Here is a 461,373-nt window from a genome sequence, read left to right as displayed (position 1 = left end):
CAAAAATGGTCTGAGCCAAAAGAAATACCGGAAGCCCGAAGGGACACTGTTTTATCAATATCCCTAGGCGGAATGGTTTCTTTAGCGATTATTATCTGTGCCGCATCCATTTCTAAAGGTACTATAGAAGGGGCAGCCGATTTGGCGATTGGATTGGAACCTTTGTACGGTAAATCAGCTACTTTTCTTATGGGTATTGGGCTCTTTGCAGCTGGTATTACTTCCGCCATAACGGCACCTTTAGCCGCAGCCTATGTTGTGCAAAGTTGCTTTGGTTGGGAAAAAAACCTAAAAGAAGTTAAATTTAGAATTGTCTGGATGTTGGTTTTAATAGCCGGGGTAGTATCTCTTTCTACAGGAATTAAGCCTATTGTGATTATTCAAATTGCCCAAATATCTAATGGGTTATTATTACCCATCATAGTTGTCTTATTAATAGGTATTGTAAACAAAAAATCGCTCATGGGAAATTATGTCAATTCATTTTGGCAAAATATTTTATGCGGGGTCATAGTACTTTTAATTTTAGTTTTGGCTACAAAAAGTATCTTTGAAGTAATAGGTTTAGTATAGAAAATGCATCTGATAGACATAAATTGTGATTTGGGAGAAGGAGTGTTAAACGAAAGAGAACTATTTCCCTATATCAGTTCTTGTAATATAGCCTGTGGCGGGCATTTCGGAAATAGTACCAGTATGAGGGATACGGCTTTGTTGGCTAAAGAGTACAAGGTAAGAATTGGAGCCCATCCATCTTATCCTGACCCCGAAAATTTTGGAAGAAAAAGTATGTCAATTAGTCCAAGGGATTTGCAAAACACGCTGACTGAACAAATTCAAAGCTTACTTAAAGTTTTAATGGAATTAGGTTTAGACCTACATCATATAAAAGCCCACGGGGCACTTTACAATGATATTGTTAAAGACCCGACGATTGCTGAAATTTATTTAAATACTTTAAAGGAATACAAAAAGGAACTAATCCTATTCCTGCCTGCAAATTCTTCTGTATTGAAGAAGGCTAGAAAAATAGGTTTTAACTGTTGGTCTGAAGGTTTTGGTGATAGACGGTATAATTCTAAATCATTACTGGTTTCTAGAAATTTTCCTAAGGCTACTATATCAAATCCAAAAATGGTGACCCGGCAGATTCTTGAGATGGTTGCACAAGGGAAAATAACAACCATAGAAGGACAGCAAATTAAAATTGCTGCGGAAACCATATGCATTCATGGGGATGGTCCTAACGCATTCCAAATATTAGTGTATCTTTCGACAGAATTGGCAAATCATAATATTTATATTAAAAAGTGAAGCAGAATTCTTTAATCATCAAGCCATTTGGCAAAAATGCAATTTTGATTCAATGGCCTTTAAAGGTTTCCGAAGATATTCTTTATGATATTCTAGCTTTTATTGAAAGCTTTAAAAATACTTTTCCCGAAGCAGAAAAATGGGAGTTGATTCCCGCATACAACTCGCTTACTTTAGTTACACTGTCTAAATCAATAAATTTTTTAAGCGCTAAAGCGGCTATTGAAAAGGTATACACTTCAAGGAATAAAGAGATTAAAATAAAACGGTATTTGTGGAAATTACCTGTTTGTTATGATTTAGAATTTGGTATTGATTTGGAAGAATCTGCAGAGGCGTTAGGATTGGATATAAAGGATCTAGTGGCTAAACATACAAATAGACCCTACACGGTTTATGGTATTGGATTTTTACCTGGCTTCATGTATCTAGGAGGGCTTCCGAAAGAATTAGAGATCAACAGACGTTCTTCACCAAGGGCAAAGGTTCTTAAGGGTTCTGTGGGATTGGCAGCTCAACAAACAGGAGTATACCCACAAGATTCCCCCGGCGGCTGGAATATTATTGGAAATTGTCCTATTCCCATTTTTAATCCGAATAAGGAGGAACCATGTTTTGTAAACGTGGGAGACAGAATAGAGTTTTATTCTATATCGAGGGCAGCCTATGATTTGCATAAAATAGAAGCAGAAGTCGGAATTTTTAAACCGGAAAAAGTAGCATTAAATGATTAAAGTAATTCGATCTGGTTTTTTTACAACCATACAGGATTCTGGTAGATTTGATCTTAGACATAAGGGCGTTCCCATAAGTGGTGCTATGGATTTGTATTCTGCAGCGATTGCAAACTCAATGTTAGACAATCACAAAAAGTACGCGGTAATGGAGATCACCATGACTGGTCCCAAACTGCAATTCTCGGTGGCTACCTATTTCTGTATATCAGGAGCAGAAATGTCTCCATCTCTGAATACAAAGCCAATAAATAACTATGAAGTCCTCAAAGCTAACAAGGGGGATATATTGAGTTTTGGTAAGCTAACCAGTGGCTTTAGAACATATTTAGCAGTAAAGGATGGATTTAATACAGAGATTAAACTAGGGAGTAGATCTTTTTTTAAACCAATTACTCCTCTCAATTGTGTTATAGATGGAATGGAAATTGATATTTCCGAATGTAAATCCTATACCCCTAAAATATTGGAAATGAAATCGGAGTCTTTACATCACTTCGATGAGATAAGTGCCTATCCTGGTCCTGAATATGATCTTTTGAATACGAACGCCATTAAAAGCTTATTTTCTAAAAAGTTTACGATAGCAAAAGAGAATAATAGAATGGCCTATCAGTTTGTAGAGCCTCTTATGGAACATAAGCATAAAATGCTCACCTCAGCTACTTTGCCAGGTACGGTGCAACTTACCCCTGCGGGCAAGCTTATTATTTTAATGAGTGACGGCCAAACTACGGGTGGGTATCCCAGGATTTTGCAATTGTCGAAAAGAGCAATTGCTATCTTAGCCCAAAAACGTTCAGGAGATACTATTGCATTTAAAAAGCACCCTTACAGTTTGTAGTAAACCTCTTTAAATGGCACTCTAAATCTAGGTCCGTAGACCCCTTTACTGTCCCTGATTCCACAACCAATTACCATATTAATTTCAGCTCCCCAAGGTAGGTTTAGTATTTTCTTTATTCTTTTTGTATCAGACCCTTCCATGGGACAGGTATCATATCCAATTGCTGCCATAGATATCATAAAGTTTTGGGCCGCAAGGGCAGCACTTTTATGGGCTACAATTCTTAAGTCGGACTGTCTAACCTGCCTATACATTGGCTTGAATAAGCCCATTGTACTAAATATCCCATATTTTACTAGCCCGAGAATGCCAAGGAATTCGGTGTACAAAGAAGGAATCAACTTTTTGTAATAGGAAAGGGCAATTTTTTTCTTTGAATTATCCGTTTCTTCTTTTTTAAATTGATGTTCCAGAAAACTGAGATTGGCTTTGGCACGTTTTCGCCAAAGATCTTTTCTAGTTACTACTACCACAAGTTGTTGGGCTGTTTTTGCCGCTGGTTGATTAAAACAGGCTTTACTAATACTGTCTTTCGTTGTTTTATCTAAAACATGGTAAAACTCCCATAATTGTAAATTACTGCTAGTCGGTGCCAAAACGGCATTTTTAAGACAATCAACAACCTTCTCGTAACTTATTTCCTCATCCGAATTATAAATCCTTACGGATCTTCTATATGCAATTGCTTCTGAAACTGTTTTTTCCATCGAAGATAATTTAGTTGACTACAAAGAAAGGATTACTACGGAATAGAAACAAATTTTAAATACAGCACAAATTTACCCTGTATATTACACAACATTTGGGAGACAACCAACTTATTGAATATGGTATAATAACGAATGTTAAAACATTGTAAATCAGTAATATAAAAGAATATATGATGACTTGAATTTGGACCATTAGCAGTCTAAAAGGAAAGTAACTTTTTTAAAGATTTATCTTTGAGTCATATAGGTATATAGAAGATCTTAATATTTTTAGAATAGTTTAAATGGAATTAAATAAATACAGCAAAAATGTTACTCAAGACCCTACCCAGCCTGCAGCTCAGGCGATGCTTTACGCCTTAGGTCTTACCGAGGAGGATTTGAAAAAGCCTTTTGTTGGAATTGCCAGTACTGGTTATGAAGGAAACCCTTGTAACATGCATCTGAATGACCTGGCTCAAGAAGTAAAGATTGGTGTACAGAATAACGATTTAGTTGGACTTGTATTTAATACCATAGGTGTAAGTGATGGAATATCTATGGGAACCTACGGCATGAGATATTCTTTGCCTTCTAGAGATATAATTGCCGATTCTATGGAAACTGTGGTACAGGCCATGAATTATGATGGAATGGTTACTGTAGTTGGTTGTGATAAGAATATGCCTGGCGCACTTATGGCCATGATAAGGCTAGACAGACCCTCCGTTTTAGTTTACGGAGGCACTATTGCATCTGGCTGTTTTAAAGATAAGAAGTTAGATATTGTTTCTGCTTTTGAAGCTTGGGGCGAGAAAGTGGCAGGTACCCTTGATAACTCTGATTATAAAAGTATAATACAAAATGCTTGTCCCGGGGCAGGTGCCTGTGGTGGCATGTATACTGCCAATACAATGGCATCGGCTATTGAGGCTCTTGGGATGGCCATGCCATATAATTCCTCTAACCCGGCAATAGGAAAAGAAAAACAAAAGGATGCAATTTCATCAGGAGAGGCGATATGGAATTTAATTAATAAGGATATTAAGCCAAGTGATATTATTACAAGAAAATCACTGGAGAACGCGGTCAGGCTAATTACCGTTATGGGTGGTTCAACCAATGCGGTTTTACATTTTCTAGCCATTGCCAAGGCAGCCGAAATAGACTTTGGATTAGACGATTTTCAGAAGATTAGTGATACCACCCCGTTTTTAGCAGATCTTAAGCCTAGTGGTAAATTTTTGATGGAAGATGTACATAGAGTGGGAGGTACTCCTGCAGTCTTAAAATTTATGTTAGAGAATAATATGCTTCATGGGGATTGTCTCACCGTTACCGGCAAAACCATAGCAGAAAATTTAGCTGAAGTACCAAGCTTATTAAAGGGCCAAAAAGTGGTACATCCCTTAGAGAATCCTATCAAAGAGACGGGACACCTGCGCATACTTTATGGCAATTTAGCCGAAGAAGGAGCGGTAGCTAAGATTACAGGAAAAGAAGGACTTTTGTTTAAAGGACCGGCTAAGGTTTTTGATGATGAGTTTAAAGCAAATGAAGGTATCGGTAAAGGTTTAGTAAAAAAAGGAGATGTGGTGGTAATTCGATATGAGGGACCAAAAGGCGGTCCGGGGATGCCGGAGATGTTAAAACCTACAGCGGCAATCATGGGAGCGGGACTTGGAAAAGACGTTGCCCTTATTACTGATGGAAGGTTTTCTGGAGGCACCCATGGATTTGTAGTAGGTCACATTTCACCTGAAGCACAGGACGGTGGTACAATTGCACTTCTCAAAGATGGAGACATGATTACCATTGATGCCGAAAAAAATGAAATTTCAGTAGATTTATCTGAAGTCGAAATAGAAAAAAGAAAAAAAGACTGGGTGCAACCAGCACTCAAAGTAAAGAAAGGGAGTCTTTATAAATACGCTAGAATGGTTTCTTCGGCCTCCTCTGGTTGTGTTACAGATGAATTTTAAAAAAAGCGTTTATAATAAGAGCGGTCCTATGCAAACAGTTAAAGAAAAAAAGACAGCAAAAGCAAATAAGAAATCCATCCGTATTAGCGGGGCGGAAGCAATAATACATTGCCTACTAGCCGAGGGGGTGGACTTAATTTATGGATATCCTGGAGGAGCAATTATGCCAGTATATGATGAATTATACAAATTTCAAGATCGGCTAGAACATATATTAACAAGACACGAACAAGGAGCCACCCATGCTGCACAAGGCTATGCTAGGGTGTCTGGAAGAGTAGGTGTTGCAATGGCCACTTCTGGTCCTGGTGCTACCAATTTGGTTACCGGATTGGCCGATGCCCAAATAGATTCTACTCCAATGGTCTGCATTACCGGGCAGGTTCCCAGACACTTATTAGGGTCCGATGCATTCCAGGAGACCGATATTATTGGGATATCTACCCCCGTAACCAAGTGGAATTATCAGATAACCAAGGCCTCTGAAATACCAGAAATCATGGCAAAGGCTTTCTATATAGCAAGATCTGGTAGACCTGGACCCGTTCTAATAGATATTACAAAGAATGCCCAATTCGAGGAGATAGACTTTGTCTATGAACGATGTAAAAAGGTTCGTAGTTATCAGCCTTGCCCTAAGACAAATCCAGAAGAAATAAAGAATGCAGCGGATTTAATAAATAATGCAAAAAAACCATTTATAGTATACGGGCAGGGGGTTATTTTGGGCCACGCCGAGACACAATTAAAAGAATTCGTTGAGAAATCTGGTATCCCTGCCGCATGGACTATTTTAGGACTGTCAGCAATGGACACCAATCACCCGCTAAATGTAGGTATGGTTGGGATGCATGGTAATTACGGACCTAATATGCTTACCAATGAATGCGATGTTCTTATCGCCATAGGAATGCGATTTGATGATCGGGTAACTGGTAGTCTTGATACTTATGCCAAACAAGCCAAAGTGATTCACTTAGAAATAGACCCAGCAGAGATTAATAAAAATGTTCACGCACATGTTCCCGTATTAGGGGATGCTCGTACTTCACTGGAATTGCTTCTTCCTTTAGTGAAGAAAAATAAACATCAATCTTGGGTAAACAAATTTAAGGAGTACCATGAGATAGAATATGAAACCGTAATAAAAGGCGACTTACATCCCACGAAAGAAGGTTTAACTATGGGGGAGGTAATCGAAGAAATAAATATTGCATCAGATGCCAAAGCGGTGATTGTCACTGATGTTGGGCAGCACCAGATGATTGCTTGTCGTTATGCAAAGTTTAAACAATCAAAGAGTAATATTACTTCTGGAGGTTTAGGAACCATGGGATTTGCTCTTCCAGCGGCAATTGGAGCTAAAATGGGAGCAGAAGAAAGAGAAGTAGTTGCCATAATCGGCGATGGGGGTTACCAAATGACTATTCAGGAATTGGCGACTATTTTCCAGAACAAAACTGCGGTTAAAATAGTAGTATTGAACAATGAACATCTAGGGATGGTTAGACAATGGCAAGAACTCTTTTTTGAAAGTAGGTATGCCTCAACGGTTATGACAAATCCAGATTTTGTAAAAATTGCTGAGGGATATCATATTGAGGCGATGAGAGTAAAAGAGAGAAAAGACTTAAAACAAGCCGTGGCGACTATGATGGCCTCCAAAGATGCCTTCTTTTTAGAGGTATGTGTAGAAAAAGAAGATAATGTCTTCCCAATGATTCCCTCTGGGGCGTCGGTTTCCGATATTCGATTAAAATAGAGAAGAAATGAAAAAAGAATGGTTTACTATCTCAGTATATGCTGAGAATAATGTTGGGTTATTAAATAGAATTTCCGGAATCTTCTTAAAGAGACACATTAATATTGAAAGTCTAAATGTATCCAAGTCGGAAATAGAACATGTTTCCAAGTTTACTATTGTTGTGAATACAACTGAAGACTGGACCAGAAAAATTGTGGCTCAGATAGAAAAACAAATTGAAGTAATCAAGGCATTTTATCATACGGATGATGAAACTATTTATCAGGAATCCGCTTTGTTTAAAATTGCTTCTCATCTTTTGTTTGACGAACCTCAGATTCAAAACATAATTTCCGAGAGCAAATCCAAAATTGTTACGGTATCTCGGGAATACTTCGTTTTAGCCAAAACTGGCAGAAGACATGAGATAGATGAAATGCATGATAAATTAGAACCTTTTGGTATTATGCAATTTGTACGATCTGGGAGAATAACAGTTACTAAATCAGAAATGCCTATAACCGCTATAATTAATGAAGCGTATCAATCTTAAAACAACTAACTAAAATATTTATTTAAAAATGACAAATTATTTTAATACCCTATCCCTAAGAGATCAACTTTTACAATTAGGTAAGTGCCGTTTTATGGAAGCAAGTGAATTTTCGGAAGGCGTTACAGCACTGAAGTCTAAAAAAGTGGTGATTGTTGGATGTGGGGCACAGGGGCTTAACCAAGGCTTAAACATGCGAGACTCTGGTCTTGATATTTCCTATACCCTGCGAGATGGTGCTATACAAAATAAAAGACAGTCCTATATTAATGCAACAGAAAATGGCTTTACGGTTGGAACCTACAAAGAAATGGTGCCACAGGCCGATTTGGTTATAAATTTAACGCCAGATAAGCAACATACTTCCGTAATAAATGCTGTTATGCCTTTGATGAAAGAGGGTGCTACCCTTTCGTATTCACATGGATTTAATATAGTTGAGGAAGGAATGCAGATTCGAAAGGATCTTACGGTAATCATGGTGGCACCTAAGTGTCCTGGCTCAGAGGTAAGGGAAGAATATAAAAGGGGTTTTGGAGTTCCCACCTTAATAGCTGTGCACCCAGACAATGATCCACAAGGGAAAGGACTTGAGCAGGCCAAAGCTTATGCCGTGGCCACAGGAGGAAATAGAGCAGGAGTGCTTGAATCTTCTTTTGTTGCGGAGGTTAAATCTGATCTAATGGGTGAACAAACCATTCTTTGTGGCTTATTACAAACAGGTTCGATACTATGTTTTGATAAAATGATTGAACAGGGTATTGAGCCCGGATATGCTTCTAAGTTAATTCAATACGGCTGGGAAACTGTCACAGAAGGTCTAAAATATGGCGGAATTACTAACATGATGGACAGACTTTCTAATCCTGCAAAAATTAAAGCCTTTGAAATGTCAGAAGAATTAAAAGACATTATGAGACCACTTTTTCATAAGCATATGGATGATATTATGAGTGGGCATTTTTCAAAAACAATGATGGAAGATTGGGCTAATGACGATAAAAATTTGTTGAGCTGGAGAGCGGAAACAGGTGAAACTGCTTTTGAGAAAACACCTGCAGGGAACGATACAATTTCGGAACAGGACTATTATGATAACGGCGTTCTAATGGTGGCATTTGTAAGAGCAGGGGTGGAGCTAGCCTTCGAGTCTATGACAGAGTCTGGTATAATAGGAGAATCGGCATACTATGAATCTCTACATGAGACACCCTTAATTGCCAATACCATTGCCAGAAAGAAGCTTTTTGAAATGAATAGAGTTATTTCAGATACTGCCGAATATGGCTGTTATCTTTTTGATCATGCGTGTAAACCTCTATTGACCGATTTTATGAAAGGAATCACGGTCGATGTTATTGGAAAGACTTATGGCGAAGGGGAGGATACCGGAGTAGATAATGCTAAACTGATTGCAGTTAATAAAGCTCTAAGAACACATCCGGTGGAAGTTATAGGAGATAGACTAAGAGAGTCTATGACTGCGATGAAACCAATAGTTTAATTGGAATGCCTCTAAATGGAGGTTTTTAAAAGACATATAATGGAAACTACCGCATATAGAATTCCTGATCATTTTAAGATAAGTGCACCGCTAATTCAGAAAGAGTACCTTATTAATGGTGAGCTTCTAGAATGGAATGGCCCAACCGCTGATGTAATATCTACCATTAGTAGTACACAAGAATATTCTCCAACACTGGTTGGTAAAGTCCCTGATATGGCAGAAAAAGAAGCTCTAATGGCTTTGGATGCTGCTGTTGATGCCTACGACAAGGGTCAGGGGGTTTGGCCAACTATGAAGGTTAGCGATCGTATAGAGTGTATGGAGAAGTTCGTTAGAATAATGGAAACCAGGAAAGATGAAGTGGTTAAATTATTGATGTGGGAGATTGGTAAATCCTTAAATGACTCTATTAAGGAATTCGATAGAACTATTGAATATATATACGATACTATTGAAGATTACAAAAACCTGGATCGTGATTCCGCTAAGTTTGAAAAAAATGGTGGGGTTTACGCCCATATTAGAAGGGGTCCTTTAGGAGTTGTACTATGTCTGGGGCCATATAATTATCCTTTAAATGAAACATTTTGCTTGTTGATTCCCGCTATTATTATGGGTAATACAGCTGTTTTTAAACCAGCTAAACAGGGTGTTTTATTGATAAGTCCGCTAATAGAAGCGTTTAAAGAGAGCTTTCCAAAAGGCGTTGTTAATATTGTTTTTGGCAGGGGTAGGGCCATAGCAGGTCCTATAATGAAGACCGGAAAAATAGATGTTTTAGCTCTTATTGGTAATAGTCTATCCGCCAATGCACTTCAAAATCAGCATCCTAAAAGTAACCGACTACGTTTGGTGCTAGGTCTTGAAGCAAAAAATCCAGCTATTGTACTTCCGGATGCAGATTTAGACTTGGCTATAGCTGAATGTATTACAGGCGCACTTTCATTTAACGGTCAACGCTGTACAGCGTTAAAAGTTATTTATGTTCATTCAGATGTGGTGGACGTTTTTAATTCCAAATTTGCTGCGGCAGTAGATGCTCTTAAATATGGTAATCCCTGGGATGAAGGAGTAAGCCTTACGCCATTGCCAGAGCCGGGTAAGCCAGCGTACATAAAAGAGCTTATTGATGACGCATTAGAAAAGGGGGCAGAAATATTGAATCCAAAAGGAGGAGAGAAGAGTGAGAACTATATTTGGCCAGCCGTTTTATATCCGGTTCAAAAAAACATGAGAATTTATGAAGAAGAGCAGTTTGGACCAGTAGTACCCGTACTTTCTTTCGATGATATTCAAGAGCCCTTAGATGATATGGCTGCATCTAATTACGGACAACAGGTTAGCCTTTTTGGCAGTGATGTATACACGCTTGCACCACTGATTGATACATTAGCTAATTTGGTGTGTAGAGTTAATTTAAACAGTTCTTGCCAGAGAGGTCCCGATGTTTATCCATTTACAGGACGTAAAGATTCGGCAGTGGCCACCTTAAGTGTGCACGATGCCTTAAGATCTTTTTCAATTAGAACCTTTGTAGCATCTAAGGATACCAATCTGAATAAGGAGATACTGGAAAAACTATTAGAAACAAAACTTTCAAATTTTATCAGCACAGATTATCTATTGTGATAATAAAAATTAATAAATGTAAAAAGCCAGAGAAGTTCCGTTTCGCTTCTCTGGCTTTTTTTTGGTAATAAATTATAGTTTATATCTTAGAAGCAAGCCAATCGCCAACTTCACTAGTCTTATAGGCTTTTCTACCCTCGGCTAAATCTTCTGTTACAATACCTTCTGCCAAAGAATCGTTTACCACTTTTCTAATTTCTTCTGCTTCTTTTGTTAAATTAAAATCTTCAAAAAGCATGGCTGCGGACAAGACTGTAGCCAGAGGATTTGCTATGTCTTTCCCGGCTGCCTGTGGATAGGAGCCATGTATTGGTTCGTACAAAGCAATTTTTTCACCCAAGGAGGCCGAGGGCATTAATCCCATAGAGCCAGAAATCACGGACGCCTCGTCCGTTAAGATGTCTCCAAATAAATTCTCCGTAATAAGTACGTCGTAGTCATTGGGCCACTGTACTAACCGCATAGCGACAGCATCCACAAACTCATAAGAAACCGTTACCTCTGGATAATCCTTTTCCATGGCCTGAACTGTTTCTCGCCATAAGCGGGAGGATTCCAGTACATTTGCCTTATCTACACAGCATAGTTTTTTTGAACGTTTTAAGGCCATCTCAAAGCCTTTTTTAGCCAAACGTTGTATTTCTGCTCTTGTATAGGTACAGGTGTCATAGGCTGTGTTACCATTGTCTTCTCTTCCTCTCTTTCCAAAGTATATGCCACCAGTTAGTTCTCTGAGAAATACTAAGTCGGTACCCTCTATGCGTTCTCTTTTTAAGGGGGACTTGTCAATTAAAGAAGGAAAGGTAAAGGTAGGTCTTACGTTTGCAAATAAACCTAGTTTTTGTCTCATGCGCAAGAGACCTTGTTCTGGTCTCACTTTGGCAGAGGGATCATTGTCAAATTTAGGATGTCCGATAGCCCCAAACAATACTGCATCCGAGGAGGCGCATATGTCGTGTGTTTCATCTGGATATGGATCGCCAACTGCATCAATGGCTGTAGCACCGGTTAATGCAGGTTTCCAATTAATCTGATGGTCATATTTTTTTGCAATAGCATCACAAACTTTTACTGCTTGTTCTATTACTTCAGGTCCTATCCCGTCTCCGGATAAAAGGGCAATGTCTAATTTCATTTAAGTTACGTATTTACTATTTATGGATAGTTTGTTTTATATAATATTGAGCATTTTTTCTGTCGCCTTAATGGCAGACACGGTTTGATCCGAATCTAAGCCTCTGGTAATAAACTCTCTGTCCTGATCTTGCCAGGTGATGATAGTTTCGCATAAGGCATCAGAATTACTGCCTGGAGGGATCCGAACGGCGTAGTCTGTTAAATTTGGCAATTCTATTTTTCTCTTTTTATAAACTTTTCGCAGAGCGTTCATAAAACCATCAAATTGTCCATCCCCCTGGGCATTTTCCTCAAATGATTCATCGTTTATCGTCACGGAGATTGTAGTGGATGGCTTAAGACCTTTTGAATGTGTAAGGACATAAGAATCTATTATTACTTGATTTTTATAAGCTTCACTATCTAGTACATCCGAAATAATAAAGGGTAAATCCTCTTTGGTTACCTTCTCCTTTTTATCTCCTAGCTCAATAATTCGTTGTGTAACTTTTTTCAACTCCTCATTATTAAGACTAAGTCCTAATTCTTGAAGATTTTTTTGAATATTCGCTTTTCCAGAGGTTTTTCCCAGGGCATACTTTCGTTTTCTGCCAAATCTTTCCGGAAGTAAATCATTAAAGTATAAGTTCTTTTTATTGTCTCCATCAGCATGTATGCCAGCAGTTTGTGTAAAAACATTATCCCCTACAATAGGTTTGTTTGCAGGGATACTAAAGCCGGTGAAGTTAGAAACTAATTTACTGACCTTGTACAAGGAAGATTCCCTTACATTTATTTCAATTTCTGGTAGGAAGTCGTTGATTACCGCAACTACACTTGCCAAGGGAGCATTACCAGCTCTTTCACCCATCCCATTAACCGTTAAATGAAGGCCATGACATCCTGCGTTTATAGCTTCCATGACATTTGCAACACTAAGGTCATAGTCGTTATGTCCATGAAAGTCAAAGTGGAGTTTAGGATACTTTTTTACGATTTTGTCTATAAAACTAAAAGTTTCTTTGTGTGTAAGAATACCTAAAGTGTCGGGCAATAAGACTCTCTCAATTGGCTGCGTGGCTAAAAAATCTAGATATTCGAAGACGTATGCACTAGAATTTCGCATACCATTACTCCAGTCTTCTAGATAAACGTTTGTCTTAATACCTTGTTCTTTTGCCTTCTGTAAAATTTCGGCAATATCGCTGAAATGCTCCTGCGGAGTTTTTTTAAGTTGGAAGGTGAGATGATTTAGAGAGCCTTTGGTTAATAAGTTTTGAACTACCGCTCCGGAATTCTTCATCCATTCTAAGGAAAGGCCGCCATCTACAAAAGTCAGCACTTCAATTTTTTCTAAGTGCCCTGCATCTTTGGCCCAGTCTGTAATTTGAACTACAGAATTGAATTCTCCATCCGAAACACGTGCCGAGGCAATTTCTATCCTATCTACCTTAAGATCTTCGATCAAAAGTCTTGCAAGGGTAAGTTTTTCAGACGCGGTAAAGGATACTCCGGAGGTCTGTTCCCCATCCCGAAGTGTGGTATCCATTATTTCAATCTTCTTTTTAGTCATGGCTTGTCAAAAAACGCTCCATTTAGTATGGAACTTTAAAGAGGAGTTTTAAGTGCATATTCCTCAATTTCGTCTTTCATATTCAACAGATAATCAATATCGTCAAAACCATTGAGAAGATTTTCTTTTTTGTAATCGTTGATCTCGAAATTAGTATTTGCGCCACTTGCCAAAATAGTAAAACGCTGATTTTTCAGGTCTACTTCAAATTCCGTATTGGGATCTGCTTCGATAGCTTCAAAAATTTCATTTAAAAATTCTGCACTAACCTGCACAGGTAGTACACCAATATTCAAGCAATTTCCTCTAAAAATATCAGCAAAAAAACTACTAACCACACAGCGAAAACCGTAATCATATATCGCCCATGCAGCATGCTCCCTTGACGAACCCGAACCAAAATTCTTACCGCCAACTAAAATTTTACCTCTGTAAATAGGGTTATTAAGAACAAATTGTTCTTTCGGGCTATTGTCTGGATTATATCGCCAATCTCTAAAGAGGTTATCTCCAAAGCCTTTTCTTTCCGTGGCTTTTAGAAAGCGGGCAGGGATTATTTGGTCTGTATCTACATTTTCAATTGGTAGAGGTACTGCTGTACTTTTTAGGACTTTAAATTTATCGTAAGCCATTTTTATTGTTTCTTTTAAATAAGGTTATACCGATTCTTCAACCATTAATTCTCTAGGATCTGTAACCTTCCCAGTAACGGCAGCGGCAGCTGCTACAAGCGGACTGGCCAATAAGGTCCTTGAGCCGGGACCCTGTCTTCCTTCAAAGTTTCTATTGGAAGTACTCACTGCATATTTTCCTGCTGGAATTTTATCATCATTCATAGCCAAACAAGCGCTACAACCAGGTTCTCTTAGTTCAAATCCGGCTTGATGAATAATATCTAAAAGGCCTTCTTCTCGAATTGCTTCTTCTACTTTATGGGATCCTGGTACCAACCAAGCTGTAACATGTTCTGCTTTTTTTCTCCCTTTAATGATGCTTGTAAAAGCTCTAAAATCTTCAATTCGACCATTGGTGCAACTTCCCAAGAATACAAAATCAATGCTTTTTCCAAGCATATTATCTCCTTCCTGGAAATTCATATAATCCAGAGATTTTTTGTAAGTGGCAACACCTCCCTCTAGAGAGCCCGAACTTGGTATTCCTCCAGAGATACCCATACCCATTCCAGGATTCGTTCCATAGGTAATCATGGGTTCTATATCATTTCCATTAAAGCGAATTTCTTTATCAAAGACGGCACCTACATCGGTACTCAGAGTATTCCAGTATTCCATCGCCTTATCCCATGCCTCACCTTTGGGTGTAAACTCTCTGTCTTTAATGTAGTTGTAGGTCTTCTCATCTGGTGCAATCATTCCGCCACGAGCGCCCATCTCAATACTCAAATTACAAACAGTCATTCTTCCTTCCATAGACATCTCTTTAAAAATGTCTCCAGCATATTCAACAAAGTATCCTGTGGCACCAGAAGTGCTGAGTTGTGAGATTATATATAAGGCCACATCTTTTGGTGTTACAGCCTTATTTAAGCTGCCATCTATCTGAATTTTCATTTTCTTTGGCTTGGGCTGCATTATGCATTGTGTGGCCAAAACCATTTCTACCTCTGATGTTCCAATGCCAAATGCAATTGCTCCGAAGGCACCGTGGGTAGAGGTATGGGAGTCGCCACAAACAATGGTAGCTCCTGGAACGGTGATACCATTCTCCGGACCAATTACGTGTACAATTCCATTTTTTTCATGTCCCAAGCCCCAATATGGTATATTGTTCTCTATCGCATTATGCTCTAAAGCTCTCAATTGATTTGCCGATAATGGATCCTGAACAGGTAAATGTTGGTTTATGGTTGGCGTATTGTGGTCTGCCGTGGCAAAAGTCCTGTTTGGATATAAGACTTTACTAGCCCGATTTTTTAAGCCTAAAAAGGCCACTGGACTTGTTACTTCGTGCACTAAATGCCGGTCAATAAAAAGTACATCGGGTCCCTTATCAATACTTCTGATAACATGTGAGTCCCAGACTTTATCAAATAGTGTTTTTTTCATAAATCAATTATTAAGAAAATAAGCTTAATGTTCGACTAACAAATGTATGAAGGTAGTTAAAATGATCATTTTCCTGAGGCCCAAAATTACGATGTCCAATTTCATATAATGTGTGTTAAAGCACTGAAAAACAATTGTATAGATAAATTATTAGGCCCTAAATGATTATGTTGACTTGTATGATTTAAACCTTCAATTTAGTAATGCTTTTTTATTTGTATTCTCTGGGATGTTTAATTGCTTTAACATTATAATAGCATCTTTAACAGAAGTATAACAACTGTCCACTTTTACTACCCTTATATTTAAACCACTAACACCTAATATTCAACATTAAAAAACAGTATGATGAACAACAATTATTTTAATGGAGGACTACTCCTAAGCGTATTTATGCTTTTGTTTAGTATTCCTTCCAATTCACAACTAAACATGCCTAGAGGCAGTCAACAGGCAAAAGTTCTGCAAACAATTGGAATTACGGATATTTCTATTTCTTATTCCAGGCCATCTGTAAGAGAACGCGAAATATGGGGAAATTTGGTTCCTTATGGTATGAATAATCTTGGATTTGGTACAGCCCAAGAATCTCCCTGGAGAGCAGGAGCTGATGAAAATACGGTAATAGAATTTACAGATGATGTCTCCATAGAAGGGGAACCTCTGGCAAAAGGAAATTATGGACTTCATATGGTGATTATGGAGGATAATACCGCTGAGATTATTTTTTCTAAGGATTATGAAGCTTGGGGAAGTTACTTCTATGATCCAGCACAGGATGCACTTCGCGTAAAGGTAAATACAAATGAGATTCCACATACAGAAGAACTTACTTATGTATTCTCTGAGATAAAACCAACTTCATCCAAAATATCCCTATTATGGGGCGAAAAAGAGATTCCATTCACCGTAGAGGTGAATGTGACGGCTATTGTAATGGACGACTTGAAGAAAAAACTACAAAACTCTCCTGGTTTTACAAGGCAATCGTGGGAGCGAGCTGCGAACTTCGCATTAAATAATGGAGGAGACTTGGAAACAGCAGAGGCTTGGATTGATGCAGCCATTGAGGGACAGTTTTTCAGTCAAAAGACCTTTAATAATCTTAGCATAAAATCCAGAATATTGGAAAAACAAGGAAATTTAGCTGAGGCAAATGCTACCATGGATGAAGCTCTGGGGATGGCGACGGTATTAGAAACGCATGCTTACGGCCGACAGTTGATTGCTCAAGGAAAAAAAGAAAAGGCATTAGAGATTTTTAAGATGAATGCAAAAAATCATAAAGGGCAATGGCCGGTAGACTATGGTCTTGCCAGAGGTTATTCGGCTAATAATGATTATTCAAAAGCCCTTAAACATCTTGCAATTGCTCAGGAAAGAGCTCCCGATCAAATAAATAAAGATGCCATTGTGAGAAATATGGCATTACTGCAAGAAGGAAAGGATATTAATTAAAACGACTCAGTAGAAAAGAAAAAGAGCCGGATATTCTTCTTCGGCTCTTAACTAATATAATTCCAAATATCTTTTTTTTGAAGAAATTGCTGAAAGGCTATTTTAATATTTTGATTCGAAGAATTTTCTAGTTTTGGATCTTCTTTTAATAATTGTTTTGCACAGAATCGGGCTCGTTGAAGCAAGGTATTGTCTTTAACAATATCGGCAATTCTCAAATTTAGAATACCACTTTGTTGCGTACCCATAAGATCTCCAGGCCCCCTTAGTTTTAGGTCTACTTCGGCGATCTCAAACCCATCGTTAGTACGTGTCATAGTCTCAAGTCTTGTCTTGGCTTCAGAAGACAATTTATGACCGGCCATTAATATGCAATAACTCTGTTCCGCACCTCTACCAACTCTTCCTCTTAGTTGGTGCAACTGGGTAAGGCCAAACCTCTCCGCACTCTCAATAATCATTACAGATGCGTTGGGCACGTTTACACCCACTTCAATGACCGTTGTGGCTACCATAATCTGTGTTTTTCCTTGTACAAACCTGTCCATCTCATAGTCCTTATCTGCGGCTTTCATCTTTCCATGTACAATAGATATTTGATAGTTTGGCAATGGAAAATCCCTTATCAGACTTTCATAACCATCCATAAGGTCTTTGTAATCTAAAGCTTCAGATTCTTTAATTAGGGGGTAAACAATATATACTTGTCTTCCTTTTCTGATTTCATCTCGAATGAATTGAAAGACCTTTAATCGATTTTTATCAGACCTAAGTACCGTTTTAACAGATTTTCTTCCCGGAGGTAGTTCATCAATTACGGAGATATCAAGATCTCCGTATAGACTCATTGCCAAGGTTCTGGGAATTGGGGTGGCTGTCATTACCAGAACATGAGGTGGAATAGCATTTTTATGCCAAAGTTTGGCTCTTTGTGCTACACCAAACCTGTGCTGCTCGTCAATTATTGCCAATCCAAGACTTTTGAACCTAACTTTCTCTTCCAAAACAGCATGTGTCCCTATAAGTAAGTTTAAAGTCCCATCTTCTAAAGCGCCATGTATTCGTTTTCGGTCTTTTTGCTTTGTTGATCCCGTCAGGATTTCAATATTTACCGGAAGTTGTCCAAGTAATTCTTTTATCCCACTAAAATGCTGGTTGGCAAGGATTTCTGTAGGCGCCATAAGACAAGCTTGGAAGTTGTTATCGATGGCAAGTAGAATGGCCATTAGCGCTACAACAGTTTTTCCAGAGCCTACGTCGCCCTGAAGAAGTCTATTCATTTGAGCATTACTTCCGAGATCCGATCTAATTTCCTTTACTACTTTTTTTTGTGCAGAAGTCAGGTCGAAGGGTAGATTGTTTGTGTAAAAATTATTAAAAAGAGTTCCAACTTTTGGAAATCCATGCCCTTTTATTTTACGTTTTCTCGCAAGTTTATTGGAAAGAAGTAATAATTGTAAGTAAAACAATTCCTCAAATTTTAATCGAAACTGTGCCCTGTTTAGATATTCTATGTTTTTGGGAAAATGAATGTGGAACATGGCTTTTGATTTGCTTAAAAGTTTTAGCTGTTCTAGAAGATTATCGGAAAGTGTTTCTCTAAAAGAGCCCGGCATTTCTGTAAAAAGCTGCTTCATCCATTTTCCAACTACTCTATTTGATATTCCTTTGGCAACTAATTTTTCAGTGGATGGATATATAGGTTGCAAGGCTACTTTTATCCCTTTTTGATGCTCGCTTAGTAGTTCCATTTCTGGATGAGGCATAGAAAAAACACCATTAAACCAGTTAACACGGCCAAAAATAACATAGGCGGTGTTAAGCTTTATATTCTCCTTGATCCAACGTTGTCCTCTAAACCAAACCAATTCCATTTGCCCGGTAGTATCCTCAAATCTGGCAACTAATCTACTTCCCCTTTTTTGCTCAATTGTTCTAAGATGTACTATTTTACCAACTAATTGTATTTCAGCATTTCCCTTTAGAAGCTCTTGAATGGTATAGTATTTCGTTTTATCTATATACCTGTGAGGGAAATGGTGAAGCAGGTCGCGATAACTCTGTATGTTAAGCTCGGATTGTAGTATACTGGCTCTATTAGGTCCTACGCCTTTTAAATAGCTTATTGGAGTTTGCAAATAGCTTCCGTTCATAAAACGAAAATAGTAGTTCGCGCATACAACTGCAATACAGTAAAATGCTAAATTTGAATTATTCAATTACGAATACCTTTTATGAGACCCCTTATATATCTTTTTATATCTTTTTTTAGCTGTGTTATATTTTGTCAGAAGCAATCAAATATTGATTTTGTTCAAGCGGATATTTCAATTACTATAGACACCCTCTCGTATAAAATAAATGGCTCTGTGAAATACCGTTTGCTAGTTAAACAGGATAGCGATTCTCTTTTCCTGAACGCGGTAGATATGAAGTATACTTCCCTTCTTTTGAATGGAAAAAAAATTCCTTTTAAAGAAGAACACAATAAGCTTATTATATGGAATAAGTTTAAGAAAAATAAAAAGTATTCCATCGCTATTGAATATGAAGTGATTCCCAAAAACGCAGTATATTTTATTGGTTGGGAAGGAACAAAGGCTAAAAATCAGATATGGACTCAAGGACAGGGTAAGGAAAATAGTCATTGGGTACCATCTATAGATGACATGTCAGACAAGGTTCTATTTAACTTAGAAGTCACCTTTAATTCTGATTATGAGGTTATTGCAAGTGGCAAGCTGTTAAAAACAAAGACAAAAAATGGACGTAAGAGATGGAAATTTAGTATGCTATCACCAATGAGTAGTTATTTGCTGGCCTTTGTTATTGGGAACTATAATAAAAGCGAACTAAGCAGTAAATCTGGCATTCCTATAATCCTTTATAGCTATCCTGAGGATAGTCTGAAGATAGAGCCAACTTATAGATATTCGGAAGAGATATTTAATTTTATGGTAAAGGAAATCGGTGTGCCTTTTCCATGGAAGGTATACAAGCAGGTTCCAGTGCGAGATTTTCTTTACGCAGGGATGGAAAACACTACAGCTACAATCTTTGCAGATACTTATGTAATCGATTCTATTTCTTTTTTAGATCGAAATTATGTCAATGTAAATGCGCATGAGTTGGCACATCAGTGGTTTGGTAATATGGTTACTGAAAAGGATGCTAGTCATCATTGGCTACATGAAGGTTTCGCAACCTACTACGCCTTATTAGCCGAAAAACATCTATTTGGGGAGGATTATTTTTATTGGAAACTTTATGATACTGCATTACAACTACATAATTTAAGTTTGGAGGCCAAGGGAGAGGCTCTTACAAATCCCTTAGCGAGTAGTATAACATTTTACGAGAAGGGGGCATGGGCACTTTTTATCTTATCAAATAAGCTGGGAGAGGAAGTTTTCAAGCTAGGAATGCAGACCTATCTGCACCGATATGGTTATCAGACAGTCACAGTGACCAACTTTTTAGAAATACTAGAGGAAGTTTCTAACACCTCATTAAGGGACTTTAAAGAAGAATGGTTAGTAGGTACGGTATTTCCTTATGACCAAGCTATAAAATTACTTAGGGACCAATCAGAGGATATTAATGATTATTTAGATTTAGAACGTTTGCTTATCACAGAAAGCGAAAAAAACCAAGAAGTAATTCAGCCATGGTGGAAAAGCGCATCTGAAACACAGAAGGAGAGGGTATTATTAAAATATCGAAAATCCATAGATATACCCTTCCTAATAAATGTTTTTGAAGAAAATAATCTCCTAGTCCGCAGGGCGCTGTCTGTTTCTAAAGATCGAGTTCCCCAGGAATTGAGGACTTATTTTGAATCCCTCCTGAATGATAAGAGTTATGTTACCCAAGAAAATGCACTTTATAGACTTTGGATTTCCTTTCCAGAATACCGCAAATCATATCTTGATAAGACCAAAGAGACCTATGGCCTGCCAAATTATAGTCTTAGGCTGCTTTGGCTTTCTTTGGCGCTCATAACCAAAGATTATGCTTCAGATGCGGATTTACAGAACTTTGCCAGTGAGTTGTTTGGGTATACTTCCCCTCAATATGCCTACGAAATCAGGCAAAATGCCTTTGGCATGATTATAAGTCTTTTTCCTTTACGGGATAATAATTTGATAGATCTAATGGAAGCTGCCGACCATCATTTTTGGCGATTTAGAAACTATGCTAGAAAACTTTTAAACGATCTGTTAGCGGACGAGAATGAAAAGGAACGTATCTTAGAAATATTAAAGGATACTAATAATTCTAATTTGCGCTATATTAAAACTAAAGTTAAAACTAAATGAGAGCCTTAGTTATTTCTGGGGGGGGAAGTAAAGGAGCATTTGCCGGAGGGGTAGCCCAATACCTAATGGAGGAATTAAAATACAAATATGACCTCTTTCTAGGGACTTCTACCGGAAGCTTGCTTATTTCACACTTAGCTCTGGGCGAAATTGAAAAAATAAAACAGGTTTATACTTCGGTAGATCAGCACAGTATTTTTAGCAACTGTCCCTTTATTATTCAGAAAAAACATGGAATGGATACCATTGGTATAAACCATTGGAATGTTTTAAAGAATTTTTATAATGGCAGTCTAACTTTTGGAGAAAGTCACAATCTTTTGACACTAATTAGAGAAACTTTAAGCCTTGAAGAGTTTCGAGTATTAAAAAACGATTTTAAGGATATAGTGGTTACCGTCTCCAATCTTTCATTAAACACGGTAGAATACAAGTCTATAAAGGACTTTGGATACGATGACTTTTGTGAATGGATCTGGATTTCTTGCAATTATACACCATTTATGACTCTTGTGCGAAAAGATGGTTGCGAGTATGCCGACGGTGGACTTGGAAGCATGGTACCCATTGAAGAAGCCATAAAAAGAGGTGCAACTGTAGTAGATGCTATTGTTTTACAGACAGAAATTACTCATCTGAATAGACTTCCTTCTAAAAACCCTTTTGCATTATTAACTTCCATGTTTGCTTTTATGCTCGACAGAATTGAAAGACAAAATATTAGAATTGGCAAATTTGTAGCAAACAACCACGATGCCATCATTAATTTTTATTACACTCCAGTAGTACTTACTACTAATTCTTTAATTTTTGATAAAGATAAGATGACGAAATGGTGGGATTCTGGCTTTGCTTTTGCGCAGTCTAAAAACCAACAACTAAGCGCAATAGATCCAGAACATGAAACTTAGATCTTTTTTATTTACCAGAGTTCCCCTATTTCCTTTTTAACATAGGCCAAGGCAGTTGCCGAAGGGGACTGTTTATCCATAGTAGCATTTAGAATGTCTTCTCTTAATTTGTCAGCGTTGTCCGATTCGCTCATTCCGGCCTTACGTATAGATTGTATTGTAGCATTCTTTGCAGCCTTAATTATATTCCAGCATTCATCAGTCATATATATTTGCTGCGAAAGATTGTGATCAAATTCTTTTTCAATGGTTCTGGTAAGTAATTGCTCATAGTCGTTTTTGTTAGTAGATTTGGGAGCCACTCTAACTACCAAACTGGGAATAGCAATTCTCTCTAAAAATAGTGCCATTCTCTCATAGGCCTGAAGTCTAATTGGGAGTGTATTTTTCTGTGAATCTTTATGCAAGAGAAACCTTCTCCTTCCTTCTTCGTTGCGGGTATGAAGTCTAAAAAAATAAAAAGCAACAGCGCCTGTAACTACTGCTGGTAAAAGAAAAGCAAAGAGTTGAAATATTCCGTCTCCAGTCATTTTTGAAGTAATTTAGTTTGGTTATGCACTTACAACGATGAATTGCAAAAAAAATTATTCTCCAACTACGGCTAGGCCCTATTCAAATACATTGTTGGCCTATTTCTTCATATTTTGCCTTAATTGGAGATAAAAAGAATTAAAATCCGGATGGATTTTAAACCTAATTGTATTTGAAGGGTTGGTAGTTCTGGTTAGAATCATTCTATCGGACGGAATAGCATGCGTTTCTCCAAAGGCGGTAATAAGAGAACCACTTTGTGCTAAAACACTGGCATAACTACTTGTTTCGGCTGTCTGATTTTCAATGCTCATTATCATCTGCGGATTAGACTTTAGGACAGATGCGATTTTAGCAATTGTCTCGTCTGCATTACCCTTTAGTTTTGTGGTATTTCCATTGCCATCAAAAAGAGAGCTGTATGGCATAATAACCGTAATAGCTCCTTTTTCTACACCGATGTTTGCCGATTCTCCCAAGGTTTGTTTAAAATTGGTCAGCACTATTAACGAAATAGAATCATTGCTGGTCAAAGATTCATTAATGAATTTTAATTCTTCCTCTTTTTTTCTAAGGGTTTCCATTACCCCACTTAAATTATCCAACTTCTGATTAGACTGCTCTGTAAAATTGTTTAGATTGGTCAAGAGAGTAGCATTATTCGCCTGAACTTCTGCTAGCTGAGATTCATAAGAAGCGGCTTGGGCCTCACTGACCTTTGCATTCTTTTTTGCTTCTACTAATTCGGTTTTGGTGGCTTCCAACTCGGACTGCAGATTATTTACTTCTGCCATTAAATCTTTCTTACTTTGGGCCGTTAGACCTAAGCCTGTAAGGGCCAGAATACAGGCTACAAATATTCGTTTATTCATGAGTTACATGGATTTTTAAATTAGTCTCAATTCTCTAAGTGGAAATACAGCCCACAAAAATAATCTATTTTAGGTAGCCGAGGTATTTTTTAACTTGTTCCAATCATTAATTGTTGTTTAAATAGTCCATAGTTAACTCCGTAAGAGCCTTAACTCCTAACAGAAGGCCACTGTCGTCTATTTTAAAATCAGGGGTATGGTGAGGAAAAGCCTCTGTATTCCCTGGAGTCATTCCTCCAAGAAAAAAGAAGAATCCGGGTACTTCTCTCTGAAAATAAGAAAAATCCTCTGCCCCGGTAATTGCATTCTGTGTTAGAACATTTTCCTTTCCCGCAATTCTTTCCAGGGTAGGAATCATTTCAGCAACCAATGCGGGATCATTATACGTAATATCAGTAGAGTTTTCAATTACAATGGTAGCTTCTCCATTATATGCTTTTGCAATATCCCTTACCATTTCTGTCATTCTTAAATTCACCTTTTTTTGCATATCGTAATCCAGAGTTCGGATGGTACCGATCATTTCGGCGCTTTCTGGAATGATATTGGAACGAACTCCGGCTTGAATTTTACCCACAGAGATAACAACAGCTTCCTTGGTAAGGGTGACTTCTCTGCTAACAATAGACTGCAATCCGTCAATTATTTTCGCGCTTATATATATAGGATCAACTCCTGACCACGGCTGTGAACCATGGGTTTGTTTTCCACTTACGTTTATCACAAAGCGTTGTGCTGCTGCCATAGCACCACCCGACTTATATCGGATAACCCCAACAGGCGTAGCTGAATTTATGTGCAAACCAAAAATAACATCAACATCCGGATTTTTTAAGACCCCCTCTTTTACCATTAACAAGGCTCCGCCTTCTTCTCCAGGTGGCGGACCTTCTTCTGCCGGTTGGAAAATAAACTTTACCGTACCCCTTATCTTATTTTTATTTTTGGACATGATCTCTGCTACACCCATCAAAATAGCTGTATGGGTGTCATGACCACAGGCGTGCATAACCCCTACTTTTTTTCCTAGAAATTCTGAGGTAACCTGCGATTTAAATTCTAGATCATTACGTTCCGTGACAGGCAGGGCGTCAATATCTGCTCTTAAGGCAACTACCTTTCCCGGTTTACTTCCCTTAATAATTCCTACAACTCCTGTATGAGCAACTCCCGTTTGAACCTCGATTCCCAAAGACTTCAGATGTGCACTAATTTTTTCTGCTGTCTGAAATTCTCTATTCGACAATTCTGGATTCTTGTGGATCTCTCTCCTCCAGGTTATGACTTTTTCTTCCATAGAATTATATATTTCTTCGGACAAGACTTGTTGAGAAAACAAGGTGGTTACTGAGAGCAGTAAAATGATAAATACATGCTTTTGCATAGGTAATATATTAGAATTTAATTAGACGATAGCCTTGGTTTTGAAGCAGAATAAGTGCCGTCATAGCGGAAAGCGCAAGCTGGGTGCCCTCTATGGTTTCCGTTATGGGTATTTCCCTAGAAAGGGATGATTGCCCACAAAAAATAACAGAAACATTTGCCTTTAGTAGACCTTCTATTAATTGCTGATTGGGATTGTCAACACTGTATTTTGTTTCATAAAACTTACTATCTAAAAGATCTTTAGAAGCCATATTATGCACCACCAAAGCAACTTTAAGGTTTTCTAAAGGAACCCCTGCCTGTGTATGCATATTTAGGAAACGAGCAGCGGTTTCTATACTTCGGTTTAATTCTTTAGGCGAATCCGGACTATTCATTATGTCGAAGACCACTTTATAAACTGTATTCTTTTGTGTAGTAAAATCTGGATTCTGTACCGACCATACTGTCCCATAATCTTTGAGGATAGGTCCGGATTTTTTTTCTTGAGCCTGTATTGTAAGACAAAAAAGCAAAAGAAATAAAAGTCCGATAAGATATGTCTTGTTAGTCACCATAAGCTATATTTTCTAAATATATTCAAAATGCAATGAAATCTAAACCTTTCCTATGAATTATTAAGTCACCATTTTTTCCTCAAAGGAAATATGGCTAAATTCACAGCATAAATTAAATGATGTTTTGAGCAATTTTATTGATGAATTAAATGAAGCCCAGAGGGGACCTGTTTTACAGAAGGAAGGGGCTTTAATGGTAATTGCGGGGGCGGGTTCTGGTAAGACCAGAGTACTAACCTATAGAATTGCCCATTTAATGAGTCAGGGGGTAGATCCGTTTAATATTCTTGCTCTGACATTTACGAATAAGGCGGCAAGGGAGATGAAGAAGAGGATAGCCACTATTGTTGGGGGTTCGGAAGCAAAGAATCTCTGGATGGGGACGTTTCATTCTGTTTTTGCCCGCCTATTAAGATTCGATGGTAATAAATTAGGCTATCCTAGTAATTTTACTATATACGACACCCAGGATTCTCAACGTCTGATCTCCTCAATTATTAAAGAAATGGGATTAGATAAGGATGTGTATAAATACAAGCAGGTTCAAAATAGAATCTCGTCCTATAAGAATAGTCTTATCACCGTCCGGGCGTATTTCCAGAACCCGGAGTTAATGGAAGCAGATGCCATGGCAAAGCGTCCTAGACTTGGGGAGATTTACCAAAACTATGTAGACCGTTGCTTTAAGGCAGGAGCTATGGATTTTGATGATTTACTACTTCGTACTAATGAGCTTTTGAATAGATTTCCGGAGGTGTTGATGAAATATCAAGAACGTTTTAAGTATATACTTGTAGATGAGTATCAGGATACAAATCACTCCCAATATTTAATAGTAAAGGCATTGGCCGATAGATATCAGAACATCTGTGTGGTTGGAGACGACGCGCAAAGTATTTACTCTTTTAGAGGGGCAAATATTTCAAATATTCTGAATTTTCAAAGAGACTATGATGATGTAAGTGTCTACAGATTGGAACAGAATTATCGATCAACTAAAAATATTGTGAATGCTGCGAATACCATTATTGCACATAATAAAAATCAACTTGAGAAAGTAGTCTGGACAGATAATGACGAAGGTTCCCCAATCAGAATACATAGGAGCCCAACTGATGCCGAAGAGGGCCGCTATGTAGCGGGTTCTATTTTTGAGCATAAGATGCAAGAGCAATTGCCAAACGGAGATTTTGCGGTATTATATAGAACCAATTCTCAGTCTAGGGCTATTGAAGATGGTTTGCGCAAAAGAGATATTCCCTATAGAATATATGGGGGCTTATCTTTTTATCAAAGAAAAGAGATTAAAGATGTATTGTCGTATTTGCGATTGATCATAAATTCAAATGACGAAGAAGCTTTAAAAAGAGTTATTAATTTTCCGACAAGAGGAATTGGACAAACCACTATAGACAGGTTAACCGTTGCAGCCAATCAGTACAACAAGTCTATTTTTGAGATCATGGAACACCTATCCCAAATGGATCTTAAAATTAATTCAGGGACAAAACGCAAGTTAGAAGACTTTGTAATTATGATCAAAAGTTTTCAGATTATGAATGAAAGCACAGATGCTTTTACTATTGCTGAACACGTTGCAAAAAAAACAGGCTTATTATTAGAATTTAAGAAGGACGGTACTCCGGAAGGAATTGCCCGAATGGAAAATATTGAAGAACTTCTAAACGGTATCAAAGACTTTGTGGAAGGACAGAAAGAATTGGCAGAGGCTAAAGGTGATTTAACAGAGTTTCTTGAAGACGTAGCCCTTGCTACAGACTTGGACAAAGATACTGGCGATGAAGACAGAGTAGCATTGATGACTATTCATTTGGCGAAAGGTTTGGAATTTCCTTATGTATATGTAGTGGGGATGGAAGAAGATTTGTTTCCTTCTGCTATGAGTATGAATACACGAAGTGAATTGGAAGAAGAAAGAAGACTTTTTTATGTAGCGCTGACAAGAGCAGAAAAGCAAGCTTATTTAACCTATACTCAGAACAGGTATAGATGGGGTAAGTTAATTGATGCAGAGCCTAGTAGGTTTTTAGAAGAAATAGATGAAAAATATGTGGAAAACCTCACCCCAGTAGATAGCTATAGATTTAAGCCTTTGGTTAGTTCAGATATTTTTGGGGAGGTGGATAAATCTAAGTTTCGACAGGTAAAACCAACTAATTCTACGCCACCAAATTCTATTTCTCCCAATGCCAGTCAGCTTCGGAAATTAAGAAAGTTAAAACCACAACTGGCAAATCCCACCGAAAACACTAAAGAGCAACTCAATTTAGCAGAGGGTACCTTGGTTAATCATACGAGGTTTGGCAGAGGCAAAGTGCTTAAAGTTGAGGGCGTGGGGAATGATAAAAAAGCAGAGATAAGATTTGAAAAAGGAGATATAAAAAAGCTTTTATTACGTTTTGCTCGTTTAGAAGTGATTAACTAAAAAAATGCTTTAAAAGATGAAAATAAGAAATAAGACAGTCTCTTGTTTTAAAGAGTGGAGTACATTTATTTTTTTTGGTATTTTGACTAGCTGCTCTAGTTCTAATTCTCAAGAAGTTTTTGAAGAAATACAAGAGGAAGTGGAAGAGGAGGTGCTTTTAGATGTTTATGCCGAGGATTATTGGGACAACGCAGAATTGGTATGGGCTGATGAATTTGACGGAACGGAAATACTTAATGAAAACTGGACTTTTGAAACTGGTTCTCACGGTTGGGGTAATAATGAATTGCAGGATTATGTTGTAAACGATAATATTGAAGTAAGTAATGGGACTTTAAAAATTATCGCTAAAAAGAAGGAAGGTTTTGCAGATGGAGCACGTTATACCTCAACACGTCTTAATTCCGTTAAACAATTTCGTTACGGCCGCATGGAATTCAAGGCTAAAATGCCTGAAGATAAAGGAAATGGAATTTGGCCTGCTTTATGGATGCTTGGGTATGATATACACACCGTAGGATGGCCGGCATGTGGAGAAATAGACATTATGGAATATGTTAGTTTTGAGCCCAATCAGACCCATTTTTCAATACACAGTACAGCCAATAATCACAAGAATGGAACACAAATAACCTCTGGTCCTGTACCCCTGGAATCTATTGAAGAAGAATTTCATATATATGGCCTTCTATGGACGGATAAGTATATTAAGTTTTACATCGATGATATTAATAATATTCAACTGAATTTTCAAAGACCGGCTAACTCCAATTATGATAATTGGCCATTTTCAAAACCATTTTATTTCTTAATGAATATCGCAGTAGGGGGCGATTGGGGAGGTATTTATGGTGTAGATGATACCATCTTTCCTGCAACAATGGAAGTAGACTATGTTAGAGTGTATCAGGTTAAATAAAGATATTTACAGGATCCATGAGTCAGTTTATAAAATTATATCCGGAAAACCCCAACCCTAAGGAAATAGCCAAGGTAGTAACGGTATTACAAAAAGGCGGACTAATAATATACCCTACCGATACCGTTTATGGTCTTGGGTGTGATATTACCAATACAAAGGCCATGGAAAGAATTGCCAGGATAAAGGGAATAAAATTGGAAAAAGCAAATTGGTCTTTTGTCTGTGCGGATTTAAGTAACCTATCGGACTATGCAAGGCAAATAGATACGCCTACTTTTAAGATACTAAAAAGGGCTTTGCCCGGGCCATATACGTTTATTTTGACGGGAAGTAATAAGCTGCCCAAAATCTTTAAGAAAAAGAAAACGGTGGGCATTCGTATCCCCGATAATACTATTACTCATGCAATCGTTGCCGGTTTAGGAAATCCAATTGTTTCTACTTCCATAAGAGACGAAGATGAATTATTAGAATATACAACAGATCCAGAATTAATTTACGAGAAATGGAAAAGCATAGTAGATCTGGTAATTGATGGGGGTTATGGTGGTAATTTGGCTTCTACGGTAATAGATCTTTCCGATGACTTACCAAAAATTTTGAGGGAAGGTAAGGGATCTCTTGATATTATATAAAAAAACCGCGGCATTTGCCGCGGTTTTTAATAAGACTAAGATGAATTTTTAGTCGTTTATAGCTGGATCTTTCATACCCTCTTCAATCATACTATAAAATTGATCAATTTTAGGTAATACTACGATTCTGGTCCTTCTATTTTTAGCTTTATCCGTTTGTGAGATTGGAACAAATTCCGCTCTTCCTGCAGCAGTCATACGCTTTGGATCAACATTATAATCGTTTTGTAGTATACGAACAACTGAAGTTGCACGCTTAACACTTAAATCCCAGTTATCTAAAAGAGCACCATTTTTTCTATAAGGCACATCATCTGTATGACCTTCAACCATAAATTCGAAGTCGGGCTTATTATTAACTACCTGAGCAACTTTACCTAAAACTTCTTTAGCTCTGGCTGTTACGTTGTAACTTCCACTTCTAAATAACAATTTGTCAGAAATGGATACAAATACCACGCCCTTTTCTACACTGATTTCAATGTCTTCATCATCTAAATTACCCAGTACACCTTTAAGACTTTGAACTAAAGCAAGATTTACAGAATCTCTTCTAGTAATAGCATTTTGCAATTTACGGATTGTGAGATCTTTTTCTTGTAAACTCTCAAGGGACTTTTCTAAATTCTCAGCACCTTTGGTAGTCAAAGTAGTGAGATTCCCCATATTGTTGATTAACTCCTGATTGTTTGCTTTTAAAAATGCATTCTGATCTTGTAAAGTTTGAAGCTTCGCAGAAGCTGTGGCGCTTTCTTCAAGACAATTGTTAAGTTTAACCGTAGCAGAATTCAGTAGATCTTGTGTTTCCTTTTGCTTACTTTCTAGATCTGCATATTTCTTCTGGGAGACACAAGAAGATAACAAAACGGCCATCCCTAAAAAACCAAAAATAACTTTTTTCATAATAGATGTTTATATAATTTAATTGTTTGTTTATTTAATACCCTAGTACATAGATTAAATGTAAAATTAGAACATTTGGTTTCCTAAGATTTATCAAAATTAGTTAATCTTTTACTAAAATGTTAAAATACTTTATTTGATTTACGAAATAAGACCATATAATGGACGTCGTAATGTAATAGGAAGTGACAAAACTCCGTTTTTCCCGCTTCTTCAGCATTTTTTTTATTTGCCTATAATAACTTAAATGCGCCCTGATTATAGCGAAACAGTGTTCAGGTTTAGCCATTAAAACAAATCTAATTGCCGCAATGCCATCAAGAATTAGGCGCAAGAAAATTATGATAAAAGCTTTTCTTCTTGGCAAGTTCTTGGTGATGGAAAATAAAGAATTTCTAAAATTTAAATACGTTTTTTTAGGATTCATGTTGCTCAGTGTAGATCCTCCAAGATGGTATACCTTGGAATTTCCAACATAGTATACACCATATCCTTTATTATGTGCCCTCCAACAGAGGTCAACCTCTTCCTGATGGGCAAAGTAGTCTTCATCGAACCCTTCTAAATCAAAAAACACCTCACTTTTAATAAACATACAAGCACCAGTTGCCCAAAAAATCTCTTGGGTATTATCATACTGTCCCTGGTCCTTTTCTACAGTCTGAAAAATTCTTCCCCGACAAAAAGGATAGCCCAATTTATCTAAGAATCCTCCTGCTGCACCAGCGTATTCAAAATGATCTTTTTTTAACAGGTCGAGTATTTTCGGCTGTATTATTGCTGCCTTTGGAAGCTCAATAAAGGCTTTTTTAATTGGCTCTAGCCATCCCGTTGAGACTTCAACATCTGAGTTTAGTAAACAAAAGATATCTGCCTTAATATGAGCGAGTGCGTCGTTGTAACCTTTAGCAAAACCGCCATTCTCGGCATTGCGTATAATCTTTACCGATGGATGATTTTTTTGGACAAAACTTATGGAGCCATCTGTAGAGGCATTATCTGCAACATATACTTCAGCTTCAGGGGAAAAGCCTATTACAGAAGGTAAATAGCGCTCTAAAAGCGCTTCACCATTCCAATTAAGTATTACAATTGCTATCTTCAAAACGCTTGCAAATTAACGGCTAAAATCAGGAATTTGCCTTAAAAAAGTATATTTTTCTTTTTCGTAGTCCATAAGACAATAAAAGTGCTCCATACCATTGGTAACCATTAAATACTCTGCCTTAATTTTTAGGTTATATCGTGCAATTTGGTCAAATGTAGCCTGGGTTATTTTTACACTTGGTGCCTTACATTCTACTAGGATTTTTATGCTTCCGTCAGAATTATAGACCAAAATATCGGCTCTTTTTTTAAGGTCATTTAGGAGAATCATCTTTTCTACTCCAATTAAAGAAACCGGATACTGCTTGTTTGCCGTGAGATAGCGAATCGTATTTTGTCTAACCCACTCTTCAGGCTGCAGGGATACAAACTTTTTGCGAATAATATCAAAAATCTGCCTTGAATTTTCGCTATTTTTGATTCGAAACTGATAGGTAGGAAAGTTAAGCGCCAGCATTTAGCAAAGTTGATAATTTTTTTTGGATGGACGAAGTAAAACAAATTGTTAGTGATATTCGGAATAAGATATTTAGACCGGTTTATTTTTTGATGGGCGAGGAGACCTATTATATCGATAAAATATCCGAATATATTGCAACTAATGTCCTTAGTGAAGAGGAAAAGGCTTTTAATCAAATGCTACTCTATGGAAAGGAAACTAGTATTGAGCAAATTGTCTCGAATGCCAAGCGCTATCCTATGATGTCAGAGAAACAGGTCTTAATTATAAAAGAGGCGCAGCATCTATCCAGGACTATAGAGCAATTATCAGACTATGTGGAGAATCCTCAAGAATCTACGGTATTGGTAATTTGCTTTAAATATAAAACCATAGATAGACGGAAAAAACTTTATAAAACTCTTAGTAAACATAATGGCCTAATATTTAATAGTAAGAAACTCTATGAAAATCAGGTTTCGGAATGGATTCGACTGACGTTGAAGGGTAGGGGATATGCCATCTCGCATAAGGCGGCTATACTGTTAGTAGAATACTTAGGAACAGACTTGAGCAAGATTAATAAAGAGTTAGAGAAGTTAGAGTTTATTCTGCCAAAAAATATTCAGATAAATCCCGATCATATTGAGCAACATATTGGTATCAGCAAAGACTACAACAATTTTGAATTAAAAAAAGCAATAGGGGAGAAGGATGTTTTAAAGGCAACTAAAATCATTAAATATTTTTCCGAGAACCCAAAGGACAATCCTTTTGTAATTACCCTAGCACTGTTGCAAAATTTTTTCTCACAACTACTACAATATCACGGTTTAACTGACCATAGTCCAAAAAATGTTGCCTCCACTTTACGAATAAACCCTTATTTTGTTAGTGAGTTTCAGGTGGCGGCCAGAAATTATCCAATGAAAAGTGTTAGTTCTATTATAGGGACTTTAAGAGAAATGGACCTTAAGGGCAAAGGAGTCGGAACTACTGCAATGTCTCATGCCGATTTATTAAAAGAATTGCTGGTCAGAATTATCTGAATCTTATTTGCGGTCTAAGCTAAATTTCCCTGGGCCAATCAGTGCAATAGCCAAAAAGCAAACCAAATACACCAGAGCCATTTCTTTTCTTTTAAAGCCATCCGTTTGATGTACAATAAAGGCGGCCACAGACATGGTAATAATGACTGGTATACTGGCCCATCGGGTTCTGTATCCTACAATGATTAAAATAGGACAAACTACTTCCGCAATAATGGCTAAAAATAGACTTGGTGCCTCCCCAATCCCAAGTGGATTGCCAAAGCTAAAATCGCCATTGAGCGTTTTTTGTAATTTCGGTATCCCGTGAGTAAGCATAAACATAGACGGAAAAACACGAAGGATTAATTTTCCAATATCGCTTTGCAATGTATTCTTCATATACTATAAGATTTGAATTTCAAATATACTTTTTTATTTTTCTCTTTTTGTTTGCATTATTGCATCTAAACTGTTTACTAACAAAGTAGCATCTGTTTTAGAGAAAGACAGAGGGGGTTTAATTTTTAAGACATTATTATGAGGACCATCGGTACTTGTAAGTATATGTTTTTCCTTTAGGCCTTCTTTTATGAACTTTGCTAATTCTGTGTTAGGACCCCCTTTATCTGTGATAAATTCTATCCCAAGAAAAAGACCCAAACCCCTTACCTCATAAATTTCAGGATATTTTTTGCTTAAGCACAAGAGAGCATTTATTAAAAAACTGCCCACCTCTTTTGCATGCTTTTGTAAACCTTCTTTTTCTATAATATTCAAAACAGAAAGCCCAATGGCACAGGAAACCGGATTTCCACCAAAAGAGCTAAAAAATTCGGGACCGCTTTCAAAAGTTTTTGAAATTTCACTTGTTGTAACCACAGCTCCAATCGGATGGCCGTTTCCCATAGGTTTGCCAAGAATTACGATGTCTGGGATTATATCGTGTTGTTGGAAGCCCCAAAAAGAGTCTCCTAACCTACCAAATCCAACCTGTACCTCATCACTTATACAAACCCCTCCACACGCCCTGATGAAAGTATAAATTTCTTCCAAATAGCCCGGAGGGAGAGGTACTTGCCCTCCACATCCCATTACGGGTTCAGCAATAAAGGCCGCTATTTCTTCTTTTGTTTCTTCTAGTTGCCTTATTGCTTGTTTGGCCAAATAAGAACCATTGATTTTAATTTTCTCTTCTGCAGACTCCTTTATTTTAGGCATAGGGACTGTTGCCACCTTCGTATTGCTTAAATCATTTTTGTTGTTTTTAAATTTATAATGGCTAATAGCAATTCCCATGGAGGTATTTCCATGATATCCATGTTCTATGCCTACGACACCTTCCTTTTTGGTATGCCATCTCGCGAGTCTAATAGCTAGGTCACTGGCGGCACTACCAGAATTTACAAAGAAGACCTTATTTAGCTCCTGAGGAAATTTGGCAAGAAGTCTTTCAGAATACGTCGTTAATTCTGGATATAAATATCGTGTATTCGTGTTTAATCGCCCCAAAGAAAAGTTCGCCGCGGCTATTAAATCCGGATGGGAATGACCAACGAGCATAATATTATTATAAGCATCAAGATAGGTGTCTCCTTGCCTGCTGTACATATATTGAAATGCCGATTGGTACATTTCAATTGGTTCAGAATAACTTAGAGACAAGCTTTCACTTAAGTGTTTTTTCCGTTTTAAACGCAAATCAGTTACCGAATCAATTGAAATTGGGGCTAGATAACAGGCTTTTGCAAATTCCTCTTCCGCCTTAAGAGGGTTTATCGTAAGCCACTTTTTAAGGAGTTTCCAAGCACCTTCCTCACTAATAGTGACGTAGGAAGAATTTGATCTTTCCCTTTTTGTATAAGCTGAGTTACAAACACTTGTACAAAGTCTGGCTGCTATGAGATAGTATAGAACTTTAATTTCAAGAGGCTCTAAAGCTATTTCATTATTATAGGCCTGTAACAAGGGCAGAGCTTTTTTTATCGGATTATCCGAGTTCATCATTATATAGGTAAGTGCCACGGCCAGCTCGTTTATAAGCCAAGTATAGCACATATCCCCAAAATCTATTATACCGCTAGTCTCATTTCCATGAACCAATACGTTATAGTCGTTAGCATCGTTGTGGATAATACTACACCTTAAATGGTAGTAATGAGGTCTTATATTTAGCTCATATTGAAGAAAAAAATAATTTACTAAACTTCTATCTTTCGGGTCTGAAATGTAATGGACAAAATCTTTATTTTTTGAAAAATGACGTAAATCCCAAACTGTCTCAATTCCCTTAATAATTTGGTTTTCTAGCTTCCTTAAGGTTAGATTTATCTGTCCAAGAAATGTTCCAAAACTGCCAAGAAGTTCTGAACTCTGATTTACTTCGGCCAAAAGCGACCCCTCCACATAGGAAAGTAATCTATAAATAAAGGCTCCTTCTATTACCAGCTCATCCCTAGTATGACTATAAATTACTTTTGGAAAATCATATGCCTTAAGACTTTCCAGTTTTTTAAGAACAGCATTTTCCGCTTCTAGGATGCTCACTAAATTCTGAGAAAAAGGATATATTTTTAGAACGTAATTCTTGTTTGGGGTAGATATTTTATAATTAAGACTAGAATAGCCCTCCATTTTGTCATGCTTAAAAGATGCGATGGAATAGTGTTTAAGTAAAATTAAAGTAATATCGTTCTCCACTAACTTATTTTGAACTCTAAACTACGCGTAATAAAAGAATACACAAAAGAATGTATAAAAGAATATCCATGAGCTTAGATGGAATATAGAATATAAATTATTGCCAATAATAAAGGTGTCTGTAGATAAGGCTCTTTGCTTCCTTTAATAGCAATATATTGAAGGATCTCTTTAGCGGAGACTTGGATATTCTGCCGGATTGTACTCGTGCATCATCTCGTAGACCTTCTCAAAAATATCTTCTGCATTTGGTTTAGAAAAATAGTCTCCATCCGAGGCATATGCTGGCCTATGTGCTTTAGCTGTCAAAGTTTTAGGCGGGCTATCGAGGTATTCATAAGCGCCCTGTCTTTCCACAATGTCTTGCATTAAGTAAGCAGCACAACCTCCTGGAACATCTTCATCAATTACCAGTAGTTTATTCGTCTTTTTTAGACTCTCTAAAACGGTACAATTTAAATCGAATGGTAAAAGGGATTGTGCGTCAACAACCTCTGCATTGATACCTACTTCTTGTAATTCTTTGCAAACACCAAGTACTATTCTAAGAGTTGAACCATAAGAGACCAAGGTAATATGAGTCCCGGGTTTTACCACTTCCGCTACGCCTATGGGTGTAGATATTTCACTTAAATTATTGGGTCTGGGTTCTTTTAATCTGTACCCATTTAGACTTTCTACTATTAATGCCGGCTCATCACTTTTCATTAAAGTGTTGTAAAAACCGGCAGCTTTCGTCATATTCCTAGGAACTAAGATATATATACCTCGTAAAAAGTGTATTATTCCGCCCATTTGCGAGCCGGAATGCCATATACCCTCTAATCGATGTCCTCTAGTTCTAATAATCAGCGGAGCTTTTTGTTTACCGACGGTTCTATATAATAGGGTTGCCAAATCATCACTTAAAGTTTGTAGACAATATGGTAAATAGTCTAAATATTGAATTTCTGCAATTGGTCTCAGTCCTCTTAGCGCAAGTCCGATTCCTTGACCAATGATGGTAGATTCTCTAATCCCAGTATCTGCTACCCTAAGACTTCCGTATTTTTTTTGTAGTCCCTCCAAGCCTTGGTTAACATCACCTATGGCGCCACTATCTTCCCCAAACACTAGGGCATTGGGATAGTTGCCAAATAACTGATCAAAATTATCTCGAAGGATTACACGACCATCCACCATTTCAGGACTCTCGTCGTAGGTCGGTAAAACAGCCTCTACATTAACTGCTCTATTCTCTAACTCACTATAAAGATGTGTGCTAAACTTATTTTGAGAATCTTCTAAAAACGCATTTATCCAATTTACAAGAGAAGTTTTTTCAGAAGTTTTTTCTCCGATTACATACCTAAGTGCTTTTCTTGATTTTGAGGCCAGATCTTTTTTCAAAGGTTCTTCTATAGCTATCAGATCATTTTTTAATTTGGTTATAAAGGCTCTATTGGGGCTTTTTTTAGCAAGATTATCTAGTAATTGAACTAAGTCTTTTTTAGCAGATTTATGTGGTTTAAGATATTCTAACCACGCTTCTTTTTTGGCCGTTCTTACCTCCTTTTTAATCCTTTGCTCCATTTCACTCAAAGCGGCCTCATCTGCAATTTTATTTTCTAAAATCCATTCTTTGAAACGTTTATTACAGTCATTTAGCGACTCCCATTTTAGTCTTTCTTCACTTTTATATCGTTCATGTGAACCTGATGTGGAGTGCCCCTGTGGTTGTGTTAGCTCAATTACATGGATTAAAATAGGGATATGTTCTTCTCTTGCCAATTCCGAGGCATTCTCATAGGCATGAATTAAGGCTGTGTAATCCCAACCTTTAACCTTAATAATTTCAAAACCTTTGCTGCTATTGTCTCTTTGAAAGCCTTTTAAAATCTCAGAGATATCTTCTTTTGTAGTTTGATATTTTGCCGGTACCGATATTCCAAACTCATCATCCCAAATACTAATCACCATGGGAACCTGTAATACACCTGCTGCATTAACTGTTTCAAAAAAATGACCCTCACTGGTACTTGCATTGCCGATGGTACCCCAAGCAACCTCATTACCGTCAATAGAAAAGCCACTACTATTTGTTTCTTTTACTTTTCTGTAAATCTTTGAAGCTTGTGCCAATCCAAGAAGTCTGGGCATTTGTCCTGCAGTAGGAGATATATCAGCACTACTATTTTTTTGCGCAGTTAGATCCCGCCAGGAACCATCTTCGTTTATGCTATAAGTCCCAAAATGCCCTCCCATTTGCCTACCTGCACTCATGGGCTCTTTTTTTATATCTGTGGTGGCGTAAAGACCGTGGAAAAATTCTTTTGGACTAAGAAGGTCTATAGCCATCATAAACGTCTGATCTCTATAATAACCACTTCTAAAATCACCATTTCTAAATGATCTGGCCATGGCCAACTGCGGCAGTTCTTTTCCATCCCCAAAGATCCCAAATTTTGCCTTTCCCGTCAGAACTTCTCGTCTTCCCAATAAACTGCATTCCCTACTTGTTACCGCAATTTCATAGTCTTTGAGTATTTGATCTCTGAAGTCCTCAAAAGAAATGTCATCACTTGTCTTAGGTTTTACGTCCATTCGGGTTCTGTTTGGCACAAAAATAGCAAAACACCTTGGTTTTTGCAATCAAAAAATCGGCTTTCTAGGTAACGAAAACACAATATTTTATCAAAATATGGCAGTAATTTTAAAAATATTCTAATAAATAACAAATTTATTAAGAATAGTGTAAAATTATTAGAACCATTTCCTTGTAAAAAGACCCAATAAGGTTTTAGGACTTAAAGTAACGATAAACCTGATTTTTTCACCATAATTGGGCTGTGCAATTTCCCATCCATTGTTTGAGTAGACAGGAAAATACAATTCAAAGTAATCGGTAAGAAGATTTAGCCTTATCCCAGAATCATATACAAAGCGAGAACTTTCTCCTTTATTTTTAATAAAACCAATATCTCCATAAGCCTCTATCCACTTCCAGATGTTTACACTTCCATTGGTGGTTATCATCCAGTCATTGGCAAATGGATTTTGAAGTTTTGATTTAAAACCTCCTTCTGCAATAATAATTTGTTGACTAAAAAGTCCGGAATCTTCAGACCTCCCTAAATAGTTGTAATCGAATAGATAATCTGTTGGTCTATCCAAGGCAAAACTAAAATAGTCCGAGTTAGTTTCGTTACGCAAAAACTTTCCGGCGAAAAACCTTAAGTTTAATTGGGTGTTATTGTCGAAAAGCTTTCTATACTCTAAATTAAAAGCCACCTTGGAAAAATCTGCTGAATGCTGGGCATCCGCAAACCATGAAAAGTAGTCTATAATTCCATTGTTTGAGTTAATAAAACGGGCATTAAGTACACTATAATCTGGGTCTGTTTCAATATCTAAGCTTGGGTCAATATCTCTAAAAACGTTAACATACCGTAAAAAGAGTGTTTTCCTTTTGTTGCTAATTAAATCTTTTGGTCTCCAGCCAAAGCTAACCGATGGTACTACTGTACTATATCTTGAATTTGTTTCAAAATGAAAAGAAGAACCCCCAATTGAGTAGTTGGTTACAAATAGTTTTTTGTTTTTGTGGTATTGCCTTAAGTTAAGTCTCCCACTACCCACCAAGGTTTTTTCTCGAAAGGCATAAGAGGGTGAAAAATCAAATACAAAGGGTCTTTCTAATAACGTCTTATTCGTAAAGCGCATACCAACACTAAGGCCGTCATAAATATTAAAACCTAAAACAGGCATATAAAAAATCTGGTTGTAGTATGGATCCTCTGCATCCTTTAAAAACTGAAATTTCAACTTTTTATTAGTAAGAAAAAAGCTTTTTAAAGACTTCCAGTTATCTCGCTGATTAAATTCGGGGATCGTCTGATCATAATTCAATACCAGCCGCCTCTCAAAACTCCTGGGAATAATAACGGTTCTCTCTTCCTTTATACCCTCGAACCAATATTTAGATACAACCTCATCTTTGTCCAGGCCAAAAAGGGATATGGGAACATTTACACCGGTCTTATTTTTTAGGGTAACATACAATGAGTCTTCTGTTTTTTCTATTTTCTTAATCTTATAGTCTATTCTGGCATCAGTTGCTACATAGGTGTCAAAGAACCAGCCTATGTTTTTAGGAACATTTTTTTCAACAGTCTTCTTAAAGTCGGCGGTAGTAACGGGCTGTAGTCTGTAATTTGAATAAAACTCTTTGATGCTCTCATCAATATGTTCTATTCCGCCATAATCTGCTAAATAGGCCAAGCCAAGTCCGGCCTTATAGGTATTAGCAATTTTTTGATTGAATTTAATTAGGGAGTCGTTTTGGGTTATTAAGGACTGATCTAAGTTCCTTCGGGCCATCAACATATATAGAAAGGAGTACTGTTCATTAAAATCCATTTGGGCTAAATGAAAGCCCTTAATAAGCCATCCTTTAGAGAGTTTTCCCAGAAGTTTTTGATTAGGATAATAAAGTTCAACAAAGCGAATCATAAGATAATTTACAATGGCATCCTCCACCCATTTTTCCTTTCTTGGATTGAGGAAAATGGTCTCACGCATATAGGCATTCAAAGCAGTTTTAAGGAATTTCATTTCGAATTGAAACTTCCTTTCATAGGGCCGAATAAAAGATGGTAACTGGTTTAAACCGTACAATGGATTCTTCATAAAATCTACATTGCTCACCAAAAGCTGCTCATAAGGGTAGTCTCCTAAATAATCATGTATAAATTTGGTGATTTTATTGATTGAAATACCCTGTGATAATTCGTCATATTTAACTGCCTGAATATCCGTTACAACAATTAATTCTTCCGTAACATGTTTATTAAACTTCTTATTTTTATTTAAGATGATATCACAGCTTTTTCTATTAATACCTTCTAGACTTGCTTCTAATTTTCCCGGCAACTTAGAAATACTAATCTCATGGAAATTTGTTCCTAGAAAGAGCGAATCGGGATATGTAAAAGTTATTCTTGTATTTGTATTACCCGTATATAAATCTTCAAGATTTTTGTTGGAATATAATTCCCAGGTATCCTCGTAAACCGCAGGAGTCATATACCAGTCTTTTAGATAGTAACCCCCATTATTATTATAACCGTAAGGCGTATATCTATTGGGAGGCAGCTTTACGGTATAGGTCATGAAGAACTGCGCAGTTTCTCCAGGAGCTAGTGCTTTGTTTAATACTACTCGAACCAGATCTTTCCCTTCGGTTCTTTGCCATGAAATGGCTCTGTATTCGTTATCGACAACGCTAAAGATTTGGGTTTTACCTCTGTCCCTATCTTTGGCTAGATGAAGACTTTTTTTAAACTCTTCACCAAAGCGCTCGGCTAGAGCGGTATTTTTGTCCGAATATGCATTAGCCCAATCATTAAAATATATCTCGGTGAGTGTATCTTTAGAGGTATTTAAGTAAGCAAATTCTTGTTGAATGTTTAAATCCTTTGTCTCTTCCTCTAGACTTACTTTAAGGGAATTAACATGCTGTGAAAAGACAGGACCTATATTCAAAAAAAGAAATAGGGGAATCCATGAAGTATATAGCCACCGTTTGTTTACCATGAAATACTCTAAAAATTAGGACTTAAAGTATGGCTTTTGTAAAAAGAGTCTATGATGCTAACTACTTCATCTTCCGTATCTACAACCGTAATTAGGTCCATGTCTTCCGGACTGATATTACCTTCATTGAGCATGGTAGTTTTAATCCAATCCAAAAGGCCAGTCCAAAAGGATGTGCCTACAAGAATTATTGGAAACCGTCCTATTTTATTAGTTTGAATTAGGGTAATCGCTTCAAATAGTTCATCAAGAGTTCCAAAACCACCAGGTAAAACAACAAAAGCTTGAGCGTATTTTACAAACATTACTTTTCGTACAAAAAAGTAGTCAAAATCCAAACTCTTATCATCGTCAATATAAGGATTATCGTGCTGTTCAAAAGGAAGATCAATATTTAAACCTACCGAAGTACCCCCGGCTAAATGTGCTCCTCTGTTTCCTGCTTCCATTATTCCCGGACCACCTCCAGTGATTATTCCATAACCAGCCTCTGACACCTTTTTTGCAATACTCACAGTTAATTCATAGTATGGCGCTTTTTCTTTTGTTCTTGCCGAACCAAAAATGGTAACACAGGGACCAATAGCACTCATTTTTTCAAAGCCATTGACAAATTCTCCCATGATCTTGAAAATGGCCCATGAATCATTAATCTTTATTTCATTCCATCCTTTGTGATACTTACCTTTTCTCATTACACGTATAATTTACATTTTTACCCTTTAACTATTCTGCACGCATTGCCAGTACTGGTTTTTTTGCCTCTAATTCCTTCTTAAGATAAATAGCAGTATGACTCTTTTTGTCTTTGGCCACTTCTTCTGGAGTGCCCTGAGCAACTATCATGCCACCTCCTCGGCCACCTTCATAACCAATATCAATAACGAAATCTGCCATCTTAACTACGTCCAAATTATGTTCAATTACTAATACGGTATTGCCTTTATCTACTAGTTTATTCAAAACTTCCATTAATACTCTAATATCTTCAAAATGTAACCCAGTAGTTGGTTCATCTAAAATATAAAAGGTATTTCCGGTATCTCTTTTAGAGAGTTCAGTAGCTAATTTAACCCTTTGCGCCTCTCCGCCAGATAGGGTAGTAGATTGCTGTCCTAAGGAGATATAACCCAAACCAACATCTTTAATGGTAGTTAGCTTTCGATTTATCTTGGGAATATGCTCAAAGAAATCCACCGCCTCATCAATAGTCATTTCCAAAATATCCGCAATAGACTTTCCCTTATACCTTATTTCTAGGGTCTCTCTGTTAAATCTTTTGCCATAACATGTCTCACATTCTACATATACATCCGGCAAAAAATTCATTTCGATAACTCTTAAGCCTCCTCCCTGGCAGGTTTCACACCTACCACCTTTTACATTAAAACTAAATCGGCCTGGTTTATAACCTCTTATCGCAGCTTCTGGGGTTTTAGCAAAAAGTGCACGAATTTCTCCAAAAACTCCAGTATAGGTTGCCGGATTAGATCTCGGAGTTCTTCCTATGGGAGATTGGTTTATATCGATCACTTTATCTATATGTTCCAGACCAGATATTTTTCTGTATGGCATTGGCTTTTTCACTCCATTGAAGTAGTGGGCATTCATTATCGGGTAAAGGGTCTCGTTAATTAGCGTGGATTTACCACTGCCCGAAACACCGGTTACCGCCAACATCTTACCTAACGGTAAAGTAACATCTATATTTTTCAGATTATTTCCCGTACATCCCACAAGTCTTATACTCTTTCCATTCCCCTTTCGTCTTTTAGAAGGTGTAGGAATGGCTTTTTCACCAGTAATATATTGAGCTGTGAGGGTATGTTGATCTATCAATTCTTGTGGAATGCCTTCTGAAATTATTTCACCTCCGTGTTTGCCGGCTTTGGGACCAATATCTATTACGTGGTCTGCATTTTCAATCATATCTCGATCGTGCTCTACAACAATAACAGAATTGCCAATGTCTCTCAAGGCCTGTAATGATTGTATAAGACGGTTGTTATCTCTTTGATGCAATCCAATACTGGGCTCATCCAAAATATACAGAACCCCAACTAATTGCGACCCAATTTGCGTGGCTAATCTTATTCTTTGTGCCTCTCCTCCAGAAAGAGATTTAGAACTTCGCGCTAAGGAAAGGTAGTCTAAACCAACATCCAATAGGAAGTTAAGTCTGGTAGATATCTCCTTATTTATTTCACTAGCTATTTTTAATTGATTCTCGGATAGTTTGGTGGCAAGATTTTGGAAGAAAACAGCTAATTCAGCAATGTCCATTTCGCTTAATTCGGCAATATTTTTATCTGCAATTTTAAAGTAAAGAGACTCTTTTTTAAGCCTGCTACCTTCACAACTTCTACACCTGCGTTTATCCATATAATCTCGAGCCCATCGTTTTAAACTTGTGGAACCAGATTCTTCATACTGATTTTTAATAAAGTTAGCTATCCCTTCATAGTCTATATGGTAGCTTCTTTTAACCCCCAAGGTTTTGGAGTCTACTTCGAATTTTTCGGAACCGCCATTCAGAATTAACTGAATTGCGTCGGAGGACAAATCCTTAATTGGCGTTGTAAGTTCAAAACCATACCTCTTGCCAATAGTATCTAACTGTTTAAACGCCCAGGTATTTTTATATTCCCCCAGAGGAGCAATGCCTCCTGCCTTTATAGAAAGTTTTTTATTAGGAAAAATTTTTGCTTCATTTATTTCATAGACATGTCCTAGTCCATTACAACTGGGACACATTCCTTTTGGAGAATTAAAGGAGAAGGTATTTGGCTCTGGGTTGGGGTAAGAGATACCAGAACTTGGACACATAAGGTCTCTACTAAAATACCTGGGAGTATTCTCTCCTTCTTCTAGAACCATGAGAACATTATTTCCATGATACATACCTGTATTAATGGATTCTGCCAGTCTTTTATCTTGATTTTCCGAGGAATCAATTTTCAGTCGGTCAATGACTATTTCTATATCGTGGGTCTTATATCGGTCTACTTTCATTCCCTTAGTGATATCCCTAATATCACCATCTACCCTGACCTTTACAAACCCTTGCTTTCCTATTTGTTCAATAAGTTCGCGATAGTGGCCCTTTCGAGATTTGATAACCGGCGCCAAAATATTAATCTTCTTATTGGCATAGGCCTCTCTAATTAGAAGTCTAATTTGCTCATCGCTATAGCTGACCATTTTTTCCTCAGTTACATAGCTATATGCTTCTCCGGCTCTGGCAAAAAGTAACCTTAGGAAATCATAAATTTCAGTTATGGTTCCGACTGTTGATCTCGGGGATTTGGAAGTTGTTTTTTGCTCTATGGCTATGACAGGCGATAAGCCATCTATTTTGTCTACATCGGGCCTTTCTAACCCTCCGAGAAACTGCCTGGCGTAGGCAGAAAAAGTCTCAATATATCTTCTTTGGCCTTCTGCATATATGGTATCAAAAGCTAAAGACGACTTTCCACTACCTGAAAGCCCTGTAATCACAACAAGTTTTTCTCGTGGAATAGTAACATCAATATTTTTAAGGTTGTGCACTCTGGCACCTTTTACTTCTATATTTTCTTCGTAGTTAATCATTAAAAAAGGACAAAGTTGCAAAGGTAGGGTTTTGCTAACTAATTTTGAAGCAGCATGTATCCCGAATAGCATAAATTATGTTTTTTAAACCGCCAAAAACAAATTGTCTATATAGAGGATGCCCAATTAAAAAAAAGTTGTCTTAATTAAATGATAATTAATAGAAAATAAAGCCTTTTAAAGTTTGATTAAAGAATTTAGAGGCATGCCGATTGTGTCTGAAACTTCTAGTAAGTACAATTAAACCGCTTCTCGGCCATGTTCATAGGTTAATTGACTAGGGTTTAAGGCATGCGTTTGATATTGCCCGGAAACCAGTGCATTAATGTCTTCATTTTTAAAAAATGAATCCCACTTAAGTTTTTGGGTATTGTCCGTCTGTAAATTGAAAGAAGAATAATTAGAAATGCCCAAGTCCTTTTTATGAAAAGAAACTAATTGAACTCCCTTTTGATGGTAGTATAAGCCATAGTTTCTTTCACTGTCATATAACAACCAATTTTTCTCTTTAAAAGTAGATCTGTAGAATTTAGTTAACAGGGGAAGAATGTTATATTCTGCTTGAAGAACACCGTAAAGGACCCCGTCTTTTGATGCTTGTAGCTTTAAAGAACTTTCTATTCTTCTTTTCTTTTTCTCTACTAATTCGGCCAGATGATAAATTTTGTATACTGAACCCTCTGGAAAATTTGTGCGGTCGTTCTTTTTTAAAACGATTTTTCTTATGTAGTTATAAAGGATAAGAGGCATATCAGCAGCTTCACTGAGAAAAGCAAAATAGATGGTCTTCATCGCTATAGGATTAATTTTATGAACCCCGTACCAGACTTTCTTGGCATATTCTATATTGGTAATTATAATTTGACTATCGCTAAACAACAGGTTTTGCTGAAATTCTTTACAAATAATACCACGAACATCTATTTGCTTATCAAAGGCGATATAAACAGCGGTAAGAAATCCGTTAAAAGTTCCGTCATAAACTAAGTAAATATCTTTTTCCATAGGTATTAAAATAAGGAGAGTTGTGATTTGTTTTCCGTGTGTGCAGTCTGTGACACATTCTTCTTGCTCCCTCTTCGTTTTACTACACCAAAGGGAGAGCGTTTGGTGCTTTTTAATAAGGAGCTATCTCTTAAACCTTCTAGTGCCCATCGTCCAATTTGTTCATGTATGATATGTTCTAACATCCTGGTTAATTTTGTATTATATCCAAAAATATGGAATATATCCTAAATATGGAAATATTCCATAATATATTTTGGAAATATGCCATATTGTGTATCTTTGGGATGTTTAGAACAGGAAGCGTGGTTTTCTGTAGTATAAATAACGCAACACTGAAAATAGTATTCTATCACTTAAATAAGAACTATATGGAAAATGAACTGACCATAAAAAGGTTTACAGAAGTAAGAAGGGACCTAGGCTATACCCAGGCAGACTTTGCTGCTATACTTGGTATTTCAAATACCACTGCAGACATTGAAAGAGGTAGAACAAAACTTTCCGGTAAAATAGTGGTAGAGTTGCTTAAGCAATTCAAAATAAATCCTCTCTGGCTATTCGGTGATAGTAATAATAAATACTTAAACTCCACAGGAAATAGTGTAATCCCTAAAGTGGTTACAGTAGATTCTTCCGATAACGACAATATGGTTCTTGTAAATGCCAAAGCGGCTGCAGGTTATCCACAAAATATTCAAGATACAAGTTGGTATAAACAATTGCCAGCCTTTGATATTCCCATACCAGAATTCCGTAACGCCTCTTATAGAGGTTTCCAGATTGAAGGGGATAGTATGTTGCCTAATTTGCATCCAGGCGAATGGGTATTGGCAAGAGCCGTTGAAAGCTTAGACGAATTAAGTTTAAATAAAATGTATGTAGTTGTTTTACACGACGCAGTCTTAGTTAAGAAAGTAGAAAGACATCCAAATAACGAGAAGTTAATCCTTATTTCCTTAAACGAGATTTATCCTCCTTACGAAATAAAAATAGAGGACATTCAGGAAATCTGGCAGGTGAGTAGCAAAATTACTTTTAGTGTAGATGCAACTACTGAAAAAGGACTTTTAAAACAACTACAAGAGTCTATGGAAGAATTAAAGAATCAATTAAAAACTTCTTAGTAACCAACAGCAGTATCGTCACCCCTTTTATCTGCGCCCCCTTCTAGACTTCCATTGACTAAGACTTTAATCGCATCAACTTTTCCCAAAATAGGCGTGGGGTCTGTATTGATTTTATAGCCGACACTTTTAAGACCATCTTTTAAATCTTCTGAAAACCCCTCTGTTTCAAAAATTATATAATCTGGCTTCCATTGATGATGCAATCGCGGTGCATTAACTGCCTCCTGCATGCTCAGGTCAAATTCATAAACGTTCATAATGGTTTGGGCCACCGCCGTGATTATGGTTGAACCCCCGGGGGAGCCTACCACCATATAGAGTTGGTCATCTTTTTCAACAATGGTGGGGGTCATAGAACTTAACATCCGCTTTCCCGGAGCAATACTATTGGCTTCTGCCCCAGTAAGGCCAAACATATTTGGCGCCCCAGGTTTTGCGCTAAAATCGTCCATTTCATTATTTAGGAAAAAACCTAATTCATCGCAGTAGATTTTAGAACCATAAGCTCCATTTAAAGTGGTGGTGACCGATACCGCATTTCCTTCTTTATCTACTATGCTGTAATGGGTTGTTTCTTGGCTTTCCATTATTTTAATTTGCCCATGCCCGATGTCCGATGAAGAAGTAGCTTTATCGAAACTAAAGTTATCCATTCGGTTTTCAACATACGACTTAGTTAGTAAAACGTCTAATGGAATATCTACAAAATCCGGATCTCCCAAAAAGTAATTTCTATCGGCATATGCCCGTCTGGCTGCCTCTGTAAAGAGTTGTACATATTTCTGCGAATTATGACCATAGTCCGACAGTTTATAGGGTTCCATCATTTTAAACATTTGATACAAAGTAACCCCTCCACTACTAGGTGGGCTCATGGATATCAGCTTTAGATCTTTGTAATTAAAAACTACCGGTTGGCGCCAGGCAGCATTATAGCTTAAAAGGTCTTTTTTTGTAATTATTCCACCTTTATCCTGAATAAAATCCACTAATTTATCTGCTACCGGTCCTTCGTAAAATCCACCAAGACCTTCTTTGGATATCTGTTTTAGAGTTTCTGCCAAGGCCTGATACCTCAATGTATCTCCTTCAATACATTGGTTGTAAAAATGTGTCTGCTCCCCAGTTTCTCTCAAAATTGCTTCTCTGTATTTTTCGAGTCTCAGCGCTTGTTTTTTAGTGACAACAACTCCTGTTTCAGCCAATTCGATAATCGGGGCAATTATCTCCTTAATAGGAAGACTTCCAAATGCCCTGTGCGTCTCAAAAACCCCTGCTATGGTACCAGGAACTCCTATTGATAACCCTCCATAAATACTTTTACCAGGGATGACATTCCCCAGACTGTCTAAGTACATATCTCGCTTAGCTGCAATAGGGGCTTTCTCTCTGTAATCCAGAGCACCTATACTCCCGTCATTTTTTCGGTATACCATAAATCCGCCTCCACCTAAATTCCCTGCAAAAGGATAAGCAACTGCCAGGGCTAATTCTGTGGCTACCATAGCATCGAAAGCATTACCTCCCTGTTTTAGGATTTCTAATCCAATTTTAGATGCTTCTTCTCGCGCAGAAACAACCATAGCATTTTTGCTTACGACTCCGGTTGGTTGTATTTTCTTTTGTCCGCAACTAATAAAAAGGACAAGTGAACCCAGGATAAATACTATTCGCATAATGAAATAAATTTTTGTTTGGAAAAAATAATTAATTCTTCAAAAAAGGAGGTGAATTCAGCCTCAAAATCGGAATAAAACTCTTGTAACTCATTTATAGATAAATTCATTTTACTTCTATTTTTGGTTCTCCTATTCATTCCATCTAACACTCTTGAAATTCCATCTAAGCTTGCATAACTAAGCAACCAATTATCATGAATTAAGTAAGGCATCATTTTTAAGGTGTTTTCGGGTAAAATTTCGGAATTACTTTCCAATACGCCATAAAAATTATCTGCAAAACGCGACAAGCTGGTTTTGGAATATATCTCCCAATTTTTGGCTAAAAAATGATCGTAAAAAATATCTACAATCACTCGGCTATAATGCCCGTATTTTTCATGAAGTCTTTTACTGCTTTTTCTAGGGGTAGGATGGGCATCCGTAAAGGTATCTATATCTCTATGTAATAAAATTCCTTTTTGCACTTTTGGTGGAAGATGATGGTATTTGTTTCCTTTAATACTATCCGCAATAAAGTTTCCGATACTAATTTCATCGTCGTCAAAAGACAAATAGATATGTGCTAAAAAATTCATGCGTAGCGAATATAACTTTCAAATGGGAATTTACCAATATCCTTTCTTGTAGAATCATTTGTACCTGTATATTTGTATCGAAAACAGCTAAAACATGACTTTAATAAAATCTATTTCTGGAATTCGTGGAACTATTGGGGGAGTAACGAATGATAATCTTACTCCATTAGATACGGTGAAATTTGCTGCGGCCTACGGCGTGTGGTTGCAAGAATATGCAAAAAAAGACAAGCTAAAAGTGGTGGTAGGAAGAGATGCCCGCCTATCTGGGGAAATGATTCAGAACTTAGTAATGTCTACCCTGATTGGCCTAGGAATAGAGGTTGTGAATTTAGGTTTGTCAACTACACCAACGGTGGAAATAGCGGTTCCACTGGAAGAGGCAGATGGCGGTATTATATTAACGGCCAGCCATAACCCTAAACAATGGAATGCTCTAAAACTTTTGAATGAGAAAGGGGAGTTTTTAAATGCCAAGGAGGGAGCACTTATTCTTAAAATAGCAGAAGAAGAGAGATTTAATTTTGCTGAAATTGATGATTTGGGAATAATTACCGAGAACGATGCTTACATAGATATTCATATAGATCATGTGTTAAGCCTTCCTCTTATTAATGCGGAAACTGTAAAGAAGGCTAATTTTAAAGTAGTAGTAGATGGTGTTAATTCTACCGGTGGTATAGCTATACCAAAACTACTGGAAGAATTTGGAGTGGAAGTAGTTAAACTTTACTGCGAACCTACCGGACATTTCCCCCATAATCCTGAACCGCTAAAAGAGCATCTGGGAGCTATCTGTGAGAAAGTGGTGAAAGAAAATGCAGATTTTGGTATTGTGGTAGACCCGGATGTAGACCGGTTAGCCTTTATTTGTAATGACGGTTCTATGTTTGGAGAAGAATACACCCTAGTGGCCTGTGCGGACTATGTATTGGGTAAAACACCCGGAAATACCGTTTCAAACTTGTCTTCCTCAAGGGCATTGAGAGATATAACCGAAAAACATGGAGGCACTTATAAAGCCGCTGCTGTTGGGGAAGTGAATGTTGTCATAGAGATGAAAAAGACCAAGGCGATAATAGGAGGAGAAGGTAATGGCGGAATTATATATCCGGAAAGTCATTATGGGAGAGATTCTTTGGTAGGTACAGCACTTTTTTTAATGCTCATGGCCGAAAGAGGCGGAAGTGTTTTAGAGCTGAGAAATAGTTACCCCAGCTATTTTATGAGTAAAAAGAAAATAGAACTTACTCCCGAGTTAGACGTAGATGCAATTTTAGAAAAAATGGCCATTAAGTATAGCCAAGAACAAGTATCTACGATAGACGGGGTTAAAGTAGACTTTAAAGCCAACTGGGTACATCTGAGAAAATCGAACACCGAACCTATAATCCGAGTATATACGGAGGCCGAAACTCAAAAAGAGGCCGATACGTTGGCGGATAAAATAATGGAGGAAATAAGAGAGGTAAGTGGAATTTAAGAATGTGGATAGATTCAGTTATTGGAATGTTTTAGGAGCCTTATCTCTATGTTTCCATCTTTTATGTGTCCATAAATAATACTGGGGATTCTCACGTATCTCTTCTTCTGAGAGACGTAAAAAGGTTTCCGTTATTTCATTTTCAGTTGTTAGGGATCCTTCTTTGGCAATAGGGATAAACGTAGTGCAATAATGGCCTCTGCTCAATTTGGTTACTTTGGCAAAGACCACGGAATGATCAAACTTCCTTGCCAATATTTCCGGACTGTTATATACAGGAACCTTTATCCCCATAAATTCAGTCCAGTATTGGGCCCTTTCTACCTGAGGGGACTGATCACTAACGATACCATAAATACCCTTTACGCCCGACTTAAAGTTTCGCATCATGGTAATTACGGTTTCTTTTTGTGATATTGGAGTTGTATTCCAAGTGGCTCTGATTTTTTTAATCAGTCGATCAAAATAAACATTACCGATCTTTTGATAAACAGCGTACCCCTTCGATTTTACAAATCTGTTTACAATTATACTCCACTCCCAGTTTCCGTAATGTGCAAAAAGTACTAAAACACTCCTTTCTTTCTCGTATTCCAATAAAAGATCAATATTTGGTAACAAGTACTGTTTTTTGAGACTTTCTTCCTTGATGCTCATGGTTCTTATGGTCTCTAAAAACATATCGCACATATGTTTATAAAATTCTTTCCGGATTTGCTTTTTCTCTTCATCGGTCTTATCAGGAAAAGCTAAGGTTAGATTATCGAAGACTACTTTTTTTCGATATCCAATTAGATAATAAACTGCAAGAAAAATAATATCCGAAAAAAGATAGAATAGCTTATGTGGTAAGATCGAGATAAGCCATAAAAATGGATAAGCAAAAATAAATACCAGTAATTGCATTCGTTAAGAAATTAGGCAAATATAACTATATTTAACGCTTTACTAAACCATCCTTTTATGAATATGCATTTGGCCACCATTGCCGTAATAGCTACGAATGTTTTAATTTCCCTAAGGGGTTTTAATGATGTCATTTTTTTTGATAGGTATAAATTTGCCATTGGGCCAATAAAGAGTGGGCAGAGAGAAAGAATGTTTACTTCTGGTTTTCTCCATGTAGATATTTCCCATCTTTTTATGAATATGTTTACCCTATTTTTCTTTGCCGATGTAGTTATTAATTGGTTTGGCTGGGAACGTTTTCTTATTATTTATATAGTTAGTCTTCTTGCGGGTAGCCTCTTGGCACTGTTTTTTCATAAAGACGAACCCTTTTACAGTGCTGTTGGGGCAAGTGGTGCGGTTACTGGTGTTCTTTATGCGGCAATATTACTACAGCCCGATATGCGCTTGGGCATTATGTTTATTCCCATTCCAATACCTGCTTATCTTTTGGGTCTGGCTTATATGCTTTATTCTATTTATGGTATGAAAAAGCGTTTGGGTAATATTGGTCATACTGCTCACTTTGGTGGAGCAATTGGGGGTTATGTTACTACCCTCCTTTTTAAACCCAGCCTGCTTACCTCTGACCCTTTTATGGTCTTTATTTTGGCCTTACCAATTGTACTTCTATTTATACTTGAAAAGCTTGGAAAGATTTAAAATCCTGCTTATTTGTAAGTAAAAACTCTACTATATTACAGAATATTGCGTAGGATATTTGTCCTATTTTGTGCATTTCGTCGAAAATATTGCCCATTTTAAATACCTTTTTTAAAGTTTTACCGTTATTGCTATGCCCAATATTATTAAATCCTACTTATGTCTAGAAAATTATTGTTTTCCTTAGCTATTGTTGCGACCATTATAAATGGTTGTTCCGATGAAACTACAGTCTTTCAAGACGATCTTCAGGAAGATGTTGTAGTAGAGAATAACGAAGCCAAATTAGAAGGGAGTATTTCTTACAACAAATCGGGAGTGTTAGATATTTTTGAAGAAGAGGCACTTTCTAATAAACTATACCGAACTTCCAAAGATAGACCGGCAGGTGACTTTCCCTTAACCTTGGTTGCGCAAGTAAATTCGCCTACCTACCAGGGACGAGATAACCTTACCGCTTCACACGTCTATGTAGAAGGCAATTACGCCTATGTTTCTTACAATACTGCGGGAGAAGATTATTTCGGAGCCTTAGATATAATAAATATCAGCAATCCTTTTAGTCCTAGGTTAACCTCACGTCTTTTTTATTTAAATGCAGACATTAATGCGATTTATTATGAAAATGGTTATGTATATGCAGTTGGTGGAGTAGATGCAGAAACTTCCGTAACAGCTACTTCCAATAGTTTTGTAGCCAAATTATCTGCTGTAAATGGCAGGTTTGACCTTGGTTCTGGTATTAAATATGGATTTCAACAAGGTTACAATGCTAATGATGTTTTTATAGAACAAGGGAAGGTTCATGTTACTAGTGGTAAAGAAGGTTCTTTAACCGTCTATAATCAAACGGATTTAAGTATTGAAAACGAACTTCCATTTGCCGACCTAAGGTCTCTGTCTTATAATAATGGAAATATTGCTGTCTTAGATGCTGGCAAAGGTGTTTCCGTCTTGGGTCCTAATTACGAAATTATGAAGGAAATTCCGATTGGAACCGACCTTGGTAACTCAACTAAAAGAATTATTGATTTTAGTGGGGATAGAATAATTGTATCAGAAGCTGCCAAAGGTGCTGGTGTTTACAGCTATTCTTCAGGAAGCTTGTTAGAATATATTCCAATTTTAATTAATCCTGATGGCGTAGACCAAGCGGATGTAGTTACTAATGCAGTGGCAGCTAATGACGGAATCTTATTAATGGCAAATGGTGGAGCCGGCCTTTGTTTGTCGGAAGAAGGTGATATTTCGGCTACTCCGGTAGGGGTAATCGAATTAGAAGGATCAATTAATTATGTGGCTTCAAAAGGAGACTATATTTTTGCTGCATCAGGTTTGGAAGGTTTACAGATTATTAAATTAAACCGTCCGTCTGCTAGCCTGGAGACGGCCTGTGAAAACACACCTAGGTATTCTGGAAGCGCCAATTTAAATATAAGTCAGGGACAACAAGCGGCTTATAGTGGTTCAAAAAGATTCAATAATTTTACTGTAAGCGGAGAGCTTCTTCTGTGTGGTTCTTGGACGGTGCGTCAAACAGTAACCATAAAAAATAATGCTTCTTTAGCCATATCTGGTACCATGGTAATTGCTCGTAATAACAGGAGAAGAAATCTTGTCGTAAACCAAGATGCTAAGCTAACTATTGAAGGAGACGTAACTATCTATGGAGATTTAGTGTTAGACAACGGATCTACACTAGAGTTTTTAGGCACAGATTCTAAAATAAATATTTTCGGTAGGGTGATTAGAAATGGTAATGTTACTATTACTGGTGAATTTGAAGATATAAGAAATAAGTTTTAGATATAAAAAAGCCCTTGCAGAAATGCAAGGGCTTTTTTTGTTTTTAATCTTTTATCCTAATCTAATAGTTCGGCTATTTTAGTTTCTAGCGCCTGACCCCTTAAGTCTTTTGCGATTATAGTCCCGTTTTCATCCAAAATAAAAGCAGCCGGTATAGCAGTGACATTATACATAGAGGCTATCTCGTCGAAATAATCTACATTAGATACGTGATTCCATACTAGACCGTCATCAGCTATTGCTTTTTTCCAATCTTCTGCACGTCTGTCTAGAGATACTCCAATTATATTTAATCCTTTCTCATGGTATTTATTGTACACCTTAACAATATTAGGATTTTCTGCCCTACATGGTTTGCACCAGGCAGCCCAGAAATCAAGGATGGTCACTTTGCCTAAAACATCATATAATGCCAATTGGCCTCCATCCGGGGTTGGCCCTGTAAAATTAGGGGCTTTCCCACCAATTCTAGTTGTCTCACTTTTGGTTAAACGCAGTTTAATATTCTTTCCAACAGCCGATTCTTTTATTAAAGGTGTAAAACCATCATAGATTTCTTGAACCTCTGTCTCAGAAATAACTTTGGAAGTATATACCTTGTCTAAAATTAAGGCCGAAATAAGAGCATTAGGATTTTCTCTAGCATATTTTAGCTCAAAATCCCTGGACTCTTGCTGAAGTTCAAAATATTCATCACGCAGGGCATTCATGGTTACACTATCCCTGCTATTAACGGCAATGGTCATCTCTTTCGTCATAGATCTTGCCTTTCTGCCCCAGATTCTTGTCTCTGTTAAAAAATCAGAAAACATCTCATTTTGAGGTGTTCCTTTTGTAAGAGCAAATCCTAAACTATCCTTTTGAGCACTTACCTTAATACTTCCATTCTCCAATATTACTGGAATATTTCCATTTACATTTGAAATAAACAAGTAAGCTAGCTCAGGACCTTCTGCGGAACCCTTAAATATAAAGCTTCCATTATCTACAAGGGCCGTATCAATGTCTATAAGTTGGTTGTTAGCATCCGTTTTGCGTAAGAAGACCTCTGTGCCGTTTGCAACATCACCTTTTAAAGTCCCTTTGAGGCTAAATCCATCGGTGGAAGAATTACAGCCTGCAAAGGCTGTTAAAATCAGAATAATAATACTAAGTCGCTTCATCATTTTTAAATAAGTTGCGCAAATGTACCATTATATAACAGAATAAAAAAAGCTGTTGCCCTAAGGTTATGTTAAGGCATTGTCTTATGCTATAACAGACAAATTAAAACTGATATCGAAGTCCCAAAGCAATGTCAAAGTCGAAATTATCGTCGAAATCACCATAACCAACCATTCCGATTTCAGGTCTGATATCGAAGGAGAGTAGCAGGGGTATATCAAAATTATATTCTACACCAATATCACCGGCCATAAATGCAAAAAAGCCTCCCTCTGGGGTAAAAAACCCGCCATTAATTGGTATGGGCTCAAAACTGGCACTTCCTAAACCAACCCCGGCACCAAAATACCAATTGAAATTTCCTGAAATTGGTCGGACCCATTGGTAAAGACCAGAAATTTTAAAGGCATCGTATTCCCGGCTATCCCGCCAACCTAGATTAAATTCTAAGCGTGTGCTTCTTGTTATTAGCCTTTGGTAGGAGATTTCAGCACCAAATCCATCACTGTCTCCTAGTCGTAGTCCTAAGGTGTTATCGGAGATTTCTTGTGCGTTTATGCCTGTAAAGACAAAAAGATGCAGAATTAAAACAATACGTATTGGTTTCATATGTTTTGTTTTTAGATTAGGCTTAACTTTGAATAATAAAATTAGCGTTTCATAAGAAACTTGTTTTTCAGCTTAAAAATTGCGTTCCATTGGATAAAAATATTTTTAAAGACCTCAAAGATCAATTTAAAGGTGGTTTGGAGTTCGACAACATCTCAAAAGCCTTATATGCAACTGACGCTTCTGTATATAGAAAAATGCCCATTGGGGTTGCGTTTCCAAAAGATGAAGAAGATATTCAAAAATTGGTGCGCTTTTCACATAAGAATAGCATTGGCTTAATTCCGCGAACTGCAGGTACATCACTGGCTGGTCAGTGTGTAGGTGATGGCTTAGTGGTAGATGTCTCCCGTTATATGACTGAAATATTATCGTTAGACAAGGAAAAGAAAACCATCAAGGTTCAACCGGGGGTTATTAGGGATGAGCTCAACACCTATTTAGAAAGTAGTGGTTTGTTTTTTGGACCGAATACCTCGACGTCTAATCGATGTATGATTGGGGGAATGGTAGGAAATAATTCTAGTGGAACCACCTCTATTCGTTATGGGGTTACCAGAGATAAGGTATTAGAATTAAAAACTATTTTATCGGACGGTTCCCAGGTAGTTTTTAAAGCGTTGACTCCTTCGGAGTATAAAGAGAAAATGAAACTAAAGTCTCTGGAGGGAGAAATTTACAGAAATTTATATGAGGAATTGAGTAAGCCCCAGGTACAGAATGCAATAAAAGAAGGTTTTCCTAAAAGGACTATACATAGAAGAAATACCGGATATGCTGTTGATGAGTTACTTCATAGCAGCCTTTTTGATGGAGAAGAAGATCATATCAATTTGTGTAAACTACTGAGTGGTAGTGAAGGAACTCTGGCTTTTACAACAGAGATTACTTTGCAGTTAGATCCGACTCCTCCGGTCTTTTCGGCAATGGTAGTTACCCATTATAAGACTCTTGAAGATTCTCTTAAGGATGTGGTGCCAGTAATGCAGCATAACTTGCATTTATGCGAGATGATGGATAAGGTTATTTTAGATTGCACTTTAAATAATAAGGAACAGTTGGCCAATCGTTTCTTTGTTGAAGGCGACCCGGCGGCTCTATTAATGTTAGAATTAAAGGCGAGTACGGAAGACAATCTAAAGCTGCAAATCCAAGAATTGCTCCAAACTGTTGAAGATTCTGGCTTAAGTTATGCCCAACCCATACTATACGGAGACGATATTAATAAAGCTATTGTTCTGCGAAAAGCTGGTTTAGGCCTTTTGGGAAATATGGTTGGCGACAGAAAAGCTGTGGCTTGTATTGAGGATACTGCCGTTGCACTTGAAGATTTGGAAGCCTTTATAATGGAGTTTACAGAGATTATGAGGCAGTTTGGACAAGATGCTGTTTACTACGCACATGCGGGTGCCGGAGAACTTCATTTAAGGCCAATACTGAATTTAAAGCGTTCCACCGATGTGGTTCTCTTTAGGGAAATAACTACAAAAGTTGCTCATTTAACAAAGAAATATGGAGGTTCTTTTAGCGGAGAACATGGGGATGGAATAGTTAGAGCAGAGTTTATACCTCTAATGCTCGGGGAAGAGAATTATTCGCTCTTAAAAAAAGTAAAGTCTTTTTTTGACCCTCTAAACACCTTTAATCCAGGAAAAATAATTGATGCGTTTCCCATGGATAAATCTTTAAGGTATGTGGTAGATAGGAAAGAACCAGCTATAGATACACTTTTAGATTTTTCTGATAGCGAGGGTATTCTAAAAGCAGCTGAGAAATGTAATGGGAGTGGAGATTGTAGAAAGACTCATTTATCTGCAGGCGCTATGTGCCCTAGTTACCATGCCACTAAAGAAGAAAAGCATACCACCAGAGGCCGTGCCAATGTTCTCAGAGAAGTTTTAACCAATTCAAGCGAGGATAATAGATTTAATTCTGAAGAATTGAAAGAAGCCTTTTCACTATGTCTTAGTTGCAAGGCTTGCGCCAGTGAATGTCCTAGTAATGTAGATGTCGCAGCCCTAAAATCAGAATTTTTATATCAGTTTCAGGAAACTAATGGGTATTCTTTTCGCAATAAGCTTTTTGCCTATTCTACGAAGAGTAATGCTATGGCAAGCAAGTTGGCGTCTGTTTCCAATTTACTTTATAAAACAGACTTGACCGCTTCAATAATCAAGAGAATAACAGGTATTGCCTCTCGTAGATCTATCCCTTTGGTTTCATCCTTCAACTTTGATGCTTACTTACGTAAATGTCAGCGAACTAAACCTAGCAGAGAAAAGGTGGTTTTACTTATAGATGAGTTTACTCGTTATATGGACACAACTGTAGGCAAAGATGCAATTGATTTACTTGTCTTTCTGGGATATGAGATAGAGCTGGTATATTTAGAAAGTGGTCGAACCTTTATTTCTAAGGGATTTTTAAAGCAAGCGAGGGACTTGGCCAAAAAAAACATAGAAAAAATACATGCCTTTGCTGAGCAGAATATCCCTGTGCTTGGCATTGAACCCTCAGCCATATTATCCTTTAGAGATGAGTACAAAAGATTTAAGCTAGAAGAGGAAAAGGTTTATAAGATTGCAGAGGTATGCTTTTTAATAGAAGAGTTTTTTGCAACTGAGATCCGCAATGGTTCTATTGGTGCAGACTTGTTTACCGATAAGACTGCCGAAGTAAAAATACACATTCATTGCCATCAAAAGGCTTTGTCCGATTCTAAAGTAACTTTCGATATTCTAAATCTACCGTCGAACTATAAAGTTAGTATAATAAATTCTGGATGTTGCGGTATGGCTGGTTCTTTCGGATACGAAAAGGAACATTATGAAACCAGCATGAAGGTTGGAAGCCAAAGGCTGTTTCCTGCTGTTAATAAAGCGGGCAGCGAAGTAATAATTGCGGCTAATGGCACGAGTTGTCGACATCAGATTTTAGATGGTACTCAACGAAAAGCATTACACCCTATAAGTATTTTAAGAGCAGCCTTAAAGACCTGAAATAGGCCTATTTATGGTTTTTTTGTTTTTTTTCGGTAGATTTTACCCATTTGGAAAATAGCTCGTTAACCTCCATTTTTTTTAAGTCTTCATCAGCGAAAAAAGGACTTAGTTTATCGTGCGAGTAGTTGTAAATTTTCCAACGGCGAAAAGTATATTCCAAGGCAGTTAAATTGGTTATCCAATCTCCCGAGTTTAAATAAGTGCATTTACCCTTTTTTGTTTCTAAGATTTCCTTCTTTGGACGATGCGTGTGCCCACAGATTACAAATGAATAACCCTTGTCAATGGCAAAAAGGGTAAGACCTCTTTCGAACTTATCAATTATATTGGAATTAAAGTTGCTAAACTCTTTATTTAAACCTTCTAAGCCTTTGCTAAACTTATCTTTAATGCGATTCACAAGTCGCTTTAACTGCATTCCCAAACTTCCTAAACCGAAAAGCCATTTGTTTAAGGTATTAAAAGGGTTTAATGTATCCCCGTGGACAAACCAGGCCTTTTTCCCATCAATATCGAGGACTACCTCTCTCTTGAAATTAAAACTGTTTAGGTTGAGGTGTTTATGTTTTGTACCTAAATCATCTTTCTCTCCACTGATATAGATTATCTCTGTTCCATTGGAGGCCATATCTATGAGTTTCTTAATAATTCCGATTTCTATAGCTGAGAAATTGCGTTTGGAACCAGAGGTATTATAGATAAAGTCGCCATTTAGGATTAGACGTTTAGGTCTTATACTGCTCAAATATGCTTTAAGTTCATTGGAATGGCATAGGTCATGACCTAGATTAACATCTGAAATTACAACAATGTCTAATGCTCTTTTTCTCAAGGGGCTGTTTTTCTATAGCCAACAAAATTAGACCTAATGGTATAATTATTCTTTAAATAATAGTGATATCTAGATATTTAAATTGTTAACTTTTATATCAAATTTTAAGTATATGTTACGCCAAGATTAAGTGGAGTTGCGTTTTGGATTCCCATTATATAAAATCTATCTTTGAAATCTTTATTGGAGAAAGCACTCGTTTTGAATTTATACTAATATATATTAGAATGGCAGGTAATATTTTTGGAGATGTTTTTAGGCTCACAACTTTTGGAGAATCTCATGGAGTTGCAATCGGCGGTGTTATAGATGGTTGTCCTGCTGGAATTGATTTAAAACTTGAAGACATACAAGGCGAATTAGACAGGCGTAGACCAGGACAGTCAGCCATTGTAACCCAACGTAAAGAGCCAGATACGGTTACATTTTATTCTGGAATATTTGAGGGTAAGACTACTGGTACGCCCATAGGTTTTGCCATTTACAATACCAATCAGAAGTCGAAAGACTATTCCCATATTAAAGATTCTTACAGACCTTCTCATGCAGACTATGTCTATGAAAAGAAATACGGGCTAAGAGATTATAGAGGTGGGGGTAGAAGTTCTGCAAGAGAAACAGCTAGTAGAGTTGTTGCTGGTGCAATTGCTAAACAGTTTTTAAAGAATATTTCCATTAACGCCTACGTATCACAGGTTGGGAGTTTAAGGATGGATATTCCTTACCAAGAATTGGATTTGTCGCTAACAGAGTCAAACCCCGTTAGGTGCCCAGACGCTCAGATGGCAAAAAAAATGGAGGCGTACATAAAAGAGGTAAAAAAGGAAGGCGACACTGTAGGAGGAATAATAAGTTGCGTTATTAAAGGGGTTCCTATTGGTTTAGGAGAACCAGTATTTGATAAGCTTCACGCACAATTAGGGAAAGCTATGCTGTCTATCAACGCTGTAAAGGGATTTGAATACGGTAGTGGTTTCCAGGGTGTCACCATGCGGGGTAGTGCACACAATGATCAATTTAAGGAAGACGGAACTACTTCAACTAATTTTAGCGGAGGCATTCAAGGCGGCATCAGCAATGGAATGGACATTTACTTCAATGTGGCTTTTAAGCCAGTCGCCACTATCATCCAAGCCTACGAAACACTCAGTAAAGACGGGGGTATGGTTAAGACTAAAGGAAAAGGCAGGCATGATCCCTGTGTAGTCCCCAGAGCAGTGCCTATTGTAGAAGCGATGGCGGCATTAGTTCTGGCAGATTTTATACTTATAAATCAGAAATCGAAAATATAGGACCGTTGCTAGCGGTTCTAATATCAAAATAGTATCTTTCTAGCGAAAATTTTAGTACATGAGGAAATTAGAATTGCACTGGCAAATCCTTATAGGAATGCTATGTGGCTTGCTTTTTGGTTTTGTAATGACGTATCCGGAGTGGGGCAGGGGTTTTGTTCAAGATTGGATAAATCCTTTTGGGACTATTTTTGTGAAACTCCTAAAACTAATAGCCATTCCGCTTATTTTGGCTTCCTTGGTAAAAGGAATATCTGATTTAAAAGATATATCGAGATTTCGCAATATTGGCCTCAGAACAATTGGTATATATATTGTAACTACTGTAATCGCTATTACTATCGGACTGGTATTGGTTAATACTTTACAGCCCGGAGAAGGTATTTCGGAAGATACTATTTCAAGATTGACAGAAACATATGCCTCGGATAGCGGAGTTACCTCTAAAATTGAGGAAGCCTCCAAACAGAAAGAAAGGGGACCTTTACAGTTTTTGGAAGATATGGTTCCCGACAACGCATTTAATGCTTTAGGAAACAATAGCTTAATGCTCCAGGTTATCTTTTTTACAATTTTCTTAGGAATCTCCATGTTGCTCATAGGAGAGAAGAGAGCAAAACCTTTGAAGGACTTTTTCGATGCGCTAAATGATGTAGTCTTAAAAATGGTAGATTTAATTATGCTAACTGCACCTTATGCAGTTTTTGCTCTTTTAGCAAATGTTGTTGTATCCTCTGGCGATCCGGATTTACTTGTAGCCCTCTTGAAATACGCAGGGGTAGTGGTTGTTGGGCTGTTTTTTATGATAGTATTCTATGCCTTGGTTGTCGCTGTTTATACAAAGAAAAATCCGTTTTGGTTTCTAAAGGAGATAAGTCCGGCACAACTCCTTGCTTTTTCAACAAGTTCCAGTGCGGCTACACTTCCCGTCACAATGGAAAGGGTAGAGGAGCATATAGGTGTAGACAAAGAGGTTTCCAGTTTTGTATTGCCTGTTGGGGCTACAATTAATATGGACGGGACTAGTCTTTATCAGGGCGTGGCAGCAGTTTTTATAGCACAGGCGCTAGACTTTGATCTTAGCTTAGCCGGACAATTGACGATTGTTTTAACCGCCCTGTTGGCCTCCATAGGCTCTGCCGCCGTTCCTGGTGCCGGAATGGTTATGTTGGTTATTGTTTTAGAGTCTATTGGTTTTCCTGCCGACAAACTGGCAATTGGCCTAGCCTTGATATTTGCTGTAGACAGACCCTTGGATATGTGCAGGACTATTATTAATGTTACTGGTGATGCTACGGTTTCCATGGTTGTCGCGAAGTCTGTTGGTAAATTAGGAGAGCCCCATGTGGAAGAATGGGACGATTTTTATGATGAGATTAAAAAACCAAAAAAATAGAAAAATGAATATTTGCTTTCTAATGTATCCTTGGGAAGAAATAGACCCAGAAAACGATACTAGTCTTACCCTAATCCATGAATGTGTTAAAAGAAATCATGGCGTGGCACTATGCACCCCGGCTAACCTTACCATAAGAAATAGTGTGACCAATGCTTTTTGTACGGTCGTCGGGAGAATGGCAAAAGTTCCAGGGAATCTAAAAAGTTTCTATAAACAGGCAAAAATTAGAGAGGAGATGCTACCTCTGGCGGGATTCGACGTAATCTTTATGAGAGCTAATCCACCCTTAGACCCCTTAATGCTAAACTTTTTAGATTCGGTCAAGGATGATGTATTTATAGTTAATTCACTGCAAGGCCTTAGAGAAGCCAATAATAAATTATATACGGCTGCTTTTGGGGATAGTCACAGCAACATAATTCCAGCTACACATGTTTCTAAAAATAAAAACTATTTAGTAAGACAAATTAAGGAGTCTAAAGCGGATAAAATGATTCTTAAACCACTGAATGGTTTTGGTGGCTCAGGGGTTATTTTGATTGAAAAATCCGCTATGTCTAATATTAAGTCTCTGTTAGATTTCTATGTGACCAATTCAGACGGTACTTCTAACTACGTGATTCTTCAGGAGTATATTGAAGGGGCAGACCAGGGAGATATCCGAATTTTAATTTTAAATGGGGAACCAATAGGTGCAATGAGAAGGATTCCCGGATCTGACGACCATAGATCTAACGTTTCTGCAGGAGGTTCTGTAGCAAAACATAGTCTTACGAAACAAGAAAAGGCGCTTTGCAAACAAATTGGCCCGAAGTTGGTTAAGGATGGTTTGTTTTTTGTTGGGATTGATGTAATTGGCGGTAAATTGGTGGAAGTTAATGTAATGTCGCCAGGCGGAATAACCTATATGAACAAGGTTTATAAAACCAAAATCCAATCTAAGGTAATCGACTTTATTGAAAGCAAGGTAATGGATAAATTAAAAGCCTTTGACAGAAGGTCGAGGTTACGCAATGAGGTTGAAAATGCTTAGACTTAGCGTAGCACAAATAATTTCTAATATTAGCGATAAAATACCCTTTGAAGCGGTTTCAGAAGACTATTCCTTTTATTTAAAAATTGAAAGCTATACTTCTTATGTTTGTGCAGCTGTACATGATGGGCATCAGTTTAGAAAATCGTTATGGGATAACTGTCTGCATAGTGAATACGACAGATGGTATGAAGAAGATCCCTGTACCAAAGAAATGGTAAAATCACACCCTATAGTTATCGCTGGTGCAGATTCTAGATTCGAATACGACCTTAACCGCCCGCCAGAAGCTGCTATTTATTCGGACGCTTGGGGTAAACAACTTTGGAAAACACCTCTTTCTGAACAAGAGCACAGCCGTAGTTTGTCTAAACACTATAGTTTCTATGAGGTTGTAGATGCATTGCTGTTTCAATTGGAAAAGTTACATTCAAGAGTTATAGTTTTTGATATGCATAGCTATAATTGGAAAAGATGGGATAGAGAAGTGCCTACCTGGAACCTGGGAACAACCAATTTAGACCAGAAACGATTTGGGAATATCATAGAGTCCTGGCAAAAAAAGTTAGGAGGAATTCAATTACCTCACCAGATAAAATCGGACTGTTTACTAAACGACACCTTTCAGGGTAATGGTTATTTTTTAAAGCACATAACTGCTGCATTTCAAAATACTTTGGTCCTCGCAACGGAAATTTCTAAGATTTACTGCGATGAATACACGGGTATTCTTTTCCCTGAAGTGGTAAGAAGGGTAGAATTAGAATTAAAAGAATTAATACCTTTGCAGGCTAAAGAATTTCAGGTTTCTGATTTATGATCACGGAAAAGTCGCTGACTAGTTTACAACAAGCATATCCTAACCTCTTGGAAATAGACGCTAACTTGGACCGTCTAATTCGCAGAATTGAGTTGTTGAGTTATGTAAATCCACTAAATATTGAAAAGGAGAAAAATCATTTTTTTGCCTCTAAATATAGCTATGAGCCTCATTTTAAATACCCAAAGCTAAAGTTCGATCCATATAAACTGCATCGCCTCTTCTATTCTCAGCGACTAGAACGAATTTCAGACCCAGCGTTAAGGAACTTGTATACCGAGATTATTTATTACTACGCCAATATGGTGCAGTGTATAAAAACTATAGGGAATGGAAAGGAGTTTTACTACAATTCCCTTCGGATATATGGTACACCAACAGAGAAGGATGTGCAAAATGCTAAGTTTATTCTTCATTTCGAAGATGAGCCAGCAACTGCAGAAATGGAAAAAGTATTTTCACCAGAAGATGCAAAAAGGTATTTTGAAGATTTTGCCAAGTCTTATGACTTTCCTTTTCACATTAAATATGCAACACATATCTCTGCCGATGCCATGGTTAGCAATGCTACAAAAACCCTCCTGATAAAGAGAAATGCAAAGTTTAGTCAGAACCAACTCCTTACGCTGGCAAATCACGAGATTGGCGTACATTTAGTAACCACATTTAATGGATTACTACAGCCTCTAAAAATATTTTCTAATGGTTTTCCGAAGAATGTGGAAACCCAGGAAGGTTTGGCTGTTTTTAGTGAATACATGAGTGGGGCTTTAACTTTAAAAAGACTCAAAGAATTGTCTTATAGAGTGTTAGCTTCCGATAGTTTAATTAAAGGTTACAGCTTCTGCGATACCTTTGATCTTATCCACAATCAATATAAACTAAACAAACATGAGGCCTTTGGAATTACACTGCGGGCTCATCGTGGCGGAGGTTTTACAAAAGATCGTTTGTATCTAAGTGGATTGAAGAAAATTTATAAAAGGTACCAAAAAGGAGAATCCCTAGATACTCTCTTAAGTGGCAAAGTATCACTAAATTATTTGGACGATATAGCTTATATGAAGCGTTTAGGTTTGGCGAATGAAATAAGCTTTAATAACCACGCTTACGCCAAAAAGACACTAGATAATGATAAGTTAGATTTTATTCTAAACAATCTAAAATAGTTAGTCCATAAACTTGGACTGCAGTTCTGGTGTCGGAATCATACAAGCCTCTTTTTTTCCAAACCACTGGTATCTGTTTCTTGCTATAATATCATATATGGCGTCCCTTAGGGATGCCGGCAACCATTCGAATATTGCTAAAATTTGGTAGAAGCCGCCAAAGGACTTTCCGATTTTTAGTGCCGCTGTTGACTTGGAATAATATGCGAGATTGGGCTCGTAAAGTATAATGGAGTCTATTTTAGTAAGATCTATATTACGCGACTTAATAAACTCTTCTCCGGCAATTCCTTGCAATGGAGCAAATAGAAATTTATTTTTTTTGTCTCTTTTAATTATGAATAGAACCGCATCATTGCATAGATTACACACTCCGTCGAAAAAAATTACCGCCTTATCTTCTGGAATTTTCATTTGGTAAAAATACTGCGAATTCTAATATATTGAATGGTTTTCGTTTCTTAAGAAGAATTACTTTTTCTTTTCTACCAATTCTAATTGATCAACCCCAATATTCGTGGTAAAGATGCCATAATTCACCACGGCTTTGTTTTTTTCTATTTTATCTATTACTCCAACGGCTTTTCCGTCTGGCATGCGCACTCGATCACCAATTTTTAGTACCGCTTTAGGTTTTTGTATCTCTTTTTGCCTGGTTCTTTTGTTTTCAATGGCTTTCTTCTTTTTTATAATTTTAACCTCCTTCTGTACTTCCTGTGCAGTTTGGGCTTTCTTTTGCCTAGCTTTCTTGGCTTCTGCAGCAGATTTTTTCTTCCGTTTGCTATTTTCTGTTTCTACGATTCGAAGTAATTCAGAAACCAATACTCGCTTTTTCTTATCCTGAAAGTATTTTTCAGAAGCTGTATTAACCTTATTACCAAGAAGAATCATACGCCGGTCATGTGCATAGAGTTCTTGGTAATTCTCTAGCTTGGATTTTATCTTGGCATTCAACTTTTCTAATCGCACTGCCTCTTCTCTGGCTTTTGACTCTTCTTCTTCCAGTCTATTCCCGGTTTGAGCCATTTTAGAGCGTTCTTTTTGCATTTTGGCAATAGTAGCATCAAAACGCAATTTACCTCTTGCAACTTTCTTTTTGGCTTTGTTTATGAGATTATATGGGATGCCATTTTTTTGTGCTACCTCAAATGTAAAAGAACTCCCTGGTTGGCCTAGTTCTAATGTGTAAATGGGTTCCAGGGTTTTGGAATTAAAAAGCATGTTAGCATTGGTTGCATGTGGTAATTCGTCTGCCAACGCCTTAAGGTTGGCGTAATGTGTGGTAATTACCCCATAGGCTCCGCGATCATAAAAAACTTCTAAAAAAGCTTCTGCCAATGCCCCTCCTAATTCTGGATCACTTCCTGTTCCAAATTCATCGATAAGGAACATAGTTTCCTCGTTACATTTTTTAAGAAAACTTCGCATATTCTTTAAGCGGTAACTATAAGTACTCAAATGGTTTTCAATAGATTGATTATCACCTATATCGGTAAGAATGTTCTGAAAAAGACAAACCGAACTTCTCTCATGAACGGGAATAAGTATACCGCTTTGCAGCATTAACTGTAATAGTCCAATAGTTTTTAGCGTAATACTTTTTCCTCCGGCATTGGGGCCAGAAATAACAATGATACGTCTGTTTTGATCTAACTCTATGGTCTGCGCATAAGTCTTAACATTACTTCGCTTATTGCTTAACCATAACAAAGGGTGATAGGCATTGCGTAAATATAACTTTCCATCTTGATTGATTTTCGGTAGAAGAGCGTTTATGTCTTTCGCATATTTTGCTTTAGCCGCTGTAATATCTATTTGAGCGAGATAATCTTGGTAGTTTATTAGCAAATCTCGATAGGGCCTAATTGAAAGGGTTAATTGATTTAGAATGCGCTGAATTTCCTCTTTCTCATCAAAAAGCAGATTGTTTAATTCTCTGCTAAAATTAAGCGTCGTTTCTGGTTCTATATAGCTGATACTACCTGTCTTTGAGACTCCCATAACCGAACCTTTAACCTTTTTTCGATACATGGATTTTACCGCCAATACCCTTCTGTTATCTACTACGCTTTCCTTTATGTCGTCAAGAAATTCTGATGCCTGGTATTTATACAGCGCCTGGTTAAAACTCTGACTGATTTTTGCTCGGACTATATTCATTTCTTTTCGAAGGACGTGTAGCTGCTCAGAGGCATCATCCCTTATTTCTCCAAACTTGTCTACCACCGCATTAATCTGTTCTAAAATATGGGCTTCATAAACTAAGGCGCTTGCGGTTTCACTTAGTAAAGGGTAGTATTCGTTAAATTTTAAAAAGAACTTTTTGTGTGTACTAACGGTAAGACAAACAGTTGAAATACGCCTAAAACTTTCCACTTCAAGAGTTGTGTTTTCTATATTGAGGTATTTTATTTCTTTTGTAATACTTTCAAAACCATGGTTGGGAATGCGATTGTCGTTTTCGAAAGACGCCAGATATTCCGAAGTAACCCCCAGACTAAAGTGAATTTTCTTTTCCAATAGAAAAGGCAACAAGGCCAAAGCTCTTTTTTTTCCAAGTTCTGTGTTACAACGACTGGAAATTTCTTGTAAAACCAATGGAAATTCTAAATCTTCTAGTGTCTTATGTTCAATCAACTGTTTCATAAAATTATACGGCTGTCAAAGGTATGGAATAGGCTGCACACTCAAAAAAAGGGTTTTGAAAATTCTAACAAATAGGGCAATTAAAGAAGTAAGCTTACAAGCGATTGTGAAAATTAAACTCAATTAAAGTAGTTTTGATCTCTATATGATAGTATTCTAGATGAGAGTAAATATTCAAAAAAGCTGGAAAAACCAGCTAAAAGGGGAGTTTGAAAAACCATATTTCCAAGAGTTAGCTAACTTTGTTAGAGAAGAGTATAAAAACAATACGTGCTATCCTGAAGAAAAAAATATTTTCGCCGCTTTTAATCATTGTCCATTCAACGCAGTTAAGGTAGTAATTTTAGGGCAAGACCCTTATCACGGTCCGATGCAGGCTAAAGGGATGAGCTTTTCCGTAGGTCCCGAGCTGGATCATCCCCCTTCCTTAAAGAATATTTTTAAAGAACTTGAAAAAGATGTAGGCAAGCCTTATCCGCAAAGTGGTGATTTAACTTCGTGGGCCAAACAAGGGGTGCTGCTATTAAATGCTACACTCACAGTGCGCGAAAAACAGCCAGGAAGTCATCAAAATAAAGGATGGGAGAAGTTTACAGATGAAGTAATAAAAACAGTTTCAAATAATAAGGAGGGCATTATTTTTCTTTTATGGGGAGGTTATGCAAAGAAAAAAGGTCGTTTAATAGATCGTAAAACACACTATATCTTAGAAAGTGGACATCCATCACCTTTAAGCGCGAATAGGGGCTATTGGTTCGGCAACAAGCACTTTAGTAAAACCAATAAATTGTTGCTAGAATTAGAGAGAAGCCCTATACGTTGGTAAAAAGTAATTCTGGTCTGAGCTTGTGCGAAATTAAATTTAGTTCTTCTAAAGTATCCTGAACCTCCATAAGGGTTGCTGTTTGCGTAAGATCCTGACTCCATTCCGTTATTTGTAACCAACTTCGAATATCTAAAAGATCTTGCTTATATCTATTTGCAAGAGTCATGTCAATTCCAGGGATAGATTTAAATTCTCTGGTAAAAGAATTAATACACTTTAAAACAGCCTTTATTTCATCAAGCTTATTAATCAAAGCATTTTCCGATGCAGCAATAACAAAACACGGCCAAGGAGTGGGGCAATTACCAAGAAACCTGAAAATTCCACTATCTACCAAGGGCTTGGTTGTAAACTGTTCCCATAAGAAATAATCAGATTCATTTGAAGTTATACTTTTAATGGCACCATCTAGTGTGTTTATAATGTTAAAGTTAATGTTGTTTATATCCCAAGCTTGTTTTTTGGCATTTACAAAAGACATTAAATGACTTCCACTTCCTATTCTACTAATTGCCGAAACCTTGCCATCAAGGTCTTTGAGTTTGTAATAGGGACTTTTTGCGCCCACATGTATACCCCAAAGCAATGGAGTGGCTATATAGTTTTGTATTATTTTAGATGGGTTTCCTTCCACGATACTACGAACAATTCCTTCGGTAAGAATAATAGCTAGATCTGCCTCGTTTTCTCCCAGCATTTTACTCATTTTTCCTGTACCTTCAGGGATATCTGTCCATTCAAGAACTATACCCTCCTCATGAAACAATCCCTTTTCTATGGCCAGGTGCCATGGTAGGTTAAAATGCTCTGGAACTCCAATTATTCGTAAAGTTTTCAATAGCTGCCGATTTTATCTAGGGTATACTCTATTAGATTCTCTATAGCTCTGGCTGGATTTTCAGAAAACTCTTCCGTGGTTCTATTGGCCAAAATAACATTTAAAGAAGCCGCACTATGCCCCAACAGTTTTGCTAGACCGAAAATAGCAGAAGTCTCCATTTCTAAGTTTGTAATTTGTTTGCCCTGATAGCTAAAGGATGATAGTTTCGAATTCAGATTGTCATCTTCCAATCTTAAACGTAATTTTCTTCCTTGCGGACCATAAAAACCAACATTTGTAGCTGTAAAGCCTAAGGTAGTAAGTTCGGAATTCAGTTTTTGTGTCAGGATGTTATCTGAATCTACCACATACGGAATAGACTTAAAAACAGACCATTTCATATGGTCAATAAAGGCCAGTTGCATTTCAGGATATTGGATGTGTTCGCTGTCGTAGTAGTGGATTACACTATCGAATCCCATGGCATACTCACTGAGTAAAAAAGAATCAATCGATATATTTGGTTGTATACTTCCTGATGTACCCAGGCGTATAATGTCTAGACTTGTCTTTTCCTCTTTTATTCTGCGCCTTTCAAAATCTATATTAACCAGAGCATCTAATTCGTTCATCACTATATCTATATTGTCTGCCCCAATACCTGTGGATAGAACGGATATTCTTTTTCCCCTAAAACTTCCTGTATGGGTAATAAATTCTCTTTTTCCTTTTTTAAATTCAATAGTCTCGAAATGTTCTGATATTAAAGGAACTCTATTTGGATCCCCAACAAGAATGACGGTCTGTGCAATGTCTTGAGGTAACAAATTAAGGTGGTATATACTATGATCAGCGTTGAGAATAAGTTCGGAAGCACCTAACTGCATACTACAGTTTTAAAATCCTGCTGGTTTCGGTATTGTAAAGGAAGTTGTATTTCAATGCACCGCCTAGATACACTTCGGAGTCTCGGATTTGGGAATAATAGTTACTTTCGCTTAAGACTATGGACTTCCCTCTTGAATTTACACGAACTGGGTTAAAAGAAGAGAAAAGAGGCTTTAAATTAGATATTACTCTCTCGTATTGGGTGTCTCCAAATCCATACAGTCCTTGGCTTCCAATAAGATTTCCGAGCAGCTCCTTTTTAGACTTGGGTTTTTCCTGTATGGCCATTTCTAAAATTCGGTTTTCCATCTCGTTCAGACCATTTTTAATAGTCGGAAATCGCTTCAGATGCGATTTGATTGCATCGGAGAGGTAGTCATACTGATAGCTGTCATAATCCATTAGATTTTCCAGTCGGATAGGGTTATCACTGCAATATAATTGCCAAACATAATCGGCATACTCAATATCATTTTGCGATAACTTTGTCTTTTTGTCGAACATTCTAAGAAGATATTCGTCGCTTAGGTCGTTAAGACCATAAAGTTTGTCTGTTTGATCTTCATTACCGCTGCAAACCAAATATATTTCAGCATAGCGTCGATGTTTTTTCAGCCAACTCAACACCGCTAGCATATTAACTTGACAAAACAAGTCGTATTCAAACCAAAGTATAATTTGGTCTTGTTGTTTATGATTACAAAGGGAACGGTATTCTTTTAGGGTCTTTTCAACAAACCAGGATTTGCTAACTTTATAATTCTTGTGAAGAAATTCGAAGCGAGTTTTCCAGAAAGATTCACTGCCAACATTTGTCTCAGTTTTTCCCTCACAAAGCATTTCCCTCCAGGTAATAATATCGCCCTTAAGTTGTAAAGATTTTAACTTTTGGGTAAAACTATCCCCGTTAGTAATATGCAGTTGGGAACTCATTTTGATTTGTTGTTTAGGTTATAACGATTAAAAGTAACATTTAATCGAAATAAACAAAAAAAAATTAACAGAAAATGCCTTTCAATTTTGATTTGGGATTAAATAAAGGAAAAGTTTGAACTATTCTCAATGTTTTTATCCTCCAACACGTTTTGTCTTAAAACCCATTTCTCTCAGGTATTGCATTATTTTGTCTCTGAAGTCTCCTTGTATTAAAATGCTACCATTTTTAATTCCTCCTCCTACACTAAATTTCTTTTTCAGATTCTTTGCCAGCTCTTTTAGCTCGCTTTCTTTTCCTTCAAAGCCTTCAATTATTGTAAGAGGTTTTCCTTTTCTCTTTTCGTACTTACAAATAATTGGATTTAATTGAAGACCTGTTGGATTTGATTCTGTAGATTTCTCAGCCTCCTGGCTTGGAACATGATCGGGAAAAAGATTCTTTAATTGGTCTTGTAAGTCCATGGCTATTTTTTTTAGGCCGGTTTTACGCTTCGATAAGCCCTAACTCAATCAGTCTTTCATTTAAATATTCTCCCGCTGTAATATCTGTAAACAATTTGGGATGACTACTGTCTATACAGTTTTCTAAACAGTTTAACTTCATGCTGCTTATTGGATGCATAAAAAAGGGTATGGAATATCTAGAACTGCCCCACAATTCTTTGGGAGGATTTACTACTCTGTGTATAGTGGACTTTAGTTTATTATTGGTTAATCTAGAGAGCATATCACCTACATTAATCATTAATTGATCTTCATTGGCGATGGCATCAAGCCACTCTCCTTTATGGTTTTTTACCTGCAAACCGCTGCCATGTGCCCCCATTAAAAGGGTAATTAAATTAATATCTCCATGTGCTGCAGCTCTTACTGCATCCTTGGGCTCCTCTTTAATAGGTGGGTAGTGAATAGGTCTTAGGATGGAATTTCCGTTTTTTATATAGGCATCAAAATAATGCTCCTCTAGGTCAAGATGCAGTGCCAAAGCACGCAAGACAAATTGGGCTGTCTTTTCAAGCATCTGAAAAGCTTCTTTGCCTACTTTATTAAAATCCGGCAGCTCCTTTACATTAACGTTTTCTGGATATTCCGCGGCCAAAATAGGATTGTCCCTGACATATTGACCAAAATGCCAAAACTCTTTTAAATCTCCTTCCTTCCTGCCCTTGGCGTGCTCCTTGCCAAAAGATGTATAGCCTCGTTGCCCGCCTATTCCTTCAATTTCATAGCTATCTTTAATCTTCTGTGGCAAATCAAAGAAGTCTTTAATCTCCTTGTATAGATCTGCTACTAATTCCTGCGATAAAAAATGACCGCCTAGGGCTACAAATCCAATTTCCTCAAAGGCATTTCCGATATTGGAAATAAACTTTTGCCTAGTATCTTCCTCCTCACTTAAGAAGTCTCTTAGGTCAACACTTGGTATATTGCTCATTTTAAATGTTTAAGATAAAACTCAAAGTTACTAAAATATTCATGGAAATAAGTAGCTCTATTGCTAACCTATATTGCATTCAAATTTGCTACTTTTATAGCCAAAGGCTAGGCTAAAAAAATACTTATGCGTTATTCGGCAGGAAACATATCAAAGGAGAAACAATTAGAGCTGTATAAGGCTATGTTGAAACCTCGAATGATAGAAGAAAAGATGTTGATTCTTTTGCGACAGGGTAAAATTTCCAAGTGGTTCAGTGGAATAGGGCAGGAAGCAATTTCTGTAGGGGTTACCATGGCTTTGGATAAGGATGAATACATCTTGCCAATGCATCGGAATTTGGGTGTTTTCACTGCTAGAGAAATACCCTTATATAGACTTTTTGCACAATGGCAGGGTAAGGAAAGTGGTTTTACCAAAGGCCGGGACCGTAGCTTCCATTTTGGAACCCAGGAATTTAATATTGTCGGGATGATCTCGCATTTAGGTCCCCAACTCGGTGTGGCAGATGGCATTGCATTGGCCGATGTATTGAAAAAACGAAAAAAAATTACTGCAGTATTCACAGGAGAAGGGGCAACTAGTGAAGGGGACTTTCATGAAGCATTAAATGTGGCAGCAGTTTGGGATTTGCCAGTGATGTTCTGCGTTGAAAATAATGGATACGGCCTCTCCACTCCAATAAATGAGCAATTTAGGTGTAAAGACATAGCGGATAAGGGCGTGGGTTACGGAATGGAATCGCATATAATTAACGGGAATAACATTTTGGAAGTGTACCAGAAAGTTACAGAATTGGCAGAGAGTATGCGAAAAAAACCCAGGCCCGTCTTGGTAGAGTTTAAGACGTTTAGGATGAGAGGACATGAGGAGGCCAGCGGCACAAAGTATGTTCCTAAAAACCTCCTTAAAGAATGGGCTGCCAAAGACCCTATTGAAAACTATGTGGCTTATTTGCACCAGGCATCGATTCTTTCCGAAAGTTTAGAAGTAGATTATAAAAAGGAAATAATCCACGAGATCGATAGTGAATTACAGATTGCCTTTGGAGAAAACCCAATGATTTTTAATGAAACTAAAGAATTAAATGATGTGTATAAAACACATGTTTATGAGGAGTTTATACCAAATAATGTAACAAAGAACATACGTTTGGTAGACGCTATTTCTGAGGCATTAAAACAATCTATGTCTACCCATGATAATCTTGTTATTATGGGGCAAGATATTGCAGATTATGGAGGTGTTTTTAAGATTACAGAAGGTTTTGTCTCTCTTTTCGGGGAATCTAGAATTAGAAATACACCAATTTGTGAATCTGCTATAGTTTCTGCTGCAATGGGACTTTCCATCAACGGAATGAAGGCAATAGTGGAAATGCAATTTGCAGATTTTGTAAGTAGCGGTTTTAATCCTATTGTAAACTACCTTGCCAAAGTCCACTATCGTTGGAATGAAAAAGCGGATGTTGTAATTAGAATGCCATGTGGCGCAGGGGTTGGGGCTGGGCCGTTTCATTCACAGACCAATGAAGCATGGTTTACAAAAATTCCGGGCCTAAAAGTTGTATATCCGGCTTTCCCGTATGATGCAAAAGGACTTCTAAATACTGCTATTAACGACCCAAACCCAGTTTTGTTTTTTGAGCATAAAGCCCTTTATAGAAGTATATATCAAGAGGTGCCAACGGCTTACTACACCTTGCCTTTTGGTAAAGCAGCCCTGCTAAAAGAAGGGAAGGACATAAGTATTATTACTTATGGAGCAGCGGTGCATTGGGCCTTAGATTATTTAGAACAAAACCCACAATTAAGTGCCGACTTGGTAGATTTAAGATCCCTATGCCCTTTGGATACAGACACAGTTTTTTCTACCGTAAAAAAGACAGGCAGGCTAATAATATTACAAGAGGATACTATGTTTGGGGGTATTGCAAGTGATATTTCTGCCTTAGTAATGGAAAACTGTTTTGAATACTTGGATGCACCTGTTAAAAGAGTAGCAAGTTTAGAGACTCCCGTGCCTTTTGCAAAGAGTTTGGAAAATGGGTTTTTACCCAAGGAAAGATTTAAAAAAGTAGTCGCAGAAATTATGGCATATTAGTAGTGAGATATTGGTGTATTAAAAGACATATTTCTTATCTTGATAGCTTAAACACATTCTAAAATTATATTGATTATGAAAAAAACCATTTACTTGGTTCTAGCTTGCATTATGGTGGCTTTGGGTGCTACTGATACGGCATATGCTCAGACCAAAATGAAGAAAAAAACTCTAAAAGGTACATGGACCTTATCGGAGATGCGTTTTGTAGGTGAAAAAGGTCTTTACAAAGCAAATTTATTCGGAATAGCCGATTCGCCATGTTTTAAAGGTGGTGAATGGATGTTTATCCCTAATAATGGAACTGGTAGATTTTCCATAAATGGAACAGAAAGATGTGAGGAAGGTACACACCGAATTCTTTGGTCTTTCTATGATAATGGAGACGGTACCGCCCAAATTGAATTTAAGTTGGTGGATGAAAAGAACAAACCAATTAGCGGTAACCTCGATGGATATAGTATGCTCGTGGAAAGCTTGTCCGCTGAACAAACTATACTGCGAGTTCAAACCGACTATGATGGACAGCCATTTGATATTGTCATGACTTTGGACAAAGTCTCTAAAGATGTAACTCTCTAAACCTAAAAAGATGAAAATTACAAGACGAATAACAAGTATATTTTTAATTGCGGCTATGATGATGGTAGTAAATACCAGTTGTAACGCCATTAAGAACTCTAATAAGACCCAAAGAGGTGCTGGCATAGGTGTTGCCGGCGGAGCTCTGGTTGGCGGCTTAATCGGTGGAAATATTGGCGGGGCCTTAATTGGTGCTGCTATTGGGGGTGTAGCTGGAGGCCTTATTGGAAATCAAATGGATAAACAAGCAAAAAAAATAGAGGAGGTGGTTCCTGGAGCAGATGTAAAAAGAGTAGGGGAAGGGATACAAATAATTTTTGATGACAAAAGTGGCGTTAACTTCGCTTTTAACAGTTCAGATTTAACGGCTGGTGCCAAGAGTAACCTGGATAAGGTAGCGGAGATATTTATTGAGTTTCCAGATACAGATTTGATGTTGGAAGGACATACGGATAGTACTGGAGATGATGGATATAATATGAGCTTGTCTAAGAAAAGAGCCGATGCCGTGGCAGCCTATCTTAAAGCGCAAGGAGTAGCTTCTAGAAGAATGTCTGTCAAAGGTTTCGGAGAAACTGCTCCGAGATTTGATAATTCCACAAAAGAAGGTCAGGCCAAAAACAGAAGGGTTGAAATTGGCGTTGCAGCCAATGAGCAAATGATAGAAGACGCAAAGGCACAGGCTAATTAAAAGTCTCTTTTAGCAATCAGTAAAACCCAACCAATACCGTTGGGTTTTTTAATTTAATTCTTGGACCGCAAATGGACCTATACGATGTTGCTATTATTGGTGGAGGCCTGGCAGGCCTATCCGCTAGTATCGATTTGGCAAGAAGAGGTCATAAGGTATTTCTTGCAGAAAAGGAGGCTTATCCCCACCATAAAGTTTGTGGGGAGTATATTTCAAATGAAATTCTGCCATATCTCCATAGTATAGGGATTAAGCTAGACCTTGCTGTGCCAATCAACAGGGTTCAAATTTCCGATTTAAAAGGTATGGTGGCAGAATCTAAGCTCCCGTTGGGAGGATTTGGATACAGCAGGTATGGACTAGACAATCTTATGTATAAGAGTGCTTTAAAGGCTAACACAGAGATATTTATTGGAGCAGCTAAAAACGTTTCTTTCCTTAAGACGCATTTTGAGATAAAACTATCAAATAAACGTATTGTAAAATCGCTGGTGGTCATTGGAGCGTATGGGAAGCGATCTAATTTAGACAAGGAATTAAAAAGAAAGTTTATCAATAAAAAGGCTCCATGGCTAGGGGTAAAATCACATTATAGCTTTCCTGATTATCCGGATGATTTGGTGGGAATACATAGCTTTGAAGGAGGTTATGGGGGATTGTCCAAAGTGGAAACTGGCAGCATAAACTTTTGTTATTTGGCCTCTTACAAAAGTTTTCAGAAATATAAGAGTATTCCAAAATACAATGCCAAAGTAGTGTCTAAAAACCCTATTTTAAAGAGTTTTTTAGAAAATGCGAAACCTGTAATGAACCAACCCTTGAGCATAGCGCAAATTTCTTTCGCTGATAAAATGGCCGTTGAGCAACATATGCTGATGTGTGGAGATACAGCCGGATTGATTCATCCCTTATGCGGGAACGGCATGGCTATGGCAATTCATTCGGCAAAAATTGCCTCAGATTTGATTGATACATTTTTAACTAACCCAGCCTATTCCAGGGTTCAATTAGAAAAAGACTATCAGCTAGAGTGGAATAGTACGTTTAGTACGCGCCTAAAGGCGGGGCAATTTTTACAATCGCTATTTGTTAAACCATATATTTCTAGCTTCGCTTTAAAAATTGTAAAAGCCTCTCCACTTTTATTAAACAGCATCATTAAACAAACACATGGCAAACCAATTCGTCTGTAATGAACCTATCCACAAGAAGTGCCATCCCGGAAATTATGGACACCCAAAAGGTAGATATAAAACTACTTGAAAATGTTTTTTTAGACATTAATAAAGCCAATGATCTTTTGGGGGGAGCGGTTATAACTATAAATGCAGTAAATAGCTTGGTTCAGGAGTATCCAAAAAAGGAATACACTATAATAGATATGGGCTGTGGCGACGGAACCATGTTGAGGAAATTGGCTCTCATCTCTAGAAAACACCAGGCCAAGTTTTCCTTTATAGGCATCGATTTGAACCAAATGGCAATAGATTTAGCCAGAGAGAAGTCTAAAGATTTCACAGAAATTCAGTTTGTGTGTCAGGATATTCTGATGCTTAAACCAGACCAGTTTACTTGCGACATCTTATTATGTACCCTTACCATGCATCATTTTGAGAATCAAGAAATTAAAACTTTTATGGCCCATTTTATTCAGTTATCCCAAATCGGGGTCATTGTCAATGATTTGCAAAGAAGTGCCTTGGCTTGCTATTTATTTAGGCTATTTAGTGGTATTTTTATAAAAACAAAAATTGCGAAACACGATGGCCTTGTCTCCATTAAAAGGGGGTTTAAGAAAAAGGACCTGATTAACTTATCTAAATCCTTTCCAAAATCGGAGCATATCATTTCATGGAAATGGGCTTTTCGATATGTTTGGATCGTAAAACAGGCCAATTAAAAAAAATTCATGAATAAAGTTCGTATAGAACATGTTGCAAAAGAACTACCTAAAACTTGTAGAGCTACCAAAGAGATAATACCTATGGTAGAACAGTGGCTGTCGGGACAGGATCAGAGATTTAGGCGTAAAGTTATCAAGATATTTGAAGGAGCAGGAGTAGATAAACGTTATGCTATAATGGATGCCGAAGAGGTTTTTACAGCAAGTAGTTTTGCGGAAAAGAATGAGATTTATGCCAGAGAAGTAAAGAAACTGGGTGCTTCAGTACTGTTTAAAGCCTTAAATGACTGTAAGTGGGAATCAGATTCTCTAGACTATATCATAACGGTTAGTTGTACGGGAATAATGATCCCGTCTCTAGACGCTTATTTAATAGATGCATTAGATCTGCGGACAGACATAGTGCGTCTTCCGGTAACTGAAATGGGTTGTGCTGCTGGGGTATCTGGATTAATATACGCATCAAACTTCTTAAAGGCTAATGCCAATAAACGTGCGGCAATTATAGCCGTAGAGAGCCCTAGTGCAACCTTTCAACTAAATGATTTTTCTATGGCCAATATGGTGAGTGCGGCTATTTTTGGTGATGGTGCAGCTTGTGTTCTCCTTAGTTCAGAGGAAGACGCCGAAGGGCCGTCGATTATTGCCGAAGAAATGTTTCATTTTAAGGATTCAACCCATTTAATGGGTTTCGATCTTGCCAATACTGGTCTAAAAATGATTTTAGACCCGGCTGTACCCCAGGTAATATCGAATTATTTTCCGGAAATTGTACATCCGTTTTTAGAAAAGAATGAAATTTCCATTAATGATGTAGAGCATCTTATATTTCACCCGGGGGGAAAAAAAATAGTGGAAACTGTCGAGGAACTATTTGGCGTACTAGGTAAGAACATAGACGATACCAAAGAGGTTTTAAGGCAATATGGAAATATGAGCAGCGTAACTGTTCTCTATGTGTTACAACGGTTTATGGCTCGGAAAATACCGAAAGGTTCTTATGGCTTGGTTCTGAGTTTTGGGCCAGGTTTTTCGGCACAAAGAGTTCTGTTGAGATGGTAATTTGTTAGTAATTGCATGATGGAAGAAAAGACTATGTGGGCGTTAATATTAGGTGGCAGCAAGGGTTTAGGTCTTGCTACGGCTCATAAGCTAGCGAGTCAGGGTTATAATCTAATCTTGGTTCATAGAGATAGAGCAATTGAAAAAAAAGCTTTAGAGACCGAAATTAAAAAGATGAAAGCACATCAGGTGGAAGTTTTTAACTACAATAAAGACGCCGTACAGGATGGGAATAGGAAAATGCTGCTTTCGGATATTCAAGGTAGTTTAGGCGCCTTTAAAATAGATGTTTTGGTGCATAGTATTGCGAAAGGAAGTGTAAAACCTATAACCACTTCAAATGGCCCAGAATTAAACAGTGAAGATATTTTATTGACACTAAATGCGATGGCTGTTAGTTTTTATAGCTGGACCAAAGCCCTGGTAGATGCTAAGCTTTTTTCTAAAAAGGCTAGGGTGATAGCATTTACCAGTGAAGGTTCCTCCAAGTTCATTCCGGGTTACACTGCCGTGGCATCCGCAAAAAAAAGTCTGGAATCTCTAATGAAAAATATGGCGGTAGTATATGCCCCCTATGGTTTACGAGTTAACTGTATTCAAGCAGGAGTCACTGATACTGCTTCTCTTCGAAAAATCCCGAAGAGCGAATTGCTATTGAAAGAAAGTGTAAAAAGAAATCCTTTTAAAAGACTTACCACTCCTGCGGATGTTGCCAATGTTGTGGCCATTCTTTGTTTAAACGAGGCTGATTGGATAAATGGTACCATAATCAAAGTAGATGGTGGCGAAAGTTTAATGTGAAATGGCGTATAAAGAAATATTAGAGCAGCTTCCCTATACTTCCCCGTTTTTATTTGTTGATAGAATAATACATTTAGATGAAGACAATGCAGTAGGGGAGTATACTTTTAAAAAAGAATTAGACTTTTACAGGGGGCATTTCAAGGATAATCCTGTTACACCCGGAGTTATACTTACAGAATGCTGTGCGCAAATAGGATTGGTATGCTTAGGTTTATATTTAATCGGCAAAACCAAAGAGTATAATTCGGAAGGAACCGGTCTGACGCTTAGTTCTAGTAATATGGAGTTTATATCACCGCTATACCCCGGTCAAAAGGTAAAAGTGATTTCTGAAAAAATTTATTTTCGATTTAATAAACTTAAGTGTAAAGTGAAAATGTTTTCTAGCAAAGAGGAGTTAATATGTAAGGGGGAAATAGCCGGATTTATAAAACCAATGATAGAATGAAGGCGAGGGTTGTTGTTACTGGTTTAGGGGTTTGTGCTCCGAATGGGATAAGCCTCTTAGGCTTTTGTGAAAGCCTGAAAAATGGAGTCAGCGGTATAGAGTTTAATCCGCAATTGGCGGAATTGAATTTTGGTTGCCAAGTATCTGGAACCCCAAAAATAGACACTAAAATTTTAAATAAATACTTTACTAAACTTGAGTTAAGAGGTTTAAAATCAAGTGGTTTAATGTATGGTGTAATTGCAGGTGTTGAAGCCTGGAAAGATGCGGATTTATATACTGACAGGACAGGGGAAGTAGATTGGGAAACAGGGGTGGTCTTTGGAACAGGTATTTTAGGGGTAGACAAGTTTAGAGAGGCAATACATCTTATTGACGATAAGCAAACAAGGCGACTGGGAAGTACCTCGGTAATACAAACCATGGCCAGCGGAATTAGTGCCTTTTTAGGCGGAAGATTCGGATTGGGAAATCAGGTAACTACTAATTCCTCTGCCTGTACCACCGGAACGGAGGGAGTTTTAATGGCTTTTGATAGAATTAGCCAGGGGAAGGCCAAAAGAATGCTAGTTGGTAGTTGTAGCGACAGCGGACCTTACGTTTGGGGTGGTTTTGACGCATTACGGGTTCTTGCAAGAAATTCTAATGCATTCCCAGAAAAAGCCAGCAGACCTTTTAGTGCGAGTGCTACCGGCTTCGTGCCTGGTAGTGGGGCAGGAGCGCTGGTTATAGAATCTCTAGAAAGTGCTCTTGAGAGAAAGGCCACTATTTATGCTGAAGTGCTTGGAGGAGCTGTTAACAGTGGGGGGCAAAGAAATGGAGGCAGTATGACAGCACCTAATAATAAAGGCGTACAAAGATGTATTACTACGGCACTTAAAGAGGCTGGTGTTAGTGCAACGGAGGTAGACGCGATAAATGGACACTTAACTGCCACTTCCAAAGATCCTGTAGAGATAATGAATTGGAGTGAAGCATTAGATCGAAAGGGAAGCGATTTTCCATACATAAATTCTTTTAAGGGAATTTTTGGTCATTGTCTAGCTGCCTCAGGGAGCGTTGAGTGTGTTGGTACCTTGTTGCAGTTTAAAGAAGGAAAGATTTTTGGAAATATAAATACAGAAGATATTCATCCGGAAATTAGCCAGATCATTGCTAAAAGCAGAATTCCGCATAAAACCATAGAATTAAAGCCAAAAATTATTGCCAAGGCAAGTTTTGGTTTTGGAGATGTAAATGCCTGTGTTATTTTTAAATCTTATCCCGACTAATTAGATATGGAAAAACAAGAATACCTAGAGGAGCTAAAAAAAATTGTGCAGCCGTATTTACCTGATGACGTTCTAATCGAGGCCATGACTGCCAATAGCCATTTTATAAACGAGTTAAATATAAATTCTGCGAATTTGGTAGATATTGTTTTAGATGTGGAAGACACATACGATATTGTTTTGGAAAACGATGATATCGAAAAAATGCTTACGGCTAACGACGTGATTGCTATAATTGAAAGCAAAAAGAAACTCTAGAAATATGAATAAGTCTATGCGTTGGATACGCGAACAGTGGCGCGTAGAAAAGAAGTTGCTTCTTACCTACTGTTTGGTATATTTTATTTGGGGCTGTCTTATGAACTGGTTTGGTGCGGAGGTTGAAATCGCTAAGTTCAGGTATTGGTGGCAGGTTATTAGTTGTTATATACTGTATATGGTCCCAATTTCCCTTGTACTCAGAAATCTTCCTTTCCACATGCAATACGCTTATGGGCTTATAGCGATGGGATTACTGGAGTTCGGCGGCTATTTTTTTGAAACGTCTTATGCCTATCCTGATAATATTTTGGATCAATTATTTGGAATAAGAAATTTCACCCTGGGGATGGCTTTATTTTTTGCTCTGTATTTTCCGGTAGGGAACTGGGGGGTAAACAAGATTTATAACTACTTCTCCGGAGTTCCAGATAAACTGGAATAGCCTATAGTTTAATTTCTATAAACACCTCCACCTTATTGTCTTCTCTCTCTTTTTTTATATGGATTCCAAAATCAGAGGTGTAAATCACTCCTGAGCCTTTGATCAAATTACCCACCTTCTTAAATTGCCAGTGCATGGGTTTGGAAACATCTTTTATGGTTAGCTTTCCCTCTACATTTAGAATATTCCCTTCGTTAGAAACACTGCTGCTGTTAAAACGTATTAAGGGGTACTTTTCCTCATCAAAGTACTTGCTGCTTTGCAAATGCCAATCACGAATAAAATTCCCTGTTTTTAATGTTTCAACAGCCACAGAACCAGAAAAAATTGAACTTTCCAAATCTTCTGAATTTATATCTCCTGAAAACTTAAATTCCTGTATTGTGCCTTCCACATGTTTTGATAAAAAGTCGAACCTCACTTCTGCTGTTACCTTTTGTATAAGCTGGTTATCCGAAGAGTTGTAGATTAATGCTAGAAAGGCAAGTGAATAGAGTAGTAGTCTCATTTAAAACGCAAGTTTTTTTAAAGATAGTAGAAATTTACAAAAATATGCTGCGATACAACGGGGTAAAGCTTTGTTATATCTAACTTAATTGTTTGTAAATCAAAAGAATCCTTATCTTGAAAAAAGAACACTTTGTATGGATTTTATTAAAAAATTTCGAGGACCCTATATCGTCCTCTTGGCTGTGACTTCTCTGCATTATGGCGCTAATGCCCAGCAAGAGACTTTTAGTTCTATAGAAGACAGATATGAGGTTCAGGAACGCACCATTCTGGGTAAATTTGACCGGGACCTGGTTTTAGAGGCTTCAACGAGGCGGGAAATGAAAGTTGAAAGAATTATTCGTCTTAAACGAAGGATCTTGATTTTAGATACTTTGAGTATTTCCGAAAGAAAGAAAAGAAGACTTCTAAAAGCAATTTCACACGGGTCTTATTCTTCTGAATGGGAAGCACTATTGGTAGATTTGGAATTTCAGGAATAAAAACATCCGGTGTTACAAATTTTTTAAACACCTCTGGGGATGTAACTTCAAGTATAACAAATAGTTAAGTTGTCATTAAAATTCAAACTTCCTGCTAGGTTAGGGATTAATTTCGTATCTTTTGTGGATGCTTTTATGATTTAATAACCTTTAAATCAAAGTCTATGACAGCGATTGAAAGATTGGACGAAACCCCCAAATATATTGAACGAAACGCTCTGATAAGACGCCTTGAAAGAAACAATAAGTGTTTATTAGGTCTGGAGAACAACCTCAATAGCTATATCTGTGAGCCAAAAACAAGACTTTTGTTTGAGCGGCTGACTGTCATTAAAACCAGCCTAATGGAGCTTAAAAAATCTCAAAGAGAATTGATAGGAGGTCTAAAAAATAAAACAATATATTTTGAAGAATCCAAATCGCTCATTTCTATGCAATTAGAGTCTTATAATAAATTGGAAATAGTCATCTTAGAATATATAGGGATGTCAAAAATGCATGGCAATTAGCAATTCCTATTGCGTAGTCTTCGGTTTTTCTGGAATAAGAAGAGAGCTCACAATGCCTGCTAACAAAGAACCTACAATCACAGAAAGAGAAATCCATTCTTTTATATGGATATAATGTGAAATAATCATTTTAATACCAACAAAGGCAAGTATTACTACTAAACTATAATGAATATAGCGGAATTTGCTAAGCATTCTGGATACAAGGAAATACATAGATCGAAGGCCCAGGATTGCCAGAATATTAGAGCTAAAGACGATGAAAGGGTCCGAGGTAATAGCTAGTATTGCAGGGATGCTGTCCAGGGCAAACATAACATCGGTAATCTCAATAATTATAAGGGCAACGAAGAGGGGAGTGGCAACCAATAATCCCATTTTCCGAATAAAGAAATCATGACTGTTGATGACCGAAGTAATAGGATACACTTTCTTAATTTGCTTAAATACAAAAGAATCTTTGGGATTATAATTAGATTCATCGGAACGTAGCATTTTAAAAGCTGTATACAATAGAAATACACCAAACACATAAATAATCCATTCGAACCTATTAATTAAAGTGACCCCAAAAAGAATCATTAATCCTCTAAAAACAATAGCCCCAAGTATTCCCCAAAACAGAACTCTGTGCTGGTAAATTGGAGGAATAGCAAATGCTGTGAATATTACCGCTATAACAAACACATTGTCGATACTTAAAGACAATTCAATTAAATAACCAGTTATATACTTTAATACGGCATCTCCCGGACTTAAGTCTGTTGGATTATCTATAAGTCCCTCTGCGAACAACCAATAAATCACCCCGCTAAAACTCATGGCGACTGTAAACCATATGGCGGTCCAGATACCGGCTTCTTTTGACTTTATAACATGGTCTTCCTTATTGAAAACACCAAGATCTAATGCCAAAAAAACAAAAACCAGAATAAGGAATAATCCCCAGATCAGCATAAAACGAGTTTAGTCTACGAATATAAGAATCGTTCTGAAAAGAAAATGATCTTTGAAGTTTTAATATGATGTAGATGGTTGCTCCATAATAGACAATAAAATCCTTATCTTGTTTCATAATTATAATATTTATGAAAATGATTCTATCGCCAAACAAGTACCTCTTAGTCATTTGTGTTGTGCTGTGTTGTATAAATTTTGCTTCTGGACAACTAATTCCTAAAACTCCAGAGGAGAAAAAAGCAGTAGAATTGGTGAAAGCCTATCAGGCTGAGCTGGGAATGACCGTTGAACAAGCCGCATCCATGTATAATTCAATTAACGATAATCTTGTTTTGTCTAAGGAAATTATGGCGAGCGCGGCCTCTGAAGAAGAAAAGAAGAAGTCCTTGGCAAAGCTTAGAGAACAAGAAACTGCTTTTATGGGATCTATCCTAGAACCTAAACAATTCAAGGAATACAAAAAACTACGTAAAACTCTTCAGTAACTATTTAATAATTAACTATTAACTATTTATTACTTTAATAAATAGTTAATATATTAATATAAACTTCGATTTCTTCTTAAGGATCTTTGGTTTCCCTTCGATAGTTTGTCTATTGTCCTAAACGAAAGCCTCTGCAAGTATGTAAAATTAGCATTTTATTAAGGATTCTAAATTTTGTGAATTACAATTTTAATGTATTTTCGAGAATCTAAAAATAACCATATGAAATTAAAAATGTATTCCCCCATTACCCTTTTATTATCCCTTACCTTTTTATTAAATATCTCTGCTCAGGAGAAACCAAAAGATCCTATGGCAGGTCTTGCTTTTAGGAGCATTGGCCCTGCTTTTACTTCAGGCCGAATTGCAGATATTGCAATACATCCCGAGAATGAGAACGTTTGGTATATCGCTGTGGGCTCCGGTGGCGTTTGGAAAACGGTTAACTCAGGTACAACTTGGAAACCGATTTTCGATAAAGAAACGACCTATTCTATCGGCTCCATAGTCTTAGACCCCAGTAATCCCAGTACTATTTGGGTAGGATCCGGGGAAAATGTAGGTGGTAGGCATGTAGGTTATGGCGATGGTATTTATGTTAGTCATGACGACGGTAAAACGTGGACAAATATGGGTCTTAATAAATCTGAACATTTGTCAACTATTATTGTGCATCCAGAAGATTCTAATACAATCTGGGTGGCTGCTCAAGGACCTTTATGGAGTAAAGGCGGAGAACGTGGCGTGTATAAAACAGTAGATGGTGGCTTAAACTGGACCAAGACTTTAGGAGATGAAGAGTGGACCGGAGCAACCGATTTGTTGATTGACCCCAAGAACCCTGATATACTCTATGCAGCGACCTGGCAACGTCATAGAACTGTTGCCGCCTATCTTGGTGGCGGACCAGGTTCTGGTTTACATAAAAGTATAGATGGTGGTGAGACTTGGTCAGAGTTAACTACTGGTATCCCAGATGAAAACCTAGGTAAAATAGGTTTAGCCATGAGCCCTTTTAACAATGAAACTATTTATGCAGCTATAGAAACGGAAAGACTTAAAGGTGGTTTGTTTATCTCAGAGAATGCAGGACAATCATGGACTAAACAATCCAATACCGTTTCTGGAGGTACAGGACCACATTACTATCAGGAATTATATGCTTCCCCGCACAAGGAGGGAAGATTGTTTTTGATGAATAACTACGTAAAAGTCTCAGAAGATCACGGGAAGACTTTTGAAAATATGAATGAAAAAGGTAAGCATGTGGATAGCCATGCCATGGCTTTTAAAGCTTCCGATCCTAACTACGTTCTATTTGGTACAGATGGCGGACTATATGAGAGTTTTGACCATACCAAAACATGGAAGTTTGTATCTAATTTGCCCATAACACAATATTATAAGGTTGCAGTAGATGATTCGGCTCCTTTTTACAACATCTACGGAGGTACACAAGACAATGGTTCTCATGGAGGACCTTCTAGGACTAGAAATGAGGCGGGTATCCTAAATTCTGATTGGTGGATTACTCTTGGAGCTGACGGGCACCAGTCCGCGATTGAACCTGGAAATCCAAATATCACTTATGGTGAGTACCAGCAGGGGCGTTTATGGAGAGTAGACCAGACTACAGGGGAGACCGTCTTAATTCAGCCACAGGCTGGCTTTGGAGAACCGTCGGAGAGATTTAACTGGGATGCGCCTATCTTGGTAAGTCCACACAAACCTACACGACTTTATTTTGCTTCACAACGTGTGTGGAAGTCGGAAAACAGAGGAGATGAATGGACTGCCGTATCTGCAGATCTAACAAGAAATGAAGAGCGCTTGGCTTTGCCAATCATGGGAGGACAACAGAGTTGGGACAATGCCTGGGATGTCTTAGCAATGTCTAATTATAACACCATTACTTCTTTGGCAGAATCCCCGAAGCAAGAGGGTTTACTATATGCGGGGACTGATGACGGTATTATTCAGGTGTCTGAAGATGGTGGGGCGAATTGGAGAAAAGTGGAATTGAGCTCTGTAAAAGGCCTGCCGGCCAGACCTTTTGTAAATGATGTTAGAGCAGATCTTTTCGATGCTAACGTAGTATATGCAGCCTTAGACAATCATAAATCGGGAGATTACAAGCCTTATCTTCTTAAAAGTATTGATAAGGGTCGTAGCTGGTCTTTAATGAATGGAAACCTTCCTAAGAATTTGCTTACCTGGAGGTTGGTACAAGATCATGTAAAGAGAGATTTGCTCTTTGCTGCAACGGAGAATGGAGTTTATTATACTTCTAATGGAGGGGCTAAATGGATGCCTTTAAATTCTGGTTTACCAACCATTCCAATTCGAGATATAACTATTCAGAGAAGAGAAAACGATTTGGTGGCTGCTTCTTTTGGTAGAGGATTTTACATTTTGGATGATATAGCCCCATTAAGAGACTTTGAAACAATAAAAGAGGAAGAGGCTCACCTGTTCCAAGTAAAGCCTGCCTATTGGTATGTTCCAAAATCTGCAAGATATGCGCAGGGCAGTAACCAGTACGCGGCTAAAAACCCTCCATATGGAGCAATATTTACGTACTACCTGAAAGATTCCATAGCCTCTTTATCTTCTGTTAGAAAGACTGGAGAGAAAGGAAAGACCAACATTCCTTTTCCAGGATGGGAGGCCTTAGAAGCCGAAAAGCTTCAGGAAGCACCTTCCTTCCTTTTAACGGTTAAAGATAGTAAGGGTGAGGTTGTAAAAGTGGTAAAAGGCACTAATAAGAAAGGTTATAACCGGGTAAACTGGGCTTTAGATATTGCTGATAGAAGTGGGGAAGATTTAAAGGTTTCTACTACACAAAATAGTTGGGATTCTAATTATACCAGAGCCACACCTGGAGAATATAGTGTTCAATTGTGGAAAATGGTTGATGGTAAACTAACGGCATTAAGTACGGAACAGTCGTTTAAGGTGGTACCGTTGGCAGAAGGGGCTTTAAAAGGAGCTTCTTATGAGGATATTATTGCCTTTAGAGAGAATTTTGAGTTGTTTCAGCAAGACTTAAAAGGCACCAAAGATGTCTTGAAAAAAAGTCAGTTACAGGTAAACGCCATGCAGAGGGCCTTTTTGAAGGCAAAGTCACCATCACCAGCATTGGCTGAAAAGCTTTACGAGGCCAAAACCCTCTTACAGGGTCTGGATTCTGATTTAAATGGCAACAAGGCCAAAGGAGAGATAGGAGAACGTGATGCTCCAAATCCCGACACCGGAAGATCTGTTGCGAGTAATGCTTTAAAAACAAGTACCTATGGACCAACAGCGAATCATAAAGCTGCCCTAGAGACCGCGAAAAGACAACTTTCTGGTGTAAAATCCAAGTTGTCCGGATTTGTAAACTCGGAACTTCCTGCTTTGGAGTCGCAAATGAAAGCAGCGGGTGCTCCTTGGGTAGAAGGACAAGGTTTGTTGAAGCCTTAGAAAATAATTATCATCTAAAAGTTATATTTAAAATGCGTATCGAGAGATACGCATTTTTTTATGCTCTTTCTTAAAAAATAGGGTAGATCTAAGACCTTAAGTTAGTTGCTTAAAAATGTTCTTTGCGCTCTGTTTCTTTGGAAGTAAAAATAGGACAAGATTAGTAAGGACATAAGGCCACATACCATAAAACCAATAAACATGGGAAGTACACTATTTTCTACATATCGGCCAATAAAGGTAGATATAGCAACGCCCATAAGGGTGGCAAGAAAACCGGTAATTGCTGCTCCTATACCCGCAATATGTCCTACAGGTTCCATGGCCAATGCTCTTAGGTTGCCAAAAATAAAGCCCACCGCAAAAAATTGTAAACCACAAAAAAGAAGGAGTATCCAGAAAGGTGGGTTTTCCCCACTAGAAAATAATACTACATAGGTTGAAGCTACGGCCGCATAGGCTATGGTAGAGATGGTAACCAGACGGAGCATGCCGAATTTTAAAACCAAAGTACCATTGAGCAAGGTAGCTGTACCAATGGTTATTGCCAAAGCAGCAAAAATATAGGGGAAGGATTCTTTAAGCGCATATTGCTCTTGAAATATTTGTTGAGAGGTACTTAGATAGACCAAGAACGATCCGGTAATAAAGCCCCATATTAGAGTAAAAAGCATGGTTTGCCTATAATTAATAAGCTCTTTAAAGCCTTCTACAAATACCCTTCCTTTAAAAGAGACTCTATTTCGCACCTCCAGAGTTTCTGCTTGTCTTTTCCAAAACCAGATACAGACTAAGATGCTAAAAAACAATTGTACGTGGAAAATAGCTTTCCATCCAGACAGGTCAAGAACCCATTTCCCCATGGCTGGGGCAACAATTGGGACCAAAATAAAGACCACAGTAACAAAAGACATTATTCTCGCCATATAGTTCCCATTAAACAGGTCTCTAATCATAGCAATACTAATAGTTCTGGGGGCCGATAAGGCAATTCCCTGTAGAATTCTGCCTGTAATCATGCCTTCGAGACTTTGGGAATAAACACAGATTAAACTGGCAATAATAAAAAGCCCAAAACCCATATAAACTACTGGTTTACGACCGATGCTGTCTGAAATGGGTCCAAATACCAAGGGCCCGGTTCCAAGTCCAAGAAAGAAAAGTGTTATTAACAGCTGGTTTTGTGCAGGATTGGTAACCCCCACAGAAAGTCCAATTATATCTAGCGCTGGTAGCAATGCATCTAAAGCCAAGGCAGCAATAGACATTAGCGCAGCCATAAGAGCTACAAATTCTACCTGGGATTTCTTTTCTACAGACATTCGCCAAAAGTACATCAATCCATTAAAACAGGCGGCACTAAGAAAGAGAAGATGTCATATTTAAATTATTATTAAGCGGAGCTTAGTCTTGGTCCCTTATTGGTTTAAGTTGTATTTTAGAGAGGAATTGAAAAAACTACTCCATGCGCCGTACTAATGGCATAAATACCCAAAATTTTAAAGCTTCTGCAGTGCTAGAAATACAATAGTTTTTAATTAAAGTGATACTTTAGATAAATAATGAAAAATAGTTATAAAAGAAATATTTGTGTTCGTGGACCAGAAGATTTTTTATCCTTAGAAGTGAAGGAGGCTCCTACTTATGCTGCCGGGAAAGCTGGGATAGCTGCTGCCATGAAGCACAGTTTTAAGGAAATGGGGGTAGTACGCGCCATGCGGACTTTAATGCAGATGAATCAGAAGGATGGTTTTGATTGTCCAAGCTGCGCCTGGCCAGATCCTGAAGAGCCTTCTAAACTTGGGGAGTATTGTGAAAATGGAGCTAAAGCTTTGGCGGATGAGGCTACACTGTCACATATAAATCATCGGTTTTTTGCTCAGAATTCTGTGGAAGAACTATCTCTTAAGACCGATTATCAAATAAATGCTTATGGAAGAATCACGGAACCTTTATTTCTAGATGAAGGGGAAATACATTATAAACCTATTAGTTGGGGCAGGGCCTACAAAATTATTGCGGAGGAACTGCGAAATCTTGAGCATCCGAATGAAGCTATTTTTTATACTTCCGGCCGTTCCAGCAATGAAGCGGCTTTCTTATACGGAATGTTCGCCAGAGCACTCGGAACCAATAATATGCCCGACTGCTCCAATTTGTGCCACGAATCTAGTGGGGTAGCGCTTTCAGAAACTTTGGGAATAGGGAAGGGGTCTGTTAAGTTGGAAGATTTGTATGGTGCAGAGGTAGTTATTGTTGCTGGCCAGAATCCAGGTACTAACCATCCGCGAATGTTGTCTGCCCTGGAAAAGTGTAAACAGAATGGGGGCGTAGTAATTAGCATAAATCCTTTACAAGAAGCCGGATTGGTACATTTTCGCAACCCGCAAACGGCAAAAGGTCTGTTAGGTTCAGGCACCGCTATTGCCGACTACCATCTGCCTGTTAGGATAAATCAAGACATTCCGCTAATGAAAGTCATCCTAAAAAAACTTGCGCAACTAGACGCTTTAGATGCTAGTGTTTTTGATCATGATTTCTTAGATACCTATGTAGACGGCAAGGAGAAGTTGCTGAACAACCTAGAGCAGTATGCTACAACCGATTTACTGGCGCTTTGTGGGGTAAAAGAGAGTATTATTAATCAGGTGGTTTCCATTTTGGCTAAAAAACAGAAGATTGTGGTTTGTTGGGCTATGGGTCTTACACAGCATAAAAATGGAGTAGAAACCATAAAAGAGTACGTAAATCTGTTACTGCTTAAAGGAGCTGTTGGAAGACCTTTTGCTGGTACCTGTCCGGTTAGAGGGCATAGCAATGTACAGGGAGATCGTTCTGTGGGTATAATGCATTATGTAAATAAGGAGTTTAACGATCGTATCCAAAAACATCTGGGTTTTCAGGCACCAGAAAAAGAGGGGGTAGACGTTGTGGGGTCTATAAAAGCAATGCACGATGGTAAGGCCTCCGTTTTTATGGCTTTGGGGGGGAACTTTTTAATGGCAGCATCCGATACCGATTATACGGCAGAAGCTTTACAAAAATGTAGCCTTACCATTCAGGTGAGTACCAAATTAAACAGAAGTCATTTGGTTACCGGAAAGAAGGCTCTTTTATTGCCAACTTATGGCCGATCTGAGAAGGAAAGAGGAGGGGGGCAGAATAACTTTGTAACCACCGAAAATAGTATGGGACGTGTTAGGTGGTCTAAAGGGGTTTTAAAAGCTCCATCCAATACTTTAGAAAGTGAAGTCGCCATCGTTACAGGAATTGCTCGAGCTTATTTTAAAGATGGGCATACAGTAGATTGGAAAAGTCTTGGGGAAGATTATAACAAAATAAGAGAGCTTATAGACAAGGTAGTAAAAGGATTTGAGAATACCAGCCAAAAGTCGAAAGGAGTCGGCTATTATTTGCCTAATAACGTAAGAGACTTAGATTTTAGCAGGCTGCCAGGAGGGAAGGCGCAGCTTTCTATTACTGGTCTGCCAGACCATAATTTGGCAGAAGATGAGTTTATGTTGATGACGATTCGCTCTCACGATCAGTTTAATACCACCATTTACGGTATGGATGATAGATACAGAGGGGTGTTTAATGAACGAAGAGTGCTCTTTATGCATCCGAAAGATGTGGATAAACTAGGATTAGAAAAAGGAGCTATAGTACATTTGAGTAGTCTTTATGATAACCAATTACGAAGGGCTAATAACTTTAAAATAGTTCCCTATCAGATTCCGGAAGGCGATGTTGCAGCCTATTTTCCTGAAACCAATGGACTGGTTCCGTATAACCACTATGCTGATAAGAGTAAAACACCTATAAGTAAGTCTGTTAGAATACGTGTTATAAAGTAATGCTATAGCTATTGAGGCAGGTTAAATCGGTAGCGTAAAACCGCTTTAAAAACAAAGCCATCCTGAAAATCTGTATTTAAAATAGTTCTGTTGTCTCCCAAATAAATAGAGGAAATAGAGAGGTCTACCTTGTCGTCTTCCTCATAAATACGGTAATTTCTAAAGAAGGTATAACCCGTTTTAAATCGGATGTTTAGGGAAGGGGTGAGCTCGTATTCAAAATAGAAATAGAGTTCATTTGTATTTCGGTTTACATAGGTATTGGTAAAACCAGGCTGGGAGATGGCAAACGAATTCCCAATACCATCAAAATTACCACCGATATTGGTTCTTTTGCCCAGTGTATAATTAAGATCTGCCAAGAGCGGGAGTAAGATGGTTAGGTCTAGACGGTTATTTGGACTTTTATAGTAAATCCCTAAAATAGGCACTATCAAAGGACCAAATTCCTCACTATTGTAAAAAAGACCATAAGAATAGGCCAGTTTTTTTGTCTTTGTTTTCTTAAACAGGGCCAGTGCTCCGAATTGAAAACCCCGTCGGAACCCACTAGAGAAATCTGTTGCCATTTTAGGAAAAAGCAGGTAAGTGGCGCTCCATTTTTTAGAATATACCTGATTCCAGCCAATTTTAGTACCTACGATGTATAGTTGGGAGAAATCCGGGATGGAAGGATCTAGACGCACATCTGTTCGATAGCCGTAACCACCTATCAGTAAGGTGTTAAGACTATCTATTACAATAGGAAAATCTATTTGCAGTCCAAATTCATGCACGGCTGTACTACCGGCATTTTCTTCGTTAAAACTGTTTCGTGGGGTAGTAGAAACATAGAATTTCCCGATGTCTATATAGTCCTGTGCGGAACAAAAAGCACCGAATACCAGGAGTATAAGGGCAACTTGTAATTTTTTCAAAAGGTCTAGTTATTTAGACTTCAAGATACCTATTATCTACTAATATATTGGAAAAGAGCCGCTTAAATAGCGGAACACACCTAATAAAATGGTAATATATCCGTTAAAGAGATAAAGGAAGCATAGATTTTTGTATTTTGAACAGGAACACATTTATGAAACATGAATAAGTTATTTAGAATAGCTCTCTTTATGGGTATTATGGTATGTGCTGCAGATGGCTTTGCCCAGTATACACCACAGAAAGAAGCAAAGCTTAAGGCAGAGGCAGAAAAAGAACCAATGGTTTTTCAATTCGAACCTAATTTGTCGGAGGCTGAAGCAGAACGTCGTACAGAGATTGTACAATTACGTATGTTAATAGATTCCTTGGATATTTCTGAAAGCAAAAGAAAAAAATTAATACGCGACTTATACCGGACCAACGGAGCCAAGAAAGTCTCCAAATATGTTTTGGTAGAAACGACCTTCGAACAGGAAGAATAGGGTAATAACTAAATAATCTTCTAAGACTTTATATTTTCTATTTTACATAATATAAATTATAGAACACTTTTGCTATTGGATTATCCAGTGGATGATTCAATAGTAAAACAATATTTGGTAATAAGTGAGATGTGTGCTACTACGAAGTTATATTTCTAGTATGTAAAGTATCCCTCGCATTTATAGCTTTTAAGGGAATTTCTAACAGGGTCATCAATCTTTTTAATTTACGTAGCTGCAATATTACTGCACAGAAAAAACTTTTTAGAAAATTCAAAATTCTTAGAAATCCCAGCGAGAAACATTTCGTCTGTATCTATAATTTGCCGTTATGTAAAATTACTTATGAGATTTCAATTTGTTTCTTATGGTATTCGTGAATGCTTCGCATTTGCGCTACCAAACGCTCAAATGCTAAATAAAATCAAATTGCTTTCCAGCCGCTTCAACCCGCCACCAAAAGCAATCACCCACTGGATAATCACTTTTGTCGCGTATGTAATTTTGGAATCAACTGACGGCTCATTAATTTTATAAGGCCAAGGTTAACATCGAGATTCTATTTTACATAATGTTAATGATTACATTTCTAGAGGAATAACTTTTTCAAACAAATCAGAAATTAAATACTGAAGCGAATCTGAGGTAACCTCTCTAAAATAACCTAATAAATCTTCAGTTGTAGCATATCTTTCTGTTGCTATTCTTAGTTTACCATTTGTTGTATTCCAGTCTTCGAGAAAACGTCTCAATGCTTTATTAACGTTCTCCTCCCCTATTGCTTTTTGAAACTCATACATATTTATCGCTCCTTTAGCATAATAGATATAATCTTGATTCTCAACCAAAGCTAAGGATGGCTCTATTGCATCTTCTCTATCTTTTCCTTTTTTATAATCCTCTTTTTGCGTTTCTAAAAATTGTAATACTTTTTCTTCGGAATAGTGTTGTTTTAACACCATAATCGCTGCATATTGCGACAAAGTTTCTAATATGGTTAGACGCCCTTTAACATTTGCTGCTTCTACTTGCATACCAAACCATTGGTGCGCAATTTCGTGAGAAGTGACGTAAAAAGCCATGTCAACATCTTTTTCATCATCAATATCTAAAACAAAACCGATGGCCTCTGAAAATGGAATAGTTCCTGGAAATGATTGTGCAAATTGTGCATAACGCGGAAACTCCATAATTCGTAAGTGCTCATATTGATAAGGACTAAAATTATTACTGTAATAACTTAAAGAGGCTTTCATGGATGCCATCATTCTGTCTATATTATAGGTATGTGTTTTATGATAGTAAATTTCAAGGTTAACTGGTTTGGTAACGGAATCTTGACTCTTTATCCATTCATCTTTCATTATTTTATATTCGGCCGAAACTATAGAATAAAAATTAATCATTTGTGTTTTCATTTTATAATGAAAATAGTTACGATTGTTTTCCGTCCATTTTCTCCATAAATTTCCTGGGGCAAGAGCTGTTTGTTCTTTTGACGTCCCAATAATCATTTCGAAGTTAATACCATCAGAATCACTTCCATTTCTTGCGTTTTTAAGCTCATTTAGATCATTTCTATTTGAAGCAATATTCCTTACTGGCAGGCAATATGCTTCACGTTCATCAGCATCATCTAGTTCATATTTTTTATTGTAGCCAATTGTTGGCAAATCTGTATTATTAAAAAAAGTCCCGTTGTAATTTATGTTGACATTAGAGTTTCCAGATTCAAATCCTTTTGTAGTAAAGCTTTGTTTAAAATCCATTTTTATAGTATCTCCAGGTTTTAAAGCTGTATTTAGAATGAAAATAGAATAATCAAACTTTTCATATTTGTTGTCGGTTGTAAATCCAACTTCAAAAGAGATTGTATCTAAAGCAACATTCTCTTCGAGAAGCTTTTGAATGTGAATGGATTTGATGTTTTCTGTAGTGGTGTTTTTCAATATGTAATACCCTTTTATCGTATAATCTCTTGTTTTAGGATAGAGTTCTACTTGTAAGTTGACATCTACTATTTTTGGCTGTGGTATATATTCCAATGGTTTGAGTTCTTTTTCATAAGCTGCTTTAAAATCTGTTGCTTTAGAATTAGTCCAGTAGGTATTTAAAACATTCGTATTGTAAAAGATAAAACTTCCGATAGTTATAAATAATAAACTGATCATAACCGTTAGTTTAAAAAGCGGCTTGCTTAATCTGTATTTGCTCGCTTTTATTCGCTTCCACATATTGGTTTCAGTACCTCTTACATTTACTAAAGAACCTGTAATTAGTAATAGCATCCCGAAAAGAAACCAGTACGATTTAATAAGGAGATATGGTTTTAAGAAATGTCCGTAACCATTCATATCTGAATAGACACCTAAAGCGCTTCCTCCAAAGAAATATAATTCGTGGTCGAATCCAAATAAGTCTAAAGCGATATTGGCGATAAAGAATACAAGCACCAACATAATGCCTAAAAACTTATGATTTACAATAGATTGAATAAAAAATGCGATGCAAGTGTATAAAGCTAAAAACGGGAATATATCTAGAAAGAAACCAGATAAATACACCTGAAAGTCATATTTATAATAGCCACTTAGTGTTTGAAATATGATACCTGAACCTATTAAAGCGAGTATTAATACTACATAAATTAAGTTCAACCCAATATACTTACTCAATAGTCTTATAAAGTTAGACATTGATGTTGTGTCATAAATTAAATCTAATTTTGCACCTCGTTCTTTCCATACTAATTCTCCTGAATAAAACACCAAAAGAATAATAAAGAAATACATAGAAGTTTCTTTAAGCTCTTCTACTATGTAATAAGTGGTAGGATAACTATCCACGCCATAGACAGTTCCGAGATTAACTGAATTAATAAGGATAATAATCATACCACAAATAACAATTCCCCAAAATGATGCTTGCTTGAAAATACTTGTAAAGTAAAACCACGTAAGTTGTTTTAATTGGTTACATTTTGATAGTAATCCATATTGTTTTTTAACATCAGGTATTATGACATCATTAACTTTATTATTGGTTTTAAGAGTTACTATTTGTGATTTTGTTTTTTTGGAACGTTTTTCTTTAACCACATTGAAATTGAATTTTTTATAGCCATAAATCAATGCGATGACACCAATAGAAAACCAAAACAGTTTGTTATATAGCAATGCACCAAAAAATGGAATATCTTGCGTACGCTTTGTTAAAGCTGGCCAGGAATTTGTAATAAAAGTGGTCGTTGTAAGTGAAAATGGATCTAGTATGGCTTGCCAAAACTCATTGGTAATGACTTTGGTTAGCATAAAAATGACAAAGACAATAATACCTTGTGTATAGACGACCACTAGGTTTCTACTTAATGCACCATTGACAAAAAACAGGGATGCACCAAAAAATAAGGTTGGTAAGGTCATCATTAAAAAGGTCTTTACATAAAGCATCGCATTAAATGCTAGTAGATCTTCCGGATTGTGCCATGGCATAAATTCGCCACACATCATACCAAATAAAATTCCAGTAAATGCAAAGAATAAAACTGTAAACGCTCCTAAAAAGCGACCTAATAAATAGTCTTTTTTGTGTATTGGCGTTGTAAATAATAAGGATTCTATGTTGTATTCAAAATCTCTTAAGACGGAAACTCCCATAATCATGGATGCCAAAATCATGAATAATCCTGTGATTGCTCCCATTGTTTTTGCAATAACTATAGGAGAGTTTTTTTTCATGACTCCCATATCTGACCCTTGAAAAATAAAGTCTACTCCAACAATGGAAAATAGAAATAGGAATAGAAAGAACACATAAGTGTCTGCACGTTTACTGCGATATTGTAATTCGAATTTAAAAATGGTGTACCACATAACTATATAGACTTATCGTTCGTAGTATTAAATATTTCAGAGAAGTACACATCTTCTAATTCCGCATTAATAGGCGAAAAGCCATCTCCAGGGTTCCCATCACTTAAGATGTGAATGGTTGGTTTTCCAAGAAATAACTTTTCATTAATGACTTTATAATTTTGCTTGTATACTCTTAATTCTGACTTTTGAATTGTTTTTTTATAGACTCTGCCTTTTAGGTTTTCTAATATTTGTAATGGGTTTCCCTTTAGGCAAACTTGCCCTTGATTAATAATTGCCATATTTGTGCAAAGTTCTTTAACATCGTCAACAATGTGTGTAGACAAGATGATAACAGTCTGCTCTCCTAATTCACTTAACACGTTATAAAACCGGTTACGCTCTACAGGATCTAATCCGGCAGCTGGTTCATCCACAATAAGTAGTTTCGGATTATTAAGTAAGGCTTGTGCAATACCAAAGCGCTGCTTCATTCCGCCTGAATAACCTTTAAGGTTTTGTTTTTTAACGTCGTACAGATTCGCCTTATGCAATAATGCATCTACCAAGTCTTTGCGATCACCTTTATCAGTAATTCCTTTAAGAACCGCAAAATGGTTGAGTAATACTTCGGCAGATATTTTGGGATATAAGCCAAACTGCTGTGGCAAGTATCCTAGAACTTGTCTCAACTCATTTTTTTGTTTTAGCACATCGATGTCACCAAGTACAATATTACCTGAGTCAGCTTCTTGTAATGTTGCAATGGTTCGCATTAAGGTCGATTTACCAGCACCATTTGGACCTAGTAAGCCAAATATGCCCGTTGGTATTTCTAACGAAATGTTTTGCAATGCTTTAACACTATTGGAATAGGTTTTAGATAGATTGTCAATGATGAGTTCCATTTTGTTCACTTTTTAATTAATAAAGCAAACATATTTGTGATTTTAGCCAATATAAAATGTTTGTTACACACGTATGGGTTTGCGTGACAAACAGATTATTCTATGATACAAAGGCTTCTTAAAACAACTTTGCGATGGTTTGCCACTAATAGGGTACTGTTTGTCAAATAATTTTTCTGAGGTGTTTTATTTAATTAATATTGATTATGAAATTGAATATGTCAAACAGAAAAAAGAAAAGTATAACGCGCTTATATAAAATAGCGCTTGTTATTATTGGCTTGTTCATCGTAATTTTTAATGACACTTTTGGGCAATTAGAAGGGTTCGTAGAATTTGTTGCATTGTACTTTATCCTTGTATTTATAACTATTGCACACTGGCTTTTTAAACAAATCAAATCGCTCATACGATTAAAGAACGAAAAAGCAAAAACAGAATTATTACATTTAAAAAGTCAGGTGAACCCTCATTTCTTTTTTAATATGCTTAATAATCTTTATGGCCTGGTAGATAAAGATTCAAAGAAAGCTCAAGAACTCATCTTAAAACTTTCTGATATGATGCGTTATAGTATCTATGAAGGTGATAAGGAGACCGTTTTATTGTCTGAAGAGATCAGGTATCTGCAAAATTATATTGAACTTCATAAAATGCGCTATCATAAGACCATTGATGTGCAATTACAAATTGAAACAAACGATAATGATTATGAAATAATGCCGCTTCTATTTATTATTCTTTTAGAAAATGCTTTTAAACATGGTGCAGAAAACTTAAGAGAAAATGCCTTTGTTCATATACATTTAACAGCACATAATAATGAAGTCAAATTTGAAATTGAAAATAATTTTGATGCCTCTGAGGATATTTCTGAAACTGGAATAGGCTTAAATAATTTAAGAAGACGATTAGAACTGGCCTATTCAAAAAAGCATTATTTTGAAGTCTCTAAAATGGATTCAATTTATAAAGCTAAATTGAGTATTTCACTATGATTAGGTATTTAATAGTCGATGACGAGCATATTGCACACGATATTATAAAAGGCTATTGTGATATGCTACCAAATTTAGAATTTAAGGCCAATTGTTATGATGCAATAGAGGCCATTGATTATTTGAGTAAACACGAGGTTGATCTTATTTTTTTAGATTTAAACATGCCAAAATTAAAAGGGTTTGAATTTTTAAAAACCTTATCATCTCCTCCAAAAGTTATTGTGACAACAGCATATAGGGAGTATGCCATTGAAAGCTACGAATTAAATGTTGTCGATTATTTATTAAAACCATTTAGTTTTGAACGTTTTCTGAGTGCTTTAAATAAAGTCACACCTTCTAATACAAGTCCAACAAAAAAGGAATCTATAGAAAGCTCAAGGCCTGAAGAAAAGTATATTTTCCTAAAGCAAAACAACAGTCATATCCAAGTTGATTTAGATTCAATTTTGTTAATTGAAGCTTCTGGAAATTACACTAAAGTTTTTACTACGAAAGATATCATAACTATTCGCGAAAAACTTTCTGATACTATACAATTAATTTCACAAAATGATTTTATTCAAGTGCACAAATCGTTTGCAGTTGCAAAAAAGCAAATAAGTCGCATAGAAGGAAATAGAATTCATATTTCAGATCATATTGTGCCAATAGGAAAACTTTACAAGGCAAATATCAATCAACTTTTTAAATAGACTTGAATTGATTATAACTATTTCATTGCCCAACAACCTCTTTGCTTGATACTTTAATTCACAACTAGACCACACAGCCAAATCAAAATTTTTAGCCAAACAATAGTACGAGGTGTAGATTCGTTATTCTAAAAAGGCAATAACGCTACTATATTAAATGAAACTGCTTTGAAGCTTAAAAAACGCTGGAAACGGATAGTATTACTAGTCACCTTGCTGCCTGCGCTATGCATAGGTATCCTTTTACTTTATGTGCAAAACCATCAATCTGAAATAATTAAAGGAGAAATTGCCCTTCTAAACCAAGAGCACAAAGGCCTTATTACCTTGGGCAATAGTAATTTGTCCGTATTTGGTAATTTTCCAAACCTATCCATAAAAATTTATGATGTTAAAGTTTTTGAGACCAAAGCGGACCATGCACCCCTGATAATGGACGTTAAGGATATTTATGTTGGCTTCAATATCTGGGATATTGTTCATGGTAACTACGTCATTAATTCCTTATTGATAGAAGAAGGCGTTTTTAATATTGTTATTCACGAGGATAACACCACTAATATCCAAAACTCTCTTGCAACCACTTCTGAAGATGGTACATCCACTAACAATATTCATTTAACTAAGATCCGATTAAAAAACTTGGATGTCCATACGCTTGATGAAGCTACCCATACCGATGTTGAAAAGTTCATTTATGAGGCTAAAGGAGGCTTTAGTATTAAGGACAGCATCATCGCCGGCCATATTGATACCGAATTAGAACTGAATGTTACCAAAGATGCCGATACTACGTTTATCCGAAAAAAACATTTCGAAATACACACAGACCTGGTATTCAACGAATCCACAGGGGTATTAGACATTGAACCTTCAGAAATTGCCATGGAGAACGGGGATTTTGAGCTTGAGGGAATTATAGATACAAAAAACGATGTATACCTTGATCTTGCAATAAAAGGGACCAAGCCCAATTTTGATATGCTCATTGCATTTGCTCCTGAAGATGTGATTCCCTATTTGGAGAAATACAAAAATGCGGGGGAGATTTATTTCAATGCCTCTATCCAAGGTCCGGCAAATAAGGGGAACAAGCCCGCTATCTATGCGGAATTTGGAGCCGATAGGGCCTTTTTAGAGAATACGACCAGTGCTAAAAAAATAAATAATATGGGCTTTAAGGGCCATTTTAGTAATGGAAAAAATAGAGATGCCAGCACCATGGAATTTTCATTGAGCAATATGAAAGCCTCTTTAGAAAAAGGAGAGTTTCGAGGCGCGCTCTTTGTGAAGAATTTTGAATCTCCTGAAGTTGATATGCAAATTGATGCCAATTTTAATCTGGATTTCATCGCAGACTTCTTTGAACTGGACGAGGTAAAGAAAGCGTCGGGGAATATCCAAGTAAAGATGAATTTTCATGATATAGTTGATATAGATAACCCAAAAATGGCACTGCAGAAACTAAACCAGGCCTACTATGCAGCCTTGAAAATAGAGAATTTACATCTTGAAGCAAAAAATCTTCCCGTTTCCCTTGACAGTCTAAATGTGAATCTTCTAATGTATGGAAAGGAGGCTACTCTTAAACAATTCGATTTGTTAATGGGTAATTCAGATGTTTCTATTAGTGGTTTTCTGTCAGACCTGCCTTCTATTGTACATCATACAAACACTACTGTAGAAACCCATTTGGATATCACCGCCAAGCATTTGGATATTGCAGAATTGACAAGCTTTTTTATGCAAGATACAACCCAAATAAGGTTTGAAGAAGAGGTTAATAATCTCAGCTTGGGGTTATCTTTTGTGGGCTCTGCCAAAGACTTTACCGAATCGGAATATTTGCCTAAGGGAGAATTTTTTATTGATAGTCTCTATGCAGATTTAAAGCACTATCCGCATCGTTTGCATGATTTTCATGCCGATGTTTTGATCGATGATATGGATATTAAAATAGTGGATTTCAAGGGATATATTGACGATAGTGATTTTCATTTGGATGGATTAGTGCATGATTATGCTTTTTGGATGAAGCCCGAACGTAACGGAGATATAGTACTAGATGTAAATCTTAACTCGAAAAAGTTACGACTGGAAGATGTTTTCTCTTATAGAGGGGAAAATTACGTTCCGGAAGAATACCGACATGAAATTTTTGACGATTTAGCCCTGCATTTTACTTCAAAGATGCACTATGCTGATTCTTCGTTACATTACGCTGATTTGGATCTTGACTTGCTAAACACAAAGATGGAGTTACATCCCCAACGTTTTCACGACTTTAAGGGCAACATCCGTTACGAAGACCACAGTATTAAAATCAATGATCTTCATGGCGAAATTGGATCTACCACTTTTAATATTAACTTAAGTTACTATATAGGGGAAGATAAGGCGTTAAAAATGCCTGATAATTACTTGGAGGTTAGGGCAGATTATATTGACTACGATGCCCTATTTAAATTTAACCTAAGCCCTCCATTAGCTATTGGAGCTGACGTATCTCTTACCAATGATGTTGCAGAACATGCCGAGGCCTTCAATATATATGAATTGCCTTTTACCAATATGCGTTTTAAAGCGGATATTAACCACTTTATCTACCATAGGATAGATCTTCGAAACATCAAGGCAGATTTAAGAACCACACCCGATCATTATATTTATATAGATACGCTTACTATGGATGCCGCTGCCGGAAACGTTCGCTTAAATGGCTATTTTAATGGGAGCGACCCAAAACACATTTATATGCATCCAGATTTGTTGATAACAGATGTTGATTTGGACAAATTACTTTTCAAATTTGAAAATTTTGGGCAAGACCACCTTGTTTCAGAAAACTTACAGGGAAAGCTTACCACTAGAATTGCGGGTAAAATTAGAGTGTATCCAGACATGGTGCCAGATTTGGACCAGTCTTCTATGGTAATGGACGTGAAAGTGTTAAACGGAAAACTAAAAAATTATGATCCTATAGTAGCGCTATCGGATTATATGGGTGATAAAAACCTGCGAAACATTCGGTTTGACACCTTACAAAATAGCTTGGCCATTGACAAAGGAAAAATTAGTATTCCGGTTATGACAATTGAATCAACCCTTGGTCATATAGAACTGTCAGGAACACACGACGACAAGCAAAATATTGACTATAACCTGCGTATACCATGGAAAACAGTGAGAAAAGCCACCTGGCAAAAACTGTTTGTGAGCAAGAAGGATTCCATTTTTGACCAAGATAAAGTAGATGAAATCGTAGAGGTAGATCCCAACAGAAAAACGAAGTTTCTAAATTTAAAAGTACAAGGAACTATAGATGACTATAAAATTTCATTGAATAAGAAAAAGAAAAGTAGTCATTGATTTTAAAAATTGTACACGCGAATTGCAATCGTAATTGCAGTCATATCTATTCATGATTCGCTATTTTCTAATAAGGAATTTAGGAGACTTCGCTTTTACTCCCCTACTATCCCTCCTTCGCTACAAGCTTCAGAGGACAAGCCAGTTGGAGTTCAAGTAAGTGGTACATTAACTGTCTTCTCTATTTTATCTATAGTTTAAGTTACAAAGGATAAGCACCCTATTATACAAATACTTATGGACTGCATATATACTATTCCAGGAATTTTCGGTTTTACTCAGGAAGCCGGTTTATTATGGTTGCAATTTGCCCCATATGGTTGGCAGAATGTTCCATCACATGATACCATATATAATGGTAGTTGAGTCCCTCTTCCATATTGGAGGCGAACCAAGCGTCATCTTTGGTTTTGAGTCCTTGCCTTGTTTTTTCTCGGACTTCATTCCATAAATCCAAATAATACGTAATCGGTTTACCTTTGAGTTTGTTTTTCACTTCTTCGTTGAGTTCTCCAGCGACACCAAATCGCAATAACTCCTCTTCTGTCCATTCCCGACCTTCTATAGTAGCTGTCTGGTAATACGATTCTGTAGATACCAAATGCATGATCAAGGATCCAATGCTATTGGCATCAGCGTCATATACGAAATCAGTTTGTGATTGGTTCAGGTCTTTTACTTGTTGGGTGATTCTTTTTTTTAAATCTTCTAACATATAGACCATTAGACCAATTTGTGTAGAATAGCCCTCAACTGGTTTTAGCTCCCCCTGTGCGTTCAACAACATTATCGGTAAAAGCATAAGCAAAAGGCTGGATTTTATTTTGAAGGATTTCATTGTATCGAATTGAAATTAATAGACTTTATTGTGCCTAAGGGATGGCTTGCCTATTTGCTAATTTAATACATTAAATTATTTCTTAACCTTCTGCCCTACTTTAACAAAGCTAAAGTTAGATAAATGAGAATTACTTATGATTTACAACCTTATTGTACAGGGCCTAGACCCAATATCAGATGGTATATCTGTACTCCTGCCAGATTGAAAAAAATATGGAAGGCTATCATGGTATAAAGATTCTTTCTTAATTGCATCGTTAGGCCAAAGAATAGAAAAGGAACTATAAGAGGCCAGGTCTGAGGAATTTGCCATAAGTGGTAGATACAGAAAAGTACAGAGCCCACCAACCAATTGTATTTTCCTAAAAAGGAAGTTTTCTTCATTAAGTAACCACGGAAGTAAATCTCCTCTCCTATAAAATTACCGACCATCATCATAATTAGAATAAATACCGGGGCGCCATAAAATGCTTCATAACTAGCGAAGATACTATAGGTTGGAATCTGAAATATAGTTATGGAATTTAGCCATGACTGAAAAGGGATATAAACCATAACCATGTAGGGTAATGAGAGCAAGACACTCAATGCGAATGCCACAGGAGCTGCGACTAAAATTTCTTTAAGAGAAAAACGGTCTAAACTTAAAAATTTAGGAATCTCCTTCCACTCTAATCCATCGTTTTTACGGAGCATTAGTACTGGAAAAGCAATATGCCACCCCAGGGTGAATATTACAAAGGTATAATACTGAAAATCGTAACCATTTAAACCAAAAAAAGCGGTAAGACCATTATAAACAAACTCGAGGTTTATTAAAATGTATGCTGCAATTCCCGGAAGTAGATAAGAGACCAAGTAACAAGATTTTTTAAAGGTCGATTTTACTTTACCGGCTTTTTCATAGTGATTGTATACTGCATTTTCTTTGTTAAACAGCCTTAGCAGTTTATTATAAGTAAGCTTTGACAGGCTTGTTTGTTTTTGTCTGGTTATTTTATGTTGAGAATTCATTTTGATTAAAATTTTTAGTTTGTCAGCAATAATTTTGTTAAAAGTCTCTAATAATCCTGTGCTAGTCGACCCATTTTGTAGGGTGGCACTCATTTATTTAAAATGCTATGCTATTATGACCTATTTTTAGTCGTGAATTCATAGTAAAAACAATGGAGTATTTGTTTGTAGGTAGCGGAAGTATCGCTTTTTTTCTTTTGGTTTTGGTGCTTGGAAAAAGAAATAAATCTAGAGCAGATTATGCACTTATAAGTATCATATTCTGTTTGATGCTCTATTTTTTGGGATTGTTTATTTTAAATTCCGATCAAGGGGATTTTACGGTTTTGGAAAAATTACTGTTGGAATTTAATGAGGTATCTATCTTTTTGTATGGGCCATTAATGTGGTATTATACTTTATTTCTAACCGAATTAAAGCCTAAGATGAAGAAACAAAACTATATACATTTCGCTCCTTTTATCCTAACGTTACTTTATCTTTGGATAAAAGTTTTAACGGGCACTGAAACGACAAGTTCTCTTCGAAATGCTCTTTTGATTTTAAAACTAGTGAGTATTCTCACCTATTTAATCTTGATTTTAAGACTTCTTAGAAGACATGATTTGAGAATCCGGAATTATTTCTCCAATCTCGACAACAAAAAACTTCATTGGCTGAAGTTCCTGACAGTAGGTATTTTGATAATTTTAATCATAGCTTCAACAAGTCTCCTAATTGATAGATTCACTTCTTTAAGCCTACCGCAATTTGGCGGACTACCGTCAAATATCGCCCTAGCCGTTTTTATTTTTATTTTAGGCTACTACGGCTTACGTCAGGATTTTATATTCAAGGATTTGGATAGTGCTACTTTCAAAAATGAAAAATACTCGAAATCTAGTCTTACCATAAACACTGCTAAGGAAGAATTTTTAAAGCTTCAGAATTATATGAAATTAGAAAAACCTTATATGGAACCTGAGTTGAACCTAGATAGTTTGGCGATGGTATTAGATCTACACCCAAATAAGCTCTCTCAAATAATTAACAGTAATACAGATTCTAATTTTTGGGATTATGTAAATTCTTATCGGATTGAAGAGGTTAAAACTCTCCTTGTTTCTGATCAACTGAAATATAAGACTTTGCTGGGTATAGCACTCTCTTCGGGATTTTCTTCTAAGTCAACTTTTAATCGTGTTTTTAAGAAGCATTGCGGAATCACACCAAGTGAGTATATAAAGGAAGGAAAACAATGACGGACTAGCCGCCGCAACATCTCTTATTACAACTCCCTAATTTTCATATTCCGGAACCAGGCCTCGAAATACCAATTCTGCAGTGCAATCTTTCCTTTAGTAACCTTACCGAAACCTAGGGCATCTTTAAAATTAGAATTGGCAATTTTGTTTCTCCATTCTCTGGAGGTTAAATCTTCTTCTGCGGTAAGTTTTCCATTTAGGTAAAACTTAATTACCCCCTCTTGTTGAATAATACGGGCCGTATTCCACTCCCCTACGGACTTGGCTTCTATTTTATTTAGTTGAGGGCTTATCCCCCAAAGACAGCCCGGCCGTTTTAAAGGGGTTTTAGTGTCCATATGTTCGGGTTCCAGAAGTTGGTATTCTGGACCAGTCTCATAGGTGGCCTTATACTTCGGGTTTTCCTGTACATTGATAAAAACACCTCCGTTGCCTCTTAGTGCCATTTGCCATTCAAATAACAGTTCGTAGTTTTCATATTCTTTATCGGTTACCAAATCCCCAAAGATTCTACTTTCATCCGTAGCATTGCAGTAAAGAGTACCTTCTTGTACCTCCCATGCCGAGAAGCGAGTAGAATCTGGCTTATTATAAAGATGCCAACCCTCCAAGGTTTTTCCATCAAAAAGTAAACTCCACCCCTGCTCTTTTTCAATATCCATCAATTTGTTGTGTACCTTGTTTTTGATGGCCAGTTCTTTCGAGCGCAAAATTTGAAATTTCGTCTCTTCGTTATTTTTGCAAGAGGTGCCAAAAACCATAGCCATCAATAAAATATAAAGGGAAAATCGAACCATTTTTTAAGTGTTAGGAATAAAATGAAAGAAAGCGCAATTAATTAGCTACAAATGGGATGTCTAAAATACCTCTTTCAGCAATTGCTTTAAGCTCTCCCATGATTTTTGATCTGCATCCGCGTTGTAAGCCAATGGCATTTCGAATTTTTCACCATGGGCATCTGCTTCCTTGGAAGTAAAGCTATGAACTACCCCGGGATAAGCGATATATTCGTAAGTAGCGCCTATGGAATCCATGGCAGTTTTAAAAGTAGTTACAGACTCTGCACTTACGAAAGGATCATCCGCACCATTACATACCAATACGCGAGCCTTTAGGTCTTGGTTTGGCATTACTGGTAAGGCAACCCCGCTATGAAAAGCCGCAACAGCGTCGAGATCTGCTCCGCTATTAGCCATTGTTAATACCACACTCCCACCAAAACAATACCCTATAGCCGCTATCTCTTCTTTATCCACAGATTCTTGTTCTTTCAATAAACCGATTGCTGCATTAAAACGTGCCGAAGCCTCCGGTAAATTAGACATAACACTCATGGCGAACTTTCCAGCATCGTCTGGGTGATTTGCTTGTTTTCCATCGCCGTACATATCAATAGCAAAAGCAGTGTATCCAAGTTCTGCCAGCATATCCGCTCGCTCACGAACATAGTCATTATGCCCCCACCATTCGTGCACAATAAGTATTCCCGGGCGTCTACCCTGTTTATTCTCGTCATAGGCAATATAGCCATTTAGATTGGTGGAGTCCGTGGCGTAGGTAACCTCTATACCCTTAACTTTAATCGATGCCTCCTCTGTACTAACATTTGATTCAGGTTTGGATTCCGCTTTTTGCTTGCAGGAGGCTATAAATACTAAGGTAAGTATCAAAAAAAATGTGAGAATTCTCATTTCAACGTTATTTAACTATTCCTAAAGATAGTAAATACAATACTTAGGCAATCGTATTTCTTTATTTATTCAGGTGTAGCTACTCAATAGTATCTTATTACATATGGTCCAAAGTATCTTCATTAGACCTGCGGTTATACACCAGGTGCTTTTATTTTTTGGTAAACGTTTTACCCAATTGTAAACTATTACTATTGATTCCGAGTATGCTATTTAATTGAATATTATGCTCATGTAGAGCTTTATAAATATTTTTTGAAATCATGTTCCTTTTTAACCCCTTTGTTCCCTTCGTAAAAATGCCGGCAAAATGCGCTCTGCAGTTAATTGCAAGGTCTTATTGTCGTTGTCGTGCCCTGTAACCACCACTAGCAAATCTAATTCCTCAATAAGAATGATGTATTGTCCTCCACCGCCCTGCGCAGATTGACAGAAATAGGTCTTACCATCGTATTTCAAATCGGCACTCCACCAAAAAAAGCCATAACCTTGCTTGCTAACCGCTTCCCCTCCGCCGAAAATATCATCATCACCTGTTAACAGAATCCTGCTGGTGGCTAGCTTAATATAGGCTTCGGAAATCAATTGCTCACCTTCCCACTTCCCTTTGTTCTGAACAAGTATTCCCCACTTAAGCATATTGCGCGAGGTCATACTCGTACGCCAACCTGCCTCTGGCAGGCCACTGGGAGCGGTTAACCATTTATAATTTACAATGCCAAGCGGGTCTAGTACTTCCCTTTTAATAAAATCTTTGGCCGAGCCTGGGACCACTGCCTCTAGAACCTGCATAACAAATTCCGGATCACTTTGGTATTTAAAGGTCTGCGAAGCATCTGTAATTGGATCACTGTAGGCCAGCATACTCTGAATTTGCCCCTGCCCTATCAGTTGTAAGGAATCTTTTTCCATTTTTTCACGGTCTTCATCTGAAATACGAATTCCTGAACGCATGGTCATCGCCTTGGCGAGTGTTATTTTTTCTGCCCCTGTTTTTAGCTTGGAACGATCTAAATTCTTAAGAAAATCGATTAGTGGTTTGTTTAGATCTTCCATGCTTAAATAGCCTAATTGAATGGCACGTCCAACCGCCAAACAGGTATATGCTTTGGTTGCTGAGGCTTGTGGATGGGGTAAGTTACTACGCCCTTTTTTATAGTAGGATTCAAAAACTAATTTGTTTTTGTGCGCTATAAGAAGTGCATCATAGTTCCCGTGTTCGCCAGCAGCAATTTCCTGGGTTAATTTAAGAATTGGGTCAGAATCCGCACTAAGCTCCGATAATTTCCCAACAGATATTCCATCTTTTCTGTCTTCTGGAGTGGTGTTAATAAAGGCTTTATTGAGTTGAGGAATATCCCAGAAAGATACCTCCTTTAAATTTCCCGAAACGGGATTCATCACGGAGGCTAACCATTCAACACTCCGAAGTGCCGTCCTGGGGAAAGCACTCTGATGATCCCCATCAACTACTTCTTTTAGAACAGCTAAACCAGGATCTCTCCTATCTTTTAATAAGCTAACAAACTCGTCTATAGGTGCTATCATCTCCTGTTCTAAGGAGCCATAGGTAATAAAAACATTGGCATGTAGGCTAGAATTTTTGTTGGCTGCCTCGTAGGGGCCAAGTTTCGAATTAAACTCCGATAGATAAGGCACTTCATTTTTAATAGATGGACTTCCGAGAATGTAATTATTAAAGGAATCGGGTTGTGTTAATAATATGTAAGCACCGAATTCACCTCCCATGGAATAGCCGAAATAGGTGCGACTGTTTGTGTCTGTTCGATATTGCCTGTCTATGTAATCGATGACGTCATTTCGAATAAAGTTTAAGTGTTTATTCGCTTGCCCCAACTGATATTTGCTTTGAATTTCAGGCTTATCAGATTCTCGGAAGCTGTAATCCCTAAACCGACTAACATGTTCTCCTACTTCTTTCTTCAGTTCTTCATTTATATCTTTTTGCCAGGAAATTCCAACTAAAATAACTTCTTCTAACATATATTCTGTAGAGGCAGATAATATTTCAATATGCCACATGGCATCGGTAAAGTACAGTACTGGGTAGTTTTTATCCTTATTTTCTGCATACCCCTCTGGAAGCTTTATATATAGTTCGTAATTTCTTTCTGTCTTCCTATCTTTTATAGGAACTACCCGAATATGTGGTAATTCAAAAGAGGATTCTTCGTCTTTTGGCACACTAACTTTCTGTGCATAGGCGGTGTATACAGGCATAATCAGTGTTAAGAGAAGTAATAATTTAATCGTTTTCATGTTTGTCTTTTTTTATTTAATAAAGGCATTAGAATATCGTTAGCCCTTTGTATATTAAACTCGATTGGCAACAAAAGGTCTGCTAAAATTAGAGCATATTTCGGGTCTAGTCTCTTAAACATGATAAAGTCCATAATTAAATGATAAAACCATTTCGTCATGGATATATCGTATTGGTAAAGAAAATATGTGGGTTTGTGTTTATTGATACTATCTTTATTAGATGGTTATAAAAGAGTATATGAATAAAAAGTCTTTACGGCATACTATTCTAATTAACATAGGAGCCTTTTTACTAGTAGCCACGCTTGAAATACTGGGCGGCTGGTTATTTAAGGATAATTTTGATGACGACTATAGTTTTATTTTATGGCAACTGGGTTTTGCAGCGTCTATAATGGGTGTTATTTGGGTAAACCATTTTATTCTAATCCCTGTTTTTTATGATAAGAAAAAGTATTTATCATATGGCATACTGCTTGTTGCAATTATATTTGGTTGTTCTTATTTAAAGGGATATTCCACAAGTAGTGGGAGTTGGATTGGCGTATATAAGATGTTCTTTTTTCTTATTTATACCACCGGAACCGGGATGGCAGCTTTCTTCTTAAGAAGAAATATGATATTCAGAAGAGAAAATGAGGAGAAAGAAAAATTACAAAAAGAAATGGAGTTAAATTATTTAAAAGAGCAGGTAAATCCTCACTTTTTATTTAACTCTTTAAATAGTATATATAGCCTCTCCAGAGAGCAATCGCCAGAAACACCTGCGATGGTGATGCAACTCTCCGAATTAATGCGGTATCAGTTGGAGAGTGCAAAAAAAGATCGAGTATTGGTGAAAGAAGAACTGGAGTTTATTGAGAACTATTTATTACTAGAAGAAAAACGTCTTAGTAACCGATGCAACATAGAATTCCTGATTGATGGAGCACTTTCAGACTATGCAATTGCCCCAATGTTACTTATTCCCTTTGTTGAAAATGCCATAAAACATGGTGCCCAAAGCACTAATGAAATAAGCAGTTTAGATGTTTCTGCCACCATGAAAAAAACAAGGTTACATTTTTCGGTACTAAATTCGAAGCCTACTAAATTAATTAGATCCGAACGAGAAGGATTGGGACTAGAAAATGTAAAAAGACGCTTAGAACTTTTATATCCAAAGTCTCACGATTTGTCTATAAAGGATAGTAAAAAGACATTTGAGGTAGTGTTAACTATAGATTTAAAGAGTCCAGATGCATGATTAAGGTAGGTATAATAGACGATGAAATACTGGCACGCAGGGTATTGGAAGAATACTGCGCTAAAATTGAGAATTTTAAGCTGGTACTTAGTACCGGAAATCCTCTGGAATTTATCAACTTCATTCAGCAAAATGAAATTGATCTAATTTTTCTTGACATTAAAATGCCAGAGCTAAGTGGTATGGAAATCCTCAGCGCACTGATAAACCCGCCCAAGGTTATTTTAACAACCGCCTATTCGGAGTATGCCCTAGAAAGTTATAATTACGGGGTGGTAGATTATTTATTAAAACCCATACGAATTGAACGTTTCCTAAAAGCTGTGAATAAGGCTTCCACTATTAAAATAGGTGCATCTACTGAGCACAAAGAAAGCCATGAGCTGCAGATTAAGCATGAAGGCATCCCTTTAAATATTTCCTTTATATCTATTCTGTATATACAGAGTTTTGGTAATTATTTAAAAATATTCACAGATTCAAGGATGTACTTGATTACCGAAACCCTTACCCATATCAGTACGGTACTGTCTGATAATTTCCAACGTACACACAAGTCCTACATTGCCAATTTACACAGAGTTTCAAAAATAACGGCGGCCTATTTGTGGATTGATGACAATAAAGTACCAGTGAGTACTACCTATAAAATTATTGTGCGTAATAAAATAGCGGCTTTAGAAAAATAGAAACTTAAAATTACAAAGCCTTTGGATTGGGATAATTATCGGATTGGTCTTCTACTGTTTCGTCCATACAAACGAAGTCTTTTTCTAGCGTAAGCATAAGTATTGTACCTGCTTTTACTCTTTGGCTATGGTAGAAGCCTACGGTGTCATTATGATGCCAATTTTTTAGTAGAATACTGGGAACATACAATAAAATCGCATTGTTTTCAAAAGAACCGAACAGTTCCTCCTTTTCGGTGGTTTCTTTAACGACGTAAAAAAAACTAGTCTCTTCAAATTGGCATCGTTCTTCTACAATCCCTTTATTACATAGCTTTTCTACTTCAGTTTTGGTTAGCCTAAAACGTATAGAATTGCCTCGTATTCTGATTTTCATTTCATAGTGTTTTTAAGCTGTCTCAGCTTCTTCAACCTCTTTCTTCTTATACCGCAATTTACCCATTTCAATACCAATGGAAGTCTTGGCCAACATCGTAAAAATAAAAGCACCAAGGGCCCAAATTCCCAAGGTTACCCAAATCTCTATCCAGGTGGGTGTATATTCTGCAATTTTACCATAAGGTCCGGGAATAAAACCGGGTACTATTAGGCCGAAACCTTTTTCTATCCAAATGGCTACGAAGAGCATAAAACAGCAAATATAAAGGACATTTAGGTTGTTACGGAGTTTGTGAAAGGTTAACATAATAGTTGCGAGCACATTTAGAGGAATCGCAGTCCATATCCAGGGCAATAAGGCCGTTTTCCCTTCTAAACCAAAGAAAAGATAATAGGCACTTTCACTATGGTGGGTGGGCGCGTAGAACTCTTTGAATAATTCCGAGACCAGCATTATAAGGTTAATTTGCGCTGCCACGGTTACAATCATAGCAATTTTTTTTATGGTTTTATCGGTAATTTTAAATTCAGAATACCTTCTAATGGCCGCCAAAACTAAAATTATCAGGGCAGGACCCGCTGCAAAGGCAGAAGCTAAGAATCTGGGACCTAATAATGCATTGTTCCAAAAAGGGCGTGCTTGTAAGCCTTCGTATAAAAAAGCAGTAACCAAGTGAATTCCTACTGCCCACAGTACCGATAAAATAGACCCGGGGACATAGATTTTGGGGTTGGCCTCTTTCCCTTGGTAATGGCAGAATAGAATGTAAAGCGGAATGGTAATGTTGATAAACAGATAGCCATTGAGAACAATTACATCCCAAGCCAACATAGAATTTGGAAAATTAAAAACCCCAATTCCTGGAATCATATGCCATAGTAGGTTGGGACCTCCCATATCAGCTACTACAAAAACCAAACACATCACCAAGGCAGCTACTGCAAGGCCTTCTCCTACCAAAACTGCCTGTTTAAAATCAATGTCGTGCAAGACATAGGTGGGCATTACTAACATCACGGCTGCGGCCGCAACCCCCACTAAAAAAGTGAAATTAGAGATATAAAGGCCCCAGCTTACGCGATCGGTCATACCAGTAACACTTAAACCTTCTTCTAGTTGAATAGAATAGGCGTACATGCCGAAAAGCATGATTACGGTTAGGAAAATCATCCAAATAAGATAGGTTTTAGAGCCATGGGTGATAAACCCAAAACTATCTTTTACCATGCTTATAAACGCTCTAAATGTCTCCATTGGTTTACTTTTAAATAGTGGATTGTTCTTTTTAATCCATAAAATACCAGAACTTTGGTTCTGTACCCAAGTCTTCTTTTAGGCGAAAGACTTGTTTGTTTTCCAATACCCATCTAATAGTACTATCCGGATCTAAAAGGTTACCAAAAATCCTGGCTCCTGTAGGGCACGCTTCTACACATGCCGGATCTTTTCCTGCTCTGGAACGTTGTACACAAAAGGTACATTTTTCCATAACACCCTTTTTTCGCATCCGGTTACCTAAATAATGTTGGTTTTTGTTAACTTCCTCCTCCGGAACCTCCGGTTTGCTCCAATTAAAACGGCGCCCGTCATAAGGACAGGCCGCCATGCAATACCTGCAGCCGATACACCAATCATAATCTATAACTACAAGACCGTCTTCCTCACGCCAGGTAGCTTCCACGGGACATACATTTACGCAGGGTGGATTATCGCAATGAAAACATTGGGTACCCATATAAAAATGTCCTTCAGCAGGTACTTCATGATAATAATTGTCATCCGCTTCATTAAATTTAAATCCTTGGCCATCTTTCATTTCGTGGATACGGATATACTGCATCTGGGAATTTCTATCCTGGTTATTTTCTTCTACGCAGGCACTGACACAGTTCATATACCCTTGGCATTTAGATATATTGAAAGCATAGCCAAAAAGTACATCTTTAGCGGCATCCGTTGAAGACATTTTAATGTTCTTCTTTTTTCGCAATTGATACGACCTAACCAGGCGATCTACTGTGGCCTTTTTTTCTTCAGGTGTCATCAGTTTGTAGTTGCCTTTAAACTGTTCTTCCCAGTCTATCTGTGCCTTCTCTTTGGTTTCTTCTCCGGTGACCACACTGCAGGAGGTTTGTACAGCACCTGCCCCTACCAACAAACTTGCGGTTAGTTTTCTAAAGGCAGTTCTCCTGTCCATTTTCACTTCAAATACCTGTTGAAAACCATCTTTTCGAGGTTCCGGTGGAGTCGTTTCGGTTAGTTCGTTTTCTACAGCGGTGTCGAATTCTTCTGCAGAAATGCGGTACTCTTCCTTGCTGGGACTAAGGCTGTGAGAATTGCATCCACCACTGCTCTTGCCGCAACCACAACTACCGCCAACGGTCTGTTTTTTACTTAGTCCGAGGTCTAATTGGAACCATTTTTTTTTCTCTTCCATTGGAATTTTATTTATCGCTATTTTCTTTCTTTTTCGATTTCGGTATTGAATTGCACCGGCCATTTAGATGCTATTTGAGGCTGATGGGGATTATGGCAACTAACGCAGGTCATTGCAGCCCTTGGTTTTGCCCATCCACCAATATTTTTACCATGTGCCCCTCCTTTCCAATCTTGAAACTGCGAATTATGGCACTGAGCACAGAGCAGATAACTCTGATTAAAATCTATGATACTCCCAGTTAGACTATTTAGATTGTCCATATTTTCTCCCATATGGCAACTGGTACAGTTCATGGCCTTTTCATCGGCATGCTGCATTTGCAGCTCCCAGTGCGCTCTTTTTTCTCCCTCTATCCTCTTCATTTTACCTAAGGGCTGGGTATGACATTCGGTACAGGCAAATGAAGTTATTTGGCTCTTTCGTTCAGGGATTAGAAAACGGTGGTCCCCTTCTTTAATTTCTATTGTCTTAACATCTCCAATATAGCTTTCTGAAGAGATTTCAGGATCCTGATAATTCTTGGTTTCAGCGTCTATTTTATCCTTTAGACTGTGGTATTCTCCTTCTTTGTGTTTACAGGAACCAACGCAAAAAACAACTATTACTATTATTATAAATCTGTGTATGTTCATTCGCTATACGTATTAATCCTAACAAATTCTTCCACATTTTTTCCTTCCTGTTGCGAGGGTAAATGACACTGACGACAATTAACTCGTTCGGGATGATTTATCCATAGTTCCTTAACCGCCGCAGGCCCTGCATGACAGGCCAGACAATTTTCTCGCATCAGTAAGGCGTGTGGTATGGTAGGCGGACTTCCGGGTAAGGCATTGTTACTACCTACGCCAGGTGCCGGTTTCTTATAAAAAGTACTCGCCGTAAAGCTACTTTGTGTTTGCTGTTCTACATGGCATTGCTTGCAATTAATCATTTCCGGATGGGGCGTAACCGGAGCATAGGCGTTGAATTTTTCCACAAATCCACCATTTTGATGGCATTGCAAACATACCTTTCCTCCTATTCCAAGCTTTTGGGCTACTGGATGTGGAATACTTGGTGGAGCACCAACATAGGCCCGGTTATCATAGTAACGCTCTAGTGTTCTTTGGTGATTTTCATCATTTGGGGTATTTAAATAGTCTAAAGCATATTTAGATCGTTCAAATACTTTTTTTTCAGAAGGAATTACCGGAAGTGGCCGGGTTTCTAAAACAGGAAGGTAAGCTTCTTCCAGACCCTGGTAATAGCTATAGGTCCAATTTGCCAAAAAAGCAATGAACAGAAGACCGAATAACAATAAGATTCCAAGGCGTTTTTTCATTTTATACTTTTTCAACTTTTACCGCACACTTTTTATAATCCGGTTCTTTGGATATAGGACAGAACGAATCAAGAGTAAGATCATTTATAAGCATGTTTTCATCAAAAAATGGCACAAAGACCTGCATTGGTGCCGGTACTCCTCTTTCATTGACGGAAGCAGGTAAGGTAATATCTCCCCTGCGGGTTGTTAGTTTTACCTTGTCTCCCGTTTTTATTTGCATCCGACTAGCATCTTCTGGATGTAATTCCACATAAGCATGTGGCATTGCCTGATGCAAGACAGGAATTCGCCGGGTCATAGACCCTGTATGCCAATGCTCTACTACCCTACCGGTACCTAACCAGAAGGGGTATTCCTTATCGGGTTCTTCCGCTGCAGGTTCATAAGGGCGTTGCCAAATAACAGCTTTCCCATCTTTTTTACCATAAAAATGAAAGTCTTTTCCGTTAGAACAGGCGGGGTCGTATTTGGCATTAAATCGCCATTTTGTTTCTTTTCCGTCTACATACGGCCAAATAGCTCCGGCCTGAGATTTCAGCACTTCCAAAGGTGCTAAATTGTGTTTTTTTCCCTCATGATGTTTTCGGTATTCCGTGTATATTTCTTCAATATGGGTCTCGTCTTTGTAATAGAACTGTTTCTCGTAGCCCATACGCTTTGCCACTTCAATTAGTTGCATAGTATCACTTATGGCCTCCCCAGGGGGGTCTAGCATCTTTTCAAAATACTGGGTTCTTCTTTCTGAGTTCCCATACATGCCTTCCCTTTCAACCCACATCGCAGAAGGTAGAATAACATCTGCAATATCCGTTGTAGGGGTAGGATAAATATCAGAGACTACAATAAAGCGGCCTTCTTTTTTCGCGGCATCTCTGTACCTTTTAAGTTTTGGCATAGTAACCATAGGGTTGGTTACTTGTATCCACATAAACCGAATATCTCCCCGATCTAATGCCCGGAACATCTCCACCGTATGGTAGGTTGGTTTAGGATCAATATTTTCCACCGGTACATTCCATATCTTGGCTGCAAACTCCCTGTTCTCTTTGTTATTGACTACTCCATGGGGTAGCTTATGTGTAAGTGTACCCACTTCCCTGACCGTACCACAAGCACTGGGTTGTCCTGTCAGGGAAAAAGGACTATTTCCAGGACTCGAAATTTTACCTGTAAGCAGGTGTATGTTGTATACCAGATTATTTATCCAGGTTCCACGAGAATGTTGGTTCATTCCCATACACCACAAAGACATCACCTTTTTGTTTGGATCTCCATAATGAGCAGCGAGATATTTTATGTCTTTTACAGAGACTCCGGATACTACAGAGACTCTTTCTGGGGTATAGTCTTCTAGAAATGTCTTATAATCTTCAAAACTGATTGCTTCGGGTTTATCTGTAAACTGGTAATTATCTTCTAAACCATAGCCCATTTTGGTAAGACCTTTGCTAAAATTACAATGTTCTTCTACAAAAGAATTGTTAACCCAACCATTTTTAATTAGCTCATAACAAATGGCATTTGCCACCGCCAGGTCGGTTTGTGGATTAAAGAGAATAGATTTGTCTGCAGCCATACTCGTACGCGTAGTCCTAGTAGCCAAGTCAACAATCTTAACACCTCTTTGCTGGCGTTGGTCTAACAGGCGGGAGAAAAGTACCGGGTGCATCTCTGCCATATTGTTACCCCATAAAACAAAGGTGTCGGCATAGTCAATATCTTCATAGCAGCCCATAGGTTCATCTAAGCCGAAGGAAGTTAAAAAACCAGTTACCGCAGTTGCCATGCAAAGACGAGCATTGGCTTCTACATTATTGGTACCAATACATCCCTTAAATAATTTGGATGCCACATATCCATCTGGGATAGTCCATTGTCCCGAGCCGTATATAGACACGGCGTCTTTACCATATTCTTTTATTGTTTCCCGCATTTTAGAAGCTACAAGGTCTAGGGCTTCTTTCATACTAGTTTTAATATAGGTATTTCCTTTTTTAACTAGTGGCTGTGTTAAGCGGTCAGAGCCGTAAAGTGCCATAATAGAATGGTATCCTTTAACACAGCAAAGACCCTTATTTACTGGGGATTTGGGATCTCCCTTAACAGCAATAGCCTTTCCGTTTTCGGTGCCAATTAAAACACCGCAGCCTACTCCACAAAAACGACAGGGGGCTTTTTTCCAATCCAGATTTGTATCTGCTGGTATTCCTTTCTCTTGTTCTTCTGCAAAGATGATTCCCGGAAACATAGTTGCCGCCGCGGTCATCGCAGAGAGCTTGGCCATTTTCTTTATAAAATCACGTCTATTCGTTTGTAAGGACGTATACATAGTTATATTTTTTTGCGTGTGTCAAAGCCAGATACCAATGCCATTAGTTTAATGTCACCTATTTTCTCTAATGCTTCTTTTAAGTTCGCTTCTTCTTCTTTGGATTCTGTTTCGGTAACTAAAACCAGGATATTTTCATTCTCGGCAACTACTACATCACATTGTTGCATCCTAGATAGCATTTCTATTACAGCATGTTTCTTACTCTCTTGTGGATGAACTAAATAGCTTTTTATTGGCATTCTTATATATTTATTTGGATTGGTATAGGGTTGGTTTAATGGTCAACATAACCCATCCCCAATAATTAGCATTTCCGTCAAAATTGTTTTTCAGTACTTCCATACCTTCTGCTGCGAACAATTGGGAATAACCTGCGTTTAGGATAATATCCTTTTTAAACTTATAGGTATAAACAAAATCTGCTTCCACACCCAATTGTTTCTTTTCGGTTCCGACCAGGTCCGCTGCCGATGAGAAATTATGAATTCGCGCATATAGGGAAGATTTCTCTCCCAGACCAATGTTTGCACCCAGATATAGATCAAATAGGCCAACATTGTTTGCGTGGTTACCCACATAAAAATAATCCATTAATCCATTAAACTTATGGTTAGTTCCGTAAAGGGGTGCAAACGCTTTGTTCTTTCCATCTGTAGGTGCCCCACCATCATTTCCGCTAAGGACTTCTCCTCCCAGGAGTACAGAAAATTTTGGGTTTAATTTATAACTCCCTTCTAGAGCTATTAAATAAGCACTAATGCGGTTGCTGTTTACGTCGTTTCCAAATTGATAATAAAGATTAGCCCACCATCCAAGTTTTTGATTGTTAGATTTTAAATGGGTGCCAAGAGTCTGGCTAAATCGGGTGGTATTATTATCTGCGTTGATGGTATCGGTATATTGCTGTCCGTTATTCAGAAATAAAAAACTTGCTGCTAGCTTGTCCCAGTTTCGATGGTACCATCCATATTGCAGCGTCTTATAGGTATTTTGCACGGTTAGCAGGTTACCCGTATTAGATTCCCCATCCTGGTTGTATGCCGCTCCCAGCTGCAAGGAATGGTTGTTTTTCTGGTATTTAAACAACGCCATATCATGGCTTCTTGCCTGCTGCGCCCAAGCTACACTCCCAAAAATTCTTTGGTCATCTAAATCCACAGCCTGCCTACCAAGTCTAAGGCTCATTTCGTTGGAAAAAAGTATTTCTCCCCAGGCCTGAAACAATCCCAGACCATTATTGTCTGCCTTGTTTAATTGCGGGACATCACCCCATACCCGTATATCCTGTACGCTAACATAAAAGTGTAAATATTCGTTTTGGTAAGTGGTATTTAATCTAGTACGTTGTGAAACAAATCCAGAAGGATCCGCATTATTGGGAAAGAGTGTACCAAATCCATGGCGATACTCAAATCTTGGTCTAATTTCGGCGTCTAATTTAAACTGAGCACTTATTTGGGTAGTAAAAAGCCAAATTAGGCAAAGCACAAAATAGGATTTCTTCATAGTGGACTAATTGGGAGGGGAAGACATGTTGAAGTTAAGCTATATTTATGTGTTAACAAAATCTTAAATAAGAAAGAATGAAATAGGGCTGTTTCTATGACAGGAAGGAGTTAACTACTAATTATCCTTAAAGAAATGGAAGGCTAAATAAGGCCCTTTATAGATTTAAGATAGAAAATATGCCTTTATCTAAAAGCAAGTTGGATCTATAGCCTACTATGACTATAGCCCTAATTCTCTTCTTTTGTATGAAGAAGGAGTGTCGTTTTCAAATTTTTTAAAAGCACTATTAAAAGAAGACAAGGAGCTAAAGCCCACATCAAAGGCAATGGTAGAAATAGTGTAGTTTTTGGAGGCCTTGTCTAAAAGCAATTTTTTTGCTTCTTGAATTCTATAATAATTTATGAAGTCGTTAAAATTACGATTGGCATATTGATTGATTGCTTCTGATGTTTGTTGTGTACTTTTCCCAACTAACTTACTTAATGAAGTCAGGGATATGTCTTCTGAGAGATAAAGTTTATTCTTAGTTACTAAGGAAGTTATGCTGTGGAAAAGATTTTCAGTATTATTCTTTTTAAATACTGTCCCATCGAGGTCCGTTATCTTAAATTGAAAGGCTTTAAAACTCAGATAATACACCACCACAGAATAGAGAATTGGTCCTATTACATACGGAACAGTATCCTCAATAATGTTAAGGACATAAGATACCCAAATAACAATAAACCCAACAATAACATACCGCAACCAGCGAATTACAATCTTTTGGGATTTGGTTCGCTGCTCTTTTTTAAAGCTAAATTCTATTTTTTTTAGATGCCTTCCCGCCAGGAAAATATAAAAGGCAAGGTGTAAGTAAATAAATATAAGCGCACTTGCAAATACAATTATGACTTCCCTGCTGTTCGTTTTAAACCAATGTTTGGAAACAAAAAGGCTTGCTATAAACATCAGGGCAAAAGGGAGAATTTCCAAATAGTATCTTTGGTGTATTTGGAAATTCACCTTGGTCATTCCCAATACGTACCAACGAAGTAAAGGGCCAGTTAATAAGAGAAAGGCAAGACCAATAAAAATAAAAATTGGTTCTAAATCACTACCAAAATTTAGCATAACCGACTTCCCTATTCTAAAAGCCATAAACACTAAGATTAGGCCTAACAGATAATTCGTTACTGTTTTTTTCTTTTTAAAAAAGAACAAATAGACCGCAAAGGCAATACCATGCAGAAGTCCGGCACTACTAACTATAACTAGAATTATGTCTGAAAAAGTCAAATAGGTACGCGTTTATTCAAATTTAACTAAATTTTCATTTGTTCAGCTTCGCAACTTTTAGCATAAGCAACCAAGCCAATCATATTAAAGAAGTTACCAACCTCTCCCTTCATCGCCGAGACAAGGCTGTGCTGGGCAATAAACACCCTATTAAGGGGCTTTTGTTCTTCAACCACAAGCTGCTTAAGTCTTTGCCTGGCCTCTTCTTTGCCATTATACTTATAGGTTAAAAGAATTTCTACCGCATTTTCTTCGTCTGTAGGTTCCCTGTGTTTTGGTGTATACCCTAATTGTTGAATCATGCTATTGGCGACATCCCAGGTAGACCACGGGTTTTGGCCAGTTACTATATTTTCATGCTTACTTACCTTGGCCAGATACATAGGGCCTTCTTGAAAGCTGGCACCCTGTGCCATCATCTTATCTTGTAATAAAAATGGAAATATAGACTTAGCATCTTTTATCAAGAGAAGTTCTTCTTTATTGGTAAACCCGCTTACCGTTTTATCCTTGAGGAGTAGCTGACCATTATCTAAAACAACATTGACTAAAGCAGCAGGTCCATGGCAAACAGCTCCTATTACTTTATTATTTTGATAGTAGTCTTTTACCAAAGACTGGATAGAAATATTATTCGGCAAATCGAACATCGCACCTTTTCCACCTACAAAAAATATGGCCTGGTACTCCTCTGCGACTACATCGTCTACCTTTAGCGTATGACTGGTTTTAAATTGCGCAAGAGAATCGTTTAAAAATGCAAAGTCATAGGGCCCCATATCGTCATCATCAATTACAACCGGTGGCTTCCCTCCTTCCGGGCTTGCAATATCTACTTCAAAACCATTAGCCTTAAATGTATAATAAGCTCTAGCCAATTCTGTTAACTCATAACCTGTACTCTTATTGGTTTTCCCCATAGTAGCGGCACTGGTAACCACCGCCAGTATTTTTCCCCTATGGGGTACTATTTTCTCTGATAAATAAGGGATATTGGCTGCAGTTGTATTTATTGTTGAAGTGTCTTTGGGCGGGATTAAACTTTTAAACCAAAAACCAAAGGACACCACTACAACAATTAGTGTTAGTATAAAAAGGCCAATCCATTTAAGTATGCGATATTTTTTAAACATGGTATTTCTATTTTTAAATTCAAGGCTAAATAATGGAAAACAGAAGTGAAATGCTGATTAAATGATAATTTCGTCAGCCTGAATTATATTTCAGGAACTTTCATAATGGTTAAATCATGGATGAGCACATATTGTAGACATTCTGTAGGGTACTAATGATATTTAAAATTTATTAATTCTTGCTAAAAGTATCGGTGCAGTTATTTTTTTAAGGAGGCATCACAATAGTTTAAGGCCATTCTGATGGTATAATAACAAAAGCCGGTATTCTCAAGGAATACCGGCTTTTTAGTTTTTTTACTTATGGTCTAACTTTTTAGCGACTTCATGTCTATTACGAAACGATACTTTACATCGCTCTTCAACATACGGCCATAGGCCTCATTAATATCCTGAATATTGATGACTTCTACATCCGACGTAATATTATGTTCCCCGCAAAAATCCAATAATTCCTGGGTTTCGGCAATACCACCAATTAAGGAACCGGCCACCGATTTACGCCCCATAATCATAGGTACAGTAACCAACATTGGATCTAAAGGACCCAGATATCCCACTACTACCAAGGTGCCATTTGTAGCTAAGGTGCCGACATAAGGGTTTAAATCGTGCTCATAAGGAACGGTATCCAATATAAGATCAAATTTGCCCATAGCACTTTGCATAGCGGTTTCGTCTGTAGAAATAATTACTTCATCTGCCCCCAAGGCTTTGGCATCTTCTATTTTATTGTTAGATCTGGAAAATAAGCTTACATGGGCTCCGAGGGCATGGGCTAATTTAATCGCCATATGTCCTAAGCCCCCTAGGCCTACAACAGCTACCTTACTATCCTTTCCCACCTTCCAATGTCGCAATGGGGACCAGGTAGTAATACCAGCACATAGTACTGGGGCTATTCCGGCATGGTCCAGGTTTTCAGGAACCCTCAGGACAAAATCTTCGTCTACCACAATACTCTCCGAATAACCTCCGTGTGTATTGGTTTTTAAATGCTTGTCAAAGCCACCATATGTACCCACCCATTCAGGACAATATTGCTCCAAGTCGGCCTTACAATTACTACAACTTCTACAGGAATCTACCAAGCATCCCACGGCAACTAGATCTCCTTTTTTATAATCTGTCACCTTTGCCCCTACCGATAATACTCTTCCCACTATTTCATGTCCGGGCACTACAGGATACTGCGTCATTCCCCAATCATTTTTCGCGAAATGTAAATCAGAATGACAAACCCCGCAAAATAGAATGTCTATTTCAATATCTTTAGGAGTAGGTTTTCGCCTAGGAATTTCCATTTGATTTAAATCCGCCTCAGCAGAAGTGGTACCGTATGCTTTAACTTGTATTGCTTCCATAGTGTCTTTTTATATAAGGTGATTATTTGTAATAAATGTATTGATTTTAAACCTAAGAACGAACTTTAATTGCTCCTATTTGTTAAAACCGATTAACATCCTTCCCTTGCTTGCTGTTTTAACACTTATTTACAAAGGTCATAGCATTTAAGCTATTACCTTAGAAACATGAATTGGAAAGTGTGCATTCTTCTTTCGTTATGGGCTCTACCTCATTTTTTAAAGGCACAAAATTCCGAGGCCAGTAAATATAAAGCCGGTTTTAAAACAGTCTCTTTAGTAGATGAGAGCAGGGTTTATAAACCTTTTGCAAGTGTAACCGACAGACTGCATTACCGACCACTAGACTTGGATATTTGGTACCCCGCCGATGAAACTCAGGATAACCCTATGCTTTTTCAGGATTTATTTCAACTCTTCGAGCAAAGAACTAAAATTTATCAGGAAGAAACTGATTATTCCGGAATTACGGAAGAACTGGCACAATTTTTCGTGGCAGAATTAGGAGTTGGCACTAATGGAGAAACATTATTGCAAATTCCGACCAATAGTTTTTTAGGTGCTAAACCCGTTAGGAAAGTATTTCCATTAATTGTTTATATGGCAGGGTTCAATGGGATGGGATTTGAAAATTATACCATTTTTGAAGAACTCGCCAAAAATGGATTTGTGGTGGTGTCTATTTCCTCTATTGGCAGGTATCCGGGAGACATGACCAACGAATTAGAGGATACCATGGAACAAGTTCTAGATGCGGAATTCGCAATTGACTATTTGGAAAAACAAATGGACTTGGAGATTAATACATCAAATATAGGTGTGTTAGGCTGCAGTTGGGGCGGGATGAGCGCTGCCATGATGGTAAACCGTAATCCTAAAATCAAAGCTATGGTATCTTTGGATGGATCAGAAACCCATTATTTTGGAGAAGGAGATAACGATACCAACCTATATGCGAATGATGCCACTGCAGAGGATAATGACCAGTTTATTCGAACCATACATAGTAGGGGATTATTAGATCCTGAAAGTCAGGTGATAAAGTACCTTTACATGGAAAGCGGGGATAAGCTTAGTGAATTTAGCCCAACAGAAGAATTCCACTATTTTAAACAATTAAGTTCTGAAAAGTATTATCTGCGTTTCAGGAATAGCGAACATGCCCATTTTACTTGTATTCCTGCTATTTTAAATGCATCTCCGGAAGCTGTTATAAATTACGGGCAAATACAACGAGCCACGGTACTTTTTTTTAAGGATGTTTTATTGGAGTATGCAGGATTTAAGGAGTATTGGGCCATCTTAGAACTAAAGGAGAATACCACCAATAGAACCTATAGGCTTTCTTTGGAAGAAAAAAATGTCAACCATTCAGGTGGAATCACTTTGAATGGGATGATAATGGATATGAAAACAAAAGAACCCCTACCCTACGTAAACATCGGAATCTTGAACGGAGACCTAGGAACCGTTACCAATGATACCGGTTTTTTTGAATTAGATTTGGCTGAAGGATACAATAAGGACACACTTAGAATATCTATGATAGGTTATAAGTCAATAGAGCTATTGGTAAGTGAATTAATAGCAAATCCATTGTCTTTGCAAGTACTACTTGAAGAAGAGATTAGCGAGTTAGGTGAAGTGGTTGTGACTGCCAAAGCCTTTAAAAGAAAAACCCTGGGTAACAAAACAACCGCTAAATTTCTTAGTGCTGGATTTAGTCATAACCAACTAGGAGCCGAAATGGGGATAAAAATTAACGTTCGAAAAGCACCTAACTTTGTGGACAGTTTTAATTTCTCTGTTTCCCAGAACCGACTTAGTACAAAAACTATATTCAGACTGAATTTCTATAAAGTGGAAAAGGGAAGACCGGCAAATAATATTCTACGGGATAATATTTTTGTGACAATAGACCCGAAACAGACCGGGTTGGTGCGTGTAGACTTAAGACCTTATGACATTGTCTTAAAGGAAGACGTCATTGTCACCTTAGAATGGGTGGATTCTGAAGGGGAGAATATAAAAGGAGAAGCGATATTTTTCTCACTTGGGCTATTGACCACAGGCACCCTTCACAAGCAATCTAGTCAGGGAAAGTTTAAAAGGCTTAATAATTTAGGGGTAGGCTTTAATATAGATGTGCGTTATTAATACCTCAGTAAAAAGACTCTTTTGCTGTTTTTAAACAAGACTTCACTATTTGTATTTTACTACTTAACCAGATTTCTAAGCGCCACCCATTGCCTTAACGTATCTCTCGAGTCGGCTGCCGGATATCCAAGTACCGTTTGTCCTGCCGCCACATCTGCAAGAACACCAGAACCAGCCGCTACTGTAGCCCCAGAATGGATGGTAGTGTGGTCTTTGATAGAAGCACTTCCACCAATAACGACACCGTCACCTAATGTCACGGAGCCTGCTAGACCGCTACTACCTGCCATAATACAAAAACGTCCTAAAACACAGTTGTGTCCAATCTGTACAAGATTATCAATCTTACATCCGTCTCCTAAGATCGTAGAGCTGAATTTGGCTCTATCTACACAAGAATTAGCGCCAATTTCTACATAATCTCCAATAACTACATTTCCAATATGTGGAATTTTCACCAATCCCCGCCCATCATCGCTAGGACGATATCCAAAGCCATCGGCACCGATACTTACATTATTGTGAAAAATACAATGCCTTCCAATTTTAGATCGTTCACGTATTACAGTTCCGGACCAGATAGTTGTAAAATCTCCAATTTCAGAAGTGTCTAGAATGGTAACATTAGGATATAGGGTTACGTTTTTGCCTAATACTACATCCTTGCCTATATAACTGCCAGCTCCTATTTTACACTTCTCCCCTATTTGTGCAGAAGGGTGTATTACGGCAGAAGGATCAATGTCTTGCTCAAATGACGGTTTCTCAGGGGCATAAAGTTCTAATAATTTTGCCATGGCCAAGTCTGCATTGGCTACTTCGATTATTGCCTTGTTTTTTTGGGGTTCTAAGGGGATACCTTTAGTAGAAAAAACTAAAGAGGCATTAGAAGATGGCCACTTTTTGGCAAACTTTCTATTTCCAATAAAAGTAGCCTGGCCCACTTCTGCTCGGTCTACGGTCTCTAAACCTATTATTTTTTCTTCAATATTTCCGATCAGATTTCCATCTACGGTAGCAGCCAATTCCATGGCGGAGAATGATTTCATTTTAAAGTTTTAAAGTGATTATTGGAAACTAAGGTTTGTATAGTATTAGCTAAAGGTCGAAAAATAAGCTTTCTAGATGTTTACCTCGGCATTTATTTTGTTAAATGATTTTAAATGGACAGTTTAAAACTGGTGATTGTTAATAACTTCTATTTTCTAAATCTAGATAATAGGAGGATTTTTTTCTTTGTGTTAATGAAGAATACACCGGTTAATAGAACTAGCGCAGCAACAATAGATTGTGAAGTAATTGGTTCATTAAGAAAGTAACTACCTAAAAACATTGCTACTAGCGGATTTACATAGGTGTTAGTTGCTACCTTTTCAGGGGAAACAGTCTTGAGTAAGAAATTGAAAGAGGTAAACGCCACTATACTTCCAAATACGACGAGTAATACCATGGCCCAATTTGTTTCTGTAGACCAGGACGTGGGCGAACTCCAAGATTCTCCAAAAAGCAGACTAAAGAGCCCCAGCAATATGCCACCGCTAAACATTTGATAGCCTGTATTTACAAAAAAGTTTTTAGGAAAATCTGCCCTCCCAACAAAGAGACTGCCATAGGCCCAAGCCAACATAGCCGAAAAAATCATAATAATACCCAGAAAGGCATTCTCCTGTTGTAAAATGCTCTTCTGATTTATTAATAAGTACATGCCAATAATACCCAGAAAAATGCCAATAAGAGAAGTACTCTGTATCTTCTTACCCTGCAATACCCACATCATTAATAATATAATAAGAGGTTGCGCAGAGATTTCCAAGGCGGCAAAATTACTATCTACATATTTAAGAGCCCAAACCACTACCCCATTACCAAAACTTAGAAATAAAAACCCGGCAAGAATAGTATTCCCCAATTGTCTTCTTGTAATTCGAAGGTTTTTACCAAGTAATGCAGCGATCCCAAATATAAGTAGCCCAGCAGTTGTAAATCTTACACCGGCTAGCATTAACGGAGGTAATTCTGCTACAGCAATTTTATTTAATAAATATGTAGATCCCCAAATAACATAAATGGAGAAAAATGCAAGAAGTATTAAGGGCAGATTATTTTTGGATTCCATAGTAATCTATCGACTAACAATATTAGGCTATTACCGTAGATGTGCCAAGAAATTGTAGCTATAAAAAAACGGGAATTAATCTATATCCCACCAATTAATATTTTTTTCTTCTTCTTCTAGAGGCAAGGGATAGGACTCCCCTATTTGTGGACTTATCCACTGAACGTTTAATTGCCTGGCTTTTAGGATAAACCTTTCAATAGGATCTGTCCAGGAATGCAATGCCAACTTAAATGCACCCCAGTGAATTGGCATTACTAGTCTTGCTTTCAGATCTACCCCAGCTTGGGCTGTTTCTTCTGGGAACATATGAATATCTGGCCACATAGTGTTATACTGTCCACATTCAATCATTGCAAAATCAAAAGGACCATATTTTTCTCCAATCTCTTTAAAATGATTTGCATAGCCGCTATCTCCGCTAAAAAAAATGGTCTCCTCAGAGGATTTAATTACCCATGAACTCCATAAAGTACTTTGCCTGTTACTAAACTTCCTTCCTGAAAAATGCTGTGCTGGGGTACAAATAAACTGAAGTTGCTGAAAACTAGTTTCTTCCCACCAATCCATTTCTATAATTCGAGATTCTTCTACTCCCCAGGCCTTTAAATGCGCTCCCACACCCAAGGGGGTATAAAATAAATTCACCTTACTTTTTAATTTTAGGATGGTTTTATAATCTAAGTGGTCGTAGTGATCGTGAGAGAGTAGTACCGCATCAATTTTTGGCAATTTTTCTATTTCAATAGGCATCTCCTTATTAAATCTATTGGCACCAAGCCAATCATGAGGGGCTGGTACCTTACCAAACATAGGGTCTATTAAGATCGTTATACCATTCATTTGTAAAAGAAAAGAAGAGTGTCCAAACCAAATAAACCTAGTCCCTGAATTAAAATTCGCAATGTTTAGTGAATCAATTTCTTTAACCTTCAAATTTTTTGTCGGACTCCCATTTGGCACTTTGGTAAAAAAGAATTTCTTCGCAAGAGCTAGGGTTTCCATAAGACTAAGGTTTTTAGGGACATTTTTGGTATTTATAAATACACCTTTGTTGTAATTTTCAGATTTCGAATAACGTTTTTGGTCTTCTGTAGATACCTCTCCTCCAAAGGAAGGGTAAAAGCTAACAAATAAAATATATCCTCCTATCAATGTGGCAATGATCAGTCCCAAGCTTATTAGCATAATTTTTATGTATTTTTTAATTCTTCGCAAATTGTTTATTGTATGGAAATATTATGACTACGCTGTTTATAAACTAAGTAAAGGATTCGCTTGCATCGCATCTCGGATAGTAAATAGAGGCAATCCCATTTTGTATTTTGAAGACAAACTCATGGTAGCTACAGATAAGGGAAGCTTAGATGCTACAAGGATACCGTGAGACTTCTTTATAAAACTGCTTCGTTCCTTATGGTAGTCCGTCATAAAAAATTTAGCATTTGGTTCTATAATCATGGCCAAAATTAAATATTTATTGGCAACTGCTAACAATGATAATAATATTATTGCGAAAGTGATTTTATTTCTCCAGTATACCTGATTGGAAATCGAAAAGAACTGGTAATTGTCATGGAGGATTTTAAGTTTGGAAACAATTGTGCATTTACTCGAAAATTTTCTGTTTTCTTGGTGAAACTAAATTGTAAGTCGTACCGTTTTTTTTTCTCATTCCATTCCATACTATAGTCATCGGGGATTCCACTATACTGTATCGAGGTGTCGTTTTGGCCATAACCGCTAGTCATTTGCCTTTCTCCAAAATAAGGTAAGTAAACCTGGATACTGTCGTTAAAAATCCTAAAGTGGTTAGAATTGCCAATCAGGCTAATCTGACCTGGATTACTGCCTGGAGGTACTAGTCCGGCAGCGGCAACCTTGCTCATGGCTGCCGTGTTTTGAGGGTAAGCAAAATCCGAAATAATTTCTAGGGTCGACCCTTCTACTAAGGCATGTAGTTCTTTAGATGAACTTTCTGAAGGGGTGGTATTAGAATGGCTACCACAACCAATAGTAAAGATAACACAAGTAAGAGTCGCTACACTTTTTTTTAGCATTTTTGTCTGTATTTAGAATTTTAGCTTAAGTCTCCTTAAATTACAAAGCTTTTGTTTAAAAGGATACAAATTTTTCTTAATTCTTAGTTATTGCAAATAGATCCAGGAACACGTCTGTATAAAATGTATAAGCCCGTTGGTTTTTTGAGTCAGCTTAGCTCAAATAATGCCAAGCAATTGAGAACAAAACGATTTGTAAGTGAATTGTTTAATTTTCCAGAAGGTACTATGCCTATTGGAAGATTGGATGAAAAATCCGAAGGCTTATTGCTATTTACCAATAATGGGGCTTTAAGTGACAAGATTAATAGAGGAGGAATAGAGAAAGAGTATTATGCCCAATTAGACGGTATAATTAATCAAAAGGCTATTGAATTATTGCAAAAAGGAGTAGAAATTGGTCATCAGGGAGCAAAATACATTACTAAAAGTTGCAAGGTGGGCAGACTACAAAAAGAGACAGCTATAAGTTCACCTGATGGGAGTTTAAGAATAGGTAGACATCGACCTAATAGTTGGATATCCATTATTATTACCGAAGGAAAATTTAGACAGGTACGTAAGATGACAGCGGCTGTGGGCTATCCTACCTTACGATTAATAAGAGTGCGCGTAGGGGGAATACATCTAGATTTACTCAATCCTTATGAGGTAGAAGAAATTTCCCCTGAAGGACTACCAATCCAGCCTATTTAGATTTGATTAGGCTAGTTTTCTTTTTTTCTTGATAGTTACGATTCATACTCCATCCATATCCTAATTGGAAATGTAAGGTCCGTTTTATGTATTTCATATCCAGTGTTCTCATGATATCTTTTGATTGATTGTTACTAATAAGACGAAATATGAAATGTTTTGTTACATTAATTCGGATTAACTATACTTAAACTTTAGGGAATGAAGAGAGGTCTTAGTAATTATGCTTTTGAATATATCTTGAGGGTAATACGCCAAAAGTGTCTTCAAAGCATTTAGAAAAATAACTGGAACTTTTAAATCCTGAGTATTTGGCTATATCTCGGACATTGCCTCCATTTTTATATAGCGATTTAAGAGCTCTTCTAAGTCTAAATTCCCTAAAGAGTGAATTAGGGGATTTACCAGTTAGTCTTTTTAATTTCTTATAAAAGCCAGATGCACTATACCCAACTATTTCAGGTATCGCATTCATCTTAAATTCTGACCGCTTCCATGAATCATCTAAATAGTTCATCACTCTTTTTAGAAAATACTCGTCCTTGGTGGAGAGAATCCGTATCTGGCTGGTGTCTATTTCTGCATTTTTATTTTCTTTTTTAAAATAAGACTGAACGGCTTTTGAAATCACGATGGTGTCTGGTATCCATTCACACATATAATAAGGTGTACTGCCTACGCTTGGCTTCCTTAGTACTAGATCATAGTCAGAATTAGTACAACTAATACCGATTTGTAATTTTCTAAAGCCCCCGTCGAACTTTGGGGTGATATATTTAAAATTCGATTGTATTTTTAGTGCACAGCCAATAGCGTTGTTAGCCGTGTTAAAAATAAGCAGATACGTATTGTTGTCTTTATAAACTATTTTCGCCTCGTATAAATGCAATGTCTTGGCGAGGCTATTGTGAAATTTTTGTGTAAAAATGCTGAACTGTTTAGATTCAAGACGATTCAAGTAGTTGCTAGTTTCCAGCATCATCAAGAAATGTTGCTTTGTATCGGATTGAATCATCTTTAATCGTATTGCTAAACGTTAGTTGTTTGTAAGAAGTTAGTTAAGAAGCCACTTTTTTTTAAACAGATCAGATCTCTCTCTGTCTTTCCTACAAGATAATGATTTTAAACGAGTTATCTCTCAAAAAAAATACCTAAATGGCTTTACGCGAGTGTAAATGCACTTAGGTATTTGATTTTTAAAAGTATTTAAGCAATAAGCGTCTTATATTTTCTTTACGCGAACGGCGTTCATGCCTTTTTTGCCCTTTTCTAATTCAAAAGATACGCGATCATTTTCCACGATCTCATCAATAAGACCACTGACATGGGTGAAATATTTTTCATTGTTCTCTGTATCTATAATAAATCCAAAACCTTTAGAAGAATCAAAAAAGGAAACTTTTCCTTTTCTAACGGGATCTACCTCTTCATAATCACCCTCTTCCTTTTTTGGAATTCCCAGTATAATATCTTCGGCCTCAATCTCTACTTTTAGGGATGGGTCCGGAGGGGTATCGGTTAAATTTCCATTATGGTCTACGTAGGCAAATTCAATTCCTCCTCCTTTTTCTTTGGCAGCTGCCTTTCTTGCTTCTTTCTTTTTTTGCTTTTCCTCCCTCTTTTTAAGGCGTTTCTTTTCTTTTTCTCCCTTACTATAGGTTTGTTGTGATCTTGCCATGCAGCTATTTATTTTTTAATTGCGCTTAAATGATGGTTTGCTTAGAATAACGCTCTTTAATCTATTGAATTGGAATAATTTCCCTAAGAAGGGCAGAGCAATTAAAACCAAAGGTCTTGAGTTATCTGTTTAAACTACTGCTAAGATAGCATATGAATTTTGAATATTAGAATTATTGCTATGAAACCTGTGGTATTGTTTATAAAAAGTGGCGAAGTTGGTTTAGATTCTCAGCCCTTATTAGAGGAATAATGCAGTGGATGTATACAAGAGATAAGGGAAATGTGTACATTTAAAAGAAGGAAATCATAAATAACAGAAAACTTGTTTATAATTATGCATAGGTCTATTAATGTCCTTATTAAGGGATTTATGATTGTGGGACTTTTAATTAGTACATCTGCCTGCAAGTCAATTACAGAAGAGAAAGAAACTAGTGCTATAGCAAATTCCGAGATCACTGTTGGTAAATTTGAACCCATTTTTAATGGAGAGAGTCTAGAAGACTGGGAAGGTGATATGAGTTATTGGAATATACATAATAATGTATTGATAGGTGAAGTAACCAATGATAATCCACTTAAAAACAATACTTTTCTAATTTATAAGAAACTTGAATTACAAGACTTTGAATTAAAGCTAGAGTTCATGATTGAGAAAGCGGGTAATAGCGGAGTAAACTATCGATCTGAAATAGTGGATAGTATTCCTTATGCACTGCGCGGGTATCAGGCGGATATTGATGGTAAAAATAAATATACCGGTCAGAATTATGAAGAACGGAAGCGTACTACATTAGCCTACAGGGGCGAACAGGTTATTATTGATTCCCAGACTAGTGAAGACGGAACCCCTATTTTAAGGGAAAATATTAAGAATAATGCCTGGCAAAACCGCACAGTCTCCTCTACGCTAGGAAATTCAGACAGTCTCAGATCAAGGATTAATATTGAGGACTGGAATACTTGTCGTATTGAGGTAAAAGGAAATAAATTTAAGCACTATATTAATGGAATATTAATGAGTGAAGTGGAAGATTTAGACAGTATTAACTATAGTGGAAAAGGATGGCTGGGACTTCAATTACATGTTGGTCCTCCAATGAAAGTTCATTTTAAAAACATATTTCTTAAACGCTTATAAATCCCATGCGCCCAATAGTTCAGATATCCTTAGATCTAACTGATATTGAAGAAGCAATTTCTACTGCAGAGATGGCACTTAGAGCCGGAGTAGACTGGTTAGAAGCGGGTACTCCACTCCTACTAGCAGAGGGTTTACATGCGGTAAAAAGACTACGGGAGAAATTTCCTGAAGTTCCTATTGTGGCCGATCTCAAAACTATGGATGGTGGATATTTGGAGACAGAAATGATGGCGAAAGCCGGAGCCACGCATGTTGTGGTAATGGCTAAAGCTCATGATGAAACCATTAAAATGGTAGTTAAGGCCTGTGAAGATTTTGGGATTAAAGTTATGGGCGATAATATGGCTTGTAGGGATATGGTTGTCGGAGCAAAACGATTAGAATCTCTTGGATGCCATTATATTGTGCATCATATTGGTTACGATGAAAGAAGGGGTATAGCCGCTATGGGCAAGCGTATGCCTAGTCCTTTGGATCAGTTAAAGGAAGTGGTGGATAGTGTCGGTATACCAGTTCAGGCCGTTGGCGGTCTAAGCATTGAACAGGCCATCAAATGCCCTGAATTGGGAGCGCCTATTGTAGTCCTTGGAGCCCCGCTTACCATTGATGCAGATTCTTTCAAGACGGCCTCAGGAGATTTAGAGACTTCTTTACGACTTATCTGTAACAAAATTCATGGTCTTGAAAATAATTAGAAATAGATTTATTTAAATTATACTTATGACGAATAGCGCTGTAGTTAACTATGCCCCTAAAAAAGGAAGCGTAGAAATTCGAGAGATAACACCGCCAAAAATTGGGCTTACAGATGTTTTATTGCAGGTTGAAAATGTTGGAGTATGCGGGAGTGATCTTCATCAATGGACAGCAGATCACAGTTGGCCTGTAAACTATCCGGTGGTCTTAGGACATGAATTTGGGGGACATATAGTAGCCCTTGGAAAAGATGTTAGAGATTGGAAAGAAGGCGATGCTGTGGTTAGCGAGACGGCCGCGGTGATAAATAGTAAGAGCCCACTAAGTTTGCAAGGTTTATATAATTTAGACCCAGACCGAAAAGGATTTGGTTATGGCGTAAATGGTGCTATGACTAAATTTGTTAAAGTCCCTGCTCGTTGTCTTCACAAAATACCAAAAGGATTAGGTTTTCAAGAAGCTTGTCTTACGGAGCCATGTTCGGTAGCGTATAATGCAGTTGTCGTAAATTCCAATATAAAGCCGGGAGACAGAGTTTTGATTTTGGGTCCCGGAACCATAGGTATTCTTTGTGCCGCCATTGCCATACTCACCGGAGCTGAAGTAGCTATGGTTGGCTTAGAAAAGGATGCCTCCAGACTTGCCATTGCCCAGTCTTATGGTTGTACTCCTATCATAAAGGATGCATCGTCATGGGCTAAGGAAGTAGATGGCCTAGGTGTGGATTGTGTAATAGATGCGGCCGGAGTAAGTGAAACTCTGCGATTGGCATTAAAATGGGTTCGCCCTAATGGCCATATTACAAAAGTTGGTTGGGGTCCCCAGCCTTTTAGTGCTAGCTTGGATCCTTTAGTTCAGAAAAATGTAACATTAAAAGGAAGTTTTAGCCATAATTGGCCTATTTGGGAAAAAGTATTGGCCTTACTGGCAACCAAACGATTAGATGTTCAGCCCATCATAGGAGGCGTTTGGAAATTAGAGGATTGGCATACAGCTTTTAATGCAATGCATTCGGGTGAAGTAGTAAAAAGTGTTTTAAAACCTTAATATATAGTATGCGTTTAGAAAATAAAGTAGTCCTGGTAACCGGGGGATATACAGGAATTGGTAAGGCCATAGTGCTAAAGTGCCTTGAAGAAGGTGCAAGGGTTTGTGCTAATGGATTAAGGGAAGAAAATGCTAAGGAACTGTTGCAAAATCACAGTAGTGAAAGTTTGTGTGTGCTCACCAGAGATATTACAAAGGTTAATTTTCCTGCAGAGCTCGTAACCATGACCGTTGAAAAATTTGGGAAACTAGATGTAGTAGTAAATAACGCCGCTTTAATTAAGTCTTCCAACATTGAGACCACTACTCTAGATTTTATGAGAAAGATGTTAGAAATAAACACCATAGCACCGTTTGCTTTGATACAAGCTGCGTTGCCTTATTTAAAGAACGAGGGAGGATGTATTTTGAACATAGGCTCTATTAATTCCTGGAGTGGAGAACCTAACTTATTACCCTATAGTATTTCAAAAGGGGCTTTAATGACTTTAACTAGGAATTTAGGCGACAGTCTTTTTAGAGATTTTGGCGTAAGAGTAAATCAAATTAATCCAGGATGGGTTTTAACGGAGAACGAGAAGCTTAACCAAAAACAGCAAGGCATGCCAGCGGACTGGTATACCCGACTTCCAGATATGTTTGCCCCTGCTAACAGAATTATAAAACCAGAAGAAATTGCAGCCGGAGCTCTCTATTTAATATCTGATGAATGTGGTCCAATTAGTGGACAGGTTCTGGAATTAGAGCAGTTCCCTATGATTGGCAGGAATATTCCTAAAAATTTAAAAGGCCTTTAATTAAACTAATAAAAAAGATATGCCAAAGTTAGCTGTATTTCCAAAGGCCTTTATGCATGCACTATGCAAAGATGGATCTATGCGAATTGCTGAATGGATTGCCCTGGCGGAACCTTTGCAGGTTAGTGGCTTGGAGTGGTATGCAGGTTTTCTTGAAATGCAAGATCGAAATAAATGGAACACTTTAAGGCGACTGGCGGAGCAGTCGGGTAAAACTATTCCTATGTTGTGTTGCTCTCCCGACTTTACCCATAGCGATGTAGCACACAGGAAGAAAGAAGTAGAAAAGCAAAAATATTGGATAGAGATGAGTGCAGAGATGGGGGCTTCTTATTGCAGAGTATTATCTGGTCAAAGAAGGCCAGACTTAGGGATAGAGGAAGGTATTTCTTATGCAAAAGACTGCATCGAAGAGTGTTTGCCAATGGCACAGCAATATGGTATCACCCTAATCATTGAAAACCATTATAAAGATGATTTTTGGGAATACCCCGAATTTGCCCAAAAGAAGGACATTTTTTATCAACTCGTTAACCAAATTAGGCACCCCAATTTTGGTGTTAATTACGATCCCAGTAATACTTTCCTAGCAGGAGAAGATCCAATTGATCTATTAAATTTAGTTGTAGACAGGGTAGTTACCATGCATGCTAGCGATCGTTTTTTGTTAAGCGGAAGTATAGAAGATTTGCGCAGGGAAGAAATAGGTGTGGAAGGATATGCAAAAAGACTGAGCCATGGTGAAATAGGTAAAGGTTTAAACGATTATGATACCATTTTTAAACTATTAAATGGGGCAGGGTTTAATGGCTGGATAAGTGTTGAAGATGGTGTTGACGGAATGGATCAATTAGAAAGAAGTGTTTTATTCTTAAGACAAAAAATAAAACTATACTGGCCTGAATTTAAGTGATATAAGTACTATTTTACATCTTTTAATGTCCTAAAAAGAATTGGCTATGGTAATTCCGAGAGAAGGATTGGAAAACAAATTGGGGAGACGAGTTGGGATTTCATTTAAATTAATAGTATCAGAGATTAAAGCAGACAGATCGATATTGTTTTTCTCAATAAATTGAAACATCTCATTATATGCATGGGCTTGCATTCCATGGCTACCCAGTATTTCTAATTCTTTCGCAATTACGGTGTTCATAGGAAGAGATGGTGAAGCATCTACGCCCGACATTAGTCCAATTTGAATATGTTTCCCTCTTTTTTTGAGACTATGAATAGAATCAAGACATGTCTGGGTACTGCCCAGGGCATCTAAGGAAATATCTACACCTCCGTCACTGTATTCAATTATTTCTCTAACTGGATTTGCCTTCTTAGCATTGATAACATAGTCTGCGCCTAAAGATTTGGCCAAAGCACATTTGTTGTCGTTAATGTCGATCGCGATAACCTTTGCCCCCATTGCTTTGGCAATCAATATGGCAGACAAACCTACACCGCCGCAGCCATATATGCCAATACTCTGATTTTCCATTAGATTACCTTGCTGCCTTACTCCTCTGTAAGCTGTTATAAATCTACAGCCAAGAGCGGCTGCTTCTTCGAAAAGCATGGCCTTAGGGAGACCTACTAAATTTAGATCGGCATTGGCAATAAAGACATATTCAGCAAAAGAACCCCAGGCAGTAAAACCAGGTTGAAACTGATCATCACACACTTGCTGGTTTCCCGTTTTACAGTAATTACATTTTCCACATCCGCCTACAAAAGGAACCGTTACCCTATCCCCTACCTTCCATTTAGTTACCCCCGAACCAATTGAAACTATTAGTCCGGCAAATTCATGTCCGGGTACATGGGGTAGTAAAATATCTGGATCATGGCCCACATAACCATGCCAATCACTAAGGCATAGTCCTGTAGCCTTTACCTGAATAACCACTCCATTTTTGGAAGCACAGGGATCTTTTACTTCTTTTACAGCCAAAGGACCATTAAATTCTTTATAGATAACTGCCTTCATTCCGCAAGCATAATAAGGATGTTAATATTATTTAAATATACTTAAAACACCTTCATTAAGAATAAAAAAGCAGGATAAGAATATCCTGCTTTCTGGGTTTAACACCACGTTCCTTATGGCATAGGAACCAAATCAAAAACTAAATTTTGAATCCCGCCATTTAATACGTCATAGCTTTTTTAGCGGCTATTGAATAGTATAACTAAACGGTTATAGCATTAATGGGGGAACCGCTATGTTTTCATATTCTGGGTAGTTTATTCTTCTTCCCAATGGGACAAATTTCATAATTATTATTCATTTTTAGGCTGTTTTGTTGTGTTTTTCGATATACTGCAAGGGCCTAGTCCAGACTCATATATTTTGTAAACAACACATTATTAACAGGTTATAAATATTTTTATCGATATACTACCTAATTGACCCTAAAAAAAAAGAGCGCCTAAATAGCGCTCTTTCATGGTTAAAAGTTGGTATTTGGTGTAATATTTACTTGGAATCTAAGACCTTAGTGCTATAATAAGCGCTAGATCTTACAATTTTTCCATCTTTATCAAAATCATGTAGGTATAAAACAGGAACATTGAATTTTTCACCATCCGATTTACGCTTCAATCTGGCGGTCCACCAGGATTGTACCACTCTTCCGTCTCTAAGGTCGTATTCCAAGTAATCTGGATAACCTTGAACATCAAAAGTAACCTCATAGGTTTCCCAAATTCCCTTATTTCTCTCCTTTATTTGATCCATTGTCATGCGCTCGTTCCCAGTTTCTAAGGTCATAAAATCTGCATCCTCTGCAAAATAACTGTAGGCAGTTTCAAAATCTTTATTTTCAAAGGCAGTCATAACCTTTCTTACTGTATTGATATTTTCGTGGTGATTATATATTGTCCCATTTTCTCTGTCGGCAAGACTTCTGCCAATTTCGCTATAAACTCTCTCGTCATAATAGCTAATCATTGTCTTGATTTTATTATCCTCATCCATTAGAATTAACCTGTGAAAAGGCATGTTTAATTTTACACCGGTTTTTTTGTGCATTCCTTTTAAAGTATTCCATGTTTGGACCCAGACCTGACCCCCCTTATACTCAATTGCGTCGGGATACGCCTGCATGGTTGGTTCTAGGGAAAGATACATAGTCTCCTCTTGCCAAAAAGCAACATCTTCTATCATTTCTTCTTTTGTGGTTCCCTTAGCATTAGTTCTTCCATCAGAACCGTTATATCCCTTGAAGTCTTCGGATAAATAACTGGCAACTTTATCGGCATCACCAGCAATAAAGGCAGCAAACATTTCATTTACCACCGTAATGGCGGGATGTTCATCAAAAACCTTTCCGTTGTTTTTTTTCTGAGAATAACCTATGGCTACTGTAAAAAGTAGCATAGTGAGCATAATTTTTTTCATGTTAGTGTTTTTATGTTAATGGTTTCAAAGAAACCATTTCTCTAAATTTTATTGATAAAATGTTGGACGAGTATAGCTAAATATTGTCCGAGTATGCCATATAGCTGTACAAAGGATTGTCAAGAAATGATGTTGTGTATTCTTTAATAATGTAATATGGGTATTGATTCGACTATATAATCAACTTTATGCTTATCTTTTGATCTCCGATTGGTAAACTATTATATGAGTTCAGAATTACAAGCTGGGAAAAAGTTTGGAACTTTTGCGGGTGTGTTCACTCCTACGATATTAACTATCCTAGGTGTTATTATGTACCTTCGAATGGGTTGGGTGGTAGGAAACGCTGGGCTTTTAGGTGCTTGGTTAATCATTATTATATCCTTTATGATTACCCTTACAACAGCCCTTTCTATGTCTGCTATTACTACAAATATCCGAATTGGGGCAGGTGGAGCATACGCTATTATATCCCAATCATTAGGATTAGAGGTCGGTGGTAGTTTGGGTATCCCCAGATTTGTTTCCCAGGGTTTGGCGGTTACCATGTATATTTTTGGTTTTCGCGAGGGTTGGCTATTTATATTTCCACATCATGATCCGTTTGTTATTGATATTCTAGTTTTTTTTGTACTCCTAACAATAGCTTATATAAGTGCTGATTTAGCCATAAAGACTCAGTTTCTAATTATGGTAATCATAATTTTATCGCTTGTCTCTATAGTGTTAGCAGCCTATCACGGTTCTATGGGCATACCAATAGAAGAGGCTGTGAAATGGGGAAATTTTAAAGGATCTCCAGAAAATGGCTTTACTGGATCCGGATTTTGGATAGTTTTTGCTGTTTTTTTTCCTGCCTCTACCGGAATCATGGCAGGTGCAAATATGTCGGGAGAGCTAAAAAACCCAAAACGAAGCATTCCCCTTGGTACCTTATGGGCCATAGGGATAAGCTTTGTGATTTATATGGTCTTGGCGTATTGGCTAGCCAGAACTGCGACCGAAAATGAGTTAATCTCTAATTATAATATCATCATCGATAAGGCCTATTTTGGCCCCTTAATTATTGCAGGAATTTTAGGAGCAACTTTTTCGTCGGCTTTGGCTTCGTTAGTTGGTTCATCCAGAATTTTATTCGCAATGGGGCAACATAGGGTACTGCCATATAGCGGATTTTTGGAAGGGCAAAGTGCTAATGGACAACCGAGGAATGCAATGATTGTTACTGGTATAATGATCTTTCTCACTATGTTACTTAGGGATTTAAACGCTGTTGCACCCTTGGTGACCCTATTTTTTCTGATTACCTATGCCATGATTAACATAGTAGTAATCATAGAACAAAATTTAGGGCTTATTAGTTATCGTCCGGTATTTAAGGTAAAGAGATGGATTCCTTGGCTGGGGCTGTGTTCCTCTGTATTAGCCATGTTTATAATTAATCCTACCATAAGCCTTTTAACCATCAGTATTGTATTCTTAGTCTATTGGTTTCTATCTAGACAACACATAGAAACACCTTTTGAAGATGTGAGATCTGGTTTATTTGTTTCATTTGCAGAATGGGCAGCAAAGCATACCTGGGGAATGAAATCTATGCAGCAGAGAGCCTGGAAGCCCAATTTAATGGTACCTATAAGGGATTTGGCCGGCGCAAAGGGTAATTTTCAGTTTTTAAAAAACATAGCAAAGCCAAAAGGTTCAATAAAATTATTGGGAATAGAACCACTTAAGAGCAATACATTATTGAGTGAACAATTGGCTTCTATGTCGGAAGCATTTAGGCTTAAAGGGGTGTTTTCTAGCTGGACAGTAATCAATACGGAGAATTTTTCTCTAGGTGTAAACTATAGTAATCAGGCTTTAAAGGGTGCGTTTTTTAGACCTAATATTGTGTTTCTTAATCTACAAGATCATGATGACTATGATACAGAGATTAGACCTGTTATAAAGGAGTGTATTCGTCTCGAGATAGGTGTTTTATTATATGCATCCCATCCAACTGCCCTTTTAGGTGAACGCAATATTATTAATGTTTGGGTTAGTGATAGGCGTAATAATTGGACTCTAGGCTGGGATTTTGGTAATTTAGACCTATCTACCTTAATAGCCTATAAACTAAAGAAGAATTGGAATGCCAAAATTCGTCTGATAATGGTTCTGCATGATGAAAAAGAAATGGATAAGGCCTTAGAATTTCTTAATTCCTTGGTTAGTTTGGCTAGACTACCAAATACACTCATAGAAGTAAAAATTGGACATTTTAAGAATGTCCTATCTGCTGCCCCATCTGCAGATTTGAATATTTTTGGAATGGACGATCGATTAGAATTTGAGTTTATCCAAGATATAAGAAACAGCGTAAAGGGCACATGTCTTTTTGTAAAGGATTCCGGACACGAAAGTATTTTGGCATAAACTATTTGTTTTCTACAAAAATATAGTGGAATTACTCCTTGCTATCTATTAATTGATATCCTTGGTTAATACCTTTTTCTATGGCAGGTACACCTCGAACCATCCAGCTAGGTTTGGGCGCATCTTTTAAGTAATGATCAAAAAATTGTGCAAGACGTATATTGAAATCCTTTCTATTTTGCAATTTTAAAGGCCAATGTGGCTCCTCATTATAATTTAAAAACCATGATGGTTTTCCTAAGCGTCTAAGACTAACAAAAAATTCAATGCCCTGATACCATGGTACATGACCATCCGCATCGTTGTGCATAATTAAGAGGGGCGTGTTAATTTTATCAATATTGAAAATAGGAGAATTTTCTATATATCGTATGGGGTATTCCCATGGGGTACCCCCTATTCTACTCTGAGTATGTTCGTATTGAAATTGTCTGCTTAAACCGCTCCACCATCTAATGCCTCCATAGGCGCTAATCATATTGGGAACTGGAGCACCAGCTTCCGCGGCTTTAAATATATCCGTTTTAGTAACTAAATGTGCAATTTGATAACCACCCCAGCTATGTCCTTGAACTCCAATTCTGTCTTTGTCTATATACCCTTTATCAATCAAGGATGTAATTCCAGGAATCACGCAATTATAAGCACTCTCTCCCGGATAGCCTATCCTATAGTGTACATCCGGATTAAATATTATATACCCTCTACTTGCATAAAAACTATAATTAATAGTAGACCTTCCCGGATTTGGGGCTCTGTGATAATGCAACCTATCTGAGCTCTTCTCATAAAAATTTACCAGCATAGGATATTTCTTCTTAGGATCAAAATTTTCTGGCTTCACTAGCAAGCCCTGTAGTTCTATCCCATCAAGGGAGGTCCAACTTACAAGTTCTATGCTACCCCAATTGTAATTATCTTGCTGTGGGTTTGCATCTGAAATACGAATGCTTTTTCTAAAACCTAAGTCGCTTAAATACAAATCCGGGAATTCTTGAAACGACTCTCTGGTATAGAGAAGATTATTATCTAAAGACGCTTTTATGGGTTTTCTAAACCGAAAATCACCCTTAGTAAGGACGTTAATACTTTTCTTTGTTAGATTATAACTGGCAAAACCTCCGCTTTTGTCAGAAATATTAAAAATGCTAAGCAACCAGTCTTCGGAAGACGTTAAATGGTCGTTTTCCTTATCTAAAGCCAAGTATCTGTATATTGTACTCTCCTCCCTCCCCCGGGTGAGTCTTTCTGATTCCCCATTAATTGGATTAAAGAGCCATAAATCATATCGATCATAAAGGATAATAGCCTTATCTTCTTCTAACCAACCTGCAAGGCCATAAGAATCGGGTGGACTGGGGGAATCATGTAATTCATCAATAAATGGTTTTTCCTTCGTGAGATAAATCGTCTTGTCTGTCGCTATGTTATATACAAACCATGAAAGCAGACTTTCATCAAAACCATAAACATAGCTTCCATACGGACTTATGTTTAAGTTCCCCGCTACCTCAGTTATAATTTTTTTCTCTTGTCCGTTATTTACATTAACCAAGGAATAATCCCTAAAGGTTTGCCCTGTCCATTGTCTTTGTAAACCATAGGGCGTATCTGTATACAGGAGAGCCTTTGAAGCATTTCCCTTATTCCCAAGCTCAATATAAGGGAAAGATTCTGAAGCTAGTGGCACAACCTTTTTCGTTTCATTTATATGATATACGGCTTTGAACGCCTGTATTGTATCTTTCTTTAAGTCGATTTCCTGAACGGTATATAGTCTTGGTTCATCGTAAGTCCACACCTCTACATTCACAATTTCTTCTTCGGTTAATAAGGTGTCTTGAAAAACCCTAGGCTTTACCAGTCCAAAATACAATTTTGATTCGTCCTTAGAAAAGGTGAGTTCCTCGTGTATAGATGGATGTAACTTAAGTGCAGTAGTATTCTTATCTGCAACTTGCACAGCACGCGTTTTACCATTTTCCCATAAATAAAGAGAAGTTGGTCTTTGTTGAACCTTAGTGGTGTCTGTATCTACTACAAAACCCAAGGCATTTCCGGATTCGCTAAAAGCTAGCTTACCATAGCTGGCCTTTTTTGCTGCATGAATCTCCAAAAGTTGGTCTTTAACAAAATCAAAGATATACAGACTATTATGAGAAGTTTTATCCGGTCCGGTCGATGTAAAGGCAAGAAATTTACCTTTCTTGGCAAAAGTATAATCGGTAACAAACTTAAATGTATCTTTTTTTCTAGTATTGGTATTTAGAACTACTAAGTGATTTCCGTTCGCTTTACTAACCTTTTTGCCAGCATTACTACTACTGTCTTTCTCTTTTTTGCTATTTGTTTCATCAATTTGATAGGCAATGCACCCCGACCATTTTTCTGGGATTTTATAATTTTTTAAACCCTGAAATTTTTGTAATTCCTTTGTTTCTAGGTTAAAAAGGCCAAGGCTATCTTTAGGCAGATCTTCTTTCTTAACTTTCTCTTTTCTAAGGGCCAGTATACTATCCTGCCATGCTTTTATTGTAAAGACTACATACTTAGAGTCATAGGTAAACATAGCCTTTGAGGCCCTTGGGTAGTCAAAAAGAGTATTTGCCTTACTATCCTGGATTTTTAAATAATTATCCTTTTCTCCTTTTTCTAAAGAATATAAAACATACTTGCCGTTTGAAGCAATGGATGCTCCCTTAATGCTGTTCCACAATTCAAAATCCGGATGGTCCAGAACTTTCTTTTGTGAAGTCAAGGGAAGGCTAAGTAAGAGAAGAAATAGGACTGCAATATTTTTCATAATAGGGCTGAATTTGGCAAATAAAAGTACGGAAAATTCTCTATTGGCCTATTGTTTTGGGGTACAAGGTTTTTTATTCCTAAAAGTATATAGGCCGTATTTTATAGTAGAGCCAAAAGGAATTTATATCTTTATTTGAAATTGAGGAAAGACCACTGTAAAGTATTAATTATAATTTTATGGAATGCAGTTAACAGAAAACAGACCCAGGACTCTTGAGGCATATTTCCGACCTTTTCGAGAGCAAATTATTGGTGAAAATCAAAGCTTTAATTCTCCTTATGGACAAAAGAAAATCCTCTATGCCGATTGGATCGCTAGCGGTCGTCTCTATAAACCTATTGAAGATAAGCTTTCCAGAGTTATTGGACCTTTTGTTGCTAACACACACACAGAAACTTCTGTTACCGGTTCGGCAATGACCTTGGCATATATAAATGCCCGTGATTTGATTAAAGAGCACGTAAATGCCAGTAAGGAAGATATCCTAATTAATGTAGGTACGGGAATGACAGGTGCCATTAACAAGTTTCAACGAATTTTAGGTCTGAAGTTATCGGAAAACCTAAAAGAACATACCCAAATCCCGGATAATAAACGACCTGTGGTATTCATAAGTCATATGGAGCACCATTCTAACCAGACCTCCTGGTTAGAAACTATTTCTAAGGTAGTGGTCATTCCATGTAACGAAAAGGGACTGATATGCTTAGACAGTTTTGAAAAACTGTTACAGCAATACAAAGAAGTTCCCTTAAAAATTGCTTCAATTACTGCCTGTTCTAATGTTACTGGCATTATCACGGATTACTATGGGGTCGCTGAGTTAATTCACCAGTACAATGGTCTGTGCTTCGTTGACTTTGCGTGCTCTGCGCCTTATGTAGATATAGATATGCACCCTAAGGAACCCAAGGCCTCTTTAGATGCCATTTTCTTTTCGCCGCATAAGTTTCTCGGCGGTCCAGGAGCCTCGGGAGTACTAATTTTCAATAAAAAACTGTACCGAAATTTAATTCCTGACAATCCTGGTGGCGGCACTGTTACCTATACAAATCCATGGGGTGACCATGACTATGTCGATGATATTGAAACACGCGAGGATGGAGGAACCCCAGGCTTTCTGCAAACTATTAAGACAGCCCTTGCGATACAGTTAAAAGATAAAATGAGCACGGTAAAGATTCAGGAACAAGAGCATCTACTTATGCATCGTTTGTTCGATAACTTATTAAATACACCTTCACTGCACATTCTAGCAGAGAATCATAAAGATCGTTTAGGCGTATTTTCTTTTTATATAGATAATGTCCATTATAATTTGGTAGTAAAATTATTAAATGATCGGTTTGGCATTCAAACTCGCGGAGGGTGTTCCTGTGCGGGTACCTACGGACATTATTTATTAAATGTGGATGTGGATACTTCTAAGGAAATTGAACAAAAGATTTTGGATGGATGTCTTTTGGAAAGACCTGGATGGGTGAGGCTTTCCGTGCATCCCACAATGACTTTAGAGGAGATAGATTTTATGGCTTCAGCCATAAAGGAAGTTATAGCGAATCATAAAATTTGGGGACAAGATTATTCGTACAATGCCTCAAAAAATGAATTTATTCATAAGACAGAAATGCCTGCCGAGACGCAAATAATTAAAGATTGGTTTGTTTTATAACAGAAGGCAGAAGATACCTTCCTCTGCCTTTTGCATAATTTTTCTTTTTCTAGGATCTGGTAAGATTGCTTAAACTAATTCCTCTTCCTTACTATTTTTAAGTTCGACGTATTTTTCAATCAACTCGGGTACTTTTTCAAAAGCAGCTGCCAATCCATGACTTTTACCTGCTTCTAAAAAGGAAATTTTATCCTTATGAGTTACTAAAAACCCAATAGGTTCTATTCCCACGCCAGCACCAGCACCAATTCCTTGTCCTTTTTTTTCTTTTGACTCCATACCTTCTCCGCCTCCGGATCCAAAGCCCATACCCACTTTGATCACAGGTACACATTTAAATTCACCCAGTTGAAATGGTTCACCAACTACGGTTTCTGTGTTAGCTTCTGTTTTAATGAATTCTGTAATCTTTCCTAAAAATTCTTCAAAATGTAATTCCATAATTCGATTTTTTATAATTAATAATTCCTTTTAAAAGATATATAGGCCTGCTATAGGCAGAAAAAACTAAATTAGTCCTACCCTTATAATTAATTCCTAACGGCACCCCAAATGTGCTTAAAAGTGGAATTATACTAAACAACTTAGCATTCTGTAGGTAGTCTCCTGTATCTATTTCCATATATATTCTTTTCACTCTAATTTCTTTAAGGAGGGCTTTTACTAATTGGATTTTGGAGGTTATTGATTTTCTATTTTTTGTTTTCCTGTTTATGGTTTTCCGTTTTTTGGTGCCTGTATTTTCTAATGGATAAAAGTTTCCATTAAATAAGAGTACTTTCCAATGGATGTAGAATAATCTCGAAGGGCTATAATGAAGATTTATAGATAAGTAATTTCCATACCTGACAAGGTATCTTTTGGTAATGGTATTTATTTCCAATTCTATCGGAATACTTATAAAATAGAGTAATACCAAAAGGAATACAGTGAGCAGTAACCAGAGCATTGTTTTACTTTTTAGCAAAATAAAAGTATTATACAAGGACAGGCAATGATATAGATCAGGAGGCTTTAATGGATGTAACTACCACCATTTATATCAATTGTAGTGCCTGTTGCATGGTCTAACTGCCCGGAACAAATAAGTTTTACAAGAGGTGCAATATCCTCGGGGGTGGTAAGTTCATTTAATGCTAGTTCCTTAAGTAATTCCTCTTCGCCATTGGTATTAATAAATGCTTCGGCCATAGCAGTTTTAGTAAAGCCAGGTGCAATTACAAAAGACTTTATGTTGTACTTGCCAAAGGATCTGGCTACCGACCTTGCAAGAGATGTCAGCCCACCTTTAGACGCGGCATAGGCCAAATAGGATGAAGTCTCACCCCTAAAGGCTGCCCTACTTCCAATATAAATAAGTCTACCCTGGCCGTTTTTTATGAAATGCTCCAGGGCAATTTTTGTAATAAGTCCGATTGAGTTTAGATTGATATCGATTGTTTTTTTCCATATGGAATACCAATTCCCAACGGCCTCTTCTATAGGGTGAGGAAGAAATACCCCAGCATTCAGAACTATAGTATCGAGACGCTTAAAATCCTCAATACAAGAATCCATGAGCGTAATAACATTAGAAGGATCTTCCAAGTCGGCCTGGAAAGAAGCACAATTCATATGCATGGAAGTTAATTGCTCCACCTCCTCATGACCGGTATTATAATGTAGAGCCACATTAAAATCCTCCCTTAATAACTCCTTAGCAATAGCCAAACCTATTCCTTTAGAGGCTCCTGTGACTAATATTTTCTGATCTATTGATGACATTTATAGCAAAGCATAAAGAGAATTAATGGTTTATTGGTTTTATCGTATGGAAAATACGAAATTTAATATTGTCCAGTGCCTCCACTTAATTAGTTATTTCCTCAGAAATAATGTACAATTCCCTTAAAATGGTCTTATTTTTGTGCCTAAACTTATATAAAAGTCTTGAACGTTTCACATTTTTTATATGATCATCTTAAAGAGTTAGGTACCCCGGAAGCATGGGCAAGACTACTTAATCTCCTCGGCCTTTCTCTAATTCTTATAATTCTGGTTTTTGTTATAGATTTTATAATCAGAAGAGTAATCAGAAGTATATCTGTCGGAGTTGCACATCGAACACATACGCATCTAGATGATATCGCAATTTCTAATAATGTGCCAAAATATTTAGCCCATATTTTGCCACTCTATATTGCTATTAAAGCATTACCTATTGTTTTTGTGGATTACGACTATTGGGGTGCTTTAGCATTTAAGCTTGGAAAGGTATTGGTGGTAATATTGTTTTTAAATATTCTAAAGAGTGTTCTAAAAAGTATTCGGGATTACCTACGGACGGTGCCACGTTACATGGATAAACCTATTGACAGCTATATTCAGGTGGTTATGATTGTGGGATGGTCTTTAGCTTTGGTAGCAATTTTTGCCATTGTTACCGAAACTACGATATGGACATTTTTTACAGCCTTAGGAGCTGCTTCGGCCGTAATACTCTTAATCTTTAAGGATTCTATCTTGGGATTTGTCGCAAGCATTCAGGTTAGCATGAACGACACGGTTCGGATTGGAGATTGGATTACTATGGATAAGTATGGGGCCGACGGAGATGTTATTGAAATTACTCTGGCTACAGTGAAGATTCAGAACTTTGACAAGACCATTACAACCGTTCCTACCTATGCTTTAATTTCGGACTCCTTTAAAAATTGGAGAGGAATGTCTGATTCTGGCGGTAGACGCATAAAAAGATCTCTTTTTATTAAGCAATCCGGGATTAAATACCTAGAGCAAGAGGAAATTGAAGCATTAAAAAAGATAGACTTGCTAACTTCCTATTTAGAGAATAGAGAAAAGAAGATAAATGATTATAATACGCAAAACGATGTAGATAAAACCCTTTTAATTAATGGAAGAAATCTAACTAATATTGGGGTATTTAGAAAATACATGCAACTGTATTTGGAAAATCACTCTGCCGTTAATAAGGATATGACGCTAATGACCAGGCAGCTCCAACCTACTACACAAGGAATTCCCATTGAGGTCTATGTTTTTAGTGCCGATAAACGCTGGGAGAATTACGAATATATTATGTCGGATATCTTTGATCATTTTCTCGCTTCGGTACCGTACTTTAATCTAGAATTATTTGAACTTCCTTCCCATTTAAATTAGCCATATCTATTTTTATCGGATAATCATGCGTTTTGCATGACACTTACAATTACTTCACATTTATTATTTATCTTGTTTTGAAAAAATACTATGAAAAATCTGGGAGTGGTTTTATGGATATTAATGATTGGAAGTTTAGGATATTCTCAAAAGTACAAAGTTGAAATAGTTACCGAAGATATTTCAAATAGAATAGCCTTTTATGCACTTAATAAGAATGAAAAAGACTTAGATGTATTACTCACCATTAGTGGGACTAATTTTCGTCAAAGCAGAGGCAGACCAAGGTTTATAAGAGTCCCCGCTACTTCAAAAGTACATATGAAAACGATAGTGCTTATGCGTGATAAAACCCCAACGTATACCTATAAACTTCAGATAAATGATAGTCTGTCTAGTAGATCCTTGATAAAAGAATATGAAGAAATAAAAATTGATCCTCCAAATAATATACTGGTATATATTACAGAAGGATGTCAGACGTGTGATTCCTTAATCAGCGCTCTAGACAGCAGTAAATACAATTATAAAAAAATGGAAGTAGAGGGCGGCACAAGTTTGTATGAGCAATTGCAAATGTCTTTTGGACCCGAAGTCCCCTTAGACAGCATCGTTACTCCAATTGTAAATATAGGGGGGAAATTATTTACTAGATTAGAAACCTATGATTTGGTAGTGAAAGAGGCATTAAAACCCTGAGGGCTTAAACGCAAATTAATCTACCTAAACCTCTGGCTTTCCTTTTAAGCGTTTCTCTAACTTGCGTTTTACTACCGTTAATCTCTTCATCATGTCCATGAGCTTATCGTCTTTGGTAGCCTTGTACATCTCATTAATTTCTAGAATTAACGATTTAGCTTCACGAGATGCCACAATTCTGTCGTTCGTCGTAAGTCTGGACCATTTACGCTGTTCAAACATTTCTGCTTTGTCAATAATATCCATTTATTACCTTTTTATTCCTTCAATTTGTTTTGTATAGTTCCGTAAAAATGCAGTATTTCAAAATATTATACAACTGCATTGCTACTTAACTAGTCGTAAATATATCAATTCCTTATATTTGTTTAAGATAATTAACGAATATTTAAACAATTTTCATCAAAATCGCTAAAACGAGGCCATTTAATTTCTCCTAAAAATGAGTTTTAAGAAAGGAATAGGCGTTCTGCCCCATAATTCTGTATACCACTTCGTCTGCTGCAATATTATTTCTTGGTTGATGCAGGGGAGCATTTGATAAGAAGTTATGCGCATGTCTTTCCAGGAAATCTGCCAAAAACGGCATCTCTTCTTCAGTCCAAAAACCATTTAACGAATCAATTATACCATCAAAGTCCGATCCAATAGCCAGGCAATCCCAGGCAAATAAGCCTTCTTTATCTAGAAGTTCAGCGACGTGTTGTACCTGAAACCATAACAATTCGGAACGATAGTGCATTATTTTGTTTCGATAAACAGATTTCTTTGTTCGCCTTATAGTATTTCTATTTGCTATGCGCCTCTCATCCAATTGAAGTCCAATTATACCCTGGCTTTTAGCAATTAGTACCACCTCATGGTTATACAAGTTAATTGGTACAGGGTTGAGCTTTGAAGTGGTCTGGGTATTTCCGGGAACGGGCTTGTCGAAAGAGATTAATCCGTTGCATGCAGCATGGCTGGCGATAATAGGAATTCCCCTGAATTTTTCTTTGCCAGAACTTAGCATACCATAGTATTCCTTGCGGGCCTTTACGCTCATATGCTTTATGTCAGGGAAGATTCTACCTGGCCCCTTGGAGTCGAGCAGTTTGTCCAAGACCTTTTTACCTAAGGGGGTAAAACCAACTCCCATGCCTTCGGTTTGTTCTGCAAATTTTAAGATTATTCCACTTAAACTTGGTGCATGACCGCATATATGATTCCAAAAATGGTGAGCAAGCGTAATAAAAAACGGACGATGCTTCCAATTCTTTATTTTATCCAAATTTCGAAGTACTTCTTCTTCGTCTGGGGTTTTACCTAAGCCAGTATTAAGTACATGAAGCCCTTCAATACTGAGAATAACAAAGATCGTTTGTACGTCTGGAGTGCTGTTATTTATCTCGAAATTTTCAATTTCCTGAAAATTTTTTACAAGTTTATATCGATAACGACCCCTTGCTAGTTTAACAATTTTTCCGTCTAATTGAAGATAAAAGTTGTATTGCCTTTTTACGTCTTCATAATAATCTGTAATAGATTGCAGGTAGTCTATCCTTTTTTTACCAATACCCAGGGCAAAATTCGCGGCTATATCTAATAAGACCTCTCCTTTTATTTTATTTCGAACAAACCATTTTTCTAAGGGATAAAGGGAAATACAAACAATTCCAATCTTTCCATTTGCCAGGCTGGTAAAATTGGCTTGCGAAAATTTTGTAAGGCCAGTAGACATATTTAAAAGTTTATCGAAATTGCTTGGAGGATTGTAATACCATAAGCTTTTATTATTATTTCTACGAATTGCTTGTTTTCCTAATGGGGAATGGTTAAAACTCTTTCCATAGGGTTTTAAAGACGGATGGCAATGGAGATCGATATATTGGTTGTATGTTGGCACGAGGCATTCCTTTTTATACAGAAAAATACTACAATTTTAATTAGAGACCTAAGAAACAGCTAAATAGGTAAAAGAGAGTAAAAGCACTTTTATCGTCTTAGCTGTTCTTTTTGTTAATCTACATTTACTAAAGACGCTTGTAGGTTATTTGGTACGGCTTTAAACGAAGAGAAGGCAGCATTAAAAGTAGCCTTTCCTTTGGTAAGTGACCGTAAATTAGTGGAATAACCATGTAATTCTGCCTGAGGCACCATGCATTTTAATATTTGATAATGGTCCTCACTGTCTATTCCCTGGATTACGGATCGTCTAGACTGTAGATCGGTCATAACATTTCCTACCATTTCTTCTGGAACCTTTACCGTTAATTCCTGTATAGGTTCTAGCAGCTTTGGCTTAGCGTTCATAAAGGCTTCTTTAAATGCATGTGCTCCTGCAATCTTAAAAGCAATATCGTTAGAATCAACAGAATGCATTTTACCATCATAAACCATAACTCGAATATCTCTAATATAGGATCCGGTAAGAGGTCCAGTTTCCATGACTTCCAGGATACCTTTTTTTATGGAGGGTAAATATCTAAGATCAATAACGCCACCCACAATGCAATTATAAAATACTAGTTTACCACCCCAAACTAGGTCTACCTCCTCTTTACCTCGAATATTAAAACCTTCTGGTTCGGGCATACCTGCCGACCAGGGTTCTATTTTAAGATTTACCTGCGCAAATTGTCCGGCTCCACCGGATTGTTTCTTATGTCTATAATTTGCATTTGAAGCCCTTTGTATAGTTTCTCTATAGGCTATTTTTGGTCGTTCAAATTTTGCCTCAATTCCGTAAATATTATTTAATACCCAATTTATCGTTGCAAGATGTAATTCTCCTTGGCAGCCTAGTATAAGCTGTTTAAGTTCCTTAAAAAACTCTACGACTACCGTGGGATCTTGTGAATGAATTTTTTTTAAGGCATCACTGAGCTTTTCTTCTTCATTTTTTCTAACCGCAGATACTGCCTTTCTTGTCCTAGGTGCAGGGTATTTTATGGGTTTAATAGTAGTGCGTTTATTTAGCTCGTGAAGGGTGTCATTGGTTTCGGTATTTTTTAGTTTTAATGTGGCACCAATATCTCCTACCTCTAATTTGGATACTAAATCTCTTTTCTTACCATCCATTATATAAAGATGATTCAGTACTTCGATTTCTCCTGTTCTTGAATTTTTAAGTTTGTCGTTTACCTTAATCGTTCCAGACTTCACTTTAAAGAATGAGATTTGTCCCAGATTGGGCTGGTATACCGTTTTAAATATAAAAAGCGCAGTTGGGGCCTCTTTTTTCCTAACCAATACTTCGCCTTCGACAGTTTGTTCGGGATTTAAATCTGCTGCTGCGGGAGCTACATTATCGATAAAGCCCATTAAACGGCCACTACCCATATCTTTTAAGGCAGATACGCAAAAAATGGGGAATAACTCATGGTTTAACATACCAGCTTTTATCCCCTGTCTCATTTCATCTTCATTGAGACTTCCTTTTTCAAAAAACAATTCTAACAACTCCTCATCATTTTCAGCCGCTTTTTCTACCAATTCGTTGTGAAGTTCATTTGCTCTTTCTTGTTGGTTTTCTGGGATAGGGATCTTTTCTGGTTTCCCTCCATTGCTTGAAAATTTATAACATTTCATCTTCAGCACATCTACGATACATTGAGCCCCGTCTACCGTTATAGGATATTGAACAAGGACACCGTTATTTCCTACCAAAGCATGTATACCTTTTAAGGCAGCTTCGTAATTAGCGTTAATATGATCAATTTGATTTATAACAAATAAAGTAGGCTTGGAATAATTATTTACATAGTTCCAAATAATCTCTGTTCCAATTTCTACACCATGCTGTGCATTTATCACGGTGGCAATGGTATCTGCCACTCGAATGGAAGAAATGATTTCGCCCACAAAATCATCTAAACCAGGGGTATCTATTATATTAATTTTATAGTTACGCCATTCTGTATGCAATGGAGTTGCAAAAACAGAGGTCCCTCTTTGGTGTTCTACTTCATGATAGTCGGACACTGTATTGTTTAACTCTACACTCCCCCTCCTATTAATTAAACCAGCTTCAAATAACATAGTTTCTGCCAAGGTGGTCTTACCACTGTTATGAGCGCCCACAAACACCACATTTTTTATATGCTTATCGTCATATACTTTCATAATAGTCTATTTAGAATTGTTAAAGCCCTAAGCTAGCTAGTAAAATTTAAGCGGTTTATGACTTATGTTAGGTTTGGGAAGATCTGCCTATACAAGATAAGTGATTATTCTCTTTTGCAGAAGCTTTTAGTATGCTTTTTTCTTAGTCTCGCAGATAATTACTCTTTTTATTTTTTATTATGGTTTAAAAATAAATTTTATAACACACAGTGAAACAGTTAATTACAGGAAGACTCTCTAAAAACTAATGTAGAAAAGTGTTAAAAGTTGCATAAAACGGTACTTGTTATTACATAGTACTGTAACAAAAAATAAGTTTTGTCGTCTATTAGTTGTAGGTCATTAAGATTTACCTTTTAAAAATTATCTTAAGCAATCATAAATAACAATAAAATGAGTCATCTAAAACAAGCATCACCAACAGAATCCAGAAGAAATTCCTTTTTTTCTAATTTCAGAAATAGCAAAAGAGTACGCTGGTCAGAATCTAGAAACTATACGCACTAAAAAGCTATTTGTAAACATCAATCTCAATCAATAACGAACAAGTCATGAATTATTTTGTAAAACAAACCCCAACAGAAGCCAAAAGGCACGCTTATTTTTCGAATTTTAAAAACAGTAAACGCGTGCGTTGGTCCGAAGCCAGACACTATACTATTTAGTGGTAAACTATTCATTAATTTTAAAAACTATCATCATGAAAACATCTATGCATCATTCCCCAACGGATTCAAGGCGGTTCTCTTATTTTTCGTCTTTAAAAGACAGTAAAAGAGTTCGATGGACCGAAAGTAGAAACTATGTTTCGTAGAACAGACCCCAAAAACAACAAAGGGGCCAACACCACGTAAAAAGGAAGTAAAATTTAAGTATTTACTTCCTTTTTTAGTTTTATAACTACAGTAGACTAAGTAGAGCTTCTGAGAAGTTTCTCTGTACTAAATGAAGTAATAAGTTTAATGAAACCCCTTCTGGGCGATAGTGGTCACCATACCACTATAGGTAATATTATTTCTGCCGCTACTTATAATTAAAACATTGGTTTGTCCTTCTTTGCCTATTGTAAGTTTAACATTGTGTGTCTCTGTACTGTTAGTGAATATTATCCTGACAATAATCTGTCTTTTTTTCTCTACATGGGACACTTCGTATTTATCTGGAATCCCTTTATACCTTATTCCAGATTCATTATTGTATCCCCCACCGGATCGTATTACTCCAAAATAGGGCATGTCAATGTCAACTTCAGCTTGATCTACCAATATTTTATTGGGATTGGTTGCCATAGAAATTCCACCAGCTCCCGTTGCCGTAGCCCTATTGGCCTCAAAAATGTAATTTTTAGAGTCGATTAATGCTTTCATATTGGCATACTGTTCGTCTCCTACCTTTTGTTTCTGAAGTTTCTTTTCTTGTTTCTCTAGTTTCTTTTCTTCCTTTGTCTGAGCCCTTGCGTTTTGTAGGGTCCAACATATTATTAAAAGAAGTATAAAATACTTTTTCATTACCTATTATTTATAGTTTATTTGGTTATGAGGAAGGAAGTTTACCTACTATTATCCAAATTTCTTTTTCTTTATTATTTTCCCAATAACCTAAATTTTCATAGCTCTCCATATCAACAAAGCCAGCTTCTGCCAATTCTTCCTCTACATAGCCCGCAGACAAACTGTGTGCGGCGGTTTGTTCTGCCCTTGTTTTGCCCACTATTTTACTCTTTAACTTTTCTAATATTAATAGTTTTCCATTAGGCTTTAATGACTTTTTAATATGCTGAAGAACTTCTTTATAGTCTTTTATCTCGTGGTAGGCATCAATTATTATTACAACATCCAAAGATCTTTCAGGCAAATTGGGATTGTCATAATCCCCTAATATAGTTTCTATATTTTTAACTCCCCTCTTACCGGCAATTTCTTCTAAAGTCTCTAGGCGATCATCACGCACATCTACCGCATAAATTTTGCCCTCCTCCCCAACTATTTGGGACAAATGGAAACTCATATATCCCTCATGACAACCAATATCTGCAACATAGCTACCCTCTTTGATGCTTCCATAATTATATATATCATCCAGATTCATCCAGCTATCACGATCTTCCCAGTCGTTTTCGGCATATTGGGAATGCCCCGTAGTGATTAAAAGAATTAGCACTACACTTATGTATATTTCTCGCATAGCCTCAAGATAAAATTTATACTTTTAATAAGCCTTAATTTTGTCATAAAGTATTGGTTAGTACTTCATGATTGGAATTCTAATGTTTGACGGATATTTTGTAGTATGGTGAATAGTATTTCTTGCTACTACTCCTTTACTCTCGCTATAGTTTATGCCCCCGGTATTTAGGTTTCTAGAAAAACGCGGAAAGTTACTACTGGAGATTTCTATTCTAATACGATGTCCCTTTTTAAAATAATTACTGGTGGCCATTGGACTCATTTCTATCTTGTAAACTTCGCCATTTTTCATAAACACTTCTTTGTCATAACCTTCTCTATAACGGGCTCTTTGTATGGTCTCATCCAGATTATACGCAGTTCCATCTGGATATACATCGATTAACTTAATAGTAAAGTCTGTATCTTTTGCATCAGAGGACACATATAGAGTGCTCTCAATAAAACCACTAACTTCTACTCCTTCTTTAAGGGGATTAGAGGTATATACTAAAATATCTTCTCTTGTCTCCATTCCTTGCTGATCATAGGCACCTCCTTTTACTGCATTCCCAGTGCAACAAACATTTCCTCCATAGGACATTACAGGATTCATCGGGTCGTATGTAAAACTGTCCGATTTATCCGTTATTGAGGAGGTAGAACCTACTAAGGTACCGTTTCCATAAAGACTATTTGCATGCCCCTTGCTAGAAAGAAAATAGGTAGTCATTTCTGCATTTTCAGGTGGCCAGGTCTCCGCCGCCTGCCATTTATTGCTACCCATGGTGTAGTATTGTATACGCGGTGTGTTTTCTTTAAAACTATTCGCTTCTCCTTTTAACCATAGATCGAACCAGGAATAGATTTGCTCATTATAGTTTAGCCTTGCATCACCAACATTTCTCTCCCCTACAATGGTATTCTCTGTGGCTCTCGTATAGGCACAGTGCAAAGTGGGTGCTATTACCAAATATTGATTGTCTCTAGCCTCAGCATTTTTACCATTGTTTCGTACATGGTTAAACAAAGCTATATTAGGGCTGATAGAAACATCATACCATGAGGCAAACCAAAAGCTGGGAACATTGAGTTCCATATTGTCGTGATAAAGACCTCCTTTATACCAATCTTCGTGATTAGGTGTTCTTCTAATCATTTTATCAAAAACTTCTTTCTTGCCATTAATATTAAGAAGTATGTCTTGAAGTGGTAAGTGACTAAGCGCCTCGGCCATGTCTATAGGGGGATTCTCAGGAGCTAAATCATAAAATCTAGAAATTCGGATTAAATCTTCCTGCGTAGCACCTTCCGGTATTCTAGGCTTAAATTTATCGTGCTCAACGCCATATAACCAAGCGATAAAAAGCATTTGCTCTGCCCCTCCTCTATACCAATTTCCTTGTTCTAAAAAACCTCCCACGCGTCCTACACCGGCACCAAATCCTTGTGGCACCATTGCAGCATGTGAGGGATGATCTAAAGCCCCAACTGCCATCTGCCATTCTGCAGTAGAAGAGCAACCCAAAGTGCCAATTTTACCATTAGACCAATCTTGATCCTTCATCCATGTAAATGCATCATATCCATCGGTTAAAGGCGTTCCTAAGATATCCCATTCCCCTTCCGAATAATATCTTCCTCGCTCATTCTGCACCACATATGCATACCCCTTCTGTACTACTTCAAGAGCCTTTCTCGCAGTGCGGGTTCTCTCCTCGCCATCTCCCCAACTATTAAAATTATAAGGAGTTCTTGAAAATATGATGGGCACTTTAGCATCGCCTTTTGGCCTATAAATATCGGTAGCCAGGCGTATGCCATCGCGCATCGGTACCATCACTTTCTGATCGATAATGGCAACTGCTTCCAATTGTTCAAAAATAGACTGTTGGCTATTAACCAGGTGTATAGAGAAAATTAGAAGTAAGAATGTTACTTGGAGACTCTTAATAGTAATTGATTTCATAGATAAAATAATTCGTTAGTGTTTTTAAAAGTAGGAAATATTGTAATCTTATTTCAAGGAATCCTTAACAGATCTGATATACTATTGCTTTATGGGAAACAATTATCGTTTTAAGGCAAAAAAACCAGCCTTGGTTCCTGCATTGGCGGTTGCAATTTTATACCAATACGAATCGGAGGCCATGGGTTTGCCGTTAAACGTTCCATCCCAGCCTTGACTGGGGAATAATTGTTTTATGAGTTGCCCATATCTGTTGAAAATATAAACCGCTGTGACTTCAATATTTGAGGTAGATTCCACCACCCAAAGATCATTAAAACCGTCATTATTTGGAGTAAAAAATGGTGGTACGGGAATATCATCCGCGGAGACAATAGAACCAAAGGTTGTAAATGTTTGCTGTAAACAATTATCGGCAATCTGATTTTGATCATAAGGTGAAATGGTAACGTAGATAGTCTTAGCTTCTTCTAGATTTTCATCAAAATCATAGAAGGTGTTGATACCCACGTCCAGGCTATCTACTAATTCTGTACCACCAGGAGAGGTTCCGACAGTTAGAATATAACCTAAGATATCATCCACAGCAGCCCACTCTAAATTAGTGTTTAAAGGAACGTTGTCCGTGCCGGGAATTGGATTGGTCAGTAGTGTACAGTCTGGGGCTTCAGGGCCATCCCCTGTAGTAAAGACTATTGGTTCACAATCTGGTGCTCTCCCTAAATCGTTATATGGTGTTAACGTAACATAATAAACGGTATTTGCTTCAAAATCTGGTGGTTTGAAGTTGGTACCCCCACCGACGTCAAAATCATCTAATATCTTGGTTCCTCCAATAGAGCTTTTTTCAATAGTCATTAAATAACCCGATGCATTAAATTCTCTAATCCAAGTGATATTCGCAGTTACTGGTACAAATTCTGCCCCATTCATCGGATCAATAATCTCCGTACAAGCGGGGGGACTATTTCCTCTTGTCCTGAAGCTTTGCTCTGAACATTGGGGAGACTCGCCCTGTGAATTATAAGGAGTAATAGTCACGTATATGGTTTGCGCCAAAGGAAGTCCATTCACTGGATTATAGGTCGTAACATTTCCCACATCTAGATTATCTAGGACATCATTTCCTCCCGTACTTGTTCCTATGGTAAGTCTGTATCCTGCAGCCTGCGGCTGTTCTGCCCAACGTATTTCCGAATCCGGTGGGACGCCATTGGCTCTAAATCCAGGATTTAATAAAGTAGCACATGCCGGAATGCTACTTGCAACTCCAGTAGTGAATTGTTCTTCTATACAATTCCGGGCGTCTCCCACATTATTGCTAGGTACAATCCTTACATAGTAAGTGGTATTCGGATCTAAGGTGGAAGTAGGTGTATAGATAGTAGAACCATTCAAAGAAATTCTATCTACTACATCCGAGGCTCCTGCCGAGGTACCGATGGATAAAAAATACTGGGTAATATTCGGGATAGCCACCCATTGAATATTGGTATTTACAGAAACATCTACCGCGTTGTTCTGAGGAGAAAATAGTGTAGTACAATCCGGAAGACTTTGTCCAAATACAGAGAGTTGGGAAACTAAAACTAGAAGCCCCCCCAATAAAAACCTACTAAGATTAAATCTTTTAAATTCCTTTTTCCAATAGCAATTAAGCATTATTAAATATAAGGCAAAATTCGAAAACAGCGCCTATACATGTTAAATTGGGAGGAAGCTATCGGCATAAGTTAACTTAGCATAGATTAAAGGTATCGTCCAATAATGGAAAAACACTAGTAATTACGGTATTTCGTCTGTCTCAATTTATTGGCCTTAGAATTCCCGTTAAATCTTTCTTTGACTGGGTCCCAATCTAGTTCTTCTCCCAGCTGATAAGCAATATTTGCAATATTACAAACACTGGCAGACCTATGCCCAATTTCTATATCACAAATAGGCTGTGTTCTGGTCTTTATAGCATCTATCCAATCTTGGTAGTGGTCTTGATTAACCTTGTAAAGTTTTTTGTCGGATTCTTTTAGTTCTATTTTCCTTAATTTCTTTGGAGTGGTTTCAAAATAATCACGACTAATATCCATATTGGCTTCACTCCCAATAAAACGCACGCCCCAGCCCCTGCCAAAATCTTGGTGAATCATTTCCGTACCATTGTCATAGTACATTTTTAGGCCTCTAACCGCATTCCGATCTTTAGGGGGAATATATTTCACCGGGCCTGTATGGTCTTTCCCTAAAGCCCATTGCGCTATATCAAACATATGGGCGCCCCAGTCGCATAGAATACCTCCTCCTATTTCCTTATAATATCGCCAATTTGGCCAGAAGTCTACATCATTATTAGCAGGAGCTATCCTATGGTTATAAGCCAAAAGAGGTGCTGGTCCACACCAATTATTCCAGTCTACTTCCGTCGGCAAAGCTTCGGCCTTTAAATCATATGGCCTTGAGGGATCACCAACATTTACCAGCACTTGCCTAATTTCTCCGAGATAACCGTTTTGTACTAATTCACATGCCTTTCTAAAATTTTTCCAAGATCTTTGCATGCTTCCAGTCTGCACTATGCTCCCCGTTTTCTTTGCGGTACTTACCATATCTGCTCCTTCCTTTAGGGTATGCGAAAGTGGTTTCTCGCAAAACACGTCTTTTCCCGCCTGCATCGCATCTATAGTCTGTTTTGCATGCCAGTGGTCAGGAGTGGCAATTACAACAGCATCTACTTTATTATTACGTAGCATTTCACCATAGTCTGTAAAAGTCTCTACTCCTTCGTAGTTACTTACATTTCTATGTTTGGCATATACCTGTTCTACATGAGACTTAAACCAAGCATTTTTCGTGGTCCACACATCACAACCAGCTATAATCTGTGCGTTAGTATTTTCTACAAATCGAGATGCGAGTCCCCTACTCTGCTTACCTAGTCCAATAAATCCGATTTGAATTTTATCATTTGGAGCAACAAATCCTTTGCCTAGGACATGTCTGGGAACAATGGTAAAAGCACCCAATGCGAGTGCTGAATTTTTTATAAAACTTCTTCTGGATTTAGTCTTATCATTTTTTGTTTTAGCTAGGTAACTATTTTTCATGGTCAGAACTTAAGGAGAATATATTCCTCTTAAATTACGAAAAAATAGACTATTCGGACAGTCTAAAATTATCAATGGCCTACTATTTATTAAACCAATAGGTGGCTTTTAGGGTGAGAGACCATATTCTTCCCTGAAGTGGCGACAATAATTCTGCATCATTGTATACTAGAAAAATATCTGAGGCTGGTTTGTAACGCCATTGCAGTCTGGAATTTAGATTGAAATTTCTAGTTTGTTCATTATACTGGAAAAGCGTGGCAAAAAATAGTTTATTCGTAAAAGTTATATCTAGCTGTGGCCCAAAGAGCCAAAAGTCTGTTGTGTTCCATGGAAACGGTAAATAGATATTAGAATAGTTTACCGTAGCATTAACACTTACATAGGGTTGAAATCTATAGCCTATTTGTGTTCCAAAACTAGTTAATGTACCATTCTGATAATACCCTCCATACCTTCCAGTTACGCTATATCGCAACATACTTTGAGGTTTTGAATTATATTCCAGTACGGCAGCAATCCAACGGTGTTTGCTTCCGGCCAAGAGAGAATCCTTGCCGGTACCCGTTGGATCAAAAGGATCTAATAATTCTACATATTCACTTACTCCTCCAATACTAAAATCGCTTCGATTTCTAAAATTAAAACGGTATTTATAAGAGATTATATGATCCGTTTCTTTGAAATCCTCATCGAAGTAGTAGTTTATATCCACCAGAGGTCCATGACTTACAGCCGGACCTTTAGATGGAAAAAACAAATAACCAGCAAATGTATTAAGATTAATATACGACTTACGAGGTACAAATCCTACCTCCGCTCTATAGTCTTCTGGGACATATTCTTCTTTAATTCCCCAATTCCATTTTCTCGATTTATACTCAATGTTTGCCGCCTGGGTAAAACCATTTCCTAAACTATCGGGACTAAAGGATTTAAGCGCAAATATTTTTCCATTCCAAACATTGTCTGCTGAAGCAAGGTTGTACTCTAGCCCAATATTTCTATTGTATTGTGGATATAAGCTTGTTAAGGAATCTGTTTTATTTGGATATTTAATCGATTGTTTATTTACAAAGAGCAATCCAATGGTGGAACGCTTAAAAACTTGTCTTTGTAAGCTAATGACTCCAAAATTTTGACTGGGTAGGCCTGAGGCCTCATCTTGGGAAGTTTGTATGTCCATGACACCTAGGCGCCATTTTTCATTAAGGTTACCACTAATTCTTATTCCCGCATTAATTGGAACCCCAAGGCCAATTCTCCTAGAAAAAAATGGTCGGATGGTAGCATAACCAAAGCTTGCAAATAAATCTGCATTTTCAAGAAAAAATTGTCTTCGTTCTGGAAAAAACAATTCAAATCTATCTAGATTAGTTACCTGTCTATCTACTTCTACCTGCGAGAAGTCTGGATTAATTGTTAAATCAAGGTTTAACGAAGAACTGAGACCTATCTTTACATCTCCTCCAAACTTAGATTCGTAAGAAGTACCCTTTTCCTGATCGTATACAGTACGACCTAACACATAGGGTATTAAGGAATAATTAAAACGTGGGGAAGGAGGAGGTTTATCCCAGACCAAGGTACCTGTATAGGCCAAGGATGCTGTTGGAAACTGTCTTGGGATAGGGGTCCAACTAGACTTTTCGCTGGTTGCCAGATGTAAGCGACTAAAATTTATTCCCCATTCTTTTTCCCCATCTTCATAACGTATAGATTTAAAGGGAAGGGCCATTTCAAAAACCCACTTTTTTGGTTCTTGTTTTACCGCAGAAATCCATTTGCTATCCCAGTTAAGATCCACACTGCCGCCGGCAAACATGGTGCCGTCCCATTGGGCTCCTGCAGCATTAGAGCCAAAGGTAAAACCAGTGGTTTGGTTGTTAAAAGGATCCAGAAAAAAAAGAAAATTATCGTTTTTACCAAAGGAAAAATCACGCCTTAAAGACTCCACAAAATACTCTCCTGAGATACTGTTGTAAAATGTAGCGACGAGATAGATATGGGTATCGTCGTAAGTCATTCTAATTTCACTTTGGTCATTTGCCTTGTCTTTATCCATTGGAAGGACCATAAAAAAGTCTTTTGCGACCTCTGTATCCTCCCAGGCCTTATCATCAGCAATACCATCTATAACTATCGGCAGGTGTGTTTTCTTCATATGGTATCGAAAGTTACTGTTCTTTTTTTGGGCGGACAGACAAAGACCTAGAAGGCAAGTACAAATACTTAAGATTAGCTTATTGGAATATATTTTCCTTAAATTCGAAAAGACATTGGACTTCAAAATACGGTTGTTTATCTCTGCAAGTAAAATAAACTTCTAAGGTAGTCTAAATTCGTAAACCCTTAGTAGAATCTAATATATATAGCATGGTTTAGCAATGTTTATTTTTTATCTTTCCATATCTAGTTCCTTTAGAACATCTTCTGCCGACTTGGTAATATTCTGATAACACTTATATCCCCATCGGCTAAAGAATAAGAGGAAAACGGACATAACTAGCATATAAATAAGAAGTAAACTATGGTTTTCTATAAACAAATCTTTCCCTTTCATGATTTTTGAAAAAACGGGCAGCACAGTAAACATAAGTAGAAAACTGAGATAAATTCCCAAGCGCTGAATAAGGAGTAGTTGCCCTTTATATTTTTTATATTTAATTATCATTTCTTTTAGGTTAGATCTACTTACGTCTAATCGTTTCAGCCTGCCAATAGAACCTAATGTTAGGATAGGTAAAACAATTAAAAAGACTACTGTAAAAAGTCCTGAGCTAAATAAATACCAGGTATTTAAGTCTTTAAAGTTTATAAGAATAAAAAAGGCCATTATAAAACATATTACAGAGCCAATGCTTTCGTAGAAAGTAAGTCTATCAAATTTTCTATGGTATTGATTTTTAGTCATTTTCATAATTAGATCGTTTGTGATAATTTTTTGTTCTTCTATTTGATGGCTCATTTCGGACCATATTTCTTGCATTTCTTCTAATTTCATAAGCCTTGTTTTTGCATATTAGTTTTAAGTTTTTGTTTTATTCTAGATAACTTGCTGCTTACGTTGGTAGGCGTTAAGCCGGTTATCTGTGAAATTTCATTGTATGTTTTGCCTTCTAATAAGAGGAGGACAATACCGCGTTCTAAAATGTTTAAGGCATAAATATGCTGATACATAGATCTTAGGCGAGTTTCGTATTCATAGTCATAGCTTTCTTCAATTAAAACATTTCTGTCTTGCGCCTGAAGGACAGATTTTTTTTTCTCTAAAGTCTTTAAATGTTTTATTGCTGTATTCAAGGCAACCCTATACATCCATGTTGAAATTTTTGATTTTGCCCGAAAAGTTTCAAAAGACTTCCATAGCTGGAAGACTATTTCCTGATATAGATCTTGTCTGTCTACCGCGGTGTTGGTATACAAAGTAGTTACCTTGTATATCAGGCCTTTATTTTCTTTGATAAGTTCTATAAAAGAATCTTCTGTTGACATAAGCTTATTTCTTCCATCTATACCATTAGTACTGAAAGTAGAGAATTTGTCACACAAATTTTTACAAAAGGTAAAAAACACCCTAGGGAGAGAGGCTGTATCAATGTAGGGGTTTAATAATCAAACGTTTAAAATTCGAACAGATTTTTATCTAAATCCTTCAATAAGGAAAATGTATTTTTAAAATAAACCTTTTGTAAGACTTCATCAGGAAGATCCAAACCATACATAGCCCAAAAAGCATGGTATTTTTTATAATAGGCAAAATATTCGTCCCCAGTTTCTAAAACTCGAAAATACAGAGGAAATTCTTCGGGTTTGTAACTGTCTTTGCCAAAAAGTATTCGATCCTGGTATTTAATAAAAAAGGTCCTGGCTGCCTTAGGTTGCCTACCCAATTCAGCAATAATTGCACCAATACCAACATACATATTTGGCATGTCGTCCATTAATTCTCCAAGTTTTTTAAGGTTATTGGCATACCATCCCATATGGGCGTTTATGAATTTTGTATTCGGATGCTTTTTAAACATATTATGCTGTTCTTGAATAATTTGCTCCCATGGTGCAGGATTTGTAGCAGATCTTTTTCGTCTTGGACGTGTCTTTAACTCTAACCACCTTTCATTATTGCTATCCATTGGGTCCCAAAAAGATTTGGGATCTGCCGAATGAATAAGAACAGGAATATTCAAATCCGCACATTTTTCCCAAATAGGATCTAGTCTTGGATCGTCTACAGCAATCCTTTTACCATTTAAATCATTATAACGAAGTCCTAAACTTTTATAAATTTTTAAACCTTTGGCTCCATTTTTAACATCAGTTTCTAGTTGTTTAGCCGCAAGTTCTCCCCAGTTTTTACCTCCTACCCCATCAAAATTGACGTTTGCAAAAACCACAATTCGATTAGGGTAATTTGCATTCACATTTTTAAGCATGGCCGACAAACCTTCTCCAGATCCACCGCTTAAATTAACCAAAACCGCCATATTCATTTTATCCATGGATTTTACCAAAACCTGTAAATCCTGGGTAGCCATGTTAAAATGATGACTGTGAATATCAATAAATGGGTACCTGGCCTTCGTAACAAGATGTTCTTCTACTACCAGAGTAGATTTTGGATTATACTCTTCAAAACTCATTTCTTGTGAAATAAGATTCTTACTTATTATAAGAAGGGCTACTAGTACGAGAGTTTTCTTTAGCAACATTTGGTTAGATTTTTGTAAAAGGTTATGGTAAAAAGGAGTTAGGAAATATATATACCCGGTCTTGATTTAAATTTTTTTTAATTGATGATACTTTTTCATGGTATCAAGGTCCACTAAATTAATATTATTCTTCAAAGCAAGAATATTTTCTCTATTAGTCTCTAAAATTTCTCGTGCCCCATAATCCCTATTTAGTGTTATAAGCTGTTTAAAAAAAGATTTAGGAAAAAGTGCAGGAACGCCATGCTTTAGCCCGTAATTGGTTGCTATTATTTTTTTAGGAAATTTATTTCCTTTATCTAAATAGGTGTTCAAGTTATTTTTATTAATAAAAGGCTGATCGGCCAGAAGGATTAAGACTGCCTTGGTGTCTGGTAAGCTTTGACTTATATATTCTACCCCCTTTGCAATAGAAGAACCCATTCCTTTTGTCCAATTTTCATTGACAACTAAATTTACTAAAGACGGTTTAATAGACTTTTCTATTTCTTCAGCCTTTGCTCCTAATACCAGCACTGTATTATCTGCATTCGAATTAATAGCGGTATTTACTACGTGGCCTAAAAGAGTTGTTCCTTCCCAAGGCAGCAACTGTTTCATGGTACCCATTCTACTGGAACTCCCTGCTGCCAAAATTAAGATGGTAGTCTCCATAGTTAAAGTGAATATATAGAACCATTCTTGTTTTTCAAGAAATCAGGCGTTCGTTTTCGAATAATTGCCAGAATTTCAGCCATTATAGTAAGTACTATTTCGTCTTCTGTTCCTGCTCCTATATCTATCCTAGCGGGGCCAGATATTCTTTCTATAAAATCTAAGGAAATATCAGCCTTGTGTTCCATTTATTTAGACAATTGTTTATCTCTTCCAGACTTAGGGTCTTATTCCCAATATAGGTCAGTCTTAGTTCACAAAGAGCCAATAGAAGTTATAAGTCCTTATAGCTATGTGTCATTAAAACCAGCGTAATATGAAAATTTCCTTCTAAGGTACTTATATTCTCTTCATCTAAAAAATGAATTGCATCCCTTCTCTGTAAGACAGGTTCTGCTCGCTTTTAAATTTCTTTTTAAGCATATCCTCCGCCTAGCACACCCACCGTAAGGTCATTATCTATTACTAACATTCTCAAAACTTGTCCTAGAAATGAAGATCCCTTTTAGTCCTCTAACGAGGACAATACAGCTATGTTTAAACCTTTTCGACCGATGGATAGGTATTGAGAATATGAAGCAATATGTGCGTTATCTAAGCAGGAAATCTGTATAAAACTAAAGGTACTAATTCTTTTAACTCATAAGGTTTCTCTCGTGGTGCCAACTTTATAAAGCCATCGGACCTAGCTAGACTAACCAAGTCACCAGAACTATTAGTATTGATTAATGAAACTTTTAGAATTCCATCTTCTAGGCTTGTTTTTACATTTAAAAATTGGGTAATACTACTAGAATTCGTAATAGTTTCTGTCAGCTCACCTTTTATTTTAATAATATCTAATCCAAGACTTTGTGAAAGCCAAGGCGTAAAATAAATATGGAAATTGGCAAAAGTGGAAACTGGATTGCCAGGAAAAGAAAAAACCAGAGATTTATTTGTTGTGCTTTGTCCAAACCAAAAGGGTTTACCGGGCCTTTGCGCAACTCCATGGAATAATTTTTTAACACCTAATTGCCCCAATATTTTGGGTATATAATCAAACTTCCCTTTAGAAACTCCACCACTTAAAAGTAAAATGTCCATTTCCTGGATGGTTATTTGAAGTCTTTGTCTAATAATGTCTTCATCGTCAGGGAGATGCAGCAAAAGAGGTTCTATACCGTAATTTTTAAGGGCGGCATATAAGGTATAGGAATTAGATTTTCTGACCTCATGGGTTTGTGGATGTTCATCTATAGCAATCAACTCGCTCCCAGTAGATATTACCGCAACGGAGGGAAGTTTCTTTACAGTAATCTCCGATTTTCCTACTGTAGCAAGCACTCCTATTTCTGCAGCTGTTATTTTCGTATTCTTCTTAAGGAGTAATGCCCCTTTTTTTACATCACTTCCTTTAAGATGAATATGCTGCCCCGGTTTAACGCTTTTGCTAATATTGGCAATACCTTTATGAATTTGAACTTCCTCATACATCACAACAACATCGGCCTCGTAAGGCACAACTCCACCGGTCATTATCTCTATACATTCTGATTCTTCCAAAAATGGATAAGTCTTTTCCCCTGCTGTTACTGTACCCTTAATTTCGAAGGCCTTTCTTCCTTGTTCAACAGCACGGAATATGAGTGCTATGCCATCTTTTGTGGACCTATTAAAAGGAGGGAAATCTCTATCGGCATATATGTTTTCCGCTAAAACTCTACCGAAAGCCTTTTTTATTGAAACGGTTTCTTCTTTAAAAGTATAACAGGTTTCTAACACCTTTTTATATGCCTCATCGAAGGATATTAATGCCATCTACCAAATGTATTAATGATTTAAACCAAATATAATCACAGCATCCAAAAAATCAGGAATAATTCTATATCATTCCACCAGTTATTAGGAGTATTTTTTTAATTGACCATGCTTCTAAAGCCGTTTTCTACAATTCTTCGGTTTCTTTTATCCGATTTACATAAATTAAAGACTTAACGCATCGACAAAGAGTGATTGTCGATGATCATATAAAAAATTAATACTTCAAGGCACTAGACTAACCGCCACTAACAGGAGGTATTAACGCAATCTCGTCAAAATTACAAATAGAATCTTCGTCTTTGGCATATTTTTTATTTACAGCAACGGCCAAAGAACTGAGATTATTTAGTTCAGGATAGGAGATTCCAAGGAAATCCTTTAAATCGGATACAGAAGCCAATTTGCTACTTTTAGCAACAGGAATGGACAAAGAGGCAGATCCCACAATATCTTGTGTGATACCAAATAGCAATACTTTCATATTATCCTATAATTTCTTTTTCGGGAGCTCTTAATAATTCCGGATAGTTGTTAAATGGCTGCTGATACAAACGTTTTCCTGTGGCTGCCTTAAATGCATTAGCAATAGCACCACCCGCCGGCGGTAGTGTTGGCTCCCCTAGCCCTGTAGGAGAATGTGTATTTTGTATTAAATGTGTTTCAACTACCGGCGCCTCTTTCATTCTTATTAAGCGATATCTGTCGAAATTGGTGGCCGTGGGAGATCCGTTCTCAAAAGTAAAATCTCCATACATTGAATGCCCTACCCCATCAATTACGCCTCCTTCAATTTGATTGAGCGCTCCTAGAGGGTTTACTACAATACCACAGTCTACTACGCAAGTAATTTTTTTAACTACGGGAATGTTGTTTTCCAAAACTACATCGGCTACTTCTGCTACGTGACTATTATGACAGTAATAATTAACAAAACCTTGGTAAACCCCATCCGGTTGTTTACCCCAGCCAGACTTTTCAACAGCAGTATTAATAACTATCTCCATTCGTTCTGGTGAATATTGAATCCGTTCATCTGAAGTTCCCTTTACCTTTTGCAACAAATCTAAGCGAAGTTTTATTTTGTCTACGTTCATTTCTTCTGCCAATTCATCAAAAAAGCTCTGCTCTGCAAAGGCAAGAAAGTTCGTATAAGGTGCTCTCCATGCACCAGTAGTAATATTGCTATCATACTTGGCAACGTCTACCTGATAATTTTCCACAGCACCTGCTGGAAAAAAATTTGGAATTAAACCGTACATATTGGAGTTAATAGATGCCTCTTTTAAGTGATAGCCAGTTAATTCTCCGTCTTTTATGGCCGCTTTAATTCTGTATTTTATGGATGGTCTGTAAATCCCATCGCTCATATCGTCTTCTCTTGAGAAAACTACTTTGACTGGTTTTTTGGCAAGATTAGAAATTAAAGCAGCTTCTACAGCAAAGTCTCCATATAGCCTACGACCAAATCCGCCACCCATTCTAGTCATTTCAAGATGTACATCGCCCTCTTCCCTTTCCAATAAACCTGCAATATGCTTTGCTGTACCTTCTGGAGTCTGAATAGGACCTACAAGATGTATTTTTGTATCCGTTACATCCGCATAAAAATTCATGGGTTCCAAACAATTATGAGGTAGAAATGGAGACTCATATGTTCTTTCTAAAACCTTGTCTGCTTGCGAAAAAGCTTTTTTAATATTTCCATCCGCGCGTAAAGTTTCAAACTTATTTCCATCCAAAAGACCTTGCAAAATTCTATGATGATCTGATGAACTTTCTAACCTACTATCCTCTGTCCAGCTTGCTTTCAAAGCCTTTTTACCTTTCATAGCAGTCCATGTGTCTTTTGCCAATACTGCAATTTTATCCTCGAAGCGAATAACTTCAATTACACCTTCTAAGGCCCTGGTATCGGTATCATCAAAACTCTCCAGTTTCTGCCCAAAAGCAGGGGGTCTTAACACAGAAGCGATTACCATATTTTCCGATTTATAGTCTAAGCCAAAAAGAGGTTTTCCGGTAATGATATTGTCTAAATCAACATTAGGGATCTCTGTTCCAATAATGGTGTAATCTTTAACCTTTTTTAAGGTGACATCTTCCGGAATATCCATAAGAGCAGCTTCTTTTACTACTTCACCATAGCCCAGTTTTTCTCCCTTTGAGTTAGTAATAATACCTGCATTTGTGTTACATTCGGAAGGATCAACCCCCCATTTTTCTGCTGCTGCATTTACCAACATTTGACGAGCGGTAGCCCCGGTTCTTCTTAAAGGATCCCAACCAAACCTTATTGACTGACTACCCCCGGCAACCTGACGAGTATAATTTTTAGTGTCTAAAATCCCTTGTTTGACGTAAACATCTTTCCAAGCTACATCTAATTCTTCTGCAATAATCATGGGCATTGCCGTTTTTACTCCCTGTCCAATTTCTGGATTTGGGGAATAAATGGTTACAGCCCCATTATCAGCTATCTGTATGAAGGCATTAAAATCGTTATATTTTAGGTTAGCTAAGTCAACAGGTGGTTGTGCATCCGGTTTACACGAATTAAACAAATTAAAACCTATAAGCATTCCTCCTCCCGCCAGGGAACTAGCTTTCATAAAAGACCTTCTGCTTAAGCCTTGTGATTTATTCTCTTTAGACATAATTATTATATTAGGGTCAGTTAGGATATTTTTGTGGCTGCAATTTCAACAGCTTTATAAATTCGAGTATATGATGCACATCGGCAAATATTGCCATGCATAGCATCTTTTATTTCTTCCTCTGTAGGATTACTATTATTAGCTAAAAATGCTGATGCCGTCATTATTTGACCGGCCTGGCAATACCCACATTGGGGTACGTCAACCTCTTTCCAAGCAACTTGTACAGGGTGTTCACCATCTTTTGAAAGACCTTCTATGGTGGTAATGTTTTTACCTTCTAGGGAAGCCATTGTCAAAGAACAACTTCTAACGGCTTGCCCATCTAAATGAACCGTACAGGCACCACATTGTGCGATACCACAGCCATATTTAGTTCCTACTAAATCAAGATGATCTCTCAGGACCCATAACAAGGGGGTATCTTCACTAACATTTACTGTTCTGGATTCTCCATTTACGCTTAATTGGTATGTTGGCATAATCTATTTTTTAATGTTTTGACTGATTCCTATGAAAGATATCAAAAATAAATAGCAACTATAAACTCTTTAACAATTTGTTAATGGTTAAAATTTATTCCGATCGGGTAATCTTATCCCTGAGCTCTTTCCAACTTACTAGTATTATGTTTTCATCCTCTAGTATTTTTGCACATTCTTTACTTGTAAAAAAATCAAAATCTGCCTGACGCCAAGCAGAACCGTATTCAGGATGATTTATAGTAATGGCTTTCATTTCGGCATTGTCGTAGGCGGCATGTATTAATAAACAATTTAAACCAGCAGGAAGATTTTTTAATATATTTCGATAGTAAACATCCATTCCCTGTTTAATAGCATTTGGATATGCTATATGAATATTATCTACCATCACAGTATTCTTATCTAATAACCCTTCCAAGCCTGGCATTGGCGTTTCCATGATTCTCCCATCTAAGAGGACAGGTATTTTATACTCCCTGCCTAGTTTTATATAAATTATACCTATTTCTGGAGTGCTCGCAGCAGAGCCCATATGGGTATCTAGATGAGTAATGTTTATTCCAGCGGCCAAGGCTTTTTCAATCTGACCTCTCAGTTCTATTTCTACTTCTTCAGGTTTTGCATAGGTTGCCAAACTGTCTACACTACTAAAAAAATATCCTTCTTCGTTAATAAGACTTTTAACCCGATCCTTAGAACTTACAGGCCCCCACTTGTAATTCTGCCATTCACTATTCAGGGTTAGGTGGAGGCCAAAATCCATATTTTTATTCTCTCTGGCATAGGCCGCAATTTCTGGAAACCATGGGCAGGGTACCATAATACTTGCAGAATTTACCGGACTATTTTCTAGGGCGTATATACTGGCCATGTTTTCTGAATTCGCCACTCCTAGATCATCAGCGTGTACAATTAATAATTTTGATTCCTTAGGAAAGCCAAGTCTCTCCGCGATATTGCTAATTTGAGAAAAACTCTGTTTCACTATAAAGAATGCCAGAACAATAAATACGCTGTTGTAATAAGGAGATAGTTTCATTGGACATAGATTTATACTACTAAGCTAGGGATTTTTCATTATACTTCTATTAACAATATTTAACACTGTTTTTAAGTCTATTGATAATTTTAATTCAAATTCCACGTTGTGGGGAAGAACAACTAAAATGATGATTATGAAACTGCTTTTTAAAAATTTCTCTATTTTAAGCTTATTACTGCTCGTTTTTTCTTGTGGAAATGCTGATGATGATATTAATTTTATTATTAGTCCTGATGGGGATCTAGGACAAGGATCAAATGTAGATGAGTGTTTAGATTTGGGAGATAATACTCTTGTTCTTTCTATACAAGATCAATTCACCACTTTACCTGGGAAGGTTTCTGTTTTTTTCAAAGTATCTGATGCAGATGGAAACCCGGTTCCTAACCTACGAGCAAGTCAGTTCAGTATATACGAACAAGGTCGTAATGATGAATGTTTTAATGCCATTTCGGCCTCAGAGTCATTTGCACGTATATCACCCAATTCCCAGATATTTAATAACAATACCCTCTTAGTATTAGATTTAAGTAATAGTGTGTTAAGCTCTAGCCTAGCGGAACTGCAGTCGGCTTCTATCGGGTTTATTAATAATGTGATGCCAGAAGAGGAAGATGCTTCCTTTCGTATGGCAATTTATTGGTTCGACGGGGAAGACATACTTCATTTGTTAAATCCGTTATCGTCCTCTAAAGAAACTTTAATTAGCGCTATTGAAAACATAAGTGCCGATATTAGTAATGATCCATCAACAGATTTATACGGGGCTGTTTTAAAATCTACCGATATCGCTACCAATTTGTTAAGTGAAAGTGTACAAAACAATATTATAAGTGCTGCGTCAATTGTAATTTTTACGGATGGGACAGACCAGGCATCTCGTTTTACAGAAGAAGAAGCAATTACTAAGGTCAGGGACGCAAACTCGAATATTAGCTTTTTTACCATAGGCCTAGGTTCTGAAATAGATACACAAATTTTGATGGAATTTGGTAAAACATTTAGTGTATTTGCAGATAATAAAGAAGAATTAGAAGCTAATTTTAATGCAATTTCCCTTCGAGTAAATGAACAGGCAAATAGTTTCTACCTCTTTGAATATTGCAGTCCAAAGCGAGATGGCAGTGGCGAAAACAACTTGGCAATACAAGTTGTACAAGGCAGTTTACAAGGGGCAGTTCAAACTTCATTTAGTGCGGAAGGTTTTGTAGGAGGCTGCGAATAAATAAAAAAACATTTAATCTAAACTAAGTGCCTTTGCGGGCACTTTTTTTATTTAGTAGGGTTTTGTAGATTCTAAGTGTTATATATATGAGCCTAATCTAGGCTCTATAACCAACCATCCTGAATAGTTAGTTTCTTAATTTAAAAAAATATTGCCATGGATGTCGTAAACGAAATAATTTTTAATGGTCCTTTGGGTGAACTATCTACTTCTATAAGAAGCCTGGTGTTAACCCTATTTTTTGTGATACTTGCCACTCTTCTTATTATGTTATTTATGCTTCTAATTGGAGGAAACCAATATAGTTTAGGCTACAGCTATCTCTTTAGTGTTTCCCACTGAGGAAATCATCGATAAATCATGGCATTTTTAAAATTTGAAGAAGCCTTGTCATTTAGATCAATTAGAAAACCGTTAATTACTGCCTTTTCTATTTTTCCATTTTTACGAAGTAAGAATGTTGGGTTAACCCCAGGTTTTAACTGAAAATCTGTCTGAATATATTTTTCAGCTATTAAATTTATCGGAATCGGAGAAAAAACATCTTCCTTTTTAAAATCACTTATTCGAATAGCAGTATAGCCTTGGCTTAAAATATCATAGGGATCCAAATTTTTTAGGTCTTCTATTGTGCCAATAGTTTTTGGATATACCTTACCGGGAACAATTGTATAGTCTTCGGCATTTAAGTTTTCAAATCCATAATAGGTGGAAAGGTCTCCTTGGTCAATAATTCTGCTACTATTCCAAAAACCGTTATGCTCTTTTAAGTCTACTTCGGGTCTCTGAATACCTATATCTAAAACGTAGTAATTGCCGTGTAATTGATAGCGAACGCCTTCTATTTTCAGATCAAATAATTTTCTATCGTTATGGGGAATTTCTTCATAGGCGGCAATTGGAATTGCTGTGTAGTTCTTATTCGCTATGGTATAAATTGCTGACATTATTGAAACGTAGTTTAATTTTCTTATTTCTTGTTTTTCTATGTCTTCTGGATATCCCCCTGATTCAATTAATATAGTGCTGGTACCCCATTTTTGTATATTGTCCCCAAAGGCTCTGGGCTCAAAATCATCGCTATACCTTCCCACCTGCCCAGGGGCATATTTTTGAATAATACTATTCATGAATACAATGATTTTCATGGCATTTCCTCTACTTTCATTGATTTCCTTTTCGTAATTATAAGGTGGAGCCAGGTAAGATATTGTTGCGGGCTTCTCGGTTCTCTCTGCATTGTAATACCTGCTTTGGTCATGCAGATTAAAACCAAAATCTGCATCTAGACTATCCCTTACTTTTTTTAGCGTTCGTCCTTCTGGAGATTGCAGTCGTACAGCATCTCTATTTATGTCTATTCCCAAAATATTTCGACGTTGAAAACGTTCGGCCCCATCAGGGTTCAACATTGGAAGAAAATGAAGCGTTAATTTATTGAGGATATCATTTTTTTCTGAAGTAAAATCTTCACTATCCAGAAAATTCAGGATATCAAAAATGGCCTGTGTGGCCGTTGGCTCATCACCATGCATCTGGGACCATAAAAAGACATCTGTATCTCCCTGCCCAATACTTATAAGAGAAAGTGTTCTCCCCTCTATAGATGTTCCAACGGTATTTACCTTAAACTTTGGATTGGCCCTATATTTTTCAATAAGTGGCTGAAGATCTTGATATTTTATTCTTCTTTCGCCCAAGATGGCTTCTTTATAATTATCATAAGTATCGTATAGAGAAGAAGTAATATCTTGTTCTTGTGCTCCTGTCCGTGATATAAATAGTATGGCAAGAATGCCTATAAAGTAAAGTTTTTGCATCATTTGTTTAATTCGTTGGTAAGGGCTTAAAATTAAGTTTTTTGGTGGCATTTCGCACTTTTAGCATAAATTCTTTTCCTGGATCATCTTTTTTTGTTCTATAGGAATCATCCTTTTCCAACCAAAGAGGATGTTTCTCAAATAATGTATATTCATAGTGTCCAATAAGATAATCAATCGCATATTTTTTTGATAAATATTTCACTAACCAAATATTGGATTTTAATTGGGCATCGGTAAGAGGTAAGTCGTCCGTGCCGCCTACATTTTCTATGCCAATAGCGCAATGGTTTAAACCAATAACATGCCTTGCCATGGTAGTTTCTGGTAGTAGCTGGTATATGGTGCCGTCTCTATCCACTAAAAACTGTGAAGACACATTTAAGCCACTAACAGAATTTATGTCTGGTCGCCAATCGGGTAATGTAGGAGGGTTAAATACATCAAAAGTTCTTTGCATACTGGGGATCACGGTCCAATGCAAGACAATCATTTTTGGGGTAATCTCAACATTGTCTTGTTGAATTCCATATCTATCTAACAGGTATTCTTTTGTTAAGTTCGTTCTTTGCGCATCAAAAATAATGGGCTTTTCAATAATCTTTTTGTTGCTGGAACAACTTGTTAAATAAAGAGTGAAAAGGAATAGAATGGTTAGTTTTTTCATACTATACGTTCTGCTACTTGTTTCGATTAGGGGATAATATTCTTTGATTTACTAAATTCATACTGTAGTATTACTTTTTGAGAACCCCATTCTTTTGCTTTCTGAATATTAGTTCCCATAAAAATATCAATCTTTTTCTTCCATTTTTTGTTCATTTTATCTTTTACAAGATATATACCTTGAAGGCCAGAAATTTTAACCCTAGAATTATGCTTTATACCCATATTTAATAGGTCTCGGGATACTGCAATACATTTCATTTCTGGTAAGAGTGAGTCTCCCCAAGCCCCAATTTCTGGGGTGTTAGAAGTCTGGCTTTTGACCGAATTATAGGCGGTCGCAGTTACTTCTATAGCTTTCCATTCTTCTTTATTGTTTTCCGAACCATTCTTACACGAGCTCATTAATAGAACAAAAGAAAGGAAAAATAAAAATCTAAAGGCCTTCATAATTTAGGTAAAGATAAATATCCATTAATGGTTCTAGAGGCACTATGCATATTTTACACAAGATTAAAAAACGCCTTGGTACCTATAAAGCTGTTTTTAGAACTCTATAAAATAGTTTAGTAGGCTTGGAAGTTACTACATCTGTTATTGTTTTACAAAATCAATATCAGGAAGGAAGAGGCACGTAGGTATTGTCTGCGGGCATCATAGGGAATGTTTTATCCTGCCATTCTCGCTTTGCAACTTCTATGCGTTCTTTGCTATGCGAAACAAAATTCCAAAAAATATGCCGTGCTTCCTCCAATGGCTCCCCTCCAAACAGTAATAGATGTGAATTGTTATTTATTTGAATAGTACAGATATCGCTGACTTTGGATACTAGAATGTGTCCTTTTTCTATTTGCTGTCCGCATGCCACTATACTACCGTCCACTACACAGATACCAATCTCGCCCTTTAATTCTCCCTGTGTATTTAGGCTATACTCTTCTGTTGTCTTTATTTCTATCATAAACAATGGGGAAAATACTGGCACAGGAGAAATTCTACCATAACCACTGCCTGCAATAAGTTTAAAATGTGTTGTACCATCTTTCCATTCTGGCAGTTGACTGGCTTTAATATGATGGAATTCAGGAATAATCTCTTCTTTTGATTTGGGGAGTGCTACCCAAATTTGATACCCGTGTGCAACAAAGATATTTCCATTTCTTAAATCTTCCGGTGTACGTTCCGAATGGCTCACCCCCTTCCCTGCTACCATCCAGTTTACAGAACCGGGAGTGATACGCTGTTCGGTGCCAATGCTATCCCTGTGCATTATATCACCTTCAAGCATATAAGTTAGAGTTGCCAGGCCAATATGGGGATGTTGATCTACATCCATATAATTTTTTGGACCTAAGGTAGTGGGTCCCATATGGTCTATAAAAATAAATGGACCAATCATCCTTTTTTTTCTGAAGGGAATTAATCTTCCTACCAAAAAATCACCAATATCTCTACTTCTTTCTTCAATAATCAGACCCAGGTTAGACATATATCTATTTTGATAACTAAGATACAGATTTTGATATTTTTTTAAAGAACCTATAAGATTCTTAAAGTTGATTATGGTCAGTCAAATAGTATTCGATTATTACGAAACCCAAAAATTAAACAAATTAGCAATAACTTAAAACGAACTGTACACCACAGATTTTTATTTACTCACAACATTAATTATGTAATACTGCCAAACTGAACTAAGTTTATACTATAAATATTTAACAAGTTAATTTTTTCATTTTCATATAGTGTTCTCGTAAAAGAGTCCTGATCTTTTTAAGACGGGGCTCTTTTTAGTTTATAACAAGTATTCCTAAGTTGAAATGTGGTTATTTGTTAACGACCTCTTCTCAATTTAGAATTTTTTAAGAAGTCATTACGATTGTAAATTTGGTTGATGTATAGAGATAATTCTAAAATTTCAGTATTAATACCTGATGCCCATAGCAAGTATATGCCCTTGGTCTTAAATTGTCTTTCCTTGTTCCAAAATGTAAGAATACATCTTTTGTCTACTGAAAAATTTAACGCACCAAGATTTTCCAAAAATATCAAAAGCTATTCCTATTGCGGGGATAAAACGTATAGCGAGAAATGGGTAGAACGTGTGCAAGAAGCAATTAAGAAGCATCAAATAGACATAATTCTGCCAGTGCAAATGGAAAGCTTTCCAGTTTTTACCAAGTTACAAGATGTATTGCCTAAGAAGGTAGCCCTTGTTCCTTTACCACAAATGGATTCATTTAAGACTGCTTCCAATAAATGGTTTTTGGCCAAACATTTAGAACAATACGGTATTCCCGGCCCACGTACCAGCCTTTTTAAATCCTCTCAAAAATCGTTGGATTTAGATTTCCCCTGCCTACTAAAGCCCATGAAAGATTCAGGAGGTGGTGAGGGTATTATAAAGTTTAGTAGTCTGGAAGAATTAAGAGGATATTTGATTGAGAAGAAGGAAGAGGATACAATTATGATTCAAGAATTTATGGAAGGAGATCCTATTGGGTGCAATGTGCTATGTATGGAAGGTAAAGTATTGGCTTATACCATACAAAAGGGTTATCTTTTTATAGATAAGCCTTATTCCCCCCAGGTAGGTTTATACTTTTTTAAGAAAGACAAAATATATAAGACAGTTTCTAGGCTTATGCATTCCTTAAATTGGAATGGAGTCGCCAATATCGACATGATATACAATGATAAAACAGGAGAATTTAAAATCTTAGAAATAAACCCTAGATTCTGGTTAAGCCTAGATGCCTCTGCTTTAGCCGGCGTAAATTTTCCATATCTCTATCTCCAATTGGGCTTAGGGAATTCTATAGCAAAGCAAGATTATAAGCTAGAAAAATATGTAAACCTTAAAGGACTATATCTTTTAGTGAAAAAGAATCCCAAAGTAGCCTTTAATTTCAAATTCTTATGGAATAATACATCCTTAAGATTTGCCCTTAAAGACCCTTTACCCATTGGTTATCATTTTCTGTGGCGAAGTCGTAATATTATTCTCAGCAAACTTAAGATGGAGAAAAAAAAGTCTTAAGGAATCCATTTGTTAGCACCAAAATTAGGCTTTCGCTTCTCCAGAAATGCGTTTCTTCCCTCCTTTGCCTCATCCGTCATATAAGCCAATCTTGTTGCTTCGCCGGCAAAAACTTGTTGCCCTGTCATCCCATCGTCTGTAAGATTCATTGCGAATTTCAACATTTTAATAGAGATTGGAGATTTGGCGAGTATTTCTTGTGCCCACTCAAAAGCCGTGTCTTCTAATTCTTCATGGGGAACCACTGCATTTACCATGCCCATCTCATAAGCGGCCTGAGCGGTATAACTTCTGCCCAGGAAAAAAATCTCTCTTGCCTTCTTTTGTCCCACCATTTTTGCTAAATAGGCCGAACCATAGCCCCCGTCAAAACTAGTAACATCTGCATCGGTCTGCTTAAACAAAGCGTATTCTTTGCTTGCTAGAGTAAGATCACAAACCACATGCAGACTATGTCCACCGCCCACTGCCCAGCCGGGAACAACAGCAATAACTACCTTAGGCATAAATCTAATAAGACGTTGCACCTCCAAAATATTAAGCCTGTGCATACCATCTTCACCAACATATCCTTTTTGTCCTCTGGCATTTTGATCTCCTCCACTACAAAAAGAGTATACCCCGTCTTTTGAAGATGGCCCTTCTCCCGTTAATAACACTACTCCTATGGAAGTATCCTCCTGTGCATCGTAGAATGCTTCGTATAATTCATTAGTTGTCTTCGGACGAAAGGCATTTCGTACTTCTGGTCTGTTAAACGCAATTCTGGCAACCCCATTACATTTTTTATAGGTAATGTCCTCAAAGTCTTTTACTGTATTCCATTTATTGCTCATAATTATTAGATTTTAATATCTAAGATAAGGTTTGTGTCTCAATTATTCCAAGGCATTAGGATACAAGGAATCTTAGTCTTCTAGGTTTTAAGTTTGTTTTTAAGCTCAATCCACTTGGTCATATACTTTCCGCTATAGTATTGTTGTGAAATTAATATTCTGCCCAGAATATTACTATTTCTATGGAGTTCAAGGTTGTTAAGAATTTTTGATATTTTGGAAGAAAGTTTTTTCTCCCATTTTCTATTGGATGGCAGCTTATCTAACATGCTTTGTCCACTCGAAATTGCCTCTGTCCATTGCTGCTTTTTGGTGTAATGAGCTATGGCAAGCTCGGCAAAATCTTTTGGATTATCCGCAATTTGATTCTTAAGGCAAGCTGCCCCTTCAAATCCCTCTACACCAATAGAAGTGGAGACCAAAGGAATACTATTCTCTAGACTATCGAGCAGTTTTCCTTTTAACCCTGCACCATAGGTTAAGGGGATTAAATTTACGCGATGGTGGTTTAATGCTTTGCTAAGGTTTTCTACCCAACCCATACCAATAACACCATTTGTCCTCCGGAACAAATCTACAACTTTCTGCGGCATATAAGGTCCGTATATATGTAGCTCAGCCCTAGGGATGGCTTTTCTAATGGTAGGCCAGATATCCTGAATAAGCCAAATAAGTCCGTCAATATTAGGTTGATGTCTTCCATTGCCAACAAACATAAAATCCTTTCTCTTTTCAAAAGGCACTAAGTGTGTTTGCTCATTTATATTATAATTATTGCTTTTAAAAGGTAAATACAATAGAAGTTGTTTATCTAGGGGGGTATATTTTTTTAAGAGTTCTATTTCGTACTTTGAAATAATTAAGGTTAAGTCTGACCGATAAATACTTGCAATCTCTCGTTTCGTTATATCTAAGGCTAACCATTTTAATGGATTAAATGGATCCTTTCCTTTAAGACCTTCTTGCCTTGCCTGTCTTAGGGAATGCAGATCCATGGTATCTAAAATCCTCATCGCCTCAGGACAATTCTCAAGGACCCTGGCGCCAAACTGTTCTTCTGTCAAAAAGCGGTCAAAAACTACAATGTTTGGATTAAGGCTAGTCAAAAAGGAGTCGAAAGAGCTTTTATTTAATTCTATGGGTACCCATCGAACGGCTGCCAAAACACCTGCAGAACTATATTTGAGGTTTTGTGCGGCAGAAACAAAAGTGAGCTCCACATTGTTGCTTAGAAACCATTCGATTAACTCAAAGGTTCGTCTTCCGGCGGCTGTGGTATGTAACTCTGGCCAATTATGACCAATAAAGAGAACTCTCTGCTGCATTATTTGCGTATTTTCTGACTAAAGAAAGGCCTAGAAATCTTGCCTGGTATGAATAATGTAATAGAATACAAATAAACTATAAACGGGAAGCAAACTTTTGAGAAATGCTAAGTCTTAGTTTTCGTTCATAATCTTCTTCTAACCATTCTTTATAGTTCTTGGTATTATTCATAATGCAATAAGAGTATTGTCTTACTCGATAAGCTATTTCTTCTTTCAGCTTTTTGGCGAGTATTCTGGCATCAAAAACATCTTCACTATTCTCAACACAAATTTGGGCGTGTTGCTCAATGCTTCTTTCCAATACCGTTTTAGATCGTAAACCTTGGGCAAATACTTTCTTGTATTCCGCTTTAATATCAAATGTTATATTAGAAGAATTCTTAAACTCGGCCTTTAGATCTGCCGGCATTTCATAAACAAACTCCCTTTCAATCTCCTCATCGTTCTTTATATTCTCCAAATAAAAGTCTGGAAAATAAAAGATTTCTTGCCAGTCTATTGGAGCATCCCACATTCCGAACCTGGAGATATTATTACCCAGATCCACCACTGTAAAATTATCTTTTTCCGGAAGGATTCGAGATCCTCTTCCAATCATTTGAAAATAAAGAGTTAGGGATCTGGTAGCCCTATTTAGAATTACGGTTTCTACACCTGGCTCATCAAAACCAGTGGTTAAAATACTTACGGAAGTTAATATAGCATCCTTGGTAGAGGAAAACCAATCCAAAATTTCCCGTCTTTCCGAAGCGCTATTTTTATTGTCTAGATGCCTTATTGGATATCCCCTTTTTTTAAAAGTTTCATAAACATATCGGGAGGTATTAATGCCATTATTAAATATCAAAGTTTTACTCCCCTTCCCTATTTCTTCGTAAGCACTTATTAATTTACCGAGCATATTCTGATTACTATACAATTCATCAGACGACTTAACTGTATAATCTCCATTAATACCTAATTTTAAGGATCTGAGACTTACATCATAGCTGTACATATTAGCCTTGGCCAAAAATTTCTTCTTTATCAAAGATTCTATAGATTCTCCTACAATAAGCTTACTGTAGTTATCTTTCATAGGAAGCTTGATATTTGAACTCAATGGGGTGGCAGTAACCCCCAGAATATTCGATTTTTCAAAATACTTGAAGAGCTTCCGAAAAGAATTATAATGTGCTTCATCAATAATCACTAAGCCCACGTTGTGTAACTCAATTAAATCTTCTTGTAAGCGATTATTCAATGTTTCTACCATCGCAACAAAACACATGAATTGATCTTGATCTTTGAAATCCTTTACTTCGCTGTTAATTATTTTATTTTTTACACCGAAACCTGCTAGCATACGAGAAGTCTGTACGCTCAATTCAATTCTATGGGTTAGAACAACAACTTTTTTCTGGTTCTTCTTAATATATCTTTTGGCTATTTCAGAAAAAACTACGGTTTTTCCTCCTCCTGTGGGAAGTTGGTAAAGAATATTTAGTTCATCAGATGCCTCCTCAAGATGCGAAAATATCGTATTGAGATCCTGTAACTGGTAGTCGTAAAGTTGTTTTTCTGTTTGATCTGTTTGTGTTCGCAAAAGCTAACTAAATATGAATATTTGTAGAATATTAAGTACAGAGATTTGCTAAAATCCCAATTTTACAAAATTAATAGAAAATAGTGCTTAAATGAAACGATATTTAGAAAATATAAAATTCAATATCCTTTTTGTCTAAAAACCAGATTATTAAGGGGTAAATCTTTTTTAAATCGCCTATAATTCTCTATTAATTGTGGTAAAACAGACGCCACGTCGGAAACGCTGGCAATATGGGGGGTAATGTTAATTTTTGGGTGTTTCCAGAAGGGATGTTCTGGTAACAAAGGCTCATCATGGAATACATCCAAGCTGGCTCCGGAAAGCTGCCCTTCGTCTATACTATCAATCAGATCTTGGTCATTTAAATGCCCTCCGCGAGCGACATTAATAATATAGGCTCCTTCGGGAAGATGTTTAAAAACATCTCTATTCAAAATCTCCTTGGTAGAAGGCGTTAGCGGGAGAAGACAGACTAAGATGTTACTTTGATTCAGGAAGGAATTACGTTCTTTATCCCCGTAGTACATGTTAATTCCTAGCTGGGGTTTTTTCGTGGTAGCCCAGCCAATAGTTCTAAAACCGATTAAAGTGAGAAACTTTGCCAAATCGGTACCCAAGGCACCCATTCCCATTATTCCTACCTGTACATCACTTATTCTATTATAATCTTGGGGTTTCCATTGGCAATTTAATTGGTCTACTTTATAATGCCTAAGGTGTTTTAAATTATCTAAAATAGTGGCCAATACAAACTCAGACATATCGCTTGCCAATATTGGATCGACAACTCGTGTAATTGGTATGTCGTCTGGAATACTCTTATCCTCCAATAAAAAGTCGACTCCTGCGCCGAAAGACGCTATATACTTGAGGTTGGGATAATTTTTTAATACGCCCTCAGGATGTTTCCAAACAAAGGCAACCTCTGTTTTCTCTCTATCATGAGGTTCTAAAAAACTGAAAAAAGATATATCAGGAGCATTTTCTTGCAAAGCCTGTTTCCATGCATTTATCTTTTCATCTTGCCTAATAATTACAACTGCCATATTTTTTGGTTTTATTCAATAATATCTAAGGCCTTTGAAAATTCTTCCTCCAACGGCCAATTCTGGCTCTGACTCTTTTTATAAATAGTGACGATTCTTTCTTGAAATTCTGACAATAATTTATGTTTGCTAACAAATTGTATGGACTCTCTAAACGAGTTAAGCATACTCTTATAAAATGCCTCCGGTACTTTATTGTTTTCCGAAAACGTTTGGGCTATTTCCTGGTTAAAGAGCATTACGTCTGCAGTTAAGTACGGATCCATTTCTAACTTTAAAAAGAGCTTAATAAACTTCTGAGCTACCGATCTTCTGGCCCTGGCCCTTTTCCTTTTTAGAGGAAAATACTCATTCGAAATTTTAACTTTTGCCTCTTGGACAAGTTTTTCTTCTTTGGGATTAAAAACAAAGTCGAAATATTGCTTAACCGCAGGGAAGCGATCGTATAAATCGGTAATCTGATCTTCAAGATCTCTTTTCTTTAGTTCTTTTAAGTACTTTTTTAATGCTCTCTTGCTCATATCAAGCACTAAAGATAGTACTGTTCTTGAAATTTGTAAGTAATAATTATCAATTGTACCAATCTAGTCTTTTGAATGACAAACAGGCTCAAGCAACAATTATACCTAATAAATTATGTAAAACAATCATACAATTGTTTTGGAAAAGACGAGAGAAAGCATTATACTGAGATCTTATAAACTAAAACCTATTCATCCTATATGAGGCAACTTAAGATTATCAAGCAGGTAACCAATAGAGAATCAAAATCTTTGGATAAATACCTTCAAGATATCAGCAAAATAGAGCTTATAACTGCAAACGAAGAAGTAGAACTAGCTCAAAAAATAAGGACTGGAGATCAGGCCGCCCTAGAAAAATTAACCAATGCCAACCTTCGTTTTGTAGTATCTGTGGCAAAACAATATCAAAATCAAGGATTAAAATTACCAGATTTAATTAATGAAGGTAATGTTGGACTGGTTAAGGCAGCGAAGCGATTTGATGAAACGAGGGGCTTTAAGTTTATATCCTACGCCGTTTGGTGGATAAGACAGTCTATACTGCAGGCACTGGCAGAACAGTCAAGGGTGGTTAGACTTCCTCTTAACAAAATTGGATCTATCAATAAAATTAAAAAGACTTTTTCCTATTTAGAACAGGCCCATGAGCGTCCGCCTTCTGCGGAAGAAATTGCTAAGGAATTGGAAATGAGTGTCAGCGAGGTTAAACAGTCTATTAAGAATTCTGGAAGACATGTATCTATGGATGCTCCTTTAAAGGAAGGAGAAGATTCAAATTTATACGATGTAATGCGCTCTGGTGAATCCCCCAGGCCAGACAGAGATTTAATGCAACAATCCTTAAATACAGAGATTAACAGAGCTCTCGAGACCTTATCTCCCAGAGAGGCAGATGTAGTAAAACTTTATTATGGTATCGGGGATCAGCAAAGTATGACCTTGGCTGAAATTGGCCAGACTTTTGACCTTACAAGGGAAAGAGTCCGACAAATAAGAGAGAAAGCCATCCGAAAATTAAGACATAATTCTAGGAGTAAATTGCTAAAAACTTATTTAGGATAATAAAAAAACTCGGAAATCTTCCGAGTTTTTGTTTTTTTAAGTTGTTTTTTTTTAAGAACAACTGAGTTTACTGATTTCGTAGTCTGTAAGGATGTCGTTGAGGTCTTCCAAGAAATTCATGTAAGCCGCATTATCCTGGTTTTGATTTGCCATAGTTGAGTGTATTAAAAAAGATTAGCCGGACGGGCTATAAATAGTCCACCTCGGCTAATTCGTTTAAACTTAAAATTTCATTTAATTCTTGAAGGAATTTTAAATACTCCTCCCCGTAGGTATCGTATAACATGGTAAGTTTGGTTTTCGTTATTGAGATTTGGGTGTCAATAATTGCTTAGTAAACATATCCTTTATGTTCCCGTTTTACAACAAATTGTGGTGAATGCTCAATTTTTTGTTGTGAACGTAATTAATTTAATGGTTTAGATGGTCTTAAAAATTAGTCTCATACCGCAGTCCGGCGGAAATAGCATAGAAAAACTGTCCGGCATCAAAAACGAATTCTTGCCTTGTAAGGCCCAGTAGGCCTCTGTATTGGTTTGTGTTAGTTTTACCCTGAAAAGCGTATTCAAGCAAAAGTTGCTGAGATTCAACAAAAAGTAGGGTTTCGGACAATATAACATCACTGTTTGAAATTAACTGAATAATTTCTGGGGTGAATCCATAACTAAAGTTAAGGCCGAAATAGTTGTATTTGTTTTTTAAATACTTTCTGGCCAGTAGATTACCCGAAAGCCCTATGGGGCCATCTTGCCTGGGGGTTATATAGGGTCTTATGGAGAAATAATAGTTTCCTTTATACATTCCGACAGATCCGGTATATATTGTTGCAGCACTTGTTTCAAAGTCTAAATATCGCATACCCAGAGAAGCTTCATAAGCTTTTGGTAAATTGGCATAAAGTTCAAGTCCAGCCCTGTGTTTCGGAAAAATTGGATGATTAGAATAACCGTAATTCGTATAAGCATACAAGGTCTTTGAAATTTTGGGGTAGGCATCTAGTTCAAATTGCAATCCATTGGCATTAAATCGATTAGCATAGGTTACCCTTGGAATTACTTTTCCATATTCTGTTGTTCTGGTAAACTCGATGGTTGAAAATATCATCGGATCATAGACTATGTCAAAAACGTCAAATGAATTGATAAATCCAATTTTGTTTTTCAGCATTTTAGGTACTTCCTCTTCTTTGGTTTCTAATAAAAAATCGGTCTCTTTCTGAAGTTCATATATTTTGTTATATGCTATTTTTTGTAAGTTGAGAAGATCTACATCTTCCTTTAAATAAAGAAGGGCCTTATTAGATAGACCAAGTGCTGTAGAATAATTCTTGGCATATATTTCATTTTTTATGGCTGCAACCCATACTTCTTTATTCGTCTTTTCTACGGAAATAATTCTATTAAACTCTTTACGAGCTTTATTGTATTGTCCATCCCAGCTATGTGTTTTAGCCAATAGATTTCTAACATCGGCGTAGTCTGGATATTTAGTCAATACAGAGGAGAGCGTATCTCTTGCAGCTGAATGTTCTCCATTAAAAGCAAGATCTCTTGCGATAAAAAATGAATTATCAGGATTGCCATTATACGCCAATTCCTGACCTATAGTGCTAAACACTATTAAAAACATCATTCCTAATAAAAGATTTTTCAACATTAAATACGGTTCTTCTATCTTATTTACTAGCTACCTTTTTTATTTCTCCCGAGGAGGAAGAGTTCGCCTGAAGACTTTTTTTAGCCCTATTTATTCGTTCCAATACTTCTATGTCCCTAATGTCATTTTGATAAACCTTTTGTTCTACAACTCTAGCCAAATGATTCTGATCAGACCAGAAGTAGGTATCTAATAGTGCCGCATAACCATCAGCATATACGGGGTATTTATCTATGGTTTTTTCCAAAATCTCTTTAGATTTAACGTAATTCTCCTGCCATGCATAGATACGACCCATAAGTATTTCCGTATCTGCATGTCCTGGTACTTGAGAAAGAATATATTTACTTAAGGTTAGGGCCTTTTTATATTCTCCTTCAAAAGCTAAGTCTTTTGCGGTATCGTAAGCATTATCATAATCCGTGCCACTAAAGACACTGTTAATCCAAATAACATCTTCCTTTGTAGGAGGCATATACAGGGAAGCGCTATGTTGGCTTTCATTTGGTACTATTTTATTATTTGTCATCACATAGGAGTTTACAGCTTTAAAATATTTAAATTCTTCTTTTATTTTTATGGATGGATTATTTGAATCTTCCATATGCATTTCTGGAGTTAATTCGTAGTAAGTCCCATCGGAAAGGAAGTGTTTTCCGGAGATATAATCCTTTATGTTATTCTTATGTCTAAAAAGGGGTATTTCTTTATTCTGCTTGAAGATGCCTTCATGATTTAGGCTTTGTCCCAGCCAGGAAGTTTTATCGGGTAATTGAAAGTCATCATATTGTTCTTCAAGTAATCCAAGTATTGAAGGAACAAAATCTAATTGAGATACTAGTGCGGGAATCGTCTTAGCTTCTTTTAATAACGGGCTATAAATTATTAGCGGTACTTTATAACGATCAAGGCTTTGGTTTAGAGGTAAGTCGGTAGAATTATGACTGCCTGTTATAATGAAAATGGTATTGCTAAAATTTGAGTTTTTCCGGTATTCCTTAAAAAATAATTTCAGGGCTTCATCTGAATATAATACGCTGGCAAATAACTCTTTATTTTTGCTTATTAACTTTTTAATTCTAGAATCTTCTAGCTTATTTGAAATATGTACTGCTACTTTTTGTTGGTATTCAAGGCTATTGGGTATAGAAAAAGGTTTTTTCGTACTTAAGGTAAGAAAAACGTCTAGTCTTGGATTTTCAAAATATTGAATATCCGCCAACCATTTGGCAAATAATTCTTTGTCGGGATATCCCAGTGAAATTCCTGCCGCATCTTCTTCTTGCTTTTTGTAGGAAGTTCCAAATCCTTTGCTGTCCAAGATATAATCTACATTTTCATCGTAAAGAAACCGATCTATTTTTTGTAAGGCGCTATTTCCACCATAGTTAAAGGATGTTGCAAAGCCATTTCTTTTCAGAATACTGAATAAAGTGTTTCTGAAAGGAAGTTCTGCAGCGTTGGTAAATCCCTCTTCCCCAAAGGGTAAAGACCCAATAAATCCCGGTATTGCAGCATAGCTTTCTCCAGCATTACTGATAAAATTATTCCAGTATAGAGATTTGTTTATCAGAGAATCTAAGAAGGGAGTAAATCCTGGATAACTAGCTCTGCTGCCAACAAAACTATTACCTAGCCCTTCAACCATAATCATTACTATGTTTGGTTTTTCAGACTTTAAATCAAAGAATGTTGTTAGGCTATGGTCTTTATTATATTCTTTTATCAAAGGATATTCCAAACTACCATTATATTTGTTAACGTCTACTGCATCCTTAAGAACATGTGATATTAAGTATTGTGTTTTGTTTTCATTTACCGGCTTTTTTGGGGAAGTAAGAGTTGCCAGAAATAGGCTAAATAGAATAATGGTAAATGGATACATCCGGCTAATAGTTCTATAAAAGGACGCCGAGATGTTATAAATGTAGTATAAGATAGCATATGAAATACTGCAAATAACAGCGGTGGCTACAAGAAAATAAAGCAGGGAGGTAATAGAGAAATAAGTATTTATTGCCCCGGTACCCAAGATCTCATATTCTCTCACATAAAAGTCGCAAAGTAGGCCCTCAATTAAAAGGATGAACATAAAGATTGCTACACAGACTTTAAAGCCTAATTGTGGTTTTTTTCTCTCCAAGAAATTAAATAGAAAGGCAAGAAAAAGACCAATAAACGCCGTAAACCCACTATGATGAAGAAGAAGAAGAAAAAAAGATTTGGTAAAAATAGCGGACAAAACCCCTTGCGAATAAAGATAGATGTTCTGGAACAAGGAAATAGCAATAAGCCCTACATAAAAGGAAATAATTAACCTAATAAAATCCCTTAGGGATTTAGGCAATAATTCTTTTGATGTTACATCTTTACCAGTCATTACTATGTCTTTGCAAATCCTTTTCGGACCTGTGATCCCCAACCTGATTGTATTTTAAACAGCTTCTTATAATTACCGCGAATTGCAGACCAAACAACCAGGGGGTGAAAGGTTATTGGTTCAACAAGAGCGCAAATAACCAGAATAAGTATATCTTTTGTTTTGGTATATTGGTTATAGGAATACACATCCCAAAGAATAGCGTATAGGGAGAACATTACAGAAAATGTATAGACCATAAACGTTATGGCTATAAAAAATTCAATGTTCAAGATTCCCAAAAAATAAAACATGATAATGGAAAAGAATCCCAAGAACTCCAGAATTGGGGCCATCCATTCATAAAAAAACCAATAGGGATAACTCAGCATTCCCAAACGGCCAAATTTTGGGTTAAAAAACATGTCTTTGTGTTTGTAAAGTGTCTCGAGATTACCTCTTGCCCATCTATCTCTTTGATTCACCAGGATTTTAGCACTTTCAGGTACTTCTGTCCAACATAAAGGGTCAGGAATATACTCTACTGTATAGGGCTCTTTGCGTTCATGCATATGGCGTCTCATTCTAAAAATGATCTCCATGTCTTCACCTACAGTATTGGTATCATAACCACCAACTTCTAGGGCTATTTCACGATCAAAAAATCCAAAAGCACCAGATATTATCAATAAGCTGTCTATTCTTCCCCATGCCATTCTTCCCAGTAAAAAAGACCTCGTATATTCTAAAAGCTGAAATTTAGCCAACCAGTTTTTTGGCAGTCTTATTTCCTGTAACCTCCCTCCTTCTATCTTACAAGAGTTGGCAATTCTAATAACTCCTCCTACCGCGATTACCTTTTTCTCACTGCGTTGATAGAATGACTTAACCACATGTAATAAGGCATCTGGTAAGAGTAGGCAATCCACATCTATACATCCCACATATTGATTTCTGGATAGATGTATACCTGTGTTGAGAGCATCAGACTTCCCGCCGTTCTCCTTGTCTATTACGGTTAATTTATCGAACGAGCGCTGTTTTGATTTGTAAACGCCTCTAATCGGTTTGGAAAGCCATCCAGGATCAGGTGTATAGGCTATTTCATAGAGATCATAAGCTTCTATCATTTTAGCCAGCGTATCATCCTTACTCCCATCATTCACCACCATTACTTCATAGTTAACGTATTTTAGAGAGAGTAAGGATCTAATATTTTCAACTATAGTAAGTCCCTCGTTATAAGCAGGGGCAATTATGGTGATGCTTGGAGCCATTGGTGAGGCCATTACCTTTGATAGGTCTACAAAGCTATTCTTGTGTTTATAGTGCAGAGAGTTTCTGGTAGACAGATACCCCATAACGCTAAACATAGTAAATAGAATTGTGGTAAACAGTAAGAATATTACGTTTAGGTATTCTATTAGGATATGTAATACGCCATTATCCACTAAGCGCTTGTATTAAAAAATTTTAGTGTAATTTTTTTTATACTATTAAGGAAACCAGCTTTTTCGGATATTTCAACTTCTTTCTTAACTGGTTCCTTCTCGGTCGGTTCTTTTAACTTGTGCTGTTTGCCATCTTTTTGTTCTTGTGTCTCCAGAGACAGGTCGAACTCAATATCTAAATAATTTTCAAGTGCTTTTTCTTGTTCGTCAAGACTTAACTTGCCTACGTTCTTTGCGTCATTTTGACCCTCTTTTACTATGGGATTACCTGAGATAACTTCAACACCTGACCGTTTTTTGTGAGATAAGACATCCTGTTTTTCATTGGCTTTGTTTTCTAAACTTTTCGCTAACTGGGTATATATTTTTTCGGCCTTAATTCTTACTGATTTCTCTTTGTCTGTCTTTACTATGTTTAGAAACTCAAGTTCTTTTTCTTCCCCAACTGCTAGAATTTCATCCAGAAGAATTAGTTTTGATTCTTTGTCACTATCTCGGAACATTTCAGCAAAAATGCTAAAGCAATTCATAGTCTTTTCTTTTTCTGGAAGAGAATTTAAGGGTTTTGTCTTTACATTAGCGGTCATAGTTTCTGTGTTATTTGTTATTGTTGGTTGTGTTTCTACTGGAGCTAAACTCTGCGTTATTCCATTCCAGTCTATAGATTTATCAAGAGATGGCAAAGAAGACTCTTCTACAGGCATCCACTCCACTTTAAGCAGCTCGCGATACATTTCAAAATAATCTTCTTCATAGTCCACAGGTTCATGAAATACCTCGATTTCATTAATTGATATTTTATCAGAATCTATCTGTACTGGGGTTTGTTCAATTTCATCATTAGTTACTAGCGGTAGAAATGAGGCTTCCACGACATCGATATTTTTGATATCTACATCGTCAATATCTTCTTTCTTTAAGCCATCTAATAAGTCTTCTAATTGTAATTGGAATTCTACTTCTTGGAATTCATCGTTTAATGAATTTCCCAAATCTACATCCAATTCTTTTTCTTCTATTGTGGGCGCTTTATCTTCCACTAGAAATTCATTGTTTTCTGTTACCACTGGTAAAAAGTCTAAGGGCAGTATGGCAGTAAATTCGGATTCTTCCTCCAACTCATTTAGAATATCTTCTAGTTCTTCTTTGAAGCATAAATTGAAAATTTCTTCATCCTCATTATCTGCATCCAATATATTATCCAAAGAATTGTGCTGCTCTTTCCCAAAAGAATCTATGTTTTCCTTGGGTGGTAATGGGTTATCTTCTTCCATAACTAGAGTATTGGTTGGTATGGGTTTTATCTGCGTCTTTCTTTCCTGTGTCTTGTCTAAATCCTTATCGATTTCCGAGGTAGGTACAATGGTTCCCGGTTGAATTACATTAAGAACACTGTGTATCTTATTCTTAACAATGAAGTTTGTTTCTCTTTTTTCAATATTCTCCAAAAAGAAAAGATCTTTTTTCTCTCCTAAAACCGCAAGGAAATCGAGTATCATAATTTTAATATCCGTCTTGCAATTAGAAAAAATATCTTTTAAGGTTTCTTTAGCCTCCTTTACTCTAAATTCTTTTAAACAAAATATAGCCTCTGCCTTTACCTGATCGTTTTTATGTTTTACCAAGGGAATCATAGCGATCCCTGCATCTATTTGGTGGTAATGCTTAATTAGCCTTAATGAAAAAAGGACTACATCTCTATTGTTAGAAGTGAGCCAGACTTTAAAACTTGGTGGGATAAAACCTTCTAAGTTTTGTAGTACTTCTAGAAGCTTTAGTTGCTGCCATTCAGATATTTTGTATCGCGTGGTGTCTAGAAAAAAGTTAATACCTTCATGCGTTAGAGTAACGGCGGATATTTGTGCCTGTTTTCTAATTATTCCCCGCTTGTCATTTATAAATTTCTTTATAAATCCGTAGGAGCTGGTAACTTTCATCTGAGTAAGCTCTAAAATCCCTTTAGAAACAATCTCCCATCGCCAGCTGTCTAGTTTTTTGATCGCTTCAAGATGTAATTCTAATTCTTTATAAAGTCTATAAACCCTTTTTCGTGCGTCGCCAGAAACATCTTTTTGCAGATCTAACAGTACTTCAGCAATTACTTCTTTATTTCGCGCATCTTTCAGGAGTTCTCTAATGGCAATTTTTAACTCTACATAATTTCTTTTCTCTTCTTTGCTATCTTCTGTTTCATGAAACAAAAAAGTAGAAATCATTGGCGCAACGTCCTTTTTTCTCCTAGCAATGAGTTCAGATTTTAATCTAATTCGTCGCTTATAATAAAAGATAAAAAAGAAATAAAGTATACCCAAAGCTGAAAACACAAAGGTTAGATCCCATAAAAGATTCGTTTGAATTTTTGGAACTTCCAAAAGTGCGTTAAGTTGATATGTTTTCAGACTTTCAATTACCATTTATACATTGCATAAAACTCTTTCAATTCTTGCTATTAGCTCAGCCGGACTAATAGGCTTAGGAATAAAATCGTCTGCACCAAGTTCAAATGCACTTAGTACATTATCCTCATTTCCGGCACTGGAAATAATTATCATAGGTGTGTGTAAACCTAAGTGGTGCCTCACATAGTCTATCAATTCAATACCTGAGAAATAGGGCATCATAATATCGCTTACTATTACATCTGGTTTATTTTGTTCTAAATACTCTTTTACCTCTCTCCCATTCCGGGCTAGCTCCACTACGAATCCTGCTTTCTCTAAACGGTAACTCAAGAGCGCCCCTAAAAGCTCATCATCCTCTGCTAGTAATAAGTATCGTTTTATCATTTGTTAAATTCCTTCTTTTCGTAAATTTTCCATAGCCATGTTTAGAGCTCTTTCCTCCATGGGATATTCCATAACAAAACGGTCATATAAGAATTGCATCCTATTTAGGTCTTCGGTGGTTTTTGCGATAGCCGACATATTCTCAACAATACTTCTTAGATTTTCTGAGGCAAGCATATATAGCCCCGCTTTGATTTTATGCGTGGCAAGGAGAATTCCCTTAAAATCGTTGCTTTTAATTGAAAGTCTTAATCTTCCAATGAATTCTATTGCATTACGCTGGTAGTGTTCCATAATTTCTTGAAGAACCTCCAAATCCCCATCACATGAATAAAGGACTGCTTGTACATTTTGTGCTATCGAATTTGGTTTAGAATTATCCTTTACCCTTCCTTCCATGATTACGGAATCTCTAAAGGCTAAACCGTTTTTTAGTTGTCCTGATAATTTTACATGAAGTTCTTCCGGGCTAAAGGGTTTTCGTATTAAATCGTTAATCTTTAAGGCCTTCATTCTTTTACTAATATCTGCTGACAAATCTGCCGTGATTAGAATTATTGGGATATTCTTAATTTGATTGTCTTTGCTAGATCTAATTTTGTGTGCAATCTCGAAACCTGAAAGCAATGGCATATTTATGTCTAATAATACCAAGTCGAAAGAAGCTGTATTTAGTTTATTTAGTCCAAAGAGAGCGTTTTCGGCCATATAGACATCACAGCCCCAACTTACAAGTCTTTGTTCGAGCATTTTTTTGTTTAAGGGGTTATCCTCGAACGCTAATATTTTTGCACTACTTATGGGAACTGTATTAGTAGCTTCTACAAAATTTTCAGATTTTTGAATAGCTTCTTTAAAGGAAAGTTGAAAGATGAATTTGGTTCCTTTACCTAGTTTACTCTCAACACTGATTTTTCCATTTTGTTTTTCAATGATTTGTTTAACCACGCTCAATCCAAGTCCAATTCCGCCATAGCCAAGGCCATCGTTATCATGAACTTGTTGAAAGGAATTAAAAATTTTCTTTAAATCTTTTTCCGCAATTCCTATCCCGGTATCCGATAGCTCAAACTTAAGCGTTAAAACACCTTTGGTATTTTCAATCAATCTTACCCTGATCCTTATAATTCCCTGATTCGAAAATTTAATGGAATTTCCTAAAATATTCAGTAGCACTTGCGATAATTTCGATGAAGATCCATGCAATCTTTTAGGGATTCTTTTGTCTACATCTACCTGTAGTTTTAGGTCTTTGCCTATCATGAGGGAATTGCACAAATGAACGGTTTCCTGAATAAGTGCGTAAAAATTAAAATCATTAGTTTCAAAGGAACTTATGCCCGCCCTTAGTTTGCTATAGTCCTGAAGTTCGTTTAATATCCTTAACAACTGTTTTGAAGAGGAAGCAATAGCATTTACTTGAAATAATTGGTTCTTTGTTAGTTCGCTTTCCTTTAGCAGTTCTAAAAATCCCATAATTCCAGTAAGGGGTGTTCTCATTTCATGACTTACCGTTGCGATAAGCTTCTCGGTTGGATTTAAGGAAGTACTTACCTCCTCGTCTATTTCACCTTTTGTCCATTCGCCAGGTACATTATCGCCCCATATCCTAAGTTCTAGTTGTTTTTTAAAATCATCATAGGATTTCTTAAGATTCCGTGCTTCAATTGCGGAAAGCTCTTCAAAAGAAAAACTATTGAGGGAGGATTCTAGTTGTGATAATTGAGAAAGTAGATTTTTTGAATTCAAAAGTATGTAAGATTATGGCGGTTTTTGTCGGGAAATGGTCTTCACTTTGTCGATGAAGGCCTAAAAACCCTGACGGTCTTTTATTAATTAAGTTAAAAATCCGCCAATGATGCGCCTTATACAATTAAATGTTACCTAGGGTTGATATACTGTTGTAAAATGGCTTTATTTGTAGGTATAAATTCTTACAAATGCGACAATATATTGGTGTTTTTTGCCTTTTGGCCGTTCTTTCTTGTGATGGAACTAAATCCAAATCCCCTGAAAATATGTTAGCTAAAGCCAAAGCAATTCATGAAAGAGTCATAACAATTGATACGCATGACGACATAAACGTGGCTAATTTTACGGACAGTATAAATTATACTCAAGACCTTGAAACGCAGGTAAATCTGCCTAAAATGATAGAAGGTGGCTTAGATGTAGCGTGGTTTATTGTATATACCGGACAAGACTCTTTAAACCCTTCGGGTTATAAAAATGCCAAGGCGAACGCCATGGCTAAATTTGAAGCAATTCATAAGTTATGTGAAGAATTTGCTCCAGATCAAATTGGCTTGGCTCTAACCTCCGACGAGGTTAGGAAGATTCATAAGTCCGGCAGACGAGTAGCGATGATTGGTGTAGAAAATGCGTATCCCATGGGGGAAGACATTTCTGCCTTTGAGACCTACTATGCGCTGGGAGCACGCTATGTTTCCCTTGCCCATAACGGGCATAGTCAATTTTGTGATTCACACACAGGTGAAGCAAATAATGAGTGGTTACATAATGGTTTAAGTGAATTAGGTAGAAATGCTGTTAATGAGATGAATAGGCTGGGTATAATGATAGATGTTTCTCATGTTTCTTATCGTTCTATGACGGACATTATTGAGCTCTCAAAGGCCCCTATAATTGCATCACATTCCTCCTCAAGATCCTTATGTGATCATAGCAGAAATTTAACCGATGAACAGCTTCAATTAATTAAGGAGAACGGTGGGGTGGTGCAAACTGTCGCTTTGGATACATACGTAAACAGGGAGAAGAAAGAAAAGCGGGATCTCTTTTATAAAGAAATATATAAGGCTGTTGGTGATTCTTTGGGCCTAAGCTGGTATGATCGCTCTGAATATAAGAATCTGAGTGTATCTGAAAAACAGAATTTTTCTAAAAACCGCAAGGCGATTGCAAAGGTGGCACATGCTATTTGGGACCAAAAGTCAGATACTCCTTCCGCTGTAAATGTTGCTGATTTTGTAGATCATATAGACTATATGGTTCAACTAATTGGTATCGACCATGTAGGTATTAGCTCAGATTTTGATGGTGGTGGTGGTATTTCAGGTTGGAATGATGCTTCCGAAACCTTTAATATAACCTTAGAATTAGTGAAAAGAGGATATTCTGAAGTGGACATAGCGAAATTGTGGGGAGAAAACCTACTTCGAGTTTTGGATGCGGTACAAGAATATGCCAGAACTGTTCCGGAATAAATGGCTGATAGACTACTTTTTTTAAGAAAACTTCCAAAGTTTTATAATGGTATTAACACTTAGCCATGGGCAATTGATAAAATTTGTTAAGGTATCAATAATGTTTTCTTAATTATTTTAAGCACCCAGATGAAATTGAATAGCTTTAGTAAAATTAAACCAATTTCATCATGCAAACGATCAGTAAATATGTAATAGCCTTTATCATGCTATTATCCACAAACTACATTGAAGACATTTCGTCAGACAAAGAAAAACAAGCGGCAATTCCGGTTGAAACTCTAGAGATCAAATTAGAGTGGAAATGCCCCTCTGCAGTTCCATCAAAGTCTAATTGGTATAACTACAGCTAGTCTATGGAGGCTGTTAAAGATATTTTAGAATACTCTGATCCGTATTTCAAAGTATTCCAAGTTCCAAGATGGAGAGCCAAGCTATATAAGTTTATTGCCATTGACCTTTGGGGAAATGTTCCCGGTAATATTCAACGTGGAATTTCTGCATATTACGCTTCTATTTACAATAAATCATTTACCAAAAGTATAATTAAACCTTATGTGAGGTTTTATTATAAAGATTCGAATTACTTGTCCAAGTTTCAACCGCCAGAAGGAAAAAGTAAGTTCGAGAGTTTTCAGGACTTTTTTATAAGAAGATTTAAAGAAATTCCAAAAAATGCCAGCGATTGGGTCTGGCCATGTGAGGGCTTACTCTGCGATATTAGCCGGATTAGTGAGCAGAAAGTTTCTTCCGTTAAAGGGGATAAAAGGAATATTTGGACCATTTTTGGGCGCACCAAAGAACAGATACCACAAGACTATGTCTTTACAAATATTTTTCTGCATAACAAGAATTATCATAGAATACACTCCCCTGTAGAAGGCACCATAAGTCGTATTCAGCATATTCCAGGCGATTTGGTGATACTCAGGCCTTGGATTTATAAGCAAAACCCCTCTTTGCCAGCTTTTAGAAACGAGCGTTACAACATAGATATTATTGATAAAGATGGGCGTACATGGTTTCTTTCTATTGTAGGCGGTCCGGCTGTGGGTACTATAAAACTTCCTAAAGGAATAAGACTGGGACAGAAAGTAGATAAGCTAGCAGAAATTAGTATTTTTTATTTAGGATCTACCTGCTGTATTGCAGCTCCTATTGGTCCTAAGTATCACAGGCTTAACTCTTTTGTAGAAGTAGGATCTGTCTATTAAGGTTATTTATTTTATGGACTTAGGGATGACTAGTCTCGAATTTAGGCGTTTATTTAAGTTTTCGATAAGAAAAGTGGCCAATAAGGAAGAATCACTTTGCATGGTCTGATGAATAAAAAAGTCTATTTTGCGTAATCCACTTTTTTGCCATTGTTCTAGTTTGTTAACCCAAGTGTTTATCCTTTCGTAATCCACTTCCTGATTCGTAGCGACAAAACGTATAAAGGCCTCATTGTTTGTGAGACGCATATGCAGTAAGTCTCTTCTTCCCGCGGTATCAACCAATATATTGGAAATGTTATTGGTCTCTAATAAGTGGTAAAGCTCCTGTGAAAGAAATTCATCCCGGAACCAGTCCTCATGTCTAAATTCCAAGGCTAATGCAAATTCTTTAGGCCAATTTTCTACAAAATGAACCACCCTGTCCCAATTTTTTGGACCAAAATTAGGGTGCATTTGAAGAAAAATAGTACCTAGATTATTTTCGAAATTGGCGGTTGCATCTAGATATCGTTCTAAAGCAGGATAGGCCATTTCGTTTAGACGTCTAAGGTGACTAACATTTTGAACCATCTTTGGAAAAAATCTAAAATCTGTGGGAACCATTGTTTTCCACTTAATATACTGCTCTCTAGGGAAGATTCTATAGAAGGTAGCATTCAATTCAATACAATTAAACTGTTTTGCATAAAATGGAAGTTCTTCCTTGATTCCTTTAGGATAGAAATTCTTCAAGTCTTTTTTTCCCCATTTGGCGGTTCCAACATATAATTCAATGGTTTGTTCTTTTCCTTTATTTCTAAAGAGTTGCGTCGAATTGAAACGGTCTTCAGGTAAGGCGTAATCTATCAATTCCGGATGTTCCACTTTGCCAAATTTCATTCTAACAGCTAATTTTTATATGCACGTAATAAAAGTACAAATCGTTATTGGTATTCTTAACAATACCGTACTCAAGTTCATCCGCAATGTGATATTTAAATAATAGACTTCCTTCGGATGTTTATAAACCCGTTAACAAGTAATCTTCGATGTTTTAAGAAAAGAAATCTTATTCTCTAATTTTATAAAAACTAAGGCAATGGACGAACGCAGCTCACAATTATTGAGAATACGACCCAATTTGGCAAATGCGAAAATATTACCCAACATGTCTTCGGACGAAAGATTCCAAAATGAAACATTAAGACCAATTCTGAAATTACAAAACGTATTGCTGATTGAAGTTTTTAAGAACTACATAACGAAACACAAGAAGGCATTTTATGAGCTCAGTGTTGAAGGCAGACTTAACTACATCGAAAATTCTATCCAAAAAGACATAAAGTTTCGAAATTCCCTCAAAGGTATAATTATAGGTCAGTTTTCAGTTGAAGAGTATATAGAATACATCAAAAATTCATCCTCTCTAAATAAAAGAATGATGAATATGGTCATAGAACGACTTAAAGACCAGGTGCAGGCCTTTGAAGTAGCCGCCTTAGTTTAATAAGGATTCGCCATTTAAATTCGTTGTTAGAATATCACTCATCAGATCGAAAAATGGCCTTATTTCTTTAAAAGAGAAATTCACTTCATCAGCAAAATTTGAAGCAAGTACTTCTTTATCCGTAAAACGTCTGATAAAAATAAATGCTTTTTTTCTGATTAAATCTATATTGGCATCTGATTTAGAAAAGCCTTTTGGAGCCGTCTTCACTTCATCCCCTTCTAACCCACCCCATACTTTTTTAAAGTGAGAATTCTCTACAACAGATTTAAAACTAGTACTATCTAATTCTAATTCTTTTCTTATTCTATAAAGATCTTCCTTGTTAGGTTCCCAGAAACCTGCTGCAATAAAGGTTTCCCCAGGTTTTAGTTGTAGGTAATATCCACCTCTTAGCTGAGCTCCATTCCTAGACATGGAACCGGCAAAATGCGGTTTATAAGGAGATTTGTCTTTGGAGAAGCGTACATCCCTATAAATCCGAAACATTTTCAATTTTTCTATATCATCATGTTCTTTCATTTTCTCTAAAAGATGGTTATAAAAGTCTTTTACCTCTGTTTCTATTTCCTTAAAGTGCGGCTTATTTTCAGCAAACCATTCCCTGTTATTATTTTCTTTTAATTTCTTTAAAAAGCCAAATGCTTCCTTAGAGACTGCCGTATTTCCCATATTAATTGGTAGTATTAATTTTATGCTAAAGTTAACCATTTTGAAGAAGTCACTTTTTATTTATTGGTTAAATTTGGTCTATAACCAATAAATATATGAGTAGATCAAGTATAGTTCAGAAAATTAAGGAACATAAAAAACAGCCTAATTTGCGCTATAGTTTAAAACGGGAGGCTGAAGCGTTTACGGATTTATTGTTTCTCACGCTTTTTGATATTGAGACGCCAGTGGAATCTAACATTGACCTATTAGAAAAAAAGTTCGATCGTTTGGTGCAATTGGCTTGTTGGGACGTAGAAAAACCTTGTGCCAAAATATGGGACAGCTACTTGGAGAAATTACCCGAGGTTTTACAGAAGCTAAACCTAGACGCAACTACCATTGCAAATTGTGATCCTGCCTCATTATCCCTAGAAGAAGTTTATATGGCGTACCCTGGCTTTTATGCCATTGCTATATACAGACTTGCTCATGAATTATATAAGAAAGGTTTTCCATTGGTTCCTCGATTAATGACGGAATACGCCCATAGACAAACCGGTGTAGATATCAACCCGGGAGCAGATATTGGCAAGTCTTTCTTTATTGATCATGCCACAGGGGTAGTTATTGGAGAGACTGCAATTATTAAAGACAATGTAAAAATATACCAGGGAGTTACCTTAGGGGCTTTGTACGTAGAGAAAAAGTTGCAGAAGACGAAAAGACATCCTACCATAGAGAATAATGTTACCATCTATGCTAATGCCACTATATTAGGAGGTAATACCGTGGTTGGTGAGAATTCTGTCATAGGTGGAAATGCTTGGATTACTTCTTCAGTGCCTTCAAACTCTACTGTATTCCACAAACCGGATATAAAAATCAAAACCATGCCAAATGTCTAATACAATGATCAGTTTAATTGGAAAAACCCCTCTGGTACTTTCCAAATCTTTAAATAATAATTCCAATGTAAAACTCTATTTTAAAATGGAGGGACACAATCCTGGAGGTAGCGTTAAGGACAGGGCTGCTCATAATATGATTCAGAAGGGTCTGGAAAGAGGAGATTTTGATAAAAACACCAAACTAATAGAAGCTACGAGTGGTAATACCGGAATAGCACTCGCCATGATAGCCAGACTTTACGGTCTCCAAATAGAATTAGTAATGCCTGAGAACTCTACTAAAGAAAGAGTACAGACAATGAAAGCCTATGGAGCCAAAGTTACACTTACCTCTTCAGATATTGGGATTGAAGGTGCAAGAGATTATGCCGAAAATAAAGTGAAAGAAGAAGGCTTTTATATGATCAATCAGTTTGCGAATGAGGATAACTGGAAAGCACATTATAGCAGTACTGGTCCTGAAGTGTGGGAAGATACTAATCATGAGATAACACATTTTGTATCTTCCATGGGTACTACAGGTACTATTATGGGTACTTCGACCTATCTGAAAGAGAAAAATGAAAATATATCTATTGTCGGCGTTCAACCTACAGATAATTCAAGAATACCGGGAATACGAAAATGGCCAGAGGCATATTTACCAAAAATTTATAACAAACAAAAAGTTGATCAGATTTTTGAGGTAAGCGAATCCCAGGCTAGGGAAACAGCCCGTAGATTGGCAAAAGAAGAAGGTATTTTTGCTGGTATGAGCAGTGGGGGTGCCACTTTTGCAGCCTTACAGCTAGCTTCAACATTAAAATCAGGAACTATTGTCTCTATTATCTGTGATAGAGGAGATCGTTATCTTTCTTCTGATCTATTTGATTAATCTCAGTTATTGATCAAAACTAAGGTCATTAAGAAGTAAGCCAGAGCCCGGAGCTATTTTGGAAATTTTTAGCGCATTGCCCTGTATTAAAGATTGCTTAATATCGGTAAGTGATAATTTGCCTTCACCTACTAATAATAGGGCACCCATAATCATTCGTACCTGATAACGTCCAAAGCCTTTACTTTTTATTTTTAGGACATAGCTCGTTTCTGGAAAAAAATTAGCCTTTAGTTGACTATTAATCTCTAGAGAGCAAGTTTGAACAGTTCTTATAAAAGATTTCTTGGAAGTTTTATTGGCCGTATAATTGTGAAAGCTATGGGTTCCCTGAAAAGCCGTAGAACACTGTTTCATCTTATCAATATCTAAAGGGAACATAAAATTTGCCATAAATGGCGCACAAAATGGATGGAATTTTTTTGAAAAGGAAAAAAAGTAATGGTATTCCTTTTGTTTACTGTCCTGAATAATATTAAATTCCCTAGAAGAAGTGCTAATGTCTAATACACGAATATCTGGCGGTAAGTTTATGTTAAGCTCCTGCACAAAATCATTTAGTTCCCCAATTGGTTCGCCGTCTAATATTAGGGTAAAGGCCGCATTTAATGCGGAAACTTTGGCATCAGTTCTTCCGGCACCGAGTATTTTTAGTCTTCGTTGTGGCAGGATATATTTCAGTGTTTTTATAAGCATTCCCTCTATTGTCTTTTGGCCGGGTTGCTTTTGCCAGCCACTATAGCGAAAACCTAAAAACTGCACTCTACACAAATAAAAATGTCTGTTTCTCATAAACCGTATTTATTCTATCGGCCGTAGTCATTTCTTAATTTATTGACTGTTGGCCTTAGCGAAATATGGAAAACTCCTCCTCCGTTAAATTAACCAATATTGCTTTAGTGAGAATGAAAATTTTGTATTTTGTAAATGACAAACAAACTAAACTATTTAATCATGACTAAACAAAATACAAACAAACCACCTATGTGGTTTTGGATAGTGAACATTTTGGCTCTTTTATGGAATTTAATGGGGGTTTTAGCTTATTTAGGACAAGCCTATATGACCGAGGAATCAAAAGCTGACTTAACCGCGGAACAATTAGGTCTTATGGAAAGCACGCCTGCTTGGGTTACAGCTGTTTTTGCCATAGCAGTTTGGGGTGGATTATTGGGATGTATTGCACTCATTTTAAGGAAAAGATGGGCGAAACCGGTATTGCTTTTATCATTTGTAGCCATTGTTATTCAGATGGGGCATTCCTTTTTTATGACCAATGCTTCCGAAGTCTATGGTACGGTTCAAGGAGTAGTAGTTCCCCTATTTGTAATTCTTATTGGGGGAGCATTAGTGCAGTATTCCCGATTTTCAATTAAAAAAGCTTGGCTTAGGTAGCAGTTCTGTTTTAATAGATTATGTTTATCAGAATTAATGCTATGCAAGAGTCCAGATAATAAATTGTTGTTGCTCGTTTTAGGTGTTAATTAATATAGGTTAGAAATTAGATTTAAGATGTCTTTGTAAATATTTTGGGCATGGACTATATTAGATTTCAGCCTCAGAGGCATTTGGAGATAAACCTATCTTTCCTATTCTAATTTTTGGGGTTTTCGCAACACTATTTTACGATTACCCAACAATGTTTACGCTTCATCGAAAATATTGAAATAAAGAAATTAGCAGTCCGTTAATTTGTGCAGACGTTACCCAAAGACCCAAAAACCTACTTACTATGAATGCACTTTTATCTCTTATTAATTGGAAACGATGTATAGCCTTTACGATAGCTACTCTACTTCTTTTGGTAGTTTTTAATTTCTATGGCTTATACACAAACAAATTCTATTTTTTCAAAATTGATAATTACATTTTTCCACTTTTGGTAGGAATTCATTTTGTTTATTTATACGTTTTAAAGTTTAAAATAAGAGAAGACGAGTATACCGATCCACAAATGAGAAATCTAGAATATGCTTTATACGGCGTATTCCTTGTATATATTTTTAAGGCTATGGATACTCTGTATATATTATTAAGCTACGGAAAGTACCAGGATCATATAATGCCAGAGACTTTTATGACCTTTGGAATAACCATCATAAGCCTGCAAATCTTCTTAATACTACTTACTCTAATAGCAGTTTTACATCGGGTACGGTCTATCGGTCCTTACTCCTTTGATAATATCAATGAAAATATTGATTCATGGTCCTAATAAGTTGGAAAGGTCCCAAAAAGGCTATTTATTACCTACAAACGACTAATAAAACTACCGTATAAATCTTTGAATTGATATCCTCTTTGCACTCTTTGCTTACTAAGCTTATTATGCGCAACCAAACCCCAAAGAAGAAACTCCTTTAAGAAATAACTATCTTTTTTAGGAACGTCTTCCTGATATTTTTTTACCAATTCATTTAGCTCCGGAATATTATCAAGAATATTCTCATATTCCTTATCTGCTAAGGCATCCATTAATTCTAAACCTTCACTTTCAAAGAACCAATGTATAATATCGTCGTAAGGTGAAGGAGTATCTTTATTCTCTAATTTCTGTATTTTAGGAAAGTAGTTCGGGAACAAAGATTTTATGGCATCTTCAATTAGGTTTAAGGCTACTTTGTCTGCTCCTTCTTGCTCCCCTTCATAGACCAATTCAATTTTACCGGTAATGGAAGGAATTACACCCATAAAATCGGATAGTCTTACTTTGGTTTTATTGTCTCCGGTAATAAGACTTCTCCGTTCTGCGGTACTCAATAAATTTTCGAAACCAGTTATACTTGTTCTGGCACTTACGCCACTCTTAGCATCTACAAATTCGCTGGTTCTTGCTTCAAAACTAATCTGTTCTAAAAGATCTTTAGCCAGTTCCGGGACATAGATACTATTAGACTGTCTCTCGTCTAACTTTGCTTCCTGAGCAGTAATTCTTTTGGCAATAGATACTTCTTCGGGATAATGGGTTAATATTTGAGAACCAATCCTATCTTTTAAAGGTGTAACTATACTACCCCTATTGGTATAGTCTTCCGGGTTTGCTGTAAAAACAAACTGAATATCCAAAGGCAGTCTTAGTTTAAAACCTCGTATTTGTATATCTCCTTCCTGTAAAATATTAAACAGAGAAACCTGAATCCTCGACTGAAGGTCTGGGAGTTCATTTATTACAAAAATACACCTGTTCGCCCTAGGAATCATTCCAAAATGAATAACTCTATCGTCTGCATAAGAAAGTTTAAGATTTGCAGCCTTTATAGGGTCTACATCTCCAATTAAATCCGCTACGGTAACGTCTGGAGTGGCAAGTTTTTCAAAAAATCGATCCTCTCTATGTATCCAGGAAATAGGAGTTTTATCCCCATGTTCTTTTATTGTTTCAAGACTAAATCGAGAGATTGGTTTTAAAGGATCATCATTTATCTCGGAACCTTCAACTACTGGAATCCATTCGTCTAAAAGATGAACCATCATTCTGGCTAAACGGGTCTTTGCCTGGCCTCGAAGCCCTAATAAATTAATATTATGCCTAGACAGGATAGCTCTTTCCAGTTCAGGAATAACAGAATCTTCGTATCCCCAAATACCCTTGAACGTATTCTCCCCTTTTTTAATCTTTGCTATCAGATTGTCTCTAAGCTCTTCCTTTATACCTTTGGAAGCATAGCCAGCGGCTTTTAAATCTCCCAAATTCTTTATTTTTTTATAGTCCATATATTCTTTTTCTTTTGACTAATTGTATAGTCAAGGCAAATTTATTTTAGTTTTCTTTTTCTGTTTTTCTCATAATCTTCAAAAATCATCTCTCCCAAGCCGTCCAAACCAGTATAAAAGGCCTTTCCCTTGTTCGCTTCGGTAAAATACCTTATAAATTGTCTTAAATAGGGATCTTGGGCAATCATAAAAGTGGTAATGGGAATATGAAGTTTTCTAGCTTGTCTGGCGGTATTGTAACACTTTTCCACAATAAAATCGTCCAAGCCAACACTATTTTTATAATAACTACCATCCGGCATTCGCAGACAACTGGGTTTGCCATCGGTAATCATAAAAATCTGTTTATTGGTGTTTCTTTTTCTTCTGAGAATATCCATGGCTAATTGTAAGCCCGCTACGGTATTCGTATGATATGGTCCTACCTTTAGATAAGGCAAGTCTTTTATTGGGATTGGCCAAGCATCGTTGCCAAATACTAGTATGTCCAGGGTATCCTTCGGATATCTTGTTGTTATAAGCTCTGACAAAGCCATAGCTACTTTCTTAGCTGGTGTAATTCTATCCTCCCCATAAAGAATCATAGAATGACTAATATCTATCATAAGAACAGTACTCATCTGTGCCTTATAATGCGTATCCTCTACTACTAAATCATCTTCCGAGAGGAAGAAACTGTCCATCCCATGATTTATTTGTGCATTTTTAAGACTCTCGGTCATAGAAATATTCTCTAAAGAATCCCCATAGCGATATTCCCGAAAATCTCCTGTATGTTCATCTCCTCGGCCGGCTTTTCCCGTATGATGATTACCACTGCCACTTCTCTTTAATTTTCCAAATATTTGATCTAAAGCATGCTGCCTAATTATTCGTTCCATTTTTGCGGTAATAGAGAGATTGGCCTCTCCTGGTCCTTCCCCTTCATTGCCGGGCTCTATTTCTTCTCTTAAGTATCCTTTGTCCTTCAGGTCTTCTATAAAATCATCGATAGTATAGTCCTCATCAGTAAGCCCATATTCTTCATCTAATTCTCTTAACCAGTCTAGGGCTTCGTCTACATCTCCTGAAGTATGTGTAATCAATTCTTGAAATATTTCAAAAAGCTTTTCGAAAGGAGTGAGATTTGGTGCATTATAAGTACGGAATACAAATCCTTTTCCTGTTTTCATAGTCATTTATTAAAAATACTACATTTAGGAAAATTGTTTACTTATTTAAAGAAAACTTAACTATTTTGAGCTATTGCTCCTTATGACGTTTTCTTAAAACTTCCTCTATGTCCTTTAAAGTGTAGCCCTTTGCCTGTAGCAAGATTAAATAATGAAACAGCAAATCAGAACTCTCTTCTAAAAATAAGCGGTTGTTATTATCCATGGCCTCAATAACTGTTTCCACAGCTTCCTCCCCAACTTTCTGTGCAATTTTGTTGATACCCGACCTAAAAAGGGAATTTACATAACTCTTACTCTCAGCGTTATCATTTTTTCGCTCAGAGATTACTTCTTCCAATTTTGAAATAAAACCATAAGAGGCTTCATTTATTTCGTTCCAACAGGTGTCGCTGCCTAGGTGACAGGTAGGACCTACTGGATTTACACGGACTAAAAGCGTATCCTTATCGCAGTCTAGTTTTATACTGACTAACTTTAAATAATTACCACTATCCTCCCCTTTTGTCCATAGTCTCTTTTTACTTCGACTAAAAAAAGTAACCTTTCCTAATAAAGTAGTCTGTTCTAATGCCTTTTCATTCATATATCCAAGCATCAAAACCTTAGAGGTACTATCATCCTGAATTATGGCAGGTACTAAGCCATCAGTACTTTTATCAAAAGCTATATCCATCATATGTCTTACTTTATACTATAATTACAATCTTACAGGGATACCATTTTGTCTAAGAATCCCTTTTAATTCAACAAAGCGAATTTCCTTAAAATGAAAAACACTTGCTGCCAAAGCGGCGTCTGCTTTCCCTTTTATAAATGCATCTACAAAATGACTTGTATTTCCTGCTCCGCCTGAAGCTATAATAGGAATATTTCTTTCTGTTGAAAGTCTATTCAAGGCTTTATTTGCAAAGCCATTTTTAGTACCATCATGATCCATAGAGGTAAATAAAATCTCACCCGCCCCCCTTTCTTCAACTTCTTTTGCCCAGGAAAAAAGTTCAAATTCCGTAGGTACTTTGCCCCCTACCAGATGCACTTTCCAAACATCTCTAATTTTCTTTGCATCAATGGCTACGACAATACATTGAGAACCAAATTTGGCAACCAAGTTGTCTATTAAATCTGGATTCTTAACTGCGGATGAATTTATGGACACTTTGTCTGCCCCATTCTGTAATAATACGTCAACATCGTTTACAGAAGAAATTCCTCCACCTACTGTAAAAGGAATATTAACTTTTGCGGCAACGTCTCTTACCAGTTTTACTAGTGTTTTACGCTTTTCTTCGGTGGCAGATATATCCAAAAAAACTAATTCATCCGCGCCTTCTCTTGCATAAATTTCCGCCAATTCTACCGGATCTCCCGCATCTCGTAGTGCTACAAAGTTGACTCCTTTAACCGTTCGTCCGTCTTTAATATCTAAACAGGGTATAATTCTTTTTGTAAGCATTTTCAGATTTCGTTAGTTTTATTTAAATCTAGTCCATTATAAAATCCCAAATCCTTGTTTTTAATCATTTTGGTCCAAATAGCAATCTGGCCTGTATGATAAGAATAATGTTCTACAGCGTGCATTACTAGCCCGATGCCCGAGAATTCAAAACCCTGTACTTTTCTATATTTTAGAAACTCTTTTTTACCAGTAGCTCTCAAGACTTTTTTGGAATCGCTAACCGTTCTTTCTAATTGAGTTATCAACAAATTTAATTCAGGACCATTATCGGTATTAAATTCTTTCTTACGATTTCGATTATCTGGTTTCTCTCCCAGAGAGGAAATAATATACTGGGACATATTGCCACAAATGTGTAAAACTAAATTACCGACACTATTAGAAACCTCATTGGGTTTAATCCATATCTCTTCCTTGTCCCATAGTTGAAGGCATTTTTTAATCATACGGGTGCTCTCATCTAATCGGAAACAAGCATTTTCAATTATTTCTTTTTCCCAAATTCCCTCTTTTATCTTCATTGATTTATAATATAGCTTTCCAATTGTTTAAGCGAAATTCGCTCCTCATATATGGCCTTACCAATTATGGCTCCTTCACAACCAATGGTATTAAGCGCTCTTAAGTCATCCATGGAACTTATTCCACCGCTTGCAATTAGATTAATACCAAATTCTTCCTTGTCTTCCACCCCACTCGCCGTTACTGAGGTTTTATGAACCATTGTACTTGCTAATAGCTCTCGATATAAGGGAGTAGAAGGCCCTTGAAGCATCCCATCCTTTTGAATATCGGTGCATATTACATATTTAACCCCTTTTTTCTGATAGTCCTTAACAAATGGAATTAGCTTTAATTCTGTTTCTTCCACCCATCCGGCAATGGCTATTTTATCATGGTGTACGTCGGCCCCTAGGATTATCTTGTCTCCCCCATAGGTGATAAGCCAATTGTTAAATGTTTCCGGGTCTTTCACTGCAATACTACCCCCGGTAATCTGCCTCGCTCCGGAATTAAAGGCTATCTTCAAATCCTCATCCGATTTTAATCCACCGCCAAAATCAATCAGAAGATCTGTTTTAGTAGCAATTTCTTCTAATACTTTATAATTAACAATATGACTTGCTTTTGCACCATCTAAATCTACTAAGTGCAGCTGCTTAATTCCATGGTTTTGAAATGCCTTGGCTACTTCTAAGGGACTTTCATTGTATATCTTTTTGGTAGTGTAATCGCCTTGTGAGAGTCGAACACACTTCCCTTCAATAATATCAATTGCAGGTATTAGTCTCATTTTAAATTTCTTTTAAGCATCCAAGTATCGGGATGCAAAATTTTTTCAAATCCATATTTCGCATAAAAGTTGTGGGCATCTTTTGTACGCAATCCTAAACCGTTTACATTTTCCAATTCTGGAATTTTCAGGATGCTACTCAGGAGGTATTCCCCAACACCTTTTTTCTGTTCCGATTCAACAACAAAAAAATCCATTACCCAACCAAACACAACCCTATCCGTGACAATTCTCGCAAACGCAATTTGTTCGAATTCTCTAAAAACTCCAAAACAAATAGAGTTTTCCATAGATTTTATAACGTCGGCTTTTGTACGTCCTATGGCCCAATAAGCTTTTTCAGAGAGAAATTGATGGATTAGATCTAAATCCATTTCATCCTTATTTCTACTAATTCGAATATGCATCATAAGGATTCATCTCTATAAAATTTTTTAAAATTTGTTCCCCAGTGGTACTACTTTTTTCTGGATGAAACTGCACTCCAAAAAAATTATTCTTACGTAGAGCGCTACTATAAGGTAATTCATAACTTGAAGTCGCGATAGTATAGTCGCTAATTGGGGCGTAATAGCTATGTACTAAATAAATATAGTCTAGTTCATTAATATTATGAAACAAACCAGATTTTAGATCTGTGATTTGATTCCATCCAATCTGTGGTACTTTAACTTTGTTGGTAAAACGAACTACCTCAGTATCAAATATGCCCAATCCTTTGGTGCTGCCTTCTTCGGAAGAGTTACACATCAACTGCATACCAAGGCATATCCCCAGCACAGGCTGTTTAAGTGTTGGTACTAAAGTATCTAATTTACTGGCCTTCAATTTCCGCATAGCACTGCTTGCCTCGCCAACACCAGGAAAAATAACCCTATCTGAGGAAGATATTTCTTCCCAATCTTTAGTCAACTTAGGTGTAATTCCTAGTCTTTCAAAAGCAAACTTAATGCTTTGAATATTCCCTGCTCCATAGTCTATTATTACTGTTGTCATATGTATAACCTATGTTATTCGCTTAATACGTATTGTATTATAACACTCCTTTTGTAGAAGGAAGAAACATTTTATTAGGATCTCTTTTTACTGCCATTTTGATTGCCTTGGCAAAAGCTTTAAAAATAGCCTCTATTTTATGATGTTCATTGGTACCCTCGGCTTTAATATTTAGATTGGCTTTGGCGCCATCTGAAAACGACTTAAAGAAATGAAAAAACATTTCTGTAGGCATTTGTCCTATCATTTCTCTCTTAAATTCAGCCTGCCAAACCAGCCAATTACGTCCTCCAAAGTCTAGTGCTACTTGGGCCAGACAATCATCCATAGGTAGACAAAAGCCATATCTTTCCACTCCTAGTTTATCCCCTATGGCTGTATGAAATGCCTCTCCTAAGGCAATAGCTGTGTCTTCTATAGTGTGATGTTCATCTACTTCTAGGTCTCCCTCAACGTTTACTTTTAAATCAATTAGTCCATGCTTTGAAATCTGTTCTAACATATGATCAAAAAATGCGATACCTGTAGAAATCTCTGCTTTACCTGTACCATCTAAATCAATCTCAATTTCGATTGCCGTTTCTTTTGTTATTCTGGAAATTGTTGCCTGTCTATCGTTTAATTTTAGAAATTCATAGATAGAAATCCAACTGTTGGTTTCTAATGCAATGGCATTCTGTAAAACATCATTTGGGGTTACTACTTCCTCCCCTCCTAGATCTTCTGTATTATTAATATAAATACCCTTGGCTCCTAAGTTAATTGCCAGCTCAATATCGGTTAATCGATCCCCGATAACAAACGAATTTTCCAAGTCGTAATCCTCAGTGAAGTACTTTTTCAATAATCCGGTTCCTGGTTTACGCGTATCTGCGTTTTCATGGGCAAAAGTCTTATCTATAAACACCTCTGAGAAGATTATGCCTTCATTCTTGAAACATTCAATTACAAAATCATGAACTGGCCAAAAGGTATTTTCTGGAAAAGAGGCTGTGCCTAACCCGTCTTGGTTTGTAATCATTACAATTTCAAAATTGAGTTCTTCAACTATTTTAAGCAATTGACTAAATACACGAGGATAAAAACTTACTTTGTCGAAGCTGTCTATTTGTTCATCCTCCGGTTCCAGTATTAAAGTACCATCCCGATCTATAAAGAGTACTTTGGTTTTGTTTATTTTTTTTTGTTGTTTCATAATTCTTGTAAAGCCCTAATAAGGGTATTATTTTCATTAAAAAGACCTATGCTAAATCGCAGACAGTTTTCACAAAGAGGTTGTGAAGATCTATTGCGAATAACAATCCCTTTACCTATTAGCTGTTTATACCGTAGATTGGCATCATCTACTTTTACTAAAATAAAGTTTGCTTCCGAAGGATAAATGTGTTCTATAAAGCCAATTTCCTTAAGCTCCTTTACCATTCTGTCCTTTTCAATATTTATCTCTGCAATTCTGGCTAAAGTAATTTCCTCGTTTAGTATTTCCTGTAAAGCTCTTGCCTGCGTCAGTTCATTAATATTGTATGGTGGTTTAATTCGGTTTAATATTTGAATGACTTCCTCAGAAGCGATGCAAACTCCCAACCGTAAACCGGCCAGTCCAATGGCTTTAGAAAAAGTTCTGGTAACAATTAAATTCGGGTATTTTTCCAATCGATTTATCAGGCTTTCTTGCTTAGCAAAATCTATATACGCCTCATCTACTACTACCAAGCCTTTAAACCCTTCTAATAAACAGATTATGCTATCATAACTAAAACTATTGGCAGTTGGATTATTAGGGGAACACAGCAGTATTAACTTCGTATTATCATTTACCTGTTTCATGATACCCTCCACATCTAATTGAAATTCATCGGTGAGGTAAACTTCCCTATTTTCTATTGCATTGATTCCTGCCAAAACCTTATACATCCCATACGTTGGTGGCATGGTAATAATATTATCCATCTGGGGTTCACAAAAAGCACGATAGATTAAATCTAAAACTTCATCACTGCCATTTCCTAATAAAATGGACGTCTCTGGGACGCTATATTTCTTACTTAGTTCACCTTTTAGAGTTCTTTGCTGAGGATCAGGATATCTATTAACACCATTGGGGTATGGACTCTCATTAGCATCTAAAAATATCATAAATTCCCCATTAGACGTGAATTCATCTCTGGCAGATGAATACGGCACTAGGTCTTTTATACTTTCCCTTACCAATTTATTTAAACTAAACCCCATTTCTTTAATACCAGTTGTTTACTTATCATTAAATCCCTTCTCTATTTCCTTGAGCCTTAATGTTACGGCATTTTTATGAGCGTGCAAGCCCTCCGCTTTGGCCATAAGTTCTATGGAAGTTCCTAGGTTTTTTAAACCATGAGAACTAATCTTTTGAAAAGTCATACTCTTCATAAAACTATCTAGATTAACTCCACTGTACTGTTTGGCATAACCATTAGTTGGCAGTGTATGATTTGTTCCTGAAGCATAGTCGCCTGCACTTTCTGGCGTGAAATTACCAATAAATACGGAGCCCGCATTTTGGATATTGTCTATAAAATATTCTTCTTCTTTTGAACATACTATAAAATGTTCAGGACCATATTCGTTTATAAGTTCTATTGCTGTATGGTTATCTTCTACAAAGATTAATTTACCGTTTTGCATAGCTTTTTCAGCAATATTCTTTCTGGGCAGATTTGTTAGCTGTAATTCAATCTCTTCACTTACTTCTTTAATTAGTTTTTGAGAAGTACTTACCAATATAACCTGACTATCCGTTCCGTGCTCTGCCTGGCTTAATAGATCGGATGCAATAAAGGATGGAATCCCGGTCTCATCCGAAAATACTAATAGTTCACTTGGGCCTGCCGGCATATCAATGGCTACACCGAATTTGGTAGCCAGTTGTTTCGCAACGGTAACATACTGATTACCCGGTCCAAATAGTTTATAAACCCTTGGAATAGTCTCTGTTCCAAAAGTTAATGCCGCAATAGCCTGAATACCGCCAACCTTATAAACTTTCTGTATCCCACACAAATTGGCTGTATAAAGAATTACCGGATCTATCTCTCCTTTATTATTTGGAGGTGTACATAAGATAATCTCCGGACAAGCCGCAATACTTGCAGGTACTGCCAACATTAATATAGTAGAAAAAAGAGGCGCCGTTCCCCCGGGAATATATAAGCCAACTTTTTGAATTGGTCTTTTTTCCTGCCAGCATAAAACTCCCGAAGTAGTCTCTACTTCTACTCGATTACTAATCTGCGCTTTGTGAAACTTTTCAATATTGCTTTTGGCTATCTGTATCGCTTCTTTTAATTCCAGTGGAACACTATCTGCAGACTTATCCAATGCCGACTTTTGTACCCTGCTATCTGGTAGATTTACCTTGTCGAACTTCTTAGTATATTCCTTTACAGCTTCATCCCCACCCTTTTTAATTTCTTCAAAAACTGATAAGACGGTATTCTCTATAGCGGCCAGGGAAGCTGTTGGTCTTTTCAAAAGTTTGTCCCAATTACTTTTTAGAGGGTTTATATATGTGTTCATAATACCATTTTTTCAATCGGACAAACAAGAATTCCTTCTGCTCCAGCTACTTTTAGCTCTTTAATCACTTCCCAGAATTTGTCCTTTTTAATTACTGTATGTACCGAGCTCCATCCTTTTTCGGCTAAAGGGAGTACTGTTGGACTGCGCATTCCTGGCAAAATTTTAATAACATTTTCTAAGCTATTATCTGGTACATTCATCAATACGTACTTCGCCTTACGTCCTCTAAGTACAGCTTGAATTCGAAATTTTAATTCTTCCAGAATCTCGTTGGCCTCTTTGTTAAGTTTTGGCGAAACGGCCAGAACAGCCTCACTATTGTGCATCACTTCTACCTCTTTAAGATTATTTTTAAAAAGTGTACTGCCACTTGAAACTATGTCACAAATGGCGTCTGCAAGTCCAATATTTGGCGCTATTTCTACCGAGCCATTAATAATATGAAGATCGGCATTTATGCCCTTTTTTTGTAAGTACTGCTTTAGCGTGTTGGGATATGAAGTCGCAATTCGCTTTCCCTCTAAATCGCTAATATTATTATATTTAAAAGACTTAGGTACTGCCAAAGAAACTCTGCATCCGGAAAATCCAAGCTTTTCTGTTATTGTAATATTGCTGCCCTTTTCTAATAACACATTTTCCCCGATAATTGCAATATCTACTACCCCATCCAAGAGGTATTGTGGAATATCTCCATTTCGCAGGTAGAAAACTTCCATCGGAAAGTTTTTTGCGGAGGCTTTTAATTGATCCTTTCCGTTGTCGATAGAAATACCGCACTCTTTTAGAATCTTTATAGAATCTTCGTTTAGTCGACCCGACTTTTGGATCGCAATTCTTAAATTATTCATAGTAATTTTAATTTATTATATATCGATGTCTTTAAAAGCAAAACCCGCTTGATTTCTCAAACGGGTCCGATATATTTTGGAATACAACAATACATTTCTACCTCGCCTGAGTGCCAGTGTATAAATGATGATGTATCGACTTGTTTTTCATTTGATGTAAAATTAGAATTTATTTTTATTCCACAAAATGAATTTTCATTAATTATTTCCTAAGATTAAAGGAAGTCCATCCCCACCGGAACCAATGACTACTACTTTTGCATTTGGAGATTCCGCCATTTTTAAGGTCGCATCAATCCCTTTGTCTTTAAGAATTTTATCGGTTAAAGAAGCACTCAAAATACGGTTGGCATCGGCCTTACCCTGTGCTTCTATTCTAACTTTTTCTGCTTCTTTAGAAGCCGTGACGAGTCTAAATTCGTATTCTAAAGATTCCTGTTCCTGTTTTAATTTTCGTTCTATTGCCTCTTTGATGGTTGGTGGCAAGGTTACATCACGAATAAGAATTTCGTTTAATTGAATATACTGATCTTGAACAATGTTTTTAGTTTCTTCAAATATTTCTACCTGTATTGCATCTCGTTTACTGGAATAAAGTTGTTCAGGGGTATATCTACCAACAACACTCCTAGCTGCTGAACGAATGGCAGGAAGTAGAATTCTCTCCTTGTACATTTCACTTTTTTCTTGGTGCAATTTTCCTAGATCTTCATAAAAAGGCTGAAACCAGGCAGAGGCATCTAGCTGAATGTCTAGTCCATTACTTGATAGCACTTTCATCTTTTCGAACACTTCTTGTTGCCTTACCTCATAAATAAATACCTTATTCCAAGGGGCCACAATATGAAAACCTTCTCCGAGTGGCGCCTCATCCGTTACCACTCCTCCACCAAATGTTTTATATAAAACTCCGGCCTCACCGGAACCGATGGTAACCGCCGATTTTGAAATTAGAATAATTACTAAAACAATAATAAATACTACAGGCAATGCAATTTTGGGTAACTTATCCATATATTTTTTTTTAGATTAATCCGAAATACTTTCTTAAAAACCATTCCGCGGCCATGGCTATAACGATTGTGGCAAGAAGGACTTTAAAGTCGATCAAAGATACGACATTTTGATTGCTTTTCTGTAGGGGAACATAACGATTATCCTGTGAGAGGGTGGCTACCATTTCTGAGAGCTGATCCGGGTAAAACAAAGCTCCCTGACTGTTCTTAGCTGCTCTATCTAATTTGCTATAATTACTAGAAAGAGAGAGGTTTTCGAGATCGTATTCAAGGATGGTAAAAGTCCCTTTCTCAGAAATATCCTGGTTTTCCACCGACACTTCAAAACTATAATTTCCTGGTAATAAACTGCTTAAATCTACTTCATAGTAGCCGTTTTTTAAAAGAAGGGTTAGTTCTCTTCTTTCGTTATTCGGTGTATCTCCTATAAGTTTTAACGAAAGGGTCGCAGCTGGCTCAAAATTATATACTTCATCAAAATATCGCGCCTTTATAAAGGCATTATTGCTTCCGTAGAATATATTTTGATAGTCTAGAGTTAACCTACTCTTAGGATCACTATCTGCCAGGTAAAAAATAGTCTTAGCCCATAGGTCGTCAAATCTTTCAAAGGACTTTTCTTGCCTGTATATTTCCATACGCCATTTCCAAATATCCTCACCAAATAGGACGGCCTCCCTACTATTGGCCGATTCCAGAATGGAAAACAGTGGGTCTTCTAAGGGCACACCCTTAATCTTCTGTTCCAATATATTTTCATGCGCCGTAGTGATTAATAGTTCTCCCAAAACAGTTTTTAAAGGAGGAAGATTATTTATTTCAAATTCTTTAATATCGAATTTGGTAAATCCTTCATTAAAAAGCGGATAAACATCCTCATTCTGTTCAAAACTATTCATTTGAAAACTATTCTGAACCTCGTTTAGAAAGTTCCAATCGGTCTTAGTACCAACAATAGTAAAATAGCTAAGATCCTTATTTTGTATAAAATCATAAATATTTTGTAAGCTCCTGTCTGGTTGGTAGAGTATAAATAAATCAAAGGCATCTAAGGATGTTGCCTCTATATTAGGTTTTAGAATAGATACTTGTCTTTGTTCGTTAGTTTCAATAGATTTTTTAAGAACCCCAAGATCGGGATGCATCATGTTGGTAACTAAGGCAATATTTGTTTTCTCATCAATAACTTCAATAGCTATTTCTCTTTCATTATTGGCCAGATTTTTTTCATTCACCAGGGGCCTTAGTGATATCTTAAGATTTCTTATACCAACCTCAGAGGCCTCCATTAAGATTTCTTTAGTTAAGGCCCTTTTATTGCTATTTAAAACAATAGACTCTCTAAACATCAACTTTCCATTTTCTCTGATACTTAGTTCTGAAGAGACATCACTATCTCCATTATAGGAAATTAGAATTTCTAAAGGGAACTGATTTTTTAAGAAGGCATACTTATTAGAATTAATTTGATCAATGCTTAAATCATCAAATTTAGTAGTGTCTCCTATTACTATGGGAAAAATGGACTTGGCTTGCCTTTGTGCATAAAACTCATAATCTTCTCCAAGATTTTGATTGCCATCCGTTAATAGTAAATATGCTGAGTTGGTATCTTTGTAAATATTATTGGCAGAGGACAGGGCCTTACCAATATTTGTGTAATTCTCCGTAAAACCAAGACTGTCTAAGGAATATAGACTATTCCCAAAAGAATACATAACTGTATTAAACCTCTCATCAAGTAAATCATTTTGATCTATAAATGCCAAAATACTTTCAACTTCCTCCGTGGCATTAGCTGTTTTTATCGAAGAAGAATTATCAACAAGGACAACTAAATTAGGTTTTTCTGTTACAAAAGTATTTTTTGTAATCTTTGGATTGATTAAGAGAAAGAGTAATAAGAACAGGACTACAAACCTTAATAAACCAAGGGTATATTGAAGCTTTTTATTTTGTATTGCCTTATAGAAATATTGGAAATAGACAACGGCAAAGGCGAATATTGCCGCTAAAATAATAAGCAGTACGGTTTGTAATTGCATAATCCTTTTAGCTAATTTGCCTGTTTCTTATCAATGTTTAAAATAATTTTAAGTTAGCATACCCCCATCAACGTTTAAAACTTGTCCGGTTATATAAGCCGACATATCTGAGGCAAGAAATAGACATGCATTGGCAACATCTTCTGGCAGACCTCCACGTTTTAATGGTATAGCGTTTCGCCATCCTTGTACGGTTTTCTCATCTAGTTTATCTGTCATTTCAGTTTCAATAAAGCCCGGAGCAACGGCATTACAGCGAATATTACGAGACCCTAGTTCTAAGGCTACAGATTTGGTAAAACCTATCATTCCAGCCTTGGAAGCAGCGTAATTGGTCTGCCCTGCATTACCTTTAACCCCTACAACACTACTCATGTTTATTATAGAGCCCTTGCGTTGTTTTAACATAGTACGTTGAACTGCCTTAGTCATATTAAAAACAGATTTCAAATTAATCTCAATAACCGAATCAAAATCTTCCTCTCCCATTCGCATCAAAAGATTGTCTTTAGTTATACCTGCATTATTAATTAGTATATCTATTCCTCCAAAATCCTCCAAAACCTGCTTTACCAATTCTTCGGCTGCGCCAAAACTTGCAGCGTTGCTTTTATAAGCTTTTGCCTTTATCCCTTTTTCGGTAAGTGCTTTTTCTAATTCTAAAGCAGGTGCTTCACTAGAACTAAAGGTAAAGGCTACATTAGCACCATGATTGGCAAAAATTTCTGCTATTCCTTTTCCTATACCTCTACTGGCACCGGTTATTATTACATTTTTCCCTTCTAGAATTTTCATAATTCCCTAATTTTTAATGGATATTATTCAAAGATAAGTTTTGTTTGAAATTAACCTAAAAAAAATCCCGAATAGCTCGGGATTAAAAACACAAGGTTTGTTATTTAAATTTATAGGGGATTTAACCCATTACTTCCTTCACTTTGCTTCCTATTTCTGCAGGAGAATCTACGACATGTATTCCGGATTCTCTCATAATTCGTTTTTTTGCTTGTGCCGTATCATCGGCACCACCAACTATAGCTCCTGCATGACCCATGGTTCTTCCCGCCGGTGCCGTTTCTCCGGCGATAAAGCCAATGATAGGTTTTGAACTTCCACTTTCCTTGTACCATTTAGCCGCATCAGGTTCTAACTGACCTCCAATTTCGCCTATCATAACCACGCAGTCTGTTTCTTTGTCTTCGATTAACATTTGAATGGCTTGTTTCGTGGTGGTCCCAATAATTGGATCTCCTCCGATTCCAATGGCAGTTGTAATTCCAAGTCCCTGACGCACTACCTGATCGGCTGCTTCATAGGTTAGTGTTCCCGATTTGGAAACGATTCCAATATTACCTTTCTTAAAAACAAAACCAGGCATTATACCAACTTTTGCTTCTCCTGGAGTAATAACACCAGGACAGTTAGGCCCAATTAAGGTACAATTTCTTTCTTTTATATAGTTGTTTGCTTTCACCATATCCGCTACAGGAATACCCTCTGTAATAGTAATGATAACCTTAATACCAGCTTCGGCAGCTTCCATAATAGCGTCTGCAGCAAATGCCGGCGGTACAAAAATTATGGTTGTATCGGCACCTACCTGCAAAACGGCATCGATTACAGTATTAAACACGGGCTTCCCAAGATGCTCTTGACCACCTTTACCGGGTGTAACACCTCCTACTATATTAGTACCATATTCGATCATTTGCTCCGAGTGGAAGGTACCTTCACTTCCAGTGAAGCCTTGAACAATAACCTTGGAATCTTTATTTACTAGAACGCTCATTCTTTATTTGTTTTAAGTGCACAAAAATATAGGATTGAAAAGAATAATTAAAGTAGTTTTTATGTTATTCTCGTTTTAATTGTTTTATTAAGGTAGGAATATAGCGCATACTAGCCATTTCTTTAAACTTATCCCTTGCTTCACCGGCTGGACTACCCAAATAGGTTTTACCTCCTTTTAAAGATTTCCCTATACCGGCCTGAGCATATATTACAGCTCCTTTTCCAATGGTAATACCACTAATAATTCCCACTTGCCCCCAAATCGTTACTTCATCTTCTATCACAACACAGCCAGCTATTCCGGTTTGTGATGCAATAAGACATTTTTTACCAATTATTGTGTCGTGGCCAACTTGTATTTGGTTATCTAATTTACTCCCTTCTCCAATAGTAGTATCGCCAGTAACTCCCCTATCAATAGTACAAGCTGCCCCAATATCTACATGGTCCTTAATTACAACTCTTCCTCCAGAAATGAGCTTGTCATAACCAATTGGCCTATTTTTATAATAAAACGCATCACCTCCCAGAACAGATCCTGAGTGAATGGTAACAAAGTCTCCAATTATACAGTTATCATAAATGGTAACGTTGGGATGAATTATACAATGCTCACCAATCTTCACATTATTACCAATAAAGACATTTGGTTGTATAATTGTGGATGCGCCAATAACGGCGGTGTCAGCTATAGATTTTGAAGCTTCCTTAAAAGGGTTAAAATGCTGAGTCAATACGTTAAAATCTCGAAAGGGATCTTCCGAAATAAGTAAAGCCTTTCCTTCAGGGCAAGGCACATCTTTGTTTATTAAAACTACAGATGCCTTTGATTCCAATGCTTTGTCGTAGTATTTAGGGTGATCTACAAATACTATATCCCCTTTTTCAACTACATGAATCTCATTCATACCTAGGACTTGAAAATCACTATCTCCAACATAGGAAGCCTTAATAATTTGTGATATTTCGAGAAGCGTATGTGGTGTTGAAAATTTCATTTGTGATAAAGACTGACGTATTTACAAGGATATTTTATAACGGGCGCAAAAGTTTTATTCCTTAGCTCTTTCCATATATACACCTTTTTCAGTGTCTACCTTAATTCTGTCCCCCTCATTGATAAATAATGGAACGTTAACTTTTGCCCCGGTTTCAACCACTGCGGGCTTCGTTGCATTTGTTGCTGTGTTGCCTTTAACTCCAGGCTCTGTGTGCGTAACTTCTAATATTACACTAGCGGGCATATCTACTGAAAGCGGCATACTGTCTTCCGTATTAAAGACTATAGTTACTACTTCCCCCTCTTTTAACAAACCAGGAGTATCCAATGCACTTTCCTGCAATGAAATTTGGTTATAGTCGTCTGTATTCATAAAATGATAGGTCTCTCCGTCTGCATATAGAAATTGATAAGATCTAGTTTCTATTCTTACATCTTCAATTTTATGTCCGGCTGAAAAAGTGTTATCCAGTACTTTTCCATTGGTCAAGCTTTTGAGTTTTGTCCTAACGAATGCAGGGCCTTTCCCTGGTTTCACATGCAAAAACTCTACAATTTTATAAATATCGTTGTTGTATTTAATACATAAACCTTTTCTAATATCCGAAGTACTTGCCATAAATTGATTTAATTGGTGCTAAAATATCCTTTCATTATTCCTCTTTGGGAATCGCGTATAAATTGTAAAATCTCGTCACGCTCTGGGGTTGCCTCCATCTCCGCTTCTATAATTTGAACGGCCTGCGTATTGTTATAATTTCTTTGATATAGTATTCTATAAATATTTTGAATCTCCCTAATCTTTTCTGAATTAAATCCTCGTCTTCTCAGACCAACCGAATTAATACCTACATAAGACATAGGCTCCCTTGCCCCTTTTACATAAGGCGGAACGTCTTTTCTAACCAAGGAGCCACCCGTTACAAAGGCATGGTTACCGATGGAAACAAACTGGTGTACCGCTACTAAGCCAGCCAATATTACATTATCGCCAATAGTGACATGACCCGCTAAAGTAGAATTATTAGAAAAGATACAGTTGTTACCAACTAAGCAATCATGTGCTATATGGCAATAAGCCATAATTAGACAATTCTTGCCAATTACGGTTTTCATTCGGTCTGAAGTACCTTTATGAATAGTAGCACATTCTCTAATTGTGGTATTGTTACCTATAACTACTGTAGTCTCTTCTCCGTTGTACTTTAAGTCTTGTGGAGGGGCAGAAATTACAGCTCCTGGGAAAATATTACAATTTTTACCTATTCGGGCTCCTTCCATTATAGTTACGTTAGAGCCTATCCAAGTACCATCTCCAATGCGAACATTATTGTGTATAGTTGTAAAAGGTTCGATTACAACATTTTTGGCTATTTTGGCGCCAGGGTGTACATAAGCCAAGGGTTGATTCATATTATTCCTCTTGTTTTGTTTTTACAATCTGAGCCATTAATTCTGCTTCAGATACTAATTTACCATTAGCGTAGGCATAAGCCTGCATATGGCATATTCCCCTTCTAATGGGAGAAATTAAATCACATTTAAAGATTAAGGTATCTCCTGGAACAACTTGCTGCTTAAACTTTACCTTATCTATTTTCATAAAAAACGTAAGATAATTTTCTGGATCTGGTACGGTATTCAGTACAAGGATACCTCCCGTTTGCGCCATGGCTTCCACTTGCAAGACACCAGGCATTACTGGTGCTCCAGGAAAATGCCCTACGAAAAAAGGCTCGTTCATTGTTACGTTCTTAACGCCAACCACATGCTTATCAGAGAGTTCCATAATCTTGTCTACCAATAAAAATGGCGGCCTATGAGGTAACATGCCCATAATTTGGGTTACATCCATTAATGGCGGCTTATTAAGATCAAATTTTGGCACTTTATTTCGCCTTTCTAACTTAATTATTTTGGACAATTTTTTTGCAAATTGGGTATTTACATAATGTCCGGGCTTATTGGCGATTACCTTGCCTCTTATTCTTGTTCCTGCTAAAGCCAAATCTCCAATAACATCTAATAGCTTATGCCTGGCTGCTTCATTAGGCTGATGCAGGGTTAGATTGTCTAAGATCCCATTCGGTTTAACCCTTAGTTTTTCTTTTTTAAAAGCCTTTTCTAGCTTTTTCATAGTAGAGGGTGAAATCTCTTTATCTACATAAACAATGGCATTGTTTAAATCTCCTCCTTTAATAAGTCCGTTTTCTAATAGCATCTCTAATTCGTGTAAGAAACTAAAAGTTCTTGCTTCCGCTATTTCCGACTTAAAATCCGATATAGTCTCAAGAGTAGCATTTTGAGTACCTAATATCTTAGTGCCAAAATCTACCATGGTCGTAATTTTGTACTCATCGGAAGGGATAAGCGTAATATCGCTTCCCGTATTTTCATCTTTGTAGGTAATTACATCCTTTACTATATACTCATCTCGGTCCGCTTCTTGTTCCACAATTCCCGCTTTTTCAATAGCTTCCACAAAAAATTTGGAAGAACCATCCATTATTGGTGGTTCCGGGGCATCTAATTCGATAAGCACATTATCAATTTCCATTCCCACCAAGGCCGCCAATACATGTTCTGAAGTCTGAATTTTTACGCCACGTTTTTCTAAATTGGTCCCTCTCTGAGTATTCACTACGTAATTTGCATCTGCTTCAATAATGGGTTCTCCTTCCAAATCCACTCTTTTAAAGGCATACCCCTGATTAACTTCGGCAGGCACAAACTTCATCGTAACATTTTGCCCCGTATGAAGTCCAACTCCCTTAAGGGTAATTTCTTCTGCTATTGTCCGTTGTTTTCCCATGGTCATTTATTGATCACTTTGTTTTTCAATATCATTAAGTCTGTTCACTAGTCTTGGCAAATTCTTAAAATGCACATACGATCTATTGTAATCGCTATAAGCAAAGGCAGGAGATCCCTGTAAGACTTCATCATCTTTTATATTTCTACCTATCCCCGATTGTGCCTGTATGCGTACACGATCGCCAATAACAATATGACCTGCAATACCAACCTGCCCTCCAATTAAGCAATACTTTCCAATCTTTGTAGATCCTGCGATTCCTGTCTGCGCGGCAATTACGGTGTGTTCCCCAATTTCCACATTATGAGCAATCTGAATTTGATTATCTAATTTCACCCCTTTCCGCAGAATTGTTGATCCCAGGGTAGCCCTATCTATTGTAGTTCCAGCCCCTACGTCAACGTCCTCTTCCAATATAACATTACCTGTTTGTGGAACCTTACTATAAACTCCTTCTTTATTTGGGGTAAAACCAAAACCATCAGCCCCAATTATTGCACCACTATGTACAACACATCCATTTCCTATTATTGTTTCGGAATAGATTTTAGCCCCCGCGAAAACAATTACATTGTCCCCAATTATTACATTATCCCCAACGTAAACATTAGGATAAACTTTTACATTATTGCCAATCTTTACATTGTTACCTAAATAAGAGAAAGCTCCCAAATAAAAATCCTTGCCATATACAGCAGTGTCCGACAAATATATAGGACTTTCCAGGCCTGTTTTATTATTTTTTACCTGATTGTAATACTCTAAAAGTTTAGAAAACGATTTGTAGGCATCGTCTACCTTTATAAGAGTTGTTTTCAGTTCTTGTTCAGGAATAAAGTCTTTATTAACTATCGTTATTGAGGCATCTGTACTGTAAATAAATGACGTATATTTTGGGTTGGCCAAGAAAGTTAGAGAACCTTTTTCCCCCTCTTCAATCTTTGCTAATTTATGCACAGCTATTTCAGGGTTACCCTCTACTTCACCTTCTAAAATGCCTGCGATTTGACTTGCGGTAAATTCCAAAATCAAGTATTAATTAAATCCAAAATTAGGATGGTAACAAAAGTAAGAAAATTTAACAAACAGATATCATCCTAAGTTAGATTAACAAATCCCAATAGAAATATCTATCAGAATTAACAAAATCGTGAGAAACCAGGAACAGTCATTATGTAGTTTTGCTCAATGTACTTCCGGCGGAAAACACATATAGTACTTTTTATTTTTATTGGAAAGACTAGACAAGTTTAAGTCGTTTGACGCGGTGGCAATATCAGAAACTTTACCATTCTTGTGTAAGATTCGTATATGTTCTTTCTTATGATCATAGATAGTGTTTTCAATTTCACCCTTAAAAACAAAATAGTGCGTTTCTTCCGAACTTAGACCCTTTTCCGTCTGAAAACGTTCAAAATACTTGTGAAACTTATCCTCTTTCATAGGTCGGTCCTTGAGTTTTATTTTTAATAACCTTCTATTGAGGATTCGTTGCGACAAATTAGACAGAACATAATCAGAATGTCCTTGCCATGCTTTTATGGCACCCATAATGTCTACATCATCTAAGGAAGAGAATTTGGTTAAAACATTAGTATCGAAGTTAGATCTATGAATTTCATTTGATAGAAAAAAGTTTAAGGCATCACTGCAGGTTAAATTACTTCCGGATTTTACCAATTCCTTTGCTCTTTTTAAGGTATTAATTAACAATTGCTCTGCAACGAGGCCTGTTTTATGCAAATAGACTTGCCAGTACATAAATCTTCTGGCCATTAAAAACTTTTCTACAGAATAAATACCCTTCTCTTCAACTACCAAATGTCCGTCTACCACATTTAACATGGTGATGAGCCGCTCAGCGTTAATATTACCCTCAGCAACTCCGGTATAAAAACTATCTCTTTTTAAATAGTCTAATCTATCCATGTCTAATTGGCTACTTACTAATTCGTTAAGAAATTTTTTCCTGTAAGTCCCCTTGAAAATTTCAATAGCGATAGTTAAACTTCCGTTAAACTTAAGATTTAGTAATTCCATAAAGTGAAGGGATATATGCTCATGAGAGGTACCTTCTACTAAACTGTTTTCCATTGCATGAGAAAAAGGACCATGACCGATATCGTGTAACAAAATTGCTAATAAAAGTCCTTGACTCTCTTCTTCAGTAATGGCAACTCCCTTGTGTTTAAGCAGTTGAATCGCTTTAGTCATTAAATGCATACTTCCCAGGGCATGATGAAATCTAGTGTGATGTGCGCCGGGAAATACCAAATACGACAATCCCATTTGAGATATTCTTCTTAGCCTTTGGAAGTAAGGACTATCTATTAGTTGAAATATTAGGGGGTCTGGAATTCTAATAAATCCGTAAATTGGATCGTTGAATATTTTAAGCTTGCCTGTTTTTGCCAAAATAGCTAGTGTTTTCAACAGTAAATATAAGGACTAAATGAACAAGTTTACAATCCTCTGGGTAGATGACGAGATTGACCTTCTTAAACCCCATATTCTTTTTCTTGAGAATAAGAATTACGAAGTAGTCACATGCAATAGTGGGCAAGATGCCTTAGTTGAAATAGCCTCTAAAAGTTTTGATATTGTCTTTTTGGATGAAAACATGCCCGGAATTTCCGGCCTGGAAACCTTAAATGAATTAAAGGTGTTAAATGCTTCACTTCCAGTGGTGATGATTACAAAGAGCGAAGAAGAGTTTATAATGGAGGAAGCTATTGGTTCTAAAATAGCAGACTACCTAATAAAGCCTGTAAATCCAAATCAAATACTGCTATCTCTAAAGAAGAATTTGGATCATTCCAGATTAGTATCCGAAAAAACAACGGCGAATTACCAACAGGAATTTCGAAAGATAGCCATGGATCTTTCTATGGTAAACACCTATGAAGAATGGGCCGAGCTTTACAAAAAACTAATATACTGGGAACTGCAATTAGAGGAAATTGAAGACTCTGGAATGTTTGAGATATTAGAATCTCAAAAGATTGAAGCCAATAATCAATTTGGAAAATTTATCGATAAAAACTATCCTGAATGGTTTGGCAATGACGACGGCCCGGTAATGTCGCATACCCTTTTCCAAAATCTAATTGGGCCAGAATTGAAGAACAATAAAACCTTGTGCTTAGTAATTGATAATTTGAGATATGATCAATGGTTAGCCTTTGAAGAGGTATTAACACCATATTATAAAAAGACCAAAGAGGTTCCTTATTTTAGTATTTTACCAACGGCGACACAATATGCCAGAAACTCTATATTTTCAGGATTAACCCCCTTAGATATGGAAAAAAAATATCCTGAATGGTGGAAAAATGATACCGACGAAGGAGGCAAAAACCTCTATGAAGATAAATTTCTCGGAGCACAATTAAAACGCTTAGGATTAGATCTAAAATGGGAATACCACAAGATTAGTAGTCTTAAACAAGGGCGCCATCTATCTCAAAATTTCAGGTCGCAAAAAGACAACGATCTAACCGTTTTAGTTTATAATTTTGTTGACATGCTTTCGCATTCGAAAACGGAAATGGAGGTTATTAAAGAATTGGCCTCAAATGACAAGGCCTATAGGTCGCTTACCTTGAGTTGGTTTAAAAATTCACCCTTATTAGAAATAATCCAGCAGGCGCAGGCATTAGGTTTTAAACTGTTGATAACAACAGACCACGGCACTATTAATGTAAAACAGCCTTCAAAAGTAATTGGTGATAAAGAGACTAGTCTTAATCTTAGGTACAAGACGGGTAGAAGTCTTACCTACACTAAGAATGAAGTGCTCGAATCTAAAGATCCCGCCAGGATTAAGTTGCCTAGTATCACAATGAGCAGTTCGTTTATTTTTGCCAAAAACGATCTATTTTTCGCTTATCCAAACAATTATAATCATTATGTAGGATATTATCGAAATACCTACCAGCATGGAGGTGTTTCTCTGGAAGAAATGATAATTCCATTTGTAGTTTTAGAACCTCGTTAGGATGGTTAATTAACTTTCTTTTACACAAAGTCGCAGCTGGTGATTGAAAAAAAAAACTAGCCGTTCGGACAGTATTTAGGAACCTTTGTCCTTGATTATTTGGCTCCCTTTGCTTTTTTAATAATTTTCTGTATAAACCAATACATTTTTTATAATGGAAGAGCAAACAATTAAGTGGCCTGAAAAGAAAGGAGAATTACATTCAAATCATTTCGATTCAACCATGTGGAATGATATAAACTTCAGAGATGATGATATTATTATAGCTACCTATGCCAAATCGGGAACAACCTGGGTACAACAAATTGTTTCACAATTAATTTTTAACGGACAAGAAGGACTAAATGTTGGCGAGATGTCGCCATGGGTAGACCTGCGTGTACCTCCCAAAGAGGTTAAACTTCCGGCTATCGAATCCCAAACACATCGCAGGTTTTTAAAGACACACTTGCCAGTTCCTTATTTAAAGTTTTCCCCTAAAGCCAAATACTTATATATAGGCAGAGACGGACGCGATGTACTCTGGAGTCTATACAACCATCATAGTAATGCCAATGAAAAGTTTTATGGTGCCTTAAACGAAACCCCAGGGCTAGTAGGTCCGAAGTTAGAAAAACCTTCAGAATCTATCGTAGATTATTATCATGAATGGCTAGATAAAGATGGCTTTCCTTTTTGGTCTTTATGGGACAATATAAGTAGTTGGTGGAATATTAAAGATCTTCCAAATGTGAAACTTATTCACTTCAATAATTTAAAGAAGGATATGCCTGGGCAAATAAAGGAAATAGCGGATTTTCTCGAAATACCAATCGATGAATCTAAATGGGAGCAAATTTTAGAACATTGCAGTTTTGGTTATATGAAGTCTAATGCAGCCTTAAGCGCTCCTTTAGGTGGGGCTTTTTGGGAAGGTGGTGCTAAAACATTCATTAACAAAGGTACAAATGGCCGCTGGAGGGATGTTCTAACTACAGAAGAGATAAGAAAGTACGACAGCTTGGCTGAGCAAAAACTGTCTGCTGAATGTGCTCGTTGGTTGGCTATGGGAGAAGAATAGGTATTCATAAAAAAATATAGTAATGGGAACTATTCAATTAACGGTAAAATGCAGCTAAATAAAGGTTAGAAGGACAGTTTTGAAGACCTAGCCATAAAATATATGCACATTGTCAGGCAGAAAGAAAAGACAACTACCCAACAATACGATTGGTTTAACAATAATGAGGGGGCAGAATATGTTTTCCGAGAAACTTATAAAGACTCGGAGGCCATACTAAACCATATGGCTAATGTAGGAGAACTATTAGGTAAAATGGCTGCTATTGCAGAGCTTTCCGTAGAGTTCTACGGTGACCTATCCCCAAAATTAATGCAGGCGGTTGCACCTTTTAATCCAAAAATTTATCAACAATTTAATCCCTTTAGAGTTGTGAATAAGAGAGCGGTTTTAAAAAAATACGTGTGATATCCGAAACAGTATTGGCATATTCTGGCAGTTTTCTTATTCTTTCCCACTCTGGGTGTGGACCAAATTTTGCCCAATTTGCATCTCTTTCCGCCATATCCTTAAACCCTAATAAATAGGTAAGACAGGGCATTTGAGATCCAGCTATATTCTTTCCAAAAAAAACGGAATGCAACCCTACATCCTTAAAAATACCTAATTCACTATCATTGAACATGGCCACTTTTCTATCTAACGCATCTTCGTTGTACGCCTCATAAATTCTTAGCTCAAAAAGCATTGAACCATTTGCCGGCTTAATTAGTTGTGGGATTCCTTCAAAGGCCGTCATGAAGGAGGTCTGTATTCTTCTAATAGGAAAACCATTAGGATCGGCCTTAGAATAAGCCTCGGACTTCGCTATAAACTGGGAATCCTTTTCTAGGGCATCATTAATTGCAGTATAAGAGGCCATATCATCGTATGGAATAAATAAATATAGCTTTTTAGGTAACGCGTCTGCTACTTCTTCAAATACCCCAATATTCTCAACACCTAAGGCATTTAGTGAAGGGAGCAACGCATCTTCTAGATAAGTATGTAAAGTACTAGGGTTCCCAAACTTCATTGAATATTCACGAAGTTCATAAAACTGTTGTTGTGCGACAGCAGAAGTTACTAGTACTAGCATGCAAATACCAAATAGTGTTTTTTTCATGGTTTTAATTTCGTTGATTGTTGAAGAATCTAAAAATACGCATTTTTTGGTATTTAATTTCTAAATCCTTATAAACTGTGATATGTCTTTAGAATTGTTTCAATATGTGCTTCTGTTTCCGGATTTATCAGCTTTCTTTCCGGATTATCGTCTAACCATTTTAAAGTTTTTTTAATGCCTTCTGCAAATGGGATGGTAGCCTTAAAAGAAGGGACAAAAGTCTTAATTTTACTGTTGTCGAAAATCACACTTTCTGCTTTGTCAGCAAGAAGTGTGCCTGTAAAATCAGGAGCAATTTTGCAAATAAAATCGGATGCAATATGAACTATTTTAGCCTCACGCCCCAAACTACTGGCCAAGATTTTATATATCATGTTCCATGTTAGTACTTCATCAGAAGTGATGTGAAATGCATGCCCCAATGTTTGGGTAAGTCCTAATAAACCAACAAATCCTTTGGCAAAATCTTCGGAATGGGTTACCGTCCATAAGGACGTGCCATCTCCATGAACTATAATTTCCTTGCCATCTAAAATTCTCTGTGCTGTATTGTATTTATCGAAGCCTCCAATGGCAATAGGAATAACCGTATCATAGGTCAAAGAAGGCCTTACAATAGTCATTGGAAAATTTTCCTCCCTATAAGCTTTTATTAAGCGCTCCTCTGCGAGGATTTTATTATGTGAATAATCCCAGAGGTTGTTACAGAGGGGTGTAGATTCTGTTATAACGGGGTAGCTCAAAGGGGTTTGATAGCAGGAAGCTGAACTTATAAAAATATATTGTTTGGTTTTATTTTTGAAAAGGCCAATGTCTCTCTCAATATCTTTTGGGCCAAAAGCGATCCAGTTTACTACCACATCCCATAGATGATCTTCTAGTATATCCAGTGTTTGTGGTATTTCTATATCTCCAAGGATAGTCTTTACCCCCTCAATCTTAGTCTTGCTTTTGCCCCTATTTAAGTGATATAATTCAATTCCCTGGGCAATGGCTAATTTGCTAGAAGCACTGCTGATGTTTCCCGTACCTCCAATAAATAATACTTTCATTTTGTTTCCTTTGGACTTGGAAAGTAGTAAATTTAAAAGATATAGTAAACAGGATTACAAGAAATAGCCACTGTTTAAATAATTTTATATTTTATGAGGCTGCGTATTTTAACTTTTGGAAGATTCGCCATTTTTTATACCATAGTAGGGCTATTAGGTTGTTCTGGTTCGCCACCTTCCACTGCCACTAAGAATAATTCTAGTCCAAATATTCTTTTAATAGTTGCGGATGATTTGGGTTATGCCGATTTGGGGTGCTATGGTAGTGATATCCATACGCCAAATATAGACCTGTTAGCTTCAGAAGGTATTAGATTTAGTAGGTTTTATAATGCGCCAATGTGTGCTCCAACACGGGCAATGTTATTAACTGGGAACGATAATCATATTGCCGGGGTAGGTCGACAAGCTGTGACAGCAAATGTCTTTGGCTATGAAGGTAGACTTATGAATAGAGTGGTAACAGTTCCGCAGTTGCTTCAGGAAAGTGGTTACCATACGTATATGGCAGGGAAATGGCATTTAGGAAATAGTGAAGAAGCAAACCCGAATAACAAGGGATTTGAACATTCTTACGTTATGCTGGAAGGGGTTGGAAACCATTATAGTGAGGAAGGGATTTTTAAAGGAATACCAAAATCGCATTATACCGAAGATGGGCAGATTACCAACTGGCCTAAAGATGCCTACTCCACTAATTTATATACGGATAAACTAATTTCTTACATTGATAAACACAAAGAGGATAAACGACCATTTTTTGCATATGCGGCCTTCACTTCGCCACATTGGCCTCTGCAAGTAGATAAGAAGTATTCCGATAAATACACCGGCAGATATGATCAGGGCTATGAGGCTTTGAAAAGAGAAAGGTTTACAAGCCTGATGGAGGCAGGAATGATTCCAAAGGATGCAAAACTACCACCTAATCATCCCCTTATAAAACCATGGAGTGCCTTAAACGAAACTGAAAAAAAAGTTGAGGCAAAAAAAATGGAATTGTATGCTGGTATGCTGGATAACTTAGATGAGAATATAGGGCGTTTAATAGCGTATTTAAAAGATATAGGGGAATATCAAAATACCGTAATAATTTTCATGTCCGATAATGGTGCAGCGGGAGAAGACTATTATAACGATCCAGAAATACGACCATATATAAGTGGTTATTATTCTAATTCTTATGAAAATATGGGTAAGGCTAATTCTATGGTATCCTACGGACCCCAATGGGCTGAAGCGGGCTCCTCCCCTTTCAGGTACTACAAGGCCTTTACCACAAATGGGGGAATGATTTCACCAATAATTATTAGAAATCCTGTTGTGAAAGGGCAAAATACCATATCACATAGTTTTACCACCGTCATGGATCTTGCCCCAACCATTTACGAATGGGCAGGAATTGAATACCCCACCTACTATGATGGGAATAGAATTTACCCGCTAAAAGGTAGTTCCTTAGTACCCGTAATAGAGGAGCATACCGCCATTATTCATGACGATGATTATGTCTTTGGAATGGAACACAGCGGCTATGCGATGATTCGGAAGGGAAACTGGAAAATTACCAATAGCGTTCACCCTTTTAAGGAAGCCAACTTTGAGCTATTCAATTTAGAGGACGATTTAGGTGAAATAGAGGATTTAAAGGCTAAGGAACAAAAAAAGTACAGCGAATTAATTGAGGAATGGCGGCTTTTTACTAGAGAGACTAGAGCACAGCTGCCAAGATAAATTATTGAGTAAGTGTTTTTTTTATTACTTCTTGCTTTAATTTAATACCATCATTCATCAACACCCTTTTTTGGCTTTGGTGGCAGTTTGAACTCTTCTGGTTGCGGATCCAAGGGTATTAATACTTTATTCTTAAATGCTGGATGGTCTTCAGGAATAAAGGTGCTGCGAAACTGAATATATGCAAATGGGATTGGTGATATGACGTCTCCATTAGGTTTATGTATATTCCCTCTGTAGGGATTTAGATATTCCCAAACGGTCTCACCCTCGGGTGTAACTTCAAAAAATCTACCCCGGGGGCCTTCATTAATAAAGGTATTTCCATTTTCCATTCGATGAGCTCCAGAAATAAAACTTCCATAAAAAGAAAGTGTATCTTCTGCAACGTAATTCCAAAGTTGATTCTCTGGTCCAAATCTACTATTTTGCAGTAGTTCATATTCCCCATTTTCATTAACAGGAACTTTTAATTCATAAACCGCCGAATAATCTAGGCTGTCTGGCCCCATGGGAATATCATTGTTAAATAAAGTGAGATTACCGGCTCCGGGTTTCCCACTTTCTATCCAACGAATATCGTGCTGACCAAATAATTTTCTATTAGTAGAATCGCCTTGCTGATAATTTTCAGGATTTCCCCAACGATATAGAAAATCTCCACCCTTTCCACTTTTTCCACCTACATGACCAGCGGCTTCTTCAGTAGTTGTACTATGATCTATAATGAATATTTCACTTAAGGCAGGAGAGCTAAAAACAATTTGATCTAATTCCGCATTGTAATTGATTGCATTTAAATGAAATACATCCGATCCTCTGTTATGGGCTGTTTGATTCCTCCAGGCTTTTCCACTAGCCTGCAAAATATCCATACTATCCTGAGTAATTGGAGGTGGTAGCGGTCGGCCTTTATTGATATCTAATAATTCGGGATGTTTGGAAACAATCCCATAATTATCTTTCGTTGGATCTTGATCCTGAATAAGATGATCCCAAATATGCCATTCCCAAATAATTTCACCGCCATTTTTGCCCTGCGGAACTACTTCAATAATATGCGAAGGCCATAGTCCGGCTTTAGGGATCATCTCCGCCTTGCGGCCTGCTTGTAAGACTTCTTCTGCCGTTTTCGACTCCCAGGCTATAGCCAAGAAATTACCATTTGGTAGTACTGCGATATCGTGATGTGCAAGATGTTCTTCATTTGCATATTCAAAATCCCACAGTATTTTACTATCCCAACTTATATTTTGAAGTCTCCCTGATTCTCCGCCACCTGCAAACACTGGAAAGTCTGGGTCCACAACTAATGCGCTTAAAGATCCATCCGCGTTCAAATAAGGCGTATGCATGGCGTAATTGCCTTTCCACTCATGTACAACCTGGCCCTGACGATTTATCAAATATGTTGATGAAGAATTAGATGGCACAAACATTACATATCCAGGACTTAGTCCTTCGCTAGTCTTTGTCAGTCCTCTTGGAATATATAATCCAAACATGTTTCGATCCTTGGTGTCTGACTTCTCCGAAATGGTCACCTGCTGGTCACAATTTACAAGAAGGCTTATTAAAATAATGGCTAGTAAATAAAATTGAATCTTCATTAGAATTAATTTGTTTAATAAACGGATGACCCTAAACTTTTAGCTCAAATGGAAAAAACCAGCCGGATAGAGTATTTATCGAAAATTAGTCTTTTTAAAGTAAACTTTAAAGATTAATTAAGTAATTTTAAAATGAGATCACATAGGTTTTATAATTATAAATTTTAAGGAGATACTTCTTAAGTCTTTATTAATTGTTTTGCAATTAGCGCCTTGTAGAGGTAAAACAACAGCTATGAGAAACCCTTTATTCTTATTATTGATACTTGTTTTTTGGTTTACTAATTCTTTTGCACAGCCACCTTTGAAGCATATTTTCTACTTACACGGGATGATAATTGAAACACAGGGAGTAAATGCTGTGAGTCCCCATTTTGGTCCTTATAAATACATAGAAATAATTAAATCACTCGAAGAGACTGGAGCTACCATACATCACGAAGTAAGAACAGAAGAAACGGACTTTTATGAATTTACTACGAAAATTTCTTCCGAAATTAATGAGTTACTAAAAAGTGGAGTCCCTCCTGAGAACATTAGTGTCATTGGTGCATCTAAAGGGGGGATTATGGCAATGCATATTTCTCATATAAATAAAAGTAATATCAACTATATTCTTTTAGCCTCCAATAGTGACTATACAGAAAAAACCTTTGATTGGTTCTTACATGGCTCTGTACTAGGAATTTACGAAGCATCCGATACAGTCGCAGGCAAAGACTATCGGTATTGGATAAACAGGTCTAAAGAAGCTACGAAGTTTGAGGAACTTAAAATTAACACTGGTTTAAATCATGGGTTTCTATATACTCCTTTGGACGCTTGGATGGTACCTGCTAAAAAATGGATGCACAATACTAAATAGTTGGCGTATTCTGGATAAAATAACACTACATAAGCAAAATTATCCTCCACCAACTTTTTAATGACTAATCGGGAAGAAATAGAACGAGGCCGTATTCTGCCTAAAATTAGAAGCTAATGACAACTGTTGCATTAAAAAAAGCTTATATTTAGATACAACCAACTAACCAATCAAATGAAACAAATATTTCGTTACCTCACTGCGGTACTAATAGTGCTAATAGTTGCGAACTGCAGTACCAAAGAATCAGAGGAGTCTGCGGATAAAAAAGACCGTAATATGTTCGGTCATAGAATACCAAGGGGACTCACAAAAACATCCGAAGATTTAATGGATGGCTATTTAATGTATGCCGTTCCTAATTCTCCCCTCTTTTATTTAATTAATCGCGAAGGAGAAGTGGTACATCAATGGAAAGGAAATTACGATGGCTTTGTGTCCTACCTTATGGATGATGGTTCTCTTATGATTGGAGCATTAGATCCAGATTTTCCTACCTTCGGTTTTGGTGGGCCTTACGGAAGACTACAAAATATAAGTTGGGATAGTAAAATGCTATGGGATTATGAATACGCTGCAAAAGATAGTATGATTCATCATGACTTTGCGGTAAAACCAGATGGTAATATTCTAGCCTTAGCATATAAAAAAATCTCTTATGAAGAAGCAATTGCAATGGGACGCAAACCCGAGTATACACCCTTGGGTGGTCCATGGTTAGAAAAAGTAGTGGAAATAGAACCTAAGGGACGCGATGATGGACGAATAGTTTGGGAATGGCGTATAGAGGATCACTTAATACAAGACTACGACTCTACCAAAACTAATTATGGTGTCTTGGCAGATCATCCAGAACGTATAAGCTTCAATGTAGGAGATAGTGTACCCCCAGTAATTTCCCAAGATAGTGTAGATATATTAGTGGCCATGGGAAGAGGCAGAAACCTTACTACTAACAATAGAGGTTCGGACCTCTTTCATTTAAATGCGATTAATTACAATGCAGAATTAGATCAAATAGCCATTAGTTCTCCTGAGCTAAGTGAAGTATTTATCATTAATCGTGGACTTAGTTCCGAAGAAGCACGCGGCGAGGATGGAGATTTACTGTATAGATGGGGTAATCCCCAGAATTATAGCCAAGGTGATTCTACTGATAGAAAGTTGTATTACCAGCATGACATCCAATGGATAGAGAAAGGAAAACCTGGAGAAAACAACCTTATTCTCTACAACAACGACGTTCCAATGGGCCCTGATAGTCTTCATTATTCTGCTATATACGAGATAAATCCTCCAATTAATGCTGATGGTACTTATAGCTTGCAAGATAATGGCAGATTTGGCCCGGAAGAACCTAATTGGACTTATGTGGCCAAGGATACAATTTCGTTTTATGGGAGCTTTATTTCCGGGGTGCATCGAATGAAAAATGGAAATACCTTTATTAACGAAGGTCCTAAGGGAAGATTTTTTGAAGTTAATCCTGAAGGGGAGATTGTTTGGGAATATTTAAATCCATTTCGGGGAGACATAAGAAAGCCAAATGGGGATCCAAATGATATTATGCCCATGACCTATTTTATTTTTAGGGCCACTTTTATTCCTGCAGATCACCCGGCATTTATGGGTAAGGAATTAAAACCTTTAGACCCACAACCTGAAATGTTTAAACTACCACCTCCTGAGGAAACTGAAAAAGAATAAGTTGAGTATTAGGGATTACACTAAGATTGTATCGGGATATTTTTTATATATTAAGGCACTCCTTTTGATGTTATCTTTTTCAAAAGAAGGATTAAACTAGATGAAAGGTAAATTAGGTATCATAGTAATTTTATGTGTTTTGCTGCTTGGCTGTGACTCGCCTGAGAAGAAAAAATCAGTTAAATTACATAAAGAGGTAGAATTACAGCGCGACTTAAACGCCATAATCGAAGATGGAAAATTAAAAGCCATTCTTGCCTATAGCGGCACAAGCTATTTTCTTTATAAAGGCAAGCCAATGGGATTTGAATATGAGCTCCTTCAAAAATTAGCCGAGCATTTAAAGGTAGAATTGGAATTAAAAGTCTCCAAAAACTTAGACTCTCTCATAAGCCATTTATCAAAAGGTGATGTTGATTTAGTAGCGTATGGTTTGGCGATTACAGCTGAACGCAAAAAAAAGATAGCCTTTACAGATTATCTATATGTAACTAAACAGGTTTTAGTACAAAAGAAACCTAAAAATTGGCGAAGTCTTACTTTGGACCAAATTAATTCTCAGCTTGTGCAAGATCCGCTAGAGCTCATTGGAGATACTGTTTCGGTTAGGGAAAATAGTTCTTACTTTAAGCGTTTGTTAAACCTTTCGGAAGAAATGGGGGGAGATATAATAATAGACACCTTAGAGGGGAAGTACTCCACTGCCGAAATAATAAAAATGGTGGATGAGGAAAAAATAAAATTTACAATTGCTGATAAGAACATTGCCGATATCAACGCATCTTATTTTCCCTATCTGGATACAGAAGTACCAGTGAGTTTTTCACAAAGGATAGCCTGGGCTGTAAGACCCAGCTCTCCTAAGTTGTTGGATACTATAAATAGTTGGATAAATCAAGGGAGAGAGAGTTATGAATATCGGGTGATATACAATAAATATTTTAAAAACAAAGGCAGCTTTAGAAGTAGAGCCCGGAGTGATTTTTATAGTCTAAACCAAGAGCAAATTAGTCCTTATGACGATATTATAAAGGACAATGCAGAACGTGTTGGCATGGATTGGCGGCTTTTAGCGGCATTAGTCTATCAGGAGTCTAGATTTAAAAATGACTCGAATTCAAATAAAGGTGCAGCCGGACTTATGCAAATGATGCCCGCAACGGCAGAAGAATTAGGTGTGAAAAACAGATTAGATCCAGCAGAAAATATTAGAGCCGGAACGAACTATCTTCAAAAGATATACACAGATTTTGAGGATATTCCCGATTCTCTTCAACGTTTAAAATTTACCCTTGCTGCTTATAATTGCGGCTATTATCACCTTCGGGATGCACAAAAATTGGCTGTATCGAAAAATATGGATCCTTTGGTTTGGGATGGCCATGTAGATCAGATGATATTAGCTTTAAGCGATCCGGTTAATTATAACCTGCCGGAAGTTAGTCATGGCTATGTCAGAGGAATGGAAACGTATAATTATATCATTGAGATATTTGATCGTTTTGATCATTACGTTCAATTTTACGAGGAGGAATAGAAAAAAAAGGTCCGGTTAGTCCGGACCTCTTATTTTTTACAAGGATTCTATTACTCGGATTCAAGTCCCATTACAAGTTCATAAGCGATGCTGTAATTAAAGCCATCTGGTAAATATTCGTTCATCTTGGATTTAGAAATCACCCTTTGCCAGTCCTCATTATAACTGTCTTGATAACTCAGATAATTCATAACATCAGACATTTTTCCAAATCCGTCCCAGGTCAATACAGAGAATCTCGACATATTCCCTTTTGGATGGATTACCGACATCATCCCCCAGCCGGTCATTCCGGCCTCTCCTGATTTAATGGTTTTAGCATGCAGTGGCTTCCACAAACTTTTATTCTCAGAAATAAAACCTCCAAGATTTTTAGGTCGCGCATAGTTTACCACCACATATTTATTCTCTCCAGGAATCATATCTTCGATCTTAAGCCAATAATCAAATGCGGTGGGAGCAATGTCATTAGTCTGCACCATGCCAGGAGAAACCCCCATGGCCTCCAAGTTTTCTGCTGACCAAATTGCACTTTGATCAATGCTTTCGGCACTTGCAAAGGTATTCATAATGACATAGTTAGGCGCCCCTCGTTCGGTAATTCCTACCTTCCGCCATAAGGACCAACCTGTCATTAATCCTTTGTCTATAGCTTTTTTGGCTACTTTAGACCAATACTTGGTTTCTTTAGTGACAAACTCGTTTTGTTTCCCATCTTTAACCGTTCGAAACTGCACATAGGCCACCTGGCCTACAAGGGTGCCGCTAAAAAGTAAAATAGCAGCAATTACTAATAAATTTTTCATTTTAAATATGGTTTTGGTTATTCCCTTAAATTTAATTAAAAATTGTGAAATACGGCTAGTTTACAAGACATAAATTACTGATATACAAAGTCATAGAAGAACTAATTATCCATAACCCAAATGCCGTGCCAGCTGGTTTTTTAGATAATAGTTATAAAAAGCCTCTGGAAAGGAATTGCTTTATTAGAATTCTTATTGTAATTTTTACCTATACAACAAAGTATGAAAAAAACAAGAAGAGAATTCCTTAAAAAAACTGGAATAGCTTCCAGCACTGCCCTTCTCGCACCTAGTATTCTGAGACCTTTTTCTTGGGCACAACAAAGGAAACTGGGGGTAGCCCTCGTAGGCCTCGGCTATTATAGTACGGATCTTTTAGCACCAGCCTTGCAATTAACAGAGAACTGCGAACTAAGAGGTATAGTCACAGGAAGTCCACAGAAAATACCGATTTGGCAGGAGAAGTATGGTATTAAAGATAAGAATGTATACAATTATACAAATTTTGACAAGCTTGCCAACAATCCGGATATTGATATTATCTATGTTGTTTTACCCCCTTCGATGCATGCTGAGTATACGATAAGGGGTGCCAATGCAGGCAAACATATCTGGTGTGAAAAACCAATGGCACCTTCGGTGGCAGATTGTGAAGCCATGATTAAAGCTTGTAGAGACAATAGGGTAAAACTATCTATTGGGTACCGCTGTCAGCACGATCCCAATATACAGGCCTATATGAAAGTAGCGAAAGAAAAGCCATTTGGCAAGGTAAAAATGATTACTTCTGCTGCTGGTTATTTTGATGGCAGATCTAATCATTGGAAACAGAATAAGGCTCTAGGAGGCGGTGCTATGGGGGATATGGGTGTTTATGCCCTACAGGGTGCAAGACTGGCTACTGGAGAGGAGCCTATTTCTGTTCTGGCCCAGGCTTCCACGACGAGGCCAGAAATCTATCATGAGGTAGAAGAGACCATGATGTTTCAACTTGATTTTCCAAGTGGTGCCAAAGCTGCCTGCCACACAAGTTTTGGTATACAGATGAACTACTTGCAGGTTAATTATGAAAATGGATGGCTTAAGATGGAACCTCATTCTTCTTATGGAGGAAACAAGGGAAGCATGTCTAACGGCACAATAATAAATTACCCATTAAGGAGTCAGCAGGCAAAACAAATGGATGAAGATGCCTTGGCTGTTTTGAATAATACTGCGCCTATAGTACCTGGAGAAGAGGGTCTAAGAGACATTCGAGTCGTAGAAGCCATATATAAATCGGCAGCTGAGAACTGTGCTATTAAATTATGAATAATCCCGTAAAACTGGTATTACTTCCCCCGACTATATACATATTTTTCCTTTTTAGCATCTTATTAGGTAGCTGTAGTTCAAAATCGGCAAATACTGCAAGCGTTAGGCCCAATGTTCTTTTTATTTTAGTAGATGACTTGGGAATGCAGGATTTAGGAGCCACGGGAAGCACCTTTTACGAGACCCCTAATATCGACAGACTGGCCTCAGAATCCTTTGTATTTACTCAGGGATACGCGAACAGCAGAGTATGTAGCCCGTCTAGAGCTAGTATTTTTACTGGACAGTTTACCGCCAGACATCAAATTACAGATTGGATTGGGGCTAAAAGCGGGAAGGATTGGAGAAGATACAAACGTCATGATAAAATGCTTCCAGCTACTTATAAAACCAATTTACCACATAATCATGTTACCATGGCGGAGGCATTTAAAGAGGCAGGGTATCAAACTTTTTTTGCAGGAAAATGGCACCTCGGAAATAAGGGATCCTATCCAGAAGATCACGGATTTGACATTAATGTTGGTGGATGGGAAAAAGGAAGTCCCATTGGGGGATATTTTTCGCCTTGGCAAAATCCTAGTTTGTTAAATAAAGTGGAGGGAGAAAACCTCTCCATTCGCCTGGCAAAAGAAACTGCTTCCTTTATTAAAGGCAATACTAAGAAACCCTTTTTTGCTTTCTTATCCTTTTACGCCGTCCATAGCCCACTAGAGACTACGGAAGAAAAATGGCTTAAGTACAGGGAGAAAGCTATCGCTATGGGAATAGACAGCATTGGTTTTGCAATGGAAAAAAAATTGCCAATTCGAAAGAATCAGGATAATCCGGTTTACGCAGGATTAGTATCACAAATGGATGCGGCGGTTGGTATAGTATTGGATGAACTTCGAAACCGTGGATTAGAAGATAATACCCTGGTTATATTCACTTCAGACAACGGGGGCGTAGCCTCAGGAGATAATTTTTCTACTTCGAATGCTCCGCTTAGAGGAGGCAAGGGCTACCAATGGGAAGGAGGTATTAGGGAACCATATTTTATAAAAACTACCAACATGGAAATAAAAGAAATCTCTTATCCAGTAAGCGGTGCGGACTTCTATCCTACTCTTTTAGATCTTGCTAATTTACCATTACTTCCTGCACAGCATAAGGATGGTATTAGTCTAAAACCTTTAATGGAAGAAAAGACAGCTATAATGCCTAAACGATCTTTGTACTGGCATTATCCACATTATGGAAATCAGGGGGGAGATCCCAGTTCAATAATAAGGAAAGATAAATGGAAGCTTATTCACTATTGGGAAGACAATCATAATGAGCTTTATGATTTAAGTACTGATCCCGGGGAACAGAAAGATTTAACTTCTGTACAAAAGGATATATCTGGCAAGCTATGGGTAGAATTAAGGGAATGGCTAAAAAGTGTCGAGGCCGTTTACCCAGTGGAAGATCCTTTATATGACAACAAAAAAGCAACTGAATTTAGAGAGGATATTCAACTAAAACTGCTTCCCGAACTAGAATTAAAACGCAAGCAAATGTATTCTAAAACCTATTCACCTAATTTAACTTGGTGGAACAGTAAGACTACTATAGACTAAACATAAATGTTCTGAGAACCATCAGACCTTTGGCGGTATTCCTAAGGGTATCCCTTAGAAAAAACATTCTAACCAATAACCTCTTTTGACATTTCTAATTGGTAGTTTTTAATCGGTAACTCCCTAATTCTTTGACCCGTTGCACTAAATATTGCATTGGTCAGGGCAGGTGCAATACCGGGGGTACTGGGCTCACCAGCTCCTCCTGGAAAACTGTCCGAGGAAATAATATAACTTTCAATAATCGGACATTCGTTCATTCGAAGCATCTCGTAATCGTGAAAATTACTCTCTACCACTGCCCCGTTTTCAATATTTATTTCCCCGTAAATTGCAGCTGTAAGGCCATAGATTATTCCACTTTCCATCTGTGCTACAAAACCATCTGGATGAAAAGCATACCCGGGATCTGCTGCACAAACTACTCGATGCACTTTTACTTTTCCTTTTATGATCTCCACTTCTACAACCTGCGCAACTATAGTTCCAAAAGACTTGTGAATAGAGATACCACGTCCCCAATTGGAAGGTAAGGAGGAAGACCAATTCGCTTTTTCAGCAGCTAGATCTAATACTTTTAAATGTCTTGGAGAATCTTTAAGGTGTTCTCTTCTAAATTCATATGGATCCTTGTTTGCCTTAATGGCAAGCTCATCCATAAACGATTCTGTAAAAAATCCATGCATAGATGAGTCTACGCTGCGCCAAAATCCCCAAGGGATAGGGTTTTCGGTCTCTGTATAATGTATAAACTGATTTTCAATGGCATAAGGAATATGAGGAGCTTCTGCAGGTTCGTTTTTAAACATAAACTGATTCTCCCAGCCGGTAACCATACCTTCCTGATTTAGCGAAGCTTTAAATCTACTTATATTGGCTTCTCTGTAATGATCTTGCCTTATATCTTCCTCTCTAGACCAAATTAGTTTTACGGGATAATCCACTTCTTGTGCAAGCAATGCAGCCTGTATGGCAACATCTGGTACAGACCTTCTTCCAAACCCACCACCCAAATACTGATTGTATACCTTTACCTTATCTATAGGAATATCCAAGACTTCAGCTACACTTTTGGCAAACCCCAAAGGATTCTGACTACCTAACCAAAGCTCACAAATACCGTCGTGCATATGAGCTGTGCAGTTCATAGGTTCCATTGTTGCATGTGCTAAAAAAGGCACCCTATATTCAGCTGATAACTGTTTTTCGTCGACTAAGAAGGTATTGGCCATATCGCCTTTATACACATCTTTTATTTGATCCCCGTCTTTATTTGCCTTCTCAAAGCATTCCAAATACATTTTATAAATATCATTTTGCGAAATAGATGCTTTGGAAGAGTCTTCAAATGTAATGGGTAATTTATTTATAGCAATTGAAGCCAACCAATAACTATCCGCAATAACCGCCACTGCCGTTTCTAATGAAATGACTTTATGTACGCCTTTCATTGATCTAATTGCTGCCTTATCTACAGATTTTAGTTTAGACCCAAATACCGGTGATGCTTTGATACTCGCATATTTCATGTTTGGCAGCTTAACATCTATTCCAAAGTATGCCGTTCCATTTACTTTTGAAGGTGCGTCTAGGCGCTTTGGTGAAGTTCCCATGAGTGTATATTCATCTGGAGATTTCAAACGGGGATTTACGTCTTGCTTAAGTTCTAAAGCAGACTCAGCTAAACTTGCATAAGGTATAGACTGTTTAGTCTTCTCATGTAATACATGACTCTTCTGGGCCTGTAATTCTTCCACGGGTAGTTTCCAAAGATCCGCGGCTGCCTTCATCAGAACCTCTTTTACAGCAGCTCCTGCCACCCGCATTGCATAGGTCCCTGTAAAACGAACAGAAGTGCTTCCACCGGTTATCTGAAGCCCCATTTGTTTGGTTATCGCTAAGAACGTTCCATTTAAAGTATCTGTCAAAAACGAAGGCAATTTTTTATTTTCTAAAATAAAGCCCTTGGCCAAGGCATAATTAGCATATTCCTTATCCGAAGGTGCCTCCATTACTTTTACCTTAGACCAATCCGCATCCATCTCATCTGCTAACATCATGGCTAAGGTAGTATGCGTGCCCTGGCCCATTTCGGCATGGGGTACAATAACGGTAATGGTATTGTCCCTGGCTATTTTCACCCAGATATTAAGTACCGTTTCGTCTTTATTCCCAATAAATCCTTTAACTTTCTTTGCTCTATTTCCCGGTCGGATAGCAATTCCCAAGACCAAAGCTCCCCCGCTTAAGACACCCAGGGATATAAACGCCCTTCTACTCCATTTCCCCATGACTCTTGCTTTTTGCATTTGTATCTAAAATCATTAACTCGGCGGCTCTTTTGATACCCCTCCGTATTCTGGGATAGGTACCACATCTACAAATATTTCCGCTCATAGCCTCATCGATATCCGCATCTGATGGATGGGAATTTTTGGAAAGTAAGGCATGGGCCGACATGAGTTGCCCAGATTGGCAATAACCACATTGCGGAACCTGTTCCTCTATCCATGACTCCTGAAGGAGGTGCATATGATCTTCATTTAGAGCAATACCTTCAATGGTAGTTATTTCTTTACCTTCTGCGGCTTGGGCAGGAGTTAAACACGATCTGACTGCGACCCCATCTAACTGTATGGTACATGCTCCACACTGCCCTATTCCACAACCAAACTTGGTACCCGTTAAGTTGCAATTCTCCCTTATAACCCACAATAAAGGTTTATATGGATCTACGTCAACTTCTATGTTCTTTTTGTTGATACTTAGGTTCATTTACTACCGCTTTTTCATTTAATAAGTTGATTAGAATACCTCAATAATTTAAAGTTAACACAATTATTTTATAATCGCGTTGGGTCATTTAAAATCTATTTGTGGTTCTTAAGTTCTATTTAAAGAGGATATAGTACTGGGGATATTAATTTTGGTAATCCCTTATCTTCCAAAAAACATTTATATTAAGTAGCTTTATAAGATATAAACATATGTGAATATGAAGTTTCCTTTCTGCGCTTTGACTATTTTTTTACTCTATGGATGCCCTTCCAATAATCTAAATACAGAAAAAGATTTTGAAGGAATTGATCAAGGACATACGTCTCCTTTATTAGATTCAGATTATCCTATTCAACCGGTTCCCTTTACCAATGTAAGCATAGAAGACACCTTTTGGACGCCAAGAATAGAAACAAATAGAAATATTACCCTTCCGTATAATTTTAAAAAATGTGAGGAGACCGGACGTATAAGTAATTTTAGTAAAGCTGGGGGCCTGGAAGATGGGGATTTCGAAGGTATATTTTTTAATGACTCTGATGTGTTCAAAGTAATAGAAGGTGCAAGTTATTCTTTGCAAGTACATAACGACCCTGAATTAAAAGCGTATTTAGATGAATTAATATTTAAAATTGCGACTGCGCAGGAGGAAGATGGCTATTTATATACCAACAGAACAATTAACCCAAGCAAAGCAGATGACAAGGCAGGAGAAGTTCGATGGACTCGATTGGTATCGCATCACGAACTATATAATGTAGGACATTTGTATGAGGCAGCTGTGGCACATTATCAAGCCACTGGGGAGCGTAGTCTCCTGGATGTGGCTATAAAAAATGCGAATTTAATAGACCGTGTTTTTGGGCCGGATAAGAACATGGGAGTCCCAGGACATCAAGAAATTGAAATTGGTCTGGTAAAACTCTACAGGGTGACTGGGGAGAGAAAATACCTAGATCTTGCAAAATTCTTTATAGATCAGCGGGGAAATGCCGATGGACATAATCTGAATGATGGAGACTATTCAGGAGAATACCAACAAGATCACCTTCCCCTTAAACAGCAAAGCACTGCTGTTGGACATGCGGTACGCGCGGGTTATTTTTATGCCGGAGCTACAGACGTTGCAGCGCTTACTGATGAGACCTCCTATGATAAGGCTTTAGGGCTGATATGGGAGGATATTGTACACAAAAAAATATATCTCACTGGAGGAATTGGGGCCGAACCTAAATACGAAGGTTTTGGTCCTGCTTATGAACTTCCAAATGCTACGGCCTATACAGAAACCTGTGCCGCCATCGCCCTTATGTTGTGGAACCATCGAATGTTTCTACGAAGTGGGGACGTGAAATATATGGACGTATTTGAAAGAACCCTATATAATGGTTTTTTAGCAGGTATCTCCATGGAAGGAAATACTTTTTTCTATCCTAATCCTCTAGAATCGGATGGAGTTTTTAAATTTAATCAAGGCGTATGCGGGCGTTCCCCCTGGTTTGATTGTTCGTGCTGTCCTGTGAATATTGTGCGTATATTACCTTCCTTACCGGGTTATGTTTATGCCGTGAATGAAGATGCAGTTTATATGAACCTATATATGAGTAACACGGCAGAGATCTCAATGGCAGAAGGAGTTTTATCTGTTAACCAAAAAACCAATTATCCTTGGAACGGAAAAGTGGAAGTAAGCTTCAATAATGCTAAGGGTATTAATGCTAACCTAAAGCTTAGAATTCCTGGCTGGAATAGGAACGAGGTCATGGATGGCGACCTATACACCTATACCGACGATGTGAAACCGGCCTGCGAATTAAGAATAAATGGAGAGCTTTTTGAAGTAGACACCCAGGAAGGTTATCTAGATATTCCCAAAAGAAAATGGAGTAAGAATGATACGTTGGAGATAATTTTTGAAATGCCTGTTAGAAAAGTTAAAAGTAACGATCTTGTAACAGCCAATAAAGGGAAAATGGCGCTTGAAAGAGGACCTATAGTCTATTGTATAGAGGCAGCAGACAACGATGATAAAATACTTGAAATATCCATCGCGGAAACAGCCAATTACCAATACAAATATGACAAGGATATACTTGGTGGCCTTGGTGTTTTAAGAGGTCCCTCCGCCTTAAATCAAAAGACTATAACGGCCATTCCCTATTATGCCTGGGCACATAGGGATATTGGGCCAATGGCGGTTTGGATGAAAACAGATTAATATGCTATTTTAAACCATCTCTATGAACCTATTCTTTTGTCGTTTTTTGAAAATGAGAATTACCATTCTGTTCTTACTTGTTCTCAGCATATCTGTTATGGGCCAACAAGAATCTCGTAGACCGAACATAATTCTAATTATGGCGGACGATATGGGCTTTTCAGATATTGGTGCCTATGGTGGAGAGATAAATACCCCTAATTTAGATTTCTTGGCTCAGAACGGACTCCGATTTACACAGTTTTACAATACGGCTCGTTGCTGTCCTACTAGGGCATCCCTGCTAACCGGGCTTTACCCTCATCAGGCGGGTATGGGCCATATGGTATACAACAGAGGTACCCATTCCTATCAGGGAGATTTAAGTCGGGATGCGGTAACAATTGCGGAGGTGTTAAAACAATCCGGATACAGTACTTATATGTCAGGCAAATGGCATATTACACCGTATGTTATTGAAAATCCTGATAAATCAAACTGGCCAAAACAAAGAGGTTTCGATAGATTTTTTGGGATGATTGCAGGAGCGGGTAGTTATTATGATCCTCTGTCTCTAACCCTCGAAAATGAATATGTAGCTCCAAAAGAAGGTTTTTACGCTACCACAGAGTTTACGAATTATGCGGTGAAGTATATTAAAGAACATACGTCTTCTAATCCTTTTTTTCTATATCTCCCCTATACCGCAGCACATTGGCCGATGCACGCACCGGCGCAGGAAGTTAAAAAGTATAAAGGAAAATACGATCAAGGCTGGGATGTTCTAAGAAATAACAGATATGAAAAAATGAAGAAAATGGGAGTTATTGATAAAAATTGGAGTTTAAGCCAAAGAGATTCTCTTATTGAAGCATGGAGCGATGATGTGGAAGATAAGGCATGGGAAATTGCCAATATGGAGGTTTATGCAGCCATGGTAGATATCATGGATCAAGGAATTGGTGAGATTATTGATATACTAAAAACAAAGGGAGAACTAGAAAATACTTTAATTTTCTTTTTGCAAGACAATGGCGCCTGCGCCGAAGATTTAAGCTGGAAACCATCTCCACCAGCAGATACAAGTCTCCAACCAATGGCAATTGGAGAATTACAAACCAAAGGTATGCCGGAAAGAACACGAGACGGAAGGCAGGTAAAAAAAATGAAGGATGCCTGGCCCGGTCCTGCCGACGGGTATACAGCTTACGGAAGAAATTGGGCAAATGCCAGTAATACTCCTTTTAGAGAATATAAGCATTGGGTGCATGAGGGAGGAATTGCCTCTCCTTTAATTGTTCATTGGCCAGATGGTATTAAGGTCAATGGCGGCTCATTTGAAAGAGTACCTTCCCATCTTATCGATATTATGGCTACCTGTGTTGAAGTGTCCGGAGCCTCTTACCCTAAAGAATATAATGATAGAGTAATAACCCCATTGGAAGGACAAAGCTTGTCACCCTTATTTCAGGACAATGAAATTGATGAGCGAGAGTTGTACTGGGAACATGAAGGCAATAGAGCTTTACGAAAAGGGAAATGGAAGATTGTGTCCAAAGTAAGTAAGACACATTTTGAAAAAACCCCAGAAATACTACCCATATCAGATTGGGAGCTATTTGATATGGAAAAGGATAGAACAGAAACTAGAGATTTGGCTAAGGACTATCCGGACTTGGTAAAAGAACTCTCAGATAGGTGGATGGTTTGGGCAAAGCGCACAAAAGTAATTCCTATTCCAAGAAGATAGATTTAATTATAAAAATTTGTTTATCAATTCCTTATCCAAAAGAAAAATTAGTAGGAAAACCTTGAGAAAATACTGGTAGGTACCACAATATTTGGCTTCAAACTATGTTATGGTTTCATATTTAACACTAAACTTTCAAAAAATCTAAAACATGTTTAAAAAAATCCTTTTTGTTGCCTTCTTGGTAATTTCGTTTCTAGAAGTAGAAGCTCAAGTCTATGAATATAGAATAGTAACCAGTATTGAATCCGTGGTTCCTATGGGTTTGGGTAGGTCTCGTATTATTTCCAATCAGGAAGATAAAGACTATATGGAATACACCTCTTCTAGAACTGTAGAAAGTAAAAAACAAAACAAGTCTAAAAGAAAAGAAGCCAAAGTGGATGACTTTGATGAAACTAAAATATTAAACTTCTATAGTGCTACTGGTATTAATTTCCAAAATATAGCTTCAAACGATGCTCTTTTGTCTTCTAAAGTTAATACGATGATAGAACAAGGTTGGGAACTTAGTTTTGTAACAAGTGGTGTAGAAAGTGATGCCGGAAAAGGTGACGGAACTGGTATTTTTATAACCCGATTTATATTCAAAAGAATAAAAGCATAAAAGCTTTATAGACTTTTATCAATAATATTGTTTTGGCCTTTACATGGAAAAGTGTAAAGGCCATTTTGTTTTAACTACCTCCTCTAATTATGTTATCGATGTAACCATATCGCTTTGGGATTGATTAATCACTTAAGAATTCTTATATTGAACTTCCTGAAAAATCTATATGGTTTTGGCACATTAATTTAGTCAGAGTGCTTTGTTTTCTCATATATAAATAAGGCGAAAATATTATATCTGGAAACCAAGAACTATATGTTGCTAAATACTAATATAACTTAAGAGGGCAAAAAGGGTAGCCGAAAACTTCATAGAGTAGGCAAAACTAAACCAACCATTATATGAAAACGCATTTTTTTAAAACACTTAAACACGCCATTAAGCATTGGTATTTATTTTTAATTGCCGGATTAGCATTTATAGCCGCTGCACTTTGGGTGCTATCTGATTTAGAATATTCTTACGTCTGGTGTGCATTTATCTTTAGTTTATCCTTCGTTGTATCTGGGGCAATAGAAGTTGTTTTTTCTATCGTAAATAGAAATACCGTAGATAACTGGGGATGGAAACTTGTCTTGGGCTTAATAACCTTAGCGGTGGGTATTGCTCTCTTGAATGATCCGGAAATATCCATGGTGACTTTACCTCTTTACGTAGGGTTCGTAATTCTGTTCCGCTCCATGAATGCCATAGGTATATCACTTGATCTTAAAAAATATGGAGTTAAGGATTGGGGTACTCTTTTAGGCATCGGAATTATTGGAGTGCTCATTGGATTTGTCTTATTAATGAATCCAATAATAGCAGGACTTTCTGTGGTTATTTGGGCTTCTGTTGGTTTACTTACTATGGGAGTATATAATATTTATCTGTCCTTTAAACTAAGAAAACTGCACCAGATTCCATCAAATATTTCTAAGGAGTTAAGAGATAAACTCCATGCTATCCAAGACAATATTAATGAGGAACTAAATAAGGGATAGAATATAAGAAGTTTTCAAGCTTTAATAATAACTTTCTTTAGATAGAAAGCCCGTTTAAAAGCTCATTTGCTAACAGAATTAATTATATAACCATTTTCTTTGAAAGTGGTCAATTAAAATCTAGAGAAAACAAATGATTCTTTGAGCGGGCTCTTTTTTTGACTTATTCCCTTTAACTTTTATAAAGGATTAGCGCTAAAGGTGTCACCTTGCGACAAATCGCCTGTTTCGAAACCTTTCTTAAACCAACGCATTCTTTGTTCTGAGGTTCCGTGGGTAAATGAATCTGGCACTACTCTGCCGGAAGATTGTCTTTGCAAACGATCATCCCCGATGGCATTTGCAGCATTCAACGCCTCCTCAAGGTCACCAGTTTCCATCATCTGTGTCATCTGCTGTGAATGATGTGCCCATACCCCTGCTAAAAAATCTGCCTGTAATTCTAATCGGACCGAATATTTGTTATATTCTGTTTTGCTCAATTGTCCCCTAAGACGCTGTACTTTATCACTAATACCTGTTATTTTTTGAATATGATGGCCAACCTCATGTGCAATAACATAGGCTTGCGCAAAGTCGCCCGGCGCATTGAGTTGCTTTTCCATTTCATAGAAAAAACTTAAATCTAGATAGAGCTTTTCATCCCCCGGGCAATAAAACGGACCAGTGGCACTAGAGGCTGAACCGCATGCAGAGGCAACAGAATTGGTAAAGAGTACTAAAGTAGGATCGCGATAATCTGGTAAGAGCTGATTCCATACATCTTCAGTACTCGCTAAAATAGTTGCACTAAAGTCCGCTAATTCATTTTCTTCTTCTGTTCCCTGATAGGGTGCCGAACTCACTGCCTGCCCACTACTTCCAAAAAACAGGTTGCCAATCAAGCTTAGAGGGTTATTTCCAGTAGCGAAAGAAAACACCAAAAAAATACCCACAATTATCAATCCTGTTTTAGAAAAAAGAAGCCGGATTAAAGGACCTAAAAGCAATGGGTTTATACCGCCCCTACTTCTACCGGGTCCGGACATTCCCCTTCTGTCGTCCACATTAGAACTTTTTCTTCTTCCCTGCCATTTCATAAGCTATCAATTAGATTATTATTTACTGTAAAAGAACAAAACTATCCACCAAAGATTACTGCCTCCGGTATTTGGTATTGCTCCTCCCCTATTTGAATAAGATATAAATCACCCGACTTTGAACTATCAAGTTCACCGATATCCGCCTCACTCTTATCATAGCCAATGGCTTTTCCGTCCTCAAAAAAGATGCTTCGGCTTCTTCCATCTGGTTTTCTGATAGTAAGTATCCCAGTCCCATAGTTCTCTCGTTTTATTCCAAAATCACAATTATTAAACCCAGCCTTTTCCTTATCCATTTTACAGGGAAGAATCCCTGTAGCATTATATTCTGTGTTATCCACAAGGGCATCAAGATTTACCTCTTCAGATACAACTAATTCTAAGCGAAAATTAGCACGTTCTAATCTACGTGCCGCACTTCTCATAAGATACACTCGTATCGTATAATCACCACTTGCCTCTGCTATTCCTTCAAACATGTTCTCACCTATGGAACCATTGAAAATAGCCCTATTCCCTTCATTGGGCTCCATTATATTAAAATAGTTAGCCCTATTATCCGTTGCCATACTAATATTTAAGTATTGGCCTTTTTTTACATTAAGTAAATAATCAATAATCTTTTCACCAACTATTTTAGCTTCTATAGTTTGACTATTATTACCTCTTGCAAACTCTATTTCCCTATTTTCAATTTCCTGGGCGTGAAGTTTCATTCCAAAGAGAGAACAGAAAAGTAGGCCGCCCAAAATACAATTCATTAACAAGCTTGTAAAAGCAATAAATCTTCCAGTAAAATAATTAAGTACCATTAATAAGTTGAGAAGCAAATAGATTATTGGTTTTCTAAGTACTTCTAAAAGTAAAGAATTCTTATCAAAATATACTTCCAATGGCTTCATTTTTAATCTTTAATAACCGGTAAGAAAGCAAAATGAAATCTATCTAACGACCTCTGTATATATTTTATATCTTGGTTAAGACATAAGAAATTGTTTTAGAACATAAGAATTTCCTGCCAAGCTATTAAAATTATCTTTTATGAATTTAGATTTAGACTTTGTTCGTGCTCAGTTTCCGGCATTTACAGAACCCACGCTTAAAGGATGGGCATTTTTTGAAAACGCAGGTGGTTCTTACCCCTGTATTCAGTTTATTGATAAACTGACAGATTTTTATAGGAAGAATAAAGTACAAGTACATTATCCTTATCCGGCATCTACTCTGGCCGGAGAACTAATGGATAAATCGTACAAGCGCATGGCGTCTTACCTAAATGTAAAAGAATCAGAAATTCATTTTGGCCCTTCTACTACACAGAATGTTTACGTCTTGGCTCAAGCCATGCGACCCATGTGGAAAGATGGGGATGAAATAATTGTATCCTGCCAGGATCATGAAGCCAATGCAGGAGCCTGGAGAAAACTTGGAGACTCCGGTATTAAAGTTTTGGAATGGCATGTAAGCAGTGAAACTGGTCTGTTAAATACAGAAGACTTAAATGAACTCTTGTCCTCAAAAACAAAGATGATTGCCTATCCACATTGCTCCAATGTTATTGGTTATATCAATCCTGTTCAAGAAATAACAAAACTTGCAAAGAAACACGGGGCTATCTCTGTTGTAGATGGTGTAGGTTTAGCCCCTCATGGTTTTCCAGATCTAAAGGCATTAGGTGCCGATATTTATCTATTTTCTCTTTACAAGACATTTGGACCTCATCTGGGGCTCATGTATGTAAAAAAGGAAATAATTGTACAGATGGAAAATCAATCGCACTTTTTTAAAGAAGGTATTTGGAAAAATATGATAACACCTGCAGGACCGGACCATGCCCAAATAGCCTCTGCTAGTGGTATATTGGATTATTTTGACATGATTTATGATCATCATTTCCAGGAAGAAGTTAGTTGTGGAGAAAAAAACAAGGCCATAAATCAACTGTTTATAAAACATGAAAAAGAGCTTTTAGATCGTTTGTTGGCATTTTTGCGAACAAGGAAGGATCTTCGCATAATAGGGACAACTACCTCTGAAAACAGAGCCCCGATTATTTCAATATTACCTTTAAATAAGAATCTGGATGAAGTTTATAAAAAACTAACTACTCATCACTTGATGTTAGGCAAGGGTACATTTTATGCCGTACGTCCATTTATAGATATGAATATCCCTTTAGATCCAGGGGTTATACGTATTTCGTTTCTTCATTACACAAGCATGGAGGAAATAGAACAATTAATAAGGGGGCTAGAGAAGGCCCTTAATTAAGCCTTGTTTTCATTGAAAACCTACATTTAGAATGACTTTCTTTTTTTTGCCTGCTCAAGGGTGTTAGGCCTTGTGAAGTTCCCATTATGGCAGAAAAACAAAAATCTGAATCGATACTTGGTAAAACAAGGCATACAAAAGCTAGCTCTACCTAAAAATTGGTATACGCACAAGCCGAATTTATACTATCGGTTTTTCCTTTTGGAATCCTATTTAGTTTATATAATAAAACCGTAAATTTCAATTTCATTAAAAACTAACAATTATGCGATTAAAAAATGCTAACTACTTAAAGGCATTAATATTTACCCTTCTTCTATCGGCCTGTTCCGGACCTAAAAACCCTTCGGCTACACTTCTTATTTATGGAGGCCCTATTTACACCATGGATTCTGTACAGACTTTGGTAGAGGCGGTTGCGGTTAAGGACAATAAAATTCTCTTTAGTGGGAGTTTGGTAAACGCCAAAAAGTTTAAGGATGATAATACAAAATTGATCGACTTAAAGGGAAAGACTATGACTCCGGGACTTATTGAAGGTCATGGTCATTTTATGGGATTAGGCTATAATGAACTGAATATTGATCTTATAAACACTACCAGCTATCAGGAAGTAATTGACGCTGTGGCTGCTGCTGTAGAAAAGGCGGCACCGGGAGAATGGATTACTGGCAGAGGTTGGCATCAAAGCAAATGGACTGAGATGCCGGAGGATACAGTAAACGGATTTCAAACCCATTACAGACTTAGCGAGGTATCTCCCGATAATCCGGTTTATCTTAGCCATGCCAGTGGCCATGCCGGTTTTGCCAATGCAGCAGCCATGGATTTGGCAGGCCTGCAAGTATTGTCTAAGGAAGGTCTAAACCCGTATGATGTTGAAGGGGGTGAGGTAATGCGCGATGGCTTAGGAAGACCCACGGGAATTTTTAACGAACGCGCACAAAACATTATAACCCAGTATATTCCGGAGACCACACCAGAAAAGGATGCCAAGGCTTTTGAACTGGCTATAGATGCTTGTCATAGAAATGGAATTACGGGTTTTCATGATGCCGGTATAGGGAGAGAAACCATTGCCTTGTACGAAAAAATGAAGTCTGAAGGTAAAATGAAAACAAGACTTTATGCCATGTTAACAGGATGGGATAAGGATTTGTTACAAGAATGGTATCAAAAAGGGCCTCATGTAGACCAGGACCATTTATTCACCATACGTTCGGTAAAGTTAAATTGTGACGGGGCCTTAGGTTCCCGAGGCGCATGGCTATTAGAATCTTATTCGGACAGACCAGGGCATTTTGGTCATGAGACCTTACCTATGGAATTTGTAAAAGAAACTGCCCTAAACGGATTAGAGTATGGCTTTCAAGTTTGTTCACACGCTATTGGGGATAGGGCAAATAGAGAAATATTAGACCGATATGAAAGTGCTTTAATAGAATCTCCGGAATATCCGGAAAACCATAGATTTCGTATAGAACATGCGCAACATTTACATCCAGATGATATTCCACGTTTTGCCGAACTAGGCGTAATTCCGGCCATGCAGGCAGTACATATGTCATCAGACAGGCCATGGGCAATAGATAGATTAGGGGAGCAGCGAATTAAAGAGGGTGCTTATATGTGGCAAGCCTTATTACAAAGCGGTGTTCCTATTGTAAATGGTACGGATGTGCCTGTAGAGCCTTTAAATCCAATAGCAAGTTTATATGCAAGTATCAGTAGAAAAACTTTAAAAGGAACTCCCGAAGGTGGTTATGAGCCAGAGCAAAAAATGACCAGAGAACAGGCTTTGCGTTCATATACACTAGATGCTGCTTATGGCGCATTTGAAGAAGACATAAAGGGTTCGATTGTGGAAGGTAAATTAGCCGACTTTACTATTTATAGCCAGGATATCATGACGGTACCAGAAGATGATTTTATGAAGACGGAAATTGAAATGACTATTTTTGATGGAAAAGTGGTTTATGATAAAGCAATAGAATGAAAAGAATTGAAAATTATACGGCAGAAAGTTTAGAAAATCTTTGCGAATAGGATCATTCTACGCCTTCTGGGTCATTTCAATTAGGTAAAGAAAGATTAATAGACATCATAGAAACCTCTAAAAACCAACAAATTTCTCTTAGCGATTGGAAAAATTCAGCCGATCTCTAAGTAGTTTCTGATTAACTCAAGAATTCATTATTAAATAGTATCTTAGTTCCTCTCTGTGGCTTAATTATTTATAGTGTCTAATACCGGATCCGAAATGAAAGTTAGTCTTATCCTTTTTACAGTTCTACTCTTAAGTTCAGCTTGTAATGAAAAAAAAGAACCGAGTTCTTTTAATCAGGAAAACTGGTCTAAGCGCACTGCTAATCTCGGTGCAAAAGACTCTCTTATAACTGGTAAGACCTATCTGTCTATTTATTCTCAGATTAGAAGTTTTTCAGAAGAGAAGACTTATAATTTAACCGCCATGGTAAGTATGAGAAATACAAGTGATTCGGATACTATTTATATTGAGAGAGCGGAGTATTATGACACACAAGGAAATTCTTTACGTAAATATTTTGACAAGGCCATTTTTTTAGCACCTTTAGAAACCGCCGAAATAATTATTGATGAAACCGATATTTCAGGAGGAACAGGTTCGAACTTTATATTTGAATGGAAGATCCCAAAAAGTATTCCAGAACCATTATTTGAAGGAGTTATGAATTCAACTATGGGACAGCAAGGGCTAATTTTCACTACACAAGGGGTTCGCATTAAATAATATGGCAGAATTACTAACCACCATATTTTTCATTTTTGCGGTAATAGATCCTATAGGAAGTATTCCTGTTTACTTGGAAGCTACTAAGGAATTTGATACCGTCCACAAGAAAAAGGTTGCAATTAGGGCCTCTGCAGTTGCGTTCCTTATTCTCTTGTTTTTTATTGTTATCGGTCAACTAATATTAGACGGTATGTCTGTATCGTTGGATGCTTTTCAAATTTCTGGGGGTGTTATACTCTTTCTTTTTGCCCTAACCATGATTTTTGGAGATGGTAAACCGGAACTAGAAAAAAAACGCATTACCGACTATAAACATGTAACGATATTTCCAATCGCCATACCATCTATTGCTTCTCCCGGAGCTATAATGGCGGTAGTATTGATGACAGATAACCAGTTGTATACTTTCCAACAACAAACCATCACCACGCTATTGGTTCTGCTTATTATCGGCATTACCTGTTTAATTTTACTGACCGCCAATCACTTACATAAGAGAATAGGAAATTATGGTATTACTGTTATTAGTAAAATTATGGGACTTATACTGGCGTCCTATGCCGTACAAAGCATTTTAAGTGGAATTAGCCATTATTTCGGAACTATCTAGTTCTGTTTTGCCTTTTTTCGCGAAGGTTTAAACGTAACTAAGAAACTCAAATGAAAGAAGAAAATAAATTTTATTTAACATGAATCGAAGATCTATCTTAAGTATTATCGGAATTAGTCCACTAGCGCTTATTTCTTCTAAAATCCCTGCCAATAGGGCGCTCACGGATATTCTTATTAAAAGGTGGGTGAAATCAAAGGAATATACTTTAGCTGTTTTTGATACAATGCCTGCAGCTACTATAGAATATAGCCCGTCACAGGATCAACTAACTTTTGTCCAGCATTTTTTACATCTTGGATTAATAAATAATTTCTACTTTGGAATATTAGTCGATACTAAAACCTATCCAGATTTCAGCCGTCTTATAGAGGCCGATTTTTTAATCCCACGCCCGGACCCAATAAATGTTTTTCAACCAGACTTCTTGGAGAAGCGAGAACCGGAAATTAACAAAGGCCTAGTCCTAAAATACCTAAACGATACTTTCAACTATGTAATTTCTTGTTTAGAGCAAGTAAATGATTCTAGTTTAGCAGAGGGACTAAGCAAGGAAAAGCCCGAATTTTTATCTGGGCATACGAACTTAGATCTGATATTGCGAGGCGAAAGTCATACAGCACACCACAGGGCGCAGGCAGTTGTTTATTTAAGAAGCAAAGGAATAAGACCCCCTAAATATACCCCCTATAATAAATTTTAAGTCTAACCAACTTTGTATGGAATAATAAAAATATTTTATCAGAATCTCTGGGCTGGGCAGGTAGGCTTTAGTTCGTTTTATTTAAAATGGTTAATAGTCTAAAATCTGAATATCAACTATTTAAAATTTTATAATTAAGCTATAGTCTATAGGATTAAATTGCAGGTAGTTGTATCTTAAAGGAAAAATTAAAGATGAGACAAGATTTATTAAAATATTTATGGAAGAAACTACACTAGTAAAACAAGGAGAAGGAGAAAATTACGATTATTCCCAAGACCACTGTTATGTTAAACTCTCATCTGAACAAACCAATGGAGAATTATGTCTGATTGAAGATACTTTAAAGCCAGGCTTCCATTTGGCAAGACATCATCATAAAATTATGACCGAGGTCTTCTATATGTTGGCTGGGGAATTGGAACTTATATTCGACAATAAAACTATCATTCTCAAAGAAGGAGATACTATCACCGTTCCTCCCAACGTGTGGCATGAGGCCATATGTAAAGAGGGTGGTAAAATGCTTACTATATTTAAAAATGGACAGTTTGATGTATTTCTAAAACAACTGTCGTTAATGAGTTCGAAGGATTTTTCCAATGCGGAACTAATGAAGGCTACTTCAGAAAAATTTGATATTTACGAGGAGGAGAAGTCTTCATAAAAAAAAGTAAATTGTTCTAGTAATTTCACTAACTATACAATCTTGTAATTTAAGAAAGGTTTTTGCACTAACTATTCAGCTTTTAGAAGTCTCTTTTTTCTCTTCCATATGTAATTATTACATTAGGGCCTTGCTTAGTAAAATCAAGCACAATCAAAAAACATATAAATCAATCACATGAACACAAAGTATTTATTTCTTAGCGCCCTTCTGTTGGGGCTATTACTGCAAACAAGTTGTAAAAACGAATCAGACACTACCTCCACAAAAAAAGTACTCACCTCAGGTATTCTTAAGGAAAACATGGACACCCTGGTAAATCCCGGGGATAATTTTATGGCCTATGTGAACGGCAGCTGGATAAAGAATACCGAAATCCCGTCCGACAAGTCGGCCTATGGGATCCCATATATGATCAATGAAGAATCACAGGAAAATGTAAGGACTATTATAGAAGAATCGGCATCTGGTAAATTTAGTGAAGGATCTGATCAACAAAAAGTTGGCGACCTATATAAGTCTTATATGGACATGGAGACTAGAAATAAGCTTGGTCTTTCACCAATACAGTCAGAATTTGATAAGGTAGATGCCATTAAAGATTATAACGACTTGGCCGTATATTTTGCCTATGCCAATAAATACGGTATCAATGTGCCTTGGACCCTTGGCGTGGATCAGGATTTGCTAGATCCGACCATCCACTCGGTGCAAACCTATCAGTCTGGTTTGGGTTTACCGGATAGGGATTATTATCTAAAGGATGATGAGCGATCAAAAGAAATCCGTAAAGCATATCTGAGCCATATTACAAAAATGTTCGATTTAGCAGCTCTAACCGACACAAAAAATGCGGCTAAGACAGTTCTGGCGGTGGAAACCAGATTAGCAGAAAAACATATGGAGAAAGAAAAGGCCAGGCAATGGGATAAGTTATTTAAGAGATACCCTATCGATACCCTGTCTATAATTACCCCAAACTTTAACTGGACGGCCTATCTTAAAGAAGCAGGGGTAGAAAATCAAAACGAGATTGCAATACTGATGCTCGATTATACGATAGCCTTGGATAGAATTATCCAATCTACAGATCTGCAATCCTGGAAGACATACTTAAAATGGGCATTCATAGATGCCAATGCTTCACGCTTAAATGAAGCCATGGATAAACAGAATTTTGAATTCTATAGCAAAGAATTAAGAGGGATTCCTGAGCAAAGCCCACAGTGGAGACGAGGTGTTTCCGTTGTCAACGGCACTTTGGGGGAAGTTGTAGGGAAGGTATATGTGGAAAAACACTTTCCTCCAGAAGCCAAGAAACGAATGCAGACTTTGGTTGAAAACTTGTTAAAAGCTTATGAAATTAGTATAACAGAACTCGATTGGATGAGCCCCGCTACTAAATCGGAAGCCCTAAATAAGCTAAGTAAGTTTACTACTAAAATAGGTTATCCGGATAAGTGGAAGACCTATGATTTTAAAATTAATGCGCAGGATCTTTATGGAAACCTAAAACGATCAAAACTCTTTCAATACAACAAGGACCTGGCAAAATTAAATCAGTCGGTAGACAAGTCCGAATGGGCTTTAACACCCCAAACGGTTAATGCTTATTACAATCCTACATTAAATGAAATTGTTTTTCCTGCGGCAATTTTACAGAGCCCTATTTTTAACATGGAAGCAGATGACGCTATTAACTATGGTGCCATAGGCCATATTATTGGTCATGAAATAGGACATGGATTTGATGATTCGGGAAGTGACTTTGACGGAGATGGTGCCTTACGCAATTGGTGGACCGACGAGGACAAGGAAGAATTTGAAAAACGCACAGCAGAATTAGTTACCCAATATAATACTTATGAAGTGTTACCAGATTTATTCGTAAATGGAGAATTTACTTTAGGTGAAAATATTGGAGATCTAGGAGGTTTAAATATTGCCCTAAAAGCCTATAAGCTGTCATTAGATGGTACAACTGGGCCCGTAATAGATGGTTTTACGGCAGAACAGCGTTTGTTTATTGGCTATGCCCAGCCCTATTGTGGCAAAGTCAGAGATGAGGCGATGAGGGTAAGAATGAATTCCGATCCACACGCTCCGGGAACTTTCAGAGTGAATGGGGTAGTTCGGAATATTCCAGAATTTTATAGTGCTTTCCATGTAAACGAAGGCGATTCGCTTTATTTATCTCCGGAGGAGCGCGTGGAAATCTGGTAAATTGCTTTCTTAAGTCTAGGGCTTCTAAATTTTTAAGATTCTCCCTACGCTTCTTTTTAATTAAAGATTGAAGTTACTATATGAGTTATTTTGTGGTCCTTCTACCAGGAGAATAATTGTTATGGTTGTAATAATTTAATAGAAATAGGGTTAGTAATAGTTTGGAAAATAAAACCCTTCCTTCGGACATTTTTACTTAAGGTTCGTCCTGATTCACTCTATAAACTATTGATTTACAGATATCTTTTCATTGCTATGTAATTGAAATTATATTCTCAGGGATAGGAATAGTTCTAAGTTACTCTCCCAATGTGTATCGGACTATTAATTTTAAAACAACCATAGCATGAAAAAAGCAACTACACTCATTGTCTTATGCCTATTGAGCTTTCAATACATAAAGGCACAAACCATTTCCACACACCAGTATAGGAAGGTAGCCCCTGAAAATATGGAGGAATACCTAAAAAGGGAATCTACTTATTGGGCCAAATGGGCCGAAAAAGAGGTAACCAAAGGGAATCTTACTTTTTGGGCCATTTTACAAAAAATTGGTGGTGTAAACCAAGATACAAGCCCAAATATTCTAATAATTAATACGTTCAAGGATTTAGATAAAGGAGCCGATTGGGCAAGTGTAGACGAGATGTTTCCCGATGTTGAAATGAAAGATATACAGACTTGGGATATCAGCACGGATATGCATCATATTTTTTTGAATAACCTTCCGAACCATATACGAGCAGCAAATACTACGGATGCGGATTACAAATATGTGCGCATCATTTATCATGATGTAAAGAATTTAGGGCAGCATCTTACTTTTGAATCTGAAAAATGGAAGCCAATGGTAGAAAAAGCCATGAAGGAAGGTAAGACTAATATGAAAGGTTGGGGCAACCAAGCCATCATATCTCCAATGACTTCCTCCTTTACTTATGGAAGTTTTTCCTATGATATTTTTAGCACCATGCAAGAGGCCTTATCTCCCGCCTTTAGCGAGGACATGGAGGTTCCAGATGAATTTTGGTCTGGTTTTCAGGATAATTATAACAAACGTAATTCTAACCTTTATCGTGTTGTAGCATCCGCTACTGCTCCCGCAGAGTAATTTTAAGATAGATTTTTATATTAGAAAATAGCCCGGAATATAATATTCCGGGCTATTTTCGTAATGTTTGTATATTATATTATCCGCCTTATGAAAAAAACATGGAGACCTTATATCCTTATTCTTCTAATTTTTGTCTTTGGTTGCGACAAGGAAGATTTCAAGGAGGTCGCCATAGCGGATTGTGTTAATACGCTTGAATTAAATCCCGTTTGCGGATGTAACGGCATAACCTATGACAACCCATCTGTTGCCGCCTGCAATAGTATTACAGAATTCACCATAGGGACCTGTGATTAGAATCCTGCTTAGGAATAGTATATGAACTTAAGCCAGCCTCAATCAGATTTCAGTTTATCTCAAGAGAAACTCTTGAGAATATTACTAGAGTCTTAGGATGCCTGAAAATAGCGTAGTAAGCTCTGACTTATTATTACATGCCTATTACCTTCATTGCCTTAGAAAGCAATTCAGGGTTCTTAGATATAAAGTCTATCGCAGCCGTAGTTAAATCCTTATCCCCTAAAATAGATTGCATAATACCACTATTAGAACCTTTGTTCTTTGAAAGAATTCCGGCAAGAGACTGCGCGGTCTCTGGATTAGACTTAAGAAAGTCTATCGTTTCTTTTTGCAGACCTTCATCCTTCATTAGAGCCTCTTTTATTTGAGCATCCGTGTTAGGATTTTCCTTTGCCAGTGCTTCTACTCCACTTTTCTGTAAGTCGCTACTCTTAACACTTGGCACTGTTTGCGCAGATAAAGAGACTGTCAACATCAAAAGTCCAACAGTAAAAAATACTTTTTTCATAATTTTTTTCTTTTTAATTAAGTTCAGAAAGATAATCAAATTAAGGCTTGTTTCTCTTATTCAAAAAGTTATTATTTGGAAGGTTAAAAAAATAGTACCTGCTTCCTCCTAAATGTGGTCTAAATTTTTATAGGCGAAAAAGTAAGATCCATTTTATTTTGTACCTTCTATAAAATTTGAAATAAAATGAATTATTATTTTAAAACTACCTTAAGCAATACTTCTTTTGAAAAGGCCATCGACAAAACGATTAATGCGCTTAAAAAAGAGGGTTTTGGAGTATTAACCGAAATTGACCTAAAAGATACCTTTAAGAAAAAATTAGATGTTGATTTTTATAATTATAAGATATTGGGTGCTTGTAACCCATCGTTTGCCTACAAAGCGCTGCAGGTAGAAGACAAAGTTGGCACTATGCTCCCGTGTAATGTTATTGTTCAAGAAAAGGAATCTGGCAGTGTTGAAGTTTCGGCGGTAGACCCATTAGCTTCTATGGTTTCAGTTGATAATGAGCTTTTAGGAAATATTGCTATAGAAGTACAAGAAAAATTAAGAAGAGTAGTAGAAAGTATTTGAGAAAGACCTGCTACTTCCCCCTGAAAACACTGGTCTTACATTACAGTATTTGTACAAACTATCTTCATAAAAACAGATGCCCTATTGATTAAAAATAGATTTAGTACAACACTTTGTATTATATAAAAGATTCCTTCTGGATCTATACGTCACTCATTTATGTCTTTGTGTCCATAGACAATAAGTGCTTATACCCTAAAATTGTCTAGGCACTGCTATACCTCGCTTTACTAATTTGTTTGAAATATTTTGTTAAAAGACACGTTCTAGTACAATAACCTTATTAAAAACCAGATAGTTATGATAAAAAAAATGACCTTAGGATTGGCCTTCTTTGCCTTGATGGCTTTAAGTATTAGCAGCTGTTCCAGTGATGATGACGGTGGTGATTCAGACTGTAGTAGTTGCTCCTTAGCAGGCGAAACTATTGAAATATGTGATAATGGAAACGGTACCTATACTGTTACGGCAGGTGGGGAAACTGAAACCATAACTGCAGAAGATCTTGAAGGAGTTTCTCCTGAAGACTATATTGACTTGATATGTACTTTAGGCGATTTAGTTCCTTAAAAATATACTTCTTAATATAACAAAAAGCCCAATCTAAAACAGATTGGGCTTTTTGTTTACACAAGAATAGTAGATAACGCCTAAAAATAACAGTATCGTAAAGCTATTAATACCTTGTATACCCTTGGCTAATTGGCGTAATTGTCCTGGTTTTCGGTAAAAGCGTTGATAAATCTTATGGTATCGGTTACTTGCTGTTTAAGACTAATATTGTTATAATAATTTGATAGTTAATTGATCAAACTATCATTTGTAATATTGTTAAATATCCTGTATTAGTTGCAATATCAAATGATTTCTACCAAGTATTACAAGGGTTAACAGATAATATCGCAATATGCGACCTTTCTTTATCTAATGCCAGTCTCCGATCACTTTTTGAAATCTGATAGCTTTGAGATTTGCCTTGGTCTATTCTGTTTATTCCCAAACCGAAGTTATTAACCATTCGACAGCATCTTTTACGTAGGGTTGAAAATCACAGGCACAACAATGACCTAATCCTTCGGCCATAACAAATTCTATTTCACTGCCTACACCTCTGGATAGTTCTACAATTGATTCAGTATCAGTAAAAGGAAAAAGTTCATCGAATTCTCCGTGAATAACGTACACAGGAACATCGGTTTTTTTTATTCCATTCTCATTAACTATAAGACCATAGACCTGTGCGATAGCAATAGCCGATGAAAACAATTCTGGATGTGTATCGGCAAAGAACCAGCTGCCGAAACCGCCGTCGCTAATTCCAAAAGCCACCACTCTTTTTGGATCGACGTTCAAATGTTCTATAGCGAACTTTACTAAATTTACAACTTGTAACTCATTGAACCCGTTAAACCACAAGTATCCTTGTGAGTTTGGGCTTAAAATGTATGCTTTTAAATTATTTTCTTCCAAAGAAGGGCCAAGCACACAATCTTCCCTTTTGTGGTTATTGATGTCTAGTCTGAGTGCGCTGCCGTGCATGTTTATAATAAGAGGTACTAATTCACCATCAGCTATTTCTGGGACGGTTAATCGAAATGCCCATTTTTCTTTAAAAAGGACACTTAATTCAAAATCGTTGTCCCCAATTTCAAAAGGAAGCTCTGAAAAATCCTTATTTGCCTGTTCAATATCCAATTGCGGAATATTCTCAATTATTGTCGACTCCGGTCCTGTTTCCAAAAAACTATCACTACAACCTACTAAGCTTATGAGTAATACTAAAAACCAAAAAGTACTTTTTATTTTATAATTCATACCAGTTTAATATTGAATATCAGTTCTTTAATATAAGCAAATTCTAACTCAATTTGTCAACTACAGCCTTAATTTAAAAAGACCAAGGTATTGTGGTCTCTCGAAATAAGAAGATTACTTTTGTGCTATTAGCCGACCTGTTTGATGTAATGAAATCCCCAGTCGCGCTAACCTCAAGCTAGTGTCTCGTCCCAACTACCCTTCTCAATTAAGGGATCAATATTGAGAAGATTAACTTAAATGATAACCACCAATTGAGGTAACATCTGTAAATCTATCTAATGTGAAAGTCCTAAATACAACTATTATTAGACTGATATTAAACCTCTTAACTATGAAGAGCTTCAAACAGATCATTATTATAAAGAGTTGGTTAAACAGAATTTATTACAAAAGTTAGAGCTCCTTTACTGGCGGTAGGATATAGAAAAAGGTTGTAAAACTGTAATACATATGATAAACCGAGAACTAGATCCTAAAATTCAATGATCAACCACTTTATTAAATCAGATGGTTAACGCTACCCCATCCAGCCTGCCCGATCCAGACTTCTATATTGAATAGCTTCCGCTAAATGTGATGCCTCTATATTTCTCTTCTCCTCCAAATCTGCTATAGTCCTCGAAACTTTTAAAATACGATCATATGCCCTGGCGGAAAGGCCAAGCCGTTCCATGGCATTCTTTAATAACTTCGCCGATGGAAGGTCTAAAACGCAATACTCTCTTATTTGACGGCTATTCATTTGTGCATTGTAATGCACTTGTTTGGCTTCCGCAAATCTGCGGGTTTGCTGTTGCCTGGCATTGGTGACCCTTTTGCGAATTTCTAGGCTAGTCTCCCCTTTTCTTTTGGCAGACAATTTATCAAAGGGAACAGGGCTTACCTCCATATGTAAATCAATCCGGTCTAGCAACGGGCCGGAAATTTTTCCCATATAGCGTTGCATTTCCGCTAGAGAGGTACTATTCACAGAACTATCGTTAAAAAAACCACTTGGACTTGGATTCATACTGGCCACCAACATAAAACTACTGGGGTAGGTAACCGTAAAGCGAGCTCTGGAGATGGTTACTTCTCTATCCTCCAACGGCTGTCGCATTACCTCAAGAACACTCCTTTTAAATTCTGGTAGTTCATCGAGAAAAAGTACACCATTATGGGAAAGTGAAATTTCCCCTGGCTGTGGATAACTACCACCGCCAACTAAAGCTACATCAGAAATAGTATGATGTGGACTTCTAAATGGGCGTTGACAGATTATGCCGGTATTCTTAATCTTTCCCATCACACTATGAATTTTTGTGGTTTCTAAAGCCTCTTCTATGTTCATCGGAGGTAAAATAGACGGAAGTCGCTTAGCCAACATAGTTTTGCCAGATCCGGGAGGCCCTATTAATATAATATTATGTCCTCCCGCCGCAGCTATTTCCATACATCGTTTTACCCCTTCCTGCCCTTTTACATCAGAAAAGTCGTACTCCCAAGAGTCGATCTGTCCACTAAACTGGGTCTTTAAATCCAGCCTCATTGGTTCCAAAGTAGTACCTTGATCAAAATACTCCGTTACTTCCTTTATATGCTTAATCCCAAAAACCTCTATGCCCTTTACTATCGCCGCCTCTTCTGCATTTTTCATGGGAAGAATAAAACCTTTAAATCCTTCTTCTTTTGCCTGTAACGCAATAGACAAAGCGCCGCGAATTGGTTGCAAGCTTCCATCTAAAGACAGTTCTCCCATAATCACGAAGTTTTCTAAATTATTGGCCTTTATTTGCCCTGAGGCAACCAAAATACCAATAGCCAGACTAAGATCATAGGCGGAACCTTCTTTCCTGAGATCGGCCGGCGCCATATTTATAGTGATTTTCTTTCCAGGGATTTTATACCCATTATTACTTAAGGCAGCAGCGATTCTATAACTACTCTCTTTAATTGCATTATCCGGCAAGCCAACAAGGTGGTAGCCAATTCCCTTGTCGACATTTACTTCCACAGCAACTGTAGAAGCGTCTACGCCATAGACCGCGCTGCCAAATACCTTGGTTAGCATAAGAAAAAGATATACTACTAATATAAGATTATTTTCTCTGTATATAGTATATTTTCTCTATATATTTGTAATTGGACTAATTCTATTAGTCTTGTAGTAAAAGAAGTTTGGTGGAACTATTTAATATTTCTTCTTTGTTTAAAAGCATCTTACGAAACTTATTATGGTGGTATAATACAGCCTGGTCTCGGTAGTGTCTACTGAAAGGATTACCAGATTGCCCAGTAGGTATTATACTTTTAGAATTTTCGATATCCGAAAAATCTACAACTATTCTCGTAGATGGTCCAGTTTTAACTTTATAGATATCCTCTTCCGTATAGTCGAAATACATATTATTAATAACCTCTCTAGCTCCTTCGATCTCATAAGGGCCTACATTAAAAAAGGAGCGTAAAGCCTGGATCTTGCCTATGGGATGAGGATGTTCTACAATGTGCATTCTATTCCAGGTCCATTTACTGTGGTCTTTCCCAAACTCTTGCTCTAAAAAATCTATAGCCTCTTTATAAGCCTTCCAAACGATTTCTTCTTTTGTTTCTGCAATATTTTTGGTTTCTACATCATCCCACCAAACGGAATTGTCTTTTTCAATTAGAGGGGCAATAAGTCTTTTGTGAAAATGGGTTGCAAGGAAGTCTTTAAATAAATCTTCTCCCAACTCATCCTTAAAAGCGAACTTTAAAATATTATATATCCAGCGATGATAAATTCCAGGTTCTACAGCGTCCAAGGGAAAATTTCCATCCCAAGTTTTAAGCTCTTCTATAAGAGTCCTCTCTGTCTTATTTAAATCTTTATTATAAATAATATCAATTAGTTGATTAGCTATACTTCGATTGACTGTTGAAGTATTATCTAACATCATGTCTTGCACTTCCTCTGCATCCCAAGTTTGTTTCTCCTCTAATAGTTCCACAATTCGTTTACCTCGGTTTTCCGGTAAATAGTATCCAGGATATAACATTCCGGCAATAGAATCTGGCTGATTATTGGCCGAATAAACATAACCCCAAGGCGGATTCACCGCAGCAGGGTTTTCCGAAAAATCTAAAAACCGAACAGGTTCTGCATTGGCACTAGCTCCCTTCCTGATAAACTTGGTATGGGTACTGTCGGGCAGTTGGTAGAGCTTAGCAGTGGCCCACCAAGCTATATTACCATCTTTATCTCCATACATGATATTTAATCCAGGTGCGTGTATTTTTCGTAGGGCCAGTTCCACTTCCTCTAAGCCTGAAGCATGGTGCAGCTTATAAAGCCCTTCTAACGCATCATTTTTTTCCAGTGTATAGATCCAAGACATGCTTACAGGAGAAGACACTTCTACTTTTGCTCCAAAGCTCGGCATTATAATGCCTCTTTCTGTTTTTTGGTAGGTGAAAGTGGCCGCAGCGGTATCCTTTATTTGAATTAGTTTGGTTGTTGTTTCCAAGGTCTTCCAACCATCTAAGGCTTTATACTGGCTAGGTTCTTCAGGATTAATTTCTTCATAAAAAAAGTCAACATCATCATTCTCAAACATGGTCAGCCCCAATGCCATTTGCCTGTTGTGCCCCATAAGAGGAAAAGGAATCCCTGCTATATAATAACCATATTTCTCATAGGATGGTGAACTAATATGCGCTTCATACCATACGGCTGGCTGCGAGAAACCCATATGCGGGTCATTGGCAAGAATTACCTTTCCATTTTTTGTCTTATCCTCGCTTAATACCCAGCTGTTACTTCCGATAAACTGAGGTACTGGGATATTATTAAAACCCTCCGGAAGAAAAGAACTAAGGTCTGCTCTTGGTTCCGGCAGGGTGTCTTTTCTAAAATTTTTAATCCATTCGTTGGCAGCAGAGGCATTAATTGCCAAATCTTCCAGGTATTCCACACCAAGAGTTTGGGCAATTTCGGTTAATAAAGGGTCTGTTTTATGAGCCATGGCAAAGCTAAAAGCCATATATCCCATGCTATTATAGACGTCTTCCACAGTAAAAGGAGTCTTCTCTAAACCCGTTAGGTAATACTCTATTGGTGTAGATCCCGATTGGATATAAGTATTTACGCCCTCCAGATAGTCTTGCGTCATCTCATAGAATTCTTTGCTTTGATCTAAAGCGACCAATGTTTTTTTAGTAGCTTCATCAATTCCTAGGGAAAGTAAAAACATATCTACCTCCAAGAGATCCTTCCCAAATACTTCAGACAAACGCCCTGCCCCAGCTCTTCGCAAAAGGTCCATTTGCCATAAACGTTCCTGTGCATGCAGGTATCCAAGAGATTTAATTGCATCTTTTTCAGTTTTGGAATAAATATGAGGTATTCCATAGGTATCAAAATAGACCTCTACTGGATTGTCTAAAATGGCCAATTCTTTTTGCCCAGAATAATCTGGTTTCATGGACTGCACAAAAAAATATCCCCCTATTATAATTAAACCAACCAGTAATAGGACTACAACAACTATTCTTTTTAATAATTTCAATGGTATATAATTTAATTAGGCATATTAATATACTGGTCAAGTGAACTCCTTAATGTAATGGAAGAAGATTGAAAGGAAGCAAGACCTTGGTTTAACCATGCCTCGTAGGTTTCTACATCTGTATTTTGTATTGCGTAATTTAGTACCTCAAAATCTGGTGAAATCATTACATAATAAGGTTGAGAAACGGCACCAAAGTTAATCGTCTGAAAAGTCCCCCATTTATCCCCTACCGTTTCCACTTTCTTTACCCTACCGGTATCGAATTTATAGCTAAATTGCTCCTCCTTAGCCAAGCTATTTCTATCGTCAATATAAAGGGAAATAAGGACTACTTCTTCATTTAGAATTTGAAATATTTCCGGATCGCTCCAAACATGTTCCTCCATCCTTCTGCAGTTAACACAGGCCCATCCGGTAAAGTCTAATAATATGGGTTTACCTTCCTGCTTAGCCTTCGCAATTCCAGAATCCAAGTCCTTATAACAAGGTAAACCTAATGGACAATCACTTGTTTGCTCTTTAATGGAATAGAAATCTGGTGGTGGAAAACCACTTAAAAGTTTAAGGTGACTGTAATTAAATAGTCCAAGAACTAAATACAAGGTAAACATTCCAGACACTATTCCTAAACCGAAACGTATTTTAGGCATTTTTACTTCCTTTCCCTCATGAGGAAAACGATATACCTTGAAAAGATAAAGAGTTAAGAACAAAAACAGTAGAATCCAAATACCAATAAATACTTCTCTTTTTAGAAAACCCCAATTCCCTACTAAATCTGCATTGGATAGAAACTTAAAGGCCAGGGCTAATTCTAAGAAGCCTAGGACTACCTTAACTGTGTTCATCCAACCGCCTGATTTTGGAAGTTTATTAAGTAAGGCCGGGAATAAAGCAAATAGGGCAAAAGGTAACGCCAGGGCGACGCCGAAACCGGTCATACCTGCCGATAAATTATAGGAAACATTTCCCTCAGCGAGGGCTGTTCCACCTAATAAACCGCCAAGGATTGGACCAGTACACGAAAAAGAAACTATAGCCAGGGTAAGGGCCATAAAAAAAATCCCTAAACCCCCGCCCACCTTTGAAGAAATGGTATCCATTTTGGTAGACCAGGAGCTGGGTAAGGTTAGTTCGTAAAACCCGAAAAAGGAAAAGGCAAAAAATACAAATAACAAAAAGAAGCCCAAATTGAGCCAAATATTGGTTGCAATAGTATTGAGTATTTGTGGATCTACCGAATCAAATACATGAAATGGTAAACTTAAAAGGAAGTAGATAAGAACTATAAAAAACCCATATAATAAAGCCTGCCAAACACCAGAACCACTATTTTCCGAATGTTTTGTAAAAAAGGATACGGTTAAAGGGATCATTGGAAATACACAGGGCGTAAGTATCGCTATTAAACCGCCCAAAAACCCTAAACCAAATATCACCCAAAGGTTAGATTTTTTGCTGCCGTTTAACTCCTCATTCAGATACAACTTATCCTTGTTTTTAAGATCTAGTTTTAAAGCCGCGCCAAGAGCCAAACTCCTTTCATCTATGGTTATGCTTTCGGTTACTGCCTTACCTCCGTCCAAGACGACTTTAAATAGATAATCCTTGGGAATACACACTTCTTTGCATACCTGATAAAACAATTCTACGTCTATCTGTCTTATAGAAGGATTTAGAAGTTTAATCCTTTGTGTAAAAACCGCCTTCTTTTTGAAAAAGGTCTCCTCTACCTCAAAAATATCACTATATTCTTTTATCGTTGTACTTTCTTCTGTCTTACCCAGCAGAAGAAAATCTTCTCCCGCTCCGTTAAATGTGAATTCACTGGGTAGCGAACCACCCGGGTCTGTGAATTGGGAATACACATGCCATCCCTCTTCAATTTGCCCTTCAAACTTTATTTCAATGACAGAGTCAGAGACTTTTTCTATAGCTTGCGACCAAACTACGGGTTCTTGTTCTACTTGTCCCCAGAGGGGAAAAGAAAGAAACAAACTCAAAACAAGAATATGGGGAAACCTCATATATTTAAACTAATTTTTACAATATTTTTTGTTTCTGGAGTCACTTTAAACCGATCATCGGCTCTTTTTCCAACTACCCAGATAATTTCATTCCCAGAAGTTAACAACCATTGATTTTCCTTTTCATGCAAACTATACTTCTGATCTTTAAAGAATTTAGAAATCTTTTTTTTACCACGCATACCAAAGGGATAAAAATAGTCTCCTTTTCGGTATTTCCTTACAACAACCTTCTCTTCTAACGTTTCTTTGTCTGCATATAATATATTTTTATCTACAGATTCTATTCTATCCACCAATTGAATGGTCAATGGAACGGGAAGACTAATCTCCTTTTCGCTTAATGGAATGCACCATTCATTATTCTCCATAGATGGAATAGGCTCTAAAAACAATGCCTTTCTATCCTTACTCAGGCGATAGGTTTTGGAATACACTGCCTTGCCACTAATGGCATCTATTAAGTCTACAATAGCTTCCCATTGCGTAAAACCGTAATCTTTCAATAGAAGATACAAATAGGCCTTGATAGGTTTATACTTCTTTAATTTTTTAATCGATATTTTGATTCGGTTTTGTTGTTTGTCCAATAATTTTTTAGTCAAGAACTTCTGATAATCCTTTAGTAATGCACTACTTTCTTCCAAATGACTTCTACTGGTCTCAAAATTTTGTAAAAAAGAGGGGTGAATAGATTTTATCACAGAAACCATTTCGTGTCGTACTTTATTACGGAGATACTTAACCTCTTGATTGGATTCGTCTTCTCTCCATTTTACATTTTCTTTTTCTGCAAAGGACAAAATGTCTTCTCTACTAAAGACCAACAATGGTCTGGCAACAAGATTATTTTTTTCAGGAATTCCCTTTAAACCCTCTAAGCCAGATCCTCTGCTCAAATTAATTAAAAAAGTCTCTAAATTGTCGTCTTTATGATGGGCTGTGACTATTTTGGCGAGTTGGTACTCCTTTAATAAAATGCAAAACCAGTGGTAGCGCAATTCCCTTGCCGCTAGTTGAATAGACAATTTTTGTTCGGAAGCATATGCTTCTGTGTCAAACTTTTTAACCAAGACCTTCCTCTTTGAGGTCTTTCCTAACTCTTGTACAAAAGCTTCGTCTAAATCGCTCTCCTCCCCCCTTAGTTGAAAATTGCAATGCGCAATTATGAAGTCTAATTTCAGTTTTGCCAGAAGATTCACTAGTACTACACTATCTAATCCCCCGCTGCACGCTACCAAAAATTTTTGATTTACCAGTTCAGGGAAACGATTTGTAAGATGCCTTTTAAGTGTAGTTTGCATTTTACAAAATTACATAAACTAAGCATAAAAGTCTTAATAGGTTCTTCTATATTAATCCCTATATACTACGTCTGTTTAATTCTCTAAAACCTCACGCATTGCCTTAGCCTTTAGCAAACACTCTTCATATTCCTTTTCGGCTTTGGAGCTAGCCGTAATAGCACTTCCTACAGTAAAAGAGCTATAGTGTTTAGATTGGTTGTAAAGTATGGACCGAATCACCACACTAAAATCAAAGTCTCCATTTGGTTTAAAATATCCAAGGGCTCCACTATACACGCCCCGTTTAGAAGCTTCTATCTTTTCAATGATCCGCATGGCTTCAATCTTAGGTGCACCAGTCATGCTACCCATGGGAAAGGTATCTTTTATCAAGGAAACTGATTTTTTGTCTTTTCCTACTGAAGAAGTTATGGTAGAGATCATTTGATGTACCTGTTTATAGGAATATACTTCACATAATTCTTCTACCCTGACACTACCTTTTTCTGCGCTTTTAGAAAGATCGTTCCGCACCAGATCAACAATCATAATATTCTCTGTAAGTTCCTTGGTATCTCTGGCTAAATGTCTCTTTATCTCTAAGTCCTTAGCTGAATCTTCAGATCTTTTAGCGGTTCCCTTAATGGGTTGCGATATCAACTGGCCTCCTTGTCTTTTTAAATATCGTTCCGGGGAGGCGGAAATTACATAGAAGTCATCAAAGTGAAGAAAGGATGAAAATGGCGCTTCAGATATGCTGTTCAGTTTTTCATAGGTCTTATATGGATCAATTTCTGTTTCTGGCACATAAAATTCTTGACAAAAATTAACCTCATAAATATCGCCTTTTTGGATATGTTCTTGAAGAATTAAAAAGCGTTTATGGTATTCCTCCTTAAAAATTTTCATTTTAATTTTGGGCGACGTGTTAGAAAGAACACCCTGCCCCGGATGCTTAAAATCCTCTGTAATTAGCCTTTTAAAATCTGTTTCAATAGCTCTTTTATCTTTAGTCAAATAATGAAACTCTACCTGATTTCCTTTAAGCAGTACTAGTTTTTGAGGTTGAAAAAAAAACAATTCCGGAAATAGAAGTGCGTCGACCTTAGAAGATTCGAGGTTTTCAATAGCATTCTTTAGGTCGTAGGAAAAGTAACCAAACAACCAGTCGCCTGTTTTCTCTTGGTATTGTTCAAGATTCTCGAAGGCGGTTTTTGTATCCGAACGAATCTCCGATTCCATGCCCGCTGCTAAAATAAAATCATAGAAAGAATACAAGGGTCTTTCTCCACTACTTTCTAACCATACTTTAGCTGGGAAATCTTTTGACCAAGCCTTCAGTTGATCTATAAAAAGAGGTGTGTTATTAATTTTAAAAACTTGTTTGGAACGCAAGTCACTTATAGTTTGGAGACAAAAGTATTAATCGCGGCTTCATAATTTTTACGCAATGCTGAGTCTTTAATTCCGGCTTCCGCATCGAATTGCTCATAAAAAGAGGGTAAAGAAAAGGTAGCGACTACCTCGCCACCAAATCTGCCTAACAATTTTTCAGTAACTTCCATAGAACTCTGCGCCCCTCGTTTACCTCCTGAAGTGGCCATTAACAAAATCTTCGGTTTTGCCAAAAAATTGCGGTCTACTCTAGAAAGCCAATCAATTAGATTTTTAAAATACGCCGAAGGATTTCCATTGTGTTCATTAACAGAAATTACCAGGCCATCCGACTTTTTTATATCATTACACAATTCAACCAGACTATTAGAAAACCCATTCTCTTTTTCGTAATCAGCACTGTACATAGGGAAGGGGAAAAGGGCCATATTTAGCACAGTGGTATTTTGATCGGATAGTTGGTTTGCGGTATAACTTATTAGTTTATAATTTATTGAAGTAGATGAATTACTTCCTGCAAAGGCTAGGATTGCTGCCATAGAAATTTAATTTTATACTGTAAAATTACCTTATTTTGAGAGGATATGCGAGCATTTTATCTAATTTTGCGGTCCATAAGATCCAAAATAATAAAAATAAGAGTATATACGTTAGACCATTATCTATGGAGAGTAAGACCATAAGACTTTTTTTTATTGATGCAATGAGGGCTTGGGCTATTCTAATGATGCTCCAGGGGCACTTTGTAGATGGTTTATTGGATAACGCTTTTAGGGATAGCGGAAGTGCGATATATAGTGTTTGGAAATATTTTAGGGGAATAACTGCACCAGTCTTTTTTACAGTATCAGGGTTTATATTCACTTATTTATTAATTAGAAATGCCCAGAGTGCTACTCCCAACCTAAGGATAAGAAAAGGTATTAAAAGAGGTCTGCAATTGGTTTTTATTGGATACCTTCTGCGCATTAACTTAAGTGGTCTTTTAAAAGGGCAAATATATGAGGCCACTTATTTAGTAGATGTATTACACATTATCGGCCTATCGATATTAGGCGTCATTACAGTTTATCTGTTAACCCAGCGTTTAAAGTACTTTGTGTTTCCCACTGTACTTCTAGGTATTAGTCTGACTCTGTTTTTAACAGAACCCATCTATGCTAATTATACTTTTGGATTTCTTCCAGATTTTCTTGCAAACTACTTTACCAGAGCAAACGGATCCGTCTTTACGATAATTCCATGGTTTGGTTATGCAAGTTTTGGAGCCTTTATGGCGGTCTTGTTCTATAAGTTTAGAGAGCTTAAGAATTTGTATCCTCTTGCCATTTCTTTAAGTCTAACAATTGGAGTGCTTTTACTTCTCTTTTCATCTCCTTTTTTCGCATGGATCTCCGAAACTAGAGGCATAGAACTTTTCAATAGGGTGGCTTTAAATAATTACCTTTTTATTCGGCTTGGGGATGTCTTAATCGTTTTTGCTGTGTTTATGATGACGCGCAACTTATGGCAACAAAACCTAATTCTTAAAATCGGACAAAATACACTTTCTATTTACGTAATACATTTTATTATACTATATGGCAGCTTTACTGGCTTAGGCCTATACCGGTTTTACAACCATGGTTTAGCACCTAATATTGTTATACCAGGCGCTATCCTATTTATGGCCCTATGCACCTTCTTAGCATTACTATACTCCAAATACCAAAAATACCTGCAGGGTGTTGCCCAACAAAGCTTTGTTGAAATCAAGTCTTTTACAGAAACCATTGGGATAAACTTACAAAGGCAACTTAGAATCTTACGCTACAAAGCACTTAAAAAGTAAGTCTTTTCAATAAATTGTTAGAATTAAAGCCGAATTCCAATTCCTAAATATGAAGGGCTCTATCTGCTGTTGCAGCAAGAGCAGCCTCCTTAACGGCTTCGGCATAGGTAGGATGTGCATGACTCATTCTTGCTATATCCTCTGCAGATGCTCTGAATTCCATAGCGGTTACCGCTTCGGTAATCAGGTCGGCACATCTAGCTCCTATCATATGAACACCAAGAATCTCGTCGGTTGTTTTGTCAGCCAAAATCTTAACGAACCCATCAGTATCCATACTTGCTCTGGACCTTCCTAAAGCTCTCATAGGAAATTGTCCAACTTTATAGGATACTCCGGCCTCTTTTAATTCCTCTTCTGTTTTTCCCACAGCGGCAACTTCTGGCCAGGTATAAACTACACCAGGAATTAAATTATAATCGATATGTGGTTTTTGACCGTCTATGATCTCAGCAACTAAGGTACCTTCTTCTTCGGCCTTGTGGGCCAGCATAGCACCTTTTACTACATCACCAATAGCATAAATAGAAGGGGTGCTGGTTTGTAAATGTTCATTAACCGCAATTCTTCCTCTATCGTCTAATTCTATTCCGGCGGCCTCAGTATTTAAACCTTCCGTATAAGGTCTTCGCCCGACGGATACTAAGCAATAATCTCCGGAAAGTGATACATCCTGGCCTTTTTTATCTTTTGCATTAACCGTAACTTCTTTTCCTTTACGTTCTACCGCTGTAACCTGATGAGAAAGTAAGAACTTTATCTTTTGTTTTTTTAGTACTTTCATTAACTCCTTAGACAAGGACGCGTCCATCCCAGGAATTATCCTATCCAAATATTCCACTACGGTAACATCGGCCCCCAATCGCTTATATACTTGTCCTAATTCTAAACCGATAACTCCTCCACCGATAATTATTAAATGTTTGGGAATTTCCGGAAGCTTTAAAGCTTCTGTTGATGTAATTATGCGGTCTTTGTCTATATTAATAAAAGGAAGCGTAGAAGGTTTAGAACCCGTAGCCACAATTACGTTAGTCGCTTCCAATATTTCTTCACTCCCATCCGTTTTATGTACTACTACATGGGTAGCGTCTTTAAAACTACCAAGACCTTCATAAACATCTATCTTATTTTTATCCATTAAAAACTGAATCCCTTTCGTAGTTTGGTCAACAACCGACTGTTTTCTAGCAATCATTTTCTCTAGATTGACTGCAATTTCTCCAGGAATTTCAATTCCATGTGTTTCAAAGTGTTTTACTGCGTCCTCATAATGATGACTAGAGTCTAAAAGAGCTTTAGAAGGAATACAGCCAACATTTAAACAGGTACCTCCCAAAGTTGCATACTTCTCTATAATTGCAGTTTTCTTCCCTAATTGTGCAGATCTAATTGCTGCTACATATCCTCCAGGGCCAGAACCTATTACTACTACATCATATTGCGCCATAAACAAAATTTTCGCGATTAAAATTTCTTTAAAATGATAAAAAATAAGATGACAAAAGTACGAATGTTTTTCATTAACACATACAACAAAGCGTCAAACTGTTGTTATTATTTACGCTATATAGAGACCGCTGTTGTATGCTTAACTTCATTGATAACGAAGGCGCTTTGTGTACTGCCTATATTCTTTATTGTAGTGAGTTTAGTTACCATAAATTCTCTGTAAGCTTCCATATCACTAACATTTACTTTTAAAAGGTAGTCGTAGTCTCCACTCAAATGATAGCATTCCGAGACCTCTTTTAGTTTTAATACCTCTTTTTCAAATTGCATAACATTTTCTTTGGTATGCTGTATTAGTCGCACATGGCACATTACGGCAAAAGCCTTATCGATTTTTCGCGGATCTACCAGTGCTACATATTTCCTTATAATTCCGGTCCTTTCCAACCTTCTAATTCTCTCATAAACCGCAGTAACGGAAAGACCTAATTCATTGGCATATTGTTTTGTGGTCCATTTACAATTTTCCTGTAATAGGCCTACTAGTGCTCTGTCCTTTGCGTCCATAGTTTTGATTTTAATACAAATATATAGAATATATATAGTTTTTTTTTCTATTTAAATACAATATAATAGATTAATATTCTATAACTGTTTTAAATCATTGTCTTTAATATATACTCTAATGTATTTTTATATAAAATTTTCACTCATGAAATACAAGGCAATTGATAGCATTCAGGACTTACATAATTTTGGAGAATTTGGGGGAGTTAATCCTTCCATATCTGATTCTTCTACCTATACCTTTCTTTCCGCTAAAAAGATGTTCGACACTTTCGAAGGAAAAACAGAAGGCTGCTATCTCTATACCCGACACTCCTCCCCTTCTAATCTCTATCTGGGCGAGGCATTAGCAGCTTTAGAAGGCAGTGAGGCGGCAAACGTTACGGCAAGTGGTATGGGAGCCATTACCGCTGTTATTTTACAAATATGTAGTGCCGGAGACCATATTGTTTGCAGCAGAACTGTATATGGAGGCACCTATGCTTTCTTAAAAAACTTACTTCCCAAGTTCGGAATACAAACAAGTTTTGTAGATATTACCAAACTTGATAGTCTTGCGCATACCATTCAATCCAATACCAAAATGATCTTTTGTGAGGCCGTTAGCAATCCGTTGTTGGAGGTGGCAGATCTTAGAGGATTAGCAAAAATTGCCGAAAACACTAATATCCCATTGGTGGTAGACAATACATTTTCGCCCTTAAGTATTACTCCAGTAAAAATAGGTGCAGATGTTGTTATTCAAAGTCTTACAAAATTTATAAACGGAATGAGTGATGGTGTAGCTGGTGCTATTTGTGCTTCAAAAGACTTCTGCTTGGAATTAAAAGATGTAAATGCCGGAGCGGGGATGCTTTTAGGAAGTACCCTAGACAGTCAGAGAGCAGCTGCCATTTTAAAAAATATGCGCACTCTTCATATTCGAATGCAAAAGCATAGTAGCAATGCCATGTATCTGGCGAAGAAGTTTGAAGAGATAGGCTTAAAAGTTTCTTATCCAGGCCTGAGGTCGCATCCCGGACATGAAGTCATGAAGGCACAAATGAATCCAGAATTTGGATTTGGTGGAATCCTGACTTTAGACTTAGAAGACTTAGACAAGGCTAATGCCTTAATGGAAGCCATGCAGCATAAGAACCTTGGTTATCTGGCTGTTAGTCTAGGTTTTTACAAAACCCTATTCAGTGCCCCAGGCACTTCTACCTCCTCTGAAATCCCTATAGATGAACAAAAGAAAATGGGACTATCCAATGGCTTGCTCAGGATTTCAGTTGGACTAGATCACGATATTGAGAGAACATTTAAATCTATGCTAGAATGCATGCTGGCCCTTGGTATTCTGCCAAGAGAACAAATGGCCACCACCGCAATCTAGAACTTCTGGTTTGCACAGCAACGGTCAATGTTGTAATATTACCAATCAACCAAAGCATATATGGCCGACAAAAAACCTAATAAATTTAGACAGCAGGAAAAAATAATTGAGAACCGTGAGCTAAATATTTGGGAGGCATTAATCCCAGTTATTGCCTTAGTTGGAATGTTAGCTTACAACGTATATGTTTTCGGAGACGACGCTATTGGAGGCTCTAATCAGTTTATCCTTCTAATGGGGGGAGCTGTTGCCGCAATAGTTGGCTTTTTAAATAAGGTTTCTTACAAAAGTATGATAGCCGAGGTGGCCGAAAATGTAAAATCTACTACGGGGGCCTTATTGATTCTTCTGATGGTTGGGGCTTTAGCAGGTACTTGGCTTATTAGCGGGATTATTCCGGCAATGATTTATTATGGATTACAAATTCTAAATCCCACCATTTTTTTAGGCGCCAGCGTTATAATTTGTGCCATAATTTCTATCGCTACAGGCAGTAGTTGGACCACAGCTGCTACGGTAGGTATTGCGCTCGTAGGTATTGGAGATGCTTTAGGCATCTCTCCGGGCATGACAGCCGGAGCTGTGCTCTCTGGCGCTTATTTTGGTGATAAAATGTCGCCCCTAAGCGATACCACGAATCTTGCCCCTACCATGGCTGGAGGAGATCTTTTTGGGCACATTCGTTATATGACCTATACTACCATTCCTACCATAGTTATAACCCTCATTATTTTCATTATTATTGGTCTTAATCTAGAAACAACAGGAATTGCGGATACGACATCTATTTTAGATACAATTGATAGTACTTTTACCATCAATGGCTGGTTGTTCTTGGTACCCTTAGCGGTAATTGGACTAATAATCAAAAAGGCTCCACCTTTAATTGCCTTATTAATTGGTACGCTTTTAGGGGCTCTGTTCGCACTCATTTTTCAACCGGAAATTGTTGCTGGCATAACTGGAGGCTCTGAATTAACTTTCGAATCTGCCTATAGGGGAATATTAAATGCCATAACCATTGAAACTTCTATAAATACAGATAATGCTGCCTTAAATGATCTGTTCAGCGCCAAAGGAATGAAAGGGATGTTGGGCACTATTTGGCTCATTGTATGTGCCATGGTTTTTGGCGGAATAATGGATGGTATTGGCGCACTTTCTAGAATTACAAAATCTCTTTTAGGTATGGCAAAAACAACCTTTGGTCTTTTTGCAAGTACCGTAGGAAGTTGCCTTGCTTTAAATATAACCGCCTCAGACCAGTATTTGGCAATTGTTGTCCCTGGAAAAATGTTTGCTCAGGCCTATGCCGACAGAGGCTTGGCTCCAGAAAATCTGAGTAGAACATTAGAAGATTCTGGAACAGTGACTTCAGTATTAATCCCTTGGAATACCTGTGGTGCCTATCATAGTGGGGTCTTAGGTGTAAGTGTGGCCGACTACTTTTTCTTTGCCATTTTCAATTGGCTTAGCCCTATCACAACCCTGATATTTGCCGCCCTCGGCATTAAAATTAAACAACTAAGTCAATCTACAACAACTACCTAAGCATGCCTTTATTCTTCAAATAATTAGCAATATTTTTGTTTTGGCATAGGACTATTCCGTCATTATTTTTTTAATTTCACCAAAATTTAAAAAACAAATCATGGCTATAGTAACTTTAAAAGGAAATACACTACATACCTCAGGCAATTTACCGGCAAACGGCAGTACAGCTCCGGCATTTACAATGACCGCAAACGATCTTTCTTCATCGAATTTGGAAGATTTTAAAGGCTCTAAGGTTGTACTCAACATATTTCCAAGTATCGATACCGGCACCTGTGCACAATCCGTTAGACAGTTTAATCAAGAAGCGGCAGAATTAGATAATACCAAAGTTCTTTGTATTTCAAAAGACCTTCCTTTTGCGCAGGCAAGGTTTTGTGGGGCAGAAGGAATTGAAAACGTCTTTATGCTATCTGATTTTAAAAATGGAAGTTTTGGAGAAGCATATGGTGTCACCTTTACGGATGGTCCTTTAGAATCTCTTTTATCCAGAGCTGTCGTCGTAATTAATGAAGAAGGAGTGGTTACTTATTCGGAACAAGTACCGGAAACGGTTGATGAGCCAAATTACAAGGCAGCACTCGAAGCGTTATTGGATGCCTAAAGATAGTTTACTAACCAATAGAATAAAGAGTGTTGGGTATGCCCTTAAAGGGGCATGGTTACTTTTACGTACCGAAAGTAGTATTCAAATTCAACTAGGGATTGCCGTGATTATGACTGTAGCCGGGTTCATTTTTGAACTTTCTACCCTGGAATGGGTTATACAAATTATGGCCATCTCCCTAGTTTTAGGAATCGAGGGTCTAAATACGGCAGTAGAAAAACTATCGGATTTTGTACATCCTGATTTTAATGATAAAATTGGTTTTATTAAGGATATTTCGGCTGGTGCAGTAATGTTTGTATCTATTGGTGCTTCTATAATTGGTTTGCTTATTTACCTACCTAAAATTATTTAAAAGACAGAGAACCCAAGCTTTCCTGTGTAAATTTGTATTTTTACCCCAAAGTTTTACTAATTCAATGGCCAAAAAAAGAAATAAGTCAAAACCTGCGGCTTCCAAAAAGGGTTTTTCTTTCCAGTTGTCCAAACAGAATAAAGTTATTTTTGGCAGCTTACTTATACTTCTGAGTATAGCGCTGTTTTTTTCCTTTACCTCGTTCTATTTTTCGTGGCAAGACGATCAAAGTTTGCTTACAGAGTTTGCAGATAGAAATGAGCAGGCCAAAAACCTTCTCAACAAATTTGGAGCCAGTATAAGTCACTTCTTTATATATAAAGGTTTTGGATTAGCTTCTTTTATTTTTCCCGCCCTCTTATGTATTACAGGACTGTATTTATTTCTTAATCTAGAAAAAAAAGGTCTGGTGAGTAAATGGGTTTGGGGTTTGGTCTTTGTTATATGGTTATCTATTGCACTTGGATTTTTTGCCTATGAACAACCTTTATTAGGTGGTTTGGTGGGTTACGAAATGAACGATTTCTTACAAGACTATGCAGGAAGAATTGGAGTGTTTTTACTCCTGCTTTTTGTCCTCACTATAATTTTGGTAAGACTGTTTAAATTTTCACCCGAAAGTATAGCCGCTTATTTTAAAGCCAAATCTATCAACTTAAAAAGCGAACTTAAAAAAGATCCTAAAAAGGAAGTGCCCCTGAGCCCTGAGAAGGATCTGCCAATGAAAATAGACACGTATACGCACAAAGAAGACATACCTCCCTTGGAAACTGGTATAGAATTAGAAGCAGAGCCTTTGGTAAAAAGTACTCCTAAAAAAGAAGAAGAGGAATCGCTAACAATGGAAGTAGAAACAGTAACTGAGGAAGTAGAAGAGAGCGATATACTCTCGGATAAACTCGTATCTGATTTCGGAGAGTTCGACCCTACCCTGGAACTGGCAAAGTTTAAATTCCCTCCCTTAGATCTATTAGATCCTCATGGTGCTGGAGGAGGAATAACCATTAATCAAGAAGAATTAGAAGAGAATAAAAATAAGATTGTAGAGACCTTAAAAAACTATAAAATTGGCATTGCCCAGATTAAAGCGACAATAGGTCCAACGGTAACATTATACGAGATTGTACCTGTGGCAGGTGTTCGCATCTCCAAAATAAAAAATTTGGAAGACGACATTGCCTTGTCTTTAGCCGCCCTAGGAATTCGTATAATAGCTCCTATTCCTGGGAAAGGTACTATTGGTATTGAAGTGCCTAATAAAAATCCGTCTACCGTTTCTATGCGGTCTGTAATCGCTTCTACTAAATTCCAAAAGGCCGAAATGGAATTGCCAATAGCCTTCGGAAAAACTATTAGCAACGAAACCTTTGTTGTTGACCTGGCCAAAATGCCGCATATGTTAATGGCAGGTGCTACAGGCCAGGGTAAATCTGTGGGTTTAAACGCAGTTTTGACTTCTCTTCTTTACAAAAAACATCCGGCTGAAGTAAAGTTTATCCTTGTAGATCCCAAGAAAGTAGAACTTACTCTTTACAATAAGATAGAAAGACATTATTTGGCCAAACTACCCGATTCTGATGAGGCCATTATTACCGATAATACCAAGGTAATTCATACCTTAAATTCACTTTGTATTGAAATGGATAATCGCTATGAGTTACTCAAATTGGCCATGGTAAGAAACATCAAAGAGTATAATGAAAAGTTTAAAAGCAGAAAATTAAACCCTAATGACGGACATAATTTTCTGCCCTATATTGTCTTAGTGATAGATGAATTCGCAGACTTAATTATGTCCGCCGGAAAGGAGGTAGAAACTCCTATAGCACGTTTGGCTCAGTTGGCCAGGGCCATAGGGATTCACCTTGTCATAGCCACTCAAAGGCCTTCTGTAAATGTTATTACAGGTCTAATAAAAGCTAATTTTCCGGCCCGATTGGCTTTTAGGGTTACATCCAAGATAGATTCCCGAACAATTCTCGACACCCAGGGAGCGGATCAATTAATTGGGCGTGGCGACATGCTATTTACACAGGGAAATGATGTTACTAGGTTGCAGTGTGCCTTTGTTGACACTCCTGAAGTTGCGAAAATTACTGAGTTTATTGGATCCCAGAGGGCTTATCCAGAAGCACATCAATTACCAGAATACGTAGGAGAAGATTCTGGCACAGGTATTGATTACGATATATCCGATAGAGATGCCTTGTTTAAAGAGGCAGCAGAAGTTATTGTAAATGCACAACAAGGATCGGCCTCCCTCATTCAGAGGAAATTAAAATTAGGGTATAACCGTGCTGGTAGAATTATAGATCAGCTAGAAGCGGCCGGAATTGTTGGTCCTTTTGAAGGCAGCAAAGCCAGACAAGTTCTGGTACCAGATATCTTAGCACTAGAGCAACTATTAAATAATGAAATAAAATAAATATGAAACAGCCTATTTTTCTTACCCTAGTCCTGTTATGTCTTGCTAGTGGAAAAGCGCAAAATTCTGAAAAAGCAAAAACCCTATTAGATGAGGTTTATAATAAGGTGATGAGTTACGAAAATATTGCGGTGAACTTTCAGTATGTGCTTCAAAACGAAGAGGCTGGTATTAACCAAGAAACCAGAGGTGACGTTACCTTAGAGGGAGATAAGTATCTTTTTGATTATATGGGATCGCAACAGCTCTATGATGGGAAAAAAGTATATACCATTGTACCGGAAAATGAAGAAGTAACTATTGAAGACAAATCGGAAGATGGAAATACCATCACGCCATCAAAAATGCTCACCTTTTACAAAAAAGGTCATACCTATTCCTGGGATATCATGCAGAATGTACAAGGAAGAAAAATACAATTTGTAAAGTTGATTCCAATGGATACCAATTCGGAGATAAGTTCTATTCTATTAGGAATAGATGCAGAGACCAAACACATTTACAAACTTATTGAAACAGGAGCCAACAATACAAAGACCACTATTACTGTTAATTCTTTTAAAACAGACCAAGAGTTGTCGAATACCTTATTTACCTTTGACGAGCAGAAGTACAAAGAACAAGGCTACTATATTATAAGAAACTAGTCCATTGCGAATTCTAGATCAATATATTCTAAAGCAATTCCTTTATAATTTCTTTAGTTCTTTTCTGATTTTGATGTTTATCTTCATTTTTCAGACCATATGGCTATTTATAGATGATTTGGCTGGAAAAGGTTTAGATATCATTATCATCGGTAAGTTTTTGTTCTATCTATTGCCCAATCTAACAGAAAAAGTACTTCCCTTAACCGTACTCCTTTCCTCAATTTTAACCTTTGGTTCCTTTGCAGAAAACTATGAATTTGCTGCCATGAAGGCCTCCGGTATATCCTTACAGCGTGCCATGTTGCCCCTTATTATATTTGTAATTTTTCTAGGTGGAGTTGCTTTTTATTTTGCTAACAATGTTATTCCTGCATCCGAGCAGAAGATTTATAATCTTCGACGGAATATTGCCAAGGTAAAACCCGCAGCTGTTATTGTAGAGGGTGTATTTAGCGATTTTGAAGGGCTAAATATAAAAGTAGAACAAAAATTTGGAGAGAATGACAAATACCTGAGGGATGTAATTATACATCAGAAAGACAGGTTGGAAAAGAATACGACGGTAATTAAAGCAAATACAGGAGAGTTGGTTAGCAGTGAAGGATCTGATATTATTCAGCTAGTACTAAAAGAAGGGCATTATTATGAGGAAATCATTCCCAAAAGCGGCTCAAACAAAGGGAACTATCCCTTTGCAAGGTCTAATTTCGAGACCTATACCATTAATATGAAAATTCCTGATAATACACAGGACTTGGAAGAAGAAAGGAATGTGAGTACAGACAAAATGAAAAATATTTCCAGACTAGTAAAAGATATTGACTCTCTTAAGGAAAATAATTTAAAAGTAGTAGACGCTTTTGCTAGAAATATTAATACTAGAATGGGAGCTTTTATTCCTTTGGAGGAAAAAGACAGTACAAAAAACAAAATGAAGAACCCTGTTGCAGATAGTCTTCTCAGGGCTTCTTTAGGAAGGAAAAAAATAAGATCGCAAAAAGACACCATTTCTTCACAGAATATTCTGGACTGGTACGAGGAGTTTCAGGTCATCCAAATACTAGGGACGGCAAAAAACTCTGTATCGAATATCTTGAATTCTGTAGTAGGCAAAAAAGAAGAACTAGAAAGAAGGTATAAGATTTATAACCTGCACATTTTGTCTCTTCATAAAAAATACGCCCTGGCATTGTCGTGTATCATTTTGTTTTTCGTTGGGGCCCCGTTGGGCGCAATAATAAGAAAGGGAGGTTTGGGATTGCCAATGGTAATTGCCATTGTTTTGTTTTTAACCTATTACTTTATCGGAGTCTTTGCCGGTAATTATTCCAAAGAAGGGAATATACATCCAATTTTCGGGGCATGGATGGCTTCATTAATAATGTTACCTTTGGGTGTTTATTTAACTAAAAGGGCTACGGCGGATAGAGGTTTAATGGATTTTGGCTACTTTATTGATAAAATAAAAGCCGTATTTAGAATAAGAAAAAAGAGCAAGGCATGATTGCACATATGGAAGATAGGATTCAATTGAATACAATAGAAGAAGCAATAGCGGATATAAAAGCTGGCAAAGTAATTATTGTGGTTGATGATGAGAATAGGGAAAATGAAGGGGATTTTATAGCCGCGGCAGAAATGGTTACCCCAGAAATGATAAATTTTATGGCCAAGCATGGGCGAGGTCTTATCTGTGCTCCCTTAACTGAAAACAGATGTGCAGAGTTAAACCTTAGCATGATGGTTGAAAACAATACCGTGATGCACCATACCCAATTCACAGTATCTGTGGATCTTATTGGACATGGTTGTACTACTGGAATATCTGTACACGACAGGGCCAAAACAATTAAGGCTCTTGTAGATAAAAACACCAATGCCTATGACTTAGGCAGACCGGGACATATTTTTCCACTAAGGGCAAAAAATGGTGGCGTTCTGAGAAGAACCGGACATACGGAAGCCGCCGTTGATTTAGCAAGATTGGCGGGGTTTGAACCTGCAGGAATTCTTGTGGAAATACTAAACGAAGACGGAACCATGGCCCGTTTACCGCATCTATTGGAAGTGGCTAAGCGATTTGATTTAAAACTTGTGTCTATTGAAGACCTAGTTGCCTACAGGATGAGACATGACAGTCTGATAGAAAAAAAGGAACAATTTGAGGTGGAGACCAGGTTCGGAAAGTTCAGCTTGCATGCCTACCAGCAGACTACAAATGATCAGGTGCATTTGGCATTAACCAAGGGTAAATGGAATTTAGACGACCCGGTGCTAACCAGAATTAATTCTACTTTGGTAAACAATGATATTCTTGGTACGCTAACCCATAATGCGGAAGAAAAATTAGACGATATGTTTAAAGCCTTAAATGAGGAAGGCAAAGGTGCTATTGTCTTTATAAATCAGCAAAGTCAGTCATTTAATCTTTTAAAGCGGCTTAAGGGACTTAAAGAAAAGCAAGGAAAAGGCTTAGTAAAAGCCCCAAAAATTGAAATGGATACGAGGGATTTTGGTATTGGCGCACAGATATTACACGATCTCAATATAACCAAAATGCGACTTATGACCAACAGTAGTCAGAGCAAACGAGTGGGTATTGTTGGTTATGGCTTAGAAATAGTGGGTTATTGTCCTTATTAGCAGACTGGATTATGGGGTAGTCCGCGTATGTTTGGAAACCACTTCGGCTATTGTCTGAGCTCTTTTAGATACTTCTTCCGAACTCCAGCCTAGTTTAATTAATACAGAAATATTTCGTCCCATCCAGTTATCCGAGGCAGCGAAGTTATTGGACTTCTGCTTGCCGATACCATGGATTACTTCTTTAGGCAATTTACCCAGACTTTTGGCCTCTAAAAGATGTTCCCATTTTTTATAGTAATGCCAGTTGTTATCAAACCAATAAAAACATCCGTCCACACCTGCGTCTGTTAACTCGGTCTGTACCCGTTTAGCCTCTTCTCTATTCTCTAGAAAAAAGCTTAAAAACGAATAGTTTTCTATCCCTCCTTCTGGTACTGCCCTAAAAGTAATGTTCGAAACTTTTTCTAATTCATTTCTAATTATAGTGTAGTTTGCTTTTTGAATAGCAAGAAAATCATCTAACCTCCTAATTTGAGCCAGGCCTACTGCTGCATTTAGCTCTGATATCCTAAAATTATAACCAAGAAAAGGGTGCTCCTCTTTACCTCTGTCATTACCCACATGATCATGCCCATGATCTGAATAGTGGTCAGCATGTTTTTGAAACTTGGAATTATTGGTAATTAAGGCGCCTCCTTCACCACAGGTAATAGTCTTAACATAATCAAAAGAAAAGCATCCCATATCTCCATAGCTACCCAAAGGCTTTCCTTCATAGCTCCCTCCAATAGCCTGGCAAGCATCTTCAATAAGAAATAAGTTGTGTTCTTTGCACAGGGCGGACAGAGCCCTCAAATTAGCCATAGAACCGCACATATGAACCGGCATAATTGCCTTGGTCTTTGAAGATATTGCCGCTTCAACGGCCTTAGGATCTAAGGTTAAACTATCATCAATATCTACCAAAACAGGTATAGCACCAACCGATAAAATTGCTTCAAAACTGGCAACAAAGGTAAACGTTGGCATTATTACCTCGTCCCCTGCTCCGATTTCGGCTGCACAAAGAGCCACGGTTAAAGCAGCCGTACCACTGCTTAACAATTGGGCATGCTTAACTCCCATTCTGTTAGCAAGAGCCTTTTCCATTTCCTTAGCCTTCCACTGTCCCTGACGAAGACCATCAAAACCATAGCGCATTAGAACTCCTGTCCTAAGCACCTTGTTCGTTTCTTCCCGTTCTAAGGCCCCAAATAATTCAAATCCTGGCATATTTTTTACTTCTACATTAAACTATTAACCCAAGTTATTTAATTCCATTCAATAATTGTGTCTTCTAAATTCCTCCGTACTTTTTTGAAAGCTGAAAAAATATCATCCTCGGCCCTGTAGCCAACAGGCATCACTAGGACAGCATTTAAACCTCTATCGTCTAGCTTTAGTAATTTATTGTAGCCTTCACTATTAAAGCCTTCCATAGGACAGGCATCTATGTGTTCCAGGGCGCATACTGTTAACAAATTTCCCATTGCAAGATAGGCTTGCTTGGTAGCCCAAGAATTTATGTCGGCACTATCCTTTTTTGAAAACTCTTTAATCAGTGCTTGCTGATAAGGTTCTAATACCGCATCATCTGTTCCCCGAATTTCCTTTACCTTATGGAAATAAGACTTTATGTATTTATCGTCTATTTTTTTTTCTATACAAAAGACCAGGACATGAGAAGCTTGTACTACTTGTTCTTGCCCGTAGGAAAGAGCTACCAATTTTTTTTGTACAGATTTATTAGCCAGTACTACTAATTTTAGAGGTTGTAATCCATAAGAAGTGGCTGTTAAATTAAATGCTTTTTTTAATTTATCAACTTTCGCTTCTTCAACAGTAGAATTGGAATTAAATTTTTTCACCGCATAACGCCATTCCAAATCCTTTAAAATATCTCGCATTATTTTCCTTTAAAAAAACCACAATTTTATAGCCATAACCACGACCATAATAATTAAAAACATTTTTACATAACCATCTCCTTTTCCTACGGAGATACGACTAGAAAACCAAGCTCCCGCCCCATTTCCTATAGCAAGTACTAGCCCTACCTCCCATAAAACCTTGTCGTTAAATACAAATACAGCCAGAGCGGACAGGGTATAGATACAAACCACTGCAACTTTTGTGGCATTGGCTCTTACAAGGGTCATATGGTTTACATAGTGCAAAAATAAAAGTATAACAAAACCTATCCCCGCATTAATAAACCCGCCATAGATGCCTATAAAAAAAAATGCAATTATACCCATCCAAAGATACTTCCCAGTAACTCGTTCTGTAAGCTCTTCAATGGATATTTTTGGCTTAAATATTATTATTAAAACCACAGCTACCATTATAATGGCTAGGATTCTATTAAATGTTTCGCCCTTTATATCTACAGCTATACTTGCCCCTATAATAGAACCGAATAAGGCTGAAATACCAAGATAAATATTGAATGGGAAGGTAGACACCCCTTTGCTTTTAAACCCCGCAACACCAATAGCCGTTTGAATGATAATAGCAACCCTGTTGGTACCGTTAGCCACTGCCGGTGGTAATCCTAAAAAAATTAAAAAAGGAAGGGAAATAAGAGAGGCTCCCCCAGACACGGTATTGATAAATCCAACCACAAATCCAACGAGGACCAGCAAAACATAATGATACCATGCTTCCATGCTGCTAAAATAGGGGCTAGATTTTTAATAATGCCATATTCACACTAAGAAAATAGAATCAAACTCTATATATAATTAAAAAAAGGATTGTATATTTGCGCTCGCATTTAAGGAGGAATGGCAGAGTGGTCGAATGCGGCAGTCTTGAAAACTGTTGAGGGTCACACCTCCGGGGGTTCGAATCCCTCTTCCTCCGCAAATCCCTTTTTAATCATTTGATTTTAAAGGGATTATTTTTTTGGTTGACAGTATCGTTGACAAAGCACTTCGATTTAACCCTATTTTCAGAAAAATCTTATCAGATAATTTGTGTCGACTAAATCACTTTTTCCATCATCTATTATAAGATCTAAGGTGATTTCACTTTGGTCTTCAACTCGCTTTTCAACCTTTATTAAATCTATTTTTAAATCATACTTAGTATTAATGAACTTAATGATTTCATTCATACTATTTCTATCGATAATGTTTTTTTCGATGATTAAGGCAATTTGTTTATGGATTAGACTTTTTAGTGACTCATAAATATTTTTTTGAAAAGGCGAATTAATCGACTTAACTACCATAGCCAAATTATCAATGTAACGTATGCTCAATGTAGTATCTACTAATTTTGAGAATGGGTTTGTAAGTTTATCTAAGAGACAATTATAGTCTGAATTGTAGATTAGTGATAGATTGTTAGGTCTACCTAATTCTTTAAGATTCATTATTTGAATAGTTAAATAGCCACCAACTGTGTTAGAGACAGTTCCCTCTTCACCATTACTATCTTTTACATTGACATGTCTACCATGTGATATAATTTCGAGTATTACGTTATTAATAAGAAATAAGCAATCTTCTAAACTATTAGATAACTTATATTCATTTCTAATTCTTTGAATAGTAGTCTCAACAAAATTTGCCTGAGCCTGATAAAAACACTCGTTAAATTTGAGTTGTAAGTCATCAAATATTATGGTTGAGATGCATTGATGCTCATCGGTATCATTTTTATCAGTTGTTGAGACACTTCCAATCTCAAATTGCTTATTATCTGCTTTCACATAGATTGAAGTGGCGTCTAATTTATCCTTGGAGTAGGTGTATTTTTGTAAAAACTGAAGTTTATCCTTTATTTCAAAAGAACTAATTTTTCTAAAAAGTACTTTGTCTTCATCATATCTATCTGCACTTCCATCGTCCTTAGGATGATAATAACTCCATCTTCCTAAAATCCCAAATAAGAAGTCCTTTGATGGTCTTATCACTTTGAGTTGAGTTCTTCTTTCAAAATCACCACGGTTTAAGTCTCCGATAGAAAGTTGTGTATCTCCCGCTACAATGGCAAACTCAGGTGCTATACAACCAATTATTAATGTCATTTACTTCTATTTTAATCTTCAAACTCAGATACAGAATCAATGTTTTCTTCAATTTTATCAAAATCATTTAGGCTATAGTCGTAAATTGAATCAAAGCTAAATTCCAAAACCTCATCTCCTTCGATTTCATAAATAAACTCCGTCATTAGACTTAAATCTAACTCATAAATACTATTCTCACTGACATGGTAGATATTCCAATATCTGTCATCTTCACTATCGTAATTTGCAAGAGATAAATCATTATAAGTAAAAGGTATTTGAATTATAATTTTAACTCTTAATTCAGCCTGAATTGTGTTTTCTTCAATTGAGGTTATTATCAATGAGTCCACATGGGTATCCTTTACATCACCCGGTTCATATTCTAATCCAACATAATAAGGATCTGTTAGCAACCTTTGGTATAGTAATAAAGTAACTTCATCAGTATTAATTTTTAAATGGCTTATTAATTCTTCGAGTGGGTCACCAATATTATCCATTAAGAGGTTATCGACTCTCTCATTTAATTCGGTTGCTGTAGCAAAATGATGGAGCATTTCACCTAAACTCTCTATAACATCAAAGTTTTTTGATTTATAATCAATCATATCATTGTCAGATGAAATTACAAATGTTGAAACATTATTTAACTTACACCAATGTTCAATTGTATTAATAATAAATGCATCAGGAAATTCGTCTTTCTTTTGACCCAAACCGAAGGGTTTTTCCTTATTAAAATATTGATCAAAAACTTCAACATGATTTGCAATGTCAGAATTAACAATTTCAACCTTATAATCACTCAGAAATTCATCAAATATTTCTTTCATATTTGAATATTCCACTCCAACATCGACTTTTGGAATTTCAAAAAATGGCTTATAATGATCTAACTGCCTTAGAATATTACAGTCTTTATTTAAAGAAGCAATTATTTTTTTTACAGCTGTCTTAGATTTTGTAAGGTTAGATTCAATTCTTTTAAGGCACTCCCTGTAGGTAATATCTACAATACATATTTGGATTTCTTGTTCATTAGAAATCTTCAACAAGTCATTTAAATTTCTACCGGTAGTAAAATTTTGACTTTGGAAAACATTTGTATCCAAAAAAATAACACTATGTTTTAGAATCATTGTTCAATTAAATAATAAATCTCTTTACGGTAATCAATCACATTCCTATACAATATTTACATAATTAGTCTTTCTAAAAGCTATTGCTTAAATCATTTTCTCAATGCCAAGACAAAAAATGTAAGAAATAAGGAACTAAAAAATATTTGAATTGACTTTATCCACCAATTGTTGAAATTTAAGTTAGATTTTAATATGGGTATGGCATTAGTTAAACTTTTTTCATAAGCATTTTTGACAGTTTCAATTTTATAATATCCATAAGATGTCTGTGATACACCCTCAAATAGGAAGTAATATGTTGGGAAAATTAGTAATGTACACAATAACCAAAATCCTAAAGGAATTTTGAAATTCTGAGTGTATCCTCCAAAAAATCGATAAAAGCTGTATATTATCCACTCCAAAAATTTATTCTCTATCCATAATCTTTCTTTTCTCATGGACATTTCAGATACATAAGCATAACCTGATAGTTCCCAATTTTTTTGTGAGTCAAAGTTCTTTTTTAACTGTCGGTATAAATTCTCTGTGGATGCCTTAATGCTTGGATTATTATCACGTTTAAAATATATTTCATCCTGCAGTATAATTCTATCTTTAATATTCCATTTGCAGTTAAAAAATTATGTCTCACTAATATTGGATAAATGAAATACTACCTTGAAAGTATCGACATATCTAAATAATACATTTCTATTCAAATTACAGTCCCAAAAAGTTGTCAGACCATTTTTTTCGAATCTAATACTTTCGACTAAGAACTGATCATCGATAATCCTAATAAGTTTAAAAAGAAGATTATTTCTAACACGTATTTCAAAAAATGATGCTTTTCTATTGAAATCAATTTTTTGAAATACAGACTTTTCGTCAAATTTCGCATTATCAAATTCTACATCACCGATAAACCTTGTAAAAAAGAATACTATGTCTTTTCTAAATTTTACTGATCTAAATGAGGACAACCTCTCAAAATTAGTCCCTCTGTAAGAGACACTATCTGAAAATCTCGCTTTGTAAAAGGATACAAACTCCTTAAATTCTGAATCTATAAAAGTAGTTCTTTCCTCAAATGTAGAATTTTTGAAATAGGTTTTACCCCCAAATATTACCTTCTTAAATTCTGATCGACCTAAGAACTTTGCACTTTTAAATGTTGTTTTGTTCTCAAAACATTTGGAATTTATATCTCTCCAAAAACATTGGGTAGGTTTTGTATTTCCTGATGTTGGTGGATTTGGACTTTCAAATTCCGGGAACACAAAATTGTCAAAATTGTAATCCTTAACATCCATCTTATTCAGTCGAATAAGTTTCCAAAACTCTCTCACTTTAGTTTTATCCCAAATCTTTTTTCCATTGTCACTAATGGTGTACCAATCAGATTTATCACTTTTGAAGTAACTTATTATTTCGTCTTTTGTTTTCATTTTTTATTACCCCATCCCATTAATAAATGTCTCAATAAAGTCATTTATTTTAGTGATGATTCGATTTGATGATTTTGCTCTCTCTTTTAGACTTGGTCTTTCATTCATTACGCTTATCACCTCGTCTCTTAAGGGTTCTTTTTCTGTGAAAAGATAGTTGCTTACTAAATCAACTAACTTTTTGAAATCTAAGTTTTCCTCTTTACTCAGATTAACAATAGCACTTTTCTTTTCAATAGTCCAAAAGTCTTCAAAGGCATCCGGAATTAAATCCGAGTCGGTAACTAATGGTAGATTCTCTTCAATGAATTTCTCAATAAGTTCCTTTTTGCTTCTTAGTTGAATTTCTGATTCTAATATGTCGGAAATCTGTTTCTTCTGTTTTTCCTGTTCCTGTGGTTTCTTAGTATCTGATAGTTTAGCCAATAAGGAAAGAATATAAGTGACATTAATCTCATCTCGCCTTATTAATTCCAATTCAAAATCTATGTCATTAAGTATAGATACTTTCTCTTTTTGGCTTTCTGACTTTATAGTTTCATAAAGGTCTAAGTACTTACTTTTGTAATTCTCAAAAGTCTGTTCATCCATACCTAAGTCATCATAACTAAACTCAGTAAATGTGTTCAATACATTCTTAACACGCATGAGTTCCCTGAACGCTTTTACAAACTCTAATTCTTCAGCTTCCGAAACTAAATCATTAACACTTTCAAAGGTTGGTGTTATGGCTTTAACTCGTTCTACAGCTTCATTGAAATCTTCAATATAATCTTCATAAGGTTGTAGAATTATCTCTTCAATGGCTTCTTTATTTGAGAATAGGGTAATGGCTTCATCTGTGGCATCTTTTAAGTTTCTAAAGCAAACTACATTACCCTGAGATTTCACCTCATCTAATATCCTGTTGGTACGTGAATAGGCTTGTATTAAACCATGATATTTAAGGTTCTTATCAACATAGATAGTATTCAATAACTTGCTATCAAAACCGGTTAAGAACATATTCACCACCAATAAAACATCAACCTGTCTGTTCTTAACTCGCTTTCCAATATCCTTGTAATAGCTGTAAAACTCATTAGAAGAATAATTGGTTTTGAACATCTTATTATAGTCATCAATAAACTCATCTAAGCGTTCCCTTGTATGCTTGGTATCGTACAGGGATTCCGGTTCTGAAAGAAAATCCTCATAATCTTCATCAGGGATAAATCCATTGGCGTCTTCGTCTAATTGATTTGCCTGATATGAGAAAATTGTGGCAACTTTTAAATCGTGATTTTCATTGTCTTTTTTCTCTTTAAAAATATCATAGTATTTAATTAGGGTCTTAACATTCTGAACACAGAAAATGGACGTAAATCGTTTATTATGCGTTTTCCTGCTATGATTATCAATAATGAAATCTACATTATTGTCTAATCGCTCAGGTGCTTCCAATACCTCAGCGGTATTTATATCTTCAACCTTAATGTCTACAACATCATCTTTGAGTTTTACGGTGTTCATGTACTCAATAGAGAACTTTAAGACATTCCTGTCTCTAATGGCATCAGTAATGACATATTTATGCAGACACTCTTCAAATAGGTCTTTGGTGGTGCGTTTTCCTAAGGCATTTTTAACTGAGTTATCTGCAAATATTGGTGTTCCTGTAAACCCAAACATCTGAGACTTACCAAAGAATGCTTTAATACGATTATGTGTTTCACCAAACTGACTTCTATGACATTCATCAAAAATGAAAACTACCTTCTCTTTTTGCAGATATTCCATTTTTGCAAAATGCTTTGGTTTGCTGATGGCTGTATTTAACTTTTGTATGGTGGTTACAATCAGTTTAGTATCATCTGACAACTGTTTTACTAATGCTGAGGTATTATTTGTGGCATCTATACTGCCTTCACTAAAACTATTGAACTCTTTTATGGTTTGGTAGTCTAAATCCTTTCTATCGACAACAAAAACAACTTTATGAACATCTTCTAAATTGGTAAGGATTTGAGCAGTTTTAAAGGACGTTAGTGTTTTTCCTGAACCGGTTGTGTGCCAAATATACCCGAACTTATTACTTGTCTTTACACGCTCTACAATAGCTTCTGTAGCATAATACTGATATGGTCTGAGAACCATCAATGTATTAGAGGTATTTAAGACAATATACTTGGTTATCATTTTGGATAAATGACATGGCTCTAAGAACAATTTAGAGAACTCACTGAGCTGTGTAATGATTTTATTATTTACATCTGCCCAATAAAACGTTTGTTTGAATGAACGTGCTTTGACAGGGTTGTTAGCATAATATTTGGTATTAACACCATTACTAATGACAAACAATTGAATAAACTGAAATAAACCTTTGCCCGAACTAAAGGAATGCCTCTCGTATCTGTTGGTTTGATTGAAGGCTTCTTTAAGCTCTAAACCACGTCTTTTAAGTTCTATTTGTACCAAAGGCAAACCGTTTATTAATATGGTCACATCATAACGGTTTTTGTATTTGCCTTCCATCGTAATTTGATGGGTAACTTGGTATTGGTTTTTACACCAATGTATTTGGTTAATTAACTCTACATAACCGGTTTTACCATTGTCTTTATTGTAGGTGATTCTATCACGCAGAATCTTAGCCTTTTCATAAATATTACCCTTAGATAATTGATTTAGAATTTGCTTAAACTCATTATCTGAGTAGAATGTTTTGTTATGTTTCTCGAGTTGAGCTTTAAGATTGCCAATGAGGTCTGCTTCATCTTTAATTACCACTTTTGAGTAACCCAATTCTTGTAGCTGAGACACTAAATTTTCTTCTAATATGTATTCCGGTTGTTTAGTCATTAATTTTATGTAATTAGACAAACATTTGTTGCAACAAGCCTTTTTTAAAGTTTTGATTATAAATTAATTGGGCTTTCACTGAATTTATTTTAGCATCAATTGCCGATAAGAAATCTGCAATTTGGTTTTGTTCTTTTAAACTTGGTAATCTAACAATACAATTTCCTATCTCACCTAAATTTATTTTTTGCGGAAAAGCTACATGTATCGTTCTTTTCCAAAGTTCACGTTGAAAAAATGTAGAATTAATAAATTGAGAAAGGTATTTGCTTGAAAAAGAACTATTTTGTTTTATTAAAGCTAAACTAACATAAAATGAAGCTCTAACATTCCAATCAATATACTTTGCTTTACCAATATTACCAATACGTGTCATTAATATATCACCTTTCTCTAACTTCACTCTTTTATTTTCTTTTTCAAACACTTCTTCAGAAATAAACTTTGTTTTTTCAAATTGATTGGCAGTTACGTGTTCTACACTATAAAATGCGATTCCTTCTGAAACGTATTTTGGTGTTTGATGAGTACCATCATAGTATTTTGTAATATCTGCCAACTTCTTTTCTTCCCAATCCGGATAATCATTTCCATCATCATCTTTAAATCTAATTTGTTGACTAAAGATTTGTTGCATAACACCTTTTTTATAATCTTCTAAAAGGTCTTTCTTTACTTGAAGTAATTTTATTTTTTTATCAACTGATGACAGGAATGAGGCTATTTTTTTTTGTTCTTTTAACTCAGGATAAGTCATTTTTATCCTGTAGAAATCAGAGTGATTTAAATCAGGTATAGTTGAAGTTCCTGCTAAACGTTTAATTTGATTTTGGGTGTTGTTAAGATTTAAAAACTGATATAGAAATATCTTATCAATATATTCAGGATAACTTATTCTAAAAAAATTATTATGGAATGCTCCTGATACATTTGTGACCACCATTCCTGTGTTACCTGTCCTTGTCATAAGAATATCTGATTCATCACAAATGACAGATTCAGGTGGGTTTTTTATAAAATATTTCTTTTCAGAATTTTCTTTTAGAAATTCATTTGTTATGTAGAAATAAGAATCATCAACTTCATCTAAATATCTATCTGAAATAGGGATTTGTAGTCCTTGGTTTATTTTGGTTAGTTCTTTGAATTTCTTGGATTTCCAAGAGTCACTGAACTCAGTGAATCTTAATTTTGGATGATTGTTAACTTTCATATCAAAAAAGTGTTTTAATATTAAGTTGTTTACAATACTCAGCTATAGTGGAATCTATTTCAGAAATTTCATTTTCTATGGATTTTAATTCTATAGAAACCTCATCTAAATCAATGGCTTCTTCTTCTTCAAAGGTATCAACATAACGGGGAATGTTGAGGTTATAATCGTTTTCAGCAATTTCGTCTAAAGTAGCTACATAACTGTATTTGTCATCTGTGAAACGCACTCTGTAGGTTTTGATAATTCTATCAATATGTTCATCTTCGAGTTTGTTTTTGTTACCATCCTTTTCAAACTCCTGTGAGGCATCTATAAACAATATATTATCATCATTTACTCTACATTTACTTAAAACCATAATACAGGTAGGAATACTTGTGCCGTAAAAGATATTAGCCGGTAAACCAATAACCGCATCCAAATAATTTAACTCTTTAATGAGATATTCTCGAATTGTACCTTCAGCAGAGCCTCTAAATAAAGCTCCATGAGGCAATACAACAGCCATAGTGCCATTATCTGCTAATTGATAAATCATGTGTTGCACAAAGGCAAAATCAGCTTTACTTGTTGGCGCTAATCTTCCGTATTGACTGAATCGTTCATCATTTTCATTTAAGGGGTTGTTTTTACCTTTCCATTTGGCTGAAAATGGTGGATTGGCAACAACTGCTTCAAACCTCATATCAATATGCTGAGGACGCTCTAATGTGTCTTCCTGTCGTATGTCAAAGTGACGATAATGCACATCATGCAAAATCATGTTCATTCGGCATAAGTTGTAGGTGGTTCTGTTTAATTCTTGTCCAAAGAAATCATCAACCTTAACTTCTCTTGCAACTCTTAACAATAAAGACCCACTTCCACAAGCAGGATCATAGACACTTTTCAATTGCTTTTTGCCAGTTGTAACAATCTTAGCTAAGATTTTAGAGACTTGTTGTGGTGTATAAAACTCACCTGACTTTTTACCCGCACCACTTGCAAACTGTTTAATAAGGTACTCATAAGCATCACCAATGACATCTGAGTCAGTATCATCTAAAGCAAAATCAATTTTATCTAAATGGAATAAGACTTTGGCGATAAGACTATTACGTGCTTCAGTGCTTCGTCCTAACTTTGTACTGTTGAGATCTAAATCTTCGAAGAGCTTGTTGAAATCATCTTCACTTTCAGTACCCATAGTACTTTGCTCAATACCGTTGAGAATTGTTTCTAAATCCGCTAAGATGAAGTTGCTTTCATTCTCAGTATTTGCATTTCCCTTTTTAGCGATAGAGCTGAATAATTCATCCGGTTTAAGGAAATACCCTAACTTTAAAAGAGATTCCTCTCTAATAGCATCTATATCATCCTCATCCGTAACAAAAAGATAGTCTTTGGTATCTTCCGTTTCTAATAGTCTATTAGCGTATAAGTATTGTTTTTCAGAGAGGTATTTGTAGAATATAAATCCGAGAATATAATCTCTAAATTCATCGGCATCCATTTTGCCACGCAGTTCATTGGCAATATTCCATAGTTGTTGTTCTAAGAGCTTCTTTTGTTCTTCAGACATCCAATTTATTTAATAAGGGAATTATTACAAAGGGTAATCAAATATAACAAATCAAATCACAAAATGGAATCGTTAATATTGTTTTCCAAAATTGAATTTAGATACGAAGGCAATTCATAACCGGATAGCTTTTCGCCTGTCATTACATTAACCCAATCCGCTGAGGTCATGTCATATTCCCATTCATTGTAATAAGACAGTAATTTGGCAGGTATTTGAGTTATGTTTGTTGCCTTTGGAAGATTGAATCCAAAACGGTCAAATATACGTTTGCCTTTCATAGCAGTTAGAATTATGTTTAAGGCTTTAACGTATATCTGAGCAGTGTCTTTTTGGTTTTTTCTATTCTTCAGATCAGGTTCAGTAAAAATTTTACTACCATATTTTATAATTTCGATGAGACCTGTTTTTAATTCAGTTACTTTTTGAATATTTTGAGCCGGTCTTTTGGCGAATTTCGGAGTCCATAATTTGAGCCATTCCGACAGTAAAATCTCAGCGGTTTCTTTATCTTTTGTGATAATATGGAAGTGCGGATTATAGGTTTTTCTAACAGGATTGAAATTGCACTCTAAAGACCTTATTCCGATGAGTTTTTTTCCTTTTCCTCTTTGATAGCGTTTACGGTGTTTTTCGGTTATTCTTTGAAATCCTTGAATGAATTTCTTAATGTAGCGAGATAGCTGTTCAGCTTTACAGGATTTTACAGTAAGCGTTAGGAAAAAAGGCTCTTTCCACTTTTTTAAAACCGGATGATATTTATTAATCATTTCGGCTTTTCTAATGCTACAACATAAGGTGCAAAACCGATTCTTGCAATATTTACCGTATAGTCTACCATCAGATGTAAACAAATTCTGTTGGCAGTAATAGGTGTTCCAATAGGCTTTTTCTAATTCAGGCTCACCTTCATTTTGAGCGACACTTATTAACTTTAGCATCATTACCTGCGTAATAGTTTTGCGTTTTGCTCTCCCTTTTAAGGCATCTGTTTTGCTAAGGTCCGAGCCTTCACCATTGACAATTACATTAAATTGTCCTGCTTTGTTTGTCCTACTTTCTGCTAATGTATAGATTTCTCTCTTCCCAAACTTTTCTGAACACATGTGACAATAGTTTAGAATCGTTTGTATTTTAGAGACTTTACTTCTTGCAATGACTCATCAATATCACTCCGCTTAATCAGTAAAATTCTACCTACTTTTTTTGCAGTGATACAACCACGTTTTATGTAATTGTGAATGGACTGTTCTGAAACCTTTAGAAGTTCAGCGGTTTCTTTTACGGTTAAGTTTTCGTCTTTCTCTTCTTCATTTGGTTTATGCTTTAGCTCTAAGAGTAGACTTTCAATGTTAGACAATCTTTGATTGATTGTATCAAATGGGTTGCTCATTTTTCCTGCATTTTGAATTACAGGTACAAATAGCAATTTATGTGAAGATTATATCCTCAATAGTAACTATGTAGTAGGTACTATGAATTTAATTTAGCCATATTTAACTCATCTTTTGCGAGTTTTAAGGCTTTATCATTATTTATTAATAGTTTTTCTATCACTGTTTCAATAGTTTTGACTCTCGACCTTTTTAGTCGTTCCAAACGATTTTTAAAGATAGCATTATATACTTTTTGGATATTTTTCCAGTTCTTACCATAACTTTTACCAATTTCCTGCCAAGCGTTGACAGAAGGAAAAGGATTTTCTGTTTTAAGAGTATTGGTTTGTGAAGTATAGTAGCAGTAGTAAGCGATATGTGTTCTGCTAACGTTAGATTTAACCGCCGAATGATTCATATATTTTTCGGCAAAATCTTTAAAAAAATCAAATTGTTTTTGAGTTTTTTCACTTGTATAAATTTCTTCAGGAAGCACTTCAATTAATTCTAGCTTATTTGAATAACTAAGATCATCGGATTTGAGAAAACTACACAAAATTCCAATAATGTACTCCTTTAAATCTTCAATGGAAGACTCTAGATTTTCTTTAATTACTTGGTTTTTAATAAGTCTATAGAGACAATCATCTTGTTCATTTTGGATTCTTATGTTGTTTGTATAATTATTAAATCTTTCCTGAGCTTGTTCCTCAGTATAAGATACTTCTAAAAAATGTCTCCTATTATTTTCTATTTCAATTTTATAATCTTCAGTTGCTTGTTTTAAAGAAGAAAAATAAATTTTTCTTACTAAATTGTCTAGATCTAAACTTTCAAATTTTTCTTTATATTCTTTTTGCTTTTTTTGGTAGTCTTCACCCCTACCTCTAGTTATCATTGACGCCATTAGTTAACCTTTTTCATTGGAATATCATCAATTTTCCAAACTGTTTGCATAAAATCCTTTCTATCTTCATTATTTGGCTTGTAGTATTTGTTGAACACTTCTAAACTTCTATGACCTGTGTAGCTCATTATTACTTTGTCCGGAATTTTCTTATTCTTCATGATAGTAATAAAACTTCTGCGGGCAGTATGAGAAGAGATACGCTCGTATAAGGGATTGATTTGTTCTATAATTTCCTTACCAACTTTCATGGTCTTTTTGACGTTATCAGTATATCCAATGATTTTGAAAACCTCTTTGATGTAATCATTGAATCTTTGATTAGATATTTTCGGTAATTGATAATTGTATTTTTTTAGGACATACATGGAAAAATCATTTAATGGAATTTCCAAAGTCTTATAATTGTTCTTCTCATCTCTAACCTTAATCATTCCATTTTGAATGTCTTTCTTGGCAACCTTAGAATAATTACTATATCTCATACCGGTTGCACATCCAAAGACAAACAAATCTCTCACTTTTTCTAATCTCTCATTTTTGCTGAAATCATATTCAAAAACTTCCTGTACCTGTTGTAAGGTCAGTGCAACCTCATCAGTTTGCTGTGCTTTAGGTGCTTTGAACTTCTGAAAATCTGATTTGTAAGTGTAACCATTCTCTAATGCCCAATAAAGAAATGTTTTGAAAAGACCAACATTTCTCCGTAATGTGTTTGATGAATGTTCTTTTACCGTTACGCAGTAATTAATAAAGTCATTATAGAACGATTTGTTAATCTGATTGAAGTGAATCTTTTTATTTCTGTATTCTTGAAAATTGAAAAGCAATTTTCTGTTGTACTCATAGCGTTTAATAGTGGTTTGGGAATTGGCATCCTCCGTGTAATCAGATTTTTTATCATTGAGGAATAGATTATAAACCTCAAAAAATTTACTTGCTATGGATTTGGTTCTTTTAAACTCAGTATCAAAATCAGCTCTAATATCAGCAATTATGATTTCTCTATTGGCGAGTTTGTAGTTTTGGATTGTATCAGAGAAAAAATAGGAGTAACGGTCTAATTGTCTCTTTATTCCTCTGTGTTTATTGGCTTTTTCAGTTCTTCCGTTGAGGTGTTTAGGCTGTCTATTTTCAAAATCCCATTCCTTAGGATGGATAACTTCACCGGTTGAGTAGACAAATTTGCGACCTTCACCTTTAAAATAGGCAGCAAATAAAATCAAAGATTCCTTATTCTTATTGGGTTCTTTGATATTAAATGTACTTCTCATAACTATATTGACTCTATTTACTATTAAGGAACTACCTAGCTATAAATTGTTTGACCTCTACAACCTCATCAATATTTAATGACCAAAAAGTGGCTTGAATACTTTTATCAATCCTAGGCACACTATAATAGTCATTTCCAGTGAAGTCTAGATCAAATATTCTTTCCCAACTTTTTGAAATTTTATTACGATAATCACTAGTTAATTGATTATAATCAACTTGCTCTAATGATTTACTCTTTAATAATTCTTCAAATTGAAGTAAATCAATTTCGTTAATCCCTATATAGGTTTTAAACGAAAGTGGATAATGCCATAACATAAAGTCTGATAGCAATATCTCTTTTTTAGATTTTACAAACTCTATTCTTACTCCTTCTGTTTTTGGACTTAAATGTCCTGAATACCTCAAATCTGGTTTTTTATGTTTTGCATCAGTATATTGAAACCAAGCCCAAATTGGATAACACCTGGGTTTTGGTTTTTTACCTAATCTCAATTCCATTTGATGAGTCATCCAGTCATATGCAGTTTTCCAACTATCATGAACATCTATAAATCGCATATCCCCATAGATTTTACCCTTCACCAAAAGTTTATTATACCACGCAACTGGCTGTATTGTCCAAAGTCTATACATTCATAATGAACTTAACCTATGAAGCCTATTTAGCAAACTCGTTCTTTCGATCATACTATATTTTTGTTTTGATATTTGTATTTCAGCTGATATCATAGTTCTAAAACTCGTCCATCATAATAAATTGGACTATCTCCAAATCTTTCAAGCAAAACCTCTCTCAAAGCTATTATATAATACAATTGCATACTTACACCAGTTATTCCAACCTTCATTTGCCTAAAATAGGCTGCTGCCAATTCCTTATCTGATTTCTTTTTAAAACTTTGTTTAAACACTTTTATCTTTTCAATACCAAATTCGCTAAGTTCTCCTGTTACCGCCTTTAACATCTGAAATCAATTTTAATATTTTGTGGTTGACAATATCGTTGACAGTAAAGTTATGTTTTAATAGTATTTTCCTTATAAATAGTTATCAACACTTATAAACAAAAGCCTGATATTTAGAATATTAATGATAATAGAGTATAAATAGATGTAAAAGGTTCAAAACCCTCTTCCTCCGCTTCGAGCAAAGCCCAATTTCGCTTCAGAAATTGGGCTTTTATTTTAGGAACGTGTCTAACGAAGTTTTACAAGGAGAACTTAAACCAAAAAGCGAATAGTTGCTACAACACTGTGAGGTTTATTTTCAGATGAGCAGGTCAAGAGAAAAGCGCAGGTAATCCTGCTTCCTCTGCTATTCCTTTTTGCTTTTGATAATAAGCGTTCAAGAACTTCTATAAATTTTATTTAAACTATACAAATCTCCGTTTTTGAGTATTAATCCTATTCTCTTTTGACCTAATTTAGGTCATTATTTTAAATAAGTCTAAATTCATATTATTGATTATCAGCTATTTAAATTCATTCTAGACGCAACATAACCTAAATTCAATAAACTTAAAAGATTCAAAAATGGCTATACGACTAGGAAATAATTGCGAGAATTGTGACAATTTAATGAGTAACAACATGTGTAAAGAACATGGTGTTATGGTGGGAAGTAACTACACTTGTGACAAGTTTGAAATGAAGGCTAACTTGATAACCGACAGGGACTGTAATACCTGTCTACGCTACGAAAAAGAGGATTGTGCCAACCCAACGAAGGCCGCTCCAGGAATGATGTGTTCGGTTTGGGCACCCTTAAGCGCAAGAGCATAGGAGATTTATAATAGTTAAGCATCTAGAATTTTACTTTTTTAGGGTTTCTATTTGACTCGGTATATCGGTTTTTGCCTTCTTATTAAACTCATATTTATACACTTATTAGTTAGGAAAGATAATACTAAAAAAAGCAGCCGACACCAGATTGTTGAATTACAACTTTAGGTGTCGGCTTCACAATTACTGTATTTATGGTCTAAATCAAAAACGATTTTTACAAGCTTTCCACAAGACGAGCATATTCTATTTTCTTTGCAATCTTAATTCAAGCTAAAACACTTCTGAAATAAATCAAAACTTCACTACTATTGATTTAGCCAGCTTTTAAAGGCATTGGTTTTTTGCCTGCTCACAACAAATTCCTTCTCCCCTGCTTTAGGCAATAGAAGTTTTAGTCGATGATTGAAATACTTATCAATCTTTTGTATAGAACTCTTTGCAATTATTTGACCCCGATTTATTTGAAAAAATTCTTTTGGATCTAAAGTTGGTAGTAATTGATCTAGTGTTTCATCAATAATTACCCTTTTATTAGCAGTTACTCCGAATGTAATACTTTCTTCAGAGTAAATATATAACAGCTCAGAAATGCGTATTTGAATAAATCCATCCCCATCTTTAACCAATATCCCATCCCGCAATTTGGACCTTTGCAAGTCAGACATAAAACTCTGTAATATCTTGTTTGTAAGTGTAAGTTCTTTTTTGGATCGATTAAATTTCTGTAAGGCATGACTTAAATCTGCTTCCTGGATTGGTTTTAAAAGGTAATCTATACTGTTAAGCTTAAAAGCCCGAATGGCATACTGGTCAAAGGCTGTGGTAAAAATAATAGGGCAATCTGTTTCTACCGTTTGAAATATTTCAAAACTTAGGCCGTCTGCCAACTGTATGTCCATAAATATTAAATCCGGACTTTCATTCTTTTGTAACCAAGTGACACTTTCTTCCACAGAATCTATAATCTCCAATAATTCAAACTCAAAATCCAAACTACCTAATAGTGTTTGTAACTGATTCGCTGCGCGAGCTTCGTCTTCAATGATCAATATCTGCATAGTCTAGTATTTGATTCTCAGCTGTTAATAGTGGTAATGAAACCTTAAAAGTTCCCCCTTTCTTGCTAATTACTATCTCTTCATCGGCAATCAACTTATATCTGCGTCCTATATTACTTAGTCCTAGTTTAGTGGTGGGCAATTGTGTAGATTTCTGGGTGATTTTATTATGAACTATAAGTTTACCTTCCGAAACTTCTACATGCACCTCTAATGGTTTGGCTTTCGAAATTACATTGTGTTTTACTGCATTCTCTAATAATAGCTGCAGGCTCATGGGAATAATTAAGCTATTTTTATCACCCTCTTTTATGTTCCATTGAATTCTAAGGTTATTGCCAAACCGTTCCTTTTGAATATGTATATAGGCCTCTGCAAATTTTAATTCATCACGTAAGGAAATTACATTAGAATTACCGGATTCCAGAATAAAACGATATACTTCGGATAGTCTATTTACAAACTCCTTTGCCTCTTCCTTGGTATTCTGGTCAATAATATCCCTTAGGGTATTCAGAGTATTAAAAAAAAAATGGGGTTGTGCCTGATTTCGCAAGGCATCTAATTGTGACTGTACAATTGCCCGTTTAGCCTGCTCTTCTTCACGTATCGACTCCTTTAAGCGGATATAATAATATAGTGCCTCATAAATGGCCATGGTCATGGTACTGATTAAAATTATGGGCAAAACAATTTTTGAACGCAAAGGATGGTTATAACTCTCGTCAAAAATATACCCCAGCAAATTGTTTCCTATAAAGTCTATTATAAGAATGGAGGATACTAAAGCCAAGAATATAAGAGGAATGCGTATTCTATTATCTTTTAATCTGGGATACTTTTTACGTAAAGCAATGATTACCTTTCGCATTACCAGCCAGTTAACCGTAGAAAACATCAAAGACACACTCCAGTTTATTGTGGCCTCCCAAAAAGGATAACGAGCGAACGAATTATTGGAAAAAAGAAAATCTGTTATAAAACTGAGCACCAAGATGCCGCCCGTTACGAACCAGACATCATTAAATCCCAAATACTTTATACGCTTTTCTTTATTTGATAATTGCATATGTTTCTTGGTTTAATAGCGAACCAGAGGCATTCCTTGCTTTGCCTGATAAAATGTAAAAGCTATCCATGAGACGTATACCAGGGCAAAACATATTACTACCAGGTTCTTGGCCATGATAGAGCCATTCCACCTTTTACAAAGCCCTACTGCGAATAAAGGAATTATTTGAATACCGTGCAATCCGAAAAAATGTGCAACACGTAAATCTCCTGCTATAGTGCTCCAATTTACTAAGGGAAGACCTTCCCCTCCATCAGCAATACCAACATTATGTGCCATTTGCGAAATCATCTGTCCACCCACCCAACTGCCAAACAAAACAACTAACCATCCTAAAAGAATACCCCATTGTACCGGTCTTGGCGTATGGAGTCTTAGTCTAATGGTTTCCACAATAAAGAAAATCATGGTAAGAACGATTATACTTATTAGAATCCCCATTAATCCAAACAGAATCCCGTCTAACAGATTAGATTGATTATAATGCGATTTCACTCCTCTTGCAGCCTGCATTACTATGATACATATTTCAAGTGCCAAAGTCCATGAAATTATGTTATTGACAATATTTTTCTTTCTTCTTGAGAAAGGATAAAGTGTTATCAAATAACCTGTGGTTAGGAGGTATAATCCTCCTGAAATGGTAAATTTCAATGGTTTAACCCACACGTTAAGACCAAATAATTCCCTACTGTCTAGTGTCCATCCAACCAAACATAGTAAGGCAAGAGCAAAATGGAAAACCACAATTCCAAATAAAATTGGGCTTTCAGTTTGAACAGTTTGCAGTACTTTTTTAATAGTTTTCATTATTTAGAAAGTTTTATTGTTCTTATAAGCATAAAAAGTAAAAAACCCACCGGGCCCAACATAAAGGTACCGAACAAACAAGGAGCCATCAAGAAGGGATGAATACCTAATTGTTCATTCTCCTTAATCATCCAAATCCCTATGAGAAGATCAAAAGCCAGATAATGAATCCAGCCAGCCATTAAGGCATTTTCAAAGGTAAACAAAGCCATAACCGACCCTAAATTACCAAAGTCTAATCCACCTCCAGCAAGCAGATGGGACACCATAAAATAAACGTAAAAAAAAGAGAGGAAAATAGGCACAATCTTATAAGTCATTAAAAATCGGGTAATCTTCCATTTTGGTAGCCCTATCATTAAAACCCACATTAGCATGGCGATCATGTTGGTAAGTGAAAAAAGCTCAGCTATTGTTATTGTCATTGCCGTTAATTTTAATTAAACATATCCCAAAATTGCTTTTTAAGACGAGAACAAAGAAGGTTTTTCTGTTGAATCGTCGTTCTGGATTGTTGAATTGGAAAAAGGCCGTTAATTGTTGCACTAGAGACTAGACAAAAGCTCATCTAATCCCCGGGCAATTAGTCAAATCTTGCCATACTTAACTAATAAAGCCATTTAAATGTTAATGTTATTACAGCAAAGGGATAGTTATAAGTCCCAAGAGCTTAGACAAAATATAAGTCCTTTAAAGAGAAGATATATCTAAGTTCAACTAAATGCTTCTGACGAAAGTTCCTGTATTAACTTGTACATCATTTTCATTCCCATATCTAACTGTTCTTTGCTAATGAATTCATCTGCCCTATGGGCTTGTTCAATAGAGCCAGGCCCGCATATGGCCGAATGAAAACCTTCATTGGCAAACTGCCCAGCCTCAGCTGCATAGGAAACGGTATCTAATTTAGAATTACCAGAAATCTTTTTAATCAATCCCACAATTGGATCATCAGCTTTTGTATCCAAATGTGGCACTGGTGGATGGTTTTCTATAGTTTTAATAGAGAAATCTGGAAAAATAGAGCGCAATTCTATTTCGCGTTCGAGGCAAAAAGTGTCAAATTCAGCTACAATAGACTGAATATCATCCATAGGAATGGTACGTAAATCCCAATAAAAATGTGCCTTATCTGCAATAACATTAGGTGCTATGCCCCCGTTTACCAGACCAATATGGATACTGGAATGCGGCGGATGAAATCGGTCATCCAAACGTTTGTCCGCAATTAATTTGTCCATTTTAGCTTCAAGCCAAAGAATTAATCGCATGGCTTCATGGATAGCACTCACTTCTTGTTTTATACGACTACTGTGGCCAGCCGATCCGTTTACATAGGTTTCCAGAATATAAATGCCTTTTTGCCCAACTATAGGTTCCATCATGGATGGCTCTCCAATTAAGGCGTATTTGGGCTTTTCTACATAGTGATTTCGAATATGTTTTGCCAATTCCGGAGCTGCCAAACAGCCAACTTCTTCGTCATAGGAGAAAGCGAAATAAATAGGCTTTTTTAAACTAGCTTTTAACATATCTGGTAAGGCGGCCAGGCAACAAGCCAGGAAGCCCTTCATGTCACAAGAGCCTCTGCCATATAGTTTGCCATCTTCTTTATCGATAAGTTCAAAAGGATCGGAAGTCCAATCCTGTCCTTCAACAGGGACTACATCCATATGTCCTGACAAAATCACACCACCATCCGTAGCCGGACCAATCCTGCAATGCAAAGAAGCTTTAGTACCATCTTCGTTAGGCACCAGGTTTACAACGACACCATAAGATTCTAAATAATCCTTTATCCAATTTAGGATGGATAAATTACTTTTCCCTCCCAAGACTGGAAAGGAAACCAGTTTTTCTAAAATGTTTACTACGGTCATAAGTTTAACTATAATTTGTTGCTACGGCCACAATTAATGCTAAAAAAGCAATCCCTAACAGGCTAATTAATATCGGGAATATAAAACGAATCCATCGATCAATCGGTACACGACACATACTTAGCATGGCTATTAACCCCCCAAGAGTAGGATTCACCAAATTAGACAATCCATCCCCAATTTGAAAGGCCAGAATGGTAATTTGTCTAGACAGGCCCAAAGATTCCCCTAATGGCAACATAACCGGTAAAGTGGCCAGGGCCTGTCCACTGCCTGAAGGAATAAAGAAATTAATAACGGATTGCGAAACCGACATGGCAATAGCAGAGGCATATAAGGGTAAACCTTCTAGCATCAAGGACAGTTGGTATGAAATTGTGTCACCAATGTTTCCCATCTCCATAAGCACTTTAATGGAAGTTGCAAAACCTACCATAAAGGCTCCAGGAGCTGCCAAGGCTACCGACCTCAGCACTGTTTCACTCATTGTATTCGCATCCATTTTAGATACCAAGCCGCAGAGAAGAGCTATGATAAGGAATACAGCGGAAAGCTCATTAATATACCAATGCCAGTTAAAAACCCCATATAGAATAAAGAGTAGTCCCAGGATGAAAATTGAAATAACCATCCAGTTATTCTTAGTTAAACGATACTCTCCTAAAGGTTTGGACAATTGCAGTTCGGACATATCCAAACCTATACCTAAACTTTTGGTAGGGTCCTTGCTGATTTTTTTAAAATAACGGACGTTGTAAAAAGCCATTGCTCCCAGGGCAGTAAGACATAAAATACTGCGAAGTAAGGCTCCTGAAAACATAGGTAGTTCTGCCAACTTATGCCCAGTACCCACGGTATATGGATTAATGGGTGATAATCCAAACCCTATAGTCATGGCACCTACAGATATTCCGGCAGCTAGAATTAAATCTCCCCCTAAAGCAAGACTAAGCACGGCCGCAATAGGCACCATGGCTATGTTATTTTCGTAACCTACAGTAACACCCAATAGACCATAAATAAATGTCATTAGGACAATAATGAGGTTTTTGTTATTTAGTCCAAGGTTTTTAACCAGGGTACCAACAGCATTTTCTACAGCCTTTGATTTTTCCATAAAACCGAACATAATTCCGCCGGCCAACACAATAAAAATAATCTCCACTGCAGCTTTAAAGCCCAGAGGTATGGCTTTAAACATATCTAACAAACCCACTGGGGTAGATGCAATGGTCTTATAGGAATTGGGCACCACAGCACTTCTTCCATCTATCAATACCCTCTCATAAGTTCCGGCGGGAAGTACATAGGTTAATACGGTAACCAAAATAATGATTCCAAACAACATGGTTATGGCATGCGGTATACGGCTAAAAAAAGATGAAATACTCGATCTGGATTTGGTCATTTATATGTAAGAGAACCTAATATTCATTTAATAATCTGTCTAAATAGAATTCTGGATAATAATTTCGCTTGGACAAAACAGCTTCCCAAAATCTAATTGGCGTAAATATCGGTAAATTTAATTTCCTATATAATTTAAATTATGTGGTTTCCTTAATTATTTACATAAGAAGGTATTGGCGGAGAAACATCTCGTAAAAAAAAACCCGTAACCATCGTTACGGGTTGCGGAAGCTACGTTTCCATTAAACTTATGTGGTTTCCTCTTCTGTCTTAAGGGGCGAGTGATGTTCGTGAACAAATTTCCAACCACTGTCAGTTCTTACTAGCAGTAAAGTAATCTGATCCTTTACAACTACCAAATCCTCCCCGAACATTAATTGAAAATCAGAATGAAAGGTAACATTGGCAACCTGATCGTATACGGCTATTTTTAGATCATTAAAATCGAACTTAACTACTTCCGTTACATTTCCAAAAATACTTCTTTCTGTTTTTTCATTTTCTGTACTGCCAACCCTTTTTGCGCCAGCATTGAACTCTGTAAACTTAGGCCCGTAGGCATGGTAAGAAATTAATTTTTCCACTTCTCCATTTAGAATGGTCTGTTTTAATTCTTGCATAAAGGCCATTACTTCCCGTTCTTGTTCCGGAAAATTATCATAAATCAAATCAACTTCTACTACCGGGGCTACAACTTCTTTTTTCTCTTCTTTACATGAAGTAATAACGAAAACAAATGCCGTGGCAAAAATTACTATTCTTTTTAGTTTCATACTTTTAGGTTTTAATTAGTTAATAATTATATATATACATCCAGCCTTGCTAGAGATTAATGAGCATTAATGTTTCTTCCCTGCAGATTAATCAAGGTTTGGCTTCCAGAATTAAATTAAATGGAGTTTCCGTAGCCCGTTTAAAAGACCCGAAGCCTGCAGAGGTGACTACTTCTCTTAATCTTTTTTCGCCGGCCTGTGCTCCCAAGGCAAGTCCAACTTCTTGGTTTAGCGAGCATGGTGTGCAGATTGTTGTAGAAAAAGCATAGAAGGCCCTTCCTACTGGATTCAAATTGTCTTCCAGACTGTCCATGGCAAAAGGTTCAACAATCATACAGCTACCACCTGGTGATAATACTTCTTTTACATGCGCACAGGCCCCTACCGGATCTCCCATATCATGAAGACAATCAAAAAAGGTAATGAAGTCGTAGCCTTCACCCCTAAAGTCCTTGGCGGTGGCCACCTCAAAAGAAATATTATTCACCTTCGCTTCTTTGGCCCTGGCCTTGGCCTGCTCAATAGACTTATCATGGTAGTCGAAACCAACGAAGGTAGAATTTGGATAAGCCTTTGCCATTATAATGGTTGAAGCAGCGTGCCCACAACCGATATCGGCAACTTTAATGCCTTTTTTTAATTTTTCCTCTACCCCATCTAAGGCCGGAATCCAATTGTTTATCAAATTTCCTTCATAGGACGGACTAAAGAATTTTTCTGTTCCGCAAAACAAACAGGTATTATGATCTCCCCAGGCTACCCCCTCACCTGTACCAAAGGCATTTTCTATTTTGGGAATATCATTATAAACCGAGGTAATGGCATAAAACGCGCCTGTCATAAAAACCGGACTGTTCTTATTACCAAATACTGCAGCTTGTTCAGGGGTCATACTAAAACTATTAGACTTGGCATCATAGGTAACATATCCAGAAGCGGCTTGTGCAGATAGCCATTCTCTTACATACCGTTCGGAAGTGTTTGTCTCATCAGCAAGTTCAGTAGAATTCATAGGACCATTAGCAGCAAGCGATTCAAAAAGCCCCAGTTTATCTCCAATTAATATTAATGGACCATTCGCTGCTGCTCCCATTTCGGTCACTACCTGTCCTAATAATGCATTTAATTTTTCCTCGTTTAATTCCATGGTTTCTTTTTTTAAATTCAATGAAGTATAATTAACTGTTAATCAATTGTTTAATTCAATAAACCAAAAGTTATAAATAAAAGAAAACCACGAATAGAAATTATGTTGAAGTCTTGTTAGTTTTTTAAACTATTCTTCAAGTAATGGTGCATAAGCTTTAAAATATGTTGAATATGCCAGAATTGATTCTATTTTGTAGTAAGTGAAGTTCTTGGATTTTTCACAAAATTAAAACCCACTTTTTCGTGCAAGTCTTGATAACGGATGTCGCTTCTTACATCTGCTAAAAGAGGTTCTTCCCGCAACCAAGTCATCTCAACTTCATGCAGTTGGTAGGATTTCTCTAACCAGATAAAAGCCAAATCATAGTCTTGAATAGTGCAGTAATACATTGCTAGAAACCAAGCTGGACTGCCAGAGCTTCCCTTTTTATATTCTGCTTTTAGCTCTGCTAAATGTTTATTTACTTTCTCGTAGTTTCTATCTTGCTGAGCATAAACAGCGTTTAACCACATGAGAATTGGTGGATAATCCGGAAATCGGTTTAATAATTTACCCAATTGAACTCTGGATTGGTCGAACTGATTTAAATAGTAGTGAATTTTGGCAGATTCTCGCAAGTAAAACCAATTATCACTATAAAGTCTATCGGATTTTTCCATTAGTTGTTTTGCCTCTTCAATCTTTCCAGAATACATGAGGGCTTCCGCCTTGAAAAAGAAAAAGACACCTACGGAGGGATCTATTAGAATATATTCATTCATAATATCTATTGCGTCCTGATACCTTCCTGTCTTTATTGCATAATCTGCTTCAATGCCCGGAGTACTGTCGAAAAATGGATTGCGTTTCCGCTCTTTATAATGTTCTTCTACTTTTTCAAAATCCCAGTCAAAATAAAAATACCCCGTATATAGCTCATCTTTTATCTCTTTAGAATTAGGGTCTATCTCTAAAGCCTTTTGGATGTAATATTTAGCATTTTGCCACGCTTCCTGCTCTTTGTATAAGCCCCATACCAAACCGCCATTAGTCCAAATATTTGCAATACCAAGATATGGTTCTAAAAAAACGGAATCTATAGCTATTGCTCTTTCGTAAAGCTCAATAGCACTTTTATATGCCTCTCCATTAGCCTTATTCTTTTGAAAGCCTGCCTGCATATAGTAAGAATAAGCCTGTTTACTTTTCGTTGAAATTTTTTGAATACTTTTTAATTCTTCTTTGGATATACTCGCTTTCATTTCTTGAGCAATACCTTCTACAACTTGAGATTGAATCCTAAATATTTCATCGGCCTTCCAAATAAAGGTGAATTCTTTAGACCACATATGATCATTTTCATTTACATTAACCAATTGTAGATTTATTCGTATTTCTTCTCCCGATTTTTGTAAACTACCTTGTAAAAGATTGTCGACGCCTAATTCCTCGGCAATATCTTCCACGGTTTTTGCGGTGTTTTTATATACCAGAGAAGAGGTAAATGGAATAACCTTGTCCATGGCACTTACCTCCGTTAAGCGAGATATCACCGCATCCGTCATTCCATCACTTACATATTCTAAACTAGGGTCGCCTGTATAGTTCTTAATAGGCAATACTACTATAGATTTATTAGTCGATTCGTTTTTAATCGAATTAATCGTAGACAAATTTTCCTCATCATCATATGCACGCCAAATGGCAAAGGCTACAAATAGTATGGTGAAAACTATAAAAAGTAAAAAAAAACGCAGATTGACTGCCTTTCGAAACTTTGGTAGTTTTTTAAAAATATGGTGCGGGGGCTGCTGCTCATCTAAATGAGATTTTACCTCTCCCGGTGGGTAACCAAAGTACTTATGAAAACAGGTACTGAAATAGGTAGCACTGCTAAATCCTACTCTATATGCAGTTTCCGAGGCGGTAATATCTTCGGTGCGTAAAATATGTATTGCTTTTTTCAACCTATATTGTCTAATAAACTGACTAGAAGACAGTCCTGTTTCCTTTTGCAGCTTTCTATGAAGACTAGACCTGCTCATACCAACTGCCTTGGCTAAACTGTCAACACCAAACTGATCATTATGTAAATTCTTATCAATTTCAGTGCTCAGTTTTTCTACCAAAGAGGCACCAGTTGAACTTTTTTCATTAGGATCAGGTTGGTGTTGAATGTTACGCATCTTCTAGAAGTATTTCAGCGGGGAAGTACTACAAGTTAAACATTTTAAAAGACTCTTTCTACCCACGAAGTCAAATACACAAAAACTGAAAAAGCTGAACTAAATATATTTGATTAACGTACTCTTTTAGAACTCATTTCTATTATAATCCTCTAAGAATAAAACAATAGCCTAATTCCTATCTAATGTTTTTAAAAGTATCTTCAAAATATTTTAGCCATTTTCCATTTTTCAGGGTTTCCCCATATTCTACAAATTCTCCTGCTTCATTTAAGCTAAAAACAAATCTCTTGGTCTTGCTTGGTGCAACAATAAATTTTCCCTCCTGATACTTCGCTTTATATTTTGCGGAGCCATTTTTGTAAAATGGATTGTAGAAATAGGTTTGTTCCTCTTCGTCATAGTAAATAACAGTATGCAACTGTAGTTTCTCTGAATGTAAGTCGATGGTTAATAGGCTACCATCTAGTTTATAACTAATTTTCTCAAATGCCGGTACCGTGGCAATAATTTCACCATTTTCAATAGTTGAAGCGGTTCCTACCCAGTCCCCTACCATAAAATGCAACTTTTGCATTTCTAGCTGAAATGTCGATTGCCCATAACTAAATTGACAAACAAAAAGAACAATTGCCAAACTAATAATACCATTTTGTTTCCTTATAAATAGATTAGATTTCATGCCGAATTATTTTAACTTTATTGAGGATGATTTTAATTCTCTTTATAATTAATTAGTTCTGTTTTTGGATAATTTTCAAATTTTCTTTGGAACCGGTCATTTCCCAATGACCTAAAGAAATAGGTATATTACCAATACTATTAAGGGTGTCAAAAAATGTTTTAAGTTGAAATTCTTGCCCACTATCTTCTAGTATTTTGGCATAACTGGCCATAGCATTTTCCAATAAATATTTACCAGTAATGTAGCTTGTTCCATAGCCAGGTTGTCGCAAATACAAATGTTGTTCAAAAATTAATAGCTCCTTTTCCGTTTTCATCCACCCTCTGGGTGTATATTCAGAATGAATACCACCGGCCTCTTCCATGGTCATAGTATTGGCATGGGCATATAAAGAGCCTAAGCCCCTCGCAGCCCTTTGCGCTATCATTATATAAACAATTTCTCGAACTCTAGGACTATCTGCATACAATCCTGCTTGCATAAACATCTCCTCTACCGCAGTTGCGGTTCCTTCATTCCTAGAGTCGAAAATATTATAGAGTAATGGACCTCTGCGAATTGCACTATTGTGCGGTTCATATTCCATCCTTGCCAACTCAAACCAATGATAAAAATGAGAATACAGCGGTCTTGGATCATAATGCTCTCCTATTAGAAAAAAATTCCTTTCTTCCTTCGGCACATAAGTTCCAAGATGTTCGCGAAGTGCCTGCTCAAAATAGGGTTTTACAGTAACTATCTCTTGCTGGTCTAAAAAGCCTAAAAGGCTATTTGCCGCATAATTTGCTAACTTCTCATATGCCTCTGGCGAACTTGCATCTATTAAATCCGGTAAATCTCTATTACGGTGTTCTTCCAACTTTAAAGAAGCCCAGGCTCTAGACAGCTCTCTTTTTAATATCATCACTTCCTCCTCCCAAGTCAAAGGAACGAGATGCACATTTTGCAAATACCAGGTATAATTCTCTTTCCCAATACCTGAAGGACCTGTTTTTTTAAGCACCTGCTCTTCCAACCACAATACAAAATCGTCTGTAGATCTAAGAGAAGCATCTATCACCGCGACAATTTCAGGATTCCCTTTAATATCATCTTTTTCGCTTAAAGTTTTCAAAACGGCAGATTGTTCTCTTATATCCCTAATACCGGATATCCATAATTCTCTTGCGTTCCCTGTTAAATTTTGTTTTGCTTGCTCATTTAAAGCAGGAATAATTTTCAGATCGGAAATTAGTCGAGTCTGTTCTTCTGCAGATAACGGAAAGTTGTAGGTCCATAGCTCTGTGGTAGAATGATTAGTTGGGCCTTCATGGGCTGGGACATCACTCTTAGCGGTCCAGACAGATTTATAAAAAGCAGGATCTCTCTCCCAGGGCTTTAAAACGCGATAATTAAAGTCATACCCATTCATTTCTGCCCAGACTATCATCCAATCTATTTGTTCAGGGATAGACCAATTTGTGGTATCCATTGTCTGCAATCTGGTTCTTAACATTTCAAATACTGGCTGCCTGGACTCAAATGAGCTATGAGTGTAGTCTGGAGCGCCATTTAGTTTTGGCGGGTTTTCGAAAGTTCTCCACTCCTTAAACAAAGTAAGCAAATCTTCGTATTGCGTTAATACAACCGTTTCAACTGGGTTTGTACTTTCCTTTTGCTTACAACCTATAAAAAAGCATAATAACAGGAGAATTCCTAGGTGTTTCATTTAGTAGTTTTTGCGTTAAGTTAAATATAAGAAATGTAACAAATATGCAGTTGTTTTAGAGCATGGTTGTCTTATTAGTCAGGAATAATATCCTGACTCCTAAGTATTATCTCTTTGTCCTCTTTAAACAAATCTAATACCCAAGATGGTGGTTTGGTTCTTTCCTGTACACCAATTTCTTCCATTATTTCGGTTAGGACACTAGGAATGTCTCTTTTCCAGATAAGGGCTCTGGTAATACCAACAGCTTTTATTTCGTTTTGCTGTTTAAAATAATGCAGGTGATAAACCCATTTCTCATCCCAGCCAACGGATTCCAAGATGATATTAAATTTACTCCAACGTTTAAGAGGTTTTCTATAAATGATTTTTTGTGAGCCTAAGGTAGGGGCTAATCCTCTTTTTACAATAGCATGGAATAATTTAGAACGCGCAATTAATTCCCATCGAATAAAATCCATATAGACTGCATATCTGGAGGCAGTCATTACTCGTAAACCATCACAGTCAAAAATTCGTACTCTATAAGTTCTACTTATACTCTGGTTATGCTTCACTTTGGCCTGAAAATTCCTGAGGAATAAAATTTTTATAATGGTATACCAGTAATAGAACATTGTCTTACAAAATAGAGTTTAGAAGTAGGATTTTACATGTCGCCGCTTAATCGTATCGCATTGTATCATCACTATCCTTTTCTCGAAGATAGGGAAACCATATCCTTTTATATAGGAGTACACTACAAATTATTATTTTCCCAAAACCGCATTAGATGATGAGGAAGACTGCTCCTTGGCTATGGCCTATTCCTAGACATTATTCCTACTCATTTAGTAAACCATTATACCAAAAAGACAGGATTTCTATTTAGATCTCCGAAAAAGTTCTAAACTTAGACCTCCTTTGCCGTTTATCGATTAAAGCCTATATTTAAAAGGGTACAAAGATTTTTTCCAAATGGGATAATCGACCTGTTTTTAGGGTAACCGACCACTAAAATGCAGTTCATCGATAAAAACCTAGCGGCATATCGATTAGAAAAACTAGATTCTGAAAGTAGGCGCATCTTTGGTGAAAATTAAATGATTATTTATGAAAACAGTTTTACTCTTAAAAAATATTTACTTAGAAGGATTTAAAAATATAGGCAATTATATTGTACGAAACTATTTTAGAGTTTTTGCCTGGTTTACTTTAATAATGTTTGCTGTAGTAACTTATGCATTTCTTTTTAGAGTATTCACTGGGTTTGCATTCGACTAATAATTTTTGGATATAAAAACCATCTAAGGTAATAGTAAATTTTTTATCAATTTGTAGTTTAAGTATTCTTGAACCGCTCCTTATCAGGGCGGTTTTTTTGTTTTAAAACAAGTTAGGCCTACTGGTGATGAAATTTCCCAAGAGGATAAAGTCCATCAAACCGGATAGGATACGAATTCTCATTTGGCATTCATGTAACAAGCTTACCTATCTAGTCCTAAACGCCGCCTTGAAGTTGTTTTTTTAGCTGTATATAATCCGCATTAGTCGGATTCAATTGTAACAATACCTCAAGTGTTTCAAGAGCCTTATACCTGAGGTTTAAATTTAATTGTCCTAATAATTTAATGTAAACGAGTCTTTCGTTAAATGGGAATTGGACTAAACCCTTCTCAATTATTTCTAAAGAAGCTTCGTTCTTTTTTTGTTGCTGTAATAACAAGGCATAATTGTAGTAAGCATTTAAGTTTGGAGGGTCTAAGGTGGTTGCCTGATACAAGTAAGAGCCCGCTTTTGTACTGTCTCCTTTTTCATTATAAAGCAATCCAAGCATGTAGTAGACATAACTGAATTCTGGTTCCTGCTCAATTACTTTTAGATAAAGGGCTTCACTTTCTTCAGGTCTGCCTAGTTGATAGTACAATAAAGCAAGGTTCATTCTAGACCTATTGTTATAGCTATCTTCTGTAATCGCTCTTTGGTAGTATTCAATAGCCTTATCTGAGTTTCCTTGTCCTTGTTCATAGATAGCCAATTGATGTAAACCAGCTGGAAAATCCGAATTCACCTTGAGTTCTTCAACATACTCCTTATCCGCCTTTTTAAAGGCTTCTAACTCCTTAACAGAGGCAGTTCCCAGGGTACGGAAATAATGCGCAGCTGAGATACGAACTACGCGCAAAGAATCCTTGAGCATAGGTACTACTCTTTCAGAAAATGCAGGATTCCCTATTCTTTCCAGAGCACGTACGGTTTCATTTCGAACAAATACTGAAGAATCATTAAGATACAAACTAAGGTTTAAAGCCTCTTCCTCTGTAATGGGACTATCTGCATAGCGACCTATTGCGGTGGCTCGGGCAATATCGGGATAGTGCTTGTTTGAAAAGACCTTTTTAAATGCAACATAGTCTCCGGTATATCCTTTTAAAAGATGATCAGAAAAATGATCTGCCCTCGCAGGGCCATATTTTTTTTGTATAAAACTAGCTGCCCATTCTGCCGATTCTTCTGTATGGCATTTATTACAGGCATTTGGTGTATTGTAATCTACGGACTGATCTGGACGCGGAATTCTAAAACTATGATCTCGTCTAAAATCATTAACCATATATAGTTTGCCATCCATATGGCAATTAATACATAAGGCAGCTTCGGTATTCATTGGATGAAAGTGATGCGCAGTAGTATTGTAATTAGGAGTATGACAACTTAAGCACAAGTCATTTCCCTCTCTTTTAAGTTGAAGTGAATGTGCATTATGGCAATCGTTACAAGAAACCCCTTCCTGATACATTTTACTTTGGATAAAGGAACTGTAGACATAAACTTCATCTTTTATCTGACCATCAAGTTCGTACAAAGGTTCTTCTAACATACGCGGATAATAATGATCCATGAAGGTACCTTTATAATCAAAGTTGGAGGTCAAATTAGTCCTGCGAGCATGGCACCTGGCACATTTATCAACAACTTCTAAAGAAGACATTTCGGAATCCATATATAACTGGGGGGGTGCTTTTGATTTTTCCGCACCATCCATGGCATTCTCATAATAGGAAACATGTTCACTCGCCGGCCCGTGACAGGCTTCACAGGCTACATTAATTTCGCTAAATGTAGTATTATAAACCCCTGTACTAAGATCGTAATTCTTCTTTAGGTCTGTAGAATGACAATCGGCACACATCGTATTCCATCGCTGACTGCCGCCAGACCAATTTATCCACTCGTCGTGTTTTATTTCTAAGTCAGGTTGCAAGTGAAACCATTTTTCCTCCTTAGTATCCCAAGCGGTTAATAGACAATTAAATTCTCCATTAGGAAAAGCAACAATATATTGTTGTAAAGGAGTTACGCCATAGGTATAAACAATTTTAAAATCCTGATAAGTACCGTCCTCTCCTTCGGTGTTCACAAAAAAATCTTGCCCTTTCCTGAAGAAAGAACTTTTAACACCATTGTGTATAAAGGAAGTATTATTAAAATTAGCTAGAACAGTTGTACTATCAGCCAATTTCATAGCCAAGTCGTGATGCGAATTTTTCCATTCTTCATGCTCCTTTTGATGGCATTTTGTACAACTATCAGCACCCACAAAACTAGCGTGATAGTATTCTGGCTCTATTGGGATATATGCCTCTTTCTCTATCTGTTTACAGCCAATATTAGTGAACAAAAGTGTACAAAGTACACAACTAAAAAAATTCTTCTGTCTTAAATACCTGATTATAAAAGCATTGGAAAATTCAGTCATCCGTGTGGTCAAATTTGCGATTATTATTGCAATATTAGAGAATAATTGTACGTGTTAAAGGCCTTACTAAAATCCTAAAATGCCTCTTGAATTCCAAAATATATTCCGGTGGTACCATCTCCTGTAATCCCAATATCCATTCGAAGATTAACTTTCTGTTTTTTATTCATAAGGTATCGGAGCCCACCCCCAAAACTATATTTCATGGTATTAAACTTATATTCTATAAGGGTATTGGAAACGTTACCCATACCCGCGAAAGCTACAAAACCAAACCTTTTCCAAAAGTATTGTCGATATTCTGCCTGAAGCATTCCATAGAAATTATCCCTATACCTTCCATTAAAATATCCCCGCATTCTATTTTTACCTCCCAAGGCTGGCAGTTTAAAAAAAGGCGTGTCGCCTAGCACCGTTTGGGCATATAAATTTATTGCCAGTACCTGATCTTGAGAAAAAGCCTTGTATGCCCTTGCATCAAATTCTACCATAGAATACACATAATCGCTTGGTTCCGGGTATAGTAAAATTTTAAGGGACTGATATCTACCAGAATTAGGGTAAAACAAATTGTCTCTGGAATCCCATACCAGATTTAATCCTAATCCAAATAATTTGGCTCCATTGCTTCCGGGTAAGCTGTCATTCATGATAAGTTCGTTAGATCTCTTATCCACTACTTTAGAATCTTCGTAACTTAAAATAAGACCCGTCCTATCTGCGCTAAATAACAGAGGTGGAACCTGTGTTGATAAAGTTATATCAAAGGTCTCAATGGCATATTCGGCATCTTCATAATCCGGGGCACTATCCCCTATTCCCCAATATTTATTTACAAAAAAACCATAACTGGTAGGCATTTCCACATATAACTTATTTTCAAGGAAAAAGAATTGTGGGTTGATATTTATTCGGTATTGATTGTTAACCGAGTAATAGCCTCCGAACTCTACTTTAGAAGGTCTTAGGTCTAGTCCTTTGCCAGCATATAAAATCATAATTCCACCGCCACCAAAGGCTAACTTGGTTTCAGGACTGGAAAATATATAGGGATAAGCATTGAAAGAAAACCTGCTAAGACTATCTTTTCTTTTTTTTGCGGCGTCTTCCGGTGTATTTAAATAGATATCTTCGATGACATCCCCGGTAATAGAATCCAATTTTTGTTTAACATCTTGAGAATACCCGTTAAAAAAGGAGAATACTAATAAAATGACATAAAAAACGCCTAATTTTAATGGTCTTCGAGTCATTTATTGGTGGTTTAAAAAAAAGCCTGTTTGCTGCTGGTATCCTTTGGCAATTTAGCACAAATATTTAGGAAAAGAGAATAATCTAAAGTGCATCTTTTAACAAAATATTGCCCGAAACAAAGAAGCATTCTAGAATTAACTAGAATTATTCTTATTATATTAGCCTATATAAATATGCTATTGGAAGAGCGCTTATAACAACTCGAATGGTAGTATGAAATTAACTAACACCTTTTAAAATGAAAAATGCATTTAAGAATTCCCTTTTATTAGTCGCCGCCATGACAATGACCTTTTCAGGAATTTCTCAGGTAACTAGCGATTATGACAATACCGTAGATTTTACCAAGTTTAAATCGATCTCTTTTGCCGGATGGCAAGATAACAGTGATGAGTTAATTAATGATTTAGACAAAAAGCGTATTAGTGACAGTTTCATTAATGAGTTTGAACAAAGAAATATAGCAGTTGTAGAGCAAGGTGGAGAACTCGCTTTGGTTGGATATTTTGTAATAAATGAGAAAACGAGCACAACAGCATATACCAACTATACAGGCGGCATGGGCTATGGCGGAAGATGGGGTTACGGTTATGGTATGGGTTACGGAGGAATCGGTATGGGCACGTCTATGACTACATATTCAGAAAACGATTATAAGGTGGGAACCTTTGTTGTAAGTGTTTATGAAGCAGCAACTAAAAAATTAATATGGCAGGGAATATCCACCAAAACAATAAATGAAAACCCTAAGAAAAGGGATAAGACGATACCAAAAGGAGTAAAAAAAATAATGAAGAAGTACCCTGTGCCAATTCCAAAATAAAAATCCTAAAAAATCAAGAGCCCAATAACTAAGAAGTTGTTGGGCTTTTTTATGGATTAGTCTGCAACCTCTATTGGATATTTTACAATAAGCTTACTCTGCAAATTTTAACCCAGGAGCATAGGAGTACTGGGGTAAATACCAGCCCTCTGTAGTCCTTGTGTCCCTTACTAGTTTCATCATACTTGTCCATAGTTCTGCCCCCCTATCCCCCAAGGCACTGGAAGTCAACTCCAAATTTTCATGGTAATCTAAGGGAGATTCACCCCAGGTAGTTAGAATATACAAAGGTTTTTCTGTGCCAAGTAGACCTGAAAACACCCTAAATCCCATAGTAATGTCTTTTTGTTTATATAGCTCTTTGTATGCTGCTAGTAAGGCTTCTACTTCTTTCTCATTCCCAGGGTAAAAATAGTAGAAATTCCATTTTCTATAGGAGGCATTTTCGTTCCAGTTATCATCTTCCTTGACATAAGATAAATCGGGCTGATACCTTACTATATACTGTTTATAGGAATCTACAGAAAGATCAAAATAGTCCATAATAAGCTCTAGTTCTGGTTTATTTATCCTTGACTTAAACGCTTCTCTAGTTCCCTTTCGCAGGTCGTTCAAATTATCTATAGGAACAATATGTAAAAACTTATAGTCGTCCTGAAAATGCGTGAAATAATTAAAATCCTTAATATCGTTTTCGGCGAGAAAAGCTTTCAAATCAGCCAGAGACATCTCATAGTCCGTGCTCATAGAAGGTGTAACTTTATCTTCTCTTACTAGAAACAAATCGTAGTCTTCCATCAATTGCTGACTATTTCCAAGAGCCATTAATAAGACTATAAGGGTGAAGTTTAATTTTTTTATAAAACTATTTAACATGGTTGCTTATAATTTAATAACAAGTTAATTTTATTGAACAGTATAGCCTTTGCCTTGTAAACAGACTGAATAAGCCTTTTTAAAGCTATTAATCATATCTACTTCTGCATTAGAAGCAGCCTGATTATTTGCTTCTTGCTGTTTAGCCCTTCCTACCCTGCTGGCCCTGTGTCCTCCAAGACCGCCAGCAACGGCTCCAATAGCAGCCCCTGTACCGGCATCTCCGGCAATAGCTCCTATTGCTACTCCGGCCAATGCTCCTCTTGCAGCCCCACTAACTGCAGAACCATCAGGTCCGGATTCCACTTGAGCAGCTTCCACATTTGGAGGATTCAATGGATCTATCCCGCTTTGTTGCACCGCCCATTGATAGCAATCGTTTTCATCTTTTGATATTTGCTCCTCCGTTTGACCATTTGCAGGAAATACATACATATCCACTTTTTTGTTTACCATTGCCCCAAGCGATTGTTCTTGTGCGTGTAAGGAAAAATAGGAGGTGGTAAAGAGCATCAAAAAGATGCTACTTTGTTTTAAGAAATTCATAAGTCATTCAAATTTTTAACTGCGCATTAAGTATTTGTAATTTAAATTAAAATACTAATTTTTTAATTTAGGAGTTTCGGTCTAAGATAAACTCTTCTAACAAGAATCCCTGAGTTCTTTTTTAATAAAATGTTATAAAAGATGTACCTACAAACCATTTATTAAATACAATTATCGTATTCTTTCCGTATTTTTGAATCCTTTTTTAAAAACAATATGGTTCTTATGAAATATCTATGGCTTCTAACGCTGAGTATTACGGTTCTTCTTAGCTGTAATAGCTCCCAGAAAACAGTAGAGGAAAATGCAGAAAGCTCAATTGAGAATAAGGCGCAGCCGAATATAACCAAAGATCCTGTAAGTTTTGCAGAGATGATCACGGAAGAAGAATTAAAGGAATACCTCTATACGTATGCCTCTGATGAATTCGAAGGAAGAGAAACAGGTGAACCTGGTCAGAAAAAAGCAGTTGAATTTATAAAGGCAGTTTATGAAGAGTTAAATATCCCTCCTGCACAGGCCAATGGCGACTATTTTCAGAAAGTCCCACTAGAAATATCAAGGGTCCCCCAAGGGAGCATTGCATTAAAAGATACCTCTTTTGAACAGGGTGAAGGTTTTGTGACCTTTACTTCTCTTGAAAAAAGTTTCAGCTCTATCGTCTATTTAGGCTATGGTATCGAAGAGGAAGGATATTCAGACTATGAGGGATTAGACGTCACAGGAAAACTTGTATTGATTAAAGCGGGAGAACCAAAAGACGAAATGGGCAGAAGCATCATTTCGGGTTCTTTGGTACCTTCCGTATGGGGTAATGCCTCGGACGGAATTGGTGCCAAGGTGGCTTTAGCGGAAAGTAAGGGAGCCCTAGGAATTCTCTATTATGACCTTGCTTATTATCCACGATATCAGAATTACTACAATTTTAATGTTGAGGCAGAAAATGGAAAAATGCGTCTAAAAGATAGTGTTCAGAATACTTCTTTGGTTCTGGTTGGTGCTGAAATGGGAAATCTTTTATATCCTACAATTGAAACCGATCATTCGCCCAAGGTTTTGGATACTCCTGTTGAATTTAAAGTAAAAGACACTAATAAGTTTGTGGATTCTGAAAATGTAGTTGCAATTCTTAGAGGTTCTGAGTTACCGGATGAGTACGTTGTAATTTCTTCACATCTAGACCATATTGGAATTACTGGGGAGGATATTAATAATGGTGCGGACGATGACGGATCCGGAACTGTTGCAATGTTAGAAATAGCCGAGGCTTTTAAAAAGGCGGCACTTGAAGGGCAGGGTCCAAAAAGATCCATTGTTTTTCTGCATGTTACTGGAGAGGAAAAAGGTCTTTTTGGCTCGCAATACTATACCGATTACGATCCCATATTTCCTTTGTCTAAAACCGTAACGAACCTTAATATTGATATGATTGGCAGGACTGACCCAAAACGAGAAGGAGAAAGAAATTATATCTATTTAATTGGGTCAGACAAACTTAGTACGGAATTACATCAATTATCCGAAGAGGTAAATGAGAAATACACGCAAATAGAATTAGATTACACCTATAACGACGAGAACGACCCTAATCGATTTTATTATAGGAGTGATCATTACAATTTCGCCAAAAACGAGATACCAATTATCTTCTATTTTAATGGTACTCATGCAGACTACCATAAACCTGGAGATACGCCCGATAAGATAAACTACGACTTATTAGAGAATCGAAGCCGTCTAGTATTTTACACAGCATGGGAAATTGCCAATAGAGAAAACAAACCAAAAGTGGATGTGATTATCTCAAAATAGCTAGCTATTTACTATCTAATAGAAATAAAAAAAGCCCTAAATATTTAGGGCTTTTTTGTTGCCTTTTTGGGTGGAAGACCGGGTTCGAACCGGCGACCTCTGGAACCACAATCCAGCGCTCTAACCAGCTGAGCTACAACCACCATTTACAAGCGGTGGCAAAGGTAATTTTTTTTAACCAATGTTTCAAACGAAACCCTATACAATTTTGCCTTTCATATCCTTTCAGCAGACCAATCGTCAAGATTGGTTGAGGTTATACCCCTAAATGACCCCAAATCATCGATGAAATGCAACATTAAATGGATCAAACAAACAAAAAGTTGCATTTCACAACATAAATTATTTCACGGCTAGTCTCCAGTGTATTTTAGACTTCAGAATTATTTATTCCAAATATGGATTATCAAAGAAAATTTACACCTGGGTATGGAAGTCTTTTATTGAAATGGACAGGCCTGGTATTTTTCTTACTCTTTAGTAGTATGCCTATTAACGGGCAAAAGACAAAGCGAGGTGAACTGCTAACCGCCCTAGAGACATTAAGAGAATCTAATTCTTTCAGTCCGAAGGACTCTGCTTATATTGATCTATTACTTGACCTAAGAACAGGCTATCGTTATTACAATCGGGATAGCGCTCTACTCTTTACCAAAGAAGCCTTGGATTTGAGCATTAAAAGTGGTTATAAGAAAGGAGAAAGTAATGCACTTCTCGGAATAGGCGACTACTATTCCGATAAAGGACAGACGGATAGTGCGATTGTACAATATGTTAAAGCACTCAGTCTAGCAGATTTTATTAAGGATAAAAAACTTAGTCTTTGGATAAAAAATAACTTGGCAGGGGAGCATGCTTACAAAGGGGATTATGCAAAAGCGCTTTCTGGCTACCTGGAGGCCATTGAACTGGCTGAAGATATTCGAGAACTCGAAGTACTTTCTATTTTGAACGAAAATATAGCCAACTTGTACGCTTCACAAAAAGACTATTCACAATCTCTAGAGTTCTACAATAGAGTTAAAAAGATTAATGTACAGTTGGGGAATGAAATAATAATGGCCGAAACGTTGAGTAATCTTGCCTCTGTCTATGCAGATATGGGTAATTTGGATTATGCCATGTTTAATATAAACAAGAGTATTGCCATTTTTGAAAAACACGATATTCTAGACTGGCTAGCGTTTAGTTATGAAATAAAAGGGAAGGTATACTTAAATGATAAAAAATTTAAATGGGCCCTTTTCTGGTATAACCAGGCAGAATTACTGCATCGTAACCTAGATGATGACCGTGGAATCATTGATTTGTACAATGGGATGGCTGAGGCTTATTTTGCTCAGGGAAAAGACAGTTTATCCCAGCATTTTGCCGAAATCGCCTACGAAATTTCAGATAAGATTTCTTTCTTAGAGGGCACTCAGAAGTGTGCCAAAACTCTCTACAGAATTTATAAAAACAAAGAAGAATACAATAAATCTCTTTGTTTTCATGAACTATACCAGAGTCTCTCGGAGACCCTATCGAGAAATGAAAACAAAAAAAGTCTTACGATGTTTAAAACCAAAACAGAGTACGACAAACAAAAACTTCAGCTAATTGAAGACAATGAAAAGGCACTTGCCAGACAGCAGCGTTATATAAATATTGCAGTAGCCATTTTAATGGTATTTGTAATAATTACATTCCTGGTCTATAGAGGGCAAAAAATACAGAAGCGACTCAACAAGGAACTGGAAGAAAAACAAGCTATCTTAAAGAAAAGAGAGGATGAGTTGAATGAGAATAACGAGACCAAGACCAAATTATTTTCGATTATTGGCCATGATTTAAGAGGACCTATTGGGGCTTTGCAAGAGTTACTTAGGCTTTATTCTGATGGCGATGTAAGTACTAAGGAATTTCTTGGTTTCGTTCCCAAGTTAAGAGAAGATGTAAATCATATTGGCTTTACGCTGAACAACTTACTTTCTTGGGGAAATACCCAAATGAATGGAGCGGTCACCAAACCCTCTATGATGGCTTTGGAGACCCTCGTTCAGGAAAACATTAATCTACTATCAGAGATTGCTACAAAAAAGTCTATTAAGATAGATAATAACATTCAAGAAAACACCCTTACTTGGTCCGACAGCAATCAAATAGATATCGTAATAAGAAATCTCATAAGTAACGCACTAAAGTTTACGCCAAGGAATGGAATAATTAAAATTGAGGCTTATGAAAGAGATACACAATGGGAGGTTACGGTAAAAGATAACGGAGTGGGTATGGACGAGTCTACGGTAGACAAACTTTTTGAAAATGATTCCACGGTATCTACTTACGGAACACAGAACGAAAAAGGCACGGGTCTTGGACTCTCTCTTTGTAAGGAAATGATAGAAAAAAATGGTGGCACAATTTGGGCCCACAGTGTGCTAAGAAAGGGCAGTGTATTTCATTTTACCCTACCCAAGGTAAAGAAATCATACGGCAAAGCTGTCTAACAAATATCCCAGAGAGACTTAACCGCAATATGTCTTTCAACCGTAAAACCCTCTGCATATTCCACACCTACAAGTCTGCCTAAATCTTTAGCCCTGTATCTTATGCTTTCCGTAAAATTCTGACTACTTATCGGGGTTTCTGGTTCTGCACTATTTGGATCATAAAACTGGGATTTATAGGCCACAATTGCTTCCATCTTTTTATCTATATAGTCACTGACATCTACCACAAAATCTGGATTTATGTTTTTCCATTGTATGTAGTGGTACACTTGTTTTGGCCTCCATGCGTTTTGCCAGGTCTCATCGCCTATTAATTTGGTGTCTACTTTTACCAAGCCACTAAGAAAACAGGAATCACTTACTAAGTTACTTCCTTTTCCATGATCTATATGGCGATCATCAATAGCATTGCACAGCACAATATCGGGTTGATATTTACGGATTATTTGAATAATAGCTATTTGATGTGCCTTATCATTAATAAAAAAACCATCAGCGAATTCAAGGTTTTCACGAATACTAACTCCTAAGATTTTAGCGGCATTAACAGCTTCTGTATCTCTTATCTCTGCGGTTCCCCTCGTACCTAATTCCCCACGAGTTAGATCAATAATCCCTACTTTTTTACCTTCGCTTATACATTTGGCGATAGTGCCACCAGCTCCCAATTCGGCGTCATCTGGATGCGCTCCGAATACCAATACGTCTAATTTCATTAAGTTAACTTGCTAAGATTAAGGCGTGCTAATAGCCATTTCGTTTTTGCTTATTTTTTCAAAAGCCTGCTCCATATCGGCGATAAGATCTTCTTTGTCTTCAATGCCAAGTGAAAAGCGAATTAACCCATCTGCAATCCCCTGCTTAGCTCGCTCCTCAGCACCCATCAAAGCATGTGATGTCATAGCTGGCGACAAAACAGTACTTTCAACCCCCGCTAAACTCATCGAAGACTTTATAAAATTTAAGGCCTTTCGAAACGCAGCAGCATCTAAAGTTTCCTCAAGTTCAAACGACATCATCCCTCCAAAACCCGACATCTGCTTTTTTGCCAGTTCATGATCTTCATGTGAAGTTAAGCCCGGGTAATACACTTTTTTTACCAGGGAATGATTTTCTAAATAAGTTGCCAGGCACATGGCATTTTCATTTTGTGTTTTCACTCTAATTCCCATGGTTTTGATACTACGCTCCAGAAGCCATACAGTATAATCACTTAAACTACCGCCCAGATTTATGGCCAATTGAAAAATTGGCTCCATCAAGGCCTTTGAAGTGGCTATGGCCCCGGCACAAATATCGGAATGCCCGCCCATATATTTCGTGGCACTATGAATTACCACATCTATTCCAAAATCTATGGGATTCTGATTAACAGGACTGGCAAAAGTATTATCTATTATACTAATTAATCCATACTTCTTGGCAAGCTTAGAAATTCCGTCTAAATCTGTAATGGTGAGTAAAGGGTTTGAAGGAGTCTCTATGTAAATAATTTTGGTGTTTTCTCGTATTTTATCCTCAAAATCTACAATGGAAAGGCCATCGGTAAAAGAATAGCTAACCCCCATCTTATCGAATTGAGTTGTTACCAGGTTATAGGTTCCTCCATATAACATATTTTGCAAAACTACATGATCTCCCGAACTTAAAAATGCCAATATTCCTGTACTTACGGCAGCCATTCCACTTCCAAAAATCATTGCAGTTTCTGCATGCTCGAGAGCAGCAATTTTTATGGAAAGGGCTTCTTGGTTTGGGGTATTAAAATATCGTGGATATCTCTTTTTATCTACATCTTCGAAGGCATAAGAAGTACTCATATGCAACGGAGATACTGCCCCATTGAATGAAGTATCTTTTAATTCTCCTGTATGTGTGCATATCGTATTTATTCCCAATTCTCTCTTTTTCATATATGGTATATTTAAGCAATAAAGTTACAAAAATAGACTAAACATTGGTTTTTTTCCATAGCCCTTTTCTAAACCACCAAATCGCAATAACGGACAGAAGAACCTCTGCAAGAGTAATAGCTATAAATACCCCTAAGGCCCCTAAATTAAAGACAATAGCAGCTACATAGGCAAAAGGAAGTTGAACTGCCCAAAAAGCAATTAAATTTATTTTAGTTGGTGTTCTGGTGTCCCCTGCTCCATTAAAAGCCTGCGAAATTACCATCCCGTAAGCATAAAAAAGATACCCCGCCGCCACAATTTGAAGACATAGAGAACCATTGGCAATTACTGTTTCAACCTCCGTAAAAAGACCAATTATATCCGGAGCAAAAAATAAATAAATCAGGGATACGGAAAGCATAAATATGGCATTGTATTTTCCAGTTATCCAAACCGATTTTTCTGCGCGTTCGGGTTGTTTAGCCCCTAAATTTTGACCTACCAAAGTAGCTGCCGCATTACTCATCCCCCATGCAGGCATAAAGGTAAACATCATGACCCTAATGGCTATAGTATAACCGGCTAAGACTTCGCTTCCAAATTCTGACATCAGGCGCATTAGAAATACCCAACTGGAAGTCCCGATTAAAAACTGTGCAATTCCACCGAGAGAAACTTTAATAAGATTAAGCATTACCCCTATCTTAAGCTTTAAGTCTACCAGACGTAATTTTATTCTACTCCATCCAAAAAAGAGAATCGACAATTGAAAAACAACTGCAGTACCACGACCGATATTAGTAGCAATAGCAGCTCCCATTACACCATATTCCGGGATGGGTCCCCATCCGAAAATAAAGATGGGGTCTAAAATAATGTTCAGGCCATTAGACAAAACTAAAGTCCACATAGCCACAGAGGCATCCCCGGCTCCACGAAAAATTGCGTTTATAAGAAATAATAATACAATAGTTATATTTCCACCAAGTAGCCATTGGGTATAGCCGTAACCTTCCATTATCAGGTCTGGTTCTCCTCCCATAAGGCCAAGTATATCTTTGGCATAAAGAAAACCTACTACGCCAATTACCAAGGCTACTAAGACTCCTAATAAAATGGCCTGTACCGCAGCCTCCCTGGCTCCGTCAATATTTTCCTCGCCAACTCTTCTTGCCACTACAGCCGTGGCTGCCATACTCAATCCAATGGCTAAAGCATAGACAAGGGTTATTACGGATTCGGTAAGGCCTATGGTAGCCACAGCATTTACGCTGACCTGTGAAACATAGGCGATGTCAACTATGGCGAATATAGATTCCATCATCATTTCCAGAATCATTGGAACGGAAAGCATAAAGATGGCCTTCCTGATACTTCCAGAGGTGTAACTAGATTCCTGGCCAGTGATGGCAGCGATAAAATATTTATATAATTTTTTAAGGGTAAATTTATTGGTGTTCTGCATGTTATAGAAATTATGTTAGGTGAAGAAAAATATGACGGAACAAAAACTCCTGTCTAACCAACGCTCAGACAAGACTTGCTCTCACATTTATAGTATACATAACTTCTAGTACTTCATGATGTAACAAAGATGCAATTTTTTTTTTAATACTACCCAATTGCCATTCCCAGAACTAGTTAGTCCAATTTTATAGGTCCGGTAGAATGGTTGCTAATGAACCATCTTTCATCCTGAATACTTCTATAAATAATTTCATACTGCATCCCTCCAAGGAGCATTTCTTCTAGTTTAGATTTAAATAACTGATATTCTTTACGTGAATTGTTTACGGCAAGAATACCATAGGCAGATCCAGGAGGTATGGCCATTCCCTTTTCGGTACTAGAAGAAGAATAGCTAACTAAACTATCTAGGCCAAGATTTTCTGATTTAAGGAAGTTTATAAAGTAATCATTATAGTTTTTAAGATTATACTTTTTACCGTCGTAAGCAATGGTGACCGATTCTATGATGGCCGGACCTACGCCATGGTTTAAGATAGAAAGAGCATAACTATTTTCTTCTCCGTTATCGCTTACGGCAATTTGCAAATAAGGGAGAATAGAAAGACTATTCTGTTTGCTCATTAGGTTTGTTTGATAAATAAAGATTATCAACGTAATAAAACTTATCCCCATGGCAGAGAGCCCAACTATCTTATCAGAATTCCATGTAAACTTTTTTTTACCCATTGTCAGCCCATATTTTATTGGATAATATAAAAGTACAAAATGGAGACAATCTTTGCCTCAAGATACAATGTGTAAATCTATTATCAAGGCCCTATTTCTTATAATAGACCCGATAGCGCCAAAGACTTATAAGACCAAGGAAGAGAACACCAGTTAAGGTATACCAAACAAAAGTTGGTGTAATTACCTGGGATCCACTTGCATAACTATGCAGGCCTACTAGGTAGAAGTTAACCCCAAAATACGTCATCATAATACTGCCAAAAGCCAAAATACTTGCGAAATTAAAGGTCCATGTACCTCTTAATCCCGGTACAAGGCGCATATGCAATACAAAGGCATAAATCATTATTGAAATCAGGGCCCAAGTCTCTTTTGGATCCCATCCCCAATAACGTCCCCAACTTTCATTGGCCCACTGCCCACCAAGAAAATTCCCAATGGTAAGCATTACGAGGCCAACCGTTAGGGAAAGTTCATTGATGATAGTAAGTTCTTTAAGACTGGCCTTCATGCGTTTTTTATTCTCCTTATTAGTAAGAATAATTAGTAGCAGACATACAATACCTAAAATCATCCCAACTGTCAGAGGTCCATAGCTACCAACAATTACCGCAACATGAATCATCAACCAATAACTGTCTAAAACAGGAACCAAATTTGCTATAGAAGGATCTACCCAGCTCTGGTGGGCAATCCATAAGAGCATGGAAGTTACAAAGGCAGAAGCAGCGATAGTCATATCGCTTTTCCTTCCAAGTAAAAGGCCCATACCCATAGTGGCCCAGGAAACATATAAGATACTCTCATAAGCATCACTCCAGGGTGCATGGCCTGAAATATACCAGCGCATTATTAGTCCGGCTGTATGCCAAACAAATAGAATATAAATGGTGCCTTTAAAAAAGTAGGTGCCCATTTGCCATATCGCACGCTCCTTGTAAATTCTAAAAACCAGAACAAAAAACATCAACACGCCTACCATCGCATAAAACTTGTACAGGCGATTGAAAATGTTTAGTTTATTGTAGAGGATTTCTGTTTTTACTTTTTTAGTATTTGGCAAAACTTCGCTCCCATGATTCACTTGGTTTTGATGAAAGGCAGATAGCAGTTTATCCGCTTCTGTGTAATCCTGTGTACTAATCGCTTGCCTTAAAGACATCAAATAGTAAGGAACTGCATTTTTTACAAAATTGGCATATAATGAGTCCGCAACGGGGTACTGCCCGGAACGATATTCAACATTGGAAACCCATTTGTTATTCTCATCATTTAAGAGGGGGAAAATTTTTACAATCTCTCCGCTTAAAGCCCTGTTTAGAAGTCCAAGTCGCAGATCTATGTCTTTAAAATCTTGTTGAAATTTATTTGGGGTATTCGTTGCGTAGGCCTCTTGCAGATACGGTGCCAGCTTATACTGGCCTTTTTCATCAAAGAAAGCCGTAGCCTTTACCAGCCGCTTGTCTTTTGATGTGTCGATAATATTTCTAAGACTGTCATTTTGCCCTTTTTTATCTAGGGCGATAAATTCTGTATTATACCACAATGCCGGATTCAGCATCATTGACAAGAAGATCTGATCGGCATTTAAATCTCTAAAGGAATCTTTAAAACTTAGTTTTCTTAATAATTCGGAAGAGAAAGTGTTAATTGGCTTCATTCTTCCGCCGGTATCCTGAATTACAAGTTCTCCAAATTTCGCCGCATGTTCCTTAGAAACTGTCGAAGCCTGCAAAAGAGAGTCTATTTGAGATTGCAGGGGTGATCCGGTATGCGAATGCTCTTCTTCTGCTCCTTGTCCGTTTATTTCTGTAAAAGGCAAAAAGAAGACAAATAAAACAGCAGTAGACATAGCTTTTTTTGAGGTAAGCTTTTCTAAGGATTTTCCTAGGTCTTTAAATCTAGTTTTTCCAAAAAACATAATCCCCATTAAACCAGCGTACAGTAGAAAATAGCCAATGTAGGTAATCCAAGTACCCCAAAAATCATGATTTACTGAAAGTACCGTTCCTTTTTCATCCGGATCAAAACTCGCCTGAAAAAAACGATAACCTTTATGATCCAGTATGTGATTCATATAAATATCATAGTCGAAAGATCTTTCGTCTTCTAAGGTTATTTTACTCATAAACGAGGCATAACTCTTTTCTGTTCCTGGGTATTTTTCTGCTATAAAATCATTTAATTTTATGGCAAAGGGTAATTCATAAACTTTAGAGCCATATCGGGCGGAAAATTTTAAGCCGCCTACTTCTAACGGGTCTGTAAAACTTCCTGATCCTTTACCGCCCAGTAATGTTTTGGTAACACTTTGCCCATTACTGCTAATTTTTAGTACTAAGGCATCTTGCATATTAGGAGTTTGCTCGTCCTCAGGAATAGAAACAATCCCCTGACTTCCACGGACCATAGGTTCTGGTACTACAAATTGCATCCCTCCCACAGTATAAAGCGATCGTAATTGAAATTCTTGCAAGCTATCTTGTATCACCTCGCCTTCTAACCTATCTGCCATACGCATAAATCCTCCTTCAAATGGACTAGATATTTGTGCAAGTGTATCGCTAATAAAAAGATTTATAGCACCTGAAGTTTCCTTATTCAGGGAGAACAACACATTATGGATGTTGGCAACAGTTCCTTCTTCTAAATAGTGCTCATGCCTATTTCCGTCTCCTGCTTCAACAATTTTAAGGTAATTGTTGCCCTTTGCATCGGGGATAAAACCCATTTTAGCACCTTCAATAAAGTCTTCATAAGCTACTTCAAACTTCTGCCCGTTAAAATCTGATTGCCAGGGCAGGTTCGATTTAATCGCTTCTGCGGTGACAATGAGATCATCTTCTAAAACCTTTCGCTTAACTTCCCCTAGCATTTCACCATCTACATGCACTGTTAAATAAGTTTTATCGGAATAAAAGACATTTTCCGTGTTTCCCTCTCTAATGGGCATCATGCCTTCAAAACTTATGTACCTGGTAACAAAAGCGCCAAGGATTATAAAAATCCACGACAGATGGAGCAAAAGTACAGGCCATTTCTCTTTCCGTAAAAGCCGATATCTGTATATGTTTCCTATAAAATTGATAGCGAAAAAGATCATAATCGCTTCGAACCAAGTGGCATTATAAATCCATATTCTCGCTGTTTCTGTACTATACCAACTCTCAATAAAAGTTCCGAATGCCATGGAGGTCGCAAAAACCAAAAAAAGGATGGCCATTAAACGTGTAGAAAAGAAAACTTTAGATAGCAGTTCTTTCATTTTTTGAAGCAATTTTTAGTCGAATGGCAAAAGTACGGCCTTTTTGTGATTTTAATGGAGTCTTATTTTCCAAAAACTTACGGTTTAATAAAACTTTTGTAATACATTAAACTTGGTAAATATTGTATTTTTGAGCATGATTAAAGTAGTGCTCTTGGGAACTGGTAGGGTAAGCAAACATCTTTTTGATGCATTTACCTCCAGTAAAGATATTGAAGTAAAACAAGTTTATGGAAGATCTTATAAGAATCTTAAACCATTTAGCAGCTCGGTAAAAACGACTACCCAACCACATGAAATTGTTGCTGCAGATATTTATATTATTGCAGTAAGTGATGATTCTATAAGCGCTGTATCACAGATAGTTAAAAACAAAAAGGGGTTGATAGTACACACCTCTGGAAGCACTCCGATGAACGCCCTTAACAACTCCATGAACAAGGGTGTACTTTATCCCTTGCAAACTTTTAGCGACCATAGAAAGACCGAGCTAAAGGAAGTGCCTTTTTGTATAGAAACAGAATTTTCAAAAGATTATGATTTGTTAGAGCAACTTGCTTTTTCCATATCAACTAAGGTGTACAGAATTGATTCTGAACAACGACAACAATTACATTTGGCAGCTGTATTTGTAAATAACTTTAGCAACCATTTATATTATTTAGGTGACACTATTTGCAATAAGGCCAATATATCTTTTGACATCCTTAAACCACTAATCTTAGAGACTGCCGGTAAAATTGAAACGGTTACTCCTTTTGAAGCACAAACAGGTCCTGCAAGGAGACAAGACAGAGGCACAATTAAAAGACTGGAGGGCCTGTTATCAGAAAGCATACAAAAAGATATCTTTACACTTTTAACAAAATCAATAGAGAATACTTATGACCAAAAGCTATAAAGAATACTTACTAGACATAAACACTTTTGTTTTTGACGTGGACGGCGTATTCACAGATGGAAAGGTTTTAATTGATAATAATGGAGAATTATTACGCACAATGAGTGTAAAGGATGGTTATGCCTTAAAAACAGCCATTCAAAAAGGTTATACGGTGGGAATAATTTCAGGAGGCACCAATGAAGGTGTGCGCAAACGCTTTAAAAGCTTGGGCGTTGAGCATATATACCTAGGCGCTGATAAAAAAATAGAACGCCTAAACGATTTCATATCGAAACTAGGACTAGAACCATCCCAAATTCTATATATGGGAGACGATCTTCCGGACATTCCGGTAATGAAAATTTCCGGGATTGCCACCTGTCCACAAAATGCCGTACCGGAAGTAAAAGCAATTAGCAATTATGTATCCCACAAAAACGGTGGGGATGGCTGTGTAAGGGATGTGATTGAACAAGTATTAAAGGTTCGAGGCGATTGGTTTGAAAATTTTAGCGCTGCCAATGACTAATACATCTCTTTTTGGGGATAAGAAAGAATTTTCTATAGTTTTAGGAAGTGGCTCCCCCCGACGTCAGGAATTATTAAAACAAATGGGCATCCCTTTTACGATAAACCTAAAAAGCATAGACGAAACCTATCCCAATCATTTAAAAGGAAGTGAAATAGCAAGGTATATTGCACAAGAAAAGGCTTCTCCATATCTAAATAATTTGTCCGCAAAGGAATTGCTCATTACCGCAGATACAGTTGTCTGGCACAACCATAAACATCTTGCCAAAGCAGAGAATAAAAAGGAGGCTATAGAAATGTTAGAATCCTTATCCAGTTCTTGGCATGAGGTTATAACGGCGGTTTGTTTTACAAGTACAAAGGCCCAGGAATTGCTTCACGAGGTTACCAAAGTAAAGTTTAAAAAGCTCTCTAAAGAGGAAATCACTTATTATGTTGAGCAATTTAAACCTTTTGACAAGGCAGGGGCCTATGGGATACAAGAATGGATAGGACTTATTGGTATTGAGGAAATTCAAGGATCGTATTCTAATGTTGTTGGACTTCCAACACAAAGAGTATACAACTACCTCTATGCCTTGCTGACCCGGGAATGAATGATTATTTTTGCAAACAAAAAGAAAATGAGATATCACATTACTAGCATCGCTTTTTCTCTTGGATTAAGCCTATTAATTATTAGCTGTCAGGAAATTCCGAAAGAGAAAACAGACCATAGCTCTAGCCCCAAGGAAACAACATCTTCAAAGAGTCCAACAGAAAAACGAGAGCTCTCCAAAGAATTTAAATCGTATTGGTATGCAGGAAAAGCGGAAATAACCTCTTATACTTTACAACAGGTCCGTTACGGGGAGCTGAGGCAGGGTACCTCTGCACTAATCTATGTGACAGAACCATTTTTAGAAGATAAGCAGGTAAAGGCAGATGATAGTCATAGTAATAACATCCCCGTTTTAAAACTAAATAGCACAAAAAAATACCTCACAGGCATTTATCCATATTCTATTATGACCAGCTCTTTCTTTCCAGTAAAGAATGTACAACATGCCCTAAAAGTTTCTACCTCTGTTCAAGAATGGTGCGGACATGTGTATGCTCAATTAAACAATAAAGAGGAATACGAGATTATGTCTCATTCTTATTTTGCCCGGGAAGCCGATCAGCAGATAAGGCTAAAAAAAGACCACCTTGAAAATGAAATATGGAATTTGATCAGGATATCGCCAGAAAACCTACCTATAGGTGAACTAAATATGATTCCTTCTTTGGAATATTTGCGAACCGCACACAGGGAAATCAAGTCCTATGCTGCCGTAGCCTCTCTTGAGGTGGTAAATGATCTTAAAACTTATACCATACATTATCCTGAACTAGAGCGAACTCTTTCTATTCATTTCACCAATGCCTTTCCCTTTCATATTGAAGGTTGGGAAGAAGAAACTAACAGTGGTTATGGAAACAACAAACAAAAAATGCTTTCTACTGGCAAAATGCTAAGAAGAATTAAGTCGGCCTATTGGCAACAAAATAGTAATGCGGATTTAATCTACCGAGATAGTCTTGGTTTATAGGAACTTATAAAAGTTTACTAATTTTTTACCATAACTTATTAATAGCGTAGGAATTTTAGGTTGTTAAAGAAGTTTTAAATATGAGCGTGGAGGTCATTATCTTTCTATATTTGGGCACCAAACGAACATATTTTCGATGCGTATTCTTACTGTCTTTTCTATTGTCTTTTGTCTCAGTCTAAACATCCTTCAGGCTCAGGCACCAAAACCAACTTCCTCTACGGATTTATATCATTCGCTTCAAAAGCTCAATTTCTTAGGTACCGCCCTGTACATTGCGGCACACCCGGATGATGAGAATACCCGACTGATATCTTATCTTTCTAACGAGACCAAAGCTAGAACAGGATACCTATCTCTTACTAGAGGTGATGGAGGTCAAAATCTTATAGGTCAGGAACTTAGAGAATTACTAGGAGTTCTTAGAACAGAAGAATTACTTGCCGCTAGAAGAGTAGATGGAGGAGAACAATTTTTTACTAGAGCGAACGATTTTGGCTATTCCAAACTACCGACGGAAACTTTAAGTATATGGGATGAAGACGAGGTTTTGTCTGATGTTATTTGGACCATCCGAAAGTTTCGACCCGATGTAATAATAAATCGATTTGATCATAGAACACCCGGAACTACACATGGCCACCATACCGCTTCAGCCATCTTAAGTGTTGAAGCTTTTGATTTAGCAAATCAGGCTAATGTTTATCCAAAGCAGCTTAGCACAGTAGATACTTGGCAACCAAAGCGGCTGTTTTTTAATACTTCCTGGTGGTTTTATGGGAGCCAGGAAAATTTTGAAAAGGCAGATAAAACTAAATTGATGTCTTTAGACGTCGGGGTTTATTATCCATTAAAGGGGATGTCGAATAATGAAATTGCGTCCTTAGCAAGTTCACAGCACCTTTGTCAAGGTTTTGGCAGACCTTTAACCAGGGGCAGTCAACCAGAATATGTAGAGCTTTTAAAAGGCGATATGCCCCCTCACAAGACCGATTTATTTGAAGGAATAAATACACGTTGGTCTAGAATGAAGGGAGGCGAAGAAATTGGAGAGATATTAGAAAAGGTTGAGAAAGACTTTGACTTCGTTAATCCCAGTAATCATCTTTCAGACTTTTTAAAAGCATATAGTATTTTAGAAAAAGTTGAGAGTTCTTACTGGAAGCAGATTAAACTAAAGGAGTTACAAGAGCTTATTGTTTCGGTTACCGGATTATATCTGGAAGCAACCTCAACAGAAGAGTTTACCAGTCCGGGCAACACTCTAGATGTAAAGTTAGAGATGTTGAATAGAAGCGCTGCTTCCATAAGGGTTGTTACTACCGGATTAATTGGAGACACCAAAAGCAACTCCAACATAGATCTGAAGAACAACAAAAAACAAGAACTTACCCTGGGCATAACTATTCCCATAAATACCCCATATTCTAATCCATACTGGCTAAATGAGAAGTGGAGTTTGGGTATGTACAAGGTGGAAAACCAAAACCTTATCGGCAATCCTGAAACTACTCCTCCACTTAATGTCTATTTTGATTTAGAAATAGAAGGCAATCCCATTAGAATAGAAAGACCAGTGGTCTATAAATACTCCAAACCAGATTTAGGGGAAAGATACCAGCCTTTAGGGATAATTCCAGAGGCCACCGCCAGATTCGAGGATAAGGTTATTCTGTTTTCGGACAATAGCCCTAAAGAAATTCCCGTAAGAATCACTGCACATAAAGATAATCTGAAAGGAAAATTACAACTTGATCTCGACGAGGGCTGGAAAACAGAAAAAGCATATCAAAACTTCGAAATAAAGACTAAAGGAGAAGAGGCTACTGTTATTTTTAAGGTAACACCTCCGAAGGAAGACAATGAAGCCTACATAGCTCCGGTAATTCATATTGGAGATAAAAAATTGAGGAAAGAATTAATTCTTATATCTTACAATCACATCCCACAGCAGACAGTTCTATTACCGTCGGAAACCAAAGTGGTTCGTTTGAACATTAAGAAAGAAGGGGAACATATTGGATATATTGCAGGTGCTGGTGATAAGGTTCCCGAGAGCTTAAGACAGATTGGATACACAGTTGTAAGTATTGACCCAAATAGTATAGAATCTGGCAGTTTAGAGGAGTATGATGCCGTTGTAACCGGTATTAGGGCGTATAATGTAAGTGAAGAGTTAAAATTAAAACAATCCTACTTATTGGACTATGTGGAGAATGGTGGAAATCTGATTATACAGTACAATACAGCAGGTAGGTGGGGCAAACAGTTTGAGGGTTTGGCACCATTCCCTTTAAAACTATCTCGAAATCGAGTAACTAACGAAAACTCCCCTGTTGAAATAATCGCAAAAGACCATTCTTTAGTAAATTACCCAAACAAGATTTCAGAAGACGATTTTCAGGGTTGGGTTCAAGAAAGAGGCTTGTATTTTCCCAGTGAATGGGATAGCAGATTTACCGCAATACTCTCTATGCAAGATGAGGGAGAGGATCCCTTAGATGGTTCTTTACTCGTAGCTCCCTATGGTAAAGGCAACTATATATATACCGGACTTAGTTTTTTTAGAGAACTTCCTGCTGGAGTTTCGGGCGCCTATAGAATTTTTGCCAATATGCTTTCTATGCAAAATGAAGAAAGCAAAAATAATGATCTAATAAAAGGAGAATAATGATCGACAAGATTATTTGGAAGAAACAATATACCATTGTTTTAGTTTTAAACGCCATTTATATACTTGTATTCTGGCTAATTATGTCTTTGTACAGTTAATATGGGAAATCTAGATTGGATAATTCTGGCAGGAACACTGCTTTCTATTGTAGTCTATGGAGTTTGGAAAACAAGAGTTAACAATGACGTTTCTGACTATGTGCTAGGTGGAAATAAATCTAAATGGTGGACCATTGGGCTATCAGTAATGGCAACACAGGCCAGCGCGATTACCTTTCTGTCTACACCAGGACAAGCCTTTCATGACGGAATGGGTTTTGTTCAATTTTATTTTGGACTTCCTTTAGCCATGATCATTATCTGCATGGTCTTTATTCCAATTTATCATAAATTAAAAGTCTATACGGCCTATGAGTTTTTGGAACGGCGATTCGATTTAAAAACCAGAACCCTTGCAGCCGTTTTATTTCTTATTCAAAGAGGACTTGCTGCCGGGATTACCATCTTTGCCCCATCTATTATTCTAAGTGCTGTATTGGGTTGGGATTTAAAAACTCTAAACATAATAATTGGATCTTTGGTAATCATCTATACGGTGTCTGGAGGCACCAACGCAGTAAGTGTTACCCAAAAGCAGCAAATGTTTGTGATTATGACAGGCATGTTTATTGCTTTCTTCTTTATACTGGGATACCTCCCTCCGGATATCACCTTTACCAAAGCACTTAAAATTGCCGGTGCAAGTGAAAAATTGAATATTCTAGACTTTAGTTTTAGTACCCAAAGCAGGTATACTTTCTGGAGTGGAATTACCGGGGGAATGTTCCTTGCTTTAGCCTACTTTGGCACAGACCAAAGTCAGGTACAACGGTATTTGTCCGGAAAATCAATCCGTGAAAGTCAACTTGGATTAATTTTTAATGGGATTTTAAAAATACCCATGCAATTCTTTATTCTTCTTGTTGGTGTAATGGTATTTGTATTTTATCAGTTTAACGCATCCCCATTAAACTTTAACCCCGCAGCTACTAAAGCGGTTAATGAATCTGTATATGCAGAGGATTATAAAATGTTAGAGAACACCCACGAGGTGCTGGAAACGGAAAAGTCAATTGCCCAATCGGCCTATGCAGACGCTATTTCCTTACAAGACGAGGACAAGGCGGCTACTGCACAAAAAGACATGATCTCCTTATTGGCCAGAGAAAGAAGCAACAGAGAGGCTGCCAAGGCGATCATAAATAAGGCAGATAGCAGTGTAGAAGTAAACGACAAGGATTATGTTTTTATTCATTTTATCCTAAACTATCTTCCAAAAGGTCTTATTGGCTTATTGCTCGCGGTAATTCTTTCCGCTGCTATGTCTTCTACTGCTTCCGAACTAAACGCATTGGGAACCATAACCGCACTAGATCTTTACAAAAGGAATAAGTCGGGAACCGTAGCTCCCGAACACTACGTAAAAGCCTCAAAAGTCTTTACACTAATTTGGGGAATTGTGGCTATTCTTATTGCCTGTGTGGCCAATTTATTCGACAACCTTATACAATTGGTAAATATAATCGGATCTATATTTTATGGAAATGTCTTAGGAATCTTCCTTTTGGCATTCTTTTTTAAATACATCCGCAGTAATGCTGTTTTTATTTCTGCCCTGCTCACACAGATTGTAGTTATTGTAGTATTTAGTCTCGACTGGATGTCTTATTTATGGCTAAATGCTTTTGGATGTGCATTGGTAATCTTGTTGGCATTTGTTCTGGAATCCTTCGACAGGCTTCATAAGAATCCCACGATTGATATAAAATAGAGGATTAGGGTATAGGGCCGTTACAAGCGCTGACACTTAAATATTTGTCTGCTTCAGTTCTTTGTTAATTGTCCATAAAAAAACCCTGACAATAGATCAGGGTTTAGTTTTAATAAAAGTTTTGGACTACATTGCCCCCCACTCTTTTAATGAATCTTGGTTCATCTTAACATAATCCATGTTTTTTGCAGCTTCAGCAGCCGCTAAGGATTTTTTAGCAGCATCAATTGCACCTTCCTTATCTCCAAGTTTCGCATATATCAAAGACTGACGTCTCATTATCCAATAGGCCTGACCATTTTTGGCAACTGCTTTATCTATCCATTCTTTGGCCTGCTCTAAATCTTCCCCCTCTTCGTAGTAGTAGGAAGCTGCCGCATAATAATCATTGGCCGAAGGACCACCCATTACTGTTTCAATACTTTCTACAGCCTTCTTTTTGGTAGGCACAGTAAAAGGAACCTCTACATAGGTCTTATCCCACATAATTCCTAAAGTAGCTCCGTTATTATTTAAATCATAAATAGTAATAGTAAAAGTTTCTGCAGACATTGGCATTGTCTTTACCTCGGCGGTTACCGTGGCAGCCACTTTAGAAGCATCCCAATTTTGAGGAGTGCCCCAGTTGTTGGTGTCGCTATAGAACATAACTTCCCAAGAAGAAGCTCCTGGTTTAGTAAAAATAGCATAAGAACCCGCACTTACTTCAGTACCTCCAATAGTAACATTATCACTAAAAGAGATTGTAGAATTCTTGTTTGCACCGGTTCTCCATAAAGCATCATATGGTACCAACGCTCCAAAAATAGCTCTTCCGCGTACAGCAGGTCTAGAATATTCAACGGTTACATCGGTTAGTCCCACTTGTTGTGTAAGCGTGGCAGCCGGACTAGGAGCTGGCGTAGTTATTTGTCCTGTTAAGGTCATTGAAAGCAATACCGCCCCCAGGAGTAGTGTTAATTTTTTCATTTTATTTAGGTTTTTATAGTTGTAACAAAACTAGCGAAATTGACTTCTAACCTTTGTTAACAATTCCTTAAATAAAGTAATATCTCCCCACCTATTTAAGTATAAAAGGCTTAGAGATAGTTGTGTTTTGCAAATAAAAAGTAAGGTAATACACTGCTGTTTCCATATGGGTTAAATTGATTTCATTTCCTTCAAATGATGAGAATTCACTAAAGTGAACTCTGCGACCCATTGCATCAAAAATTGCCCTTCCGAAAATTACGGATTGGGTTTCCAAACTATACCGGATATTTTTAAAATTTTTTGAAGGATAGATTTGTAGAGAATATTCTCTAGAATTAAAGCTGTCAATTGGGCTTTCTGGAGGAGTAACTTCAGGACTAGTGGACTTTGAAGAAATATGGTATTTGTACAATTGAGGCTGCAGGGATATAGGCGGACTGCTATTTTGAAACCTTTCCGAAGAAATAAAAATAGTGTTTAGCCCATTCCATGCAATTCCTTCCGCCTGTGCCAAACTAACATTCAGGAATTCTTTAGCATTATCAACCTGGCCTTCTTCTGGATGCAGGGGGTTTGTAAGAGTTAATACAAAAGGTTGTAATCTGGGACTATAACCAAGTAAATAAGCACAATCTCCCGCTATGTCATAAGTAGCCCCAGTTACTAATCCATTAATAATCAATGAGCTGTTACTTCTAGCGATATATTCTCCCGTTTGCTTCGGAATGCTATAAGTCTTCGAGTTCTCACTTATCCATTGTTTGGTAAAAATTAGTAAGGAATCCTTTACGGCAATAAGTGCTTCTGCATCCCAGTCTGAATTGGCGCCACCGGAAAAATCTACCTGATCTTCGTAGCTAAAAGAGATAAGCTCTGCTTCTACTTCATTCTGAAAATCGTATTGAGACTTGCTGACTCTGTAAATTTTCAAATCTCTCCTTTCGCCTCGATTATTTCCAATATCACCGATATAAATATACTCATTATCCTGTGTAATATCTTCCCAATCTACATTTGTGGCATTCGAAATCCTTACTGTCCTGGTAATTTCTAGACTAGTGGTATCTATCTCAAAAAGTTCCGGCGTATTGCCAGAATCGTTATGCGTTATTAACTTGTCTTTGTAGAAAATAAGTCCGGAAGATTCTGCTATTTCAATTGGCAAGGTACCAACAAGTTCCGCAGCAAGCTGCGAAAAACTGTCAGTAGGAAGTCCTAGTAAACACAATAGAAGTCCAAATGAATAAATCCTTTGCATGCCGAAATGTACTAAATATTGCAACGTTCAAAGAGAGTTTTAGTTATAAAGTATGGATATTCAGTTAGATAGATAGACCTACTATAATTTAACCCCGCAATGGTTTAACGCTGCAATAGTTCTATACTTTAGTTATTGTTTAACAATTTATATTTTATATTAAACAAAAATGCTTTTAGCTTTGTCAAAAATCATTTTATGCAACTTTACCAATTAAAGGCTGTACAGTATTTACCTATGTCAAAAAAGGAGGCATGGGATTTTTTATCTAGCCCGGCCAATTTAAAAGTAATCACTCCAGAACATATGGGGTTTAATATACTGGATGGAGCAGACAGAAAGATGTTTCCAGGGCAAATTATTCAGTATATCGTATCACCATTTGCAGGAATTAAGACAAAATGGGTTACCGAAATAACACATGTAAAGGAAGGTAGTTATTTTGTAGACGAGCAACGTTTTGGACCATATGCACTCTGGCATCACAAACATTTTATAAGAGAAATCGATGGGGGTGTTGCTATGGAAGACGTCATAGACTACAAACTTCCCTTTGGAATTATCGGTCAGATGATGCATCCCATCTTGGTAAAAAGGCAGCTCAAAAAGATTTTTGCCTATCGTGAAAATAAGCTTGAGGAGTTATTTGGAAAGATGAAAAACACTACAAACGAACTTAATTTAAGATCTATATAAAATGAGAGAAGCAGTATTATTAATAGGTGGTTCCTATGGTATTGGCAAGGCTATTGTTGAATTAATAGATCAGGATTATGAAGTATTTGTAGCCAGCAGAACCAAAGAAGGACTAGAAGGAATGAATGTGAATCACATACCATTTGATGTTTTAAGTGATACATTAGATATTAGTTCCTTACCTTCTGTTATTAAAGGCTTTGTGTTTTGTCCGGGTAGCATAAATCTTAAACCATTTAAGATGTTAAATATCACTACCTTCGAAGAAGACATGAACCTTAACTTTTTTTCCTTGGTACGTGTGGTTAAAGAGGTAATAGGCCTAATGTCTGAAAATAGCAGTATGGTTTTTTTTAGTACAGTCGCAGTCGGTAAAGGTATGCCATTTCATAGCAGTGTGGCCGCATCTAAAGGTGCTGTTGAAGGTTTTGTGAAATCTATCGCCGCTGAATACGCTCCAAAAATCAGGGCTAATATTATAGCTCCCTCCCTTACAGATACGCCATTGGCCGGACGTCTTTTAAACAATGATAGAAAAAAAGAAGCTATGTCTCAACGTCACCCTCTGCAGCGGTATGGGGAGGCAGAAGATTCTGCGCACATGGCGGCGTTTCTGCTTAGTAAAAAAAGCAGTTGGATAACGGGACAGGTATTTGGTGTTGACGGGGGGATATCATCACTAAATCTATAAGGTATGAAGACGAAAGTCGCAGTTTTCTGGTTTAGAAGAGACTTGAGACTTCATGACAATGTTGGACTCTACAATGCTTTGCAGTCTAACTATCCCGTTCTACCAATTTTTATTTTCGACAAAAACATTCTGGAAGCTTTGGAACCCGAGGATCCAAGAGTTTCTTTCCTTCACAATACGCTACAAACTATACGAGAAGAGCTAAAGGCCAAGCATAAATCCTCCCTGGGCCTGTATTTTGGAGATCCCATAGAGGTGTTCAAACTTTTATCTAAAAACTTTAGCATACAGAAGGTGTTTACCAATAGAGATTATGAGCCATATGCCTCAGAACGAGACAAAGAGATACAACAAGCACTTGAAAATTTAGAAATTCCATTTAAAACATACAAAGACCAGGTTATATTTGAAAAGGATGAGGTGGTTAAAGATGATGGTAAACCCTATGTAGTGTACACTCCTTATATGCGAAAATGGAAGGCATTGTTTGCTGCACAAAATCCTAAAATGTCCTATGACTCTAGGATACATCTAGACCATTGTATACAAGACACAGATCTTCCAAATCTGAGTCTTTCCGAAATTGGATTTTGCAAATCGGAAATAAAAGTAAAACCATATTTTCTTACGCCAAGCTTTGTTGGCAGTTATGCCAACACACGGAATCTACCGGCCGCCATACATGGGACTTCCAGACTTGGGCCTCATCTGCGCTTTGGTACGGTTTCTATCCGGCAGATTGTCACCACAGCTCAGAAAAGCCAACAAGAAACCTTTTGGAACGAACTAATATGGCGAGAGTTTTTTATGCAGATTCTTTGGCATTTTCCAAAAACTATTCAATATGCCTTCAAACCCAAATACGATAGAATTAAATGGCGAAACGATCCGGACGATTTTGTAAAATGGAAAAATGGCAATACTGGATACCCACTTGTAGACGCCGGTATGAGAGAACTCAATGCTACAGGCTATATGCATAATCGCGTTAGGATGCTTGTAGCCAGTTTTTTATGTAAGCATCTGCTGATAGACTGGCGCTGGGGAGAAGCATATTTTGCACAGAAGCTATTAGATTTTGAACTGAGTAGCAATGTGGGCAACTGGCAGTGGGCAGCAGGCAGTGGGGTTGATGCCGCTCCCTATTTTAGAATTTTTAACCCCACTACCCAGGTAGTTAAGTTCGACAAAGACTTGGCATACATTCAGAAGTGGGTACCGGAATTGCAAGAACTGACCTACCCTAACAAAATGGTAGATCATAAGATGGCACGTGAAAGATGCTTGGCAGTTTACAAGCAAGCCCTTCAGTAAGCGACCCAACCATAAGATTAACACTACCTTACCATAAAGTTGTTTTTAATTTTCTAAATTTAAACTAGAACACTTAAAAACAACCCAATATGAGTACTAACGACGTTGCAAACAAATTAATTGAGAGATGCCGTGAAGGTAAGTTTCTAGAGGCCATTAATGATCTTTATGATGATAGCATTGTGAGCCAAGAGATGCCGGGGATGCCAAATGAAACTTCAACTGGTATAAAGGCAGTATATCAAAAAAGTGAAGACTGGATTAATAATGTCCAAGAATTTCATACCGCTAAAGTATCTGAGCCCATGGTGGCAGGAAATCATTTTAGCATGCGCATGTCCTTTGATGTAACCTTTAAAGATAGAGGCAGACAACAAATGGATGAATTATGTGTCTATGAAGTAAAAGATGGAAAAATAGTAAGAGAGCAGTTCTTTTACTCATTTTAGCACAACATTTATGTCCGCTATCTTTAGAGTCACTTTACTTTGGTGACTTTTTTAAATGCCATAGGTTAAGCTAATAAAAAATTGTAGATTTAGAGAAGATCTAACAAAGACATAATTTCTACATGAAGAAAGTATTATTTCTATTTTTTATTTCCGCCACTATGGCCTCGGCCCAGCAAATGGACCGAAATAAAAGACAGGTTGTATCTTTTATAGAAGACAACCAGAAAGAGCTGATTGCCATTAGTGACGAGATTTGGTCCTTAGCCGAAACCGCCTTTAATGAACAAGGTTCTTCCAAGATTCTAGCAGATTATGCTGAAAAAAATGGGTTTAAAGTAGAAAGAGGTCTGGCTGGAATGCCCACTGCCTTTACTGCTACCTTTGGATCCGGAAAACCCGTAATCGGAATACTTGGAGAGTTCGATGCCCTCCCTGGCATTTCTCAGAAAGCGCAGCCCACCAAAGAAGCGCTCGTTGAAGGTGCCGCAGGCCATGGTTGCGGACACAATCTATTTGGCACAGCAAGCCTCGCTGCCGCTATTGCAGTTAAAAACTTAATGGAAGAAGGTAAGCTTAATGGTACGGTACGCTTTTATGGAACCCCAGCAGAGGAGAAATTCTTTGGAAAGATTTGGATGGTTAGAGACGGCCTGTGGGACGATGTTGACGTTAACTTAAGTTGGCACCCAGGGGCTAATACCGAAGCAGATGTGCAGAGCACATTGGCTTTGGTAGATTTTAAAGTGGAATTCTTTGGACAGGCGGCACATGCCTCCCATGATCCTTGGAATGGTAGAAGTGCCTCAGATGCGTTGGAACTTTATACAACAGGAATTAATTATTATAGAGAACACATAAAACCTACCGTTCGGGTTCACTACCATATTCAGGATGGCGGGCAAGTAGTAAACGTGGTTCCCGATTACGCCAAGCTCTGGGTTCGCGTAAGAGATAGTAAAAGGAGTGGTGTTATGCCGGTTTATAAACGAATTAAAGAAATGGCCGAAGGCGCAGCTATTATGGCTAATGTGGATTACAAGATTTCGCTAATTTCTGGGATTTATGAAGTATTAGTAAATAGAAAAGGCGGCGAAGTAATGCAAAACAACTTAGAACTTCTCGGTGAGATAAGCTACACAGAAGAAGAAGAAGCTTTTGGCAAAAAAATACAACTAGCCACCGAAAAACCTCAGGTTGGGATGGATAGTAAAGTGCTTCCCCTTAGAGAAACAAAAGAAAATCCGGGAGGGGGCTCAACGGATGTAGGAGATGTTAGTTGGAATGTAGCAAATATTAATCTGAGGGTTACCACCGCTCCCATAGATACGCCTTGGCATTCATGGGCTGTCGTAGCATGTGGGGGTATGAGTATTGGACATAAAGGAATGCTTTATGCGGCAAAAGCATTAGGAATGACAGCAGTGGATCTTTTTCAAAGTGAGAGTCTAGTTGCTGCTATTAAACAAGAGTTTATTGAGCGAAAAGGAGAGGAAGTTTACACCCCTAATATCCCAGACGGTCCACCACCAATAGAATCGAACAAATAAGAAAATACACCATGGGAACGAGAGAAATAATAAAAGAATATACTAACGGAAATTTAACCGTAGTATGGAAGCCTCAAAAATGCATTCACGCAGCGATATGCGTATCTATGCTTCCTAAGGTATATGATCCTAAAAAAAAGCCCTGGATTGTGGCTGAGAATGCCAGTGTAGATGAATTAAAGGCGCAAATAGACAAATGCCCTTCCGCCGCTCTTACCTATAAAATGAAAAACGAAGAAAAAGAAATTTTAAAACCAGAAATCATGACAAAAATTGCAGTAAATCAAAATGGACCACTTTTAGTTCATGGAGATATTGAAGTGACCAATGCAGACGGTACCACAGAAATGAAAACAAGAGTAACAGCCTTTTGCAGATGTGGAGCATCTGAAAATAAACCCTATTGCGACGGAGAACACAATAAAATTGAGTTTAAAGGATAGTTTCCTATCCTTCTAATGATTAAGAAGTAGTTTGATTCCTAAATAGTAATAACTGTGAAAACCAAAATTTTATTTTCAGCCTTAATTTTCCTTAGCATGACTAATTTATCATTGCAGGCACAAAACAATCCAGCAAAGTCTATTTTAGAGATTTACTCCTTAGATGAAGAGAAGCGAACGCCCGTCTATTCCGAGGATGCTCATTTTGAAGCACCAAATTGGAGTCCGGATGGAAAATACCTGCTCATCAATCAAAACGGACTACTTTATAAAGTAAGCCCGGATGGTAGTTCTAAAGATTTGCTCCCTACAGGAAGCGCAGAGAATTGTAATAACGACCATGGAATATCTCCGGATGGGAGGCTTTTGGCAATAAGTAATAACGATGGTTTTGAGAATGCACCCAAAGGTAGTTCCAGAATTTACATTTTACCTATTGAGGGAGGTGAACCAATATTGGTAACAAAAAAGTATCCCTCGTACTGGCATGGATGGGGACCCAAAAGTGATAAAGTAATCTATACAGCCCATAGAGATGGGAATTTTGATATCTATCGTATTTCCATAGACGGCGGTGTTGAAGAACAATTAACAGCGGATGAAGGTTTAGATGACGGCCCGGAATACGCGCACGACGGAAGACATATATATTATAATTCGATGCGTTCAGGAAAAATGGAAATCTGGAGAATGTTGGCAGATGGAAGCAATAAAGAACAAATTACAGATGACCAATATTCGAATTGGTTTGCCCACCCTGATCCTACGGGGCGGTACTTTGTCTATATATCCTATCATGAAGATCAGGGAGACAAACACCCGGGAATGAAAGCGGTATCCCTAAGACTATATGACCTAACAAGCAATAAAATTAAAACTCTTGCCAGTTTTACCGGCGGACAAGGGAGTATAAATGTTCCCTCATGGTCTCCGGATGGGAAGCACTTTGCCTTTGTCTCCTACGAGTAAAATTATGAACATAAACGGACTTTTTAAACTATAAATTTTATACTTCATGCGCAAAATAGCTTTTTTATTTATGTTAAGTGTTTATTTAAATATAAACGCACAAGATTTTGATTTTCAATATGATCACTATTCATTTATAGTGGAAGACCTTAAAACCACTGGAGATTTTTATGCAGAGGTATTAAAGCTAGAAGAAATACCACATCCTTCGGCATCCAAAGGGTTTAGATGGTTTAAAATCCATGGTAACTCGCAGCTGCATTTAATTGGGAAAGATCAAGTTAGCCGAGACAAAAACAAAAGTGTTCATCTGTGTTTGGCAACCCAGAACTTAGACCAGTTAATCATTTATCTGGAGAAAAAAGGCATTACCTATTGGGATTGGCCCGGAAAGAAAAATGCCGTTACAGATAGAGCTGATGGGGTGAAACAGATATATGTTCAGGATCCGGAAGATAATTGGGTGGAGATTAATACCGCTAAACATTAGTTTTAAAAATTAGAATTATTATGAGTACTGCTATAAAAAGAATTTTTCCCCTTGGCTTTCCTTGGGAAACAGAAGACCCTTTCTTATTCTGCGTTTATCATTTAGATCATTATCCCATAGGCAACGAGCAAATGGAACCAGCTGTTTCTTTAGAAGGCAGAAATTTAGGGAACGACTTTACCCTTAAAGATGGTTGGAGAATGTATCATGGCCAAACAATTCCTGGATTTCCCTATCATCCGCATCGTGGCTTCGAGACTGTAACTATTGTAAATAAAGGTTTTTGTGATCATTCGGACTCTCTAGGAGCTGCTGGAAGGTTTGGTTTAGGAGATGTGCAATGGATGACCGCTGGCAGGGGGGTACAACATTCGGAAATGTTTCCATTATTACATACAGACAAAGAGAACCCTTTAGAGTTGTTTCAGATTTGGATTAACCTGCCTAAGGCTAATAAATTTGTAGACCCTCATTTTAAAATGTTATGGCACGAGGATATCCCAGTAATACAACAGGAAGATGCAGAGATTAAAGTAATTGCCGGAAGATTTTTGGAAACTAAAGCACCTGAACCCGCACCCAATTCTTGGGCTAATAAGGCTGAAAACGAAGTGGCTATCTGGAACATACACTTAGCTCCTAAAGGCACACTTACTATACCCTCAGCCGCATCAGATGTAAATAGAACTTTGTATTACTATGAAGGAGAGAGTGTATCCATTGATGGAAAAACAATTAATCCAGACCATGGTTTGTCTTTAAACGCCAAGACATCTGTAAAAATCTTGAACGGGGAAAAGAAATCGCACTTTCTCTTATTGCAAGGAAAACCGATAAACGAACCAGTAGCCAAATACGGCCCTTTTGTTATGAACACCCAGCAAGAAATTCAACAGGCTATGGAAGAGTATCGACTAACTCAATTTGGGGGCTGGCCCTGGCCACATGCCGATAATGTGCATGACAGGGACAAAGGCAGGTTTGCCAAATACCCAAATGGCGATTTAGTAGAAAAATAGTCTTTGTTATGTAATTCTTTTGGAAAATTAACCAATAGAAAATCCCGGAGCCAATAATCCCTGCACCCGCTCAGGATGTCGTTTAAGATAGGCCGCTACAAAGGGACAAAGAGGTGCTAATAAGAATCCCTCTTTCTTAATATAGGCAATTGTCTTGGATACAATGGCCGTACCTACACCTTTGCCTCCCAATTCCAGCGGAACTTCAGTATGGGTAAGGTAAATAACACCTTGACTGTTTAGTATATATTCGATAAAGGCAATCTTTCCGTCTATAGCTAGTTCAAAGCGTTTTTTAGGCGTTTCCAGGTTATTGTAGAGTTCTTCTGCATCCCAACTATTTCCGTCCATTAGAAAAGGTTTTATAATTGAAGAACATCCTGCTAAACCCTCTCAATCCTTGCGCCTATTGCCTTTAAACGATTGTCAATGTCTTCATAACCTCGATCTATCTGTTCAATATTATGAATTGTAGAGGTTCCTTTGGCTCCCAGAGCGGCGATTAATAGCGAGACTCCTGCTCTAATGTCCGGGGATACCATGGTGGTAGCTTTTAAGGTCGACTTAAAGTTATGTCCTATTACGGTAGCTCTATGAGGATCGCAAAGAATAATTTTTGCACCCATGTCTATCAATTTATCTACAAAGAAAAGTCGACTTTCAAACATCTTTTGATGTATAAGAACTTCTCCTTCAGCCTGCGTGGCTATAACTAAAAGAATGCTTAAAAGGTCTGGCGTTAAGCCAGGCCAAGGGGCATCAGATATGGTTAGAATAGAACCGTCAATATAGTTATGAATTTTATAGCCATTGGAGTGCTCTGGAATAAAAATATCATCGCCTCGTCTTTCTATGGTAATCCCCAGCTTTCTAAATACTGATGGTATCTGCCCCAGATCGTTCCAGCTTACATTTTTAATGGTCAACTCGCTGCGGGTCATAGCTGCTAAGCCAACCCAGCTTCCTATTTCTATCATATCCGGAAGCATGGTGTGCGACGTACCTCCTAAACTCTCTACCCCCTCTATTTCCAGCAAGTTTGAACCGATTCCGGTAATCTTAGCCCCCATTCTATTGAGCATTTTACAAAGTTGTTGTAAATATGGCTCGCATGCAGCATTGTAAATGGTGGTCTTTCCTTCAGCCAATACGGCCGCCATTACGATATTCGCAGTACCGGTAACGGAAGCTTCATCAAGCAGCATATAGGTGCCCTTTAATCTCTCAGCTTCTACTCCATAAAAATGTTCTTCCTTATTATATCTAAAATTGGCTCCAAGTTTAATAAAACCTTCAAAATGGGTATCCAGCCTTCTTCGACCTATCTTATCCCCTCCCGGCTTAGGTATATACCCTTTGCCAAAGCGAGCGAGTAAAGGTCCGACAAGCATAATAGAACCTCTTAATCCTCTACCATCTGTTTTAAATTGATCGGATTGCAGATACGAAAGATTTACATCGTCTGCCTTAAAGGCATAGGAACCCTTGCCTTTTTTCTGAATCTTTACACCCAGGTCTTCTAATAAGCTAATTAGCTTATTAACATCTACGATGTCTGGGATATTATTAATCAATACCTCTTTTGAAGTAAGCAGTACTGCGCAAAGAATTTGTAAAGCCTCGTTTTTGGCTCCTTGTGGCGTAATCTCGCCATGAAGCTTATGGCCGCCTTCAATTATAAATGATCCCATCTCAGGAAATAAATTTAATAACGTTTTTTGCCCCTGTTAGAGCCTCTTTGATTCTTTTTCCCAGAGTTATTGGATCTATTAGACTTGGGAGTTCTTCCCTTCATCAATTGGTCGCTTTCTGAAAGACTAATCCCATCGCTGGCACAGTCTATTTTACCATCGCTTAATTCATAAAGGTGTTTAAATATGGCTTTATCTTCTACCGTATCTTTATTCCAATTTAAATAACACTTCTTCATATGGTTAGCAATAGCATATTCCAGACCGGCTCTTTTATCGCCTTCTTCCCAGCTAGTTGCCACATCAATCATTCGTTTTATGTTGTTGCCATAAAAACGATATTTTGGATGATTCTGGGGATATTCTAAAGGATCTGGTCTTGCCTGAAGCATCTCCTTGGTGGTAATAGGAAAAGGAGATTCTACGTCCAATTTAAAATCTGACATGATAAAAAGCTGATCCCATAATTTGTGTTGAAAGTCTGGTACATCTCTTAAATGGGGCTGAATATTTCCCATTACACTTATTATAGCTTGTGCTACCTTATTTCTCTCGGCGTCATCTTTTATGGATATAGCGTAGTCTACCATTTTTTGAAAATGACGACCATATTCTGGTATAATGAGCTTTTCCCGCTCAGTATTGTATTCTAAGTTTTCTACTTGATTCAAACTATCTTCTAATTCTGATTAAAACTCTGTGGAAGTGTACTAATAACGTCGGCAAATTAGGAAAATTATATCAGTTATACCACTTTATAATGATATTACCCCTTCTATGTGTCCAACTTCCTTGTATTTGGCAATAACTTTATCCGGATTTTCTAAATTTACGGTTATAGAAACACTGGTATATTTACCCTTACTAGATTTTTTTAATTCGATTACCGCTCCGGTATTATCAAATATTTCGTGAATCTTGTTAATTTTTGCATCGTCTGTAGGTACAATGAACTTATACAAATAGTCAGATGGCCAGGTACTGCCCTTTTCCAACTCATTTTTTAATCTTTCATAAAATTCTTCTGACTTCTGCGCGTCCATAAAGCTATTTTTTACAAATATAATCCTTCATCTGCAATTTTTAATGCTTGAAGGTATTGATTACTTTTACTCTAATTAAACAAGGTATATTGAAGGTTAAAAAAATTGCAATTACTGGAGGTCCCAGTACAGGAAAAACGGCATTAATTCAGCAGCTGCAAAAAAAAGGCTATCCTTGTTTTCATGAGATTATCAGGGAAATGACCTTGAAAGCCAAGCAAGAACTGCATAATAAGGCAGTTGGAAGTAATCCACTTACCTTTGTTAAAGATCCCTTTGCCTTTAACAAGAAGATTCTGGATGGCAGAACAAAACAGTTTCTCGAGGCCGATAAGTCTGCAAAGCCTGTAGTTTTTTTTGACCGGGGAATTCCAGATGTATTGGCCTATATGGATTTCTTTAAACAGGACTACCCCTGCTCTTTTGAAAACCATTGCAACATCTATCAATACCATCAGGTATTTATACTGCCACCCTGGGAAGCAATTTTTAAATCGGACAATGAGCGGATGGAGAGTTTTCAAGAAGGGATTGCCTTACACGAGTACCTAAGCAATACCTATAAGAAGTTTGGCTACCATCTTTTAAGTATTCCGGAAGGGAGTATAGAAGAACGAATACACTTTATACTTACTTGTTTAAAGAATCAGTAGATGTCTAGCCAGGTTCAAACAGTCTTAAAAAAATATTGGGGATTCGAAAACTTTAGGGGTTCTCAGGAAAAAATTATTAATGCCATCCTTCAGGGAGAGGATGTCTTAGCACTTTTACCGACGGGAGGCGGGAAGTCTTTATGCTATCAAATTCCTTCCCTAGTTTCGGATGGTATCTGTATCGTAGTTTCTCCTCTAATTGCCCTGATTCAAAACCAGGTACAGCAGCTAAAAGACAAGGGCATTAAAGCACTGGCTCTCACTGGTGGGATATCTCAAAATCAGCTGATAGATTTGTTAGATAATTGTATTTATGGCGGATACAAATTTGTATACCTCTCTCCAGAAAGACTACAACAGACTTTGGTACAAGAGCGCATTGCTCAAATGAAAGTAAATCTAATTGCAGTAGATGAGGCGCATTGCATATCCCAGTGGGGTAACGATTTTAGACCTGCTTATTTGCATTGTGCTGTTTTAAGAGATATAAAGCCTGAAGTCCCCATTTTAGCGCTAACGGCTACGGCCACCACTGTGGTGGCAAAAGACATTATTACAAACCTAAAGTTTAATACACCAAAAATAATACAAGACTCTTTTAGTAGAAGTAATATTGCATTTGCTGTTGTACAGGAAGAGAACAAACAACAACGCCTCTTGGAATTATGCCGGGCAAATAAAAGCAGCAGTATTGTTTATGTTAGAAGTAGAAGAAAAGCGCAACAGCTCTCTACCTTTTTAAATAGGCATCACCTAAAAGCTGGCTTCTATCATGGAGGATTACCTAAGCCAAGCAAAAAAACGAGTTTGAACAACTGGTTACAAAACCAAACCAAAATCATGGTGGCTACCAATGCTTTTGGGATGGGTATCGATAAACCTGATGTAGGGCTTGTAGTGCATTTTCAGATACCCGATAGTCTTGAAAACTATTACCAGGAAGCAGGTAGAGCCGGAAGAAATGGCGAAGAAGCCAAAGCAGTACTTGTAACCAACAAGGAAGATGCATTACATTTAAAAAAGCAGTTTTTAGACGTGCTTCCAGATGTAGCCTACCTAAAAATGATATATAAAAAGTTAAGCAACTACTTTCAGATCCCCTACGGAACGCTCCCTGATGGGTCTTTTCCATTTAGTATCGAGGCATTTTCAGAAACCTATAAGCTGCCTACCTCAAAAGCCTACAACGCCCTAAGAATACTCGACCAAAATTCTGTTATTAGTCTCACCCAGAACTATAGCAGAAGTACAAAGCTTCAGTTTATAACCCACAAACAGGTATTAAGAGACTACTTAAAACAAAACAAGGAAGCTTATGAACTAACACAGACCATTTTAAGAACTTATGGTGGTGTTTTTGAATTCGAGACCAATATCAACATCCTTCTGTTGAGTAAAAAAACTTCATTTACGGAGGAGAAAATTATAAGGCACCTAGAGCAATTTAAAAAAGACGAAATAATTACATTCAAGAACAGCTTCCGAGATATTGATCTAGTCTATTTGGTTCCAAGAGAAGACGACCGTACTATTAACGTTTTTGCCGCCAAAGTAACACAACAACTAAAGGCCAAGGTATTGCAAATTGAAGCCATTTTGGCTTATATTGATAATAATAAACTTTGCAGAAATATACAGATCCTAAATTATTTTGGGGAGAATACAGGGAAAAAGTGTAACAATTGTGATGTATGCTTACAAACAAGAAGTTTTGGCAGGGAAGAGTATTCCTTAATAACGGACTCCATATTTAAAGAATTAATTGCATCCGATAGGTCGTCAAGAGAATTGTTAGTAGCATTGCCCTTTGATGAAAAAAACATTCTTAAAGCAATACAGTATATGCTGGAAGAAGATGTAATTTATATTACTGCCATAAACCAATACGCATTAAAGAAATGAAAGATTTAAAAATTGTTTTTATGGGTACCCCAGACTTTGCGGTGACTACATTACGCGCCCTAGTAGATGCGGAATATTCTATAGTTGGTGTGGTTACTGCACCAGACAGACCTGCTGGAAGGGGCAGAAAAATAAGAGAATCTGCAGTAAAAAATTATGCAAAAGAAAAAGGCTTAACGATTTTGCAGCCTCTAAAACTAAAAGATCCAGAATTTTTATCCGAGCTCAAAAACCTTAGGGCCAACCTGCAGATTGTAGTAGCTTTTAGAATGTTACCTGAAGTTGTATGGAAAATGCCCGCGTATGGAACATTTAATCTTCATGCTTCCCTATTGCCCCAATACCGGGGGGCAGCTCCCATTAATTGGGCCATTATTAATGGGGAGAAAGAAACTGGGGTCTCTACCTTCTTTATTAACGAAAATATAGATACCGGCGCCATCCTTCTGCAGCAGACTGTGCCCATAACTAAAGATGATTCTGCAGGCACTTTACATGACAAACTCATGGAAACCGGGGCATCTTTGGTGCTTAAAACTGTTATGGAGATTAAGAAAGGAGGAATACAGGCCAAAGAACAACCTATGGTGGAGGTTCTAAAAGAAGCTCCCAAGCTACATAAAGAAAATTGCCGAATAAACTGGCGTAGGCAACTATTACCGATTTACAACCATATCAGAGGGTTGAGCCCCTACCCCGCTGCCTGGACGAAATTCCAGAACGGTAAAGAAGTATTAGATATTAAGGTGTACAAGGCCAATTGTCTTTATGAGGAACACAACTTAGAAATAGGAAGTATTGTAGCTACCAAAAAAGAATTAAAAGTAGCTGCAGAAGGAGGTTTTATTAGCCTGTTAGAGATACAACTTCCCGCTAAAAGAAAAATGCCAATAAACGTCGTTTTAAATGGATTACAAATAGCACAGAATGCCAAAATGTTGTAAAGGCCCATGTGCGTTGACCTCCGATAAGATGCACATTTTTTATCACTTTATCAACAAACGTTTCAAGTTATTAACAAAAATGCTGATTTGCCCCCATATTACTTGGTTAAACCGCAAATCCCTATAAATTTGTTTAAGCTTAAAAATATTTAACAACAATTAATTTATTTAAATTATGAACAAAACAGAATTAATTGATGCCATGGCAGCAGATGCAGGCATCACTAAGGCAGCGGCAAAAAAAGCATTGGAGTCTTTCCTAGGTAATGTAGAAGGATCCTTAAAAAAAGGCAATAGAGTTTCTCTTGTAGGATTTGGCTCTTGGTCTGTTTCTAGACGAAACGCTAGAGAAGGAAGAAACCCATCTACAGGAAAAACAATTCAAATTGCTGCTAAAAATGTAGTTAAGTTTAAAGCAGGTTCAGATTTAAGCAACTCTGTAAACTAGTCCAGACTTGAAATATATACGAAAGCACTCCTCCGCAGGGGTGCTTTTTGCTTTATAGGCCTTTTGCCAATTCATTTAATTGTCTTATTTTTAATTTAACATTATCATGCTATGACCACGCTAAGACCACAAAAAGGAAAATTGTTAATTGCGGAACCAACCCTTACAGGAGACGTTTCTTTTAATCGGTCGGTGGTGTTATTGGCCGAACACAACGACGAAGGTTCGGTGGGTTTTATTTTAAATAAGCCTTTAGAATATGATATCAGCGATCTAATTGAAGATATTGAAGTTCCTTTTCAGGTCTTCAATGGTGGGCCTGTAGAACAAGATAACCTTTATTTTATACATAAAGTACCGCACCTAATAGATAATAGCATAGAAATATCAGATGGTATTTACTGGGGCGGAGATTTTGATAAAACCATTGCACTAATAAACCAAGGGGTTATCACCAAAAATGACATTCGCTTCTTTTTAGGATATTCTGGCTGGGCTTCCTTACAATTAGATGAAGAATTAGATTCAAAATCCTGGATAGTGGTACGCAATAAATACCAAAGCAATATTATTCAGAAATCTACCCTTGCTTTTTGGAAAGAAAAAATGATGGAATTAGGTGGAGACTACCTCTTGTGGTCTAATGCTCCTGAAAACCCTAGTCTTAACTAAACCTGGCGGCAGCGTTTAATTTTCCTACCAGACTGCGCGCCCTCGCGTCAGCAAAATTTTTCTTGCGATACTTTGTAATAGAAACTATACCCTGAATACTATTAGTAAAGAACAATTCATCTGCCTGTTGCAGTTCAAAAGGCGATATAGTTTTTTCTTCTGCCGTAAGACCCTCCGTTTTTGGTATTATCTCAAGTAATTTTTTACGAACCACTCCTTTTATACAGCCGTCTGCCAGTGGCGGTGTAAGAATTTTAGTTCCCTTAACCATAAAAATATTCCCATTTAAAACTTCGGTAACCATTTTTTTATCGTTGAGTAGAATACAATTATCGAGGCCATTTTCTTGAGCATAAACACTTCCTAATACATTGATAAGTCGATTGGTTGTTTTTAAGTTAGACAAAAGCCCCCTAGACAGGGTAAAGTCTTTGTATAACTCTATTTCACAGGCTTTTTCTGTAAGAGTATAAAAAGGTTTTTCTAGAGGACTTGCCTCTATACAGTATGAAATCTCATTGGTCCTCGGGCTGTATAATCCACCGGGGTTTCTAAAGATAGTGATACGAACTCTTGCCCCGTGGGAAATAGCCAGTTCATCGGAGGTTCTAGTTATCTCGTCTTGCAAAAATTCCAAGCTAAAAGACATAGGAATTTCCATTCGTAAAATTCGCATAGAAGACATGAGACGCAGGTAGTGGTCTTCCCAGAATACAGGCCTCCCGTTGAGGACCCTAACGGTTTCAAAAAGGGCATCGCCATATAGAAACCCTCTGTTGTTAGTACCTAGTAAAAACTCCTTATCCTGCGATAATTTTCCGTTAAGATTAACCATAAAAAAAGCCTTGAATAACAAGGCCAAATATAAGTATAAGGTAGGTATTTAAGGTACTATTTTGATCCCAACACCTGTTTTAAATCGGAAACCTGATTGGTCCACAACATCTTGGCCTCGTCGATTTCATCTTCCTCAGCAAAATCTGTGATAAAAAGAGAAACATCTTTGGTAATTTCATCTACAATAATTCGCATTTCAAAAAAGCTATCGTCTTCATTTTCAGACCATTCAAATTTCACGAATTCATCCGTCTTCTTCTTTAAAAGTTTGGCTTCTTCTTCGGAACCATCCCAAATAAAACTAAAGATTTCTCCGCGAGAATTTACGTTATCTGCAAACCACTCCGATAACCCTGACGGGGTAGACAAGTACTGGTATAACAACTGTGGCGAGGATTGTATAACAAACTCTATCTGAAACTTCGACTTCTCACTCATGTAACAACATATTTACTATGGGCAATATATATATTTATAAATGATAAAAAAATAAATACGTCAGATTATTTTTTGAGCAATGAATTTTGATGAACAGAAAATTAACGTGTATATTTGCAGCCGTTTTTAACCGATATGGCGAGGTAGCTCAGGCGGTTAGAGCGCAGGATTCATAACCCTGAGGTCGGGGGTTCAAGTCCCCCTCTCGCTACAAACCCTTCCATTTCTTTGGAGGGGTTTTTATTTTGAGTTTGTTTACTTTCTTCCTGAGCAAGGAGAGGTATGTATTTGTAAAAAGAGTCAGTTGTAATTTTTAAGATTTACTGTCGAACAAATAACTTATTCTAATAAATCGAGGAAATATCTACAATTAATGCATAGTTTTTACTTATAAGCTATTAATTATTAGTAGTTTATAAATAATTTACTTTGTAACCATACAATCTTATTTTAGGTTTGGATGCGATTCGAATTGGCCATATGGAACACTGCTTCTAAGGATTGCTGTTAAATGACTCCCACTCTTTCTAATCCTAATCCAAACTTTACCTTCGTTTTACCTATATTTAAGGAAGAATAATCTAAATATGTCAGAAAAAATTTCAATGGATAAAGCCTTTCTTCAAAGACTTAAGAAAATCATTGATCGAAACTTGAATAAGGAAAATTTTGGCGTTTCCGAATTAGCAAAGGAAGTTGGATTAAGCAGATCGCAATTGCATCGAAGGCTAAAATCTATTAATGATAAATCATCTAGCCGGTTTATTAATGAATATAGACTGCAAAAAGCCATGGAAATGCTACGAGAAAATCTGGGCACTGTTTCCGAAATTGGTTATTCTGTTGGTTTTTCCAGTACTTCTTATTTTATTAAATGTTTTCATGATTTTTATGGTTACCCCCCCGGCGAAGTTCGCTTTCGAAAACTAGCGCCTTACCCGTCTAAAATACCAGAAAAAAGGCAGGTGAATAACATTATTTGGGTGTTTCCCATGCTTCTGGTAATTGTATCGAGTTTCTATTTCTGGAGTAACAAAAATGCTACGATCGACTTGACGGATATCGAAAAATCTATCGCAGTCTTGCCTTTTGTTAATGACAGCCCCGATAAAACAAACCTTTATTTCTGTAACGGAATAAATTCGGGAATCAGAGAGCAATTATCAAAAGTGCCGGAATTTATTGTTTTACCCCGAGGAATGGTAGAAAAATATAAGGACAGCGCCATTTCGCCAAAACAAATTGCGGAAGCTCTTGGGGTTAACTTTTTAGTAGAAGGGAGGGTACAGCGTCTCGAGAATAGAACTATCATTTCGGCAGAATTAATTTATGCAAAAGACAACCAAATACTGTGGTCTGATAGATATGATAAAAACATATCCGAAATATTCAATGTACAAACAGACGTCATTGAATCTATCTCTAAAACACTAAAAACCATATTATCTCCTGAAATTGAAAACAGACTAGAACATATACCAACTAAAAATCAAATCGCCTATGATCATTACCTCAAAGGGGAAGAATATCGATTTAAGGCAAATCGGCAACTTCAAAGACACCAAGAATGGTTGGTTAATCTGAATAAGTCTAAACTCTCCTATGAATTGGCCATTGAAACAGATACCTTATTTGCCATGGCCTATTTGGGACTGGCAAAGTCTATTTACTATAGAATGTACCCCTATCGACCAGACGATGGTACTTTAGAACATATCCTGGGTTTGGTAAACAAAGCGATTATTTTGGACCATAATTATGCCAATGCCTATATTTTCAGAGGAACATTATACGAGAGAAATAATCGTGATGATGAGGCCAAAATAGATTTTGAAAAGGCCTATGGTCTGGCCCCAAATCATCCGGATGTTCTCATATTTATGTCTAATGTCCACTATGAAAACAAAGATTTTGAAAAGGCAATCGCTGAAACCCTTAAAGTAGAAAAAGTAACACAAGACAAGGAGTCTTTGATAAATTCTTATAACCGGATGACCTTGTATACCGCCATTTTAAGAATGGATGAAGAGGAAGAATATTATTACAATAAGATTGCAACGCTAGACACCACCTTTTTTGGTCCAAGGATATTCAATTTTTTAAAACTGGGCCAGGTAGAACGCGCCCTCTCCTACGTCTTAACCAAGTGCCCTGAAGACAATCAGTTAAAAAATGGTTTACTTGCCTATTTGTATATACAAATGCGTGATAACAAAAACGCACAAGTATACTATGAGAAATTATATGATCAGATTAAAGAGGAAGGAATTACGAGTTTTTATTCTGTTTTTGCCCCTATCCATTATGGAACACTTTTAATAAAGGAAGGACAGATTGAAAAAGGAAGAGCTTTATTGAAAGAACAGCTTAGCATTATGGAAGACTATCTCAATAAACAGCCAGTCCGGTGGGTAAATCCCTTGATACCCTATTATAAGGCAAGTCTTTACGCCACCCTCGGCAACTATGAGAAGTGTTATGAGAATTTAAAGATATTTGAAGAATCTGAGCCAGGTTGGCTATATTCCGGAGATTTTGTCAGTTTCGCTAAACACGATGCCCAATTTGATATTTTACAAAAGGATTCTGTTTTTTTAGCCTCGCTGCAGCACGGTGAAAAAAGACTCAAAATCATTCAAAATAAAATAAGACCTTATTTTCCCACCAATTTATTGGAATAATAATTCTAAATTTAAATCTAATGCGCATTCTACCGCTAATAATATTATCGATTTTCTTTATTAACTGCGAAGTAAAATCAAAGGAAGAGAATTTCAGTTCTAAAGTTGATATGTCAATTCTTGCAAAAGAAATTAAGTCTCGTCTGCGGGAATATGAAACGCATCTTCAAAACGGAGATTCCATAGCGTTGGGAGATATGTATATGGAAAATGCAGAAATAATACCCTCTAATAAAGGAAGAAAAGAGATAATTAAAGTCTTTGGAAGTTCCATACGACATGGAATAAAAGGTTCCACCTTTACAACTACGCATCTATGGGGCAATGAAGAACTGCTCGTTGAAGATGGGACTGGAACTTGGTATTATAAAGACAGCATAGTAGCTGCCAGCGGTCGATACTTATTGGTTTGGAAAAAGGACGATGGGAAGTGGAAAATTTTGAGAGACACCTGGTTTCCGGACAAGAAAAAATAGTCTAACTAATTCTGCACACCCAATGCAAATTGCATACTCTTCCCTACAATTAAATTCTCAATCTGCATTCATTGTTATTTCTTATCTTTTGAATAGGTGCAATATCAAGACCCATTTTTCACAACCTAGAAAACAAAGACTGTTGAACTTCAGTAGAATAAGCCAAATGGTCTTAAAAAGAATTAAGAGCTATATAGGAATTTACTTCAATAACTAATCAAGGACAATTTCAACCAAATGAAAATTTTACTACAAACTCTTCTAGTCTTGGCTTATCTAATAGTCCTGCCTGCTATTGAAGCCAAAAATAACCCGCTGGATAAAGACCAAATCATATTCGGCAATATTGATTTAACCCAGGTGACAGACGATATGGTGCCCGTAACCATCAGCCCTACTGGAATAGAAAGTAAATCTATAGTTTACAGATTGCCGAAAGTAGTTCAGGGGACCTATGCAATAAGTGATTTTGGAAGATTCGTTCATGACATTAAAGCATTCGACAAGGAAGGAAGAGAACTTAAGATCTATTCCATCGACGTTAATTCATGGGAAATAGATAATGCGAAAACCCTAGATAGAATAACCTATTTAATCCAGGACACCTACGATCTCAAAGAAGGAGAATTCAATAATATTCCACAGTTTCCTGCAGGCACCAATATCGACCCAGATAACTATGTATTAAATCTTCATGGCTTCATTGGCTATTTTGACGGATTGGAAAATAGTAACTACAATATCCAAGTTATTGCTCCTAAAAGTTATACCTATGCTACAGCACTGCCCTTAGAATCCCATTCAAAGCACTCAGACAAAGAAATTGTAGTCACCAAATTCTTTGCCGAACGGTATTTCGATGTAATAGACAATCCTATCTTATGTGGTCTTATTGATATTGAAAAGTTTAAGATTGAGGAAATAGATATTGTAATCAGTACCTTCTCCCCTAACAATATTTATACTGCCAAAGAAATAAAGGACGTAATAGAGAGCACCATGCAATCCCAAGTAAATTATTTAAAGAATTATGGTCCTACAACATCGAGGTACGATATTCAAATTTACTTTTTTGATGGTAAAGAAATCAATCCAAAAGACTATGGGGCATTAGAGCATCATACTTCCACCCTAATGGTAATGCCAGAAAATACTGCTAAAGAAAACTTATATGAAGATTTAAAATATTTTATCTCTCATGAATTCTTTCATACCATTACCCCTTTGAGTATTCATTCAGAAGATATTCATGATTTTAACTACCATAATCCCAGTTTTTCAAAACATTTGTGGTTATACGAAGGAGTTACAGAATACTTTTCTAAACTGTTTCAGGTAGATCAAAAACTAATTTCCGATCAACAGTTTTATACGATCCTTTCCAATAAAATAAAACGCTCTCAACGGTACGATGACGCCATGAGTCTTACCGCCATGAGTGAAAATATACTTCAAGAACCTTATAGCAGTAATTACCCTAATGTATACCAAAAAGGGGCATTAATCGGCATGTGTTTAGATATATTAATTAGAAAAGAAAGCAATGGTGAAAAAAGCTTGTTGACTTTAATGAAAACGCTTTCTGAGTCCTATGGACAAAACAATCCGTTTAAGGACGATCTTTTGCTTGATGAAATCACAAATCTCACCTATCCTTCAATTGGTGAATTTTTAATATCCCATGTGGAAGGAAGCGAACCAATACCCTATCAAACCTATTTTAATATGGTAGGACTTAACTTAATTGACGGAAAACTTTTCGTTAATATGAAAAGTAACGACAGCCAAATAAGAACCAGAAAATACTGGTTAAACAAGAACATTAATACGCTAGTATTTGAACATGTGAATGTTATCCCGATGACTAAAAACACCGTCCTAAAAGATCAAAGTGTAATTATTGAAGATGGTAAAATAACCAGCATAACTTCAACGAATTCTGCGCCCAAATACCAGGCAGAAAAGGTAATTGATGCAAGCGGCAAATATTTAATTCCAGGCCTATCCGAAATGCACTATCATTGGCGAGATACCAAAAGTCCGATAGAAAACGAATTTAAATTACTCCTTGCTAATGGAATTACCACGGCCAGAAATATGGCGGAATACGAAGGCCAGGACCAAGTAGCCATAAGAGAAAAAACCAATAAAAAAGAAATTTTAGGACCTAACTATTTTACTACTGGTCCTTATTTAAGTTATGACCAACTAAAAACGTTTGAAGATATAGAACGAATGGTTAAAATGCATAAGGCTAAAAAATATGACTTTTTAAAAATTGGGGATGGGGTTGATATTCCAAAAGAAAACTACCTAAAGCTGCTTGAGGAAGCATATAAACAGGAGGTGGTTGTAATTGGTCATGGGCAACATAACTTACCGCTAGAATATTCGCTGAGAATGAAATCGATTGAGCATTTGGAAGAGTTTATATATATCTTTCAAGAAGGCAACGTCTATGAAAATGCAGATAATTTTGAAGACTCAAAAATATTAATCCACGACATGGCCTATCTAAACCAGGCAGCCGAACAAATAAAAGATAGTGGTTTATATGTGGCACCAACACTGGTTATTTTTGAAATGATTCTACAATACTTTGATGAGGAGAAGTTCAGCAAACTTCAAAATCATCCTGAATCGAAATATTTAACCCGCGGGGAGTACCAAAAATATCTGACGGAAAAAAACCATTATCGGGCTGAGTTGATGGGTAAGAAATTAGTGGGAATAGATTCTGACATCTTCTTTAAGAACTTCTTTATTTGGATGAAAAAGTTTACTAAAATATTAAACGAGCACCAAGTTCCTCTTCTTACCGGAAGTGACACCTTTGGCATGGTCGTTCCAGGATTCTCCATTCATAAAGAATTTGAATTTTTAAAAGAGTGTGGCCTAACACCTTATGAAATTTTAAAAGCCAGTACTGTTAATGCCTCCAGATACTTAAATATCATTTCCATGGAAGGCACCATAACGGAAGGTAAGAATGCCAATCTGGTATTGCTAAATAAAAACCCCCTCGAGGATATAAAAAATACTAAAGATATTGATGGGGTTGTGGTAAAGGGAGAGTGGCTTAACAGGACACAATTAGATAAATTTCTAAAAGAAGTAGCCAATTATAATGCCATAAAAAGATAAGTTCCTAGGAGTAGGGTTATATTAGATATTTGTACAGTTAACAGGAATAGCCTATGAACATTCCATTAAAGTGTAACAATACTCTGACTTCTACGTCTTAAATCATTAGTAAACACCAATTAATAAACGATTGTGAAACCAACAACTAAAAAGGTTCTTCAAATTATATTTATCGCTGCAAGTATATCTTCTCTTTACTTTGTACCATGGCTTTTGGTTAAGGCATGGATACTTCCACTTCCAGATAGTATTCAGGAACAAGCGGATGAAGCCATTAGTCATGGTTTCGACGGAATAATTGTTTTTGTAGATCAGGCGGATCAACCATCACAGTATTTTGCTTCAGGATGGCATAATCGAGAATCTAAAATACCAGCCAGACCAGATGCTCTGTTTAAAATTGCCAGTATTGGCAAACTTTACGATGCTGTTGCCGTTATTAAGTTGGTAAAAAATGGACGACTCTCTCTTGATAAAACAATCGCTGATTACTTACCAGAGCTGGTAGGAAGAATTGAAAATGCAGACAAAATTACTTTAAGGCTGTTGATACAACATAGAAGCGGTATTCCCAATTTTACAGATGCTCCAAACTTTTGGGCTGCTCCAACGGGAACCTATGAAGAAAGTCTTGCATTAATTCTAGACAAACCTGCCAATTTTGAACCCGGTGATGACTATGAATATTGCAATACAAACTACCTGTTACTTAATAAGATTGTGGATGATACGCTGGGTTATGGACACTTTCAATTTATTAAGGAAGAAATATTAATCCCTCTGAATCTTAACCATACCTTCGGATCGGTCGATGAAGTGAACCTAGATGATTTGATGAGTGGGTATCACGTAGGATATCCCCATGATTTAAAGACTAACGATTATGGCATGCAAGCCAGTGCAGAAGATGTGGGCACCTTCCTAAGAGCTTTAAACGATGGGTCTGTTTTTGCACCCGGAGAAAAGGAACTATATACGTCTGTTTATGAGTATGAGCATTCAGGTTGGGTCCCGGGATACCAAAGTTTCGCAAAATATCATAAAGAAATTGATGCCGTAGTTGTTGAATTTTACAACACAACAGATCCTAAATTGTACAATTGGAACCTGTCAGAAATCATAAATAATAGAATCGTGAAAATTCTAAAAAAGAAAAATGGTTTATAGGTTGATCTGAACCACTAAAACATTCTTTATAACAACATAAAGAGTATAATTACTCCTTGAACATTGGCTTTCGGCCAATACTACATTTTAATAATCATATCAAATTGGGGCGCCGATTCGATAACTCTATTAATAATTTCAGGAGCTACTGATTTTTCTATGGCGTTCTCTTCATTTTCTGGAATACCAATTTGTTCAAAAAAGGTTCTAAAACCTTTTGGGCTATGGATATTTACCCATTTGCACGGTGCATCACTTTTGTTAGTGAAGGTATGTAAGGTCTTCGGTGGAATATCCACAGATTCTCCAGCCTTTACTAGTTTGTGAGTGCCATTAATAAAAAACTCCATTTCGCCTTCCATTATTAGGAAAGATTCTTTAAAAGAATTGTGCATATGTGGCGGTGGACCTTGCACATGTGGCGGGGTTTCGGCTACCATCAGGTCATAGTCACCTGTTGTTTCGTGTGTTGTTACCTTATGTCCAAGAACCCATTTAGTATTGTTTAAATTCATCTTATGAGATTTTTATCTCACAAACTTAGGGGATAATTTTTTTTAATCCAAATTTTACGAGATATTTGTCTCATGAACAAAGAATATGTCAATACTGGTAGAACCAATCAAAAACTAGAAACAAGGAATAAAATACTGGCAAGTGCGCAATACTTCCTGAATAAGGGATTAGTATTTAACTTAGAAGACATTGCCAATAAAACAGGGATATCGCGAGCAACTATCTATAGGTACTTTTCCAATATAGACATATTGGCCGCAGAAGCAGCCCTAGATGTGAGTACCCAAAGTCCCGAAACACTTTATGACAACTCGAAGGGGAAAGGTATCGAAGACCAGATACTTGAAATTCAAGACTACTACAACACACTCACCATAAATCATGAAAATTTATTTCGAAAATATCTAAGTGCCATTTTAGACTCAAGTAGTTCTTCTCCAAAAAGAGGAGCAAGACGAAAAAAAACACTAAAATTAGTACTAGAGGATACAGACCTTACGAACAGGGAAAAGGAGGATCTTTCAAACCTATTAAGCATTTACATGGGAATGGAACCATTAATTATTACCAAGGATGTTTGCGGTTTAAACAATAAAGAATCTATGGAATTAATGAAATGGGGTATGAAATTATTGCTCAAAGGGTTGAGGCTATCCAAAAAATAAAACCTTTGAATACGAGCGATATAAAAAAGAGTAGCTATCTTAATCAAACAAAAAAATGATTAGAATTTCCATATTAAACTAAAGCCATCAACTTAAAATCTCCGAGATTTTAATTAACAAGCTTTGGAGAAAATAGTATCAATAAATACCACTTGCCTTACTATGAACCGAAAAAGATTTATTGAAAAAGGAATTATGAGTAGTGTAGGAATAAGCCTTATTCCTACAATTACTTATGGAACTAAGCAAACTGACCCAGAGCCATATAAGGTTGCCTTAGTTAAAGAATTTGTTCTTGCTGGGCATTTTAATCTAGACAAGGTAAAAAATATGTTGCTTGACTATCCCAATCTAATCTATAGCCGATACGATTGGGGAAATGGAGATTTTGAAGAGGCAATTGAGGGTGCAGGTCATAAAGGAAACAAAGAATTGGCTAACTATCTTATAGAAAAGGGTGCCAGAGTAAATCTTTTTGTACTAACCATGTTAGGAAAAACAGAGTTGGTTAAACCTTCCCTAGAAGCATATCCCAACCTAATACATTCCAAAGGTCCACATGGATTAAGCCTGCTTCACCACGCGGAAGTTGGAGGAAAAGAAGCAGATGAATTAAAGGGGTATTTAATTGAAAAAGGATTGTCAGAAAAGAGTTTTTCTTTGAAATAGCCAACTCAAATGACATATAAAAACTCGTTCTATGCAAAACCTCTTTCTAGATAATACCCGGGGTTTTAAATAATATAGTATTGGAGACTGTAAAAACATAAAAAATGAAGTTACTAATTATTGGTGGTAATGGAACCATCGGCAAGAAGGTTGCCTCTTACTTTTCACTAGAAAATGAAGTAGTTATTGCAGGGCGCAGCAGTGGAGATGTCAAAGTAGATATTTCAAATCTAAACTCCATTAAAAGTATGTTTAAAAAAACAGGATCTTTAGACGCTATACTTTGTATTGCTGGCGAAGCAAAATGGGGAAGTTTTAAGGATCTTAAAGAGAAAGATTATTACATTGGTATTAAAAGTAAACTAATGGGACAGGTTAATTTGGTTAGGGTTGGGCAGAACTTCCTGAATAAAGGAGGCTCTATAACCCTTTCAACTGGAATTTTGGCAGACGACCCTGTAGTGCAAACAGCAAGTGCAGCAATGGTTAATGGCGGACTTCATAGTTTTGTAAAAGCCGTAGGGTTGGAAACCGAAAATGCTATTAGAGTAAATGTTGTATCACTAGGAATGGTCGAGGATGCTTATGAAAAGTATAAAGACTATTTCCCAGGACACAATCCTGTTCCTATGTCTAAAGCGGTTAACGCCTATATAAGAAGTGTGAAAGGAAAAGATAATGGCAAGATTATCAGAATATATGAATAGGAAGTAATTTATTTTAGGACAGTCCTGATTAAATCCCTAAATGAGTCAAAAGACAAATATTATTGCGCCAATTGGGAAATGTATGGCATACGCCTCTATAAATACCAGAGTACAAACCAAAAAAGATAAGTACTTAGCATGCCGTTTTGTTATAATTAGTACCCCAAATAAATTGAAACATCAGAAAATAGACTCCATAATACCCATTGAATTTCACATTTAAACATCAAAAACGCCTATATGAACTACAGAACTAAACACCTGATAATTGCCGTATTACTAATAGGATTTAGAACTCTAAATGCCCAAGTGAGTACAAACCCCGAATTGCTGACTGTAGATCAACTGTTTTCCGATGAGTTTAAACAAGAACGGGAAAGGAAAATTCAATGGATAAAAAATGGAGAAGCCTATGTGACTATTGAAAAATCGTCTGCTCGCCCTAATGCAGATGAATTAGTGAAATACAATAGTGCCACGCAAAAGAAATCATACCTTGTTCCTGCCGATGCATTAATTACTGAAGGTAAATCGTTATCAGTAGAGAGTTTCTCCCTTTCACCTGATGAGTCAAAAGTTTTAATTTTTACTAATACTAGTAGGGTTTGGCGTTTAAATACCAAAGGAGATTATTGGGTATATGATTTATCTACAAAAACATTAAAACAATTAGGCGCTGCCCTGAAGACTTCCTCCTTGATGTTTGCCAAATTTTCCTTTAACAACCGCTTCGTTTACTATGTATATAACTTCAATATTTACAAAGAGGATTACCAGACAGGAGAAACAACCCAATTGACTTTTGATGGAACTGGTGATATTATCAATGGTACATTTGATTGGGCGTATGAAGAAGAATTTGGAAAAAGAGATGGTTTTACCATAAGCCCTAAAGACCATCATCTTGCTTTTTGGCAAATAGACGCTACAGACATAGGCACCTTCTATATGATTAACAACACTGATTCGATTTATTCAAAACCCCTCCCTTTGCAGTACCCTAAAGTTGGACAAGATCCATCTGCTGCTAAAATTGGATTGATAAATCTGGTCGATAAAAAGATCTCCTGGATTCCTCTTCCAGGAGGAGAGAAAGAAAATTATATTCCCGGGATTCAGTGGGTAACGGACGACTTATTGTTGATACAGCAAATGAATCGACATCAGAATAAACTAATTGTTTGGTCTTATGCACCATCGAAAGACCTACTTTCCAAGGTATATGAGGAGAAAGAAGATACTTGGGTAGATTTATTGTATCCAGACATATCTGCCGGAAATTGGGAAAATAATGATTTGCCATTAATTGATAAGAACACGAAGTTTTTAAGAATGACAGAAAATGATGAATGGCGGCATATTTACAGTGTGTCTGTCTCATCGGGGACCAAAAAATTGGTTACCCCTTTTAACTACGATGTAGCAGCTATGCGCAATACTACGGAAAAAGATGTTTATTTTATTGCTTCCCCAAACAATAGTACCCAGCGTTATTTATTCCTTACTGATCTTAAGGGAAACGGAAAAGCAAAACGATTAACCCCTGATTCCTTTAAAGGCATTAATAATTATGATATTTCACCAAACGGGAAGTACGCTATTCATGCCCACCAAAGTACAACTGAAGTCCGAACAGTTCGGTTTATTAGTTTACCAAACCATAAAACAATAAAGGTATTAGTAGATAATCAGGCGTATAAGCAAAAGCTATATTCTTTGGAATTACCCGAGGTTAAGTTTTCCAAAGTAAAAACGGAAGAAGGGATTGAAATGGATGTTCGTTCGGTATTACCAACCAACTTTGACCCCTCCAAAAAATATCCAGTAATCTTTCATGTATATGGAGAACCTTGGGGACAAGAAGCTATAGACAGTCAAATAGGCCATTGGAATATAATGATGGCCCAGAAAGGTTATGTAATTATAGACATGGACAACCGCGGGACACCTTGTTTAAAAGGCAGCGCTTGGCGAAAAAGTATCTATAGGAAAATTGGAATTATAAATACTAGAGACCAGGCCCTGGCTGCTAAAGAACTGCTCAAGCTAGATTACCTCGATGAGAACCGTACGGCCGTATGGGGACATAGTGGAGGTGGTTCAATGACATTAAACCTACTATTTCAATATCCAGAAACTTACAAAACCGGGGTAGCTATGGCCGCTGTTTCTAATCAATTAATTTATGATAATATTTACCAGGAACGTTATATGGGACTTCCGCAGGAAAACAAAGAAGACTTTATAAAGGGTTCGCCAGTTACCTATGCCAAAAATTTAGAAGGTAATCTACTGATAATACACGGAACGGCTGATGATAATGTACATTATCAGAGTGCCGAGTTGCTGATCAACGAACTAATAAAACAAAATAAACAGTTTCAATTTATGGCGTATCCCAATCGCTCTCACGGCATACGTGAAGGAGAAAATACTTCCAGACATTTATATACTTTATTAACCAACTATATTATGGAAAATACTCCACCAGATTGATCCCTAAACTATTTAGCAAGGGAGAATAAACGACCTTACACAAAAAGATTATTAAGAACCATAACCCCTTTTGGTCGTTAATTAGTCGGTTTTTGAACCTATAAGAAAGATATAGGAACTGTTGGTTAGGAATGAATAAGTAATCCTCTACAGGAATCTAAATAAAAATGGATTAACTTTATATAGAGAACATTTATAAATATATAAGTTAAATAAGACTAACCAATAAAAACTACCTTATGACAACACAAGAAAACATACAACTAATTGATTCTTTGTACCGGGCTTTTGCCAATGGAGAAATCCCTGTGGTTTTGGCATCCATGCATCCTCAAATTATATGGAAGGAGGCCGAAAGTAATTCACTTGCAGACGGGAATCCTTATATTGGCCCCGATGCTGTTTTAGAAGGGGTATTTGCCCGTCTTGGCGCAAACCACGATAGCTTTGGGTTACAGGACATTAAAATCCTCGGCATGGACAACAATATGGTCTTGGCTACTTTGCGATATGATGCTAAAGTAAAGGCAACCGGCAAAACCTATAATGCCCAGGCAGCACATTTATGGACCCTTAATAAAGAAGGAAAAATCACTGCTTTTCAACAATATGTGGATACGAAGAAGTTGGCGGATGCCGAGCAGTAATAATAATATAATACATAACTTTTTAAGGCTTAAAGCTCGTAGACTTAAAGTGTATTGATGTCCATAGTAATAGTAAAGACACCTATACTTTATGCCTTAGATACGATTTCCTACTACTAAAAGTATTATACTTCATCTAATATGAAGAGAATTACCATAATTTTCCTGCTATTTATTTGTAATAGCGCAATTGCTCAAGAGCGTTTAAACGCATCAGTAGCTTCCTTAGAAATTACTACTCTCTCTACTATGGTTACTAATTCCGGTATTGGGGAATGGGGATATGCAGCCCTGGTGGAGGTAGATGGGAAAAAAATATTATTCGATACAGGTGGGAGACCAAATACAGTCCTAGAAAACGCCGAAAAACTAGGGATAGAATTGTCGGATGTAGAAGATGTTTTTCTTAGTCACAATCACTGGGATCATGTAGGTGGATTATTAAGCTTAAGGAAAGAATTAAAAAAGAAAAACCCAGATGCCTTTAAAACTATTCATGTGGGAAAAGGTATTTTTTTGGAAAGAGTAGATTCGGACAATAAAATCCTCGCAATTAAAGAAGAACTGGAACGAGATGGTGTTACCTTTATAATATATGACACCCACATGGAATTGTTTCCGGGGGTATGGACTACAGGCCCGGTAGCTCGAATACACGACGAAAGAAACTGGTCGGGAAAAGGAAGAATAAAAACTAAAAATGGAATTATTGAGGATAACATTCCCGAAGATCAATCCATAGCTATTAGTACGTCGAAAGGATTTGTATTGCTCTCGGGCTGCGGGCATGCGGGCATTATTAATACTATGGAACAAATTAGATCGGAGATTTCCGAGGATAAGATTTTTATGGCGATCGGAGGTTTTCATCTACTTTCAGCTCCGAATGAACATTTGGCATGGACAGCAGAAAAATTAAAGGAATTCGGATTAATACAGATTAATGGAGCACATTGTACTGGTATTAACTCCCTGTATATACTTCGTGAGCTACTGGGATTAGACCGATTCAATGCCGTGGTTGGCTCCGTTGGCGACCATTTTGATTTAGAAAACGGAATAAAGGCCGGAATAATAGCTAGATAGTATCGGCGTTCTTGGCCTTTACCAACTAATTCTTTTCGTGTCATTTAAAATGCAGGGCTCATCCAATGTTTACTGGTTAGATGCAAGAGTTCTTAATAAAATAAGACAAGCTGATTTGAAGAAGTAGTATTATTTTAGCACCAATTAATTCAATTCTAAAGACAGCTATTTTAGCAAATATTACTAGTAACCTGAGCATAGACCTAATTTGGTAGTTTTTAGATTCTAGTTTTTAATCATATGGAAATAGAAATTAATCACGAGCAATGATTACCTCTAACACTATTTTGTTTACTATAATCTGTGTATTTGCTCTCCAGGCTATCGTATTAAGCTTCATGCTGTTTTTTAAAAACCCTAGATCATTATCTCAGAAATTTTTGGCCATGCTGACTTTTTTTTATGCGATAATGGCTATTAACATCGTACTGGTTAATGTCTTAAAAGACTACGATATGCTTGATATTTTTAGGTATGTCCAACTAGAAATGCTTTATGGCATCGGGCCCGCATTGTATTTTTATACTAGAAGTGTTACCAATCCAAACTTTACTTTTTCGAAGAAACATCTGCTTCACTTTCTACCCTTGGTCTTAGAATTTATCTTCTATAGAACCTCAATTTACAGAATTGGGGCGGATGGCTTATACGTTAATCCCCTGCCCTCTTTAAGCTATGTATATTTGGTGCAGCAATGGATAGGCATCCTGTCTATCATTACATATAGTATTATTTCCTTAAGCTTGCTCTACAAGCACCAGTCTTTACTAAAACAATACTACGCAAGCTTAGATAAAAGATCCAATAACTGGTTAAAACTTCCTATTCTCATTTATGGGTCTTTTTTTATTTTATGGAGTGTGCTTACTGAAATTGATCGGTTCTTTTTTGACAGAAGCCTAAGAGAGTACTACTTCCTTCCAACCTTTATCGGCCTTTCCATACTCACTACATGGATTAGTTTTCAGGGTTATCTTAGAAAAAATAACTACTCTACCCCCTCGGATATTCCTAAAAAATCAAATGTAACATCCAATGTTTTCTTGGAAAAAGACCAGCACTTTATTGATAAATTACAGCAGCTGATGCAGGATAAAAAACCCTATCTAAATCCTGAAATAAACTTAGCAAAACTGTCCGATTTACTTAATATGAAACCCAAGCAAGTCTCTCTAAAAATTAATCAGAATTGTTCACAAAATTTTTACGATCTAATTAACGACTATCGCATAACAGAGTTTAAGCAGCGTCTAAAAGATCCAGAGAGCCATAAACTGTCCTTATTGGCTATTGCCTTTGAATGTGGTTTTAATTCCAAGTCTACTTTCAACCATATTTTTAAGAAAAAAATGCAAGTAACTCCCAGTGAGTACTTTAAAGTACTTAAAAATAAGTCCGAATAGAAGCATTAGGACGACTACAGACTTATGAGGGACTATTTTTGCATAAAAAACTGTTCCTTAATAAATTTACTTTGATGAAGCTAAATTTTTTATTCTTCCTTCTTATTACAAATTCTTGTCTTGTTCTGGCACAGAATCAATTTTCAAAATACGACGTACTGTCCGATTTGGTATTTTTAAAAACTTCTCTAGAGAAAACCCATATTAACCTATACGCCTATACCTCCAAAGAGGAATTTGCACAGAATTATTATGAGGTTAAAAAGGATGTTGAGAAGAAGGATAGTCTATCCCTTCTAGAAACAATTAATCAATTTCAAAAAGTGGCTGCCAAGGCAAATAATGCCCATACCAGAATTCCCTTTCCTGTGGAAACCTATATTGCCTTTGCACAAGCCGGAGGAACAATTTTTCCTTTAGAATTGGCATTCGAAAATGGAAAGGCTTTGCTGCGAAAAAACTGGTCTAATAAAGAACTTAAATTAGGCGCAGTTTTAAAAACTATTAATGGGAAAGATATTGAAGATATCTTACAAGAAATCTACCCACAAATTTCAGCAGAGCGGCTTTATTTTAAAAACGCACAGTTAGAGATGCTTTCATTTCCCCGGTATTTCTGGCGTGTATTTGGTGAGTATGATGAATTTGAGGTGGTATTTAAAGAAAATGGAGTTCTTTCAACATACAAGCTCAAAGCCATAAGAGCGATAGAGGATTATGAAATGAAGCGAAACGACATCCTTAAACGGGATATGAAGCTTAGCTTTTTGCCCAGTTCCACGGCTTATTTACAACCGGGGGATTTTGGGGGTGATTTAGTAAAGTATCAACAGTTTATAGATTCTGCATTCATGGAAATACGGGGGAAATTTATTGAAAACCTAATTATTGATTTAAGGAATCACTCCGGTGGAGATGATGCCTTTGGCGATTATTTGGTATCGTATATAGCCAACAAACCCTTTAATTGGAACTCTAAATTTCAATTAAAGTCCAGTAAATTACTAAAAGAAGATGTACGGAAAAATAGAGATTCTACGGAGCGCTATTGGAAGTCTATTTTAATGCATAAGGACGGTGAAATATACGACTATGAATTCAAGCCTTATCAACCACAACGCAGATCTAAACGGTATGACGGGCAGGTCTATGTTTTGGTAAATCGCCAATCCTATTCGCAATCTACTGTAACCGCTGCTCAAATACAGGACCATGGCTTTGGCATTATCGTTGGAGAAGAAACAGGTGAATACCCCAATCTTTATGCCTCAATTTTTAGTTATAAACTTCCAAAAACAGGAATCGGTGTAGATACCTCCAAAGGAAGAATTTTTCGTGTAAGTGGGGCTAAAAATAATCGTGGAGTAATACCGGATATCATAATAAAAGACCAGCTTTTAGACGAAAAGGATGAAGTTTTGGATGGCTTGCTAGAGAAATTAAATTAAATATCTGCACCTAATTAAATTATTTAATTCTTCTAGGTTTACCATCATTGGTAAAAACCTAAACTAGCATGCCATACGGATATAATTTACCCCCTATACTTTCTTAGTGGTATATCAAATTCATTTATTGTTTTATCTTTAGGATAAACACCCTCAGTGATAAACGATTTTCACCAGCTAGAACCTTTGGCAATGGCAATCATTAAGATCCTAAAAACCAATACATAAGATGGTCTTATTACTTTTCTATTTATTGGCAATTACTGCCCTTCTGATTGGAACCGCAGCTATTTATATGGCTTTAATAGAGGTGTTTCCGGTAAAATGGCTCTACTACCACTATTTTATTCGTAAACCGATTAATTGGACAATCTTTAGCGTTCTACTAATCTGGACATTCGTAATATTTATACAGGTAAATCAATTCCCATATTGGGCATTAGTGCCTGTAATAATTTCTCTTTTAGCCCTTATACTAAGCTATAAAATGCATCAGGAAAATGCTTTTAAAGCCGTGGACTTTCCAGAATTTGCGAGGGATGTTTCAGACCTGCCCCTTAAAGACGAAATGGAATTAGCAATAATTGAATATCACGGAATTACTAAATGTTATCCTCTAGATTACGTAATACATCACCATATAATCAATGATAAATTCGGTTCAAGAATTGTAGCCCTAACCTATTGTGCCATGTGCAGAAGTATTATTCCCTTCGACGTAACCGAGATAGGACCTCTGTTTGTTGGATCCTTTAAGGGTGCCAATATGATAGTGGCAGATAGAAAAACGAAAACCTTTTTTCAGCAAGCTACGTTTAAGTCTATTATTGGCAAATTACATCCCTATGAACTTAAAATGATTCCCTTTCAGATTTTAAACTGGACGGAAGTTAAAAAAGTGATCTCCAAACCCCTAGTTGTTAAAGTAGTAGCAAAGGACTTTCGAGAATTTCAGCTCCCTATCCCCGGTATTTGGAAAAGGATAGTAGTTACAGAAAAAACACCTGGCTTATCCGCAAAAAACAGAGACCATAGTTTTCCTTCTCGAACGCCGGTCATTGGCATATTGGATACCTCTATTAAAGAAAGCCTTGTTTATCTTAAAAAAGATGTCATAGCAAATCGATTAATCCTTAACGAGAATGATAGTTTTTTCCTCCTTGGAGTAGGTAATACGGTAAATGGATTTAAGACGGTTGTAAATAATACAAGCCTGGAAGTGGGTATAGAAAATGACGAAATTATCGATAGAATAACCGGAACACAATGGAACATTAGAGGGAAATATTTAAAGGGAAGCTTAAACGTAGATTTAGATCCTATTGCCATCTCAGATGAATACTGGTTTTCTTGGAAAAAATTCCATAAAAATTCTAAATTGATAAGTTTGTAAAAGTATATAATGAATTCGGTTACAAAACTATAACATTATACGTGATAAAGGAATAGTATAAACCAAGGAAAAGCTCCAACTTTCAGCATTCACAAAGATGTTTCTCCTAGAATGATTCACTATAAAACTTCTGTCGAATAAATGAACAAATTGATATACATAACAGTATTAATTCTATGGGGAGTTAATACTTTTAGTCAAGGCAAAGAAGAACTTCTAGATTTCGATTTTAATGGTGTTAAACTTGCCGGTGTTTTGAACCTGCCAAATGTAAATGATGCGAAAGGAATTGTTTTAATTATACATGGAGATGGAAAGACCAATGCCATAGCTGGCAAATGGTATTCAGATGTACGAAAAGCTATCCTAAAAGCCGGTTATGCCACCTACATGTGGGACAAAATGGGATGTGGTAATAGTGGTGGCGGTTACAAAAATGGAAGACTAGTTAATAACGAAGCCAAAGAAGTTATAGCAGCAATTGAAAATTTGAAAGAAAGGAAGGTAAAGGGTTTCAAGAAAATTGGCTTATGGGGAATTAGCAGGGCTGGTTGGATTAATCCAATCGTCATTGACCAATACAAGAAAATTGATTTTTGGATCTCCGTAAGTGGTGTCGACGATGATGAAACCTTTAAGTATTTATTAGAACAGAACTTGCGAATTGAAGGGCATAATCCAGAGGAAATAGACCTGCTGGTAAACGAATGGCACGAAGGCCTTTTACTATCCCGGAATGGGGCTAGTTATGAAGACTACATAAACGCAAGCCAGAGCCTTCAAAAGAATAAATTTTGGAACAGAATTACAAACGGAGAAATGAGTTCCGAAAGCTATTACAACTACCAAAAAATCTTACAAGAAACTACTTTGGATAAAGAAACAAGACTGCCTTTATATGTAGAAAATTTTGAACTAATTTTATCTAAAATCAATATTCCAGTGCTCGCCTTATTTGGTGAAACGGATATGACCGTGAATTGGAAAAAAACAAAGATGCTTTATGAAAATACCATGGCAATGCACACAAATTTGACTATAAAAACATTCCCGAACTGTAACCATAATATGTGGCAGGCTATTAGCGGTGGAATTTACGAATCGGAAGCGAGCAACTGGGAATATATTAGATGTGATGGCTTTTTAAATTCTTTAACGGACTGGTTAAATCAACTGAACTAAAGCCGAACCAAGCTTGACTAAACCTTTAATCAGAACCAAAATATAAAAAGCAATTACACTTGCGAAGAAAAAAAGAAGAGAAACGGTTAGAGCAAATTATTAAAACTTTCTGTAAACAATTATGAACATTCCGGATTTCACTAATTAAAGGACCAAAAATTATATTCAAATTAATTATTTTTAGTCTTACCAAATAGATAAAAGCAAATGAAGCTCGGTTCTCTTCTAATTTTACTAACCCTAATATTTACGGCCTGTAGAGAAAAAGACGATATGAAACACATCTTTAAAATTATTGAAGATATTTCTATTACATCCAACATAACGTACAAAACAGTAGATACTTTAGAGCTGCAACTAGATGTTTATTATCCGGCAAAAAAATTAGGAGAAGATCCCTGGGATGAAATATCTAACCAAAAGAAACCAACACTCGTATATTTTCATGGAGGTGGATGGGTAAGTGGAGATCGAACTTCTAGATTTTTGGCGTTGCTTCCCTATCTTGCAAAAGGCTGGTGCGTTGTAAATGTAGATTATAGATTACTTCAAGAAACTAATTTAATTGGGAGTTTAAACGATTGTATTGATGCAATTAATTGGGTTACCGATAACGCCTCTAACTATAAATTTGACACCAACAATCTATACCTCTCTGGAGAATCTGCAGGAGGTCATTTAGCATTATTGGCCGGGATGATTAAAGAACCAGAAGGCAGTGGCGAAATTCATAAAAGGGAGGGAGAAGTAAGAGGAATTATTAATTGGTATGGAATTACGGAAATGGAAAGTGCCATAGAATTTTGGAACGATACCGACTACGAACAATTAATCTTAGAGAAGAGTACTGAAGAAAGAGAACAATACCTAGAGCTTACCTCCCCTATTAGTCATGTTTCAACAAAAAATACGCCTTCAATTTTTAGCGTACATGGAAATGAGGACATAAATGTTCAGATAGAACAGGCCATTTCTTTTCACGGAGAACTTCAGAAGCATGGAATTAAAAATAAGCTGCTTGAAATTGATGGTAAAAAGCATGGCAATTTTAATACAACAGAATTGGAAATGATTTATAAAGCTATTTGGAAATTCTTTGAAATTGACCGCTAAAATTAAGAATCATCCAAATGGTTTAGAAGCGAGTCTCTGCAGTGTATTCCATCGATATACAGGTCTGGGAATTGTTTAAAATGGAATAATAAAATAAGAAAAATAAAACAACTCACTTATGAAAAATACGATTTTCGTACTCTTGTTAGTAATATGGACCGTTTCATGTAAAAACAGGGAAAGGCCAAAAGAAGAGCAGAAACCAATTGTAGAGAAGATAACGGAAGAAGAAGCCCTAAATTTGTTGCATACTTGGACCAACGCTTATCTTTCTGCTGACACCACTTCCTTAGATAGTGTGCTTGATGAATCTTGGGTTTATTCAGGATCTCCAAATGGAGAAGTGTTTAGTAAAACGGCTACTTTGGAAGAATTCTCCACGGCCGACTATACATTTCATGACATCTCTTACGAGAAGTTAGACATTCAGCTTTATGGGGATGTTGCGGTGGTAAGGGGCTCTGAAACAATGATTATAGTTGGCAATTCAGCTAAGGATACAACCACACTGAGTCTTCGATTTACAGACGTGTATCAAAAACACAATGGGGTAGTAAAGGCCATAGCCACGCATAGCTCTCCCATCGAAATACCTTAAACTTGTTTATTAGAAACACAAGAGGGAGCATAAAAAAGTGTTTGCTTAATAAAGCTAAATAAGATACTCAGAAGAGTATTGCAACTACTAATTGGCGTATTTTTCAACCACTAAATCACCCCAATCCGCAATTGATTGAATCAACGGAACTAATGTTTTTCCAAAGTCCGTAAGAGAATACTCTACTTTTAAAGGGGGCTTCGTAGTGTATACTTTTCGCTTAATTAATTTATCCTCTTCCAATGCCTTTAACTGCAAACTCAAGGTCCTTTCAGTCACTGAGGGCATTAGCTTTCTCAATTGGTTATACCGTAATTTCTCGTTTATTAGGTGAAAAAGAATAACTGTTTTCCATTTGCCTCCAATAATTCCCATGGTTAGGCTTGCGCAACAGGGGTATTCTTTACCTCGAAATTGTAATTTTTTAGATGATATCGATTCCATAAAGTATATACTATCATTTTTGACCGTTATTGCAAAGATAATTTACTATACTTAGTTTTGCAACTATACTTTTTATAGTTTAAAATTAATCGTCGATATGAAAGCAATGATCATCACTAAATTCGGAGAAAACTCTGTTTTTGAAAAGCAAGAAATAGCTGTCCCTGAATTAAAAACGGGAGAAGTATTAATTAAAATAGCAGCATCTAGTGTAAATACCGTAGACACTATGATTAGAAAAATGGGTAAGGAACTACCCTTATCCCCCGAAGAACCTGCAATTCTGGGAATGGATTTCGCCGGAACCATTGAATCTGTTGGTGAAGATGTTGTCAACTTTTCTGTTGGTGATGAAGTATATGGATGTGTCGGTGGTCTTGCAGATTTACCAGGTACATTGGCAGAATATGTTGCCGCAGACAGTAAACTAATAGCCAAAAAACCAAAAGCTATTTCAATGGTTGAAGCCGCTGCAATACCCTTAGTTCGTATTACTGCTTATGAAGGTCTAATGCGCGCTGGAATCTCCTCAGGTAAAAACGTATTAGTCCATGGTGGATCTGGTGGGGTTGGTCATATTGCGCTTCAATTGGCAAAATACTTCGGAGCAAAGGTATTTGCCACGGGGGGAGGCGTAAAACAGATGGCTCTAATTGAAGAATTGGGAGCAACAGCGATTAATTATAAAACTGAATCTGTAGAATCCTACGTTGAGAAATATACCAATGGAGCTGGTTTTGAAATTGTTTACGATTCTGTTGGAGCGGGAAACTTAATAAACTCATTTAATGCTGCTGCCCTTAATGGAAATATTGCCACCACGGTTTCCTTGTGTGAATTAAACCTCAGCTTAGCCCATTTTAAAGGTCTTTCATTACACGTCGTTTTTATGCTTATTCCAATGCTTCATAATTATAAAAGGGCAGATCATGGTGACATATTAAAAAAAATAGCAAGTATAGTAGACGAAGGTGGACTAAGACCAGTACTGGACAGCCAAATATTTTCCCTGGAAGAAGCTGGAAAGGCACATGCGCGATTGGAGAGTGGACAAGCTATGGGAAAAGTGATTATTGAAAATTCATAGCCCATGTATATCAGAAAACAATACCACCTAACCACAGTAATTAGTTGGACAAAACGTTATATTCTAATTTTCTTAATGCTCTCCACAATCCCGGTTATTTTTTATGAATTAGCCGACTGGAAATGGTTACAATTACCATGGCTACCTATTGGTCTAATTGGTACAGCCCTGGCCTTTATAAGTGGATTTAAAAACAATGCAGCCTATGACCGATTATGGGAGGCACGCAAAATTTATGGTGGAATTGTTAATACTTCGAGAACTCTAGCCACTATGGTTAATGATTTTATTACCAACGAATTCACTACCAAAGAATATACGGAAGAAGAACTCTCTACAATTAGAAAACAGATTATAATGAGGCATATAGGTTGGATGACCGCACTGAGATATTCCTTAAGAGAACCTAAGCCATGGGAGTCTTCTTTTGATAATAAATCCGATAGAGAGTTTATGAAAAGTATTGAAGTTGACGAATATAAATATTCGTTGGAAAATCAATTAAAAACCTATTTATCAAATGCAGAAATCGAGGAAGTTCTGAGCAAAACAAACAAACAAACAGCCTGTTTAAAACTACAATCCAATCATTTTAAAAACTTAAAATTAAATGGATTAATTGAAGATTTCAGACATATGGAATTCAAAAATAGTATTGAAGAGCTATTTAGCTTGCAGGGAAAAGCAGAAAGAATAAAAAACTTTCCATATCCCAGACAATTCGCAACCTTGAACACCATCTTTGTATGGATATTTATTATACTTATCCCCTTTGGACTGATGAATGAATTTGAGAGTATTGGGAATGTTCTTGTAGAGAATTATTCTAATGCAATTACACAAAATTTTGTATGGATTTCCATCCCCTTTAGTATGATTATATCTTGGATTTTTATGCTCATGGAGCGAGTTGGTGACACCTCTGAAAACCCTTTTGATGGGGGAATGAATAATGGTGTGCCAATAACAACAATGAGCAGAGGCATTGAGATAGATATTAGAGAAATGATTGATGATAAGCTATCAGACATACCAAAGCCCTATCCTTTATCCAAAGATTCTCAAATGTAAGTTTTAATATCTTTTGTAATAAAATGAAAACTATATTAATTACTGGAAGTACCGATGGTATCGGAAAACTTACTGCAACCAAATTGGCGAAAGACGGACATCATATAATACTCCATGGACGAAATAATAAAAAACTACAAAATACCTTAGCTAGCATAAAAGATTCTTCAGCCAATTCTAAACTAGAAACCTGTGTTTCGGATTTATCGGACTTTCAGAGTATTGAAAAGATGTATCTGGAATTAGTTCAGAAACTACCAAAAATTGATATCCTTATCAACAATGCCGGGGTGTTTAATAGTAGTGCTGACAGGAATAAGGACGGATTAGACCTCAGATTTGCAGTTAATTACTTCGCGCCTTATATTTTAACAAAAGGGGTCTTGCCCTTACTTCAGAAAAGTATATCGCCCAGAGTAATTAATCTAAGCTCTGCAGCACAGGCAACCGTTGCCCTAAAAGCATTAAAAGGAGAAGTTACTTTATCGTCCCACGAGGCTTATGCTCAAAGCAAATTGGCCTTAACCATGTGGAGTTTCTATTTAGCTAAAAAATTAACCTATTTAAACATAATAGCCGTCAATCCTGGATCACTACTAAACACAAAAATGGTACAGGAGGCATACGGTCAATATTGGTCATCCGCAGACAAAGGGACGAACATCTTATACGATCTGGCCGTTTTAGCGGAATATAACGAGAGTAGCGGGAAGTACTTTGACAATGATAAAGGTGTATTTGCTAAAGCACATAAAGATGCCTATGATTCAGAGAAAATTACCCTGCTGATCAATGAGACAGATAAAATAATAAATGGTTAAATGAGTGTTTTTCGTAAAATAGCTACTAAAGGAAAATTAACCTTAGGACTGGTCTTTCCATTAGAAGCTTATAGTGGTTCCATAGCCAAAATGGAAAATCAAGAAAATCTCGCTAAACGAGCGGAAGAATTAGGTTTTGAAGCACTTTGGTTTCGGGATGTCCCTTTTAACGACCCTTCTTTTGGAGATGCAGGACAACTATATGATCCTTGGATTTACATGACGCATATTATGAACCAGACCAAGAATATCGCCTTGGCTACCGGTAGTATCATTTTGCCCTTACGACATCCGGTTCATACGGCAAAATCTTTAAACAGTCTTCAAATTCTTTCAAAGGACAGACTGGTTTTGGGGGTGGCTTCGGGAGACAGACCACTAGAATTCCCTGTCTTCAATCAGCAACTGAAGAATAAATCAGAATTGTTTAGGGACAGCTTTTTCTATATTAAAAAGTTACAAGGAGATTTCCCAAATTACAGTTCAAAATTCTATGGTGAAACCAATGGCCTTATCGACTTACTCCCCAAATACAACAAAAGTACACCTATGCTGGTTACAGGACACTCCGGTCAATCCTTGGAATGGATAGCTGAATATTCGGACGGTTGGCTATACTATCCAAGAGATTTTAAAACACTTCAATTGGTAATGGGTCAATGGAGTGAGGCACTGAATAAAAAGAATCATGGATGGAAGCCTTTTATGCAATCGCTGTATATTGATATAACGGAAGATTCTAAAAAGGAACCTAGGCCAATTCATCTTGGATTTAAGTCGGGAACAGACTATCTAAATACTCATCTGAAATTATTAGAGTCTTTTGGGGTTAACCATGTTATTCTAAACTTAAAATATGGTACCAGACCGGCTGAAGAATTAATCGAAGAACTGGGTGAAAAAGTAGTTCCTAATTTTGCCTGACTTTATTGGAAGAATTTGGATTTACCATGGTTTAATTAATATGGTTTATGTAGAAAAGTAACACCGGGCAAAATATCCTAGATGTAAATCTTTACTCTAAGCGAACGGGTATTTTTATGCCATGATAGTTATCGAATTTTAGTGTAGTATAATTGCCTGTGCTATCTGTTTCAAATTACTATAAATTCCATTCATGATGCTAGTTTTTGGTAAGTCGCATAGAAAAGATGAGAGTAAAATACCAATGTCACAAAGCATCAGCAAATTTCCTAAGACTAACTTCCCTTTTTAGCAATTATACCGAGTAATTTCGTCCACTTTAAAATGGTATTAATTCCTGTTGGGGATACCGGCAGATCATTTCTGGGGCATTTGAGGCCGAGGAGCAGAACTTCCCTTTAGTTCAGAATACATATCCAATTAGAGCAAAGCATTGTAATAAAACAAGTGAATCCTGCTATATTTATACGAAACTAGCAAAACATACTAAATATCCTATCTAATGAAAAACTTATTTTTCCTACTCCTTGTAATAGCACTAAATTCAAACGCCTCAGCACAAAATTCAATAGCTGTGGAAGAAACACAGATTGTACGGGTAATTAATACGTTTTTTGCTTCCTTAGAAAAAAAAGACTCCCTACTAATGAAACAAACAATATTAGACGATGCCCAAATCTGGCGTAAAAATAACAGTGCTGGTTCAGCCAAAATTGATTTTCGTTTTTCAAAGGAAGATCTACCAAGTATGCATTCTATGCCCGATGTAATGGAAATTGCAAAAGACTTTGACGTTAAGATCCATAAGGGTATTGCAATGGCATGGGTCCCCTATGAGTTTTGGGTCGAGAAGAAATTCTCACATTGTGGAGTAGATGTTTTTACGCTTTTTAAAACTGATGATAATTGGAAGATAATAAGCTTAGCCTACACGATAAATAAGAACGATTGCGACCAATGAAAAGCAGAGAATCTACTTTAGTAAAATGAAAAAAATCAAAAAATACGCCTTAGGAGTTGTAGTAACAACAATTCTTTTTATCGCCTATTTAATAATAGACTTACTTTTATTTGATGGGGTTAAGTCTAGACAAATTAATGAAAATGGATTAATTGGGAATTATTTTGCAAAAGAAGTAACCAAACCAAATACAGCAATAATTCTTGTTGGCGGAGGGGAATGGGGAGATTATTGGGCAGAAGAATTTGCCAAAAAAGACCTGGTTGGCCTATCTCTCCCTTATGCGCTAGTGCAAGGTTTACCAAAACGACCCGAAGAAATTAATCTAGAATATTTTGCCAATGCTATCAAGTGGTTGGCAAAACAAAAAGAAGTAGACTCTAAAAGGATTGTAGTAATGGGTGCTTCCAGAAATGCTGAACTATCCTTGCTTATCGCCTCGGTTTTTCCAGAACTTGTTGGTGGCGTTATAGCGTATGCTCCCAGTTCGGTTACATGGTCTAATACTGTTTTACCTTATAATTCAGAGGAACTAAAACCTAGTTGGAAATACCAAGGAGTGGCTATTCCGTTTGTTCCAATGCAAAAAATTATTGGAGAAAATTCAAATAAAATAGTAACTATAGACTATTGGAAAAGCGGACTGGCAAAAACGGAATATGTGGCTAAAGCCGCCATAAAAGTAGAAGATATTAAAGGGCCAATCCTGCTTTTTTCTGGCAAAGACGATCTGGTTTGGCCATCGGCTCTGATGGCAGATATGATAGAGCAGCGACTACAAGAAAATGATTTTCAATACAGTTTTCAGAATATTCAATATGAAGCCGCAGGGCACCTAATTTCTACTAATCCGGATGCAAATTCAGTCTTAAGAACTGGGATAATGATAGTAGATGGAAAGGAATATATGTTTGAATACGGCGGAACTAAAGACGGAGATTGGAAAGCCAAGAAAGATGCACAACGGAGACTATATGAATTCTTAAAAAAAATACCACCCAAAATTCCGTATAATTTAAAATAGAAGTCCAAAATTCTATTGAAGAGAATAATTTTCTTACCTCAAGGTTTAATAGAATAAACGACTCTTACGACGGTTTATCCCTTTATTTATAAGGCTTAATAAAATCAGAATTAAAGGATGTCATAGACAGCATATCGTAAACAATTAGTATATTCCTAAAAATACTTATTTCAACCATATTACGATCATTAATAGACTGGATAACTATTTAGCTTTGACGTTCATAATACTACTGTTTGAAACTAAAAATGAATATCATGATCAATTTCTTTAGACGGCTAAGACAAAAGCTTTTGTCCAATGGACAATTCACTAAATATCTCCTCTATGCCATAGGAGAAATTATCCTCAAAAAAAGAAGTATTAACTTGTGGATATGCTGAAAACACTTAATTCAGTCGGCTGCCTTTTCATTTTTATGATGGCAGTTTCTCAAGAAGTACCTGATTTATCACCTGTACTCTCAGGTGGCTACGTTCCTGGGATAATGGGAGTAAGAGACTATGTAAACCCTGGTGTAGATGGATTGTTTTTTCTGGATTACAACATATTCCTGAATTCGGATAGTTATTTTGATCAGGAAGGAAATAAAGTGAATGCCATAGGGAATATTCCATTTAATGTGAATATTTCAGGATATATCAATTCATTGATGCTCGTATATGCCTCTCCCAAGTTAGACTTTCTAGGAGAAGCCCAATATCTTTTTATTATATCTCCAAATTATGCAACAGCTGGTTTGGGAGTTGGACTTGGGCAAATAACCAGTGGTAATACAATTAATGGAGGTGCTTCAGGCTTTGGTGATTTAACTGTATCTCCTATAATGTTGTCCTGGAGCCAGGAAAAGTTTGACCTAACCGCTGGATATTTATTTATAGCTCCTACCGGTAGATACGAATCTGGCTCTGATGATAATGTAGGCCTTGGATACTGGTCCCATAGCGTTCAGGCGGCTTTTTATTTCTATCCCAAACCAGAAAAGACTACCGCTATTCTGATATTGCCTACCTATGAATGGCATAGTTTAATTAAAGATGCTGAAGTTAGACCCGGTAGTCGTCTTATACTAGAATATGGGATTAGCCAATACCTATCAGATCGAATCGAAATTACCATACAAGGAGGACACGCCTGGCAAATAGGAAAAGATTCAGGTGCCGATGTGTATTGGGATACCACCATAAAAGATCAAATGAGTCTTGTAAGCGCAGGTCTTGGCTATTGGATTAAACCAAATGTATTTTATTTACAGGCAAAATACGGTACAACCTATAACAACAATCAGCACTTTAGAGCGAACATCTTCCAAATAGAGCTTCTTATAACGACCAACTTACTCAAAAAAAAAAATTGACTGAGACATTTTACTTTCTCGAATACTATAAAAAAAAGATTTTAAATGTTTAGTCTTTCTTAAGGTTAATCCTTTTTATTAGTTGTTTATTGGCGCACAAACCTATATAGGACATTAAAAAGAGCTATCAGCTCACTAAATGTTTACCTATATATTCCAATTCAGACCTTTTCATGGCAGCTTTATAAAACTCTGCTTAGTCAAAATGAACCACCGGTGATTTTCTTTTTTTAGATTGTATTTATTAAATTCAGCATTCATTAACCACCAACCTTTTAGTAGGTTCCCTAAAGCCTTAGAGAATTAATAAACTATTATGAAGAAATTTACCCTTAGAAATTATAGTGATGAAGTGAACTTTAGTCCAAATAAGTCAAAAACCCTAAGCGCTAGTTGGCTACCATTTATGGTTATATCCATTTTGATAGTGAGCTGTTCACCTAAAACTCGCGAGAAGGCTTTCATGGCCGAAATTTATCAAACCTCCTATGCTGGGGATAATCTCAAATTATTGTCGAATGAGGAAGAACAAGAAGAGTCTTCTGAAGTCAAAAAAGTAAGTTTACAACTATTTCCGCAGGAAGAATTTCAAAAGTATTACGGTTTCGGGGCTTCATTTACTGAATCCTCTGCCTGGAATCTCGCCACTGTTCCCGAGGCTACCCGTAAAAAGGTCCTTACCAGTCTCTTTAGTCCAACAGAAGGTGCTGGATTCTCTCTCACACGAACGCATATAAATAGTAGTGATTATTCCAATAACCACTATACCTATATGGAAGAAGGCGATAATGATCTATCTTCTTTCAGTATACATGAAGATATGAAAGGCTTTACTGGCGATGAAAACGATCAGGTGCGCGGAATAGAACTTATAGAGCCCACTTACGACCTCATCCCGATGATTTTAGAGGCATCGAGCATTCCGGGTGCAGACTTTAAAATCATTGCGTCACCTTGGAGTCCTCCTTCCTGGATGAAATCAGGTGAAACAGCTACCATGACCAATGGAAGTCTTCTCCCAGAATATTATGGCTTATGGGCTAATTACTTATCAAAATATGTAAGTGCTTATGCCGAAAAGGGAATAAATCTATGGGCAATTACCCCTCAGAACGAGCCACTGCATTCTCATGATGCTCGCTGGGATAGCAATGGATTATCACCAGAACAAGGGCGAGACTTTTTAAGAGATCATCTTGGACCTCAGCTTGTAAAAGATGGCCACCTTAAACTTGAGGATTTGGATGCGGGATTACGTGTATTGATCTACGATCATAACAAGTCAACCATGATCGACTATGTTACACCCACGTTCCAAGACCCTGAGGCTTCCAAATATGCCTGGGGAACTGCTTTTCACTGGTATGCTAATTCTGAGTTGGAGGACAATAATTATTATACAGAAGAATTAGATAAGTTACGTGAAACTTGGCCCGGAAAGGGGATAATTCATTCCGAATCGAGTATAGATATTGATGCGGATGACCCTATTGGGCAGTATTGGAGAGAAAGTACCGACTATGCTGGTACATTTATTCCTTTTGAAACCTATGCCTACGATGTAATTTCTGATCTAAATCACGGTACTCAGGGGTACGTGGAGTGGTGTAGTATTCTCAGTAACGAGGGGCAACCAAATCCTTATGATAATTTTAATAGTGCCCCAGTACTGATCAACCCCCATACTGATGAGGTTATTTATACGCCGCTCTATTATTTATTGAGTCACTTTAGTAAATTTATTCGTCCTGGGGCTCACAGAATTGACTTGAAAGGAGCAAAAACAGAAGGATTAATCTATACAGCCGCCAAAAATCCCGATGGTTCTATCGCGCTTGTTGTTTTTAACAAAAACGACGAAGCCTATTTATTATCCCTAGACTTAGAAGCCGATACCTATACATCCCAGATTGCACCCAGGGCAATGCAGACCATCCATTTAAAACCTAAGCAAGGAAACAATTAGGGAGTATAATATAGGTTTCGATGGATTAAGCACTATCAAAATAGTTGCTTTTATCAGTATTTGGAAATCATTTATAAAAGTGTATGAAAAGAATTCTCCTGTATCTAACCCTTCTAATAATTGTTTGTTGTGACAAAAAGGTAAAACCTTCTTTGGTATTAGTAGAAGGGGTGTCAAAGGAATTGGCCATCTCCCGTAAAAATCAAGTTTCAAATGTACAATACCATCTTTCCTTTAATATTCCAGAGGCGAAAGAAGATTCTATCACCGCTAAACTCCTATTAGAACTAAAAATACATGACTTAGACCAAGCTCTGGTACTCGACTTTAAATCGGATCAAAGAATACCAGAAGTCTCTATGGTAAACGGTAAAAAGCTTCCGCTTAAGTTTGATAAAGAGCATTTGATAATTCCGGCGGAAAGCCTTGTTTTAGGAAATAACAAGATTGAAATAGAATTTATTGCGGGAGAAATGGCCCTAAATAGAAATGACGACTATCTGTATACCCTGCTAGTTCCGGACCGGGCCAGAACCTTATTCCCCTGTTTTGATCAGCCAGATATAAAGGCGTCGTACCAACTAAATATAACCGCTCCGAAAAATTGGAAGGTTCTATGTGGCTCTCCACAAACCGATAGCATAGAAAAAGGAGACTTTATAGAATATCGATATAAGGAATCTGATAAAATGAGCACTTATCTATTTTCCTTTGTTGCCGGAAAATTTGATGTGGTAGAATCAAAAGCTACCCCATTACCAATGTCTATATATCATCAAGAAAAAGACAGTGGTAAAATACAATTAAGTACCTCCAAAATATTTAATCTACACCAGCAAGCGGTAAATTATTTAGAGGACTATACGGGCCGTGACTTTCCTTTTATGAAATTAGACTATGCAGCTATATACAGTCATCCGTATGGGGGCATGGAACATACCGGAGCAGTTCAATACCGACAATCCCTTTTGTTTCTTGGTGAAAGCGCCACACTAAACCAAAAACTGGGCCGCGCTAAGCTTATAGCCCACGAAACGGCCCATATGTGGTTTGGGAATCTGGTAACCATGAAATGGTTTAACGATGTCTGGTTAAAAGAAGTGTTTGCAAATTTTATGGCAGACAAAATTGTAAACCCGGAATTTAAAAGTGTAAATCATAAGCTTTCCTTTTTTATAGACCACTACCCTGCCGCCTATACCGTAGATCGCAGTAAAGGAGCTAATCCTATCCGACAAAAACTGGATAATCTAAACAATGCAGGATCCCTTTATGGAAGTATAATCTACCATAAAGCACCCATTATGATGGGGCAGTTAGAAGCCCTTGTAGGTGAAAATAATTTTCGAGAAGGAATCAAAGAATATATCCATTCATACCAAAATGATAATGCCAACTGGAACGATCTCATAAGTATTTTGAATAAAAAAACAGAAATAGACCTGATAGAATGGAGCAATGTATGGGTCAATTCTTCCGGACGCCCTACCATTACGGCAGAAATTCTTTATGACGAAGCAAATAAGATAAAGTCGTTTTTTATAGAGCAGCAGGCAGAAGATAAATCAGGAAATATTTGGCCACAGCTCTTTAGTATCTCCCTTATATACCCAGATACCACGCAAATAATTGAGGTTGGGCTAACTGATAATAAAAATAGAATTTTGGAAGCAGAAGGCTTAACAAAACCAGATGTCATAGTGTACAATAGTACTGGAATAGGATATGGAACATTTCCCTTAAGCAAGGAAGCCATGGAATCAGTACCGAATATTAAAGATGAAATTTCTAGAGCAGCCATATACCTCAATGCCTACGAAAAGGCACTTAACGGTAAAATATCTATAGACAAAAGCCTCAACATATTTGAGCAGGGCCTAGTGGTAGAGAAAAATGAGTTAGTTCTATCTTTACTAGCCGATCAATTTGAGCATTTGTTTTGGATGTATTTAAGCGAGAAGGAACGTGAAGAACGACTAAATAAAATAGAGAATATTCTGTTTTCAAGGCTTATAGCCCAAGAAAAGGCAAGTATAAAAAAAACATTGTTTAACACTTATTTGTCCCTTGCTTATACAGGAATAGCAAAAGGCAAATTGTATGAGATTTGGCATAAAGATTTAACCATTAGCGACTTACTATTAAACCAAGACGACCAAACTAGAATTGCGATGTATTTAGTTCTATACGAGCATGAAAAAGCTAAAGACATACTGCAAGAAGCAAGGACGGCCATAAAGGATTCTAACAAACTTAAACGATTTAATTTCCTATTACCAGCGTTATCGCCTGAGGAGGATATCAGGAATAGTTATTTTACGTCCTTTAAGAATAAGGAGATGCGAGAGAAAGAGAATTGGGTTTTAGCCGCCTCCTACTATATACACCATCCCCTAAGACAAAAATCAGCTGTAGAATCCCTAGAACTTAGTCTTACTCTTTTAGAAGAAATTCAGCAAACCGGGGATATATTTTTTCCCAAAGGGTGGCTAAATAATACTGTTGGGCTGTATTCGTCCTATGCGGCTTATAGCATGGTTAGGGAATTTTTAGACGCAAATCCAGATCTGAATCCCCAACTGAGATTAAAAGTTTTACAGGCCACGGACGACTTGTTTAGACTACACCAGAAATCAAAGCCTGTAGGCACAGAATAACAGGCCAAAACACTACATATGAAAGAACCGAAGAATTGCGTATTTATTGCCACAAGTATAGATGGTTATATCGCCGACAAGAATGACGGCCTCGAGTGGTTAAATGCAGTACCCAACCCCAATAATGATGATATGGGGTATGTAGAATTTATCAAAGAAATTGATGCCTTGGTTATGGGAAGAAATACCTTTGAAACAGTTTTAGGCTTTGATGTTGATTGGCCATATGATAAACCTGTATTTGTATTAAGTAATAAACTAAAAGTAATACCGGTTAGTCATAAGGAAAAAGCGTTTTTACTAAAAGGTAATTTAGGCGAAATATTAGACCAAATCCACCAAAAGGGATTTACTCGTCTTTATATAGATGGAGGGGCTACTATAAGAAGTTTTTTACAAGAAGATTTAATTGATGAAATGGCACTTAGTACTATTCCGGTTCTATTAGGAGGAGGTTCTCCTCTTTTTAATGGACTTCCAAAGGAATTAAAGTTTGAACTTGTAAAATCCAAAACTTATATAAACCAAATAACACAAAATCACTATAAACGAATAAGATAAAATCCAGGAATCAACCTGGCTTATTTAAAGTTTACAAGAGTCGAATTACCTGCTATTAAGGCTAATTACTAAGGTTTTCAAATGTTTAACGCTCATAAAAGTGAAACATTTTTACTAACTTCCCAATGAAGGGCAAACAAATTTTAAGAAACTGATTTAACTAATTAAAACCAACTTTATGCATGGCAAATTAATAGTAGTGTTTTCAATCATCGTTGCCCTTAGTTTTACCACTTATGGACAAAAACCAAGAGCAAGAGACCTAGGAATACCCTTTGTTGGAACAACTGGAGAATTCAATGCAATTACGGATGTAAAAGGCGTAGAAGTTGGCTATAGTACAATTATTTCTGGCAAAGGTGAAAATGTTGTAGGCAAAGGGCCCATAAGAACAGGAGTAACGGCTATTTTCCCAAGGGGCAAGGCAAAAAAGTTTAGTCCGGTTTATGCAAATTGGTATAGCCTTAACGGAAATGGAGAAATGACTGGTACCACCTGGGTTACCGAGTCTGGTTTTCTGGAAACACCAATAATGATTACTAATACCAATAGCGTTGGTGAAGTTAGGCAAGCTGTATTGCAATGGTTTGTTAATACAGATTGGTATAGCGAAGAAGATTGGTGGTATACGTATCCCGTAGTGGCGGAAACCTATGACGGCTTTCTAAATGATATTTACGGATTTCATGTTAAAGAAAAGCACGTTTTAGAAGCTATAGCAAATTCGTCCGGCGGAAAAATAAGCGAAGGAAATGTTGGTGGCGGAACGGGCATGATGTGTTTAGGATTTAAAGGTGGTACAGGTACTGCTTCGAGAGTTTTTGAAATTCAGGATCAGAACTACACAATAGGTGCCTTAGTTCAGGCAAACTTTGGAGCCAAAAGAAATTTGTCTATTGCAGGCGTTCCGGTAGGGATAGAATTAAAAGACACTTTAAATTATAAGTATAATGCAGCGCCCAAATCCAGAAGGCAGGAAGGAGATGGTTCTATTATTGTAATTGTGGCCACCGATGTTCCGCTATTACCACATCAGTTAAAAAGAATCGCACAAAGAATTCCTCTTGGAGTTGGCATTGTCGGGGGTCGAGGTGGTAACGGCTCTGGGGATATCTTTTTGGCCTTTTCCACGGCCAATGAAAATGCGTTTGATCGCGATAAAATGACTTCCGTAAATACTATGTCTAACGACCTGCTCAACCCTGTTTTTGAAGCTACCGTCGAGGCGGTCGAAGAGGCTATTATTAATGCCATGGTCGCAGCTGAAACAATGGAAGGAATTAATGGAAATAAGGCATATGCTCTTCCACACGACTTACTTATTTCGACGCTTAAAAAATATAATCGCTTACAAGAATGAGGTCTAATACTCTTAAATTATATACACGGCTTTTTCAATATTCTTACGTACACCTAACTTCTCGGGGACCTCAAAAGCATTCCTTCTTACTTTTAATTTGTAAATTACTCTCTTAAAGGATGCTCTTCTTTTTTAGTACCATGATTCTATGATAAAATTTTTTAGACGACTAAGACAGAATTTAATATCAGAAGGTAAAACAGAAAAATATTTTAAATATGCTATAGGAGAAATTATATTAGTAGTTATTGGTATTCTGGTGGCACTCTCCATAAATAATTGGAACGACCAAAGAAAAAATAGATTAACCGAGGCTGAGTATTACTGTAAACTCCTAAATGATTTGGAACTAGATCAAAAAAATATTGAAATACTATATAAAGAATCCCAATATAAGATTGAAGTAAGCAAAAAATTGTTACTAGAGCTTAAAGGCACCAAGAAAGACAAATCTTATTTCATTGACAACTATATCCAGGCCTTAAGGACTAACATATTTGTACCCACCAAAGCGACAATTACCGATATCCTGTCTACAGGAAAATTAAATCTCTTTACCAACGATTCCTTGAAAAATAGTATTATCGACTACTACGCAGAACTAGATAAATATTTATACCAACTAGAAATCAACCATTCTAAAAGTTTAGAACGGGGTTTTGCATACGAAAGTGACCTTGAGTTTGGTTTCCATTATGCCAAATACGCCAAGATAGCCTTAGGACCGGAAATTGTGGAGACACTTCCTGTGAATGATTGGCAATTTGACAAAGATTCGGACTATTTCAAGCAGTTTCAAGACGATTTAGTCTTGTTTGTTATGATGAGCGAAAGAGAGAAACAGCACTTTGATGGTATCTTGAATGAAATGCAGCCCATATACCAACAATTAAAAATGGAGTGTACTTCGCGTTAAAGCGAACCTAGGATAGCCACAACATAAGTATTAGCTTACTTTCCCGATTTTTATGGCTAGTTTAGAGAACTTAAATTTCCATGAAAACAAAATTGTACTACACCTTAAACAAAAAGTATGCGAATCCAACTAAATAAAACATTACTTACTGCCATGGCAGTATTAATTGCAATGAGTGCTTGCAAGCAAAATAATAAGACCCACAAGAATAAACTAACTACAACAGCATCTCATAAAAACGTCCTTGACGCCGTAATTGATTCAGTAAATGTAGAAATTAATAATGGGGAATACGGCTTAATTGACCGTTTTATGGTAGTACAAAACGAAAAATTAATAGCGGATTTTAAATATAAGCAGGATTATGCGTCTATTGCTCAAAAATATGACACGACCAACCACCAGTATAATTATAATCATCCCGACTGGCATCCCTATTATAGGGATACAGAACTCCATACTTTACAATCGGTCACCAAGAGTGTTACGTCCATACTCTTAGGTATAGCCTTAGATTCCTTAGAACAATACAATGTTAGCACAAGGGTGATGCCTTTGTTTTCAGACTATGATTTGAAAGTAACAGACCAAAGAAAGAGTTTGATAACAATTGAAGACTTATTAACCATGCGAAGTGGCCTTGAATGGAACGAAGGGAATTATACAGATCCTTCGGACGACTGCATTATTATGGAGGCCAGTGCACAATGGATACCATACGTTCTAAATAAACCTACAGACACTATCCCAGGTACTTCCTTTGAATATAATAGCGGAGCAAGCGTATTATTGGGGAAAATAGTACGAATTATTTCAGGACAAAGAATAGACAAATATGCTGAACAAAAACTGTTTGGCCCTCTAGGAATAACAGAGTACTATTGGAAAATAACGCCCGAGGGAGAAGTGGATACAGAGGGTGGCTTGTATCTTAAAGCAGAAGACTTAGCCAAACTAGGGGCTCTTTTTCTTAATAAAGGGAAATGGGAAAACCAACAAATTGTTTCCGAAACTTGGGTTAAAGCTTCCACAACTCCTGTAGTTAGTGACGTAAATCCCAAAAATGAAAACCAGGTGGGTTATGGTTACCAGTGGTGGGTTCCCTATCACACCAATGGAGAAGCGCAGATTTTTGCAGGGAATGGTTTCGGTGGCCAGTATTTAATGGTTGCACCGGAATATGATTTGATTGTGGTTTTTAATGGATGGAATATAAATGAATCCGTAGAAAAATCTACCTGGCATGTTTTGCAAGACAGGATACTTCCGCGATTACAAAACCCCTTATAAATTGCAATATCTTTTGGGTATATCTTCTGAGAAAAGGAAGTAAGCTCTTGAACGCCCATAATGTACAGAAGTTTTATTTTGCCCTTCAATCAACCAATGGCCTTTCAATTAAATTGAATTCTCTTTTGTATTTTTAGTTCGTCCGATAAAATTTTAAAATTATATTTCCCATGGATTATCAGTAGAAACAATTGCTTTTAAATTTACTTAAAAAGCTTGGACTATTACCTTAGAATACCTAAACTTAAAAATGCTATGATAGATCTAAAAAAAACAAGTGGCACCGTATGTACACTAATACTTCTCTGCCATTTAGCTAATAGTCAAGAATTATCAAACCCGAATGATGCCATTGCTTCTGATACCATACAGCAGGGACTCCAAGGGTCCCCAAACCCCATGAATTCTAATAGGCCAATATATACAGGAGAGGAACTTTTAGACCAGACCTTTCCCAATTCAATTCCTATATTCGGTTCGGGAGTTAGATTGCGTATTGGCGGCTACGTAAAAGCAGACATGATTCATGATTTTGACTATATAGGGGATCCGTTTGAATTTGAATTGGGCAGTATTGCTGTAGAAGGAAGTCCTGAAAGAGAACTAGGAGGAACTACAACCTTTCATGCGAAGGAAACCAGGATTAATTTTGATTTTAGATCCAAGGCGAAATGGAAAAATGGCAAAGAATTTCCTGTAAAAATATATCTAGAATTAGATTGGTTTTTTGATGACCCTTCTTCGCGGTTAAACACTAGATTACGCCAAGCATATGGCGTAGTGGGTAGGCTGCTTGTTGGAAGAACCTGGACCACTTCGGGAGACTTAAGCGCCATTCCTAGTCTAATTGATTTTGCAGGCGGTGATGCCTTATATGGAGGACGTGTTACGCAGATTAGATGGCAAGACACTTTTGCTGACAAATGGTCCTACGCCGTAGCACTAGAAGACCCTGCAGGGCAAATTGATAATCCAGATAATATAGAAGGACAATTTAGGCCGCAGTATCCTAATCTGGCAGGTAATATCCGGTATAAATCAAATAACGGTTCAACAATTCAAGTAGGTGCAGATTTATTTGGATTAACATGGAGAGGTCCCGAAACCAGTCCTAATGTTACAACCGTGGCTTATGCACTTACTGTTATGAGTAGGATTATTGTAGTAGGTAAACACTACCGCGATGCCTTTACCTGGGGTGGCGGAATTGGTAAAGGTCAGGCACACCGCATTATAGCCTTGTCTTGGGATGGAAAAGCCTCAGGTGTAGTGGATGAGAACGGCCTTGATGCTGCACCGGCTTGGTTTGCATATACCGGCTATAATCATTATTGGACGGAGAAATTAAACTCTAATATTGCTGCTTACTGGGCTGGCACTACCCTATCTGATATTCAAACAGATGATACCATAGCCAATGCAGGATCTGCCCACCTAAATTTAGTATATTTTCCATACAAAAAGATTTCCTGTGGCGTAGAGTATATGTATGGTCTGAGAGAAAATAAGAACGGTGTTGAAGGTAAGGCCGGTAGAATCCAGTTTATGGCGAAGTTTATGTTTAATTAGTTCGACGGAATTTTATCTAATGAACATTGTTTATTGGATATTTACCACAAGAAATTTAAGGCTAAACAAGGTCCGAAATAAGGATTTGTGCTCTATTGAAAGATTCAAGGAACCAGTAACTTTAATGAATTTTCATTTTAGACAGCAAATCACTTTAATAAAGATTTCTGCAGTAGCGGTCTTTTAAGAATTCCACTTATACAAAGATTTTCTATCTATGCAGAAAAATGTAACTTTTCTCCAAAATACCCGTCCTTCCACTAAACTCATAAATTTCTACAATGAAAAAAATTTTAATTTTCCTTTTATCTTTTATTCCTCTCGCCCTCACCTCTTGCAATAAAAAGAGCTCTATCCAAAAAAAGGAGTCAGATATCAGTCAGCTTATATCTAGAACCTTTAAAGAAGAAATTTTCCTAGAAGACCAAAGAGTGACTTCTATTAAATCGATAGCTCCTGAGCTCCACGGGCTTTTTGAGGAGCATATGAAAACTAAAAACATCCCTGGAATTGCATATGGCTTGGTTATAGACGATTCCCTTGTACTTTCGTCGGCAACTGGTTTAGCTGAAATAGAAGATAAGGTGCCCGTTTCCACCAAGACTTCCTTTAGAATTGCTTCTATGACCAAAAGCTTTACGGCCATGGCTATTTTAAAACTGCGAGATGAAGGGAAATTATCCTTAAAGGATCCCGTTGTTCAGTATATTCCAGAAATAGAAAGCCTGGAATATCTTACTACAGACTCACCAATAATTAATATCGAAAATTTACTTACAATGACGGCTGGTCTTCCAGAAGATAATCCCTGGGGGGATAGACAGCTTGAAATTTCCACTAAATCTTTTTTAGAAATTATTTCGAAAGGACTAAGCCTGTCTAAAGTTCCTTCCTATCAATTTGAGTATAGCAATACTGGTTATGCCATGTTAGGGCATATTGTTTCAAAAGTTTCGGGAATACCATATCAATTATATATCAAGGAAAAAATACTAATTCCGTTAGGAATGAACAGTACCTACTGGGAATATACAGATGTTCCCAAAGAACAACTAGCCATAGGTTATAGATGGGAAGACGAAGACTGGAAAAAAGAACCTATATTACACGATGGAGCCTATGGTGCTATGGGTGGCCTAATTACCTCTATAGAAGATTTCAGTAAATATGTAAGCTTTCATCTAGAAGCATGGCCTCCCCGCTCTACTATAGATCAAGGACCTCTAAAACGAAGCTCAGTAAGAGAAATGCACAGGCCACAATACAATTTCCTAAACACATGGAATAAAGATTGGAACAACGAGCCTTGTGCACGTATGATAGGATACGGCTATGGATTAGGTATTTCTATGGATTGTAAAAGAATCCAAAGAGTTTCCCATGGTGGAGCATTACCTGGCTACGGAAGTACTTATACGTTTTATCCGCAATACGGAATTGGTATAATGGCTTTTGGAAACTTAACGTATACGCGTACAATTCCTAATGATAAAATAGAAAAACTCTTGTTTGAAAAACTAGATTTAAAAGCTCGTAAACTACCCGCTTCTAACATTCTAGTAAAAAAAAGAGAAGAAATTATAGCCCTTTTTGCAGACGGAAGAGTTCATTTCGACGATAATATTTTTGCAGAGAACTTTTTCCTAGACGAATCTAAAAAAAGGCGAAAAGAAGAAATTCAAAAAGTATTGGATAAGGCTGGAGCCATAATAAACATTGGAAAAATGAATGCGAGAAATCAATTACGTGGGGATTTTATATTGGAAGGTGATAAAGGCAACGTCGAGGTATTTTTTACACTTTCTCCGGAAAAAAATCCAAAAATTCAACATCTGGACGTTAACTATGCCTCAAAAGATACTGAATAAAAATCTGAGAAATTGTATAAAAAACGGAGTGCACTTAGTGCATTCCGTTTTTTTGTTTTTTAGACCTCCTAACTGCGTGTAAAACCAAAAACAGCCGGGGCAAAGGTGGCATGAAGCCCCATCCCTATTGCCGCACCCTTCATCTCCTCTGGAATATTGCCACAGAACAAGAACTCACCTGGATAGGCAACGGCCAATAAATTTTCAAAATGCCCCGCAGCGGTGGTTCCTAAGTGAAAACCTACTGCACCTGCGTCCTGAAATTTATCCATAACTACTAGTTTGGAAACTGATTCATCAAAAAAGCATTGTACATTCATGGCTCCTGGTTCATTCGCCTTCATCTGCGCGGTTACCTCTTTATAAATTCCTTTTAACTCCTCAGATTTTCCTTCTTTGGCAGTCCATGAATACACTACCATAACTTCTTGATTTTCCATTTTATGTTTGATTTAAGATTAATTCATCTTTATTAACTCCTTTTAGAAGCTCCTTCTCCCTGTATAGTATGTCAACATCACCTGAATTTGGGCACTACTACTTTTTGTTACTTCAAATATATTGACGTTTATAAATATTTTTAGGGTGTTATTTAGACATCCTAAAGGGTTGTTTACGCCACAATTTTTGTTTATCCTTGTGGTTATGAAACATCTTAGTATTATCGTTCCTCAAGGGAATAGCATTGTGGATACCATTATTGGTCCTTATAATATGCTTAAAATGGCCAACACCTATCATCAGAACTATCACGGATTGCATGAACCGCTATTCCATATAGATTTGGTAGGTTTAGACAATACCCCGGTAACTTACCAAGGACTTTTTACCCTGCAGCCTACCAGCAATATTTCTGACTTGGAGAAAACAGATTTAATAATTATATCTCCGATTAGTGGTGACCTCGAAAAAGCGATTAGCGCGAATACTAAATTTGTACAATGGATTAAAAAACAAAGAATAATAAACAATGCTGAATTAGCCAGTCTTTGCAAAGGAGCTTTTCTTTTGGCAGAAACAGGCTTGGTGAATGGCAAGAAATGTGCAACCCATTGGACGGCTCACGACTTATTCCGCCTTAAGTATCCCAACGTAAATCTAATACCAGAAAGCATTATTTGCGAGGACAGCGGGATATACTCCAGCGGAGGGGCTTACTCCATCTTAAATTTTACCCTCTACCTAATTGAACGCTATTTTGGAAGAAAAACTGCCATCTGGACTTCCAAAATCTCAGAGATAGCCTTCGATCGTATTAGTCAGAACGAATTCATAATATTTAAAGGGCAAAAGGAGCATCAGGACCAACAAATCATTATAGCACAAGAGTATATCGAGAAAAACTATGAGAAAAAGTTAAGTGTAGAAGCTATTGCCTCAAAGATTCATTTAAATAGTAGGAGCTTTTTGCGAAGATTTAAGAAGGCTACCTCCAATACTCCATTAGAGTATATTCAGCGGGTACGTATAGAAGCGGCTAAAAACAAGCTCGAGTCTACAGCGGACACTGTTTTAGAAGTCATGTTCGGCATTGGCTATAACGATGACAAGGCTTTTAGAAAAACGTTCAAAAAGTATACAGGCGTATCCCCAAAAGAATATCAAATGAAATATAACAGAGAAACGGCTTTTGCCCATAGAGTTAGTTAACAAAGATTATTCACAGTGTCTACTTCTATAAAATCGCCATAAAAATTATTTACTAGATCAATAATTGTTAATGTTTTTTTACCAAATAAACTTGTATATTCATAAGAAATATACTTGATATCCTCTACAATTGTTATCCAATAAACAAAATAGAATACTATAGTTAAATTTACTGAATCTCAGACTAAATATAGAAATAACTCTATGACAAAGAAAGGCCTAGTTTTAAGTGGCTTTATACTTCTAAAATTTTTACTTCAATACCGTCTAATAAGCCCTGAATATGAATTACAAAGAGATGAATATCTGCACCTAGATTTAGGTCATCATTTGGCCTGGGGATATTTATCAGTTCCCCCCTTTTCTTCCTGGGTTTCGAAAATCATTTACCTTCTGGGAAATTCAGTTTTTTGGATTAAGTTCTTTCCCTGCCTCTTTGGGGCCCTGACAATTTTAATCGTTTGGAAAGCCATAGAGGAGCTAAAAGGAAGTTTATTCGCCCTCATATTAGGCGCAACCTGCGTTTTGTTTTCTGCACTTTTAAGACTTAATACCCTCTATCAGCCTAATTCATTTGATGTTCTAAGCTGGACACTGGTCTACTTTTTGGTGATTAAATACTTCAATTCCAAAAATATGAAGTGGTTGTTTATAGCGGCTATGGCATTTGCCTTAGGGTTTTTAAACAAGTATAATATTGTTTTTTTATTATTAGGATTGCTCCCTGCTATTTTAATAAGTGAACAACGCAGCGTTTTTGCGCAAAAAAAATTTTACATCGCCCTTGCGCTGGGATTAATCCTGATAACCCCAAATCTTTTGTGGCAATACCATAATGATTTTCCCGTAATTCGTCATTTAAAAGAACTGGAGAGCACCCAATTAATAAATGTAGACCGGCTAGGTTTTTTAAAATCTCAGGTGTATTTTTTTATAGGCTCCTTATTGGTAATATTTGCCTCATTATATAGTCTCTTGCTTTACAAACCTTTTAAAAAGTATAGATTTTTCTTTTGGTCTTTCTTTTTCACTCTCTTGGTATTTCTGTATTTCAAAGCAAAAGACTATTACGCAATAGGAATGTACCCAATTTACCTATCTTTTGGTTCTGTTTTCCTGGGGAATATTCTAAAAGATGGATGGAAAAAGTATTTGCAGCCCATTGCAATCGCACTTCCCGTATTAGTCTTTATTCCAATATTCCAAATCGCTTTCCCCAATAAAAGTCCTGCATATATATTGGAAAACAGCGCAACATATAAAGCGCTTGGACTACTTCGTTGGGAAGACGGGAAAGATCATTTGCTACCCCAAGACTACGCGGATATGCTTGGATGGAAAGAAATGGCAAGGAAGGTAGATTCTATTTATAGAAAAATTCCTAAACCCAATAACACTCTAATTATTTGTGATAATTATGGCCAGGCAGGCGCCATAAACTATTATTCTGAAGAAGGACTCAAAGCAGATTCTTTTAGTGCAGATTATATTAACTGGTTTAATCTAAAAAAACCTTATGGTAATTTAATAAGGATAAGAAACTATGAGGTGGAAGACAAAGAGATGGAAAAAACCAGCCCCTATTTTGAATCCTCAGAATTGGCCGATTCTATTACCAATACTTACGCTAGGGAATACAAAACAAGAATATATGTCTTTTTAAGAGCCAAGGTTGACGTAAATAAGAGAATAAAAGAAGAAATTAAAGAAGTGAAAAATTATGACTAAGCATAACATTTTAATCCTTAAATTAAACTCTTCCAAATGTAGGATTATGTTTATTATTTATTGATTAGACTTCACATTTGTAATTAAAGAAAATGACCAAAACCTTATAGAAACAAAGAAGATGGATTTAATAAAAATTGAGAATAAAAATATTTATGAATTTCATGCAAGTGAAAAACTAAAGGCCGAGGACGCCAATAGACTCATGAGATCCTTTAAAGAATTTAAAGAAAATGGCGAAAAAATAAACTTGTTGGGCGTAATTAAGAAGCTTTCGATACCCGATGATTTTTCATCCTTTGATGATATTTTAAAGATGAAGATTTATTCTCTTGGCGTTATTAAAAAATACGCCATCTTATCTAACAAGAACTGGTTAAATACCATGGTTCCTGCTGCAAATTTTTTCACACCAAATATTCCTATAAAAACCTTCGAAATGCACGAAAGGGATAAGGCTATCGCTTGGTTAGAAGATATGGAGATAAAAACTTATTCACCAGAAGAGTATTTGGCAGAGATTGAAATCGAGGAACTTCGAAACGGTGTTTATGAGGTTGAATTCACAGAAGACAAGCTAAGCCACGCTGCGGTAAGCGCACTTTATGATCTGTTCAACAAAAAATCGGAGAAAATAAACCTATTATTGATTTTACGTTCATTTCCCTCCATAGAAAATTTAAAAACCCTTGTTAAGGGTATTGAAGTAGACCTAAAAGCTATTGGCAAGGTTGGCAAATACGGTATTGTTACAGATGAAAAATGGCTCGACAGAATATCCGATGTATTGGATTTTATGACCCCTGGAATGGACGTAAGAGTTTATAAAATTTCCGCGATAGAAGAAGCACGCGAATGGATCGTTAAAGGATAAATTTCCTTCAAAATACGGCGTTATCGAATAATTCCTAAAATCACCGACTTTGTACACAGGAAGAAAGGCTTGCATAAATTTAAAAATACCCGGCGTCAGAATTAGTGCTCGGAAAGATAATTTTCTTTATGATCTAAAAGTAATTGTTGTATTTATACTATTCTTAATAGTATCTGCCTGTAAGAATACGAATAAGCCTGAGCATAACCCCGCAACAAAATTTACAGAAGAGCTTACAGAATTAAAGGATTTTTTTAAAATACCCGGACTCGCAATTAGCATCGACCAAAATGGAGAAACTATTTATTCCAAATATCTGGGAGTGGCCGACTTGGAAAAGTCCACAAAAATAGATGCTACCACATTATTTCCAATAGCATCTCTTACCAAAGTGTTTTCAGGAGTTCTTTTAATGAAACTGGTAGAAAAGGGCAGGCTAAACTTAGACGTTCCTATCAATAGTTTTCATTCCGAATCTTCATTAGGAGATTCTATCCTAATAAAACACGTATTCTCTCATACTTCACAGGGTAAGCCCGGCCAAGAATTCTTATACAGCTCCAGATTCGGACTTTTAACCGAGGTGATTGAACAAGCCGGAGGCATGTCCTTTTCAGAGGCTTTAAGGGAAGAGATTTTAGACCCGCTACAACTCAAAAACACCTTTTTGCTCCAAGATTCAAGCCAGCTGTTGCAAAAGGGGCCAAGCTTTGCAAAACCATACCTCCTGGATCAGGGAATTGAAAGTGGCTTTGTCGATTTTGGATTTTCTGCGTCTGCCGGGATAGTTTCCAATCTGGAAGATTTAGCAGTCTTCAACAGCGCTTTGGATAATAACTTGTTATTAAGTAAGAACTCCAAAAGCACTATGTTTTCTCCTTTTGCTGAAGATTTACCCTATGGCCATGGTATTTTTAGTCAGGAATTTCTAGGTCTGAATATGGTATGGGCATATGGGCAATACGACTGTTATTCTAGCCTTATTTTAAAAATCCCAGAGAAGAATTTAACCCTAACTATTCTCGCTAATAGTAGTCTACTGAGTGATCCTGCCAGACTAATCTATGGCGATATTACTTCGTCATTATTTGCTCTTAGTTTTCTAAAAAACTATGTATGTTCTGTGGAGGAGATGACGCTCATTGAAAAACAACTTCCTGTGGCTAAGAGATCCGGTATAGATAAGGAATTCTTTCGAAAAAAACTTCTAGCCCAAGCCCTGGCAGAATCCTATATGGCAAGGTATGAACCAGAAAGACTCGCCTCTAGCGCAGCTATTTTGAGAAAAGTCTTTTCGGCCTATCCGGATTACTTAACCTATGCCAATCTTAACCTTTTACATAATCTTTCTTTTTTAAAGGATGTTGCATTCTTTATGGAACTAGGAGAGTTTAAGGAGTTTGATACCCAACTAGTTAGTATTGGAGAAAAAATGCTGGCTGTGGAGGCAGACAATCCGTATGTGAACATTTATCTTGGCACCTTCTATGACCGAAATGGCAATATGCAAAAAGCCAGATTCCATTTTGAAAATATAATAAATGCCAAAAATTTCTCCAATAATTGGTATACACAAGAAGCCTTGGCATGGTTAAATACTAATAAATAATTCTATGACAGCTATTAACGCAATAGACTTTACGGTACAAATAAATAAACTCCATCACCTGCAAATAGTAGAAAAAGTGTATTCAGAGGAACTGGCGCCAAATCAGGTTCTTTTGGAAATTGATAGATTTTCCTTCACTTCCAATAACATAACTTATGGAGTGGTTGGAGAACAATTGGACTATTGGAAATTTTTCCCTACGCATTCTGGTTTCGGAATTATTCCAGCTTGGGGACTGGCCAATGTCGTAGCATCAAAGCATCCCGATATACAAGTAGGTCAAAGATTTTATGGATACTATCCAATGAGTACCCACTTATTGGTAACCGCTAAAACTTCTAAAAAACAAGGTTTTTGGGATGTCACAGAACACAGGAATTCGCTTCCTGCCATCTATAATTTTTATACAGACACAGCCCAAGATTCTTCTTATACTCCTGAGACCGAGAACCTAATTTCCATATTTCGTCCCTTGTTTGTTACTTCTTTTTTAATAGACGATTTTTTGGCGGAGGAAAATTTCTATGAGGCCACCCAAATTCTTATTACAAGTGCCTCCAGTAAAACCGCCTTGGCGTTGGTATCCTTGTTGGCAAACAGAAAACAAAAAGAGACTTTAAATTTAAACCTTGTAGGACTCACCTCTAAAAAGAACATAGGATTTGTAAGCAAGTTGGCGGTATATGATCAGATTTTGTCTTATGAACATCTTGCCGATATTAGAGAATTCGAAAAAACAGTAATCATAGACTTCACGGGCAACCATAACTTGCAATACCAATTACAAAGGCTTTTAGGTAATAATCTGATATATAATTGTCTTGTAGGCCTAGTAGATTGGCAAAATCAGGCTGGTGAAAAGGAACTACCCACAAAGGGAGAGTTTTTTTTCGCCCCTACTCAGGCAGAAATTCGACAAAAAGTGTGGGGTCCAACGGAATTTCAACAAAGATTGGGAAGAGCATGGCAATTCTTTATAAACAATATTCAGCAGATTATCAGTATTAAAGAATACATCGGGCCCGAGAGTTTAAAAGTGCTGTATTTGGATATGTTAGAAGGAAAAGTTAATCCTGAGCACGGCAACATAGTACGATTGAGCAGTAGTTCAAGAATATAAAAAAAACGTAACTATAGACCTTTATTATTCTTCTTTTCCAATAGCCTAAATACTAGTGTAGCCTAAAGTATACCTCAGCTGGCTATGGTCGTAGCCATTTTCCTTTTCTATTGTTTTCTTTTAATATGGTCTGGCTCTCAGACTATATTTTAAGGAAGCCTTAATTCTTTGTACAGACTCTATTGTAACTATCTGCCTGGAAAATCGTCTTCGGAGAAACACAGCATGATGAATACTAAAACACTCCTGACTCTTGGTTGGATAACTTCGGCTACCTTTATTCTGGGAACGATTTTCTGGGGATACCAATTGGATAGTTATAACGCGGTTTCTCAGACCGTCAGTGAGATCGGTAAAAAAGGTTCTCCACTTTATAGCCAGTGGCAGGTTTTTAGTATCGGGGTTGGATTTCTAATACTCATTTTCGCCTTTGGCATTATTTCTTATGCTAAAAAACGAAGCAAATCTCTTGTTCCGGGTATTTTTATGCTGGTGTATGGCCTATCACAAGTGGCTATGGGTAGTTTTCCGTCACCACATCCTCTTCACAATATTTTTGGTTTGTCTATGATTATAGGCTATTTCACTCCCTTAGTATTTGCCTTAACATGGAGAAAATATCCCGAAACTAGCTTTAGAAAAATTTCTTTCTTATCGTTTTTATTAATCCTTATTGGAATTATATTGAATTTGTCACCCGCCTTTGCGCCAGAATTATATCCTCTCGAGTATTATGGGCTGGTACAGCGTTTACTGCTTTTTACATTTTATGGATACCTTGCCTACCTTAGTTTTAGATTTACAAGCAAAAAGTTCTATTGATAAAGACCAAAACATCTCAAAAAGAGCACGAAGAGGTCATTTCTTATCCTAAATCTTTGAACACTTGAAAAATGCAATTTGGACAATATTTTTACCATTTTCATTAATTTAAAGATTATCTATCTTAGGGCATTGAATAAAATCCTGTGTTAAAAAAATGCTCAGATTAAAGATAAGCTGGAAATACTGTATTGCCTTTTATTGTATTGGTATGCTTTATGCATCCTTACATGAACTAATTCATCATTTTGCCGGATTTTTGGTTTGTGGGGATTGGGGATATAAAAGCTTTAACTATTTCGAAACTGCATGTGATGATTTACCAAAGTCTTTTATAGCTACCTATGCAGGGCCCGTTTTTACATATATCATGATGTATGTCGGCGCCTTTTTTCTGAATGATAAATTTTCCGACTATAAAAAACATCTCGGTTTTGCAATGATTTTTGCTCAAATACCCTTACAAAGGATGATATCCCCATTCTTTAGAATGAATGATGAATTCTACGCCACTTCCATGCTTCTAGGTAATACTTCAGCTGTATATTGGTCGGTAATCCTGGTTATTTGGATTGTTTGTTTACCGCCACTAATAAAGGCCTATAGAGCAATTGATAACAAATATAGACTCTGGTGGTTTTTGTTTTATTTAGTTTTGTTCCCATATTTATTAGTGGGTCCATTTTTCTTTGGCCTAGAATATTTAATGGTAGAAAGAGAGTTTCTGGCCCAGCCCTTTATTGGAATAGGATTACTCTTTATTATTAATGAAATACTTACCATTATAGCATATTATTTCACAAAAAAATATATTAATCCACACCGAAAGTATAGGGTGTACACCAACAATAAATATCTTTAATCAAGAAAGTATAAAGAGAATAAACTATAGAAAAAAAATAATAAGCCCAATAACTAATTGTCTCTTGATGCGATTGGGATGAACAAACCAGATATCATGTACAAAATTAGGATATTATTACTGTCTTTAACCATAGGGTTTATATCCTGTAAAGACCAAAAAAAAGAAGATAGTCGCTTACATATTGCCAAACAATACTATAAATTATTGGCCAGTTCTGACCCTACGGGTATAGAGGCTATTTTGACAGATACCCTTCTGACCTTGGAAACAGAATACAATTACGAACAAACATTTTCTTTAGAAGAATATCTTGATTGGTTAAAATGGGATGCCGTATTTGATCCAACCTATGAAATCCTTGAAATTCAACAGGAGGAAGAACTAGTCATTGCAAAAGTTTCGAAGTTCGATAAAAGAATTTCGTTTCTTCATAAAAATCCCATAGTAATTAAACAAATACTTCGATTTAAGGAAGAAAAGATTACTACTATAGAAACCTTCGAATATTTGGTATTTAATGATTCAGTATGGATTGGTAATAGAGAAAGTCTCGTTAATTGGATAGACAAAAAATACCCGGAATTAAATGGATTTCTCTACGACCAAACGGAAAAAGGAGGGCTAAATTATTTAAAGGCAATGCAGCTGTATTCTAACCAATAAGGTGAAGTGACATTTGTATCGAAATACATTGATAATTAGACCATTTCTAATTAAAATACCTAGGCCATTTTAGCATAACCTCCTCTTGATAAACAAGGATAATTGCCACAATTATGAAGGATATTCTTAAAAAAAAGCACTAAGTTTAACAAAGAATACTATAAATAAAGAAAATGAAAAAACAATTATGGAAGTCCATGGTATTACTTCTTATAGGAGTAACCACAAGCTATGCACAGCAGGAATTGAATAGAGAAATATTGCCCATTATTCCTCCTGAACCGGCAACCTACTCAGAATTATCAACAGAGAACACAGAGCCTCCGGCTCCCTTTAATGTTACCGCACCAGAAGGTGCTCCCAATGTGGTAATTATTTTGATTGATGATCTGGGTTTGGGTGCTACTTCGGCTTTTGGGGGTCCTATAAAGACGCCAACCATGGATAAATTAGCTACCAATGGTCTGCGTTATAACAACTTTAATACTACTGCTCTTTGTTCCCCCACCCGTATGGCTATAAAAACGGGTAGAAACCATCATACCTGTAATACCGGTTCTATAATGGAATCATCTACAGCTTACCCCGGAAATACAGGTGCCTTACCCATTAGTGTTTCGCCTTTGGCCGAAATGCTGCGATTAAATGGGTATAGTACTGCAGCCTTTGGAAAATGGCACGAAACGGCAGCATGGGAAACAAGTATTTCGGGGCCTTTTGACCGTTGGCCTACCCGCCAAGGATTCGACAAGTTTTACGGTTTTATTGGAGGAGAAACAGACCAGTGGGCTCCTCTTATCTATGATGGTGTAAAAAAGGTTAACCCGCCAAAAATGGACAATTATCATTTTACAACCGATATGACAAATCAGGCTATCAACTGGATAAAAGCCCAGCAATCCATGACGCCAGATAAACCCTTCTTTACCTATTTTGCAACAGGTGCAGTACACGCACCACACCATGTGTCCAAAGAATGGTCTGATAAATACAAAGGTCAGTTCGATAAAGGTTGGGATAAGGTCAGAGAAGAATCAACGAAAAATATGATTGCCAAAGGAGTTATTCCAAAAAACACAAAGTTGGCACCTAAACCAAAAGACATTAAGGATTGGTCAAAACTTACGGCAAATGAGAAAAAGTTATTTGCGCGTCAGGCAGAAGTTTTTGCTGGGTTTGTTGAAATGACAGACTATGAAATAGGTAGGATAATAGAAGCGGTTGATGAAATTGGGGAACTAGATAATACCTTATTTATTTTTATTGCCGGTGATAATGCTACAAGTGCGGAAGGTGGTATGGTTGGCATGTACAACGAAATGACTTACTTTAATGGTGTTGAGGAAAAAGTAGAAGATTTAATTCCACTAATGGACGACTGGGGTCTGGAAAATACTTTCCCACATATGGCCGCCGGTTGGGCCGTGGCTTTCGATGCCCCTTATACTTGGACCAAACAAGTGGCTTCGGATATGGGTGGCACCAAAACGGGAATGATTATTCATTACCCTAATGGTATAGAAGGAAAAAACGAGATACGTACACAGTTTACCCACGCCATAGATATTGCTCCAACGGTATTGGAAGTGGCCGGTCTTCCCGAACCAAAGGTGGTGAATGGCGTACCCCAAACTCCGATTGAAGGAACAAGTATGGCTTATTCATTTAACGATGCCGATGCCGCAGAACAACATACCATTCAATATTTTGAAATGTTTGGAAATCGAGCACTATACCTCAACGGATGGTATGCAAGAACCATTCACAGAGCGCCTTGGCAGGTAAGCGACCTACCCCCCCTGGAAGAAGACGTCTGGGATTTGTACAATACCCGGGAGGATTTTAGTTTGGTAAATAACTTAGCAGAAGAATACCCTGAAAAGTTAGAAGAAATGAAAAGCTTGTTTATGGCTGAAGCGCAAAAATATCATGTGCTGCCTATAGACGACAGGGTTATTGTTAGAATGAATGCAGAAGTAGCTGGCCGCCCTGATATTATGGATGGTAGAACTTCTTTAAGACTGTATGAAGGCATGGAAGGAATGATGGAGAATACCTTTATAAACATAAAAAACAAGTCGTTTGAAATAACTGCAGAGATAGAGATTACTGATGATAAGGCATCAGGAGTTATTTTGTGTCAGGGTGGTAGATTTGGTGGATGGGCACTTTATATGAGAGATGGAAAACCCGAGTTTGTATATAACTTTCTAGGCTTAGAACGATTTGTGGTTGCCAGCTCGGAAGCAGTTCAAAAGGGATCCGCAACCCTGAAATTTGAATTCATTTATGACGGTGGAGGAGCTGGAAAAGGCGGAAAAGGAGTGCTGTCTGTAAATGGAAATGAAGTAGGAAATGCCCGCATCGAAAAAACACAGCCGAATATTTTCTCGGCAGACGAAACAGCTGATGTTGGTTTGGATAATCAGACACCCGTGGCTTTGGGTATTGGCTATGGCCCAGCAGAAACTAAGTTTACGGGGAGAATTGATCAGATCATTGTAGAAGTAAAATAATACCTCAAAAATTACATAAAGGGTGTTTCTCCCACACCCTTTATATTCTCTTGTGCTTGCCAAATAGTGCGCAATATCTTATATGCAATAATTACGCGGGGCTTATTCAGACGTAAAACCATCTTAAGGGCCTATATATTTTTCATCTATGCATAAACATTCGGATTCTATTCGTTAAATTAGATGTTTAAGAAACCCCCTATTTTTAGATGAATGCATTAGCCAAAATATATAGTAAGCCATTTAGGTTTAGATATGTGTAATTTTCTTTTCACCCTGATACCGCCAATGAAAATTTTACAAATATTTGTTTTGGGAATATTATTATCCTTGCCGCTGACTTCATCCCTTGTTATTCCAAACCAAAACTGGTCTAACTCCTTTCATAAACGGAATACTGTGGCAGCAGAGATTTCAACTTCTCAAGACAGCATAAATTTCCTTAGAATAAACAGAACCGAATATAAAGATAGGCTTCAAGGGTTTTGGTTGGGAAGCTGTATCGCCAATTGGACCGGTTTACCCACGGAGAATCGACGTACGGACTTTCCCTTTTTTACAGATAAAGACTTTGGCCCTGGCAAATATGATTATGTCCTGAATGAGGATCCTTGGGGTGCAGATGATGATACAGACATAGAATATGTCTACCAAAGTGCTATAGAAAAGTATAACAATTATATGCTCACAGGGGATCAAATAAGTGAAGCATGGCAAGAACATATTGGCTTACCCCTGCTTTGGGTTTCTAATTTGGCCGCTTTAGGGCAGATGCAAAATGGTGCCCTCCCTCCTGCTACGTCCTTACCTGAAAACAATCCAATGTGGGACATGATAGATGCGCAGCTCACCACAGAAATTTTTGGAGCCCTAGCACCCGGACGCCCCGATATAGCTTTAGAAATAGGTAATTTACCCGTAAGAACAACCGCCTATCTCCATTCCGAGTGGGCAGCTGAGTTTTATATCATTATGTATTCCCTTGTATCAACAGTGGATACTAGCCTGAGCCGCAAAGAACAAGTTATGTGGATGGCAGATCAGGCTCGTAAGCGAGTACCGGACTGGTCCTATATTGCCGATATGTACGACTATGTAAAAAATGCCTATTTCGCTAATCCCGACAAGGATAATTGGGAAAAAACACGAGATGAGGTGGTACGGAGATACCAAAAGACAGTTACTTCGGGCTATCACTATAAATATCCATGGGATGCTGGTATTAACTTTGCGGCATCTATTATAAGCCTATTTTATGGGGAAGGAGACTACAAAAGAACCATTAGAATAGGTTCCATGTGCGGCTGGGATTCCGATAACCCTACCGCTACCTGGGGAGGCCTGCTTGGCTTGCTTTATGGACAGAAAGAACTGGAAAGACACTTCGATAAATATGACTTTTCGGAAAATTATAATATAGAACGGACCAGATATAATATGCCAATTCCACTTGATAATTTTAGGGATATGTCCGAGCGGGGGATTAGAATAATAGATGCTATAGTTCTTGAAGCCATGGGCGGATCAATCAATAAGGATGATTGGATAATTCCCATAGTAAATTCTACCATTACCTCCTCTTCGGTTGGTGAAATAGAAGTACCATGGATAACTATCGAAGATAATGATCCCCGTTGGCTTTATAAGGGTTTTGAGACCGACAGAGTAAACTGGAATGCCTCAGGCGCTTCCCTAACCAAAGGCTATAAAGACTGCCTGGCTAAAATAACCTTTACAGGTACTGCCCTGCAGTATTATGCCTACCGCAGTCCAAAAGGCGGTAGTGTAACTATCCATCTGGATGGAAAATCCTATGGCAGTTTTAGCTTGGAAAACCATGCCAGTACGCTTGGACAGTATTATGTGAAAATATTTGAAAAACTGGATTTAGCTTCCGGACCTCACACCCTTAGCATCCAAGGAGATTCATACGAAACAGAAAAATCCATTGACATGCTTTCCATTATTAATAAAAACTAGTATGCAGACTAATTATATATTCATAAACACTTATAATAAGAAGCTTAAATAGTCCACAAAAAAGAATAGTACAGATACATTAACCAGAAATAAACTTTTATGATTTTACAAATAATAAGACTAAAGTCCAAGATGCCGGAAGAAGAATTATTAAAGAAAGCTAAAGAGCGAGAGCCGCATTTTAAAGCTATTCCTGGACTAATACAAAAATATTATGTAAAGACTCCTGAGACGGGGGAATACGGCGGAATATATGTTTGGGACACGGCAGAGTCCTTACAAAAATATCGGCAATCCGATTTGGCAAAAAGTATCCCTGAAGCCTATGAAATTATAGAGGCACCATCTGTTGAAATCATGAATATCCTATTTCAATTAAGAACTTAGTTTTACCGGAAACACGATAAGAGTATAGTTAAAGTACGCTCTAACAAAGATTAAAAATTTACAACCTTACAGCATATGAAAAAATTTCACATTTTTACCTTAAGCCTTATTCTAATCTCTTACTCTTATGCACAAGATTTTGATCAGGAGGCCTTAAATGATTTGTCTGGTAAATACGCTAAAAGTTCTTTCTCTAACTTTCGGGATTTACTCAGTATTCCCAACGATGCAGCTTATCCAAAAGACATAGAAAAAAATGTTAGATGGTGTGAAAAAGCCTTTGAGACAAGGCAGTTCACCACAACCAGAATTGAAACGGAAACGGTCCCTTTACTTCTGGCAGAAAGATCCGGAAAGAATGCGAAAAAAACCGTACTGATTTATCTTCAAATTGACGGACAGCCTGTTGATTCTTCGCGCTGGTTTCAAGAAAGTCCGTACAAACCTGTTTTAAAGAAAAAATCCTCAGATGATGATTGGGAAGAAATTCCATGGAATTCTATAGAAAATTATGAGGATGAGTGGAGAATATTTGCCAGATCTACTTCTGATGCCAAAGGGCCCGTCGCCATGTTTTTGGCGGCCCTGGATGCCATAAAAGATGAAAACTATAGTCCAAATTTTAACATTAAGGTTATTATGGATTTTGAAGAAGAATTAGGTTCTCCCAGATTACCAGAAGCAGTACGCAAAAATGCAGAGTTACTGGAATCTGACATGCTCATAATCTTTGATGGACCAAGACATATTGTTAATAAGCCTACCTTAACTTTTGGTGCTCGAGGTATAGCAACCATTACACTTACCACCTACGGCCCCATAGTGGCGCAACACAGTGGACATTTTGGTAATTATGCGCCAAATCCTGCTCTGGCCTTATCTAAATTATTGGCGTCTATGAAAGATGATGAAGGAAGAGTAAGTATTCCTGGGTTTTACGATGGAATTATAATCAGTCCGGAAACAGAAAAAATTCTGCGTGCAGTCCCCGATGATGAAGATCAAATTCGAGATCGGCTTCAATTAGGAAGAATAGACAAAGTAGGGAGTTATTACCAGGAGTCTATCCAATATCCGAGCTTAAATATACGCGGAATGCAATCTGGTTGGATTAACGAAAAAGTACGAACTATTATTCCCGGATGGGCAAGAGCCGAAATTGATGTACGGCTGGTCTTGGAATCAGATCCCGAGCGCTTATTAGGGCTAATCAAGGAGTATGTAAAAGAACAGGGATATTATGTAATAGATACTGTTCCTACTAAGGAAGAAAGGATGAACAACCCCAAAATAGCCACTTTTACTTCGGAAATTTCCTATCAGTCTTTTCGAACGGATTTTAATTCAGAAGTTGGTTTATGGCTAAGAAAGGCAATTATAAAAGGGTTTCAAGAAGAGCCCATTATGATAAGGATGAGTGGCGGATCCATTCCCATCTCGCCTTTTGTGACAACCTTGGGTATTCCGGCAGTAACGGTTCCCACCGTAAACAGAGATAATAACCAGCACAGTCCTAATGAAAATATTCGTCTGGGTAATTACCGTGAGGGCATTAAAACTATGATTGCTATCTTAACGGAGAAACTCGATTAAATTGGTTGCACAAATGTTCAATTGTAACTGAATTTTCATTTCTAATTGATAGAAAATTAAGTCCTATTTTTAATACTAATAAACATCGTAAAATCAGAGACATAAGTTTCGATTAACAGCTTTTCTAGTAGTTTTTTATATAAATTACATTAATATCCCCTTGGTATTAGATGGATGCTGCTTTTCGGAAATGAAAGTACTCTTCTTCAAGTAACTCAAGGTTTAAGCAAAAAGCGCGGACGGATAGAATCCTTGTCCTTTGTATTTAAGAGGTAGAATTTTAATTGGTATGGACATTTATTGTTTAGACTTTAGATTCTATAAAAATTAAATAACCAAAAACAACTATACAATGCATACTTACGACTATATCATTATTGGAGCAGGTTCAGCCGGGTGTGTTTTGGCCAATCGGCTTTCAAAAAATCTATCTAATAAGGTATTACTAATGGAGGCGGGAAAGCCTGATAAAAAAATGGAAATTGGCATTCCAGCAGCTTATGGAAACCTTCATCGCTCAGAGGTTGATTGGGGATTTGCTACCGAACCTCAGGCGTATGTTAATAATCGTAGAATATACCTTCCCAGGGGAAAAACTCTGGGTGGTTCTAGTTCTACGAATGCCATGGCCTATGTTAGGGGTAATAAATCGGACTATGATGAATGGGCAGCCTTAGGGAATAAAGGATGGTCATATAAAGAAATTCTACCTTTTTTTATGAAATCTGAGCATAATGAGGATTTTGAAGATGAATTCCATGGGACAAAAGGTTTATTAAATGTAAGTTTTGCCAAATCTTTCCAAACTCCTTATGCTCAGGCATTTGTAGATGCGTGTGAGGAAAAGGGAATTCCGAGAACAACAGACTACAATGGTCAAAATCAAGAAGGTGCAAGCCTTTTTCAGTTTACCATCAAAGAAGGAAGACGTCATAGCTGTGCGGCTGCATTTTTAAAACCCGTCATGAAGCGGTCTAACCTAAGTATTCTTACCGGTTCAAAAGCGAGTCAGATATTAATAGAAGATAACAAAGCTGTAGGAGTAGCATATTTAAATGCGGCATTAGAAACACGGAAAGTTTATGCAACCAAAGAAGTAATACTGTCAGCAGGATCCTTTCAATCCCCGCAACTACTAATGCTATCGGGTATTGGGGATACCCAAACCTTGCAGGCCAAGGGTATTCCAATTAAAAAAGAGTTAGCCGGTGTTGGTAAAAACCTGCAGGACCATCTTTTTGTGGGAACATCCACTCTATCTAAACAACAACTTGGGTTTAACCACCGTTTAAAACCCTTTCATCAGATTAAAGATCTGTTCCAATATTTAGTCACACATAAAGGGCCGCTTTCTTGCAGTGTTTTAGAAGCAGTTGCCTTTTTATCCGTAGATGGGTCCAAAACTCCGAATCTGCAGTTTCATTTTGTCCCCTTGCAAATTGGTAACGATTATAGGCCAGATGTCTATAATCCCAAGACCTATCCCAGAATAGACGGCTACTCTATTATCCCTACCCTGCTAAAACCCAAAAGTAAGGGGTTTGTTGGTCTGCATTCCAACAATCCCATGGATAATCCTCTTATTCAACCTAATTTTCTCTCCGAAGCCGCAGACCTAGAACTATTGGTAAAAGGTGTCAGGAAAGCTCTGGAAGTAATGAAAGCAGATGCTTTTGCACCTTATAGAGGTTCTATTAATTCCCCAGCAGATACCTCAGAGACAGGCCTTATTTCCCATATTAAAAAAGCCGTGGAAACAGTATATCACCCTGTTGGTACATGTAAGATGGGAAATGATACCATGGCTGTAGTAAATGACCAATTAAAAGTACATGGGATGGAAAACCTGAGAGTTGTCGATGCCTCTATTATGCCTACTATCGTGTCTGGAAATACAAATGCGCCAACAATAATGATTGCAGAAAAAGGCGCGGAAATGATACTTAAACAACGGAGATAATGAAGCATGGCTAAAATTAAAAAAAAGTATCACAGCTATAAAGGAGTAATTGAAAAATCAATTAAAATTGAGGCAAAATAAGAATACTCTTTCCTATCTTCACCCTTATTACAGTAAATACAAACCAAGTTATAAGGCAAAGTGGATTCGCAAACATCTCAAAATTAAAATGAAAAAGAATAAACATATTGAGAGAGATGGACAAAAGGTGACCAAAATCTTTGACAATAGAAGTCTAAAAGTAGATTATCGAACCCTGCAACCTCTTCTTAAGGAAGGAATGCGCGTTTTGGATGTAGGATGTGGTACCGGAGCGATTTCAAAAGACATAGCAGTTTTGGTAGGAGATACAGGCAAGGTTATTGGCATAGATAACACAGAAATATTTATTGAAAGTGGAAAAAAAACTTACAAGGACATAAAGAACCTGGAGCTTTTGTCCGTGGATATATTCGATTATGAAACGCTTCATAAATTTGATTTAATCATATCTGCAAGAGTTTTGCAATGGCTAAACAATCCTGAAGAGGCTTTGGTTAAAATGAAATCCCTACTAAAACCAAAAGGACAAATATCTATTCTGGATTATAATCACCAGTATTTGGAATGGAATCCCGAACCACCGAAAAGCATGAAACTGTTTTACCATACCTTTCTAAAATGGAGAAGTGCTGCTGGTATGAGCAACCTTATGGCTGATGAACTGCCGATACTGTTTAAGAAAATTGGCCTGCAAAATATACAAGAGCTAAATTCCGATGAGCATTATTCACGAGACAGAGAGGATTTTATTCCAAAAGTAAGTATTTGGTCTAAGGTGGCAGGCTCAAAACAAATGGTAAAAGAAGGTTATCTGGAGGATGCCATAAGGTTAAGGGCGATTGAAGAATACAACAACTGGGTAGATAAGAAGGCCATTTCGATGACCATGAAACTAAAGGAAGTAAGAGGCATAAATTAAATAACAATAGGCTCAAGTGTAGAACTACAAGTGCAGCATAAAAAAGATTTCAAAATCACCCGACCATGAACAAAGAACTGATAAAGCAAAACAAAATCTTTATAACTCTTGGGTCTTTTATTATAGTCCTGGTCTTAACACTTCGTGAGTACGTATATGGCGGTGTAATAACCCACCATCTGCTTGCCAGAGAAGATCTCCCTGGGTTTTCAAATTGGTGGGGCCTATTAAGTGTTCCCATTCTTACATGGATAGTACTCTATTTCATCTTAAGGAGAAAGTCTTCAAAAGAAAAAAAAGCAAAGAATAATTACTCACCGATTTTAATCAACTTTTTAAGCGCCCTAGTCCTGGGCCTCAGCATGTCGATATTGTGGGAGTTAAGAATGGAAGCTATTTTACAATATTTAATTCTTTTACCCCTTGCTATCTCTATTTTTAAGCCTGTTTATTTTTCAGAATCGTTATTGGGTTTTGTGCTTGGTATGCTTTACGCTTTCGGAGGCGTCCTTCCCATCATAATAGGCACAGTATTAATGATATTATGTTTTCTTGTTTACCAAATTATTCATAATGGTTCCTTATGGCTCCTTTCGAAAATTAGATAATTCTATCAAGGAACTATAGATGCACCTATGATCTGTTTGATTATAACGCATATTTTAATAGTTCTCTGGCCAACTCATCCTTAAAATATTCCTATCTTAATCCAGAATAATTAAAGGAAGAAAATGAAAAAATATGTCGTTTTATTTGCTGCAGCAGTTGGGGTAACTTTTGGATCGCAAGCCCAAGAAGATGACTATCTATGGCTGGAAGAAGTAGATAGCCCGAAAGCCCTAGAATTTGTAGAATCACAGAGCGAGAATACTCTGGAAACCTTAAAAAAAGAAAAAGAATATAGCTCTATTTATGACAAGAGTCTGGAAATATACAACTCTTCGGAAAGAATAGCCTACCCCTCTATAAAAGGCGATTATGTTTACAATTTTTGGAAAGACAAAGATCATGTAAGAGGAATTTGGAGGAGATGTTCTATAGAGAGTTATAATAGTGGAGATCCCGACTGGGAAACATTACTTGATGTAGATGAGCTTTCCGAAAAAGATAATATCAAATGGGTTTTTAAAAAAAGTACTGGACTGTATCCGGAATACAATCGCTTTTTATTGGAACTGTCCAAAGGAGGTGGAGATGCAGTGGTTACCAGAGAATTTGATGCGAATAAAAAGCAGTTTGTTGAAGATGGTTTTTTTCTGGAAGAATCCAAAGGATTTAGAACTTATTTAGATGAGAACACACTCATTGTATCTACTGACTTTGGAGAAGGAACCATGACCAATTCGGGATACCCCATACAAGTAAAACTATGGCAAAGAGGAACACAGCTAAAAGATGCACAAACCATATTTGAAGGGGAAACAACAGATGCCTTTACTACTTACGGTTATGTATTCAGGGATGGAGATATAGAGTATACCTTCCTCAGCCGTACCTTAACTACGTTCACTAGTCAGAATTTCGTTTGGATCGACAATAAGGCCGTCAAAATAGATGTTCCGGAAGATGCTACCGTACATGATATATTAAATAATGAATTTGTTATTGAATTAAAATCGGACTGGGTAGTAAATTCCAAAACCTATAAATTGGGTTCTCTTTTAAGTCTCAATTTCACAGAACTGATAAAAGGAAACAAAGAAATCAAGGTAATTCTAGAACCCAGTAGTTTATCCAGTATTTCAGAGGTCTTTGTTACTAAAAATAAACTTCTAGTTAATTTGTTGACAGACGTTACCAGTGAGTTATTTATTTACTCTTTTGAAAATAATGAATGGAGTAATATAAAGGTTACCGCTCCTGATTTTGGGACTATCAGCGTGGTAACGGTTAGTGACCTGTCAGATATATATTATTTTAACTTTCAAAACTTTATTATCCCCTCTACCCTGTACTCTGCTGATGCGGGCACTAATACCTTTAATGCCTACAAATCCTTACCTGCTTTTTTCGATGCCAGTAATTATGAGATAAATCAATTTAAAGCAAAATCAAAAGACGGGACAATGGTGCCCTATTTTATGATTTCCTCTAAGACTATAAAAAAAGATGGTGCCAACCCAGCACTTGTATTTGCCTATGGAGGTTTTGAGGTCTCATACCAACCATTTTATTTATCTTCTTTTGGTACCTCATGGCTAGCCAAAGGAGGCGTATTTGTTTTGGCGAATATACGTGGCGGCGGCGAATACGGTCCCAAATGGCATCAAGAAGGGATGAAGGAGAAGCGTCAGAATGTATTTGATGATCTGTACGCCGTTTCTGAAGACCTGATTGCTAAAAATATTAGCTCTCCAGAGCACTTAGGGGTAATGGGAGGTAGTAATGGTGGCTTGTTAGTGGGTGTGGCCTTTACACAAAGACCTGAGCTTTACAATGCGGTGGTTTGTCTGGTTCCTTTGTTAGACATGCAACGCTACAATAAACTGCTCGCAGGGGCTAGCTGGATGGGAGAATATGGAAATCCTGATATTCCCGAAGAATGGGCCTATATTAAAAAGTATTCTCCTTACCATAACCTTAAAGAAGGTATGAACTATCCTGAAGTATATTTTTATACCTCCACCAAAGACGATAGGGTACATCCGGCCCACGCTCGCAAAATGGTAGCAAAAATGAATGGCATGGGTTATAAAACCTACTATTACGAAAATACGGAGGGTGGCCACGCCGGATCCTCTACCAATGAACAAAGAGCCACTTCCTCTGCCTTAATGTTTTCGTATTTATGGAAAAAACTAAGATAGAACAGCTCATGGTATCTAATAAAGGCCTTTTTATATTATTAGTAATGGCCTGTTTTTGCCATAGTGCTTTGGCCAATAAGCCGGAGAAGATTTTTTTTCATTCCTTCGATAACACTAGAATTGCCTTTACAGATGAAGGTAAAGGAGAGGTGGTCCTATTAATACATGGATTTATTGTAAACGGGAGTAGTTGGAGTAAGACGGTATTAAAGAAATATCTTTTAGAGCGGGGGTATCGTGTAATAGCTCCGGATTTGAGAGGTAATGGCAGTTCCGATAAACCCCAGAACAAGGAAGCTTACCAAAATAATGCAGAAGTACAAGACCTGCTTGCCCTTGCAGATCATTTAGGTCTAAAACAATATATGGCCATAGGTTATTCTCGTGGATCTATTGTCTTGGCAAAATTATTAACAAAGGAGAAACGAATATCTAAAGCCGTATTTGGGGGCATGGGACTCGACTTTACCAATCCGAATTGGGAAAGAAGAGTTGCTTTTGCTAATGCCTTCTCTGGAAGAACCCCTGCAAATGACTTAACTAAAGGTGCAATGAGCTATGCAAGGTCTATTAAGGCGGATCTTAAGGTACTGGGTTTCCTTCAGGATTACCAACCAGTGACTTCCATAAATGAACTTCATAATATCCTTATAAAAACGATGGTCATTTGCGGTGATGAAGATAAAGACAACGGAAGCCCATTGGCATTACAAAAAGAACTCCCTAATAGCCATCTTGTATTTGTAAGCGGTAATCACAATGACACCTACAAACAAGAAGATTTTGCGGCAGCAGTTGTAGACTTCTTATTAAATTAATGTAGAAAATTTTTTCCTTAATAGTATTTTTAACTTATAAACTATTACATTAGTTTGAAACAACTATAATATTGTAATTCAACAATTTAAATCCAAAATATAAATTTAATCTTTTTAGTATATATTAATAATACAATGAGTGGCTTCGGGCTCTTTATCCCTTAGACTCGTTTCAATATACAGCATGGTTCACATGCTTAGTATTACATAAAAGATGGTCGTAGTTTTATTTACTAAATTTGTAAAGATCAATTCAGAACCACTAGGGATGAAAAAAATACTTTTCCTTATAACATTCGTTTTCATGGTGCACTCCCTCAGTGCGCAATCTGGTTTTGAACCAGCAGAAGCAAATCCGGAAGAACTTGAAATTGCGAAAGAATTAACACACAGGATTCTTACAGAACAAAGCAAAGGCAGCTATTATCCTTTAACGCAAGATGAGGCTACCGCGGCTATGATTGAAGGCTTAAGCGAGAGTGTCCAGAAAGATTCATACAAACAAATCCAAGGGTTGTTTGGAGATTACAAAGAAGTAGAATATAAAGAAGTGTTGGAGAATACGGAAGGGGATAAATACAAAATATATCGATTTAAAGGACATTTTGAAACCGATGCAAATATTGAAGTAAGGACTATTATGGATGCTCAAGGGAAGATGGCTGGTTTCTATATAAAACCTTGGTCTGATAAAATATAGCCCATAAGCTGGCAAGTAAGGATTATATTTAATGGTTCATCTTGAGGTTAAACAAAATAGTTTTCTTTAGGAATTAGAATTGATATTAAGCCTAGTCGTAATTTCATGCAAATACCACCCAAACCCACTTATCCCATTTTAGTTTATTTAGCCGTTCTCTTCAGTTTCTTCTCTGGAAACAGGCAGGAAAAGGATGTAGATTCCTTATTTAATGCCACTAAAAGCACTTTTACAGCAATTCCTTTAATAAACAATAACCCGGCAATGAAAACTGGATTTGGAGGTATGGCGATGTATTTTTTTAAACTTGACAAAAAAGATAGCATCTCACCTCCTTCTAAATAGATCTTTATATTTCCTGCTCTTATTCAACCAGGGCATTGATAAAATTCAGAGCAAAACAAGGAATTCGTTATGTGGATTCTGGCAGATACATTCCAATAGGGAGCCTAAGCAAAGGAGAAAAGTTAAAATTAAAACGAACTTTCAAAGTAATTAAAGAAATTCAGTAGTTAGCTAGGATCCGATTCAAAGTAACTAATTCATTAGGATTAAATCATTACGTAATAAAAAAACAAAGGGTCAACTCCCTATTTTTTGGAAAAATTATATGACCATGTTTAAAAGTCCTGAACCCCTTAATTTACCGGACATACGTTGAATTGTCTTCCATTCAGAAACGGCAGGCTTTAAAATGTTTAAGGATCGTATTCTATGTATAGGAGCGCTGAGCCTTGTAAATAATAGTATTGAAGTACAACATAGTTTGGAAATATATTTAGAACAAGGGTACTATGATCCTAATTCGACGACAATTCATGATATTCTCAAAGAGACAAAAAAGAATATAAGTGCGAGCTAGATAGTCTAAAAGTTTTTTTGTCCTTTATAGCAAATGCTGTGTTAGTTGTCCATCATGCGGAATTTGACCTAGGTATGTTAAATAGAGTATTGGCGAGAAATGGTCTTCCGGAGCTAAATAATAGAGTCATTGATACAGCCAAGATGTATAAAAAACACTGCTAAAAACACCTCTTTAGGGAAAAAAGGAAGTGTACGGATTAGATGAGATTGCAGATAAGTTAGACATAAGTACCAAAGACCGTCATACCGCCTTGGGAGATGCCTATATCACTGCGATAGCCTTTTTAAAAATTATTAGCAGACTACAGGAAAAAGGACCAATCACATGGAAGGGCTTGTATACTACTTAGTCTTTAAGGCGTATAATCTTTTAAGAAAGACATTACATTATTAAGAATTCTTTCCTGTAGATTAGAAGTATCGGCCTTTACAAACTTCTCTCCGGTTATATTTTCGTATAATTCTATATATCTTTCAGAAACAGAGGTGATATATGCATCCGTCATAAATGGCACCTTTTGCCCTTCCAGGCCTTGAAAGTTATTTTGTATCAACCATTGTCGTACAAATTCTTTAGACAGTTGCTTTTGAGGCTCCCTCAGCTCTTGTCTTTCTTTATAGCCTTCTGCGTAGAAATAACGTGATGAGTCAGGAGTGTGAATTTCATCAATCAGTACAATTTTTCCAGATTTTGTTTTACCAAACTCATATTTGGTATCTACCAATATAAGATCGTGCTCCGCTGCAATTTTGGTTCCCCTCTGAAACAGCGCTCTGGTATATTTCTCTAAAACCTCGTAGTCTTCTTTAGATACAATCCCTTTTTTAATAATATTTTCTTTAGAAATATCTTCATCATGATCACCCTCTTCTGCTTTTGTAGCTGGGGTAATAATTGGTTGAGGGAAAGGATCATTTTCGTTCATTCCTTCTGGCATAGTAACCCCGCAAATGCTTCTTTTACCCAGAGCATACTCTCTGGCAGCATGCCCAGACATATAGCCTCTAATAACCATTTCTACCTTAAATGGATCACAGGCCTCCCCTATTGCCACGTTAGGGTCTGGAGTTGCCAATAGCCAGTTTGGAACAATGTCACTGGTTAAGGACATCATTTTGGTGGCAATTTGATTAAGAATCTGTCCCTTATAAGGGATGCCCTTTGGCATCACCACATCAAAGGCCGAGAGTCTGTCAGTAGCAATCATCACCAAAAGGTTATTCTCTAAAAAGTAAACTTCTCTAACTTTACCCTTATAGACTTTTTTTTGACCTGGAAATGTAAAGCTGGTATTTGTAATAGTTTCTATCATGAGACCTTAGTTCTGATGTTCTATATTTTTATATGCATCTATTACCTTTTTCACTAAACTATGACGAATAACATCCTTGTCGTCTAAATAAATAATCTCTATCCCTTTTACATTTTTTAAAATCAGTAATGCTTCCTTTAGGCCAGAAATAACCCTTCTTGGCAAGTCTATTTGCCCAGGATCACCAGTAATAATAAATTTTGCGTGCTTGCCCATTCTTGTTAAGAACATTTTCATTTGGGCATGGGTGGTATTTTGTGCCTCATCTAAAATTACAAAGGCATTATCCAAGGTCCGCCCTCTCATAAAGGCCATAGGTGCAATTTGAATAGTTCCATTTTCAATAAAATGAGTTAGCTTTTCTCCTGGTATCATGTCGCGCAAAGCATCGTATAAGGGTTGCATATAAGGATCTAGCTTCTCCTTTAAGTCCCCAGGCAAAAAGCCCAAATTTTCTCCGGCCTCTACGGCTGGTCTAGTTAGAATAATTCTTTTTACTTCTTTGTTTTTTAGTGCCCGCACAGCCAAAGCTACGCCGGTATAGGTCTTCCCGGTTCCTGCAGGTCCTATAGCAAAGACCATATCATTTTTCTCGGTTGCATCTACTAATCTTCTCTGATTAGCCGTAATTGCCTTGATATATTTCCCATTAACACCATGAACGATAACATGGGCACTACTCTCAGAAGATTCATAATCTTCTTTGCCATTACTTTCAAGTAGTCGTTCTATTACATTTTCATTTAAGGCATTATACTTTGTAAAGTGCTTGGTAAGCAGTGTAAATCGTTTGTTGAATTCCTCTAAAAGCTCCTCATCACCAAAAACTTTTATCTTACTGCCACGGGCAACAATTTTTAGTTTCGGGAAGTGTTTTTTCAGAAGATTAATGTGTTCATTTCGATGTCCAAAAAATTCTCTTGGGCTAATCTCGGTAAGTTCTAATGTAAGTTCGTTCAAAGAATAGAAAAGTTTAATTTATGAGTACCTTCATTTAAATTTCTGTAGGCTGTTTTTTTCATGTAATTTTGTGAAACAAACTTAATTAAAAATTGGTTTGATCACCTAAAAAAATATCAACATTGCTGCATGGCAATCATTACTTTAACTACAGATTTCGGTTATAAGGACCATTTTGTTGGAGCTATTAAAGGTACTATATTCAAGGAATTATCAGATGCCAAAATTGTTGATATAACCCACGCAATAAGTCCTTTTAACATTCAAGAGTGTGCATATATCCTTAAAAACTCTTACAAAGCCTTTCCTTCTGGGACTATACATATCGTTGGGGTAGATTCTGAACCTACTGAGGAAAATAAACATATTGCCGTTTTAGTAGACGATCATTATTTTATAAGTGCCAATAATGGAGTTATTAGTCTAATCACTTCTGAGATATCTCCAGAAAAAGTTGTAGAAATCAACATTCCGAATCCAATTTACGGCTCTTTTCCAGTTATGGACGTATTTGTCCAGGTAGCCTGTCATATCGCCAGAGGTGGCAAATTGGAGGTGGTAGGGAAGTCTTTTGAAGACTTAAAGGTATTAAAAGAGTTTTCGCCCCGAATTGGTCCAGAGGGTAAAAGTATCATTGGCAATGTTATTTATATAGACAATTATGGAAACGTGGTAACGAATATTCAAAAAAGTTTGTTTGAAGCATATCGCAATGGCAGAAACTTTGAAATACAGGCCAGAAATAGAAAAATCACAAAGATTCATCATACCTATTCCTCTATAATTAATTTTGAATTAGAGAAAAATCAACGAAAAGGTCCAGGAGACCTTTTGGCCTTGTTTAATTCTTCTGATTATATTGAATTGGCTATTTATAAAAGTGATCTGAATACTGTTGGGGGGGCCTCTACCCTTTTAGGCTTAAATTATAGAGATACTATTCAAATTAAATTTATATAAATGTTAATTCGATTTGTAAAACTCACTTTAAGAAAAGAAAATATTGCTAGTTTTGAACAGATTTTTAGTGAGACCAAAGCAGGTATAAAAAATTTCGATGGTTGTGAACATTTAGAGCTATTAAGAGCAGTAGACTCTCCGAATATTTTTTTTACCAAAAGTCTTTGGAGGTCCGAAGGAGATTTACAGAATTATCGAAATTCTGAATTTTTTAGAAAAGTTTGGGCTAAAACAAAAGTGCTTTTTGAGGAAAAAGCAGAAGCTTGGAGTCTCCATATAGTTCAAACCACAGTATAAGGAATATGTTAGCAATTTTTAAAAAGGAGTTTAATTCTTTTTTCAGTTCCGCAGTTGGATACCTGATTATTGGTTTTTTTCTCTTACTTAACGGGCTTTTTTTATGGGTTTTTAAGGGGTCGTACAATGTCTTGGAGTATGGCTTTGCCAACTTAAGTCAGTTTTTTCTATTTACCCCTTGGATATTTCTTCTAATAATCCCAGCCATTACTATGAAGAGTTTTTCGGAAGAAAAAAAAACGGGAACTTTAGAACTATTATTTATAAAGCCTGTTGGGAAATTACACCTAATTGGAGGTAAATTTCTTGCTGCATTTGTCTTGGTACTCCTGGCCTTATTCCCTACTCTATTATATGTCTATACCATATCTAATTTAGGGATAACACCAGGAAACTATGATTTTGGATTAGTGCTTGGCTCCTATATTGGCCTCGTCTTACTAGTTATGGGATACACCGCAATAGGAATCTTCTGTTCGGCAATTACCGCTAATCAAATTGTTGCTTTTCTTTTGTCCTTTTTATTGTGTTTTTTATTCTATTATGGTTTTGAAGCTTTAGCCTCAGCAAATGATGGGAATAACACCTCTGATTTTATTAAGAATATTGGAATGAAATATCATTTCGACGGAATAGCCCTGGGTGTATTAAAGCTTCAAAATATTCTATATTTTATATCACTTACTGTTCTTTTTCTCTATCTGGCCAATGTCCAATTAAACTATTCTAAAAGATAATGAAGAGAAATAAATTACTTCTAAGCCTTATAGGCTGCTTACTTTTCTTTCTTGTAATAAGTCTTGGTAGATGTACAAATATTAGAATAGATCTTACAGAAGATAAGCGATATACATTGACGGATGCAGCTGCAGAAGTAGTTCGTGAAATTAATGGTCCCCTTAGTATCGACGTTTTATTAGGAGGAGAATTACCACCCGAGTTTGCCAAACTGAGACTTGAAACTGTACAAATACTTAAAGAATATGCCGCCGAAAATGATGTTCTGTCTTACCAAGTTGTTGATCCACTGGAGGATCAGGAGAAGAATGAATCTGTCATAGCCGAATTACAGGCATTTGGTTTAACACCAGCCAATATAACTACCGAAGAAAATGCCAAAATATCGCAGGAGATCTTTTTCCCCTGGGCAATAGTTAGCGCGAACAATAAAGTGATTAAGGTTCCCTTACTAAAAAACAAGTTAGGAGCTACAATGGAAGACAGAGTAACCCTTTCCGTGCAAAATTTAGAATACGCCTTTGCAGATGCCTTTTCCAAATTGATTGTAAAGGATAAAAAAAAGATTGCCGTAATAAAAGGTAACGGGGAGTTAGAGGATATATACTTAGCGAATTTCTTAACGGATTTAAAGGACTATTACAATTTAGGCGCAATAACCCTGGATTCTGCCGAAACCAATGCACAGAAAGTCTTTGATCAGTTAAAAACCTATGACTTAGCCATTATAGCTAAGCCAACAGAACCTTTTAGCCAAACAGAAAAATATCTGTTGGACCAATATATCGTGCAAGGAGGGAAATCTCTTTGGTTATTAGACCCAGTAATCATGGAACTAGATAGTCTCTTTAATGAAACTGGTTCTTCAATGGCTTATCCAAGAGAACTGAATCTAAACGATATATTCTTTAAATATGGTTTCAGACTAAATCCAGACCTTGTTAACGATATGTACTTTACCCAGGTAGTTTTAGCTACTGGTGATGGTAATAATACCCAATATAATCCCGTCCCCTGGACGTACAACCCAATGGTTTTTTCTCCTGAAAATCACCCAATCAACAAGAATTTGGAAGCGCTTAGATTTCAATTTACCAGTAGCATTGATACCCTGGCGAACAGCTATAAGAAAACCGTACTCCTTGCAAGTTCTCCCTTGTCAAAGGTAGATGGCACACCTAAAATTATTAATTTAAATAGAATATCAGAACCTCTTGAAAAAGAGAGTTTTAATAATGGAAATCAGATTCTATCTTTGCTAATTGAAGGTGATTTTTCGTCTGCATTTGAAAATCGAGTACTGCCTATAAACCTACAGGAATCCTCACTAAAAGGAGAAGAAAATAAAATGCTAATAATATCCGATGGGGATTTGATAAAAAATCAAATTCGCAACAATCTTCCCCTGGAATTGGGATATGATAAATGGACGAATAATTATTATGGGAACAAGGATTTCCTTATAAATAGTGTCAATTATTTATTGGATGATTCCGGACTTATAAACATCCGAAATAAAAAGGTTAAAATACCCCTCTTAGATCCGGAAAAAATAGTTGAGCAAAAAACAAAGTGGCAGCTAGTAAACATAGGTGTTCCACTGGTTTTATTATTTATTTTTGGTTTTGTTTTTTTCTACATAAGAAAGCAGAAATATAGTGCTTAACTGTTGATAAGTTTGTTTTACACCCACATACATTTGAGATATATTTGTTTTAATTGTAGTCTACAAAACGAAGAGGCTTTTAGAACGCCTTAAAACTAGAATTTAAAGCGCAAAGAAGAATGAAATTTATTGTATCGAGTACTTATTTATTAAAACAACTACAAGTTTTAGGAGGTGTAATTAACAGTAGTAATACCTTACCTATTCTGGACAACTTTCTTTTTGTGCTAGACCAAAACAAGCTGGTTGTTAGTGCTTCAGATTTAGAAACAACAATGAGTGCTGTCTTGGAAGTGGCATCAGAATCAGAGGGAACCATAGCCGTACCTGCCAGATTACTATTAGATACATTAAAAACTTTCCCGGAACAACCTCTTACCTTTGTGGTAGAAGACAACCATACCGTAGAAATAAGCTCGAATCATGGAAAATACGCCTTGGCATACGCGGATGGCGCAGAATTTCCAAAAGCAATTGAATTGTCGAACCCGAGTTCAACCAGTCTGATGGGAGATATCTTGGCCACTGCCATAAATAAGACCTTTTTTGCTGCAGGTAATGACGATTTAAGACCGGTTATGAGTGGTGTATTCTTTCAATTCTCTTCTGAAAATGTGATATTTGTTGCTACGGACGCCCATAAACTGGTAAAATACCAGCGATCAGATGTATCCGCTTCCGAAGTGGCAGAGTTTATAATGCCTAAAAAACCCTTAAATTTGCTTAAGAGTATACTAGCTGGTAGTGAAGAACAGGTTACCATAGAGTACAATGACAGCAATGCTAAATTCAGTTTTGAAAATACGGAGCTAATCTGCCGTCTAATTGACGGTAAATACCCAAATTATGAGGCCGTAATTCCAAAAGAAAATCCAAATAGGCTCACCATTTCAAGAAATCAACTGCTGGCCTCTGTAAAGAGGGTAGCTATTTTCTCGAACAAGACAACACATCAAATTCGTCTGAAAATCGCCGGGGCCGAGTTAAATATCTCCGCTGAAGACATTGACTATAGCAACAAGGCCGAAGAAAGACTCACCTGCTCTTATCAGGGAGATGACATGCAAATTGGCTTTAATTCCCGATTTTTAATTGAAATGTTGGGTAATCTAACAGCTGAGGAGGTTTGTTTAGAAATGAGCTTGCCCAATAGAGCTGGTATCCTTACCCCAGTAGATGGTCTTGATGAGGGAGAAAAAGTGACCATGCTAGTAATGCCTGTTATGTTAAATAACTAATACCATTTTCTCTAAATTTGGGAAGTCTCTGCGGTTCTCTTAATCCATTAGAATCTAAAATGTAAGGCTTTTCTTATTGAAATTCTTGTTATTTCATCCAAGGATTGGGCTGTTCATCTATTTAATTGGCTTTCACAACTCTTTAATACTAATATTACTACCTCGTTAGCTCTAAATAACCTAAACCCCAATGATTAGGAAAAACTTAACCATAGTAGTAGCAGTATTTGCTTTTCTGTTTGTCTCCTGCGAGGTCGATAAGAAGACTAGTACATCTGCCTACGGGGCAATGGATCTAAATGTTGCGAAACAATCTTCCCTAATAAACGAATTAGAAATAGTAGAGGAATGCCTAGTTTCTAATGACGATGGCTGTCTAAACCTCAATATTCCTTCTCATAATCTTTGGTGGCCGGAAAAGCTCCATAAAAATCAGCCTCAGGACTATTTTAGCGCTTCAGATAGGAATTCCTTATTATTTACTGAATATAATAATGGTACTGCGCGACTTATAGGGACTACCAAAATGGGTAGTTGTGTTATAAGTATTGAGCTGTGGTATAATGACAAAATAGATCCAGACCAATGGTTAAATAACACAAGCACAACCTCTAAGGGCGTATGCGATACTTCACGCTCCTCTTCGATAACCAATAAATTCTATACCCTAGATAATAGCAAGAGTAGTATTAAAACATTAGAAGGTGATTGTGGTTTTAGAGGATTAGAAAGTTTTGGGGTTGCCCAAAAAGAAAGAGTCGATAGTTTAAATCACTATGGCAGTCGACTAAGCATGGTAACCAATTATGCCGGTTCCAAGTCGATTAAAAAGAGTTTTAACAGTAAAATATGGGTAGTAGACAAGTATACTGAGGAAACGCTGTGGCCGCTAGAACTAAGTTTTAATCTAGAATGTGCCAATTCCTTAAAAGAAGGCTGTAAGACTATTTATTCATATCGGGATAATGCCGAAAAGTGTTTTACAAGCTTGGATGAAACAAACCAACCAGGTTGGACCTTGGGACCTCTTAAAGAGGGTATTTATAGTTTTAAGCTATATGCAAAAACGTCTAATTGCCAGCCAATATTAGATAATTCGGTTGGCAGCGTGGCTATAAGTTATGAAAATGGAAAAGTTCTTGTTACGTATAATATTCATAAGGAATATACATTAATGGAAGCAAACACCTATGCTGGCAAAAATATACTGCCTATTAACGAGAAAGGCGAAACTGCTCTTTTAGCCGATGAATATATAATCGAAAAAAACCTAAATGGGGAAATATTCCTGGTTACTCAGGCTGTTATTTGTCCAAAAGAAGGAAACAAGGAATTAACTCTCTAAAGAAATCCCTCCAAAAGTATTTCAAAAAATTAGTTTACACTCTAGTTAATTAGGGTTTAGTAGTCTGTAACCCTTAAAAGCCGTTTTTAAAAGAAACTTGTTGTTGAAAACATTACTTGTAATTTTGTACTTGGTCTCTTTATAGTCTATTTCCGTTAAATACTTAAATGGGTAGGCTCCTAGACTCTTCATTTCTATAAGTATATCATTTATTTGAGAGAAGCTTAAATTAGATTGGAAAGCCCTACCCAGTAGGAAGAAAACAAAAGACTCCTGCCTGCATTTTAATCTTTTAATAGTCATTTCAGAAGTATCTTTATCTAATTCGTTAATTAAGCCCCCATATACTTTTGCCGCATTCGCATTGTCATATATTACTCTATTGTAATGCGCGGGTTCTCTGCTTGTCATAGCCGACTGTGGGACAATCACATGCCTATGTATATCCCATGGCACATAAGCTACACTAGCGGCTTTTGAAAATAGATAGGCCGTAAAAATAGCATCCTCCATCCATCGACCAAGGATAAAGCGAACTTTTGATTTCACCAGAAACTCTCTTTCTATCAAATACCACCATATTTCATTTTTGAATTGGAAAGAAGAAATAAAATCTAATCCTGTTTTTACGTCCACCTTTATGGACGGATCAATAACTGAGTCGGGATCCATTATACCATATTCTAAGGTTGACTTAGACTTAAAGCAAAGAATTTCTAATTTGTTCCGTTGAGCAAAATCTACAAGAGTACTAAGTGAATTAGTACAAACGTAGTCGTCTGGATCTAAAAAATAGACATACTTGCCGGTAGCACTATCCAAACCATTATTGCGTGTGGCTCCTACACCCTGATTTTCCTGATCAATTATACGAATATGGGAATGTTTTGTAGCATAAGCATTTGCAATTTCTAAGCTGCCATCCTTGGAGCCATCATTCACAACAATAATCTCAAATTCGTCTTTATTTAAGTCCTGATCTAGAAGACTGTCAAGACATTTCGCCAGGTATTTCTCTACATTATAAACCGGGATAATAATACTTAATAACACAAAATATATTTTAAGTTAGTTTCGCTTAAAAACTCTATACGCACTTGCCGCAGAATATAATAAATGCTCACGATTTACCAAATAATTCAAAACTGCATACTTTATGGAGTAATTGCCACTATAAATTTTATTTTTTATAGGATAGGCTCCAACAGAACGTAACATATTGATATTTTGTTGCATTTGAGATTTACTCATTTCTGCCCGTACCATTTTTAAGATTAAGAAGAAAAGAAAAGTATCTCTGCGCCTGCTAAGATTTTTTAAAACACCGTGGTATTCTTCTACAGCATTCTTTGATAGGTGATTAAGGTAATTTGACACGTCTACAATCATGGAATGAAAATTATAAATCATTCTGGCTTTTTTCTCCTTATTCGTGTCGCGCATTACGGAATTGGGAGACTGGAAATAACGATAAACAGACATCGGAAAATACACTACCCTTTTGGCTTTAATAAAGGCTTTAATAGTAAACAGTACATCTTCATTAAACCCTCGATTTCCAAACCAAATATCCTCTTCTTTACGGAAGTCATTTCGAATAAAATACCACCACACTTCTACTCTGTGTTCGGGATACTTTATAAAAAAATCAATCCCATTCATTGGAATACTAGCTTCTATAATCTGGGACTCTTGCTTAATTATTTCTTCATGGGAGTCTGAAGTAACAGAGGCATCAAAAGCCAAAATGTCCACCTTCGCACTTATAGCCCGCTCCAATACTTCAGAAAGTGTATCTGGCATCACATAGTCATCTGCATCCATACAATAGAGATAATCTCCCTTAGCATGTTTAAAAAGCCTGTTTCTTGTTGCTGATTCCCCTTCATTTTCTTTGGAATATAGCCTTATATTGGAGTGTTTTTTTTGAAAAGACTCTACGATGCTCTTACAATTATCTGTAGATCCGTCGTCCATTACAATAATTTCATAATCCTCCTCATGCAGGTCCTGAGAAAGGATACTATTTAAACAACGATCCATATAGGACTCCGCGTTATACATCGGAATTAAAATGCTCAGCTTCATAAGATTACTACTAGAAGATACGAAGCAAAATTATAACAAATAGAACGACGTCAAAGTATTATAGTTGAAATACCATTAAAACCATTGAAAAGATAAGATGTAGTCTTTATAGGTTATAAGACAAACGGCAATGGAAATTAGTTAACAAAAGGAATAGTAAGAAAATAACTCGGAGACTCGCCATTACTTGCTCTTACCGCATTCACTATAGGTAAAACAAAGCCTAAGATGGCGGTAGCTATAAGACCTAAAACACCTAGGCCCAATAAAAGGATAGCGGGAATACTTACCACAATATAAAGTAGCAAGCTCAATTGTAAGTTAATTATAGCCTTTCCGTGCTCGTCCATATTTTCTATGGCGTTTCTGGTAGAACCCCAAATAACAAGGGGTACTATAAAACCACCAAAACCTATAACATAACTAAGTAATTGAGATAAATGTGTTAATACAATAGCTTGTCTGTCTATTCGCTTTGCGGGTTGATTTATTACTTCCATTTTTTAGTGATTGATGTGATTACCTATAGGTAGTTTAAACTAATAAAATGTTACAATTGGTAAAGAAGAATCTTTTTATACTATACTTTTTCTGTGAATATTCTTTAATAAAAGACTAAAAAAACACTGTCGCTCATGATCAACACTTAGACTACTTCCCTTTTCACTATTTTTGCAAAAACTTTTTCATGATTCCAAAAGATACCATTGTTGCCTTGGCTACACCATCGGGTTCAGGTGCAATTGCGGTTATACGTGTCTCGGGCAAAGATGCCATTACTTTAGTTGCGCAGGTTTTCCAATCGATTCATAATAAAGACCTGAAAACGGTTAAAACGCACACTATTCATCTGGGTTATATTATAGACAAACAGTCGACCATAGATAAAGTCTTGCTTTCTGTATTTAAAGGGCCCAATAGTTATACTGCCGAAAATATTGTCGAAATTTCTTGTCATGGCTCTCCTTATATACAGCAACAGATTATTCAGTTATTGGTAAGAAAGGGTTGTAGAACTGCTAATCCTGGAGAATTTACCCTCAGAGCATTTTTAAATGGTAAAATGGATCTTAGCCAGGCAGAGGCCGTAGCAGATTTGATTGCCAGTGAAAATGAGGCTACTCATAAAATAGCCATGCAGCAAATGAGAGGAGGATTTAGTAACCAAATAAAACTTCTGCGGGAAGAGCTTTTAAACTTCGCCTCCTTAATTGAGCTAGAATTAGATTTCTCTGAAGAGGATGTAGAATTTGCCGATAGAACACAGTTTAATAATTTATTGTTTGAAATTGAAGAAACCCTAAAAACACTGATAGACTCTTTTGCTACAGGAAATGTTATAAAAAAAGGAATCCCTATCACTATCGTTGGGGCACCAAATGTTGGTAAGTCTACCTTATTAAATGCGCTGTTAAATGAGGACAGGGCAATTGTTTCTGAGATAGCAGGTACCACTAGAGATACTATAGAGGACGAAATTACCATAGAGGGAATTGGTTTCAGATTTATAGATACTGCAGGTATCAGAGAAACGGCAGACACGGTAGAGCGGATAGGAATAAGTAAAACCTACGAGAAAATAGAACAGGCAGAAGTTGTGCTGGTATTAGTGCCTTCTGATGGTCTGTTAGCAGATAAGGACAAGTATTTTAAGGAAATAAAACTAATTCACAGCAAATATCCTTCAAAACCAATATTGCTAATCTTTAATAAAGTAGATTTACTAAGTACAGCACAGCAAGAGGTATTAAAAACTCTCAGAGAAGAGGCTGTGGCACAGCTCCCAGACATAAAAGTCTTATTGGTTTCTGCCAAATCCGGATTGGGTGTAGACGTATTAAAATCTACCCTTCTGTCTTTTATTAATACAGGTTTGCTGCGAAATAACGAGACCATTGTAACGAACAGTAGACACTATAATGCCCTTCTCCAATCCTTAGAAGAGATCAAAAAAGTTCAGTTAGGACTACAAGATGAGATTTCAAGTGATTTAATGGCTATCGACATAAGACAAGCCTTGTTTCATTTGGGTGAAATAACTGGTGAAATAACCACCGATGATTTACTAGGAAATATCTTTGCCAATTTCTGTATCGGGAAATAAATAAGTTGATTTTTAAGTTACATTTAGATTCATTTGTTTTCATTTAATTGATTATCAATAAATTGTTTATAATGTTCCTTTTAACAGCCTATTTTAATACATTTATTTCAACTAATTTTCAACTCGAGATGAAAATAGACTTATAAGCAAAAAGGTAAAATTGGAAAGTTGAGCCTTTTATAGAATATTTTATGGCCACATTATCGATAAGAACGGAATCAACAAATATGATAGAGGTTTTGAGTATTTGAAAATGTACCCTTTGGAAAATCCCTCCTCATGGGATAAAAAATAAAGAACTAAACCAAATCGCTAACCTATAAAATCATAGCTTCTCAATATGAAAATTTTGTATGTTTAAATAGGACGCTAGGGATTAAACTTATTCAAAAAATATTTATGCAGTAGTGTATTGATATTCCCAAACCAAATAAATTAATGTAAGCAATACATTAAATCCCTCTCATGCTTTTAAGCGTAGCAAACCAAATATTTAGGCATGAGAAAAAAACCAAATAGTAGTGGCAAAAAAAGGCCTTCTGTTTTTCAATTTAAAATAAATAAGCTGCTATACTCCCTACATAGCATCCTGTTCCGGGAATCAACAAGATCACAAACAAAACTAATCCAAGAAAGCCATATTCCTGTATTTTTCCTCCAGAACCTAGCTCATCCCCTTCTGGCTACGTAAATAGCAGATTTCTTGTAGAACCACCATTTAATAAAGAACTTGTTTATTTTTTCTAAAAAAACCTCATCCAAGGGAAGAGCAATGCATTAGATAAAAAACAACAGACGACACCAAGTTGTTGAATCGCAACTTTAGGTGCCGTCCGAAGTACTAACCTACTATTTTATTGGTTTTATTTCGTCCTTTCTATAAGAAATGTTGCTTTAACCTCATGATAAGCTACTTCATCGAACACTAATGTATGAGTATAAGAATCGTTCAACACTAAGTCTTTCAAAAAAATCTTGTATGATCTTACTCCTAAGTTTTGGCTGCTAAACGAATCTTTGTCATTAAGATCTCCCTTTATCTCAATATAGTCAACGTCATAGTCTGGTCTTTCTACTTCAACAGTCAACTTTTGCCCAATCGGATGATTTTTAGATATATTAATTTGAAGGTCATTATCACTTGCTCTAACCCATCTTACCCTACTCCCTACTCTTTGTCCATCTTTCTTTAGCTCTCCTTCCACAGAGCCCCAAATTTCTAAATGATCCCCTTCATTGCTAGGAAAACCTGGCGTATTTGTTACATTAAGATCAACAATAGTGATTTCATACTCCGGATACGCCAAATCACAATTTCTTGCCTGATATTCGGTAGACAAAACCACTTTAGCCGTTGGAAAGCCCTCTTTAACATAACTAAGCTTATAGGATATGGGTGCCCCAGGAGAGTCTTTAGAATAATTACCCCCTTCAGCAATAAAATCATAAATTTGAGTTGGGTTGTCTGCAATACCCGCTACCGCTTGGGCAGCACTATTGCCATCTCCTCCCACTATGATGACTTTAACATTGGATTCTTGGAACAAACTTTTATAGGCGCCTTCCAGAGATGCTCCGCCTTCATTTTTCCCAATATTGTATGCAGCTTCAAAAGCAGCCTTTACCTCAGTAAGGGATGCTTGGGATTCTACGGTATACAAAACCATTCTCCCATAGGTTACGGAGGAGACATATACAGGGCTAGTAGACCCTAAGCTTTCGATACTTGGTAAAGAGGTAAATAAATCGCTTGGCAATTTTCCAGGGGAATCCAAATCCAGGGTAAAATATTTTTGAACGAATTTCAACACATACTTGCGTTTAACCGAAGAGGAACTAAAATCAAAATTTCCCGAAATCTCTTTTGCTCTACTCCTATAATTCGCCGCTAATGCAATGGACACATGTTCCTCTGAATACACTTCATATTCATCCGAAATAAGCTGTGCGGCCGTAGATCCATTTACTTCCCGGTTCAAAAGCTCTTGGATACCAGCCCTGACGTTACTAATCAAGTTAGGATTTTCTATGGTTACTGAGGGCTTACCGTCTATATTACTAAAAGATGTAGAAATCGTAATTGGGGCCCGATCCTCATTTATTCTAATATATTCACCTGAAGGAATAGACTCTCCTTTTAACATGGAACCTGGATAAATGACATCTGTGGTAGGATCCAACATAAAGAGTTCATTGTACCCAGGTGCTCCCTTATAGTTTTGGGTGGTGCATGCATACTCGGTATCCCCTGCTCGTGTCGTTTCCTCTGTCCCATTGGGTTCAATATCAGACTCTTCTGGTTGTACAAAAAAACTTAAATTGGCAATGGCTGCATCAAAGTCTGATGCATCGTTATTTGAAAATTGAGGCACGGTTCCATCATCAAGGGTTAGTTCTTCTTTACTACAAGCAAAGAAGACTAATAGGGCTACGAATGATAATATTCGTAAAGTTCTTTTCAATAGTGATTGATTTGTTTTCATAACTTCTTGGTTTTTAAGATTCAACATCTCAAACCTAGCTCAGAAAACAGGCCTCACCTAAAAATAAGTCTAGACAAAACATATACAAATTTAATTCTGAATACTAATTACGGCCTAGACATACCAATTATAAAAATGTACAATTAATATTTAACTAATTCAAAATCAATTATTTAAATTATTTTTATCCATACACCTAGATTACAATAGTCTATACAAATCCTAGACAAGACGCTTTTAAGATTAAAATCTTCATTCTATTACATTATCTTTATAAAAGAGGCGTTTTTACCAGAATCACCACTGCATTTTAACCTAAAAGATGTGTATAATATGAAGAAATGGCCACTATTATTGCTAATAATTTTTCCGCTATTGTCCTCAGGGCAAGACCAAAAACGGATAGATAGTTTGTTGCGTTTAATTCCCAAACAAAAAGACACCGCCTTAATTTGGACTTATCGTGCACTCTTTAATTCCTATATTAGAAAAAATCCTGCTAAAGCGAAGCCCTATTTGGATTCCGCTTTGACTCTGTCCCTCAATACAGAGCTAAGTACCAACTTACACGGGTATTTACTTTACGACCAAGGTAAATACAAGACAAATATAGGCCATTATTTAACTGCTGTTAGAGAATTGGAAATGGCAATAGATTCTTTTGTTAAAGTCAAAAACAAACCCATGACCGAGTTATGCTATAATAACTTAGGAATACCGTTAAAACATTTAGGGAGACTCAAAGAAGCGGTCGAAAGCTATATGACTTCTATCAAATTATCCAAAGATTTAGGTGACAATGAATATATCCGTTCAGCGGCTTATTTTAATATTGGTGTCATTCATTCCGAATTGGAGAATCTTGAACTTTCTAACGACTATTTTCAAAAAACTGAAAAGGTATGTTTAGAATATGATGATCCATGGTGTTTAGCTATATCGCGCTCAAACCTGGCTACTAATTATTATAAAGAAACAAAATATAACGAAGCTTTGGAGTTATATTTCTCATCCCTGAAATTTTTTATTGATAACGATTACAGGGTGGAAGCAGCCGAAGAATACGGGCATATAGGTGATGTCTATTTAGAAATAGGCGAAACTGCAAATGCACTAAAGTATTATAATGATTCCTTTAATGAAGCAAGGTCTATAAATGATCAGGCTACCATGGTCACAGCAAGTCGCAATATTGGCAATGTTTTTTTTGAACAGGATTATTTTACAATGGCCTTGAAGAATTATGAAGAAAGTCTGCATTTAGCCCTTACGAATGGGGCCAAAGTGGAAGCTAAAGATATTCTATTGAAGATTGCCGAAACCTATGCAAAGATTGGTAATTATAAAACTGCTTACGAATACGGGAAGAAGCATTTTGTGGCACATGATTCCATTTTCCAAAAAGAAAAAATAGACCAGATCAATGAATTGGAGGTACAGTACCAAACAGAAATGAAAGAGACAGAAATAGCACTTCAAAAAGAAGAAATTATAACCTTAAACCAAGATGTGGAAATTAGTAATTTAAGAAAAGGAATGTATGCAGGAGGGATGTTTACTGCCTTGGCACTATCTGGTCTGATATTTTTTGGTTTTAGACAGCGTATGAAAAAAAATCGTTTAGCAAGGGAAAAGCAGGAGGCAATCTATAAGCAAGAACTAGCTTATAAAAGGAAGGAATTGGCCAGCCAGACATTGCATTTGGTTCAAAAAAGTAGATTTATTGCCGAATTAAAGGACAACTTAGAAAAGGTGAAAAATTCCCCTGAACAGTTTAAGATAGAATTCAAAAGGATTGTAATGCTCCTAAAAAAACAAAGTGCCGCGGATAAAGACTGGGAGGTTTTCAAATCATATTTCTCCCAAGTCCACGAAAATTTTGAAGACCAGTTAAAAGCCTTGTGCGGCAGAATTACGGACAAAGAATTGCGGTTAGCTTCTTATGTAAAAATGGGATTGAACAATAATGAAATAGCCGATATTCTGAATGTTCTTCCCTCAAGTATCCATACTTCCAAATACCGATTAAAACAAAAATTGAATATTGATAAAGATTTAGATTTTGATAGTTTTATAAAATCATTATAAATAAAATTACTAGCACTAAGAAGTTAAAACACAGCTATCTGGCCTACTTCCAAATTAAGTTTTACTTAGCATTTTCTTGTAGTATGTTTTCAACAAAAAATTAAAAGGATATCATTATTCTACTTAAGGTACAACTATATTTTCGCTAATTTCTGTATCGGGAAAGAAGAAGAAGAAGAAGACGAAAGACTATATGGTTTGTACCTTTTTAGCTAATGGAAGCCGGGTCTTTATAAAAAGATTACTTCTAGCTAAAAAAAGAATATCTCTATCAACAAAAAAGCCGGTAACGCAAGTCACCAGCTTTTTTTATAATATATAGTTAGATTACTGGTAAACTCTTATATAGTCTACCTCCATAGTATCCTGCGTAAAGCCAGGGTCTATTGCTCCTCCTAAGGTTCCTCCCATGGCGATGTTCATGATAAAAAAGAAATCAGCATTAAAGGGTGTTTGATCAGAATTCACAAAACTCAGATGAATAAACTCATCATCCACAACGAACTTAATACTTTCCGGAGTCCATTCTACCGTATAGTTATGAAATTCAGAAGTAGCTGACGGAATCGGGACTTCTCCGAATACCGCTGTTCCTCCAAAATTACCCGGATAGTGAAGCGCACTGGAGGTAACATTTGCCTTATTACCAACGTGTTCCATAATATCTATTTCACCGCAAGTAGGCCATCCTACCTCTGCAAAGTTAGCTCCTAACGCCCATAAAGCAGGCCAGGTTCCTCCACCAGAAGGAAGTTTCGCTCTTACTTCCACTCTTCCATAGGTGAATTCATAGAGGTTTTCGGACTTAATCCTCGCCGACGTATAGGCACCAACCGGACTAACCCCAAAATCAAAGAAAACCACCACTCTATCATACGTATATGCCGGTGCAGAACTGAAGTCGAAAACTAATTCTTCCCATGCCTCCGTAACTGTAGTATTCATGTCAACCTCATAATTCTCATCAGCATTGGCAGAATTTTCTAGTTTTATTTTAACCACCGCTCCTTCTTTTGGAGACCAAGTCTTCATACTAATACTCGTATAAGTAGCTAAGTCTAATGGGGCAGCTAAATCAAAGAAAGACCCCGCAAAAGTTTCAGATCCAATAGGTTTTGTTGATTCTCCAACCGTGGAGGAAGTATTGATGCCGGAGGCGTCGGGATTAGGAATGACCACAGTTGAGGCACCACCAAAATTATTGAATACCGGAGGTGTACCCTCAAAATCATTTATTGAAGAAGAGGCGCCTCCAGTATTAGTAAGACTAATATCATCAAAATAATACACGGCATTTTCACCTCCTTCAGAAATAGCAGTAATTTTAAGAAAACCATCTTCCACAATTACATTGGCAGGATCGTCGGTATAGGTTTGGGCCTCGTTATTACCCCAGCCACCTGCACCAAGATCATAGGTCCAATTGGATGGATTTGGTGCTCCATTCACATCAAATTCATCGGACCACACCAGAGTATTATATATAGTTTCAAGTTTCTCGTCTCCACCCCCCACAGCTGGTTCGGATGAAAACCGATGATACCATGCTAAATCAGGGTTGGCTGCATCATAGGTCCTAACATATAGAAGATCCTCATCTATGGAGAGGATTTCATAGGAAGAAGACCCCACGTAATAACTCATGAAGCCACCATCCGAGAAGTCCATTTGTACTCCCGTTGTTTCGGCATCAGGAACATTTCCTGAAACCATCGACAAGGAAATGGTTTTAGTACCTGAGGTATCAAATTGATAACAAAAATCTTCTGCCTCTGTGCCACCTACTACATCTTTATGCGACGCATTAAAAAACGTTCTTCCTTTATTATCGAGTTCATAGCTGATTTCCCCGCTACCATTTACAGAAAAAGTCAGTTCGTCATCACAAAAACAATCCGAGGCACCATCACTGCATTTCTCATATGCCTGGGCTGAATACCACTTAGGATACCACCAATCACCATCAATACCTTCTCGGGCAGGACCCACGCCCAGATGTCCTGGCTGCGCCGCTGCCAAATACCAAGTTTTAGAGCTCCCAGAGGTTAAAAGATTAATTATCTCCGCGTTGGCAGAATCTCCAGCATCGCTGGTTACAGAAATTTCTATTGAGCTAGAAACACTTAAGCCACCAGTACCATTTGCAGTAACGGTAACATTATAAGTGTTTTGACCTCCCATTTCGTATACCTTGACCACAGTTCCGGTTAGAGATTCTTGGGATGTGCCATCACCAAAATCAAACGAAAAGGAGGTAGCATTTTGTGCTGTTGCACTAAACGCTACTTCACCGGATCCATCATCGCTAATATCTGAGGTAACTACTAAATTTGATGGGGCAACATTTGTTGGGGCTTTATCATCTGACGAACAACTCATAAAGAGTACAAGGAGCACACCAAAACTGTACTTTAATTTTTTCATAGTTTTCATAATTTTCTTTTTTTTAATTCTTTTTATAATCCCATTAATTATAAAAATAACCAAGGACTAAAATCTTAAACAACTTTTCTCGTCTCAATAAGATAGTCTTATTTTTCTCAAATTTAGACGGCCCAAAATACGTATAATTTAAAAAATAACATATAAAGTTACCAAATAAACAAAAGTCGACTTCAAAAAGACAGACTTTTCCGGGTTTTATCTAGGACGCAAAATATCTGCAGAAAACCTTATCTTACCTGTATATAAGGACTTTTATAAAATACAAACAAAGCATTACCGAATGAAACATGCATTACTCTTTTTGTTCATAATCGTAATTCTGGCTTCCTGTAAAAACAGGGAAGCTACCGAACCCACTAATTCTCCCAATCCAAAACCAAATATTATCTATATTCTGGCAGACGATTTAGGCTATGCAGATATAGGTGCCTATGGACAAAAATTAATTGAGACCCCTAATATAGATGCCTTAGCAAGTTCTGGAATGCTCTTTACCCAGCATTATACTAGCGCACCGGTTTGCGCCCCAGCGCGTTTTATGTTGCTAACAGGGAAACATGCAGGGCACGCCTACATTCGAAGTAATTCGGAATGGAAAGAAAGAGGGGATGTATGGAATTACAGGGCTATGGCCAAAGACTCTACTTTGGAGGGGCAGGGACCAATGCCCAAATCTACAGTTACCATGGCTCACCATTTTAAAAAGGCGGGATATACCACTGGACTAGTTGGTAAATGGGGACTCGGGGCTCCTCATACGCATTCTATACCTAATGAAATGGGATTCGACTTTTTCTATGGTTATAATTGCCAAAGACAGGCGCATACCTACTATCCATTACATCTATATAAAAACAGGAAGCGAGTAGCCTTGCAAAATGACACTATTGCACCCAATACACCTTTTCCAGAGGGGGCAAATCCCAATGATCCAAATAGTTATACCGACTACAGTCTAACAGACTATGCCCCCGAATTAATGTATAAGGAACTAAGCAACTTTGTGGAAGAAAATAAAAGAAATCCATTTTTCTTGTATTGGGCCACCCCTATTCCTCATGTTGCTCTTCAGGCTCCACAAAAATGGGTAGACTATTATTCCCATAAGTTTGGGGAAGAAGAACCCTATCTCTCTGGAGGTAGAAATCGCTATTTCTCTCATAAAAACCCCCATGCCGCTTATGCCGCAATGGTATCCTACCTTGATGAAAATATTGGGAAATTAATACAACAATTAAAAGACGAGGGAATCTACGAGAATACACTAATCATTTTCACTTCTGATAATGGACCCAGTTATGCCGGCGGTGCAGACCCTGTCTATTTTGAAAGTGCCAAACCCTTTGATGGACAATACGGTAGAGGAAAGGGCTTTCTTTACGAAGGTGGAATTCGCATACCTATGATAGCTTCCTGGCCAAATAAGATAATGCCGGGTACTAAAAGTGATCATATTTCTGCTCACTACGATATGTTGGCAACCTTTGGAGATATAGTTGGGTTTGAGGTACCTGAGGATACCGATGGTATAAGTATCTCTCCTACACTTTTTGAGAGCAATAAACAAAAGGAACACGAATTCCTGTATTGGGAATTTCCAAGCTACGGCGGACAGGTGGCGCTCCGAATGGGAGATTGGAAAGTCTTACGACAAAACTTAAAAAATGAAGAAACTCCCACGCTAGAGCTATATAACTTAAAAATCGATCCAGCGGAAGAGAACAATGTGGCCAATTTACATCCCGAAACCTTAGAAAAAGCGGCAAAGATTTTTAAGGAAGAACGAACGGAGCCAGAATTAGAAGATTTTAAAATACCCCTGCTTGATCATGGCCTGTTATTTAATGAAAAATAATCTTTATTTAATACCTTGCTTCGGTGCTCAATGTAAAATTGCTTAACTTGAAAAAGCTGTAATAAATTCATTTTTCTATTCTAAGATTATTTTTGTGAATCCTAAAGCCCTGACATTTTTAATTTTTATAATCCTTCATATTCCTTTAGAATTTACATTTTCACAAAACAAAAGTTTTACACAAAAGAAATATACTGCAAATTGGGAGTCCGTAACAAATAAGGAAACACCTAAATGGTTTAAAGATGCAAAGTTTGGAATCTATTTCCATTGGGGACCTTATAGCGTTCCCGCATATAAGACGGAATGGTACTCCCATTATATGTATGATAAGAATCACCCTATTTATAACTATCACAGAAAAAAATATGGTCCTTTAGACGAATTTGGATATAAAGATTTTATCCCCATGTTTACAGGAGAATACTTTGACGCCGATACTTGGGTGAGTTTATTCCAAAAGGCAGGAGCACAATTTGTAGGACCTGTTACAGAGCATGCAGATGGCTTTGCTATGTGGGATAGCAAACTCACACAATGGAATGCAAAAAATATGGGGCCCAAAAGAGATATTGTTGGGGAAATGGAAAAGGCTGTTCGGAAAACAGATATGAAGTTTATAACTACTTTTCATCATCAATGGCTCTGGTCTTGGTATTCTACCTGGGATGAGAATACCGATGCTTCTAGTGATCTTTATAGGGAATTGTACGGCCCAAAATTAAATAGCAGCCAGTTTATTGGTTCGGAAGAGTTTCCGACCTATATGGCCGATGACAGCTTTGCACAGAACTGGCTAAATAAAGTCAAGGAGGTGATTCAATACTACCAGCCAGATCTGATTTATTTTGATAATAAACTCAATATACTGGACGAAAAATACAGGCTAGACTTTCTTCAGTATTATTATAACTATGCAGATTCTATTAAAAAGGAAGTGGTGGTAACTTATAAAGCCAAGGATCTTAAGAAAGGTTCGGGAATACTCGACTTGGAAAGAGCACGCATGAGTGACAAAAAAGATTTTCTTTGGTTAACTGACGATTCAGTAGATTGGAATTCATGGTGTAATGTTGAAAACCCCGACTATAAATCTACCAATAGAATCATAGATTTTTTAGTAGATGTAGTAAGTAAGAACGGACGTGTTTTGTTAAACGTTACACCGACTGCCGAGGGAATAATACCAACAATTGTTGAAAAGAGATTATTAGAGATAGGAGACTGGTTTAAAATCAACGGGGAGGCCATTTATGAGACCCGGCCCTATATAATTTATGGAGAAGGACCGCAGCAAATAGTTGAAGGGCACTTAAGTGAAAGACAAAATTCTGAAGCCACATCTGAAGACATTCGTTTTACCACAAAAGAGAATATATTATATGCTATTGTACTAGACTGGCCCAAAGACACGCTTAGAATTAAATCGTTGGGAACAAATTCGGAATTTCTAAAAAAGAATATAAGAAGGATTACACTTTTAGGCTCAGAAGAGATAGTTAAATGGAAGCGTAAACTGGAAGACCTTAGTATAAATGTACCAGGAAACAAGGCCGGAGCACATGCATTTGCATTTAAAATAGAACTAGAGTAGACAGTAATAGACCCATAGATACAACGTCTCTCATAGAATAACTGTAGATACTCTAAATTTTAGCCAATTTCTGATTTATATTCTTGGCAGAAAGCTTAAATAATTTAAATTCTTTTTGTTCAGAGGGTAGTCCAAAATCGCTATATATAGTTACTTTAAGATAGGTAGGTGTTAAACTTTTATTCCCTAAATATTTTACATTTACCTGCCACTCCCCCTCCGGATCGAAGATTAAATGTTCTTGGCTTGAGAAACCGTATTTCTTTTCTTCTTTAATGAGACTTTCATTATCAAAAAGACTGTGCTTAAAGAGGTAGTATTGCTTTTGGTCATTCACAAATTGTAATTCAAATTCTGCTTCACTATCATTCCATTCAAAAAAAAGTCTAGTCCCATTAAAACCTTCTTTATCCTTTATAATGGCCGATCTATTCTTAGGAATTAGCTCTTTGTTCTGCGCCAATAGATTGTCGAAATCTCTTTTCAATATTCCGGTAAAATTTTCCGATTCTTGAAATAAATCCTCCGATAAAAGATAGTTATACCGCGCATATAACAAAGCTGCACGTCTGGCATTGCCAACATTTAAATAGGCGTTTGCCAAATCCCGATAGGACTGCTGATATTCCGGTCTTAAAATAAATATTTGTTTATATACAGCTAATGAAGTTCTAAAATTCCCTTCATCATCCATCTGATATGCCAGGGCCTTTAATACTACAGGGTTATCCGAAAATTTCCATTGTATTGTTCGTGTTATCTGCTCTACCATTTCCGGGTTTTGTCTGTTCTTGGCGAAGAAATTTCGCGAATCTAGATAAAAGAAGGGCGAGGGACTGTTACGTTTCGACTGCTCCATATAAATTGCTATTGCATCCTCCATACTATTGGAAGCGCGTAAGTTTTCAAGATAATTTGGAGCCACCTCTTCCAAACTTGGGCGCGCTTCTCCTTCAACAAAGAAGTTTGTCCTTAATTTAGCTTGGTCGTACGGTGCGTTTGATTCGGGTTCAAAGGAAAAATTGGTCATTTTTGTATTGATAATGACCAGACCGCCGGCGGCCAAACTTCCATACCTCTGCAAGGCTCCAATAGAAGAAATAATAGCGATTCTCTCGATATTTAAAACATCGATATACGTTGGTGCAGTTTGCATAAGATTACCGTCTACATCAAATAAAATAGGCGTGGGGTTATTTATGGAAGTATATCCCCTTGGAAAATAAGCAACAACATTATTTAAATCATTTATTCTACCAGAAATTAAAATATTAGGAACCTTGGCCCTTAGTATCGATATGATGTCAAAGGAGGCAGGATTTAAGTCTTTGCCCTGAAAAACTCTGATATTGTAATTGAAACGTCTAGTATCTATAATACCATAAGATGTCCTAATTAGATCCTTATTGGTGTGGTATTCTAAACTTAAATCGGATTGTGATTTATGATAGTCTTTTGTTACTACCACTTCGGATAGCTCCTGAACTTCATCCTTTAATTTTACGTTTAAAAAGGTAGTAACATCTTCCACATCTATTTCCACAGCTTTCTTCCCGTTATAATTATAGGCCAAAGTTTCGCCTTCCTGTGCTCTTATTTGATACCTCCCCTGTCTGTCTGTTTTTACCTTCGTGGCCGAATTAATATTAGCCACTTCCACTTCCATTAATGGTGTTTTACCATCCGTTACTATACCGCTTATACTTCTGTAACCATCCTGAGATGTACACAGGGCCACAATGAATAAGGTGAAACCAAAAAATAAAGACTCTTTCATAGCTAATAATTTTATACCGAATTTGAACATTTCGGAAGGACATTTTTCATTTTAAAAAAAGACAATCCCCCATAGAGCATATCCAATACAGTAAATTACAAAATAATCGAATCGGTAGTTGTTAAATTAATCCTATAAGCAGAATTTAACCTTCCTAGGGTTTGAAGAAGGATTATCTAAGCCAAGAAGTGCCCATAGTGACATATACAGCCCAATCCTCGGGACCTCTTGCAATATCAAGCCCAGTTTTAAGTCCTAACTTGCGTGCAATTAAATACCTAAATCCAGTTCCCCCACTCCAAACTACCTCACCGAAACCAGTATCTGGGGATGTAGAATAAGTAGTTCCTAGTCCAACAAAGCCTAAAATTCCCCAACGCTTATTTAAATTATACAGTTGTTCGGTCTCTGCTAGGAGCATTCCTTCCCCTTGATATCGCAATGCCGGTATACCCCTAATGGCTACATAAGGTTTTGCGTAAAAAGGAGCAGATTCCGAGGCCCAGGCAGTCTCTATTCGAAAGGCGGGCATCCATTTTTCACTTACGGGTAAATACCAGAATGCATGAAAGTTTAGTTTATTCCAGTTCTTTGTGCTTCCTAAAAATTCTAAATACTGATCATAACTCAAATGAACTTTTAGACCATCCGTTGGACTGAAGGTATTGTTAGTACTATCAAATTCTGATATTACAGAGAGACCACTATTTACAAGATTCACATCTCTCCTGTCAATTATATCAATATTATCAAAAACAGGAATATCAATTTTCGAAAACTGATACTTACCTCCTAAGAAAAAATCACTTCCGCCCAAACGAAAAATTAATTGTTGTACCAATGAAAACTGTTTTAACTCAAAACTCACCGGCTGTCCTAAGTCTCGATAATAATCCAAGAAAATATTACCATATCCTACAATTCCCCTATATCGTATTTGGTCCTCTTTCCAAAAACCTAAATACGCACCTCCTAGAATCCAAGTTCCGTTTGTTGTAATACCCCCGGTTAAAGCAGCTACATCTTTCTTATGTGTTGGATCCTCTTTATTGACGAAATAAGCCCCTCCTATAATTGCTCCAAACCCTACCGCTGGCTCCGTAATCGGAATTAAAAACGGCAGAATACCATTATTCTCTATAAGGTAAGTACTAACATCAAAGGCGTTGTCTAAAGAATCCCTAAAAGCACTTGGATTTTTTTGCCCATTCAGAAAATAGAAAGAACATATACAAAGAGAAAGGAGTGTGAGTTTTTTTACAGCCATGAAGTTTATTTTATCCCAAAATTGTACCATTTAATTAAAAGATTATTTAAAGGTAAGGAAAGCCCTCAATACTCTATTAGTAATAGCTGATAGATTGTTGCTTGTTATTTATGAGTTTTAGTTTTATAAGAGAAAAATATTTCATGAAGCCCGTAGGCTTCAGAGCGCCTTTATGATATATATACACCGCTTAGGTATCCGTATTCTGTAACATTAATTACACAGACCTTTTAAATACCAGAATCATGACAATCATCATGTTTTTCATTGGTAAATGGCACTAATTTCGGGCTATCAAATAGACTTAAAACTATTCCCATGGAGACAATTTCTAGTATTAAAACAAGAGTTTACCGATTTGGTAATAAAAATGCAGACGGCAGTAGTGAAATGAAGAACCTCTTAGGAGGTAAAGGAGCTAACTTGGCTGAAATGAGCGCCATAGGTATTCCCGTTCCTCCAGGATTTACCATTACTACAGAGGTCTGTACTGCGTATAACAGGCTTGGACAGGAAGATACCATTTATTTAATAAAGGAGGAGGTAGAAAGTGCGATCGACTTTATTGAAAATATAATGGGATGTAAATTTGGAGATATGGAAAATCCGCTTTTAATCTCCGTAAGATCAGGTGCGCGTGTTTCCATGCCAGGGATGATGGACACAGTCCTTAACCTAGGCTTAAATGACCAAGCCATTGATGGTTTAATTAGGAAAACAGCAAACGAAAGGTTTGTATGGGACTCTTACCGCAGGTTTATTCAAATGTACTCTGGGGTAGTTCTAGGAATGAAACCCCTGACAAAGGAAGATATAGATCCTTTCGAAGAAATCATGGAACATCTTAAAGAAAAAAGAGAAATTACACTAGATACAGATTTTACAGTCCAAGACTTGAAGGATTTGGTCTATGATTTTAAGGATGTAGTTAGGAAAAGAACAGGAAAAGAATTTCCCATGGATCCATGGGAACAACTTTGGGGAGCCGTAATGGCCGTATTTGATAGTTGGAATGGAGACCGAGCAAAATATTATCGCAAAATGAATGGCTACCCGTCAGACTGGGGAACCGCTGTTAATGTTCAGGCAATGGTCTTTGGAAATATGGGCGAAAATTCTGGAACCGGTGTATGTTTTACAAGAGATGCGGCAACCGGAGAAAATGTTTTTAATGGCGAATATCTTATTAATGCTCAAGGCGAAGATGTAGTAGCCGGAGTAAGAACCCCTCAACAAATTACTACTCTGGGGTCTAAGAAGTGGGCCGAATTAGCACAAATAGAAGAAAAAGATAGATCTGAAAACTATCCATCCCTAGAAGAACTAATGCCAAAAATGTTCTATGAATTAAACCAATATCAAGACATTTTAGAGAGGCATTATCGCGATATGCAAGATATGGAATTTACCATTCAAGATGGTAAATTATGGATTCTCCAAACCAGAAATGGAAAAAGAACTGGTGCGGCAATGGTTAAAATTGCGGTTGATTTACTTAAAGAAGGGCTAATAAATGAAAAGGAAGCAATGCTTCGTATTGAACCCAATAAATTGGATGAGCTGCTGCATCCCGTTTTTGACCCAGCTGGTTTAGTTAAAGAAGATATTATTGCACAGGGTTTACCTGCCTCTCCAGGGGCAGCAACTGGCCAAATCGTATTCTTTGCAGATGAAGCAGATAAATACAAATACACTATTCTAACAAGAATTGAAACTTCTCCAGAAGACCTGGAAGGTATGAATGTGGCCAAAGGTATATTAACAGCCCGAGGAGGAATGACATCGCATGCCGCCGTGGTAGCCCGTGGAATGGGGAAATGCTGCGTTTCCGGAGCCGGAGCTCTAAAAATAAACTACAAAGAAAGAACCATGACTGTGGAAGGCAAAGAATACCAGGAAGGAGATTGGATTTCTATCAATGGGTCTACAGGTAATATAATTGAGGGCAAAGTACCTACCATGGAACCAGAACTTAGTGGAGAATTTGCGCAAATTATGTCTTTGTCTGATAAGTTTAGAAAAATGAAGGTTCGAACAAACGCGGATACCCCAAAAGACGCTAAAGTAGCTAGAAGTTTTGGAGCAGAGGGAATAGGTCTTACAAGAACAGAGCATATGTTTTTTGAAGTAGATCGTATTAAAGCAATGCGTGAAATGATATTGGCCGATACGGTAAAGGGAAGGAAATTAGCTTTAAAAGAACTCTTGCCAATGCAACGATCCGACTTTGAAGGTATATTTGAAGCAATGCAAGGTTTACCTGTGACTGTTAGACTTTTAGACCCGCCTTTACACGAGTTTGTTCCCCACCAATTAGCAACACAAAAGGAGCTTGCAGAAGACCTCCATATTTCCCTGTCGTCAGTAAAAACTAAGGTAGCTGAACTTCAAGAATTTAACCCAATGTTAGGACATAGGGGTTGCAGACTGGGGAATACCTATCCCGAAATAACGGAGATGCAAACTAGAGCCATTATCGAAGCAGCTCTTAACTTAAAAGAAAAAGGAATTGAGGTTACTCCAGAAATTATGGTCCCACTCATCGGTACGGTAAATGAATTTGTTGTTCAAGATGAGATTATACGTAAAACGGCAGAACAGGTATTTAAGGAACGGAACAATAAGGTAGAATTTCTTGTAGGTACGATGATAGAAATTCCTAGAGCAGCCTTAATGGCGGATAAAATTGCAGAAAGAGCTGACTTTTTCTCCTTTGGCACGAATGACTTAACACAAATGGCATTTGGTTATTCTAGAGACGATGCAGGGAAGTTCTTATCCATTTATTTGGAGAAAGGAATTCTAACCTCTGATCCATTCGAAATAATTGATCGGGAAGGTGTAGGACAATTATTGGCAATAGGTACAGAAAGAGGTAGAAAAACCAAACCAAGTTTAAAAGTAGGTATTTGTGGAGAACACGGAGGGGAACCCAATTCTGTGGAATTCTGTAATATGATAGGGATGAATTATGTGAGCTGTTCTCCTTTTAGAGTTCCTATTGCTCGGGTGGCCGCGGCTCAGGCAAGTATTCTAGACAAAGAGCAGAACAGCTAGTGGAGTGTAAAAAAGGTTTAGATACACATTATTGATTTTAATTATTGTATTAAACACTATTTTTGTGCGTGTAAGCCTTTTTTATGTTTCAAATTTTTAATAAGAAAAAATTTTTAGTAGACTATCTTTCCGGATTCATAGATATTCATAATCATATTCTACCTGGAATTGATGATGGTGCTAAATCTGTAGAAGACTCTATTGCACTTATAAAAGGTTTTTCCTCCATTGGTATAAGCAGCTTTGTTGCTACACCACATATAATGAATAACTACTATCCGAACACCGAAGAATCTATATCCACATCATTACACGATTTAACCAATGCCTTATTAACAGAAAACCTAACCGACATACGAATTGAGGCGGCGGCTGAACATATGATAGACGATGCCTTTGAAGATTTGCTTGTGAACAAACAAATTATGCCTTTGCGAAAAGACTTTTTACTTATAGAAATGTCTTATCTGCAACCTGCTATTCATTTCGAAGAATGCATAGAAAGTATTATGAAAAATGGCTTTTTTCCGATTTTAGCACATCCGGAACGTTATGGATATTGGCATTCAGAACAAAAAAAATATCCTTATTACAAAAACAAAGGGGTCTTATATCAGTTGAATTTACTCTCCCTAAGCAACTATTATGGTCCTGAAGTAAAAAAAATGGCATATAGTTTACTAGACAAGGGTCATATTGATTTCGTAGCTTCAGACGTACATAACCTAATGCAACTTAATAACCTAAAAGACTTGCAAATATCTCCGAAAAAAATTAAAAAGTTGCTGCCATTAATAGAGAATACAATCTCTCATTTTTACTAATCAATACAGTATTAAGAATAGGACAGGCTGTTATTTTTTAATTATAAAAGGTACGGTTTCTTGCGAGTTTAGTCCACTAACTGTTATATAATAAATTCCTTCCGATAGTGTATTTAAGTCTAAAACTTCCTCTGGCAAATGAGCATTATTAAGTCGTTGTTGCCAGACAAGCTGATTTAGAGTTGTCGTTATTTGTATTTGCACCGCCTCCCCTTGATAGCTGCTTAAATTTAGTTTTAATACCCCATTTGTAGGATTTGGATAAACAGAAAATGGATCTGCTATCAAATCAATATCTGGCTTACTTTCTTGGGGTGATTTAACAAGAGTGCCAATCTGTTTTGCAGCAACGGATGCTGTTGTAAACACAGAAACATTGTCATATACTGCAGTGGTTATAACGCCATCTCTATGCGAAGTCGTCGCTAAGCCTACTTCAATGGTTTCACTCATCGAGATGGTTCTACTGCCTAACTGCTGCCAATTGCCATTGGTCGCAGAAGCATAGCCTGTAAAAGTATCCCCTTGGCGAACAAGTCTTAGATAGTAGGGATAACTTCCCACGGCAATAGGTCCAATATTATTTGCCGAAGGGGTCATAGTAGCTCCTGTAGTGGGCCTATCCTCAAAATTATAGGCAATGCCAACATTCAATGGGTTCGGAGACAGGGCCATTAAAACCATTTTGGCATTCGCTGCTGTGCCATTACGCATCATCACGCCGGCTTTGGCCCAATCGTTCGTATCTTCCAAGGATACTACTCTGGCGATAATCTCCCCATCTCCCGTAAGGGATTGGTGTACAAAATGAAACTCATCACTACTATTCCAGATATCACGACCTGAGGCCTCTACCTGATAGACTCCATTGTCTACACAAGCACTGCCATCCGCAGCAACATTACCAATATCTCTATTACTCCAGGGAGCCGATAATGAAATGCATCCGCCGGGGGCTGCAGTAACTGTAATAGTTAAACTTTCTTCATCAAACTCTCTTTGTGCGTCTTCTACACGCAAGGTTACCTGGTAGTTCCCCGCACTACTAAACTCTTTTGATGGGGAACTCGCATTTGAAGTACTACCATCACCAAAAGTCCATAAATAACTCGTTATCTC

At 36.9% G+C, this 461,373-nt stretch carries 397 protein-coding genes and 3 tRNA genes (1 of these 400 only partly in view); 195 read left to right on the top strand and 205 right to left on the bottom strand.

The features are described 5' to 3' along the window. The 4 genes in view from PXG98_RS14870 to PXG98_RS14855 are tightly spaced (at most 3 nt apart) and all read left to right on the top strand, a layout consistent with a single transcriptional unit that may run on beyond the window. Window positions 1–573 carry the end of an Nramp family divalent metal transporter gene (locus tag PXG98_RS14870; RefSeq protein WP_276392369.1) on the top strand. It extends 621 nt beyond the left edge of the window, so 573 of the gene's 1,194 nt are visible here — the last part of the coding sequence; its start codon lies off the left edge, out of view; its stop codon occupies window positions 571–573. A 3-nt stretch (window positions 574–576) separates the two neighbouring features. Then, window positions 577–1,314 (top strand): 5-oxoprolinase subunit PxpA, encoded by a 738-nt coding sequence (gene pxpA / locus PXG98_RS14865; RefSeq protein WP_276392367.1) that lies wholly within the window; start codon window positions 577–579, stop codon window positions 1,312–1,314. After that, entirely contained in the window at window positions 1,311–2,048 is a 738-nt protein-coding gene (gene pxpB, locus PXG98_RS14860) for a 5-oxoprolinase subunit PxpB (RefSeq protein ID WP_276392365.1), read from the top strand. The genes pxpA and pxpB overlap by 4 nt, the downstream gene beginning before the upstream one ends. Further along, the gene (locus PXG98_RS14855) at window positions 2,041–2,892 is read left to right on the top strand and encodes a 5-oxoprolinase subunit C family protein (protein ID WP_276392363.1); all 852 of its coding nucleotides are present in this window, start codon (window positions 2,041–2,043) and stop codon (window positions 2,890–2,892) included. The genes pxpB and PXG98_RS14855 overlap by 8 nt, the downstream gene beginning before the upstream one ends. On the opposite strand, the gene PXG98_RS14850 is transcribed toward PXG98_RS14855, so the two are convergent. Next, the gene (locus PXG98_RS14850) at window positions 2,880–3,602 is read right to left on the bottom strand and encodes a nitroreductase family protein (RefSeq protein ID WP_276392362.1); all 723 of its coding nucleotides are present in this window, start codon (window positions 3,600–3,602) and stop codon (window positions 2,880–2,882) included. The genes PXG98_RS14855 and PXG98_RS14850 overlap by 13 nt on opposite strands. Window positions 3,603–3,889: 287 nt before the next feature. Between PXG98_RS14850 and ilvD the strand changes: the two genes are divergently transcribed. From ilvD to PXG98_RS14825, 5 genes are read left to right on the top strand one after another with little or no spacing between them, the layout of a single operon-like run. Further along, window positions 3,890–5,566 carry a dihydroxy-acid dehydratase gene (gene ilvD / locus PXG98_RS14845; protein WP_276392361.1) on the top strand — a complete coding sequence of 559 codons (1,677 nt, stop codon included), beginning with the start codon at window positions 3,890–3,892 and terminating at the stop codon, window positions 5,564–5,566. Window positions 5,567–5,594: 28 nt separating this feature from the next. Beyond that, window positions 5,595–7,328, top strand: coding sequence for a biosynthetic-type acetolactate synthase large subunit (ilvB, locus tag PXG98_RS14840; RefSeq protein WP_276392359.1), 1,734 nt, complete (start codon window positions 5,595–5,597; stop codon window positions 7,326–7,328). A 7-nt stretch (window positions 7,329–7,335) separates the two neighbouring features. Then, the gene (gene ilvN / locus PXG98_RS14835) at window positions 7,336–7,863 is read left to right on the top strand and encodes an acetolactate synthase small subunit (protein WP_276392356.1); all 528 of its coding nucleotides are present in this window, start codon (window positions 7,336–7,338) and stop codon (window positions 7,861–7,863) included. Between the two features lie 28 nt (window positions 7,864–7,891). Next, window positions 7,892–9,367: a ketol-acid reductoisomerase gene (gene ilvC / locus PXG98_RS14830; RefSeq protein WP_276392353.1), complete on the top strand. Its 1,476-nt coding sequence runs from the start codon at window positions 7,892–7,894 to the stop codon at window positions 9,365–9,367. Between the two features lie 39 nt (window positions 9,368–9,406). Then, window positions 9,407–10,999 carry an NADP-dependent glyceraldehyde-3-phosphate dehydrogenase gene (locus PXG98_RS14825; RefSeq protein WP_276392350.1) on the top strand — a complete coding sequence of 531 codons (1,593 nt, stop codon included), beginning with the start codon at window positions 9,407–9,409 and terminating at the stop codon, window positions 10,997–10,999. 79 nt (window positions 11,000–11,078) lie between these two features. On the opposite strand, the gene leuB is transcribed toward PXG98_RS14825, so the two are convergent. From leuB to leuC, 4 genes are read right to left on the bottom strand one after another with little or no spacing between them, the layout of a single operon-like run. Then, window positions 11,079–12,134, bottom strand: coding sequence for a 3-isopropylmalate dehydrogenase (gene leuB / locus PXG98_RS14820; protein ID WP_276392347.1), 1,056 nt, complete (start codon window positions 12,132–12,134; stop codon window positions 11,079–11,081). A 36-nt stretch (window positions 12,135–12,170) separates the two neighbouring features. Then, on the bottom strand, window positions 12,171–13,688 hold the full coding sequence (locus PXG98_RS14815; protein ID WP_276392345.1) for an alpha-isopropylmalate synthase regulatory domain-containing protein: 1,518 nt from the start codon (window positions 13,686–13,688) through the stop codon (window positions 12,171–12,173). A gap of 35 nt (window positions 13,689–13,723) precedes the next feature. Next, window positions 13,724–14,320 (bottom strand): 3-isopropylmalate dehydratase small subunit, encoded by a 597-nt coding sequence (gene leuD / locus PXG98_RS14810; protein ID WP_276392343.1) that lies wholly within the window; start codon window positions 14,318–14,320, stop codon window positions 13,724–13,726. 24 nt (window positions 14,321–14,344) lie between these two features. Continuing rightward, a complete protein-coding gene (leuC, locus tag PXG98_RS14805; protein ID WP_276392341.1) occupies window positions 14,345–15,754 on the bottom strand; it encodes a 3-isopropylmalate dehydratase large subunit in 1,410 nt (469 codons plus the stop codon). 345 nt (window positions 15,755–16,099) lie between these two features. Here leuC and PXG98_RS14800 point away from each other — a divergent pair, with 345 nt between their 5' ends. Beyond that, window positions 16,100–17,212 carry a DUF2911 domain-containing protein gene (locus PXG98_RS14800; protein WP_276392338.1) on the top strand — a complete coding sequence of 371 codons (1,113 nt, stop codon included), beginning with the start codon at window positions 16,100–16,102 and terminating at the stop codon, window positions 17,210–17,212. 47 nt (window positions 17,213–17,259) lie between these two features. Here PXG98_RS14800 and recG read toward each other — a convergent pair whose 3' ends face one another. After that, window positions 17,260–19,365, bottom strand: a complete 2,106-nt coding sequence (gene recG, locus PXG98_RS14795) for an ATP-dependent DNA helicase RecG (protein WP_276392335.1) — start codon at window positions 19,363–19,365, stop codon at window positions 17,260–17,262. An 81-nt stretch (window positions 19,366–19,446) separates the two neighbouring features. On the opposite strand from recG, the gene PXG98_RS14790 reads away from it, so the two are divergent. Both PXG98_RS14790 and PXG98_RS14785 read left to right on the top strand, forming a co-directional pair. Next, window positions 19,447–21,531: a M1 family metallopeptidase gene (locus PXG98_RS14790; RefSeq protein ID WP_276392333.1), complete on the top strand. Its 2,085-nt coding sequence runs from the start codon at window positions 19,447–19,449 to the stop codon at window positions 21,529–21,531. Beyond that, window positions 21,528–22,442, top strand: a complete 915-nt coding sequence (locus tag PXG98_RS14785) for a patatin-like phospholipase family protein (protein ID WP_276392331.1) — start codon at window positions 21,528–21,530, stop codon at window positions 22,440–22,442. Before PXG98_RS14790 ends, PXG98_RS14785 begins: the two co-directional genes overlap by 4 nt. 11 nt (window positions 22,443–22,453) lie before the next feature. Here PXG98_RS14785 and PXG98_RS14780 read toward each other — a convergent pair whose 3' ends face one another. The 4 genes from PXG98_RS14780 to PXG98_RS14765 form a co-directional block, all read right to left on the bottom strand. After that, entirely contained in the window at window positions 22,454–22,972 is a 519-nt protein-coding gene (locus tag PXG98_RS14780) for a DUF7935 family protein (protein WP_276392329.1), read from the bottom strand. Between the two features lie 99 nt (window positions 22,973–23,071). Next, window positions 23,072–23,845 (bottom strand): hypothetical protein, encoded by a 774-nt coding sequence (locus PXG98_RS14775; RefSeq protein ID WP_276392326.1) that lies wholly within the window; start codon window positions 23,843–23,845, stop codon window positions 23,072–23,074. 106 nt (window positions 23,846–23,951) lie between these two features. Beyond that, the gene (locus PXG98_RS14770) at window positions 23,952–25,229 is read right to left on the bottom strand and encodes an amidohydrolase (protein WP_276392325.1); all 1,278 of its coding nucleotides are present in this window, start codon (window positions 25,227–25,229) and stop codon (window positions 23,952–23,954) included. Window positions 25,230–25,239: 10 nt separating this feature from the next. Then, window positions 25,240–25,788 (bottom strand): DsrE family protein, encoded by a 549-nt coding sequence (locus tag PXG98_RS14765; protein WP_276392324.1) that lies wholly within the window; start codon window positions 25,786–25,788, stop codon window positions 25,240–25,242. A 124-nt stretch (window positions 25,789–25,912) separates the two neighbouring features. On the opposite strand from PXG98_RS14765, the gene PXG98_RS14760 reads away from it, so the two are divergent. The 3 genes from PXG98_RS14760 to PXG98_RS14750 are packed head-to-tail and all read left to right on the top strand — an operon-like array spanning window position 25,913 to window position 29,791. Continuing rightward, window positions 25,913–28,234 carry an ATP-dependent helicase gene (locus tag PXG98_RS14760; RefSeq protein WP_276392323.1) on the top strand — a complete coding sequence of 774 codons (2,322 nt, stop codon included), beginning with the start codon at window positions 25,913–25,915 and terminating at the stop codon, window positions 28,232–28,234. A 16-nt stretch (window positions 28,235–28,250) separates the two neighbouring features. After that, window positions 28,251–29,153 carry a glycoside hydrolase family 16 protein gene (locus PXG98_RS14755; RefSeq protein WP_276392321.1) on the top strand — a complete coding sequence of 301 codons (903 nt, stop codon included), beginning with the start codon at window positions 28,251–28,253 and terminating at the stop codon, window positions 29,151–29,153. Window positions 29,154–29,170: 17 nt separating this feature from the next. Further along, entirely contained in the window at window positions 29,171–29,791 is a 621-nt protein-coding gene (locus PXG98_RS14750) for an L-threonylcarbamoyladenylate synthase (protein WP_276392318.1), read from the top strand. Between the two features lie 48 nt (window positions 29,792–29,839). Here the strand turns inward: PXG98_RS14750 and PXG98_RS14745 are convergent, their stop codons facing one another. The 3 genes from PXG98_RS14745 to PXG98_RS14735 all read right to left on the bottom strand — a co-directional run bounded on the left by PXG98_RS14745 (window position 29,840) and on the right by PXG98_RS14735 (window position 32,258). Continuing rightward, complete coding sequence (locus tag PXG98_RS14745) at window positions 29,840–30,694, bottom strand: OmpA/MotB family protein (protein WP_276392316.1); 855 nt, start codon at window positions 30,692–30,694, stop codon at window positions 29,840–29,842. A 103-nt stretch (window positions 30,695–30,797) separates the two neighbouring features. Continuing rightward, window positions 30,798–31,799 carry a glycosyltransferase family 2 protein gene (locus PXG98_RS14740; protein ID WP_276392314.1) on the bottom strand — a complete coding sequence of 334 codons (1,002 nt, stop codon included), beginning with the start codon at window positions 31,797–31,799 and terminating at the stop codon, window positions 30,798–30,800. Between the two features lie 12 nt (window positions 31,800–31,811). Further along, complete coding sequence (locus PXG98_RS14735; RefSeq protein WP_276392313.1) at window positions 31,812–32,258, bottom strand: type I restriction enzyme HsdR N-terminal domain-containing protein; 447 nt, start codon at window positions 32,256–32,258, stop codon at window positions 31,812–31,814. A 26-nt stretch (window positions 32,259–32,284) separates the two neighbouring features. Between PXG98_RS14735 and holA the strand changes: the two genes are divergently transcribed. Continuing rightward, window positions 32,285–33,289: a DNA polymerase III subunit delta gene (holA, locus tag PXG98_RS14730; RefSeq protein ID WP_276392310.1), complete on the top strand. Its 1,005-nt coding sequence runs from the start codon at window positions 32,285–32,287 to the stop codon at window positions 33,287–33,289. Window positions 33,290–33,292: 3 nt separating this feature from the next. Here the strand turns inward: holA and PXG98_RS14725 are convergent, their stop codons facing one another. The 8 genes from PXG98_RS14725 to PXG98_RS14690 form a co-directional block, all read right to left on the bottom strand. Then, entirely contained in the window at window positions 33,293–33,670 is a 378-nt protein-coding gene (locus tag PXG98_RS14725) for a DoxX family protein (RefSeq protein WP_276392308.1), read from the bottom strand. A gap of 33 nt (window positions 33,671–33,703) precedes the next feature. Continuing rightward, window positions 33,704–35,902 (bottom strand): aminotransferase class III-fold pyridoxal phosphate-dependent enzyme, encoded by a 2,199-nt coding sequence (locus PXG98_RS14720; protein ID WP_276392307.1) that lies wholly within the window; start codon window positions 35,900–35,902, stop codon window positions 33,704–33,706. Between the two features lie 237 nt (window positions 35,903–36,139). Next, complete coding sequence (locus tag PXG98_RS14715; protein WP_276392306.1) at window positions 36,140–38,551, bottom strand: alpha-ketoacid dehydrogenase subunit alpha/beta; 2,412 nt, start codon at window positions 38,549–38,551, stop codon at window positions 36,140–36,142. 159 nt (window positions 38,552–38,710) lie between these two features. Beyond that, window positions 38,711–41,542: a gluzincin family metallopeptidase gene (locus PXG98_RS14710; RefSeq protein ID WP_276392305.1), complete on the bottom strand. Its 2,832-nt coding sequence runs from the start codon at window positions 41,540–41,542 to the stop codon at window positions 38,711–38,713. A gap of 8 nt (window positions 41,543–41,550) precedes the next feature. Further along, complete coding sequence (locus PXG98_RS14705) at window positions 41,551–42,237, bottom strand: LOG family protein (protein WP_276392304.1); 687 nt, start codon at window positions 42,235–42,237, stop codon at window positions 41,551–41,553. Window positions 42,238–42,268: 31 nt separating this feature from the next. Further along, the gene (gene uvrA, locus PXG98_RS14700) at window positions 42,269–45,133 is read right to left on the bottom strand and encodes an excinuclease ABC subunit UvrA (protein WP_276392765.1); all 2,865 of its coding nucleotides are present in this window, start codon (window positions 45,131–45,133) and stop codon (window positions 42,269–42,271) included. 240 nt (window positions 45,134–45,373) lie between these two features. Further along, window positions 45,374–46,138 (bottom strand): TIGR03915 family putative DNA repair protein, encoded by a 765-nt coding sequence (locus PXG98_RS14695; RefSeq protein WP_276392303.1) that lies wholly within the window; start codon window positions 46,136–46,138, stop codon window positions 45,374–45,376. Window positions 46,139–46,143: 5 nt separating this feature from the next. Next, window positions 46,144–46,323 (bottom strand): hypothetical protein, encoded by a 180-nt coding sequence (locus tag PXG98_RS14690; protein WP_276392301.1) that lies wholly within the window; start codon window positions 46,321–46,323, stop codon window positions 46,144–46,146. Window positions 46,324–46,509: 186 nt separating this feature from the next. Between PXG98_RS14690 and PXG98_RS14685 the strand changes: the two genes are divergently transcribed. Further along, window positions 46,510–47,265 carry an XRE family transcriptional regulator gene (locus tag PXG98_RS14685; protein ID WP_276392763.1) on the top strand — a complete coding sequence of 252 codons (756 nt, stop codon included), beginning with the start codon at window positions 46,510–46,512 and terminating at the stop codon, window positions 47,263–47,265. Here PXG98_RS14685 and ggt read toward each other — a convergent pair. Together ggt and PXG98_RS14675 are read right to left on the bottom strand one after the other, a co-directional pair. Next, the gene (gene ggt, locus PXG98_RS14680) at window positions 47,262–48,944 is read right to left on the bottom strand and encodes a gamma-glutamyltransferase (RefSeq protein WP_276392299.1); all 1,683 of its coding nucleotides are present in this window, start codon (window positions 48,942–48,944) and stop codon (window positions 47,262–47,264) included. The two genes, PXG98_RS14685 and ggt, sit on opposite strands and share 4 nt — an antisense overlap. Continuing rightward, a complete protein-coding gene (locus PXG98_RS14675) occupies window positions 48,935–49,525 on the bottom strand; it encodes an acyl carrier protein phosphodiesterase (protein ID WP_276392297.1) in 591 nt (196 codons plus the stop codon). Before PXG98_RS14675 ends, ggt begins: the two co-directional genes overlap by 10 nt. Window positions 49,526–49,619: 94 nt before the next feature. Here PXG98_RS14675 and glmM point away from each other — a divergent pair, with 94 nt between their 5' ends. Continuing rightward, window positions 49,620–51,008: a phosphoglucosamine mutase gene (gene glmM, locus PXG98_RS14670; RefSeq protein ID WP_276392295.1), complete on the top strand. Its 1,389-nt coding sequence runs from the start codon at window positions 49,620–49,622 to the stop codon at window positions 51,006–51,008. 18 nt (window positions 51,009–51,026) lie between these two features. Here the strand turns inward: glmM and PXG98_RS14665 are convergent, their stop codons facing one another. Then, window positions 51,027–51,914 carry a lysophospholipid acyltransferase family protein gene (locus tag PXG98_RS14665; protein WP_276392293.1) on the bottom strand — a complete coding sequence of 296 codons (888 nt, stop codon included), beginning with the start codon at window positions 51,912–51,914 and terminating at the stop codon, window positions 51,027–51,029. A 57-nt stretch (window positions 51,915–51,971) separates the two neighbouring features. Between PXG98_RS14665 and PXG98_RS14660 the strand changes: the two genes are divergently transcribed. Next, on the top strand, window positions 51,972–52,619 hold the full coding sequence (locus PXG98_RS14660; RefSeq protein WP_276392292.1) for a rhomboid family intramembrane serine protease: 648 nt from the start codon (window positions 51,972–51,974) through the stop codon (window positions 52,617–52,619). Window positions 52,620–52,778: 159 nt separating this feature from the next. Beyond that, the gene (locus tag PXG98_RS14655) at window positions 52,779–54,425 is read left to right on the top strand and encodes an LVIVD repeat-containing protein (RefSeq protein WP_276392291.1); all 1,647 of its coding nucleotides are present in this window, start codon (window positions 52,779–52,781) and stop codon (window positions 54,423–54,425) included. Between the two features lie 56 nt (window positions 54,426–54,481). Here PXG98_RS14655 and PXG98_RS14650 read toward each other — a convergent pair whose 3' ends face one another. Next, window positions 54,482–55,591 (bottom strand): TlpA disulfide reductase family protein, encoded by a 1,110-nt coding sequence (locus PXG98_RS14650; protein ID WP_276392289.1) that lies wholly within the window; start codon window positions 55,589–55,591, stop codon window positions 54,482–54,484. A gap of 100 nt (window positions 55,592–55,691) precedes the next feature. Next, on the bottom strand, window positions 55,692–56,198 hold the full coding sequence (locus PXG98_RS14645; RefSeq protein ID WP_276392286.1) for a hypothetical protein: 507 nt from the start codon (window positions 56,196–56,198) through the stop codon (window positions 55,692–55,694). Between the two features lie 89 nt (window positions 56,199–56,287). Here PXG98_RS14645 and PXG98_RS14640 point away from each other — a divergent pair, with 89 nt between their 5' ends. Next, window positions 56,288–59,197 carry an FAD-binding and (Fe-S)-binding domain-containing protein gene (locus PXG98_RS14640; protein ID WP_276392284.1) on the top strand — a complete coding sequence of 970 codons (2,910 nt, stop codon included), beginning with the start codon at window positions 56,288–56,290 and terminating at the stop codon, window positions 59,195–59,197. A gap of 7 nt (window positions 59,198–59,204) precedes the next feature. Here the strand turns inward: PXG98_RS14640 and PXG98_RS14635 are convergent, their stop codons facing one another. Further along, on the bottom strand, window positions 59,205–60,032 hold the full coding sequence (locus PXG98_RS14635) for a UDP-2,3-diacylglucosamine diphosphatase (RefSeq protein ID WP_276392282.1): 828 nt from the start codon (window positions 60,030–60,032) through the stop codon (window positions 59,205–59,207). Window positions 60,033–60,259: 227 nt separating this feature from the next. Here PXG98_RS14635 and aroC point away from each other — a divergent pair, with 227 nt between their 5' ends. From aroC to PXG98_RS14610, 5 genes are read left to right on the top strand one after another with little or no spacing between them, the layout of a single operon-like run. Further along, window positions 60,260–61,324 carry a chorismate synthase gene (gene aroC / locus PXG98_RS14630; protein WP_276392280.1) on the top strand — a complete coding sequence of 355 codons (1,065 nt, stop codon included), beginning with the start codon at window positions 60,260–60,262 and terminating at the stop codon, window positions 61,322–61,324. A 58-nt stretch (window positions 61,325–61,382) separates the two neighbouring features. Next, window positions 61,383–62,720, top strand: a complete 1,338-nt coding sequence (locus tag PXG98_RS14625) for a dicarboxylate/amino acid:cation symporter (protein WP_276392278.1) — start codon at window positions 61,383–61,385, stop codon at window positions 62,718–62,720. A gap of 4 nt (window positions 62,721–62,724) precedes the next feature. Beyond that, on the top strand, window positions 62,725–63,756 hold the full coding sequence (gene gshB, locus PXG98_RS14620; RefSeq protein ID WP_276392276.1) for a glutathione synthase: 1,032 nt from the start codon (window positions 62,725–62,727) through the stop codon (window positions 63,754–63,756). Continuing rightward, the gene (locus PXG98_RS14615; RefSeq protein ID WP_276392273.1) at window positions 63,749–64,576 is read left to right on the top strand and encodes an N-formylglutamate amidohydrolase; all 828 of its coding nucleotides are present in this window, start codon (window positions 63,749–63,751) and stop codon (window positions 64,574–64,576) included. Before gshB ends, PXG98_RS14615 begins: the two co-directional genes overlap by 8 nt. Continuing rightward, the gene (locus PXG98_RS14610; RefSeq protein WP_276392270.1) at window positions 64,573–65,745 is read left to right on the top strand and encodes a peptidase MATCAP family protein; all 1,173 of its coding nucleotides are present in this window, start codon (window positions 64,573–64,575) and stop codon (window positions 65,743–65,745) included. Before PXG98_RS14615 ends, PXG98_RS14610 begins: the two co-directional genes overlap by 4 nt. Here PXG98_RS14610 and PXG98_RS14605 read toward each other — a convergent pair whose 3' ends face one another. Together PXG98_RS14605 and PXG98_RS14600 are read right to left on the bottom strand one after the other, a co-directional pair. Next, window positions 65,746–66,159, bottom strand: coding sequence for a thiol-disulfide oxidoreductase DCC family protein (locus PXG98_RS14605; protein WP_276392267.1), 414 nt, complete (start codon window positions 66,157–66,159; stop codon window positions 65,746–65,748). A 57-nt stretch (window positions 66,160–66,216) separates the two neighbouring features. Continuing rightward, complete coding sequence (locus PXG98_RS14600) at window positions 66,217–68,391, bottom strand: endonuclease MutS2 (RefSeq protein WP_276392265.1); 2,175 nt, start codon at window positions 68,389–68,391, stop codon at window positions 66,217–66,219. Window positions 68,392–68,551: 160 nt separating this feature from the next. Here PXG98_RS14600 and PXG98_RS14595 point away from each other — a divergent pair, with 160 nt between their 5' ends. Continuing rightward, window positions 68,552–69,217 (top strand): uracil-DNA glycosylase, encoded by a 666-nt coding sequence (locus tag PXG98_RS14595; protein ID WP_276392263.1) that lies wholly within the window; start codon window positions 68,552–68,554, stop codon window positions 69,215–69,217. Here the strand turns inward: PXG98_RS14595 and PXG98_RS14590 are convergent. From PXG98_RS14590 to PXG98_RS14570, 5 genes are all read right to left on the bottom strand, one after another. Further along, complete coding sequence (locus tag PXG98_RS14590; protein ID WP_276392260.1) at window positions 69,204–70,055, bottom strand: substrate-binding domain-containing protein; 852 nt, start codon at window positions 70,053–70,055, stop codon at window positions 69,204–69,206. The two genes, PXG98_RS14595 and PXG98_RS14590, sit on opposite strands and share 14 nt — an antisense overlap. Further along, window positions 70,052–70,924, bottom strand: a complete 873-nt coding sequence (locus tag PXG98_RS14585; protein ID WP_276392257.1) for a nucleoside phosphorylase — start codon at window positions 70,922–70,924, stop codon at window positions 70,052–70,054. Before PXG98_RS14585 ends, PXG98_RS14590 begins: the two co-directional genes overlap by 4 nt. Before the next feature lies 1 nt (window position 70,925). After that, a complete protein-coding gene (locus tag PXG98_RS14580) occupies window positions 70,926–71,858 on the bottom strand; it encodes a DUF1835 domain-containing protein (RefSeq protein ID WP_276392254.1) in 933 nt (310 codons plus the stop codon). A 135-nt stretch (window positions 71,859–71,993) separates the two neighbouring features. Continuing rightward, the gene (locus tag PXG98_RS14575) at window positions 71,994–72,323 is read right to left on the bottom strand and encodes a translation initiation factor (RefSeq protein WP_276392252.1); all 330 of its coding nucleotides are present in this window, start codon (window positions 72,321–72,323) and stop codon (window positions 71,994–71,996) included. A gap of 22 nt (window positions 72,324–72,345) precedes the next feature. After that, window positions 72,346–73,296 (bottom strand): isopenicillin N synthase family dioxygenase, encoded by a 951-nt coding sequence (locus tag PXG98_RS14570; protein WP_276392251.1) that lies wholly within the window; start codon window positions 73,294–73,296, stop codon window positions 72,346–72,348. A gap of 126 nt (window positions 73,297–73,422) precedes the next feature. Between PXG98_RS14570 and PXG98_RS14565 the strand changes: the two genes are divergently transcribed. From PXG98_RS14565 to PXG98_RS14515, 11 genes are all read left to right on the top strand, one after another. Further along, window positions 73,423–75,399 (top strand): alpha-ketoacid dehydrogenase subunit alpha/beta, encoded by a 1,977-nt coding sequence (locus tag PXG98_RS14565; RefSeq protein WP_276392249.1) that lies wholly within the window; start codon window positions 73,423–73,425, stop codon window positions 75,397–75,399. 75 nt (window positions 75,400–75,474) lie between these two features. Beyond that, on the top strand, window positions 75,475–75,981 hold the full coding sequence (locus tag PXG98_RS14560; protein WP_276392247.1) for a hypothetical protein: 507 nt from the start codon (window positions 75,475–75,477) through the stop codon (window positions 75,979–75,981). A 10-nt stretch (window positions 75,982–75,991) separates the two neighbouring features. Beyond that, entirely contained in the window at window positions 75,992–76,672 is a 681-nt protein-coding gene (locus tag PXG98_RS14555; protein WP_276392245.1) for a YiaD family glycine zipper/OmpA-like lipoprotein, read from the top strand. 71 nt (window positions 76,673–76,743) lie between these two features. Further along, on the top strand, window positions 76,744–77,865 hold the full coding sequence (locus PXG98_RS14550; RefSeq protein WP_276392242.1) for an NAD(P)/FAD-dependent oxidoreductase: 1,122 nt from the start codon (window positions 76,744–76,746) through the stop codon (window positions 77,863–77,865). Continuing rightward, entirely contained in the window at window positions 77,865–78,572 is a 708-nt protein-coding gene (locus PXG98_RS14545; protein WP_276392240.1) for a methyltransferase domain-containing protein, read from the top strand. Before PXG98_RS14550 ends, PXG98_RS14545 begins: the two co-directional genes overlap by 1 nt. Before the next feature lie 9 nt (window positions 78,573–78,581). Further along, entirely contained in the window at window positions 78,582–79,637 is a 1,056-nt protein-coding gene (locus PXG98_RS14540; RefSeq protein WP_276392237.1) for a type III polyketide synthase, read from the top strand. A gap of 15 nt (window positions 79,638–79,652) precedes the next feature. After that, entirely contained in the window at window positions 79,653–80,438 is a 786-nt protein-coding gene (locus PXG98_RS14535; protein WP_276392235.1) for an SDR family oxidoreductase, read from the top strand. A 1-nt stretch (window position 80,439) separates the two neighbouring features. Continuing rightward, the gene (locus PXG98_RS14530) at window positions 80,440–80,889 is read left to right on the top strand and encodes a 3-hydroxyacyl-ACP dehydratase FabZ family protein (protein ID WP_276392233.1); all 450 of its coding nucleotides are present in this window, start codon (window positions 80,440–80,442) and stop codon (window positions 80,887–80,889) included. Then, window positions 80,886–82,160, top strand: a complete 1,275-nt coding sequence (locus PXG98_RS14525) for a beta-ketoacyl-[acyl-carrier-protein] synthase family protein (RefSeq protein ID WP_276392231.1) — start codon at window positions 80,886–80,888, stop codon at window positions 82,158–82,160. The genes PXG98_RS14530 and PXG98_RS14525 overlap by 4 nt, the downstream gene beginning before the upstream one ends. Before the next feature lie 6 nt (window positions 82,161–82,166). Then, complete coding sequence (locus tag PXG98_RS14520) at window positions 82,167–82,418, top strand: acyl carrier protein (protein WP_276392229.1); 252 nt, start codon at window positions 82,167–82,169, stop codon at window positions 82,416–82,418. A 4-nt stretch (window positions 82,419–82,422) separates the two neighbouring features. Next, window positions 82,423–82,863, top strand: coding sequence for a hypothetical protein (locus PXG98_RS14515; RefSeq protein WP_276392228.1), 441 nt, complete (start codon window positions 82,423–82,425; stop codon window positions 82,861–82,863). Window position 82,864: 1 nt separating this feature from the next. Here PXG98_RS14515 and PXG98_RS14510 read toward each other — a convergent pair whose 3' ends face one another. Further along, on the bottom strand, window positions 82,865–83,371 hold the full coding sequence (locus PXG98_RS14510; RefSeq protein ID WP_276392226.1) for a YceI family protein: 507 nt from the start codon (window positions 83,369–83,371) through the stop codon (window positions 82,865–82,867). A 136-nt stretch (window positions 83,372–83,507) separates the two neighbouring features. On the opposite strand from PXG98_RS14510, the gene PXG98_RS14505 reads away from it, so the two are divergent. Beyond that, window positions 83,508–83,855 (top strand): hypothetical protein, encoded by a 348-nt coding sequence (locus PXG98_RS14505; RefSeq protein WP_276392225.1) that lies wholly within the window; start codon window positions 83,508–83,510, stop codon window positions 83,853–83,855. 164 nt (window positions 83,856–84,019) lie between these two features. Continuing rightward, a complete protein-coding gene (locus tag PXG98_RS14500) occupies window positions 84,020–84,364 on the top strand; it encodes a hypothetical protein (RefSeq protein WP_276392224.1) in 345 nt (114 codons plus the stop codon). 6 nt (window positions 84,365–84,370) lie between these two features. Here PXG98_RS14500 and PXG98_RS14495 read toward each other — a convergent pair whose 3' ends face one another. Further along, a complete protein-coding gene (locus tag PXG98_RS14495) occupies window positions 84,371–85,321 on the bottom strand; it encodes a TerC family protein (RefSeq protein WP_276392222.1) in 951 nt (316 codons plus the stop codon). A 131-nt stretch (window positions 85,322–85,452) separates the two neighbouring features. On the opposite strand from PXG98_RS14495, the gene PXG98_RS14490 reads away from it, so the two are divergent. After that, complete coding sequence (locus PXG98_RS14490; RefSeq protein WP_276392220.1) at window positions 85,453–85,809, top strand: hypothetical protein; 357 nt, start codon at window positions 85,453–85,455, stop codon at window positions 85,807–85,809. 222 nt (window positions 85,810–86,031) lie between these two features. After that, on the top strand, window positions 86,032–89,271 hold the full coding sequence (locus PXG98_RS14485) for a WD40/YVTN/BNR-like repeat-containing protein (protein WP_276392218.1): 3,240 nt from the start codon (window positions 86,032–86,034) through the stop codon (window positions 89,269–89,271). A 101-nt stretch (window positions 89,272–89,372) separates the two neighbouring features. Here PXG98_RS14485 and PXG98_RS14480 read toward each other — a convergent pair whose 3' ends face one another. After that, window positions 89,373–90,593: a multidrug effflux MFS transporter gene (locus tag PXG98_RS14480; protein WP_276392215.1), complete on the bottom strand. Its 1,221-nt coding sequence runs from the start codon at window positions 90,591–90,593 to the stop codon at window positions 89,373–89,375. Window positions 90,594–90,833: 240 nt separating this feature from the next. On the opposite strand from PXG98_RS14480, the gene PXG98_RS14475 reads away from it, so the two are divergent. Further along, on the top strand, window positions 90,834–93,128 hold the full coding sequence (locus PXG98_RS14475) for an FdhF/YdeP family oxidoreductase (RefSeq protein ID WP_276392213.1): 2,295 nt from the start codon (window positions 90,834–90,836) through the stop codon (window positions 93,126–93,128). An 8-nt stretch (window positions 93,129–93,136) separates the two neighbouring features. Here the strand turns inward: PXG98_RS14475 and PXG98_RS14470 are convergent, their stop codons facing one another. Then, complete coding sequence (locus PXG98_RS14470) at window positions 93,137–94,045, bottom strand: DUF6268 family outer membrane beta-barrel protein (protein ID WP_276392211.1); 909 nt, start codon at window positions 94,043–94,045, stop codon at window positions 93,137–93,139. Between the two features lie 162 nt (window positions 94,046–94,207). On the opposite strand from PXG98_RS14470, the gene PXG98_RS14465 reads away from it, so the two are divergent. Then, window positions 94,208–94,531 carry a hypothetical protein gene (locus PXG98_RS14465; protein ID WP_276392209.1) on the top strand — a complete coding sequence of 108 codons (324 nt, stop codon included), beginning with the start codon at window positions 94,208–94,210 and terminating at the stop codon, window positions 94,529–94,531. A gap of 581 nt (window positions 94,532–95,112) precedes the next feature. On the opposite strand, the gene PXG98_RS14460 is transcribed toward PXG98_RS14465, so the two are convergent. After that, window positions 95,113–98,268, bottom strand: a complete 3,156-nt coding sequence (locus tag PXG98_RS14460; protein WP_276392206.1) for an ABC transporter permease/M1 family aminopeptidase — start codon at window positions 98,266–98,268, stop codon at window positions 95,113–95,115. Window positions 98,269–98,405: 137 nt separating this feature from the next. Next, on the bottom strand, window positions 98,406–99,293 hold the full coding sequence (locus tag PXG98_RS14455; RefSeq protein WP_276392203.1) for an ABC transporter ATP-binding protein: 888 nt from the start codon (window positions 99,291–99,293) through the stop codon (window positions 98,406–98,408). A gap of 218 nt (window positions 99,294–99,511) precedes the next feature. Between PXG98_RS14455 and PXG98_RS14450 the strand changes: the two genes are divergently transcribed. The 3 genes from PXG98_RS14450 to PXG98_RS14440 all read left to right on the top strand — a co-directional run bounded on the left by PXG98_RS14450 (window position 99,512) and on the right by PXG98_RS14440 (window position 104,358). After that, window positions 99,512–100,291: a sensor histidine kinase gene (locus tag PXG98_RS14450; protein WP_276392201.1), complete on the top strand. Its 780-nt coding sequence runs from the start codon at window positions 99,512–99,514 to the stop codon at window positions 100,289–100,291. Next, a complete protein-coding gene (locus tag PXG98_RS14445; RefSeq protein WP_276392199.1) occupies window positions 100,288–100,989 on the top strand; it encodes a LytR/AlgR family response regulator transcription factor in 702 nt (233 codons plus the stop codon). Before PXG98_RS14450 ends, PXG98_RS14445 begins: the two co-directional genes overlap by 4 nt. 168 nt (window positions 100,990–101,157) lie before the next feature. Then, window positions 101,158–104,358 carry an AsmA-like C-terminal region-containing protein gene (locus PXG98_RS14440; protein ID WP_276392198.1) on the top strand — a complete coding sequence of 1,067 codons (3,201 nt, stop codon included), beginning with the start codon at window positions 101,158–101,160 and terminating at the stop codon, window positions 104,356–104,358. A gap of 274 nt (window positions 104,359–104,632) precedes the next feature. On the opposite strand, the gene PXG98_RS14435 is transcribed toward PXG98_RS14440, so the two are convergent. Both PXG98_RS14435 and PXG98_RS14430 read right to left on the bottom strand, forming a co-directional pair. Beyond that, the gene (locus tag PXG98_RS14435) at window positions 104,633–105,160 is read right to left on the bottom strand and encodes a DinB family protein (RefSeq protein ID WP_276392197.1); all 528 of its coding nucleotides are present in this window, start codon (window positions 105,158–105,160) and stop codon (window positions 104,633–104,635) included. A 185-nt stretch (window positions 105,161–105,345) separates the two neighbouring features. Then, a complete protein-coding gene (locus tag PXG98_RS14430; protein WP_276392196.1) occupies window positions 105,346–106,212 on the bottom strand; it encodes a CPBP family intramembrane glutamic endopeptidase in 867 nt (288 codons plus the stop codon). A 152-nt stretch (window positions 106,213–106,364) separates the two neighbouring features. Here PXG98_RS14430 and PXG98_RS14425 point away from each other — a divergent pair, with 152 nt between their 5' ends. Next, window positions 106,365–107,453, top strand: coding sequence for a helix-turn-helix domain-containing protein (locus tag PXG98_RS14425; RefSeq protein ID WP_276392193.1), 1,089 nt, complete (start codon window positions 106,365–106,367; stop codon window positions 107,451–107,453). A 26-nt stretch (window positions 107,454–107,479) separates the two neighbouring features. Here the strand turns inward: PXG98_RS14425 and PXG98_RS14420 are convergent, their stop codons facing one another. From PXG98_RS14420 to PXG98_RS14410, 3 genes are all read right to left on the bottom strand, one after another. Further along, window positions 107,480–108,253 (bottom strand): 3-keto-disaccharide hydrolase, encoded by a 774-nt coding sequence (locus PXG98_RS14420; protein ID WP_276392190.1) that lies wholly within the window; start codon window positions 108,251–108,253, stop codon window positions 107,480–107,482. Between the two features lie 60 nt (window positions 108,254–108,313). Further along, a complete protein-coding gene (locus PXG98_RS14415) occupies window positions 108,314–109,147 on the bottom strand; it encodes a dienelactone hydrolase family protein (RefSeq protein WP_276392188.1) in 834 nt (277 codons plus the stop codon). A 273-nt stretch (window positions 109,148–109,420) separates the two neighbouring features. Further along, window positions 109,421–111,427, bottom strand: coding sequence for a serine hydrolase (locus PXG98_RS14410; RefSeq protein ID WP_276392186.1), 2,007 nt, complete (start codon window positions 111,425–111,427; stop codon window positions 109,421–109,423). A gap of 241 nt (window positions 111,428–111,668) precedes the next feature. Between PXG98_RS14410 and PXG98_RS14405 the strand changes: the two genes are divergently transcribed. After that, a complete protein-coding gene (locus PXG98_RS14405) occupies window positions 111,669–112,676 on the top strand; it encodes a sensor histidine kinase (protein WP_276392185.1) in 1,008 nt (335 codons plus the stop codon). Next, on the top strand, window positions 112,673–113,365 hold the full coding sequence (locus PXG98_RS14400) for a LytR/AlgR family response regulator transcription factor (RefSeq protein WP_276392184.1): 693 nt from the start codon (window positions 112,673–112,675) through the stop codon (window positions 113,363–113,365). The genes PXG98_RS14405 and PXG98_RS14400 overlap by 4 nt, the downstream gene beginning before the upstream one ends. Before the next feature lie 10 nt (window positions 113,366–113,375). Here the strand turns inward: PXG98_RS14400 and PXG98_RS14395 are convergent, their stop codons facing one another. The 11 genes from PXG98_RS14395 to PXG98_RS14345 form a co-directional block, all read right to left on the bottom strand. Further along, window positions 113,376–113,741 (bottom strand): DUF7009 family protein, encoded by a 366-nt coding sequence (locus PXG98_RS14395; RefSeq protein WP_276392183.1) that lies wholly within the window; start codon window positions 113,739–113,741, stop codon window positions 113,376–113,378. Window positions 113,742–113,753: 12 nt separating this feature from the next. Continuing rightward, window positions 113,754–114,998 carry a sulfate reduction electron transfer complex DsrMKJOP subunit DsrP gene (dsrP, locus tag PXG98_RS14390; protein ID WP_276392180.1) on the bottom strand — a complete coding sequence of 415 codons (1,245 nt, stop codon included), beginning with the start codon at window positions 114,996–114,998 and terminating at the stop codon, window positions 113,754–113,756. A gap of 31 nt (window positions 114,999–115,029) precedes the next feature. Next, the gene (locus tag PXG98_RS14385) at window positions 115,030–116,244 is read right to left on the bottom strand and encodes a 4Fe-4S dicluster domain-containing protein (protein WP_276392179.1); all 1,215 of its coding nucleotides are present in this window, start codon (window positions 116,242–116,244) and stop codon (window positions 115,030–115,032) included. Next, window positions 116,199–116,816: a cytochrome c3 family protein gene (locus tag PXG98_RS14380; protein ID WP_276392178.1), complete on the bottom strand. Its 618-nt coding sequence runs from the start codon at window positions 116,814–116,816 to the stop codon at window positions 116,199–116,201. The genes PXG98_RS14385 and PXG98_RS14380 overlap by 46 nt, the downstream gene beginning before the upstream one ends. Then, entirely contained in the window at window positions 116,813–117,508 is a 696-nt protein-coding gene (locus PXG98_RS14375) for a cytochrome C (protein WP_276392176.1), read from the bottom strand. Before PXG98_RS14375 ends, PXG98_RS14380 begins: the two co-directional genes overlap by 4 nt. A 1-nt stretch (window position 117,509) precedes the next feature. Next, window positions 117,510–119,840 carry a molybdopterin-dependent oxidoreductase gene (locus PXG98_RS14370; RefSeq protein ID WP_276392174.1) on the bottom strand — a complete coding sequence of 777 codons (2,331 nt, stop codon included), beginning with the start codon at window positions 119,838–119,840 and terminating at the stop codon, window positions 117,510–117,512. Between the two features lie 2 nt (window positions 119,841–119,842). Next, window positions 119,843–120,082, bottom strand: a complete 240-nt coding sequence (locus PXG98_RS14365; RefSeq protein ID WP_276392173.1) for a chaperone NapD — start codon at window positions 120,080–120,082, stop codon at window positions 119,843–119,845. A gap of 10 nt (window positions 120,083–120,092) precedes the next feature. Next, window positions 120,093–121,349, bottom strand: a complete 1,257-nt coding sequence (locus PXG98_RS14360; RefSeq protein WP_276392170.1) for an alginate export family protein — start codon at window positions 121,347–121,349, stop codon at window positions 120,093–120,095. Between the two features lie 222 nt (window positions 121,350–121,571). Next, entirely contained in the window at window positions 121,572–122,630 is a 1,059-nt protein-coding gene (locus PXG98_RS14355) for a helix-turn-helix domain-containing protein (protein ID WP_276392169.1), read from the bottom strand. 26 nt (window positions 122,631–122,656) lie between these two features. Continuing rightward, on the bottom strand, window positions 122,657–123,763 hold the full coding sequence (locus PXG98_RS14350; RefSeq protein WP_276392166.1) for a type 1 glutamine amidotransferase domain-containing protein: 1,107 nt from the start codon (window positions 123,761–123,763) through the stop codon (window positions 122,657–122,659). A 308-nt stretch (window positions 123,764–124,071) separates the two neighbouring features. Further along, window positions 124,072–125,127 carry an NAD(P)-dependent alcohol dehydrogenase gene (locus PXG98_RS14345; protein WP_276392164.1) on the bottom strand — a complete coding sequence of 352 codons (1,056 nt, stop codon included), beginning with the start codon at window positions 125,125–125,127 and terminating at the stop codon, window positions 124,072–124,074. 168 nt (window positions 125,128–125,295) lie between these two features. Here PXG98_RS14345 and PXG98_RS14340 point away from each other — a divergent pair, with 168 nt between their 5' ends. After that, window positions 125,296–127,284 (top strand): carboxypeptidase-like regulatory domain-containing protein, encoded by a 1,989-nt coding sequence (locus PXG98_RS14340; RefSeq protein ID WP_276392162.1) that lies wholly within the window; start codon window positions 125,296–125,298, stop codon window positions 127,282–127,284. 59 nt (window positions 127,285–127,343) lie between these two features. On the opposite strand, the gene lpxD (PXG98_RS14335) is transcribed toward PXG98_RS14340, so the two are convergent. From lpxD (PXG98_RS14335) to PXG98_RS14315, 5 genes are all read right to left on the bottom strand, one after another. Next, window positions 127,344–128,333 (bottom strand): UDP-3-O-(3-hydroxymyristoyl)glucosamine N-acyltransferase, encoded by a 990-nt coding sequence (gene lpxD / locus PXG98_RS14335; protein ID WP_276392161.1) that lies wholly within the window; start codon window positions 128,331–128,333, stop codon window positions 127,344–127,346. 149 nt (window positions 128,334–128,482) lie between these two features. Continuing rightward, window positions 128,483–129,400 carry an EamA family transporter gene (locus tag PXG98_RS14330; protein WP_276392160.1) on the bottom strand — a complete coding sequence of 306 codons (918 nt, stop codon included), beginning with the start codon at window positions 129,398–129,400 and terminating at the stop codon, window positions 128,483–128,485. A gap of 75 nt (window positions 129,401–129,475) precedes the next feature. Continuing rightward, the gene (locus PXG98_RS14325) at window positions 129,476–130,588 is read right to left on the bottom strand and encodes an MBL fold metallo-hydrolase (RefSeq protein WP_276392159.1); all 1,113 of its coding nucleotides are present in this window, start codon (window positions 130,586–130,588) and stop codon (window positions 129,476–129,478) included. A gap of 66 nt (window positions 130,589–130,654) precedes the next feature. Further along, complete coding sequence (locus tag PXG98_RS14320; RefSeq protein WP_276392156.1) at window positions 130,655–130,861, bottom strand: hypothetical protein; 207 nt, start codon at window positions 130,859–130,861, stop codon at window positions 130,655–130,657. 47 nt (window positions 130,862–130,908) lie between these two features. Further along, a complete protein-coding gene (locus PXG98_RS14315; protein WP_276392154.1) occupies window positions 130,909–131,460 on the bottom strand; it encodes a DUF4251 domain-containing protein in 552 nt (183 codons plus the stop codon). A 90-nt stretch (window positions 131,461–131,550) separates the two neighbouring features. Between PXG98_RS14315 and PXG98_RS14310 the strand changes: the two genes are divergently transcribed. Continuing rightward, entirely contained in the window at window positions 131,551–132,156 is a 606-nt protein-coding gene (locus tag PXG98_RS14310) for a pseudouridine synthase (protein ID WP_338150251.1), read from the top strand. Window positions 132,157–132,370: 214 nt separating this feature from the next. Here PXG98_RS14310 and PXG98_RS14305 read toward each other — a convergent pair whose 3' ends face one another. Together PXG98_RS14305 and PXG98_RS14300 are read right to left on the bottom strand one after the other, a co-directional pair. Beyond that, window positions 132,371–133,171, bottom strand: a complete 801-nt coding sequence (locus PXG98_RS14305) for a helix-turn-helix domain-containing protein (RefSeq protein ID WP_276392152.1) — start codon at window positions 133,169–133,171, stop codon at window positions 132,371–132,373. A gap of 207 nt (window positions 133,172–133,378) precedes the next feature. After that, complete coding sequence (locus PXG98_RS14300) at window positions 133,379–133,834, bottom strand: cold-shock protein (protein ID WP_276392151.1); 456 nt, start codon at window positions 133,832–133,834, stop codon at window positions 133,379–133,381. Window positions 133,835–134,170: 336 nt separating this feature from the next. Between PXG98_RS14300 and PXG98_RS14295 the strand changes: the two genes are divergently transcribed. Genes PXG98_RS14295 through PXG98_RS14275 form a run of 5 tightly spaced genes read left to right on the top strand, consistent with a single transcriptional unit; the run spans window position 134,171 to window position 138,433 of the window. Further along, window positions 134,171–134,977: a 3-keto-disaccharide hydrolase gene (locus tag PXG98_RS14295; protein WP_276392150.1), complete on the top strand. Its 807-nt coding sequence runs from the start codon at window positions 134,171–134,173 to the stop codon at window positions 134,975–134,977. Between the two features lie 5 nt (window positions 134,978–134,982). Next, on the top strand, window positions 134,983–135,675 hold the full coding sequence (locus tag PXG98_RS14290) for an orotidine 5'-phosphate decarboxylase / HUMPS family protein (protein ID WP_276392147.1): 693 nt from the start codon (window positions 134,983–134,985) through the stop codon (window positions 135,673–135,675). A gap of 25 nt (window positions 135,676–135,700) precedes the next feature. Continuing rightward, window positions 135,701–136,723, top strand: coding sequence for a zinc-binding dehydrogenase (locus PXG98_RS14285; protein WP_276392146.1), 1,023 nt, complete (start codon window positions 135,701–135,703; stop codon window positions 136,721–136,723). Window positions 136,724–136,731: 8 nt separating this feature from the next. Then, entirely contained in the window at window positions 136,732–137,520 is a 789-nt protein-coding gene (locus PXG98_RS14280; RefSeq protein WP_276392144.1) for an SDR family NAD(P)-dependent oxidoreductase, read from the top strand. A 19-nt stretch (window positions 137,521–137,539) separates the two neighbouring features. After that, on the top strand, window positions 137,540–138,433 hold the full coding sequence (locus PXG98_RS14275; RefSeq protein ID WP_276392142.1) for a sugar phosphate isomerase/epimerase family protein: 894 nt from the start codon (window positions 137,540–137,542) through the stop codon (window positions 138,431–138,433). 30 nt (window positions 138,434–138,463) lie between these two features. On the opposite strand, the gene PXG98_RS14270 is transcribed toward PXG98_RS14275, so the two are convergent. Together PXG98_RS14270 and PXG98_RS14265 are read right to left on the bottom strand one after the other, a co-directional pair. Then, window positions 138,464–139,501: a zinc-dependent alcohol dehydrogenase family protein gene (locus PXG98_RS14270; protein ID WP_276392140.1), complete on the bottom strand. Its 1,038-nt coding sequence runs from the start codon at window positions 139,499–139,501 to the stop codon at window positions 138,464–138,466. 489 nt (window positions 139,502–139,990) lie between these two features. Next, a complete protein-coding gene (locus PXG98_RS14265) occupies window positions 139,991–140,914 on the bottom strand; it encodes a nuclear transport factor 2 family protein (protein WP_276392138.1) in 924 nt (307 codons plus the stop codon). 225 nt (window positions 140,915–141,139) lie between these two features. Between PXG98_RS14265 and PXG98_RS14260 the strand changes: the two genes are divergently transcribed. Next, complete coding sequence (locus PXG98_RS14260) at window positions 141,140–143,332, top strand: amino acid permease (protein WP_276392136.1); 2,193 nt, start codon at window positions 141,140–141,142, stop codon at window positions 143,330–143,332. A gap of 31 nt (window positions 143,333–143,363) precedes the next feature. Here PXG98_RS14260 and PXG98_RS14255 read toward each other — a convergent pair whose 3' ends face one another. Further along, entirely contained in the window at window positions 143,364–146,135 is a 2,772-nt protein-coding gene (locus PXG98_RS14255; RefSeq protein ID WP_276392133.1) for an alpha/beta hydrolase family protein, read from the bottom strand. Between the two features lie 184 nt (window positions 146,136–146,319). Between PXG98_RS14255 and PXG98_RS14250 the strand changes: the two genes are divergently transcribed. Then, on the top strand, window positions 146,320–147,810 hold the full coding sequence (locus PXG98_RS14250) for an aminotransferase class V-fold PLP-dependent enzyme (protein ID WP_276392130.1): 1,491 nt from the start codon (window positions 146,320–146,322) through the stop codon (window positions 147,808–147,810). Window positions 147,811–147,879: 69 nt separating this feature from the next. Here the strand turns inward: PXG98_RS14250 and PXG98_RS14245 are convergent, their stop codons facing one another. From PXG98_RS14245 to PXG98_RS14235, 3 genes are all read right to left on the bottom strand, one after another. Then, a complete protein-coding gene (locus PXG98_RS14245; RefSeq protein ID WP_276392128.1) occupies window positions 147,880–148,251 on the bottom strand; it encodes a GerW family sporulation protein in 372 nt (123 codons plus the stop codon). Continuing rightward, on the bottom strand, window positions 148,235–148,759 hold the full coding sequence (locus tag PXG98_RS14240; protein ID WP_276392127.1) for a hypothetical protein: 525 nt from the start codon (window positions 148,757–148,759) through the stop codon (window positions 148,235–148,237). Before PXG98_RS14240 ends, PXG98_RS14245 begins: the two co-directional genes overlap by 17 nt. A gap of 65 nt (window positions 148,760–148,824) precedes the next feature. Next, window positions 148,825–149,574, bottom strand: coding sequence for an SDR family NAD(P)-dependent oxidoreductase (locus PXG98_RS14235; RefSeq protein WP_276392126.1), 750 nt, complete (start codon window positions 149,572–149,574; stop codon window positions 148,825–148,827). A gap of 165 nt (window positions 149,575–149,739) precedes the next feature. On the opposite strand from PXG98_RS14235, the gene PXG98_RS14230 reads away from it, so the two are divergent. Next, window positions 149,740–150,972, top strand: a complete 1,233-nt coding sequence (locus tag PXG98_RS14230) for a mechanosensitive ion channel family protein (RefSeq protein ID WP_276392124.1) — start codon at window positions 149,740–149,742, stop codon at window positions 150,970–150,972. A gap of 90 nt (window positions 150,973–151,062) precedes the next feature. After that, window positions 151,063–151,671, top strand: a complete 609-nt coding sequence (locus tag PXG98_RS14225) for a hypothetical protein (RefSeq protein WP_276392121.1) — start codon at window positions 151,063–151,065, stop codon at window positions 151,669–151,671. 24 nt (window positions 151,672–151,695) lie between these two features. Here the strand turns inward: PXG98_RS14225 and PXG98_RS14220 are convergent, their stop codons facing one another. The 19 genes from PXG98_RS14220 to PXG98_RS14130 all read right to left on the bottom strand — a co-directional run bounded on the left by PXG98_RS14220 (window position 151,696) and on the right by PXG98_RS14130 (window position 174,354). After that, entirely contained in the window at window positions 151,696–151,917 is a 222-nt protein-coding gene (locus tag PXG98_RS14220) for a hypothetical protein (protein WP_276392119.1), read from the bottom strand. A gap of 190 nt (window positions 151,918–152,107) precedes the next feature. Beyond that, the gene (locus tag PXG98_RS14215; RefSeq protein ID WP_276392117.1) at window positions 152,108–153,556 is read right to left on the bottom strand and encodes a membrane dipeptidase; all 1,449 of its coding nucleotides are present in this window, start codon (window positions 153,554–153,556) and stop codon (window positions 152,108–152,110) included. 113 nt (window positions 153,557–153,669) lie between these two features. Continuing rightward, window positions 153,670–155,775 carry an elongation factor G gene (locus tag PXG98_RS14210; RefSeq protein WP_276392114.1) on the bottom strand — a complete coding sequence of 702 codons (2,106 nt, stop codon included), beginning with the start codon at window positions 155,773–155,775 and terminating at the stop codon, window positions 153,670–153,672. 959 nt (window positions 155,776–156,734) lie between these two features. After that, window positions 156,735–157,283 (bottom strand): DUF4251 domain-containing protein, encoded by a 549-nt coding sequence (locus PXG98_RS14205; RefSeq protein WP_276392112.1) that lies wholly within the window; start codon window positions 157,281–157,283, stop codon window positions 156,735–156,737. A gap of 25 nt (window positions 157,284–157,308) precedes the next feature. Beyond that, complete coding sequence (locus tag PXG98_RS14200; protein ID WP_276392109.1) at window positions 157,309–157,959, bottom strand: class I SAM-dependent methyltransferase; 651 nt, start codon at window positions 157,957–157,959, stop codon at window positions 157,309–157,311. A gap of 57 nt (window positions 157,960–158,016) precedes the next feature. Next, on the bottom strand, window positions 158,017–159,909 hold the full coding sequence (locus PXG98_RS14195) for a CocE/NonD family hydrolase (protein ID WP_276392107.1): 1,893 nt from the start codon (window positions 159,907–159,909) through the stop codon (window positions 158,017–158,019). A 102-nt stretch (window positions 159,910–160,011) separates the two neighbouring features. Continuing rightward, window positions 160,012–161,571 carry a T9SS type B sorting domain-containing protein gene (locus PXG98_RS14190; RefSeq protein WP_276392106.1) on the bottom strand — a complete coding sequence of 520 codons (1,560 nt, stop codon included), beginning with the start codon at window positions 161,569–161,571 and terminating at the stop codon, window positions 160,012–160,014. A 116-nt stretch (window positions 161,572–161,687) separates the two neighbouring features. Further along, complete coding sequence (locus PXG98_RS14185; protein WP_276392105.1) at window positions 161,688–163,007, bottom strand: Gfo/Idh/MocA family protein; 1,320 nt, start codon at window positions 163,005–163,007, stop codon at window positions 161,688–161,690. Window positions 163,008–163,089: 82 nt separating this feature from the next. Further along, window positions 163,090–165,171, bottom strand: coding sequence for a DUF5916 domain-containing protein (locus PXG98_RS14180; protein ID WP_276392104.1), 2,082 nt, complete (start codon window positions 165,169–165,171; stop codon window positions 163,090–163,092). Between the two features lie 234 nt (window positions 165,172–165,405). Next, window positions 165,406–166,011, bottom strand: a complete 606-nt coding sequence (locus tag PXG98_RS14175) for a hypothetical protein (RefSeq protein ID WP_276392103.1) — start codon at window positions 166,009–166,011, stop codon at window positions 165,406–165,408. Then, complete coding sequence (locus PXG98_RS14170) at window positions 166,008–166,502, bottom strand: RNA polymerase sigma factor (protein WP_276392100.1); 495 nt, start codon at window positions 166,500–166,502, stop codon at window positions 166,008–166,010. Before PXG98_RS14170 ends, PXG98_RS14175 begins: the two co-directional genes overlap by 4 nt. Before the next feature lie 128 nt (window positions 166,503–166,630). Further along, window positions 166,631–167,719 carry an amidohydrolase family protein gene (locus tag PXG98_RS14165; RefSeq protein ID WP_276392098.1) on the bottom strand — a complete coding sequence of 363 codons (1,089 nt, stop codon included), beginning with the start codon at window positions 167,717–167,719 and terminating at the stop codon, window positions 166,631–166,633. A 66-nt stretch (window positions 167,720–167,785) separates the two neighbouring features. Then, window positions 167,786–168,373 (bottom strand): nucleotidyltransferase family protein, encoded by a 588-nt coding sequence (locus PXG98_RS14160; RefSeq protein WP_276392096.1) that lies wholly within the window; start codon window positions 168,371–168,373, stop codon window positions 167,786–167,788. Window positions 168,374–168,375: 2 nt separating this feature from the next. Beyond that, window positions 168,376–168,561 (bottom strand): hypothetical protein, encoded by a 186-nt coding sequence (locus tag PXG98_RS14155; protein ID WP_276392094.1) that lies wholly within the window; start codon window positions 168,559–168,561, stop codon window positions 168,376–168,378. Window positions 168,562–168,967: 406 nt separating this feature from the next. Further along, window positions 168,968–170,173 carry a molybdopterin molybdotransferase MoeA gene (locus tag PXG98_RS14150; RefSeq protein WP_276392093.1) on the bottom strand — a complete coding sequence of 402 codons (1,206 nt, stop codon included), beginning with the start codon at window positions 170,171–170,173 and terminating at the stop codon, window positions 168,968–168,970. Between the two features lie 238 nt (window positions 170,174–170,411). Continuing rightward, a complete protein-coding gene (locus PXG98_RS14145) occupies window positions 170,412–170,657 on the bottom strand; it encodes a MoaD/ThiS family protein (RefSeq protein ID WP_276392090.1) in 246 nt (81 codons plus the stop codon). A gap of 1 nt (window position 170,658) precedes the next feature. Beyond that, a complete protein-coding gene (locus PXG98_RS14140; RefSeq protein WP_276392088.1) occupies window positions 170,659–172,830 on the bottom strand; it encodes a xanthine dehydrogenase family protein molybdopterin-binding subunit in 2,172 nt (723 codons plus the stop codon). A gap of 20 nt (window positions 172,831–172,850) precedes the next feature. Then, window positions 172,851–173,312 (bottom strand): (2Fe-2S)-binding protein, encoded by a 462-nt coding sequence (locus PXG98_RS14135; RefSeq protein ID WP_276392085.1) that lies wholly within the window; start codon window positions 173,310–173,312, stop codon window positions 172,851–172,853. Window positions 173,313–173,406: 94 nt separating this feature from the next. Further along, on the bottom strand, window positions 173,407–174,354 hold the full coding sequence (locus tag PXG98_RS14130; protein ID WP_276392084.1) for a polysaccharide deacetylase family protein: 948 nt from the start codon (window positions 174,352–174,354) through the stop codon (window positions 173,407–173,409). Window positions 174,355–174,490: 136 nt separating this feature from the next. Between PXG98_RS14130 and PXG98_RS14125 the strand changes: the two genes are divergently transcribed. Further along, a complete protein-coding gene (locus tag PXG98_RS14125) occupies window positions 174,491–175,582 on the top strand; it encodes a vWA domain-containing protein (RefSeq protein ID WP_276392082.1) in 1,092 nt (363 codons plus the stop codon). 347 nt (window positions 175,583–175,929) lie between these two features. On the opposite strand, the gene PXG98_RS14120 is transcribed toward PXG98_RS14125, so the two are convergent. The 4 genes from PXG98_RS14120 to PXG98_RS14105 all read right to left on the bottom strand — a co-directional run bounded on the left by PXG98_RS14120 (window position 175,930) and on the right by PXG98_RS14105 (window position 179,557). Then, window positions 175,930–177,402, bottom strand: a complete 1,473-nt coding sequence (locus PXG98_RS14120; protein ID WP_276392759.1) for a M14 family metallopeptidase — start codon at window positions 177,400–177,402, stop codon at window positions 175,930–175,932. A gap of 7 nt (window positions 177,403–177,409) precedes the next feature. Continuing rightward, window positions 177,410–178,069 (bottom strand): peptidoglycan recognition protein family protein, encoded by a 660-nt coding sequence (locus tag PXG98_RS14115; protein WP_276392079.1) that lies wholly within the window; start codon window positions 178,067–178,069, stop codon window positions 177,410–177,412. A 26-nt stretch (window positions 178,070–178,095) separates the two neighbouring features. Then, the gene (locus PXG98_RS14110) at window positions 178,096–178,518 is read right to left on the bottom strand and encodes an RlpA-like double-psi beta-barrel domain-containing protein (RefSeq protein WP_276392078.1); all 423 of its coding nucleotides are present in this window, start codon (window positions 178,516–178,518) and stop codon (window positions 178,096–178,098) included. A gap of 166 nt (window positions 178,519–178,684) precedes the next feature. Further along, window positions 178,685–179,557: a pirin family protein gene (locus tag PXG98_RS14105; RefSeq protein WP_276392076.1), complete on the bottom strand. Its 873-nt coding sequence runs from the start codon at window positions 179,555–179,557 to the stop codon at window positions 178,685–178,687. A 405-nt stretch (window positions 179,558–179,962) separates the two neighbouring features. Between PXG98_RS14105 and PXG98_RS14100 the strand changes: the two genes are divergently transcribed. Then, window positions 179,963–181,108: an ATP-grasp domain-containing protein gene (locus PXG98_RS14100; RefSeq protein WP_276392074.1), complete on the top strand. Its 1,146-nt coding sequence runs from the start codon at window positions 179,963–179,965 to the stop codon at window positions 181,106–181,108. Here the strand turns inward: PXG98_RS14100 and PXG98_RS14095 are convergent. The 5 genes from PXG98_RS14095 to PXG98_RS14075 all read right to left on the bottom strand — a co-directional run bounded on the left by PXG98_RS14095 (window position 181,105) and on the right by PXG98_RS14075 (window position 186,427). Continuing rightward, window positions 181,105–181,944 carry a 1,4-dihydroxy-2-naphthoyl-CoA synthase gene (locus PXG98_RS14095; RefSeq protein ID WP_276392073.1) on the bottom strand — a complete coding sequence of 280 codons (840 nt, stop codon included), beginning with the start codon at window positions 181,942–181,944 and terminating at the stop codon, window positions 181,105–181,107. The genes PXG98_RS14100 and PXG98_RS14095 overlap by 4 nt on opposite strands. An 80-nt stretch (window positions 181,945–182,024) precedes the next feature. Further along, window positions 182,025–183,269 carry a glycosyltransferase gene (locus tag PXG98_RS14090; protein ID WP_276392072.1) on the bottom strand — a complete coding sequence of 415 codons (1,245 nt, stop codon included), beginning with the start codon at window positions 183,267–183,269 and terminating at the stop codon, window positions 182,025–182,027. Window positions 183,270–183,345: 76 nt separating this feature from the next. Continuing rightward, on the bottom strand, window positions 183,346–184,857 hold the full coding sequence (locus PXG98_RS14085; RefSeq protein ID WP_276392071.1) for a DEAD/DEAH box helicase: 1,512 nt from the start codon (window positions 184,855–184,857) through the stop codon (window positions 183,346–183,348). A gap of 119 nt (window positions 184,858–184,976) precedes the next feature. Next, complete coding sequence (locus tag PXG98_RS14080; protein ID WP_276392068.1) at window positions 184,977–185,906, bottom strand: 2-hydroxyacid dehydrogenase; 930 nt, start codon at window positions 185,904–185,906, stop codon at window positions 184,977–184,979. Window positions 185,907–185,917: 11 nt separating this feature from the next. Continuing rightward, entirely contained in the window at window positions 185,918–186,427 is a 510-nt protein-coding gene (locus PXG98_RS14075) for a DUF6155 family protein (RefSeq protein WP_276392067.1), read from the bottom strand. A 201-nt stretch (window positions 186,428–186,628) separates the two neighbouring features. Between PXG98_RS14075 and PXG98_RS14070 the strand changes: the two genes are divergently transcribed. Beyond that, window positions 186,629–187,492 carry a sigma-70 family RNA polymerase sigma factor gene (locus PXG98_RS14070; RefSeq protein WP_276392065.1) on the top strand — a complete coding sequence of 288 codons (864 nt, stop codon included), beginning with the start codon at window positions 186,629–186,631 and terminating at the stop codon, window positions 187,490–187,492. A 429-nt stretch (window positions 187,493–187,921) separates the two neighbouring features. On the opposite strand, the gene PXG98_RS14065 is transcribed toward PXG98_RS14070, so the two are convergent. From PXG98_RS14065 to PXG98_RS14040, 6 genes are all read right to left on the bottom strand, one after another. Next, complete coding sequence (locus PXG98_RS14065) at window positions 187,922–189,148, bottom strand: YaiO family outer membrane beta-barrel protein (RefSeq protein ID WP_276392063.1); 1,227 nt, start codon at window positions 189,146–189,148, stop codon at window positions 187,922–187,924. Between the two features lie 19 nt (window positions 189,149–189,167). Further along, on the bottom strand, window positions 189,168–191,528 hold the full coding sequence (locus PXG98_RS14060) for a sulfatase-like hydrolase/transferase (protein WP_276392061.1): 2,361 nt from the start codon (window positions 191,526–191,528) through the stop codon (window positions 189,168–189,170). Between the two features lie 2 nt (window positions 191,529–191,530). Continuing rightward, complete coding sequence (locus tag PXG98_RS14055) at window positions 191,531–192,880, bottom strand: glycosyltransferase family 2 protein (protein WP_277612715.1); 1,350 nt, start codon at window positions 192,878–192,880, stop codon at window positions 191,531–191,533. Between the two features lie 77 nt (window positions 192,881–192,957). Then, window positions 192,958–195,372 carry a HEAT repeat domain-containing protein gene (locus tag PXG98_RS14050; RefSeq protein ID WP_276392058.1) on the bottom strand — a complete coding sequence of 805 codons (2,415 nt, stop codon included), beginning with the start codon at window positions 195,370–195,372 and terminating at the stop codon, window positions 192,958–192,960. Beyond that, window positions 195,373–195,744, bottom strand: coding sequence for a response regulator transcription factor (locus tag PXG98_RS14045; protein WP_276392057.1), 372 nt, complete (start codon window positions 195,742–195,744; stop codon window positions 195,373–195,375). It abuts the gene before it with no gap. A 3-nt stretch (window positions 195,745–195,747) separates the two neighbouring features. Then, window positions 195,748–197,493, bottom strand: coding sequence for an ATP-binding protein (locus PXG98_RS14040; protein WP_276392054.1), 1,746 nt, complete (start codon window positions 197,491–197,493; stop codon window positions 195,748–195,750). 191 nt (window positions 197,494–197,684) lie between these two features. On the opposite strand from PXG98_RS14040, the gene PXG98_RS14035 reads away from it, so the two are divergent. From PXG98_RS14035 to PXG98_RS14025, 3 genes are all read left to right on the top strand, one after another. After that, complete coding sequence (locus PXG98_RS14035) at window positions 197,685–198,971, top strand: dipeptidase (RefSeq protein ID WP_276392052.1); 1,287 nt, start codon at window positions 197,685–197,687, stop codon at window positions 198,969–198,971. 170 nt (window positions 198,972–199,141) lie between these two features. Next, on the top strand, window positions 199,142–199,324 hold the full coding sequence (locus tag PXG98_RS14030) for a hypothetical protein (protein WP_276392051.1): 183 nt from the start codon (window positions 199,142–199,144) through the stop codon (window positions 199,322–199,324). 3 nt (window positions 199,325–199,327) lie between these two features. Continuing rightward, window positions 199,328–200,185 carry a phosphatidylserine decarboxylase gene (locus PXG98_RS14025; RefSeq protein WP_276392049.1) on the top strand — a complete coding sequence of 286 codons (858 nt, stop codon included), beginning with the start codon at window positions 199,328–199,330 and terminating at the stop codon, window positions 200,183–200,185. 6 nt (window positions 200,186–200,191) lie between these two features. On the opposite strand, the gene PXG98_RS14020 is transcribed toward PXG98_RS14025, so the two are convergent. Further along, window positions 200,192–201,067 carry a DUF72 domain-containing protein gene (locus PXG98_RS14020; protein WP_276392047.1) on the bottom strand — a complete coding sequence of 292 codons (876 nt, stop codon included), beginning with the start codon at window positions 201,065–201,067 and terminating at the stop codon, window positions 200,192–200,194. Window positions 201,068–201,266: 199 nt separating this feature from the next. Between PXG98_RS14020 and PXG98_RS14015 the strand changes: the two genes are divergently transcribed. After that, window positions 201,267–201,674, top strand: a complete 408-nt coding sequence (locus PXG98_RS14015; protein ID WP_276392046.1) for a glyoxalase — start codon at window positions 201,267–201,269, stop codon at window positions 201,672–201,674. On the opposite strand, the gene PXG98_RS14010 is transcribed toward PXG98_RS14015, so the two are convergent. Continuing rightward, window positions 201,666–202,346: a DUF2461 domain-containing protein gene (locus tag PXG98_RS14010; protein ID WP_276392045.1), complete on the bottom strand. Its 681-nt coding sequence runs from the start codon at window positions 202,344–202,346 to the stop codon at window positions 201,666–201,668. The two genes, PXG98_RS14015 and PXG98_RS14010, sit on opposite strands and share 9 nt — an antisense overlap. Before the next feature lie 95 nt (window positions 202,347–202,441). Here PXG98_RS14010 and epsC point away from each other — a divergent pair, with 95 nt between their 5' ends. Beyond that, window positions 202,442–203,233, top strand: a complete 792-nt coding sequence (gene epsC, locus PXG98_RS14005; protein WP_276392044.1) for a serine O-acetyltransferase EpsC — start codon at window positions 202,442–202,444, stop codon at window positions 203,231–203,233. Beyond that, a complete protein-coding gene (cysM, locus tag PXG98_RS14000; protein ID WP_276392042.1) occupies window positions 203,226–204,110 on the top strand; it encodes a cysteine synthase CysM in 885 nt (294 codons plus the stop codon). Before epsC ends, cysM begins: the two co-directional genes overlap by 8 nt. Window positions 204,111–204,116: 6 nt before the next feature. Here cysM and truA read toward each other — a convergent pair whose 3' ends face one another. Then, on the bottom strand, window positions 204,117–204,902 hold the full coding sequence (truA, locus tag PXG98_RS13995) for a tRNA pseudouridine(38-40) synthase TruA (RefSeq protein ID WP_276392041.1): 786 nt from the start codon (window positions 204,900–204,902) through the stop codon (window positions 204,117–204,119). 162 nt (window positions 204,903–205,064) lie between these two features. Between truA and PXG98_RS13990 the strand changes: the two genes are divergently transcribed. Together PXG98_RS13990 and PXG98_RS13985 are read left to right on the top strand one after the other, a co-directional pair. Then, window positions 205,065–205,505: a hypothetical protein gene (locus tag PXG98_RS13990; protein WP_276392040.1), complete on the top strand. Its 441-nt coding sequence runs from the start codon at window positions 205,065–205,067 to the stop codon at window positions 205,503–205,505. A gap of 337 nt (window positions 205,506–205,842) precedes the next feature. Continuing rightward, complete coding sequence (locus PXG98_RS13985; protein WP_276392038.1) at window positions 205,843–206,325, top strand: hypothetical protein; 483 nt, start codon at window positions 205,843–205,845, stop codon at window positions 206,323–206,325. A gap of 35 nt (window positions 206,326–206,360) precedes the next feature. Here PXG98_RS13985 and PXG98_RS13980 read toward each other — a convergent pair whose 3' ends face one another. From PXG98_RS13980 to PXG98_RS13875, 22 genes are all read right to left on the bottom strand, one after another. After that, a complete protein-coding gene (locus PXG98_RS13980) occupies window positions 206,361–207,824 on the bottom strand; it encodes an AAA family ATPase (protein WP_276392036.1) in 1,464 nt (487 codons plus the stop codon). Window positions 207,825–207,865: 41 nt separating this feature from the next. After that, on the bottom strand, window positions 207,866–209,002 hold the full coding sequence (locus PXG98_RS13975) for a vWA domain-containing protein (protein ID WP_276392034.1): 1,137 nt from the start codon (window positions 209,000–209,002) through the stop codon (window positions 207,866–207,868). Window positions 209,003–209,066: 64 nt separating this feature from the next. Beyond that, window positions 209,067–209,672 carry a bifunctional phosphoribosyl-AMP cyclohydrolase/phosphoribosyl-ATP diphosphatase HisIE gene (gene hisIE, locus PXG98_RS13970; protein ID WP_276392757.1) on the bottom strand — a complete coding sequence of 202 codons (606 nt, stop codon included), beginning with the start codon at window positions 209,670–209,672 and terminating at the stop codon, window positions 209,067–209,069. Between the two features lie 24 nt (window positions 209,673–209,696). Further along, window positions 209,697–210,452 (bottom strand): imidazole glycerol phosphate synthase subunit HisF, encoded by a 756-nt coding sequence (gene hisF / locus PXG98_RS13965; RefSeq protein WP_276392031.1) that lies wholly within the window; start codon window positions 210,450–210,452, stop codon window positions 209,697–209,699. A 2-nt stretch (window positions 210,453–210,454) separates the two neighbouring features. After that, window positions 210,455–210,976: a DinB family protein gene (locus PXG98_RS13960; RefSeq protein WP_276392029.1), complete on the bottom strand. Its 522-nt coding sequence runs from the start codon at window positions 210,974–210,976 to the stop codon at window positions 210,455–210,457. Continuing rightward, complete coding sequence (locus PXG98_RS13955; protein ID WP_276392027.1) at window positions 210,973–211,749, bottom strand: 1-(5-phosphoribosyl)-5-[(5-phosphoribosylamino)methylideneamino]imidazole-4-carboxamide isomerase; 777 nt, start codon at window positions 211,747–211,749, stop codon at window positions 210,973–210,975. The genes PXG98_RS13960 and PXG98_RS13955 overlap by 4 nt, the downstream gene beginning before the upstream one ends. Continuing rightward, window positions 211,746–212,159, bottom strand: a complete 414-nt coding sequence (locus tag PXG98_RS13950) for a GNAT family N-acetyltransferase (protein WP_276392025.1) — start codon at window positions 212,157–212,159, stop codon at window positions 211,746–211,748. The genes PXG98_RS13955 and PXG98_RS13950 overlap by 4 nt, the downstream gene beginning before the upstream one ends. Continuing rightward, entirely contained in the window at window positions 212,140–212,745 is a 606-nt protein-coding gene (gene hisH, locus PXG98_RS13945) for an imidazole glycerol phosphate synthase subunit HisH (RefSeq protein WP_276392022.1), read from the bottom strand. Before hisH ends, PXG98_RS13950 begins: the two co-directional genes overlap by 20 nt. 37 nt (window positions 212,746–212,782) lie before the next feature. Further along, complete coding sequence (gene hisB / locus PXG98_RS13940) at window positions 212,783–213,940, bottom strand: bifunctional histidinol-phosphatase/imidazoleglycerol-phosphate dehydratase HisB (RefSeq protein WP_276392020.1); 1,158 nt, start codon at window positions 213,938–213,940, stop codon at window positions 212,783–212,785. Then, a complete protein-coding gene (gene hisC / locus PXG98_RS13935; protein ID WP_276392019.1) occupies window positions 213,937–214,977 on the bottom strand; it encodes a histidinol-phosphate transaminase in 1,041 nt (346 codons plus the stop codon). The genes hisB and hisC overlap by 4 nt, the downstream gene beginning before the upstream one ends. 18 nt (window positions 214,978–214,995) lie before the next feature. Then, on the bottom strand, window positions 214,996–216,297 hold the full coding sequence (gene hisD, locus PXG98_RS13930) for a histidinol dehydrogenase (protein ID WP_276392017.1): 1,302 nt from the start codon (window positions 216,295–216,297) through the stop codon (window positions 214,996–214,998). Then, a complete protein-coding gene (hisG, locus tag PXG98_RS13925; RefSeq protein ID WP_276392016.1) occupies window positions 216,294–217,151 on the bottom strand; it encodes an ATP phosphoribosyltransferase in 858 nt (285 codons plus the stop codon). The genes hisD and hisG overlap by 4 nt, the downstream gene beginning before the upstream one ends. 198 nt (window positions 217,152–217,349) lie before the next feature. After that, window positions 217,350–218,165 carry a prohibitin family protein gene (locus PXG98_RS13920; protein WP_276392015.1) on the bottom strand — a complete coding sequence of 272 codons (816 nt, stop codon included), beginning with the start codon at window positions 218,163–218,165 and terminating at the stop codon, window positions 217,350–217,352. A gap of 10 nt (window positions 218,166–218,175) precedes the next feature. Next, window positions 218,176–220,212 carry a vWA domain-containing protein gene (locus tag PXG98_RS13915; protein ID WP_276392013.1) on the bottom strand — a complete coding sequence of 679 codons (2,037 nt, stop codon included), beginning with the start codon at window positions 220,210–220,212 and terminating at the stop codon, window positions 218,176–218,178. A 48-nt stretch (window positions 220,213–220,260) separates the two neighbouring features. Then, entirely contained in the window at window positions 220,261–221,007 is a 747-nt protein-coding gene (gene fabG / locus PXG98_RS13910) for a 3-oxoacyl-[acyl-carrier-protein] reductase (protein WP_276392012.1), read from the bottom strand. Window positions 221,008–221,128: 121 nt separating this feature from the next. Further along, window positions 221,129–222,001 carry a succinate--CoA ligase subunit alpha gene (sucD, locus tag PXG98_RS13905; protein ID WP_276392010.1) on the bottom strand — a complete coding sequence of 291 codons (873 nt, stop codon included), beginning with the start codon at window positions 221,999–222,001 and terminating at the stop codon, window positions 221,129–221,131. Window positions 222,002–222,065: 64 nt separating this feature from the next. Next, window positions 222,066–223,001 (bottom strand): UDP-3-O-(3-hydroxymyristoyl)glucosamine N-acyltransferase, encoded by a 936-nt coding sequence (locus PXG98_RS13900; protein WP_276392009.1) that lies wholly within the window; start codon window positions 222,999–223,001, stop codon window positions 222,066–222,068. Between the two features lie 54 nt (window positions 223,002–223,055). After that, complete coding sequence (efp, locus tag PXG98_RS13895) at window positions 223,056–223,622, bottom strand: elongation factor P (protein WP_276392007.1); 567 nt, start codon at window positions 223,620–223,622, stop codon at window positions 223,056–223,058. An 8-nt stretch (window positions 223,623–223,630) separates the two neighbouring features. Then, window positions 223,631–224,416, bottom strand: coding sequence for an acyl-ACP--UDP-N-acetylglucosamine O-acyltransferase (gene lpxA / locus PXG98_RS13890; protein WP_276392005.1), 786 nt, complete (start codon window positions 224,414–224,416; stop codon window positions 223,631–223,633). A gap of 1 nt (window position 224,417) precedes the next feature. Beyond that, window positions 224,418–225,815 carry a bifunctional UDP-3-O-[3-hydroxymyristoyl] N-acetylglucosamine deacetylase/3-hydroxyacyl-ACP dehydratase gene (locus PXG98_RS13885; RefSeq protein WP_276392003.1) on the bottom strand — a complete coding sequence of 466 codons (1,398 nt, stop codon included), beginning with the start codon at window positions 225,813–225,815 and terminating at the stop codon, window positions 224,418–224,420. Window positions 225,816–225,821: 6 nt separating this feature from the next. Further along, complete coding sequence (gene lpxD / locus PXG98_RS13880) at window positions 225,822–226,844, bottom strand: UDP-3-O-(3-hydroxymyristoyl)glucosamine N-acyltransferase (protein ID WP_276392002.1); 1,023 nt, start codon at window positions 226,842–226,844, stop codon at window positions 225,822–225,824. Between the two features lie 159 nt (window positions 226,845–227,003). Beyond that, entirely contained in the window at window positions 227,004–228,233 is a 1,230-nt protein-coding gene (locus PXG98_RS13875; RefSeq protein WP_276392755.1) for an HD domain-containing protein, read from the bottom strand. Between the two features lie 37 nt (window positions 228,234–228,270). Here PXG98_RS13875 and porX point away from each other — a divergent pair, with 37 nt between their 5' ends. From porX to PXG98_RS13860, 3 genes are all read left to right on the top strand, one after another. After that, the gene (gene porX / locus PXG98_RS13870; protein ID WP_276392001.1) at window positions 228,271–229,815 is read left to right on the top strand and encodes a T9SS response regulator signal transducer PorX; all 1,545 of its coding nucleotides are present in this window, start codon (window positions 228,271–228,273) and stop codon (window positions 229,813–229,815) included. Window positions 229,816–229,969: 154 nt separating this feature from the next. Next, window positions 229,970–230,875 carry a sulfotransferase domain-containing protein gene (locus PXG98_RS13865; RefSeq protein ID WP_276391999.1) on the top strand — a complete coding sequence of 302 codons (906 nt, stop codon included), beginning with the start codon at window positions 229,970–229,972 and terminating at the stop codon, window positions 230,873–230,875. 102 nt (window positions 230,876–230,977) lie between these two features. Further along, window positions 230,978–231,283, top strand: a complete 306-nt coding sequence (locus PXG98_RS13860) for a hypothetical protein (protein WP_276391997.1) — start codon at window positions 230,978–230,980, stop codon at window positions 231,281–231,283. Here the strand turns inward: PXG98_RS13860 and PXG98_RS13855 are convergent. Together PXG98_RS13855 and PXG98_RS13850 are read right to left on the bottom strand one after the other, a co-directional pair. Further along, the gene (locus tag PXG98_RS13855; RefSeq protein WP_276391995.1) at window positions 231,240–231,980 is read right to left on the bottom strand and encodes an NIPSNAP family protein; all 741 of its coding nucleotides are present in this window, start codon (window positions 231,978–231,980) and stop codon (window positions 231,240–231,242) included. The two genes, PXG98_RS13860 and PXG98_RS13855, sit on opposite strands and share 44 nt — an antisense overlap. 68 nt (window positions 231,981–232,048) lie before the next feature. Further along, on the bottom strand, window positions 232,049–233,032 hold the full coding sequence (locus PXG98_RS13850) for an NAD-dependent epimerase/dehydratase family protein (protein ID WP_276391993.1): 984 nt from the start codon (window positions 233,030–233,032) through the stop codon (window positions 232,049–232,051). A 93-nt stretch (window positions 233,033–233,125) separates the two neighbouring features. On the opposite strand from PXG98_RS13850, the gene PXG98_RS13845 reads away from it, so the two are divergent. Next, the gene (locus tag PXG98_RS13845; RefSeq protein ID WP_276391992.1) at window positions 233,126–234,766 is read left to right on the top strand and encodes an arylsulfatase; all 1,641 of its coding nucleotides are present in this window, start codon (window positions 233,126–233,128) and stop codon (window positions 234,764–234,766) included. Between the two features lie 50 nt (window positions 234,767–234,816). On the opposite strand, the gene PXG98_RS13840 is transcribed toward PXG98_RS13845, so the two are convergent. Further along, window positions 234,817–236,376: an aryl-sulfate sulfotransferase gene (locus PXG98_RS13840; RefSeq protein WP_276391991.1), complete on the bottom strand. Its 1,560-nt coding sequence runs from the start codon at window positions 236,374–236,376 to the stop codon at window positions 234,817–234,819. A gap of 235 nt (window positions 236,377–236,611) precedes the next feature. Here PXG98_RS13840 and PXG98_RS13835 point away from each other — a divergent pair, with 235 nt between their 5' ends. From PXG98_RS13835 to PXG98_RS13825, 3 genes are all read left to right on the top strand, one after another. Next, window positions 236,612–237,241: a hypothetical protein gene (locus PXG98_RS13835; protein WP_276391989.1), complete on the top strand. Its 630-nt coding sequence runs from the start codon at window positions 236,612–236,614 to the stop codon at window positions 237,239–237,241. Window positions 237,242–237,415: 174 nt separating this feature from the next. After that, window positions 237,416–238,948: an aryl-sulfate sulfotransferase gene (locus tag PXG98_RS13830; RefSeq protein WP_276391987.1), complete on the top strand. Its 1,533-nt coding sequence runs from the start codon at window positions 237,416–237,418 to the stop codon at window positions 238,946–238,948. Window positions 238,949–239,048: 100 nt separating this feature from the next. Then, window positions 239,049–240,485, top strand: a complete 1,437-nt coding sequence (locus tag PXG98_RS13825; RefSeq protein ID WP_276391984.1) for an MltF family protein — start codon at window positions 239,049–239,051, stop codon at window positions 240,483–240,485. Between the two features lie 50 nt (window positions 240,486–240,535). Here PXG98_RS13825 and PXG98_RS13820 read toward each other — a convergent pair whose 3' ends face one another. Continuing rightward, a complete protein-coding gene (locus PXG98_RS13820; protein ID WP_276391982.1) occupies window positions 240,536–241,291 on the bottom strand; it encodes a hypothetical protein in 756 nt (251 codons plus the stop codon). Window positions 241,292–241,513: 222 nt separating this feature from the next. On the opposite strand from PXG98_RS13820, the gene PXG98_RS13815 reads away from it, so the two are divergent. Together PXG98_RS13815 and PXG98_RS13810 are read left to right on the top strand one after the other, a co-directional pair. Further along, window positions 241,514–242,602: a Gfo/Idh/MocA family protein gene (locus tag PXG98_RS13815; protein WP_276391981.1), complete on the top strand. Its 1,089-nt coding sequence runs from the start codon at window positions 241,514–241,516 to the stop codon at window positions 242,600–242,602. After that, complete coding sequence (locus PXG98_RS13810) at window positions 242,599–244,209, top strand: sulfatase (RefSeq protein ID WP_276391980.1); 1,611 nt, start codon at window positions 242,599–242,601, stop codon at window positions 244,207–244,209. The genes PXG98_RS13815 and PXG98_RS13810 overlap by 4 nt, the downstream gene beginning before the upstream one ends. A 68-nt stretch (window positions 244,210–244,277) precedes the next feature. On the opposite strand, the gene PXG98_RS13805 is transcribed toward PXG98_RS13810, so the two are convergent. Both PXG98_RS13805 and PXG98_RS13800 read right to left on the bottom strand, forming a co-directional pair. Next, window positions 244,278–246,500, bottom strand: coding sequence for a xanthine dehydrogenase family protein molybdopterin-binding subunit (locus PXG98_RS13805; protein WP_276391978.1), 2,223 nt, complete (start codon window positions 246,498–246,500; stop codon window positions 244,278–244,280). Then, on the bottom strand, window positions 246,484–246,984 hold the full coding sequence (locus PXG98_RS13800; protein WP_276391975.1) for a (2Fe-2S)-binding protein: 501 nt from the start codon (window positions 246,982–246,984) through the stop codon (window positions 246,484–246,486). Before PXG98_RS13800 ends, PXG98_RS13805 begins: the two co-directional genes overlap by 17 nt. Window positions 246,985–247,204: 220 nt before the next feature. Here PXG98_RS13800 and PXG98_RS13795 point away from each other — a divergent pair, with 220 nt between their 5' ends. From PXG98_RS13795 to PXG98_RS13780, 4 genes are all read left to right on the top strand, one after another. Continuing rightward, window positions 247,205–249,205 carry a glycoside hydrolase family 127 protein gene (locus PXG98_RS13795; RefSeq protein WP_276391974.1) on the top strand — a complete coding sequence of 667 codons (2,001 nt, stop codon included), beginning with the start codon at window positions 247,205–247,207 and terminating at the stop codon, window positions 249,203–249,205. A gap of 22 nt (window positions 249,206–249,227) precedes the next feature. Continuing rightward, entirely contained in the window at window positions 249,228–250,934 is a 1,707-nt protein-coding gene (locus PXG98_RS13790; protein WP_276391973.1) for an arylsulfatase, read from the top strand. A 151-nt stretch (window positions 250,935–251,085) separates the two neighbouring features. Beyond that, window positions 251,086–251,541 (top strand): hypothetical protein, encoded by a 456-nt coding sequence (locus tag PXG98_RS13785; protein ID WP_276391970.1) that lies wholly within the window; start codon window positions 251,086–251,088, stop codon window positions 251,539–251,541. Window positions 251,542–251,885: 344 nt separating this feature from the next. Further along, window positions 251,886–252,527, top strand: a complete 642-nt coding sequence (locus tag PXG98_RS13780; RefSeq protein ID WP_276391968.1) for an HdeD family acid-resistance protein — start codon at window positions 251,886–251,888, stop codon at window positions 252,525–252,527. Between the two features lie 179 nt (window positions 252,528–252,706). Here PXG98_RS13780 and ypfJ read toward each other — a convergent pair whose 3' ends face one another. Both ypfJ and PXG98_RS13770 read right to left on the bottom strand, forming a co-directional pair. Then, window positions 252,707–253,606, bottom strand: coding sequence for a KPN_02809 family neutral zinc metallopeptidase (ypfJ, locus tag PXG98_RS13775; RefSeq protein ID WP_276391966.1), 900 nt, complete (start codon window positions 253,604–253,606; stop codon window positions 252,707–252,709). 41 nt (window positions 253,607–253,647) lie between these two features. Further along, window positions 253,648–254,511, bottom strand: coding sequence for a hypothetical protein (locus PXG98_RS13770; RefSeq protein ID WP_276391965.1), 864 nt, complete (start codon window positions 254,509–254,511; stop codon window positions 253,648–253,650). Between the two features lie 139 nt (window positions 254,512–254,650). On the opposite strand from PXG98_RS13770, the gene PXG98_RS13765 reads away from it, so the two are divergent. From PXG98_RS13765 to PXG98_RS13725, 9 genes are all read left to right on the top strand, one after another. Further along, window positions 254,651–255,880, top strand: a complete 1,230-nt coding sequence (locus tag PXG98_RS13765; RefSeq protein ID WP_276391964.1) for an aminotransferase class V-fold PLP-dependent enzyme — start codon at window positions 254,651–254,653, stop codon at window positions 255,878–255,880. A gap of 265 nt (window positions 255,881–256,145) precedes the next feature. Continuing rightward, complete coding sequence (locus tag PXG98_RS13760) at window positions 256,146–257,876, top strand: amidohydrolase (protein WP_276391962.1); 1,731 nt, start codon at window positions 256,146–256,148, stop codon at window positions 257,874–257,876. A 264-nt stretch (window positions 257,877–258,140) separates the two neighbouring features. Beyond that, on the top strand, window positions 258,141–258,650 hold the full coding sequence (locus PXG98_RS13755) for a DUF3124 domain-containing protein (protein WP_276391960.1): 510 nt from the start codon (window positions 258,141–258,143) through the stop codon (window positions 258,648–258,650). Between the two features lies 1 nt (window position 258,651). Next, on the top strand, window positions 258,652–259,263 hold the full coding sequence (locus PXG98_RS13750) for a MarC family protein (protein ID WP_276391959.1): 612 nt from the start codon (window positions 258,652–258,654) through the stop codon (window positions 259,261–259,263). Window positions 259,264–259,342: 79 nt separating this feature from the next. Continuing rightward, window positions 259,343–259,966 (top strand): DinB family protein, encoded by a 624-nt coding sequence (locus tag PXG98_RS13745; RefSeq protein ID WP_276391956.1) that lies wholly within the window; start codon window positions 259,343–259,345, stop codon window positions 259,964–259,966. 220 nt (window positions 259,967–260,186) lie between these two features. Next, window positions 260,187–260,633, top strand: coding sequence for a cupin domain-containing protein (locus PXG98_RS13740; protein WP_276391953.1), 447 nt, complete (start codon window positions 260,187–260,189; stop codon window positions 260,631–260,633). Window positions 260,634–260,810: 177 nt separating this feature from the next. After that, window positions 260,811–262,856, top strand: coding sequence for a M13 family metallopeptidase (locus tag PXG98_RS13735; RefSeq protein ID WP_276391951.1), 2,046 nt, complete (start codon window positions 260,811–260,813; stop codon window positions 262,854–262,856). Window positions 262,857–263,202: 346 nt separating this feature from the next. Further along, window positions 263,203–263,967, top strand: coding sequence for a hypothetical protein (locus PXG98_RS13730; RefSeq protein WP_276391950.1), 765 nt, complete (start codon window positions 263,203–263,205; stop codon window positions 263,965–263,967). A gap of 90 nt (window positions 263,968–264,057) precedes the next feature. After that, complete coding sequence (locus tag PXG98_RS13725) at window positions 264,058–264,267, top strand: hypothetical protein (RefSeq protein ID WP_276391948.1); 210 nt, start codon at window positions 264,058–264,060, stop codon at window positions 264,265–264,267. 133 nt (window positions 264,268–264,400) lie between these two features. On the opposite strand, the gene PXG98_RS13720 is transcribed toward PXG98_RS13725, so the two are convergent. Further along, window positions 264,401–264,778, bottom strand: a complete 378-nt coding sequence (locus PXG98_RS13720) for a hypothetical protein (protein WP_276391945.1) — start codon at window positions 264,776–264,778, stop codon at window positions 264,401–264,403. A gap of 186 nt (window positions 264,779–264,964) precedes the next feature. Here PXG98_RS13720 and PXG98_RS13715 point away from each other — a divergent pair, with 186 nt between their 5' ends. After that, a complete protein-coding gene (locus PXG98_RS13715) occupies window positions 264,965–265,354 on the top strand; it encodes a DUF302 domain-containing protein (protein ID WP_276391943.1) in 390 nt (129 codons plus the stop codon). Between the two features lie 300 nt (window positions 265,355–265,654). Beyond that, window positions 265,655–265,924, top strand: a complete 270-nt coding sequence (locus PXG98_RS13710; protein WP_276391942.1) for a hypothetical protein — start codon at window positions 265,655–265,657, stop codon at window positions 265,922–265,924. Between the two features lie 420 nt (window positions 265,925–266,344). On the opposite strand, the gene PXG98_RS13705 is transcribed toward PXG98_RS13710, so the two are convergent. The 7 genes from PXG98_RS13705 to PXG98_RS13675 all read right to left on the bottom strand — a co-directional run bounded on the left by PXG98_RS13705 (window position 266,345) and on the right by PXG98_RS13675 (window position 276,948). Further along, window positions 266,345–267,169 carry a prolyl oligopeptidase family serine peptidase gene (locus tag PXG98_RS13705; RefSeq protein ID WP_276391941.1) on the bottom strand — a complete coding sequence of 275 codons (825 nt, stop codon included), beginning with the start codon at window positions 267,167–267,169 and terminating at the stop codon, window positions 266,345–266,347. Window positions 267,170–267,689: 520 nt separating this feature from the next. Next, on the bottom strand, window positions 267,690–269,222 hold the full coding sequence (locus PXG98_RS13700) for a YifB family Mg chelatase-like AAA ATPase (protein ID WP_276391940.1): 1,533 nt from the start codon (window positions 269,220–269,222) through the stop codon (window positions 267,690–267,692). Between the two features lie 85 nt (window positions 269,223–269,307). Beyond that, the gene (locus PXG98_RS13695) at window positions 269,308–271,698 is read right to left on the bottom strand and encodes a penicillin acylase family protein (protein WP_276391937.1); all 2,391 of its coding nucleotides are present in this window, start codon (window positions 271,696–271,698) and stop codon (window positions 269,308–269,310) included. 11 nt (window positions 271,699–271,709) lie between these two features. Then, the gene (locus PXG98_RS13690; protein ID WP_276391936.1) at window positions 271,710–273,728 is read right to left on the bottom strand and encodes a protein-disulfide reductase DsbD family protein; all 2,019 of its coding nucleotides are present in this window, start codon (window positions 273,726–273,728) and stop codon (window positions 271,710–271,712) included. Further along, window positions 273,725–275,032 carry a tRNA lysidine(34) synthetase TilS gene (gene tilS / locus PXG98_RS13685; RefSeq protein WP_276391934.1) on the bottom strand — a complete coding sequence of 436 codons (1,308 nt, stop codon included), beginning with the start codon at window positions 275,030–275,032 and terminating at the stop codon, window positions 273,725–273,727. The genes PXG98_RS13690 and tilS overlap by 4 nt, the downstream gene beginning before the upstream one ends. 75 nt (window positions 275,033–275,107) lie before the next feature. Further along, window positions 275,108–276,409: an anthranilate synthase component I family protein gene (locus PXG98_RS13680; protein ID WP_276391933.1), complete on the bottom strand. Its 1,302-nt coding sequence runs from the start codon at window positions 276,407–276,409 to the stop codon at window positions 275,108–275,110. A 5-nt stretch (window positions 276,410–276,414) separates the two neighbouring features. Further along, on the bottom strand, window positions 276,415–276,948 hold the full coding sequence (locus tag PXG98_RS13675) for an NADPH-dependent FMN reductase (RefSeq protein WP_276391931.1): 534 nt from the start codon (window positions 276,946–276,948) through the stop codon (window positions 276,415–276,417). Between the two features lie 125 nt (window positions 276,949–277,073). On the opposite strand from PXG98_RS13675, the gene PXG98_RS13670 reads away from it, so the two are divergent. Beyond that, window positions 277,074–278,240 (top strand): heparan-alpha-glucosaminide N-acetyltransferase domain-containing protein, encoded by a 1,167-nt coding sequence (locus PXG98_RS13670; protein WP_276391928.1) that lies wholly within the window; start codon window positions 277,074–277,076, stop codon window positions 278,238–278,240. Window positions 278,241–278,283: 43 nt separating this feature from the next. Here the strand turns inward: PXG98_RS13670 and lpdA are convergent, their stop codons facing one another. Continuing rightward, window positions 278,284–279,690, bottom strand: coding sequence for a dihydrolipoyl dehydrogenase (gene lpdA / locus PXG98_RS13665; RefSeq protein WP_276391927.1), 1,407 nt, complete (start codon window positions 279,688–279,690; stop codon window positions 278,284–278,286). Between the two features lie 116 nt (window positions 279,691–279,806). After that, window positions 279,807–280,259 (bottom strand): Lrp/AsnC family transcriptional regulator, encoded by a 453-nt coding sequence (locus PXG98_RS13660; protein WP_276391926.1) that lies wholly within the window; start codon window positions 280,257–280,259, stop codon window positions 279,807–279,809. A 145-nt stretch (window positions 280,260–280,404) separates the two neighbouring features. On the opposite strand from PXG98_RS13660, the gene PXG98_RS13655 reads away from it, so the two are divergent. From PXG98_RS13655 to ribB, 8 genes are all read left to right on the top strand, one after another. Further along, on the top strand, window positions 280,405–281,634 hold the full coding sequence (locus PXG98_RS13655) for an aminotransferase class I/II-fold pyridoxal phosphate-dependent enzyme (protein ID WP_276391925.1): 1,230 nt from the start codon (window positions 280,405–280,407) through the stop codon (window positions 281,632–281,634). Window positions 281,635–281,694: 60 nt separating this feature from the next. Continuing rightward, entirely contained in the window at window positions 281,695–283,185 is a 1,491-nt protein-coding gene (gene nhaC, locus PXG98_RS13650) for a Na+/H+ antiporter NhaC (RefSeq protein ID WP_276391923.1), read from the top strand. Window positions 283,186–283,285: 100 nt separating this feature from the next. After that, window positions 283,286–283,792, top strand: coding sequence for a thiol peroxidase (gene tpx, locus PXG98_RS13645; protein ID WP_276391922.1), 507 nt, complete (start codon window positions 283,286–283,288; stop codon window positions 283,790–283,792). Next, a complete protein-coding gene (locus tag PXG98_RS13640; RefSeq protein ID WP_276391921.1) occupies window positions 283,785–284,150 on the top strand; it encodes a diacylglycerol kinase family protein in 366 nt (121 codons plus the stop codon). The genes tpx and PXG98_RS13640 overlap by 8 nt, the downstream gene beginning before the upstream one ends. Window positions 284,151–284,214: 64 nt before the next feature. Continuing rightward, a complete protein-coding gene (locus tag PXG98_RS13635; RefSeq protein ID WP_276391919.1) occupies window positions 284,215–286,575 on the top strand; it encodes an FtsK/SpoIIIE family DNA translocase in 2,361 nt (786 codons plus the stop codon). Window positions 286,576–286,577: 2 nt separating this feature from the next. After that, complete coding sequence (gene lolA1 / locus PXG98_RS13630; protein WP_276391917.1) at window positions 286,578–287,222, top strand: outer membrane lipoprotein periplasmic chaperone LolA1; 645 nt, start codon at window positions 286,578–286,580, stop codon at window positions 287,220–287,222. A 73-nt stretch (window positions 287,223–287,295) separates the two neighbouring features. After that, window positions 287,296–288,729: an LptF/LptG family permease gene (locus tag PXG98_RS13625; RefSeq protein WP_420909571.1), complete on the top strand. Its 1,434-nt coding sequence runs from the start codon at window positions 287,296–287,298 to the stop codon at window positions 288,727–288,729. Continuing rightward, on the top strand, window positions 288,726–289,868 hold the full coding sequence (gene ribB, locus PXG98_RS13620; RefSeq protein ID WP_276391913.1) for a 3,4-dihydroxy-2-butanone-4-phosphate synthase: 1,143 nt from the start codon (window positions 288,726–288,728) through the stop codon (window positions 289,866–289,868). The genes PXG98_RS13625 and ribB overlap by 4 nt, the downstream gene beginning before the upstream one ends. A 9-nt stretch (window positions 289,869–289,877) precedes the next feature. On the opposite strand, the gene PXG98_RS13615 is transcribed toward ribB, so the two are convergent. The 3 genes from PXG98_RS13615 to PXG98_RS13605 are packed head-to-tail and all read right to left on the bottom strand — an operon-like array spanning window position 289,878 to window position 292,519. Continuing rightward, window positions 289,878–291,083, bottom strand: a complete 1,206-nt coding sequence (locus tag PXG98_RS13615; RefSeq protein ID WP_276391911.1) for a DegT/DnrJ/EryC1/StrS family aminotransferase — start codon at window positions 291,081–291,083, stop codon at window positions 289,878–289,880. Between the two features lie 38 nt (window positions 291,084–291,121). Beyond that, on the bottom strand, window positions 291,122–291,757 hold the full coding sequence (locus PXG98_RS13610) for a nitroreductase family protein (RefSeq protein WP_276391910.1): 636 nt from the start codon (window positions 291,755–291,757) through the stop codon (window positions 291,122–291,124). 9 nt (window positions 291,758–291,766) lie between these two features. After that, window positions 291,767–292,519: a sulfite exporter TauE/SafE family protein gene (locus tag PXG98_RS13605; protein WP_276391909.1), complete on the bottom strand. Its 753-nt coding sequence runs from the start codon at window positions 292,517–292,519 to the stop codon at window positions 291,767–291,769. A 111-nt stretch (window positions 292,520–292,630) separates the two neighbouring features. On the opposite strand from PXG98_RS13605, the gene PXG98_RS13600 reads away from it, so the two are divergent. Next, window positions 292,631–292,715 (top strand) — tRNA-Ser (locus tag PXG98_RS13600). Window positions 292,716–292,803: 88 nt separating this feature from the next. Here PXG98_RS13600 and PXG98_RS13595 read toward each other — a convergent pair. From PXG98_RS13595 to PXG98_RS13540, 12 genes are all read right to left on the bottom strand, one after another. Continuing rightward, window positions 292,804–293,886 (bottom strand): hypothetical protein, encoded by a 1,083-nt coding sequence (locus PXG98_RS13595; RefSeq protein ID WP_276391908.1) that lies wholly within the window; start codon window positions 293,884–293,886, stop codon window positions 292,804–292,806. A gap of 11 nt (window positions 293,887–293,897) precedes the next feature. Next, the gene (locus PXG98_RS13590; protein ID WP_276391906.1) at window positions 293,898–294,983 is read right to left on the bottom strand and encodes a PIN domain-containing protein; all 1,086 of its coding nucleotides are present in this window, start codon (window positions 294,981–294,983) and stop codon (window positions 293,898–293,900) included. A 653-nt stretch (window positions 294,984–295,636) separates the two neighbouring features. After that, window positions 295,637–296,443, bottom strand: coding sequence for a pentapeptide repeat-containing protein (locus tag PXG98_RS13585; RefSeq protein ID WP_276391904.1), 807 nt, complete (start codon window positions 296,441–296,443; stop codon window positions 295,637–295,639). A gap of 6 nt (window positions 296,444–296,449) precedes the next feature. Beyond that, window positions 296,450–299,287, bottom strand: a complete 2,838-nt coding sequence (locus PXG98_RS13580) for a type I restriction endonuclease subunit R (RefSeq protein WP_276391902.1) — start codon at window positions 299,285–299,287, stop codon at window positions 296,450–296,452. A 13-nt stretch (window positions 299,288–299,300) separates the two neighbouring features. Further along, window positions 299,301–300,500 carry a restriction endonuclease subunit S gene (locus PXG98_RS13575; RefSeq protein ID WP_276391900.1) on the bottom strand — a complete coding sequence of 400 codons (1,200 nt, stop codon included), beginning with the start codon at window positions 300,498–300,500 and terminating at the stop codon, window positions 299,301–299,303. A gap of 1 nt (window position 300,501) precedes the next feature. Next, a complete protein-coding gene (locus PXG98_RS13570) occupies window positions 300,502–302,064 on the bottom strand; it encodes a type I restriction-modification system subunit M (RefSeq protein WP_276391898.1) in 1,563 nt (520 codons plus the stop codon). Between the two features lie 56 nt (window positions 302,065–302,120). Next, window positions 302,121–303,170 carry a protein rep gene (locus PXG98_RS13565; protein WP_276391895.1) on the bottom strand — a complete coding sequence of 350 codons (1,050 nt, stop codon included), beginning with the start codon at window positions 303,168–303,170 and terminating at the stop codon, window positions 302,121–302,123. An 11-nt stretch (window positions 303,171–303,181) separates the two neighbouring features. Further along, complete coding sequence (locus PXG98_RS13560) at window positions 303,182–303,457, bottom strand: helix-turn-helix domain-containing protein (protein ID WP_276391894.1); 276 nt, start codon at window positions 303,455–303,457, stop codon at window positions 303,182–303,184. An 80-nt stretch (window positions 303,458–303,537) separates the two neighbouring features. Continuing rightward, window positions 303,538–304,347, bottom strand: a complete 810-nt coding sequence (locus PXG98_RS13555) for a hypothetical protein (protein ID WP_276391893.1) — start codon at window positions 304,345–304,347, stop codon at window positions 303,538–303,540. Next, a complete protein-coding gene (locus PXG98_RS13550) occupies window positions 304,347–305,621 on the bottom strand; it encodes a tyrosine-type recombinase/integrase (RefSeq protein ID WP_276391891.1) in 1,275 nt (424 codons plus the stop codon). The genes PXG98_RS13555 and PXG98_RS13550 overlap by 1 nt, the downstream gene beginning before the upstream one ends. Before the next feature lie 31 nt (window positions 305,622–305,652). Beyond that, window positions 305,653–306,261 carry a DUF3841 domain-containing protein gene (locus PXG98_RS13545; protein WP_276391889.1) on the bottom strand — a complete coding sequence of 203 codons (609 nt, stop codon included), beginning with the start codon at window positions 306,259–306,261 and terminating at the stop codon, window positions 305,653–305,655. A gap of 92 nt (window positions 306,262–306,353) precedes the next feature. Then, a complete protein-coding gene (locus PXG98_RS13540; protein ID WP_276391886.1) occupies window positions 306,354–306,593 on the bottom strand; it encodes a hypothetical protein in 240 nt (79 codons plus the stop codon). Window positions 306,594–307,160: 567 nt separating this feature from the next. Between PXG98_RS13540 and PXG98_RS13535 the strand changes: the two genes are divergently transcribed. After that, window positions 307,161–307,409: a hypothetical protein gene (locus PXG98_RS13535; protein WP_276391885.1), complete on the top strand. Its 249-nt coding sequence runs from the start codon at window positions 307,161–307,163 to the stop codon at window positions 307,407–307,409. A gap of 308 nt (window positions 307,410–307,717) precedes the next feature. Here PXG98_RS13535 and PXG98_RS13530 read toward each other — a convergent pair whose 3' ends face one another. From PXG98_RS13530 to PXG98_RS13475, 12 genes are all read right to left on the bottom strand, one after another. Then, the gene (locus PXG98_RS13530) at window positions 307,718–308,470 is read right to left on the bottom strand and encodes a LytR/AlgR family response regulator transcription factor (RefSeq protein WP_276391883.1); all 753 of its coding nucleotides are present in this window, start codon (window positions 308,468–308,470) and stop codon (window positions 307,718–307,720) included. Beyond that, window positions 308,451–309,539, bottom strand: coding sequence for a sensor histidine kinase (locus PXG98_RS13525; RefSeq protein WP_276391882.1), 1,089 nt, complete (start codon window positions 309,537–309,539; stop codon window positions 308,451–308,453). The genes PXG98_RS13530 and PXG98_RS13525 overlap by 20 nt, the downstream gene beginning before the upstream one ends. A 12-nt stretch (window positions 309,540–309,551) precedes the next feature. Further along, window positions 309,552–310,352 (bottom strand): hypothetical protein, encoded by an 801-nt coding sequence (locus PXG98_RS13520; protein ID WP_276391880.1) that lies wholly within the window; start codon window positions 310,350–310,352, stop codon window positions 309,552–309,554. Continuing rightward, window positions 310,352–310,777, bottom strand: a complete 426-nt coding sequence (locus PXG98_RS13515; RefSeq protein WP_276391878.1) for an ABA4-like family protein — start codon at window positions 310,775–310,777, stop codon at window positions 310,352–310,354. The genes PXG98_RS13520 and PXG98_RS13515 overlap by 1 nt, the downstream gene beginning before the upstream one ends. A gap of 288 nt (window positions 310,778–311,065) precedes the next feature. Then, window positions 311,066–312,232: an acetylornithine deacetylase gene (gene argE / locus PXG98_RS13510; protein WP_276391875.1), complete on the bottom strand. Its 1,167-nt coding sequence runs from the start codon at window positions 312,230–312,232 to the stop codon at window positions 311,066–311,068. Between the two features lie 4 nt (window positions 312,233–312,236). Beyond that, the gene (locus tag PXG98_RS13505; RefSeq protein ID WP_276391873.1) at window positions 312,237–313,640 is read right to left on the bottom strand and encodes a YfcC family protein; all 1,404 of its coding nucleotides are present in this window, start codon (window positions 313,638–313,640) and stop codon (window positions 312,237–312,239) included. 250 nt (window positions 313,641–313,890) lie between these two features. Further along, entirely contained in the window at window positions 313,891–314,415 is a 525-nt protein-coding gene (locus PXG98_RS13500; protein ID WP_276391872.1) for a nuclear transport factor 2 family protein, read from the bottom strand. A gap of 91 nt (window positions 314,416–314,506) precedes the next feature. After that, window positions 314,507–315,562, bottom strand: coding sequence for a class I SAM-dependent methyltransferase (locus PXG98_RS13495; protein WP_276391871.1), 1,056 nt, complete (start codon window positions 315,560–315,562; stop codon window positions 314,507–314,509). Between the two features lie 188 nt (window positions 315,563–315,750). Next, entirely contained in the window at window positions 315,751–317,730 is a 1,980-nt protein-coding gene (locus PXG98_RS13490) for a helix-turn-helix domain-containing protein (protein ID WP_276391870.1), read from the bottom strand. 178 nt (window positions 317,731–317,908) lie between these two features. Continuing rightward, window positions 317,909–318,412, bottom strand: coding sequence for a hypothetical protein (locus PXG98_RS13485; protein ID WP_276391869.1), 504 nt, complete (start codon window positions 318,410–318,412; stop codon window positions 317,909–317,911). Window positions 318,413–318,464: 52 nt separating this feature from the next. Continuing rightward, the gene (locus PXG98_RS13480; protein ID WP_276391868.1) at window positions 318,465–320,123 is read right to left on the bottom strand and encodes a hypothetical protein; all 1,659 of its coding nucleotides are present in this window, start codon (window positions 320,121–320,123) and stop codon (window positions 318,465–318,467) included. A 74-nt stretch (window positions 320,124–320,197) separates the two neighbouring features. After that, window positions 320,198–320,740, bottom strand: a complete 543-nt coding sequence (locus PXG98_RS13475; protein WP_276391867.1) for an acyl-CoA thioesterase — start codon at window positions 320,738–320,740, stop codon at window positions 320,198–320,200. 475 nt (window positions 320,741–321,215) lie between these two features. Between PXG98_RS13475 and PXG98_RS16500 the strand changes: the two genes are divergently transcribed. Next, window positions 321,216–321,386 (top strand): DUF6747 family protein, encoded by a 171-nt coding sequence (locus tag PXG98_RS16500; RefSeq protein WP_338150249.1) that lies wholly within the window; start codon window positions 321,216–321,218, stop codon window positions 321,384–321,386. Window positions 321,387–321,603: 217 nt separating this feature from the next. Here PXG98_RS16500 and PXG98_RS13470 read toward each other — a convergent pair whose 3' ends face one another. After that, window positions 321,604–323,862, bottom strand: coding sequence for a tetratricopeptide repeat protein (locus PXG98_RS13470; RefSeq protein ID WP_276391866.1), 2,259 nt, complete (start codon window positions 323,860–323,862; stop codon window positions 321,604–321,606). Window positions 323,863–323,936: 74 nt separating this feature from the next. After that, entirely contained in the window at window positions 323,937–325,115 is a 1,179-nt protein-coding gene (locus tag PXG98_RS13465; RefSeq protein ID WP_276391865.1) for a BamA/TamA family outer membrane protein, read from the bottom strand. Window positions 325,116–325,354: 239 nt separating this feature from the next. Here PXG98_RS13465 and PXG98_RS13460 point away from each other — a divergent pair, with 239 nt between their 5' ends. Then, entirely contained in the window at window positions 325,355–325,939 is a 585-nt protein-coding gene (locus PXG98_RS13460) for a DUF4136 domain-containing protein (RefSeq protein ID WP_276391863.1), read from the top strand. 93 nt (window positions 325,940–326,032) lie between these two features. On the opposite strand, the gene PXG98_RS13455 is transcribed toward PXG98_RS13460, so the two are convergent. Together PXG98_RS13455 and PXG98_RS13450 are read right to left on the bottom strand one after the other, a co-directional pair. Further along, on the bottom strand, window positions 326,033–326,815 hold the full coding sequence (locus PXG98_RS13455; RefSeq protein ID WP_276391861.1) for a hypothetical protein: 783 nt from the start codon (window positions 326,813–326,815) through the stop codon (window positions 326,033–326,035). A 30-nt stretch (window positions 326,816–326,845) separates the two neighbouring features. Continuing rightward, a complete protein-coding gene (locus PXG98_RS13450) occupies window positions 326,846–327,361 on the bottom strand; it encodes a glycine zipper family protein (protein ID WP_276391860.1) in 516 nt (171 codons plus the stop codon). Between the two features lie 225 nt (window positions 327,362–327,586). Here PXG98_RS13450 and PXG98_RS13445 point away from each other — a divergent pair, with 225 nt between their 5' ends. Further along, the gene (locus tag PXG98_RS13445; protein ID WP_276391859.1) at window positions 327,587–329,173 is read left to right on the top strand and encodes a M28 family peptidase; all 1,587 of its coding nucleotides are present in this window, start codon (window positions 327,587–327,589) and stop codon (window positions 329,171–329,173) included. Window positions 329,174–329,241: 68 nt separating this feature from the next. Here the strand turns inward: PXG98_RS13445 and PXG98_RS13440 are convergent. Next, a tRNA-His gene (locus tag PXG98_RS13440) sits at window positions 329,242–329,317 on the bottom strand. Window positions 329,318–329,571: 254 nt separating this feature from the next. Here PXG98_RS13440 and PXG98_RS13435 point away from each other — a divergent pair. Next, entirely contained in the window at window positions 329,572–331,662 is a 2,091-nt protein-coding gene (locus tag PXG98_RS13435) for a tetratricopeptide repeat-containing sensor histidine kinase (protein WP_276391858.1), read from the top strand. On the opposite strand, the gene bshB1 is transcribed toward PXG98_RS13435, so the two are convergent. The 5 genes from bshB1 to PXG98_RS13410 all read right to left on the bottom strand — a co-directional run bounded on the left by bshB1 (window position 331,659) and on the right by PXG98_RS13410 (window position 339,024). After that, window positions 331,659–332,381, bottom strand: coding sequence for a bacillithiol biosynthesis deacetylase BshB1 (bshB1, locus tag PXG98_RS13430; protein WP_276391857.1), 723 nt, complete (start codon window positions 332,379–332,381; stop codon window positions 331,659–331,661). The genes PXG98_RS13435 and bshB1 overlap by 4 nt on opposite strands. A gap of 18 nt (window positions 332,382–332,399) precedes the next feature. Further along, window positions 332,400–333,578 (bottom strand): trans-sulfuration enzyme family protein, encoded by a 1,179-nt coding sequence (locus PXG98_RS13425; RefSeq protein WP_276391854.1) that lies wholly within the window; start codon window positions 333,576–333,578, stop codon window positions 332,400–332,402. Between the two features lie 37 nt (window positions 333,579–333,615). Next, window positions 333,616–335,025 carry an MATE family efflux transporter gene (locus tag PXG98_RS13420; protein ID WP_276391852.1) on the bottom strand — a complete coding sequence of 470 codons (1,410 nt, stop codon included), beginning with the start codon at window positions 335,023–335,025 and terminating at the stop codon, window positions 333,616–333,618. A gap of 176 nt (window positions 335,026–335,201) precedes the next feature. After that, window positions 335,202–335,756 (bottom strand): hypothetical protein, encoded by a 555-nt coding sequence (locus PXG98_RS13415; RefSeq protein WP_276391850.1) that lies wholly within the window; start codon window positions 335,754–335,756, stop codon window positions 335,202–335,204. A gap of 91 nt (window positions 335,757–335,847) precedes the next feature. Next, entirely contained in the window at window positions 335,848–339,024 is a 3,177-nt protein-coding gene (locus tag PXG98_RS13410; protein WP_276391849.1) for a cytochrome c biogenesis protein CcsA, read from the bottom strand. Window positions 339,025–339,160: 136 nt separating this feature from the next. Here PXG98_RS13410 and PXG98_RS13405 point away from each other — a divergent pair, with 136 nt between their 5' ends. The 6 genes from PXG98_RS13405 (at window position 339,161) to PXG98_RS13380 (ending at window position 346,492) form a co-directional block, all read left to right on the top strand. Further along, window positions 339,161–339,925, top strand: coding sequence for a Rossmann-like and DUF2520 domain-containing protein (locus tag PXG98_RS13405; protein WP_276391848.1), 765 nt, complete (start codon window positions 339,161–339,163; stop codon window positions 339,923–339,925). Further along, window positions 339,909–340,436, top strand: a complete 528-nt coding sequence (locus PXG98_RS13400; RefSeq protein WP_276391847.1) for a KdsC family phosphatase — start codon at window positions 339,909–339,911, stop codon at window positions 340,434–340,436. Before PXG98_RS13405 ends, PXG98_RS13400 begins: the two co-directional genes overlap by 17 nt. After that, a complete protein-coding gene (locus PXG98_RS13395; protein ID WP_276391846.1) occupies window positions 340,429–341,034 on the top strand; it encodes a Maf family nucleotide pyrophosphatase in 606 nt (201 codons plus the stop codon). Before PXG98_RS13400 ends, PXG98_RS13395 begins: the two co-directional genes overlap by 8 nt. 27 nt (window positions 341,035–341,061) lie before the next feature. Beyond that, on the top strand, window positions 341,062–342,009 hold the full coding sequence (locus tag PXG98_RS13390; RefSeq protein ID WP_276391845.1) for a septum formation inhibitor Maf: 948 nt from the start codon (window positions 341,062–341,064) through the stop codon (window positions 342,007–342,009). A 136-nt stretch (window positions 342,010–342,145) separates the two neighbouring features. Next, window positions 342,146–344,680: a PIG-L family deacetylase gene (locus PXG98_RS13385; RefSeq protein ID WP_276391843.1), complete on the top strand. Its 2,535-nt coding sequence runs from the start codon at window positions 342,146–342,148 to the stop codon at window positions 344,678–344,680. A 102-nt stretch (window positions 344,681–344,782) separates the two neighbouring features. Then, on the top strand, window positions 344,783–346,492 hold the full coding sequence (locus PXG98_RS13380; RefSeq protein WP_276391842.1) for a sodium:solute symporter family protein: 1,710 nt from the start codon (window positions 344,783–344,785) through the stop codon (window positions 346,490–346,492). Between the two features lie 126 nt (window positions 346,493–346,618). On the opposite strand, the gene PXG98_RS13375 is transcribed toward PXG98_RS13380, so the two are convergent. Both PXG98_RS13375 and PXG98_RS13370 read right to left on the bottom strand, forming a co-directional pair. Beyond that, on the bottom strand, window positions 346,619–347,461 hold the full coding sequence (locus tag PXG98_RS13375) for a DUF2911 domain-containing protein (protein WP_276391841.1): 843 nt from the start codon (window positions 347,459–347,461) through the stop codon (window positions 346,619–346,621). Between the two features lie 91 nt (window positions 347,462–347,552). Then, window positions 347,553–348,722: a hypothetical protein gene (locus tag PXG98_RS13370; RefSeq protein ID WP_276391840.1), complete on the bottom strand. Its 1,170-nt coding sequence runs from the start codon at window positions 348,720–348,722 to the stop codon at window positions 347,553–347,555. Window positions 348,723–348,920: 198 nt separating this feature from the next. On the opposite strand from PXG98_RS13370, the gene PXG98_RS13365 reads away from it, so the two are divergent. The 9 genes from PXG98_RS13365 (at window position 348,921) to PXG98_RS13325 (ending at window position 356,343) form a co-directional block, all read left to right on the top strand. After that, the gene (locus tag PXG98_RS13365) at window positions 348,921–349,418 is read left to right on the top strand and encodes an SRPBCC family protein (protein WP_276391839.1); all 498 of its coding nucleotides are present in this window, start codon (window positions 348,921–348,923) and stop codon (window positions 349,416–349,418) included. Between the two features lies 1 nt (window position 349,419). Further along, window positions 349,420–350,109 carry an SDR family NAD(P)-dependent oxidoreductase gene (locus tag PXG98_RS13360; protein ID WP_276391838.1) on the top strand — a complete coding sequence of 230 codons (690 nt, stop codon included), beginning with the start codon at window positions 349,420–349,422 and terminating at the stop codon, window positions 350,107–350,109. A 3-nt stretch (window positions 350,110–350,112) separates the two neighbouring features. Further along, window positions 350,113–351,423 carry a cryptochrome/photolyase family protein gene (locus PXG98_RS13355; protein ID WP_276391837.1) on the top strand — a complete coding sequence of 437 codons (1,311 nt, stop codon included), beginning with the start codon at window positions 350,113–350,115 and terminating at the stop codon, window positions 351,421–351,423. An 89-nt stretch (window positions 351,424–351,512) separates the two neighbouring features. Further along, entirely contained in the window at window positions 351,513–351,872 is a 360-nt protein-coding gene (locus PXG98_RS13350) for a nuclear transport factor 2 family protein (RefSeq protein ID WP_276391836.1), read from the top strand. Between the two features lie 122 nt (window positions 351,873–351,994). Then, entirely contained in the window at window positions 351,995–353,422 is a 1,428-nt protein-coding gene (locus tag PXG98_RS13345; protein ID WP_276391835.1) for an amidohydrolase, read from the top strand. Between the two features lie 11 nt (window positions 353,423–353,433). Continuing rightward, a complete protein-coding gene (locus PXG98_RS13340) occupies window positions 353,434–353,865 on the top strand; it encodes a (4Fe-4S)-binding protein (protein WP_276391834.1) in 432 nt (143 codons plus the stop codon). 96 nt (window positions 353,866–353,961) lie between these two features. Beyond that, complete coding sequence (locus tag PXG98_RS13335; protein ID WP_276391833.1) at window positions 353,962–354,834, top strand: TolB family protein; 873 nt, start codon at window positions 353,962–353,964, stop codon at window positions 354,832–354,834. A 46-nt stretch (window positions 354,835–354,880) separates the two neighbouring features. Then, window positions 354,881–355,324, top strand: a complete 444-nt coding sequence (locus PXG98_RS13330) for a VOC family protein (protein ID WP_276391832.1) — start codon at window positions 354,881–354,883, stop codon at window positions 355,322–355,324. Between the two features lie 20 nt (window positions 355,325–355,344). After that, window positions 355,345–356,343, top strand: a complete 999-nt coding sequence (locus tag PXG98_RS13325; RefSeq protein ID WP_276391831.1) for a pirin family protein — start codon at window positions 355,345–355,347, stop codon at window positions 356,341–356,343. 27 nt (window positions 356,344–356,370) lie between these two features. Here the strand turns inward: PXG98_RS13325 and PXG98_RS13320 are convergent, their stop codons facing one another. From PXG98_RS13320 to PXG98_RS13305, 4 genes are all read right to left on the bottom strand, one after another. After that, a complete protein-coding gene (locus PXG98_RS13320) occupies window positions 356,371–356,694 on the bottom strand; it encodes a GNAT family N-acetyltransferase (protein WP_276391830.1) in 324 nt (107 codons plus the stop codon). A gap of 32 nt (window positions 356,695–356,726) precedes the next feature. Beyond that, entirely contained in the window at window positions 356,727–358,034 is a 1,308-nt protein-coding gene (gene murA, locus PXG98_RS13315; protein ID WP_276391829.1) for a UDP-N-acetylglucosamine 1-carboxyvinyltransferase, read from the bottom strand. A gap of 14 nt (window positions 358,035–358,048) precedes the next feature. Further along, the gene (locus PXG98_RS13310; RefSeq protein WP_276391828.1) at window positions 358,049–358,705 is read right to left on the bottom strand and encodes a DUF4290 domain-containing protein; all 657 of its coding nucleotides are present in this window, start codon (window positions 358,703–358,705) and stop codon (window positions 358,049–358,051) included. Between the two features lie 84 nt (window positions 358,706–358,789). Next, window positions 358,790–359,077 carry a DUF493 family protein gene (locus tag PXG98_RS13305; protein WP_276391827.1) on the bottom strand — a complete coding sequence of 96 codons (288 nt, stop codon included), beginning with the start codon at window positions 359,075–359,077 and terminating at the stop codon, window positions 358,790–358,792. 89 nt (window positions 359,078–359,166) lie between these two features. Between PXG98_RS13305 and PXG98_RS13300 the strand changes: the two genes are divergently transcribed. From PXG98_RS13300 to PXG98_RS13280, 5 genes are all read left to right on the top strand, one after another. Further along, entirely contained in the window at window positions 359,167–359,730 is a 564-nt protein-coding gene (locus PXG98_RS13300) for an AAA family ATPase (protein ID WP_276391826.1), read from the top strand. Then, the gene (locus PXG98_RS13295) at window positions 359,731–361,632 is read left to right on the top strand and encodes a RecQ family ATP-dependent DNA helicase (protein WP_276391825.1); all 1,902 of its coding nucleotides are present in this window, start codon (window positions 359,731–359,733) and stop codon (window positions 361,630–361,632) included. Continuing rightward, window positions 361,629–362,576: a methionyl-tRNA formyltransferase gene (gene fmt, locus PXG98_RS13290; RefSeq protein ID WP_276391824.1), complete on the top strand. Its 948-nt coding sequence runs from the start codon at window positions 361,629–361,631 to the stop codon at window positions 362,574–362,576. Before PXG98_RS13295 ends, fmt begins: the two co-directional genes overlap by 4 nt. A gap of 175 nt (window positions 362,577–362,751) precedes the next feature. Further along, window positions 362,752–363,024 (top strand): HU family DNA-binding protein, encoded by a 273-nt coding sequence (locus PXG98_RS13285; protein WP_276391823.1) that lies wholly within the window; start codon window positions 362,752–362,754, stop codon window positions 363,022–363,024. A gap of 111 nt (window positions 363,025–363,135) precedes the next feature. Continuing rightward, entirely contained in the window at window positions 363,136–363,696 is a 561-nt protein-coding gene (locus PXG98_RS13280) for a YqgE/AlgH family protein (protein ID WP_276391822.1), read from the top strand. Here the strand turns inward: PXG98_RS13280 and PXG98_RS13275 are convergent. Both PXG98_RS13275 and PXG98_RS13270 read right to left on the bottom strand, forming a co-directional pair. After that, complete coding sequence (locus tag PXG98_RS13275; RefSeq protein WP_276391821.1) at window positions 363,689–364,531, bottom strand: aminotransferase class IV; 843 nt, start codon at window positions 364,529–364,531, stop codon at window positions 363,689–363,691. The genes PXG98_RS13280 and PXG98_RS13275 overlap by 8 nt on opposite strands. 56 nt (window positions 364,532–364,587) lie before the next feature. Beyond that, window positions 364,588–364,971, bottom strand: coding sequence for an START-like domain-containing protein (locus PXG98_RS13270; protein WP_276391820.1), 384 nt, complete (start codon window positions 364,969–364,971; stop codon window positions 364,588–364,590). Between the two features lie 137 nt (window positions 364,972–365,108). Between PXG98_RS13270 and PXG98_RS13265 the strand changes: the two genes are divergently transcribed. The 5 genes from PXG98_RS13265 (at window position 365,109) to PXG98_RS13245 (ending at window position 372,439) form a co-directional block, all read left to right on the top strand. After that, a tRNA-Met gene (locus PXG98_RS13265) sits at window positions 365,109–365,182 on the top strand. A gap of 376 nt (window positions 365,183–365,558) precedes the next feature. Next, window positions 365,559–367,652 (top strand): helix-turn-helix domain-containing protein, encoded by a 2,094-nt coding sequence (locus PXG98_RS13260; RefSeq protein WP_276391819.1) that lies wholly within the window; start codon window positions 365,559–365,561, stop codon window positions 367,650–367,652. Window positions 367,653–367,672: 20 nt separating this feature from the next. After that, window positions 367,673–368,128, top strand: coding sequence for a YybH family protein (locus PXG98_RS13255; protein WP_276391818.1), 456 nt, complete (start codon window positions 367,673–367,675; stop codon window positions 368,126–368,128). Window positions 368,129–368,365: 237 nt separating this feature from the next. After that, window positions 368,366–371,272 carry a M61 family metallopeptidase gene (locus PXG98_RS13250; protein WP_276391817.1) on the top strand — a complete coding sequence of 969 codons (2,907 nt, stop codon included), beginning with the start codon at window positions 368,366–368,368 and terminating at the stop codon, window positions 371,270–371,272. 129 nt (window positions 371,273–371,401) lie between these two features. Further along, window positions 371,402–372,439 carry a serine hydrolase domain-containing protein gene (locus PXG98_RS13245; RefSeq protein WP_276392754.1) on the top strand — a complete coding sequence of 346 codons (1,038 nt, stop codon included), beginning with the start codon at window positions 371,402–371,404 and terminating at the stop codon, window positions 372,437–372,439. A gap of 80 nt (window positions 372,440–372,519) precedes the next feature. On the opposite strand, the gene PXG98_RS13240 is transcribed toward PXG98_RS13245, so the two are convergent. Next, window positions 372,520–372,954 carry a cupin domain-containing protein gene (locus tag PXG98_RS13240; protein ID WP_276391816.1) on the bottom strand — a complete coding sequence of 145 codons (435 nt, stop codon included), beginning with the start codon at window positions 372,952–372,954 and terminating at the stop codon, window positions 372,520–372,522. Between the two features lie 72 nt (window positions 372,955–373,026). Here PXG98_RS13240 and PXG98_RS13235 point away from each other — a divergent pair, with 72 nt between their 5' ends. The 12 genes from PXG98_RS13235 (at window position 373,027) to PXG98_RS13180 (ending at window position 386,362) form a co-directional block, all read left to right on the top strand. Continuing rightward, the gene (locus PXG98_RS13235; protein WP_276391815.1) at window positions 373,027–373,620 is read left to right on the top strand and encodes a TetR/AcrR family transcriptional regulator; all 594 of its coding nucleotides are present in this window, start codon (window positions 373,027–373,029) and stop codon (window positions 373,618–373,620) included. 162 nt (window positions 373,621–373,782) lie between these two features. Continuing rightward, entirely contained in the window at window positions 373,783–374,289 is a 507-nt protein-coding gene (locus PXG98_RS13230) for a hypothetical protein (protein ID WP_276391814.1), read from the top strand. A 104-nt stretch (window positions 374,290–374,393) separates the two neighbouring features. Further along, window positions 374,394–374,996, top strand: a complete 603-nt coding sequence (locus tag PXG98_RS13225) for a short chain dehydrogenase (protein ID WP_276391813.1) — start codon at window positions 374,394–374,396, stop codon at window positions 374,994–374,996. A gap of 240 nt (window positions 374,997–375,236) precedes the next feature. Further along, a complete protein-coding gene (locus PXG98_RS13220; protein WP_276391812.1) occupies window positions 375,237–377,492 on the top strand; it encodes a S9 family peptidase in 2,256 nt (751 codons plus the stop codon). Window positions 377,493–377,731: 239 nt separating this feature from the next. Then, window positions 377,732–378,139, top strand: coding sequence for a nuclear transport factor 2 family protein (locus tag PXG98_RS13215; protein WP_276391811.1), 408 nt, complete (start codon window positions 377,732–377,734; stop codon window positions 378,137–378,139). Between the two features lie 141 nt (window positions 378,140–378,280). Continuing rightward, a complete protein-coding gene (locus PXG98_RS13210) occupies window positions 378,281–379,225 on the top strand; it encodes an MBL fold metallo-hydrolase (RefSeq protein ID WP_276391810.1) in 945 nt (314 codons plus the stop codon). A gap of 386 nt (window positions 379,226–379,611) precedes the next feature. After that, window positions 379,612–380,628, top strand: a complete 1,017-nt coding sequence (locus tag PXG98_RS13205; protein ID WP_276391808.1) for a helix-turn-helix domain-containing protein — start codon at window positions 379,612–379,614, stop codon at window positions 380,626–380,628. Window positions 380,629–380,702: 74 nt separating this feature from the next. Further along, on the top strand, window positions 380,703–382,076 hold the full coding sequence (locus tag PXG98_RS13200) for a S41 family peptidase (RefSeq protein ID WP_276391806.1): 1,374 nt from the start codon (window positions 380,703–380,705) through the stop codon (window positions 382,074–382,076). Window positions 382,077–382,305: 229 nt separating this feature from the next. Then, window positions 382,306–383,469: a DUF3179 domain-containing (seleno)protein gene (locus tag PXG98_RS13195; protein WP_276391805.1), complete on the top strand. Its 1,164-nt coding sequence runs from the start codon at window positions 382,306–382,308 to the stop codon at window positions 383,467–383,469. 141 nt (window positions 383,470–383,610) lie between these two features. Continuing rightward, entirely contained in the window at window positions 383,611–384,651 is a 1,041-nt protein-coding gene (locus PXG98_RS13190; RefSeq protein WP_276391804.1) for an alpha/beta hydrolase family protein, read from the top strand. Window positions 384,652–384,858: 207 nt separating this feature from the next. Then, on the top strand, window positions 384,859–385,764 hold the full coding sequence (locus tag PXG98_RS13185; protein ID WP_276391803.1) for an alpha/beta hydrolase: 906 nt from the start codon (window positions 384,859–384,861) through the stop codon (window positions 385,762–385,764). A gap of 118 nt (window positions 385,765–385,882) precedes the next feature. Further along, a complete protein-coding gene (locus PXG98_RS13180) occupies window positions 385,883–386,362 on the top strand; it encodes a nuclear transport factor 2 family protein (RefSeq protein ID WP_276391799.1) in 480 nt (159 codons plus the stop codon). 87 nt (window positions 386,363–386,449) lie between these two features. Here PXG98_RS13180 and PXG98_RS13175 read toward each other — a convergent pair whose 3' ends face one another. Continuing rightward, entirely contained in the window at window positions 386,450–386,806 is a 357-nt protein-coding gene (locus PXG98_RS13175; RefSeq protein WP_276391797.1) for a winged helix-turn-helix transcriptional regulator, read from the bottom strand. A gap of 97 nt (window positions 386,807–386,903) precedes the next feature. On the opposite strand from PXG98_RS13175, the gene PXG98_RS13170 reads away from it, so the two are divergent. From PXG98_RS13170 to PXG98_RS13100, 15 genes are all read left to right on the top strand, one after another. After that, window positions 386,904–387,893, top strand: coding sequence for a zinc-dependent alcohol dehydrogenase family protein (locus tag PXG98_RS13170; RefSeq protein ID WP_276391796.1), 990 nt, complete (start codon window positions 386,904–386,906; stop codon window positions 387,891–387,893). 3 nt (window positions 387,894–387,896) lie between these two features. Then, complete coding sequence (locus tag PXG98_RS13165; protein ID WP_276391795.1) at window positions 387,897–388,964, top strand: bestrophin family protein; 1,068 nt, start codon at window positions 387,897–387,899, stop codon at window positions 388,962–388,964. 23 nt (window positions 388,965–388,987) lie between these two features. Then, window positions 388,988–389,785: an SDR family NAD(P)-dependent oxidoreductase gene (locus PXG98_RS13160; protein ID WP_276391792.1), complete on the top strand. Its 798-nt coding sequence runs from the start codon at window positions 388,988–388,990 to the stop codon at window positions 389,783–389,785. Then, a complete protein-coding gene (locus tag PXG98_RS13155) occupies window positions 389,786–390,709 on the top strand; it encodes an LLM class oxidoreductase (RefSeq protein WP_276391791.1) in 924 nt (307 codons plus the stop codon). A 502-nt stretch (window positions 390,710–391,211) separates the two neighbouring features. Continuing rightward, window positions 391,212–391,670 carry a nuclear transport factor 2 family protein gene (locus tag PXG98_RS13150; RefSeq protein ID WP_276391788.1) on the top strand — a complete coding sequence of 153 codons (459 nt, stop codon included), beginning with the start codon at window positions 391,212–391,214 and terminating at the stop codon, window positions 391,668–391,670. A 25-nt stretch (window positions 391,671–391,695) separates the two neighbouring features. After that, window positions 391,696–392,694: an acyl-CoA thioester hydrolase/BAAT C-terminal domain-containing protein gene (locus PXG98_RS13145; protein ID WP_276391786.1), complete on the top strand. Its 999-nt coding sequence runs from the start codon at window positions 391,696–391,698 to the stop codon at window positions 392,692–392,694. A gap of 376 nt (window positions 392,695–393,070) precedes the next feature. Then, window positions 393,071–394,051, top strand: coding sequence for a SphA family protein (locus PXG98_RS13140; RefSeq protein WP_276391785.1), 981 nt, complete (start codon window positions 393,071–393,073; stop codon window positions 394,049–394,051). Between the two features lie 316 nt (window positions 394,052–394,367). After that, a complete protein-coding gene (locus tag PXG98_RS13135; protein WP_276391783.1) occupies window positions 394,368–396,017 on the top strand; it encodes a glycoside hydrolase family 30 protein in 1,650 nt (549 codons plus the stop codon). 83 nt (window positions 396,018–396,100) lie between these two features. Continuing rightward, window positions 396,101–398,674, top strand: a complete 2,574-nt coding sequence (locus tag PXG98_RS13130; protein ID WP_276391782.1) for a M1 family metallopeptidase — start codon at window positions 396,101–396,103, stop codon at window positions 398,672–398,674. A gap of 18 nt (window positions 398,675–398,692) precedes the next feature. Further along, the gene (locus PXG98_RS13125) at window positions 398,693–399,235 is read left to right on the top strand and encodes a dihydrofolate reductase family protein (protein ID WP_276391779.1); all 543 of its coding nucleotides are present in this window, start codon (window positions 398,693–398,695) and stop codon (window positions 399,233–399,235) included. Between the two features lie 178 nt (window positions 399,236–399,413). Next, on the top strand, window positions 399,414–400,595 hold the full coding sequence (locus PXG98_RS13120; RefSeq protein WP_276391778.1) for a DmpA family aminopeptidase: 1,182 nt from the start codon (window positions 399,414–399,416) through the stop codon (window positions 400,593–400,595). Window positions 400,596–400,743: 148 nt separating this feature from the next. After that, window positions 400,744–401,511 (top strand): DUF6090 family protein, encoded by a 768-nt coding sequence (locus tag PXG98_RS13115; protein ID WP_276391777.1) that lies wholly within the window; start codon window positions 400,744–400,746, stop codon window positions 401,509–401,511. A 117-nt stretch (window positions 401,512–401,628) separates the two neighbouring features. Next, entirely contained in the window at window positions 401,629–402,801 is a 1,173-nt protein-coding gene (locus tag PXG98_RS13110; RefSeq protein ID WP_276391775.1) for a serine hydrolase domain-containing protein, read from the top strand. A 255-nt stretch (window positions 402,802–403,056) separates the two neighbouring features. Beyond that, the gene (locus PXG98_RS13105; RefSeq protein WP_276391773.1) at window positions 403,057–404,370 is read left to right on the top strand and encodes a DcaP family trimeric outer membrane transporter; all 1,314 of its coding nucleotides are present in this window, start codon (window positions 403,057–403,059) and stop codon (window positions 404,368–404,370) included. A 281-nt stretch (window positions 404,371–404,651) separates the two neighbouring features. After that, window positions 404,652–406,238 carry a serine hydrolase domain-containing protein gene (locus PXG98_RS13100; protein ID WP_276391771.1) on the top strand — a complete coding sequence of 529 codons (1,587 nt, stop codon included), beginning with the start codon at window positions 404,652–404,654 and terminating at the stop codon, window positions 406,236–406,238. Between the two features lie 68 nt (window positions 406,239–406,306). Here the strand turns inward: PXG98_RS13100 and PXG98_RS13095 are convergent, their stop codons facing one another. Beyond that, window positions 406,307–406,678 carry a hypothetical protein gene (locus PXG98_RS13095; RefSeq protein WP_276391770.1) on the bottom strand — a complete coding sequence of 124 codons (372 nt, stop codon included), beginning with the start codon at window positions 406,676–406,678 and terminating at the stop codon, window positions 406,307–406,309. A gap of 205 nt (window positions 406,679–406,883) precedes the next feature. Between PXG98_RS13095 and PXG98_RS13090 the strand changes: the two genes are divergently transcribed. The 20 genes from PXG98_RS13090 (at window position 406,884) to PXG98_RS12995 (ending at window position 430,505) form a co-directional block, all read left to right on the top strand. Next, window positions 406,884–407,888: a GlxA family transcriptional regulator gene (locus tag PXG98_RS13090; protein ID WP_276391769.1), complete on the top strand. Its 1,005-nt coding sequence runs from the start codon at window positions 406,884–406,886 to the stop codon at window positions 407,886–407,888. 204 nt (window positions 407,889–408,092) lie between these two features. Then, window positions 408,093–409,616 (top strand): glycosyltransferase family 39 protein, encoded by a 1,524-nt coding sequence (locus PXG98_RS13085; RefSeq protein ID WP_276391766.1) that lies wholly within the window; start codon window positions 408,093–408,095, stop codon window positions 409,614–409,616. 121 nt (window positions 409,617–409,737) lie between these two features. Further along, window positions 409,738–410,490 (top strand): SpoIIAA family protein, encoded by a 753-nt coding sequence (locus PXG98_RS13080; protein ID WP_276391764.1) that lies wholly within the window; start codon window positions 409,738–409,740, stop codon window positions 410,488–410,490. Between the two features lie 49 nt (window positions 410,491–410,539). Beyond that, the gene (locus PXG98_RS13075) at window positions 410,540–412,099 is read left to right on the top strand and encodes a serine hydrolase domain-containing protein (protein WP_276391761.1); all 1,560 of its coding nucleotides are present in this window, start codon (window positions 410,540–410,542) and stop codon (window positions 412,097–412,099) included. 4 nt (window positions 412,100–412,103) lie between these two features. After that, complete coding sequence (locus PXG98_RS13070; RefSeq protein WP_276391759.1) at window positions 412,104–413,219, top strand: DUF2855 family protein; 1,116 nt, start codon at window positions 412,104–412,106, stop codon at window positions 413,217–413,219. A 168-nt stretch (window positions 413,220–413,387) separates the two neighbouring features. Further along, the gene (locus PXG98_RS13065) at window positions 413,388–414,041 is read left to right on the top strand and encodes a DUF998 domain-containing protein (protein ID WP_276391757.1); all 654 of its coding nucleotides are present in this window, start codon (window positions 413,388–413,390) and stop codon (window positions 414,039–414,041) included. 157 nt (window positions 414,042–414,198) lie between these two features. Continuing rightward, window positions 414,199–414,903 (top strand): hypothetical protein, encoded by a 705-nt coding sequence (locus PXG98_RS13060; protein WP_276391756.1) that lies wholly within the window; start codon window positions 414,199–414,201, stop codon window positions 414,901–414,903. Between the two features lie 96 nt (window positions 414,904–414,999). Continuing rightward, the gene (locus PXG98_RS13055; protein ID WP_276391753.1) at window positions 415,000–415,569 is read left to right on the top strand and encodes a hypothetical protein; all 570 of its coding nucleotides are present in this window, start codon (window positions 415,000–415,002) and stop codon (window positions 415,567–415,569) included. A gap of 173 nt (window positions 415,570–415,742) precedes the next feature. Then, complete coding sequence (locus PXG98_RS13050; RefSeq protein ID WP_276391751.1) at window positions 415,743–418,085, top strand: arylsulfatase; 2,343 nt, start codon at window positions 415,743–415,745, stop codon at window positions 418,083–418,085. 288 nt (window positions 418,086–418,373) lie between these two features. Continuing rightward, window positions 418,374–420,065, top strand: a complete 1,692-nt coding sequence (locus tag PXG98_RS13045; RefSeq protein ID WP_276391748.1) for an ADP-ribosylglycohydrolase family protein — start codon at window positions 418,374–418,376, stop codon at window positions 420,063–420,065. 99 nt (window positions 420,066–420,164) lie between these two features. Further along, entirely contained in the window at window positions 420,165–420,452 is a 288-nt protein-coding gene (locus PXG98_RS13040; RefSeq protein ID WP_276391745.1) for a YdhR family protein, read from the top strand. A 75-nt stretch (window positions 420,453–420,527) separates the two neighbouring features. Next, on the top strand, window positions 420,528–422,045 hold the full coding sequence (locus PXG98_RS13035) for a M20/M25/M40 family metallo-hydrolase (RefSeq protein WP_276391743.1): 1,518 nt from the start codon (window positions 420,528–420,530) through the stop codon (window positions 422,043–422,045). Between the two features lie 352 nt (window positions 422,046–422,397). Beyond that, window positions 422,398–424,005: a GMC family oxidoreductase gene (locus PXG98_RS13030; RefSeq protein WP_276391742.1), complete on the top strand. Its 1,608-nt coding sequence runs from the start codon at window positions 422,398–422,400 to the stop codon at window positions 424,003–424,005. Between the two features lie 169 nt (window positions 424,006–424,174). Continuing rightward, entirely contained in the window at window positions 424,175–424,966 is a 792-nt protein-coding gene (locus PXG98_RS13025) for a class I SAM-dependent methyltransferase (protein WP_276391741.1), read from the top strand. Between the two features lie 65 nt (window positions 424,967–425,031). After that, window positions 425,032–425,574, top strand: coding sequence for a hypothetical protein (locus PXG98_RS13020; protein WP_276391740.1), 543 nt, complete (start codon window positions 425,032–425,034; stop codon window positions 425,572–425,574). A 123-nt stretch (window positions 425,575–425,697) separates the two neighbouring features. Further along, window positions 425,698–427,773: a prolyl oligopeptidase family serine peptidase gene (locus PXG98_RS13015; RefSeq protein WP_276391739.1), complete on the top strand. Its 2,076-nt coding sequence runs from the start codon at window positions 425,698–425,700 to the stop codon at window positions 427,771–427,773. Then, window positions 427,755–428,591 carry an alpha/beta fold hydrolase gene (locus PXG98_RS13010; RefSeq protein WP_276391737.1) on the top strand — a complete coding sequence of 279 codons (837 nt, stop codon included), beginning with the start codon at window positions 427,755–427,757 and terminating at the stop codon, window positions 428,589–428,591. The genes PXG98_RS13015 and PXG98_RS13010 overlap by 19 nt, the downstream gene beginning before the upstream one ends. Before the next feature lie 268 nt (window positions 428,592–428,859). Then, a complete protein-coding gene (locus PXG98_RS13005) occupies window positions 428,860–429,291 on the top strand; it encodes a hypothetical protein (RefSeq protein WP_276391735.1) in 432 nt (143 codons plus the stop codon). A gap of 105 nt (window positions 429,292–429,396) precedes the next feature. Then, window positions 429,397–429,636 (top strand): hypothetical protein, encoded by a 240-nt coding sequence (locus PXG98_RS13000; RefSeq protein ID WP_276391734.1) that lies wholly within the window; start codon window positions 429,397–429,399, stop codon window positions 429,634–429,636. Between the two features lie 707 nt (window positions 429,637–430,343). After that, window positions 430,344–430,505: a PolC-type DNA polymerase III domain-containing protein gene (locus PXG98_RS12995; RefSeq protein ID WP_276391733.1), complete on the top strand. Its 162-nt coding sequence runs from the start codon at window positions 430,344–430,346 to the stop codon at window positions 430,503–430,505. 3 nt (window positions 430,506–430,508) lie between these two features. Here PXG98_RS12995 and PXG98_RS12990 read toward each other — a convergent pair whose 3' ends face one another. Together PXG98_RS12990 and PXG98_RS12985 are read right to left on the bottom strand one after the other, a co-directional pair. Continuing rightward, on the bottom strand, window positions 430,509–431,468 hold the full coding sequence (locus PXG98_RS12990) for a phosphoribosylaminoimidazolesuccinocarboxamide synthase (protein WP_276391731.1): 960 nt from the start codon (window positions 431,466–431,468) through the stop codon (window positions 430,509–430,511). A gap of 6 nt (window positions 431,469–431,474) precedes the next feature. Continuing rightward, complete coding sequence (locus tag PXG98_RS12985) at window positions 431,475–432,428, bottom strand: PhoH family protein (protein WP_276391729.1); 954 nt, start codon at window positions 432,426–432,428, stop codon at window positions 431,475–431,477. 129 nt (window positions 432,429–432,557) lie between these two features. Here PXG98_RS12985 and PXG98_RS12980 point away from each other — a divergent pair, with 129 nt between their 5' ends. From PXG98_RS12980 to PXG98_RS12955, 6 genes are all read left to right on the top strand, one after another. Beyond that, window positions 432,558–433,388, top strand: a complete 831-nt coding sequence (locus tag PXG98_RS12980) for an SAM hydrolase/SAM-dependent halogenase family protein (RefSeq protein WP_276391728.1) — start codon at window positions 432,558–432,560, stop codon at window positions 433,386–433,388. Continuing rightward, window positions 433,389–433,685 carry a putative quinol monooxygenase gene (locus PXG98_RS12975; RefSeq protein WP_276391726.1) on the top strand — a complete coding sequence of 99 codons (297 nt, stop codon included), beginning with the start codon at window positions 433,389–433,391 and terminating at the stop codon, window positions 433,683–433,685. A 5-nt stretch (window positions 433,686–433,690) separates the two neighbouring features. Then, on the top strand, window positions 433,691–434,422 hold the full coding sequence (gene gldF, locus PXG98_RS12970) for a gliding motility-associated ABC transporter permease subunit GldF (RefSeq protein ID WP_276391724.1): 732 nt from the start codon (window positions 433,691–433,693) through the stop codon (window positions 434,420–434,422). Next, window positions 434,422–436,089: a gliding motility-associated ABC transporter substrate-binding protein GldG gene (gldG, locus tag PXG98_RS12965; protein ID WP_276391723.1), complete on the top strand. Its 1,668-nt coding sequence runs from the start codon at window positions 434,422–434,424 to the stop codon at window positions 436,087–436,089. The genes gldF and gldG overlap by 1 nt, the downstream gene beginning before the upstream one ends. Before the next feature lie 119 nt (window positions 436,090–436,208). Next, window positions 436,209–437,327 carry a DNA polymerase III subunit beta gene (dnaN, locus tag PXG98_RS12960; RefSeq protein WP_276391722.1) on the top strand — a complete coding sequence of 373 codons (1,119 nt, stop codon included), beginning with the start codon at window positions 436,209–436,211 and terminating at the stop codon, window positions 437,325–437,327. Window positions 437,328–437,517: 190 nt separating this feature from the next. Continuing rightward, window positions 437,518–438,672, top strand: a complete 1,155-nt coding sequence (locus PXG98_RS12955) for a hypothetical protein (RefSeq protein WP_276391721.1) — start codon at window positions 437,518–437,520, stop codon at window positions 438,670–438,672. 45 nt (window positions 438,673–438,717) lie between these two features. On the opposite strand, the gene PXG98_RS12950 is transcribed toward PXG98_RS12955, so the two are convergent. The 3 genes from PXG98_RS12950 to PXG98_RS12940 all read right to left on the bottom strand — a co-directional run bounded on the left by PXG98_RS12950 (window position 438,718) and on the right by PXG98_RS12940 (window position 441,260). Further along, window positions 438,718–439,725, bottom strand: a complete 1,008-nt coding sequence (locus tag PXG98_RS12950) for a glycosyltransferase (protein WP_276391718.1) — start codon at window positions 439,723–439,725, stop codon at window positions 438,718–438,720. A 15-nt stretch (window positions 439,726–439,740) separates the two neighbouring features. Next, window positions 439,741–440,760, bottom strand: coding sequence for a glycosyltransferase family 2 protein (locus tag PXG98_RS12945; RefSeq protein WP_276391715.1), 1,020 nt, complete (start codon window positions 440,758–440,760; stop codon window positions 439,741–439,743). 137 nt (window positions 440,761–440,897) lie between these two features. Then, window positions 440,898–441,260, bottom strand: coding sequence for a DUF4870 domain-containing protein (locus PXG98_RS12940; RefSeq protein ID WP_276391714.1), 363 nt, complete (start codon window positions 441,258–441,260; stop codon window positions 440,898–440,900). 188 nt (window positions 441,261–441,448) lie between these two features. Here PXG98_RS12940 and mnmE point away from each other — a divergent pair, with 188 nt between their 5' ends. Next, entirely contained in the window at window positions 441,449–442,864 is a 1,416-nt protein-coding gene (gene mnmE / locus PXG98_RS12935) for a tRNA uridine-5-carboxymethylaminomethyl(34) synthesis GTPase MnmE (RefSeq protein ID WP_276391712.1), read from the top strand. Between the two features lie 551 nt (window positions 442,865–443,415). On the opposite strand, the gene PXG98_RS16530 is transcribed toward mnmE, so the two are convergent. Then, complete coding sequence (locus PXG98_RS16530; RefSeq protein WP_420909573.1) at window positions 443,416–443,514, bottom strand: small multi-drug export protein; 99 nt, start codon at window positions 443,512–443,514, stop codon at window positions 443,416–443,418. Window positions 443,515–443,727: 213 nt separating this feature from the next. Continuing rightward, window positions 443,728–445,347 carry a thiol-activated cytolysin family protein gene (locus tag PXG98_RS12930; protein ID WP_276391710.1) on the bottom strand — a complete coding sequence of 540 codons (1,620 nt, stop codon included), beginning with the start codon at window positions 445,345–445,347 and terminating at the stop codon, window positions 443,728–443,730. 333 nt (window positions 445,348–445,680) lie between these two features. On the opposite strand from PXG98_RS12930, the gene PXG98_RS12925 reads away from it, so the two are divergent. After that, window positions 445,681–447,435: a tetratricopeptide repeat protein gene (locus PXG98_RS12925; RefSeq protein ID WP_276391709.1), complete on the top strand. Its 1,755-nt coding sequence runs from the start codon at window positions 445,681–445,683 to the stop codon at window positions 447,433–447,435. Between the two features lie 327 nt (window positions 447,436–447,762). Here PXG98_RS12925 and PXG98_RS12920 read toward each other — a convergent pair whose 3' ends face one another. Next, entirely contained in the window at window positions 447,763–449,859 is a 2,097-nt protein-coding gene (locus PXG98_RS12920) for a family 16 glycosylhydrolase (protein WP_276391707.1), read from the bottom strand. A 301-nt stretch (window positions 449,860–450,160) separates the two neighbouring features. Here PXG98_RS12920 and PXG98_RS12915 point away from each other — a divergent pair, with 301 nt between their 5' ends. Beyond that, window positions 450,161–451,735: an arylsulfatase gene (locus PXG98_RS12915; RefSeq protein WP_276391706.1), complete on the top strand. Its 1,575-nt coding sequence runs from the start codon at window positions 450,161–450,163 to the stop codon at window positions 451,733–451,735. Between the two features lie 94 nt (window positions 451,736–451,829). After that, window positions 451,830–453,329: an alpha-L-fucosidase gene (locus tag PXG98_RS12910; RefSeq protein ID WP_276391704.1), complete on the top strand. Its 1,500-nt coding sequence runs from the start codon at window positions 451,830–451,832 to the stop codon at window positions 453,327–453,329. A gap of 52 nt (window positions 453,330–453,381) precedes the next feature. Here the strand turns inward: PXG98_RS12910 and PXG98_RS12905 are convergent, their stop codons facing one another. Beyond that, window positions 453,382–455,106: a carboxypeptidase-like regulatory domain-containing protein gene (locus PXG98_RS12905; RefSeq protein WP_276391703.1), complete on the bottom strand. Its 1,725-nt coding sequence runs from the start codon at window positions 455,104–455,106 to the stop codon at window positions 453,382–453,384. 172 nt (window positions 455,107–455,278) lie between these two features. Further along, complete coding sequence (locus tag PXG98_RS12900) at window positions 455,279–456,373, bottom strand: BamA/TamA family outer membrane protein (RefSeq protein ID WP_276391700.1); 1,095 nt, start codon at window positions 456,371–456,373, stop codon at window positions 455,279–455,281. Between the two features lie 318 nt (window positions 456,374–456,691). On the opposite strand from PXG98_RS12900, the gene ppdK reads away from it, so the two are divergent. Both ppdK and PXG98_RS12890 read left to right on the top strand, forming a co-directional pair. Beyond that, the gene (ppdK, locus tag PXG98_RS12895; RefSeq protein WP_276391698.1) at window positions 456,692–459,430 is read left to right on the top strand and encodes a pyruvate, phosphate dikinase; all 2,739 of its coding nucleotides are present in this window, start codon (window positions 456,692–456,694) and stop codon (window positions 459,428–459,430) included. Between the two features lie 83 nt (window positions 459,431–459,513). Continuing rightward, window positions 459,514–460,254: a tyrosine-protein phosphatase gene (locus PXG98_RS12890; RefSeq protein WP_276391697.1), complete on the top strand. Its 741-nt coding sequence runs from the start codon at window positions 459,514–459,516 to the stop codon at window positions 460,252–460,254. A 30-nt stretch (window positions 460,255–460,284) separates the two neighbouring features. Here the strand turns inward: PXG98_RS12890 and PXG98_RS12885 are convergent. Then, window positions 460,285–461,373, bottom strand: a 1,089-nt coding sequence (locus PXG98_RS12885) for a PKD domain-containing protein (RefSeq protein WP_276391696.1), incomplete at its 5' end; no start/stop codon positions are given.

The sequence above is a fragment of the Eudoraea chungangensis genome, assembly GCF_029360665.1.
Lineage (GTDB): Bacteria > Bacteroidota > Bacteroidia > Flavobacteriales > Flavobacteriaceae > Eudoraea > Eudoraea chungangensis.
Note: the sequence above shows the minus strand (reverse complement) of the source record. Positions and strands in the feature narration are given on the sequence as shown.

Coding starts and splice junctions, on each gene's coding strand:
- PXG98_RS13850 (WP_276391993.1), bottom strand. CDS start 233,032: ATGAAAGTATTATTTATTGGAGGTACGGGAAACATCAGCAGTGCTTCT.
- PXG98_RS13080 (WP_276391764.1), top strand. CDS start 409,738: ATGGATTTAATAAAAATTGAGAATAAAAATATTTATGAATTTCATGCA.
- PXG98_RS14510 (WP_276392226.1), bottom strand. CDS start 83,371: ATGAGACTACTACTCTATTCACTTGCCTTTCTAGCATTAATCTACAAC.
- PXG98_RS13475 (WP_276391867.1), bottom strand. CDS start 320,740: ATGTTCTATTACTGGTATACCATTATAAAAATTTTATTCCTCAGGAAT.
- PXG98_RS13735 (WP_276391951.1), top strand. CDS start 260,811: ATGAACACAAAGTATTTATTTCTTAGCGCCCTTCTGTTGGGGCTATTA.
- PXG98_RS14420 (WP_276392190.1), bottom strand. CDS start 108,253: ATGGTTCGATTTTCCCTTTATATTTTATTGATGGCTATGGTTTTTGGC.
- PXG98_RS13740 (WP_276391953.1), top strand. CDS start 260,187: ATGGAAGAAACTACACTAGTAAAACAAGGAGAAGGAGAAAATTACGAT.
- PXG98_RS14645 (WP_276392286.1), bottom strand. CDS start 56,198: ATGAAACCAATACGTATTGTTTTAATTCTGCATCTTTTTGTCTTTACA.
- PXG98_RS13555 (WP_276391893.1), bottom strand. CDS start 304,347: ATGGCGTCAATGATAACTAGAGGTAGGGGTGAAGACTACCAAAAAAAG.
- PXG98_RS12990 (WP_276391731.1), bottom strand. CDS start 431,468: ATGATAGAAACTATTACAAATACCAGCTTTACATTTCCAGGTCAAAAA.
- PXG98_RS13350 (WP_276391836.1), top strand. CDS start 351,513: ATGAGTACTAACGACGTTGCAAACAAATTAATTGAGAGATGCCGTGAA.
- PXG98_RS14705 (WP_276392304.1), bottom strand. CDS start 42,237: ATGAGAAAAGGTAAGTATCACAAAGGATGGAATGAAATAAAGATTAAT.
- PXG98_RS12945 (WP_276391715.1), bottom strand. CDS start 440,760: ATGAAGCTGAGCATTTTAATTCCGATGTATAACGCGGAGTCCTATATG.
- sucD (WP_276392010.1), bottom strand. CDS start 222,001: ATGAGCGTTCTAGTAAATAAAGATTCCAAGGTTATTGTTCAAGGCTTC.
- PXG98_RS13830 (WP_276391987.1), top strand. CDS start 237,416: ATGAAACAAATATTTCGTTACCTCACTGCGGTACTAATAGTGCTAATA.
- PXG98_RS13840 (WP_276391991.1), bottom strand. CDS start 236,376: ATGAAGATTCAATTTTATTTACTAGCCATTATTTTAATAAGCCTTCTT.
- PXG98_RS13950 (WP_276392025.1), bottom strand. CDS start 212,159: ATGATGCATATTCGAATTAGTAGAAATAAGGATGAAATGGATTTAGAT.
- PXG98_RS13280 (WP_276391822.1), top strand. CDS start 363,136: ATGACCACGCTAAGACCACAAAAAGGAAAATTGTTAATTGCGGAACCA.
- PXG98_RS14415 (WP_276392188.1), bottom strand. CDS start 109,147: ATGAGAATTCTCACATTTTTTTTGATACTTACCTTAGTATTTATAGCC.
- PXG98_RS13435 (WP_276391858.1), top strand. CDS start 329,572: ATGGATTATCAAAGAAAATTTACACCTGGGTATGGAAGTCTTTTATTG.
- PXG98_RS14770 (WP_276392325.1), bottom strand. CDS start 25,229: ATGCAAAAGCATGTATTTATCATTTTACTGCTCTCAGTAACCACCTTG.
- uvrA (WP_276392765.1), bottom strand. CDS start 45,133: ATGATTAACTACGAAGAAAATATAGAAGTAAAAGGTGCCAGAGTGCAC.
- PXG98_RS12920 (WP_276391707.1), bottom strand. CDS start 449,859: ATGAAAAAATTAAAGTACAGTTTTGGTGTGCTCCTTGTACTCTTTATG.
- PXG98_RS13605 (WP_276391909.1), bottom strand. CDS start 292,519: ATGGAAGCATGGTATCATTATGTTTTGCTGGTCCTCGTTGGATTTGTG.
- PXG98_RS12925 (WP_276391709.1), top strand. CDS start 445,681: ATGAAGAAATGGCCACTATTATTGCTAATAATTTTTCCGCTATTGTCC.
- PXG98_RS14665 (WP_276392293.1), bottom strand. CDS start 51,914: ATGCAATTACTGGTATTTATTTTTGCTTATCCATTTTTATGGCTTATC.
- PXG98_RS14320 (WP_276392156.1), bottom strand. CDS start 130,861: ATGATTATAGAACCAAATGCTAAATTTTTTATGACGGACTACCATAAG.
- PXG98_RS13860 (WP_276391997.1), top strand. CDS start 230,978: ATGCACATTGTCAGGCAGAAAGAAAAGACAACTACCCAACAATACGAT.
- PXG98_RS14490 (WP_276392220.1), top strand. CDS start 85,453: ATGAAAATGATTCTATCGCCAAACAAGTACCTCTTAGTCATTTGTGTT.
- PXG98_RS13745 (WP_276391956.1), top strand. CDS start 259,343: ATGAATCGAAGATCTATCTTAAGTATTATCGGAATTAGTCCACTAGCG.
- PXG98_RS13125 (WP_276391779.1), top strand. CDS start 398,693: ATGAAAGAACCGAAGAATTGCGTATTTATTGCCACAAGTATAGATGGT.
- PXG98_RS14525 (WP_276392231.1), top strand. CDS start 80,886: ATGAAGGCGAGGGTTGTTGTTACTGGTTTAGGGGTTTGTGCTCCGAAT.
- PXG98_RS13015 (WP_276391739.1), top strand. CDS start 425,698: ATGAAAAAATATGTCGTTTTATTTGCTGCAGCAGTTGGGGTAACTTTT.
- PXG98_RS14130 (WP_276392084.1), bottom strand. CDS start 174,354: ATGAAACTATCTCCTTATTACAACAGCGTATTTATTGTTCTGGCATTC.
- PXG98_RS13415 (WP_276391850.1), bottom strand. CDS start 335,756: ATGGGTAAAAAAAAGTTTACATGGAATTCTGATAAGATAGTTGGGCTC.
- PXG98_RS14190 (WP_276392106.1), bottom strand. CDS start 161,571: ATGCTTAATTGCTATTGGAAAAAGGAATTTAAAAGATTTAATCTTAGT.
- PXG98_RS13715 (WP_276391943.1), top strand. CDS start 264,965: ATGAATTATTATTTTAAAACTACCTTAAGCAATACTTCTTTTGAAAAG.
- PXG98_RS13115 (WP_276391777.1), top strand. CDS start 400,744: ATGATAAAATTTTTTAGACGACTAAGACAGAATTTAATATCAGAAGGT.
- PXG98_RS13055 (WP_276391753.1), top strand. CDS start 415,000: ATGTACAAAATTAGGATATTATTACTGTCTTTAACCATAGGGTTTATA.
- PXG98_RS13705 (WP_276391941.1), bottom strand. CDS start 267,169: ATGAATTATAAAATAAAAAGTACTTTTTGGTTTTTAGTATTACTCATA.
- PXG98_RS13815 (WP_276391981.1), top strand. CDS start 241,514: ATGAAAAAAACAAGAAGAGAATTCCTTAAAAAAACTGGAATAGCTTCC.
- PXG98_RS12955 (WP_276391721.1), top strand. CDS start 437,518: ATGATTAGGAAAAACTTAACCATAGTAGTAGCAGTATTTGCTTTTCTG.
- PXG98_RS14340 (WP_276392162.1), top strand. CDS start 125,296: ATGAATTGGAAAGTGTGCATTCTTCTTTCGTTATGGGCTCTACCTCAT.
- PXG98_RS13845 (WP_276391992.1), top strand. CDS start 233,126: ATGAGGCTGCGTATTTTAACTTTTGGAAGATTCGCCATTTTTTATACC.
- PXG98_RS13050 (WP_276391751.1), top strand. CDS start 415,743: ATGAAAAAACAATTATGGAAGTCCATGGTATTACTTCTTATAGGAGTA.
- PXG98_RS14225 (WP_276392121.1), top strand. CDS start 151,063: ATGAAAAATCTGGGAGTGGTTTTATGGATATTAATGATTGGAAGTTTA.
- lpxD (WP_276392161.1), bottom strand. CDS start 128,333: ATGAAATCATTCTCCGCCATGGAATTGGCTGCTACCGTAGATGGAAAT.
- ypfJ (WP_276391966.1), bottom strand. CDS start 253,606: ATGAAATGGCAGGGAAGAAGAAAAAGTTCTAATGTGGACGACAGAAGG.
- PXG98_RS14295 (WP_276392150.1), top strand. CDS start 134,171: ATGCATAGGTCTATTAATGTCCTTATTAAGGGATTTATGATTGTGGGA.
- PXG98_RS14175 (WP_276392103.1), bottom strand. CDS start 166,011: ATGAAATTAGAAGAAATGCAAGAAATATGGTCCGAAATGAGCCATCAA.
- PXG98_RS14445 (WP_276392199.1), top strand. CDS start 100,288: ATGATTAGGTATTTAATAGTCGATGACGAGCATATTGCACACGATATT.
- PXG98_RS14580 (WP_276392254.1), bottom strand. CDS start 71,858: ATGAGTTCCCAACTGCATATTACTAACGGGGATAGTTTTACCCAAAAG.
- pxpA (WP_276392367.1), top strand. CDS start 577: ATGCATCTGATAGACATAAATTGTGATTTGGGAGAAGGAGTGTTAAAC.
- PXG98_RS13805 (WP_276391978.1), bottom strand. CDS start 246,500: ATGGGGAAATGGAGTAGAAGGGCGTTTATATCCCTGGGTGTCTTAAGC.
- PXG98_RS13955 (WP_276392027.1), bottom strand. CDS start 211,749: ATGAGACTAATACCTGCAATTGATATTATTGAAGGGAAGTGTGTTCGA.
- PXG98_RS14370 (WP_276392174.1), bottom strand. CDS start 119,840: ATGTATACGTCCTTACAAACGAATAGACGTGATTTTATAAAGAAAATG.
- PXG98_RS13140 (WP_276391785.1), top strand. CDS start 393,071: ATGCTGAAAACACTTAATTCAGTCGGCTGCCTTTTCATTTTTATGATG.
- dnaN (WP_276391722.1), top strand. CDS start 436,209: ATGAAATTTATTGTATCGAGTACTTATTTATTAAAACAACTACAAGTT.
- PXG98_RS13345 (WP_276391835.1), top strand. CDS start 351,995: ATGAAGAAAGTATTATTTCTATTTTTTATTTCCGCCACTATGGCCTCG.
- PXG98_RS13920 (WP_276392015.1), bottom strand. CDS start 218,165: ATGGATAAGTTACCCAAAATTGCATTGCCTGTAGTATTTATTATTGTT.
- bshB1 (WP_276391857.1), bottom strand. CDS start 332,381: ATGAAATTAGACGTATTGGTATTCGGAGCGCATCCAGATGACGCCGAA.
- PXG98_RS13780 (WP_276391968.1), top strand. CDS start 251,886: ATGAAAACGCATTTTTTTAAAACACTTAAACACGCCATTAAGCATTGG.
- PXG98_RS14050 (WP_276392058.1), bottom strand. CDS start 195,372: ATGGTAATTGAAAGTCTGAAAACATATCAACTTAACGCACTTTTGGAA.
- ribB (WP_276391913.1), top strand. CDS start 288,726: ATGATTGCACATATGGAAGATAGGATTCAATTGAATACAATAGAAGAA.
- PXG98_RS14765 (WP_276392324.1), bottom strand. CDS start 25,788: ATGGTGACTAACAAGACATATCTTATCGGACTTTTATTTCTTTTGCTT.
- aroC (WP_276392280.1), top strand. CDS start 60,260: ATGGCAGGTAATATTTTTGGAGATGTTTTTAGGCTCACAACTTTTGGA.
- PXG98_RS13370 (WP_276391840.1), bottom strand. CDS start 348,722: ATGCAAAGGATTTATTCATTTGGACTTCTATTGTGTTTACTAGGACTT.
- PXG98_RS14815 (WP_276392345.1), bottom strand. CDS start 13,688: ATGACTAAAAAGAAGATTGAAATAATGGATACCACACTTCGGGATGGG.
- PXG98_RS14660 (WP_276392292.1), top strand. CDS start 51,972: ATGAATATGCATTTGGCCACCATTGCCGTAATAGCTACGAATGTTTTA.
- PXG98_RS13360 (WP_276391838.1), top strand. CDS start 349,420: ATGAGAGAAGCAGTATTATTAATAGGTGGTTCCTATGGTATTGGCAAG.
- PXG98_RS13355 (WP_276391837.1), top strand. CDS start 350,113: ATGAAGACGAAAGTCGCAGTTTTCTGGTTTAGAAGAGACTTGAGACTT.
- tpx (WP_276391922.1), top strand. CDS start 283,286: ATGGCTATAGTAACTTTAAAAGGAAATACACTACATACCTCAGGCAAT.
- PXG98_RS14245 (WP_276392128.1), bottom strand. CDS start 148,251: ATGGAATTACATTTTGAAGAATTTTTAGGAAAGATTACAGAATTCATT.
- PXG98_RS14750 (WP_276392318.1), top strand. CDS start 29,171: ATGAGTCAGTTTATAAAATTATATCCGGAAAACCCCAACCCTAAGGAA.
- PXG98_RS13120 (WP_276391778.1), top strand. CDS start 399,414: ATGCATGGCAAATTAATAGTAGTGTTTTCAATCATCGTTGCCCTTAGT.
- PXG98_RS14790 (WP_276392333.1), top strand. CDS start 19,447: ATGAGACCCCTTATATATCTTTTTATATCTTTTTTTAGCTGTGTTATA.
- tilS (WP_276391934.1), bottom strand. CDS start 275,032: ATGCAAACTACACTTAAAAGGCATCTTACAAATCGTTTCCCTGAACTG.
- ilvB (WP_276392359.1), top strand. CDS start 5,595: ATGCAAACAGTTAAAGAAAAAAAGACAGCAAAAGCAAATAAGAAATCC.
- PXG98_RS13465 (WP_276391865.1), bottom strand. CDS start 325,115: ATGACTCGAAGACCATTAAAATTAGGCGTTTTTTATGTCATTTTATTA.
- PXG98_RS12980 (WP_276391728.1), top strand. CDS start 432,558: ATGGCAATCATTACTTTAACTACAGATTTCGGTTATAAGGACCATTTT.
- efp (WP_276392007.1), bottom strand. CDS start 223,622: ATGGCAAGTACTTCGGATATTAGAAAAGGTTTATGTATTAAATACAAC.
- PXG98_RS13195 (WP_276391805.1), top strand. CDS start 382,306: ATGGTCTTATTACTTTTCTATTTATTGGCAATTACTGCCCTTCTGATT.
- PXG98_RS13795 (WP_276391974.1), top strand. CDS start 247,205: ATGAAGTTTCCTTTCTGCGCTTTGACTATTTTTTTACTCTATGGATGC.
- PXG98_RS14615 (WP_276392273.1), top strand. CDS start 63,749: ATGCTTAGACTTAGCGTAGCACAAATAATTTCTAATATTAGCGATAAA.
- PXG98_RS13670 (WP_276391928.1), top strand. CDS start 277,074: ATGGAGAGTAAGACCATAAGACTTTTTTTTATTGATGCAATGAGGGCT.
- PXG98_RS13165 (WP_276391795.1), top strand. CDS start 387,897: ATGTATATCAGAAAACAATACCACCTAACCACAGTAATTAGTTGGACA.
- PXG98_RS13530 (WP_276391883.1), bottom strand. CDS start 308,470: ATGCAGATATTGATCATTGAAGACGAAGCTCGCGCAGCGAATCAGTTA.
- PXG98_RS13285 (WP_276391823.1), top strand. CDS start 362,752: ATGAACAAAACAGAATTAATTGATGCCATGGCAGCAGATGCAGGCATC.
- PXG98_RS14220 (WP_276392119.1), bottom strand. CDS start 151,917: ATGGATATTATTGACAAAGCAGAAATGTTTGAACAGCGTAAATGGTCC.
- PXG98_RS14430 (WP_276392196.1), bottom strand. CDS start 106,212: ATGAATTCTCAACATAAAATAACCAGACAAAAACAAACAAGCCTGTCA.
- PXG98_RS14540 (WP_276392237.1), top strand. CDS start 78,582: ATGAATAAAGTTCGTATAGAACATGTTGCAAAAGAACTACCTAAAACT.
- PXG98_RS13570 (WP_276391898.1), bottom strand. CDS start 302,064: ATGTCTGAAGAACAAAAGAAGCTCTTAGAACAACAACTATGGAATATT.
- PXG98_RS14110 (WP_276392078.1), bottom strand. CDS start 178,518: ATGAAGGCCTTTAGATTTTTATTTTTCCTTTCTTTTGTTCTATTAATG.
- PXG98_RS14600 (WP_276392265.1), bottom strand. CDS start 68,391: ATGAAACAGTTGATTGAACATAAGACACTAGAAGATTTAGAATTTCCA.
- PXG98_RS13100 (WP_276391771.1), top strand. CDS start 404,652: ATGAAAAAAATTTTAATTTTCCTTTTATCTTTTATTCCTCTCGCCCTC.
- PXG98_RS14300 (WP_276392151.1), bottom strand. CDS start 133,834: ATGGCAAGATCACAACAAACCTATAGTAAGGGAGAAAAAGAAAAGAAA.
- PXG98_RS13250 (WP_276391817.1), top strand. CDS start 368,366: ATGAAAATTTTACTACAAACTCTTCTAGTCTTGGCTTATCTAATAGTC.
- PXG98_RS14280 (WP_276392144.1), top strand. CDS start 136,732: ATGCGTTTAGAAAATAAAGTAGTCCTGGTAACCGGGGGATATACAGGA.
- lpdA (WP_276391927.1), bottom strand. CDS start 279,690: ATGGCGCAATATGATGTAGTAGTAATAGGTTCTGGCCCTGGAGGATAT.
- PXG98_RS13595 (WP_276391908.1), bottom strand. CDS start 293,886: ATGACATTAATAATTGGTTGTATAGCACCTGAGTTTGCCATTGTAGCG.
- PXG98_RS14365 (WP_276392173.1), bottom strand. CDS start 120,082: ATGCCAATAAAAAGCTATTTAGTTCATCCACAAGAGAGTAAGAAACAT.
- PXG98_RS14450 (WP_276392201.1), top strand. CDS start 99,512: ATGTCAAACAGAAAAAAGAAAAGTATAACGCGCTTATATAAAATAGCG.
- ilvN (WP_276392356.1), top strand. CDS start 7,336: ATGAAAAAAGAATGGTTTACTATCTCAGTATATGCTGAGAATAATGTT.
- PXG98_RS14145 (WP_276392090.1), bottom strand. CDS start 170,657: ATGAAAGTATTGCTATTTGGTATCACACAAGATATTGTGGGATCTGCC.
- PXG98_RS14285 (WP_276392146.1), top strand. CDS start 135,701: ATGACGAATAGCGCTGTAGTTAACTATGCCCCTAAAAAAGGAAGCGTA.
- PXG98_RS13200 (WP_276391806.1), top strand. CDS start 380,703: ATGAAGCTAAATTTTTTATTCTTCCTTCTTATTACAAATTCTTGTCTT.
- PXG98_RS14755 (WP_276392321.1), top strand. CDS start 28,251: ATGAAAATAAGAAATAAGACAGTCTCTTGTTTTAAAGAGTGGAGTACA.
- PXG98_RS14395 (WP_276392183.1), bottom strand. CDS start 113,741: ATGAAAATCAGAATACGAGGCAATTCTATACGTTTTAGGCTAACCAAA.
- PXG98_RS14505 (WP_276392225.1), top strand. CDS start 83,508: ATGGATTTTATTAAAAAATTTCGAGGACCCTATATCGTCCTCTTGGCT.
- PXG98_RS13385 (WP_276391843.1), top strand. CDS start 342,146: ATGCGTATTCTTACTGTCTTTTCTATTGTCTTTTGTCTCAGTCTAAAC.
- PXG98_RS14290 (WP_276392147.1), top strand. CDS start 134,983: ATGCGCCCAATAGTTCAGATATCCTTAGATCTAACTGATATTGAAGAA.
- fmt (WP_276391824.1), top strand. CDS start 361,629: ATGAAAGATTTAAAAATTGTTTTTATGGGTACCCCAGACTTTGCGGTG.
- PXG98_RS14855 (WP_276392363.1), top strand. CDS start 2,041: ATGATTAAAGTAATTCGATCTGGTTTTTTTACAACCATACAGGATTCT.
- PXG98_RS14530 (WP_276392233.1), top strand. CDS start 80,440: ATGGCGTATAAAGAAATATTAGAGCAGCTTCCCTATACTTCCCCGTTT.
- PXG98_RS13580 (WP_276391902.1), bottom strand. CDS start 299,287: ATGACTAAACAACCGGAATACATATTAGAAGAAAATTTAGTGTCTCAG.
- PXG98_RS12905 (WP_276391703.1), bottom strand. CDS start 455,106: ATGAAAGAGTCTTTATTTTTTGGTTTCACCTTATTCATTGTGGCCCTG.
- PXG98_RS14070 (WP_276392065.1), top strand. CDS start 186,629: ATGAGGCAACTTAAGATTATCAAGCAGGTAACCAATAGAGAATCAAAA.
- recG (WP_276392335.1), bottom strand. CDS start 19,365: ATGAACGGAAGCTATTTGCAAACTCCAATAAGCTATTTAAAAGGCGTA.
- PXG98_RS13820 (WP_276391982.1), bottom strand. CDS start 241,291: ATGAAAAATTTATTAGTAATTGCTGCTATTTTACTTTTTAGCGGCACC.
- PXG98_RS13230 (WP_276391814.1), top strand. CDS start 373,783: ATGAACCGAAAAAGATTTATTGAAAAAGGAATTATGAGTAGTGTAGGA.
- PXG98_RS13750 (WP_276391959.1), top strand. CDS start 258,652: ATGGCAGAATTACTAACCACCATATTTTTCATTTTTGCGGTAATAGAT.
- PXG98_RS14685 (WP_276392763.1), top strand. CDS start 46,510: ATGGAAAATGAACTGACCATAAAAAGGTTTACAGAAGTAAGAAGGGAC.
- PXG98_RS13495 (WP_276391871.1), bottom strand. CDS start 315,562: ATGGAATTAAACGAGGAAAAATTAAATGCATTATTAGGACAGGTAGTG.
- PXG98_RS14465 (WP_276392209.1), top strand. CDS start 94,208: ATGAATAAGTTATTTAGAATAGCTCTCTTTATGGGTATTATGGTATGT.
- PXG98_RS13800 (WP_276391975.1), bottom strand. CDS start 246,984: ATGAACCTAAGTATCAACAAAAAGAACATAGAAGTTGACGTAGATCCA.
- PXG98_RS14090 (WP_276392072.1), bottom strand. CDS start 183,269: ATGCAGCAGAGAGTTCTCTTTATTGGTCATAATTGGCCAGAGTTACAT.
- PXG98_RS13770 (WP_276391965.1), bottom strand. CDS start 254,511: ATGAAGCCATTGGAAGTATATTTTGATAAGAATTCTTTACTTTTAGAA.
- PXG98_RS14780 (WP_276392329.1), bottom strand. CDS start 22,972: ATGACTGGAGACGGAATATTTCAACTCTTTGCTTTTCTTTTACCAGCA.
- PXG98_RS13720 (WP_276391945.1), bottom strand. CDS start 264,778: ATGAAAAAAGTATTTTTTACTGTTGGACTTTTGATGTTGACAGTCTCT.
- PXG98_RS13060 (WP_276391756.1), top strand. CDS start 414,199: ATGCTCAGATTAAAGATAAGCTGGAAATACTGTATTGCCTTTTATTGT.
- PXG98_RS12900 (WP_276391700.1), bottom strand. CDS start 456,373: ATGGCTGTAAAAAAACTCACACTCCTTTCTCTTTGTATATGTTCTTTC.
- PXG98_RS14555 (WP_276392245.1), top strand. CDS start 75,992: ATGAAAATTACAAGACGAATAACAAGTATATTTTTAATTGCGGCTATG.
- PXG98_RS14715 (WP_276392306.1), bottom strand. CDS start 38,551: ATGGACGTAAAACCTAAGACAAGTGATGACATTTCTTTTGAGGACTTC.
- PXG98_RS13560 (WP_276391894.1), bottom strand. CDS start 303,457: ATGAGCAACCCATTTGATACAATCAATCAAAGATTGTCTAACATTGAA.
- nhaC (WP_276391923.1), top strand. CDS start 281,695: ATGGCCGACAAAAAACCTAATAAATTTAGACAGCAGGAAAAAATAATT.
- PXG98_RS13515 (WP_276391878.1), bottom strand. CDS start 310,777: ATGACAATAACAATAGCTGAGCTTTTTTCACTTACCAACATGATCGCC.
- PXG98_RS13990 (WP_276392040.1), top strand. CDS start 205,065: ATGACTAAACAAAATACAAACAAACCACCTATGTGGTTTTGGATAGTG.
- PXG98_RS13915 (WP_276392013.1), bottom strand. CDS start 220,212: ATGCAATTACAAACCGTACTGCTTATTATTTTAGCGGCAATATTCGCC.
- PXG98_RS12915 (WP_276391706.1), top strand. CDS start 450,161: ATGAAACATGCATTACTCTTTTTGTTCATAATCGTAATTCTGGCTTCC.
- PXG98_RS13975 (WP_276392034.1), bottom strand. CDS start 209,002: ATGACTATGAAAACAGGAAAAGGATTTGTATTCCGTACTTATAATGCA.
- PXG98_RS14775 (WP_276392326.1), bottom strand. CDS start 23,845: ATGAATAAACGAATATTTGTAGCCTGTATTCTGGCCCTTACAGGCTTA.
- PXG98_RS13215 (WP_276391811.1), top strand. CDS start 377,732: ATGACAACACAAGAAAACATACAACTAATTGATTCTTTGTACCGGGCT.
- PXG98_RS13455 (WP_276391861.1), bottom strand. CDS start 326,815: ATGTTAAATAGTTTTATAAAAAAATTAAACTTCACCCTTATAGTCTTA.
- PXG98_RS14135 (WP_276392085.1), bottom strand. CDS start 173,312: ATGCCAACATACCAATTAAGCGTAAATGGAGAATCCAGAACAGTAAAT.
- PXG98_RS13240 (WP_276391816.1), bottom strand. CDS start 372,954: ATGAATTTAAACAATACTAAATGGGTTCTTGGACATAAGGTAACAACA.
- PXG98_RS13295 (WP_276391825.1), top strand. CDS start 359,731: ATGTCTAGCCAGGTTCAAACAGTCTTAAAAAAATATTGGGGATTCGAA.
- PXG98_RS13900 (WP_276392009.1), bottom strand. CDS start 223,001: ATGAAATTTTCAACACCACATACGCTTCTCGAAATATCACAAATTATT.
- PXG98_RS14520 (WP_276392229.1), top strand. CDS start 82,167: ATGGAAAAACAAGAATACCTAGAGGAGCTAAAAAAAATTGTGCAGCCG.
- PXG98_RS13260 (WP_276391819.1), top strand. CDS start 365,559: ATGTCAGAAAAAATTTCAATGGATAAAGCCTTTCTTCAAAGACTTAAG.
- PXG98_RS14850 (WP_276392362.1), bottom strand. CDS start 3,602: ATGGAAAAAACAGTTTCAGAAGCAATTGCATATAGAAGATCCGTAAGG.
- PXG98_RS14605 (WP_276392267.1), bottom strand. CDS start 66,159: ATGAAAATTCCAGAAGATAAGGCGGTAATTTTTTTCGACGGAGTGTGT.
- PXG98_RS13675 (WP_276391931.1), bottom strand. CDS start 276,948: ATGGCAGCAATCCTAGCCTTTGCAGGAAGTAATTCATCTACTTCAATA.
- PXG98_RS13070 (WP_276391759.1), top strand. CDS start 412,104: ATGACAGCTATTAACGCAATAGACTTTACGGTACAAATAAATAAACTC.
- hisIE (WP_276392757.1), bottom strand. CDS start 209,672: ATGGATATAGCTTTTGATAAAAGTACTGATGGCTTAGTACCTGCCATA.
- lpxA (WP_276392005.1), bottom strand. CDS start 224,416: ATGAATCAACCCTTGGCTTATGTACACCCTGGCGCCAAAATAGCCAAA.
- PXG98_RS13460 (WP_276391863.1), top strand. CDS start 325,355: ATGAAAAATGCATTTAAGAATTCCCTTTTATTAGTCGCCGCCATGACA.
- PXG98_RS14095 (WP_276392073.1), bottom strand. CDS start 181,944: ATGAGCAATAAATGGAATACAGTAAAAGACTTTGAGGACATTACCTAT.
- PXG98_RS14255 (WP_276392133.1), bottom strand. CDS start 146,135: ATGAAAAATATTGCAGTCCTATTTCTTCTCTTACTTAGCCTTCCCTTG.
- PXG98_RS14400 (WP_276392184.1), top strand. CDS start 112,673: ATGATTAAGGTAGGTATAATAGACGATGAAATACTGGCACGCAGGGTA.
- holA (WP_276392310.1), top strand. CDS start 32,285: ATGGACGAAGTAAAACAAATTGTTAGTGATATTCGGAATAAGATATTT.
- PXG98_RS14410 (WP_276392186.1), bottom strand. CDS start 111,427: ATGAAAACGATTAAATTATTACTTCTCTTAACACTGATTATGCCTGTA.
- PXG98_RS13425 (WP_276391854.1), bottom strand. CDS start 333,578: ATGAAAAAGAGAGAATTGGGAATAAATACGATATGCACACATACAGGA.
- PXG98_RS14150 (WP_276392093.1), bottom strand. CDS start 170,173: ATGGCATTAATATCCTTCGATGAGGCATATAAAAAGGTGTTAGAAACC.
- epsC (WP_276392044.1), top strand. CDS start 202,442: ATGAGTAGATCAAGTATAGTTCAGAAAATTAAGGAACATAAAAAACAG.
- PXG98_RS14800 (WP_276392338.1), top strand. CDS start 16,100: ATGATGAACAACAATTATTTTAATGGAGGACTACTCCTAAGCGTATTT.
- PXG98_RS14585 (WP_276392257.1), bottom strand. CDS start 70,924: ATGCAGTTAGGTGCTTCCGAACTTATTCTCAACGCTGATCATAGTATA.
- PXG98_RS14315 (WP_276392154.1), bottom strand. CDS start 131,460: ATGCTAAAAAAAAGTGTAGCGACTCTTACTTGTGTTATCTTTACTATT.
- PXG98_RS14515 (WP_276392228.1), top strand. CDS start 82,423: ATGAATAAGTCTATGCGTTGGATACGCGAACAGTGGCGCGTAGAAAAG.
- PXG98_RS13275 (WP_276391821.1), bottom strand. CDS start 364,531: ATGGTTAATCTTAACGGAAAATTATCGCAGGATAAGGAGTTTTTACTA.
- PXG98_RS13335 (WP_276391833.1), top strand. CDS start 353,962: ATGACTAATTTATCATTGCAGGCACAAAACAATCCAGCAAAGTCTATT.
- PXG98_RS14500 (WP_276392224.1), top strand. CDS start 84,020: ATGACAGCGATTGAAAGATTGGACGAAACCCCCAAATATATTGAACGA.
- PXG98_RS14055 (WP_277612715.1), bottom strand. CDS start 192,880: ATGTTTAGCGTTATGGGGTATCTGTCTACCAGAAACTCTCTGCACTAT.
- PXG98_RS12930 (WP_276391710.1), bottom strand. CDS start 445,347: ATGAAAACAAATCAATCACTATTGAAAAGAACTTTACGAATATTATCA.
- PXG98_RS13660 (WP_276391926.1), bottom strand. CDS start 280,259: ATGGACGCAAAGGACAGAGCACTAGTAGGCCTATTACAGGAAAATTGT.
- PXG98_RS14545 (WP_276392240.1), top strand. CDS start 77,865: ATGAACCTATCCACAAGAAGTGCCATCCCGGAAATTATGGACACCCAA.
- PXG98_RS13635 (WP_276391919.1), top strand. CDS start 284,215: ATGGCCAAAAAAAGAAATAAGTCAAAACCTGCGGCTTCCAAAAAGGGT.
- PXG98_RS14010 (WP_276392045.1), bottom strand. CDS start 202,346: ATGGGAAATACGGCAGTCTCTAAGGAAGCATTTGGCTTTTTAAAGAAA.
- PXG98_RS14725 (WP_276392308.1), bottom strand. CDS start 33,670: ATGAAGAATACATTGCAAAGCGATATTGGAAAATTAATCCTTCGTGTT.
- PXG98_RS13000 (WP_276391734.1), top strand. CDS start 429,397: ATGCAAATACCACCCAAACCCACTTATCCCATTTTAGTTTATTTAGCC.
- ilvC (WP_276392353.1), top strand. CDS start 7,892: ATGACAAATTATTTTAATACCCTATCCCTAAGAGATCAACTTTTACAA.
- truA (WP_276392041.1), bottom strand. CDS start 204,902: ATGAGAAACAGACATTTTTATTTGTGTAGAGTGCAGTTTTTAGGTTTT.
- PXG98_RS14560 (WP_276392247.1), top strand. CDS start 75,475: ATGAAAAAAACCATTTACTTGGTTCTAGCTTGCATTATGGTGGCTTTG.
- PXG98_RS13485 (WP_276391869.1), bottom strand. CDS start 318,412: ATGAAATCTAATCTATTTATAAGGAAACAAAATGGTATTATTAGTTTG.
- PXG98_RS14030 (WP_276392051.1), top strand. CDS start 199,142: ATGCAAACGATCAGTAAATATGTAATAGCCTTTATCATGCTATTATCC.
- PXG98_RS13220 (WP_276391812.1), top strand. CDS start 375,237: ATGAACTACAGAACTAAACACCTGATAATTGCCGTATTACTAATAGGA.
- PXG98_RS13005 (WP_276391735.1), top strand. CDS start 428,860: ATGAAAAAAATACTTTTCCTTATAACATTCGTTTTCATGGTGCACTCC.
- PXG98_RS13025 (WP_276391741.1), top strand. CDS start 424,175: ATGAAAAAGAATAAACATATTGAGAGAGATGGACAAAAGGTGACCAAA.
- PXG98_RS13150 (WP_276391788.1), top strand. CDS start 391,212: ATGAAAAACTTATTTTTCCTACTCCTTGTAATAGCACTAAATTCAAAC.
- PXG98_RS13225 (WP_276391813.1), top strand. CDS start 374,394: ATGAAGTTACTAATTATTGGTGGTAATGGAACCATCGGCAAGAAGGTT.
- PXG98_RS13825 (WP_276391984.1), top strand. CDS start 239,049: ATGAAAGGTAAATTAGGTATCATAGTAATTTTATGTGTTTTGCTGCTT.
- PXG98_RS13030 (WP_276391742.1), top strand. CDS start 422,398: ATGCATACTTACGACTATATCATTATTGGAGCAGGTTCAGCCGGGTGT.
- PXG98_RS13170 (WP_276391796.1), top strand. CDS start 386,904: ATGAAAGCAATGATCATCACTAAATTCGGAGAAAACTCTGTTTTTGAA.
- PXG98_RS14380 (WP_276392178.1), bottom strand. CDS start 116,816: ATGAACATACACAGATTTATAATAATAGTAATAGTTGTTTTTTGCGTT.
- PXG98_RS14125 (WP_276392082.1), top strand. CDS start 174,491: ATGAAACTGCTTTTTAAAAATTTCTCTATTTTAAGCTTATTACTGCTC.
- PXG98_RS14330 (WP_276392160.1), bottom strand. CDS start 129,400: ATGGAATCCAAAAATAATCTGCCCTTAATACTTCTTGCATTTTTCTCC.
- PXG98_RS13410 (WP_276391849.1), bottom strand. CDS start 339,024: ATGAAAGAACTGCTATCTAAAGTTTTCTTTTCTACACGTTTAATGGCC.
- PXG98_RS13760 (WP_276391962.1), top strand. CDS start 256,146: ATGCGATTAAAAAATGCTAACTACTTAAAGGCATTAATATTTACCCTT.
- PXG98_RS14260 (WP_276392136.1), top strand. CDS start 141,140: ATGAGTTCAGAATTACAAGCTGGGAAAAAGTTTGGAACTTTTGCGGGT.
- PXG98_RS14385 (WP_276392179.1), bottom strand. CDS start 116,244: ATGGCCGGTGCAATTCAATACCGAAATCGAAAAAGAAAGAAAATAGCG.
- PXG98_RS13185 (WP_276391803.1), top strand. CDS start 384,859: ATGAAGCTCGGTTCTCTTCTAATTTTACTAACCCTAATATTTACGGCC.
- PXG98_RS13420 (WP_276391852.1), bottom strand. CDS start 335,025: ATGCAGAACACCAATAAATTTACCCTTAAAAAATTATATAAATATTTT.
- PXG98_RS13585 (WP_276391904.1), bottom strand. CDS start 296,443: ATGAAAACAAAAGACGAAATAATAAGTTACTTCAAAAGTGATAAATCT.
- PXG98_RS13625 (WP_420909571.1), top strand. CDS start 287,296: ATGTTTATCTTCATTTTTCAGACCATATGGCTATTTATAGATGATTTG.
- PXG98_RS14065 (WP_276392063.1), bottom strand. CDS start 189,148: ATGTTGAAAAATCTTTTATTAGGAATGATGTTTTTAATAGTGTTTAGC.
- PXG98_RS14785 (WP_276392331.1), top strand. CDS start 21,528: ATGAGAGCCTTAGTTATTTCTGGGGGGGGAAGTAAAGGAGCATTTGCC.
- murA (WP_276391829.1), bottom strand. CDS start 358,034: ATGGGATCATTTATAATTGAAGGCGGCCATAAGCTTCATGGCGAGATT.
- gldF (WP_276391724.1), top strand. CDS start 433,691: ATGTTAGCAATTTTTAAAAAGGAGTTTAATTCTTTTTTCAGTTCCGCA.
- leuD (WP_276392343.1), bottom strand. CDS start 14,320: ATGGCTTACGATAAATTTAAAGTCCTAAAAAGTACAGCAGTACCTCTA.
- PXG98_RS13785 (WP_276391970.1), top strand. CDS start 251,086: ATGTTTAAAAAAATCCTTTTTGTTGCCTTCTTGGTAATTTCGTTTCTA.
- PXG98_RS13010 (WP_276391737.1), top strand. CDS start 427,755: ATGGAAAAAACTAAGATAGAACAGCTCATGGTATCTAATAAAGGCCTT.
- PXG98_RS14060 (WP_276392061.1), bottom strand. CDS start 191,528: ATGACTGGTAAAGATGTAACATCAAAAGAATTATTGCCTAAATCCCTA.
- PXG98_RS14100 (WP_276392074.1), top strand. CDS start 179,963: ATGTATAGAGATAATTCTAAAATTTCAGTATTAATACCTGATGCCCAT.
- PXG98_RS13110 (WP_276391775.1), top strand. CDS start 401,629: ATGCGAATCCAACTAAATAAAACATTACTTACTGCCATGGCAGTATTA.
- PXG98_RS13725 (WP_276391948.1), top strand. CDS start 264,058: ATGAAAAAAACATGGAGACCTTATATCCTTATTCTTCTAATTTTTGTC.
- PXG98_RS14535 (WP_276392235.1), top strand. CDS start 79,653: ATGATGGAAGAAAAGACTATGTGGGCGTTAATATTAGGTGGCAGCAAG.
- PXG98_RS14275 (WP_276392142.1), top strand. CDS start 137,540: ATGCCAAAGTTAGCTGTATTTCCAAAGGCCTTTATGCATGCACTATGC.
- PXG98_RS14350 (WP_276392166.1), bottom strand. CDS start 123,763: ATGTTTAAAAAATATCGCATACTTAAATGGATTGGCCTTTTTATACTA.
- argE (WP_276391875.1), bottom strand. CDS start 312,232: ATGACCGTAGTAAACATTTTAGAAAAACTGGTTTCCTTTCCAGTCTTG.
- PXG98_RS14695 (WP_276392303.1), bottom strand. CDS start 46,138: ATGGAAAAAGATATTTACTTAGTTTATGACGGAACTTTTAACGGATTT.
- ilvD (WP_276392361.1), top strand. CDS start 3,890: ATGGAATTAAATAAATACAGCAAAAATGTTACTCAAGACCCTACCCAG.
- ppdK (WP_276391698.1), top strand. CDS start 456,692: ATGGAGACAATTTCTAGTATTAAAACAAGAGTTTACCGATTTGGTAAT.
- PXG98_RS16500 (WP_338150249.1), top strand. CDS start 321,216: ATGAAAACAGTTTTACTCTTAAAAAATATTTACTTAGAAGGATTTAAA.
- PXG98_RS13320 (WP_276391830.1), bottom strand. CDS start 356,694: ATGGACGGAAATAGTTGGGATGCAGAAGAACTCTACAATAACCTGGAA.
- PXG98_RS13020 (WP_276391740.1), top strand. CDS start 425,032: ATGAACAAAGAACTGATAAAGCAAAACAAAATCTTTATAACTCTTGGG.
- PXG98_RS14015 (WP_276392046.1), top strand. CDS start 201,267: ATGGACGAACGCAGCTCACAATTATTGAGAATACGACCCAATTTGGCA.
- leuC (WP_276392341.1), bottom strand. CDS start 15,754: ATGAAAAAAACACTATTTGATAAAGTCTGGGACTCACATGTTATCAGA.
- gldG (WP_276391723.1), top strand. CDS start 434,422: ATGAAGAGAAATAAATTACTTCTAAGCCTTATAGGCTGCTTACTTTTC.
- PXG98_RS14180 (WP_276392104.1), bottom strand. CDS start 165,171: ATGAAGAAAACACACCTGCCGATAGTTATAGATGGTATTGCTGATGAT.
- PXG98_RS13130 (WP_276391782.1), top strand. CDS start 396,101: ATGAAAAGAATTCTCCTGTATCTAACCCTTCTAATAATTGTTTGTTGT.
- PXG98_RS13490 (WP_276391870.1), bottom strand. CDS start 317,730: ATGCGTAACATTCAACACCAACCTGATCCTAATGAAAAAAGTTCAACT.
- PXG98_RS13765 (WP_276391964.1), top strand. CDS start 254,651: ATGAATTTAGATTTAGACTTTGTTCGTGCTCAGTTTCCGGCATTTACA.
- PXG98_RS13885 (WP_276392003.1), bottom strand. CDS start 225,815: ATGGGAAAACAACGGACAATAGCAGAAGAAATTACCCTTAAGGGAGTT.
- PXG98_RS14185 (WP_276392105.1), bottom strand. CDS start 163,007: ATGAAAAATAGTTACCTAGCTAAAACAAAAAATGATAAGACTAAATCC.
- PXG98_RS14690 (WP_276392301.1), bottom strand. CDS start 46,323: ATGTTAGAACATATCATACATGAACAAATTGGACGATGGGCACTAGAA.
- PXG98_RS13710 (WP_276391942.1), top strand. CDS start 265,655: ATGATAAAAAAAATGACCTTAGGATTGGCCTTCTTTGCCTTGATGGCT.
- PXG98_RS13700 (WP_276391940.1), bottom strand. CDS start 269,222: ATGCTAACCAAGGTATTTGGCAGCGCGGTCTATGGCGTAGACGCTTCT.
- PXG98_RS13755 (WP_276391960.1), top strand. CDS start 258,141: ATGAAAGTTAGTCTTATCCTTTTTACAGTTCTACTCTTAAGTTCAGCT.
- PXG98_RS14435 (WP_276392197.1), bottom strand. CDS start 105,160: ATGCTTTTACCGATAATGTTGTTGAACGCACAGGGGGAGCTAAAACCA.
- PXG98_RS13145 (WP_276391786.1), top strand. CDS start 391,696: ATGAAAAAAATCAAAAAATACGCCTTAGGAGTTGTAGTAACAACAATT.
- PXG98_RS14575 (WP_276392252.1), bottom strand. CDS start 72,323: ATGGACTTACAAGACCAATTAAAGAATCTTTTTCCCGATCATGTTCCA.
- fabG (WP_276392012.1), bottom strand. CDS start 221,007: ATGAAAATTCTAGAAGGGAAAAATGTAATAATAACCGGTGCCAGTAGA.
- PXG98_RS13190 (WP_276391804.1), top strand. CDS start 383,611: ATGAACAAATTGATATACATAACAGTATTAATTCTATGGGGAGTTAAT.
- PXG98_RS13615 (WP_276391911.1), bottom strand. CDS start 291,083: ATGCCAGGATTTGAATTATTTGGGGCCTTAGAACGGGAAGAAACGAAC.
- PXG98_RS14595 (WP_276392263.1), top strand. CDS start 68,552: ATGAGAGTAAATATTCAAAAAAGCTGGAAAAACCAGCTAAAAGGGGAG.
- lolA1 (WP_276391917.1), top strand. CDS start 286,578: ATGAAACAGCCTATTTTTCTTACCCTAGTCCTGTTATGTCTTGCTAGT.
- PXG98_RS13985 (WP_276392038.1), top strand. CDS start 205,843: ATGAATGCACTTTTATCTCTTATTAATTGGAAACGATGTATAGCCTTT.
- PXG98_RS13045 (WP_276391748.1), top strand. CDS start 418,374: ATGAAAATTTTACAAATATTTGTTTTGGGAATATTATTATCCTTGCCG.
- PXG98_RS13390 (WP_276391845.1), top strand. CDS start 341,062: ATGAGATATCACATTACTAGCATCGCTTTTTCTCTTGGATTAAGCCTA.
- PXG98_RS14550 (WP_276392242.1), top strand. CDS start 76,744: ATGGACCTATACGATGTTGCTATTATTGGTGGAGGCCTGGCAGGCCTA.
- PXG98_RS14485 (WP_276392218.1), top strand. CDS start 86,032: ATGAAATTAAAAATGTATTCCCCCATTACCCTTTTATTATCCCTTACC.
- hisG (WP_276392016.1), bottom strand. CDS start 217,151: ATGAATAATTTAAGAATTGCGATCCAAAAGTCGGGTCGACTAAACGAA.
- PXG98_RS13470 (WP_276391866.1), bottom strand. CDS start 323,862: ATGACTGAATTTTCCAATGCTTTTATAATCAGGTATTTAAGACAGAAG.
- PXG98_RS13085 (WP_276391766.1), top strand. CDS start 408,093: ATGACAAAGAAAGGCCTAGTTTTAAGTGGCTTTATACTTCTAAAATTT.
- PXG98_RS13330 (WP_276391832.1), top strand. CDS start 354,881: ATGCGCAAAATAGCTTTTTTATTTATGTTAAGTGTTTATTTAAATATA.
- PXG98_RS14160 (WP_276392096.1), bottom strand. CDS start 168,373: ATGGAGACTACCATCTTAATTTTGGCAGCAGGGAGTTCCAGTAGAATG.
- PXG98_RS13445 (WP_276391859.1), top strand. CDS start 327,587: ATGAAATATCTATGGCTTCTAACGCTGAGTATTACGGTTCTTCTTAGC.
- PXG98_RS14675 (WP_276392297.1), bottom strand. CDS start 49,525: ATGAATTTTTTAGCACATATCTATTTGTCTTTTGACGACGATGAAATT.
- PXG98_RS14170 (WP_276392100.1), bottom strand. CDS start 166,502: ATGTCAACAGAAGATTCTTTTATAGAACTTATCAAAGAAAATAAAGGC.
- PXG98_RS13500 (WP_276391872.1), bottom strand. CDS start 314,415: ATGAAACTAAAAAGAATAGTAATTTTTGCCACGGCATTTGTTTTCGTT.
- PXG98_RS14270 (WP_276392140.1), bottom strand. CDS start 139,501: ATGAAGGCAGTTATCTATAAAGAATTTAATGGTCCTTTGGCTGTAAAA.
- PXG98_RS13325 (WP_276391831.1), top strand. CDS start 355,345: ATGAGTACTGCTATAAAAAGAATTTTTCCCCTTGGCTTTCCTTGGGAA.
- PXG98_RS14075 (WP_276392067.1), bottom strand. CDS start 186,427: ATGAGCAAGAGAGCATTAAAAAAGTACTTAAAAGAACTAAAGAAAAGA.
- PXG98_RS13550 (WP_276391891.1), bottom strand. CDS start 305,621: ATGAGAAGTACATTTAATATCAAAGAACCCAATAAGAATAAGGAATCT.
- PXG98_RS13135 (WP_276391783.1), top strand. CDS start 394,368: ATGAAGAAATTTACCCTTAGAAATTATAGTGATGAAGTGAACTTTAGT.
- PXG98_RS13105 (WP_276391773.1), top strand. CDS start 403,057: ATGATAGATCTAAAAAAAACAAGTGGCACCGTATGTACACTAATACTT.
- hisD (WP_276392017.1), bottom strand. CDS start 216,297: ATGAACACATATATAAACCCTCTAAAAAGTAATTGGGACAAACTTTTG.
- gshB (WP_276392276.1), top strand. CDS start 62,725: ATGAATATTTGCTTTCTAATGTATCCTTGGGAAGAAATAGACCCAGAA.
- hisH (WP_276392022.1), bottom strand. CDS start 212,745: ATGACAACAGTAATAATAGACTATGGAGCAGGGAATATTCAAAGCATT.
- PXG98_RS13040 (WP_276391745.1), top strand. CDS start 420,165: ATGATTTTACAAATAATAAGACTAAAGTCCAAGATGCCGGAAGAAGAA.
- PXG98_RS13610 (WP_276391910.1), bottom strand. CDS start 291,757: ATGCGAGATATTTTAAAGGATTTGGAATGGCGTTATGCGGTGAAAAAA.
- PXG98_RS13340 (WP_276391834.1), top strand. CDS start 353,434: ATGGGAACGAGAGAAATAATAAAAGAATATACTAACGGAAATTTAACC.
- PXG98_RS13095 (WP_276391770.1), bottom strand. CDS start 406,678: ATGGAAAATCAAGAAGTTATGGTAGTGTATTCATGGACTGCCAAAGAA.
- PXG98_RS12890 (WP_276391697.1), top strand. CDS start 459,514: ATGTTTCAAATTTTTAATAAGAAAAAATTTTTAGTAGACTATCTTTCC.
- PXG98_RS14735 (WP_276392313.1), bottom strand. CDS start 32,258: ATGCTGGCGCTTAACTTTCCTACCTATCAGTTTCGAATCAAAAATAGC.
- PXG98_RS13535 (WP_276391885.1), top strand. CDS start 307,161: ATGGCTATACGACTAGGAAATAATTGCGAGAATTGTGACAATTTAATG.
- PXG98_RS13375 (WP_276391841.1), bottom strand. CDS start 347,461: ATGAAAAAATTAACACTACTCCTGGGGGCGGTATTGCTTTCAATGACC.
- porX (WP_276392001.1), top strand. CDS start 228,271: ATGAACAAGTTTACAATCCTCTGGGTAGATGACGAGATTGACCTTCTT.
- PXG98_RS14235 (WP_276392126.1), bottom strand. CDS start 149,574: ATGTCATCAATAGATCAGAAAATATTAGTCACAGGAGCCTCTAAAGGA.
- PXG98_RS14495 (WP_276392222.1), bottom strand. CDS start 85,321: ATGCTGATCTGGGGATTATTCCTTATTCTGGTTTTTGTTTTTTTGGCA.
- PXG98_RS14045 (WP_276392057.1), bottom strand. CDS start 195,744: ATGATAAAACGATACTTATTACTAGCAGAGGATGATGAGCTTTTAGGG.
- PXG98_RS14480 (WP_276392215.1), bottom strand. CDS start 90,593: ATGTCTGTAGAAAAGAAATCCCAGGTAGAATTTGTAGCTCTTATGGCT.
- PXG98_RS13090 (WP_276391769.1), top strand. CDS start 406,884: ATGAAACATCTTAGTATTATCGTTCCTCAAGGGAATAGCATTGTGGAT.
- PXG98_RS14035 (WP_276392052.1), top strand. CDS start 197,685: ATGCGACAATATATTGGTGTTTTTTGCCTTTTGGCCGTTCTTTCTTGT.
- PXG98_RS13210 (WP_276391810.1), top strand. CDS start 378,281: ATGAAGAGAATTACCATAATTTTCCTGCTATTTATTTGTAATAGCGCA.
- hisC (WP_276392019.1), bottom strand. CDS start 214,977: ATGGGGTTTAGTTTAAATAAATTGGTAAGGGAAAGTATAAAAGACCTA.
- PXG98_RS14570 (WP_276392251.1), bottom strand. CDS start 73,296: ATGAGCAATATACCAAGTGTTGACCTAAGAGACTTCTTAAGTGAGGAG.
- PXG98_RS13810 (WP_276391980.1), top strand. CDS start 242,599: ATGAATAATCCCGTAAAACTGGTATTACTTCCCCCGACTATATACATA.
- PXG98_RS13400 (WP_276391847.1), top strand. CDS start 339,909: ATGACCAAAAGCTATAAAGAATACTTACTAGACATAAACACTTTTGTT.
- PXG98_RS14460 (WP_276392206.1), bottom strand. CDS start 98,268: ATGAAAAAAAACTCTCCTATAGTTATTGCAAAAACAATGGGAGCAATC.
- leuB (WP_276392347.1), bottom strand. CDS start 12,134: ATGAAATTAGACATTGCCCTTTTATCCGGAGACGGGATAGGACCTGAA.
- dsrP (WP_276392180.1), bottom strand. CDS start 114,998: ATGGAGACATTTAGAGCGTTTATAAGCATGGTAAAAGATAGTTTTGGG.
- PXG98_RS13450 (WP_276391860.1), bottom strand. CDS start 327,361: ATGAATTTCTTAAAACAAAGTAGCATCTTTTTGATGCTCTTTACCACC.
- hisF (WP_276392031.1), bottom strand. CDS start 210,452: ATGCTTACAAAAAGAATTATACCCTGTTTAGATATTAAAGACGGACGA.
- PXG98_RS13980 (WP_276392036.1), bottom strand. CDS start 207,824: ATGGACTATAAAAAAATAAAGAATTTGGGAGATTTAAAAGCCGCTGGC.
- PXG98_RS14205 (WP_276392112.1), bottom strand. CDS start 157,283: ATGAAAAAGTATTTTATACTTCTTTTAATAATATGTTGGACCCTACAA.
- mnmE (WP_276391712.1), top strand. CDS start 441,449: ATGATTCCAAAAGATACCATTGTTGCCTTGGCTACACCATCGGGTTCA.
- PXG98_RS13855 (WP_276391995.1), bottom strand. CDS start 231,980: ATGAAAAAAACACTATTTGGTATTTGCATGCTAGTACTAGTAACTTCT.
- PXG98_RS13270 (WP_276391820.1), bottom strand. CDS start 364,971: ATGAGTGAGAAGTCGAAGTTTCAGATAGAGTTTGTTATACAATCCTCG.
- PXG98_RS14475 (WP_276392213.1), top strand. CDS start 90,834: ATGAAAAATAGTTATAAAAGAAATATTTGTGTTCGTGGACCAGAAGAT.
- PXG98_RS13835 (WP_276391989.1), top strand. CDS start 236,612: ATGAGAAACCCTTTATTCTTATTATTGATACTTGTTTTTTGGTTTACT.
- PXG98_RS13365 (WP_276391839.1), top strand. CDS start 348,921: ATGCAACTTTACCAATTAAAGGCTGTACAGTATTTACCTATGTCAAAA.
- PXG98_RS13960 (WP_276392029.1), bottom strand. CDS start 210,976: ATGAAGATAAAAGAGGGAATTTGGGAAAAAGAAATAATTGAAAATGCT.
- glmM (WP_276392295.1), top strand. CDS start 49,620: ATGACTTTAATAAAATCTATTTCTGGAATTCGTGGAACTATTGGGGGA.
- PXG98_RS14250 (WP_276392130.1), top strand. CDS start 146,320: ATGCAGTTAACAGAAAACAGACCCAGGACTCTTGAGGCATATTTCCGA.
- PXG98_RS13545 (WP_276391889.1), bottom strand. CDS start 306,261: ATGTATAGACTTTGGACAATACAGCCAGTTGCGTGGTATAATAAACTT.
- PXG98_RS13305 (WP_276391827.1), bottom strand. CDS start 359,077: ATGGACGCGCAGAAGTCAGAAGAATTTTATGAAAGATTAAAAAATGAG.
- PXG98_RS13575 (WP_276391900.1), bottom strand. CDS start 300,500: ATGAAAGTTAACAATCATCCAAAATTAAGATTCACTGAGTTCAGTGAC.
- PXG98_RS12940 (WP_276391714.1), bottom strand. CDS start 441,260: ATGGAAGTAATAAATCAACCCGCAAAGCGAATAGACAGACAAGCTATT.
- PXG98_RS13035 (WP_276391743.1), top strand. CDS start 420,528: ATGAAAAAATTTCACATTTTTACCTTAAGCCTTATTCTAATCTCTTAC.
- PXG98_RS14305 (WP_276392152.1), bottom strand. CDS start 133,171: ATGATTCAATCCGATACAAAGCAACATTTCTTGATGATGCTGGAAACT.
- PXG98_RS14240 (WP_276392127.1), bottom strand. CDS start 148,759: ATGCTCTGGTTACTGCTCACTGTATTCCTTTTGGTATTACTCTATTTT.
- PXG98_RS14825 (WP_276392350.1), top strand. CDS start 9,407: ATGGAAACTACCGCATATAGAATTCCTGATCATTTTAAGATAAGTGCA.
- PXG98_RS14625 (WP_276392278.1), top strand. CDS start 61,383: ATGAGGAAATTAGAATTGCACTGGCAAATCCTTATAGGAATGCTATGT.
- PXG98_RS13640 (WP_276391921.1), top strand. CDS start 283,785: ATGCCTAAAGATAGTTTACTAACCAATAGAATAAAGAGTGTTGGGTAT.
- PXG98_RS13235 (WP_276391815.1), top strand. CDS start 373,027: ATGAACAAAGAATATGTCAATACTGGTAGAACCAATCAAAAACTAGAA.
- PXG98_RS14425 (WP_276392193.1), top strand. CDS start 106,365: ATGGAGTATTTGTTTGTAGGTAGCGGAAGTATCGCTTTTTTTCTTTTG.
- PXG98_RS14405 (WP_276392185.1), top strand. CDS start 111,669: ATGAATAAAAAGTCTTTACGGCATACTATTCTAATTAACATAGGAGCC.
- PXG98_RS13655 (WP_276391925.1), top strand. CDS start 280,405: ATGAAATACAAGGCAATTGATAGCATTCAGGACTTACATAATTTTGGA.
- PXG98_RS14105 (WP_276392076.1), bottom strand. CDS start 179,557: ATGTCTAACCTGGGTCTGATTATTGAAGAAAGAAGTAGAGATATTGGT.
- PXG98_RS14655 (WP_276392291.1), top strand. CDS start 52,779: ATGTCTAGAAAATTATTGTTTTCCTTAGCTATTGTTGCGACCATTATA.
- PXG98_RS13255 (WP_276391818.1), top strand. CDS start 367,673: ATGCGCATTCTACCGCTAATAATATTATCGATTTTCTTTATTAACTGC.
- PXG98_RS14155 (WP_276392094.1), bottom strand. CDS start 168,561: ATGGAACACAAGGCTGATATTTCCTTAGATTTTATAGAAAGAATATCT.
- PXG98_RS13395 (WP_276391846.1), top strand. CDS start 340,429: ATGACTAATACATCTCTTTTTGGGGATAAGAAAGAATTTTCTATAGTT.
- PXG98_RS14120 (WP_276392759.1), bottom strand. CDS start 177,402: ATGCAAAAACTTTACTTTATAGGCATTCTTGCCATACTATTTATATCA.
- PXG98_RS14745 (WP_276392316.1), bottom strand. CDS start 30,694: ATGAAAAAAGTTATTTTTGGTTTTTTAGGGATGGCCGTTTTGTTATCT.
- PXG98_RS13180 (WP_276391799.1), top strand. CDS start 385,883: ATGAAAAATACGATTTTCGTACTCTTGTTAGTAATATGGACCGTTTCA.
- PXG98_RS14565 (WP_276392249.1), top strand. CDS start 73,423: ATGCGTTATTCGGCAGGAAACATATCAAAGGAGAAACAATTAGAGCTG.
- PXG98_RS13540 (WP_276391886.1), bottom strand. CDS start 306,593: ATGTTAAAGGCGGTAACAGGAGAACTTAGCGAATTTGGTATTGAAAAG.
- PXG98_RS13155 (WP_276391791.1), top strand. CDS start 389,786: ATGAGTGTTTTTCGTAAAATAGCTACTAAAGGAAAATTAACCTTAGGA.
- PXG98_RS13525 (WP_276391882.1), bottom strand. CDS start 309,539: ATGCAATTATCAAATAAAGAAAAGCGTATAAAGTATTTGGGATTTAAT.
- PXG98_RS13160 (WP_276391792.1), top strand. CDS start 388,988: ATGAAAACTATATTAATTACTGGAAGTACCGATGGTATCGGAAAACTT.
- PXG98_RS14710 (WP_276392305.1), bottom strand. CDS start 41,542: ATGGTAAACAAACGGTGGCTATATACTTCATGGATTCCCCTATTTCTT.
- PXG98_RS14345 (WP_276392164.1), bottom strand. CDS start 125,127: ATGGAAGCAATACAAGTTAAAGCATACGGTACCACTTCTGCTGAGGCG.
- PXG98_RS14210 (WP_276392114.1), bottom strand. CDS start 155,775: ATGAAAGTATATGACGATAAGCATATAAAAAATGTGGTGTTTGTGGGC.
- PXG98_RS14360 (WP_276392170.1), bottom strand. CDS start 121,349: ATGAAGAAATCCTATTTTGTGCTTTGCCTAATTTGGCTTTTTACTACC.
- PXG98_RS13690 (WP_276391936.1), bottom strand. CDS start 273,728: ATGAGGTTTCCCCATATTCTTGTTTTGAGTTTGTTTCTTTCTTTTCCC.
- PXG98_RS14720 (WP_276392307.1), bottom strand. CDS start 35,902: ATGGAGGGCTATTCTAGTCTTAATTATAAAATATCTACCCCAAACAAG.
- PXG98_RS13405 (WP_276391848.1), top strand. CDS start 339,161: ATGATTAAAGTAGTGCTCTTGGGAACTGGTAGGGTAAGCAAACATCTT.
- PXG98_RS13565 (WP_276391895.1), bottom strand. CDS start 303,170: ATGTGTTCAGAAAAGTTTGGGAAGAGAGAAATCTATACATTAGCAGAA.
- PXG98_RS14375 (WP_276392176.1), bottom strand. CDS start 117,508: ATGAAAAAACGCCTTGGAATCTTATTGTTATTCGGTCTTCTGTTCATT.
- PXG98_RS14080 (WP_276392068.1), bottom strand. CDS start 185,906: ATGGCAGTTGTAATTATTAGGCAAGATGAAAAGATAAATGCATGGAAA.
- PXG98_RS14020 (WP_276392047.1), bottom strand. CDS start 201,067: ATGAAATTTGGCAAAGTGGAACATCCGGAATTGATAGATTACGCCTTA.
- PXG98_RS13505 (WP_276391873.1), bottom strand. CDS start 313,640: ATGACCAAATCCAGATCGAGTATTTCATCTTTTTTTAGCCGTATACCG.
- PXG98_RS13175 (WP_276391797.1), bottom strand. CDS start 386,806: ATGGAATCGATATCATCTAAAAAATTACAATTTCGAGGTAAAGAATAC.
- PXG98_RS14650 (WP_276392289.1), bottom strand. CDS start 55,591: ATGATGAAGCGACTTAGTATTATTATTCTGATTTTAACAGCCTTTGCA.
- PXG98_RS12975 (WP_276391726.1), top strand. CDS start 433,389: ATGTTAATTCGATTTGTAAAACTCACTTTAAGAAAAGAAAATATTGCT.
- PXG98_RS13790 (WP_276391973.1), top strand. CDS start 249,228: ATGAACCTATTCTTTTGTCGTTTTTTGAAAATGAGAATTACCATTCTG.
- PXG98_RS14025 (WP_276392049.1), top strand. CDS start 199,328: ATGGAGGCTGTTAAAGATATTTTAGAATACTCTGATCCGTATTTCAAA.
- PXG98_RS14165 (WP_276392098.1), bottom strand. CDS start 167,719: ATGTTGCTAAAGAAAACTCTCGTACTAGTAGCCCTTCTTATAATAAGT.
- PXG98_RS13865 (WP_276391999.1), top strand. CDS start 229,970: ATGGAAGAGCAAACAATTAAGTGGCCTGAAAAGAAAGGAGAATTACAT.
- PXG98_RS14265 (WP_276392138.1), bottom strand. CDS start 140,914: ATGAAAAAAATTATGCTCACTATGCTACTTTTTACAGTAGCCATAGGT.
- ggt (WP_276392299.1), bottom strand. CDS start 48,944: ATGCGAATAGTATTTATCCTGGGTTCACTTGTCCTTTTTATTAGTTGC.
- cysM (WP_276392042.1), top strand. CDS start 203,226: ATGTCTAATACAATGATCAGTTTAATTGGAAAAACCCCTCTGGTACTT.
- PXG98_RS13730 (WP_276391950.1), top strand. CDS start 263,203: ATGAAAAAAGCAACTACACTCATTGTCTTATGCCTATTGAGCTTTCAA.
- PXG98_RS14195 (WP_276392107.1), bottom strand. CDS start 159,909: ATGAAATCAATTACTATTAAGAGTCTCCAAGTAACATTCTTACTTCTA.
- PXG98_RS14140 (WP_276392088.1), bottom strand. CDS start 172,830: ATGTCTAAAGAGAATAAATCACAAGGCTTAAGCAGAAGGTCTTTTATG.
- PXG98_RS13380 (WP_276391842.1), top strand. CDS start 344,783: ATGGGAAATCTAGATTGGATAATTCTGGCAGGAACACTGCTTTCTATT.
- hisB (WP_276392020.1), bottom strand. CDS start 213,940: ATGAAACAACAAAAAAAAATAAACAAAACCAAAGTACTCTTTATAGAT.
- PXG98_RS14455 (WP_276392203.1), bottom strand. CDS start 99,293: ATGGAACTCATCATTGACAATCTATCTAAAACCTATTCCAATAGTGTT.
- PXG98_RS13520 (WP_276391880.1), bottom strand. CDS start 310,352: ATGAAAACTATTAAAAAAGTACTGCAAACTGTTCAAACTGAAAGCCCA.
- PXG98_RS14610 (WP_276392270.1), top strand. CDS start 64,573: ATGATCACGGAAAAGTCGCTGACTAGTTTACAACAAGCATATCCTAAC.
- PXG98_RS13480 (WP_276391868.1), bottom strand. CDS start 320,123: ATGAAACACCTAGGAATTCTCCTGTTATTATGCTTTTTTATAGGTTGT.
- PXG98_RS14325 (WP_276392159.1), bottom strand. CDS start 130,588: ATGCTAATAAGCTTGGGACTGATCATTGCCACATTGATAGGAGGATAT.
- PXG98_RS13205 (WP_276391808.1), top strand. CDS start 379,612: ATGCTGACTTTTTTTTATGCGATAATGGCTATTAACATCGTACTGGTT.
- PXG98_RS14200 (WP_276392109.1), bottom strand. CDS start 157,959: ATGCGAGAAATATACATAAGTGTAGTGCTAATTCTTTTAATCACTACG.
- PXG98_RS14115 (WP_276392079.1), bottom strand. CDS start 178,069: ATGAAAAAACTAACCATTCTATTCCTTTTCACTCTTTATTTAACAAGT.